This is a genomic window from Siccibacter turicensis LMG 23730, assembly GCF_000463155.2.
Classification (GTDB): Bacteria; Pseudomonadota; Gammaproteobacteria; order Enterobacterales; family Enterobacteriaceae; genus Siccibacter; species Siccibacter turicensis.
In genome coordinates this window covers 173014-497652 of the sequence record NZ_AWFZ01000017.1, presented here as the reverse complement: position 1 = coordinate 497652, position 324639 = coordinate 173014, and the positions used below count along the sequence as shown (strand labels likewise).

Here is a 324639-nt window from a genome sequence, read left to right as displayed (position 1 = left end):
GAAACGCCGTAGCGCCGATGGTAGTGTGGGGTCTCCCCATGCGAGAGTAGGGAACTGCCAGGCATCAAATTAAGAAATCTGAAAAAATCAGGTTTTGAAGAATTAGTGTGCTGATATGGCTCAGTTGGTAGAGCGCACCCTTGGTAAGGGTGAGGTCCCCAGTTCGACTCTGGGTATCAGCACCACTTTATTTGGTTAATGTTCGGCACGTTAGAAAAGAATTTGCCTGGCGGCTGTAGCGCGGTGGTCCCACCTGACCCCATGCCGAACTCAGAAGTGAAACGCCGTAGCGCCGATGGTAGTGTGGGGTCTCCCCATGCGAGAGTAGGGAACTGCCAGGCATCAAATAAACAAAAAAGCCCGCGTAATCGCGGGCTTTTTTGTATCTGCGCTATGCCACCCGTAACGTTGCCAGCCAGTCTGAGATGAAGTAACGATACGCCTAACCGCACGCAAAAGTAGCCGGTATCTCCAGTCTGAACCCGTCCTGCAAGCGTCATAAAAAAGCCCGCTTCTGGCGGGCTTTTGCGTTTCGACTTAGTAGTATGGGGATTAGCTCTTCGTCGGTCTTCCCGGCACAACCGCCGTGCTGATTGAACAATGCCGGCGGGGGAAACCAGGTTCTATCAGTGAATAACCTGCGAGAGAAATGCCCGGGTTCGCTCTGATTTCGGGCTGGCGAAAAACTCCTGCGGCGGCGCCTGCTCGACGATTTCCCCGCGATCCATAAAGATCACGCGGTCGGCGACCGTGCGCGCAAAACCCATCTCATGGGTCACGCACAGCATTGTCATCCCCGATTCCGCCAGGCCTATCATGGTATCCAGCACCTCTTTCACCATCTCCGGATCGAGCGCAGAGGTCGGCTCGTCAAACAGCATGATCTTCGGCTTCATGCAGAGCGAGCGCGCAATCGCCACGCGCTGCTGCTGCCCGCCGGAGATCTGCCCCGGATATTTATGGGCGTGCTCGGCAATGCGTACCCGCTCCAGATAGTGCATGGCCAGCGCGTCGGCCTCTTTCTTCGGCATTTTGCGCACCCATATCGGCGCCAGCGTGCAGTTTTGCAGCACCGTCAGATGGGGAAACAAGTTGAAGTGCTGGAACACCATACCCACTTCCTGGCGGACTTTCTCGATATTGCGGATATCTTCGTTCAGTTCGATGCCGTCCACCACAATGCGCCCCTGCTGATGCTCTTCGAGGTGGTTAATACAGCGAATAGTGGTGGATTTTCCGGAGCCAGACGGGCCGCAAAGCACAATGCGTTCGCCCTGCTTCACGTGCAGATTGATGTCTTTCAGTACGTGGAACTGCCCGTACCACTTGTTAACCGCTTCGAGCGTAATCATCGCGTCGTTGGCCTGTAATGTTAAGTTGCTCATGAGATTCCTTAGTGCGGTGTACGACCGGTGTTAAAACGCTTTTCCAGATGCTGGCTGTAGCGCGACATGCTGAAACAGAAGATCCAGTAGATCAGTGCGGCAAACACATACCCTTCCGTCGACATCCCGAGCCATGCGGGGTCGACCGTGGCCTGCTGTACGCTGCTGAAGAGATCGAACAGACCAATGATGATGACCAGGCTGGTATCCTTAAACAGTGCGATGATGGTGTTCACGAGGCCCGGAATCACCAGCTTCAGCGCCTGGGGCAGGATCACCAGCCCTTGGGTTTTCCAGTAGCCCAGCGCGAGCGACTCGGCGGCTTCGTACTGACCCTTCGGGAGCGCCTGCAGCCCGCCGCGCACCACTTCTGCGACGTAGGCTGACTGGAAGAGCACGACGCCGACCAGTGCGCGGATCAGCTTATCGATGCTGGTACCCTCGGCCATAAACAGCGGCAGCATTACCGAAGACATAAACAGCACGGTAATCAGCGGTACGCCGCGCCAGAACTCGATAAAAATTACCGACAGGATGCGCACCACCGGCATAGTGGACCGGCGTCCCAACGCCAGCAAAATCCCCAGCGGCAGCGCGCCGGCAATCCCAACCGACGCGATAATCAGCGTCAACGTCAGACCACCCCACTGGCGGGTTTCCACGCGTTCCAGGCCGAGGATGCCACCGTAAAGCAGCACCCAGACCACCACCGGATAAATCACCGCCCAGCAGGCGATATAGCGACCCCGGCGCGGCAGCGCTTTCCAGAACATCGGGGCAATAGAGAGCAAGCCGATAATCAGCGCGAGGTTGATACGCCAGCGTTGATCGTGCGGGTACAGCCCATACATAAACTGGCCGAAGCGCTGATGTATGAACACCCAGCAGGCACCGGCTTTGGTACAGTCGGCCCGCGTTGTGCCAAACCAGTTCGCCTGGAAAAGCGCCCAGTTAAGCAGCGGCGGGATGAGCTCCCACATCAGCCACAGGCACACCAGCGTCAGCAGGCTGTTACTCCAGCTGGAGAACAGGTTTTTCTTTATCCATTGCAGCGCGCGCCCGGACACCCCCAGGGTAGACGGGCGTGCAGGCTGTGACACAAGTACTTTTGTCATCATCGATCCTTAACGCTCAACCAGGGCGATACGCCGGTTATAGATATTCATCAGCAGTGAAATCGAGAGGCTGATGGCCAGGTAAACCGACATGGTGATGGCAATGGTCTCGATAGCCTGTCCGGTCTGGTTCAGTACCGAACCGGCAAACAGCGACACCATATCGGGGTAGCCTATCGCTGCGGCGAGCGATGAGTTTTTAGCGATGTTGAGGTACTGGCTGGTCAGCGGCGGGATGATCACGCGCATCGCCTGCGGAATAATGACCTGGCGCAGCGTTACTGGATTGGGCAGAGCCAGCGAGCGCGCGGCTTCGTGCTGCCCGTGCGGTACGGACAAAATACCGGCGCGAATGATCTCGGCGATAAACGCAGAGGTGTAAACCGACAGCGCCAGCGTCAGCGCGGCAAGTTCCGGGATAAGCACCATCCCACCCCGGAAGTTAAACCCGCGCAGCGCGGGGATATCCCAGTGCAGGGCTGCACCAAACAGCATGTGCGCGACTACCGGTAATCCAACCAGCAGTGCGATGGCCCAGGGCCATGTCCGACGCAGCTGGCCGGTCTTAATCTGGTAGGTTCTGTTGTAGCGGAACAGCCCCCAGCTGATGACGAGCGCCATCACCAGCGCGGCGAGAAAGGCGCCCAGACCTTCCCCCATCTGCGGCGAGGGAATGTAGAGGCCGCGATTGCTCAGAAACATCAGATCGAACGCCCCGACGGCCTGGCGTGGGCCCGGCAGGTTGCGCAGCACCGCGAAATACCAGAAGAAGATTTGCAGCAGCGGCGGGATATTACGAAACGTCTCGATATAAACGGTAGAGAGCTTCCGCAGCAGCCAGTTATCGGACAGCCGGGCAAGCCCAAGAAAGAAGCCTAGGATGGAGGCAAACACAATGCACAGCGCGGAAACCAGCAGGGTGTTTAACAGCCCAACCAGAAATACGCGGCCATAGGTATCGCCCTGTTGATAATCCACCAGGTGCTGAACGATGCCAAAGCCAGCGGCGCGATCGAGGAAAGCAAACCCGGAGGTAATGCCGCGATTATTCAGGTTAGTGATGGTGTTATGGATTAACCAGGCGGCGACAAACACCACTATCGCGATGGCCGCTATCTGGAACAGCCAGGCACGAACCGCAGGATTGGAAAGGGACAGTGCACCTTTCACGGCTGGGCGGCGAAGGGACATAGAGAAACCTCAGTTAAAACGTGGGGCTGGGTACCGCCGAAGCGGTACCCGTTACAGCCAGAGCATTAGCGAACCGGCGGGGCGTACTGAATACCACCGTTGTTCCAGAGATTGTTCTGGCCACGTTTGATCTTCAGCGGGCTTTCAGACCCCACGTTGCGCTCGAAGATTTCCCCGTAGTTGCCCACTTTCTTCACGATGTTGTAGGCCCATTTGTTATCGAGCTTCAGGTCCTTACCGTAATCACCCTCTTTACCCAGCAGGTGCGCCATATCCGGCGTCGCAGGGTTAGCGACTTTCTCATCCACGTTTTTCGACGTCACGCCCATCTCTTCAGCGTTCAGCATGGCGAACAGCGTCCAGCGAACCACGGCAAACCACTCATCGTCACCGCGACGTACAACCGGGCCCAGCGGCTCTTTCGAGATCACTTCCGGTAATACGATCCACTCTGCCGGATCGCTGAGCTTGATGCGCAGGGCATAGAGCTGGGACTGATCCGACGCCAGGGTATCGCAGCGTCCGGACTCCAGCGCTTTGGCGGATTCATCCGAGCGGTCAAACGTTACCGGGGTGTATTTCATGTTGTTGGCTTTGAAATAGTCGGCCACGTTGAGTTCGGTATCGGTGCCTGCCTGAATGCAAACGGTTGCGCCGTCGAGCTCTTTTGCACTCTTCAGGCCCGCTTTGTTATGGGTCAGGAAGCCAATACCGTCGTAATAGGTCACGCCGGTAAAGGACATCCCCATGCCGGAATCGCGGGATGATGTCCAGGTGGTGTTACGGGAGAGCACGTCGACTTCGCCTGACTGCAGCGCGGTGAAACGCTCTTTAGCGGTCAGCGGGGTGTATTTTACTTTGGTGTCATCCCCGAAGACGGCGGCGGCAACGCCACGGCAGATATCCACATCAATACCCGTAAACTTACCGCTCTCATCGGCATAGGAGAAACCCGGCAGCCCGTCGCTTATCCCACACTGTACGAAGCCTTTCTTTTTCACGGCATCAAACGTAGCACCGGCATGCGCCTGATTCGCAACGGCCAGCATTGCGCCTGCAGCAACCAGAGTGGCAATCATCATCTTTTTCATAAAGCATCCTGTGTGGCTGAATTATCGTTATAAGTGCGGCGCGAAAACGCCATTAACCTGTCTGTGGCATTGGTCATATTCTATTAAGCAAAGGTAATGCCAGGTTTGCGCGAGGCCGTTTAAGACTATTCCAGGCGCAATATGCTCAGTGTAGACAGGAACAAATTAATTCAGCGCCCTTAAACGGTGCAAAAATTCAACCTGCGCCACATTTTGGAGCAAAATAGTCACGTAGCGAAAGCATCGTCTGCGGATAATTACGCGGCGAATGACATTAAGAAAAATGCGGTGCCAGGGAGTGTGATGGGATACACAAAAAAATAGCGATCTCAACGAGAGGAAAAGCGGACGCAAAAAAGGAAGAGAGTAATGAACGATGGTGATGCCAAAATTTTACCTTATGAAAGTGTCCTGCACCATAATAAAGCAAAATGATAAGCGCGGCCGAAGCCGCGCCTTGAAGGGATTATTTTGACACGGCAATAATGCCCAGCGTCAGCCCCGCGAGGGCGGCCGCGCCGCCGGCGATAGCACCTGCGGTTTCCCAGTTATCCTGCGTTGTGCCTTTCATACAGGTATTGGTGTGAACCAGACGACCCTGGTCGTCATACACCGGTACACAAGGCGAGTCATGGGCACAGCCCGCCAGAACGGTAGAGAGCAGTGCGACAGCAATTAATTTTTTCATGGCGTTACCTCAATAAACATAATATCCACGCCGACGTCATCCAGAGGGGTAACTCGCAGGTGGAACCTGTGTGACTAAAATACCATGTCGGCAGTAAGAGGAAAAAATGCCAATGATTGCAAAGCGTAATATTTGTAAAAACTATGGAGGAAGAAGAAGGCCAGATGATGAATTGTGAAGATTTAATGAAGATGGTGGAAAAACAGGGGGTTTAAATGAGAAACAAGAATTATCTGCTGGGCCATTACGTTAACGCTTTCTTTACCCGGATTCAATGTCGCCTCCTCTCTTTTAATGCGTAAAAAAGGCGCCGCAGCGCCTTCTTTTTGTTACTGTTCGCCGCCAAAGCGCCGCCGAATAACCACAAAAAAGACCGGCACAAAGAAAATGGCCAGCAACGTGGCAAATAACATCCCGCCCATCACGCCTGTCCCTACCGCATTCTGGGCGCCGCTCCCGGCACCGTTATTCAGTACCAGCGGCAGAACGCCGAGAATAAACGCCAGGGACGTCATGAGGATGGGGCGTAAACGCATTCTGACCGCATCCAGCGTCGCTTCAATAATGCCTTTGCCCTCTTTTTCCATCAGGTCCTTGGCGAACTCAACGATCAGAATGGCGTTCTTGGCGGCCAGCCCGATGGTGGTCAATAACCCCACCTGAAAATAGACGTCGTTATTCAGCCCGCGCAGCGACGCCGCCAGCAGGGCGCCCACTACGCCGAGCGGCACTACCAGCATCACCGAGAACGGAATCGACCAGCTTTCATACAGGGCGGCCAGGCACAAGAACACCACGATCAGGGAAATGGCATACAGCGCCGGGGCTTGATCGCCGGAGAGGCGTTCCTGGTAGGACATCCCGGTCCAGTCGTAGCCAATCCCGGCGGGCAGTGATTTCGCCAGCGACTCCATCAGCGCCATCGCTTCCCCGGTACTTTTGCCCGGTGCGGCCTCGCCGAGGATTTCCATGGATGGCGAACCGTTGTAGCGCTCGAGGCGCGGCGAGCCGTAGACCCAGCGTGAGGTGCTGAAAGCCGAGAACGGCACCATTTCGCCGTTGGCGCTACGCACATAGATTGCGTTGATATCCGCGGGCAGCATGCGGAACGGCGCATCAGACTGCACGTAGACTTTCTTCACGCGGCCGTGATCGATAAAGTCGTTCACGTAGGTACCGCCGAGCGAGGTGGAGATGGCCTGGTTGATATCCGCCAGCGAAACGCCCAGCGCCTGGGCTTTCTCCTGATCCACATCCAGTTTGTACTGCGGCGTATCTTCAAGGCCGTTAGGGCGCACGCGCACCAGCAGATCCGAATGCTTGCCTACCATCCCCAGCAGCGTGTTCCGTGCCTGCGTCAGGGCGTTATGACCAAGGTTCGCCTTGTCGATAAGCTCAAAGTCGAAGCCGGTGGCCGTGCCGAGATCGATAATCGCCGGCAGGTTAAAGGGGAAGATAAGGCCGTCGCGGATCTGGCTGAACGCCCGGGTAGCACGTTTAATGACGCCCCCGACGCTATTTTCCTCACCTTTACGCTCCTCCCACGGCTTAAGGCTGATAAAGACCAGCCCGGAGTTCTGCCCCTGGCCGCTGAAGCTGAAGCCGTTCACGGTAAAGACCGTCTCGACGTTGGCTTTTTCATCATTCAGATAGTAGTGCGTGATGCGGTCGAGCACGTTTTGCGTGCGGGTCTGCGTCGCGCCGGCGGGAAGCTGCACCATCGTCATGAACACCCCCTGGTCCTCCTCTGGCAAGAAGGCGCTGGGCAGGCGTACGAAGAGGATGGCCATGCCGATGACGATAAGCACGTAGAGTAAAAGATAGCGCCCGGTCGCACGCAGAATACCGCCAACGCTCTGCGTGTAGTGGTTAACGCTGGCATCGAATTTTTTATCAAACCAAACGAAAAAGCGGGCTTTTTTATCGTGTCCGCCGGGTTTCAGCAGGGTCGCGCACAGCGCCGGGGTAAGGATCAGCGCGACCAGCACCGACAGCGCCATCGCGGAGACAATGGTAATGGAGAACTGGCGATAGATAGCCCCGGTAGAACCGCCAAAAAACGCCATCGGAATAAACACCGCCGACAGCACCATAGCAATCCCGACCAGCGCGCCCTGGATCTGCGCCATGGATTTGCGGGTCGCCTCTTTGGGCGGCAGATGTTCCTCCTGCATCACGCGTTCGACGTTTTCCACCACCACGATGGCATCGTCCACCAGCAGCCCGATGGCCAGCACCATACCAAACATCGTCAGGGTATTTATCGAATAACCGAGCGCGCTGAGAATGGCAAAGGTACCCGCCAGCACCACCGGCACTGCGATAGTGGGAATTAACGTCGCCCGGATGTTTTGCAGGAACAGATACATCACCAGGAAGACGAGAATGACCGCTTCAACCAGGGTCTTAACCACTTCGTGAATGGAGATCTTAACGAACGGCGTGGTGTCGTAGGGATATACCACCCGCATTCCCTGGGGAAAGAAGGCTTGCAGCTCAGCCAGCCGGGTTTTGATCGCCGCAGCGGTATCCAGCGCGTTGGCACCGGTAGCGAGCTTAATCCCGAGGCCCGTCGCCGCCTGGCCGTTGATTTTGGTCACCATGTTGTAGTTCTCACCGCCCAGCTCAATGCGGGCGATGTCGCTAAGGTGCACCACGGACCCATCCTGGTTGACCCGGATGGTGATGCGGCCGAACGCTTCCGGCGACGTCAGGCGCGTCTGGGCAATAATGGAGGCATTCAGCTGCTGGCCTGGCACCGACGGCGTGCCGCCAAGCTGCCCGGCGGCAATCTGGTTGTTCTGGGTTTTGATCTGGTTGATGACATCAGCCGTGGTCAGCTGATACTTGTTCATCGCATGCTGATTCAGCCAGATGCGCATCGCAAACTGCGCGCCAAACAGCTGCACATCGCCGACGCCTGCGGTACGGCCAATGGCGTCCTTCACGTTTGACGAGACGTAGTCGGAGATATCCTCCTGGGTGAGCTGGGGGTTATCTGATAAAAAACCCGCCACCAGCAGAAAGCTACTGCTGGCTTTCTCGACGCTGATCCCCTGCTGCTGCACTTCCTGCGGCAGCAGCGGCATGGCCAGCTGCAGTTTGTTCTGCACCTGCACCTGCGCGATATCCGGGTCGGTACCGGATTCGAAGGTCAGTGTAATGGTGACACCACCCGCCGAGTCGCTGGTGGAGGACATGTACATCAGGTGATCGATACCGTTCATATTCTGCTCGATAACCTGGGTTACGGTGTCCTGCACCGTCTGCGCATCGGCACCCGGATAGGTTGCCGAGACAGCCACCGCCGGTGGGGCGATAGTCGGGTACTGCGCCACCGGCAGATGCATGATGGAGAGCGACCCGGCAATCATCAGCACAATAGCCAGCACCCAGGCAAATATCGGGCGCTCAATGAAGAAGTTAGACATGGGGCACGGCTCCTTATTGCGCCGGTTGCGGCGCGGTATCGAGGGTGGCGTGCACTTTTACCCCGGCCCGGATCTTTTGCAGGCCGCTGGTCACCACGCGATCCCCTGGTTTCAGCCCGGCGGTGACCAGCCAGTCGTTACCGACTGCCTCGCTGGCCACCACCACCCGCGACTCCACTACATCCTGTGCGTTGATCAGCATCACCACCGCTTCACCGCGCGGCGTACGGGTGACGCCCTGCTGTGGCACCAGAATGGCGTTCGGCTGAATGCCGTTCTCAATGCGCGCGCGCACAAACATGCCCGGCAGCAAGGTATGATCGGGATTCGGGAAAATAGCGCGCAGGGTGATGGACCCGGTGCTTTCATCCACCGTCACGTCGGAGAATTCCAGCGTGCCCTGTCCGGAGGCGGTCTTACCGTCGTCCATCACCAGCGTGACGCGGCTTTTCTCCCCGCTGCGCTGAAGCGAACCTTGCTGGAACTGGGCCTTAAGCCGCAGGTAGTCGTTGCTCGATTGGGTGACGTCCACATAGATAGGGTCGAGCTGCTGTACCGTCGCCAGCGGGGCGCTCTGGCCCTGCTGGACCAGCGCGCCTTCCGTCACGCTGGATTTACCAATACGGCCACTGATGGGGGAGATCACTTTGGTGTAGGCCAGGTTGATCCGCGCCGCATCCAGCGCAGCACGCGCGGCAAGCACCGAGGCATCGGCCTGACGGGCGTTGGCCGCGGCCTGGTCATAATCCTGTTTGCTGACGTAATTCGTGCCCTGAAGGGCCGCGTAGCGTTTCAGCGTCAGGTGGGCAATCGTGGCGCTGGCTTCGGCCTTCGCCAGGTTTCCCTTCGCGCTTTCGACATCGGCCTGATACGTCGCCGGATCGATTTGATAGAGCGAACTGCCGGCCTCGATCTCGCTGCCTTCCACAAAGTTACGCTTAAGGATGACGCCGCTGACCTGGGGGCGCACCTCGGCAATGCGGTACGCCACCGTGCGCCCAGGCAGTTCTGTCGTGATGGGCAGCGGGGTTTCAACAACGGCATGTACCGTTACCTGAGGTAGCGATGGTTGACTATTTTTATCGCCGTCATCGTTACATCCTGACAGTAGCGCTGTGAGAATGCACACAAGGAGAGGGCACGAGAATGCCCGAACTTGCTTTGTCATTGCCGTTCCTTAAATACAGTAAACACGAAACTTTCCGGAGGCTGAAATTACGTGAGGATTAATTCAGTGCGCTATCCTACAAATATTATTCGGTTGATGTAAGCCGGATCGCTTTTTTTGCATTATTTGAACAGGGTGAACGGCAATTTTCAGACTGACTTTAGTGTAAAATATTTTTATCTCTGAGATATGGTTACAAATTCATATATATCAGACATGCGAAACATATGTCTTCTTAATATTAATTTCATTTTTATATTCATCAGCAATATTCATTAATTCTGTTACCAAAAATTCAGTGAGCGCCTGTCGCTGGACTGGCATGATGAGGGAATATCACCTCCTTGCCGTTATCACGGCCTACTTACTGACAGGCGCGGTTATTTATGGCTCGTAAAAAGAAATCAGATGCCTTAAAAACGCGGCAGCAGCTTATTGATGCCGCCATTGCCCAGTTTGCCGCCCACGGGGTGGCGAAAACGACGCTGGGCGATATCGCCGAGGCCGCACACGTCACGCGTGGCGCGCTCTACTGGCACTTCGACAGCAAAGAGCAGATCTTCGAGGAGATCTGGAAACAGCAGTCGGCGCTACAGCAGATTATTCAGCAGCGCATTCCGCGTGCGATTAAAAAGGAGCCGCTGCGTTATCTGCGCGACGTGTTTATTACCGCTCTGCGTTTAATTTCACTTGACCCGTATCACCGCTCGCTGATGGAAATATTGTGCTGCAAATATGAGTGTACCAACGGGGTGCTTGATACCGTTGAAATGCAGGCGATGCTCGGTATGGACGATGAGGCGCTGGCCTACTGGCTGCGAAGATGTATTCAGCATGGTGATATATCAGCGCAGACTGATATATCTGTGCTGATAATTATATTGCGCGGCGCGTTGAGCGGTATTATCCGTAACTGGCTGATGCATCCTGAGCGGTTTGATCTTGCCGCTCAGGCCCCCACGCTGGTGGATAATTTATGGCAGATGTTTACCGTAACGCGTCCCGTTGCCGCCGCGCATGAATAATGCCGTTATTTTTCCACTTCGCGCCGCGTAAAATGCTCTGGCGTATGTTTTACCATATGGGAAATCGACTGTGGGTCGAGCGGCTTGCCCAGTAAATAGCCCTGTAGCGTGTTACATCCCAGCTCCGTCAGAAACGCCTGCTGTTCGACGGTCTCTACGCCTTCTGCGACCACGCGCAGATTGAGCGTTTTCGCCAGCGCAATAATCGCCGACACGATCGTCGCGTCTTCCCCTTCGGCGCGCAGTTCGTTGACAAACGCCCGGTCGATTTTCAGTTCGCTGGCCGGCAGCCGCTTAAGGTAGAGCAGACTGGAATAGCCGGTCCCGAAGTCGTCAATTGAGGCCTTCACCCCAAGGCGGGTCAGCTCGGTCAGCAGCCGGACGCTTTCATCCGGGTCGCTCATCGCCGTGGTTTCTGTGACCTCCAGAATCAGCATCTCCGGCGGGATATTGTGCCGTGTCAGGCAGGACATCACGTCGTCTATCAGGGAAGGCTGCTCAAACTGCATCGCAGAGAGGTTCACCGCCATCGTCCAGTTGGTGTACCCGGCCGCGCGCCACTCGCTAAGCTGGCGACAGGCTTCATTCAACACCCACAGGCCGATAGAAATAATAACCCCGGTTTTCTCCGCCAGCGGCAAAAAGGCATCGGGCGCCAGCAGCCCGCGCTGCGGGTGCTCCCAGCGCAGCAGCGCCTCAAACCCGATGGCCGGCCCGGCGGGCGCCTGGAACTTCGGCTGATAGAGCAGGCGAAGCTCATGACGGGATTCGGCCAGCCAGAGATCGTTCATTAGCTGCAGCTGGGTCTGGGCCAGGGCATTCATCGACGGCTGGAAGAAGTGATAGCCGTTACGCCCGTTGTGCTTAGTGTGATACATCGCTGCATCAGCGTTAAACAGCAGTTCGCGGGAGCTCTGCCCATCGTGTGGATAGAGTGCAATACCGATGCTGAGCGTCACCACCACTTCATAGGGCGACACGCGGAAAGGTTCATCGATAGCGCGCACCAGCTGGCTGGCGAGCGAGGCGGCGTCATCCGGGGCAGGGGTTTCCACCAGCAGCACGAATTCATCCCCGCCGATACGCGCCAGGGTGTACTGACCTTTGAGGGGCTGCACCAGCCGCTCGGTCACGGCCATTAATAGCCTGTCGCCGGTATCGTGTCCCCAGGCGTCGTTTACCGCTTTAAATCCGTCGAGATCCATATACATCAGCGCAAAGCCGCTGTTTTCCAGCTGCGCTTTGCTGATGGCCTGCGCCAGCCTGTCTTCTAATAGCACTCGGTTTGGCAGGCGGGTCAGGGTGTCGTGAAGGGCCAGCTGTGCCAGCTCGCGGTTCGCTTCGGCAAGGGAAGAAGCCAGCAGCGAGGTACGCATCTGAAGCCGGGCATCGAACAGCGAAACCAGCAGGGTGATGCCGAGAATCGAGAGCGTCACTACCGTCACCAGAAGCGCCAGCCAGTTGCTGTTGACCCCGCTTTCCGTGGCGTGGCTGCCGTGAGGGAAATGCGCGGCCAGCATCCCGGTGTAGTGCATACCGGCTACTGCGATCCCCATGATGGTTGCCGCGCCAAGCCGGAGCAGTGTCGCATTGCCTGACGTACTCAGGCGCAGGCGAAACGTCAGCCAGAGCGCTGCCACGGAGGCAATAAAGGCAATAATAACCGAGAGAATGACCCAGAAGGGGTTCCAGACGATGCCAGGGTTAACCTGGATGGCGGCCATCCCGGTGTAGTGCATCGCCGCGATGCCCGCGCCCATCACGCCGCCGCCCGCCAGCAGCGTGGCATGCGTCAGCGCCGTGCCGCTCACCAGCCACAGTGCGAACAGCGAGGAGCCCAGCGCGATCAGCATCGACAACCCGGTGATCGGCAGGTCGTAGCTCAGCATAAAGGGCATCTCCATCGCCAGCATGCCGATGAAGTGCATCGCCCAGATGCCAATGCCCATTGCGACGCTTCCGCCAGCCAGCCAGATGCGCGCTGCTTTGCCGCTGCTGGTGGAGATGCGTCCTGCCATATTGAGCGCGGTCCAGGCCGCCAGGATGGCAACAATAAACGATATAACTACGAGAAGCTGGTTGTAATGGCTCACCATCATAGTGCCGTCGACTCATAAAGGAGGTTTATCTCGCCATACCAAAGCATAGTCTGGTCAAGGGGCAGAGACATTATCACTCTCTCTGGTAGCGGCAAAGGACTTTAAAACCCGGTAAAAAGAGGGGATTCTGGTGGGAAAGACGGGAAAAAAGAGAGAGTACGGAAGGCGAAAAACAAAAAAGCGCTTAAGTGATTAAGCGCTTTTTAAGGTCGGAACTAAAAATCAGTTCATGCCGTATTTTTTCAGCTTCTTACGAAGCGTGCCACGGTTGATACCCATCATCAGTGCAGCACGGGTCTGGTTACCGCGGGTGTATTGCATCACCATGTCCAACAGGGGCTGTTCTACTTCAGCCAGTACCAGCTCATACAGGTCATTCACATCCTGACCATTCAGTTGAGCAAAATAGTTCTTCAGTGCCTGTTTAACCGAGTCACGCAGGGGCTTTTGAGTCACCTGGTCCTGAGAGTTAACGGTAGAAACGGTCAGTACGTCAGAATTTACGCGTTGTTCGAACATAGTTCTGTCAGCTCTTTATTTCTGTTTACGCAAAATTTTCGAAGTATGCCTCCAACGCCTCCAGCTGTTCGCTGGCGTCTTCAATGGCGTTGAATGTGCGCCGAAACTGGTCATCCGGAGCGTGTTCCTGCAAGTACCAGGAAACGTGTTTCCGCGCAATTCGGTACCCTTTCGCCTGACCGTAAAAGTCATGCAGTTCCCGAATGTGCGCACAAAGCAAGCGCTTCACCTCTGCCAGAGGCAGGGGAGGCAGCAGCTCTCCAGTGTCCAGATAATGCTGGATTTCCCGAAAGATCCAGGGTCTTCCCTGAGCTGCACGTCCTATCATCAGAGCATCTGCCCCTGTATAGTCCAGTACGGCTCTGGCTTTAAGCGGGTCAGTAATGTCGCCATTCGCAATAATCGGAATGGAAACTGTCTGCTTAACTGCTCGAATCGAATCGTATTCCGCGTCACCCTGAAACAAACAGGCACGGGTGCGGCCATGTATTGTCAGCGCCTGAATACCACTCTCTTCAGCCAGTCGTGCAATCTCTACGCAGTTACGATTGGCGGTATCCCAGCCGGTACGAATCTTAAGGGTAACAGGTACGTCTACTGCATTAACGACCGCGGTCAGGATGGTTTTCACCAACGCCGGATGTTGCAGTAACGCCGAACCTGCCAGCTTGCGATTCACCTTCTTGGCCGGGCACCCCATATTGATATCAATAATCTGGGCGCCGTTTTCCACGTTAATACGTGCGGCTGCCGCCATCTCTTCAGGTACACAACCGGCAATCTGCACGGTACGAATACCTGGCTCATCGACATGTACCATCCGCAGTCGGGATTTGTCGCTCGCCCACACTTCCGGGTTAGAGGACATCATCTCGGATACGGTCAGCCCAGCACCCATCTCATAGCACAGCGTCCGAAACGGTCTGTCGGTAATGCCAGCCATCGGTGCTGCAATCAGGCGGTTTCTAAGCTGGTGGTGTCCAATGCGCATGAGTTAAGAAATGACCATACTGTGCCTGCAAGGCGGCGTATATTACGCATTTTTTACGCGAGATGAAAGGCCAAACTTTGAACAATCCACTGTTGCAGATCATTGACGTGTCTGCCTGTAGAAATTCAAATGTTAATTAGCGATACATATCATGGGGTTATGGATGAACGCCTAATCTCTGTCCAGCCATAATTTCCTCGCGGATCTTGTATTTACTGCCTCAAGAGGGTCACATTGAGGATATATTTTGTTGATTTTTAGCGCAAAACGAGCGGATTCTGCGAATCCGCCCGATGACTTCGCGAAAAAATGCGCCGGATTATTCGACCACAACGCGGCCGTGTAACGGCTGCACCGGACGGTTGTTATCGTGATGCATCACGGCCTTAAACTTGTCCAGCTGCGCCTGAGAGAGCGTCAGCGGGTGTTTCATGACCAGCCAGGTAACGCCCTCTGAGCAGGGCGGCGTGGTGAGGGAGCCGCTGAAGCGCCAGAAGGTTTTATCCGTCGGCAGCAGCGCGTTGAGGTCGATCGTACGCGTCAGCGTCTCGCTTTTATCAACGCCGTTAGGGATTTTGCTCCACAGATCCGCCAGCGCGGCATTCTGCGCGCCGGTTTCAAACATCACCGCGACCACCGCGGTATCGCCATCCACCGCTTTGTGCACCAGATGCATCTCCATGGCGTAGTGCTTGCCGTGGACGGTGTTCTCGCTGGGGGCATGAAAGTGGAACTGCTGTAACGTCCAGGCGGTGCCATCCAGCATGATGGTATTGGCGTCGTTGTGCGTAAAGCTCGCCTGAATGGTGTGGCCATTGTTGAGCAGCGCAGCCGGGCCTTCGGTGTAGTGAACCGCCAGCGGCGCGAGGGAGGCTTTCAGGGCTTTGTCGATATCGACAGGAGACTGATTCTTACCGAACTGACACTCTTTGTATTCACTGTTCAGCTCGCCCCAGTGCTCAGGGGATTCAGCCCCTTCGTAGCTCCAGTGAGCGGCAAAGACCAGGGCAGGCATCAGACCTGCAATCAGGATCGCGCTTTTCGCGAAATGCATCTTCATTTTATTCATCCGATGAATGTGGTTTACACGGGGACGCCCTGGCGTGTTATCCGGGCGGCACATTATAGGCGTGACGATAAAGATAAAGGCGCATCAAAAGTGCGGATATTGCGTTGGACGCGGCAGGTGCCGCGTCCGGGAAGGTTACAGCTTGCAGCCCGTGATGCGGCACCACTCCTCTTTCTCCACCACCGGATCGAGAGCGAACTGTGTTTCGTAAGCCTCGCAGACGCTTTCCGCCTGGGTTGCCAGCACGCCAGACAGCCCCAGCAGACCGCCGCTCACCGGCAGGACGCTAATTAGCGGGGCCAGCTCGCGCAGCGGGCCGGCGAGGATATTCGCCACCACCACGTCCGCCTGCATATTCTCCGGCTGGTTGTGCGGCAGATACAGCTCCAGACGCTCAGAGACGCCGTTACGCTCGGCGTTATCGCGGCTGGCCTGAATCGCTTGCGGATCGATGTCGATCCCGATCGCTTTCGCCGCACCCAGCTTCAGGGCAGCAATGGCGAGGATCCCGGATCCGCAACCGAAGTCGATCACCGTCTTGCCGTTCAGATCGAGGCCGTCAAGCCACTGCAGGCACAGCGAGGTGGTAGGGTGCGTCCCGGTACCAAACGCCAGGCCCGGATCGAGCATTACGTTTACGGCGTTTTCATCCGGGACGTCGCGCCAGCTCGGGCAGATCCACAGCCGCTCGCCGAAGCGCATCGGGTGGAAGTTGTCCATCCACTCGCGCTCCCAGTCCTTATCTTCAAGCTGTTCGATCTTATGATGGAAGCCGGGGGCCAGCAGCGGATGCTGTTCCAGGATCGCCACCACCTCTTTCATATCTGCTTCGGCGTCAAACAGGCCGGTCACGTTGGTGTCGCCCCACAGGCGAGTTTCGCCCGGCAGCGGCTCAAACACCGGTGTGTCATGGGTGTCCTGGAAGGTGACAGACACCGCACCGCTCTCCATCAGGGCATCGCCCAACGCTTCGGCGTGCGTCCCGGTGGTATTAACTTTCAGTTGAATCCATGGCATGGCAAAACTCTTTATTTATCAGTCGGTGAAACGGCCACCGGCGTGATTACCGGACGACCGAAGCGGTTTCCGATAATAAACGCCAGCAGACTCAATAGTAGTGAAGGCACAATGGGGTGGAAGCCCAGATAATGTACGTTAAGCGTAGCCAGTACCGCATACAGTACGCCACCCACGACCATGGCGCTGAGCGCCCCCGCCGCGTTAGCGCGCTCCCAGTACAGACCCAGCACCAGTGGCCACAGGAAGACCGCTTCCAGGCCACCGAACGCCAGCAGGTTCAGCCAGATGATCATCTCCGGCGGACGCCAGGCCGCCAGCAGCAGCAGGGCGCTCAGCAGCAGGGTAATCAGGGTCGACATGCGCTTCAGGCGCGGCTCGTTGGTGCTCTGCTCCGGACGCAGGTTGAGATAGAGATCTTTGATTATCGTCGCGGAAGACTGCAGCAGCTGGGCGTTGATGGTCGACATAATCGCGGCCATCGGCGCTGCGAGGAAAATCCCGGCGGCAAACGGCGGCAGCACCTGCATCATCAGCGTCGGGATCACCAGATCCGGGACCTTCAGATCCGGCAGCACCGCGCGGCCCAGCGCCCCGGCAAGGTGCATCCCGAACATCAGGATCGCCACCACGATGGTGCCGATAATCATGCCGCGGTGTACCGCTTTGCTGTCTTTATAGGAGATGCAGCGCACGGCGGTGTGGGGCAGGCCGATAACCCCAAAGCAGACCAGCACCCAGAACGACGCCATAAAGGAGGGAGAAAGAATATCCTCTGCACCCTGCGGTGACACCAGTTTAGGGTCGATGGCGGTCAGCTTATCCACCGCGCTGTGCAGACCGCCCGCAGCGTGAACCACGGCGATCAGCAGCAAAACGGTGCCGATCAGCATCACCAGGCCCTGCATCGTGTCGTTAAGCACGCTGGCGCGAAAACCGCCGAAGGCGGTGTAGAGCGCAATGCTGATACCAAAGATCAGCAGCCCGGTTTCATAGGGGATCCCGGCGGCGGTCTCCAGCAGGCGCGCGCCGCCGATAAACTGCACCGTCATCGCCCCGATAAAAGCGATCAGCAGGCTCAGGCTGGCCAGCCAGACCAGCAGCCGGCTCTGGTAGCGGGCATAGAGCATATCGTTGAGGGTAACCGCGTTATAGCGGCGCGCCAGAATGGCGAATTTCTTCCCGAGAATCCCCAGCGACAGCCAGACGGCAGGCAGCTGGATCATCGCCAACAGCACCCAGCCCAGCCCGTACTTATAGGCAGCACCCGGCCCGCCGATAAAGGAGCTGGCGCTGATATAGGTGGCGGTAAGCGTCATCGCCAGCACCACACCGCCCATCGAGCGGCTGCCGAGGAAATACTCGTTCAGAAACGTGCCGGTCACACGCTGCTTCATGGCGTAGACCGACAGACCGAAGACAATCACCAGGTAGGCGACCAGCGGCAGAACGACTTCAAGCTGCATCGTCATCCTCCAGGGGGATATCGCGATAGATAAATTTGACCATCAGCCAGCACAGCACGATAAACAGCAGCGGCACGGCGAGGCAGGCGAGCTCAAACCAGCGGGGGAGCCCGGTAATGCCTGGCGTATCGTCCGGCAGCCAGCTGCCGAGGAGCCATGCCGCGAGATAGAAAAGGGTAAGCCCGAGCGCCCAGCGCGCCTCTTTATTGGCCTGAACAAAACGTTTGTCCATGATTGTCCCCATCGCCTTGCTATGTCCGAGCCGCTTTCGCCGGCCTGCATCATAGCGAGGTCACGATTTAATAAGGCGGGGATTGTACCGCATGGCAAACGGCTGGCGATAAAAAAAGAAAAAGGCCGGGATTGCGCCCCGGTGCGCAGCGCGCGTCGGGGGCAATCACCGGCCTTTCGGCGGGAGAAATTACTTCTCTTGCAGACCGAGTTTTTTCTCCAGATAGTGGATGTTAGTTCCACCGTGCTGGAAGTTCTCGTCGCTCATAATGCGCATTTGCAGATCAACGTTGGTTTTGATGCCGTCGATGATCAGCTCCTGCAGCGCATTCTTCATGCGGGCAATCGCCACGTCACGGCTCTCGCCGTAGCAGATGAGCTTGCCGATCATGGAATCGTAATACGGCGGTACGGTGTACCCCGCGTAAATGTGCGATTCCCAACGCACGCCAAAGCCACCCGGCGCGTGGAAGCGCGTGATTTTACCCGGGCTTGGCAGGAAGGTATTCGGGTCTTCGGCGTTGATACGGCACTCGACCGCATGGCCTTTGACCATCACTTCTTCCTGCTTGATGGAGAGCGGCTGACCGGCTGCAATGCGCAGCTGTTCTTTAATCAGGTCAACGCCGGTAATCATTTCGGTTACCGGATGTTCTACCTGAATACGGGTGTTCATCTCAATGAAGTAGAACTCGCCGTTTTCGAACAGGAACTCGAAGGTACCCGCTCCGCGGTAGTTGATGTCCACGCAGGCTTTCGCACAGCGCTCGCCGATGTAGCGACGCAGTTCCGGGGTAATGCCCGGTGCCGGCGCTTCTTCAACCACTTTCTGGTGACGACGCTGCATTGAGCAGTCGCGCTCTGCCAGATAGATTGCCTGGCCCTGGCCATCGGCCAGTACCTGAATCTCGATGTGACGCGGGTTCTCGAGGTACTTCTCCATATAGACCATGTCGTTGTTGAAAGCGGCTTTCGCTTCCGCACGGGTCATGTTGATGGACTGCTCGAGATCGGCATCGCTGCGCACGACGCGCATACCGCGACCGCCACCGCCGCCGGACGCTTTGATAATCACCGGATAGCCGATGCGTTTCGCATGGGCGCGGTTCTTATCCATATCGTCGCCCAGTGGGCCGTCGGAGCCAGGCACGGTCGGTACGCCGGCTTTCTTCATTGCGGTGATTGCCGAGACTTTGTCGCCCATCAGGCGAATAGTGTCAGCTTTCGGACCGATGAAGATAAAGCCAGAGCGCTCAACCTGCTCGGCGAAGTTGGCGTTCTCGGAGAGGAAGCCATAGCCCGGGTGGATTGCCACCGCGCCGGTGATTTCAGCTGCGGAGATAATAGCCGGGATGTTCAGGTAGCTTTTTACAGACGGGGCCGGGCCAATACACACCGTTTCGTCTGCCAGCAATACGTGTTTTAAGTCGCGATCCGCGCTTGAGTGCACCGCGACGGTCTTGATGCCCAGCTCTTTGCAGGCACGAAGAATACGCAGTGCGATCTCGCCGCGGTTAGCGATAACAATTTTATCCAGCATGTGCGCCTCGTTATTCGATGACAACCAGCGGCTCGTCAAATTCTACCGGTTGGCCGCTTTCAAGCAGAATGGCTTTTACCACGCCCGCTTTATCAGCTTCGATCTGGTTCATCATTTTCATGGCTTCAACGATGCACAGGGTATCGCCAACATTCACTTTCTGGCCAACTTCGATGAAGGCCTTGGCGTCCGGGCTTGGGGTGCGATAGAACGTACCAACCATTGGGGAACGTACGATATGACCACTGACTTCCGCTGCAGCAGGGGCTTCCATCGCCGGCGTTGCCGCAGGGGCGATAGCATTGGACAGCGCGGGCTGTTGCTGCATCATCGGTGCGGCATACGCCTGCTGCATCACAGGGTAGCCTGCGTTGGCCGGTGTGCGGCTGATACGTACAGACTCTTCGCCTTCAGAAATTTCCAGTTCAGCGATGCCTGATTCTTCAACCAGCTCGATCAGTTTTTTAATCTTACGAATATCCATGAGTGGGTTCCGTACTCTTGTTTAGTGTGTTTGTGACAGGCGTTTTACCGCCGTCTGTAGTGCATAGGTATAGCCATCAGCGCCTAATCCACAGATGACGCCGGCAGCGATATCAGAAAGATATGAGTGATGGCGGAATGGCTCGCGCGCATGTACGTTGCTGAGATGAATCTCGATAAACGGGATGTTCACCGCAAGCAGCGCGTCACGAATCGCAACGCTGGTATGCGTGAATGCGGCCGGATTAATCAGGATATAGTCCACGTTGTCTTTAGCCTGATGAATTCGGTCGATCAGTTCATGCTCAGCGTTGGATTGCATGCTATCAAGCGACACGTTCAGCGCCTCAGCTTCTGCGGAGAGCCGCGTAACAATCTGGTCGAGCGTCACGGTGCCGTACTTCTCCGGTTCACGGGTGCCGAGCAAGTTCAGGTTCGGTCCGTTCAAAAGCAAAATGTGCAACTTATCCGCCATCGTGCTGCAATCTCCTGCAAATTTGTGACAATTTACAAAATATACCCATGTTGCATGGTTGTCACCTTTTGACCGCGAAAAACGGGTCTGGTAAAAACCAAAGTCGCACATTATAACGATTTCGTAGCATTTGGCAGCTAAATACTGGTCTTATCAGGGAAGATAATCAAACCCCCGGCACGTTATCACGACACGGAATAAGAAACTTGCCGGGGTTTAACGGCTTATCGCAGCCACGATCGGAACTTTTTGTAGCGCCATAGCAGCAGGATCGCCGCCAATAACGCATAGATAAGCGGCTGCGGTGAGAGGATCTTCACCGACCATAAATAGTGGATGGGCGCGAGGATCGCGACCAGATAAACGACGTTGTGCAGCCGCTGCCAGTTGCGGCCCAGTTTGCGCTGCATCGCCTGCGGAGAGGTCACCGCCAGCGCCAGCAGCACCAGCCAGCTGATAATCCCCAGCAGCAGATAAGGGCGGGTAAACAGCTCCTGTCCCAGCAGCGACAGGTTGGCAATGCCCAGTTCCAGCAGCGAATAGCTAACTAAATGCAGCGTTGCCCAGGCAAAGCACCACAGCCCAAGCAGGCGGCGGGTGCGAATCAGAAGCGGCTGTTTTGCGATTCTGGCAAGCGGGGTGACCAGCAGCGTGGCGAGCAGAAGCTTTAACGCCATTCTGCCGGTGAAGTGCTGAATATCTTTGGCCGGATCGGCGCTGAACTGGCCGCTATTAATGGCATAGAACAGCCAGAGAAACGGCAGAAACGCCGCAAGATGCAGCGCGACCTTAAGCCAGGTAATCTGTTTTGCAGTTAAGCGTACGCGCACTCAGAAGTTCTCCCGCAGATCCAGCCCGCGATAGAGCGACGCAACCTGGTCGGCATAGCCGTTAAACAGCAGCGTGGGCTGACGCTTAACGTCGAGAATGCCGCCGGCACCGATGACCCGCTCCGAAGCCTGCGACCAGCGAGGGTGATCGACATGCGGGTTTACGTTAGCGTAAAACCCATATTCGTTCGGCGCCGACAGATTCCAGGTGGTGGGCGGGCGTTCGCGCGTCAGGCGGATACTGACGATCGACTTAATGCCTTTGAAGCCGTACTTCCACGGCACGATAAGCCGCAGCGGCGCGCCGTTTTGCGGCGGCAGCGCTTTACCGTAGACCCCAACCGTCATTAACGTCAGGGGATGCATCGCTTCATCTATGCGTAGCCCTTCAACATAAGGGTACTCCAGCCCGCCGCCAATAAAGCGATCCTGCTGGCCCGGCATCATCTCCGGCGCGTACAGGGTCTGAAACGCGACGTACTTTGCGTTGCTGGTGGGTTCGGCAAGCGCCAGCAGCTTGTGCAGCGGAAAGCCAATCCACGGCACCACCATTGACCACGCCTCCACGCAGCGCATCCGGTAGATTCGCTCCTCTAAAGGGAAGCGGCGGGTCAGATCGTCATGGTCAAGGGTAAGCGGCTTGCCGACTTCGCCTTCGATTTTCAGCGTCCAAGGGTTGGTCACCAGACTGCCAGCATTGGCTGCCGGGTCCGCTTTATCCAGCCCGAACTCATAGAAGTTGTTGTAGCCGGTAACTTTATCTTCCGGCGTCAGGGCGAGCTGGCTTTGCCATTCGGCGGGCTTTGCAAACTCCAGCGCTTTGCCGGCCGGGGCTTTAGGCCGCTCGTTGCCTTTAAACCAGTCAACCAGGTTGGCATGCGCCGGGGAGGCCAGCGCCAGTGAACCCGCACCAATGCCGAGCGCTTTCAGCACCCGGCGACGCTGCATAAAGAACGCTGATTCGGCGGTCACATCCGCCTCAGTAAGCGGACGACGCGGTAGTTTCATAACCGACTCTCCAGGGGCCCGGCGACGGGTAATAAAAGACGATAATAGTTATCATGACAGGGAGACGGTAAGCGCGCGACAACTCGCGTTAAGAAAGTGTAAAAAATCTTATAATGTTGGGGAATTTCCGGGCGGAAAATAGAAATAATCCCGGCGCGGCAAGCGTTTGCTGGAAATCACCGCCATCGCCCTGCTATGTTTGGTAGTATGCATACTTTCTCACCAGTGCGAAAACACCCGCAGTACCGTTTTCATTCCGCTGCCGCTGACGGCACCGCGGCCCCCTGAACCTGACCGGAGTTAACACAAGGATGCGCTTAACGACGAAACTTTCGGCCCTGGTAACGCTACTTACCGGGCTGGTTATTCTGATCACCCTGATTGGGTGTACGGTCGGCTTTTATCAGACGGTGCAGACCCGCGCCGAGCAACGGGTCAAGACCGTTGCCATATTGCTGGATAACCATCTGGTCACGCACTCCCCGGAACGGCTTGCCGACAGGCTCGACGAACTGATGATCCCGGCGGATATCAACAGCATTACCTTTCAACAGGGCGACAGCCCGCTGTTCTATTATCACCGCTCGCCGGGGCTGGACATGGACGAGCGGGAGGATAACGCCCACACGCTCAGCGTGCCGCTGTTAAAGGTACCGGGCATGACGCTGAAAATAGACTGGCAGGATCCGATGGCCAGCTATTTCCGATCGTTACAAACCGCGGCACCCCTGACGTTCTCCCTGCTGATCGTTTTCGCCATTCTGTTTTTCGCCCTGCGCTGGCAGCAGCGGCAGTTTGTTGGCCAGGAGCTGCTAGACCGACGAGCGATGCGCATAATCCGCGGTGAACGCGGCGTGCGGGCGCAGCGCAGCGCGGAGGAGACCCCGTCCCAGGCAGGGTACGCCATCGATCTGCTGCTGGCCGAGCTGGAAAACGCCGGCGAGCAGCGCAGCCGCATGGATACCCTGATCCGCGCCCACGCTGCGCAGGATACCCGCACCGGCCTGAACAACCGCCTGTTCTTTGATAACCAGCTTGCCACTCTGCTTGAGGATCACGAAAAAGTCGGTACCCACGGCGTGGTAATGATGATTCGCCTGCCGGATTTCGACACGCTGACCGACAGCTGGGGGCGCAGCACCGTTGAGGAGTACCTCTTTACCCTCATCAATATGCTTTCCACGTTTATTATGCGGTATCCCGGCGCGCTGCTGGCCCGCTACTTCCGCAGCGATTTTGCGGTCCTGCTGCCGCACCGTACGCTGAAAGAGGCTGACAGTATCGCCAGTCAGCTGCTGAACGCGGTGGACTCCCTGCCGCCGACCCGCATGCTCGATCGCAGCGACATGATCCACATCGGTATCTGCGCGTGGCGCAGTGGGCAGAGCGTCGATCAGGTGATGGAGCACGCCGGGATGGCGACCCGCAATGCGGTGTTGCAGGGCGGTAACAGCTGGGCGGTGTATGACAATCTGCTGCCGGAGAAGGGGCGCGGCCACGTACGCTGGCGCACCCTGATCGAGCAGGCGCTCCAGCGCGGTGGCCCGCGTTTCTACCAGAAGCCTGCCGTCACCCGCGACGGGCGTGTCCACCATCGCGAGATCATGTGTCGGATATTTGATGGTAAAGAAGAGGTGCTTTCTGCCGAATATAAACCCTTAGTACAGCAGTTTGGCCTGGCCGAGCAGTACGACACCCAGCAGGTGAGTCGCGTACTGCCGCTGCTGGCGCTGTGGCCGGAAGAAACCCTGGCGATGCCGGTGTCGGTGGACTCCCTGATAAGCCCGACGTTTCAGCGCTGGCTGCGCGATGCGCTGCTGGAGTGCGAAAAATCACAGCGGCAACGCATTATTTTTGAACTTGCAGAGGCTGCCGTGTGTCAACACATCAGCCGCTTACAGCCGGTGGTGCGTTTGCTCAATGCGTTAGGTGCGCGGGTCGGGGTGGTGCAGGCGGGATTAACCGTGGTCAGCACCCACTGGATTAAGGCGCTCAACGTCGAGCTGATTAAGCTCGATCCGGGCCTGGTGCGCAACATTGAGAAACGCACCGAAAACCAGCTGTTTGTGCAAAGCCTGGTGGAGTCCTGCAGCGGGACGCAATCGCGGGTTTTTGCAACCGGGATCCGGACGCGCAGTGAATGGCAGACCCTGATGGATAAGGGTGTCGCAGGCGGGCAGGGCGAATTTATTGCCGCGTCCCAGCCGGTGGATACCAGTGTGAAAAAATATTTGCAAAGATACTCTGTTTGACCTGCCGTTTAACGTGATTTCACGTAGAATAACGCGCGCTGCAACCTGAGGGGGCAACCAGGCCTGCCAGAGGGATTATCGCAGCGTATTGATGCCAGTTCGGTGTTTGTCACCTCCGACCTGTCGCTTGCCGAAAAAGCCCTGCTTTTCCGCGACTAAGGGACGATATGTCAGGATGTTACAAAGTTAACGAATTGCACTATTTTTCACCGATGCAGACCGTTTTTGCGCCTTGTCGCTGCATCGTGTGGTTGGTAAAGTAAGCGGATTTTCTCTTCCGCCCCAGCTTTCAGGATTATCCCTTAGTATGTTTAAAAAATTTCGTGGCATGTTTTCAAATGACCTGTCCATTGACCTGGGTACTGCGAATACCCTGATTTATGTAAAAGGACAAGGCATCGTTCTGAATGAGCCTTCGGTTGTGGCGATCCGTCAGGATCGTGCAGGCTCCCCGAAAAGCGTTGCCGCTGTAGGCCATGAAGCAAAGCAGATGCTTGGTCGTACGCCGGGTAACATCGCCGCTATTCGTCCGATGAAAGACGGCGTAATCGCCGATTTCTTCGTTACCGAAAAAATGCTGCAGCACTTCATCAAGCAGGTTCACAGCAACAGCTTTATGCGCCCAAGCCCGCGCGTACTGGTGTGTGTACCGGTTGGCGCCACCCAGGTTGAGCGCCGCGCAATCCGTGAATCCGCACAGGGTGCTGGCGCGCGCGAAGTCTTCCTGATTGAAGAGCCGATGGCGGCTGCGATTGGTGCCGGTCTGCCGGTGTCTGAAGCGACTGGTTCAATGGTGGTGGATATCGGTGGTGGTACGACCGAAGTGGCGGTGATCTCCCTGAACGGCGTGGTGTACTCCTCCTCCGTACGTATCGGCGGCGACCGTTTCGACGAAGCAATCATTAATTATGTGCGCCGTAACTACGGCTCGCTTATCGGTGAAGCTACCGCTGAGCGTATCAAGCATGAAATCGGCTCGGCCTATCCGGGCGACGAAGTCCGCGAAATCGAAGTGCGTGGTCGTAACCTTGCAGAAGGCGTACCGCGCGGCTTCAACCTGAACTCTAACGAAATCCTCGAAGCGCTGCAGGAGCCGCTGACCGGCATCGTGAGCGCGGTAATGGTCGCGCTGGAACAGTGCCCGCCAGAACTGGCTTCCGACATCTCCGAGCGCGGCATGGTCCTGACCGGCGGTGGCGCGCTGCTGCGCAACCTCGACCGTCTGCTGATGGAAGAAACCGGTATTCCGGTTGTCGTGGCGGAAGATCCGCTGACCTGCGTAGCGCGCGGCGGCGGTAAAGCACTGGAAATGATCGACATGCACGGCGGCGATTTGTTCAGCGAAGAGTAATCTGCCGCAGAGAGGGGCAGTCATCAGACTGCCCCTTTTTGTCTGGCCGGAGAATACGCATAGCCTATGAAGCCAATTTTTAGCCGTGGCCCGTCACTACAGATTCGCCTTGTCCTGGCGGTAGTGGTGGCGCTTGGTGTGATTATCGCCGACAGCCGCCTCGGTACGTTCAGCCAGATCCGAACGTACATGGATACCGCCGTCAGTCCTTTCTACTTTGTCTCTAATGGTCCACGCGCCCTGTTGGACGGCGTCTCACAGACGCTGGCGTCGCGCGACCAGCTTGAGCTTGAAAACCGTGCGTTACGTCAGGAACTGCTGTTAAAGAACAGCGAACTGCTGATGCTTGGCCAGTACAAGCAGGAAAACGCGCGTCTGCGTGAACTGCTCGGCTCGCCGCTGCGTCAGGACGAGCAGAAGATGGTGACGCAGGTCATCTCAACCGTTAACGATCCCTACAGCGACCAGGTGGTTATCGATAAAGGTAGCGTGAATGGCGTGTACGAAGGCCAGCCCGTTATCAGCGATAAGGGCGTTGTCGGCCAGGTGATCGCGGTAGCGAAGCTCACCAGCCGCGTGCTGCTGATCTGCGATGCGACCCACGCCCTGCCTATTCAGGTGCTGCGCAACGATATCCGCGTGATTGCGGCGGGCAGCGGCTGCACCGACGATCTACAGCTTGAACATCTGCCGGCCAACACCGATATTCGCGTCGGCGATGTGCTGGTGACCTCGGGTCTGGGTGGCCGTTTCCCGGAAGGATACCCGGTTGGGGTGGTCTCGTCGGTGAAGCTGGATACCCAGCGCGCGTATACCGTGATCCAGGCGCGTCCGACCGCCGGACTGCAGCGTCTGCGTTATCTGCTGCTGCTGTGGGGCGCCGATCGTGAGGGAACCAATCCCATGACGCCGGAAGAGGTGCATCGCGTCGCGAATGAGCGCCTGATGCAGATGATGCCGCAGGTACTGCCTTCACCGGATGCGATGGGCCCGCCTGCGCCGGTACCCGCCCCGGCAACCGGCGTGGCACCCGGCACCGCGACGGGTAACGGCGCGACTAACCGCGCCCCGTCATCGTCACCTCCGGCCGCCGCGCCGGCAGCAGGAGGGCAATAGTGGGAAGCTATCGTAGCCAGGGACGTTGGGTCATCTGGCTTTCGTTTCTTATCGCGCTGCTGCTTCAGATCATGCCGTGGCCGGATAACATTCTGGTGTTCCGGCCTGACTGGGTGCTGCTGATCCTGCTGTACTGGATCCTGGCGTTGCCGCATCGCGTCAACGTCGGCACCGGGCTGTTGATCGGCGCGATCCTTGATCTGGTCAGCGGATCCACCCTTGGGGTGCGGGCACTGGCGCTGTCGATCATCGCCTACCTGGTGGCGCTAAAATATCAGCTGTTCCGCAACCTGGCGCTCTGGCAACAGGCGCTGGTGGTGATGCTGCTCTCCGTGGCCGCTGAGCTTATCGTGTTCTGGGCCGAGTTCCTGGTTATCAACGTGTCGTTCCGCCCGGAAGTATTCTGGGGCAGCGTCGTCAACGGCGTGCTGTGGCCGTGGATCTTCCTGCTGATGCGCAAAGTGCGCCAGCAATTCTCCGTGCAATAAAGAGGTAGTATGACCGCGTTGTATCTCGCTTCCGGATCGCCCCGTCGCGCTGAGCTGCTGACCCAGCTTGGCGTGTCCTTCACCCGGGTACTTATCGACGTGGAAGAGGTGCGCCAGCCGCACGAGAGCGCGGAAGCCTACGTGCGCAGGCTGTCGCGCGACAAGGCACAGGCCGGCGTTGCGCAGGCACCGTCAGATTTGCCAGTGCTGGGCGCGGATACTATTGTCATTCTTAACGGTGACGTGCTGGAAAAGCCGCGTGACGCTACCCATGCGAGCGACATGCTGCGCCGACTCTCGGGTCAGACCCACCAGGTCATGACCGCCGTAACCCTCGCCGATCGCACGTATCTTCTTGATTGTCTTGTGGTCACAGACGTTACTTTCAGAGTATTGTCTGAAGAGGACATTACCCGCTATGTCGCCTCAGGCGAGCCAATGGACAAGGCCGGTGCGTATGGCATCCAGGGGCTTGGCGGGTGCTTTGTCAGAAAAATAAACGGCAGTTATCACGCGGTGGTCGGTTTGCCGCTGGTGGAGACCTGGGAGCTGCTGGAAAATATTAACTCTCTGCGAGAGGGATGAAAAAATGACGGCTGAATTATTGGTCAATGTTACCCCTTCCGAAACCCGGGTAGCCTACATTGACGGCGGTATTCTTCAGGAAATTCATATCGAACGCGAAGCGCGTCGCGGGATCGTAGGAAATATCTACAAAGGTCGCGTCAGCCGGGTGCTCCCCGGAATGCAGGCGGCATTTGTAGATATTGGCCTGGATAAAGCCGCGTTTCTGCACGCCTCCGATATCATGCCGCACACCGAGTGCGTGGCTGGCGAAGAGCAGAAAAACTTTACGGTGCGCGACATCTCCGAGCTGGTGCGTCAGGGCCAGGATCTCATGGTGCAGGTGGTGAAAGACCCGCTGGGCACCAAAGGGGCGCGCCTGACCACCGACATCACGCTGCCCTCGCGCTATCTGGTGTTTATGCCCGGCGCCTCGCACGTGGGCGTGTCGCAGCGTATCGAGAGCGAAGAGGAGCGCGATCGCCTCAAGCGCATCGTCTCGGCGTACTGCGACGATCTGGGCGGGTTTATCATCCGTACCGCGGCGGAGGGCATCTGCGAAGCGGATCTCTCCTCCGATGCCGCCTACCTGAAACGCGTCTGGACCAAAGTGATGGAGCGTAAAAAACGCCCCCAGACCCGTTACCAGATGTATGGCGAACTGGCGCTGGCCCAGCGCGTGCTGCGTGATTTCGCTGGCACCTCGCTTGACCGGATCCGCGTCGACTCCCGCCTGACCTACGACATGCTGCTGGAGTTTACCGCCGAGTACATCCCGGATATGTCGAGCAAGATCGAGCACTACAGCGGCCGCCAGCCGATTTTCGATCTGTTCGATGTGGAAAACGAAATTCAGCGCGCGCTGGAGCGCAAGGTGGAGCTGAAGTCCGGCGGCTACCTGATTATCGACCAGACCGAAGCGATGACCACCGTGGACATCAACACCGGCGCGTTTGTCGGCCATCGCAATCTGGACGACACCATTTTTAACACCAATATCGAAGCAACTCAGGCCATCGCGCGACAGCTGCGTCTGCGTAATCTTGGCGGCATCATCATCATCGATTTTATCGACATGAGTAATGAGGATCACCGCCGTCGCGTGCTGCACTCGCTGGAGCAGGCGCTCAGCAAGGATCGGGTAAAAACCAGCATCAACGGTTTTTCTCAGCTCGGCCTGGTCGAGATGACCCGTAAACGTACTCGCGAAAGCGTCGAGCACGTGCTGTGCAACGAATGTCCTACCTGCCACGGTCGCGGAACGGTGAAAAGCGTGGAAACCGTGTGCTATGAGATCATGCGTGAAATCGTCCGCGTGCATCATGCCTATGATTCCGACCGTTTCCTGGTCTATGCGTCACCGGCCGTTGCCGAAGCGCTGAAAAGCGAAGAGTCACACGCGCTGGCGGAAGTGGAAATCTTCGTCGGCAAACAGGTCAAAGTACAAATCGAACCGCTCTATAATCAGGAGCAGTTCGACGTGGTCATGATGTAGCCTGCCGTAGTGCGGGAACTAAGCCTGACGCTGCGGCAGCTGACAAGGAGAGATGTGTGAGGCGACTGCCGGGGATTTTGCTACTCACAGCCGCAACGCTGATTGTGATCGTCGCACTGCTGGTGAGTGGGCTGCGGCTGGCGCTGCCGTATCTTGACAGCTGGCGTCCCACCGTTCTGCAAAAAATCAGCGAGGCGTACGGGCAACCGGTCAACGCCAGCCGTCTTGAGGCGAACTGGCAGAACTTTGGCCCGACGCTCGACGCCCGTGACATCACCTTTGGACTGAGCGACGGCGGCTCGGTCAGCATTGAACGCGTCACCCTGGCGCTCGACGTGTGGCAAAGTCTGCTGCACTTCCGCTGGCAGTTCCGCGATCTCACGTTTCATCAGCTTAACGTGCATACCAATACGCCTATCGACACCTCCAGCGGTTCCAAAGGCATTGAAACCAATCGCCTGAGCGATCTCTTCTTACGCCAGTTTGACCACTTCGATTTACGTGACAGCACCCTCAGCTTCCTGACCATCTCCGGCCAGCGCGCCGAACTGACCATCCCGCAACTGACCTGGCTTAACGGCGACGACCGCCATCGTGCCGAGGGGCAGGTGAGCCTCTCCAGCCTGACCGGGCAGCACGGCGTGATGCAGGTGCGAATGGATCTGCGCGATGACAACGGCCTGCTTAACAACGGCACGGTATGGATGCAGGCCGATGACGTGGACGTGAAACCCTGGCTCGGCAAATGGATGCAGGACAACGTCGAACTCACCAGCGCGCAGTTCAGCCTCGCGGCGTGGATGACCCTCCGTCAGGGCGAAGTTGCCGGTGGCGACGTCTGGCTTAAGCAGGGCGGCGCAAGCTGGCAGGGCGCGAACAACGAGACGCATCGCCTTGCGGTGGATAACCTCACGGCGCACATCACGCACCCTCAGGACGGCTGGCAGCTGGACATTCCCACCACCCGCATTTCGATCGATGACAAACCCTGGCCGAAAGGCGCGCTCTCGCTCGCCTGGTTCCCGGCGCAGCAGGTTGGCGGGCCGGATAACCAGCGCAGCGATGAGCTGCGGGTGCGCGCCAGCCACCTCGAGCTGAGCGGGCTGGATGCGCTATTGCCGCTGGCACAGAAGTTCTCCCCGCGCCTGAGTGAGGTGTGGAACACCATGCGCCCGGCCGGGAACCTTGATGCGCTGGCGCTGGATATTCCGCTGCAGGCTACCGACAAAACCCGTTTCCAGGCCGAATGGAGCGACCTCTCCTGGAAACAGTGGAAGCTGCTGCCGGGCGTGCAGCACTTTTCCGGTAACGTCGCGGGCAGCCTGCAGAATGGCGTGCTGAACGCCACGGTACGTAAGGCGGTGATGCCCTATGAGAGCGTCTTCCGCGCCCCGCTGGAAATTGCCCAGGGCGACGCCACCCTTGCCTGGCGAAATGACGCCAGTGGCTGGCGGCTGGACGGTACCGGCATTGACGTGAGCGCCAGCGCGCTGCGCGCCCGCGGTGACTTCCACTATGAGCAGCCGGCCAAGGGCGCGCCGTGGCTCGGCATTCTGGCGGGCATCAGCACCAGCGACGCCGGACAGGCGTGGCGCTATCTTCCTGAAAACCTGATGGGTAAAGATCTGGTTGATTACCTGAGCGGCGCCATTAAGGGCGGCCAGGTGGAAAACGCCACCCTGGTCTACGGCGGTGACCCGCACCTGTTCCCCTATAAGCACAATGAGGGGCAGTTTGAAGTGCTGGTCCCGCTGCGCAACGCCACCTTCGCTTTCCAGCCAGACTGGCCGGCGCTTGAAAACTTCGATATCGACCTCGACTTTATCAATGATGGCCTGTGGATGAAGGCGAAAGAGGTCAAGCTTGGCGGCGTGACAGGGCACAACGTGACCGCGACCATTCCTGACTATATGGCTGAGAAGCTGCTGATAGACGCCGACATCCAGGGGCCGGGTAAAGAGGTGGGGCCCTATTTCAAGCGTACCGCCCTGAACGATTCCCTTGGCACGACGCTGGATGAGCTTCAGCTTGATGGCGATGTAAGTGCTCGCTTACATCTTGATATCCCTCTGGACGGTGAGATGACCACCGCCAGCGGAGACGTAAATCTCAACAACAACACGCTCTTTATTAAGCCGCTTAACAGCACCCTGAATAACCTGACCGGTACCTTCCACTTTAAGAACGGCGATCTGGACAGCGGCCCACTCACCGCCCGCTGGTTTAATCAGCCGCTTAACGTGACGTTTACGACCCGCGAACAGCCAAAGGCGTTTGAGGTCGGGGTTGATCTCAACGGCAACTGGCAGCCCGCCCGCACCGGCCTGTTGCCGGACCCGGTTAACAAGCAGATTGCTGGCAGCGTGGCATGGAAAGGGGATGTCGGCATTACGCTGCCGTACCACGGCGGAGCGCGCTACAAGGTAGATATCGCGGCGGATCTGAAGAATGTAAGTAGTCACTTACCATCACCGGCTGAAAAGACGGCCGGGGAGCCGCTGCCGCTCAACGTCGCCGTCGAGGGCGATCTGCGCGCCTTTACCCTGACCGGCAACGCCGGGTCGACGCACCGCTTCAACAGCCGCTGGCTGCTTAATGAGAAGCTGACGCTGGATCGCGCCATCTGGGCGTCGGACAGCCGTACGCTTCCGCCGCTGCCCGAGGAGCCGGGCGTCGAGCTTAACCTGCCGGCGATGGACGGTGCCGAGTGGCTGGCGCTGTTCAGTCAGGGCGCAGCGGATAAGGTCAGCTCCAGCACCGCGTTACCGGCGCGGGTCACGCTGCGCACGCCAGCGCTGACGCTGGGCGGCCAGCAGTGGAACAACCTGAGCATCGTCTCCAGCCCGGAAGGCAACGGGACGCGCGTTGAAGCCCAGGGGCGTGAAATCAACGCCACCCTGACGCACCGGGAGAACGCGCCGTGGCTGGCAAACATTCGCTACCTCTATTTCAACCCGGCCGCGCCGCAGAGCGGCAGCGGCGATAAGTCCCAGCCCGCCTCGCCGTTCAGCAGCAAGGAGCGCATTGATTTCAGCGGCTGGCCCGATCTGACGCTGCGCTGCGCGGAGTGCTGGTTCTACGGCCAGAAATACGGGCGCATCAACGGCGACTTCTCCATCAAAGGCGATACGCTGCAGCTGGCGAACGGTCTGCTCGACACCGGCTTTGCGCGCCTGACCACGGCGGGCGAGTGGGTCAACACGCCGGGCAGCGAGCGCACGTCGCTGAAAGGGACGCTCAAGGGCAAAAAACTCGATTCCGCGGTCGGCTTCTTTGGGCTGTCGACGCCGCTGCAGGGCTCATCGTTCGACGTTGATTATGACCTGCACTGGCGCGCCAGACCGTGGCAGCCCGACGTTGCCTCCCTGAACGGCATTCTGCATACCCGCCTCGGCAAGGGCGAAATTGCCGATGCCGGCGCGGGGCACGCCGGTCAGCTGCTGCGCCTGCTGAGCTTCGACGCCCTGCTGCGCAAGCTGCGTTTCGACTTCAGCGACACCTTCGGCGACGGCTTCTATTACGACTCTATTCGCAGCACCGCCTGGATTAAGGATGGCGTAATGAACACCGACGATACGCTGGTGGACGGGCTGGAAGCGGATATCGCCATGAAGGGCAACATCAACCTGGTGCGCCGCGAGCTGGATATGGAAGCGGTGGTGGCACCGGAAATCTCGGCCACCGTGGGCGTGGCCGCCGCCTTCGCGGTTAACCCGATTGTCGGTGCGGCGGTGTTTGCCGCCAGCCGCGTGCTCGGGCCGCTGTGGAGCAAAGTCTCCATCCTGCGTTATCACATCACCGGGCCGGTAGATAAACCGCAGATCAATGAAGTGTTGCGCCAGCCGCGCGACACAAAAGCGCAATGATTTGACGTTGGCAAGGAATTGCCGCAAGCTCGATCGATACCCTTTTTTTCACTGCCGCCGTGCAGTTTCACATGAGTAGCAAAACGATGAGTCTGAACCTGGTAAGTGAGCAGTTGCTATCTGCGAATGGCTTGAGTCATCAAGATCTGTTCTCCATTCTCGGCCAGCTTTCCGAGCGCCGTCTCGACTACGGCGATCTCTATTTTCAGTCCAGCTATCACGAGTCCTGGGTTCTGGAAGACAACATTATCAAAGACGGCTCCTGGAACATTGACCAGGGCGTTGGGGTTCGCGCTATCAGCGGTGAGAAAACCGGCTTCGCCTATGCCGACCAGATTAGCCTGCTGGCGCTGGAGCAGAGTGCGCAGGCCGCACGCAGCATTGTTACCGAGACGGGCGATGGACGTGCGAAAACCCTCGGTGCGGTGGAGCATAAAGCACTGTACACCGCTATCGACCCGCTCCAGAGCATGACCCGCGAAGAGAAGCTCGACATCCTGAAGCGCGTCAACAGCGCGGCGCGTGCTGCCGATAAGCGCGTGCAGGAAGTGAGCGCCAGCCTGACCGGCGTTTACGAACTGATTCTGGTAGCCGCCACCGACGGCACCCTGGCCGCCGATGTGCGTCCGCTGGTGCGCCTGTCGGTCAGCGTGCAGGTTGAAGAGAACGGCAAGCGCGAGCGCGGTTCAAGCGGCGGCGGCGGACGTTTCGGCTACGAATGGTTCCTCGAGGCCACCGACGGCGACGTGCGCGCCGACGCGTGGGCTAAAGAAGCGGTGCGCATGGCGCTGGTGAATCTCTCAGCGGTCGCCGCGCCAGCGGGTGCGCTGCCGGTGGTACTCGGCGCAGGCTGGCCGGGCGTGCTGCTGCACGAAGCGGTCGGTCACGGTCTGGAAGGCGACTTCAACCGTCGCGGCACCTCGGTATTCAGCGGCCACATGGGTGAGCTGGTGGCCTCCGAGCTTTGCACCGTGGTGGATGACGGAACCATGCTTAACCGCCGCGGCTCGATCTCCATCGACGACGAAGGCGTACCGGGCCAGTACAACGTGCTGATTGAGAACGGCATCCTCAAAGGCTACATGCAGGATAAAATGAATGCCCGTCTGATGGGGGTTGCTCCGACCGGCAACGGGCGTCGCGAATCCTATGCCCATCTGCCGATGCCGCGCATGACCAACACTTACATGCTGGCCGGGAAATCCACGCCGCAGGAGATCATCGAATCCGTTGAGTACGGCATTTTTGCGCCGAACTTTGGCGGCGGCCAGGTGGATATCACCTCCGGCAAATTCGTGTTCTCGACCTCAGAGGCCTACCTGATTGAAAACGGGAAGGTCACCACGCCGGTAAAAGGCGCGACCCTGATTGGCTCCGGTATTGAAGCCATGCAGCAGATCTCCATGGTCGGCAACGACCTGGCGCTGGATAACGGCGTCGGCGTGTGCGGCAAAGAGGGGCAGAGTCTGCCGGTTGGCGTTGGTCAGCCGACCCTGAAGGTCGACAGCCTGACGGTGGGCGGCACCGCGTAATCTTCACGGCAGGTAAGCGCCCGCTTGCCTGCCATCTCGTTTCCTACCCGCGCATCTCCTGATAAATCCTCGTCACCTCGACAAAATAATCGGTCAGATAGTTAATACACACCTGCACCTTAAGCGGCAGCTTGTCCTTCTCGGTGTAGAGCGCATACACCGGGCGCGGATCGGACTGATAGCGAGGGAACAGGATCTCCAGCTCGCCGCGGTTAATTTCGTCCACCACCCACATCAGCGGCATATAGGCTATCCCCGCGCCGGCGCTCACCCAGCGGGAGAGGGTCATCGGGTCGTTGGTGACAAAGCGCCCCTCCGGGATAAGCCGGGTGGAGATGCCTTCCGGGGCGATCAGCTCAAACTCGTTGTCCGGCCGCACGCTGTACGCCAGCCAGGAGTGATTCACCAGATCCCCTGGCTTTTCCGGCGTGCCGTACTGCGCCAGATAGCGCTTTGCGGCGCACACCACCATCGGCATGCTGCCCAGCCGCCGCGAAAACAGGCTGGAATCCTGCAGCGCGCCGACGCGGATCACCACGTCCAGCCCATCGGCAATCAGGTCCGGCGCCGGGATACCGGTCACCAGGTTTATCGACAGGCCCGGATACTCTCTGAGCATATCGGCGGTGAGATGCGCCAGCACGTTCTGCGCCATGGTGGAGGAGCAGCCGATGCGCAGCGTGCCGATGGGGGTATTGTTAAATGCGTAGAGCTGCTCATGGACGTCCTGCACCTCGTGCATCATGCGCCGACAGCCCTGATAGAAGATCTTCCCCGCTTCGGTGAGGCCGATGCTACGCGTGCTGCGGTTCAGCAGCTTAACCTGTAGCTCATCCTCCAGTTTGGAGACCGTCTGGCTGATGGACGAGACGCTCATCTGGAGCTGTCTTGCCGCGGCGGTAAAAGAGCCTTGCTCCACCACTTTGGCGAATACCGACATACGCTTTAATCGTTCCATTGTTCACTCTGGCTTAAAAGTGATTTAGATCACATATTGTAGATAACAACGTTATAGTTACGTAATATATTATTTATCTCTTAACTATTACTGCCGTTTCGCCCGGCCACTCCCCGGCCCTCTGTCTGCGCGGCCCAGGTTGTAGAAGAAAACGAATCACCTGCACGCAACTGTCTAAGGTCAACATGAGTTTGTTTCCTGTTTTTGTGGTGTTTGGACTCTCCTTCCCACCGATTTTTTGTGAGCTACTGGTCTCGCTGGTGCTGTTCTGGCTGTTACGCCGTGTCCTGGTGCCGACCGGGTTCTATGAGTATGTCTGGCATCCGGCGCTGTTCAATACCGCGTTGTACTGCTGCCTTTTTTATCTGGTATCCCGCCTGTTTGTCTGAGGTTGATGTGAAATTGCTAACAACAAAAATATCCCGCACGGCCATCACCATGGTGCTTGTGATTCTGGCCTTTATCGCCATTTTTCGGGCATGGGCTTATTACACCGAATCGCCCTGGACGCGCGATGCGCGCTTCAGCGCGGACGTCGTGGCCATTTCTCCCGACGTGGCCGGGATGATCACCCAGGTTAACGTACACGACAATCAGCTGGTGAAGCAGGGCCAGGTGCTGTTTACCATCGACCGCCCGCGCTACCAGAAAGCGCTGGAAGAGGCAGAAGCCGATGTGGCTTATTACCAGGCGCTGGCGAACGAGAAGCGTCGGGAAGCCGGACGTCGTAACCGCCTGGGGATTCAGGCGATGTCGCGTGAAGAGATAGACCAGGCCAATAACGGGCTGCAAACCGTTGAGCATCAGCTGGCAAAAGCGCAGGCGACTCGCGATCTGGCGACCCTCGATCTGGAGCGTACCATTATTCGCGCTCCGGCCGACGGCTGGATCACCAACCTTAACGTCTATACCGGGGAGTTTATCACCCGGGGGTCGACGGCGGTGGCGCTGGTAAAACAGAACTCATTCTACGTGCTCGCCTATATGGAAGAGACCAAGCTTGAGGGCGTGCGTCCCGGCTACCGCGCCGAAATCACGCCGCTGGGCAGCAATCGCGTTCTGCACGGCTCCGTGGACAGCATCGCGGCGGGCGTGACCAACGCCAGCAGCACCCGTGACGATAAAGGCATGGCGACGGTCGATTCCAACCTTGAGTGGGTGCGTCTGGCCCAGCGTGTGCCGGTGCGCATTCGTCTCGATAGCCAGCAGGGCGCGCTCTGGCCGGCCGGTACTACCGCCACGGTCGTGGTCACCGGGACAAAAGACCGCAATGCCAGCAACGACTCGCTGTTCAGAAAGCTGGCGCATCGCCTGCGTGAGTTCGGGTAACCGCGATGGGTATCCTCGCCATTGCGCCGCAGCACCTGCGCTTCGCCTTTAAGCTCTCCACCGCGATTGTGCTGGCCCTGTTTGTCGGATTTCATTTCAATCTTGAAACCCCGCGCTGGGCGGTGCTGACTGCGGCCATCGTGGCGGCGGGGCCGGCATTTGCCGCCGGCGGCGAGCCCTGGTCCGGCGCGATTCGCTATCGCGGTATGCTGCGTATTATCGGGACCTTTATCGGCAGTATTGCCGCGCTGGTGCTGATCATCGTGATGATCCGCGCACCAGGGCTGATGCTGCTGGTATGCTGCCTCTGGGCCGGGTTCTGCACCTGGGTGTCATCGCTGGTGAAGGTGGAGAACTCCTACGCCTGGGGGCTGGCGGGCTACACCGCGCTGATCATTATTATTACTATCCAGCCCGAGCCGCTGCTCACGCCGCAGTTCGCTCTTGAGAGGTGCAGCGAGATCGTCGTAGGTATCGTGAGCGCGATCGTAGCGGATCTGCTGTTTTCACCGCGATCGATTAAGCATGAAATTGACCGCGAGCTGGATGCCCTGCTGGTGGACCAGTACCGACTGATGCAGCTTTGCGTCGCGCCCGCTGATGGCGAGGATGTGGATGCTGCCTGGGGCAACCTGGTACGCCGCACCGCCGGGCTGGAGGGCATGCGCAGCAACCTGAACATCGAATCTTCCCGGTGGGCCTCGGCTAACCGCCGCCTGAAGGCCATTAATACGCTGTCGCTGACGCTGATTACGCAAGCCTGTGAAACCATGCTGGTGCAAAAGGCGCGCCCGGATGCGGTATCCGATACCTTCCGCGAGCTGTTCGCCGAACCCGTCGAGACCGCCACCGATGTGCACCGTCGCCTGAAGCGGATGCGCAGGGTGCTGGTCTGGACCGGGGAGCGCGATACGCCGGAAACCGTCTACACCTGGATTGGCGCGGCCACGCGCTATCTGCTGCTGAAGCGTGGGGTTATTGGCAACACGCGCATCACCGGTGTCGAAGAGGCGATTCTCGACGAGGAAGTGGTGATTAAACCGGTTTCGGCGGAACGCCATCATGCTATGGTGAATTTCTGGCGCACCACCGTCTCCTGCGCCCTCGGGGTACTGTTCTGGCTCTGGACCGGCTGGACTTCGGGTAACGGCGCAATCGTGATGATTGCAGTAGTGACCGCCCTGGCGATGCGCCTGCCGAACCCGCGTATGGTCGCACTCGACTTCGTTTACGGGATGCTGGTGGCGCTGCCCCTCGGCGCGTTCTACTTCCTGGTGATCCTGCCCTCCACCCAGCAAAGTATGCTGCTGCTGTGCATCAGCCTGGCGGTGATGGCGTTCTTTATCGGTATTGAGGTGCAGAAGCGGCGGCTTGGCTCGATGGGGGCGCTGGCGGGGACCATCAATATTCTGGTGCTGGATAACCCCATGACCTTCCACTTTAACCAGTTTCTCGACAGCGCGCTGGGGCAACTGGTGGGAACGCTGCTGGCGTTCGTGGTGATTGTGGTGATCCGCGATAACTCCCGGGAGCGCACCGGCCGCACGCTGCTGAACCAGTTCGTTTCGGCGGCGGTATCGGCGATGACCACCAATAAAGCGCGTCGTAAGGAGAACCATCTCCCGGCGCTCTATCAGCAGCTGTTTCTGCTGCTCAATAAGTTTCCGGGTGACGTGGCGAAGTTTCGTCTGGCGCTGAACCTGATTATTGCCCACCAGCGGCTGCGTACCGCGCCGGTGCCGGTGAATGCCGATCTCTCCGCGTTCCACCGGCAGCTGCGCAATACTGCGGATCGGGTTATCGCCGCGTCAAGCGATGACAAGCGGCGGCGTAACTTCCAGCAGCTGCTCGATGAGCTTGAGATCTACCAGCAGAAGCTGCATCTGTGTTCTGCACCTGTTCAGGTAACGGAATCGGTGCAGCGGTTGACTGCGATGCTGCACAAGTATCAGCACGCGTTAACCGACAGCTAGTTCGCTCTTTTCGCTAAAAACCGACGCCCGGGCGTCGGTTTTTTTATAGCTATACTTAGCCAGGATCGGAAAAAAATTCATCATTACCGCAGGAGGTAAGCATGACATCCAGGGCACTCCAGGACAGCGAACTTTTCAAAACCGGTTATCTGGTTAACGGGCGCTGGCACACCCTGAACACCACGTTTGACGTGCTTAATCCGGCGACGGGCGAGGTTGTCGCGCAGGTGGCGAAAGGCGGTCGTAAAGAGACCGAAGCGGCGATTGCCGCGGCTAGTACCGCTTTCCCGGCGTGGCGCGCGCAAACCGCCAAAGCGCGTTCGGAAATCCTCTACCGCTGGTACCAGCTGATTATTGAGAACAAAACCTGGCTTGGTCAGCTGATGACGACCGAGCAGGGGAAGCCGCTTAAGGAAGCCGAAGGCGAAGTCGAGTATGCGGCAAGCTTCATCCAGTGGTTTGCGGAGGAGGCGAAGCGCGCTAACGGCGAGATTATCCCACCGGTAAAACCCGGCTCGCGTATCTTCGCAACGCGTGAACCGGTCGGCGTTGTCGCCGCCATTACGCCGTGGAATTTCCCGATGGCGATGCTGACGCGCAAGCTTGGTCCGGCGCTGGCCGCGGGCTGCACCGGTGTCATCAAGCCGGCCAACAATACGCCGCTGTCGGCGTTTGCGCTGCTGGCGCTGGCGACCAAAGCCGGGGTGCCGGACGGCGTACTGAACGCGGTAGCGGGCACCACGAGTGAGATCAGTGACGCCATCATGGCGAGCGACGCGGTGCGTAAGATCTCCTTTACCGGCTCGACCGCCGTGGGCAAAACCCTGATGCGTAACGCGGCAGACACCATGAAGAAGGTGTCGATGGAGCTGGGCGGCAACGCGCCCTACATCGTGTTTGATGATGCAGACCTTGATGCCGCGGTACAGGGTGCCATCGCCAATAAATTCCGCAACGCCGGGCAGGTGTGCGTCAGCGTCAACCGCTTCTTTATTCAGGACGGCGTTTACGATCGGTTCGTCACGAAGCTGGCGGAGGCCGTTAGCGCGCTCAAAGTGGGCAACGGCATGGAAGAGGGCGTGATCGTCGGGCCGCTGATCGAAGCGTCGGCGGTGGATAAGGTACGCGAGCACGTTGAGGATGCGGTGAGCAAAGGGGCGAAGGTGCTGGCTGGCGGCAACGCGCATGCGCTGGGCGGCAACTTCTGGCAGCCGACAGTGCTTGGCGAAGCCTCGGACGACATGCAGCTGGCACAGGAAGAAACCTTCGGGCCGCTGGCCGCCTGTTTCCGTTTCAAAACCGAAGAAGAAGTTATCGCCCGCGCCAACAATACACCTTATGGTCTGGCGGCCTACTTCTATACCCAGAATCTGCAGCGGGTGTTCCGCGTATCGTCGCAGATTGAAAGCGGCATGATCGGCGTTAACGAGTGTGCCGTATCCACCGAACTGGGGCCGTTTGGCGGCATAAAAGAGTCGGGGCTGGGTCGGGAAGGCTCGGTGCTGGGGCTGGAAGAGTATCTGGAAGTGAAAACGCTTCACCTGGGTGGCCTCTAGGCTTCCCTGCGGTGCGGGCGACGATCAAAAAAACAGCGGCGTGCCGCACGGCGCGCCGGTTCGGAGGCTGAAATGAACGTTTATACCTTCGACTTTGATGAAATCGTGGATCAGGACGATTTTTATCGACAGTTCGCTCAAACCTTTAATCTTGGCAAGGAGCAGGTCAGCGATCTTGATGCGCTGTGGGACAGCGTCACCGGTGACGCACTGCCGCTGCCGCTGGAGATCGAATTTACCCATATTCCTGAAGGGCAACGCCGCCGTTTCGGCGCGCTGATTCTGCTGTTTGAAGAGGCGGAGGAGGAGCTGGAAGGGCAGCTGCGGTTCAATATGCGGCACGCCACCTAGCGCACCGCAGGCATAAAAAAGCCCCTGGCGAACAGGGGCAAGTCGTCAGAGACGACGAGGGTTTACTTATAGAGTTCTGCGGTGGCGTGCCAGTGATCGCCCTGGGTCAGTTCGGTCACACGGTACGCGCTCGCGCCTTCTTTGGTCGCTTTTTCCGCTAATGCATGGCGAATATCCATCGGGGAGCCGGTAATTTCAGTTACCGATACGCTGCCCATGGCCTGCAGATTCTGTGCTTGCTGGGCGTTGACCAGCTGTGCGTCCGCACTCGCGCCAAAAGACACCACGGAAGCAAGGGTAAGGGCAGCAAGACTTAATACGGTTTTCATGGTTTGACTCCTTAATACGTTACCCGGCGGCCGGAGGATTAACGTGCTTTTTTTCTGTTTATGGCCGCGCAGGAACGAATCATTTCTTATTACAGGGTGATAGCCGAACTTATTTGTAGAGTTCAGCAGTCGCGTGCCAGTGGTCGCCAGTACGGGCTTCGATCACGCGGTAGGCCGATGCGCCTTTTTCTTCTGCTTTCTGGTTCAGCATTTCACGCATATCCATCGGAGAGGTCGCTACCGCACCCAGTGACACGGTACCGATCGCTTCACGGTTCTGCGCCTGCTCTGCGTTAATAGAGGTAGCGGCAAATGCGCCGAAAGACAGCATGGAGAGAACGCTCAGGGTGGCAACAGTGGTTTTGATTTTCATGGTGTATATCCTCGTCGTAATTTTTCTGGAGGGCTCGTTTCGTGACCCTCATCACAAAATCAAGTATACACTAGTCACCCATAAAATTAATACCTTGCTAATGGTTTCACATGAAACTTTAACGTAAATTCTGGCGTTTTTATATCTGATAGTTATAAAAATGGTTAAAAAAGATACAGTTTTGTTGCATTACATAAGTAATTTCATATGGTTAGCGAAAGTTAACGATTTGTGCGATTTAGATGAAATCTTTATGAAGGTTTGAGGCGGGAAAGCAGTTATTAGCACTAATGGCTAAATAAAGGGTGGTGGAATATAGGGGAAAAGGGGCGAAATGCCCCTTTATATAATCCTGAGCGGCGAAGCGCTTACAGTTCCTGTTCGAACAGCACCAGGATGGCTTCGTAGAGATCTTTTACCGTGAAGCCGCGCGCCGGGGTAGTAAAGATGGTGTCGTCCCCGGCGATGGTGCCGAGAATGCCTTCCGCTTTGCCTAAGGAGTCGAGCAGGCGGGCGATAAGCTGCGCGGCGCCAGGGCTGGTATGGATAACCACCACGGCGTCGTTGTAGTCGATATCCAGCACCAGGTTTTTAAGCGGGCTGGAGGTGGTGGGCACGCCGAGCTCAGCGGGCAGGCAGTACACCATCTCCATTTTGGCATTACGGGTGCGTACTGCGCCGAATTTGGTCAGCATCCGCGAGACTTTGGACTGATTAATATTTTCGAAGCCTTCGTCCTGTAAGGCCTGAACAATTTCACCCTGCGAGCTGAATTTTTCTTCTTTCAGGAGCGCTTTAAAGGCTTTGACGAGTTCTTCTTGTTTTGAGGAGGTACGCATGGTTCACCCATTGGATGGCGAGGAGACAACATTATTATGCATATGAATGAATTTTTATGCAAACCATCTGCTGTGGTGCAGGCTGAAATAATGTTATGAAAGCGGACGATTTTATCAAATTAAGTTATCAAGGAACATGCCTGTATCACGTCCCGAAAATAAGCGTGAAAGTAAATTAAATGTTATCAAAATGATGTTGTTTTGATGTCTGGTGAGGGTGTAATGTAACCGCCTGTTGATCTGTTGCTTCGGTAGTGACCCGGGCGTTGCCGGCGGTACGCAGTACGCACCGCGGTGTGATTAGGCGTAGCGTCACATACTGACCCTATGGCGATTGTAATGACGTCCTCTCTCAACTATGGTCGCCACCACATGGAGTAACGGCACGATTTTGCTAACCATAATAAGGAGTTTAGGATGAAAGTTGCAGTCCTCGGCGCGGCAGGCGGTATCGGCCAGGCGCTTGCCCTTCTACTTAAGACCCAACTGCCTTCAGGCTCAGAACTCTCCCTGTACGATATCGCTCCCGTCACCCCAGGGGTTGCGGTTGATCTGAGCCATATCCCGACCAACGTGAAAATCAAAGGTTTCTCCGGCGAAGATGCTACCCCGGCGCTGCAAGGCGCAGACGTGGTGCTGATCTCCGCAGGCGTGGCGCGTAAACCAGGTATGGATCGCTCCGACCTGTTCAACGTAAACGCCGGCATCGTGAAAAACCTGGTCGCGCAGATCGCCACGACCTGTCCGAAAGCGCTGATCGGGATCATCACCAACCCGGTTAACACCACCGTTGCTATCGCGGCAGAAGTGCTGAAAAAAGCGGGCGTGTACGACAAAAACCGCCTGTTCGGCGTTACCACGCTGGATATCATTCGTTCCAACACCTTTGTTGCTGAGCTGAAAGGCAAACAGCCGACCGAGATCGACGTGCCGGTTATCGGTGGTCACTCTGGCGTGACCATTCTGCCGCTGCTGTCTCAGGTGCCGGGCGTAAGCTTCAGCGAGCAGGAAGTGGCTGACCTGACGAAACGTATTCAGAACGCCGGGACCGAAGTGGTCGAGGCGAAAGCCGGTGGCGGCTCTGCGACACTTTCTATGGGTCAGGCAGCGGCGCGCTTCGGTCTGTCGCTGGTGCGTGCGCTTCAGGGCGAGCAGGGCGTGGTGGAGTGTGCGTACGTTGAGGGTGACGGTCAGTATGCCCGCTTCTTCTCTCAGCCGCTGCTGCTGGGTAAAAACGGCGTGGAAGAGCGTAAATCCATCGGCACGCTGAGCGCGTTTGAGCAGCAGGCGCTGGAAGGGATGCTGGACACCCTGAAAAAAGACATCACCCTAGGCGAAGAGTTTGTGAACAAGTAATCGCCACGGGCAGATGAAAAAAAACCGGAACCCAGGTTCCGGTTTTTTTATGTCTGCACCTTACTCTTACTGCGCGGGCGGTGCGCTCTCTTCTTCTTCTTTGAATTCCTGAATCGTGACCTGCAGCGTCAGCTTGCGATCGTCACGCATCACCACCACCGGGATCACCGAGCCAGGACGGATCTCCGCCACCTGATCCATGGTTTCCAGCGCCGATACCGCAGGCTTATTGTTCACGGATACAATCACGTCATTGACGTGGATACCCGCCAGATCGGCGGCGCCGCCGGGATCCAGCGCGTTGACGATGATCCCCTGGATCTGTTCCATCCCCTGGGTCTGGGCATGCAGCGGCGCGATCTCGCGTCCCTCTTTGATCCCGATATAGCCGCGGATCACCCGGCCATCACGGATCAGCTTCTCCATGATTTTGGTCGCCAGCTGGGTGGGGATCGCAAATCCGATCCCTTCCGGCGTCTCGCCGTCGTTACTCTTATCAAAGGAGAGCGTGTTGATGCCCATCAGTTCGCCAAGGGTGTTCACCAGCGCGCCGCCGGAGTTACCGTGGTTGATGGAGGCATCGGTTTGCAGAAAGTTTTGCCGCCCGGAGGGGCTCAGGCCGATGCGGCCGGTGGCGCTGATAATCCCCTGGGTAATGGTTTGCCCGAGGTTATAGGGGTTACCGATAGCCATCACCACGTCGCCGATATGCGGGATGCGTTTGCGGTTGATGGGGATGACCGGCAGGTTAGTGGCGTTGATTTTCAGCACCGCGAGATCGGTCAGGTTATCGGAACCGACCATCAGCGCCTCAAACACGCGCCCGTCCTGCAGGGCGACGATAATCTGGTTGGCATCGTTAACCACGTGCTTGTTGGTCACGATATAGCCGCGCTCATCCATGATCACCCCGGAACCGAGGGTGCGAAGCTGAAGCTGGTTGCGCGTCGCCCCGTTGATGCCCCGGTTATAGACGTTCACCACCGCAGGCGCAGCGCGGCGCACCGCAGCGTTATAGCTGAGCGGCGTTTCGTCGGCGCTGTCGTATTGCGGTGCGGCTTCCGGCACCCATTGCCGCAGGGACGGAACGGCAATCAGCAGCAGGCCGCCGACGATAAGACCAAGAAGTATCGAGCGTAGTAGCTTCTGAAACATGGGAGTTTAACGATTAGTAAGGATTGCCTGGAGCATACCATGAGTTAAACGGACATCACATGCGGGGATGATGTCCGTTTACCCTGTTTTTAACGCAGCAGCAGGAAGATGCGCTCGTTGCCGCGCACTACCTGGAGCGCGATCACGGCCGGTTTGGTGGCCAGCACCTTGCGCATGTCAGCAATGGTCGTCACGCGCTCGCGGTTGATGCCAATAATCACATCATCCTTATGCAGGCCCGCCTGCGCGGCCGCGCTCTCTTTCTCGACGTTATCGAGGTGCACGCCTTTGGTACCGTCTTTCAACTGACCGTCGCTGAGGGTAGCGCCCTGTAGGGCAGGGGCGATCATCTCTGCGCTGGCTGACGATGAAGTGCTCTTATCGAGCGTGACGGCCACTTCCAGCGGTTTCCCGTCGCGCAGCAGGCCAAGCTTAACGCTGGTGCCCGGTTCGGTGGTCGCGATACGCGAGCGCAGTTCGGCAAAGCTGCTCAGGGTCTTACCGTTGAGGCTGGTAATGATATCCCCCGGCTTAATGCCGGCTTTCGCCGAGCCGGAACCCGGCAGCACTTCGCTGACAAACGCCCCGCGCTGCACGTTAAGGTTAAACGCTTTGGCGAGATCGGCGCTCATCTCGGTGCCTTTGATGCCCAGCAGACCGCGCTGGATCTCGCCGGATTTGATCAACTGCTGTGCGAGGGTCTGTGCCATGTTGCTGGGAATGGCAAAACCGATGCCCACGCTGCCACCGCCCGGCGCGAGAATGGCGGTGTTGATGCCGATAAGCTCGCCGTTCAGGTTGAGCAGCGCCCCGCCGGAGTTCCCGCGGTTAATCGAAGCATCGGTCTGGATAAAGTTCTCCAGCCCTTCAAGGTTCAGGCCGCTGCGGCCCAGCGCCGAGACGATGCCGGAGGTGGCAGTCTGGCCGAGGCCGAACGGGTTACCCACCGCAACGGCGAAGTCGCCCACCCGCAGCTTGTCGGAGTCAGCGACGGCAATCTGCGTCAGTTTGCTGGGATTTTGCAGCTGGAGCAGGGCGATGTCGCTCTGGTCGTCGCCGCCGATCAGTTTGGCGTCAAACTCGCGGCCATCGTTAAGCTGGACGCTGATTTTTTCCGCCTGATTGATCACGTGGTTGTTGGTCAGCACATAGCCTTTCGCCGCATCAATGATGACCCCGGAGCCCAGGCCCTGGAAAGGCTGTGCCTGTTGTTGCCCCGGCATCTCTTCGCCGAAGAACTTTTTCAACTCTTCCGGAATTTTCTGACTCTGCACCGCAGTGCCTTCGACCTGAACGCTGACCACAGCCGGCAGCACCTTTTCCAGCATCGGCGCAAGGCTTGGAATAGCCGCCTCGCCCGGAACCTGCGAAGGTAACGCGGCCGCAACCGGAAGGGATGCGGAGAGAGATAACCCGACACTTAACGCTAACGCACTCAACAGCAGGTTTTGTTTCTTCATTGTTGCTGGCTCTCGTAACCTGAAAAAGGAAAAGGTACCCAAAACGATCTGATGTTATTGAATTATCAGTCGGGTAACAACGCTGGCGTGGAAGGGACCGATGAAATAAGGATAGTCAGTGCAACAGATAATGAGAGGGCGCGATAAACGCGCCCGGAGAAAAAGGTACTGTGCGAGGGTTAGTCGCGTTTCGCGCCGCCGCGAAGCAGGCCGGATGCGCTGTCGGAGTAGTCGCGCGGTATCTGCACCGGCGCCTGATCGTTACCGGCTTCGGAGTCAGCCAGACGGTTACGGAAGGGGTTGGTTTCCGCAGACATTTCAGGCAGCAGGCTGCTTGAGCTTTTCGCCATGTGCTGATAAAGCTGGCGGTAATCGTGCGCCATATTATCCAGCAGCTCGGCGCTGCGGGCAAAGTGGCTGACTAACTCTTCGCGGTAATCATCCAGCTCCGCTTTGTTCTTTTCCAGTTCGTACTGCAGGGCCTGCTGGTGGCGCAATTTACGGTTGCCAAACCGCATGGCCACAGCACCAATCACGATACCGACCACTAAGCCAATTAGCGCATATTCCCAGGTCATGAACTTCTCCCGTTGTCTTGTGTTTCCGTAGGGTGGTAGCAGCGAGGTGGACCTTACTCATCACAACGCCATCGCCTGATTATGCCACTATAACCGCTAATCCCGCAGAAGTGGAATCCTGCCGCGTCATCGCGTAGTGTAGAACGGCCTTTTTTTCGACAGCCGCCGCTGGCGGTAACCCGATAATTCAAGGAATTACCCAATCACCATGCAAAGCTTGTCACCGCTAGCGCGCTACCATGAAGCCCTGAACGAGGGCACGCACCAACCCGATGACGTACAACGCGATGCCGTCAGTCGGCTCGATACTATTTATCAGGCGCTGACGGCTCAACCTCAGGCGCAACCGGAGCCAACGGGGCTGATGGCGAAGATGGGGCGCATGCTGGGGCGGCGCGCTGAGTCACCGTCCACACCGCCGGTACGCGGGCTGTATATGTGGGGCGGCGTTGGACGGGGCAAAACCTGGCTGATGGATCTCTTCTTTCACAGCCTGCCGGGAACCCGCAAGCAGCGCCTGCATTTTCACCGCTTTATGTTACGCGTGCATGATGAGCTCGGCGCGCTTCAGGGGCAGAGCGACCCGCTGGAGATTGTAGCCGATCGCTTTAAAGCCGAAACCGATGTGCTGTGCTTTGACGAATTTTTTGTCTCCGACATTACCGATGCGATGCTGCTGGGCGGCCTGATGCAGGCGCTGTTTTCCCGCGGCATCACGCTGGTGGCAACCTCTAACATCCCGCCGGATGACCTTTACCGCAATGGCCTGCAGCGCGCGCGCTTCCTGCCGGCGATTGAGGCCATTAAGCGTCATTGCGACATCATGAACGTCGACGCTGGCATCGACTACCGGCTGCGCACCTTAACGCAGGCGCACCTCTGGCTGTCGCCGCTCAATGACGATACCGCGCGGCAAATGGACAAGCTGTGGCTGGCGCTGGCGGGGGCGCCGCGTCAGGACGCCCCGACGCTTGAGATTAACCACCGTCCGCTGGCGACCCTGGGCGTGGAAGGCCAGACGCTCGCCGTTTCCTTTACTACGCTGTGCGTGGATGCCCGCAGCCAGCACGACTATATTGCGCTCTCCCGGCAGTTCGATACGGTGATGGTGTTTGATGTACCGGTGATGACCAGGCTGATGGAGAGCGAAGCGCGGCGGTTTATCGCGCTGGTGGACGAGTTCTACGAGCGGCATGTGAAGCTGGTGGTCAGCGCGGCGGTGCCGCTGTACGAGGTCTATCAGGGCGCGCAGCTGAAGTTCGAGTTCCAGCGCTGCCTGTCGCGCCTGCAGGAGATGCAGAGCGAAGCGTATCTGAAAAAAACGCACCTGCCCTGAACGGCAGATTTCCTGCGGCGAATCACAAAAAGGGGTCGATCTTTGACCCTGACTTCTCTATAATCCTGCGACCCCACGTTACAAGAAAGTTTTTTTCCCGAAACTTTTGTGTGCCGGTGAAACATATCCGAGGGGGTAGGTTTACTGGACAATGTCGTGTGAACCTCAGCAGAATTTAAGCGTTTGGGTGTTCACCAACGTGTAACTATTTATTTGGGTAAGCTTTTAATGAAAACTTTTACAGCTAAACCAGAAACCGTAAAACGCGACTGGTATGTTGTTGACGCGACCGGTAAAACTCTGGGCCGTCTGGCTACCGAACTGGCTCGTCGCCTGCGCGGTAAGCATAAAGCGGAATACACTCCGCACGTTGATACCGGTGATTACATCATCGTTCTGAACGCTGATAAAGTTGCTGTTACCGGCAACAAGCGTACTGACAAAGTGTACTATCACCACACTGGCCACATCGGTGGTATCAAACAAGCGACCTTTGAAGAGATGATTGCCCGCCGTCCTGAGCGTGTGATTGAAATCGCGGTTAAAGGCATGCTGCCGAAAGGCCCTCTGGGTCGTGCTATGTACCGTAAACTGAAAGTTTACGCGGGCAATGAGCACAACCACGCGGCACAGCAACCGCAAGTTCTGGACATCTAATCGGGATTATGGCAATGGCTGAAAATCAATACTACGGCACTGGTCGCCGCAAAAGTTCCGCCGCTCGTGTGTTTATCAAACCGGGCAACGGAAAAATCGTTATCAATCAGCGTTCTCTGGAACAGTACTTCGGTCGTGAAACTGCCCGCATGGTAGTTCGTCAGCCGCTGGAACTGGTCGACATGGTTGAGAAACTGGATCTGTACATCACTGTTAAAGGTGGTGGTATCTCTGGTCAGGCAGGTGCGATCCGTCACGGTATCACCCGCGCTCTGATGGAGTACGATGAGTCTCTGCGTGCTGAACTGCGTAAAGCTGGCTTCGTCACTCGTGACGCTCGTCAGGTTGAACGTAAGAAAGTCGGTCTGCGCAAAGCACGTCGTCGTCCGCAGTTCTCCAAACGTTAATTCTTTTCTGCTTACGCAGAATCGAATGGCGAAAAAACCCGGTCTCGTACCGGGTTTTTTATTGCTTAAAAAAAGCTTTAGCACCGCTAACATTCTGAATTCCGTCGCTTTTTTACCAAATCTCGAAATCCCTTCACCACAAGGGGCGCAAAATCTGGTAAACTATCATCCAATTTTCTGCCCAAATGCTGCGAACTGCTGGTCTTTTGTTTGAAAAATAAACAAAAGAAGATGCGGCACCACAGGCAAGTCGATAAATCTGACTGGTCACAGGTGTGACTGGCAGCAGTACTATTCTGAATATACCTGGAGGTTTTCATGGCTGTCGCTGCCAACAAACGTTCGGTAATGACGCTGTTTTCTGGTCCTACTGATATCTATAGCCATCAGGTACGTATTGTCCTGGCCGAGAAGGGTGTCAGCTTCGAAATCGAGCATGTGGAAACGGATAACCTGCCGCAGGATCTGATTGACCTCAACCCGAATCACAGCGTCCCGACGCTGGTTGATCGCGAGCTGACGCTGTGGGAATCCCGCATCATCATGGAATACCTTGATGAGCGTTTCCCGCACCCACCGCTGATGCCGGTTTACCCGGTTGCGCGTGGTGAAAGCCGCCTGTACATGCACCGTATTGAAAAAGACTGGTATTCGCTGATGAACATCGTCGTTAACGGTTCTGCACAGGAAGCGGAAACGGCGCGTAAGCAGCTGCGTGAAGAGCTGCAGGCTATTGCCCCGGTTTTCGGTCAGAAACCTTATTTCCTGAGCGATGAATTCAGCCTGGTAGACTGCTACCTGGCACCGCTGCTGTGGCGTCTGCCGCAGATGGGCATTGAGTTCAGCGGCGCCGGTTCTAAAGAGCTGAAAGGGTACATGACGCGCGTATTTGAGCGTGACTCGTTCCTGGCCTCTCTGACCGAAGCCGAGCGCGAAATGCGTTTGCGGGGCTAACGCTCGTGGATATGTCTCAGCTATCTCCACGCCGCCCTTATCTGCTGCGCGCCTTCTATGAATGGCTGCTCGACAACCAGCTGACGCCACATCTGGTGGTCGATGTCACGCTGGATGACGTTCAGGTGCCGATGGAATACGCGCGCGACGGGCAGATTGTGCTGAACATCGCGCCGCGCGCGGTGGGTAACCTTGAGCTGGCAAACGACGAAGTGCGCTTCAATGCCCGCTTTGGCGGCGTGCCGCGTCAGGTTTCCGTTCCGATGGCGGCCGTGCTGGCAATTTATGCGCGTGAAAACGGTGCCGGCACCATGTTTGAGCCGGAAACGGCTTACGATGGTGATATGGCAAGTCTGAACGATGACGATGCGCCTGAGGCTGAACCGGAAACGGTAATGTCAGTGATCGACGGTGACAAACCGGATCATCAGGATGACGACGACTCTCCGGACGACGATCCGCCACCGCGCGGCGGTCGCCCCGCACTGCGCGTGGTAAAATAACGCAGCAAAATAAAAGCCGGCAGGGAGATCCCGCCGGCTTTTTTGTGCCTGTACACCCTGCGGGCAGCCGTAACCGCCCGCATGACCGCTGGCTACCAGCGGTGGTTCAGCAGTACGTGGCCTGAGTAAGACGACCAGTCGTTTTCACCCCATTCACCCACCGCGCGCAGCGAGATGGTGGTGGTCGGGTTCAGATTACCGGTGATGCCGGTTTCCGCCTGATAACGCTCATCGGCAACGCCGGAATCAAGCTTCTCGTCGTTAAAGCTCATGTCGCTCTGGCCGTTGCCGCTGATCCAGTGGGCACCCACATACGGCTGCCATGCTTCAACGTTGACCTGATCCACATAGCCGACGCGCACACCGAGACGGGTGGTCAGAGAGTCGTACTCTGAGGTCGTGATGCGGGTGCCGTTAGCTTCCACGTGATCGTTCTGATCGAGATTGCTGTAGATAGCCTGAATCTGCGGCTCAATTTTGAAGGTCCGCGGTTGCTCTGAAGGCAGCAGCCAGGCGTGACCCACCTCCACCGATCCGGCAACCCCCTGGCTGCTGTAGTGCTCATCCGGCATATCGTCGCCGATAACCTGGTTATCAAACCAGTGATAGGCAATCCAGGTGTCAATGTAGCCACCAAGACGTTTGGTTTGATCCTGCTGCCAGGTCGCATAGAGCCCGACGTTGTAACCCTCTACGTTACCGGATGAAGAACGGTCGTTGTGAGCCGCGTTGGCGCTGGTATCGCTGTGGCCGACGCCCAGCATGAACCCGCTATGCAACGTGCCGTTGGACAGCCAGGTTGACATCACGTCGCTACCCAGCTGCATCACGGTTGATGAGATGTCATAGTCCAGGTTGTTATTGGCCATGCTGGCATCGGTATACTGGCCTTTGACGTACATCCAGGTGTTCAGGTCGTCTTCGTCGCGCAGCATCACCTGGTCACGGTCGTCACGCTTGTGCTGGAACATCTGCTGGGCGGCAACGTAGTTCGCCATGTAGATACCCACTTCCGGACGATAGATTTCCGGAGTGTTACCGCCGTTGTCAGGATCGGGCTGTTTCGCCGCTGACTCCAGGTACCAGTTGCCGTCGGTGTGCTGGTTCAGGTTGTACTCCCAGGCACCCGCAACCACCGGTTTGTCCAGTGTGAACACCGCGTCGGAGCTGCCGCCTACGCCAATCACTTCGATGCCGTTGAGGGTTTGCGCCCCCATACCGCCGACGTTTGCCACGGCCACGGAAGAGGTGCCTGCGCTATTCCCGGTGATAGCCAGATGGTCGGTCAGCGAGCTGTCGTCGCCGGCGACGGTATTCATGACGATGGTACTGCCCTGTGCGCCGGTGTAGTCGCCGTCGATGACGAAGTTGTTACCTGCGGTGTTGCTGGCGCTGGCGAGCAGCAGCGTGCCCTGGTTGGTGACGTTGCCGTTAATGGTGTCACCGGTTGAGGCTGCGCCGGTGCTGCTCAGCGTATTACCGCTAATGGCGTTCCAGGCAGCAAGCGTACCGCCGCTGGCGATGAGCAGATTCTGGTTAACGGTACCCGCCGAGGCGAAGGTGGCGCCGCTATCCACGGTCAGGGTAGCCGTGTTACCCGTGGCACCGAGGGTCGCGCCCTGTGCCACCAGCGTGGTACCCGCTTTCAGCTCGCTGTCGCCGGTATAGGTGTTGTTACCGCCCAGCGTCAGGGTGTTGGCATCCTGCTTGATCAGACGGCCGGTACCGGAGATATCGTTGTTCCAGCTATAATCCGCTGCCTGGTTAACAATCAGCGTGCCGTTGTTCTCGATATTACCTTCCAGCGAGGCATTTTTACCGCTGCCGGTTCCGAGCTGCAGAGAGGCACCGCTGTCGATAAGGCTGCCGCCTTTATTGGTGACGTCGCCGCCCAGGGTTAACGCGCCTGTTTTGACATACAGGCTGTCCGCAGCGCTACCGATCAGGTCAACGTTGCCGGTCAGGGTCCACTTGTCGCCATCCATCGTCAGGGATTTAAAGCCGTCCTGACCTTTAGTAACACCAATAAAATTGGCTTCTTCAGTTCCAGATTCATTGAGCGTAATGGTATTGTTGGTGGAAGTCGCAGAAGTTACGTCACCTTCTAAATTAGAACCCTCTTTCAGGATGAGGGCATTAGACCCATTACCTGTAAAAGAAATAGCACTGGTTCCGCCTGAAATGGTTCCTGTATTTATGATAGTAAGATTTTTATCATTGATGACTTCAATACCCGTCGTGTTGCTACTTATATTTCCTTTATTCTCCAGGGTCACCATAGAGGATGTTTGATCGGTGATATTTATCTCAAGAGCCGAGGCTGAGTTGCCTTTAACGGTTCCATTGTTTACGATCGACTCAATATCGTCCCCTAAGGCGATGATGCCGGCTTTACCCTCTTTCCCTGTCATGGTAACGCCCGGGTTGATGATGTATTCAGTATCACCCATCAGAGCATAAGTGCTATTGGTATCTTTATCGACCGTGGTGGTCGCATTGACCATCAGTGGCGAAAATAAAAGCGCCATGGGAAAAGCATGCGCGATTAATCGGGTGATAGTATTTTTCCTGAATGCTTTCGATTTATTCATAATTACGTCCCATATAATAATGAGTAAACTGCTACTCCCTTTAAAGGTCGGCAAGTGTATGCGTTTTTTTTAATAAAGTGAAGGTGGCCAAAATCTCTATATTTTCTGCGTTTTGAATGATGTGGTTTATTTATGAAATAAGAGCTTATATTTTTATTTTGTATATTTATTGCGGCGTTGTCCGAGCGGAGATTCTCTTTCCTGCTGGTCTGCACGCTGCCTGCTGTGGCCAGCCCTCCACCGGCCAACGTAACCCGGCGGTTGCTTTTCGCACCCCCGATTTTCCTGTGTTATCATGATGATTGTTTATTTCTTACCACTTCACAGAACACGGCGTTTATGCGTACTCCCGGCGAAGAAAACAGTGACAAAACCCCTGACACCCTCGGTCGCACGTTGTCGCGTCGTCCGTTGGCGCGCAAAAAGCTCTCGGAAATGGTCGAGGAAGAGCTGGAGCAGATGATCCGTCGGGGCGAGTTTGGCGAAGGGGAGCAGCAGCTGCCCTCCGAACGCGAACTGATGGCATTCTTTAACGTGGGGCGCCCCTCGGTACGTGAAGCGTTGGCCGCGCTCAAGCGCAAAGGGCTGGTGCAAATCAATAACGGTGAACGCGCGCGGATCTCCCGCCCCTCCGCGGACACCATCATCGGTGAGCTCTCCGGCATGGCGAAGGATTTCCTCGCTCATCCTGGTGGGATTGCGCATTTTGAACAGCTGCGCCTGTTTTTTGAATCAAGCCTGGTGCGCTACGCCGCGGAGCACGCCACCGACGAGCAGGTGAAACAGCTGGAAAAGGCGCTGGAGATTAACCAGCGCTCGCTGGACGACAACGCGCTGTTTATTCGCTCCGACGTTGATTTCCACCGCGTGCTGGCCGGCATCCCGGGTAACCCTATCTTCCTGACCATTCACGGTGCGCTGCTCGACTGGCTTATCGCCGCACGTCCCAAAGTGGCGGATCGCGAACTGCACGAGCACAATAACCTCAGCTATCAGCAGCATATCGCCATTGTTGATGCGATCCGCCGCCGCGATCCTGACGAGGCCGATCGCGCCCTGCAGACCCACCTCACCAGCGTATTTGCGACCTGGCATGCCCTGCGTGCCAGCAGTAAACAGCCGTAACCCTTTCCTCGTAAAACGATCGTTTATTGGGATCGATCGCACATAAGCGACATGCGCCCCTATTGCTGCTTCTTTAGTCTGGTATAACAGGTATAAAGGTATACAGATGAACGTGAACGTTTCGCAACGAGGTAAAGATGAACACAACGCTACGTGGGGTGATGCCCGCACTACTGACACCGTTTGATAATCAACAGAAACTGGACAAAGAGAGCCTGCGCCGGCTGGTGCGTTTTAACATTCAGCAGGGGATGGATGGGCTGTACGTGGGAGGCTCGACCGGGGAGGCATTTGTGCAAAGCGGCGCCGAGCGCGAGGAGGTGCTGGAGATCGTCGCCGAAGAAGCGAAGGGGAAACTCACGCTGATCGCCCATGTCGGAACCGTCAGCACCCACGAGAGCCAACAGCTTGCCGAAGCCGCCAGCCGTTATGGCTATGATGCCGTCTCCGCCGTCACGCCGTTTTATTACCCGTTCAGCTTCGAGGAGCACTGCGATCACTACCGGGCGATTATTGATTCCGCGGATGGCCTGCCGATGGTGGTCTACAACATCCCGGCGCTGAGCGGCGTAAAGCTTACGCTCGATCAGATCAACACCCTGGTGACGCTGCCCGGCGTGGCCGCGCTGAAACAGACCTCCGGCGATCTCTTTCAGATGGAGCAGATCCGCCGCGCGCATCCGGATCTGGTGCTTTATAACGGCTATGACGAGATCTTTGCTTCCGGCCTGCTGGCGGGCGCCGATGGCGGTATCGGCAGCACTTACAACATCATGGGCTGGCGCTATCAGGGCATTGTCAGCGCGTTGAAGGCGGGAGACATCGCCCGCGCGCAGGCTCTGCAAAGCGAATGCAACCGGGTTATCGATCTGCTGATCAAGGTCGGGGTTTTCCGCGGCCTGAAAACCGTGCTGCATTACATGGATGTGGTGGCCGTGCCGCTGTGCCGCAAACCCTTTGCCCCGGTTGATGAAAAATATCTGCCTGAACTGAAAGCATTAGCGCAACAGCTCCAACAAGAACAGCGCTAAAAAACCGGTGCCGGGCTCTCCGGCACCGCTTACCCGACCCTACAAAACAGCTATGGGCACCGCCCATCGCGGGAGATACCGATGAGTACGTCAGTCCAGAATATCCCGTGGTACCGTCATCTCAACCGGGCGCAGTGGCGTGCATTCAGCGCCGCCTGGGTGGGATATTTGCTTGATGGTTTTGATTTTGTATTGATTGCCCTGGTGCTCACCGAAATTCAGGGTGAGTTCGGCCTGACCACGGTCGAGGCCGCGAGCCTTATCTCGGCGGCGTTTATATCGCGCTGGTTCGGCGGGCTGATGCTCGGCGCGATGGGTGACCGCTACGGCCGCCGTCTGGCCATGGTCAGCAGTATTATTCTCTTCTCTGTAGGCACGCTGGCCTGCGGGCTGGCGCCGGGCTACACCACCATGTTTATCGCCCGACTGGTGATTGGCATGGGGATGGCGGGCGAATATGGCTCCAGCGCCACCTATGTCATTGAAAGCTGGCCGAAGCACCTGCGCAACAAAGCCAGCGGTTTCCTGATATCCGGCTTTTCGGTAGGGGCGGTGATCGCCGCTCAGGTCTACAGCCTGGTCGTCCCGGTCTGGGGCTGGCGCGCGCTGTTTTTCATCGGCATCGTGCCGATTGTGTTTGCGCTGTGGCTGCGTAAAAACATTCCGGAAGCGCATGACTGGAAGGAGCGGCACGCTGGCAAAGCGCCGGTGCGTACCATGGTGGATATCCTCTATCGCGGCAAACATCGCCTTATCAATATGCTGATGACCGTCGCGGCAGCGACCGCGCTGTGGTTCTGTTTTGCCGGGGAGTTGCAAAACGCCGCGCTGGTGGCCGCGCTTGGCCTGCTGAGCGCCGGGATCTTTATCAGCTTTATGGTGCAGAGCAGCGGCGGGCGCTGGCCCACCGGCGTGATGCTGATGATCGTCGTGCTGTTCGCTTTCCTCTACTCCTGGCCGATTCAGGCGCTGCTCCCGACCTACCTTAAAACCGAGCTGGCTTACACGCCGTCAACCGTCGCAACCGTGCTGTTTTTCAGCGGCTTCGGTGCCGCGGTAGGCTGCTGCGTTGGCGGTTTCCTCGGTGACTGGCTGGGGACACGCAAGGCCTATGTCTGGAGTCTGCTGGCGTCCCAGCTGCTGATCGTTCCGGTATTCGCCATCGGCGGCACCAGCGTCTGGGTACTCGGCCTGCTGCTGTTTTTCCAGCAGATGCTGGGGCAGGGGATCTCCGGGATTTTACCTAAACTGATTGGCGGCTACTTCGATACCGATCAGCGCGCGGCGGGCCTGGGATTCACCTATAACGTCGGCGCGCTGGGTGGCGCGCTGGCCCCGGTCATCGGTGCCGTTATCGCGCAGCGTCTGGATTTAGGCACCGCGCTGGGGTCGCTGTCGTTCAGCCTGACCTTCGTGGTGATCCTGCTTATCGGCCTGGATATGCCGTCCCGGGTTCAGCGCTGGCTGCGGCCCGATGCGTTACGCACCCACGATGCGATTGACGGTAAACCGTTCAGCGGTGCCATCGGGCGCGGCTGTGCCAGCGGCGAAATCATAAAAAACAAAGGGTAAAGACGATGACACTGATTGAACAACTGGAGGCGGGCATTACCACCAGCGGCGGCCTGATTGTGTCCTGCCAGCCGGTGCCGGGTAGCCCGCTGGATACCCCCGCGTTTGTGGCCGCGATGGCGCTGGCCGCCGAGCAGGCCGGGGCGATGGCGCTGCGCATTGAAGGCATTGAGAATCTGCGGGCGACCCGCGCGCGGGTGAGTATCCCGATTATCGGCATCATCAAGCGCGACCTGCCCGAGACGCCGGTGCGCATTACTCCCTGGCTGGAGGATGTGGATGCCCTGGCGCAGGCCGGGGCCAGCATTATTGCGTTTGACGGCACCGACCGCGTTCGGCCGGTGTCGGTGGAGGCGCTGCTGGCGCGCATTCACCAGCACGGTTTGCTGGCGATGGCGGACTGCGCCACGCTGGAGGATGGGCTTGAGTGCCACCGGCTCGGGGCGGAGCTAATCGGCACCACGCTGTCGGGCTACCTGACGCCTGACACGCCGAAAGCGCCGGATCTCGCGCTGGTAAGCGCCTTGCACCAGGCCGGATGCCGGGTGATTGCCGAGGGGCGCTACAACACGCCGGAGCTGGCCGCCGCGGCGATCGCACACGGCGCCTGGGCGGTAACCGTCGGCTCCGCCATCACCCGGCTGGAGCACATCTGCCAGTGGTATCAGGATGCGCTGCGGGAGGAGAGGCAATGACCACACTGGCGATAGATCTGGGCGGCACCAAGCTGGCGGCGGCCCTGATCGATGAGACGTTAACGCTCCGGGAGCGGCGGGAGCTTCCCACGCCGGCCAGTCGGACGCCCGACGCGCTCGCTGCGGCGCTGGAGCAGCTGACCGCGCCGCTGGTTTCACGTGCCCGGCGCGTCGCCATCGCCGCCACCGGGCTGATTGCCAAAGGAACGCTCCAGGCGATCAACCCCGCCAATCTCGGGGGGCTGCTGCACTTTCCGCTGGTGCAAACCCTGGAGCGGATAACCGGTCTGCCCACGCTGGCCATCAACGATGCGCAGGCCGCGGCATGGGCGGAGTACCACGCCCGCGCGCCGGATCGGAGCGACATGGTGTTCCTGACCATTTCCACCGGCGTCGGCGGGGGAGCGATCAGCGGCGGCAGGCTGCTGACCGGCGACAGCGGTCTGGCGGGGCATGCCGGGCATACGCTCGCCGACCCGAACGGCCCGCGCTGCGGGTGCGGGCGTATCGGCTGCGTGGAGGCGATAGCGTCGGGCAGGGCCATTGCCGCCGCGGCGCAGGGGGATCTGGCCGGATGCGACGCGCGGGCCATTTTCGCCCATGCCCTTCAGGGCCACCCGCAGGCCTGGCAACGGATAGCGGATTCCGCCCGCACCGTGGCCCGGCTGATTGCGGATATCAAAGCGCTCACCGACTGCCAGCGCGTAGTGCTCGGCGGCAGCATCGGGCTGGCGGAGGGGTATCTGACGCAGGTTGAGGCGTTTCTGGCCGACGAGCCGGTGGTGTATCGCCCGGCGCTTCTCCCGGCGCACTACCGACATGATGCCGGGCTGCTGGGCGCGGCGCTGATTGCACAGGAGGCACTGCCATGATCCTCGGACACATCGATTCCCCCTCTCTGGCGGGCTGTCATCCTGAACTGGTGCGCGCCATCGGCATCGCGCTTGATGCGCAGCCGCAGGCATGTGCGCCGGGCCGCTATGAGCTGGAGGGCGACAGGCTGTTTATGAACGTCATGCACCTGACCACTCAGTTGCCCGACGAGAAGAAAGCCGAGCAGCACCGCGCTTACGTGGATATCCAGATCCTGCTCGCCGGTGAGGAGCGCATTCTGTATGGCGTGGTCGGGAGCGGGCGGCAGTGCGAGACGTGGCACGAGGAGGAGGACTACCAGTTGTGCGGCGAGATCGACAATCCGCACAGCCTGCTGCTGCGTCCTGGGATGTTTGCGGTGTTTATGCCTGACGAGCCGCACAAGCCGGGGTGTACGGTGGGGGAGCCGGGCGAGATTAAGAAGGTCGTCATTAAGCTACATCGCGCCGCGCTGGGACTATAAAAAAACGGGCCTGTTATCAGGCCCGTTTCGTATTACCCGTTTTACACTTCCAGGTAATTCATGATGCCATCCGCAGCCTTGCGGCCTTCGGCAATCGCCGTCACCACCAGATCGGAACCGCGCACGATATCCCCACCGGCGAAGATTTTCGGATTGCTGGTCTGGAACGCGTTCTCGCTGCCTTCCGGGGCGATGATGCGGCCCTGAGAATCCAGCTCGACGCTGTGCTTCGCCAGCCACTCCATGCTGTGCGGGCGGAAACCAAACGCCATCACCACCGCATCGGCAGGCACCACGTGCTCTGATCCAGGAACGATCTGCGCGCGACGACGGCCCTGCTCATCCGGCTCGCCCATCTCGGTGCGCACCATCTTCAGGCCGCTGACGTTGCCGTTGGCGTTGATCTCAATCCCCAGCGGCTGAACGTTGAACTGGAACTCGACGCCCTCTTCGCGCGCGTTTTTCACTTCGCGACGGGAGCCAGGCATGTTCTCTTCGTCACGACGATACGCACAGGTCACGTGGGTCGCGCCCTGGCGAATCGAGGTGCGCACGCAGTCCATCGCGGTATCGCCGCCGCCCAGTACGATGACGCGCTTGCCTTCCATATTAATGAACGGATGGGCGCTGTCTTCGCTAAAGCCCATGTGCTGGCGGGTATTGGCGATGAGGAACGGCAGGGCTTCGTACACTCCCGGCGCATCTTCATTTTCCAGCCCGCCGCGCATCGACTGATAGGTGCCAACGCCGAGGAATACCGCATCGTAGTCTTTCAGCAGATCGTCGATCTGCACGTCGCGGCCCACTTCGGTATTGAGGTGGAACTCAATGCCCATGCCGGTGAAGATCTCACGACGGCGGGTCATCACCTCTTTTTCCAGCTTGAAGGCCGGGATACCGAAGGTCAGCAGACCGCCGATTTCCGGGTGGCGATCGTAGACTACCGCCTTCACGCCGTTGCGGGTCAGCACGTCGGCACAGGCAAGCCCGGCCGGGCCGGCACCGATTACCGCCACGCGTTTACCGGTCTGCTTCACGCCGGTAAGGTCGGGACGCCAGCCCATCTCAAACGCTTTATCGTTGATATAGCGCTCAATGTTGCCGATGGTCACCGCACCGAACTCGTCGTTCAGGGTACAGGAGCCTTCACACAGGCGGTCCTGCGGGCAGACGCGCCCGCACACTTCCGGCAGGGTGTTGGTCTGGTGCGACAGCTCCGCCGCTTCGATAATGCGTCCCTCTTCGGCGAGCTTCAGCCAGTTCGGGATGTAGTTATGCACCGGGCATTTCCACTCGCAGTACGGGTTCCCGCAGGCGAGGCAGCGGTCTGCCTGCGCCTTGGCCTGACTTTCAGAAAACGGCTCGTAAATTTCTACAAATTCAATTTTACGGATCTTGAGCGGCTTCTTCGGAGGATCAACACGCTGTAAATCAATAAACTGGTATACGTTCTGACTCATATCGACCTCTTACTGCGCCTGCACCCGCAGCTCGGCTGCGGAACGACTACGGTGACCCAACAATGCTTTTACATCACTGGACTTCGGTTTAACCAGCGCGAATTTGGTGGAGAACGCCGGCCAGTTTGCCAGAATCTCTTCCCCACGCTGAGAGCCGGTTTGCTGGACGTGCTCGGTAATCAGGCCACGCAGGTGCTCTTCGTGAATCGCCAGATCGTCAACGCTCAGCACTTCCACCAGCTCCGGGTTCACGCGCTTACGGAACTCGCCGTCTTCATCCAGCACGTAGGCGAAACCGCCGGTCATGCCCGCGCCAAAGTTCACCCCGGTTTTGCCAAGAATACAGACGATGCCACCGGTCATATATTCACAGCCGTTATCACCGATGCCTTCCACCACGGTAATCGCGCCGGAGTTACGCACCGCGAAACGCTCGCCCGCACGGCCCGCGGCGTACAGACGCCCGCCGGTGGCGCCGTAGAGGCAGGTGTTACCGATGATGCTCGCTTCGTGGCTGCGGAACGCAGACCCCACCGGCGGACGCACCGCCAGCAGACCGCCGGCCATGCCTTTACCGACGTAGTCGTTGGCATCCCCGGTCAGGTAAAGCTCCACGCCACCGGCGTTCCACACGCCAAAACTCTGGCCTGCGGTACCGCTGAAGTGCGCCCGGATAGGATCGGATGCCAGGCCCTGATCGCCGTGGATACGGGCGATGTAGCCGGACAGCGAGGCGCCCACCGAGCGGTCGGTGTTGCGGATATCGAACCAGAAGGTTTTGCTCTGGCGGTCATCCACATACGGCTTCGCCTGGTTCAGCAGCTGCGCGTTCAGCACGCCGTTATCAAACGGCGGGTTGTGCTCGGTGCAGTGCAGCGCTTTGCCCGGATGCGGCTCAGCGGTTTCCAGCAGGCGGGAGAGATCCAGCTTCTGCTGCTTCGCCGTAAAGCCGTCCAGCACCTTCAGCAGGTCGGTGCGGCCAATCAGATCCACCAGACGCGTAACGCCGAGCTGCGCCATCAGTTCACGGGTTTCGCGCGCGATAAATTCAAAGTAGTTGGTCACTTTGAACGGCAGGCCGTGATAGTGGTTCTTACGCAGTTTCTCATCCTGGGTCGCTACGCCGGTGGCGCAGTTGTTCAGGTGGCAAATACGCAGGTATTTACAGCCCAGCGCAACCATCGGGCCGGTACCGAAGCCGAAGCTTTCCGCACCGAGAATGGCCGCTTTGATGATGTCGAGCCCGGTTTTCAGACCGCCATCAACCTGCAAACGGATCTTATGACGCAACCCGTTCGCCACCAGCGCCTGCTGGGTTTCCACCAGGCCCAGCTCCCACGGACAGCCCGCGTATTTCACGGAGGAGAGCGGGCTGGCGCCGGTGCCGCCGTCGTAGCCGGCGATGGTGATGAGATCCGCATAGGCCTTCGCCACGCCGGTGGCGATAGTGCCCACGCCCGGCTCGGAGACCAGCTTCACGGAGATCATCGCTTTCGGGTTGACCTGTTTGAGGTCGAAAATCAGCTGCGCGAGATCTTCAATCGAGTAGATATCATGGTGCGGCGGCGGGGAGATCAGCGTCACGCCCGGCACCGAGTAGCGCAGTTTGGCAATGTAGGGCGTCACTTTGTCGCCCGGCAGCTGGCCGCCTTCACCCGGCTTGGCACCCTGAGCGACTTTAATCTGGATAACATCGGCATTGACCAGATACGCCGGCGTCACGCCGAAGCGGCCGGATGCGACCTGCTTAATGCGCGACACTTTGTTGGTGCCGTAGCGCGCCGGATCTTCGCCGCCTTCCCCGGAGTTGGAGTTGCCGCCGATGCTGTTCATCGCTTCGGCCAGCGCTTCATGCGCTTCCGGGCTTAACGCCCCGATAGACATGGCCGCGGTATCGAAACGCTTGAACAGTTCGCTGGCAGACTCGACGTCATCCAGGCTGACCGCCTCACCCTGCGGATTAAGCGCCAGCAGATCGCGCAGCGTCGCCGCCGGACGTTCGTTAACCAGCTTCGCGTAGTGTTGATAGTCGCTGTACTCGCCGCTCTGCACCGCCTGTTGAAGGGTGCGGACCACGTCCGGGTTGTAGGCGTGGTATTCGCCGCCGTGGACGTACTTCAGCAGACCGCCCTGTTCCAGCGGCTTACGCACCAGCCAGGCACGCTTCGACAGGTTCAGCAGGTCCTGCTGGAAATCCGCAAACCCGGCGCCGCCGATGCGGCTGACCACGCCCTGGAAGCAGAGGGATGACACCTCATCATGCAGTCCGACCGCTTCAAACAGCTTCGAGCAGCGATAGGAGGCGATGGTCGAAATGCCCATTTTGGACATGATCTTATACAGACCTTTGTTAATGCCGTTGCGGTAGTTCAGCATCACGCTACGGTAATTTTTCTCAATAGCGCCGGTATCAATCAGTTTTGCCAGGGTTTCATAGGCAAGGTACGGATAGATCGCGGTGGCACCGAAGCCCAGCAGCACGGCAAAGTGGTGCGGATCCCGGGCGCTGGCGGTTTCGACAATAATGTTGGCGTCGCAGCGCAGGTTTTTCTCAACCAGCCGCGTCTGGATCGCACCCACCGCCATCGGTGCCGGCACCGGCAGACGGTTCTTCGCGATGTTACGGTCGGACAGCACCAGCAGGACGGTACCGTCGCGCACCATCTGCTCGGCTTTATCACACAGCGCGTTAACCACCGCTTCCAGCGTCGTCTCGGTCACATCGAAGGTGATATCGAGCGTGTCAGCGCGATAGTGATGCTCCTGAATGGTGGTGAGCTGTTTGAAATCGGAGTAGAGCAGAATCGGCGATTTGAAGCTCAGACGGTGCGCCTGGCCTTCAGCTTCGCAGAACACGTTCATCTCCCGACCAATGCTGGTGGCGAGCGACATCACGTGCGCTTCACGCAGCGGATCGATCGGCGGGTTGGTGACCTGCGCGAACTGCTGGCGGAAATAGTCGTAGATGATGCGCGGCTGGCTGGAGAGCACGGCAAACGGCGTATCGTCGCCCATTGAGCCAACGGCTTCCTGGCCGTTTTCGCCCAGCACGCGGATCACGGTGTCCAGCTCTTCGTTGCTGTAGTTGAACTGCTTCTGGTAGCTGGAGAGCAGGTCATCATCCAGTTCGCGGGTGCCCACCTGGTCGTCCGGTAGATCTTCGAACGGCACCAGACGACGCACGTTTTTCTCCATCCACTCTTTATACGGATGGCGGATTTTCAGGTCGTGGTCGGTCTCGCCGGAGTGGAGAATACGTCCGATGCGGGTGTCGATCACCATCAGCTCGCCCGGCCCGACGCGGCCTTTTTCCACCACTTCGTCAGGCTGGTAATCCCAGATACCGACTTCCGAGGCGCAGGTGATGAGCTTGTCTTTGGTGATGACGTAGCGCGCCGGGCGCAGGCCGTTACGGTCGAGGTTACAGGCGGCGAAGCGGCCATCCGACATCACGATGCCCGCCGGGCCGTCCCACGGCTCCATGTGCATAGAGTTGAAGTCAAAGAAGGCGCGCAGATCCGGATCCATGTCTGGGTTGTTCTGCCAGGCTGGCGGCACCAGCAGGCGCATAGCGCGCACGATATCCATCCCGCCCGCCAGCAGCAGCTCAAGCATGTTATCCATGGAGCTGGAGTCGGAGCCGGTTTCGTTGACGAACGGCGCGGCGTCGTGCAGATCGGGGATCAGCGGCGTCTGGAATTTATAGGTACGCGCACGCGCCCATTGACGGTTACCGGTGATGGTGTTGATCTCGCCGTTATGCGCCAGGTAGCGGAACGGCTGCGCCAGCGGCCAGCGTGGGACGGTGTTGGTGGAGAAGCGCTGGTGGAACAGGCAGATGGCCGATTCCAGACGCAGGTCCGCCAGGTCCAGGTAGAAGCGCGGCAGATCCGCCGGCATACACAGACCTTTATAGATGTTGACCAGGTTCGAGAGGCTGCAGACGTAGAAGTCTTTATCGTCCTGGATGCGTTTTTCAATGCGGCGGCGGGCAATGAACAGGCGGCGCTCCATATCGCGCGGACGCCAGCCGGCCGGGGCGTTAACAAAGATCTGCTCAATACGCGGCAGCGAGGAGAGGGCGATGTCGCCGAGTACGCCTTCGTTAGTCGGCACCTCGCGCCAGCCCACGATCGACAGCGTTTCGCGCTGCAGCTCTTCTTCGACAATGCGGCGGGAGGCCTGGGCCTTATTGGCATCCTGGCTTAAGAAAATCATGCCGACGGCGTAGTTTTTGGCTAAACGCCAGCCGCGCTCTTCTGCCACGAAGCGGAAGAAACGATCCGGTTTTTGCAGCAGTAAGCCGCAACCGTCACCCGTTTTGCCATCGGCAAGGATGGCGCCACGGTGCTGCATCCGGGCCAGTGCGTGAATAGCAGTACGCACTACCTTGTGGCTAGGTTCGCCTTCTATGTGGGCGATCAGGCCGAAACCACAGTTATCCCTCTCAAGAGATTTATCGTACAACATATCAGTGAACCTCCCCAGGCTCTACGGACCCCTTCCGCAACCGATGACGCGCAGGCGTAAGAAGGGCAAGGCGACGATAAAATGCGTGGCGGTATCGCCTCGCGTGTCGCCCTCTCTTTTCCTTTTCGCATCGGTACACAAGTGTTGAGGACTTGCTTAAGAGGGAATCTCAATTACTGCATAAATATGATGAGCAGAACGCTCATCCAGAAAGCTTCCAGCGGATTTCCAACTTATCGGGAATCCGGACACAGGTCAAATGGCATTCTTATTTATAAAAAAGGGGTATAAATGCAGGTTAACTTTTTGTTTATAAACATGATTTAACCTTTTTTACATTCATTAAACCCGGCGCGGCGCGGAAAGGGAGTGTGATCTGACTCACTGTTGATAAGCGACAAAAACTATAAACCGTCCTGTTATTAGCAACACTACCAGCATAAAACGCCAGTGAAGCGCCGTTAGCCGCAGCATGACACTGTTTTATCCACGGTGTCATATTCCTTAAATAATGGGCAAAGTTATAAGCAAAAGTAATCGCCGCTGAACTGATTCAAAAATCAATTTAAGTGAATGGTTATTCATGGGGTAAAGCGCGGCCAGGACGATTGATCCATGTCATCGCCGGACGAGGTTAAAAATGGCAGGCTTGGCCCTTTTCTCAGGGCGGCCTCTCAGATTATGCAGTTACACAAATTAGTCAATATGTTTGGCGGCGATCTCGCCCGACGCCACGGCCAGAAAGTTCATAAGCTTACGCTGCACGGCGGCTTCAGCTGCCCCAATCGCGATGGCACTATCGGGCGCGGCGGCTGCACCTTCTGTAACGTCGCGTCGTTTGCCGACGAAACGCAACAGCAGCACTCCATCCGCGAACAGCTGGCCCTGCAGGCTCAGCGTGTCAATCGCGCGTCGCGCTATCTCGCCTATTTTCAGGCCTACACCAGCACCTGGGCCGAGGTTCAGGTGCTGCGCACGATGTACCAGCAGGCGGCCAGCCAGGCGAACGTCGTCGGCCTGTGCGTCGGTACGCGCCCTGACTGCGTGCCGGAGAGCGTGCTGGACCTGCTGGCGGGGTATCGGGAGCAGGGATTAGAAGTCTGGCTGGAGCTGGGCTTACAGAGCGCACACGATAAAACCCTGCGTCGTATCAATCGCGGCCATGACATGGCTTGCTATCAACGCACCACCCGGCTGGCGCTGGACCGCGGCCTGAAGGTTTGCTGTCATCTCATCGTCGGTCTGCCCGGCGAAGGGATGGCGGAAAACCGCATCACGCTCGATCGGGTAGTGGAAAGTGGCGTACAGGGAATTAAACTTCATCCGCTGCACATCGTTACCGGCAGCACGATGGCGAAGGCCTGGCAGGCGGGACGGCTCAACGGCATAGCGCTTGAGGACTATACGGCGATTGCCGGGGAGATGATCCGCCATACGCCGCCCGAGGTGGTGTTTCACCGCGTCTCGGCGAGCGCCAGACGTCCAACGCTGCTGGCACCGCTGTGGTGCGAGAACCGCTGGACCGGCATGGTGGAGATCGACCGCTACCTGACGCAGCACGGCGGTCAGGGCAGCGCCCTGGGTCGCCCCTGGCACCCGCCCGAGGCGGTAGAATCTGCGACCACCCGCGCCGCAAGCCGCTAAACCTGACGCCGGGCCGCATTTTTTTCGCACGGTCATCAACGTAGCGCCCGGAATTCAGTATGATGGGCCAAAGCTTGCTAAGGAATAAAACATGAAGCAGATCCGCATGTTGGCGCAGTACTACGTTGATTTGATGATGAAGCTGGGACTGGTGCGCTTCTCAATGCTGCTTGCCCTGGCGCTGGTGGTGCTGGCGATCGTGGTGCAGATGGCGGTTACCATGGTGCTGCACGGCCAGGTGGAGAGCATCGACGTTATCCGCTCCATCTTCTTCGGTCTGCTGATTACGCCCTGGGCGGTGTACTTTCTGTCGGTGGTGGTTGAACAGCTTGAGGAGTCGCGCCAGCGGCTGTCGAGGCTGGTCGAGAAGCTCGAAGAGATGCGCGATCGCGACCTGAAGCTCAACGTGCAGCTGAAGAACAACATCGCCCAGCTCAATCAGGAGATTGCCGACCGCGAAAAGGCCGAAGCGGAAAGGCAGGCCACCTTTGAGCAGCTCAAGATCGAAATGAAAGAGCGTGAAGTCACCCAGCTTCAGCTTGAGCAGCAATCCTCCTTCCTGCGCTCTTTCCTCGACGCTTCACCGGACCTGGTGTTTTATCGTAACGAAGATAAAGAGTTCTCCGGCTGCAACCGCGCCGTGGAACTGCTGACCGGCAAAAGCGAAAAGCAGCTGATCGGCCTGCGACCCCAGGACGTCTATACGCCGGAAGCGGCGGAGAAGGTGCTGGAAACCGACGAAAAGGTGTTCCGCCACAACGTCTCGTTGACCTACGAACAGTGGCTTGACTACCCGGACGGACGCAAAGCCTGCTTTGAGATCCGTAAAGTGCCTTATTACGACCGCGTAGGTAAGCGCCACGGGCTAATGGGCTTTGGACGCGACATCACCGAGCGTAAGCGCTATCAGGATGCCCTGGAGCGCGCCAGCCGCGATAAGACCACGTTTATCTCCACCATCAGCCACGAGCTGCGTACGCCGCTTAACGGCATCGTCGGCCTGAGCCGGATCCTGCTTGACACTGAACTGACCGCGGAACAGGAAAAGTACCTGAAGACCATCCACGTCTCGGCGGTCACCCTCGGGAATATCTTCAACGATATTATCGATATGGACAAAATGGAGCGGCGTAAAGTCCAGCTGGATAACCAGCCGGTAGATTTCACCAGCTTCCTTGCCGACCTGGAGAACCTGGCCGGGCTACAGGCGCAGCAAAAAGGGCTACGCTTTGTGATGCAACCGGCGCTGCCGCTGCCGCATATGATTCAAACCGACGGAACCCGTCTGCGTCAGATCCTCTGGAACCTCATCAGTAACGCGGTGAAATTCACCCAGAAGGGGCAGGTCACCGTGCGGGTGAGCTATGAGAAGGGCGCCGTGCTGCGCTTTGAGGTCGAGGACTCCGGCATCGGCATCCCGCAGGACGAGCAGGATAAAATCTTTGCCATGTACTATCAGGTCAAAGACAGCCACGGCGGCAAACCCGCCACCGGCACCGGCATCGGGCTTGCGGTATCACGTCGCCTCGCGAAAAGCATGGGCGGGGACATCACCGTCAGCAGCCAGCCGGGTAGCGGCTCCACCTTTATCCTGACGGTGCAGGCGCCGCGCGTGGCCGAAGAGGTAGAGAACACCCTCGACGAAGACGATATGCCGCTGCCGGCGCTGCACGTGCTGCTGGTGGAGGATATCGAACTCAACGTTATCGTCGCGCGGTCGGTGCTGGAGAAACTTGGCAACAGCGTTGACGTGGCGATGACCGGCAAAGAGGCGCTGGAGATGTTCACTCCGGACGAATACGACCTGGTGCTGCTGGATATTCAGCTGCCGGATATGACCGGCCTGGATATCTCACGCGAGCTGAACCAGCGCTATGCGAAAGACGAACTGCCGCCGCTGGTGGCGCTGACCGCAAACGTGCTGAAGGATAAAAAAGAGTATCTCGATGCCGGTATGGATGACGTACTGAGCAAACCGCTGGCGGTGCCTGCCCTGGCCGCCACCATCAAAAAATTCTGGGACGCCCGGGATGAGAAGCAGGAGAACGTGATGGAACAGGATCAGGATAAGCAGCAGACGCTGTTTGATATTCCCATGCTTGAGCAATATATCGAGCTGGTCGGCCCGAAACTGATCACCGACGGTCTGGCGGTATTTGAAAAAATGATGCCGGGCTACATCAGCGTGCTGGAATCCAACTTCACCGCCCGCGATCAGAAAGGCATTGTCGAAGAGGGGCACAAAATTAAAGGGGCCGCCGGTTCGGTTGGCCTGCGTCACCTGCAACAGGTCGCCCAGCAAATTCAGTCTCCGGATTTACCGGCGTGGTGGGATAACGTTGGTGAATGGATTGAAGAGCTGAAGCAGGAGTGGCAGTCGGATGTTGGCGCGCTGAAAGCGTGGGTAGAAACCGCGTATAAAAAATGACCCCGGCTAAACCGGGGTGCGCGAATACTGCGCCAACACCAGGGAAAGAGTGGCTTCGCCATTCGGATAGGAGTTATCAGGCGGGCGCGGCCAGTTATCTTTTGTTGGGTCGCTCATAAGATAGCAAAACTTAAATGTCTTGTTACATGAATCGGTAAAATGTGTGACGCTTAACGTTTAATTGCAAATTTGTGATTGTCGTCAAGGTGTTATCGGAGGAGCAGGGAGATGAAAAAAGTCGGTGTGGTTCTCAGCGGATGCGGCGTCTATGACGGATCTGAAATCCACGAAACGGTGATTACGCTGCTGGCACTGGCGCGCGCTGGCGCTATTGTCGTCTGCTACGCGCCCGACAAAGCTCAGGCGGACGTGATTAACCATCTGACGGGTGAGGCGATGCCGGAAACGCGCAACGTGCTGGTTGAGTCCGCTCGCCTGGTACGCGGCGATGTGCATCCTCTGAACACGGCCCGGGCAGAAGACCTGGATGCGCTGATCGTGCCCGGCGGCTTTGGCGCGGCGAAAAACCTGTGCTCCTTTGCCCGGGACGGTAGCGAAACGCAGGTCGACGGCGATCTGCTGCGGCTAAGCCAGGCGATGCATCAGGCCGGAAAACCCCAGGGCTTCCTGTGCATTGCCCCCGCCATGCTGCCAAAAATTATTCCTGCGCCGCTGCGTCTGACCATCGGCACGGATATTGACACCGCCGATCTGATCGAAGAAATGGGTGGGGAACACGTACCTTGCCCGGTCGAGGATATCGTGGTCGATGAGGACAATCGTCTGGTCACCACGCCGGCGTACATGCTGGCCGAAAATATCGCCCAGGCAGCGCAGGGTATTGAGAAGCTGGTCGACCGGGTGCTTGACCTGTGCGAATGAAACGCGGGCGCCGTTCCCCGCTGGGGCTGATCAAACGCTGGCTGGTGCGCACGGTTCTCATCGTATGCGCATTCTGGGTCAGCGGTATTCTGGCGTTCAGCGTGCTGCCGGTACCGTTTTCCATGGTGATGCTGGAGCGGCAGCTTTCGGCCTGGTTCAGCGGCGATTTCGGCTACATCGCGCACTCGGATTGGGTGGGAATGGACGAGATCTCTCCCTGGATGGGGCTGGCGGTGATTGCCGCTGAGGATCAGAAGTTCCCGGAGCACTGGGGCTTTGATACGGCGGCTATCCAGAAGGTGCTGGAGCATAACGAACGTAACGGCGGCCGGGTGCGCGGCGCCTCGACCCTGTCTCAGCAGACGGCGAAAAACCTTTTTCTGTGGGACGGGCGTAGCTGGCTGCGTAAAGGGCTGGAAGCGGGATTGACCCTCGGGATGGAAACGGTGTGGAGCAAAAAACGCATCCTCACCGTCTACCTGAATATCGCGGAGTTTGGCGACGGGGTGTTTGGCGTTGAGGCAGCCTCGCAGCGCTATTTCAACAAGCCTGCCAGCCGGTTAACCTCTGGCGAGGCGGCGCTGCTTGCCGCTGTGCTGCCTAACCCCACTCGCTATCAGGCCGCGGCGCCGTCGGGCTACGTGCGCAGCCGTCAGGCGTGGATCCAGCGTCAGATGCGACAGCTGGGCGGCGAAACCTTTATGGCTCGCCACCAGCTGGATTAGGCCTGGCGGGACGACAACGAGAGCGCGCTGCCGCTTGCGGGCAGGTGCGCGTCGCTCTCCATGTCCAGTACCGCAGCCAGTTCCTTATGGGCAATAAAGCGTTCCCAGGAGCGCGCCAGCTTGCGACGGCAGAACCAGCCGGACCAGGTCGCCAGCGGGATCAGCGTACCTTCACCGATGTTGTCACACACCACCGGCACCACTTCAGATTCGCTGATGCGGCGGCACAGAATGTTCTGCGGCTTCAGCGTCATGGTCACAATGCGATTGTTGTGCAGGTAGCGCTTCAGCACTTTCAGCATGTGGCGCAGCACTTTGGCGTCTTCAGGATAGCGACACTGCTCGACAAACTCCGTCAGCGTCACTGAGGGCTTGCCGTCGAAATCGGTAATCACGTCATAGACATACCCGGTCCCACAGTCGGTTTCCACCGTGCCGTAGTAACGCGGGATGCCGCTCCAGTCTTTCAGGCGACGTGACAGCTGCGCATAGTATTTCAGCTCGCGTCGGGTCTCTTTATCGCCGCCGTGACCGCTGTTATAGACAATCTTAATGCAGCGCTGGGCATCATCCGGGTGCGGATAACACTTGCGGTGCCGCCCGGTACCCAGGGGGGTCAGTTCTGATAAATGTATCATGTGACTTTCCTGGAAATATTCATTAACACATCTGCAAGTATGACCAGGAGAGTTAAATGAACTTTCAACGAATGGCTTAAGTTTTTCTTAAGGTTCACTCTGGGTCGCAAGATCGCACAAAATGTAGATAGCGGGGAGCGAGGGGCAAAAAAAAACGCCGCGAGGCGTTTTTCGAAAGGAAGGGCAAAGCGAGCAGGTTACTCTTCGTCGAACCCGGCGTTGAACAGCGCGATTACCGCGGCCAGCGCCTCTTGCTCCTGCGGCCCACTGGCTTCCACCTCAATATGACCGCCCTGGGCGGAGTCGAGCATCAGCAGGGCGATAACGCTGCTGGCCTCGGCCTCGGTGCCGGCTTCATTGCGCAGCAGCACCTCGGCATCGAAGCTCTGTACCAGCTCAAACAGCTTCATCGCCGGGCGGGCGTGCATTCCCAGCTTGTTGGTGATTTCAACGGTCTGTTTTACGGTCATGCTTTGCGTTTTTCCAGGGTGCGATGGCGGGACTGCACGTTCTTGCCGCGCGAGCGGAAGTAGTCAGCCAGCTGTTCAGCGATATACACCGAGCGATGCTTGCCCCCGGTACAGCCGATAGCCACCGTCAGGTAGCTGCGGTTGTTGGTTTCCAGCATCGGTAGCCACAGCTCAAGGTAGCTGCGGGTCTGATAGATAAAGTTATGGACTTCGGTATGCCGGTCGAGGAACGCGGCTACGGGCTTATCAAGGCCGGTCATGGGGCGCAGCTTCGGATCCCAGTGCGGGTTTGGCAGGAAGCGCACGTCAAACACGTAGTCGGCATCAATAGGGATACCGTGTTTGAAGCCAAAGGACTCAAACACCATGGTCAGCTCGCGCTCGCGTTTGCCAAGCAGGCGGGTGCGCAGCATCTCTGCCAGTTCGTGAACCGACATCTCCGAGGTATCGATGATCAGATCGGCCCGCGAGCGCAGCGGCTCCAGCAGGTCGCTCTCTTCATCAATGGCGCTTTCCAGCGACAGGTTTTTGCTCGACAGCGGATGCAGGCGACGGGTGTCGCTGTAGCGGCGAATCAGGGTATTGCGGTCGGCATCAAGGAACAGCAGCTGCGGGGAGAAGGTATCCGGCAGGTTGCTCATCGCCTGTTCAAACACTTCCGGCGACTCCGGCATATTACGCACGTCAATGCTGACCGCCGCGGAAATCTGACGCTCGGCCAGCGAATTCGCCAGCTCGGGCAGCAGCACGACCGGCAGATTATCGACGCAGTAAAAGCCCATATCTTCAAGCGCACGCAGGGCGACAGATTTCCCTGAGCCCGAACGGCCACTGACAATCATCAGCACCATGAACTGTCTCTCCCCCAGACATCAAAGGATGCCGTTACGACATCCTTTCTGGCCATTAGCCGGCCGCTATTATTCGGTATCATCACTGCCTTCAGTAATGATCTGATACAGCTCCTCGTCACTCTGCGCCGCGCGCAACCGGCGGCAGATCGTTTTGTCAGCCAGGCGGCGGGCCACCAGCGACAGCGTATGCAGATGTGTTTTGGTCTGATCGGCAGGCACCAGCAGCGCAAACAGTAAATCGACCGGCTGGTTATCAATCGCATCGAAGGCGATGGGCGTTTCAAGCTGCACGAATACACCAACCGCTCGTAGCGTGTCCTCCTCCAGTTTTCCATGGGGGATGGCGATACCGTTACCGATGCCGGTACTGCCCATACGTTCGCGGGTCAGTATCGCTTCAAAAACGACCTGCGGCGGCAGGCTAAGCTGCTTCGCGGCCAGTTCGCTGATGATCTCCAGCGCACGTTTCTTACTCTGGCAGTGTACGCCACTTCGCGTACATTCCTGGTTCAGGACAGTGCTCAGTTGCAGAGCGGATTCGTTGTTCGTCATATCAGTTCACCTAAGCGTCCCGTTGTACGCCCGCCGGTTCTGGCCGCAGGATGCGCGCCTTTCAGCGATAAACGGCTCGGGCAGAGGCCACGAGCCGTCGACGTACCAGCTTAACGCCCGGACAGTCAATGTTGTTTTAGTTTATCTTTATGTTTGTTAAGTTGCCGCGCCAGTTTATCAATTAAACCGTCGATCGCAGCATACATATCCTGGCCTTCCGCGCTGGCATGCAGCTCCCCGCCATTCACATGCAGGGTGGCATCCGAAATATGAGTGACTTTCTCCACCTTCAGCACAATATAAACCTGGTTAATCCTGTCAAAGTATTGTTCCAGTTTGGCAAACTTCGTCGTCAAGAAGTCGCGCAGCGCTTCAGTGATTTCGACGTTCTGACCGGTAATGTTGAGCTGCATAGTGTCTTCCTTATCGGTTGAGTCAAACCAGCTGTTTGCGCTGGTTGGACGGCGGGATGGATAAAGACTCTCGATACTTCGCAACGGTACGACGGGCTACCATAATGCCCTGGTCGGAAAGCAGGGTCGTCAGTTTACTGTCGCTCAGCGGTTTGGCGGGGTTTTCCGCCGCGATTAATTTCTTCACCAGCGCCCGGATCGCCGTGGAGGAGGCTTCGCCGCCGCCCTCGGTATTCACGTGGCTTGAGAAGAAATATTTCAGTTCAAAAATACCTCGCGGACTGTGCAGATACTTCTGCGTGGTGACACGGGAGATGGTGGACTCATGCATTTCGACGGCCTGGGCGATATCTGCCAGCACCATCGGTTTCATGAACTCTTCGCCTTTTTCAAAAAAAGCCTGCTGCTGTTCCACAATGCAGCGGCTGACGCGCAGCAGCGTGTCGTTACGGCTTTCAAGGCTTTTGATCAGCCACTTCGCTTCCTGGAGATTGCTGCGGATAAAGTTGCTGTCCGCCTCGTTGCGCGAGCTACCGCCGAGCGAAGCGTAGTGCTGATTAATGGAGAGGCGCGGCAGGCTATCGGCATTGAGCTCGACCGTCCAGCGTCCGGCGTGTTTGCGCACCAGTACATCGGGAATCACATACTCCGGCTCGCCGGTCTGAATTGACTGGCCCGGACGCGGATCGAGCGACTGGATCAGCGCCATCGCCTCTTTCAGCACGTCCTCTTTCAGGCGCGTCACGCGCATCAGGCTGCGGAAGTCGTGGTTCGCCAGCAGATCGAGGTGATCGCTTACGATCCGCTGGGCTTCGGCGAGGCGGGGCGTCTCTTTGGCAAACTGGGAGAGTTGGATCAGCAGACAGTCGCGCAGATCCCGCGCGGCAACGCCGACCGGATCGAAGCGCTGAACGCGTTTGAGCACCGCGCACACCTCTTCGATGGACAGCTCATCGTTACCGATGCTTTCCAGAATGTCTTCCACCGGAACGGTGAGGTAGCCGGTGTCGTCAACGGCATCAACAATGGAGGTGGCGATAGCGCGATCGGTATCAGAGAAGGGCGTCAGCTGGACCTGCCACATCAGGTAGTCCTGCAGCGACTGGGTGGTTTCACCCTGATAAACCGGCAACTCGTCGTCCTGATAATCCACGCCGTTGCCTGAAGGGGTGCCGGCGGTGTAGATCTCATCCCAGGTGGCGTCGAGCGGCAGCTCTTCCGGCATGTCGGGCTGTTCGAGCGCTTCCCGGGTATCCAGCGCTTCGCTGTCGGCGCTCTCCTGGGTGGCAATCTCATCGTGAAGATCGGTTTGCTCAAGCAGTGGATTGCTTTCCAGCGCCTGCTGTAGCTCTTGCTGAAGTTCTAGCGTGGACAACTGCAGCAGGCGAATGGCCTGTTGCAGCTGTGGCGTCATGGCAAGCTGTTGGCTGAGCCTAAGTTGCAAACCTTGCTTCATAATCAGAGCAGACGTCCTCAGGTTTTAAGCCTATGATCTTTCATGCTACCCGGATAACTCCGGGCAGAAAAGGTCCAGGCGCGACAAATATGCCTGGCGTGTCAGAGTCTGAATTCTTCCCCAAGATACACGCGTTTCACTTGCTCATCTTCAAGAATGTCAGTCGGCGTGCCGTGCGCGATCAGATGGCCCTGGCTGACGATGTAGGCGCGTTCGCACACCGCCAGCGTTTCGCGGACGTTGTGGTCGGTGATCAGCACCCCGAGACCGCTGTCGCGCAGGTGTTCAATGATGCGTTTGATGTCGATAACCGAGATCGGGTCAACCCCGGCAAAGGGTTCATCAAGCAGAATGAATTTCGGGTTAGCTGCCAGCGCGCGGGCGATTTCAACGCGGCGCCGTTCACCGCCGGAAAGCGACTGACCGAGGCTGTTGCGCAGATGGTCGATATGAAACTCCTCCATCAGCTCTTTAGCGCGATCCTCGCGCTGCTCGTTGGTCAGGTCATCGCGAATTTGCAGCACCGCCATCAGGTTGTCGTAGACGCTGAGACGACGGAAAATCGAGGCTTCCTGCGGCAGATAACCGATACCGCGGCGCGCGCGGGCGTGCAGCGGCAGTATGCTGATATCTTCGTCATCAATGATGATGTTGCCCGCATCACGCGACACAATGCCCACCACCATATAAAACGTGGTGGTTTTACCTGCACCGTTCGGGCCGAGCAGGCCAACGATTTCACCGGAATTGACCGTCAGACTGACGTCTTCTACCACGCGGCGGCCTTTATAGGCTTTGGCGAGATTCTTTGCGATAAGTGTAGCCATACGGATCAGTTACTCTTTTTTGGGGTCTCAGGCGCGGCCTGGCCATTTTTCTGCTGCATCTGCGACGGCACCAGCACGGTAGTCACGCGCTTGCCCTTGTCGCTGAAGGCCTGCATTTTCTGCTCTTTCACCAGATAGGTGATTTTGTCGCCTTTGATGTTGCTGTCGAGCTGCTCGAGATACGCATCGCCGGTCAATACCACGAAGTCGTTTTGCAGCTCGTAATGCATCTGTGACGCATGGCCTTTAACCGGCTTGCCGTTATCCTGCATCTGGTAGAACGTGGCCGGCTTACCGTAGCCGTCAATCACCTCTTTGCCTTCCTGACCGCCCGGACGGGTGACCACCACTTTATCGGCATTAATTTTGATGGTGCCCTGGGTAACAACCACGTTGCCGGTAAAGGTCACCACATTGCCCTGCATATCCAGAGACTGCTGATCGGACTCGATGTGAATCGGCTTCTCGGTGTCGCCTGTCAGCGCCAGCGCCAGCGGGCTGGATGCGAGTAATACGCTCGCCAGCACCAGATTAAGGCTGTGTTTGTTTGTTCTGAATTTCATAGGATGTTCTAACCTTTTCAATCAGCTCGGCGTTCTTGCTGCGTAAATTACCACGCATTTTCAGGCCGCTGGAATTAAAGCTTGTGCCGTAAAGCGTTACCAGAGAGTCGGAGGAAACATCCTGCGTCACCAGGTTAACTTGCGCTTTGTCTGTGGTGATCTTACGTAACTGTGAGTCAGGCGTCAGGGCGTTAACCTCAACGTGTCCTTCAAGATACAGCATCTGATCGTTGGTTAATTTGGCCTTGTCTGCCCGGATAGCCCAGGTCGGCACTTTGGCCTTGTCAAACGAGGTCACCACCGGTTGGGTGAAGTAAGAAACCGCATCATCAGAAAAATATTCAACGTGTTGTGCGACCAGACGGTAAGTGAGCGCGCCTTCAGGGCTGTAGACCACCGTGCTGGATTGTTCGCTCTGGTACGTTGGTTCATTGCTGTTGCTTGCCACCTGGTCAGTGGTGTCGTTATCGGCAAGGTTAATTCCGATCAACACCAGCACCGCCAGCACGAGCAACAGGATGACCCAACGTCTGGTTTTACTCATATAGATTGCCCTTTGGCCTCTTCAAGCTTGCCCTGCGCCAGCAGCAGCAAGTCGCACACTTCACGTACCGCCCCGCGGCCGCCACCAATACGGGTAACGTAATCCGCGCGGGGGATGAGCAGCGGATGCGCATCGGCAACCGCAACGCTCAGCCCGACTTTTTCCATCACTGGCCAGTCGATCAGATCGTCACCGACGTAGGCCACATTTTCAGGGCTAACCGCCAGTTTATCCAGTAAATCACGCCAGGCGATAAGTTTATCGCTCTGACCCTGGTAAAGATGTGTAATGCCAAGGGTTTCACAGCGGTCTTCCAGCAGTTTTGCTTTTCGTCCGGTGATAATGGCGACCTCGATACCCGACGTCAGCGCGCAGCGAATGCCGTAGCCGTCACGCACGTTAAATGCTTTGAGCTCTTCACCATTATTGCCCATATAAATCAGGCCGTCAGACATCACGCCGTCAACATCCAGAATAAGCAGACGAATCTGTGCCGCCCGCTCCATTACGTGCGCGCTGACGGGACCGTAGCAGGTCGCCAGAGACGCATTCAGGTTACTCATTCACGCTTATCCTTCATTAGACTACGCCGGCGCGCAGCAGATCATGCATATGTACCACACCGTGCAACTGGTCGCCATCAGCAACCAGGACGGAAGTAATGTGGCGGGACTGCATCAGGTTGAGCGCGTCTACCGCCAGGGTGCCAGGCCGGACGCGGACGCCGCCGGTGGTCATCACATCGGCGATATTGAGCTGATGCAGATCGACACGCATATCGAATACCCGGCGCAGGTCGCCATCGGTAAAGATGCCTTCGATTTTCATCAGGTCGTCGCAGATAACCGTCATGCCCAGGTTTTTACGGGTGATCTCCAGCAGCGCATCGCGCAGCGTGGCGTCTTTACTGACGCGCGGAATTTCATCCCCGGTGTGCATGATATCGTTCACGCGCAGCAGCAGCTTACGGCCCAGCGCGCCGCCGGGGTGGGAGAGAGCAAAATCTTCCGGCGTAAAGCCGCGTGCTTTGAGCAGGGCGACCGCCAGCGCATCACCCATCACCAGCGTCGCTGTCGTGCTGGTGGTCGGCGCGAGACCAAGCGGGCAGGCCTCTTTTGGCACCTTGATGCACAGATGAATATCGGCCGCTTTCGCCATCGCGCTTTCCGGACGGCTGGTGATACAGATAAGCGGCACCTGCAGGCGCTTAAGCACCGGGATCAGCGCCAGAATCTCATTAGACTCACCGGAGTTAGAGATAGCGATGACGATATCCTGCGCGGTCACCATGCCGAGGTCGCCGTGGCTGGCTTCCGCAGGGTGCACGAAGAAGGACGGGGTGCCGGTGCTGGCGAACGTCGCCGCCATTTTTTTACCGATATGCCCGGATTTCCCCATTCCCATCACCACCACTTTGCCGGTGCAATAGAAAATTTTTTCACAGGTCTGCGTGAAATCGTCGTTGATGTAGCGATCGAGCTGCGCCAGACCTTCACGTTCAATCTCCAGGACATCCTTTCCTGCCTGCTGAAAGTCAAAGCCCGGCGGTAAATCTATCTGCGACATAGTGTATTTCCGATTTATCCAACAAGACGCGGCGCGATCGCGAAAATCGTCACCATCCATACCACAAAACCGCAGGTCAACAGCGCCCCGGTTCGTCTGCCGATCTGGCGAGAACGCCGCCAGCAGAGCAGAGCAAAGATTACGCTCACCGCTAACATCACGGTGTAGTCCCGCGAAAACGCGAGGGGATCAAAGCCACCGGGCGTAATCAGCGCCGGCAGCCCCGGCACGATAGCAATATTAAAAATATTAGACCCGATGATATTGCCGATAGCGATATCATCCTCGCCCTTGCGTGCCCCGGCAATGGCGGTAGCCAGTTCCGGCAGGCTGGTGCCGATAGCGATGACCGTCAGTCCGATGGTCAGTTCGCTGACCGCAAAGAAGTGCGCCACCACGGTGGCGTTATCAACAACCATCCGCGTCGCCATCGGCATGATGATCAGCGCCACCCCAAGCCACAGGCAGGCTACCGGCAGCGTTCCATCCTGCGGCAGCTCGGCGAGCTGCTCCTGAGTAAGGCGGTCGTTACCCTGTTTTTCTGCCAGCCGCGCTATTTTGACAATAAAAAGCAGATAAAGCGCGGCCAGCGCGATCAAAATGACGCCTTCGCCACGGGTCAGTACGCCATCATAAAAGAAAAAGCCGGCCAGCACGCTGACTAACAGCATCAGCGGTAACTCGCGACGCAGAATATCGGAGTGAACGGTAAAGGGATGAAGAAACGCCGCCAGCCCCAGAATCAGCAGAATATTGGTGATGTTTGAACCCAGCGCCGTGCCCATCGCCAAATCCATCTGACCGTTGATGGCCGCCGACACCGCGACAATGATCTCCGGCAGCGAGGTGCCGACGCTTACCACCGTCATACCGATCACCAGTGGCGGAATACCCATGCTGCGACACAATATAGAGGCGGCAAAAACTAATCGATCGGCGCTGTAGACAATCAAAAGTAAACCGATAATTAACAGGGCCGTCGCTAAAAGCATGCAAAATCCTTTATTCAGGTATAATCGTCAGTCCGCTACGCTATTACCGGGCCGCGTTTCTTGCGAGCCTGCGGCCGATCGAGGCGTAATTCTGACTTTATGCGCCGGAAAAGTAAAACAAATGCCAGCTTTCGCTAACCCCTGGCGGCAAAGATCTGTAAAAATGTTGGGTTGAGGATGACCGTTGGCGTCATGCTTAACCGTTAATTTTCTTGAAAGGATTACGTCATGAGCCAGACCAATGAGAATCTGGTCGAAGTTAAAGGGGTCACCTTTAGCCGCAGTAATCGGCGCATCTTTGACGACATTTCGCTGACGGTACCGCGTGGCAAAATCACGGCCATCATGGGCCCTTCCGGGATCGGAAAAACCACTCTTCTGCGCCTGATTGGCGGGCAGATCCAGCCTGACCGGGGCGAAATCCTATTTGATGGCGAAAATGTGCCGGGCATGTCGCGTTCACGGCTTTTCACCGTGCGTAAGCGCATGAGCATGCTGTTTCAGTCGGGCGCGCTGTTCACCGATTTAAACGTGTTTGAAAACGTCGCCTATCCGCTGCGCGAGCATACCCGTCTGCCGGAGCCGCTGCTGCACAGCACGGTGATGATGAAGCTGGAGGCCGTTGGGCTGCGCGGCGCAGCAAAACTCATGCCCTCCGAGCTGTCCGGTGGGATGGCACGTCGCGCCGCACTGGCCCGCGCCATCGCCCTCGAACCGGACATGATCATGTTCGACGAGCCGTTTGTCGGCCAGGACCCCATCACCATGGGGGTGCTGGTGAAGCTTATCTCTGAACTGAACCGTTCGCTGGGCGTCACCTGTATCGTGGTGTCGCATGACGTACCGGAAGTGCTGAGCATCGCTGATTACGCCTATATCGTTGCGGATCAGCGCATTGTGGCGCAGGGCAGTACGCCATCGCTGCAGCAAAACAACGATCCGCGCGTGCGGCAGTTCATGGACGGTATGGCGGATGGCCCGGTGCCGTTCCGCTTCCCGGCCGGGGATTATCGGCACGATCTTCTACCTGGAACGGGGAGTTAATCCGCCCATGTTGTTAAATGCACTGGCCGCATTCGGCCATCGCGGGTTAAAAAGCTGCGCCACCTTTGGCCGCGCCGGACTGATGCTGTTTAATGCCATCATCGGCAAACCCGAATTTCGTAAGCACGCCCCGCTGTTGATGCGTCAGCTCTACAACGTCGGCGTGCTGTCGATGGTGATCGTCATCGTTTCCGGCGTGTTCATTGGTATGGTACTTGGCCTGCAAGGGTATCTGGTACTGACCACCTACAGCGCCGAAACCAGCCTCGGCATGCTGGTCTCGCTCTCGCTGCTTCGCGAGCTGGGGCCGGTCGTGGCCGCGCTGCTGTTTGCCGGGCGCGCCGGGTCGGCGCTGACGGCGGAAATCGGCCTGATGCGCGCCACCGAACAGCTCTCCAGCATGGAGATGATGGCCGTTGACCCGCTGCGTCGGGTTATCTCGCCGCGCTTCTGGGCCGGGGTAATTTCACTCCCGCTGCTGACCATCCTCTTCGTGGCGGTCGGTATCTGGGGCGGGGCGCTGGTCGGCGTAAGCTGGAAAGGCATCGACGCAGGCTTCTTCTGGTCGGCGATGCAGGATGCCGTAGACTGGCGGCTCGATCTGGTGAACTGTGTCATTAAGAGTGTGGTGTTTGCCGTTACCGTAACGTGGATTGCGTTATTTAACGGTTACGATGCGATTCCGACGTCCGCAGGGATCAGCCGGGCAACTACACGTACCGTTGTGCACGCATCGCTGGCCGTTCTCGGTCTGGATTTCGTGCTCACTGCACTGATGTTTGGGAATTAAGTTCATGCAAACAAAGAAATATGAGATTTGGGTTGGCGTTTTTATGCTGCTGGCGCTGCTGGCAGGGCTGTTCATTTGCCTGAAAGCGGCCAATGTCACCTCGCTACGTGCCGAGCCGACGTACCGCATTTATGCGACGTTCGATAACATCGGCGGCCTGAAAGAGCGCTCACCGGTTCGTATCGGCGGGGTGGTTATCGGCCGCGTCGCCGACATTTCGCTGGATCCGAAAACCTACCTGCCGCGCGTCACGATGGACATCGAAGAGCAGTACAACCATATCCCGGACACCAGCTCGCTGGCTATCCGCACCTCTGGTCTGCTTGGCGAACAATATCTGGCGCTGAACGTCGGTTTTGAAGACCCGGAGCTGGGAACGTCTATCCTCAAAGAGGGCGGCGTGATCCAGGATACAAAATCTGCCATGGTGCTCGAAGACCTTATCGGCCAGTTCCTTTACAAGAGCAACAGCGGCGACAATAAGAATGACGCCGATGCGCCAGAGCAGGAACCCGAGAATAATAGTGCTGCGCCGCAGCCCGGTGCCGTGAATTAATCCAGGAGAGAATGACTATGTTCAAACGCTTTTTAATGGTTGCGATGCTGGTGATAGCCCCGCTGGCGATGGCAGCCGATCAGTCAAATCCATACGCACTGATGAACGATGCGGCGAAGAAAACCTTCGATCGCCTGAAGAACGAGCAGCCGCAGATTCGTAAAAACCCGGACTACCTGCGCGACATCGTCGATCAGGAGCTGCTGCCGTATGTACAGATCAAATATGCAGGTGCACTGGTGCTGGGCCGCTACTACAAAGACGCCACCCCGGCGCAGCGTGAAGCCTACTTCACTGCGTTTCGCGAATACCTGAAACAGGCTTACGGCCAGGCGCTGGCGCTTTACCACGGTCAGTCCTACCAGATTGCACCGGAGCAGCCGCTGGGTGATGCCAACATCATTCCGATTCGCGTGACCATTGTTGACCCGAACGGTCGTCCGCCGGTGCGTCTCGACTTCCAGTGGCGTAAGAACAGCCAGAGCGGTAACTGGCAGGCTTACGATATGATCGCGGAAGGGGTGAGCATGATCACCACCAAACAAAACGAGTGGAGCGATCTGCTGCGTACCAAAGGCATTGACGGCCTGACGGCACAGCTGAAGTCCATCTCGCGCCAGCCTATCACCCTGGACGCGCAGAAATAATGGCGCAAACCCTGGACTGGATGCGCGAGGACACGCGCCTCATCCTGCGCGGCGAGCTGGAAAACGACAACCTGCTGCCGCTGTGGGAAGCCAGGGAGCAGGCCAGCCTTGGCATCACCTCGCTCGATCTACGCGGACTGACGCGGGTGGATACCGCAGGGCTGGCGCTGATCATTCACCTCTACGCGCTGGCCACCCGCCAGGGCGCCGCGGTGACGATCGACGGCATGAGTGAGAACCTTACCGCGCTGTCGCAGCTTTACAATCTGCCGGACTCGCTGTTGCCTGCTTCAAATAATTAATATTTTCAGCTTGTTACTAAAAAGCCCTTAAGAGTTTTGCTCAAGGGCTTTTTTGCTTATTTAAGACTGTGCCCGTTTCCTCTAAGATGTTTGGCTGTTTTCCTTAACCAACGAATGAAAGAGCCCATGGAAAATCAAGAAATTCAGAGCGTGCTGATGAACGCACTGCCGCTCCAGCAGGTTATTGTCTCCGGTGACGGTAGCCACTTTCAGGTTATCGCAGTGGGTGAGCTGTTCGATGGCATGAGTCGCGTTAAAAAGCAGCAGACCGTCTATGGTCCGCTGATGCCGTTTATTGCGGACAACCGTATGCACGCCGTGTCGATCAAGGCCTACACCCCGGCTGAATGGGAACGCGATCGCAAACTCAACGGTTTTTGAGCTGTGGGCGTATCGCCGGCAGCGGATATGAATTGCTAACAGAGAATTGCTTCAATGGATAAATTTCGTGTTCAGGGGCCAACCCGGCTCAGTGGCGAAGTCACAATTTCAGGCGCTAAGAACGCTGCACTGCCCATTCTTTTCGCCGCGCTGTTGGCGGAAGAGCCGGTAGAGATCCAGAACGTACCGAAGCTCAAAGATATCGATACCACCATGAAGCTGCTTAGCCAGCTGGGTACTAAGGTCGAGCGCAACGGTTCGGTGATGATTGACGCAAGCCAGGTCAATATCTTCTGCGCGCCTTACGAGCTGGTCAAAACCATGCGCGCCTCAATCTGGGCGCTGGGTCCGCTGGTGGCGCGTTTCGGCCAGGGTCAGGTTTCTCTGCCGGGCGGCTGCGCCATTGGCGCGCGTCCGGTGGATCTGCACATCTTCGGCCTTGAGAAGCTGGGTGCCGAGATCAAGCTGGAAGAGGGCTACGTAAAGGCCTCCGTTGAGGGTCGCCTGAAAGGCGCGCACATCGTGATGGATAAAGTGAGCGTCGGCGCGACGGTTACCATCATGTCTGCGGCAACGCTGGCCGAAGGGACCACTGTTATCGAGAACGCCGCGCGCGAGCCGGAGATCGTTGACACCGCCAACTTCCTTAACACGCTAGGCGCGAAAATTACCGGGCAGGGCACCGACCGCATCACCATTGAAGGCGTTGAACGCCTCGGTGGCGGCGTGTATCGCGTTCTGCCGGACCGTATCGAGACCGGTACCTTCCTGGTTGCTGCGGCCATCTCCGGTGGCAAAGTGGTGTGTCGCAACACACGTCCGGACACGCTGGATGCGGTACTGGCGAAGCTCGGCGAAGCCGGGGCCGATATCGAAGTGGGTGAGGACTGGATTAGCCTTGATATGCACGGCAAGCGTCCGAAAGGCGTTAACGTGCGTACCGCGCCACACCCGGCGTTCCCGACCGACATGCAGGCTCAGTTCACCCTTCTGAACCTGGTGGCGGAAGGTACCGGTGTTATCACCGAAACCATCTTCGAAAACCGCTTCATGCACGTGCCTGAGCTGATTCGCATGGGCGCCCACGCGGAAATCGAGAGCAACACCGTTATCTGCCACGGCGTAGAGAAACTCTCCGGTGCGCAGGTGATGGCCACGGATCTGCGTGCGTCGGCAAGCCTGGTGTTGGCAGGCTGTATCGCCGAAGGCACCACGCTGGTGGATCGCATCTATCACATCGATCGTGGCTACGATCGCATTGAAGATAAGCTGCGTGCGTTAGGCGCGAATATCGAGCGTATTCACGGCGAATAAGGATTCGGATCGCCCGAACTGAGTCGCGAAACGTAAAAGCCGCAGGCATCTGATGTCTGCGGCTTTTTTACTTTCCGGACGGCGCGAACAGCGATCGTCACGCCTGGCGAAGTCTGAAAGGCGTGTTAGCGTGTCAGCGATGACGGATCAGCTGCGTGCGATCGATAAACTCGTGGGTACGCGGGTCATGGTAGCGTGACGGCCAGATGATCCACGGCTCGGTCCCCAGCGCATCGGCGATAATGCGCTCGCCTTTCGGCCACGGCCGGCTCAACGCGTTCGCAAGTGTAGATGAGCTCAGCCCCGCTTTACGCGACTCTGCGGCCATGGAGGTGCCTCTTTTACGCAGCCCGGCAATGATATCCGCCGGATGCCAGTCCACAAATTTACGTTCCATATTATCTCCCTGTGGCAGCCCAAACACGGTTTGGAAAGTTAATCACTCAACACCAGAGTGGTTATAACATGAAACCTTCACAATGGTTCCTGTAAGCGCCAGAAATAACCGAAAAATGTGCTGCCTGGCACGAGTAAATGTAAGGCGTGCAACTACCTGTGGGAGTTATGGGTTGGAGTATTCAGGAAATTTATGGAACCTTTCCGCGCGTGGATCACGCGGAAAGGAGAGGGGTTACCGGTCGCGCTGTACCGCAATGTGGGCGATCGCAATGAGCGCCTCGCGCCAAGGGGTGTCCGGAAGAATATGCAGGGCAGAGATCGCTTTATCCGCTTCTTCTTCCGCGCGTTGGCGGGTCCACTCCAGCGAACCACAGCTCGCCATGGTCGCCAGAACCGGCTCAAGCAGGTGGCGCCCGTTACCTTGTTGAATGGCGTCGCGAATAAGGCTGGCCTGCTCAGGCGTACCGTTGTGCATGGCGTGCAGCAGCGGCAGCGTCGGTTTGCCCTCGTTGAGGTCGTCGCCCACGTTTTTCCCCAGCGTTTCGCCATCGGCGCTGTAGTCGAGCAGATCGTCAATCAGCTGGAAGGCGGTACCCAGGTAGCGTCCATAATCCTGAAGCGCTTTTTCCTCAGCAGGCGTGGCGCCAGCCAGAATGCCGGAGCACTGTGCTGCCGCTTCAAACAGACGCGCCGTTTTGCTGTAGATGACGCGCATGTAGCTCTCTTCGGTGATGTCCGGATCGTTGACGTTCATCAGCTGAAGCACTTCGCCTTCAGCAATGACGTTAACCGCTTCTGACATCACTTCCAGCACCTTGAGCGAGCCGAGGCGCGTCATCATCTGGAATGACCGGGTATAGATGAAATCCCCCACCAGAACGCTTGCGGCGTTGCCAAACGCGGCGTTAGCCGTGGCTTTACCGCGACGCATATCGGACTCATCCACCACATCGTCATGCAGCAGCGTGGCGGTATGAATGAATTCGATAAGGGCGGCGATGGTCACATGAGCCTTGCCTTCATAACCCAGCGCGCGCGCAGCCAGGACGGCGATCATCGGACGTATACGCTTGCCACCACCGCTGACAATGTAATACCCCAGCTGGTTGATAAGCTGCACGTCCGAATTTAACTGCTCCAGGATTGTCGCGTTGACACCGGCCATGTCTTGCGCGGTTAACTCGTTAATTTTTTCTAAATTCATCGCAAAAGTCTGGCTATCGTCCTGTTTACCACATATCAAAATGGGATTATGGAGGGAGACGGATTGTAAATGTAGCAGAGATTGTACTGCAAAAATGCCCAAGAGAAACGCTGCGCAGGCAGTTGCGTTTTTTTTCTGCACTGATGAACAATCGGGCTTGTCAACGGCTCGCGATTTGCGTAATATTCGCGCCCTATTGTGAATATTTATAGCGCACTCTGAATCACAAAAAGGTGTGCGCGGAAGCGGAGTTTTATATGTACGCGGTTTTCCAAAGTGGTGGTAAACAACACCGAGTAAGCGAAGGTCAGACCGTTCGCCTGGAAAAGCTGGACATCGCAACTGGCGAAACTATTGAATTCGCAGAAGTTCTGATGGTCGCAAACGGTGAAGATGTCAAAATCGGCGTTCCTTTCGTTGATGGCGGCGTAATCAAAGCTGAAATCGTTGCTCACGGTCGTGGCGAGAAAGTTAAAATCGTTAAGTTTCGTCGTCGTAAACACTATCGTAAGCAGCAGGGCCATCGTCAGTGGTTCACTGATGTGAAAATCACTGGCATCAGCGCTTAATACAGGGGAGCAGATTAAATGGCACATAAAAAAGCTGGCGGCTCAACTCGTAACGGTCGCGATTCAGAAGCTAAACGCCTGGGCGTTAAGCGTTTTGGCGGTGAAGCAGTTCTGGCTGGCAGCATCATCGTTCGTCAGCGTGGCACCAAGTTCCACGCAGGCACCAACGTTGGTTGCGGCAAAGACCACACTCTGTTCGCTTTGACTGACGGTAAAGTTAAGTTCGAAGTTAAAGGCCCGAAAAACCGTAAATTCATCAGCATTGTTGCTGAATAAGTTTTTCGCGTCCCGGTAACGGATGAAAGCCCCGCAACGTGTTGCGGGGCTTTTTACATTCCGATGCCGGTAATTTTTATTGCAGGGAAATGACATGAAACAGCAGGCGGGTATTGGCATTGCTCTGGCGCTGACAACAGCAATGTGCTGGGGCGCACTGCCAATTGCAATGAAGCAGGTGCTGGAAGTCATGGAACCGCCGACGATCGTGTTTTATCGCTTTCTGATGGCGTCAATCGGGCTGGGAGTTATCCTCACCCTGAAAGGGAAGCTGCCGCCAATGCGGCTGTTCTGTAAGCCTCGCTGGCTGGTGCTGTTAGCCATCGCCACAGGCGGGCTGTTTGGCAACTTCATCCTGTTCAGTTCGTCCCTGCAGTATCTCAGCCCGACCGCCTCGCAGGTAATCGGCCAGCTCTCTCCGGTAGGGATGATGGTGGCAAGCGTCGTTATCCTGAAAGAGAAGATGCGCGGCACCCAGATTGTGGGCGCCTGCATGCTGATCTGCGGCCTCGGGCTGTTTTTCAATACCAGCCTCATTGAGATCTTTACGCGCCTGACGGATTACACCTGGGGCGTGATTTTTGGTGTCGGTGCGGCCACGGTGTGGGTGAGCTACGGCGTGGCACAGAAAGTGTTGTTACGACGTCTCGCGTCACAGCAGATCCTCTTTTTGCTGTACACTTTATGTACACTCGCGTTGATTCCGTTGTCCGATCCGGCAACGGTGTTCCAGTTGAGCAACTGGCAACTCGCATGCCTGATTTTTTGCGGCCTGAATACCCTCGTGGGTTACGGTGCGCTGGCAGAAGCAATGGCGCGCTGGCAGGCGGCGCAGGTGAGCGCGTTTATCACGCTCACACCGTTGTTTACGCTACTATTTTCGGATCTACTATCTATGGCCTGGCCCGAACTCTTCGCAAAACCGTTGTTAAACCTGGTAGGTTATCTCGGTGCGTTTGTCGTGGTTGCGGGCGCAATGTATTCCGCCATTGGTCATCGTCTTTGGGGACGGTGGCGTAAGCAAGAAGCGGTTTTACCTCTGGCCCGCTCAGGCGAATGAATTACGGAGAAGTAAGATGAAGTTTGTTGATGAAGCAACGATTCTGGTCGTGGCTGGTGACGGTGGTAACGGGTGCGTTAGCTTTCGTCGTGAAAAATATATACCGAAAGGCGGCCCTGATGGCGGCGACGGCGGCGATGGCGGTGATGTCTGGCTGGAAGCGGACGAAAACCTCAACACCCTGATCGACTATCGTTTCGAGAAGTCCTTCCGCGCCGAACGCGGACAGAACGGCCAGAGCCGTGACTGTACCGGTAAACGCGGTAAAGACGTCACCATTAAGGTGCCGGTCGGTACGCGCGTTATCGATCAGGGTACCGGCGAGACGATGGGCGATATGACCCGTCACACGCAGCGCCTGATGGTCGCGAAAGGCGGCTGGCATGGCCTGGGCAACACCCGTTTTAAATCGTCGGTAAACCGTACCCCGCGTCAGAAAACCATGGGTACGCCAGGCGAGAAGCGCGATCTCCAACTCGAACTGATGCTGCTGGCCGACGTTGGGATGCTGGGGATGCCGAACGCCGGTAAGTCTACTTTCATCCGCGCTGTCTCGGCGGCGAAACCGAAAGTGGCGGATTATCCGTTTACGACCCTGGTGCCAAGCCTCGGCGTGGTGCGTATGGACAACGAGAAGAGCTTCGTGGTCGCGGATATCCCGGGTCTTATCGAAGGGGCTGCCGACGGCGCCGGGCTGGGGATTCGCTTCCTGAAGCACCTTGAGCGTTGCCGCGTGCTGCTGCACCTCATTGATATCGATCCGATCGACGGTTCCGATCCGGTTGAGAACGCCCGCATCATCGTTGGTGAGCTGGAAAAATACAGCGAAAGTCTGGCGCAGAAACCGCGCTGGCTGGTGTTCAACAAGATCGATCTGATGGACAAAGCCGAAGCGGAAGCCAAAGCGAAGGCGATTGCCGAAGCGCTGGGCTGGGAAGATAAGTTCTACCTTATCTCCGCCGCGAGCCAGCAGGGCGTCAAAGACCTGTGCTGGGACGTGATGACCTTCATCATCGAGAATCCGATTGTGCACGCTGCCGAAGCCGCACAGCCGGAGAAAGTCGAGTTCATGTGGGATGATTACCATCGCCAGCAGCTTGATGAGATGGAAGAAGAGAACGATGAAGAGTGGGATGATGACTGGGATGAAGAAGACGACGAAGGCGTAGAGTTCATTTACAAGAAATAGTCCTTCCCCGGTATCTCACCTGTAAAAAACCCTCTCCTGGCGGAGAGGGTTTTTTTATGGCTGAGGCAGGTGTATCAGTTGTTCTGATATACGTCTTTATAGAGGCGGCTTTCGAAGCGGACCAGCGGGATGCGACGATTACGCTGGTCGGCGGGTTCAACCGCATACCCCGACAGATACTGGACAAACGCCATACGCTGGCCGCTGGCGGTGGTGATAAAGCCGGCCAGGTTATAAACGCCCTGCAGCGACCCGGTTTTTGCGGACACCTTGCCGTCCACGCCCGCAGCGTGCAGACCGGCGCGATACTGAAGTGAACCGTCATGCCCGGCCAGCGGCAGCATCGAGATAAAATTGAGCTGGCTGTCGTTTTGCGCGATGTATTGCAGCACCTGCATCATGGTCGCCGGTGAGATGAGGTTGTGGCGCGACAGGCCTGAGCCATCCACCACCAGACTGTTCCCGAGATCGACCCCGGCCTTCTGACGGAGGATCTGGCGTACGGCGTCGGAGCCGGCGCGCCAGGTACCGGGCACGTTATAGAAGTTATGCCCAATGGTTCGGAACACGGTATCCGCGATCATGTTGTCCGATTTCTTCAGCATGATACGCAGCAGATCGTGGAGCGGGACGGACTGCTTAGTGGCGATCACCGTGCCCGGCTCGTTGGGCTGGGTCTGGCGCAGCAGCGTGCCGTTATAGCTGATGCCCGCGGCTTTCAGCTCCTGCTTGAGGATCGCACCGGCATAGCCAGCGCCGTCCTGGATGGCAAATGCCAGCGGCAGCGGGTCGGCACGCTGAGTCAGGCAGCCGGTCAGCACGTAGCGGTTGAGATCGCCCGGCATGACGTCCAGCTCACAATACTGGGCTTCGGATGAGCCGCGAGGCAGCGTGCGCACCTGGCTGAACACCGTTACCGGATAAAAAGACGCGACGCGCACAAACGCAAAATCGTTGGCTTTCGGGGCGCTGTAGAGCGACACGGAGAAGCAGTTGCGATCGACAATGGCGGCAGCCGGCGGTGCGCTAAAGCACTGCGTCATATCGTTCCACGGCCAGCCTGGCGCTTTGTCATGGCTGGCAAAAATCGAGGTATCGATCAGCACGTTTCCATCGATTTTCTCAACGCCTGCGCGCTTAAGTGTCGCCACCATGTTACGCAGATCCTGACGCTTAAAGCTTGGATCGCCGCCGAAACGGGCGACAAGATCGCCATTCAGAACGCCATCGCGTACCTCGCCTTTGCTTTCAAGGGTGGTGGTAAAGCGGTAATCCGGGCCGAGCTGAAGCAACGCAGCCAGGGCGGTGATCACTTTCTGCGTACTGGCGGGAAGCGCCATTTGCTGACTATGATAATCAATCTGGGGAGCCGGGGCGCCTACCTTCTGTACCATCAACGCCAGGTTGGCGCCGGCGGGTAGCTGATTGATGTACTCCTCAACGTTAGCCGCCTGAACGTGTAAGGCGACCCCTGTGGTCAATCCGATGATAACTCTGGAAAATCGCATAATCTCGCGGTTACAGCCTGGAAACGTGCCGTCATACTACGGTGCATCGCCCTGCAAAGTAAACGATGACCCTCAGGGAACTTCAGGTTAGACTACGTATCAAATTGAGAAATTCGTTGCTGACCTGGGGCTTTGTACCCGGGTCAGTTTTCTTTTGTTTCTTACCCGGGCAGGCACAGTGTTTGCCGGACTGGCAGCAATGCCAGCGCGGAGATGGATCGTACCCGGGAAGAAGGTTTGAAGAGGAGTAACACATGCAAGCGATTCCGATGACCTTACGAGGCGCTGAGAAACTCCGCGAAGAGCTGGAGTTTCTGAAGTCCGTACGTCGCCCTGAAATTATTGCTGCCATCGCTGACGCCCGTGAACACGGCGATCTCAAAGAGAATGCGGAGTACCACGCCGCACGTGAGCAGCAGGGTTTCTGTGAAGGTCGTATTAAGGATATCGAGGCCAAGCTGTCGAATGCGCAGGTTATCGATATCACCAAAATCCCTAACAACGGGCGTGTCATTTTTGGTGCCACGGTGACCGTTCTGAACCTGGATACCGACGAAGAGCAGACCTACCGCATCGTTGGCGACGATGAGGCTGATTTTAAGCAAAATCTTATCTCAGTAAACTCGCCGATCGCACGCGGACTGGTTGCGAAAGAAGTCGACGACGTGGTGGTAATTAACACCCCAGGCGGCCAGGTTGAGTATGAAATCGTGAAGGTCGAGTATCTCTGACGCTGAGAACCGTCATGCGGGCAGATGCCACTAACGTGACAAAGTTACCGGTTAGAATGTAAAGAATAGAAAAAGGCCGCTAGCGGCCTTTCATCAACAAACGGAGCGTGGCATTTTGCACACGTGCTGCCCGGAAAGGACCCGTGTTAGCGTGGTAGCGAAATCTTATGCTCTTTACCAGGACGGTACAGGACGAGCGTTTTACCGATAACCTGTACGTTGCTGGCGCCGGTTTCCCGCACGATAGCTTCCACGATCAGGGTTTTTGTTTCACGATCTTCAGTGGCGATTTTCACCTTGATTAACTCATGGTGTTCAAGCGCTTGTTCAATCTCGGCCAGCACCCCTTCGGTCAAACCATTGTTGCCAAGCATAACGACCGGCTTGAGCGCATGCGCCAGACCTTTAAGGTGTTGCTTTTGTTTAGTACTAAGATTCATCGTATTATTTTTTACTTACGTTGGGATTGAAAACGGTTCATTCTACCGCCATCTCTTCTGAATAGCCAAAGCTGTGTAAGTTTTAGCCTAAGGCATACGATGAACCTGAACCGGAATATCAAATGACAGGTAAAAAGCGTTCTGCCAGCTCCAGCCGCTGGCTCCAGGAACACTTTAGCGATAAATATGTTCAGCAGGCGCAGAAAAAAGGTTTACGTTCGCGTGCCTGGTTTAAACTTGATGAAATACAGCAAAGTGACAAACTCTTTAAGCCTGGGATGACCGTTGTCGACCTGGGTGCCGCCCCCGGTGGCTGGTCGCAGTACGTTGTGACCCAAATCGGTGGCAAAGGCCGTATTATCGCTTGCGACCTCCTGCCGATGGATCCTATTGTTGGCGTAGACTTTCTTCAGGGCGACTTTCGTGACGAATCCGTGGTGAAAGCGCTACTTGAGCGAGTTGGCGAGAGTAAAGTCCAGGTTGTCATGTCAGACATGGCGCCTAACATGAGTGGTACGCCTGCGGTTGATATCCCGCGCGCAATGTACCTGGTTGAACTGGCCCTTGAAATGTGTCGTGACGTTCTGGCACCGGGCGGAAGTTTTGTGGTGAAAGTATTTCAGGGCGAAGGTTTCGATGAGTACCTTAGGGAAATTCGCTCCCTGTTTACGAAGGTAAAAGTTCGTAAGCCGGACTCTTCTCGTGCCCGTTCACGTGAAGTGTATATTGTAGCGACCGGGCGTAAAGTATAACCAGTGGGCATCAGGGTGGAGCGAGGAAGCTTGCCGCTGCGGCTTGAAAGAGACTGGAGATATTGTATCCTGACGCTGTTTTTAACACAGTTGTAATAAGAGGTTAATCCCTTGAGTGACATGGCGAAAAACCTAATTCTCTGGCTGGTCATCGCAGTAGTGCTGATGTCCGTATTCCAGAGCTTTGGGCCCAGCGAGTCGAATGGCCGTAGGGTAGATTACTCTACCTTCCTGCAAGAAGTTAACCAGGATCAGGTTCGTGAAGCACGTATCAACGGACGTGAAATCAACGTTACCAAGAGAGACAATAACCGTTATACGACTTACATTCCGGTTAATGACCCTAAGCTACTTGATAACCTGCTGACCAAAAACGTAAAAGTGATGGGCGAACCGCCTGAAGAACCAAGCCTGCTGGCTTCTATCTTCATTTCGTGGTTCCCGATGCTGTTGCTGATTGGGGTCTGGATCTTCTTCATGCGCCAAATGCAGGGCGGCGGTGGCAAAGGTGCCATGTCGTTCGGTAAGAGCAAAGCGCGCATGCTTACCGAGGATCAAATCAAAACCACCTTTGCTGACGTCGCCGGTTGCGATGAAGCAAAGGAGGAAGTGGGCGAACTGGTTGAATACCTGCGTGAACCTAGCCGTTTCCAGAAACTGGGCGGTAAGATCCCGAAAGGCGTCCTGATGGTGGGCCCGCCGGGTACCGGTAAAACCCTGCTTGCAAAAGCGATTGCTGGCGAAGCGAAGGTCCCGTTCTTCACCATTTCCGGTTCAGACTTTGTTGAAATGTTCGTTGGTGTGGGTGCATCCCGTGTCCGCGATATGTTTGAACAGGCGAAAAAAGCCGCACCCTGCATCATCTTTATCGATGAGATTGACGCCGTAGGCCGTCAGCGTGGCGCAGGTCTGGGTGGTGGTCACGATGAACGTGAGCAGACCCTGAACCAGATGCTGGTTGAGATGGATGGTTTCGAAGGTAACGAAGGTATTATCGTTATCGCCGCAACAAACCGTCCGGACGTGCTTGACCCGGCGCTGCTGCGTCCTGGCCGCTTCGACCGTCAGGTTGTGGTCGGTCTGCCGGATGTGCGTGGCCGTGAACAGATCCTGAAAGTGCACATGCGTCGCGTACCGCTGGCGCCGGACATCGACGCGGCAATCATCGCGCGTGGTACGCCAGGCTTCTCCGGTGCGGATCTCGCCAACCTGGTGAACGAAGCGGCGCTGTTTGCTGCACGTGGCAACAAGCGCGTGGTGTCGATGGTTGAGTTCGAGAAAGCGAAAGACAAAATCATGATGGGTGCGGAACGCCGCTCCATGGTGATGACGGAAGCGCAGAAAGAATCTACCGCGTACCACGAAGCGGGCCATGCGATTATCGGTCGCCTGGTGCCGGAGCATGATCCGGTGCACAAAGTGACTATCATCCCGCGCGGTCGTGCGCTGGGTGTGACCTTCTTCCTGCCTGAAGGCGATGCCATTAGCGCAAGCCGTCAGAAGCTGGAAAGCCAGATTTCTACCCTTTACGGTGGTCGTCTTGCTGAAGAGATTATCTATGGCGTAGAGCATGTCTCTACCGGTGCGTCGAACGACATCAAAGTGGCGACTAACCTTGCCCGTAACATGGTGACCCAGTGGGGCTTCTCCGACAAACTCGGTCCGCTGCTGTACGCGGAAGAGGACGGTGAAGTATTCCTTGGCCGCAGCGTCGCGAAAGCGAAGCACATGTCTGATGAAACGGCACGTATCATCGATCAGGAAGTAAAAGCGTTGATTGAGCGTAACTACAATCGCGCTCGTGAGATCCTGAACGAAAACATGGACATTCTTCACGCCATGAAAGATGCGCTGATGAAGTATGAAACCATTGATGCGCCGCAAATCGACGATCTGATGGCTCGCCGCGACGTACGTCCGCCGGCAGGCTGGGAAGATCCGGGCACCAGCAACAATGACAGCAATGGCACACCGCGTGCGCCGCGTCCGGTTGATGAACCACGGACGCCGAACCCGGGCAACACCATGTCAGAGCAGTTGGACGATAAGTAATTCGCCCAATGTTCGCTGTGCTTCCCCCTTTAAACCCCGGCTGGTCCGGGGTTTTTCTCGTTTAGCTAACCACGATTTTTTGCAGGGTAATGGATATGAAACTCTTCGCTCAGGGCACCTCGCTCGACCTCACGCATCCACACGTTATGGGCATCCTTAACGTCACGCCCGACTCCTTCTCCGACGGCGGCCAGCACAATACGCTGATTGAGGCGGTAAAACACGCTAACGCGATGCTCAATGCCGGGGCGACCATCATTGACGTGGGGGGAGAGTCGACGCGGCCCGGCGCGGCGGAGGTGAGCGTGGACGAGGAGCTGTCCCGGGTGGTGCCCGTGGTGGAAGCCCTGGCGCAGCGGTTTGAAACCTGGATCTCCGTCGATACCTCCCGCCCCGAGGTGATTCGTGAGACGGCGCGGGCGGGGGCGCACATTATTAACGATATTCGGTCGCTGCAGATGCCCGGCGCGCTTGAAGCGGCGGCAGAGACCGGTTTGCCCATCTGCCTGATGCATATGCAGGGCCAGCCAGGTTCGATGCAGGACGCTCCCCATTACGAGAACGTCTTCGCCGATGTAGATCGCTTCTTTAGCGAACAGATCGCGCGTTGTGAAGCGGCGGGCATCGCAAAAGAAAAATTGTTGCTCGACCCGGGGTTCGGTTTCGGTAAAAATCTCACCCATAATTACCAGCTTTTAGCCCGACTCTCAGAATTCCACCACTTCGGCCTGCCGCTGCTGGTGGGAATGTCGCGTAAATCGATGGTAGGGCAGTTGCTCAACGTAGGTCCGGCGGATCGCCTGAGCGGCAGCCTTGCATGTGCGGTCATCGCGGCAATGCAGGGGGCTCAAATCATTCGGGTACATGATGTGAAAGAGACGGTGGAAGCGGTGCGCGTGGTGGAAGCCACACTGTCAGCGAAGGATAAGAAACGCTATGAGTAACCGTAAATATTTTGGTACCGATGGTATCCGTGGCCGCGTAGGCGATGCCCCTATTACCCCCGATTTTGTCCTGAAGCTTGGCTGGGCGGCCGGTAAAGTCCTGGCGCGCCATGGTTCACGGAAAATCATCATCGGTAAAGACACGCGCATTTCCGGCTATATGCTGGAGTCGGCGCTGGAAGCGGGTCTGGCGGCAGCGGGGCTGTCAGCCTCCTTCACCGGTCCTATGCCTACGCCCGCTGTGGCGTACCTGACGCGCACCTTCCGCGCCGAAGCCGGGATCGTTATCTCCGCCTCGCATAACCCGTTCTATGATAACGGGATTAAGTTCTTCTCTATCGATGGCACCAAGTTGCCGGATGAAGTGGAAGAAGCCATCGAAGCGGAAATGGAAAAAGAGATTACCTGCGTGGATTCTGCCGAGCTCGGAAAGGCGAGCCGCATTGTCGATGCAGCCGGTCGCTACATTGAGTTTTGCAAAGCCACCTTCCCGAATGAACTGAGCCTCAGCGAAATGAAAATCGTGGTGGACTGCGCCAACGGGGCGACCTACCACATTGCGCCTAACGTGTTCCGCGAGCTGGGCGCGCAGGTGATTACGGTCGGCTGCGAGCCTGACGGCGTCAACATCAACGAAGAGTGCGGTGCGACGGACGTGCGCATGCTGCAAAAACGCGTAGTGGCCGAAAAGGCCCATCTGGGTATCGCGTTTGACGGCGACGGTGACCGCGTCATCATGGTCGACCATGAAGGCAATAAGGTCGATGGCGACCAGATCCTCTACATCATTGCGCGGGAAGGGCTACGCCAGGGCCAGCTGCGCGGTGGCGCGGTAGGTACACTGATGAGCAACATGGGGCTTGAGCTGGCACTGAAACAGCTCGGCATCCCGTTTGTGCGGGCGAAGGTCGGCGACCGCTACGTGCTGGAGAAGCTGCAGGAAAAAGGCTGGCGTATCGGGGCCGAAAACTCCGGCCACGTTATTTTGCTCGACCAGACCACCACCGGCGACGGCATCGTGGCGGCGCTGCAGGTCTTAACGGCAATGGCGCGCAATCATATGAGCCTGCATGACCTGTGCAGCGGCATGAAGCTCTTCCCCCAGATCCTGGTAAATGTTCACTTCACGCCGGGCAGCGGCGATCCGCTGGAGAATGCTGAGGTGAAAGCCGTAACGGCGGAAGTGGAAGCGGCGCTTGGAAACCGTGGCCGCGTGCTGCTGCGCAAATCCGGTACGGAGCCGCTCATTCGTGTGATGGTGGAAGGCGAAGATGAAGCGCAGGTAGTGGCGTTTGCCAACCGAATCGCGGATGCGGTAAAAGCGGTATAATCACGGTTATCTGCTCAAAAGGGCGGCAATTGCCGCCTTGTTTCTAAACAAAATCACTGTTGTTGCCGTTTTTTTCCGCAGTTAGCGCATCGACATGAATTTGCTCTTGCTAAGGCGATACGCTTTGGTTAGTATTCTCACCCGCTTCACAGGGGAATGACAAGTGGCCCCGCATTGACTAGTTTGAAGCATTGGTATGCGGTTAACCCGCAAGGAACAGGTTGATTATGTACGAAGCTCTTTTAGTTATCTTCCTTATTGTAGCAATTGGCCTTGTAGGTCTTATCATGCTGCAGCAAGGTAAAGGCGCTGATATGGGAGCCTCCTTTGGAGCTGGCGCTTCCACTACACTGTTCGGTTCAAGTGGTTCTGGTAACTTCATGACCCGTATGACAGCTGTACTGGCTACGCTGTTCTTCATCATCAGCCTGGTACTGGGTAATATCAATAGCAACAAAACGAACAAAGGAAGCATGTGGGATAACCTGACTCAGCCTAACGCTGAGCAGACTGCACCAGCGGCGCCTACCAAGCCGACGAGTGATATTCCGCAGTAATTTGTCGCATCAAACACGGTAGTGCTGAATGCCGTGTTCTAAGTGCCGAGGTGGTGGAATTGGTAGACACGCTACCTTGAGGTGGTAGTGCCCGAATGGGCTTACGGGTTCAAGTCCCGTCCTCGGTACCAAATCCCAGCAAAACTTGCATTTTATGCATTTTAGGCGTAATATTCGCCACGTTTTCGGACGCGGGGTGGAGCAGCCTGGTAGCTCGTCGGGCTCATAACCCGAAGGTCGTCGGTTCAAATCCGGCCCCCGCAACCACTTTCCCTTAGAGTTCTTTTTCAAATATACTGTGTAGAGCGGGATACGCTTTTTTCACTGGGTTTTGAAAAAAATTCTGTTGGAGAGTGCTCCAGGTCACCATGGTGACTTACAGGGTTCAGTTATATAAAGCCCCGATTTATCGGGGTTTTTTGTTATCTGACTTCAGAATAACTGGGCTTAATGCCCTTTTTTTATGTCTTGGGGGTGGGCTTGTCCACATTAGAGCAAAAATTAACAGAGATGATTACAGCACCGGTTGAAGCGCTGGGCTATGAACTCGTCGGTATCGAATTCATTCGCGGTCGCACATCGACGCTGCGCATCTATATTGATAGTGAAAATGGTATCAATGTTGATGATTGCGCTGATGTCAGCCACCAGGTAAGTGCCGTTATGGATGTTGAAGATCCCATCACAGTGGCATACAACCTTGAAGTTTCCTCTCCTGGCCTCGATCGCCCGTTGTTTACCGCGGCACATTACCTCTCTTTCATCGGCGAAGAAGTTGCACTGGTGCTGCGTATGGCAGTACAGAACCGCCGCAAATGGCAGGGCATCATTAAAGCCGTAGATGGCGAAATGATCACCGTGACGGTCGATGGCAAAGATGAAGTATTCGCGCTGAGCAACATTCAGAAAGCGAACCTGGTTCCCCACTTTTAACATTCTGGATTGAGGCGAAGGCCCCCGATGAACAAAGAAATTTTGGCCGTTGTTGAAGCTGTTTCTAACGAAAAAGCGGTTCCACGCGAGAAAATTTTCGAAGCGCTGGAAAGTGCCCTGGCCACGGCAACTAAGAAAAAATATGAGCAGGAAATCGACGTACGCGTCAGCATCGATCGCCGCAGCGGCGATTTTGACACCTTCCGTCGTTGGGTTATCGTAGAAGAAGTAACCCAGCCTACGCGTGAAATCACGCTGGAAGCGGCGCAGTACGAAGATCCGTCTCTGAACCTTGGCGATTACGTTGAAGACCAGATTGAATCTGTTACCTTCGACCGCATCACGACGCAGACCGCCAAGCAGGTTATCGTACAAAAAGTTCGCGAAGCCGAGCGCGCGATGGTCGTTGACCAGTTCCGCGAGCACGAAGGTGAAATCATCACCGGCATCGCGAAGAAAGTGAATCGCGACAGCATCACCCTGGATTTAGGGAATAATGCTGAGGCAGTTATTCCGCGTGAAGATATGCTGCCGCGCGAAAACTTCCGTCCAGGCGATCGTATTCGTGGCGTACTCTACGCTGTACGCCCTGAAGCGCGTGGTGCGCAGCTGTTTGTCACCCGTGCGAAGCCGGAAATGCTGATTGAGCTTTTCCGCATCGAAGTACCGGAAATCGGCGAAGAAGTTATCGAGATCAAAGCGGCAGCGCGCGATCCGGGCTCACGTGCGAAAATCGCCGTGAAGACCAACGATAAGCGTATCGATCCGGTAGGTGCTTGCGTAGGCATGCGCGGTGCACGCGTTCAGGCTGTGTCAACCGAGCTTGGCGGCGAACGTATTGATATCGTGCTGTGGGACGACAACCCGGCGCAGTTCGTCATCAACGCTATGGCGCCAGCCGACGTTGCGTCTATCGTTGTCGACGAAGACAAGCACACCATGGATATCGCCGTGGAAGCGGGTAACCTCGCTCAGGCGATTGGTCGTAACGGTCAGAACGTCCGCCTTGCCTCTCAACTGAGTGGCTGGGAACTGAACGTGATGACGGTTGAAGACCTTCAGGCAAAACACCAGGCAGAAGCCCACGCAGCGATTGATACTTTCACGAAGTATCTGGATATCGACGAAGACTTCGCGACCCTACTGGTTGAAGAAGGCTTCTCCACGCTCGAAGAACTGGCTTACGTGCCAATGAAAGAGCTGCTGGAAATTGACGGTCTCGATGAGGCGACCGTTGAAGCACTGCGTGAACGTGCGAAAAATGCACTCACGACGCTGGCTCTTGCACAGGAAGAGAGCCTGGGTGATAAAAAGCCGAGCGAAGACCTCCTCAATCTTGAAGGAATGGACCGTACTCTGGCTTACAAACTGGCTGCTCGAGGTGTTTGTACGCTTGAAGATCTCGCCGAACAAGGCGTAGATGACCTGTCAGATATCGAAGGGTTAACGAATGAGAAAGCCGGTGAGCTTATCATGGCGGCCCGTAATATCTGCTGGTTCGGCGACGACGCGTAATAAACTGTAGCAGGAAGGAACAGCATGACTGATGTAACCGTAAAAACGCTGGCCGCAGAGATTCAGACCTCAGTGGACCGCCTGGTACAGCAATTCGCTGATGCAGGGATCCCTAAGTCGGCTGAAGATTCTGTCACCGCACAAGAGAAACAAGCTTTACTGTCGCACCTGAACCGTGAACATGGTTCGGCGCCAGATAAGTTGACATTGCAGCGCAAAACGCGCAGTACTTTAAATGTCCCGGGTACCGGTGGGAAGAGTAAATCGGTACAGATCGAAGTCCGCAAAAAACGCACCTTTGTAAAACGCGATCCGCAAGAGGCCGAGCGCCTTGCCGCGGAAGAAGAAGCGCAGCGTGAAGCGGAAGAGAAGGCCCGTCGTGAAGCAGAAGAAACTGCCAAGCGCGAAGCTGAGGAAAAAGCGAAACGTGATGCAGAAGCTAAAGCAAAACGCGACGCTGACGAACAGGCTAAACGCGAGAACGCTGAAAACGCGAAACGCGGAGCTGCGGAAAATAGCAAAGTGAGCAATCAACAGACCGACGACATGACCAAAACTGCACAGGCTGAAAAAGCTCGCCGCGAAGCGGAAGCCCTTGAGCTCAAGCGTAAGGCGGAAGAAGAAGCCCGCCGTAAGCTCGAAGAGAGCGCCCGCCAGGTAGCGGAAGAAGCGCGCCGCATGGCCGCTGAAAATGAGAAAACCTGGGCTGAAACCCCTGAGAAACCGGAAGAAGCGACTGACTACCACGTCACCACTTCTCAGCACGCCCGCCAGGCAGAAGACGACAACGATCGTGAAGTCGAAGGCGGTCGTAGCCGTGCTCGCCCAGCGAAAGCCGTGCGTCCGAAGAAAGGCAATAAGCACTCTGAATCAAAAGCTGACCGTGAAGAAGCGCGTGCCGCGGTACGTGGCGGCAAAGGCGGGAAGCGTAAAGGCAGCTCTCTGCAGCAGGGCTTTAACAAGCCGGCGCAGGCGGTTAACCGCGATGTTATCATCGGCGAAACCGTAACCGTTGCCGAACTGGCTAACAAAATGGCCGTTAAAGGTTCTCAGGTCATCAAAGCGATGATGAAACTGGGCGCCATGGCCACCATCAACCAGGTGATCGATCAGGAAACTGCTCAGCTGGTCGCCGAAGAGATGGGCCATAAAGTTATCCTGCGTCGTGAAAACGAGCTGGAAGAAGCGCTGATGAGCGACCGTGATATGGGTGCTCAGGCGGAAGCCCGCGCGCCGGTTGTGACCATCATGGGTCACGTTGACCACGGTAAAACCTCTCTGCTCGACTACATTCGCTCCACCAAAGTGGCGTCTGGCGAAGCAGGCGGCATTACCCAGCATATCGGTGCTTACCACGTCGAAACCGACAACGGTATGATCACCTTCCTGGATACCCCGGGCCACGCCGCGTTTACCGCGATGCGTGCACGTGGTGCGCAGGCAACGGATATCGTGGTACTGGTTGTTGCAGCGGACGACGGCGTGATGCCGCAGACCATCGAAGCTATCCAGCACGCGAAAGCGGCGCAGGTGCCGGTTGTGGTTGCGGTTAACAAAATTGATAAGCACGAAGCCGATCCGGATCGCGTGAAGCAGGAACTCTCCCAGTACGGCATCATGCCGGAAGAGTGGGGCGGCGAGAGCCAGTTCGTCCACGTATCAGCGAAAGCGGGTACTGGTGTTGATGAACTGCTGGACGCTATCCTGCTGCAGGCGGAAGTTCTGGAACTTAAAGCGGTACGCAGCGGTATGGCGAGCGGTGTTGTGATCGAATCCTTCCTGGATAAAGGTCGTGGCCCGGTTGCAACCGTGCTGGTTCGTGAAGGTACCCTGAACAAAGGCGATATCGTACTGTGTGGCTTTGAATACGGCCGTGTACGTGCGATGCGTGATGAGCTTGGCCGCGATGTATCCGAAGCGGGCCCGTCTATCCCGGTTGAGATCCTGGGTCTCTCCGGTGTGCCGGCTGCCGGTGACGAAGTTACCGTGGTGCGTGACGAGAAGAAAGCCCGTGAAGTGGCGCTCTATCGTCAGGGCAAGTTCCGCGAAGTCAAACTGGCGCGTCAGCAGAAATCCAAGCTGGAAAACATGTTTGCCAACATGACCGAAGGCGAAGTTCACGAAGTGAACATCGTTCTGAAGTCCGACGTACAGGGTTCTCTGGAAGCGATCTCCGATTCGCTGCAGAAACTCTCTACCGACGAAGTGAAGGTGAAAATTGTCGGCTCCGGCGTCGGTGGTATCACCGAGACCGATGCTACGCTGGCGGCTGCGTCTAACGCGATTATCGTTGGCTTCAACGTCCGTGCCGATGCGTCTGCTCGTCGCGTGATTGAAGCTGAAAGCCTGGATCTGCGTTACTACTCCGTCATCTATAACCTGATCGACGAAGTGAAAGCGGCGATGAGCGGCATGCTCTCTCCGGAACTCAAACAGCAGATCATCGGCCTGGCCGAAGTGCGCGACGTGTTCAAATCACCGAAATTTGGCGCGATTGCCGGCTGTATGGTTACCGAAGGTATCGTGAAACGTCACAACCCGATTCGTGTCCTGCGCGACAACGTGGTTATCTATGAAGGCGAGCTGGAGTCCCTGCGCCGCTTCAAAGATGACGTCAACGAAGTGCGTAACGGCATGGAGTGTGGTATCGGCGTTAAGAACTACAATGATGTTCGCACTGGCGATACGATCGAAGTCTTCGAAATTATCGAGATTCAGCGCAGCATCGATTAATCCTCCTTGCCTTCGGGTAACGACCTGAAGCGAGCAGCGGTTAATCGCATTGTAAGCCGGGAGCGCGCTACGCTTCCCGGCACATATTTCAAAAGGGGCTTTTAGCCCCTTTTTAGTCTTTAGTGTGGAGAATTATTATGGCGAAAGAATTTGGTCGCCCGCAGCGCGTGGCTCAGGAGATGCAAAAAGAGATTGCCATCATCCTGCAACGTGAAATCAAAGACCCGCGCGTCGGTCTGATGACCACCGTATCCGGCGTGGAAGTATCACGCGATCTGGCCTATGCCAAAGTGTTTGTCACCTTCCTGAACGACAAAGACGAAGAAGCGGTCAACGCAGGTATCAAAGCGTTGCAGGACGCGTCTGGTTACATCCGCTCGCTGCTGGGTAAAGCCATGCGCCTGCGTATCGTGCCTGAACTGACGTTCTTCTACGATAACTCGCTGGTTGAAGGGATGCGCATGTCCAACCTCGTGAGCAACGTCATCAAGCAGGACGAGTCTCGCCGCGTTAACCCGGACGACACGAAGGAGGATTGATGAGTCGTCCTCGTCGTCGCGGTCGCGATATACACGGCGTGCTGTTGCTGGACAAGCCTCAGGGGCTCTCCTCCAATGACGCGCTGCAAAAAGTTAAACGTCTCTACAATGCCAATCGCGCAGGGCATACCGGCGCGCTGGATCCGTTAGCGACGGGCATGCTGCCGATCTGCCTTGGGGAAGCCACTAAGTTTTCCCAGTACCTGCTGGATTCCGATAAACGCTACCGCGTGATTGCGAAACTGGGCCAGCGTACGGACACCTCCGACGCTGACGGGCAGATTGTCGAAGAGCGTCCGGTCAACTTCAGCGCTGCGCAGCTTGCTGACGCGCTGGAAAGCTTCCGTGGCGATACCGAGCAGGTTCCCACCATGTTCTCTGCGCTCAAGTACCAGGGCAAACCGCTCTACGAGTACGCGCGTCAGGGAATCGTGGTGCCGCGTGAAGCGCGACCCATTACCGTTTATGAGCTGCTGTTCATTCGTCACGAAGGGGATGAGCTGGAGCTGGAAGTGCACTGCTCCAAGGGGACGTACATTCGCACCATCATCGACGATCTCGGTGAGAAGCTCGGCTGCGGTGCGCACGTTATCTTCTTGCGTCGCCTGGCGGTGAGTAACTACCCGATTGAACGCATGGTCACGCTGGAACAGCTGAATGCGCTGGTTGAAGAGGCGCAGACGCGCGACATTCCGCCGGGCGAACTGCTTGATCCGCTGCTGATGCCGATGGACAGCCCCGCCGCCGATTTCCCGCTGGTGAATCTCCTGCCGGAGGTTGCCGTTTACTTTAAGAACGGTCAGCCGGTACGGGTAGCCAATGCGCCGCTGAACGGGCTGGTGCGCGTGACCGAAGGCGCGGAAGCGAAGTTTATCGGCATGGCCGAAATCGACGACGAGGGGCGTGTTGCTCCGCGTCGGCTGGTCGTAGAGTACCCCGCATAAGCGATGTCGCGACCTTGCGATAACAGGTGGCGACAGGTAGAATATTGCGGCTTAACACGCCTGTGTCATGTTTAACATTTCACGGTGTGTTCATTGGGGATGCTGAATTAGAGATCGGCGCCTCGTTATTTATCTAAAAACTGGAGTTCAAAATGTCTCTAAGCGTTGAAGCTAAAGCTAAAATCGTTTCTGAGTTCGGTCGTGGCGAAAACGACAGCGGTTCAACTGAAGTACAGGTTGCCCTGCTGACTGCACAGATTAACCACCTGCAGGGTCACTTTGCAGAGCACAAAAAAGATCACCACAGCCGTCGTGGTCTGCTGCGTATGGTTTCTCAGCGTCGTAAACTGCTCGACTACCTGAAGCGTAAAGATGTTGCACGCTACACCGCGCTGATCGAGCGTCTGGGTCTGCGTCGCTAATTCTTGCGAGTTTCAGAAAAAGGGGCCTCTGTGGCCCCTTTTTTCGACCTGACGGCAGCAATTATTGGGAAACTAATGTATTGTTGCAAAGCATGATCTTCATTGCAGAGGTTCGCGCGGCTAATGAGAAGGGTGCCCCGATAAAGAACGGGTCTGACTTGTCATTAGTCGCGAGGATGCAGGAAGATCGGTCACCAGACAGCACGGCTAATGGCGTGCTGTCATTCATTAAGAAAGGGTATAATTTTGCTTAATCCGATCGTTCGTAAATTTCAGTATGGTCAACATACGGTAACGCTGGAGACCGGCATGATGGCCCGTCAGGCCACCGCTGCCGTGATGGTGAGCATGGATGACACTGCGGTTTTCGTGACCGTAGTTGGTCAGAAGAAAGCGAAACCAGGCCAGGACTTCTTCCCGCTGACCGTTAACTATCAGGAGCGTACTTACGCTGCTGGCCGCTTCCCGGGTGGCTTCTTCCGTCGTGAAGGCCGTCCTGGCGAAGGCGAAACCCTGATTGCGCGTCTGATTGACCGCCCGGTTCGCCCGCTGTTCCCGGAAGGCTTCGTTAACGAAGTACAGATTATCGCCACCGTTGTGTCCGTTAACCCACAGGTTAACCCGGATATCGTTGCTATGATCGGCGCCTCTGCTGCGCTGTCCCTGTCTGGTATTCCGTTCAACGGCCCAATCGGCGCCGCTCGCGTCGGTTACATCAATGACCAGTACGTACTGAACCCGACTCAGGCTGAACTCAAAGAGAGCAAGCTGGACCTGATCGTTGCCGGTACCGAAGGCGCTGTGCTGATGGTTGAATCCGAAGCAGAACTGCTGAGCGAAGACCAGATGCTGGGCGCGGTTGTGTTTGGTCATGACCAGCAGCAGGTTGTTATCCAGAACATCAACGAGCTGGTGAAAGAAGCGGGTAAACCGCGCTGGGACTGGCAGCCGGAAGCGGTAAACGACGCGCTGAACGCACGCGTTGCTGCTCTGGCAGAATCCCGTCTGAGCGATGCATACCGCATCACCGACAAACAAGAACGCTACAGCCAGATCGACACCATCAAATCTGAAACCATCGCGACACTGCTGGCGGAAGATGAGTCGCTGGACGACAACGAGCTGGGCGAAATTCTGCACGCTATCGAGAAAAACGTGGTGCGTAGCCGCGTACTGGCGGGTGAGCCGCGTATCGATGGCCGTGAGAAAGACATGATCCGTGGTCTGGACGTTCGTACCGGCGTACTGCCGCGCACGCACGGTTCCGCGCTGTTCACCCGTGGTGAAACGCAGGCGCTGGTTACCGCGACCCTGGGCACAGAGCGTGACGCGCAGAACATCGATGAACTGATGGGCGAACGTACCGATCGCTTCCTGTTCCACTACAACTTCCCTCCGTACTGCGTCGGCGAAACCGGCATGGTAGGGTCTCCGAAGCGTCGTGAAATTGGTCACGGTCGTCTGGCGAAGCGTGGCGTACTGGCAGTCATGCCGACCGCCGATCGTTTCCCGTACACCGTACGTGTGGTTTCTGAAATCACCGAATCCAACGGTTCCTCGTCTATGGCTTCCGTGTGTGGCGCCTCTCTGGCCCTGATGGATGCAGGCGTACCGATTAAAGCAGCCGTTGCGGGTATCGCGATGGGCCTGGTGAAAGAAGGCGACAACTACGTTGTGCTGTCTGACATTCTGGGCGACGAAGATCACCTGGGCGATATGGACTTCAAAGTTGCGGGTTCCCGCGAAGGTATCACTGCGCTGCAGATGGATATCAAAATTGAAGGCATCACCCGTGAGATCATGCAGGTTGCGCTGAACCAGGCGAAAGGTGCACGTCTGCACATCCTGGGCGTGATGGAACAGGCTATCAACGCACCGCGCGGTGATATCTCTGAATTCGCTCCGCGTATTCACACCATCAAGATCAACCCGGACAAGATCAAAGACGTCATCGGTAAAGGCGGTTCTGTTATCCGTGCTCTGACCGAAGAAACCGGCACCACCATCGAAATCGAAGATGATGGCACCGTGAAGATCGCAGCTACCGATAACGACAAAGCAAAACACGCTATCCGTCGTATCGAAGAGATCACTGCTGAAATCGAAGTGGGCCGTATCTACAGCGGTAAAGTGACCCGTATCGTTGACTTCGGCGCGTTTGTTGCCATCGGTGGCGGTAAAGAAGGTCTGGTACACATCTCTCAGATCGCTGACAAGCGCGTTGAGAAAGTGACCGATTACCTGCAGATGGGCCAGGAAGTACCGGTTAAAGTTCTGGAGGTTGATCGCCAGGGCCGCGTACGTCTGAGCATCAAAGAAGCATCCGAGCAGACTCAGCCTGCTGAAGCACCGGCCGCGCCGGCTGCACCAGAAGCCGAGTAAGGTTTGCCATTTAGCTCTCCATGGCGACATGGAGAGCTGTTTGATACACGGCATGATGCTGTGTTTGCAGCCGGGGAACAGGATGTTCATCCAATTGTTGTCGTCGGGAGTAGGAAATGAAGCCTTTTTTGCGCTGGTGTTTCGTTGCGACAGCTTTAACGCTGGCAGGATGCAGCAACTCTGCCTGGCGTAAGAGTGAAGTCCTGGCAGTGCCATTGCAACCGAGCTTGCAGCAGGAAGTCATTCTGGCACGCATGGAACAAATCCTCGCAAGTCGGGCTTTAACCGATGATGAACGCGCACAGCTTTTATATGAGCGCGGAGTGTTGTATGATAGTCTCGGTCTGCGAGCCTTAGCGCGTAATGATTTTTCACAAGCGCTGGCAATCCGACCTGATATGCCTGAAGTATTCAATTACTTAGGTATATACTTAACGCAGGCGGGCAACTTTGATGCCGCCTATGAAGCGTTTGATTCTGTACTTGAGCTTGATCCAACTTACAACTACGCGCACTTAAATCGCGGTATCGCTCTCTACTACGGCGGTCGTGACAAGTTAGCGCAAGATGATCTGCTGGCGTTTTATCAAGACGATCCCAATGATCCTTTCCGCAGCCTGTGGCTTTACATCGTTGAGCAGAAGCTCAATGAGAAGCAGGCCAAAGAAGCGTTACAACAGCGCTTCGAGAAGTCGGATAAAGAACAATGGGGATGGAACATTGTCGAGTTCTGGCTGGGTAACATTAGCGAAGCAACGCTGATGGAACGCCTGAAGTCAGACGCAACGGATAACACCTCGCTCGCTGAGCATCTCAGTGAAACCAACTTCTATTTAGGTAAGTACTACCTAAGTCTGGGGGACAGGGACAGCGCTACGGCACTGTTCAAACTGGCGGTTGCAAACAACGTACACAACTTCGTTGAGCACCGTTACGCATTGTTGGAATTAGCGCTCTTGGGCCAGGAGCAAGAAGACCTGGCAGAATCGGACCAGCAATAGCTGACGAACTTTCAGCCCAAATTTCCTTGTAAGTCATCACCTTAGCGGGTGAGGGCTTGTTTGTTCGTTAATCCACATACTTTGAGCCGGTTCACACTTTTAATGAAAATTGCAGAAAATTTTCACGATGAGTTATGTAGACTGGCCGCCATTTATTCTGAGGCACTCGTACTACATGGCTGAATTCGAAACCACTTTTACTGATCTGGGCCTGAAGGCTCCTATCCTTGAAGCCCTTAACGATCTGGGTTACGAAAAACCATCTCCAATCCAGGCTGAGTGTATTCCGCACCTGCTTGGCGGTCGCGACGTTCTGGGTATGGCCCAGACCGGTAGCGGTAAAACTGCAGCGTTCTCTCTCCCGCTGCTAAACAACCTTGATCCAGAGCTGAAAGCACCGCAGATCCTGGTGCTGGCCCCGACCCGCGAACTGGCGGTTCAGGTAGCTGAAGCGATGACGGACTTCTCTAAACATATGCATGGCGTAAACGTGGTGGCCCTTTACGGCGGCCAGCGTTATGACGTGCAGCTGCGCGCCCTGCGTCAGGGCCCACAAATTGTTGTGGGTACCCCGGGCCGCCTGCTGGATCACTTGAAGCGTGGCACGCTGAACCTGTCCAACCTGAAAGGTCTGGTACTGGACGAAGCGGATGAGATGCTGCGTATGGGCTTCATCGAAGACGTTGAAACCATCATGGCGCAGATCCCGGCTGACCATCAGACCGCGCTGTTCTCCGCGACCATGCCGGAAGCGATTCGTCGCATTACCAAACGCTTTATGAACGAGCCGCAGGAAGTGCGTATTCAGTCCAGCGTTACCACGCGCCCGGACATCAGCCAGAGCTACTGGTCTGTCTACGGCATGCGTAAAAACGAAGCGCTGGTACGTTTCCTGGAAGCGGAAGACTTTGATGCGGCGATCATCTTCGTCCGTACCAAAAACGCGACCCTGGAAGTGGCCGAAGCGCTTGAGCGCAGCGGTTACAGCAGCGCCGCGCTGAACGGCGACATGAACCAGTCTCTGCGTGAGCAGACCCTGGAGCGTCTGAAAGACGGTCGTCTGGATATCCTGATTGCAACCGACGTTGCGGCCCGTGGCCTTGACGTTGAACGTATCAGCCTGGTAGTAAACTACGATATCCCGATGGATTCCGAGTCTTACGTTCACCGTATCGGCCGTACCGGTCGTGCAGGTCGTGCGGGTCGCGCACTGCTGTTCGTTGAGAACCGCGAGCGTCGTCTGCTGCGTAACATCGAACGCACCATGAAGCTGACCATTCCGGAAGTGGAACTGCCGAACGCAGAACTGCTGAGCGAGCGCCGTCTGGCTAAGTTTGCCGCCAAAGTACAGCAGCAGCTGGAAAGCAGCGATCTGGATCAGTACCGTGCACTGCTGGCGAAAATCCAGCCGGTTGCGGAAGAAGAGCTGGATATCGAAACGCTGGCCGCAGCACTGCTGAAAATGGCTCAGGGTGAGCGTCCGCTTATTCTGCCGCCGGATGCACCGATGCGTCCTAAGCGTGAGTTCCGCGAGCGCGATGACCGTTTCGAACGCCGTGGCGATCGTAACGACCGTGGTCCGCGTGGCGACCGTCCGGAGCGTGGTGGTGAAGACCGTCCGCGTCGCGAACGTCGTGAAGTGGGCGACATGGAGCTGTATCGCATCGAAGTGGGTCGCGATGATGGCGTTGAAGTTCGTCATATCGTTGGCGCGATTGCTAACGAAGGCGACATCAGCAGCCGTTACATCGGTAACATCAAGCTGTTTGCTTCTCACTCCACCATCGAGCTGCCGAAAGGCATGCCGGGCGAAGTGCTGCAGCACTTTACCCGTACGCGTATTCTGAACAAACCGATGAATATGCAGCTGATGGGTGATGCACAGCCGCGTACCGGCGGTGAGCGTCGCGGTGGCAACGGCGGTGGCCGTGGTTTCGGTGGCGAACGTCGTGAAGGTGGCGCACCGCGTCCGGAAGGCGCACGTGGCGAAGGTCGTCGTTTCAGCGGCGAACGCCGTGAAGGCGGCCGTAGCTTCGGTGGCGAACGTCGTGACAGCCGTGGTCCGCGTCGTGAAGATGCACCGACCCGTCGTCGTGATGCGTAATCGCTAAAAGCGTAAAGTAAATAATACAGTCCCGGTCATTGCGATCGGGACTTTTTTTATCCTCTTTGTACTCATGTACTGGTACAATGCTGCACAGTAACAGATCCCGTAGATTTTGCCTCAAGGATGCATCCGCATGACGACCGCAGCACTTTCACGCCAGACGCCCTCCACTTTTGCAGGAATTGTCATTATTGGCGGCACCATTATCGGTGCCGGTATGTTTTCACTTCCGGTGGTGATGTCAGGTGCCTGGTTTTTCTGGTCGCTTGCCGCGCTGGTGTTCACCTGGTTCTGTATGCTGCACTCCGGGCTGATGATCCTTGAAGCCAACCTGAACTATCACGTGGGTGCCAGCTTCGATACCATGACCCGCGATCTGCTTGGCAACGTCTGGAATCGCATCAACGGCCTGTCCATCGCCTTCGTGCTGTACATCCTGACCTACGCCTACATCTCGGCGAGCGGCTCGATTCTCCACCACACGCTGGGCGAGATGTCGATTTCCTTCCCGGCCCGGCTGGCGGGCGTGCTGTTTGCCCTGGCGGTGGCGTTTGTCGTCTGGCTCTCCACCCGCGCCGTCAGCCGCATGACGGCGATTGTACTCGGCGCGAAGGTGATTACCTTTTTCCTGACGTTCGGCAGCCTGCTGGGGCACGTCGAGCCGGCAACTCTGTTCAACGTCGCCGATACGCAGGCCAGCTACACGCCGTATCTGCTGATGACGCTGCCGTTCTGCCTCGCCTCATTCGGCTACCACGGCAACGTGCCGAGCCTGATGAAGTACTACGGTAAAAATCCGCGCGTTATCGTGCGTTGCCTGGTTGGCGGCACGCTGCTGGCGCTCGGGTTGTATGCGGTATGGCTGCTGGCGACGATGGGAAATATTCCCCGTCACGACTTCATCGCCATTGCGGACAAGGGCGGCAATATCGATGTGCTGGTCCAGGCGCTGAGCGGCGTGCTGAACAACCGCAGTCTGGATCTGCTGCTGGTGGTGTTTTCCAACTTTGCGGTAGCGAGTTCGTTTCTGGGTGTGACGCTGGGGCTGTTTGACTATCTTGCGGATCTGTTCGGGTTTGATGACTCGCGTCTGGGCCGTCTGAAAACCGCAGCCCTGACCTTTACTCCCCCGGTGATTGGCGGGCTGGTATGGCCGGACGGCTTTTTATATGCGATTGGCTACGCAGGGCTCGCGGCCACCGTCTGGGCGGCGATTGTTCCGGCGCTGCTGGCACGCGCCTCCCGTAAGCGCTTTGGCAGCCCACAGTTCAGGGTATGGGGCGGTACGCCGATGATCGTGCTGATTCTGATCTTTGGCGTTGGCAATGCGGTGGTGCATCTGATGTCGACTTTCGATCTGCTGCCGGTCTGGAAGTAACCCATAAAAAAGGTGGCGATGCCTGCGCGCCGCCACCTTATCACTCAGTGCTCCTGCCTGACGGGCAGGGAAGCCGCTTACCCTAGGAGTTCTTCTTTCACCTGCATGGCCAGATCGAAGGAGTGCAGTCGGGCGGCGTGATCGAAAATCTGCCCGTTAACCATAATCTCGTCGGCCTGAGTTTCACGCAGAACGGATTCCAGACCATGACGCACCTTCGCCTTATCCCCCACCAGCGACATGCTCAGCGCCTGCTGCACGCCGTACTGCTCAGATGGCGACCAGAAGCTCTCCATGTTGTCGATCGGCGGCGGTAGCTGCCCGGTTTCGCCCCGACGCAGCTTAACGAACGCCTGCTGCATAGAGGTAAACAGGAAGTCGGCGTCGCGGTTGCTGTCGGCAGCCACGATGTTGATGCAGACCATGGCGTAAGGCTTTTCGAGCCGCGCCGACGGCTTGAAGTGGGTTCGATAGAGATGCAGCGCCTGGAACAGCATATCGGGCGCGAAGTGCGACGCGAAGGCGAACGGCAGACCCATCTGCGCAGCCAGCTGTGCGCTGTAGAGGCTTGAACCGAGCAACCACACCGGAATGTGCGACCCGTAGCCGGGCACCGGACGCACCGGCGGATTGGGATCACGGGCGTCAAACCACTCCACCAGCTCCGCCACGTCGCGCGGGAAGTTATCGATATCACCGCTCATATGACGGCGCAGCGCCATCATGGTGCGCTGATCGCTGCCCGGCGCACGGCCCAGACCCAGATCGATGCGTCCGGGGTAGAGCGTGTTCAGGGTGCCAAACTGCTCGGCAATCACCAGCGGGGCGTGGTTTGGAAGCATCACGCCACCGGACCCGAGATGCAGCGTAGTGGTGTTGGCGGCGAGATAGCCAATCAGCACCGAGGTGGCGGCACTGGCGATCCCGGTCATGTTGTGGTGTTCCGCCAGCCAGAAGCGGTTATAGCCCCGGCGTTCAGCGAGGCGCGCCAGATCCAGCGAGTGGCTGAAGGCGTCGGCAGCGGTGGAACCCTGCGGGATAGGGGCGAGGTCCAGGACGGAGAAAGCTACGGTAGATTTTTCAGACATAACGGCTCACTTTGTTTTTTGCCTGCCGGCGTTAACCGGCGGCAACAGCATAGTCATCAGATTGAAGGTCTTCTTCCAGCCTGGCTCATTCCGGGCATTTTGCCCGGCGAGCCGCCAGAAAGCTGTCATTTCAATACTGCATGAAAAGCACCGCTACTGTGTTAACAAAGTGAGCTTTTATCAGGCCTGCAGCTCAAGCCCGGCGAGGCGGCGCCAGTAGCCGTTGCAGTCGCTGTTGGCGGTCAGCGGCAGCGGAGCGTCCCCGTTTTCGTTGGCGCGAAACGCATCGAGGGTCGCCAGGGTTTCCGGGCCGCTCGGCGACAGCCGCACCATATCCACCAGTCCCTGCATGCTGCGTAGCTCATTGCCGAGGTTATAGACGTAGCCGCTCATGGTCTGAATGCCGTTGAGCACGAACACCTGCTGATTTTCCTGCGAGTGTACCGCGCGCCCGTTGGGGTAGTTGATGCAGCAGGTTTCGCACTCGTCCTTCGGACGGTCCTCCGAGCGAGCGGTAAAGCAGCGGGCGGACCAGGCAAGCGGCAGATGACCGTAGCTCAGCACCTCCACTTCAAACCGATCGCGAATGCCCAACTGCTCGCACTGATCCAGCAGATGGCTCAGCCAGTCGCGTGACAGCTCCACCGGCATACACCAGCGCGTCATGCCCTGTTTGAGCAGAATGTTGAGCGTAACCGCGTTGTAGCAGTTGAGCGCATGGCCGGCGACGAACGGCAGACGGCGTTCGGCGGCCATGTTGACCGTGCCGAGATCGTTGGCTTCAATCAGGAAATCGCCGTTGTCCACGTAGCGTTTCACCTCTGCCAGCTCGGAAGGGGCCTGCATCAGCCCGAGCGTGGAGAGCACCACCTGTTTGCCGGAAGCGGCAAGCTGACGGGCCATCTCCAGCCACTCGCCGGTTTTGGTGGCGCGGCGCTTGCTGCACACCGTTTCGCCGAGATAAATCACATCGGCGCTGCTGGTCGCGGCCTGCTGGTAAAACGCCTCAAGCGTCGCTTTTGGCCAGTACCAGAGTACGGGCCCGAGGGAATATTTCATCGAAACTCCTTTACTGCCATTTACGGTGATAGGCGCCAAGCGTGGTTTGCGTGCCTTCTGCCATCGCACCGAGGGTCTGCATCCACTCTTCCTGCGGCATGAAGTCGCTCGGGTTCGCCATACAGCGATCGATAGCCTCCCGCCAGACGCGAGCGACCTGGCTTACATAGGCCGGACTGCGCTGACGCCCCTCGATTTTTACCGACGCGATGTTTGCCGCCAGCAGCTCAGGCAGCAGCTCCAGGGTATTGAGGCTGGTAGGCTCCTCCAGCGCGTGGTAACGCTGACCATCAACCTGATAGCGCCCTTTGCACAGCGTCGGGTAGCCGGCGTTCTCCCCGTCGGCATAGCGGTCAATCAGCACATTGTTCAGCCGTGACTCCAGCCCCTGAGGCGTTTGCTGCCAGCGAACAAAGCGCGCCGGCGAACAGGCTCCGACGGTGTTGGGGGATTCGCCGGTTAGCCAGGAGGAGAGGTAGCAGCGCCCCTCGGCCATGATGCACAGGCTGCCGAAGGCGAATACCTCCAGCGGCACCGGCGTGACGCGCGCCAGCTGTTTAACCTGGTGAATGGAGAGCACGCGCGGCAGCACCACCCGGGCGACGTCAAAATGGTTGTGATAGAAGCGAATTGCCTCTTCGTTAGTGGCGGAGGCCTGCACCGACACGTGGCGCTCAATGTGCGGGTAGCGCGTCGCGGCATACTCCAGCATCGCCAGGTCGGCCAGAATCAGGGCATCGGCACCCAGCTGCGCGGCCATGTCCACGGCGCGCTGCCAGCGCGAGTAGCCGTCGGGGTGAGCGAAGGTGTTGATCGCGATATGCAGCTTGCGCTTGTGCTGATGAACGACGCTCACCGCTTCCTGGAGTTTCTTTTCGGTAAAGTTAAGCCCGGCAAAGTGGCGGGCGTTGGTATCGTCTTTCAGGCCAATATAAACGGCGTCTGCACCATTCTCGATGGCCGCCTTGAGGGCCGGAAGGTTACCGGCGGGGCAAAGCAACTCCATAGGATTCCCTGCTGTGGTTGGAATGACGCACTGCGCCTTTGCGCTGCCTGATTTTTAAGCAGCAAAAATGTTAAGTGAAGGGGGATTTTAGTTAACCCTTTGCGAATAATTTTTGATTTAAGCCAGTTATTGACGTATTGATGGCATCCATAAAGGGGTAGCCTGACCTGGCCGATAGTTGATTTATGCCACTATCCGCTGTGGCGTATATGGCACAATGACCGGATATATTTTTTACGAGGAGCAGGATACGTGTTGAATACACTTCGTTCGCGTCTGGTTCGTTCCGGACCATCTTTGTTGAAAACGCCGGTAAAAATGGTGCCGTTCACGCTGAAGCGCCAGGTGCTGGAGCAACTGCTTCACTGGCAGCTCGGTAAAGCGCTGGCGGAAGGCGAACTTGAGTTTCTCGAAGGGCGCTGGCTGAGCATTACGGTACGCGATATCGGCCTGTCGTGGTGTACCTCGGTTGAAAATGAGCGGCTGGTGGTGCGGGAAACGGCACCGGCAGACGTCAGCTTCAGCGCCGACGCCAGCGATCTGCTGATGATCGCCGCCCGCAAGCAGGATCCTGATACCCTCTTTTTCCAGCGCCGTCTCATCATTGAGGGGGATACCGAGCTGGGCCTGTATGTTAAAAATCTGATGGATACCATCGAGCTTGATGCGATGCCAAAACCGCTGCGTTTTATGCTGATGCAGATGGCCGATTTCGTTGAGGCGGGGATGAAAACCGCGCCCGCCACCCAGACTACTTCCGTAGGTGAAGCATGTTAATTCGTGTCGAAATACCGATTGATGCACCGGGCATCGATGCGCTGCTGCGTCGGGCGTTTTCCCGTGACGCCGAAGCGGCGCTGATCCGCGATCTGCGTGAGGATGGCCTGCTGACGCTTGGCGTGGTGGCGACTGACGACGAAGGGCAGGTAGTCGGCTATGCCGCGTTCAGCCCGGTGGCGGTGGAAGGGGAAGAGCTACAGTGGGTGGCGCTGGCGCCGCTCGCGATTGATGAGCACTATCGCGGCCAGGGGCTGGGCAGCCAGTTGGTGTACGAGGGGCTCGATTCCCTGAATGAGTTTGGCTATGCGGCTGTCGTCACCCTTGGCGAGCCGGCGTTTTATAGCCGGCTGGGCTTCGAACCCGCGGCGCGTTACGGTCTGCGCTGCCGCTGGCCGGGTGCCGAAGCCGCCTTCCAGCTGCGTGCGCTGGCAGACGACGCCCTGAGCGGCGTCAGTGGTCACGTCGAGTATCAGGAGCACTTCAACCGTCTGTAAGCGCGCAGCCGGAGGAGGGCATCAGGCCGCCCACCAGTTCTGCCAGCGTCGCGCTTCCCGCCACCAGCTGCTCTTTCTGTCGCTTCGGCAGCTGCTTAATCCGATACTCCGCCCGCAGTGCGGCGGAGCGATCGCCAATCAACGTCGTGAATACCATCGCCAGCTCGCCTTTACCGCGCAGCGCCCGCGCGCCTTTGCCCTGCTGATGCTGACGCAGGCGACGTTCGGGATCGGTGGTGATGCCGGTATAGAGGCGGTTATCCGCCGTGCGAATAAGATAGAGGTACCAGGGTGACATTGGGCGCTGTGTATCGGTCAGGAATGACGCTACCCTATCATAGCTGTTGCGCCAACGGCACATGTCATTACACAGGAGAACGCGTGGACAATCTGGAAAAAATCAGCCTTTGGCTGGCGAAGCAACACGTGGTGAGCTGGTGCGTCGCCAACCCGGAGGAGATGTGGTGCGCCAACGCTTTTTACTATTACGATCCGCAGCGCGTGGCATTCTGGCTGCTCAGCGACACCCACACCCGGCATGGCAGACTGACCGGCTCGGCGGCCAGGGTGGCGGGCACGGTAAACGGCCAGCCTAAAACGGTAGCATTGATTCGGGGCGTACAGTTTGCAGGGCAAATCCGCCTGCTGGAAGGGGCAGAAAGCGACGCGGCGCGAAGCCAGTACTGTCGCCGCTTTCCGGTCGCCAGGGCGATGTCAGCGCCGGTATGGGAAATCCGGCTTGATGAACTGAAGTTCACCGACAACACCCTGGGCTTTGGCAAAAAATTTTACTGGGCGCGTGACCCGTCAGGCACCGAGCAGGCGTAGCGCCTCGCGGTTAAACGCTGGCAGATCGTCCGGGGTCCGGCTGGTCACCAGCTGATCCTTGTCGATTACTACTTCCTGATCGTGGAACTCCGCCCCGGCGTTTTTCACGTCGATGACGATCGCTTTCACGGTAGTCAGCTTACGTCCGCGGATCACGTCTGCGCTGATCAGCAGCTGTGGGCCGTGGCAGATGGCGAACACCGGCTTGCCGCTGTTAACGAAATCGCGCGTGAAGGAGACAAAACGTTCGTCGCTACGCAGTGAATCCGGCGAATGTCCGCCCGGCAGCAGCAGCGCGTCGAACTCGTCAGGCGTGACGTCATCAATCGACTTATCGATGGTGACTTCCGCTTCCCCTTTCTTGCCTTTGATAGTATTACCGGCTTGTTTTTCAATAGTGACCACCTCGTGGCCCGCTTTACGGAACGCCTCAGCCGGAGAGGTGAACTCTGAATCTTCAAACTCGTCGGTGATCAAGACTGCAATCTTCTTGCTCATATTTCCTCCGCTGTTTTTGTTTCAGATGCATCATGCTGTGAGGTAATTCACCGTAAATGGTAAATAATTAACAAACACAGGTTATTAAGCCTGGTACAGGCACACCACATTGCAACACGGACTTATCTGTAAAGGGGGCAACATGAGCCGCATACTGATTACCGGTGCGACAGGGCTGGTGGGCGGGCATCTGATTCGGATGCTTAACGACGATGCGCGCGTGACGCAGATTGTGGCACCGACCCGGCGCCCGTTGCCGGCGATGCGCAAGGTCGTCAATCCGCGCGATCCCCAGTTGACCGATGTGCTGACGCAGCTTACTGAACCGGTGGATATCGTATTCAGCTGTCTCGGGACCACGCGCCGCGAGGCGGGCAGCAAAGAAGCCTTTATCCTGGCGGACTATACGCTGGTGGTGGACACCGCCCTGGCCGGGCTGCGTCTTGGCGCAAAGCATATGCTGGTGGTCAGCGCGCTCGGCGCCAGCCAGCGATCGCTGTTTTTCTACAACCGCGTGAAAGGGGAGATGGAAGCCTCACTGATTGCGCAGCAGTGGCCGCGGCTGACCATTGCTCGCCCGTCAATGTTGCTGGGCGACCGTGAAAAGCACCGCTTTAACGAATCGCTGTTTTCACCCCTGTTTCGCCTGCTGCCGGGGAAATGGCGTGCGATTGAGGCCAGAGACGTTGCCCGCGCCCTGATTAACGAAGCGTTTTCCCCGGCCCATGATGCCGTCACCATTCTGGATGCCGGTCAATTGCATGAGAAAGCAGGCCATTCGCCGCTGATTTAGCCCTTTTAATGCACCTGTCCCAGGCGTAGTATGAGCGCGATTTTAAAAACGTTTCATTACAAATTGCCACTCAGGGGTATGTTATGGCTGGTCAGTCTTCATCTCTTGCGGTTAAACCAGTCGTCTGGTGGAAACCCGCGCTTTTCTTTCTGGTCGTTATCGTCGGCCTCTGGTACGTAAAATGGCAGCCGTATTACGGCAAAGCTTTTACCGCCTCTGAAACCCACAGCATCGGAAAATCCATTCTTGATAACGCCAGCGACAGCCCGTTCCGCGCCGCGCTGGATTACGCTATGGTCTATTTTCTCGCCGTCTGGAAAGCCGCTGTGTTGGGCGTGCTGTTAGGCTCGCTGGTGCAGGTGCTGATCCCGCGCAACTGGCTGGTGCACACCCTGGGCCAGCGCCAGCTCTCCGGCACCCTGTTCGGGACGCTGCTGTCGCTGCCGGGCATGATGTGCAGCTGCTGTGCCGCGCCGGTAACGGCGGGCATGCGCCGTCAGTCGGTCTCGGTGGGCGGTGCGCTGGCGTTCTGGATGGGCAACCCGCTGCTCAACCCGGCGACGCTGGTCTTTATGGGATTTGTGCTGGGCTGGAACTTCGCGTTTGTGCGTCTGCTGGCCGGTTTGTTAACCGTGGTTGGCGTCGCGCTGCTGGTGCAGCATTACACCAAAGATGACGCGCCGGTTATCGTGGATATGCCTGCCGAAGAGAACGTGGTGGAAGCGCACTTCCTGCGCCGCTGGGGCAGCGCGCTGTGGACCCTGTTCTGGAGCACCATTCCGGTTTACGTGCTGGCGGTACTGGTGCTGGGTGCGGCACGCGTCTGGCTGTTCCCGCATGCCGATGCCGGTATTGATAACACGCTGTTCTGGGTGGTAGCGATGGCGATTGCCGGCTGCCTGTTCGTGATCCCGACCGCGGCCGAAATCCCGATCGTACAGACTATGATGATGGCGGGCATGGGCGTAGCGCCTGCGCTGGCGCTGCTGATTACGCTGCCTGCGGTAAGCCTGCCGTCGCTCATCATGCTGCGCAAGTCATTCCCGGCGAAAGCGCTGTGGCTGACCGGTGGGTTAGTGATATTGAGCGGGGTTATTCTCGGAAGCGTCGCACTTATCTGATGCGCGATTCCCCCTCACGGGCGTGAGGGGGAGAACAGATTATTTCAAAATCGTAAACGCGGTGGTGACGTGCTTCACCCCGCTGACGCGGCTGGCGGTATCCGCCGCGGCCTGCCCTTCACGTTCGGTCACCAGGCCGAGCAGGAACACTTCCCCGTTTTCGGTCGTCACTTTCACGTTGGACGATTTTACCTGATCGCTAGCCAGCAGCTGCGAACGCACTTTGGTGGTGATCCAGGTGTCGTTAGACGCGGTACCAAGGCCAATCGGCTGGCCGTTACGGATTTCGTTATACACTTCCGTCGCACCGTCCACGCCCATCGCAATCTGCTTCGCGCGCGCGGCCAGATCGCTTGACGGCGACTGCCCAGTCAGCAGCACTTTGCCCTGATAAGCGGTGACGTTGATACGCGCATCTTTTTTGATCTGCTGGTCTTTATCCAGTGCGTTGTTCACGCGAACTTCGAGCGTACCGTCATCAACCTGAGTACCGACGGAACGCGGGTCGGTGGCGGTTTTGGTGGCGACAGCGGCGCTGCCTACCACAACGGCACCCACACAACCCTGTAGCAGCAAAGCTGAAATCAAAATGGCCAGTGGCGTTAATGCCTTCATGAGTGCTCCTTAATCATCCTGGTGTGGAAAAAGCGTGTTATCGATCAGATCGCATAAGCAGTTCACCGTCAGCATATGCATCTCGTGGATGCGCGCGCTGCGGTGAGAGGGAATACGAATTTCCACATCCTGTGGCCCCAGCAGTCCGGCAAGCTCGCCGCCGTCATAGCCGGTAAGCGCCACGATGGTCATATCGCGGGTGACTGCCGCTTCGACGGCTTTGACAATATCACGACTGTTGCCGCGGGTAGAAATCGCCAGCAGCACGTCTCCGGCGTGGCCGAGGGCGCGCACCTGCTTGGCATAGATCTCTTCGTGCATGCGGTCGTTGGCAATGGCCGTCAACACCACGTTATCGGTGCTCAGCGCCAGAGCCGGCAGGCTGGGACGCTCCGTTTCGAAGCGGTTAATCATGCTGGCAGCAAAATGCTGTGCGTTGGCCGCTGACGTGCCGTTGCCACAGCAGAGAATTTTGTTACCGTTGAGCAGAGATTGAACCAGCGCCATGGCCGCACGGGAAATCGCATCTGGCAGCGCTTCCGCCGCCGCAATCTGAGTTTGAATGCTTTCCGTAAAGCAGACTTTTATTCTTTCGAGCACGATGGTCCTTTCAAAAGTAAGCGGGTGAAGCGGGATATCGCACCGCCGAAAACAGCGGCTGCGCAAGCGTGACGCGATATCGGGTGACCTGGTTGTTTATTACCGCGCGACGCACCTGACGTCGGGCATCAGGCGGGGAGCGCAAAAGCGTTCACAATCCACTCTACGTCGTCGCCGGTGAAGGCTAACACATCAAACCGGCAATCCACAGTATCAAAACTACCGGAATGTCTGGCGAGCCATAACCTGGCGGTGCGCAACAGCGTGTGCTGTTTAGCGGGCGTTACGCTGGCCGCGGCACCGCCGTAAAGCGCGGAGCGACGGTAGCGCACTTCGATAAACACCGTGACCCGCTGGTGACGCATAATCAGGTCGATTTCGCCGCCGCGCTCGCGCACGTTGGCAGCGATAAACTGCAGTCCCTTGCCTTCCAGCCAGGCGCGCGCCCGTGTTTCATAGGCCGCGCCCGTCTGTTGACGGCTTAACTGGCCGGAACGATTTGCCCCTGCTGGTATTTGAGCCACGTTAACTTCCTGTTAATCACGCACTCCGGCGTGGCGGTCAGCTCACCGGTGTTACCCGCCAGATGGAAGCCAGGCACCTGGCGCATCTGAGAGAAGTGGTTTGCCAGCGACCAGGCATCGACGCCCATCGCATACAGACGAGCCAGGGAGTAATCGTTATTGACCGCTGAGAGCGCCTGCTGTTGCAGGGAAGGGTTGGCGCCGGTCAGCATCGGGATATCGCTGAACTGCATACCTTCCATCTCCAGACGGAAGTCTGCCCCTGCGCCGCCTTGCGCGCTGCGCGAGCTGGCATAGAGCGTGGCACCGGTCTGGCTGCCCGCGCGCATGGCGATCATCGGTTTGATCAGGGCAACTTCATCCTGGGTCGCGACGATGTAGACCCCGTCCACCTTGCCGCTGCCAGCGGTGATCTGCGCATCGGTCGGCGGCGCCGGAATCGTCAGGCCACCGATGGTGACGGCTTCCTGCTGCGGAAGGCTGGCGCTAACCGGGCTGCCGGTCAGGGCAATGCCGGAGCCGCTATTGATGCCCATTTTCAGCTCGGCGGTAGAGCCAAATTTCTGCTCCAGCACGATGCCGCCGCCCAGCTTGCTCCACTCAGAGGCGAATGCGCTGGTAACGCGGCTACCCAGCGCGCTGCGCGGTACCAGCAGCAGCGGGGCGCGTTTCCCCTCCTGCCACATGTGGTTCGCCGCATCGCGGGCTTCATCTTCCGGCGACAGCGCGAAGTAGCAGATATTCGCGCGGCTTTCGACGTTCTCTGGCTGGTTGAGCGCCAGTACGTTAAGCGGGGTATTGCTTTTCAGCAGCTCGTCGACGCTGTTTTTCAACAGCGGGCCTACCACGATGCTGGCGCCATCCTGTTGAACCTGGGTCAGCACCTGAGCCAGCGGTTGAGAGCTGGTATCGTAGATTTTCAGCTCCGCGCCGGGATTGGCTGGTGCGGCAGCGGTTGCGGCGGGCTGCGCGGCAGCCGGCTGTTCCGCTTGTGCCGCCGGCGCGTCCGTTTCATTGGTGAGGTCGTTCACCGCGGCCTGCGACGGGCTGGCGACGGCATCCGGCGCCTGCACCGGCTGCGGTGCGCTGGCAGGCTCGGCGGCGGGCGCGCTGACCGGCGTCACCGGGCTGAGGGCCGCGTTTTTCGCGGCTTCAAACCCCTGCTGGATGGCACGACCAAACACGGCCGCCTGGCCGTTGAGCGGCAGCAGCAGGGCGATCTTATTGGCGGAGGCCGGCTGGTATTTCTGCACGTTGGTCAGCGGCGTCGGCAGCTGCTTCGCCCCCGGGTTGTTAGGGTAGCGGGTCTGCCAGTCGCGGATGGCGGCTTTCATCAGCTCAGGATCGTTGCGGTTGTCAAACCAGACGCGCTGCAAATCAAGCCAGCCCTGCAGGGTGTTTTCATCGGCGTTGATCACCAGCGCATTGGCCTGTTCCGGCGTCATCTGCGACAGCACCTGCCAGGTGGTATCAATGTTTTTCTGTTTGTCTGCCCCTGAGACCAGCGGCTCTTCGGCAATCAGCGCGCGCAGCAGGGTGAGCGACGGGCGCCCTTCGCTGGCGACGATGACGGCGTGCCAGTAGCGCGCCTGCTGAGCGGTGTCGAGGGCGTCAGGTTTCATGTTGTTAAGCTGCGCCGTAGCGGCAGGGTAGTTGCGCTGCGCCAGTTTGATTTCCGCGTCGAGCAGCCCCTGCTCGTTACGCTGGGCGTCGTCCAGCGCCTGAGGGAGCTGATTGAACAGCGCGATGGCGCGATCGGTCTTGCCTTCTTTCAGCAGTGCACGAATGGCAAGTAATTGCCAGTTGGTCTTGCTATCATCAGACGCCTGCTGCATCTGGTTAAGATAGTAGCCGGAATCCGCTTCGGCTTTCCCTTGCATATGCGGTGTAGTCTGATCCGGTGCCTGGGTGCCACAGCCAGCAAAAAACAGCGTCGCCAGCACGAGAGGCAGACAGCGCGCGGCTTTAGAACGATAAAATATCGACGGTACCATAACGTATCCAATGTTATTTTTTACTCAATGCTCAATAGTAAATCGGCAAAACGGACGAAACAATGAAACAACACGATTCCGCGGAGAATTCTCAGGGCAAGCTGTACATCGTGCCGACGCCAATCGGCAACCTGGGCGACATTACCCAGCGGGCGCTTGATGTCCTGCAATCCGTTGACCTTATCGCCGCCGAAGATACCCGTCATACCGGTTTATTGCTGCAACATTTTGCGATTACTGCGCGGCTCTTCGCACTGCATGACCATAACGAGCAGCAAAAAGCGCAAACCCTGCTGGCGAAGCTGCAGGATGGGCTGAATATCGCGCTGGTGTCCGATGCCGGTACGCCGCTGATTAACGATCCTGGCTACCATCTGGTGCGCACCTGCCGCGAAGCGGGCGTGCAGGTGGTGCCGCTGCCTGGCCCCTGTGCGGCCATTGCGGCACTGAGCGCCGCAGGCTTACCGTCGGACCGTTTTTGCTATGAGGGCTTCCTGCCGGCCAAATCCAAAGGGCGTCGCGACACGCTGCGCGCGCTGGAGCAGGAGCCGCGCACCCTGATTTTTTACGAATCCACCCATCGTCTGCTCGAAAGCCTGGAGGACATCTGCTCCGAACTGGGGGAATCGCGCTACGTGGTGCTGGCGCGGGAGATCACCAAAACCTGGGAGTCGATTCACGGCGCGCCGATCGGTGAGCTGCTGGCCTGGGTGAAAGAGGATGACAACCGTCGCAAAGGCGAAATGGTGTTGATTGTTGAAGGGTTCAAAGCGCAGGAAGAGGCCTTGCCCGCCGATGCGTTGCGCACCCTGGCGCTGTTGCAGGCTGAACTGCCGCTGAAAAAGGCCGCCGCGCTGGCCGCCGAGATCCACGGCGTGAAGAAGAACGCGCTCTACAAATATGCGCTTGAGCAGCAGGGCGAATAACCCGCGCCGCCCATAAAAAAGCACGGCGTATGCCGTGCTTTTTTTTCGCGCTGATATCAGGTCACCGGCGCCGGGTTGAACACCGCCAGCTGGTTATGCAGCCCCCACTGATCGGAAAAGGTCTTTTTGCGTCCGCTCGCCACATCAAGAATGAAGTGGAACAGCTTCCAGCCCACGTCCTCGATACTCTCTTCCCCGGTGGCGATCGTGCCGGCGTTGATGTCCATCAGATCGTACCAACGGTTCGCCAGCTCGGTGCGGGTCGCCATTTTGATCACCGGCACCGCCATCAGGCCATACGGCGTGCCGCGTCCGGTTGTGAATACCTGCACGGTAATGCCGGATGCCACCTGCTGGGTGCCGCACACGAAGTCGCTGGCCGGCGTGGCGGCGTAAATCAGGCCGCGTTTCGTCGGGCGCTGACCGGGCGAGAGCACCTCGGAGATGGCGCTTTTACCGGACTTGGCAATCGAGCCGAGCGCTTTTTCCACCACGTTGGCCAGGCCGCCTTTTTTATTGCCCGGCGACGGGTTAGCGCTGCGATCGGTTTGCCCTAAATCCAGATAGTTGTCATACCACGCCATCTCTTCGAGCAGCCGCTTTCCGACCTCTTCGTTGATGGCGCGCGGCGTCAGGAGATGGATGGCGTCGCGCACTTCGGTCACTTCTGAGAACATCACCGTTCCGCCGCAGCGAACCAGCAGGTCGGAGGCGAAGCCCACCGCCGGGTTAGCGGTTACGCCGGAGAAGGCATCGCTGCCGCCGCACTGCATGCCCACCACCAGCTCCGAGGCCGGGCAGGTTTCGCGTTGACGCTGGTTCAGTTTTGCCAGATGGCGTTCGGCCACGCGCAGGATGTCGTCCACCATTGAGCGGAAACCGACGTGCTGCTCATCCTGCAGCCGCACGATGCTGGCGTCGTCCACGGCGATAGCCTGCACGTCCTCAGTGCCCTGCAGCAGGCGCTCCGGCTGGAGCTTCTCACAGCCGAGGCCGATGACCATCACCTCGCCGCCGAAGTTCGGATTCAGGGCGATGTTGTGGATGGTGCGGATGGGAATCACCGCCGCCGGGGCGTTGATCGCCACGCCGCAGCCGTACAGGTGATTCAGGCCGACAACGCCGTCAACGTTGGGATAGCGCGGCAGCAGATCGCGTTCGATAAGCTTGATGACGTAGTCCACCACCCCCGCCACGCAGTGCACGCTGGTGGTGATGCCAAGCAGATTTTTGGTACCCACGCTGCCGTCGGCGTTGCGATACCCTTCGAAGGTATAGCCGTCAAGCGGCGGCAGGGGTTCAGGTACGCGGGTGGCAAGCGGCAGCGTGTTGAGCGGCGGCGCCGTTGGCAGCTCGACCAGCGACTCTTCAATCCAGCTCCCGCGTGGGATCTCCCGCACCGCGTAGCCAATCACTTCGCCGTAACGCACGATTTCACCGTGGGCTGGAATGGTTTCCAGGGCAACTTTATGGCCCTGAGGAATATGCTCAACCAGTACCAGACCATCCGGGAAACGGGTCCCCGCTTTCAGTCCGTTATCATTCACTATTATCGCGACATTATCAGTGTCGTGAACTTTAATATAAAACGCCGCAGGGGGCTGTTGTTTAATTTCTATGCCGGCCATTGTTCACTATTCTCCAGCTTCAGGAAGTGAAATAAAACGTTCTTATTTTGGGGTGTTTATTAATTTATCTGAATCAGTCTGAGCGCAAGAATGTCAGGTGTGAATAAATAAGAATGTGATGGCGATCACTTATTGCCGCGACGCCGCGCCGTCACTGGGGGGCAAAAATAAAATCTGTGGCAGAGCGCCCATGCTTGTGTGCAAATGCACATGAAGCGAGTTTTTAAAGGCTTATTTATAAGGCTTATGCACAGTGCCGTGCTGGAGGCTGCTGCCTATACTGGTGAAGATTTCAGTAGGTTCTAAAAATTAGCTTTTCTCTTTATTGGTCTGGGAAATATCCCATTTAAAAATAAAAATCCGAATTACGTTCTCCACACCGAGGATTACAATAATGTCACTGGATACCGCTATTGAATCGAAAAAGGGGATGCCCACCCGCTATTTAATATTGCTGATAATATTCATCGTTACGGCGGTGAATTACGCCGACCGCGCTACGCTTTCTATTGCCGGTACGGAAGTGGCGAAGGAGCTTCAGCTCAGTGCGGTATCAATGGGCTATATTTTCTCGGCCTTCGGCTGGGCCTATCTGCTGATGCAGATCCCCGGCGGCTGGCTGCTTGACCGCTACGGTTCGAAGAGGGTTTACACGTACAGCCTCTTCTTCTGGTCGCTGTTCACCTTCCTGCAGGGCTTTGTCGATTTTATGCCGCTGGCCTGGGCGGGCATCTCGATGTTTATGATGCGCTTTATGCTGGGCTTCTCTGAAGCACCGTCCTTCCCGGCCAACGCCCGTATCGTTGCCGCCTGGTTTCCCACCAAAGAGCGCGGTACCGCCTCGGCAATTTTTAACTCGGCCCAGTACTTCTCGCTGGCGCTGTTTTCACCGCTGCTCGGCTGGCTGACCTTCGCCTGGGGCTGGGAACATGTCTTTACCGTGATGGGCGTCATCGGCTTCGTGCTGACCTTCCTGTGGACGAAGTTCATCCATAACCCGACCGATCACCCGCGGATGTCCGCCGAGGAGCTGGCGTTTATCTCCAAAGGCGGTGCGGTGGTCGATATGGATCACAAAAAGAAAGACGGTGCGAACGGCGGGCCGAAGCTGCACTACATCAAGCAGATGTTGACTAACCGCATGATGCTGGGCGTATTTTTCGGTCAGTATTTCATCAATACCATCACCTGGTTCTTCCTCACCTGGTTCCCGATTTATCTGGTGCAGGAGAAGGGGATGTCTATCCTCAAAGTAGGTCTGGTGGCGTCTATTCCTGCGCTGTGCGGGTTTGCCGGCGGCGTGCTCGGCGGGGTCTTCTCCGATGCGCTGATCAAACGCGGCAAGAGCCTGACGCTGGCGCGTAAGCTGCCGATCGTCGTGGGCATGCTGCTCGCCTCCACCATTATTCTGTGCAACTACACCGACAGCGAAGTACTGGTCATTGCCCTGATGGCGCTGGCGTTCTTTGGTAAGGGCTTCGGTGCGCTGGGCTGGCCGGTGATTTCCGATACCGCGCCGAAAGAGATTGTTGGTCTGTGCGGCGGCGTCTTTAACGTCTTTGGCAACGTGGCATCTATCGTCACTCCGCTGGTGATTGGCTACCTGGTAAGTGAACTGCACTCCTTTAACGCGGCGCTGGTCTTTGTTGGCTGCTCGGCTCTGATGGCGATGGTTTGCTATCTGTTCGTGGTCGGCGACATCAAACGTATGGAACTGCGCAAATAAGCAACGGCTACGGCAAGGTAAACGCGATGAACGAAATTTTCCCTAACAAATTCAAGGCCGCGCTGGCGGCCCATCAGACCCAGATCGGCTGCTGGTCAGCGCTGGCAAGCCCCATCAGTACCGAGGTGCTTGGCCTGGCAGGTTTCGACTGGATCGTACTCGATGGCGAACATGCCCCGAATGACGTCACCACCTTCATTCCTCAGCTGATGGCGCTGAAAGGCAGCCACAGCGCGCCGGTGGTACGCGTCCCGACGAACGAGCCGGTGATCATCAAGCGCCTGCTGGATATCGGTTTCTACAACTTCCTGATCCCGTTTGTGGAAAGCGCTGAGGAAGCGGTGCTGGCGGTGGCGTCAACCCGCTATCCGCCGGAAGGCATTCGCGGGGTATCGGTATCGCACCGCGCCAATATGTTTGGCACCGTGCCGGACTACCTCAACCAGTCGAACAAAAACATCACCATTCTGGTGCAGATTGAGAGCCAGCAGGGCGTTGACAGCGTTGATGCCATTGCCGCGACCGATGGCGTGGACGGCATCTTCGTCGGCCCAAGCGATCTCGCGGCGGCGCTCGGCCACCTGGGCAATGCGTCACACCCTGAGGTACAGCACTGCATCCAGCACATCTTTGCGCGCGCGAAAGCGCACGGTAAGCCCGCAGGCATTCTCGCCCCGGTGGAAGCCGACGCCCGACGCTATCTGGAGTGGGGCGCCACCTTCGTTGCCGTCGGCAGCGACCTTGGCGTCTTCCGCAGCGCGACGCAGAAACTGTGCGACGCCTTCAAAAAATAATCCCCCGACATTAACGAGAGAGACAAACGCTATGACGATGAAAGTTGGTTTTATTGGCCTTGGTATCATGGGTAAACCAATGAGTAAAAACCTCCTCAAGGCGGGTTTTTCGCTGGTCGTATCCGACCGTAACCCGGAATCCGTGGCTGAAGTGATGGCCGCTGGTGCCGAAAGCGCAAGCTCCGCCAAAGCGGTGGCTGAGCAGTGCGATGTCATCATCACCATGCTGCCGAACTCGCCGCATGTGAAAGAGGTGGCGCTGGGAGAGAACGGCATCATCGACGGGGCGAAGCCTGGCACGGTGCTGATTGATATGAGTTCTATTGCCCCGCTGGCCAGCCGCGAAATCAGCGAAGGGCTGAAGGCAAAGGGCATTGAGATGCTGGATGCGCCGGTGAGCGGCGGCGAGCCGAAAGCCATTGACGGTACGCTGTCCGTAATGGTCGGTGGCGACAAGGCGCTGTTCGATAAGCATTACGATCTGCTGAAAGCCATGGCGGGATCGGTGGTGCATACCGGGGATATCGGCGCCGGCAACGTCACCAAACTGGCCAACCAGGTAATTGTGGCGCTGAATATTGCGGCAATGTCCGAGGCGCTGACGCTGGCAACCAAAGCGGGCGTGAACCCGGAGCTGGTGTTCCAGGCAATCCGCGGCGGCCTGGCAGGCAGCACCGTGCTGGAAGCCAAAGCGCCGATGGTGCTGGATCGCAACTTCAAGCCGGGTTTCCGTATCGACCTGCACATCAAGGATCTGGCGAACGCGCTGGATACGTCGCATGGCGTTGGGGCACAGCTGCCGCTGACCGCGGCGGTAATGGAAATGATGCAGGCGCTACGTGCCGATGGTCACGGTAATGACGATCACAGCGCGCTGGCCTGCTACTACGAGAAACTGGCAAAAGTAGAAGTGACCCGCTGACGGTCCGGGCGCGGTGACGCGCCCGCTATCTCTCACTACGCACGGCCACGCGCAGGCACGGAAGAATATGAAAATTGTAATCGCACCTGACTCATACAAAGAGAGCCTCTCTGCCGCCGGGGTGGCGCAGGCTATTGAAAAAGGATTTCGGGAGATTTTTCCCGATGCGGAGTATGTCTGCGTGCCGGTAGCGGACGGCGGCGAGGGCACGGTTGATGCGATGGTCAGCGCCACGCAGGGTGAGACGTTCACAGCGCACGTCACGGGGCCGCTGGGCGACACCGTGACGGCGAGCTGGGGGTTGTCGGGCGATGGCAACACGGCGTTTATCGAGATGGCGGAGGCCAGCGGTCTGTCGCTGGTGCCCGCCTGCGATCGCAATCCGTTACTGACCACCTCCCGGGGGACCGGGGAGCTGATTCTGCACGCGCTGGAGCACGGCGCGCGCAACATCATCATTGGCATTGGCGGCAGCGCAACCAACGACGGTGGTGCCGGGATGATTCAGGCGTTAGGGGCGAGTCTGGTGGATGCCAACGGTACTGAAATTGGCCACGGCGGCGGCAGCCTGATGAGTCTTAACCGCATTGACGTCAGCCGGCTGGATGCGCGACTTCAGTCCTGTGCGATTCGCGTGGCCTGCGATGTCACCAATCCGCTCATTGGGGAGCAGGGGGCATCACGCATTTTTGGTCCCCAGAAGGGGGCGACCGAGGAGATGATCGTTGAGCTCGATCGTAACCTTGAGCATTTTGCCGATGTGATCCAAAAGACGCTGCGTATTGATGTGAAGCAGGTGCCCGGCGCCGGTGCGGCGGGCGGCATGGGGGCAGCGCTGATGGCGTTTCTCGGTGCCGAACTGCGCAGCGGCATTGAGATTGTCACCGAGGCGCTGCATCTGGAGGAGCACGTTCACGACTGCACGCTGGTGGTGACGGGTGAGGGGCGGATCGACAGCCAGAGCATTCACGGTAAGGTGCCGGTTGGCGTGGCCCAGGTGGCAAAGAAATACCACAAGCCGGTTATCGGCATTGCCGGGAGTCTGACGCCGGATGTGGGCGTGGTGCATCAGCACGGCATTGATGCAGTATTCAGCGTGCTGACGACCGTCACGACGCTGGACGAGGCGTTAAAAAGCGCCGCCGAGAATATTTATCGCGCGTCGCGCAATATCGCGGCCACGCTGCGGGTGGGCATGTCCCTCGGCGAGTAACCGGGGCGGCGGCTAACAAGTTTGCAATGCGAAAGATGACAAGGGTATACTGCGCGCCGAAGCTGACCAGACAGTCGCCGCTTCGTCGTCGTCCTCTTCGGGGGAGACGGGCGGAGGGGAGGAAAGTCCGGGCTCCATAGGGCAGGGTGCCAGGTAACGCCTGGGAGGCGCAAGCCTACGACCAGTGCAACAGAGAGCAAACCGCCGATGGCCCGCGCAAGCGGGATCAGGTAAGGGTGAAAGGGTGCGGTAAGAGCGCACCGCGCGGCTGGCAACAGTTCGCGGCACGGTAAACTCCACCCGGAGCAAGGCCAAATAGGGGTTCACTAGGTACGGCCCGTACTGAACCCGGGTAGGCTGCTTGAACCAGTGAGCGATTGCTGGTCTAGATGAATGACTGTCCACGACAGAACCCGGCTTACCGGTCAGCTTCAACTTCTTCTAAAACAATACGTTGGTGTGTCTCAGGCCTTCATAGGTGAAAATGTGACACAGACTGTGATACAAACGAGGCACACCAACGGCTGTTCCATCCCGAATATTCTAAAGCGCGGCAACCGCTACTGCCTTCATTTCCGACTACCTTCAGGCGGTTTTTTTCGCGTGTCTCTGGGCTGCGATTCAGCCAGCAGAGCAAGGTTTATATCTTCCCGTCTCACTATGTTCATTTCTCTTGTAAAATCGTCCAAGATGGAGCCAGCCCTACTATTGGACATAGTGCATAAAATGAAGAAATTAGAACAAAAAGACATTGATGATTATTTGCTCAGTATTCAGGCCGCGTTTTATTCCGCAGCAAAAAAAATTCCAACAAATGTACGTAAGAGACTGCGTAGCTCGACTTCATTAACTTATGAAAAAAGTAACGTCACCCTCTTAGGGGAGGTGCTTGGTGATACTTTCACAACTGATGGTCCAGCTTTGTCGGAAGACTCTGTTATTGAACATCTTAGCAGGCAGTATGACATTACAGGCATGGCGGAGGAGATCGATTATATAGCCTCGGAATATGACCTCATGTGGAAACATTATTGTGATGCACATGTAGCCTTTCTTGATTCCCGACATTCTGAATATCGGCAGATCCTTAGCTCTTTGCGACCAGAGAATGACTACGCTCCCGCTGTGGTCGATAAACCTGAAAAAACATTGGCCTCCGAACTGACAGTATCTCAGGCATGGAAGGGATTTCTTGAGTTCAAGTCAGACTGGAAACCTAAGATTCGGCAAGGCAATGAAAAATATTTCGAAGTAATTGAGGCTGTTCTGGGGGCTGAAACACTAGTTACGAGCATTACCCGTCGTGATATTAAAAATTTGCTTGAAGTGGTCGAAGGCCTTCCTCGACAAAACAAGAAACCATACAACAGGATGGGTGCCCAGCAGTGTTTGGACTTGGATGAAGTACCAGAAGATGATCTGGTATCCTCAAAAACCGTCAAAGATTACCTGAAACTCTGTCAAGGATTGTTCTCTACGTACCTGACTGGTGAACTTGATGTTCTTGAATCATCGCCGACAAATAATGTTAAGTATGAATCAAAGAGTAAAGGTTACGGTGTATACAGCCAAACTGAAATGCGAAAGTTGGTTACACATTTCGAAACGTTGGACGGCTGGAAGAAATGGGGGTTCCTGCTTTTGGCATATACTGGCGCTCGTAGAAGTGAAATCGCTAACCTGAAGGTATCGGATGTTCGCTTAGACGATGATAGCCAGCGATACTACATTATGATTTAGGACAGCAAAACGGAAGCTGGTATTCGGCAGGTTCCTATTTCGCTTCGCCTAATCGATATGGGATTTTTGAATTACCTAGAGGGCAAACATCGTAGCGACAAGCTATTCCATGAAATTTCGTATAGCAATCAGGTAACACGGATCTTCCACGCGATAAGAGACAACTTGGAAATTGATTATCTCAATGATTTCAAAGAAAGGCGCATTGTACATAGCTTTCGGCATACCTTTATTACTGAAGCCTTATCAAAAAATAATGCCCTTACTCTTGTTCAGCAAACCGTTGGGCATGAACATTCAGGTCATAAGGAAACTCAGACTTATACGGGCAGAATGAGGATTTCCGACTTGATTTCGGTGATAGATAGTATTGACTGGATTTAATGGGAATGATTCTCATTTACGTTGTTTTGTGGTAAAATATACTTCTAATGCAACAGAGTAGAAGAGAGGCAATATTGTACCTTGAGTTCAATTTGACTGCGTTTAACCCCCCATCCCTGGATGAACGTAAACGCATGGCAATGATCCTGAAGTCAGCCAGATTAACGCTGACAACTTCCCGCATTAATGTTTTGTACCATCTAACCCGAACCGTTATTCCAAGCACGGCTCTCGAACTTTCAAAACTTCTGAACGTCCCGCTTTCAACTACACACCGCAATTTGTCTGTACTGTCTAAGGCTGGTTTGGCTGACTACATCACCGACCGCTCAGGCATATCTCGCTGGTTCTTGGTCTCAGCTAACCACCCTAATTTTTGCCCCTGCTGCAATCAGGAATATACTAGCGCCAGCCAGGCACTTGCGAAACATAAAATCCAGTGGTAATCTAGTAGAAGTTTCTGTTGCAAAGCAGAAACTTTTCTGAGTAAAAAAATTTATAATGCCTGTATTCCAACACCAGAAATGGTGCGGGTCTGCTGGGCTTTTTTTGTTTCTTTTTCCTACTGGTTTTTATTAATACCTGTATAAGGATCTACATCTATTTGACACTCTAGAAGGAGGCGTATGCAGCAATCTAGCTCATCTGCACAACAACCAACTAATTTACTGACATCTCACCGTGACAATGGTCATTACACCCTGATCCATTCCTCAACCTATCTCCACGATGGTTTGACCTATAAGCTTAACCATAATCCGTTAAGTAAGCGTAGCAGTCCAATACGAAAAGAAATTATCGACAGGTTTATTGACCAGCTTCGCGCTATGCTGTCGCACTATAACGAACTGTATGGATTCCGCTTTGATTTGTCTGTCCCTGAAGGGATGTCTGTTGATGAAAGCAACAAATTGGTAAGTGAGTTGTTTAGTCGTCTGCGAGGTGAGTTCACCGCAAAAGCCTGGAACAATCAGCCAATCAAAAAATTCGCTTATGGCTGGGTTAGGGAGAAAGAAAGGGCTAAACAAGTTCATTACCATTGCTGGATTGCTTTACCATATTTTCAGGTAAACACCGCTGGGTTTGAAGAAAAAGGAATGATTGGTCGGATAAGCCGTATCTGGTCAGAACTCACGAATGGAGTTTCCCGTGTCCATCTTCCAGAGGATGGATATAGAATCAAAAGAGGTGATCACGATTCACTTGCTAAGATGGTCAAACGGATTTCATATCTTGCCAAGAATCGCGGGAAGTATTCTAATGGGAAAGGGCAGCAAACATTTTCGGCTTCAAGGGTGAAATTTAAGGCGTCTAATACATTGCATTAAAATCCTTAACAGGAGGTGCTGTATTCAATTCCGCGCCCTAGGTAGTACCAGTGCATTGCTCATATAATAAAAACCTCTTGTAGCGCATCACAGGACGCTTAACAGAGTTCTTTATTCATTGTCTCAACGTACACTTAAATTATTGAACATCATTCCCAATCTTGCTCACTAAATGACTTCAGGGCTACCGATTTCATCGTCGTAGCCCTTTTTGTTTTCTCGGATCTATTTAAGAAAAATATAGTCAATATTATACAGTATGTATAACAAAGCATTAACCAACGAGGTGGCTATGGGGTACTGGACAGCCATCATTTTTACTGTGTAGTATCTTTGAAAATTTTAACAAGAGGCTCAAGATATTATGGAAATTCCTGATTCTTTAAAGCTAGACCGAAGTGGTTTTGGTCAAGACCCATTCGGGTATAGTGCGTTGGCTAACCTGAAATTTGGGATGGCAAGTACATATTCAGGTTCTCATGTTGATATAACAAAACCTGCAACAGGCTCTGATCTAAAAAATCCTGTGCTTTGGCTGACTCAAACACAGGCTCTAACTGAAGCAGCCATTGCTGTTTTCCGTAATGAGCCCTCTTTTGAAAACATGCCTGTTTTAATGCGTGGTGTTTGTGACAGCCAATACTGTGCTGTAGGTCTTATGCTTGTTGGCTACAGTCTTGAGGTTTCACTCAAAGCAATGCTAATAATCAAGTATGGAATTAAAGGCTATCAAGAAATAGAACGTAAGAATAAGCACCACAGATTACATGACTTAGCTAAATTCATCCCAGAACTCACAAAAAAAGATATCGCTATTCTTCGTGGACTAACCCATTATGTTTATTGGGCTGGAAGATATCCAGATCCCGGTACTGGAGAAGAAGATAAAGTAGAAGATATATTCAACATTTCAGAGAGATATCGAATCTCAGCTAAGGAACTTTTCGAGTTATCCGCTAAAGTTTCCGGGCATGCGAGAAAAGTCATAGAAGAAGTGTAACTACTACATAAGAAATTAGGATATCTAAATGAACACTGATCTTTTACTGCTAATGTAAGGAAACTCTTGCAACGATTGTCGTGGCAAAATGTGATGTGGGTACCGTTAGGAATTAATTACTGTTTTTTTGTTGACGCATTCTAGTAAAATGTTATTGATTTAGTTGCGACTACAGCTTAGTAGTTACTACAACTTAAGGTAAATTATAGGTGGGGAATATGGCGGTTGATGAAGAAAAAATCAAAAATGCGTTTGGAAATAAAAAATATACTTGGCGTACCGTCCGCGGAGTTGCAAAGGAGACGGGATTAGACCCAATGATTGTAACTAAATACATTATGACACACGAAGATGAAATTGTTAAGTCAAGTATGCCAAATGAAAAGGGTGAAACGTTATTCACTTCGAGACTAAATCGACGAAGCCAAAGCCCTTGGGTAAGAATTATTTCTGCTGTCAAAAATAGAGGTGGATGAATAGTATGATTCCTCAAGCCGTCTGGTTTGCAATTGCAGGTGCTTTCTTTATCAAACTACTTGAGTTGGCAGAACTTCATAAGCTACCAAAGATTGAAAGACCTGACCTGAAAGATTGGTTGTATTGGATACCTTATTTGATTTTACCTATTCTTGGGGGAGGGCTTGCGTATGTTTATATTGCATCCAACACTTCTCTTACGCCATTACTCTCTGTTAATATTGGAATATCCGCGCCTCTTGTATTAAGAGCAATGGCTCAAATAGTGCCAGCAACTAAAACCCCCCCAGGTGCATAACATGGATAAGCACTATTTGTTTTATGTATCGCTTGGTAGATTGAACCTCCTTATTTAATACAATAGGTTGCTGCGAAGATGAATGCTATTTTCGCAGCAATTAATTTCTTAACAAGGAAGTATAGCCTTGATGTTATAATCAACCGATTATGAAATACATTTATCCATATTCCAGTGCCGTTTTACTGTGGCAATCCCTAACCCTAAGGCAGCGGCGGCTTTAGCTTGGCTCAGACCGTTAGTTTTAGCCTCCTGTACACGCTTATACGTGTTCGTTGCCGTAGGACGGCCTAACTTCTTGCCTTCTTTCTTCGCACGCTCTAGCCCTTCTTTAGTGCGTTCTGTGATACGGGATTTTTCAAACTCCGCAAACGCTGAGAACATTTGCAGTATCAACTTTCCTTCGATTGTTGATACTGGAAGATCAGTACTAGGAAACAGGTCACTGATATTTGAAAAACATGAAGAGTACACATTTCATACAGGAGAAGGGCGCTTGATCGATATGCTTACATGTGGGCGATATGTGGAGAATAAAGGATAATACCGGGGCTGGCTTTCAAGAGAGTGAGAGTTTATGGAGGTGAAGCGCATCACCCCCAGGGAGACATTATTTTAACAATCAGATCTCAGAAAACGGGAATCGTCAATCATCCACCTCGACCCCATAGCGTCCGCCGTGGTCTTTAATAATGTAGGTATATAAATCATCGCAGAATACTTTGACCGACCCACCAAATGCGGCAGGGTAAACACCGTTAACTGTATCGCACTTGTAACCAGCCTGACGGATCACTGATTGGCTCTCTGCCTTGAGTTCAGGAGAACCATCGTCCGCTAAAGCTATGCTACAGGCACTAAGCCCCAGAACTACCGAAAAAATCTTCTTCATAACAGCCTCCATAGCCGAAAAATTTAGAAAAACATCGACAATAACGTCGATACTCATTAATTACTTTAATCGATCGAAATTATAAAATCGATCGGTAAAATTGATCAATATGGTTACTATAACATTGCGTTCAAAATTTGTGCATTACACCACTAATACGCAAACGAACCCTACACAGGGGGAGATGAAGATGAGAGGCTACGTAGTTATGTTTTGCGGTCTGTTGGCGGTGTTCAACGCTGACGCAGGGCGTATAACGATGAGCAAACCGGAACAGTCAACCACGGCGAACGGGCAAACGCTGTGTGTTTACTCAAACAGCATCCACACCTTTACCTACGTCATAAAGTCGAAAAACTGCCCGTACAGCAAAAGCTTTAACACGACTGACAGTGGGTAAATCTGGGGGCTCTTTAGCTAACTATACAGAATCAACAGATATGCAGTGGTGTCAAATTTGGCTTTCTCCATCTGGGCATAGCTTGCAGTGTGCCAGAAGCCGGACCAATATGTGCACATTATCGGGGAAGGTATATGATCGCGTTCAAGCTGGTAAATAGTATTGGAAGCTTCATAATTGATCTGAATAAACGTTGTTCGAATACTAATAGTTGAACTCTTTTACTTGAGTGGGGAGGAAATACACATGGCAATATATGTAGATAACTGTCCAAGGTGCGCTACTAAAAACATAACTTTTGACGTCCACGGGGCTAATCATTTTGGTAATTATAAAGAGTTTGCAAAGCCAGATGCTCCCGCATATGAATTTTATTGCGTATGTCGAGAATGTCATAAGACAACGATTTTCCTTGGGATTAGCATAGACAAACATCAAGAGCTTCATAGAATCAATTGGGGCATGGCCATGTTCGGATTGAAAGATGTAGCCAAGGTATTAAGGCCAATTTCGCCAGCGGATCTGAGCGCCGGTGAACCACCTGAATTTTTACCGCAAGAAATCAATGATGCTTATGAAGAAGGTGCAAAATGCCTAGCAATTGGTTGCAACAATGCGGCTGGAACAATGTTTAGGCTTTGTCTTGATTATGCAACAAAAGGACTTGTCCCTGATGGCGACGGTGGGCCAGCAGCGAAAATTAAGAGAAGCTTAGGACTGAGAATGGGGTGGTTATTTGATAATAAACTACTTCCAGAAACTCTCAGAGAACTAGCTGAGTGTGTCAAAGATGATGGGAATGATGGTGCTCATGAAGGGATTCTAGATAAGGTAGCAGCAGAAGATCTTGAGGAGTTCACATACTTGTTTCTGGAGCGGCTATACACTGAACCTCAGCGCCTTGCTGAAGCCAAGGCAAGGCGTGAAGAGAGAAGAAACAAAGAAACCTGATTTTACTAAGCATCAAGCAGTGAGAATGAATAGCGACTGTTCAGTAGTCACTCTTGTGGGCGCAAAAGTGTCAACTTCCGCTCTTCGCACAAAGTAGATATCTCGGTAATTCAGGCGGTCCGCTTTGGACAGTAAGCGGACTTTTCAGAAGCCAGCTCTTTTTAAAAGCTGACGTATTATCGAACCGGATACTCATCTTTTTCAACAACCCATCTCCGGCTCGGACGGCAGCAACCCTTTTCGCGGGGTTATTTCTGTTGTAGCCAGCGTCGAACGCCCATTGAAGAAGGGGCAATTGAGTCAATTGCGTCAGCCTGATAGCCCGAGAACTGCGGCGACCAGGGGGTAATGTGCTTAAATTTGTACAGACAGCGGATAACATCTAACAAACTGAAAAATATATAGTTTTTAAATTCAGTAGGATGCGTTTGAAAGTAAATATGATCATAAAATGTCGGAAAAAGTACATATCCGACATAATGTGATTAAGTCTTAATAAAATAACTTTTACTTCGACCGTGCCCCTTCATACATCTTTATTAGCAAAGGTTCAACCAAGTGAAGTGTGTCTTCCCAGTCATCACTTGTTAACATACGATACTTTTCAGTTAATTTGAATTCTTTATCAAAAGAATTCTCAGTAGATGTTTCCAAACCAACTATCAGTTGGATTCCCTCAGGCAAATTACCTGAAATGAAATTCAGGACGGCTGGCAAATTAAAATCGTCTTGAGCCTGTTGGTTAGGTGAGTCAATAACAATAGGAATATCGTAAGTTCCCTCCTTTCCGTGAACAGTTTTCCAGATGGAAGCGTAGTAAGACAAAATTGAACGCGGGCCACCACTTCCTGAGAGTGAGGGTCGGGACGTCAGCTGCATTCCTTTTGTTTGGACCTGGTGTAATTTTAAATTTAAACGACTCAGAGAATAATGTTCACGAAATTCTGCCAAAATTGACTTGGTTCGCTGAGGGGACCTGAGATCTTTCATCTCCCTCTCTAAGTCATTAATTTTAGACGTCATTTGATCGATTTCACTTTGTATTATCTTACGTTCAGTCTCAAATGCTTCAAAGGCCGATTCAGCGCCGATGTTGCCTATGACATCTCGTAAGTTCATTTCCCCTTTTCGGGTTTCGAGCAGATGAGAAATTCGCGAGTAATTTTCGTTGAGAGTATTCATTTCTTCAACAGCTATATCCGCACGCTGTTTAACCGTCAGTGCATCATCGCGCAAACGAGATGCTAGTTCCCGTAAAACACGGGCATCATCTGCAAATTCAAGTAGGTCCAAAAAAGATCTGTCATGCTCGGCATGACATGTTGGGCAGATTAACGGTTTCGAGCCCTCTTTAATAAGGAACTTTGCATCATTTTCATATGCCATAAGAGCCAAATCAGCAAGATGGATTTGATGTTCTATATTCTTTAACAGTTCCTGTTCGCGAACCGCATTATTTCGCAATGATTCCTGTCGAATGTTAAGTTCGTTTACTTCCTTAACTAATAATTTAATCTCCAAATGAAAATTATCTGAATTGACCTTAGTTCCTAAACGTGGGATTGTCTTACTAAAACGTTCAATAGTACGCTCAAGCAATCGATATTCCCGATTCTGTTCCTCAAGGTTTTTATTGCACTGATACTTATTTGCGCTTGCTGTATAGTATTTAGGAGGACATACGCCGGTAAAATATTCAATTATAGGTTTGTATGGGGCGTTAAACCGTTGCATGCCCGTAAACGTATTCCAGTCAGACTGCCAGCTTCCATCTTGGTTAACATAGAACGGAGCGAAAAAACAGGCGGGATCTGCGGGAACCACTTCAGCTTGTTTTTTATCAGTGAAGACCAAATTGAACTTTGTAATTTCACAAAATAGTTCAGACCATTCTCCATGTTTTGATGTGGAGATAAGTAAATTAAACTGTGAGTCGAAGAGTGCTCGACGGCCATCCTGATGCAGTGCAAAATAGCATTTATCATCTACTGAAAACTCCAGTAATGAAGCTGCGCTTTTGTCCCATTCTTCAAGTTTACCCTGAGGTCTGGCACCAAGAGTTTCAAACAGGCTTCGAATCAGAGTTGTCTTGCCCGTATGATTCCTCCCCACAAGCAGATTCTTGTTTGGATGGAATTTTACATGCTTCGCTCTCTTTTCTGAATGAGAGATCAACCAGATGTTTTTGAATCGGAATTGATGCATAGTCTTTTGTTCTTAAGCTTCGGATGAGGAGTCTGAGTTCTGGTCCACGCATATCGTTATAGCTCTCATGATGAAACGTGCGATAAGCTCGCTTTCGCGGTGTCCATTGAATTTTTCCTTAAGTGCAGCCAATGCAGAAGTAATATATGGTCTTAATTTTACTGGGAAAGGTCTCTCTGATATCCATTTATCGCAAAATTTGTCAATTTCCATAGACAGATTATTCCCCCCTGAAAGACGTTCCTGTTGCGCTTTAGTTGCATCTACCCGAACTGAAGTGAGAGTAATAAAATCCATCCCTTCACTTTGTAGCTGCGACAACCAAATTTCCAGCAAACACATGCGGTCTGGCACCGCCTGTAACGCAGCAAGAGCATTACGGAATGCTTCTCTTGTAAACCCACGTTCTCTAACAAGATCGTCGTAGGTTAAGCAAACATCCGTTTTACGAGAAAGTGGCGAAATTTTCATCACTAGGGATTCGACAAATACCTTAGCCTGAGCGGTATGCTCCGGGCTGCGCTCTTTAATCAAATCTAGCGCTGCTGCAATTGCGGGAGCAGTCAGATCGTCAGGGTGAATGGCAACCTTCTGTAGCTTAAGCCTAACAAGGTTTGGATTTGAAACAGTAGGAGTTAGAGATGTAAAAGCATCTTCCAGCAACTTTACATGCGTATGTGCTAAATCTGAAAGTGTGCATGGCATAGATGTAGCGGTAGAGCTTCCATTTGCAAGAGGAAAATCACAGCCGGCATTTGAGAGAAATATTCCTTCAACCGGCAAAGTATTAAATGCATTTAAACTTAAATATAGCTTTCCTAAAGCAGAGTCGGGTACTTTTTCAAAAGTAGGTGGTTTCGGCGGCGAAACCGATTTTCTGGGCTTCTTTGAAGTTGATGGCGGGGCTGTTGGGGAGACCGTTCCGGTCAGAACCGACCAAGACCATGTTCCAGAATCTTTTTTCTTGATTTGATACACTCTTGCGTGGGTCGGGTTTGACGATGAATCGAGTTCTGCAATATCCTGAACAGATTCAAAAAGTAGTAGGAAGTCAGGCTCATTTGCCTTTTCCAATTCAATCATCCTGAATACAGCCCACCACCGTGAGAAATCCACACCCTTTGCGCCGTGCCCACCACCTGACTCGGAGAATTTTGGATTGTTAGCGACGAGCAATACTTCAGCCGCACCGTTGACTGTGCCCAAAACCTCTCCTTACGACTTATCACAAAGTTAAGAAAATTCGTATGTTGACATAATCGGACATTGCTGAAGGAGTGTAAAGTTTTAATGGAGAGATGGCTTCAAAACATTTGATTGCATTGATTTGGTATCCGTTGATTATCACACGTGATGCTTGAAACGAGATCACGACGATCAGAACAATTTCGAACTTTTGCTTCTTGCTCACAGCGGACCTTTTGAGCTTTGTCCCGGTTTTTTGTTTGTTAACTAACTTTATCTGTCACACGAAGTGGGATACATTCTGCGACACGCAGCAACTCCAGCGCCGCGATGCCTGACGTATGGTTGAACGAAGCCGCCTTACCGGTCAGCTTTAACCATTCAAAAACCCCGCTTCGGCGGGGTTTTGCTTTACTGGGGCCTGAATAGTAAGTGTCCACGGAGAGTCACGGGGTATTCCCTGATATCTGACATCTGCGCTGGTATTGGGTTAACGGCGCGCCGGAGACTCACGGGGCGACCGCCGGGAGGGCGTCCCTCCGGGAACCCTTTCCCGGCGTTTCCCCTGATAACTGGCATCTGCGTCGGTATTGGGTTAACGGCGCGCCGGAGACTCACGGGGTGACCGCCGGGAGGGCGTCCCTCCGGGAACCCTTTCCCGGCGCTTCCCCTGATATCTGACATCTGCCCTGGCATTGGTTAACGGCGCGCCGGAGACTCACGGGGCGACCGCCGGGAGGGCGTCCCTCCGGGAACCCTTTCCCGGCGTTTCCCCTGATATCCGGCATCTGCGTTGGCATTGGGTTAACGGCGGAATGCTAGTAGCAGGGCGCGTGAGGCACAAAAAACCCCGCTTAGGCGGGGTCGGGATCAGACCGGGAGATCGATCAGCAGTGCGCGGGTCGGCGTGTCAGCCACCAGCGTGACGGTGGCCTCGTCGCGAATAAACGCGCCATCGCCGCAGGTCAGCGCCTCTTTCTCGTCATTCTGGGTCAGAGCATGCACCGCACCGTGGATCGACTGCAGGTACGCCCGCGGGCCGTGGAGCGGAACGCTACGCTGCTCGCCCTTATCCATCTCCAGGTGATGAAGCCATACCTGCTGGCGCAGCTGCAGGCTGCCGTCGCGCCCGTCAGGCGAGGCGATCAACTGCTGCGGCTGATGGGCCAACGCCATCTTCTGAAACAGCGGGTTTTCACGCTCCGGGCAGGCGTCCAGCCAGAGCTGCATGCGTGTCAGGGAGCGGTCTTTACTGAGATTATGTTCGCTGTAACTGATGCCAGGCTGCGCGGAAATCAGTACCGCATCGCCCGCGCTGGCCTGAATATGATTCCCTTCACTGTCGCGGTACTCCGCGTCCCCTTCCAGCACCAGATTCAGGATATCCACTTTCGGGAAGGTGCGTGGCTGCAGGGATGCGCCTGGGGCCAGCACTTCCTGATTGAGCACGCGCAGCGAGGCGTAGCCCAGCAGATCCGGATCGAAATAGTGTCCAAAGGAAAAGGTGTAGCGAGCCTTCAGCCATCCATAGTCAGCTTGCCCGCACTGTTTGGCTGTTCTCGTGGTAATCATGATATTGACCTCTTTTTTCACTAAACCCATGGTAAGGGTCTGGACGCTGCATTGTTAGCCAGTTAATCTGCTGGCTATATTCAAATTTCCTGAACGAGAAACAGATGGCCAGAGAAAGAGCGTTAACGCTTGAAGCACTGCGGGTGATGGATGCCATTGACCGACGCGGTAGTTTCGCGGCGGCAGCCGACGAGCTGGGCCGCGTGCCCTCTGCGCTCAGCTATACCATGCAAAAACTTGAAGAAGAGCTGGATGTGGTGCTATTTGATCGTTCAGGCCATCGTACAAAATTCACCAACGTCGGACGAATGCTGCTGGAGCGGGGGCGCGTGCTGCTTGAGGCGGCAGATAAACTGACCACCGACGCCGAAGCGCTGGCCCGCGGGTGGGAAACGCACCTGACGCTGGTCGCCGAGGCGCTGGTGCCCACCGAAAAACTCTTCCCGCTGCTCGATAAGCTCGCCGAGAAGGCCAACACCCAGCTCTCCATTATCACTGAAGTGCTGGCCGGGGCCTGGGAGCGGCTGGAGCAGGGGCGGGCTGATATCGTCATCGCGCCGGATATGCACTTCCGCTCATCGTCGGAAATCAATTCGCGCAAGCTGTACACCCTGAAAAACGTCTATGTGGCGGCGCCGGATCATCCGATTCATCAGGAGCCGGAACCGCTGTCGGAAGTGACGCGCGTGAAGTACCGCGGCGTGGCGGTAGCCGATACCGCCCGCGAAAGGCCAGTGCTGACCGTGCAGCTGCTGGACAAGCAGCCGCGCCTTACGGTCAGCAGTATTGATGACAAGCGCCAGGCGCTGTTGGCCGGTATCGGGGTCGCTACCATGCCGTGGCCGTTGGTGGAGGAGGATATCCGGGCCGGACGCTTGCGCGTGGTCAGCCCGGAATCCACCAGCGAAATTGATATCATCATGGCCTGGCGCCGCGACAGCATGGGCGAAGCCAAAGCCTGGTGTCTGCGTGAGATCCCGAAACTCTTTATCCCGCGTTAAGCCTTGCCCCGCTAACTGATGAGGGGCGCATGGGAATCCTGATCCTGTTCGGGGACGGGGCCGAAACGGTTAGCGCCCGTGGTCCCTCTCTGACAGTTAAAGATCAGGATAACCAGCCAGCCGACCACCGGAATCAGCAGCAGTAGCAGCCACCATGCCGACCGGTCGGTATCGTGCAGGCGACGGAAATGCACCGCCCACCACGGCAGAAAGAGGAAGATACCGTACAGTGTAGTGAGCACACCCTCACCGCCCGCGCGCTGCCATCCCAGCATCTTATCAACCAGACTCAGCACCACCGTCAGGATGATGTTGACCAGAATGAACATCCAGTATTCTTTGCGGCATGCTCGTCCGCGGAAACCCACGTAGTTCTTCAGTACTTTGATATACCAGTCCATCCGCACCTGCCTTAGCCTTCACAAAGCTATCAATTACCTTCAATCATTTGTTTTAAAAGCAATCATTTAAAGAATAGTGGTGAAACACAGGGTGGTGGGGAAATTTGCAGGGGGAGAGATAAGCCGTGTGAAGCGCTTCGCAGATGCGAATGAAAAAAGGCGTAAGTGGGGAATAATCAGAGCAGGATTAAGGCCGGCGTGGAAACCCACGCCGGAAGGGATTACCGAAAGCGCTCATCGCGCCCGTGAGGCTCGTTAAGATCCTGCTCCGGACCGATGGAGATGATACCGGTCGGGTTGATGGTTTTATGGCTGCAGAAATAGTGGTGGCGAATATGCCCGAAGTCCACGGTTTCCGCGATGCCCGGCATCTGATAGATGTCACGCATAAAGCCGTACAGGTTCAGGTAGTCGCTGATGCGCTGGCGGTCGCACTTAAAGTGGGTGACATACACCTGATCAAAGCGAATCAGGGTGGTCCACAGACGGATGTCGGCCTCGGTGAGCCGATCCCCGGTCAGATAGCGGTGCTGGCCTAGGATCTGCTCAAGACGCGCAAGGGACTCAAACACTTTGCCGACCGCTTCGTCGTAGGCTTCCTGGCTGGTGGCAAAACCCGCCTTGTAGACGCCGTTGTTAACGGTGTCATAGATCCAGCCGTTAAGCTCATCAATCTGCGCCTGCAGCGCGTCGGGATAGTAGTTTCCGGCCCGTGCACCGTGCGCGTCGAAGGCCGTGTTCAGCATACGAATGATTTCAGAGGACTCGTTGCTGACGATGGTCTGCTGCTTTTTATCCCACAGCACCGGAACGGTCACGCGGCCGGTGTAGTGCGGGTCGGCGTGCAGGTAGAGCTGATAGAGAAAATCGTGCTGGTAGAGGCTATCCCCGGTAGCACCTGGAAAATCATCCCCGAAGGTCCAGCCGTTTTCCAGCATCAGGGGATGCACCACCGAAACGGAAATCAGGTTCTCAAGGCCTTTAAGCGCGCGCAGGATCAGCGTGCGGTGCGCCCAGGGACAGGCCAGCGAGACATACAGATGGTAGCGATCTTTTTCAGCGGCAAAGCCGCCCTTACCGGAGGGGCCTGGCGCGCCATCGGCGGTCAGCCAGTTACGAAACGCCGACTCTGAACGTTTGAAACGCCCACCGGTTGATTTTGTGTCATACCAGGTGTCATGCCAGACGCCATCGATCAGTTGTCCCATTGCTCTCTCCTTATGTTCAGCAGCAAAAGCGAGGAGATATCTCCTCGCTTTGGTGTAGTCAGTATAGAAGGCTTACCAGTTTTTATTCAGCAGGCGGTCGATGCTGTAGGCGCCCGGTCCAAACAGGGCCAGCAGCAGGAAACCACCGGCGATGCTGAAGTTCTTCATAAACATGATGGAGTTGGCGCCTTCAGCGAAGTTACCGTGGAACAGGAACGCGGTGAGCAGCGTAAAGATCGCGGTGATAAGCGCCGTGGTACGGGTCAGGAAACCGAACAGAATTGCCAGACCGCCGCCAAACTCAAGCAGGATAACCAGCGGTAGCATAAAGCCCGGCACGCCCATGGCTTCCATGTACTGCTGTGTACCGGCATACCCGGTGATTTTTCCCCAGCCCGCCACGATGAACAGAATCGGCATCAGGATACGTGCTACCAGTACACCAACGTTTTCTACTTTTTTCATTTTCTCTCTCCAGGAAACCTGAACTATGGCAATAAGCGCCAGGGGGTTGTTCTTACTGCAAAATCGGGCGGTTACCCGGTGTTGCCGTCGATGGAGAGGATAATAAACGCGGTGCTAAACGATTGTTAGCAAGGAAAACTGTCAGTCTTCATCAAATATTCTGGATAAGCGAAGGGGAGCGTTAACGCAGGCGGGGGAAATAAAAATGGCGCGGGATGCGCGCCATTTGGAAAGTCAATAACGTTGCTGTTGTCGCAGCGTGGTCTGTACCAGCCGCCATGCGCTCCAGGCGCCAAATCCGCGTTTGGCCCAGCGCAGCAGCATGTTCGGATGGCGAACGGACCAGAGGGCCATTACGCTGCTGCCTACCACTGCCCATGAACGTAAACTGAGCAGGGTATTCCAGCCGCGGTCATACGCGCCGGTGGCACTCAGCCAGTCGCGGCGCGAGGCGGACAGATCCAGACGCTGTTGTTGAATCTGGCTTAACAGCCAGGCTTTGCGTCGTTCTCGCTCATGCTTATCGCTCATCGGTCGTCATCCTCCAGCAGCTGCTTGTCGTTAGCCAACTCGCGACGAGTGTGGCGCAGCAGCGTTGAACGACGGGCTCGTACCAGCGTCCATATGCCGCCAATCAACGCCAGCAGCAGCAGCACCACGGTGGTGGCGATCATCGCGTTAAGGCGGTACTGCGGGTCGATGGCCCAAATGATGAGGACCATCAGGCTCATCAGCCCGAACGCGGCGAACAGCATGGTCAGGCCCAGCATCAGCAGGAGCTGAAACAGATTCGCTTTCTCTTCTTCCAGCTCGACTACCGCCAGTTTGACGCGGGTTTCCACCATATCAACGATAATGGTGATAATACGCTGTCCGATGCCGAGAACGCTTTTACCCGGCCCTTGTTGTAGGCGAGGAGTAGCCATATCAGCGACGCGTCAGCAGTACGCCCAGCACGACACCTACTGCCGCACCGATACCTACGCCGGTCCACGGATTTTCTTTTACGTAATCGTCTGCGCGGCTTGCGGCTTCACGGGTCTGGCGCGCGATAACGTCACCGGTTTCCGTCAGGCGATAGCGGCTCTCTTTCAGCGCGCGCTCGGCTTTACTGCGCAGCTTGGTCAACTCTTCTTTCGATTTATCGCCAGAAGAACTCAGCACCTCTTCCAGCGTGTCTGCCAGGGATTTCAACTCAGCGCGCAGATGATCAGTGTTATCTTTTGACATAATTCTCTCCAGGTGAGTAAGGGTTTCCGTAATCTTAGTAGTCGCGCGCTTCCAGCTCTTTTAGCTCGGCGCGCGCCTCGTTAAGCTTGTGTTCGCGTTTCGCGATTTTGTCCGCATCGCCGTTCTGTTTTGCCTCAGCCAGCTCGCCTTCGCGCTCGCTGATTTCCGCTTTTTGACGCGCGATTTTCTCCTGATGATTGGCATGCAGTTTTGCATCACTGCAGTTAGCACGTTGTTCGCTCAGCGCTTTTTTCAGCCCCTTTACCCGATTCTGATTGTCATGCTTTTCGGCGTAACCAATCTCACGCAGGATCTCTTGCTCTTTCTGCTGACACAGTGAAGCGGCCTGAGAGGCGGAGGACAGGGATAAAAGGACTAAAGCCAGTGCGGTGCTGTATTTCATAAGGAGAAACCTTCCATTGTCGTGCGTTTAACGATGTGCCACAGGACGTCACCGTTGTGTTCCAGAGTGTCTGTAGCGCGGATGCGGTTTCAGGGCGCGCTTACACAATGATAGTAAGTATTCGCGCAAACCCCAAAGTTAGTGAAAAGATTAGGAATCCTGGAGATCATCCAAGACGATGGCCTTCGCCTCGCAGACGTTGCAGCCAGTGGGGGGCGGGGGATTTTTCCTCTTCCTGAGCAATGATGAATCCCCGGGGTAACGTGCGGTATAACACGCGGCGAGCGGCATCGCGCTCGGCGCTTGAGTCGAACTTGATCAGTAAAATATCGTCCTGCGGGGTGATGCTTTTGATGGTGATCCCGTTGGCATCAAGATGATGCAGCACCGAGAAGCCGTCAGGCATACTGGCCCCGTGGCTTGAGGGACGGATAGCCAGCGTGCTTTCATGACTTTGCAGCGCTGAGCCAGCAACGACCAGCAGCGCTGCCAGCGCTATCCCTGTCAGCCAGATTATCGAACGGCGTGAACGCACAATTCTCATCGGAATCCCTTATTGACTTCGGTTACCGTGCTTCTTTTTCCACAGCACCACCAGCGACCCGATAAGGCCAAACACCAGCAGTACGACCGGTAACAGCATCAGGCAGGACATCAGCGCGTCTTCATATTTGAGAAACACCGGCGTCTTACCCAGTAAATAGCCCAGCGTGGTGAGTATCAGGACCCACAGCAGGCCGCTCATCCAGTTAAAGAACTGGAAACGGGTGCTGCTCAGGCCTGACAGACCCGCGATGGTTGGCAGCAGGGTGCGGACAAACGCGATAAAACGCGCAATCAGCAGCGCCGACAGGCCGTGCTTGTGAAACAAATGGTGCGCGCGCTGATGGTAGTGCGCGGGCAGGTGCGAAAGCCAGTTTTGTACAATACGCGTATTGCCAAGCCATCGCCCCTGAATATAGCTCAACCAGCAGCCGAGGCTGGCCGCGGCGGTCAGTAGCAGGATCGTTTGCGGGAAGCCCAGCGCACCTTTGGCTATCAGTACGCCGACCAGCACCAGCAGGCTGTCGCCCGGCAGAAACGCGGCGGGAAGCAAACCATTTTCAAGAAACAGAATCATAAACAGGACGAAATAGAGCATGCCAATCATCGACGGATTGGCGAGCGTCTCGTAATCCTGGCTCCAGAGGGCGTTCAATAGTTGAGTCAAAAGTTCCATTCAGTCGTCCTGGCACATCGGTTTTAGCCGCTGGTTACGAGTGAGAGCAGCATCGCGACGTTTTTACATTTTTTATTATGGTCGAAAACGCACTGCCTGTAGTGAGATGCCCGCACAGTCCCTGTTGCATGAGATACGTGAACAAGTCGCTACTTGATTACGTGAAAATGCATCCAATTGTAACAAAGCACGGCTATCTACGACACAATATTTGTGCTTTGTCGAAAACGATTTTGCCGGGTAGCAGGCTGGCATACGAGGGTATTTACAAACGCTGACACTACATATTGTTTGCTGACCCTCGGCGGGGAAAAGCGGTTATTTCAGGGTATTGGCGGCCGTATCGAGGTGAACAACGGGATTTTCTGAGAACAGATAGCGGTCGGCGTTGAATTCAAAATCGTCGCTGGTCTCGTTAAACAGCATCAGCTTGGTATTCTCAAGGTGCTGCCACATCGCGACTTTCGCGCCGTGCGGGTCCTTGCGGATCAGCGCTTTGAGGATTTGATCGTGGTCATCGCACCAGTTATCCACGGTGCGCAGGTCGATATGCTCGTGCAGCTTTTTCCAGTAGGGGTTATGTACCCGCTGCGTCCACATCTTCTCAACGATGGCCGCCAGGGCGGTGTTCTGTGTCGCGAGGGCAACCTGAACGTGAAATTGTAAATCCCACTCGGAATCGCGGAAACACTTCTCCTGACGCGCCTTTTCCTGGATCTCCATCAGCTTGATGATGTCCTGTTTGGTGACCTGCGTGGCGGCGAATTCGGCGATGTTGCTCTCAATCAGCTGGCGTGCCTGCAACAGCTCAAACGGACCGTAGCTGGCGAACTCCAGATTTTCATCCGGCAGGGCGTGGTGCTTCGCCTGATTCGAAATAACGTGAATACCGGAGCCTTTGCGAACCTCAACGTAGCCTTCCACCTCAAGCATGATGATCGCTTCGCGCACCACGGTGCGGCTGACGTTTTTCTCATCGGCGATATAGCGTTCGGCGGGAAGTTTTTCGCCAACCCGATAAACACCCTCTTCAATGCGGCGTTTAAGCTCAGCGGCCAATTGCTGATAAAGGCGACGTGGTTCAGCTATATCCATAGCGGGCTCCGGAACAAAGCAGGAAAACTGAATTTGTTATACCACTTTTCGCGAAATCGCTCCACCAGCGCCCATGAAAAAGCCGCCCTGAGGCGGCTTTTTTGTCCTTTTTCAGCTTATGACTGGGTTGCCGGTTTTCCCGACAATGACGTGTCGTTAAGCTCGCTGGCCGGTTTATTCTTAAGCACCGTCCAGATCACGATGGCACCCAGCACGTCAAACACCGCCAGCACCGCGAACAGCGGGCTGAAGCCCAGGGTGTCAGCCAGCGCACCAACCACCAGGGCAAACAGGGTGGAGGCGGTCCAGGCAGCCATCCCGGTCAGGCCGTTGGCGGTGGCCACTTCGTTGCGTCCAAACACGTCTGAGGAGAGGGTAATCAGCGCGCCGGAGAGCGACTGGTGCGCAAAACCACCGATGCACAGCAGACCAATAGCAACATACGGGCTGGTGAACAGGCCGATCATGCCAGGACCAATCATCAACAGCGCGCCCATGGTAACTACAAGCTTACGTGACACGATAAGGTTGACACCAAACCAGCGCTGGAACAGCGGCGGCAGATAACCCCCCACGATGCAGCCGAGGTCGGCGAACAGCATCGGCATCCAGGCAAACATGGCGATCTCTTTCAGGTTAAAGCCGTAGGCTTTAAACATGAACAGCGGGATCCAGGCGTTAAAGGTCCCCCAGGCAGGCTCTGCCAGGAAACGCGGCAGCGCAATGCCCCAGAACTGGCGGGTACGCACGATCTGCCACGGGGACATTTTCTTCGCGTTGTTGGTCTGGTGATGCGCTTCCTGCCCTTCAATAATGTAGTCGCGCTCTTCATCGGTCAGTTTTTTCTGGTCGCGCGGGTGCTTATACAGCACCAGCCACGCCATCGCCCACGCAAAGCTCAGCACGCCGGAGATAATGAACGCTAGCTGCCAGCTGTGCATCACGATCGCCCAGACCACCAGCGGTGGCGCAATCATGGCGCCGATGGACGAGCCTACGTTGAAGTAGCCCACGGCGATTGAACGCTCTTTCGCCGGGAACCATTCAGAGCTGGCTTTCAGCCCGGCCGGGATCATCGCGGCTTCTGCAGCACCTACCGCACCACGCGCCAGCGCCAGGCCTCCCCAGCTGCCTGCCAGCGCGGTTGCGCCACAGAATACAGCCCAGGTGATGGCAAAGAAGGCGTAGCCGATTTTGGTACCGAGAATGTCCAGCACGTAGCCGGCAACCGGCTGCATGATGGTGTAGGCCGCTGAATAGGCGGCGATGATATAGGAGTACTGCTGAGTGGAGATGTGCAGCTCTTCCATTAGCGTCGGGGCGGCCGCCGCTACGGTGTTACGCGTCAGGTAACCGAGCACGGTGCCCAGCGTCACCAGTGCGATCATGTACCAACGTAACCCTTTAATCTTACGCATTTGAAACCTCGTCGTTGTTATCTACCTTACGGAAGCGGTCACACTCACTGACTCTCGCGGGTAGGTCTTTTAACGGCGGGCCGATGCGGAATACTTTTCCGCGGGGCCTGCGCCTTGCCATAAACGTGCTCGTGACTCTTATCAGCTTCCATACTGGGTATTTCGACGGCGCCCCCTGTCGACGCGCCGTCGTAAAAAAATCAATCCGTGGGTTCTGTATTGCGACGGCAGGAAAGATAACTTGTCATACAGCTTTAAAAGTTGAGAGCCATCACAAAAGCACTTTTCTTTGCAGGGGCATTAGGCAAGGCATTGCAGGCCAGAGCTGGCGCGGCCTGGCTGAATGTTTACCCCTTTTTTGGTAGCGAATTTGTCAACTAATATTGATCTACCTCACGAATTTAATCGTGGTTCTCCAGAATTGGTGTGATAACTTTGACGGCATTGAATGAAGCATTTAAGTCACGCATGTGAGGAACCCTCCTATGACCCCGTTTATGACTGACGATTTCCTGCTGGATACCGAGTTTGCCCGCCGCCTGTACCATGAATACGCCAAAGATGAGCCGATCTTCGACTATCACTGCCACCTTCCGCCGCAGCAGATTGCCGAAAACTACCGCTTCAAAAACCTGTATGACATCTGGCTGAAAGGCGACCACTACAAATGGCGCGCCATGCGCACCAACGGCGTGGCGGAAAAGCTGTGTACCGGCGATGCCAGCGACCGCGAGAAGTTTGACGCCTGGGCCGCTACCGTGCCGCACACCATCGGTAACCCGCTCTATCACTGGACGCACCTCGAACTGCGCCGTCCGTTTGGTATTACCGGCAAACTGCTGTCGCCGAAAACCGCCGACGAGATCTGGAACCAGTGCAACGATCTGCTCTCTCAGGACGCTTTCACCGCGCGCGGCATCATGCAGCAGATGAACGTGAAAATGGTCGGTACCACGGACGATCCGGTGGACGATTTACAGCACCACGCTGCGGTAGCCAAAGACAGCAGCTTCAGCATTAACGTGCTGCCGAGCTGGCGTCCGGATAAAGCGTTCAATATTGAGCAGGCCACCTTCGGGGAGTACATCGCGAAGCTGGCGGAGGTGTCCGATACCGACATTCGCCGCTTCACCGATCTGCAAAGCGCCCTGACGAAGCGTCTCGACCACTTCGAAGCGCACGGCTGTAAGGTTTCCGATCACGCCCTGGACGTGGTGCTGTTTGCCGACGCCAGCGAAAGCGAGCTGGACAGCATCCTGGCCCGCCGTCTCGCGGGTGAAACCCTGAACCCGCAGGAAGTGGCGCAGTTTAAAACCGCCGTGCTGGTCTGGCTGGGGGCGCAGTACGCTCGCCGCGGCTGGGTGCAGCAGTATCACATCGGTGCGCTGCGCAATAACAACCAGCGCCAGTTCAAACTGCTGGGGCCGGACGTGGGCTTCGACTCCATCAACGACCGTCCGCTGGCGGAAGAGCTCTCAAAACTGCTCAGCAAGCAGAATGAAGAAAACCTGCTGCCAAAAACCATCCTCTACTGCCTGAACCCGCGCGATAACGAAGTGCTGGGCACCATGATCGGCAACTTCCAGGGCGAAGGGATGCCGGGCAAGATGCAGTTCGGTTCCGGCTGGTGGTTCAACGATCAGAAAGACGGCATGGAACGTCAGATGACCCAGCTCGCCCAGCTTGGCCTGCTGAGCCGCTTTGTCGGCATGCTGACCGACAGCCGCAGCTTCCTGTCCTATACCCGTCATGAATATTTCCGTCGCATTCTGTGCCAGATGATTGGCCGCTGGGTGCAGGCAGGCGAAGCGCCGGCGGATATCGCGCTGTTGGGCGAGATGGTGAAAAACATCTGCTTTAACAACGCGCGTGACTACTTTGCTATTGAACTGAATTAATCGTGCCGTTTGAGGTTGATATGCAATACATCAGGATCCATTCGCTGGATAACGTTGCGGTAGCGCTGGCGGATCTGCCTGAAGGGGCAGAGATCGTCCTGGATGGCGTCAGCGTGACGCTGCGCCAGGCCGTGACGCGCGGGCACAAGTTCGCGCTGTTCGCCATTCCGCAGGGCGAGAACGTGATCAAATACGGCCTGCCTATCGGTCATGCGCTGGCCGATATCGCACCGGGCGAGCACATTCACTCCCACAATACCCGCACCAATCTTAGCGATCTGGACGAGTACAGCTATCAACCCGATCTGCCGGCGCTGGATCGTCAGGGGCACGATCGTGACGTGGAGATCTATCGCCGGGCCAACGGTGAGGTGGGGATCCGCAACGAACTGTGGATCCTGCCGACCGTCGGCTGTGTGAACGGTATCGCGCGCCAGATTCAGACCCGTTTTCTGAAAGAGAGCAACGACGCCGAGGGCACCGACGGGGTATTCCTGTTCAGCCATACCTACGGCTGCTCCCAGCTCGGCGATGACCACATCAATACCCGAACCATGCTGCAGAATATGGTCCGCCATCCCAACGCCGGCGCGGTGCTGGTGATTGGCCTCGGGTGCGAGAACAACCAGGTGGACGCTTTCCGCGAAACGCTGGGCGAGTTCGATCCGGCGCGCGTCCACTTCATGACCTGCCAGCATCAGGATGACGAGGTGGAGGCTGGTCTTGAGCATCTGCGCGAGCTTTACGAGGTGATGCGCCACGATACGCGTCAGCCGGGTAAGCTCAGCGAGCTGAAGTTTGGTCTGGAGTGCGGCGGTTCGGACGGCCTGTCCGGGATCACCGCCAACCCGATGCTGGGTCGCTTCTCGGACTACGTGATCGGCAACGGCGGCACCACGGTGTTAACCGAAGTACCGGAGATGTTTGGTGCCGAGCAGATCCTGATGAGCCACTGCCGCGACGAAGCCACCTTTGAAAAAACCGTCACCATGGTGAACGACTTCAAACAGTACTTCATCGCCCACAATCAGCCGATCTACGAGAACCCGTCGCCGGGCAACAAAGCGGGCGGGATTACCACCCTCGAAGAGAAATCCCTCGGCTGCACCCAGAAAGCGGGCGCCAGCCAGGTGGTGGACGTGCTGCGCTACGGCGAACGCCTGAAAACCCACGGACTGAACCTGCTGAGCGCGCCGGGTAACGATGCGGTCGCCACCAGCGCCCTGGCGGGAGCCGGGTGCCACATGGTGCTGTTCAGCACCGGGCGAGGAACGCCGTACGGTGGCTTCGTGCCTACGGTGAAAATTGCCACCAATAGCGAACTGGCGGCAAAGAAACCGCACTGGATCGACTTCGATGCTGGCCAGCTGCTGCACGGCACCGCTATGCCGACGCTGCTTGAGCAGTTTGTCGATGTGATTGCGGCCATCGCCAGCGGCAAACGCACCTGCAACGAGAAAAACGACTTCCGCGAACTGGCTATCTTCAAAAGCGGCGTCACGCTGTAAAGCCGCACTCTGTATTGATCCGACGGCGTTTCATTGATGAAGCGCCGTTTCTTTTTGGGAGGAATCTTTCATGACCGCGTATTGGCTTGCCCAGGGCGTTGGGGTCATCGCTTTTCTGATCGGCATCACCACCTTTTTCAACCGCGACGAGCGGCGATTTAAGCTGCAGCTGGCGCTCTACAGCGCGGTAATCGGCGGCCACTTCTTTCTGATGGGTGCCGCACCGGCCGGGATCAGCGCCGGGCTTAACGCGGTACGCACGGTGATCTCACTGCGCACCCGCAGCCTGTGGGTCATGACGCTCTTTATTGTGCTCACGCTGTCGCTGGGGCTGGTGAAGCTGAATCACGCCGTGGAGCTGCTGCCCATTACCGGGACGGTGGCCAGCACCTGGGCGCTGTTCCGCAGTTCCGGGCTGACGACGCGCTGTGTGATGTGGTGTTCGACCGCCTGCTGGGTCACGCATAACTTCTGGATCGGATCGATTGGCGGAACGCTGATTGAGGGGAGTTTTCTGATCATCAACGGTATCAACATCATTCGCTTCCGGCGGATGCAAAAGCGCGGCATCGATCCCTTTGCGGTTGAGAAGAAGATGGTCAATGAATAAAACGCTGGCAGCCGGGAGGCTGCCAGCAGGCACGCATTAATTGTGCAGTACGTTGTTACCGGACGGACGGGCATCCTCAGCCTGACAGGCCGCCGCCGTGAACAGCACGTCGGTGGATGAGTTGAGCGCCGTTTCACAGGAGTCCTGCAGCACCCCGATAATAAAGCCCACCGCCACCACCTGCATGGCGATATCATTTGGAATACCAAACATGTTGCACGCCAGCGGGATAAGCAGCAGAGAACCCCCCGCCACGCCTGACGCGCCGCACGCACACAGCGATGCCACCACGCTAAGCAGTAACGCCGTCGGCACATCCACCGCAATTCCGAGTGTGCTGACCGCCGCCAGGGTCAGTACGGTAATGGTGATGGCCGCGCCCGCCATATTGATGGTCGCCCCCAGCGGGATAGAGACCGAATAGGTATCCCGGTCGAGGTTCAGTTTTTCGCTGAGCGCCATGTTCACCGGAATGTTAGCCGCCGAGCTGCGGGTGAAGAAGGCGGTCACGCCGCTTTCACGCAGGCAGGTGAACACCAGCGGGTAGGGGTTGCGACGAATTTTGATAAACACCAGCAGTGGGTTGATCACCAGCGCCACCAGCAGCATGCAGCCGACCAGCACAACCAGCAGGTGCGCATAGCCCCACAGCGTGCTGAAACCGGTGGACGCCAGCGTGGAGGCCACCAGCCCGAAAATACCGATGGGGGCAAAACGAATCACCAGTCTCACCATAAAGGTCACCGCGTCTGACAGATCGGTGATGAGGTGTTTGGTGGTGTCGTTGGCATGGCGCAGCGCGAGGCCAAGACCGATAGCCCAGACCAGAATGCCGATGTAGTTCCCTTTCAGCACCGCGTCTACCGGGTTCGCCACCATGCTCAGCAGCAGATCGCGCAGCACCTGCACGATGCCGGTCGGCGGGGTGATGTCGGTCGCGCCGGTCACCAGGTGGAGCGAGGATGGGAACAGGAAGCTGAATACCACGGCGGTAAGCGCCGCGGAGAAGGTGCCCAGCAGATAGAGCACCAGAATCGGACGGATGTTGGTTTTATGGCCGTGTTTGTGGTTAGCGATGGAAGCCATCACCAGCACCAGTACCAGTACGGGGGCGACGGCCTTCAGCGCGCCGACGAACAGCGTGCCGAGTAAACCCGCTGCTTCGGCGGCGGGTTTTGACAGCCAGGCGAGCGCGATGCCGAGCACCAGTCCCACCAGAATCTGTTTTACCAGGCTGCCCTGCGCCAGGCGTTTCACCAGCCCGTCGGGTTTAGATTGTGTAGTCATACAATGTTTCCTTCGATAATGATGTGGTTCCATCCCGGGCGTCATCTTGAGTGACGCTTTGTCAGGATGTAACAAAAGTTTGCATGGATGAGTATAGGGAAGGAAGGACAGCTGAAAAGGGAATAGTGCTGGATTTACCAGATTGCTCGCGTTTTTTAACTATTAATTAACATTACTGTGACAGGTTAATCATTTTCATCGTCTGTCTTTTACAGAAAGGCGTGTGGGCCTCAACCCCGCATCCGGCGGATGCGAATACGGGGGGAGGCGAAACCTTAACTCGCGGTATTTTTCCGGTCGTTACGGCGGTTAACCCAGGTATTGATCAGCAGCGTCAGCACCAGAATACCGAACACCACGCCCAGCGAGATGGCGATAGGGATGTGATAGAAATCCACAATCAGCATCTTCACGCCGATAAACACCAGGATGATCGACAGCCCGTATTTCAACATCGAGAAGCGCTCCGCCACGCCGGCCAGCAGGAAATACATCGCACGCAGGCCGAGGATCGCGAACAGGTTCGAGGTCAGCACGATAAACGGATCGGTGGTCACCGCGAAAATCGCCGGGATGCTGTCGACCGCGAAAATCACGTCGCTGATCTCGACCAGGATCAGCACCAGGAACAGCGGGGTCGCAAACAGCAGCCCGTTTTTGCGCACGAAGAAGTGCTCATTTTCGATGGTGTCGGTCATGCGCAGGTGACCGCGCAGCCAGCGCACCATCGGCTTGTCGCCGATACCACTGTCGTCCTCTTTCGCCAGCGCCATTTTTACCCCGGTGAACAGCAGAAAAGCACCGAACACGTAGAGCAGCCACGAGAACTGGGTGATAAGCCAGCTACCGGCGAAAATCATGATCGTACGCAGCACGATCGCGCCCAGTACGCCATAGATCAGCACGCGGCGTTGCAGCGCGGCAGGGATGGCGAAATAGCTGAACAGCATCAGCCAGACGAAGACGTTATCCACCGCCAGCGCTTTTTCAATCAGATAGCCGGTGAGGAAGGCGAGTGCCTGGGTATCCGCCACCGCACGCCCCTGGGTTTCGGTGAGATACCACCAGAAGGCCGCGTTAAACAGCAGGGATAGGGTAACCCAGACCAGTGACCATGCGGCCGCCTGCTTCATGGACATCGCGTGCGAGCCGCGGCGCCCCTGCAGCAGGAGGTCGATAGCCAGCATAATGATCACCACGATGGCGAAACTGCCCCATAACAGCGGGGTGCCGACAGTATTCATAGAGAGATTCCTTAAAAAACAAAAACGGCTAACGTCGGAAGACGTCAGCCGTTTCGCTTGTCGCAAATGGATCTCGCCTTCCGGCAAGGTCTCACTTACAACAGAAATCCCCGTCATACTTCGCGCCACAGAGGCGTTGGCCTGGTTCACTCACTCCGGTCACATACTGGTGTATGCTCCCGTCGATTCGTGAACCTGCCGCCTGTCTACAACGCGAATTATTTAGGGGGGACCCCGTCATATTTCACGCTGCAGAGGCGAAGGTAGAACTGAAGGTTATGTTGCCCGGCAACCGGATGCGTTACGCATCGTAATGACGATCCACCGGCGAAGAAGTTACTCCCCTTTGCTCGTAACAAAGTATTACAGGCAATGAGGAGGGTCAAGGTAACCCCGACGCCGTTTTACAAAGCTTTACGCCGGCAGCTCGGTACTGACGTCATCCGCCGGGAAAACTACGCCCGTTTGCGCACGAATGTCCGTGAGCAGTTTCGCGGTGATGCGGCTTACCGCCAGGCCCGGATGGTTGACTTCGTTGTCGTTGACCAGGCGGGCAAAGGTTTCGGCTTCGTAGAGCATGGTATTAATGTGCTGCGGCTGCGTCAGATCCTGCGGCTTACCGCCGCGCGGTACGAAGGTGATCTTCTGGCACTCCGAGATCTTCTCAATCACCAGCGATCCGGCTTCGCCCTGGATTTCGCTGGGGATCGTCGAGTCGCTGACTTTGGAATGGGTGAGGATCACATCGAAATCGCCGTAGTGCATCACCACGGTGCCGTGCGCGTCTACGCCGCTCTCCAGCAGCGCGGCGTTGGCCTGCACCGAATAGGGTTCACCCCATAGTGCAACCGCGCTCGCCAGGCAGTAAAAGCCAATATCCATGATGGAGCCGTTGGAAAAGGCCGGATTGAAGGTATTGGGGTTTTCACCGTCGAGATAACGCTGATAGCGCGAGGAGTACTGGCAGTAGTTGATCAGCGCTTTACGCAGCTTACCGGCCTTCGGCAGCGCCTGTTGCAGGGCGATGAAATTAGGCAGGCTGGCCGTTTTAAACGCCTCGAACAGCACGACCTGGTTTTCACGCGCGCAGGCGATAGCGGCTTCCACTTCCCGCAGGTTAGAGGCCAGCGGCTTCTCGCAGATAACGTGCTTCTTATGACGCATAAACAGGCAGCTCTGCTCGCTATGCAGCGAATTTGGGCTGGCGATATACACCGCATCAATCGCATCGCTTTGCGCCATCGCCTCAAGCGAGGTGAAAAGGTGTTCGACGGGATAATCGCTGGCGAAGCTCTGGGCCTGTTCAAGGCTGCGAGAGTAAACGGCGGTCAGTTTGAATTTGCCGGTTTCATGGGCGGCATCGACGAACTGGCGGGTGATCCAGTTCGTTCCAACTACGGCGAAACGTATCATAGAGGGGCGCTATCTCCGCTGGCTAAGTATCGTTGCAGACTACCACGGAAAGATGACAAATCCAGTGCAGCAAAAGGCGATTTCGCGTAGCGGATTCCAGATTTACTTTACGCCGGTCGGCTGGCCGTCTCGTCTGATGCGCTGCCGCCGAGCGCCAGATGCGTCAACCACAGACGGGTATCAAACTCCAGCTGGTGGTACTGCGGCTCCATATGGCAGCAGAGCTGATAGAACGCTTTGTTGTGCTCTTTCTCTTTAAGATGCGCCAGTTCATGCACCACGATCATGCGAAGAAACGGCTCGGGCGCGCCGCGAAAAACGGTGGCGACGCGAATTTCCGCTTTCGCTTTCAGCTTGCTGCCCTGAATGCGCGATACGGCGGTATGCAGCCCGAGCGCGTTTTTCAGCACGTGGATCTTGTTGTCGTACATCACTTTATTGACCGGCGGGGCGCTGCGCAGGTACTGGTTTTTCAGCCCCTGGGTATAGGCCCACAGCGCTTTATCGGTGGCGATGTCGTGCCGGTGAGGGTAGCGCTGGCGCAGCACGTCGCCCAGCCGCTGGTCGTTGATCAGGGCGCGTACCTGGGACAGCAGCTGCTCCGGGTAGCCCTGCAGGTAAATCAGTTCACTCATGCTTATCTCAGATCGGCGAAAAAGGGTATACTCTCGCCCCCGTTACGGGGCTAATACTGAAATTTTACCATCCAGGAGGGCCGATGAGCCAACCAGACAACAGTTTTCGTTCACTGACGCTTAAGCGTTTTCCGGAAACGGACGACGTCAACCCGCTACAGGCGTGGGAAGCTGCAGACGAGTATCTGCTGCAACAGCTGGACGAACCCGTCGGTCCGATCCTGATTTTCAACGATGCGTTCGGGGCGCTCTCCTGTGAGCTGGCGGCGCACAAGCCTTATGCGATCGGCGACTCCTACCTGAGCGAGCTGGCGATTCGCCAGAACCTGCGTCTGAACGATATCGAGGAGTCCAGCGTGACCTTTCTCGACAGCACGGCCGCCTACCCGGACGCGCCGGGGCTGGTGTTGATTAAGATCCCGAAAACCCTGGCGCTCCTTGAGCAGCAGCTGCGCGCCCTGCGTCGTGTCGTGACGCCGGAAACGCGCATCATCGCCGGGGCTAAAGCGCGCGATATTCACAACTCCACGCTGGAGCTGTTTGAGAAAATCCTCGGGCCGACCACCACGACGCTTGCCTGGAAAAAGGCGCGCCTCATCAATGCGACCTTCACCGCGCCGGCGCTGGCCGAGGCGCCGGAGACCCTGAGCTGGACGCTGGACGAGACTGGTTGGACTATTCACAACCACGCCAACGTCTTCTCCCGCACCGGGCTGGATATCGGGGCGCGCTTCTTTATGCAGCACCTGCCGGAAAACCTGGAAGGGGAGATCGTCGATCTCGGATGTGGTAACGGGGTGATTGGCCTGACGCTGCTGGCGCAGAACCCGCAGGCGAAAGTGGTGTTTGTGGATGAATCGCCAATGGCGGTTGAGTCCAGCCGTCTGAATGTCAAAACCAACCTGCCGGATGACGCGCTGCGCTGCGAGTTTATGATCAACAACGCGCTGTCGGGCGTAGAGTCCGATCGCTTCACCGCGATCCTCTGTAACCCGCCGTTCCACCAGCAGCACGCCATTTCCGATCAGGTTGCCTGGGAGATGTTCCACCACGCCCGGCGCTGCCTGCAGTACGGCGGCGAGCTGCGCATCGTCGGCAACCGCCACCTCGATTACTTCCGCAAGCTGAAGAAGATCTTCGGTAACTGCGAAACCATCGACACCAACAATAAGTTCGTGATCCTGAAAGCGGTGAAGACGCGCAAGAAGCGCTGAGTCAGCCGTTGAAAGGGTAAGCACATCGGCGGCAGACGTGGGGGCGTGTGAGTCACCGTAGCGCACCCGTTATCATGCCGCCGACCTGCCGTTAGATCGCCAGGGCCAGCCGGGTGCCCTGTTCAATAGCCCGGCGCGCATCCAGCTCCAGCGCCACATCGCAGCCGCCAATCAGGTGCACCGCTTTGCCGGCAATCATCAACGCATCCGCCAGATCGCGGCGCGGCTCCTGACCGGCGCAAAGCACGATGTTATCCACCGCAATCACCTGGGTCTCACCGCCAATGCTAACGTGCAGCCCCTCGTCATCGATGCGCTGATAGCTTACGCCTGGCACCATCTTCACGCCCCGCGCCAGCAGCGTGGCGCGGTGGATCCACCCGGTGGTTTTCCCCAGTCCTTCGCCCGGTTTGCTGGCCTTGCGCTGAAGCATGACGATCTGCCGCGGGCTTTTCGCCAGCTGCGCTCCCTCTGGCCGCAGGCCGCCGGGCTGCGTCAGGCTCTGGTCGATACCCCATTCGGCGCAGAATTCGCTGATATTCTGGCTGGTGGACGCCCCCGACTGGCTCAGGTACATCGCGGTATCAAACCCAATACCGCCGCAACCGATAATCGCCACGCGCTTGCCCACCGGCACCTTATCCCGCAATACATCGAGATAGCTCAGCACCGACGGGTGATCGATGCCGGGGATCGGCGGGGTACGCGGCGCGATCCCGCAGGCGAGGATCGTTTCATCGAATCCCGCCAGATCCGGCGCGCGAACCAGGTTGCCGAGACGCAGGGTGACGCCTGTCACGTCGATCATTCGACGGTAGTAGCGCAGCGTTTCGTAAAACTCCTCTTTGCCGGGGATCTGTTTGGCGATATTGAACTGGCCGCCGATCTCCGGCGCGGCGTCAAACAGCGTCACCTGATGCCCTCGCGCCGCCGCGTTAACGGCAAACGCCAGCCCGGCAGGGCCTGCGCCCACCACCGCCAGCGTTTTACGCTTCACGGCCGGTTCTACCGGCATAAGGGTTTCGTGGCAGGCGCGCGGGTTTACCAGGCAGGAGGTGACTTTGCCCGCGAAGATCCGATCGAGGCAGGCCTGATTGCAGCCGATGCAGGTATTGATCTCATCGCTGCGGCCCTGCGCCGCCTTGCTGAGAAAGGCTTCGTCGGCCAGGAAGGGCCGGGCCATCGACACCATATCCGCATCGCCGCGCGCCAGAATAGCGTTCGCGACCTCGGGGTCGTTAATGCGGTTAGTGGTAACGATCGGCAGTTGAGTATGCGCCTTCAGCGCGCGGGTGACCCAGCTGAACGCCCCGCGCGGAACCGACGTCGCGATGGTGGGAATACGCGCCTCGTGCCAGCCGATGCCGGTATTAATCAGCGTCGCGCCAGCCTCTTCGACCGCGTTGAGCAGCATAATCGCTTCATCGAGCGTGCCACCGCCCTCCACCAGATCGAGCATCGACAGACGATAGATAACGATGAAGTCGCGGCCTGCCCGTTCGCGCACCGCCCGTACCACCTCCACCGCGAAGCGCATCCGGCGCGAGTAGTCGCCGCCCCACTGGTCGTCACGCTGGTTGGTGCGCGAGGCGAGAAACTGGTTAATCAGGTAGCCTTCTGAGCCCATGATCTCCACCCCGTCGTAACCCGCCTCCCGCGCCAGCTGGGCGCAACGCGCGAAGTCATCGATCAGCGCGACAATCTCCTCATGGGTTAACGCCTGTGGCGCAAAGCGGTTGATCGGGGCCTGAATCGCCGAAGGGGCAACCGGGTGAGGCTGGTAGCTGTAGCGTCCGGTATGCAGGATCTGCAGGGCGATTTTGCCACCCTCGTGATGCACCGCGTCGGTAATGGCCCGGTGATGCGCCACCTGCTCCGGCGCGTTGAGCACCGCGCCGCCGGCAATCGCCACCCCTTCAGGAGAGGGCGCAATGCCGCCGGTGACGATCAGCGCCACGCCGTGCCGCGCGCGTTCGGCATAGAACGCCGCCAGACGCGCCACGCCGTCCGGATGTTCTTCAAGACCGGTATGCATCGACCCCATCAGCACGCGGCTTTTAAGTTGGGTGAAGCCGAGATCAAGCGGGGCGAACAGCGACGGGTAGCTCATAGTCTCTTCCAGGCTATTTTTATTATGTGGTCGGATGAGTTCTAATTTAGCTATCAGCGCGGCAAATGGAAAAGCCAGAGATGCCGATTGTGATGGGATTCAAAGAACGGGAGAGCGGGGCGCGGCTGAAAAGGCTCCCGACGGCGGAGTCGGGAGCGCATAGTCTACTGGGCAACGGCTTCGCGCGGGGACGAGGTTTCCAGCGCCTGCAGGGCGTTATCCGCGGCCTTAAGGACCAGTTCGCACTGCTCAAGGGTCAGCGTCAGCGGCGGCTCGATGCGGATGGTTTTGGCATTGTTGAGCGTGCCGGCCACCAGTATCCGCTGGCGGAACATCTCGCTGGCAAAGGTGTAGCCGATGTCGTTATCGACAAACTCAATCGCCATCAGCATTCCCTTACCGCGCACCGCCTGCACCAGTCCGGGATACTGGCGCGCCAGCTGGCGGAAGCCATCCAGCAGCATATCGCCTTTCTGCTCCGCCTGGCCGGGCAGGTTCTCTTCCAGCAGCACATTGATGGTCGCCAGCGCCGCCGCGCAGGCGAGGGGATTCCCGCCAAAAGTGGTGGTGTGCAGGAAAGGGTTATCGAACAGCACCGAGAACACCTCTTCGGTGGCGACGGTGGCGCCGATGGGCATCACCCCGCCGCCCAGCGCCTTGGCGAGGCACAGAATGTCGGGATGCACGTTTTCATGCTCGCAGGCGAACATCTTGCCGGTGCGGCCCATGCCGGTCTGCACTTCATCGAAGATGAGCAGCGCGCCAAACTCATCGCACAGCTGGCGTACCGCCGGCAGATAGCCCGGTGGAGGAAGAATGACGCCGCCTTCACCCTGAATCGGCTCGAGGATCACCGCGGCGACGTCATCCCCGGTTTTCTGCCCGTCGCTGAGCGCCGCGCGCATGGCGTCAATATCACCGAACGCCACATGGCGAAAGCCCGGCAGCAGCGGCATGAAGGGTTTACGGAAGGTGGATTTCGCGGTCGCCGAGAGTGCGCCCAGGGATTTGCCGTGAAACGCGCCGCTGGTGGCAATAAAGGTGAATTTACCGCGCGGTGCCTGGTAGGCTTTGGCGAGTTTCAGCGCCGCCTCCACCGATTCGGTGCCGCTGTTGCTGAAGAAGCTGTATTTCAGTTTACCGGGCGTGAGCGCGGCGAGGGTTTTGGCGAGCATGGCCCGTAGCGGGTCGAGCAGTTCCTGACTGTGCAGAGGTTGTTTAGCGAGCTGATGCTGTACGGCGGAAACCACAGTTGGATTACGGTGCCCCACGTTGAAAATGCCAAAGCCACCCAGGCAATCAATAAACTCCTGTCCCTGGGTGTCGACAAGCGTATTCAGACTGCCCGCCTGCCACTCTACGGCTCCGTAATCCCCGCCTGCTGTTACAGATTTTCGATACTCTAAGAAGCCTGGATTCACATGTTCTTTAAAGTAATCCACCACTTCACGGTTCAGGGCTTTCATCTCCTCATGGTCTAAGGTGGGTTTTTCAATGATGTTCAGTGCGTGCGCGGTACAGGCAAGAGCCGAGGCGCTGGAAGGTAACCTGTTCAAAATGAGCTCCCGGGGATCGCGTATCTTATGATACCGACTTAAGTATTGCAGGGAACGCGCCATCCCGGCTGGGGTCGGTGAAATCAAGATAAACGCCTGGCGTAAAGCAACTTGTACAAAATTTAATCATCCCGATTCACATTGCGCAACGCTTCGTGCTGCCGCCCTGGTTTTCTTACAAAGCGCTTATTCAGGCACTGCTTTATGACCGTGCATATCTGCACAATAATGAGGCACGCAACCCGATAAATTCTTATTTAATGGGCGTAAATCGTTTCGGTTTTTGCGAATAATAAGTACGAATATAGTAATCTGTAAATTTGTATAAGTTTTAAACGGCAGCAGGGGTAATTACTTTATCATTAGCGCGCTTTTCTGAATTTTATATTTCTCTGTTGCCCTTTTTAATTTGAGACTACTGAATGATTCACCTTGTGGATATTGACCGCAGCATCGTGGAATTAAACCTTGCGATCGCAGAGCATCATGCCTGGGCAGGGAAACTGCTGCAGCTGAGCCTGCTGGGCGGTGAGCCGGATGAGGCCATCACCCATGAACGGGCCCATGAAAAATGCTGCTTCAGCGTCTGGTTTAGCCGTTTTAAAATTGAACCGTCGCGTTATCAACGGCTGGTCGAACATATCTATGACATGCATATAATAATGCACGATCGGGCGCGAGAGTTATTAACCAGCATTACGGAAAAGCGCGTCACTGAACAGGTATTGCAGCAATACCATGACGCTCAGCAACAATTTGTTTACGCCATAGATAAATATAAGCAGGCGCTGATCACATTCCGCAATATGCACGATACCCTGACCGGCCTACCGCTGCGCCATTTACTCTATCTTGATTTCGAACATATTCGCACCGACCCGCAGCGAAGCGCCACGCTCTGGTTGCTGATGATGGATATCGATCGCTTTAAAACGGTAAACGATGTCTGGGGCCATAACGCCGGGGATGACGTCCTGCGCGACGTGGCGGCCACCCTGGAGGCCGGGGCGAACCACGACGAGCGTATCTACCGTTTCGGCGGTGAGGAGTTCGTGGTGCTGCTTAATCGCAGCAGCGAGCAGGACGCGATGGACGCGGCCCGCCATATCCGCGCCTGGCTTGAACAGCATCCGGTGGTGTTGGAGAACGCCGTGCTGCCGGTGACCGTGACCGGTGGCCTGACGCGCGTCAGCACCTGCGACTCGCTGCATACGGCGATTGGTCGTGCCGATCGCGCGCTTTACTACGGTAAGAACAGCGGGCGTAATCGCTGCGTGCTGGCGACCCGTGAGGAGGAAATGGTGGCGCTCTAGCTACGCTTTTATGCTAACGGACTGAAACTATTCGATAAAAAATCATCATCAATAACAACAATAAAATTACGCCTAATGTGCTTTTTTGCGATCTCAGTCCTGTTTAATACCTAAAGTTAAACTGCATAGCGCCGAAATAACAAAGCAGAAAAAAGATTAACAACTGGATAACCTGCCCAACGGAGCTGCTATGCCTTCTCGTCCCGTCGCCACCCAGCGTCAATATATGCTGGATGACAACACCACCCTGATGTCGACTACCGATCTGCACAGTTACATCACCCACGCCAACGACAGCTTTGTTCAGGCCAGCGGCTACCGGCTCGATGAGCTGACCGGCAGCGCGCACAATATTGTTCGCCACCCTGATATGCCGAAAGCCGCCTTTGCTGACATGTGGTACACCCTCCAGCAGGGCGAACCCTGGAGCGGCATTGTTAAAAACCTGCGCAAGGACGGCGACCACTACTGGGTGCGCGCGAATGCGGTGCCGATGGTGCGTAACGGTGAAGTCACCGGCTATATGTCGATCCGCAGCCAGGCATCCGCCAGCGAGATCGCGGCCGTTGAGCCGCTGTACGAGGCGCTGAATAACGGCACCGCAAAGCGGCGGCTGTTCAAGGGACTGGTGCTGCGCAAAGGCTGGCTCGGCAAACTGCCGGCCATCGGGCTGCGCTGCCGCATCCGCTGCGTCATGGCGCTACTCTACGTGCTGCTGGTTGCAGGCCAGCTGGCGCTGGGCCAGAGCGGCAGCGATTTTGCCCTGTCGGCGGTGGTCAGCGCGCTGGCAATGATAGTGGGCACCGCGCTGTTTGAATGGCAGATCGCCCGACCGATTGCCAACGTTGCGGCACAGGCGCTGCGCGTCGCCACCGGGGAGCGCAACACGGTAGATCACCTCAACCGTGCCGATGAGATCGGCCTGACGCTGCGTGCGGTGGGTCAGCTGGGGCTGATGTGCCGCTGGCTTATCAACGATGTCACAAGCCAAGTCGTGAGCGTACGCACCGGCAGCGAGACGCTGGCGAAAGGCAACGACGATCTGAACGAACGCACCCGTCAGACGGTGGTCAACGTGCAGCAGACCGTCACCACCATGAGCCAGATGGCCGCCTCGGTGCAGAACAACTCCGAAACCGCGGCGGCGGCGGATAAACTTTCCAGCGCCGCAAGCCAGGCGGCGGCCAACGGCGGCGACGCGATGGAAACCGTGGTCACTACCATGGATGAAATCGCCGACAGCACGCAGCGTATCGGCTCCATTACGTCACTCATCAACGACATCGCCTTCCAGACCAACATCCTGGCCCTGAACGCCGCGGTTGAGGCGGCACGCGCAGGGGAGCAGGGCAAAGGCTTTGCCGTGGTCGCCGGTGAAGTGCGCCATCTGGCGAGCCGCAGCGCCAACGCCGCGAACGATATTCGTAAGCTTATCGACGCCAGCGCCAGCAAAGTGCAGTCCGGCGCCGTGCAGGTGCATGAAGCCGGACGCACCATGCAGGATATCGTGGCACAGGTGCAAAACGTGACCCAGCTTATCGGGCAGATCAGCAGCGCCACCTCGGAGCAGGCGCAGGGGCTGTCTGAGCTGACCCGTGCCGTGGCCGAGCTCGACAACATCACCCAGAAAAACGCCGGTCTGGTGGAGGAGAGCGCCCAGGTGTCATCCATGGTTAAGCACCGCGCCGAGCGTCTCGAAGACGCGGTTACCGTCCTGCAATAGCCCGTCAGCCCGGCAGAGATGCCGGGCTTTATTTCTACTCTTTCTCCCGCCACGCTATTTTTCTCGCTGCGCCTCTTTATATTTCCATCTTGTTAATTAATTATTAAATTGCTGAAAATATGCGCGGCATTTACGTGAGTCCTCACGCAAAAAAAAGATTTTACGCCGCACAAAACGCGCTTTTTCAATTACCTCCTTTTGCAACAAAAAGTGATCTTAAACACAATTTCCCGATCAATAAATCACCATTAATAGTCGTGAGCTATCGAAGCGGCTATTACCGAAAGAAAAAAACGATCAAAGTCATAAAGTTACCTTCGTGCCGTCCGATAACTCACCGTAACTTCGTGAGGGCTTCCCTTCTTCTTTCCGCATATTTACTGGCCCTCACGGGATGTTCCCGGTGTTAGTCACGTACTGTCAGTCTTACGGAGAAAATATGTCCTTACATGATGTAAAAATACGCACAAAATTAACCCTCGCCTTCGCCTTCTTTGTGATGCTGCTGATCCTGAGCGCCGGGCTCTCGTTATTGAGCCTGAGCAGTGCAAATAACAACATCCAGAGCATTGTGGGGGACACCTATCCCACTACGGTAAAAGCTAATCAGCTGATCGAGAACTTTCAGGAGTTTGTGAACGTTCAGCAGCTGCTGCTGTTGGATGAGGATAAGCGCTGGGCAACGCAGTCCGAACAGCGCATGGCGGCCATCAGCGCCACCATCACCACGCTGATTAAATCGCTCGATGGGTCATTAACCGACCCCCAGTCTCGTGCGGTACTGGCACGCATTCAGGAGATTCGTAAGCAGTATCTCGACTCCCGTTTCCGCCTGCTCGCCGCCGTCCAGCAAAACAACCGCAGTGGCGCGATGGACGAGATGATGAACACCACCGTCGGCTTGCAGGATCGCTACAAAAAAGCGGTGCAGGAGCTGATTACTATCCAGAACAACCAGATGAACGCATCGGGCGTCAGCGTTGCCGAAGATTACCAGAGCAACCGTCTGATGCTGATTATCCTCGGGTTAATCTGCATCGCGCTGGCGGTGGTGATTGGCGTGGCGATTGTACGCTCGATTACCGGACCGCTCAGCCAGGCGGTGGCGTTTGCCCGCGCTATCGCCGATGGCGATTTGACCCGCTCGGTGGACAGCCATCATCGCGATGAGACCGGCGTCTTGCTTAACGCGCTGATGGAGATGAAAACGCGTCTGCTGGATATCGTGCAGGAGGTGCAGCACAGCTCGGAAAGCATCTCCAGCGCGGCGTCACAGATTGTTGCCGGCAACCAGGATCTCGCCTCGCGTACCGAGGAGCAGGCCAGTTCGGTAGAGGAAACTGCCGCCTCGATGGAGCAGATCACCGCCACGGTGAAAAACACCTACGACAACACCACCCACGCCACGCGCCTGTCGTCTGAAGCGGCCAGCGGCGTGAAAAGCAACGGCGAGAAGATGGGGCAGGTGACCAGCAAAATGCGCATGATTAACGACACCTCAAACCGGATGTCGGACATCATCAACCTGATCGACGCCATCGCGTTCCAGACCAATATCCTGGCGCTGAACGCCGCGGTAGAGGCAGCACGCGCCGGGGAGCACGGGCGGGGCTTTGCGGTAGTAGCGGGCGAAGTACGTCAGCTGGCGCAGAAGAGTGCGTCGTCCGCCAGCGAGATCCGTAGCCTGATTGAAAACTCTGCCGGCCAGGCCCGTGAAGGGATGGCGCTGGTGGAAGAGGCGGGTGGACTGATCACCGGCATGGTGAAAAACGTCAATGAAATGGACGGTATTCTGAAGGAGATCGCCCAGGCCAGCCGCGAGCAGTCGGACGGCATTGCGCAGATCAACACGGCCATCGGCATGATCGACACCACCACGCAGCAAAACTCGGCGCTGGTCGAGGAGTCGGTGGCCGCCGCGGCATCGTTGCAGGACCAGGCGCATCACCTTAAGGAGATGATCAAAGTCTTCCGCGTGCGCGAAGCGCTGGCCTGACCGGATCCCGGGCCGCTGGCCCGGGTTTCCATCACTCAAGCTGGGTAATGTGCAGCGCCGCGCCGTCGATGATCGCCACGATCTGTTTGAGCTGCGCGGGGCTGACTTCCCCCTGATTTACCTTCAGATCCAACACCGCCTTAAAATTCTCCAGCGCGCGCTTCATCTGCGGATCTTTACGCAGCTGATGCCCCACGCAGCGCGCCCGGACGCGATCCAGAATCTCACCCAGCAGGGCGCTGTGCTCATCCAGCCAGCGCTGTCCCGCCACGGTGATGGCAATCTTTTTGCGACCGTTCTCCTCCTCGCGGATGGTAATCAGCGCCTGATCCTCCAGAAAATCCAGCGTCGGATAGATGACGCCAGGGCTGGGGGTGTAGTTGCCCTGGGTCAGCGCCTCGATCTCTTTGATCAGCTCATAGCCGTGGCTGGCGCCGCGCGTCAGGATATCGAGAACTACCAGCCGCAGTTCGCCGTGACCGAAAAAACGCTGACGGCGAGGGCCGCCGTGGCCGTAGTGCTCGTTTCCGGCAGCGTGATGAGGGGAAGAAGATCGCATTGCATTACTCCATGTCAGATATATCTATTTATATCTAAACTGCTCTCCGTTACAAGATATAGATAACGATTATGTTTATCTCTATGAAATATATGTCGTTTAAATTGGGTGGAAAAGCGCATGCCATGCAGGGCGGCTATATCAAAAAAAGATCTTGCTTTCCTCGTTGATGGCAATCATTATCATTTACACAAAATTTAGATATATCGTAATCTGCTTCTTAACGGTGTTGAAGGCAAAAAAATGACGCAATCCACTACGATTTACCCGCAGCGCGTGCGCAACGATCTGCGTTTTCGCGAGCTTAGCGTGCTGCGCAGCGAGCGCATCAGCGCCGGCTTTCAGCGCGTGGTGTTGGGCGGCGAAGCGCTCGACGGATTTACCTCGCGCGGCTTTGACGATCACACCAAAGTGTTCTTCCCTGAACCCGGCGTGCCGTTCGTACCGCCCACGGTGACGGACGAAGGCATCGTCTGGCCAAACAACGTGCGTCCGGCTTCGCGCGACTACACGCCGCTCTACGACGAGGCGCGTCACGAACTGGCGCTCGACTTCTTTATTCATAACGGCGGCGTGGCGAGCCGGTGGGCGCAGCAGGCGGGCGAGGGCGACAGGCTGACCATCGGCGGGCCGCGCGGCTCGCTGGTGGTGCCGCTGAGCTACGCGTATCAGCTTTACGTTTGCGATGAATCCGGAATGCCGGCGCTGCGTCGCAGGCTGGAAACGCTGCGCGACGCCGGGCAGCACGCGCAGATTGTCGCGATCGTCACCGTCGGTGACGCGGCCTGCCAGGACTATCTCGCGCATCTCGACAATGCGGATATTCACTGGGTAGTGGGCCATCACGAAGCGGCTATCGAGGCGCAGCTGGCGGCGTTAACCCTTCCGGGCGAAGACTACTTCATCTGGATCACCGGGGAAGGCAAAACGGTGAAAAACCTGAGCCGCCGCTTTGAAAGCGAGGCGTTTGACCCGCAGCTGGTACGTGCCGCGGCCTACTGGCACAACAAGTAAATGTCCGGGGCGCGCGTCGCCCCCCTCTCCCTTCGCGTTTTCATACTCCTCACCGTGAACAGGCTCACACATCGATAAGAATATTATATTTCTTCGTTTGGTTTGCGATGGAATAATTTATTCTGGAAACCGCGTGAGCCAGCCGGCTTCGCATGCCGACTATAACGATAACAATCCGCTGAGGAGACGATCTGCTATGCAACAACACGCTGCGACCACCAGCGCCCACAAGCGCGCGCTGATCGCCGGTTCGATCGGCAACTTTATCGAATGGTACGAGTTCGCGGTCTATGGTTTTCTGGCCACCGTTATCGCCAGGAACTTTTTCCGTCTGGAAGGGGAGGGGGAACTCACCAGCCTGATCCTTACATACGCCTCCTTCGCCGTGGCGTTCTTCTTCCGGCCGCTTGGCGCGGTAGTGTTCGGGCGCATGGGGGACAGGATCGGGCGCAAGCCGACGCTGATCGTCGTGCTTGTCTGCATGACGCTCGCCACCGCGGCGATTGGCCTGGTGCCGGTTTACGCCAGTATCGGCGTTGCCGCCCCGCTGATCGTCACCGGCCTTCGTATTCTCCAGGGGCTGTTTGCCGGTGGGGAGTACGGCGGCGCCGTCTCGCTGATGACTGAATTCGCACCGCGCGGCAAGCGCGGTCTGTATGGGGCCTGGCAGTCCTTTACCGTCGCGCTTGGTCTGCTGGCCGGGGCGGGCATTGTGGCGCTGCTGTCGGTGCTGCTCAGCCCGGAGGCGCTCTACGACTGGGGATGGCGCATTCCGTTCTTTATTGCGTTGCCGATGGGGGGCGTGGCGCTCTGGCTGCGGGTGAGCATGGAAGAGACGCCGGGATTTGTGCGTCAGCAGCAGCAAACCGGACACGCCGCACCGGTCAAAGCCAGCACCGGGGCGACCATCAAAAATATCCTCGTGGCGATTGGCCGGGTGATGGTGTGGTCGGCGGCGGGTTATACCTATCTGGTGATCATGCCGACCTACCTGCAATCGGCGCTGCACACCGGATTTAATCAGGCGCTGCTGATCGCAGTGATCTCCAATATCGGGTTTGCGCTGACCATTATCCCGGCAGGGATGCTCAGCGACCGCATCGGGCGGCGCACCGTCATGGTGGTGGCCTCCTGCCTGCTGCTGATCCTCGCCCTGCCGCTGCTGAAAGTGTTGCAGGCGGAGAGCGCCACGCTGGCGATTAAAGCGCTGGTGGTGCTGATTGCCGGTGGGCTGGTGGGTATTCTGGCCGGTCCCGGCCCGGCAATGCTCTCCGAGATGTTCCCGACCCGGGTACGCTACACCGGGCTTGGCCTGGCGTATTCCCTCTCGAATGCGCTGTTCTCCGGCTGCGCCGGGCTGATTATCACCGGCCTGATTAAGCAGACCGGCAACGTCGATATTCCGGCCTGGTACGTGATGACCACGGCCGTTGTCAGCATCGCCGCGCTGATGACGCTAAATAAGAATGACCATCTGAAGGATCTGGAGTAGCAAGCAATAAAAAAGCCCGCGCGAGCGGGCTTTTTTTGAACACGAATTAAGCCCGCTCTTTAGCGGCAAAAAAAAGCCAACGCGTTAACTGCCACATACAAAAAGCGATGTATTTTCTGAAAATTCGCAGTAGCAGAGCGTACACCTCTTACGGCAGACGCATTATTAAGAAACGAAACAGGATCATGAAGATTATGGGAGCGAGCCAGTGAAGCGTCTGGTGCCTGTCCTGTATTGGCTCTTTTCTATCGCCGCTATCTATTTACTCTCTTCATTTAAAGAGGAAGTCTTTATCAATGGTGAGGAGATAAAAAATGCCTGCGTCGCACATCGGGCATTTGTGGTCGATGATACGCGAGATGTAACGGTGCCAATAACAATTATCTTGCTGTTACCCTGGCTGTACGGGCTTAAACGAACCCGGCTGACATCACTGATAATGAATGCAGCACTACTGCTGCTGGTGGTATTTGCGCTGTGGCGGTTCTGGCTTCGCCTGACATTATGCTGAAGCGTAACCCGCGGCACCTTGCGTGCCGCCATGCTGTCGATCAGTTAATGATGGTAATCACCACCCGTCCCAACACCTCGATCTCTTCCAGCGCACAGTCGAAGGCGGTGCCCACGCCGCTGACGCGCACTTTGCGCACCGGGATGCGGATAAGCGAGCGCACGCTGATTTTCCCTTCAATATTTACCAGCCACTCGCCGTCATAGATATCGTCGAAGGTTTTGTCGATTACGTACTGCGCTTTCTCATCCTGCAGGCAGAACGGATCGCCCGGAAGCGGTACGCCCGCGCGGAAAAATACCTTGTCGAATACCGCATAGCCCGCATCAAACAGCTGACCGTCTACCAGCTTACGCCGCGGCAGCCTGAGGATGTCTGACGGCTGGTCGGCGTACTTCTCACCCTTGCCGGTCGCCAGCCACTCCAGCGACACGCCGGTTTCGGCCATGCAGCGCACCACGATATCGGCAGGAAAGCCGCCGCGCTTATAGCGAGAGGAGAGGCTGCTGGCAGCCATATCCAGATGCTGCGCCAGCATCATTTTGGAGGGGAAGCCGTACGCTTCGATGACCCGGTCCAGTACGGACGCACTGTCGCTACTTAAATCAATATTGAAATCAGCCACGTAAACTCCAGAACTCCGCAAAATGCGTATTGCGAATTGACACTTCGCAAAATGCGAATTATTCTGACCTCGTCTTGTTGATTATGCGAATGATGTTGGCTATTACCGAGCGCAACCGAAACGAGGAGTTTGCCTTATGCGTCCTGACATTACAATCACTATCCCTGTCCCCTTTCTGCCGCTGCATGAGTACTGCCGCCTTACCGGTACCGCTATCGGCACCGCACGGGACATGATCCGCGACGGCCGCCTGCCGGTGCGAAACAAAAGCGACAAGCCCCGCGCCCGGGTGGAGGTCAACATGGCCGCGCTCACCGTGGAAGCGCTGAGCGGCTGTGCAATTTCGCTTAACGCGCAATAAACGTCTTACTTTTCGCAATTTACGAATTCCAGGGCGGCTACGGGAGGCGCGATGGCTATCGAAGGCACAGCAGCAACGGTTCCGCTGAGCATTGGTGCCCGTACGGCGGGGTTGAACCACATCGCCGCGCTGCGCGCCCGCCACTGGGACCACAGCGGCTGGGCGCAGGTGACGCGCTTTCTGGACGACATGCGCGATCGCCGCGACCCGGCTTTTCACGATAACCAACGGGCGCTGGCCGCACTGTTTTATCTGGCAAAGATCCCGACTGGTCGACATGCGTTACCGCCTGAGGCGTTAACGCTGCAGGAACAGCAGGCGCTTATCCGGGCCATGAACCATCTTCGCGCCGTGGTGAGCCTGTTTCCTGACCGACTGACCCTGGCGCAATAACACATATCAACACTCATGGCGTAAACCCGCCGGGCCTGCTGTTGCCCCTATTCAGGAGAAGTACCATGCACAACGTTATTACCCACCCTGTGGATGCACCTTACGACGAACCGCTGGCCGGAATGCTGCACCAGACGCGTATGGAGGAGCGCAAGCTCAGCACGCAGGCGCTGGCCACCCGGCTGACGCGGCTGGCTGGCAAAATCAGCCGCGACGGGTTGAACGCCGCCGAAGCGGCAGCCCTGCTGAGCGAGGAAGCGATCCGCTTCGAGCACGCTGCGCAGGAGATCGACTGATGGCCGATGAAATCGATATTGCTCAGCAGTACGAGCAGGAGGCGCGGGAGCGGCATATCCTCCGGGCGCGCTCCCGGCCTGTTCGGCCAACCCGACTCACCTGCGAACGGTGCGACGAACCGATCCCGGCGACGCGGCGCGCCATTCTGCCCGGCGTGACCTGCTGCGTGACCTGCCAGCAGATCGAGGAGCTGAAGCAGAAGCACTACCGGAGCGACCTGTGAGCGAGGTGCTCTACGCCTGGCCGTGGAACGCTCCGCGGCCGGCAATCGCCACGCCGGGGTTGACCGCCGCGCAGGAGCAGCAGCGCAATAAACGCATTGCCGCCCTGCTGGACGCGCGCCGCGAGCTGGATCGCTATCCGACCTGCGTGACGGCGGGCCTGCGCCAGCGCTTTACCTGGCTGGCAGACCAGCGCGGCGCGCCACGGGCGAATACCGCGCTGATCGCGTTTTGCCGACGGGTGCTGCCGCGCCTGGCGCACGTCACCGAACGCTACCGGGCCGGCGGCGTCCAGCAGGTGATTTCCAGCGAGGTATTCGACTACCGTTTTGATGACGCATACCGGCGCTACCTGGCGACGCGGGTGATGGATCTGCTGGCCCGTTTTAACCGCCTGCCGGACCTGACAAAAGCCGATATCGACCTGCTGGGCGGCGACATCGCCAGCCTGATCCGGGGTGAGCTGGACAGCGCGCCCGACGAGGCGAGCAGCGAGCTGAAAACCCTGCACGGCTGGTATCTGCGCGCCGCCCACCTCTGCCAGCAGTTCACCCTCACACCGCCGGGCTGGGAACGCATTACCGGTCGCTACGCCTGTGAGGAGGAGCTTGGCCCGGCCATTATGCGGATGTGCAACGCCCTGTGGTGGCGCGGCCGCCTGCGCCGCATCGCCAGCGCATGGCGGGAACATCTGCAGATCGCGGTCGGCAACGTGAGCCGACGCCGCACCCCTTACGCCAGCAAAAGCTGCCTCAGCGAGTGGCGCGAGCAGAAGCGCCGCACCCGTGAGTTTCTCAAAGGCATGGAGCTGGAAGATGAAGAGGGGAACCGCATCAGCCTGATCGATAAATATGATGCCTCCCAGGCCAACCCGGCGATCCGCCGCTGCGAGCTGATGACCCGCATCCGTGGGTTTGAGGATCTCTGTGCCCGGCAGGGCTACGTGGGTGACTTTTATACCCTGACTGCCCCGTCCGCTTTCCACGCCACCCTGAGCGCCGGCTGCCCGAACCGTCACTGGAACGGTGCCAGCCCCGCCGACACCCAACGCTACTTTGCTTCCCTGTGGGCGCGGATCCGCGCCCGGCTGCATCGCCAGCAGATCCGCCTGTTCGGCATCCGCGTGGCTGAACCGCATCACGATGGTACCCCGCACTGGCATCTGCTGGCGTTTATGCGTCCGGAAGAGGTAGACCAGGTGCGGGCGATCCTGCGCGACTATGCCTGCGAGGCCGATCGTGACGAGTTAACCGATGAACGCGCCCGCAAGGCACGCTTTCACGCCGTTGCTATCGACGCCGATAAAGGGTCGGCCACCGGGTATATCGCCAAGTACATCGCCAAAAACGTTGATGGCTACGCGCTGGAAGGGGAACGCGACCGGGAGAGCGGCGGGCTGCTGAAACAGAGCGCGGCGGCGGTGTCGGCATGGGCGGCGCGCTGGCATATTCGGCAGTTTCAGTTTATCGGCGGGGCGCCGGTCACGGTGTACCGCGAGTTGCGCCGTCTGGTGGATGACCGCGCCGCGCAACGCCTGAGCACCGAGGTGGCATCGATGCAGCAGGCTGCGGATAACGGCGACTGGGCGGGATACGTGACCGCGCAGGGCGGGCCGTTTGTCCGGCGCGATGCGCTGCGGGTACGTCTGTGGTATCAGACCGGCGAGCAGCGTAATCCGTATGGCGAAGCAAAAATGATGGTGCGCGGCGTGTATGACACGGCGCTCGGACGCGAGCAGCCGCTGGTGACGCGCCTGAAAACCTGGAAAATCGTGCCGAAGCGGGCGGATGTCGGAGCAGAGGATAGTACGTGCGCTTGGAGTTCTGTCCCTAACTGTACGGATCCGCATTCCGGATCGGCGCCGGAAACCGCAATCCCGCTGACCCGCCCGGAACGGCGTCGCTTAACGGCCCGGCTCCGTTTGCCGAAGAGGCGCAGGCCCGCGTTTGTGCCCGGGCGGGCGGATGAGCGCGACGCGATCCGGCGGATCGTGACCGATATCCACATCGTCACCGGCGAAACCGTTTCTGACGGCCAGGCTTACGCCCTGTTGAAAGGGGCCACGGCGCACATCAACGGCGTGTGGTGTCGCGGGGCATACCGCGGCGAACTCTTCGGAATATCACCCTGTGCACGGCGGCAAACCGCGGCCCAGCGGCACCGTGCGGCTCAGGACATACTCGCCCGATTTGCGGCGATCCGGCTGCAAAAGTGACCGCAAACGTGACGCGATCTGACGGTGAATATTCTTTTATTATCAGCAGGATAAAAAAATGAAAGATTGGTTCGTTTACACGTTTTCAAATAACCCCTGGCGTGATACTGTATATGTATACAGTGCTTTTGGTGGTAGGGGAGGTCACGTGGATCAGGGGTTGAAAGAGCAGGTGATGTTAGAGCGGGTCGAGTTAATTGCCCGTCTTACGTCGGAAGGGGCCAGCCAGGAGAGGGACAGAGAGATCGCATTGAATTTGATTGCAGAGCTGGCCAGCGGGCAGATGATGACCGACGGCAACTACAGCGTGACGTTCTCCGTTACCCCCACGACCAAAAAATAGCGCTGCAACGCAGGTACGCCGGCTGCCAGTATCGTGCTCTGCCCGTGTGCCTTCACCCTACGCTTGCCCGGCCACCCGTGTGCCGCCACCGAACATGTCACACCGTTTTGCCCGCCCTCTCCGGCGGGCTTTTTTTTGCCTGCGATCCGCGGTGTTGTGTCGCCCGCGGGCCATCTGCCTTGCATAGCCGCCCAGGCCGCGCTGCGGGAAAATAGCCTCAGGCCCTGCGGTGACGCGGGCTTGCGACGCGGCTTCTCAGCGCTGCGCCTGTTTTCACTGACCGTAACGAGGAGCGACACCGATGAACATTATCGCCAGACAGGGGGACACGCTCGATGTGATTTGCGATCGCTACTATGGCCGCACCCAGGGCGTGGTCGAACGGGCGCTGGCGGCCAATCCAGGGCTCGCCTCGCTTGGGGTCGTTCTGCCGCACGGCACGGTTGTCGAACTGCCCGAGGTACCAGCCTCACCCACCCGGGAGACCATCAACCTATGGGACTGACCGGAGAGAAAATCAGTTCGTTTATTGCCTACTGGCTGAGCGCTGGCCTGGCGTTTTTTGGAGCGATGACGCCGCAGGATTTTGCCGCCTGGTTCGGCGTGCTGGGGGTGTTCTGCACCGTCGGGGTGAACTGGTACTACCGCCGCAAAAGCTATCTGCTGCTCAAGTCCGGCGGTGACGAGGTGTTCCGTGAACTCACTCGCTAAAACCTGCAGCCTGGCGACGGTGCTGGGGCTGGCGCTGCTGGTGCCCGATTTCCGGCTGCTGCACACCTCCCGTGCCGGACTGGCGCTGATTGCCGATCTGGAGGGGTGCCGGCTTCGTCCCTACCAGTGCAGCGCCGGGGTCTGGACCTCGGGCATCGGCCATACCGCTGGCGTGGTCCCTGGCCGCACCATTACCGAGCGCGAGGCCGCCGCCAATCTGGTCAGCGACGTGCTGAACGTGGAGCGCCGTCTCGCGGTGTGCCTGCCAACAGCGATGCCTGACCCGGTCTACGACGCGGCGGTGAGCTTCGCCTTCAACGTGGGCACCGGCGCGGCCTGCCGCTCGACCTTCGCCACCTTTATCCGGCGTGGCGAGTGGCAGCAGGCGTGCGCTCAGCTGACGCGCTGGGTGTACGTCAACGGCGTGGTCAGCAACGGGCTGAAGCAGCGTCGCGCCCGGGAACAGGCTTACTGCCTGAAGGGGGCATGATGCGCGCGCTGCTTGCCCTGCTCGCACTGCTGGTTGCCGCCGCCGCGTGGCTGGGTCACGAGAACCGTCAGCTTGCCCGATCGCTCGACGCCGCCCACCGCGCAGCGGAAACCCAGCAGCAGACCATCGGCTCGCTGCACGCCCGCCTCGCCGCGGAACGAACGCAGAGCCGTAACAATGAACGCGCCCAGCTCGCCCTGCGCCAGCGGCTTGATGCCGCCGGAACGCTGGCGACCCGCCGGGAGCAGACCCTCACGAGGCTACTTCATGAAAATGCCGCCCTTCGCCGCTGGTATGGCGCTGAGCTGCCTGATGCTGTGCGTGAGCTGCACCAGCGCCCCGGTTACGCCAACGCCGGTGATTATCTCCAGCGCCTGTCCGCGGGTGACGCTCTGCCCGATGCCGGGCAGCGATCCGCACACTAACGGCGATCTGAGCGCCGATATCCGCCAGCTTGAGCACGCGCTGATCGCCTGCGCGTTACAGGTTGAAACCGTTAAACATTGCCAGGACGAACTCGATGCTAAAACCCACTAGCCTGCGCCAGGCGCTGGTCGCGGCGCTGCCCGCGCTGCACGACAACCCGGAGCATTTACGCCTCACCACCGGCAGCGGGCGCATTGTCTCGACGCTTGCCGCCTCGCTCTCCTTTGAAGCGCACTACCCGTTGACCCTCACGCTTGCCCCGTTCAGCGGCGCACTGGAGGAGGTGATAACGCCGCTGCTGGCCTGGCTGCGGGTCAACCAGCCGGACGTTATGAGCCGCGCCGCAGAGCAGCCCGGCGGCATCGGCTGGCAGCTGACGACCGCCGATGACGGCAGCCAGCGGCTGGAGATCCAGCTGACGTTAAGCGAACGCGCCATTGTCAGCCAGCAGGAGGGCAGCCTGCACACCGTCTGGGTGCCGGAGCCGCAAGAGCCCGCCCCGGTGACCCGTCCGGTAGAACTCTGGATGAAAGATGAGCTGGTGAGCCGCCCGTCGTCGCCGGACGAGGGCTGAACAGGCGCTGCGCCGCTGCATTTACCCGTTCGCCCGTGACGGCTCGTTGTGTGGGCCGCCTGCGGGCCGGATGAAATGGTCGCTGACCTCCATTTATCGCATCCTGAACCTATGAACACATACGCATCGATTCATGACATAGCACGCGCACTGCGCAACCTGATCCGCACCGGCGTGATCGTGGAAACCGACCTTACCGCCGGGCGCTGCCGGGTACAGACCGGTGGGATCACCACCGGCTGGCTGCAGTGGCTGACCCAGCGCGCCGGACGCTCACGCAGCTGGTGGGCGCCTTCGGTTGGCGAGCAGGTGATGCTGCTGGCGGTCGGCGGCGAGCTGGAGACCGCGTTTATCCTGCCGGGCATTTTTTCCGACGCGCATCCCGCGCCATCGGCCTCGGCGGACGGCTGGCAGGTGACGTTTCCCGATGGCGCCACGCTCGCCTATGAACCCGATACCGGCGCGCTTCAGGTCGCCGGGATCAAAACCGCAGACGTTACCGCGGCAGAGTCCATCACCGCCACGGTGCCGGTAGTCCGTGTGACAGCCGACACCCGCATCACCCTGGACTCGCCGGAGGTGGTCTGTACCAACCGGCTGATTACCGGCTCAATCGAGGTGCAACGAGGAGGAACCATGACGGGCACTATCACCCACAGCGGCGGCGCGCTGACCTCAAACGGCGTGCAGCTGGACAGCCACACCCACGGCAGCGTGCAGCGCGGTGGTAGCTGGACGGAGGGCACCCGATGACGGCGCGCTATACCGGCATGGACCGTACCCGCGGCGCGGCGCTGGTGGATGAGGCGCACGTCAGCCAGAGCGTGCGCGACATCCTGATGACGCCGGTTGGTACGCGCGTGATGCGGCGCGAGTACGGCTCGCTGCTGTCGGCGCTGCTCGACCAGCCGCAGAACCCGGCCCTGCGTCTGCAGATCATGTCGGCGTGCTACATGGCGCTGCTGAAGTGGGAGCCGCGCATCACGCTCACCGCCCTGAACTTTGAGACCCGTTTTAACGGCGAAATGATCGTGGAACTTACCGGTCAGCTCACCGATACCGCGGGCGACATATCGTTAACCATTCCACTGAGCTGAGACTATGCCGACCATTGACCTGAACCAGCTCCCCGCCCCGGATGTGGTCGAGGAGCTCGATTTTGAAACCATTCTCGCTGAGCGCAAGGCGACGCTTGTCTCGCTCTATCCCGAGGCGGAGCAGGCGGCCATCGCCCGCACCCTGACGCTGGAGTCCGAGCCGCTGGTAAAACTGCTTGAGGAGAACGCCTATCGCGAAGTGATGTGGCGTCAGCGCGTCAACGAGGCGGCGCGAGCGGTGATGCTGCCCTACGCCGCCGGCAGCGACCTCGACGTGCTGGCCGCGAACAACAACACCGCGCGGTTGGTCATTACTCCCGCCAACGACAACGCCATCCCGCCGGTTCCGGCGGTGATGGAGTCGGACAGCGATTTTCGTCTGCGTACCCAGCAGGCGTTTGAAGGGCTGAGCGTCGCAGGGCCAACCGGCGCCTACGAGTACCACGGGCGCAGCGCGGACGGCCGCGTCAGCGATATCTCGGTGGAAAGCCCCAGCCCGGCCAGCGTCACCATTACCGTGCTGTCGCGGGAGAACGAGGGGAAAGCCGATGCCGATCTGCTGGCGGTGGTCGAGCGCGCGCTGAACGCCGAGTCGGTGCGCCCGGTGGGCGATCGGGTCACGGTGCAGGCGGCGGAGATTGTGCCCTATACCGTCACCGCCACGCTGTTCTTCTATCCGGGGCCGGAAGCCGGGCCGGTGCGCGATGCCGCTGCGCAGAAACTGCAGCGCTACGTCACCGCCCAGCATCGTCTCGGGCGCGATATCCGCCTCTCCGCCCTCTATGCCGCACTGCATGTGGAAGGGGTACAGCGCGTCGAGCTGAGCGAACCCCGGGCGGATATTCCGCTGGGTAAGCATCAGGCCTCCTGGTGTACCGGCTACACGCTGCTGGATGGGGGCGCGGATGAGTGACGACCGCCTGTTACCGCCTGGCTCCTCGGCATTAGAGGTGGCCGCCGCCCGGGCTGCGGCGGAGATTGCGCGCGTCCCTGTTCTGTTACGCACCCTGTGGAACCCGGCCCTGTGCCCGGCCCGGCTGCTGCCCTATCTGGCCTGGGCGCTCTCCGTAGACCGCTGGGACGAGAGCTGGCCGGAGGCCACCCGGCGCAGCGTCATCGCCTCGGCGTTCTATATCCACAAGCACAAAGGCACCATCAGCGCGCTGCGCCGGGTCGTTGAGCCGCTCGGGTTCCTGATTGAGATCCGCGAGTGGTGGGAGCGCAATGAACAGCCCGGCACCTTCCGACTGGTGGTTGGGGTGCAGGATAACGGCATCACCGAAGCGATGTTTCAGGAGCTGGAGCGACTGATTGAGGACGCGAAGCCCGCCAGCCGCCACCTGGTTGGGCTGTCGATCAGCCTGAGCACTAACGGCGCCTTCTTTGTCGGCGCTAACAGCTACGGCGGCGATGCGTTAACGATTTACCCCTATGTGCCTGAAAGCATCACCGTGAGCGGGGGCTTCTACCCGGCTCAGGCGATTCATCTTGTTGACAACATGAGAGTAACTGCATGACCGCGAAATATTTTGCCATTCTGACCAATCAGGGAGCCGCCCGGCTGGCAAATGCCACCGCGCTCGGCACAAAGCTGAACCTGACGCAGCTTGCCGTCGGCGATGCCAACGGCGTTCTGCCGATGCCCAACCCGGCGCAGACCGCGCTGATCCACGAGCAACGCCGCGCGCCGCTCAACCTTATCGAGGTGGATCCGCAAAATCCGGGGCAGATCATCGTCGAGCAGATTATCCCGGAGGACGAGGGCGGATTCTGGATCCGCGAAATCGGTCTTTATGACGACGAGGGGCTGCTGGTCGCGGTGGCCAACTGCCCGGAAACCTACAAACCGAAGCTCCAGGAGGGGAGCGGGCGCACCCAGACTATCCGCATGGTGCTGATTGTTTCCAGCACCGAGGCGGTGACCCTGAAGATCGACCCGTCGGTAGTGCTGGCGACGCGTAAATACGTTGACGATAAGGTTATTGAGGTAAAGGCGTATGCTAACAGCCTGCTGAAAAAGCACGTCGACGCCGCGAACCCACACACCCAGTACCCGCTGATCGCCAATGCGCTAAAAGAGATGGCCGACGCCGGGCTGGTAAGCGAGGTTCTTAAAAACCTTGGTTTGGGGGAGTTAGCGAGCGTTGGAGTTAATTATGGCCGCACAGGAACGAACGGATATATTCGTCTCCCTATGTTAGTTAACGGAACGGTAAATAATGTAATTTTGCAATGGGGGGCGGGTTCGCCTGTTGATGGAAAGTCGATTGTGACTTTCCCTTTAGCGTTCTCGGAGAAACCCTACTATGTAGGTTTTACAAACCGGCAATCGCAATATCCTAGCGTTATGCAATCTCAGGTTATTGATGATTCAACTTTAAATAATACAGGTTTCATAACCAGGCAAATGTTCCTTACATCTGGTGGTTCTACCATAAACAATGGAAGCAGTGCGTTTTATTGGTTTGCATTAGGTAGAGTGTAATATTATCAATTAACAAAAGTGACTAATTATTTTTATGTAACTGCATATGAAATCCACTATAGGGAATAGAATGCGTGAGCGAACTTGGAAAAAGATCACCATCAAAATTGGTATCTTTTAATGGCTAAAAATTCAGAGTGAAAGCTTTTATAACCAATAAGCCAGCCTACCAGGCTGGCTTAGATTAACGGGTTTAAGGAATCATATCTTCCGACTGACCAAAATATGAATTACCGCAGCTTACGGTCGTGTGGGCCAATTTATTTCTGGCGCGCTGGAAATGTCTACCATCTCCAGCACGTCCAGATAATCGAGCCAGCCGTTAAAGTCTGTTTTCTCATCTTCGCTTAATCGACCGAGTGCAAGGCGTGATGGCCATTGCTGTTCATTGATAAAGGCGTTAGCGTAGCTGCGCAAGCTGGCCTTAGTCTGCTCAGCTTCTTTTACCGCAGCAGTCATTAACGCTGCGCTATCTGTTACCCACTCGCTACCATTCCAGACATCAAAACGTGTCGCTGGCGCGGAGGTGGTGGTACCGGCGGAATATTCGCCCGGATGAGTAATTTCTTGCGGCTCACCTGTTTCGGTGCTGTATACCGTCTGTCCACGATAATCTGGAAGATATTCCCATGCAGAGTTATCAGCTAAGCGGCAAGCAACCGTTCCGTCAGATCTCTGCTCTGGCATTTGTATGCAGGACTTCGCGGGTATGCCTACACCGACTGCGAGGTATTCAACACATGAAGATTGATATTCGCGTGTGATTTCATGGAAGTTATATACAGTGACATTCCCTGCTTGCACCGCGATCAATCCACTATCAAATTTTGCCTCAGTCATTATGCGGCCCTCACTATGTAATTAAACGCGATGTTACGCGGCCTGGTTTCATTGCCAAATAAACCATTCCCATATTTTGCATAGTATGTCTGCAAGGAGCTTGTGGATGTAGGGTTCGAATTATATATATCAGTCCCATCCGGGTAGTATGTGAGAATATCTATTTGATCTTTAAAAACAGCCGTCATTTTACCATTGGGGCTGGGTGAGGCCCCAGGGCCAGCAGCGGTTGGTAAATAATGAAGATGATCGATAGACATATGCACTTGTTGGCCTAATAAACTACGCCCTACATCCACCCCCCGCCCATCATCCCAGCCACGAATAAATTCCCCGCGCAGATCCGGTAATATCCCGCTGGGGTAGACTGCTGCCAGTTTCGGATAACGGGTTTTATCAAATGCCGCGCCGTTATATTTCAACCACCCCGCAGGCGGCGTGGCCGACGGCCAGGGTACCGGCACCCCCACGGGCAGTGCCGACCCTTCCCCCAAACCAAGGTTTTTAAGAACCGCTGTTTTCAGCCAGGTTACCTCCTTTCCCCCACCCGTGGCATGCTTACGTCTTTTTCGGAAGGGGAATTGCTATGCTGATCGGCTATGTCAGGGTGTCAACAAATGACCAGAACACGGCTTTGCAACGCCAGGCGCTGGAGTGCGCAGGATGTGAGCTGATTTTCGAGGATAAAATTAGCGGTAAGACCGCCGACCGTCCTGGGTTAAAGAAGCTGTTACGTATGCTCAGTGAGGGCGATACCCTGATGGTGTGGAAGCTGGACCGGCTCGGGCGCAGTATGCGCCACCTGGTGACCCTGATTGAAGAGCTGCGGGTGCGCGGCATCAATTTCCGCAGCCTCACCGACAGCATCGATACCAGCACTCCGATGGGCCGCTTCTTCTTTCACGTGATGGGGGCGCTGGCGGAAATGGAGCGCGAGCTGATCGTCGAACGCACCCGTGCCGGGCTCACGGCAGCGCGCGCCGAGGGGCGGATTGGCGGGCGGCGCCCGAAGCTGACCGAGGCGCAGTGGGCGCAGGCGGGGCGACTGCTGGCCGCCGGCGAGTCGCGCCAGCACGTGGCGATCCTGTTCGATGTGGGGCTTTCCACGCTGTACCGCAAATTTCCGGCGGGCGTATCGGCGGCCCCCGTTGTGCCATCCCTTTCCCAACCCTGACAAATAGCGCCCGGCGGCGCCAGACGTGAAAATGGACTCACCCCTTAACGATGGAGTGAACCGGATGAGTGATTTTCACCACGGCGTCCAGGTCGTCGAAATTAACGACGGCACGCGCGTCATTTCAACTGTCTCAACGGCAATTATCGGTATGGTCTGTACGGCCAACGATGCTGACGCGGCGACTTTCCCCCTTAACCAGCCCGTGCTGATTACCAACGTGCAGAGCGCGATTGGCAAAGCGGGCAAAAAAGGCACCCTCGGTGCGGCGCTGCAGGCGATTGCCGACCAGTCCAAACCCGTCACCGTGGTGGTGCGCGTGGAAGAGGGCAGCGATGAAGATGCGGAGACGGCGTTCGCCCAGACCGTTTCAAACGTCATCGGCACTACCGATGCCAGCGGCAACTACACCGGCCTGAAAGCGCTGCTGACCGCCGAAGCGGTAACCGGCGTGAAGCCGCGTATCCTCGGCGTACCGGGCCTTGATACCCAGGAAGTGGCGACCGCGCTGGCCTCGGTGTGCCAGAAGCTGCGCGCGTTCGGCTACATCAGCGCATGGGGCTGCAAAACCGTCTCTGAGGCTACGGCCTACCGCGCTAACTTCAGCCAGCGTGAGCTGATGGTGATCTGGCCGGACTTCCTCGCCTGGGACACCGTCAACAGCACCAGCGCGACCGCGTTTGCCACCGCCCGCGCCCTGGGCCTGCGCGCCGCGATCGACCAGTCCACCGGCTGGCACAAGACCCTGTCTAACGTCGGCGTTAACGGCGTGACCGGTATCAGCGCCTCGGTGTTCTGGGATCTGCAGGAGTCCGGCACCGATGCCGATCTGCTCAACGAAGCGGGCGTCACCACGCTTATCCGCAAGGACGGCTTCCGCTTCTGGGGCAACCGCACCTGTTCTGACGATCCGCTGTTCCTGTTTGAGAACTACACCCGTACCGCGCAGGTTATCGCCGACACCATGGCCGATGCGCACATGTGGGCAGTCGACAAGCCGGTTACCGCCACGCTTATCCGCGACATCATCGACGGCATCAACGCGAAATTCCGCGAGCTGAAGTCCAACGGCTATCTCATCGACGCCCAGTGCTGGTTCGATGAGAGCGCCAACGACGAAGCGACGCTCAAGGCCGGCAAGCTGGTCATTGATTACGACTACACGCCAGTGCCGCCGCTGGAAAACCTGACCCTGCGCCAGCGCATTACCGACAAGTACCTGGCAAACCTGGTCACCTCGGTCAACAACAGCTAAGGAGGCTGACCCATGGCATTACCGCGCAAGCTTAAATACATGAACCTGTTTCTGGATGGCACCAGCTATCTGGGCGTAGTGAAAGCGGTCACGCTGCCGAAGCTGACCCGCAAACTGGAGAACTACCGCGGGGGCGGCATGAACGGCGTCGCACCCGTCGATCTGGGTCTGGACGATGACGCGCTCTCCACCGAGTGGACGCTGGGCGGCTTTCCGGACGAGGCGATCTGGTCGCTGTACGGCGCGGTAAGCGCTGACGCGGTGCCGGTACGCTTTGCTGGCTCCTACCAGCGCGACGATACCGGCGAGATCGTGCCGGTAGAAGTGGTGATGCGTGGCCGTCTGAAGGAGATCGATGCCGGTGAAGCGAAGCCGGGTGAAGATACCGAGGCGAAAATCGCTGCGGTCTGCACCTACTACAAGCTGACCATCAACGGCAAAGCGCTGGTCGAGATCGACACCGTCAACATGGTGGAGATTATCAACGGCGTGGATCGTCTGGCACAGCACCGCCGCAACATCGGGCTGTAATCGTTAACCGGCCAGATGCTGGCCGGTTCTCTTCCCTTCGTACAGAGAGCACATCATGCAGAATACCCAAACCGTTATCCTCGAACAGCCGATCGCCCGCGGCGAACAGGTGATTACCGAGGTCACCCTGAGCCAGCCGAACGCCGGCACGCTGCGCGGCGTGGGCCTGGCGGCGCTGGCCAACTCTGACGTGGACGCACTGATCAAAGTGCTGCCGCGTATGACCAGCCCGACGCTCACCGAGCAGGACGTGGCGCAGCTGGCGTGGCCGGATCTGCTGGCCTTCGCGGGCAAGGTGGTCGGTTTTTTGTCGCCGAACTCGGCGCAGTAAGCTTCCCGAAATCGCTGATGGTCGACGATCTGATGGCGGACATCGCCGTCATCTTTCACTGGCCGCCCTCGGCGCTTTACCCCCTGAGCCTGACTGAGCTCATCACCTGGCGCGAGAAGGCGCTACAGCGAAGTGGAAACACCAATGAGTAACGCAAATATTGACGCACTGCTCAGGGCCGTAGGTCAGGCGTCGCTCCCGTTTAAATCCGTTGAGGCGGCGACCGCCTCGCTCAACGGCGATATACGCAGCCTGAACCAACGCTTACGCGATCTGCATCAGCAGATGGCGGACGTGGAGAGCTTTCAGCGCACCCGGCAGCAGCTCGCCCGCACCGAAATCGCGTTAAAAAACGCCCGTCAGGAGAGCCGGGCGCTGGCGGACACCTTCCACAGCAGCAAGCAGCCCGCGGCGGAGCTGTGGGAGGCCATGGCCGCATCCGGCACTAAAATACGCACGCTGAACCAGCACAACGCCAGCCTGCAGCGTACGCTGGAGAGCCAGCGGAATGGGCTGGAACAGGCCGGCATCAGCACCCGCAATCTCACCGGCACGCGGGCGCGGCTGAACGGCTCGATTCGCGATACCACCACTCAGCTTGAACGCCAGCACGAGGTGCAGGCGCGGGTGATGCGCCAGCAGGCGCAGATTAACGCCGTGAAACAGCGCTATCAGGCAGGCCAGGCGCGGGCGGAGCGCATCGGTGCCGCGACGGAGCCAGCCAGCAAGGTGGCGTCGGCAGGCGTGGCCGCCGGGAAAGCGTTGCTTCAGCCCGGCTATGCCTTTACCGAGAAGCAGGCCGCGGTGCAGCGCACGCTGGGCCTGCGCCGTGATGCGCCGGAGATGCAGGCTCTGCGCGATCAGGCGCGCACCTCGGATGCGACCACCGCGGTAGATGCAGCCAGCGCCCAGCTGGTGCTGGCGAAAGGGGGGAGCGACGCCGCCGCTATCGCCTCGCTGATGCCGCTGGTGCGCAGCATGACTCTCACGAATCAGGACTCCCAGGAGACAAACGCGGGTGTGGTGATGACCGCGGTCCAGTCCGGCACGCTCGACCAGCTGCGCGCGCAGTATCCTGCGCCCGCCTCGCCCCCGTCGCACGGCGCATCGGACAGCCTCGGCGGCGATATCCAGGCGCTACAGGCAGCGTACGAGTCCATCAGCATCGACATTTTTGCCGGGCAGGAGTCCTCCCTGCGCAAACTGGTGCAGACCGCTGCCGGCTGGCTGCAGAGCCTGGGGGAGTGGATTGCGGATAACCAGACCCTCACCAGCACCCTCGGGATTATCGCCGCAGCGGTGATTGGCGTGGCCGGCTTTATTGGTTCCATTGGCGCGGTGGTGTGGCCGGTGATGACCGGTATCAACATCATCATTGCCGCCGCGGGCACCCTCGGCACGGTCTTCAGCATTGCCGGCGGCATTATGGCGACGGCGCTCGGCGCCATTTCGCTCCCGATTGTCGGCATTGGCGCGGCCATCGTGGGTGTGGCGATGCTGCTCTACAAATACTGGGAGCCGGTGAGCGCGTTCCTGGGCGGGCTGTTCAGCGGCATCGCGCAAGCGGTGAAGGCGGCGTTTGGCCCGCAGATCGAGATGTTTGGTGCGCTGGGAGAGGCGATTGGCGCGATCTGGCAGTGGCTGTCCGACCTGCTTGAACCGGTGCAGATGGGTAAAGAGGCGCTGAACAGCTTCCGGGATGTGGGCGTCCTGTTTGGTCAGGCGCTGGCGGATGCGCTGCTGCTGCCGCTCAAGGCGTTCAACACGCTGCGCAGTGGCATCGACTGGGTGCTGGAGAAGCTTGGCGTCATCAACAAGCAGCGGGCGCCGGTAGACGAGGCCGCAGAGAAAGCGAAAGCGAGCATCCCGGACGCGATCCCGGCGTCTGACGGTGAGATAAAGGGCATCACCCGCTACCAGACCACCGCGGCACCCATCAGCCGCAATAGCGTGGATCAGAGCCAGCATCACTACACCATTAACATCAACGGGACGGGACTGTCGGAAGCCGAGGTTGCCCGGACTGTGCGTAGCCAACTGGAGAGCTACGAACAGCAGCGCCAGAGTCGTCGCCAGGCCAGTATGCAATATGACGTGTAAGGAGGTGGAATCATGATGTTCGCACTTGGCATGTTTGTGTTTATGCCCCGCACGCTGCCTCTACAAAGCGCGCAGCGCACGGTGGCCTACCGCTGGCCATCCGGTAGCCGGGTGGGTAACCGCGCCGCCTACCAGTATCTGGGGCCGGACACGGATACCCTCGTGCTGACCGGCGCGCTCTACCCGGAGCTGACCGGCAGCACGCTGTCACTCGCCGCGCTACGGCTGATGGCCGAGCAGGGCCGGGCGTGGCCCCTGATTGACGGCAGCGGGTTTATCTATGGCCTGTATGTGATTGATAAGGTCACCGAGACCGGATCGGAGCTGATGAGCAACGGTAGCGCCAGAAAAACCGACTTCACGGTGTCCCTGACACGCGTCGATCCGCCGCTGACCGCGCTGCTCGGGGATATCACCCAGCAGGCCGGAGAACTTTTAGCGAAGGCGAAGGGGGCGATCGCCGGGATCGCGGGAGGCGCGTGATGATCGATCTGAAGCTGACCGATGCCGGCGCGTCGCTAGCGCCGGATTTCACCCTGACGCTCGCCGGGAAAGACATCACCCGTAACGTCAGCGAGCGTCTGCTAAGCCTCACCCTGACCGACAATCGGGCGTTTGAAGCCGATACGCTGACGCTGGAGATTGACGACACCGACGGGCTGGTGGAGCTGCCGGCACGCGGCGCGGTGCTGGCGCTGTCGCTGGGCTGGAAAGGCAGCGGGCTTATCAGGAAAGGCACCTTTACCGTGACCCAGGTGACGTTCAGCGGCGCGCCGGACAAAGTCTCCATCGTCGCCAACAGTGCCGATTTTCGCGGATCGCTCAACGTTAAGCGGGAAGCCTCTTACCACGACACCACGCTAAGCGCCGTGGTGTCGCAGGTGGCCGCGCGCAACGGACTGACGTCGGCGGTGGCGCCGGCGCTTGCGGGGATCGCTATCCGGCATATCGACCAGTCGATGGAGTCGGATATCGCGTTCCTCACCCGGCTGGCCGGCAAGAACGGCGCGGAGGCGACGATTAAGAACGGCAGCGTGCTGTTTTTACAGCCGGGGCAGGGGACGACGGTGAGCGGGCAACCGATAGCGCCGCTTGCCATCACGCGTGGCGCGGGCGACAGCCATGCGTTTACCATAGCCGACCGCATGGCCTACACCGGGGTTATCGCCAGCTGGCTTAATACCGCTGTCCCCGATCCTCAGGCGAACAGCGTTACGCTGAATCGTAAGCGTGCTGATGCGCCCCCGGTTAGCGCAGCGCATCCGCGAGCCCAGGCAACAATGCCTGCAGGACAGGCGAAAGCGGAAAATTACCTCATGGGCGAGGCGGATAACGCCTTTGTGCTGACCGAAAGTTTCAACAGCAAAGAGGAGGCGGTGCGCGCCGCGAAAGCGAAGTGGGACGCGTTGCAGCGCTCTGCCGCGACGTTCAACATCACCCTTGCAATGGGGCGCGCCGATCTCTATCCGGAAACCCCGGTGACCGTCAGCGGCTTTAAGCGCGTTATCGATAGTCAGCAGTGGACCATCAAAAAGCTGGACCATAGTCTGGACAACCGCGGCTTCACCACCAAAGTTTATCTCGAGGCAATGTTGAATAATGTTGAATATGAGGAAAGTATTAGCCAGGCGTGAATAACGTTTCAGGGGAATGCTAAAGAATGGGATAATTATTTCCATCAGCTCACAGAGGGAAAATAATATGTTTCATTGCCCGCAGTGCCATTCTTCTGCCCATGCCAGAACCAGCCGTTATTTAAGTGAGAATACCAAAGAGCGCTATCACCAGTGCACCAATGTGAACTGTAGCTGCACCTTTGTCACCATGGAATCCGTTGAACGGTTTATCGTTGCGAAACCGAAAAATGAGGATGGCGGGGTGCGGAAAGGGCTGTAATCAGAATTGTATGCTTGCGATAAAAACAGGGCGTCGGGGGATGCCCTATTTTTGTTATTTGACGGTAAAGCTCTTCCTGATAAGTCTACGTGATACGAGTGCCCCAGAGAGCGCAGCGTAAAGAACATTGTGAATTGCCTATTCCTCTTCCAGGTCCTGTAATGCCTGCCTTGCTGCGTTTTCAATAGTCGTACAGAGATGGGTATTACGTGCTGGGCAGTCTTCTTTGGCATTTTTCACGATCAGCGTTAAATCACTATCGTCTGCCGTAGTATTGATATGTTTAACAACCCAGGATTCAAATATTTTGTCCTTATTCGTCATGACGTTTAATTGATCCAGAGTACGCCAGTCTTTTGCCAACAGTGTGCCAATAGTGTGTGATAACCCCTCGGCAATATAACCGTCATCGCACTGTTTATATTTTTTGAAAAATGAACTCACGCCTGCCCAGTCCTGAATCTTACTGGCTGCTGCGTCGGCAGTATCCATCTCTTTTACCGTGGTACAGTCACCCGCATACACAGATGCAGAGAGCGATAGCATCATGATCACCACTAACTTTAATTTCATATAAGACTCATTCCGAGGGGAATATAAATATGTTCATATTTCTGTGTTGCGCTTATGGCGGCACAGCCGCTGTTATTACTGATGGTAATGGTTGAAAGCGATGATTTGGCCATACTTTCTTTTATTCTTTTCATTGCGTCATCTGTTGTGCGGATACATCCCATTGTGGGATGTTCCGGACCTGGTTTGCGACGAGCATGGGCGCGACCTGAATGTACACCTACGCCGGGATGACCAGGATAACCAAAGCGTATAATACCCCACGCGCCATAAGCGCCCTCTGCGTTATCACCGGGGTGCAGGTGTGGCGTTGATTTATCCAGTATTTGGTATGTGCCATTTTCCAGATGTTTGAGTGTGGCTCTGTGATCAACATTGTTATATGCAGTCCAGATACCCATGACAGAACCATCCGCACTCAGCAACGTGAGCGTGTGAGTACATCCGTTGAAAGAGAGTGTAGTCATATCATCAGCCCTAAGCCGTGGCGCGTTCGTTCCAGGCATCGGAGTGAACCAGGTTACCGTCTACATATTTCCATGTGATCTTTTCGTATCTGAGATCGACTATTTCCATATGGTTCAGGTGCTGGCTATGAGGGTCTTTACAGTTGGCCATTACAGGGGGAATGGATACCACCCTGACGTTCTCCAGCATCATGTTGAAATATTCAACTTCTTGCCCGGCGTCGTTAACCTTGTACCATTTCAGCTCTGCAGATTTCAGCTGCTGACCAGTTGAAACAGCTTTATATAAATAGGTTGAAGCGCTATCGAACTCTTTACCGATGGTAAACGCACCATGAACACGCGTTCCGGTGAGCTTTCCAGTATTGCCGTCAGTAGGGATGTGCAGGCCATGCGTAAAACTCAAGACCTCAATGCTGCCTTCGCGGCCTTGAACATCAGATGAACCTTTAATTACGGCGCCGCCATCGTCTTTTAAAAAAAGGTGCGCAGGGATAGGCATGTGGGTAACTCCTTGTAAGTGTGTGACAGTCCATTAACCCTACAACGCATTAATCTGTGTAAATGTAATATTTGATTGACGCAAATTAACCATGATTTGAGTGGCTGATTATGTTTGGCGTTTCATTCATGTGGTGCGTAAAAAGCAGGAGGAAAGCGCAATTCTTATGCAATAAAAAGGGGCGTAATGACAGGTGTGTAGCTTATGTTAGCTCTGAAAATACAAAGCATTATGCATAAGCCGGTCTTTAAATCGTAAAGTAATATGCGCAGAAAATCACAGTGGGTTCGGGATAGTTATCGTTACGCGTTTCGATATTGCACAAAAGCCTGGCGTTACGTAATCAGAATGGCGTCACGCCATCTTTTCGCAATAAAAAGGTCTTGAGTGTGAATGACCTTTTATGATTCTATAGAGGTTTCGTTTAAACCTTTAATATTCTCCTGATTTAATGACGACCTAGTACATTTTCCCTCACATTTTTGTTTAGTTTTTCGCATACAAGAGGATGGTAATGCTCATTTATATAAAAATTCAAATTACAACCTTCTATATATTCCCCCTCAGCAAAGGATTCAAATAATATGACAGGGCTATAGTTATATCTATTGTTATAAGTTACGCTTGAAATGTTAAAAACATAATCTTCTGGTTTCTGGTTATCCTGAAATTTTTTCAGTAATGTCATTAGCCCTTTGGGTTCTGAGGTGAAAAGCTCTTCAATGTCAGAGCGGTGTTTGAAATCAAATAAACTATCAATACATTCTTTATAAATTGGATTTATTTCACAGAAGAAGGATGTTTTATCTATTTTATGTCGTCTGATAATAATTTCATTGTCACAAAGACCTACGAATGCTTTGTTCAAGTCACTTACAGTAGTTTCATGAATTCGTATTGTGGTGCCGGCTTTTTTTAAAGATAGTAATATTTTCTTTGCGTCATAAGGATAGGAATCAAAACTCTTCTTGAATAATTCTACCATTTCAACTTGGTGCTTAATTCTCGCTTCATCTAATTTTAATTTTTTTAATGCTTCTTGCTGTTTTTTACGCCTCGTTCTAATAGCGCTCATGATAAACTCAAATAAGCTAAAAAGTATAGAAGATAGTAGTGCTCCAATTGAAAACCCTATAATGGTTATTAATGTAATCGATAACTCATTAGGAATTTTAAAAGGTTTAAGCTCAGGCTCAACAAAAACCCAACTGCATATAATTGCGCAAGAAATTATTAGGAGTCTTAAGGGAGCTTTGAAAGAAACCAAATTAGAAAGGTATGTTAACGCAGTTGATATAGGGTCAGCCATCATTGCCTCCTGATTCTAGTAATCATACTTTCATCTGCAACGTGTTGCTAAGTAGAAAAAAGTTCGGGACTTTCCACAAGTAATCATGAGTGCTGCGACACTTGCTACTTGGCTAAAGAGGAAAAAGCTTAAGGGGTTATGCTAAGTTCATGATAGATATAGGGAAATTTGGTGGCCCCTGCTGGGTTTGAACCAGCGACCAAGCGATTATGAGAACGCTGCCCCGTCATTATAAATCAATGAGTTACATTAAAAACAATGAGTTACGGTTTGAATGTTGGTGAAGGTTATTGCATGTTTGAGTCCTGAGGGGGCAAAAAGGGGACACTTTATCGCTAAGGCTTTAATCCTTCGGCAAGCACATATAACCCCGGATACTTTATCAGACATTTTTTTGCTTCATCGTTGTTAAAAAAAGCATATGACAGTAACCAGAACGTTCTATTTCTATATGTCAAAGAACAGAATAAATTGATAGCTTCGGTGCGCAGTTCTTCGTCCTTTATAGATTTAATGATGTCTAAAATATTTAATATAACCGAAAATTCCTCTGGATAAGATATTCTTGTATCTTTTAAGACTTCACGTGTTGTTTTGATAGGGTCAAAGCGCCAATCAGCATTGTTATGCTTGTCAATGTTTATATTGATCTGAAATCTTTTTTGTAAAGCCGTGACGTAGTAATTTTCATTTACAGTTATAAAGTTTCCATTGTTCGGTGAGTAATATTTGTTATCTCGACTGTTCATTTTTTCATTTAGAGAGTTTATATGATGAACAAGTAAATTTTTAATTGAATCACCTTTTAACTGATTCAACTGTTTTCTGTTGTAGTCGAGAGTGAGGTAAAGGGTTAAGCACAAAACAAAAATACTTATTAGCCCAAATGCAGCACTATAGAATCCGCCGAAAAACGATCCAAAATTTGACCAGTCTTGATTTTTAGATGAAAGGCCATATTGATGGAAGGTATCCCAATATAAATAACTGGGGGTGATTATAAAAGCTAAAATCAAAAAAATGAGAATAACAGCGGAAATTTTTTTAAGCATATATCTCACCTAGTGGATTTAGACGTGTGGCTTCTTCTAAATGATCCGGAGCAAAATGAGCATAACGCATAGTCATTTTTATATCCGTATGACCTAGAATCCTCTGTAAAACAAGGATATTGCCACCTTTCATCATAAAATGGCTTGCAAAAGTATGGCGCAAAACATGTGAAAGTTGGCCGTTTGGCAAATTAAGGTCTGCCCGTTCTACAGCTTTGCGAAAAGCTGAGTAACAGGATTTAAAGTAACGCCCCGGCCTCTCTGGTTTAGGTAGGGCATCACAGAAGGCTTTGCTGATAGGTACAGTCCTATTTCGATTTCCTTTAGTTTTAAAATAGCTGACCTTTAAATTTTTAATTTGTTTTGTTGTGACTGATTCAGCCTCATCCCATCTCGCACCAGTCGCTAGGCACAGACAAGCGACCCAGTAGACACTCTCGTTACGACTTTTTAAACATTCGTCTAAAAGTCGGGTAATTTCTTCATTTTCTAGGTATGCCAGTTCAGCCTCTTCAGATTTGAAGGGACGAACACCGGCCAGCGGATTATCTGATTTCCAGTGACCTAAACGCTTCAGCTCGTTAAATACGGCACGGAAATAAGCAAGCTCAAGATTCATTGTCCGTGGAGAGACCTGCTGCACACGGGAAGTTCTGATGATCTCGCCGGATAATCTTTTTTTGCGGTACAGAGAGAACATGGTTGCGTCAAACTCATGCGCCAGCGGCTCACCCATACTTTCACAAGCAAATAACATCGCCCCCTTGCGTTTTTCGCCATCATCCAGGGTTAAGCCGTGTTCATCGAACCACTGCCCCACCAAATCGCGTAGAGATCGCCTGTCTTCTTTGCCATTCAGCCAAGGTTTAACATGTATGTTTTCAAGGATGTGATTCTGATAAGCCAGAGCCTCGCCCTTTGTTGAGAATGTCTTACGAATACGCTTACTAGGCTTCCCCTTGGGTTTCCCTTCGGGGTAGAAATCGAGCAGCCATTTTCCATCAGGTTGTTTGCGGATAGACATGTTTATTGATTAAGAATGCGTTGCTTTTGTTGTTGAAATTCTTCTTCGCTAAGTATGCCCTTTTCCTTAAGTGCGGCGATTCGTTCAATCTGCGAAATTATGTCTGAATCATTAGATGCAGATGAATTTTTGCTTTCATCTTCTTTTTTATTTCGGGTAGCATTTATTAAATTTGTAAAAGGTATTACCGCGCCTTTCATAACATTTTTGATTGTATAATTCTGGCCGCTTGTAGAAATAATTATTTCACCAAGTAAAAGGCCCGTCTTTCCACCAACGCTAACAATATTGCGTAGGTTAACATCAACCTGCTTGACACCAAATAACATTCCTTTATCTAAAAATATCACCCTCTGATTTGTCAGAGTGATTAACCATGTATTGCCATCCATAGCTCCACTTGCAATAGCAATGGGTTGTTCGCCTTCATTTAAAATCGACGGCAGGTGATAAAACTCTTTTTTAGTAGCAAAAGGTGTGTCAGAAACAACGGCAGCTAAACGCTTGTATTCTTCTTTTAATTGCTGTGTTGTAGCCTTTTTATAATCAAGCATATCATGTCCTTATTGGTTTGTTATTTTTAAAACAATTCTTCCGATAACTTCAATATCATCTAATGCGCAGTCGAATGCCATTCCTACACCACTGATACGAACTTTTCTTATAGGTATTCGTACCAATGTACGAACACTGATTTTACCTTCTATATTAACTAACCATTCGCCATCGAATATTTCAGCGTACTTGCGATCGATTATATACTGCGCGCTCTCATCTAAAAGACAAAATGGGTCAGACGGTAGGGGAATGCCTGCCCGGAAAAACACCTTATCGAGCATTGCATAGCCAGAATCATAAAGCTGTCCATCCACTAGCTTCTGCCGAGGCAACTTGAGAATGTCCAGCTCGTCATTATCAAACTTTCTTCCTGAGCCAGTAGCTAGCCATTCTAATGAAACCCCTGTTTCTGCCATGCATTGAACAACTAAATCAGCAGGGAACCCACCACGACGGTATCTGCCTGAAAGGCTACTTGCGGCAAGATTAAAATGCTGCGCTAAAGCCAGTTTGGACGTAAAGCCATAAGCCTCAAGAATCCTATCCAGTACCGGAGCGCTTTCCCCATCAAAGTCGATTTTCAGCATATCCCATCATGCAAATCCATTCCCAAAATGAAAAGTCTGCATTGACAATTTTCATTATGAAAAGTAGCCTTGCCCTTGTAGTTTTCAAAAAGCGAAAGTTACTGAACTTTGCCGAGTTCAGATGAAAAGAGGATTTTGACGTATGCGACCTAACATTACAATCACCATCCCCACCCCTTACTTACCTCTCGAAGAGTACTGCCGCCTAACTGGTACGGCTAAAGGTACTGCCCGCGACATGATTCGTGATGGGCGTTTGCCTATTCGTGCAAAAGGCGACATGCCCCGTGGCCGTGTAGAAATCAACATGGCGGCCCTCACCATCGAAGCATTGAGCGAATGCCGTATTTCGCTCCAGGCGTAAAAGACCCTATCAATTAGGAATCCGCGAATCATGTACGATTACAAGGTATCCATACATAACTACCTTGATGGGGCTTGCCGTGCATTTGCTAGTGCGCATAACGTCGAGCAACTGGCTAAGAAGATTGGGATGCGGCCCGCTGTCTTGCGCTGCAAACTGAATCCTGATCAAGCCCATCAGCTCACACTTATGGAACTGATAGAGATTGTCGATCTTACTGAAGACCCCCGCATTCTTGATGGTCTTCTTCGCCAGTTGAATTGTCAGCCGTCAGTTCCGGTTAATAATGCAACAGCAGAAAATATGCAATTTTGTGCGCTGACGGCCGCGGCCAGCGTTGGTGTCATAGCTGGTGAGGCAGTGTCAGCAGAGCGAATGACTGCTGCGCGCCGCAATCAAATTCTTGACCGTGCCAGCGATGCGATACGCAGCTTGTCCTTAATCGTCTATTCCGTAGAAAACCGTTTTCAGTCAGCCCCAATTTTGGCGGCTGCGGTTGATCTCGTCACGACTAGCGCCACCGGCCTGATTTAAGGAGAAGTTTATGAAAGCCTTTGTTTGTTATCTGAAAAAACAATCACCATCAAAGCAGCTCGCCAGTGGTTCAACTGGCTGGCTTGAATTGCCGAACGGCCAGCGTATGAACCCCGGCCATCAATACAAGTTCAATGCTCGCGAGCCGGTGAAAATGCGCACCTGGGCGGTGATTCGCTTTCTAACTACCGGTGCGCGTCGTTTATGCGGCTCAGTAGGTGGGCGTCATGGCCAGTAACGAAGTCTGGTTATCACGTATACGCCGCCAGCACTTCAGCAACCGCAGCGAGGCCGCTGACTGGTGGAATAAATTAAGCCCGGAATGGCGTGGCGTGGTACTTCATGCCGCCGCTGTTAATTCGGGAGCAGGGGTCTTTAAAGCGCATCTGAGCAATTGTTGCTGGGCTGAGCTTTTCGAGCGTCTGGATTACCGCGCCATGATCCAGCTACGCCAGGGTATTTCGCGGGCGCGCCTGACGCTTGAGGGTTTCGGATCACTGCGCGATAGCGATTTTTCCCGAAGAACAGCCAACCGACCTGAAGTTAAAAAAGTCCATGTCGGGCGGGGGGTGAAAATGATCATCGCCCCTGAAATTCTGTACGCCATTGAACAACGCGAAAAGTTAAAGGAGCTTTAAATGAGCATCATTTCAGTAAACAGCACAACGCTGGCGCAGGAGTTTTCGGCCTGGCTTGTCCCTGTGAATTATGCGGAGGCTTTCACCAGCAAAAATACTGTTAAAGGCGGACGTGTGATTCTGCATCCGTTTTTCTTCAACGATACAGAGCACCTCACCAATCCCCGCCACTGGCTGGCAATCAATGCTGCGTACTGGTGCTGCGTCTACCGTGAAGCAGAAAGCGACGCCACGCAAGTTGAGGCGCTGGCAGGACTTCGCAGCAATTATTACGTGGCGGGCGCACTGGGTGTTGGTGAGATTAAAGCGCTAATCCACGAGTGGTGGCGCGCAACCTATGAGCTACACCAGACGCCTGCGCCTAACTATTCCGCAGTAATCAAAAAACCTTCTTTCCACTAATCAAACCATCTGAATTTTCAGGCCACACCTTACGTGGCCGGGGATTCTATTGCCCTGGAGAAATCTATATGACACCTAAACGCATGTTTGTTGACACGTCCCCGGCACCGATGAAAGACCTGTCAGAAATGCTCACCAAAGCCACGCAGGAAGGTAAGGCCGCAGCTGCTGACCTGTGTTCGCTTCGCCTTGATAAGCTTGCGGCACATGCTGCGAATGATGGATTGAGCGCTGCGGAGATAGTGGAATTAATCCGTGCTGAAGCGTCTGCGATCGCGAGTAAAGGCGGTGCTGCGTGGCAGTAAAATCCCCGCTTAAATGGGTTGGTAGCAAAGCCCGCCTTATGCCGCAGCTGCTTCCGCACCTACCGAAAGGTAAGCGTCTGGTTGAGCCTTTCGCCGGTTCCTGCTCCGTCATGCTTAACGCAGAATATGACGAGTATCTGGTAGCGGATGTGAATCCAGACCTGATCGCCTTTTATGAGGCAGTAGCAGCCGACGCTGATGCCCTGATTAGCCGTGCAAGGCATTTGTTCGAAACATTTAACAGCGCCGACGGTTACTATGATAGCCGTCATGCTTTCAATCATGATGATGATCCGGATTGGCGTCCGGCGTTGTTTTTGTATCTTAATCGCCACTGCTTTAATGGGCTTTGCCGGTATAACAAATCGGGTGGATTCAATGCGCCTTACGGTAAATACAAGCGCCCGTATTTCCCTGAGGCTGAGATAAAGGCATTTGCTGAGAAAGCCAGGCGCGCCACTTTCATCTGTGCCGGGTATTCTGCAACGCTGGACATGGTACGTGCCGGCGATGTGGTTTATTGCGATCCGCCTTATCTCACCGATTCAGAGAACTTCACCGCATATCATTCGAGCGGGTTTGACCATATCGATCATGGTCGGCTTTCTCGTAGGCTGAAAAAGCTGGCTGCAAAGGGCGTGCCGGTGGTTGCTTCGAATGCTGATCTCGATGCCGTGCATTATCTCTATGCTGGTTTCGAGTCGGTAAAAATCAGTGCGCCGCGTAGCGTCGGTGCCGCAGCTGCAAGCCAGAAGGTGGCAGCAGAGTTGATTCTGAAATCCCCTCTGTTTGTTGGTGCGAATGAGGCTGGCGAATGACGCTGGCCATGAACGGTAATCATCACGCCGTTGATGCATGGCGGCGTGAGCATTTCGCACCGGGAACCCCGAAAGATGTAACGCTGACTGAGCGCAAATTGTGGCAGGTTAATCCAGCCGATCATAATTTCCGTTCCCAGTACCTGCACGAAATGCCCGACTGGTTAGCCGGGTATTTTGGCCAGCGCTACGAAAAATTATTCAATGCCCCACATGATGGGCGTCGTCGCGCCAATACGTTCTTACGCCATACGATTGGTCAGAGCGTATTGCCACGCCTGCGCAAAGTAATGGCGCGGTATGCCCTTTCGCCGGATGTTTCCAGTCTGCCTTTCGGCAAAATGATTTCACGCCTGCCGTCTCTTGACCGGGCAGATCTGAAGAAGCTGGCCGGGCAGGTCGTAACCTGGCTGTCTCAGGAGCTTTATAACTTTTCTGATTCACTTGAGGGTGAGGCCCGGAGCGACGAGGAAATTGCCCGGCGCACAGCCCTGGCATACGTCCATCTGGGCGCGCTTACTCAAACTATCAATATCACTGCCCCTTACTGGGGCGCTTATTGTGCAGACAAATTAACCGAGCGCCAGGCGCAGTCCGGCATATTGCGCCTGATGGCATCGGAGTGGTGGTATCTGCGCCTGAAGCGAGCGCGTGATCTGCAACGTGAGCATATGGCCATAGCTGTTGGCCAGGTGCAAAAAGCGGCCAGCGCTTACGTCTCGCGTAAAACCCTGGGCGAATGGGTCGAGCAGAAAAAGCGCAATCTGGAGTTTTTCAAAAAATTCGACCTGATGGACGATGAAGGAAACCGCATTGCGCTGGATAGCATGGTGCATCGCAGCGTTGCCAATCCGGCCATACGTCGTTGCGAACTGATGGTCCGTATGCGTGGCTTTGAGGATATTGCCAACGATCAGGGGCTGTCAGGTGAGTTCTATACCATTACAGCGCCGTCACGCTTCCATGCGGTACACAGCAAGGGTGGTTTTGTCGGCCAGTGGAATGGCTGTAACCCGCAGGACACGCAGCGTTATCTGTGCAATGTGTGGGCCAGGGCGCGCGCCGCTATTTCCCGCGCCGGGATTCATGTGTTTGGCTTTCGCGTGGTTGAGCCGCATCACGACGGGACACCGCACTGGCACATGCTGCTGTTTATGCGCCCGCAGGATGTTGAAACGGTGCGCGACATTCTTTGCTACCAGGCCCGTATCGCAGATTCTGAAGAATTACAGACCCCACACGCGCTTAAGGCGCGTTTTCACGTTGAGCCTATCGATCCTGAAAAGGGGTCAGCGACGGGCTATATCGCAAAATACATATCTAAAAATATCGACGGTTACGCTATGGACGGGGAGCAGGACGGCGAAACCGGAGAGAGTATGCGTGATATGGCTAAATCTGTGGCTGCGTGGGCGTCCCGCTGGCGTATTCGCCAGTTTCAGCAGATTGGTGGCGCGCCGGTAACGGTATGGCGAGAGTTACGTCGCCTGCGCGATCAGCGGTTCGTTGACCAGGAAATGGATGCCGTTCTGGCCGCTGCTGATGTCGGATGCTGGGCGTCATATACACAGGCGCAGGGCGGCCCCCTTGTTGCGCGCCGGGATCTGGTTGTGCGTCTCGCTTATGAAATTACGGAGCAGGGCAACGAATACGCAGAAGATATTCAACGGGTGCAGGGAGTGTATTCCCCGCGTCTGCGTGGCTCTGAGATTTGTACGCGCCTGGTAAAGTGGCAGAAGGTTTCGAAGTTGGCCGAAGCGCCAGCGGAGGCGGGTTTTTCTGGCGGCATCGCCGCCCCTTGGAGTTCTGTCAATAACTGTACTGAGGGTGAAGCCCGCAGGCGGTTAAAAATGGATCTGAATCGCCGTGGGTTTGATGGTACTGAGGAAGAGATAGCGATTTTACTGCGTGATGGGCGGCTGAAGTATGGCCAAACGTCTCTTGTTTATCGTAATGGAAGGCTCGACGAAATAAAAAATAGGCCGGGTGAAGACGTATGGCCCGGCTGGTATTAACTCAGCAATGTTCTGATGCGTATACCTTTTTTGTAAAGTCACCTCAAAAGCACTTTCGGAATATGACCATAAATGTATACTGTATGCATATACAGTAAAAAGCTGAAGGGGGGCTTATGCACGATTTATTTATGGAAACTATCGCATTACAACGTATCGCCTTATTCACAAGGTTGGTAGCGCGTGGGGGATGTAACTGCGGAGAAAAGGATTTGGCATTAGCCTGGCTTGATGAATTAACCACCGATCTGGAAAAGCGTCTGTATGAATGTGCAATAAAAAACCCCCAGAGTGGGGGCTTAAGCGGCGGGCGTGGCTTTCAGTAGGTCAAGTGCCATCTGTTTCTGATTAGGTGACATTGTGCTTAGCAGCTGCTGAAGCATGGCATCACCCGTTTTTGCGCTGGGGCTGAGGGTGTGGGAAAAAGTCAGGTTCATAACGAAAGTGTGACCACATTCCACGTCAGCGCAGGAACAGTAAATATCAGCAATCTGCCGGTGCTTGCGATTAGTCTTGCGGATAACAGCCTTTGCGCCACATTCCGGACATTCAATTTTTAATACTCTCACGTTCCGCTCTCCGGCTGTCAGATAATGCCTGGATTTTAACCTTTTTTGCATTATGCCGCATCCTTATCCGTTGTTTTATTGGCGGTTTCTATCGAGAAATTCAGGTACAAATGTGGTGGCACTTCACCGTCATCGCTTAGCGCTTCCATAAAGCGACGTTGCACCGGCATTACCTCGTTTTTTTTATACGTTTTTTCAGCCTTTTCAGGGTCACCCAGCCCGGCAGCATTCTGCGCGATCTGACCGGCCAGCCCGGCGGGGAACCGATGGGCGTTCAGAACATCCTGGGCGCTGATATTCTTCACGCTGGCAAATTCATCCTTTGCGGAAATGTCGCCCATCTGAATAAACTGCACCCCTTCTTTGTCACCGCCAGGAATGTTTACCAGGATAGTTGAGAAGTTACCGATCCCCTTGCTGTCACGCAGCTGCGTTTCAATCTCTTCTTCCATTTCGTCAGTCATGCTCGCATCGCGGGTATAGAGAATGCCGCCGGTGTGCGCGCCGTTGTGGTAGTAGCGGCGACGGAATATGACTGCTTCACTGTTGAGCAGGGCGCTGTGAATGCCGCCGATATAATCCGGCAACCCGTAAACATGCTGCTGCGGGTCATACATTTTGATGAAAATGACGTCTTCTGGCTCGTACACGATCGGTTCTCCTTCCTGAAGCACGACAAATTCCCCGGATTTACGGCGTCTGGTATACAGGCCGGGCAGTGGCGCAATGGCGATCACGTCGCCCCAGCCGTTACGAATCTTAGCCAGGGCAACATCCCCGAAGGTGAGAAAATCGAAAACCGCTGCTTCCAGTTCATCGCGGGTCAGGCCGCCGCCAGTGTAATCAGACGTGATCATGTTCTTACGGGCGTGAATAATCCCCCCGTGCTGGCCATTCAGGTTTATCAGCTGGGCGAGCGCCAGCCGGTCAATCGGTAGCGTGTAGTGGTCTGCGTCGTTGTCATACCAGACATCATGATAATCGGTGCCAGTAGTCAGTACCGGTTCCGGTTTCCCAAAGCGCAAAATGCTCATTTTATTTTTCGGCTGCGCTTTCGTGTCGCGCTGCCGGTAGCGGTTGTTTTTTTTCATGCGGCCTTCTTGATTCCCCACCGGGATTTAGGTTTATTTTCGTAATTCAGCGGTTCGTTATGCAGGGCGTGAGTGATGGCCCAGAAAGATTCCGCGTGACCAGTCTCCGGGCTGCGGTCAGCGACAAACGTCATTGCGGCCCCGCTTTGTGTTGTAGTGCGGCGAACGGCCATAAAGCTGGCCGGGATCTCTTTCAGGTTCTTGTCCCACTCAATACGCTGGCTTTCCACAACATCGGCCGCCTTCAGCACAAGCTGGTTTTTCGTGTTGCGGTCATAGCGGATAGCTACGGCCACGCGCAGGGCAAAGTGCTGAATGTTGTCAAATACCCCCTGGCCAATGCCTGTCACATCCACACCCAGATAGGTGAAGTTGTATTTCTTGAACAGGGTTTCGATCTGCTTTGCCTGCCAGCGGAAGTTCATGCCTTTCCAGTTAAACACGGCCAGTACGCGGAATTTTTCGACAGCCAGCATGGGCGGGGCGACAATCACAAAGCAGGACAGGTCACCGCTGCGCGCCGGGTCAAATCCTCCCCAGACCGGGCGGTCACCAAACGGGCGAGGCGCATCGGGGTTGTGATCCTGCCAGGTTTCCGTTTCGACGCCGCAGGCTTCAAGGTCGGCAAAGCTGAAGACAGAATCTTTACTGTCAACAAACACGCACATATAGAGCATGTTAAACGTGGTTGGGTTGTAGCGATTTCGCAGCTTATCGATGTTGGCCAGGTTAAAGCCGCCTGCAATGGCATCTTCCATCGTGATGATGTAGCGCCACTGGCCATCCGGGCATAAGCGCCCGCCGTCGCGCATCTCGCTGAAGTCCGGGAACCGCACACCGGCGCGCTTCTTGCTACCCTGTTTCCATTCCTCACCCGTCCAGAACGGATAAGCCTGATGAGTTTTCGCTGACGGGGTGGAAAAGTATGTGGTGCGCCACTTATCGTGCGTGGCCATTGCGCTGGCCACTTCGTTGAGTTTCGCGAAGTTTGGCACCCAGAAATATTCATCACAGTAGAGATGGCCACTGTATGACTGCGCTGTGTTTTTGTTGGTTGATAAGAAACGCAGCTCTGCGCCGTTACTCAGGCGGATAGGGTTGCCGGTCAGCGTGATCCCGAAATACTGTTCAGCGATGTTCACGATATAAGAGCGGAATACCTCCGCCTGGGCTTTGGACGCTGACAGAAAAATTTGCGGGTCGCCCGTCATCACGGCATTTTCAAAAGCCTCGTAGGCAAAATACCAGGTCGCGCCGATCTGGCGGCTTTTCAGGATGTTCCTTACCTGCTGACCAATATTCAGGCGCAGATGCTTCTGATAGGCAAAAAGGTGCTCACTGGCCCAGGAATCGAAGTCATCCTGCGTCAGGGATGAAATGTCATTCTTTTTATACTTCCGCTTGCCGCGTGGCCTGTCGCTGTCCCCGTCATCCTCCGCTGCTTTATGGCCGCCGTTTCCGCTGGCCATCTTCTCTTTATGTTTGTTGCTCTGGGCGCGCAGTTTCGTGGCGTGCGCGATAAGCAAATCCATTTCCTTTAGCTCTACCTCGGACTTATTGTCCCGCCCGGCAAGCAGCTGGTAGCGGCGTTCAATCGCTTCTTCAGTGCTTTCAAAGCTGAGCAAATCGGCCCAGTTATTTTTTTCAGCCCAGTAGTAAATGATCCGCGCATTCGGCAGATTCAATTCTGATGCAATTTCCTTTGGCGTATAGCGCCGCAGATAAAGTGCGCGTACAACGCCTTTCAATTCTTCTGAGTATTTAGCCATAGATTTAATTATGCCGTGGCTGTCTGAAAAATTATGCGGCAGTTATTCCTTATCGTTCGGGTAATTCCTGTTATCCGAAGTAATAAGAATTAATAAGGGTGATGCCTTTTGTTTTATCCGTAATAATCGTTTTGCAATATCAGCGAGGCGAGAGGAAATAATGTCTCATTTAGTCACTGACTGGCTGTGTATTGCCACCGAAGGGGATACGGTAGACGGCAGAAAGATTTACCGTGAATGGATTATTGATATGGGCGAAACCTATAACTTTAACCATTACGCGGCAAGACTGTGGCCGGAGCATGAACGCGACTGGGGAACCTGTGGGGAAGTGCGGGAAGCGCGCTGGGAAGACGGTGAAGACGGACTGGCGAGGCTTTACGCAAAAATCAGTCCCAGCATGAGCCTGATTTATGCCAACCGTGACGATCAGCTGGTCTTTTTCTCTATCGAGCCGGAAGAAGACTGGCGCGGCTCTGGGCGCACGTATCTCAAGGGGCTTGCTGTTACAGACAGCCCCGCAAGCGTTGGCACAACACGATTACGTTTCAGCAGCAGACGTAATAAGCCGAAATCCGGTTATTACCCTTGCGTAATAACCTCTGATAAAAAATTTAAACAGGAAGCAGATATGTCTAACTGGCAAAAACTTTTCGGTATTAAACCGAAGCAGCACACTTTTGCTGAAGGCGATGATGATAATACGCCTGGCAGTGACGAAAAATTGCAGGCACTGGCCGAAGCCGTGAATGCTATTGAGCAGCGTCTGGCAGCAGTGGAGGAAGCAGTTAATAACGCGCAGGGTGATATTGATACCATCGCTGAAGTGGTCGATACCCAGGAGTTTGCCTCACTGCGTGAAAATCTGCCTACCATCCTGACCAATTTCAGCAAGCTGGATAAAAAAGTCACAAAACTGCCGCAGCGTCAGTTTGGCGATAAAAGCAAAAGCAGCGGCAAATTTAAGTTCATTTAATTATTAACTGAATTTATTTGACTGAACCTTTTTTCAATTATTCATCGCGTTAACGCGAGGGGAATATATGCAACTGAATCAACGTGCGCTGGATTTTATTGACGCGTATTCCGCCGGACTGGCGGGCCATTACAGCGTTAATAACCCGTCACGCGCATTCAAATTAACCGATCCGCAGGAAACGTCCCTGCGCAGTGCGCTGCTGGAATCTGTTGAATTTCTGAGCCTCATCACCTGCGCGGATGTTGACCAACTGAGCGGCCAGGTTGTGTCCGTAGGCGCTTCAGCGCTTCATACCGGGCGCAACGCTGATGGCCGTTTTATCAAGCGTGTGGGCGTTGACGGCAACGATTACAAACTGGTCGAAACGGATTCATGCGCCGCGCTGCGCTGGAACCTGCTTTCTGTATGGGCAAACGCCGGAAGCGAGGAAGAGTTTTTCCAGCTGGTACAGGCTTTCTCTAATCAGGCGTTTGCGCTGGATATGCTGCGCATTGGCTTCAACGGTAAAACCATTGCTGAAACTACCAACCCGACAGAAAACCCGAACGGCGAAGACGTCAACGTTGGCTGGCATGAGCGCATGAAAGGTTTCGATGGTGGCAAGCAAATCATCACTGAGGCGCTTACCCTGGATGATAAAGGTGATTATCGCTCGCTCGACGCGATGGCTTCCGATCTCATCAATACCAAAATCCCGCAGCAGTTCCGCAACGACCCGCGCCTGGTGGTACTTGTCGGGGCCGATCTGGTGGCCGCTGAGCAGTACCGACTGTATCAGGGGGCTGACAAGCCAACTGAGAAAATCGCGGCGCAGATGCTGGGAAGCACTATCGCGGGCCGTCAGGCCATTGTGCCGCCATTTATGCCAGGCAAGCGCATGGTGGTGACCCCACTGTCAAACCTGCATATCTACACCCAGCGCGGCACCCGTCAGCGTAAGGCGGAGTTTGTTGAAGACCGCAAGCAGTACGAGAACAAGTATCTGCGTAATGAAGGCTACGCGGTTGAAGTGCCGGAGCTTTACGCGGCAATCGACGAGTCAGCCGTAACAATCGGTCAGGTTTCCGAACCGGCAGAGGGCTGATAAATGGCACTTTCACCCGGCCAGCGCCACAACCGGCGCGTAGCTCTGGAGCAGCAGCTAAAAGCGCAGCAGGCCGCAGACATGGCAGAAAGTCTGCATTTACAGATTCAGGCGCTGAAAACTGACGTTGAAATGGCGCGTGCGCTGCCAACGAACGCGGAACGCGAAGCCTTTAAGCGTGATGTGCTGATCCCACGCTGGCAACCCACGGTTGAAGCGTATCTGGCCAGCGGCAACGAATACGGCAATCCGGTGTTTTCCTGGTTCGTCGTCTGGCTGTTTGACGCCGGTTATCTGGATAAAGCGCTGGAACTGGCTGACGTGGCGATTGAGCAGCACCAGGACACGCCGGACAACATCCGCAGCAACTTCCCTACCTTTGTTGCTGACACGGTGATGGCGTGGGCGGAGGACACTGCCGCAATGGGTGAAAGTGTTGAGCCTTATTTTTCTCAGACCTTTGAGAAGGTGACGCAGCGCTGGCGGCTGCATGAGGAAATTACTGCCAAATGGTGCAAGTTCGCCGGGCTGATGCTGCTGCGTGACGATAACGGCCAGCCTCGCGCTACAGCGGTGGATGACCCGGAAACGCTTGAAAAGGCTGACGCGTTGCTGGCCAGCGCCGAACGTCTCTACAAGAAAGTAGGTGTAACCACACAGCGTGCGCAAATTGCTGCGCGACTGCGCAGCCTGGCAAAAGAGTAATAACGACTACCGCAAGCCGGGCGGGCGCGGCGGAGGGCAAAACACACTTGTGTAATGCGCCTTGGATGCCGGTCAGCCCGCCTTTTTCGGGGGAACCATGTTTAGCGGTAAACCGATTGAATACCAGGATTCGGAGTTAACGAATAACGGTTTCTGGCCGGATTTGAATCTTCGTGACTTCCAGTCGCAGCGCGCACTACCGCCCGATATGGATGCCAGTATCACGGCGCAGGCACTGCTTGCGGCCGTAGCAGAAGTAAACGCCGATCTTGAAAAGGTCGAAGCCCTGCACCGTGCGGGCGGATTCGAAACCGCCGCAGCGGTGCCGGGACCGGTCATGAACGGGCAGAACGGGCTTTGTGCGCAGTACATGAAAGCGGTTTTTGCCAGGGCGAAAGCTGATCTGCTGGGTGAGTTTGCAACGATTGGCCGCCGGGAGTCCCATCCGGGGCAGGAAAGTGACGAAACCCGTAACGGATTGCTGGCGGAATCCTCCGTGACAATCCGGCACATGAAGGGGCTTAAGCGCGCAACGGTGAGAAAGGTATGAAAACTCAACTGGATTCACTGAGTGAGTTTTTCCGTCAGAACGTGCCGGAGCGCGCGCAACTGGGTTTTGACAGCCTGTTAGATGAAATGCAGCTGGTTGCCGCAGCCAAAGATATTGGCCTTGAGCAGTACCGGTTATCAGTCATTCGCTATAACGCGCTGATCTCCTGGGAGCGTTTCCCGTATCGCCTTTGTGCGCCGCAGCTGCTGATCGCGCTGCTTGAAGTCTGGCTGGATGAACATGCTGACGGTGTGCTGGATGATATCGGAATCACCAGTGCTGAAGCCGTATGGGATGTGACAGTAGAGGACGAAGAAACCGCCACGGTGGTTCTGACTATGCCGCTGGCTGACGAGCTTGTGATCAGACCTGATGAAAAGGGGCCGATCCCGTTCCGGGGCGAGCGATGGTCACTGGTGGAGCCTGAAATCTTCACTGCGCTGAGCGGCACTGTGTATGGCACGGATTCAACCGGCGCGCCGGTAGGCGAATCCTGATGTTTGCCGGTGGTGAGCTTAACAAGAAGCAGCTGGCCGAACTACGCGAGGCGCTGACCAGTCTGGAGCTGCCGCCCCGTAAGCGTCAGCGCCTGCTGTGGCGTCTGGCGAAATACGGACTGATTGCCGCAGCAAAGCGAAACGTTCGAAACCAGCAGTCGCCTGATGGCGCAGCGTGGCCGGGCAGGGCAACAAAGCGAAAGGGCAAGATGCTGAGAAACCTGCCAAAGCTGCTTCACATTCGCGAAATGCCCGAAATTGCGGCCGTGCGGGTTTATTTGCAGGGCGGCGCATACCGTAACGGGAACAGGCCTGTTCCGGCGGGCGTTGTGGGCTACAGCCAGCAAAATGGCATGACGGTGCGTTTTAATCGCGGCGGCCAGAAAAATCAGGATCAGACCGGAAAAATGGCGACGGTAGCCCAGGCCAAAAAGCTACGGGCGCTGGGATATACGGTAAAGCGGGGAAAGCGCTGGAAAAAGCCAACCTACCGTGAAATTACCGAAAAAATGCCTTACGCACAGGCCGGGCTGCTGATCCGTAAGCTGAGCGGCACGGTAGCAAAATCAAGCTGGGTGATTGACGTTCCCGCCCGTGAATTTTTGGGTATGAGCGACGACGACTTTAACAAGGCGCTGGCGCGCCAGCTTCAGGCGATTGGCTTTGGCTGGGACGTTAACGCACAGGATATCAAGGGGAAAACATGACCTGGCCAACTGTTGATGTAAACCAGGTAAATCAGCTACAGGGCGAAGTAAACGAGGTTGAGCGCACTGTGCTGTTTATCGGTAAGGGGAAAACAGGCGTTGGTAAAACGCAGGCGGTGGACTCGCAGACTGACTTTGATCAGCTGCTCGGTCCGGCGCAGAGCGTACTTAAAAGTGATTTGAAAGCCGCACAGGCCAATGCAGGCCAGAACTGGTGGGCGTTTGTGCATGTTGTGGCAGAAGACGCGGACGCGGCAGCGGTTGAACAGGCGGTACTGGCCTCGCAGAAATCCTGCTCGGTTGAAGGTGTGGTGTTGTGTGATGACGTCAGCGATAAATCGCTGATTACGCTTGCCGCAACGCTACGCGCCACGCTGATTGCAACGTATGGCCGCTGGGTATGGTTTCTGCTCGCTGTGGGCGGATTTGAAGAAGATGAAGCACAGGCGGACTATCTGACGCGGCTGTCTGCGCTGCAAAGCGGCGTTGCTGAAAAAGCAGTGATGCTTGTTCCGCGTCTGTGGGGAAATGAGCCGGGTGTGCTGGCAGGTCGCCTGTGTAATCGTGCGGTGACCGTGGCAGACAGCCCGGCGCGTACCAAAACCGGCGCACTGCTGAATCTGGGGAGTGATGAGCTTCCGGCAGACGGCACCGGCGAAACGCTGCAAATTGCGACGCTAAAAGCGCTTGAGGCACAGCGCTTCAGTGTTCCGGCGTGGTATCCCGACTATGACGGCATTTACTGGGCTGATGGCCGAACGCTTGATGTGGAGGGTGGCGATTATCAGTCAATTGAAACGCTGCGTATTGCTGACAAAGTGGCGCGACGCGTGCGGCTGCTGGCACTTGGGAAAATTGGCGATCGCTCACTGAACAGCACACCGGGAAGTATCGCGGCGCACCAGTCAATTTTTGCTCGTCCGCTGCGAGAAATGTCGAAAGCCTCTGAAATTAATGGCACGACGTTTCCGGGGGAGGTGAAACCGCCGAAAGAAGGGGATGTGAAAATCGTCTGGAAGACCAGTAAACACGTTGAGATTTACATTGTGCTGCGCCCGTATGAAGTACCGCTGCAAATCTCGATCAGCCTGTTGCTTGATAAAACTCTGGAGGCGAGCGCATGACCAAGCGTATCAGCGGCATGTCATTTGATTTTTATCTGGATGGCACGATGGTGCATGTGGAAAAAATCACGCTCGACATCACCGATAACACAGCGGCTACCCAGACGCACGGCGTCCCTGATGGCTATGTGGATGGTGATGTGGCAGCTGAAGGTGAGCTGGAGCTTAGCATTAAATCGATGGCCATTCTGAAAGGGCTGGCACAACAGGCCGGATCATGGCGCGGCATTCCACCACAGGATTTTCTTTTCTACGCGAAAGCCGGGACGGAGGAAACCAAAGTTGAGGCATTCGGCTGCAAGATGAATCTCAGCAGTATTCTGGATATCGATCCGAAAGGTGGCGCGCTGGCTACACGCAAAATCCCGTACAAGGTGACAGACCCGCGCTTTATCAACATTGACGGCATTCCGTATCTGGAGCCGGAAGCCACTGAAAACCTGATCGGCTAAGGATTACAGATGCAGGAACATGAAAAGAGTCTTTACACGCTACTGGCCATCGGCGCGCTGATTGCCATCGGTAAGTTACTGGCTGGCAACGATCCTATTACGGTTCGCCTGTTCTTAAGCCGCCTTATTCTGGGCAGTCTGGTTTCAGTAGTGGCAGGCGCAGTACTGCTGCAAATCCCGAACGCCAGCCCGCTGGCCATTAACGGGCTGGGAACGGCGCTGGCAATCGGAGGCTATCAGGCCATTGAAATCTGGATAAGACGCAAAGCCCAGGGCAACGCGCAGAAGGATGAAAAGCATGACGCTCAGTGAAAAACAGCAGCTGTTCACCATTATGGTGGCAAATCTTATCCAGTGGGCTGAGGAAAAAGGTTACCGCCTGACCTTTGGTGAGGCATACCGAACGCCGGAACAGGCGGCGCTGAATGCAAAGAAGGGCAGCGGCATAACGAACAGCCTGCATACACAGCGCCTGGCGGTGGATTTTAATCTTTTTCTCAATGGTGTGTATCAGACCGAAAGTGAGGCATATCTGCCTTTGGGTGAATACTGGGAATCGCTGGGCGGTGCATGGGGTGGGCGTTTCAAATCACGCCCTGACGGCAATCACTTCAGCCTTGAGCATAACGGGGTGCGCTGATGAGCAGGGGCGCATGGTTCTGCATGATAGTGATAGTGCTGGCGTTTATGGCGGGCTGGAAGGGCGCGACATGGCAGCGTGACAGTATCGATCTCGCCGCGCAGAAAGCCGCTGCCGCCACCGGCGTAAAATTCCAGGTGATGGCCAGCGCGTCGGCGCGTGAACTTGAAAGCAAGCTTGAAACGCTTAAGGCAAGCCAGCCAAAAGAGATCAGGTATGAAATCGTTAAGCCTGTTTTTACTAACGTTTGTGTGTCTGATGAGTTTGTACGGTTGTTCAATGCCGCCGCAGCCAGCGCCGAACGTACCCTTTCAGGAAAACCTGAAAACAAAATGCCCGGCGCAGCTGCCGCGCATTAACGGCACTTCCGGGGCGTACGTCGCCGGTGCGTTGCTGGATTACCAGATTCTTTATGCTGAATGCGCTGCACGTCATAACGCGCTCGCAGATGAAATTAACAAACGAGAGAATATTTATCATGGAAAAAATTAAACTGGTTGTTGCTGGTACTGAACTTGTATTTGAACCAAATCAGACCGCCTACAATAAATTCATTAATGAAATGTCGATGGATAATAAAGTTGCGCCAGCAACAAATTATCTGAATCGTATTGTGGCGTCAGAAAGTAAAGAAGCACTGGCTGGAATTGTTTCCCGTCCGGGTGCTGCGTTGCAGATTGTCGGCAAGGTAAACGAGATTTACGCGCCTGAACTGGAAATCGAAGTAAAAAACTAACGCAACGGGTCCAGGCGATCGAATCAAATGGACTCGCACAATATTTAATTTTACGTCGCCATTACTTGCCCGTCGGGGAAGATAATATTGATGATATTGCCGCAGCTGTCTGGCTCGATAACCGCTACTGGGAAAATATGACCATTGCGGTGGCCAACGGTATTGGCACCGCGTTCAAAGGTTCCTGATGAAGCAGCTGGATTTTACATTAAGCCTCGTTGACAAATTAACGCGTCCGATTAAACAGGCGCAGAAATCGGTTACGGCGTTTGCAGACAATTCAAGGGAAGCTTTCAGGCGCATTGGCACGGGCGCGCTGGCAATGTGGGGCGTGGCTGAAACAGTAAAAGGTGCGCTGTCACCGGCAATTGAAATGTACGACGCACTTAATGAGGCATCGGCACGGGGCATTGATGACACCTCGTTAAAGTCGGTGCGGCGCGATGCCATGCTGTTCAGTATCACTTACGGAGCCAGCGCGGTGGATTTTGTTAATTCCACGGCAGATATAAACGGTGCGATCGCCGGCCTGACGTCAACGGAGCTGCCAAAGGTAACAAAGGTCGCCAATACGCTGGCGTTTGCCCTTAAAACTACCACGGCCGAAACCTCCGAGTTCATGGGGCAAATGTTCGCTAACTTCCAGTCTGATGCGGAGCGCCTGGGTAAAGTTCAGTTTGCCGAACAGCTGGCCGGTAAGGCCACTTATATGCGCCAGCAGTTTGGTGCAGAGATGGGAAAAATTAAAGACCTGATGGAGGGTGCGCGTGGTGTCGGCACAAACTTTAACATCGGACTTGATGAGCAGCTGGCAGTACTGGGGCAGCTGAGCCGCACCCTGGGTAGTGAAGCAAGTGGCGCATATGAAGGCTTTATGACCGGCGCTATTGCCGGTGCGAAAAAGCTGGGACTGTCATTTGAAGACGCAAACGGCAGCATTCTTTCCATGCCTGAAATGCTTCAGAAACTTCAGGGCAAATACGGCAAGAGTCTGGAAGGAAACCTGAAGGCACAGCAAGAGCTTGATGATGCTTTTGGTGACAGTTCCGCCGTGGTGAAGCAGCTTTACGGCAACGTTGCCCTGCTGCAACGCAACATCACAGAGCTGGGCGGGTCTGACGGGCTGAAGCGCACCCAGGATATGGCCGCGAAGATGGTCAAGCCGTGGGATCGCTTTGTGGCCATCATCAAAGCTGTTCAGACAGTGATTGGGCTGACGTTGATCCCGGTGCTTTATCCGCTACTGAACCGACTGGCCGATATGGGGGCGACGTTTGCACGCTGGATGCAGATGTTTCCCAACATTGCCCGCGTGGTGGGGTATGTCGTACTGGCTGTGCTGAGTTTTGCCGCCGTGGGTGCGGGGCTGAATATCATCATGGGAATATCTACTTTCGTGTTCGCCGGGTGGGGGATTGTACTGGGCGCGCTGCGTGGGGTGTTGATGGCCGTTCGTACCGCAGCCATGCTCGCCGCTATCGGCGTAAACCTTATGTCATGGCCGGTGCTGCTGATCATCGCCGCCATTGCCCTGCTGATTGCCGGTTGTTATTTGCTGGTCAGGCACTGGGACGCCATCAAAGCAGCGGTAATGAACACCCAGGCGTTTCAGGTAGTGGCGCAGGCCGTAGAGTGGGTCGCAGGTATTTTCAGTAAGGCATGGGAATTTATTTCACAGGGCTGGAATGGATTTATTGCGCTGCTTACCGGCTTTTCTCCTGTAAAAGCCCTGGGCGGAATGGTCAAAGGGATGATAGGGATATTCGATAATATCTGGAATACCATTAAAGGCAGTTTCAGTAAGTCATGGAAATGGATTGTAGGACACCTTAATAAAATTCCCGGTGTGAATATTGATGCGGGCGGGGATAAAGGCGATGGGCCTGTAACACAGAATACCTTATCAACCGGTGGGAAATTAACGGCCATTGATAAGGGCGGCATCGGAAAAAGTATCACCAGTAACGCTAATAACGTAACCGACAAAAGCCAGAAAATTGGCACTCTGAATATTAATACGCAGCAGCCGTTAACACCGGGGCAGCTTGCTGAATGGCAGGAATTACACGCATGAGCGATTTGCTTTATATCGACCTGCTTATTGAGGGGCGTAATTTTGTACTTAATCCCGGTAATGAACCTGTGCTGTGCAATAACAGCCAGAGCATCGGGCAGGACATTATTCACGCCATATTAGAAAGCGGGCTTGCTACAGAATTAGTGGCAGAGCGTAGCCCGACAATGCGGGCAGACATTTTAACTCGGCTGGAATTACTGATTGAAAGTGATGAACGTATTGAGCCGGGAACGGTGGTTATTTCTGAAGAAAGCCTGAAGCGGCTATGGATAACCGCCAGGACATGGGACTTTGGAAGCGTATCGGCGCGGGTGGATTTATGACAGAGAAACCGCAGGTAGACTTTGAAGACGTGGTGAAACAGTCCGGTATGCCGGTAACCGCTGATGCATTGCGTGCGCGGTTTAATAACATCGTTGCTGACGAAGGGATTATTACCAATACATCCCGCATGTCGCCGTTCTGGCGGCTTATCACGGCCATTGTTACCACGCCGGTGCTGTGGCTCAAGGATGTGATGGTCAATACCGTACTGGCGAATATGTTTGTAGCCACTGCCTCCGGGCAGCTGCTTCGTCTGCTCGCCTGGGCGGTCAACGTAACGGCCAAACCTGCCAGCGCGGCGCAGGGTGTGATCAGATTCTACAAATCTGATGCGGCCGCTGTGGTGACGGTGAAAGCTGGCACGCAAATCCAGACCGCGAGAATTAACGGCGTCGTATACGCGCTGACGACCCCGGAAGATTTTACCATTCCAGCAGGCCAGGCCAGCGCGCTGATCCCTGTGCGAGCCGTTGCCAGTGGTGGGGCGTATAACCTTGCGCCTGGTTACTATGCCATCCTGCCGGTAGCAGTGGCGGGTATCTCTCACGCCGTCAACGAAGAAGACTGGCTGACCTCGCCGGGCGCAGATGAAGAAAGCGATGATGAGCTGCGCGAGCGCTGCCGCAACCAGTTCAATCTGGTAGGCAATTACCACACTGACGCAGTGTATCGCTCGATGATTGCCGGTGTGGCCGGGCTGAGTATCGATCGTATCTTTTTTGAGCATGATGCCCCGCGCGGCCCCGGTACGGCGAATGCCTTTCTGCTACTTGATACGGGTGTTACTTCTGAACCGTTTATTGCCGCTGTAAATGACTACATCACGTCAAAAGGCCACCACGGCCACGGCGACGATATGCAGTGTTTCGCCATGCCCGAAACCCTTCACGATCTTGCCGTCACGGTGTACGTGAAGAATCTGGTGAACCTCACCAGCGATGAGCGCAGTACGCTGAAAACCGGGGTAGAAAACCTCATCCGCTGCGCCTTCCGCGAGAACGCCGATTACGACGTGGAAAAAACATGGCCGTATACCCGTTTCAGCTTTTCGATGCTGGGTCGTGAAATTCACCAGGCGTTTGCACAGGTGGACTCGCTGGCCTTTTCCCTGCCGGACATCATCAGTGAGCTGAATGTGGCCCGGCTGAAGTCATTAACCGTGAGTGTCGAAAATGCCTGATTTACTGAAAAAGCTGGCCGGACTGGTGCTGCCGTTCTGGATGGATGACGGCGAACCCAAAAAGCTTCTGAATGCCGCCCGGAAATTCTGGCGTGACGTGTACGGCTGGATCACATGGCCAGCCAGCCAGCTTGATCCGCTGACCTGTGCTGAACCGCTGCTGCACCTCATCGCGTATGACCGCGACATTACCCGGTTCGATGGCGAGCCGCTGACGTTGTTTCGCAAGCGCGTGGCGTATGCATTTGTTAACGCAGCAGATGCGGGTTCGGTGGCTGGATTTATCGCAATCTTTGAGCGTCTGGGGATCGGCTATGTCGAACTGCTTGAGCGTCAGCCAGGCATCGACTGGGACGTAATTCTGGTTCGCGTGACAGACAGCCAGGTGGCAGAAAATACCCAGCTGATGATTCAGATTGTACGGCAGTACGGCAGGACGTGCCGGCGGTATCAGTTTGAAGTTTTAACCAGTTTGAAAATTTACATCAATTCAGGATGGGAAGGTGGGGAATTAGTTTGTTACCACGCCGGTGGCTCTCTCACAGGAAATGTAAAGCCGGGTGAATATCTTTGTTATCCGGCGAGTCTGAATAATAACAGCAGCGCCGTTTACGGCGCCCGTGTATAGGTATTTTATGAGTCAAAGTGTAATTACCAAAGCTTTCGAAAAGCTTAAAGCCCAGCAGGCAGCAAATGGGGCAATTGTAACGCTTGATGAGTTTGTTTTTGCAAACGTGCCGGGGCTGAGCATTACCGACCCGATTAATCGGGAGGAAGCTTTACCTGATGCAAGCCAGATTGTTTTCCGGCAGACAGTTAGTAAAACGGGGATGGTTAATAATAACGCTGTCGTTTATTCAGTTGTGCTTGGTGCCGACACCGGCGATTTTGAATTTAACTGGGTAGGGCTGGTGCATCGGGAAACAAATACCGTTGCCATGATTGTTCACGCCCCGCTGCAAAAGAAAATCAGAACCGCCACTGGTCAGCAAGGCAACGTGCTGACGCGATCTTTTTTGATGGAATATGATGGTGCTTCACAACAAACACAAATCATCACCCCTGCTGATACGTGGCAAATTGATTTTACCGCCCGATTAGACGCTGTAGATGAGCGCATGCGCAAAGAAAACATTGATGTCTGGGGAGAGGCAGGCTTCATTGATGATGCTTTTCTTGTTGAAAAAGACGGTGATGCTTTTCGAGTGAATGGCGGTTTAGCTTACGTCGCCGGGATACGCGCTGAGCTGCTTGCTCCTCAATACCTGGTGAAACCGGCCGAAAAAACTACGGTATGGGTAGATACCTGTTGGCATGGTACGCTCACCAGTGAATGGTCAGACAAAACAAAAGTTACGGTTGCAAAGGAGCTAAATAATTATGTTATTGGCGAGGAGCGGCATTATGTCTGCGCCATAGCAGACATTTATACTGACGGAACGGTAGTTGATCTCAGGCCTAAAGGTAACCAAACAGAGCGCAAACTTGAATTGCAGGGGCCGCTAAAAGCGCTGGGCAATATAAGTCCTGAGGCTGAAAGCTTGCTGTGGTTTAACTCAGAGAAACAATTAGATCAAACTTATGTCAGTGAGTTTGTGCTGGGCCTGTTAAAGCAAAATAGCCGCGAGGAATTTCTTCTTCAACTTGGCCTTCAGGATCTGCCGTTCATTGCAAAATATGGTGCTCCAATGGTGGGCGAGTTGGTCGAATGGCCTCTTGAAAAAATGCCGCATGAAATCTGGCCTGAAATGACTATGGAATTTATTCCATATATGGGACAGAGCTTCGATCCATCAAAATACCCTCTGTTATCGCAAGTTCACCCCTCTAATGTACTGCCAGCAGATATGCGCGGGGGGTTCGTTCGTGGCTGGGATAACGGAAGGGGCTTTGATATTAACCGTAAGTTAATGTCGTATCAGGATGATGCTTCTCAAAAAATTACCGGCACTTTTAAAACCCGAGCGGCGAAGTTGGAGGGGGGTGGCGTGCTGGTTGATGCATATGGCGGGTTCAGTTTAGCGTCACAAACAGGCGGGAAATACGTGGATATGAATGGTGCATCAACATCGAGTAATTGCGATGTAATCACATTTGATTCATCCAGAATCGCCAGGACAGCAGAAGAAACACGCCCTAAAAACGTGGCGTGGAATATGATCGTAAGGGCTAAATAATGTTCGATAAAAACGGAAATGCTACTGAAACTGGTGTCATAACGGTCTACGGTTTTGAGCCGACAACTGGCGAATTTCTGTCATCGTATGATGTTCGTATTCTTGCCGGAACAGGCATACCAGTGTTTTCAACATTAACACCTCCACCTGATAAAAAAGAGGGCGCAGCGCGTATATATCGCGCTCCAAACTGGCTTTATATAGAGGATTTCAGAGGCATTACTGCCTATTCGACGCTAACCGGTGAGCCTCAAATTATCACTTATCTGGGAAAAATCAGGGATGGCTACATAACTATTCCGCCTTCTTCCAGATTTGATAGCTGGAATGGAAAAAGGTGGGTAACAGATATCGCAGCGCGGCAGGCAGATGAAATCAGGCAAACTGAAACGCGACGGGAAACTTTACTGGCACAGGCCGATGACGTTATGCGGGACTGGAGAGATGAGCTAACGCTGGGCACGATAAGTGAAGAGGACAAGGCAAAATTAGCCAAATGGCTTGAGTATAAAAAACAACTAAAGGCCCTGGATGCCTCTGTTGCTCCGCCAACAATCTGGCCAGAATTACCCGGATTATAATCATGTGGAGAGAGGCTATTTTAAAATTAACTGAAGCAGTGGAAACCAACTGCTCAGTTACTGCTGCACACCCCTGGGTTTACGGACTGGGCCAGCAGACAGATAACGGGGCGTATCTCAGCCCGGCCAACGCCGTGGCGTGGTTTGGTGAAAAGCTGGGGAGCGTAACCGGCGATACAGACGTGGTGATCCTGCTGGCTACCGGGCAGACGCAGGAAGAATTTTTATCACGCCTTGATCCATTAACCGACGTCTTTCCTGTCCCGGCGTTTACGCAGGTAAGCCGCCTTGCCCGTTCGGCGGCAGAACTTGCCACCGTGAAAATGCAAAAGCCTGCAAAGGCCGAAGGCGGTCCCGGTGCTGCGCTTCCGCTTTCGGTTCCCACAGCAAGAGCCGTTAGCGCTGCGGCCGCTATCGCAAAAGCGGGCGAAGCCAAAGCCATGAGTATGGATGACCTTAAAAAAAGCCTGACCGAATTCAGCGCAAAGCGCGCCAGCCTGCTGGCTGATATTGCCGCGGGTGCGGGTGACGTGTCGGCAAAGTCGGCGCGGGGGTGGGTATTTACTGCAAGCGGCAATGCTGCGGATATTTTACGTCAGTTGATGGGAGGCATTCCGGCCCGAACCTCGGTCTACTGCGCCGCCATTATGCTGACAGGTAAGGATTTAAGCGGTATCAGGAGCATGATCCATGACGACGACAGCTACGCTGGCACTTAATGGCGAGGCCATCACGCTGAAAAATATGCGCGTGACGATAACCCAGCAGTTTCCCGATAAAGACCAGTCCGGGCAAACCAGCGCGACGACGAAGGCGGAGCAGGGCGCGAAGGGCAAAGAACTGCGCGTGAATGGAGAAATTCCGTTTAAAGATGCCGCCACCCTGGCGCGTATTTTTCAGCTGGCCAATGCCACCGATGCGGCCGGTAAGCGTGTCGTTTATCGCGTGGCCAATTCGGTAGCACGCGCAGTTAACCTTCGTGAAGCGACATTCAGCGGCACACTGGACGCGCCCCAACAGGACGGACGCATGTCCTGGGCGGTCACGTTCACACTGACTGAATATCTCAGCGTGCCTGAAAAGAAAGAGGCGGCCGCAAATGGTCGCAAAACCAGCAAAATGCAGACAGCCGCCGGAGCAGGCGGGCAGGCAGCTGCCGGAGAAGATGCAGATAAAATGACATGGTTTGAGAAAAAAGTGCTGAAGCCTGTAAACGAGGCGTTGGGGTAAATATGAAACCGATCAAACGCCTGTACCTTTCAGGTGATGAAGTTCATATGGCTGATGTGAATATGGTGCTTGAGCTGAGCGCCGCCGGGCGTGGATTTATCACCGCTGAAACACAACAGGATTACACCGGCAAAGTAGTGCGCCTTGATATTGGATACGGCGATCACATGCTGCGCTGGTTTACCGGCTATGTGGAGCGCTCACAGCCAGCCGGAAAAGGTTTCATGCGCCTTTTCGTCCGTGAAATGGTCGGGGTATTTGAAAAACTGTGGCCCTGCTCATTCCAGCATCCGACGCTTCGCGAGATTGCAGCCTGGCTGACTGAACAAAGCGGCCTGACCATAACAGTCCCTGACGCTGCCTACAGTGATAAACCGGTGCCGCACTTCACGCACTCCGGTACGGGATTCCAGTTACTGAATAATCTGGGCCGGGTATTTGGTATCGCGGATTACGTCTGGTATCAGCTGCCGGACGGTTCAGTGTTTGCGGGGGGCGCTGATAAGGCGCTGTTTGCCGGGCGTCCGGTTGATATCCCGCATGAGTTCAGCCAGGACACGTCCGGTGGCAACAGCATGACCATTCCTATGATCCAGACTTTGCGGCCGGGCGTGGAAGTGAACGGCCAGCGCCTTACGAAGGTCAACCTGATTGCGGAAAACATGGCCATAACCTGGACGCCTCGCGATAAGACAACCGGCGCGCCACTGCAAAAATCACCGGTACAGCGTCAGATTGAAAGCCATTTCCCTGAGCTGGCCAGCGGGATGCACCTGCCAAAATTTGCCCGCGTAATTGCGCCCAGTGAGGCGGCCAGCAGTGGAAACTTTGCCGATCCGTTCCGCCCGCGCTACGCCGTTGATGTGCAGCTGCTCGACGCTGACGGCAATCCGGACAGCGCGACGCCAGTTTATACCGCCGTGCCGCTGCCGGTGCCGATGGCAGGTAACGATTCGGGGATGTTCCAGTTTCCACCTGAAGGAACACTGGTTGAAGTGGGTTTTACCGGCGGCCGCCCCGATAAGCCGTTTGTGCGTCAGACCGTGCCGGATGGCACCAGCCTGCCGGATGTTAAGCCCGGCGAACAACTGCAACAGCAGCGCGCTGAAGTTTCACAGCGCGTGACGCAGGCAGGGGACTGGGAACGCAAAACTGATCAGGCTATTCGTGAAACGTCCATGACCCGCAGTGTTACGGCAGATACTGAAACGCGGGAGATGGTGACGCGTGAAACCACGATTAAGGCCACGGATAAAACCACTGTCCTGGGAACGGCTACGCTGATGGCCGGAGCAATTCAGCAGGTGATTACTGGTGATTATGCGCTGGCCACCGGGAAATATCTGGCCAGCGTCCAGGGGGATGCTGAAACAGATATTGCAGGAAAGCAGACCACTACCGTGGCAGGTAACATTACCGTTGATACGCAGGGCGCGCTGACAGAAAAGATAGCAGCACTGCGTAAATCCGTTGCCAGTGGTGGTCAGCAGGTCATGGGGCCAACGGTACATATTGGTAATGAAAACGTGAATGTTCTCGCCATGATGCTGGACACGATTGATTTACTGGCTCAGCTGGCGCAGCAATGCGCGAATCACAGTCACCCCAGCGTAAGCACGCCTACCAATGCCAGCGCATTCAGCCAGACGGCTTCAGCTGCGCAGCAAACCAAAAGCAAGTATGAGAGCATCATCGCCTGACGATCACTCAGGTACTCACAACGCCCGCATAATGCGGGCTTTTTTATATCCGTCCTCAGGCTGCGCAGAACGTCGCCTGAGCGCCTTAAGCCTATCCGCGCCCCCGTTCACTCATGAAACAGATCACAGCCGCCTGGCTGCGCTGGCATGGCCACACGCCCACAAAATAAATGTGTCGCAGACAAAAACGGCACTACACCGCACCCGCCTGCAAGTTTTGGATCACAAAAAAATTTCAGTTTTGTTTTTCTACAAAACAGACTGCCAGCCCGCGCCACCACTGACGGCGTGCGGGGAATCCTGAACTGAAAAGAATGAAAGGAATTTCACTTTTTTTCAGTTAGATGGATCAGGTGAGGATCTGATTGTTTTCATAAGGCATTGTTTTTATAGTGATAAATTAATTTTCCGTCAGTTAAATGGATCTTAATATGAGCTTAAAGGAAAACTTAATAATCAACGGCGGGCCAGGCATATGGCGGGTTTGCCTCTTTTACACAGAATTGGCATCACTGAAAAATGTCGCATATGATGAACTGTATATTTATACAGTTTTTGAGCATTGAAGCGGGGCGGGGATGGGACGATTTGCAATTGATGGCGCGCTTTTTATTTTTTTGTCCAGGGGGCAAAAACTTGAAAAGAGAGACGCACAGATTAATAACTTTTGGCCAGATAACAGGTATGTTCTCTGGCCACGTGCGCAGTACTGGGATGTCCGGTATCTGGACAGGTCGCAAGGGAAGCAGCAATGGCTTCCCATTGCTGAAAAACCTTTTCCGGATGAATCTTCTGCTTGGTTAGCTGCTTATGGACATTGGCAGGATTGCTTAAAAACTAAGGGAGTTTGGAGCCGAAGCCCAGTTGTTTAGCCCGCACATATAACGCTCTATAAATTATACGCACACGTACTGATGAAACATAGCCCGATATAGCCATAAGAATAAGCATAAATAAACTTACTAGTGCGAAAAGCATTAAGTTGACCATATCTACATTGTCTAAGTTTAAATTTATATATGCAGATACTTTCATATCCACCTTCAATAAAATGTTATCAGCCTTGAGCTGCAATAGAACAGTAGTAAGCACAAAGATTATGGTTATGGTTGCCCACATCAGAATCATTCGCATTGCTCTGAAATTATAAAGGGTTAGTAACGTTAAGTCAGAGGCAAGCATATGTGCTTGCCGATGTAATTTAATATTGTTAAGTCGGCTTCGCTTTTTATATTTTTTAGAAAATATACTGAGTACTTTAACGATCCCATCCTTAATGGCTGAACCAAAAATGGAAGCTACTGCACCGCCAATGAAAACTAAGACACCATCTAACGGATGGTTAAACAACAGGGTTAATTTTTCCAAAATGTAACCTCAGCAACTGATTAGAAGGTAACGGATCGCTTAAAAACTAGGCACCTAGCCCGCGGGCTGAATTAAGCTGGAAAACTTGAGGGGACAAAAAGGGGACAGTAGGTGAACGGGAACTACAAATGCGCCCTTGAGAATCCGCGTATCTGTTTGATTTTAAAAGGGAAATTTGGTGGCCCCTGCTGGGTTTGAACCAGCGACCAAGCGATTATGAGTCGCCTGCTCTAACCACTGAGCTAAGGGGCCGTGGCGGGGGATTATAAAGTAACTGCGGGCCTCAATCCAGCCATTACGATGCGGCTGCTGTTTTTATAAGCAACCTGCGCATAAGGCTTTATACTTTAAGAATCCGTCAGTTATGAAAGGTTGCTAATGATACAAGATATTCTCGAACCGGGGCTGCGCGTGGTGTTTTGCGGCATCAATCCCGGTAAATCCTCTGCCCATACCGGGTACCACTTCGCCCATCCGGGTAACCGCTTCTGGAAAGTCATTCACCTCGCAGGCTTTACCGAACGGCAGCTGAAGCCGGAAGAAGAGCGCCAGCTGCTTGATACGCGCTGCGGCATCACCATGTTGGTGGAGCGCCCGACGGTGCAGGCTGCGGAGGTTAAGCTTCACGAGCTGCGGCAGGGCGGGCGCGATCTGGTGAAAAAAATTGAGGATTACCAGCCGACCACGCTGGCGATCCTCGGTAAGCAGGCTTACGAGCAGGCGTTCAGCCAGCGCGGGGCACACTGGGGAAAGCAGAGCATCACCATCGGTGCGACCCAGGTCTGGGTGCTGCCTAATCCCAGCGGGTTGAACCGCGCGCCGCTGGAGAAACTGGTGGAAGCCTACCGGGAGCTGGATGAGGCCTTGATGGTGCGCGGTATGTAAGGCCAGCTACGCAGCAAACGAGGGGAATAGTATATTCTCCTCGTTATTTCACGAAATATATTATACACCCTTCGGTTAATTCCCTTTTCGGGGGAACTCTTCCGCCGTGTCTTATTAACGGACACCGGTTAATACTGATTCCACAGTTATGACGCTGCACTTATCCAGAGGCAGATAACACTGATGGAGGAAAGTATGAATAATACAGTGCGAAATGATGATCCGGGGATGGATTATCCAGCTTTATTCTCCGGTCTACCCATAATCCGTTCTGAAAATGAAAAAGAACTGGTGCGCTTTTGCGAAAGTAATCAGCGGTGCGTGCTGGCGTCTATGCCCTGGGCGGCGTCCGAGATCGCCGGGATCTGCGGCTTCTCAACCCTGTTTCACCTGATGTACCGCCACGGCGGGCGAAAGATCTATATGCCTAAAGACGCCTTACGCTTTGCGCAGCTTTACGCGGTGGATATTAACGATGCCGACTACAAAAAACTGGCGCGGCGCGCAGACACCTCCGGGCATATTGAATTGCCATCTGCATGGGGCGTTTTTATTGCTATCCGGCGAGCCGCCATGCAAATGGCAATGCGGGAAAATGTGCCTTCTCAGGAATTAACCCGAACGTTTGGCGTCAGCATGCGAAATATTCGGATGATACGGTCGTCGACCGGAAAAATTAAAGGAGGTGAGCCGCTGTAATAATACGTCCCCACGATTAACTTATTTTTCTTATCTCAAAACTAAGGATCTTATTATGTCACAGAACTATACGTTGAATTTCCATAACAACACCCGTAACTACGGCAAAATCTGCGTCTACCAGACCGCGCCGGACGTGAACGATCCGCAGCTGATGTCGCTGGCGTGGTTCGCAGAGCCCGCACACCCGACCACAAACGTGAAGTTCAGCTGGAGCATCGACTACGCCTTCATCTGGGATGAAACCGGTCCGCTGGTGCCGGGCGTGGTGTTCGATGCCTCCCAGACCTGGCCGGCCGATCTGACGGCCAGTAACCACGTTGATTTTACCAGCGACCGCGCGGCGCTGACGTTCGCAAACCAGCGCGGCGGCGCGAAACCCGGCACGCTGTATGTGCACAACGGCAGCACCGTACCGTTTGATGTCGCGTCGGTGGGGGTGGCAATGTCCGGCGCCGGTACGTTTGCCCGGCCTGCTCAGCCGAACCTTACCTTCAGCTTTACGCCGCACCCGGTGTACTGGGTGACGTTCGGGGATTATGAAGTGGGCGAGGTGCTGGACGTGGAGTCGATCACCAATGCGCAGCAAATTAGCTTCAACCCCAACATCTACAACGTGGATGTCACGCTGAATCTTGATAACACCTGGACCGTCCGCTAGCCGGCGATCCACTCACGGGAGCATTATGATGATTGTTATTATCTGCACCGACGATGCCCAGCTGGAAGAGATTGCGCGTCATTCTATTCGTCATCACCCGCTGGTATTTGAACGCAAGTTTAAGGTCTTTCACAATGAATTACCGCAGCTGCGAGAGAATGAAAATCTGTTTATTATCGCCCACGGCGCGTTCCAGGGGGATGAAGGCGAACCGGTGATTGGTGACAAAAATGCGGCGTTTTGTCTGGATGGTCGCGATTGCTACCACAACATCTACGCCATTTTCCCGAACAATTATGCGGGGGCGGTCTACGTGGATGCCTGCGAATCGGCGGATAATTCAGAGGATATGCCGAGCTTTATTAAGACGCTGCAGTATCAGTTTTATCGCAACGGTCAGGATATTCAGGTGTATGGCATTAACGGCGTCAGTTCGGGATTAATTCCGCTGCCGGATAATCCCAAATGGCAGCCTGCGGAGTTGTAATGGCATGGTAGTGGAAAATAAAAAGCCCCGACCAGGTCGGGGCTTTTTGCGGTCAGAAAAACCGATTAGTCGTCCAGGAAGCTACGCAGCACTTCAGAGCGGCTCGGGTGACGCAGCTTACGCAGCGCCTTCGCTTCGATCTGACGGATACGTTCGCGGGTAACGTCGAACTGTTTGCCCACTTCTTCCAGCGTGTGGTCGGTGTTCATGTCGATACCGAAACGCATACGCAGCACTTTTGCTTCACGGGCGGTGAGGCCAGCCAGCACGTCGTGGGTGGCAGCACGCAGGCTCTCGGTGGTGGCAGAGTCCAGCGGCAGCTCGAGGGTGGTATCCTCGATGAAATCCCCCAGATGCGAATCTTCATCATCACCGATCGGTGTTTCCATGGAGATAGGCTCTTTGGCGATTTTCAGCACCTTGCGGATTTTGTCTTCCGGCATCAGCATGCGCTCGGCCAGCTCTTCCGGCGTCGGCTCGCGACCCATCTCCTGCAGCATCTGGCGAGAAATACGGTTGAGCTTGTTGATGGTCTCAATCATATGCACCGGAATACGGATGGTGCGCGCCTGGTCTGCGATAGAGCGGGTGATCGCCTGACGGATCCACCATGTTGCGTAGGTGGAGAACTTATAGCCGCGACGGTATTCAAACTTGTCTACCGCTTTCATCAGGCCGATGTTGCCTTCCTGAATCAGGTCGAGGAACTGCAGACCACGGTTGGTATATTTCTTGGCGATAGAGATAACCAGACGCAAGTTCGCTTCAACCATCTCTTTCTTCGCACGACGGGCTTTCGCTTCGCCGATGGACATGCGACGGTTGATGTCTTTAACCTGCTCGATGGTCAGGCCGGTTTCTTCTTCAATCTGCTGCAGCTTCTGCAGGCCGCGATGGACGTCTTCTGAAACGTCTTTCAGCTTCTCGGACCAGGGTTTGTTCATCGCGATCGCGGCGTTAAACCAGGTTTCGCTGGTTTCGTTGCCGGTGAACAGGGTGATGAAGTTTTTCTTCGGCATTTTGCACTGTTCAACGCATAGCTTCATGATCAGGCGTTCCTGGGTACGCACGCGATCCATCATGACGCGCATGCTGTTTACCAGGTAGTCGAACTGCTTCGGCACCAGACGGAACTGCTTGAACACTTCAGACAGCTTGAGGATCTCTTCCTGCGCCTTCGCGTGGCTGCGGCCTTTCGCTTTGATGGTGTCGCGCGTTACTTCGTACTGCGTGCGCAGCTCGCCGAATTTCTCACGTGCCAGCTCAGGATCGATGCTGTTGTCGTCGTCGCTGTCGTCGTCTTCGTCTTCATCTTCGTCTTCGTCATCGTCCATCTCTTCGGTGGACAGTTCAGAGCCGACGTGCGTGGCCGTTGGTGCGATATCTTCCTGCGCGTTAGGGTCGACGAAGCCGGTGATGAGATCGGTCAGGCGTGCATCGCCCGCTTCCACGCGGTCATACTGCTCAAGCAGATAGGTGATCGCTTCCGGATACTCGGCGACGGAGCACTGAACCTGATTGATGCCATCTTCGATACGTTTGGCGATGTCAATTTCGCCTTCGCGGGTCAGCAGCTCCACGGTACCCATTTCGCGCATGTACATGCGCACCGGGTCAGTGGTGCGGCCGATTTCAGATTCCACGCTGGACAGCACCTGGGCTGCAGCTTCTTCCGCGTCTTCATCGGTGTTGTTTGAGTTTTCAGCAAGCAACAGATCGTCGGCGTCAGGTGCTTCTTCCATCACCTGAATGCCCATATCGTTGATCATTTGGATGATGTCTTCGATCTGATCGGAGTCGACGATATCTTCCGGCAGATGGTCATTGACCTCGGCATAGGTCAGATAGCCTTGCTCCTTACCACGTGTGACGAGAAGCTTCAGCTGTGACTGCGGGTTTTGCTCCATAAGACGGTATCCACACTTATTTCATGAGGGTTGGTGTTGGTAGGCGTTGCCGCCAACAATAACGTTACCAGCCACTGTCCGTACCGCTATAAATGCTGAAGAGGCACTGTGCATCCCCGTCTCTGACATTTCAGGACCTGGCGGATGAATCACATGCCTCCTGCTGCGATACGTCTGTGTCTGGTAGTGCGGGCGCTTTTAGTATCATGCCGCTGCCCGGCGGTGCGGCTGTCGGGTTCTCCCGATCAATAATCGGCAATTAAGCCGCAGAATTCAGTATTACGTTTGTTCACCCGGCGACGGGTGCTACTTCTTCGCTCGCGCCTGCGTGATAATGCGAACTTCCTCACGCTCTGCTGCGCTCAATCCTTCGGTACGCGAGCGGGCAATTAATTCGTTAAGTCTCAGATCCAACGCGGAGTCAAAAAGATGCTCCAGCGCATCGGTGAACGTTTTTTCTGCGATGTCCCTGTCTGCTATATCGTCCCACATTGAGAGTTTTTCAAGGGTTGCGGCTTCATTTGTGCCGCGATACTGCTCCAGCAGCTGGCCGGTAGTGAGTCCTGGCTGTGACAAACAAGTGTTGACCAATTCCCGGAATAAGCCAAGCCCGGGCAATTTTTCCGCGTTCAGCCCTGATAAATCGGGCACCAGCGGCGCCAGCTCCGGGTTTTGCAGCAGCAGTCCAATCAGTATACGCATGGTTGTGCGTTTTAGCGTCGGCACCGGCCGTGAAGCAGAACTATCTGCCTTTTTCGGCATCAGTCGCTCCAGCTGGCTATCGTCCAGGATCCCCAGCTTGTTGCCCAGCTCCTGACGCAGATAGATGCGCAGCGTTTCGCCCGGAACCTGGTTGAGCAGCGGCAGCGCCAGCGTACTGAGCTGCGCGCGTCCGTCCGGCGTACTCAAATCAACCTGCGGCAGCAGGCTGTTGAACAAAAACGTGGAGAGCGGCTGAGCCTGCTCCATCCGCGCTTCAAACGCCGCTTTGCCCTCTTTACGCACCAGCGTATCGGGATCTTCCCCATCCGGGAGGAACATAAAGCGCAGCTGGCGGCCATCGGTCATATAGGGCAGCGCCGTTTCCAGCGCGCGCCATGCGGCTTCACGTCCGGCGCGGTCGCCGTCGTAGCAGCAGACCACGCTGTTGGTCACCCGGAACAGCAGCTGGATATGATCCGCTGTGGTCGAGGTGCCGAGCGAGGCGACGGCATAGTTGATGTCGTACTGCGCCAGCGCGACGACATCCATATAGCCTTCAACCACCAACAGCCGCGGCGGTTCCTGCTGGCTCAGCTGCGCTTCATACAGGCCATACAGCTGGCGGCCCTTATGGAAAATATCGGTTTCCGGGGAGTTCAGGTACTTCGGTTGCCCGTCGCCCATAACGCGCCCGCCAAAGCCGATAACCCGGCCCCGCTTATCGCGGATGGGGAACATGACGCGCTCGCGAAAGCGGTCATAGCTGCGTCCGTTATCGTTGGTCACCAGCATACCGGCGTCGATAAGCGACTGTCGGTTCTCCTGATTTCCCCCGAAACGCTTTAATACGTTGTCCCAGCCCGGAGGCGCATAGCCAATGGCAAAACGCTCAATGACCTCGCGACTTAAACCGCGTTTATCCAGATACTGGCGGGCAGGTTCTGCCGCGGGCTGCGTCAGCGACTGCTGATAAAACGCATTCAGCCCGTCGAGCAGCTGATACAGGTTTTGACGCTGATGGCGTTCAATCTGGCTGGGCCCACTGCCGGCTTCGTACGGCACTTCAAGGTTGTGCATCGCCGCCAGCTCTTCTACGCTTTCCACGAAGTCGAGCTTGTCGTACTCCATCAAAAAGCTCAGAGCGTTACCGTGTGCGCCGCAGCCAAAGCAGTGGTAGAACTGTTTTTCACCGTTTACGGTGAAGGAGGGGGTTTTCTCATTATGAAAAGGACAGCACGCATGAAAATTCTTGCCCTGCTTTTTAAGCTTTACCCGTGCGTCGATAAGGTCGACGATATCGGTTCGAGCCAGCAGGTCATTGATAAAAACGCGTGGAATACGTCCAGCCATAAGCCCCGTGTAGTAGCTTGAATAACTGACATAAGTCGAGTGGCAGGATGGCCGTGGGCGTACCCACTATCTGCGACTTGAATTATGAAAGTTATAAACGAAAACAAGCCGCGCATTCCTTTCGGAAGCACGGCCCTTTATAGCAACAACTCTGTCTGAAATGAGGACCTGAGTCCTCAATCAATTAGTACAGACGAGTGCGGCGTGCGTTTTCGCGAGCCAGTTTCTTCGCGTGACGTTTCACAGCAGAAGCTTTAGCGCGTTTGCGTTCGGTAGTCGGTTTTTCATAGAACTCACGACGACGAACTTCCGCCAGAACACCTGCTTTCTCGCAGGAACGCTTGAAGCGACGCAGTGCTACGTCGAACGGCTCGTTTTCACGTACTTTAATTACCGGCATGTGCCTCTCACCTTTGATTAAATCGGTTTGCTGCTGGCATCAACGCCAGCTTATTTCAAAATGGTGCGGAATTTTACTGCAACTGCTGCTGCTTTGTAAAGCACCGCCAGGCGTTCCACGCCATCTTTTACGCAAGCGATACGCTGCGGCCAGCAATTTGCCGACCTTATCACACGCCGCCTCGGGCATGGCGCCATTCCAGGGGCACAGAGTATACACGACACTCGCGTTTGGGTGCGCAAAGTTTTACAACTTCCGCGCTGCGGCATACACTGCGCGGCAGTTAACAGAGGTAGAAATCAGCCATGCGTGTACTGGGAATCGAAACATCCTGCGATGAAACCGGCATCGCCATTTACGACGATGAAAACGGGTTGCTCGCCAACCAACTGTATAGTCAGGTGAAACTTCACGCTGACTACGGCGGCGTGGTGCCTGAGCTGGCTTCACGCGATCACGTGCGTAAAACCATTCCGCTGATTCAGGCCGCCATGAAAGAGGCCAACGTCGCGCCGGGTGAGATCGATGCGGTGGCCTACACGGCCGGCCCCGGTCTGGTCGGTGCGCTGCTGGTCGGTGCGACCATCGGTCGGTCGCTGGCGTTTGCCTGGGACGTGCCGGCGATCGCCGTCCATCACATGGAAGGCCACCTGCTGGCGCCGATGCTTGAAGATAACCCGCCGGCGTTTCCCTTTGTCGCGCTGCTGGTTTCCGGCGGCCATACCCAGCTCATCAGCGTGACCGGCATCGGCCAGTACGAACTGCTGGGCGAGTCCATTGATGACGCCGCGGGTGAAGCCTTCGATAAAACCGCCAAGCTGCTGGGGCTGGACTATCCCGGCGGCCCGCTGCTGTCGAAGATGGCCGCACAGGGCGTTGAAGGGCGCTTTACCTTCCCGCGCCCGATGACCGACCGTCCGGGGCTGGATCTGAGCTTCTCCGGTCTGAAAACCTTTGCGGCCAACACCATTCGCGATAACGGCACCGACGATCAGACCCGTGCCGATATCGCCCGCGCGTTTGAAGATGCGGTGGTGGATACCCTGATGATCAAGTGCAAGCGCGCGCTGGATCAGACCGGCTTTACGCGTCTGGTGATGGCGGGCGGCGTCAGCGCCAACCGCACCCTGCGGGCAAAACTGGGGCAGATGATGGAGAAGCGTCGCGGTGAAGTGTTCTACGCGCGTCCGGAATTCTGTACTGATAACGGGGCGATGATCGCCTATGCGGGAATGGTGCGGTTTAAGGCAGGATGCGTGGCGGACTTGAGCGTCTCTGTGCGTCCGCGCTGGCCGCTGGCGGAGCTGCCGGCCGCCTGATAGCCCGTTAGCGGGCCTGTGCATTGCTCGTCGCAGCCCTGCGGCGAGCGTTTACTCTACGTTGTCTTTCTCTGCGTGCTTCTCGTCGCTTTTCTTACGCCTCAGCTTCTTCCAGATCTTACTCTCCTGACCCCGCCACAGGCGCTGAATGTTGTCGTGATGACGCATCAGGATCAGACACGAGAGCATCGCGACCGGGAAGGTGAACTGCGGTTTGAACCACCAGACGTAGAAGGGGGCAATCAGCGCGCTGATAATCGCCCCAAGGGACGAGTAGCCGCTCAGCAGGACGGTAAGCAGCCAGGTCACGGCCATCACACCGGTGAGATCGAAGCCCACGGGCGCGATGGCACCAAACGCGGTGGCAACGCCTTTACCGCCGCGAAAATGGAAGAAAATCGGCCAGATATGGCCCAGACAGGCGGCGATAGCAATCAACCCCAGCCAGAACGGCGTAACGCCCAGCGCGTAGGCGCCCCACACCGGCAGCATGCCTTTCAACACGTCGAATATCAGTACCGCAAGTGCGGCGCCCTTGCCGCCAATGCGTAAGACGTTGGTCGCACCGGGATTACCGGATCCGCTCAGGCGTGGGTCGGGCAGACCCGCGAGTCGGCAGACCAGAATGGCGCTGGATATGGAGCCGCACAGGTACGCGAGGATCATCATCCCAGGCGCGATTACACTCATAACGCTGTTCCGTTTTGAAAATGTCGTTGTATTCTCTGCATCTGTGGATAATACGCATATTTCGCCGGAAGTGGTATCCCGCCGTACAGCCTGAGGCTGGCAACGCGGCGAGCTGCGGGCTTTCGGCTTAGCCAACCATCGGGCAGGTGATCGTGGACATTGTATTTATAGAGCAACTTTCAGTAATCACCACTATTGGCGTTTACGACTGGGAACAGACCATCGAGCAGAAGCTGGTGTTCGATATCGAAATGGCATGGGACAACCGCCGTGCGGCAAAAAGCGACGACGTGAATGACTGCCTGAGCTATGCCGACATCAGCGAGGCCATCGTCGGCCACGTGGAAGGTAATAAATTCGCGCTGGTGGAACGTGTGGCGGAAGAGGTGGCGGATATCCTGCTGACCCGCTTTGCCTCGCCCTGGGTGCGCATCAAAGTCAGCAAGCCTGGCGCCGTCGCGCGTGCGGTAAACGTCGGTGTAATCATCGAGCGTAGCAATAATCCGAAAGAAACCATTTAGTTTTCATATTCATTAAACCAAACGCGGGGATACGGGTCATACTGCGTGGACATTTTGCAGCCGCTGCACAGGCGCGCTGCTTTTATTCTTTTGAATATTTTTAGAGGGTCATTTGATGAGTGATATGCACTCGCTGCTGGTGGCGGCGATACTCGGCGTGGTCGAAGGCCTGACCGAGTTCCTGCCCGTCTCCAGCACCGGTCACATGATTATCGTCGGACACCTGCTGGGGTTCGAAGATGAAACGGCGAAGACGTTTGAAGTGGTGATTCAGCTCGGGTCGATTCTGGCCGTGGTGGTGATGTTCTGGCGCCGTCTGTTTGGCCTGATCGGCATCCACTTTGGTCATCCGCCGCATGAAGGCACCGGCAAGGGCCGTCTGACCCTGATCCACATCCTGCTCGGCATGATCCCGGCGGTAGTGCTGGGGCTTATCTTCCATGACGCCATCAAATCCCTGTTTAACCCTATCAACGTGATGTATGCGCTGGTAGTCGGCGGCTTCCTGCTGATTGCCGCTGAGGTGCTGAAGCCGAAAGAGCCGCGCGCACCGGGGCTGGATGATATGACCTATCGTCAGGCGTTTATGATTGGCTGCTTCCAGTGTCTGGCGCTGTGGCCGGGGTTCTCGCGTTCAGGCGCCACCATTTCCGGCGGGATGCTGATGGGCGTAAGCCGCTACGCGGCGTCGGAATTCTCGTTCCTGCTGGCCGTGCCGATGATGATGGGCGCAACGGTGCTCGATCTCTACAAGAGCTGGCACTTCCTGACCATGGCCGACTTCCCGATGTTCGCCGTGGGCTTTGTTACCGCGTTCCTGGTGGCGCTGGTGGCTATCAAAACCTTCCTGCATCTCATCAAGCGTATTTCGTTTATCCCGTTTGCCATCTACCGCTTTGTGGTGGCCGCCGCGGTCTACGTCGTATTCTTCTGAGTAAGACGCTCCCGGCTTTCAGGCCGGGAGCGATCAGCCTTCCGCTTTCGGCTGGGGGCAGTGTATCTCCTTCCACGCGCTGACCGCCCAGATCCGGCGTCGGGTCAGTTCTTCACGAATCTCCGTCCCCTGAAAACCAGCGTCCACGACATCTTTCGTGGGTACGGCTTTCGCCACCGCAAAGGCCTCGCGCAGCAGTCGGCCCTGCGGATAATCGCTCGCTTCAAAACCGGTACGCCCGCGCACGTCCGCTTCGCTGGTTAAGGCGACCTGCTCCACGCGCTGGGGCTTGCGCCAGGCGTCGATGCTGTCGAACAGCCTGATGATGGTTTTCGGTTGCAGGATCGGGAAGGTATGGATCAGATCGTGGTACTCCGCCACCAGCTTCGCCAGATCGCGCATCTCGTTCGGGACGCGCAGGCGCTGGCACAGCTTTTCGACCAGCTTCACGCCCGCCGGGCCGTGGCCGTGGTGGCGCGGCCAGAGATGCTTCGGCGTCAGGCCTTTGCCCAGATCGTGACACAGCGTGGCGAAGCGTACGTCGATGGCCGGGCTGAGCATCGCCGCCATCGAGAGCGTCATCAGGACGTGAACGCCGGTATCGATCTCCGGGTGCCATTTGGCCGGGGCCGGTACGCCGAACAGCGCATCAAGCTCCGGAAACAGCACCTTCAGGGCGCCGCAGTCGCGCAGCACCTGGAAAAACACCTGCGGATTGCGGGTGCCCAGCGCAGCTTCGGTCTCTTTCCACACCCGCTCCGGGGTCAGGTGCTCAAGCTCGCCGGCCTCCGCCATGCTGCGCATCAGCGCCAGCGTTTCATCGGCAATGCGGAAGCTGAGATGGGCATAGCGGGCGGCGAAGCGCGCCACGCGCAGCACGCGCAGCGGATCCTCGTTAAACGCCGGCGACACATGGCGCAGCAGGCGCTGGCGCAGATCGTCCTGGCCGTGATACGGGTCAACCAGCGTGCCGTCCGTATCGCGGGCAATGGCGTTAATGGTGAGATCGCGGCGCAGCAGATCCTGCTCCAGCGTCACGTCCGGCGCGGCGTAGCAGGTAAAGCCGGTGTAGCCCTGGCCGGATTTCCGCTCGGTGCGGGCGAGGGCATATTCTTCATGACTCTGGGGGTGCAAAAAGACCGGGAAATCACGGCCTACCTGCTGATAGCCGGCATCCAGCATCTCCTGTGGCGTAGCGCCCGTCACGACCCAGTCCCTGTCTTTGACCGGCAACCCCAACAGCTCGTCGCGTACCGCACCACCCACCAGATAGATCTTCACCAGCCACTCTCCCGTCGTTATTAAGCCCACGATAATACGTAAGTGTAGAGGAGATGGCGACGTAAAAGGGGGGCACCGCATTCCCCGTCCCGCGCGGCTTTACACACGGATGCCGCGTACCGTTTGGCTAACACCTTGTTTATGTGCAAACTTATTACATCCACTTAACGTAAATCGGAGGTGAGGTATGCACAGAGATGTTCAGGCATGTATTGATACCTGCTATGCCTGCGCGGCGGCGTGCGACTACTGCGCGGCGTCCTGTCTGGCGGAAGATGACAACGGGATGATGAAAGATTGCATCCGTATGGACACCCAGTGCGCGGCGATATGCCGTCTGTCGGCCCAGTTTCTGAGCCTTAACAGCGATTTTGCCATTGCGATGTGCCGGGTGTGCGTCGATATCTGCAAGGCCTGCGCGGAAACCTGCGTCCGGCATCCTCATGAGCACTGCCAGCAGTGCGCGAGAGCGTGCCGTGCCTGCGCGGATGCCTGCCTGCAGATGCTGGCCCGCCTGACCTCTGAACCGACCCTGGTTCAGTAACGCGCGCGGGGCGTATCCACACAGCCAGCCCAACCGGGCTGGTTTTTTCATTTGGTAATTTAGGTGAGGTTTATTTTCAGCGTGTTACGGTCGGGGCTGGTTTTTAAGTCCAGAAGGAAAGTACCGATGTTGAAAAAAGTGATTACCCTGAGCGCACTGAGCCTGGTTGTGATGAGCGGCGCTGCACAAGCCATTGAAGGCAGCGTGGATGTAAGCCGGAAAAGCACCAACCTCGAACTGGGCCTGGGTAGCAACACCCCTGGACTGTTTCTGAACGGCAACTGGCTGCGCAGTAATGATGACGGGAAAGCATTTGGCCTGGGTCTGGGCTACAACGTGGATGCCGGGGCACTGCGTGTGTCTCCCACTATCAAAGCGCTCTATACCCACCCGGAAAACGGTAAAGACGGTTATGCCACGGCGGTCGGCGCGGGTGCACACTACGCGCTGAACGACATGTGGGGCGTATATGGTGAGTATTACTATGCGCCGGAAGCGTTCAACAGCAACCTCGCCAACTACAAAGAGATCGGCGGCGGCCTGAGCTTCACCCCGGTATCGCTGGTGAACCTGCGTGCGGGCTATCAGTACATTGAGATGAAAAACCAGGACGGACGCAAAGATAACGTGCTGGTCGATGGCTTCACCCTCGGCGGATCGCTGCGTTTCTGATCCCGTCTGACAACAAGGGCGGCTCACCTCGCGGTGGCCGCCCTTTTTTATTGCCTGTCGATCGCTGTCATCGCGTCATTAGTTCATCCAGCGATCTTTGCGTTTACGGCTCGGGATCATATGCGGCAGCAGCAGGCCCAGCAGCAAACCGACGCCCGCGACGCCGCCGCCATACATAAACCACTGCATGATGATGGTGCGCTGCTTGTCATCCAGCTGAATATTGGCGGCGTCCACCTTCTTCTTCGCCACGATAAGCTCATTCTTCAGCTTCTGGTTCTCTTCCTTGAGGCCGTTGATGACGCTGTCGCTCTGGGCGACCTTCTGCTGCATATCGGCGGTGCGCTGATTCCAGGTGGCGTCAATGTTGGTGAGCTTGTCCGTCAGGGTTTTCACTTGGTTTTCCAGATCCGGCACCCGGGTGCGCAGGCTGGGCTGGTTGCTCAGCTGGCCAAGCGGGATCCACACGGTACGGCCTTCGCCGTCGCGAACCTGGCCATATTTGGTTGCGTCATTGCTTTGCAGCAGCGTTACTTCTTCGCCGGCATTCAGCGTGCCGACCAGACGATAGTTATCGCCAGGGCCGCTGCGTACCCAGGTATTCAGTTCATCCGAAACGTAACGTTTTTCGTCGGCGTGGGTGAGGGTTGAAACGCTAAGCGCAAGTAAAGTAAGGCAAATATGGCGTAATTTTGGCATCAGATGTCGTTGTCGTCGTTAAGCGTGGCACGATAATAGTGGCAACAGTCTGACGATGCAAAACCCAAACCTGAATAAGAATCTTCCAGGAGGGTCGCAGCGTTAGCGCGGCCACTGGCGTAGCGTTGCGTCTCATCAACCTGCCGGTTGGCACACGGCGAGACACAGAGAAATCAGTCACTTTCCGCAGCCAAAGCCCATTGTCAAGCCAGAGGCAGGAGGGCATAGTTAGGCCCATGCCCATCCATCCTCATACCGTGGGTATGGCGCGCGTACACGAAAAGCGGTCTGTAGTACTGACAGACCCGCGTCGGATTAGTTCGCGACGAATATTCCCCGGTGTGACAGAGCGAAAAGTAAAAGACTATGGCCCAGGAAATCGAATTGAAATTTATCGTGCAGCAAGACGCCGTTCCGGCGCTGCGCGCCCTGCTGGATACGCTGGGAGGCGAACACCAGCCGCCCCGCCAGCTGCACAATACCTATTATGAAACCGCGGACACCCAGCTGCGCCGTCACGACATGGGGCTACGCGTGCGCGGCGATAACGGCCGCTACGAGATGACGATTAAAACGGCGGGCCGGGTGGTAGGCGGACTGCATCAGCGCCCGGAGTACAACGTTCCGCTGGAGAGCGAGGCGCTGGACCTGGCGCGCTTCCCGGCGGAGATTTGGCCCGAAGGCATGGACGTGGCCGCGCTTCAGCAGGCGGTACAGCCGCTGTTCAGCACCGATTTCCTGCGTGAGAAGTGGGTGGTTACTCACGGCGAGAGCCAGATTGAGATTGGGCTGGACCAGGGCGAGGTGAAATCTGGCGACCTGAGCGAGCCGCTGTGCGAAATGGAGCTGGAGCTGCTGTCCGGCACGACAGCCGACCTGCTTAAGTTGGCGCGCCAACTGGTGGCGCAGCCGGGGATCCGTCAGGGCAGCCTCAGCAAAGCCGCTCGCGGCTATCACCTGGCGCAGGGAAATGCACCGCGTCAGCGTAAGCCGCTGGGCATCCTGAAGCTCAAGCCGAAGGCCACCGTTGAGCAGGCGCTGGAAGCCTCGCTGGAGATGGCGCTGGCGCACTGGCAGTATCACGAAGAGCTGTGGGTACGCGGTATGGACGAGGCCAAAGCCGACGTGGTGAATGCCATCGGGCTGGTGCGTCACGCGCTGATGCTGTTCGGCGGTATCGTACCGCGTAAAGCGAGCACTCACTTACGTGATCTGCTGACCCACTTTGATGTCTCCCTGACCCAGGGCCTGCCGGCTGAGAATCTGGCCTACAGCGCGGAAAGCGGCATCACCAAGCTGGCGCTGACCGACTGGCTTATCTCCCGTCGCTGGCAGCCTTATCTGGACGAGAAGGCGCAGGCCAAAATCGCCGACTCCTTTAAGCGCTTCGCCGATACCCATCTTTCTCGCCACGCCGCCGAGCTGCGCAATGCCTTTGAGCGTCCGCTGGGCGACAAATACCGCGATCAGCTTCCGCGCCTGGCGCGTGAAACCGATGCGCTGCGCCTGCTGGCGGGCGTCTACGACGACGCGGTGAGCGCTCCCTGGCTGGAAAACTGGGAAGGGCTGCGTCACGCCATTGAGACCCGCCAGCGCATTGAGATTGAGCACTATCGCAACGAAGCCATTTCGCAGGCGCCGTTCTGGCGGCACAGCGGAAAACGTTAATTCAGGCGAAGGAATCCCTATGATCCCGCTCTCCCCGGCATTACAGCAACAGTGGCAGAAGGTGAGCGAGCGCGTGGCGCAGGCGCTGCCGGACACCGCGCTTTCTGACGACGCGCGTGCGGTGCTCGCGTTCAGCGATTTTGTGCAGGACAGCGTCATCGCGTGGCCGACGTGGGCCGGGGAGCTGCTGCGCGAGCCGCCGCGGGCGGATGAACATCAGCATTATGCCGCCTGGCTGAGTGACGCCCTGCGCGACGTTGCCGACGAGCCGGGGCTGATGCGCGTGCTGCGCCATTTCCGGCGACGCATCATGGTGCGCATCGCCTGGGCGCAGGCGCTGGACCAACTGCCCACCACGGTGATCCTGGCTCAACTTAGCCAGCTTGCCGAAACCCTTATCGTGGCGGCCCGGGACTGGCTCTATGCTGCCTGCTGCCGCGAATGGGGTACGCCGTGCAGCAGCGAGGGGACGCCCCAGCCGCTGCTGATCCTCGGCATGGGTAAACTGGGCGGCGGGGAGCTTAACTTCTCATCGGATATCGATCTGATCTTTGCCTGGCCGGAAAACGGCGTGACCCAGGGCGGGCGACGCGAACTGGATAACGCGCAGTTCTTTACCCGACTGGGGCAGCGGCTGATCAAAGCGCTGGATCAGGCCACTCAGGACGGCTTCGTCTATCGCGTGGACATGCGGCTGCGTCCGTTCGGCGACAGCGGCCCGCTGGTGCTGAGCTTCGCCGCGCTGGAGGATTACTACCAGGAGCAGGGCCGCGACTGGGAGCGCTATGCGATGGTCAAAGCCCGCATCATGGGCGACAACGACGGGGCCTACGCCGGCGAGCTGCGGGCCATGCTGCGCCCGTTCGTGTTCCGCCGCTACATCGATTTCAGCGTCATTCAGTCGCTGCGCAACATGAAGGGCATGATCGCCCGGGAAGTACGGCGCCGCGGCCTGACCGACAACATCAAGCTGGGCGCGGGCGGGATCCGCGAAATCGAATTTATCGTGCAGGTGTTTCAGCTGATCCGCGGCGGGCGCGAGCCTTCGCTCCAGTCGCGCGCGCTGCTGCCGACGCTGGAGGCCATTGAAACGCTGCATCTGCTGCCCGACGGCGATGCGCAGACGCTGCGTGAGGCTTACCTCTACCTGCGGCGTCTCGAAAACCTGCTGCAAAGCATCAACGATGAACAGACCCAGACGCTGCCCGGCGACGACCTGAACCGCGCCCGTCTGGCGTGGAGCATGCAGTGCGAAACCTGGGAAACGCTGACGCAGCGGCTGGAGCAGCATATGTCGGTGGTGCGGCGGGTGTTCAACGAGCTGATTGGCGACGACGAACCGCAGGCCGATGAGGACACGCTGCCCGAAGCCTGGCGCGAGCTGTGGCAGGACACGCTGGACGTGGAGGACTCCACGCCGGTGCTGGCGCATCTTGATACGCCGTCGCGTGAGCGGGTGCTGGCCCTGATTGCCGACTTCCGCAAAGAGCTGGATAAACGGCCCATCGGCCCGCGCGGGCGGCAGGTGCTGGACCAACTGATGCCGCGTCTCTTGAGCGACGTGTGCAGCCGGGCTGACGCTCATCTGCCGCTGGCGCGCATGATGCCGCTGCTGGTGGGGATCGTCACCCGCACCACCTACCTGGAGCTGCTGACCGAGTTCCCCGGCGCGCTGAAGCATCTCATCACGCTGTGCAGCGCCTCGCCGATGATTGCTAACCAGCTGGCCCGCTACCCGCTGCTGCTGGATGAGCTGCTTGACCCCAGCACCCTCTATCAGCCGACCGCCACCGACGCCTATCGGGATGAGCTGCGGCAGTACCTGCTGCGGGTGCCGGAAGAGGATGAGGAGCAGCAGCTTGAGGCGCTGCGCCAGTTTAAGCAGGCGCAGATGCTGCGCGTGGCGGCGGCGGATATCGCCGGCACGCTGCCGGTGATGAAAGTCAGCGATCACCTGACCTGGCTGGCGGAAGCAATAATTGATGCGGTGGTGCGCCAGGCCTGGGGGCAAATGGTAGCGCGCTACGGCAAGCCGCGTCACCTGAGCGAGCGTGAAGGGCGCGGCTTTGCGGTGATTGGCTACGGCAAGCTGGGCGGCTGGGAGCTGGGCTACAGTTCCGATCTCGACCTGGTGTTCCTGCATGACTGCCCGATGGACGTGATGACCGACGGCGAGCGCGAGATCGACGGCCGTCAGTTCTATCTGCGTCTTGCCCAGCGCATCATGCACCTGTTCAGCACCCGCACCTCGTCGGGCATTTTGTATGAGGTGGATGCCCGCCTGCGCCCCTCCGGCGCAGCTGGCATGCTGGTGACCACGGTCGAGGCGTTCGACGACTACCAGCGCAACGAGGCCTGGACCTGGGAGCATCAGGCGCTGGTGCGCGCCAGAGTGGTGTACGGCGACCCCCAGCTTAACGGGCGCTTTGATGCCATCCGGCGCGATATTTTGTGTCAGGCCCGCGACGGCGCCACGCTGCAAACCGAGGTGCGCGAGATGCGCGAGAAGATGCGCGCCCATCTCGGCGGCAAGCGGCGCGATCGGTTTGATATCAAAGCCGACGAGGGCGGGATCACCGATATCGAATTTATTACCCAGTATCTGGTGCTACGCTTTGCCCATGGCGCGCCGAAGCTGACGCGCTGGTCCGATAACGTGCGCATCCTCGAGTTGCTGGCGCAAAACGACATCATGCAGGACGACGAAGCCCGTGCGCTGACCCATGCGTACGTCACGCTGCGCGACGAACTGCATGACCTGGCGCTCCAGGAGCTGCCAGGCAATGTCGATCGGCAGGCGTTCCTGGCCGAGCGCGAGCAGGTGCGGGAAAGCTGGCGCAAATGGCTGGTGGAGCGGTGCGATACGCCGTAACTGTGCTATCATCGCGCGCAAATTTTGATATTCCCCACGCGGTTCGGGCAGGCAAAACAAGGCCTTGGCCCGACTACGGCGGGAGTTCTCTCTGGAGAGTCAGGAATGAAAGTAACGCTGCCCGAATTTGAGCGCGCCGCCGTGATGGTGGTAGGTGACGTCATGCTGGATCGCTACTGGTATGGCCCAACCAGCCGTATCTCCCCCGAAGCGCCGGTGCCGGTGGTAAAAGTGGATACCATCGAAGAGCGCCCGGGTGGCGCGGCGAACGTGGCGATGAACATCGCCTCGCTGGGGGCAAACTCGCGTCTGGTCGGTCTGACCGGCATTGACGACGCGGCGCGGGCGCTGAGCCAGTCGCTGGCGGGGGTGAACGTGAAGTGCGACTTCGTCTCCGTTCCGACCCATCCCACCATCACTAAACTGCGCGTGCTGTCGCGTAACCAGCAGCTGATCCGTCTCGATTTTGAAGAGGGCTTTGAAGGGGTTGACCCGCAGCCTTTACACGAGCGCATCAGCCAGGCGCTGCCGCAGATTGGCGCGCTGGTGCTGTCCGACTACGCCAAAGGCGCACTTACCAGCGTGGAGCAGATGATTGCGCTGGCGCGTAAGGCTAACGTGCCGGTGCTGATCGACCCGAAAGGCGCCGACTTTGCGCGCTACCGCGGCGCCACGCTGCTGACGCCGAACCTCTCTGAGTTTGAAGCGGTGGTCGGCAAGTGTAAAACCGAGGACGAACTCGTCAGCCGCGGCATGCAGCTGATCGCCGATTTCGAGCTGTCTGCGCTGCTGGTCACCCGTTCCGAACAGGGTATGACGCTGCTTCAGCCAGGCAAAGAGCCGTTCCACCTGCCGACGCTGGCCCAGGAAGTGTATGACGTGACCGGCGCCGGCGATACGGTGATCGGCGTGCTGGCGGCAACGCTTGCCGCGGGCAACAGCCTGGAAGAAGCCTGCTACTTCGCTAACGCGGCAGCGGGCGTGGTGGTCGGCAAACTCGGCACCTCAACGGTCTCGCCGGTAGAGCTGGAAAATGCGGTCCGGGGCCGTGCTGAAACCGGCTTTGGCGTCATGACCGAAGAGGGGCTGAAAGAGGCGGTTGCCGCCGCGCGCAAACGCGGTGAGAAAGTGGTGATGACCAACGGCGTGTTCGACATTCTGCACGCCGGCCACGTCTCTTACCTTGCTAACGCCCGCAAGTTGGGGGATCGCCTGATCGTCGCGGTCAACAGTGATGCCTCCACCCGCCGTCTTAAAGGCGATACCCGCCCGGTTAACCCGCTCGAACAGCGGATGATCGTGCTGGGCGCGCTGGAAGCGGTGGACTGGGTTGTGCCGTTTGATGAAGATACGCCGCAGCGGCTGATCGCAGGGATCCTGCCCGATCTGCTGGTGAAAGGCGGTGACTACAAGCCAGAAGAGATCGCCGGAAGTGAAGAGGTGTGGGCCAACGGCGGAGAGGTGCTGGTGCTTAACTTCGAAGACGGCTGCTCCACCACGAACATCATCAGAAAGATTCAGAAAAACAGCGGTAGCTAACCGGTACGCCGTGCGCTCTCCCTCGTGATGAGGGAGAGGCATACGGGCTTAGAGCGTATCAACCGGCGGGATAGCAGGCGGTGAACCCGCGCTGGTCGCGGCAGCAGGCGTAACGGCGTTATCAGCCGGTGCGGCGTGCGGTGCGGTCGGGGCGCTGCTCTGACGGCCTTCCAGCTCGTTCAGGCGCTGTTCCAGCGCGGTCAGTTTCTCGCGGGTGCGCAACAGCACCTGCGTCTGCACATCAAACTCCTCACGGCTTACCAGATCCAGACGCGACAGCTGCGCCTGCAGGGTCTGGCGGATGCGTTTCTCAACGTCTTCCCCGAATTCGCGAATCCCTTTGGGCATAGACTCATGTACCTGACGGGCGATCTGTTCAATTTTTTTCGGGTCAATCATAGCGGTTTCCCTGAGCTGGTATGGTGTTAACCTTAATTGTAATGCCTGATCCGCAGGGGATAAACCGGAAATGTCCCTGTTACGTCATTCAGGCGAAGAAGGGCGCGCTGGCGCTTATCACTATGAGTATATGAAGCTTATGGATTGCCGCCATTAATCATTGGCGTTATAGTGAACCCGCTTATTCTCAGGGCGGGGCGAAATTCCCCACCGGCGGTAAATCAGCAGTTTCGCTGAAAGCCCGCGAGCGCTTCGAAGGCAACTTTGAAGGTCAGCAGATCCGGTGTAATTCCGGGGCCGACGGTTAAAGTCCGGATGGGAGAGGGTAACGACTAAGCTCAGGCTACGGCCTGCTCACGTTATTATTATGCCGCGCCGCGGTACTCCTAAGACTGCCCTGATTCTGGTAACCATATTTTACAGAGGTTTTATTACCATGAATCAGACGCTCCTTTCTTCTTTCGGTTCCTCCGCTGAACGCGTGGAACAGGCACTTGCCGCGCTGCGCGACGGTCGCGGTGTGATGGTGCTCGACGATGAAAATCGTGAAAACGAAGGCGACATGATCTTTGCCGCAGAAACCATGACCGTTGAGCAGATGGCGCTAAGCATTCGCCACGGCAGCGGTATTGTTTGCCTGTGCATCAATGAAGAACGCCGTAAACAGCTCGATCTGCCGATGATGGTGGAGAACAACACCAGTTCGTTCGGCACCGGTTTTACCGTGACCATCGAAGCGGCGCACGGCGTCACCACCGGTGTTTCCGCGGCTGACCGTATCACCACGGTGCGTGCGGCGATTGCCGACGACGCGAAGCCGTCCGACCTCAACCGTCCGGGTCACGTGTTCCCGCTGCGCGCGCAGCCGGGCGGCGTACTGACCCGCGGTGGTCATACCGAAGCCACTATCGATCTGGTAACGCTGGCCGGTTACAAACCGGCGGGCGTGCTGTGTGAGCTGACCAACGATGACGGCACCATGGCGCGTGCGCCGGAGTGCATCGCCTTCGCCCGTCAGCACAACATGCCGGTAGTGACCATCGAAGATCTGGTTGCCTATCGCCAGGCGCACGAGCGCAAAGCGAGCTGAACGTAGCGCATAAAAAAAACCCGGCCAGGCCGGGTTTTTTTATGGCTGTGGACTGGCTTAGCCGATGCCGTTGCTCTGCAGTAGCGTCAGGCTGAAACCCATCACCGACATGCCGCACAGCACGCCGTAGCTTGGATTGTTATGCGGGTCGATCTCTTTGGCGAGCGGCATCAGTTCATCCACCGACAGCGCCACCATGATCCCGGCCACCGCCGCCATAATCGCGGCCATCAGTACCGGCGAGATCAGCGTGCCGAGGATCAGCCATGCCAGCACCCCGCCAAGGATCTCGGCCATTCCGGATACGCCCGCCCACAGCAGCGCCTTACGCTTAGAGCCCGTGGCGGCAAACACCGGCCCGGCTACCGCCAGTCCTTCAGGAATATTGTGCAGGGCTACCGCCAGGGCAATACCCATTCCCAGCTCCAGATCGCTGCTCGCGGTAACGTAGGTGGCGATCCCTTCCGGGAAGTTGTGCAGGCTGATACCCAGCGTTAACAGCAGGGCGGTACGTTGCAGATTGCGCTTCTTCAGCGAGCCATCCACCAGATCCTGCGGATGCGCGTGGGGCAGGGAGCGATCCAGCACAAAGTAGCCCACGAGGCCGAGAATAAACATGCCGTAACCCAGCACCGGCGACATCCCTTCGGTATGCAGCGCGGCGGGCAGCATCTCCATCAGGGAGATGAGCAGCATGATGCCCGCGGCAAAACCGAGGGAAAAGGCGAGTACCCGGTTAGATGGTTTCTGGCCCAGCACGCCAAGCAGGGCGCCGATAAACGTAGCGCCGCCTGCCAGAACGGTCAGGATCAACGGTACCGACATGTCACTCTCCTTTGATAATGATTCTCATTAATATTAATGACTGCCGGGTGAAATAGCGAGACCGCACAACCCGGATTTACACAGCGCTTACATTCAAATTTCCTGACGATCTTCATCATGGTTATCTGAGTTCAAACCTGCCCAAAAACGCGTAATGTGGTGCGTATCTTATGTAGACCAGTTTGAAGGATAACACCATGTCTCCTGACCGAATGCCAGCACTGTTTCTGGGGCATGGCAGCCCAATGAATGTCCTTGAGGACAACCTTTACACCCGCGCCTGGCAGCGGCTGGGTGAAACCCTGCCGCGGCCCACAGCCATCGTGGTGGTGTCGGCGCACTGGTATACCCGTGGCACCGGCGTTACCGCGATGGAAACCCCGAAAACGATCCATGATTTCGGCGGCTTCCCGCAGGCGTTATATGACACCCACTATCCTGCCCCCGGCTCGCCGGCGCTGGCACAGCGGCTGGTGGATCTGCTGGCACCTGTCCCGGTGACGCTCGACAACGAAGCCTGGGGCTTCGACCACGGCTCCTGGGGCGTGCTGATCAAAATGTACCCGAATGCGGATATCCCAATGGTGCAGCTCAGCATCGACAGCACCAAACCCGCTGCCTGGCACTACCAGATGGGGCGCAAGCTTGCCGCGCTGCGCGACGAAGGCGTTATGCTGGTTGCCAGTGGCAACGTGGTGCATAACCTGCGTACCGCGCGCTGGCACGGCGAGAGCACGCCTTATCCGTGGGCGCAGTCGTTTAATGATTATGTAAAAGCGAATCTGACCTGGCAGGGCGAGGCCGATAAGCATCCGCTGGTGAACTATCTGGAACATGAAGGTGGCAGCCTTTCAAACCCCACCCCGGATCACTATCTCCCGCTGCTCTACGTGCTTGGCGCGTGGGACGGCGTCGAACCGGTGACGGTGCCGGTAGAGGGCATGGAGATGGGATCGCTGAGCATGCTGTCGGTTCAGGTAGGGTAAAGATAAAAACAAGGCGCGGAGCCCGCGCCTTGCTCGAGACTACTCCACAAAAATGTGCGGGTAGAAACGCGACATGTCCTGCGTGATAAGCGCTTTATCTTCGCGGATGCCGATCCCGGCGGGCTCATCGTTAATCAGCCAGCTGCCGATCAGCGTGTAGTTGCCGTCAAACTGCGGCAGCGGGTGGTACTGCTGAACAATCATTCCCTCCTCGCCGTACACGCCTTCTGAGCGGGCAATCTCCTGGCCGTTATCGACGATGGTGATATTGGCGCCTTCGCGTGAGAACAGCGGCTTCACCACGTACTTTTCCATTTCAGGATGGTCGTCTTCCGCAAACCAGGCAGGCAGCAGGTTCGGGTGGTCGGGGAACATCTTCCACAGCATCGGCAGCAGCGCTTTGTTGGAAATGATGCTTTTCCAGGCCGGCTCCAGCCAGCGCACGCCGGCATCTTCCAGCTTGGTGGAGAACATCTCGCGCAGCATAAACTCCCACGGGTAGAGCTTGAACAGGTTGCTGATCACCTGATCCTGCAGATCGGTGAACTGCCCTTTTTCGCCAAGCCCGATGTCTTCAACGAACAGGAACTCGGAGGCGACCCCCGCTTCGTTGGCGCAGTCCTGCAGATACTGCACCGTGCCGCGGTCTTCCACGCTGTCGCGACAGCAGGTGAAATGCAGCAGCTGGAAGCCATACTGTTCGCGCAGCTGTGTGAAACGATCGATGATCTTCTCTTGCAGACTGTTGAACTGGTCGCTGCCCTCGGGCAGCTTTCCGGCGCCAAGCTGGTCTTCAAGCCACAGCCACTGGAAAAACGCCGCCTCGTAAAGCGAGGTGGGGGTATCAGCATTGTTCTCCAGCAGCTTCGGCTCGCCTACGCCATCCCAGGCCAGATCGAGACGGGAGTAGAGCGAGGGCTGGCCGGTGCGCCACGACTGGCGAACAAACTCCCAGGTGTGCTTCGGAATGCGGAATTTGGCGAGCAGCTCGTCGCTCTCTACCACGGTTTCCACCACCTTGAGGCACATCTGATGCAGCTCGGCGGTGACCTCTTCGAGGCGCTCCACCTGGGAGAGGGTCAGCTTGTAGTAGGCGTCTTCACACCAGTACGGTTCTCCGTACATGGTGTGAAAATTAAAACCGTATTCGGTGGCTTTTTCGCGCCAGTCCGGGCGCTCAACAATCGCAACGCGTTCCACCGTTAGCCCCCCATTGAGCGGGAGCTGGTACCGGCAGCGCTACGCTGCATGGTGTTTTGCTTCGCCACCGATTCGCCAAACCCGCCACGGGTCACGGTAGAGGTGGTGGCCGGCTTCGGTGCCAGCGCGGTTTTCGGCACGGTCATGGTACGACCCGGCTGGGCGGCACCGTAGTTTTTACCGCTGGCGTCGGTGTACTTACCGTAGGCCGGGCTGGCCGGATTACGGGAGCTGAACAGCGGCTGCTGCGCGTAACCGCCGCCGCCCATCAGACGTCCCATCATGTAGCCCGCCATCAGCGGCATCCAGAAGCTGCCGCTGCTCTGCGCCTGCGCCTGGTTTTCCCCTGCAGGGGCCATCCCGGCCTGGGCCGGTGCCTGCTGGCACTGGCCTTCACCGAATTCGGCGACGCAGTCTTCGCGGGTGGCGTATTTCGGCGCGGTGCGCTCGGCTTCTTTCACCGCGTTGTTATAGGCGGTGGTACATTCGGCGCTTTTGCCTGGGTTCGCGGCGGAGCAGTCGTCGGCATTCTGGAACATCGAGACGGTTTCATCGCTCTGTTCGCAGCCGGCAAGCATAAACACTGCCGTCACGGCCAGCGCGACGGGAGTCAGGTGGCGTGCGCTCCAGTTCTTGCGGAACGACGCGTGATTGATGGATTTTGTCCGTTTCATTTTTTTTCCTGTGCCCGGAGGGAAAGTGCAGCAAATTGTGCTCAGGATAGTGGATGACTGGGTGAAATTAAAGCAAACATGCCGGGATAAGCGGGTACGAGCGGGGATCTTTACGTTGTCTTACGTTCAGGCAGGGGCGGGTGCCCCTGCCTGCTGTCATCAGTTACGGAACGGGTTGCTACCGCGGGTTGATGTACGCGCCGCCGCAGGCTGTGCGGTGGTGGTCGGCTGGGCGGTTGCACCGTCAGCAGCCACGCTATCAACATAGGCGTCCTGCTGCGGATTCTCCGGCGCCACGCTTTCCGGCGTCGTCGGGATTGGCTTGCCAAGGACACTGTTCAGGGCAACCAGATCCTGCTCGTTGAGCGTACCCAGCGCAGATTTAATATTGAGCTGGTTAATCAGGTACTGGTAACGCGCACTTGAGAGCTGCTGCTTGGCGTTGTACAGCGTGGTGGTCGCATCCAGCACGTCAACGATGGTACGCGTGCCCACGGAGTAGCCCGCTTCGGTCGCATCCAGAGAGCTCTGGGCGGAGACCACGGACTGTTTGTAGGCGTTGATGCTGCTGATCGACGCGTTAACGTTGTTGAACGACGAACGCACGGTCTGCACCACGTTGCGGTGCGCGCTTTCCAGCTGCTCGCTGGCGCCCACAAATCCGTACTGCGCCTGTTTAACCTGGGAGCTGACCGCGCCGCCGCTGTAGAGCGGCAGGGAGAAGCTCAGGCCAACGGAGTTCTGCCCGACGGTGCGGTCGCTGTTGCCTGCGCGCGCTGCCTGGCTGCCGCTGTAGTCGGTGTCAGAGAGGCTGGTGGACGCGGTCAGGCCGAGGGTCGGCATGTGGCCGGTTTCAGCGTAGCGAATCTGCTCACGGGCCAGGTCCTGGTTCAGACGCGCCTGCAGCAGCGACAGGTTACGCTTCTCGGCTTCTTTCAGCAGGGCGTTTACCGCTTCCGGCTTGCTCGGTTTGAAACTGTCGACGTTGAGCGACGCCAGCTCCGGATAATAGTTGCCGGTCACCTGGCGCAGCTCTTCTACCGCGTTATCCAGGGTGTTGCGTGCGGCCACTTCGTTAGCCAGGACGGTGTCGTACTGTGAACGGGCGTTCTGCACGTCAGTGATGGCAACCAGACCCACGTTAAAGCGCTGGGTGGTCTGATCTAACTGACGATAAATCGCCTGTTTCTGCGCTTCGGTATAGGAGAGCGCATCAATGGCGCTTAATACGTTAAAATAGGCGGTAGCGGTATTGAGGATCAGCGTCTGCTGGTCAACCTGCCAGGTGACGTCCTGGATACCGGCGCTTTTTTCCTGCAAGGTCAGGGCGCGCCACTTCGACATGTCGAAAATTGTCTGCGTCAGTTGCAGACTGCCGCTGGTGGTCGTACTGTCAACACCGTTGCTGTCACGATAGCCGTTGTTCCAGGTATAGTCAGCGCCAAGACCAAGCTGGGGCAGCAACGGGCTGCGTGATTCGTTAATTTTTTCGAATGCGGCATCACGGTCAGCGGCCGATTTACGCAGGTCCGGGTTGCTTAAGCGAGCCTGCTTGTAAACCTGTAACAGGTTTTCTGCCTGGCTTAGCGTGCTGAAGCCAGCAAGGCTCAGACCGATCAGAATGGGGAGCAATTTCTTCATTTGCATTCCTTGTTGTGAAGCAGAATTTATTTGTTAGCGCTGACAGACGTCCAAAAACGATCGCCGATTCTAGCAGAGTCAGCCCCCGCCAAGGCTTGGCGTAACGTGCCTTCTGAACTCAAATATCGTCAATCTACCACAGCACAACGGAAACGGGAGTCTGGCAGGCTTGAAATCGTCGCTTTCATCACCATTGCTTAACCGGAAGAGAACATGACCACGTCAACGAAACATCCCGTAACTTTTACCAAAAAAGATGTAGAAATTATTGCACGTGAAACGCTCTGGCGCGGCTTTTTTTCGCTCGATGTTTATCGCTTTCGCCACCGTCTTTTCAATGGTGAAATGAGCGGAGAAATCCGGCGCGAAATTTTCGAGCGCGGCCACGCAGCGGTACTGCTACCCTTTGACCCGGTGCGGGACGAAGTGGTGCTCATCGAACAGATCCGTATTGCCGCTTTTGATACCAGTGAAACCCCCTGGCTGCTTGAGCTGGTGGCCGGTATGATCGAAACCGGTGAAACGCCGGACGACGTGGCCCGCCGCGAAGCGGTCGAAGAAGCGGGATTAACCGTACAACGCACAAAACCGGTATTGAGCTATCTGGCAAGCCCCGGCGGCACCAGCGAGCGGCTGTCGATACTGGTGGGTGAAGTGGATGCCACACAGGCCGAAGGCGTACATGGTCTGGTGGAAGAAAACGAAGATATTCGTGTTCATGTGGTGAGCCGGGAACAGGCTTATCAGTGGGTAGAAGAGGGGAAAATCGACAACGCAGCGTCCGTCATCGCCCTGCAATGGCTGCAGCTGCATCATGAAGCATTACGCAAAGAGTGGAATACCTGAATATGATTAAGCGCTATACACCTGACTTCCCTGAAATGATGCGGCTGTGCGAAACCAATTTCGCGCAGTTACGCCGCCTGTTGCCGCGTGAGGACAGTGTCGGCGAAGCCGTAAGCTATCAGGTGGGAGGCGCGCAGTACCGGTTAACCATCGTGGAATCCACCCGCTACACTACGCTTGTGGAGATTGAGCAAACCGCCCCGGCGGTAAGCTACTGGAGCCTGCCCTCCATGACCGTGCGCCTTTATCATGACGCTATGGTGGCGGAAGTGTGTTCAAGTCAGCAGATCTTCCGCTTCAAAGCACGTTATGATTATCCGAATAAAAAATTGCATCAACGTGACGAAAAGCATCAAATAAACCAATTTCTTGCTGATTGGCTGCGCTACTGTTTTGCACACGGAGCGATGGCGGTTCCGGTTTGTTAGCGGCGTGGAAACCTTAAGGACACCATTTGGAAAGCCTGTTAAACCTTACCGTGGCTGATGGGGCAACGGTAAGGATCCTACAAATTACCGACACCCACCTGTTTGCCAGCAAAGGTGAAACGCTTCTGGGTGTGAACACATGGGAAAGCTTCCAGGCCGTGCTGGCGGCGATTCATCAGGCGCAGCGCGAGTGCGATCTCATCGTTGCAACCGGTGATTTAGCTCAGGATCACAGCGCCGAAGCCTATCAGCTGTTTGCCGAAAGCATCGCCTCGCTCGCCTCGCCGTGCGTCTGGCTGCCCGGCAACCACGACTTTCAGCCCGCCATGTACAGCGCGTTGCAGGACGCCGGGATCTCCCCGGCGAAACGCGTGCTGGTGAATGACGTCTGGCAAATTCTGCTGCTCGACAGCCAGGTGTTCGGTGTCCCGCACGGCGAGCTGAGCGAATATCAGCTCGAGTGGCTTGAGCGCAAGCTGACCGACTGGGGCGACCGCCAGACCCTGCTGTTGCTGCACCATCACCCGCTGCCCTCAGGCTGCGGCTGGCTCGATCAGCACAGCCTGCGTAACGCCGGCGACCTCGATGACGTGCTGAGCCGCTTCCCCAACGTAAAGCATCTGCTGTGTGGCCATATCCACCAGGAGCTCGATCTCGACTGGAACGGACGCCGCATACTCGCCACGCCGTCTACCTGCGTACAGTTCAAACCGCACTGCGCGAACTTCACGCTTGATACCATCGCACCGGGCTGGCGCTGGCTGCATCTTCATCCCGACGGCACGCTGACTACCGAGGTTTGCCGCCTAGAAGGGCAGGCTTTCCGCCCGGATATCGCTTCAGAAGGATACTGATGTCAACGCTTCTCTATCTCCACGGTTTCAACAGCTCCCCCCGCTCAGAAAAAGCGACCTCGCTCACGCGCTGGCTGGCTGAGCATCATCCGCAGGTCGAGGTTGTGGTACCGCAGCTGCCGCCCTATCCGGCTGAGGCCGCGGAGCTGCTGGAGTCCCTGGTCATGGAACATGGCGGTGAAGCGCTCGGTATCGTCGGTTCGTCGCTCGGCGGCTACTTCGCCACCTGGCTCTCCCAATGCTTTATGCTGCCGGCCGTAGTGGTAAATCCCGCGGTGCGTCCGTTTGAACTGTTAACCGATTATCTGGGCCATAACGAGAACCCCTACACCGGGGAACAATATGTGCTAGAGTCTCGCCATATTTACGATCTCAAAGTCATGCAAATCGACCCGCTTGAAGCGCCGGATCTGATCTGGCTGCTGCAGCAGGAAGGGGACGAAGTGCTGGATTATCGTCAGGCGGTGGCCTATTACGCCTCCTGTCGCCAGACCATCGAAGCCGGGGGAAATCACGCTTTTGTCAGCTTCGAAGATCATTTCACACAGATTGTCGATTTTCTGGGCTTGCGTTGAAGTCCCGATCGATACCATCAAGCTATCTGAATAAATAAACCATGACGCAATCTTATAACGCTGATGCCATTGAGGTACTCACCGGGCTTGAGCCGGTTCGCCGTCGCCCTGGGATGTACACCGACACCACCCGCCCAAACCATCTGGGTCAGGAAGTTATTGATAACAGCGTGGATGAAGCGCTGGCCGGTCACGCCAAACGCGTGGACGTCATTCTTCACGCCGATCAGTCGCTGGAAGTTATTGATGACGGGCGCGGAATGCCGGTGGATATTCACCCGGAAGAGGGCGTGCCGGCGGTCGAACTGATCCTCTGTCGTCTGCACGCGGGCGGTAAGTTTTCCAATAAAAACTACCAGTTCTCCGGCGGCCTGCACGGTGTGGGTATCTCCGTCGTCAACGCCCTGTCACGTCGCGTTGAGGTCACCGTGCGCCGTGACGGCCAGGTCTACAGCATCGCGTTTGAAAACGGCGAAAAGGTTGAAGACCTGAAGGTCATCGGCACCTGCGGCAAGCGCAATACCGGCACCAGCGTTCACTTCTGGCCGGATGAGAAATTCTTCGACAGTCCGCGCTTCTCGGTTTCGCGCCTGATGCACCTGCTGAAAGCGAAGGCCGTTCTCTGTCCGGGCGTTGAGATCAACTTTAAAGACAACGTGAACAACGTTGAGCAGCGCTGGTGTTACCAGGACGGTCTGACCGATTACCTGAGCGAAGCGGTGAACGGCCTGCCAACCCTGCCGGAGCGCCCGTTTGTCGGCAATTTCTCCGGCGATACCGAAGCCGTCGACTGGGCACTGCTCTGGCTGCCGGAAGGCGGCGAGCTGCTGACCGAAAGCTACGTCAACCTGATCCCCACCATGCAGGGTGGGACGCATGTTAACGGCTTGCGTCAGGGCCTGCTGGATGCCATGCGCGAGTTCTGCGAATACCGCAATATCCTGCCGCGCGGCGTTAAGCTGTCGGCGGAAGATATCTGGGAGCGCTGCGCCTACGTGCTGTCGGTCAAGATGCAGGATCCGCAGTTTGCCGGCCAGACCAAAGAGCGTCTCTCCTCGCGCCAGTGCGCGGCGTTCGTCTCCGGCGTGGTGAAGGATGCTTTCAGCCTGTGGCTGAACCAGAACGTGCAGGCCGCTGAAATGCTGGCGGAGCTGGCAATCTCCAGCGCGCAGCGCCGTATGCGCGCCGCGAAGAAGGTGGTACGTAAAAAGCTGACCAGCGGCCCGGCGCTGCCTGGCAAGCTGGCCGACTGTACAGCCCAGGATCTAAGCCGTACCGAACTCTTCCTGGTCGAGGGTGACTCGGCGGGCGGGTCCGCCAAGCAGGCGCGCGACCGTGAGTTCCAGGCGATCATGCCGCTCAAGGGTAAGATCCTTAACACCTGGGAAGTGTCGTCCGACGAAGTGCTGGCCTCGCAGGAAGTGCACGACATCTCTGTGGCGATCGGTATCGATCCGGACAGCGAAGACTTATCCCAGCTGCGCTACGGTAAAATCTGCATTCTCGCGGATGCGGACTCGGACGGTCTGCACATCGCCACGCTGCTGTGCGCGCTGTTCGTGAAGCATTTCCGTTCAGTGGTGAAGGGCGGCCACGTCTACGTCGCGATGCCGCCGCTCTACCGTATCGACCTGGGCAAAGAGGTCTACTACGCGCTGGACGAAGAAGAGAAAGCGGGCGTGCTGGAGCAGCTCAAGCGTAAGAAAGGGAAACCAAACGTGCAGCGCTTCAAAGGGCTGGGCGAGATGAACCCGATGCAGCTGCGTGAAACCACGCTCGATCCTAATACCCGCCGCCTGGTTCAGCTCGTCATCAGCGATGAAGACGAACAGCAGACCACGGCCATTATGGATATGCTGCTGGCCAAAAAGCGCTCCGAAGATCGCCGTAACTGGCTCCAGGAGAAGGGCGACAGGGCTGATATCGAGGTGTGATGACCGCGCTTTCCCGCGCGGGGTTCACTACGTGAGTGCGGAATAACGGGGCTTCAACCCACAAAAAAAGGCGATGTGATCATCGCCTTTTTTATTGCCTGACGCCTGACTCAGACGCCTTTTTCCAGGATGCGAATGTGGGTCTCCAGCACGTCGCCTTTTACCGCTTCGCTCCAGGCCTTCATGTGCGGGGTTTGCAGATGCGCTTCGAGGTGCGCCACGCTCTCCCACTGCTCCAGCATCATAATCGAATCCGGGTTGGTGGTCTGAAAACTCACCTGCGCCGGATGATCGATAAGCGGCGCGTAGCCGTGGCAGCCGGCTTCCTGAAGCACCGCAGGGATGATGCGGGAAAATGCATCCAGCACCGCCTGGCGGTGGTGTGCACCCGGCCGGGTGCGGATCTCAGCAATCACTGTCAGCATAATTAACTCCTTGTTAAATTCAGCTCTCAGTTAAGCAAAAATTTCACCCAGGTGCTTGCGATATTCTGCGATATAACGCGGAACGTCAGGCATTTTGATGACGTCGTTGACGATAAAGGTCGGCAGCGCTTCCATCCCAAGGAATTCATTCGCTTTATGGAACGGCAGATACACCCCGTCCACGCCGACGCCGTGGAAGAACTGCGCTTCGTCAGTGAAGGCATCCAGCGGCGCATTCCAGGTCAGGGAGAGCATGTATTTTTTCCCCTGAATCAGACCGCCGGAGCCATACTTCTTCGCGGCGTCGGAGCGGGTGCGACCATCGCTGGCGTAGAGGAAACCGTGGCCTTCGGTGAACACGACATCGATATACTTTTTCACCGTCCACGGGGCGCCCATCCACCAGCCCGGCATCTGGTAAATCACCACATCGGCCCACAGGTATTTCTGCACTTCCGCTTTCGCGTCGTACTCGCCATCGGTACGGGTAACCTGAACATCATGTCCGGCGTCGCGCAGAAAACTTTCCGCGACCTCGGTCAGGGTGTCATTTAGCTGGCCGTTGGAGTGGGCGAACTTTTTCGCGCCGTTAATAATCAGGATGTTGCTCATTATTTGTCCTCGAATAAGTGGTTTGGCAGCAATAATACGCCACTGAGCGAAACGTAAAAATGAGCATAGAGTGCAAAGACTTTTGCACTAATAGCAATAATCAACCGCGCTGTGACTCGGCGACGCAGATAGGGTACTATCGGCGGCAATATTGCCGTTTCCCCGTGTACGGCCAGCTTGTCTGAGGAATAACGAGTAATGAGTGACTTAACTCACGATGGTGCAGAGCGCCTTGCGCTGCACGAGTTCACGGAAAACGCCTATCTCAACTACTCCATGTACGTCATCATGGACAGGGCGCTGCCGTTTATTGGCGATGGGCTCAAACCGGTACAGCGGCGCATTGTTTACGCCATGTCCGAACTGGGGCTGAATGCCAGCGCCAAGTTCAAGAAATCGGCCCGTACCGTGGGCGACGTGCTGGGTAAATACCATCCGCACGGCGACAGCGCCTGCTATGAAGCGATGGTGCTGATGGCGCAGCCGTTCTCCTACCGTTATCCGCTGGTCGACGGCCAGGGGAACTGGGGCGCGCCGGACGATCCGAAATCCTTCGCGGCCATGCGTTACACCGAATCACGCCTGTCAAAATACGCCAGCGTGCTGCTGACGGAGCTGGGACAGGGAACGGTAGATTTCACGCCGAACTTTGACGGCACGCTGGACGAGCCAAAAATGCTGCCGGCGCGCCTGCCCAATATCCTGCTGAACGGCACTACCGGTATTGCGGTGGGGATGGCCACGGATATTCCGCCGCACAACCTGCGTGAAGTGGCGCAGGCGGCGGTGGCGCTGATCGACCAGCCAAAAACCACGCTCGATCAGCTGCTGGACATCGTCCACGGCCCGGACTACCCGACCGAAGCTGAAATCATCACTTCCCGTGCCGATATCCGTAAAATTTATCAGAACGGACGCGGCTCGGTGCGCATGCGCGCCGTGTGGAAAAAAGAGGACGGCGCGGTGGTGATCAGCGCGCTGCCGCATCAGGTCTCCGGCGCCCGCGTGCTGGAGCAGATTGCCAGCCAGATGCGCGCGAAAAAGCTGCCGATGGTGGACGATCTGCGGGACGAGTCAGACCACGAGAACCCGACCCGTCTGGTTATCGTGCCGCGCTCCAACCGGGTGGACATGGAACAGGTGATGAACCATCTGTTTGCCACCACCGACCTGGAAAAGAGCTACCGCGTAAACCTGAATATGATCGGCCTGGACGGGCGCCCGGCGGTGAAAAACCTGCTGGAGATCCTCTCCGAGTGGCTGGTCTTCCGCCGCGATACGGTACGCCGTCGTCTCAACTATCGTCTCGATAAAGTTCTGCGCCGCCTGCATATTCTTGAAGGTTTGCTGGTCGCGTTCCTGAATATCGATGAAGTCATCCACATCATCCGTAGCGAAGACGAGCCGAAGCCGGTGCTGATGTCCCGCTTTGATATCAGCGAAACGCAGGCCGAAGCCATTCTGGAACTGAAACTGCGCCATCTCGCCAAACTGGAAGAGATGAAAATTCGCGGTGAGCAGAGCGAGCTTGAGAAAGAGCGTGACCAGATCCAGGCCATCCTGGCGTCTGAGCGCAAGATGAACACCCTGCTGAAGAAAGAGCTTCAGGCCGATGCCGAAGCCTTTGGCGACGATCGCCGCTCTCCGCTCAACGAGCGTGAAGAGGCGAAGGCGATGAACGAGCACGACCTGCTGCCGTCCGAGCCGGTTACTATCGTCCTGTCGCAGATGGGCTGGGTACGCAGCGCGAAAGGGCACGACATCGACGCCCAGGGGCTGAGCTACAAGGCTGGCGACAGCTGGCTCGCTTCGGTGAAGGGCAAGAGCAACCAGCCGGTGGTGTTTATTGACTCCACCGGGCGCAGCTACGCGGTGGACCCGGTGTCACTGCCGTCGGCGCGCGGGCAGGGCGAGCCGCTTACCGGCAAGCTGACGCTGCCGCCGGGCGCGACGGTCGAGCATATGCTGATGACCGGCGACGAGCAGAAGCTGCTGATGGCCTCCGATGCGGGCTACGGTTTCGTCTGTACCTTCAACGATCTGGTGGCGCGCAACCGTGCGGGCAAGGCGCTGATTTCGCTGCCGGAGAACGCGCACGTCATGCCGCCGCTTGAGATCGTGGACGAAAACGATCTGCTGCTGGCCATCTCGACCGCCGGACGCATGCTGATGTTCCCGGTGGGCGATCTGCCGCAGCTGTCAAAAGGTAAGGGCAATAAGATTATCTCGATTCCTTCCGCCGAGGCGGCGAAGGGCGAAGATAAGCTGGCGCACCTCTACCTGCTGCCGCCGCAAAGTACGCTGACGCTGCACGTCGGCAAGCGTAAAATCAAGCTGCGTCCTGAGGAGCTTGAGAAACTGCGCGGCGAGCGTGGCCGTCGCGGTACGCTGATGCGTGGCCTGCAACGTATCGACCGCGTGGAGGTGGATGCGCCGTCCCGGCCATCCGCGGGCGACAGCGAAGAGTAAACCTGCACTCCCTTCCCGCGTCCGGGAAGGGATCTTTTCCAGACGATGGGCCCGCTGACGCTGCGCGGCGTTGATCGATTTCCTCACGGACTCCATTTCAGGCTCGCATGACGCTGCGCCAGAATCGCCGCGACGCGGTATACTGGAAGCAGCTGTGGCTTATGAGGTAAGTATGCTTTTAATTTTACGTTCAATTTTCGTTGTGATTTACAGTCTGCTGGTGTGTATTGTCGGCTCGATTTACTGCCTGTTCAGCCCGCGTAATCCGCGCCACGTCGCCACTTTCGGTCATATGTTTGCCCGTATGGCACCGGTGCTGGGCCTTAAGGTAGAGACCCGTAAACCGGAAGGCGCTGAGCACTACGGTAACGCTATCTATATCGGCAACCACCAGAACAACTATGATATGGTCACCGCCGCCAATATCGTGCAGCCGCGTACCGTTACCGTCGGCAAAAAAAGCCTGCTGTGGATCCCCTTCTTCGGGCAGCTTTACTGGCTGACCGGCAACCTGCTGATCGACCGCGAAAACCGCGCGAAGGCGCACGGGACCATCGCGCAGGTGGTTAACCATATCCGCAAGCGTAATATTTCGGTGTGGATGTTCCCGGAAGGGACGCGCAGCCGCGGGCGTGGCCTGCTGCCGTTTAAAACCGGCGCGTTTCATGCCGCCATTGCCGCAGGCGTACCCATTATTCCGGTATGCGTTTCCAACACCTCTAACAAAATTAACCTTAACCGTTTGAAAAACGGCCTGGTGATTGTTGAAATGCTGCCGCCGATCGATACCGCCGCATGGGGCAAGGATCAGGTGCGCGCCCTGGCAGTGCATTGCCATGAGGTGATGCAGCAAAAGATTAATGAACTGGATAAAGAAGTGGCGGAGCGCGAAGCCTCCGGCAATATTTAAAAAACAATATCAGTACGCTGGGGCATTAGGCCCCTTTTAAAGGGAAGGGTTTCCCGCATTTTCTGACAGTTTCACACGGAGCATATATGTCACTCAGTCGGCGTCAGTTTATTCAGGCATCGGGAATCGCGCTGTGCGCAGGCGCGGTGCCGCTGAGGGCAAAGGCAGCAGGCCAGCAGCCGGCGCTGCCAGTACCGCCACTGCTTGAATCTCGCCGTGGTCAGCCCATCTTTCTTACCCTGCAACGCGCGCACTGGTCATTCGTCACCGGCTCGCGCGCACCGGTCTGGGGGATCAACGGTCGCTATATGGGGCCGACGGTCCGCGTCTGGAACGGCGATGACGTTAAGGTTATCTACAGCAACCGCCTGACTGAAAACGTAGCCATGACCGTCAGCGGCCTGCAGGTGCCCGGCCCGCTGATGGGCGGCGCAGCGCGCATGATGTCCCCTAACGCCGACTGGTCGCCGGTGCTGCCGATTCGCCAGAGCGCGGCCACCCTGTGGTACCGCGCCAACACGCCAAACCGCTCAGCCCATCAGGTGTACGGCGGGCTGGCGGGAATGTGGCTGATCGAAGATGAAGGCAGTAAAAGCCTGCCGGTGCCGAACCACTACGGCGTGGATGACTTCCCGGTCATTATTCAGGATAAGCGGCTGGATAACTTCGGCGTGCCGGAGTACAGCGAGCCGGGGAGCGGTGGGTTTGTCGGCGATACGCTGCTGGTGAACGGCGTGCAGGGCCCCTATGTGGAAGTGTCGCGCGGCTGGGTGCGCCTGCGTCTGCTTAACGCCTCCAATTCACGTCGTTACCTGCTCCAGATGAGCGACGGCCGCCCGCTGCACGTGATCGCCGGCGATCAGGGCTTGCTGCCGGCCCCTGTCTCGCTGCGCCAGCTTTCCCTGGCGCCGGGGGAACGGCGCGAAGTGATGATCGACATGACCAACGGCGATGAAGTGTCGATCACCTGCGGCGATGCGGCGACCATCATGGATCGTCTGCGCGGCCTGTTTGAACCCTCAAGTATTCTGATCTCCACGCTGGTGCTGACGCTGCGCCCGACCGGTTTGCTGCCGCTGGTGACCAGCCCGCTGCCGCAGCGCCTGCTGTCTGAGGACGTGATGGCCGGCACTCCGGTGCGCAGCCGCGACGTGGCGCTGGGCGACGATCCGGGTATCAACGGCCAGCTGTGGGATCCCAAACGCATCGATATTACCGGCCAGCAGGGCTCCTGGGAGCGCTGGACGGTGCGTGCCGATACGCCGCAGTCGTTCCATATCGAAGGCGCGCAGTTCCTGATCCGCAACGTCAACGGCGCGCTGCCGTTCCCGGAGGATCGAGGCTGGAAGGACACCGTCTGGGTGGATGGGCAGGTTGAACTGCTGGTGTGGTTCACGCAGCCCTCCTGGGAGCACTTCCCGTTCCAGTACGGTAGCCAGACCCTGGAGATGGCCGATCGCGGCTCGGTCGGCCAGATTCTGGTGCAGGCCACCGGCTAACCCGCTGTTCACCCTCTCCGCCAGGAGAGGGTGCCGCACTTTCACACCCGCCTCCCGCCTGTTTCTTTCGCCGTCGTCGCAGCCCGGGCCTGCGCGTGCCCCCGAATCCGCACAATATCCCTTCTTTTTATAGTGTTTTACGGCGTATAATCGCCGCCCTTTTGCGCACTTTGCTACCCTCCCGGAACCCCTATGAGCACCCTCAGTTTGATCCAGCCCGACCGCGACCTCTTCTCCTGGCCCCAGTACTGGGCGGCCTGTTTTGGTCCGGCGCCGTTTTTGCCCATGTCGCGTGAAGAGATGGACAGCCTGGGCTGGGACAGCTGCGACATTATTCTCGTCACCGGCGATGCCTACGTCGATCACCCCAGCTTCGGGATGGCGATCTGCGGCCGGATGCTGGAGGCGCAGGGCTTCCGCGTCGGCATCATTGCCCAGCCGGACTGGCAGAGCAAAGCGGACTTCATGCGCCTCGGCAAGCCGAACCTGTTTTTCGGCGTCACCGCCGGGAATATGGACTCCATGATCAACCGCTACACCGCCGACCGTAAGCTGCGTCATGACGATGCCTACACCCCCGACAACGTGGCGGGCAAGCGCCCGGACCGCGCGTCGCTGGCCTACACCCAGCGGTGTAAAGAGGCGTGGCGCGACGTACCGGTGATCTTAGGGGGGATCGAAGCCAGCCTGCGCCGCACCGCGCACTACGATTACTGGTCCGATACGGTGCGCCGTTCAATTCTGATCGATGCTAAAGCGGATATGCTGATTTTCGGCAACGGCGAGCGTCCGCTGGTGGAAGTGGCGCACCGTCTGGCGCAGGGGGAGACCATCGACCAGATCCGCGAAGTGCGCAACACCGCAATCGTGGTGAAACAGGCGCTGCCGGGCTGGTCCGGGGTGGACTCCACCCGGCTCGATACCCCGGGCCGTATCGATCCTATCCCGCACCCGTACGGCGACGATCTGCCCTGCGCCGACGGCAATAAACCGGAAAAAGACGCGGCGAAAGCGGTAACGGTGCAGCCGCCGCGCCCGAAGCCGTGGGAGAAAACCTACGTCCTGCTGCCGTCCTGGGAAAAAGTGAAGGGCGATAAGGTGATGTATGCGCACGCCTCGCGCATCCTGCACCATGAAACCAACCCCGGCTGCGCCCGGGCGCTGCTTCAGAAGCATGGCGACCGCTATGTCTGGATTAACCCGCCGGCCATTCCGCTCTCGACCGAAGAGATGGACAGCGTGTTTGCCCTGCCGTACCAGCGCGTACCGCATCCCTCGTATGGCGAGAGCCGTATTCCGGCCTGGGAGATGATCCGTTTTTCGGTGAACATCATGCGCGGCTGCTTCGGCGGGTGTGCGTTCTGCTCCATTACCGAGCACGAAGGGCGCATTATCCAGAGCCGCTCCGAAGACTCCATCATCAACGAGATCGAAGCGATCCGCGACGCGGTGCCGGGATTCACCGGCATCATCTCCGATCTTGGCGGGCCGACCGCCAATATGTACATGCTGCGCTGCACCTCACCGCGCGCCGAGCAGACCTGTCGCCGCCTGTCGTGCGTTTACCCTGAGATCTGCCCGCATATGGACACCAACCACCAGCCGACGATCGATCTCTATCGGCGGGCCAGAACGCTGAAGGGCATCAAAAAGATCCTTATTGCTTCCGGGGTGCGCTATGACCTCGCGATAGCCGATCCGCGCTACATCAAAGAGCTGGCGTCGCACCACGTTGGCGGCTACCTGAAGATTGCGCCGGAGCATACCGAAGCCGGGCCGCTGGCGAAAATGATGAAGCCGGGCATGGGCAGCTATCACCGCTTCAAGGAGCTGTTTGACACCTATTCGCGCCAGGCGGGGAAAGAGCAGTATCTGATCCCGTACTTTATCTCGGCGCATCCCGGCACCCGTGACGAGGATATGATCAATCTGGCGCTGTGGCTGAAACAGCATCGCTTCCGTCTGGATCAGGTGCAGAACTTCTACCCGTCGCCGCTCGCCAACGCCACCACCATGTATTACACCGGCAAAAATCCGCTCGGCAAAATCGACTACAAAAGTGAGGAGGTCGTGGTACCGCGCGGTGAACGCCAGCGTCGGCTGCACAAGGCGCTGCTGCGCTATCACGATCCGGCCAACTGGCCGCTGATCCGCGAGGCCCTGGAGACGATGGGGAAAAAGCACCTGATCGGCTCGCGCCGCGACTGTCTGGTGCCTGCGCCGACGCTGGATGAGATGCGCGAGGCGAGACGACAGGCACGCAATACGCGTCCTGGGCTGACGCAGCATACGGCGGCCACGCACCAGCGCCAGACCTTAAAAAAAGGGATAAAGCGTAACGCGACGTAGGCTTACTGTCAGGGAGAGAAGAAGGCCAGTGGCAGGCTGCACGCCAGAGTGGGGATGTCCCTCTCCCGGGAAGGAGAGGGACAAGGGGCAGGGGAGAGATTAGCCGCCGAAGACGTCAGGGTCTGGTCCCAGGCGTTTCCCCTGATCGAGCTTCGCAATTTCGCTCAGCTCGTCTTTATCGAGACGGAAGTCCCACACGTCAAAGTTTTCCGCGATGCGCGACGGGGTGACGGATTTCGGGATCACCACCAGGCCGCTGTCGAGATGCCAGCGGATCACAATCTGCGCCGGCGTTTTGCCGTATTTATCGGCCAGCGTACGAATCGCCTTCTGATCGAAGACCCCTTCGCCGCCTTGCGCCAGCGGGCTCCAGGACTCGGTCTGAATTTTATGGGTCGCATTCCAGGCGTGAAGCTGGCGCTGCTGAAGCAGCGGGTGCAGCTCAATCTGGTTAATCACCGGCGCCACACCGGTTTCATCGATGATGCGTTGCAGGTGATGCACCTGGAAGTTACACACCCCGATGCTCTTCACCAACCCTTTCTGCTGAAGCTCAATCATGCCTTTCCAGGCCTCGACGTAATGGTCGATAGCCGGAACTGGCCAGTGCATCAGATAAAGATCGACGTAGTCGAGCTGAAGCTTATTGAGGCTCTCTTCGAGTGCCTGATGGGGCCGCTGCTGATCGTCGTTCCACAGCTTGGTGGTGATAAACAGCTCATCGCGGGCGATGCCTGCACTCTGTAACGCCTTGCCGACACCCTCTTCATTTTTATAAGCCGCAGCGGTATCAATAGAGCGATAGCCGATGTCGAGCGCTTTGTGGATCGCAGTGACCACTTCGTCGTTACCGGCTTTCCAGACACCGAGTCCCAGTTGCGGCATGACGTTGCCATCATTGAGCTTGATTACGGTTGGATTTGCCATTCGTACCTCCTTATCGGATAACACACCGGGGCGCGCCCCGGTGAAAGTTGCGTGACTTAAGTCTGGACGAAAAGCCCAAAAACGAAAGGCCAGCGATAAAAAACGCTTATACTGCGGCTTCGTAGATGCGACGGCTGACGTCGAGCGTGATGTCCTTATGCTCGCCCAGCGCGGTCATGCCGTGCTCTTCCAGCTTGGCAATCAGCGCCGGAATGGAGCTGCCGTCCAGACCGTAGGCAGAGAGGCGGGTTGGGGCGCCCATCTGCTCGAAGAAGTCGCGCGTTGCAGCGATAGCGGCATCGATACGCTCGTCGTCAGAGCCGGTGGTAATGCCCCAGACGCGTTCGGCGTACTGCAACAGCTTCTCGCGCTTAACGTCGCGCTTCTCGTTCCACAGCGCAGGCAGCACAATCGCCAGCGTCTGGGCGTGATCCAGACCGTGCATCGCGGTCAGCTCGTGGCCCAGCATATGGGTTGCCCAGTCCTGCGGGACGCCCGCGCCAATCAGGCCGTTCAACGCCTGGGTCGCGGCCCACATGACGTTGGCGCGCACGTCGTAGTTTTCCGGCTCTTTCAGCGCTTTCGGGCCCTCTTCGATAAGGGTCAGCAGGATGCCTTCGGCGAAGCGATCCTGGATTTTGCCGTTCACCGGCCAGGTGACGTACTGCTCAACGGTGTGCACAAAGGCATCCACCACGCCGTTCGCCACCTGACGCGGCGGCAGCGTGTAGGTGTAGACCGGATCCAGCACGGCAAACTCCGGCTGAACGAACGGGGAGTGGAACGCCTGCTTGTCGCCGGTGGCGCGGCGCGAGATGACCGCGCCTTTGTTGGATTCGGAGCCGGTCGCCGGCAGCGTCAGAACCGAGCCCATCGGAATGGCGCTTTTTATCTCGCTGCCGGAGGTTTCCAGGATGTTCCACGGGTCGATATCCTGCGGATAGTGCGCCGCCGCGGCGATGAACTTGGTGCCATCGAGCACCGAGCCGCCGCCGACCGCCAGCAGATAGGTCACCTTTTCTTTGCGTGCGATGTCGACCGCTTTCATCAGGGTTTCATAGGAGGGGTTAGGCTCGATGCCGCCGAAATCCAGCACGTCCAGCCCCTGTAGTGCGGAGAACACCTGGTCCAGCACGCCGGTGGATTTGACGCTGCCGCCGCCCCAGGTGACCAGCACGCGGGCGTCCGCCGGGATCTGAGCACGGAGTTCACCGATAGCGCCGTTGCCAAACAGAATGCGGGTGGGGGTATGAAGGGTAAAGTTGTTCATGGTTCGCTTCCCAAAAATGAGTGGAACGGAAGACAGCCAGCGGCTGCCCGATGTGGTTCATTGTGGGCGCCTGGCGGCAGGCGCTCAATGCACATTCCTGCCGTTATCTTGCCCATTTCTCTAAAGCAGTGGAGGAACAGCACGCTTTTACGCACAATGACGCTCTGAGCAAGCCACCCCGGAGTACGCAGGCCGTGAACCGTCATGAGATATGCCAGCTGCTGACTGAAAAAGTTAACCAGCTGAAACAGAACCATAAAATGCCGATTGAGGGCCTGCCTGACGTGGAGCTGCTCTACGGTACTCAGCCCTGTCCCCGCACGCCGGTGATGTATCAGCCGGGTATCGTTTTTCTCTTTTCTGGGCAGAAGACCGGATACCTCAACAATCGGGTATTCCGCTACGACGCTAACGAATACCTGCTGTTGACGGTGCCGCTGCCGTTCGAGTGCGAAACCACCGCCACGCCGGATGCGCCGCTGGCCGGTCTGCGCATCAACATTGATATGCTGCAGCTGCAAATCCTGCTGATGGACATTGGCGAGGACGCGCGCTTTCAACCCGGCGCGTCGAGCAGCGGTATTAACTCCGCCACGCTGTCGGAGGAGATCCTGTGCGCCGCCGAGCGGCTATTAGATGTGATGGCCCGCCCGCTTGATGCCCGTATTCTCGGGCGGCATATCGTGCGGGAAATTCTCTACCACGTGCTGACCGGGCCGCGCGGCGGCGCGCTGCTGGCGCTGGTAAGCCGCCAGACCCACTTCAGCCTGATAAGCCGGGTGCTGAAGCGTATTGAAACCCAGTACACGGAAAACCTCAGCGTTGACCAGCTGGCGGCAGAAGCGAACATGAGCGTGTCGGCGTTTCACCACAACTTTAAGTCGATTACCAGCACCTCGCCGCTTCAGTACCTCAAGAGCTATCGCCTGCATAAAGCGCGCATCATGATGCTGCACGACGGCGTTAAAGCCAGCACCGCAGCCATACGGGTAGGTTATGAAAGCGCCTCGCAGTTCAGCCGGGAATTTAAGCGCTACTTCGGCGTGACGCCGGGCGAGGATGCGGCGCGGATGCGCACGTTACCGCAGGGAGAGGGCGGGGCGCCGCTCGCGGCGCGCCCCTGAGAAAGGGATTACTTTGAGGCGAAGCGCTTTTTGATTACCACAAACAGCGTGCCGCACAGCCCGGCCAGCAGCAGGAACACCGGCAGGATCATCAGAAACGTCATCACCTGATCTTCATGACGTTTTACGAAGGGGATCATGCTCAGGGCATAGCCGAGGCCTGACACGCCGCCAACCCACAGCAGCCCGCTCAGCCAGTTGAACAGCTGGAAGCGGCGGTTAGACAGCCCGGAGATACCGGCAAGCGTTGGCAGCAGGGTACGAACGAACGCCAGGAAGCGGCCCGCCAACAGGGCCAGCAGCCCGTGACGGTCAAACATGCAGGTCGCGCGCTGGTGGTATTTAGCCGGCAGCTGCGCCAGCCAGCCTTTCACCACCCGGGTGTTGCCGAGCCAGCGCCCTTGCAGGTAGCTAAACCAGCATCCGAGACTCGCCGCCGAGGTGAGGATCACCACGGTTGGTACGAAATCCATCACTCCACGCGCAATCAGCGCACCCGCCAGCAGCAGCAGGCTATCGCCAGGTAAGAACGAGGCCGGCAGCAGGCCATTTTCCAGGAACAGCGTGGCGAACATGACGCAATAGACAATGCCAACAATATGCGGGTCCGCCAGCGCGGCAAAATCGTGATGCCAGAGCGCAGCGATAATATTCTCAATTACAGCCATGGGAGGTCCTGTGGAACAGCGTAAGACAGCTATTATACCCTGAACGCCCCGGCACATCTTGCTCCGCGGCGTCACAAACCGTAACTTTTTTATGGAATTGATCGGTTTATTTTTTCACAGGCAACTTTACACAATTCGCTCAAGTCCCGCTGCTAAATCCGCGAGTAAATCTTCAACGTTTTCTAAACCAATGTGCAGCCGAACCAGGGTGCCGGTAAAGTCCACTCCGGCACCCGGACGGATAGCGGCTATTTCTTCGGGTTGGTTGGCGAGGATCAGCGACTCAAAGCCGCCCCAGGAGTAGGCCATCGCAAAGTGGCTGAAGTTATCGAGAAAGTGGGCGAACTCGCGCTCGCTCAGGCGTTTGGTCAGCACAAACGAGAACAGCCCACAGCTGCCGGTAAAGTCGCGCTTCCAGAACGCGTGGCCCTTGCTGCCGGGCAGCGCCGGGTGATTCACCCGCGCCACGAGCGGATGCTCCGCCAGCCAGCTGGCAATGCGCACGCTGCTCTCCTGATGCTGGCGCAGGCGCAATGCCAGGGTACGCAGCCCACGGCTGGTGACATAGGCGGTGTCAGCATCCACCATCTGCCCCATCAGGTAGGCGTTCTCGCGCAGCTGATCCCAGCAGCGCGCATTGGCCACCGCGGTGCCAATCATGGCGTCCGAGTGGCCCACCAGGTATTTGGTCCCGGCCTGCACTGAGATATCCACGCCGAAATCCAGCGCTTTAAACAGGATGCCCGCCGCCCAGGTGTTATCCATGATGATAACCGCCTCCGGTGCCGTCGCGCGTACCGCCGCGACGATCGCCGGCACGTCGTGAACCTCCATCGTGATGGAGCCGGGGGATTCCAGAAACACCACCCGCGTGTTGGGCTGGATCAGCGCGGCGATATCCGCCCCGATAAGCGGATCGAACCAGCCGGTGGTGACGCCCATCCGGGTGAGGATTTTGGTGCAAAAGTCCTGGCTTGGCTCATAGGCGGTGTTCGGCATCAGAATATGATCGCCCTGTTCAACAAACGCCAGAATGGTGTTTGCCACCGCCGCGGCGCCGCACGGGAACAGCGCACAGCCCGCGCCCCCTTCCAGCTCGCACATCGCCTCCTGTAGCGCGAAGTGGGTGAGCGTCCCGCGGCGACCGTAAAACAGTTCGCCTGCCGCCCGGTTGGCGGTGGCGTGCTTTTTGGCCTCGACGCTATCGAACACCAGCGACGAGGCGCGCTGAATCACGCTGTTCACCGAACCCTGCGTAAAACGCGTCCGGCGCCCGGCTGAAATCAGGGTGGTTTCGATACGTCTGTTGCTCATGATGCGGGTCCTGTTTAGCAATCTGGATGTCCAGACATACCTTATCACCGATAGCGCGCCAGGCGACAGCGTGATTTTCAGGTTGTGCATTAATTCATCTGCGCAGCAACTTTCCTGCGTAAGCGCAGGGAAAGCGGATTGAAAGGGGTGTTCACTGCAAATACTAATGAGAACGACTATCAATTCGACGTCATTTTGATATGATTACGCGCAGAATTTGTCTAATTTCGTTCTGGAGATGCAGAGTGGGTAATAATTTGATGCAGACGGATCTCTCCGTCTGGGGTATGTATCATCATGCCGACATCGTTGTGAAGATGGTGATGATTGGCCTGATTCTGGCGTCGGTTGTCACCTGGGCAATCTTCTTTAGCAAAAGTGCGGAATTACTGGCGCAGAAGCGTCGCCTCAAGCGCGAGCAGCGGCAGCTGGCTTCCGCCCGTTCTCTGGATGAAGCGCGCGAGCTGGCCGCCTCGTTTCATGCCCGCAGCCTCAGCGCGCAGCTGATTAACGAAGCGCAGAACGAGCGCGAACTGTCAGCGGGCAGCGAGGACAACGAAGGCATCAAAGAGCGTACCGGTTTCCGTCTTGAGCGTCGCGTCGCGGCGGCAGGGCGTCACATGGGACGCGGCAATGGCTATCTGGCCACCATCGGGGCTATCTCGCCGTTTGTCGGCCTGTTCGGCACCGTATGGGGGATCATGAACAGCTTCATCGGCATCGCCCAGACCCAGACCACTAACCTTGCGGTGGTGGCGCCCGGTATCGCCGAAGCGCTGCTGGCGACCGCGATTGGCCTGGTGGCGGCTATTCCGGCGGTAGTCATCTATAACATTTTCGCCCGCATGATTGGCGGCCACAAAGCCGCGCTGGGTGACGTTGCTGCTCAGGTGCTGCTGCTGCAAAGCCGCGATCTCGACCTTGAGGCCAGCTCCTCGGCACACCCGGTGCGTAACGCGCAAAAATTACGAGTAGGTTGATGCTCTATGGCGATGCGTCTTAACGAAGATCTCGACGATAACGGCGAAATGCACGAAATCAACGTCACGCCGTTTATCGATGTGATGCTGGTTCTGCTGATTATCTTTATGGTGGCCGCGCCGCTTGCGACGGTGGATGTGAAAGTGAATCTGCCTGCATCCTCCAGCCAGCCGCAGCCGCGTCCAGAGAAGCCGGTCTACCTGTCGGTGAAAGCGGATAAAACCATGTTTATCGGTAACGATCCGGTGACCCGCGACACCATGGTCAGCGCGCTCAACGCCTTAACCGAGGGTAAAAAGGACACCACCATCTTCTTCCGGGCCGATAAGTCCGTGGATTATGAAACCATGATGAGCGTGATGGACACCCTGCATCAGGCGGGCTATCTCAAGATAGGCCTCGTAGGGCAGGAAGTGACCAAAACGCAGTAGTCACCAGAACAACAAAAAACGCGGCGCACAGGCCGCGTTTTTTTATGGGCGTCGTTCAGGCCGTCAGGCCAGATGTTCGCCGCCCGTCACGCCATGCACTTCGGCGGTGACGTAGCTCGACTCCTGGCTTGCCAGATAGACGTAAATCCCCGCCAGCTCGGCGGGCTGCCCGGCACGTTTCATCGGCGTCTGCTGACCAAACTGCGGCAGTTTCTCCTGCGGCTGACCGCCGGCAACCTGCAGCACGGTCCAGATCGGCCCCGGTGCCACGACGTTGACGCGAATCCCTTTCTCCGCCACCTGTTTTGCCAGCCCGCGGCTGTAGTTAAGGATTGCCGCTTTGGTGGAGGCGTAGTCCAGCAGGTGTGGGCTGGGCTGGTAAGCCTGAATCGACGAGGTGGTGATGATGCTCGCGCCCGGCTTCAGGTGCGGCAGCGCTTCCTGGGTGACCCAGAACAGCGAAAATACGTTCACCGCGTAGGTCTTCTGAAACTGCTCGCTGGTGATGTTCGCCACGTCTTCAACCGCAACCTGCTTCCCGGCCACCAGCGCCAGAATGTCCAGCCCGCCAAGCGCGTCAATCGCCTGGTGGACCAGCGAACGGGCAAAGGTTTCATCGCTTAAGTCGCCCGGGATCAGCACTGCTTTGCGGCCGGCCTCTTCAATCAGAGCCTTCACTTCATCCGCGTCCTGCTGCTCATCCGGCAGATAGTTCAGCACCACGTCCGCGCCTTCACGGGCATAGGCAATCGCCGCTGCGCGACCGATACCGGAGTCGCCGCCGGTCACCAGCGCTTTACGTCCCGCCAGGCGACCGCTGCCAACATAGCTTTTCTCGCCGCAGTCAGGCACCGGCTCCATTTTCGCCTGTACCCCTGGGGCTGGCTGCTTCTGTTTGGGGAATTCACCGGTGTAATACTGGGTAGTGGGGTCCTGAATGTCCGTCTGTTTATTTGTCATAAGGTCGCTCCACGTTGTGAGAAAGATACCTGAAGGGTAGCGGCTTATTCGGTGGTCTGGGATGTAATCAGCATATTCTCATTCACGGCTGCGCGTATTTTCAGGGCTACTAACCGTAGCGGCAGTTAATATTTAACTGAATGAAAAATAATACTTAAATAATTAACCCGAGCGGCAAGAATATATCTTTTTTGGACGCTGGCGGGGGCTTGCGGACCGTCTACCCTTAATTTGCACCACTCCTGTTATATCCCCGGGCATTGCCCGGGGCCGTCGTTTGCCCATCTCCGGATAATTGCTATGAGCACAATGACTTTCCCGCATTCCGCATCGCATTCAGGTCTGATTACCCTTGCCCAAATTCGCCTCAGGGCCGACGGGCTGATGCTCTCGCTCACCTGGCTTCTGTGGCTCATCGCCCTCGGCGTCGGGTGGCATCACGATGCTATCGCGCTGGCGCTGGTAGTGGGCGGCGCGCTGACCGTGGCGGCAACCGGTGTAAAGCTGCTGTTTGCCGGACGACTGCTCTCCCGCCTGTGGTTCGCTTTTACTCTGATGGCGTTTGCCGCGCTGCTTATCCAGCTCGGACACGGGGAAACGGAGTATCACTTTTCGGTATTCGTCCTGCTCTCAGCGCTGCTGGCTGGCCGCGAAAGAGATCCGCGCGCTTATCGCCGTCTCGGTGGCGCGCACCAACGACGGCGCGGAGCGGGTGGAGCAGGCCGGCGCGACCATGCGCGAGATGATCCACAGCATCGACAGTCTGCGGCTGTTTATCGACGATCTGTCCCGGATGAGCGATCGGCAGCGCAGCAGCATCGGAGAGGTGCGTAACAGCATTGCCAGCATTGATGAGAGCGTGCAGCAGAACGCCCGCCACGTGGCGCAGACCCTCAGCGTGGCCGAGGACCAGCAGCAGCAGACCCGCAGCCTGCAGGAGGCGATTGCGCTGTTCCGCTTTGCGTGAGATCGCGATCACAGCCGCCGGACGCGGCCCCGGGCGGCGCTGTTAAAACCTGCTCTTCCCCCTTACGCTAAAAGCAGTACGCAGGAGGGGAAGAGATGAAATCGGACAGGCATCAGAGACTCGCGCAGCTGCTGCACGAGCACGACAAGCTGACCACCGGGGCGCTGGCGCAGATGCTGGCGGTCAGCCCCGAAACGGTAAGGCGCGATCTGCGTCTGCTGCAAAGGCAGGGGCTTATCCTGCGTAGCCACGGGCAGGCGCGTATCCTGCGCGAGGATCGTCAGAGCCATGACGCCCCGTTCTCGGCGCGGCTTAAAAGCCATCATTCACACAAGCTGGATATTGCGCGGCTGGCGCTGGAGTGGGTAAGCGAAGGGATGGTGATTGCCCTTGACGCCAGCACCACCTGCTGGTATCTGGCGCGCCAGCTTCCGGATATGCCGCTGACGGTGTTCACCAACAGCGTGCGCGTCTGTCAGGAGGTGGCGAAGCGCCAGCGCATCCGGCTTATCAGCAGCGGCGGCGTGCTGGATCGCACCTTTGCCAGCTATGAGAATCCGGCGCTGCTGTCGCTGCTGCGGCAGTTTGATATCGACCTGTTTATTTTTTCCTGTCAGGGCATCGACAGCGATGGCGGCATCTGGGACGCCAGGGCCTGGAACGCGGAGTTTAAAACGCTGCTGCTGCGCCGGGCCGCGCAGTCGCTGCTGCTTATCGATAAGAGTAAACGCGAGCGCACCGGCGAGGTACAGATTGGCACGCTGGCGCAGGTCACCGAGGTGATTACCGACGAAACGGCCAGCGCCAGGGCGGCGTTAGCCGGGTAGCGGTTAGCGTTTCGCCGGTGACGCGGTGGGGGCCGTTTTCACCGCCGGGCTGGGATCAGACGGCAGCGCGACCACGGTAGTGGTTTTAAACTCTCCGTCGGCCAGCTGGCGCAGCAGGGTCAGCGTCGCCATCTCCTGGGTTTTTATTACCTGGAAGTTCGCCTCAATGCGCGCCATGATTTTGGCTTTGAGCTGCGGATAGCGGCGCATAATTTCATTTAATACCGCGCCGTATACTTCTTCTTTGACCAGCAGCGGGTATATTTCGCGACGGTTTACCCATTTCAACTCCACCAGTGCAGCGGGAATGGAGGTCGCGGCTTGACCATATTGTTCAAGCGTGTCATTTCGCGCCGCGATTAAGGCAGCTAAATTCTGACTTAAGATAAATTTCTGCTTGTGCTGCTCTTCTAAAGCAAAATCTTTTACGGGCGTTGCTGAGGTTGTCACGATGGTTATTCCTCAAGCTGATAAAAAAATGGCGCAGTTTTTTCACGGGTAAGTAAATTAACCCAAATTTCATTGCCCGCTGCATTTATTTCCGCTGTTTTTTCGCTAAGCAGTTTATCAAGCTCTTCAGGCTTGATCTCCTGCTCTAACAGCAAGCCATTCAAGACCTTAGCAAAGGTTTCGATTTTAACAACCGTATTGATACGCTCTTTAATATGACGATCGCGCTCTTCTGAAATCACATTGCGCGTTTGCCCGGCCCAGGATTTACCACACATGATGTCGCTTTCTATATCAGCGAAGGTGGTTTCATCTGCGGGCAAAGCGGTGCTGTTTTCTTCTTCTTTTTTTCGTTGAGCGTCTGATTCAGAGATATGAAAGCGCGCCGGAACAAGATGATCAGGCAGCATATTTTGGGTGACCTTTATATATTATTAAGAGAGAAAACACGTGGCTCAGATCGCGTTGACAATATCATGCAGCAAATTTAAAATCAAAAAAAACGGAGCTTTCTCATGAACACTATATTTTATACGGTAGTGGTTTTATTGCTGCTATTAAGCGGCGTGCTTTTTTTGATGAGAGAGTATGGCCGTAGCGCACCAAAGCCGGATACGTCTGAACCGGAAACCCCACCCGTCAGCAAGGTCAGTAAAGAAGAGGGCGAGGAGCATTTCGCCATGCTGATGAACGCCATTACCCCCGAGTGGTACTGGCGCGTCAATCATGAATATATTGATTTTATTCACTCCACCGTGAAAAAGATGAGCCTTGAACAGCTCACCGCCGCACCGGGCGTATTTGATGCCCAGCGCCGCTGCAGCGATCTCAATTCTGCGGTGTACCGCTACTACGACAATATTAAAAAGCGCTGCATGAACGGTGAAGCCGTGACCTTTTCCGACATCGAACTGATGAACCTGCGTCAGTGCTTCCGCGAGTTCAGCCTGGAGGCCTATCCGGCGCTGGTTGAGGTCGTCTGGCCGGCGTGTAAACGTCCGCAGGTGGCGCTCGCTGATATCTGATTTTTCGGCGTTCGTGGTGTTGCAACCGCCCGCGGCATTCAGGCTATACTGAGCGCCGGTTTGGTTATTTTACAGGACACTATGGAACGCTTTATTGAAAATGCCATGTACGCCTCGCGCTGGCTTCTCGCTCCGGTCTACTTTGGTTTATCTCTGGCGCTGGTGGCGCTGGCGATAAAGTTCTTTCAGGAAATCCTGCATACGCTGCCGCATATTTTCTCTATTGCCGAAGCGGATCTGATCCTCACGCTGCTCTCTCTGGTGGATATGACGCTGGTGGGTGGGCTGCTGGTGATGGTGATGTTCTCCGGCTACGAGAATTTTGTGTCACAGCTTAATATTGATGAAGGGAAAGAGAAGCTGAACTGGCTTGGCAAGATGGACGCCACGTCGCTGAAGAATAAGGTGGCCGCTTCCATCGTCGCCATCTCCTCCATTCATCTGCTGCGCGTATTTATGGACGCGCGCAATATCCCGGACAACAAGCTGATGTGGTATGTGATCATCCATCTCACCTTCGTGCTGTCTGCGTTTGTGATGGGCTACCTCGACAGGCTCACGAAACGCTAATAAAAAAAGCCCTCGCATGAGGGCTTTTTTTTACTTGTCGGATGACGCCTGCCAGAGGTTGAGCTCTCCGTCCGCGACGTGCCCGTCAATGCGCGCCAGCTCGTCCTCGGTAAAGTGCAGGTTGTCCAGCGCCCGAACGTTCTCTTCCAGCTGTTCAGGACGGCTGGCACCGATCAGCACCGAGGTGACGCGCGTATCCTTGAGCAGCCAGCTCAGCGCCATCTGCGCCATGGTCTGTCCGCGCGCCGCCGCCATCTCGTTGAGCAACCGCAGGCTCGCCAGATTGGCCTCGGTGAGCATCTTCTCCGTCAGGCCACGCACTTTCTTCCCTTCGCGCTGCATGCGGGAGCCTTCCGGAATACCGTTCAGGTACTTACCGGTAAGCAGACCCTGCGCCAGCGGCGTAAAGGCGATGCAGCCGGTGCCGTTCTGTTCCAGCGTATCAAGCAGCCCGCTCTTATCCACCCAGCGGTTAAGCAGGTTATAGGACGGCTGATGGATCAGCAGCGGAATTTTCCACTCGCGCAGCAGATCCGCCATCGCCTGAGTACGCTCGGCGGAATAGGAGGAGATCCCGACGTAAAGCGCTTTACCGCTCTGCACCGCGTGGGCCAGCGCGGCGGCGGTCTCTTCCATCGGCGTGCTTTCATCCACGCGGTGGGAATAGAAGATATCCACATACTCCACGCCCAGACGTTTCAGGCTCTGATCGAGGCTGGCGAGCAGGTATTTGCGTGAGCCGCCTGAGCCGTACGGCCCTGGCCACATGTCATACCCGGCTTTGGTGGAGATGATCAGCTCATCGCGATAGGCCCCAAAGTCCTGGCGCAGCAGGCGGCCAAAGTTCTCCTCGGCGCTGCCCGGCGGCGGGCCATAGTTATTGGCGAGATCGAAATGAGTGATCCCAAGGTCGAACGCTTTACGCACCAGCGCGCGCTGGCTTTCAAGCGGGCTGATATGACCAAAGCTGTGCCACAGCCCCAGCGAGAGGGCGGGGAGGCGCAGACCGCTTCTCCCGCAGTAGCGATACTGCATCTGTTCGTAACGTGTTGGATCGGCAAGCCAGGTCATCATCACTCCTCTGATTCTTGGTTTTTTGAAACGCTGTTTCCATCTTAGCGTCATCCTGAGGTCATGGAAACCCTGGCCGTTCAGCGCTGCGCGCTGGCGTAAAATGAATAAGTAACGTCTGATATGGAGTAAAAAGAATATTTATGCGGTTAAGGTCTGGCTAATTGTTAAATTTAACACCCCTTATTTTTATGCGCTTTTTCATTTTGTAAGTCTGCTATTTAAAATGGCGCGTTGCCATCCTCTAAAAAATATAAGCCTATGAAAAGCATTATTTTTTGGTTTGGCATAAATCGCGGAAAAATAAAATATTATATATTTCCCCTGCTTTGCCGATAACCGGGGTAAGTCCTGCATGGGGACGAACTCTATTCTTCACGGCAAGGATTACTAATATGGGTATGCTTCGTAATTTTACCATTCGCGCTGTCATGTTGACGGTGCTCGGCCTGTTTTGTCTGCTCTGGTCGGGCGTTGGCCTCTACAGCGTCTACTCCCTCAACGCGGTGGCGGACGGCAACAATGTCGATCGCCAGCTCGTTGCCCAGATGAACGTGCTGAGCAAAGGCAATGACCAGTACTTCCGCTTTGTTACCCGTTTAACGCGCGTCATGGAAACCCGCCTGGCGGGCGGCACCCCTGACGAGGCCGCGTTTGCCCCAGTGCAGCAGGCGCTGGATAACATGGATAAGCAGCTCTCCGCCTTTAAAGCGATGTCGCCAGGCCCGATGGATGCCGCCGTTTCCCAGGAGGTGATCGTCACCTGGCAAAAACTGCTGGATGAAGGCGTGAAGCCGCAAATGCTGGCGGCGAAAACCGGCACCGTCGAAGCCTATCGCGCCCAGGCGAATAACGTCACGCCGCCGCTGAGCCGCGCCTTTGGTGCCAGCGCTGAAACCTTTAACACCACCGCCGCCGGCAAGCTCGATCAAACCCGCGTCAAAGTCGATGGCCTGACCTGGGTGACGAAAGTGATTATCGTCATCGCAGTGGTTGCCGGCCTGCTGATCCTGCTGTTCACCGACCGCTACCTGGTCACGATGCTGGTACGTCCGCTGGATAAAATCCGCGACCACTTCCGTCTGATCGCCGAGGGCGACCTCAGCCAGCCGGTGCACGAATTCGGGCGCAACTGCGTCGGCAAACTGGTGCCGCTGCTGAGTGCGATGCAGGACAGCCTGCGTGAAGCGGTGAGCACCATCCGTGAAGGCAGCGATAACATCTGGCGCGGTGCTACCGAGATCTCTGCCGGCAACAACTCGCTGTCGTCACGAACTGAAGAGCAGGCTGCGGCGCTGGAGCAGACCGCCGCCAGCATGGAAGAGCTGACCGCGACGGTGAAACTCAACGCCGATAACGCGCGCGAAGCCAGCAAACTGGCAGATACCGCTTCCGTCACCGCCGGGCGCGGCGGGAACCTGGTGGATGACGTGGTGAAAACCATGGACGGCATCTCGCTCAGTTCGAAGAAGATTGCCGAGATCACTACCGTTATCAACAGCATCGCCTTCCAGACCAATATTCTGGCGCTCAACGCCGCGGTGGAAGCGGCGCGTGCCGGTGAGCAGGGCAGAGGCTTTGCGGTCGTGGCCGGCGAAGTGCGTAACCTTGCCAGCCGCAGTGCGGATGCTGCAAAAGAGATCGAAACGCTGATTGCCGATTCGGTATCCCGCGTTGAGAAAGGGTCGAGCCTGGTGAATGAAGCGGGCCAGACCATGTCGGCCATCCTGAAATCCGTGACTGACGTAACGGTGATCATGAAGCAGATTGCCGAGGCCTCTGAGGAGCAGAGCAAAGGCATTTCTCAGGTCGGCATTGCCGTTACGCAGATGGACGGCGTGACGCAGCAGAACGCCTCGCTGGTTGAGCAGGTGTCTGCGGCGGCAGCGGCGCTGGAGGTGCAGACCCAGGCGCTGCAAAGTTCGGTGCAGAAGTTCCGTCTTTCCGCTCAGGCAAGCGAGTCGCGCACCAGCAGCACACCGCGTGCCCCGCTGGTGAAGCCGCGTCTGGCAACCGCCGTAGCGGGTGGCCCGGCAAAAGTTGGTGACAACGACTGGACCTCGTTCTGAGGACACCGGCATGACCCTTCAAGCAGCCTGCGGGCTGCTTTTTTTATGCCCTGCGTTTCACCACGTGGGCGCGACAGATGCTGCCATTTCGTCGCGCGGTGGGCATTACGGTAAGCGTAGATAAGGGCGGGGAGAGGGTGATGCGCAGGAAAAAGAAAGGGGCCTTGCGGCCCCTTTGGTGTTCAGGATGGGTGATAAATCAGAAGGTCTTTTGCAGACGCAGGTTGAAGGCATGTGCCTGGTAGTGCTCGGCGGCCTGCAGATCGTAGCGGGCATCAACGCTCAGACCGTTCACATCGTACAGCGTGCTGCCGACCGCGACGCCCGCCATATCTTCTACCGGCGCGATGCCTTTGGTGATAAAGCGCGTTTCGCCGACGGTATCTGCCGCATAGCTGGCGCTGCTGCTCACCTGACGATTGTCATACTGGTGGATCCATGACAGCTGGGCGAACGGCGTCAGGTCGCCAAGCGAGGTATCGAACGTATGGGAGAGACGCGCACCGATGTCGCTGGTAACGGACTGGGTGTGCGAGGAGCCAACGTTCAGCGCCATGCCGTTACCGCCGTTTTCACTGTAGCCATCCACATGCTGGTAGCTGTAAGACAGCCCGGCAAGCGGCGTCAGCACGATGTCGGCTGGCAGGGTAAGCGGATAGCCAAACTCGCTCTGCAGCGTAACCGACTGACCGTTATATTTGCTCTGCGCACGGCCTTCGAAGCCGGTGAAGTCCACCTGGCGGTTGGCCTGATAGTTCTGACGGTTTACGCCTGCGGACAGGTTCACGTACCACGGCTCGCCGCTGAAGCTGGCGTAACCAATAACACCGTAGTTGTCGGCGGTAGAGTTGTTACCGTTCAGGTTGTCCTTACCGTGCACGGAGGTGTTGCTGTAGTTCACCGCCGCGCCCACGCGCCACAGATCGCCCAGCGCGCGATCCGCACCGATAATGAGACCACCGAACTTCGCGCGATAGCCGCTGACGTCCTTCGTGCTGTCCTGGTTTGCGAAGCCGCCGAACGGCTGACCCCAGAGGATCCAGTCTTCGTAAGCATCACCGGTTGCTACGCCGCTTGCGCCGCCAATCTGCGGGTTGCGTTGTGCGTCCATATGGTTACGTACCACACCGGAGGCCGCTGTGGTCGACATGCCGGTTGCGGTGCTGGTGCTGATGCTCTGGCCCGGAGAGAGACGCTCGCCCACGCGGTTGGCTTCGTTACTGTCGTTGATAGCCAGTGAGGCGTTATACAGTTCCAGCAGCTGCGGGGAGATACCGGAGTAGTTCGCCAGTCCACCCAGCGCGCGCGTGGCGTTCGGCAGCGTAGCACCCGGACGTACGACTTCTGGCGGCTGTGGTTGCGGCGCAGGCGTCGACGGCAGAGAAGGTTTACCCGGGGCGGTCGGGGTAACCGGTGTGGTTGGCGTCCCCGGTTTGGTCGGTTCTACCGGCACGGTCGGGTCGACCGGATGCGGTGTCTCGATGGGAGTGCCATCTTTACCGAGGGTGACCACCAGTGCAGTCTGGTTGTTGTCGGTGACGGTATAGCCTTTCACCCCAGCCGTATAGCCTTCAACTTCATACTTAAGCGTGTCGGCGTTGTACTGCGCCGGGCCCGCGACGGTGTTGATCACCACATAGCGCTGGCCGGGAGCGAGGTCATAACGTTTGCCGCCGCGTGCCATGACGATACGGGATCCCGGTTCGACGATGGTCGATCCGTTCACGTTAAGACGACCATAGCCGGCGTCCGCCCCAATCTCACCATTGGCAATGGCCTTGTCACTCACGCCCGAGACCAGCGTGGCGTCACTCCCCTGGTAATAATTGCCATTGATGGTAATGGCATCGATGAGCTTTAGGGTTGCCGCTTTGTTGTAAACCGTGCCGCGGCTATAGATGTTGTCGTTCAACAGCATTGAGCCGGAACGGAAGATGACGTCGCCACGGGCATGGATTGCGCCAGTCCCGGCGGCGCCAGTGAGGATGCCTTCACCGATATCTGCACCAATGAAAGTGGCCGTCAGAGAAGGACCATACAGAACGATATCGCCCTTAATGGTGCCGGTATTGACGATGGTTTCCAGCGTACCCTGGTTTTCAATGGCGCGTTCATCACTGACGATCAGACCGTTATTGACGAGGGTATCGATGGTACCGAAGTTAAGCACGGCGGGCATGCTACGTATCGCGCCAACGGTATTAATGTTAGAGGCGATTGTGCCGATATTCTCCAGCGTACCAATTGAACCATTATTGACGATCGCTGGATTGGTATCGAAGTTAGTTGCCGTGAGGTTAGTGATGCTGCCGGCATTTTTCAGGTAATCGATGCGCCCAAAGTTGTTAATGCCTACAAAACCGCTGATGTTGCCAGTCGGCGTGTTGTAGAGCGTACCGATGGTTCCCTGATTGTTTATGGCCACGTATGAGGCGTTATCGACAGAGGTACTGGTGATGGTACCGCTGTTGACGAGGTTATCAATCTTGCCCGTCTGGCTGTTGAACAGGGCATCACCTCTCCCGTTGAACGCCCCATCAGAGATGATGGTACCGCTGTTCTTCAGGTTGGAAACGTTCCCTTCGTTATAAACAGCGAAACTGTCACGGCCGTAGATTGCGCCCTCGTTATCGAGCTCCAGGACTTCCACATTCGGTGAAATGGTTAACGCGGGCATAAACTGCCCCTGAGAAACCAGCGAACCCGTGTTGGTAATGCGGATGCTGTCGAACGGCATTGGCACCTGAAAACCGGGGGTTTCTGGCTCGTCAATAATGAGGGTATCCGCAGCAGCCCAGGCTGAGGGGAGTAGCGCTCCATGCGCCGAGGTTAACGCGACCAGCAATGCCCCATGCTGGCTGATACGAGATTTTTTCATAGATGCCACGACCCAAATGAGTGAGTGAGATGAGCGATTTATTATTATAAATTCGGATTAGTCCGATTTATTTTCGAAGAATATATAATTCAAAGAAAAATACAATAAGCTGTGTTTAATTATTTCTCTGTGTAACATTAGGCATCTGAATGCAAATCACCGAATAACAGCACTTTTGACGGGGGTTTATGAGAATGGCAGGCAGCGCGCGGGTAGTCGCTACCGGATTTGTGATGGTAATGCTGATAAGCGGGTGCGCTCAGCGCGACGCGCGTCGCTCGGCGGAGCAGCTTGCGCAGCAGGCCGGTTTTACCCGGTCAGACATAACGGGTAGCGCGGGAACGCTTGCCAGCTGGCGGCATATCACGCCGCCGGTCACCATGCTGCGGGTTTATATCGAAGGAGATGGTTTCGCCTGGGCCAGCCGGACGCGCCCCTCTGACGACCCCACGCCGCATAATCCCGTCGGGCTAAAGCTGGCGCTGGCCGACCCGACGCGCAACGTGCTCTACCTGGCGCGCCCGTGCCAGTTAGTTGGCCCACCGCTGCCGGCAGGCTGTCAAAAAAGCGCGTGGACAGATAAACGTTTCTCACCGGAACTGATTAACGCTATTAATCACTCTCTCGACCAGGCCATACGGCCCTGGCCTGACGTAACGCTGGAGCTGGTGGGGTATTCCGGCGGGGCGGCGATCGCAGCCCAGCTGGCCGCGCGGCGAAGCGACGTTGTCTCTTTGCGAAGCGTGGCGGGGAATCTGGACGTGGCATACGTTAACCAGCTGCACAAAGTAACACCGATGCCCGATGCGGCAGGTGCGCTTGAGGTCGCCCCGCAGCTGAGCCATCTTCCACAGGTTCACTACAGCGGGGAGGCGGATAACACGGTTCCACCAGAGGTTGCCGCACGCTTTCAACGCGCGTCAGGCTCGCGCTGCGTCATCACCGTTCGGGTGCCGGAGATGACGCATGGCTCCGACTGGGCCGCGCGCTGGCCTGCTCTGCTACAGGATAACCCGTTGCCGCCCGCAGGCTGCGCGACGTATAGCGTCAGGCCTTGAGAGGGAGAGGGTGGAACAGCGTGAGATCCATCTGCTGATGAATGCGCGTGGCGATCGCTACCACTTTTTCCCAGCGCATTACCAGCGCGTCATTCACGCCGAAGATGAGGCGAAAACCAGAGCATCGACGGCCCTCGGCCGACAGAGCAGCAGTGTGCAGCGCGGCCGGGTGGCTGCGTATCAGCCATTCAAAGGGAAGCTGTATTGCCGGTGCCTGCGCGGGGGGATTTGTACTCGGAGAAGCGGGTTTACTCAACGGGCGGGTCTGCACCACAACATGGTGTTATACCCTACTTTTGCTGAGCGTTATCCGCTGGCAAAGCCAGTATGGGGAAAGGCGCTGGCCGAACAGGACAACGTGATAACCACGGGAGGGCCACTTTCAGGGGGCGATCTGGTGATATACATCGTGCGCCGTCACTTAGGTGATCAGCTGACCAAAGCTGAAAATCTAATTCGTTATTGGAATCCGGCAATGGCGGTAGAGCAGCTGGCTGAAGCGCTGAGTACGACAACTCGGACGCTTAACCGTCAAATGAAAGCACTCCTTCAGAAAAGCACGAAACGCTTCATCACGCGGGTTCGTATCGAAACGGCGACGCTCCTTCTGGAAAGTCCGGGCAAAACCATTACTCAGATCGCAAATGCCTGCGGATATGGTGACGAAACGACTTTCAGGCGCGCCTTCACTATTGTGACAGGTATGTCTCCTTGCAGCTTCAGAGAGAGGCTTAAAACAACGCACTTTTCAAATGCAGGGATTCAATTAGCGCGTTGCGCTTTAACGCTTCTTGTATATTGAGGACATACGCTCGTGGCAAGGTCTGCTATGAGCGAGAAACGGACATAGGCTTAATGTCAGAATGACATTTTCTAACTCGCGATTCTGAACGCTGTAAAAATCAAGAAGAAAAACTCCGCTGGCGGTAAATCGCATTCGGGGAAATCCGCCTGTACCGGAGTTTTACCGAATCGCGCAGCCGGGGAACCGGCGTAGCCTGGCCCGGCGCTTGTAGTATTGCGCGCCGCAGCGGGGCGATTCGGCAGAATTGGCGTTTTACCGATTGTCCGGTTTAGCGGGCACCGGAATTAAGTTCGCCATTCTGGTTCCCTTAAGCCAATCCTCGTAGGAAGGCATTATGTTCCACGAATCCTCCTGGCTCATCTGGCGAATGCCGGTCTCCAGTAAATCGTATTCTTTTGCCAGATGTCTTGTTTTCTGCGTCAGGCCCATTCTGGTTTTTAAGGGTTTTTCATCATAGGTGATTTTCTTACTGTCGGGGACAAATAATATGATAGTTTCACCATCAGTATTAAAAGTAAGGTCTTTGTATACGCCATCCTTTCTGTATACAACATGACGCTCAGCTTCAATATACTTTCTTTTTATGTACCATATTTTATAGCCGATAACTTTTTCACCGCTATTCTGCTCAATATATTTATCTACATTCATCTCACAGTTCGACTGCTTACACCATAACTCTGGTTCGACATCTATATATACCGGGGGTTCTGAGCTTAAAGTCCTACAGAATGAGGCGACATGCTGGTCAATGCTTTCTGGGGTGGTGAGGTTCTCGAAATTGAATGTCATTGTATGGCATCTCCTTATGGCTGGATTTCAGTTCATGAGCAGGGCTGGAGTCTGGTGCTGGATTTTTATCCAGTAAATCAACTTCTTTCGTCCGGATCTGGAGCTGCTTTTCCGGTTTGGAGCGTGCGAACGTCATGTTCTGACATCCACTGATCCGTAGCATCCGTATGCCCGTCAGATTCTGTAAAAACGATGATTTCATAAACGGGATTAAGGCTGGCCTGGTACTCAACGGCTTTCAGCAGGTCAGGGCCGGGGAAAAATAATAAATACACACCTTCCGTCAGATAGCTTTTATTCAGCGTCCGTGACGTGTGAAGACTCACTTTTCTCCCGTATACACTGATAATCTCATTTGACTTAAGTCTGTTACGCTCGCGCTCTTCAAATATGCGTTTCAGTATTTGATCGCCGTGAGATTTGGTGTTCACGCACAGATAAACGTCACACTGATGAAGTTCGGCCCGGTCAGTCGCATATTTCATGATGCTTACGTGCAGCCCGTTTAGCTCCGAAAATTCACGCTGCAATATTACCCGGTCAGCCATTTTAGTTCCTTTTAATGAATGGGTTTTGACGCCCATATCTGTAATATTTGGTTCGGCACAGTGCGGCTGCGTATCCGATTACATGATTTGGTGTTACAGGGGTTTTGCCGAATACCCGGAGAAGGGCGTAAAAAACCGCCTAGCGGCGGCCTGTTCAGCAATGTTGAAGTACCGCAGGGAAAGCGGTGCGTTCTGCCTGGTGTGGGCTTATCCGGCTCACCCGCATCCACTGTAATGAGTATCGGCAGCGCTCAGAAATCTTTCAACTAATAATGGCGGCTTTTCGCGTTACAGATCAGGCGTGAAGGTTTCTATCATGAACATGATCCATGCGGCACCAAGCAGGCCAGCAATGATGACGACAGCGGCAAGCTTTTCGTAAAAGTGCCAAGCCGTGACAGCGGCAGGTCAGCTTTTATATGCCATAAATTCGGTCATATACGACAATGGCCTGCGTTATGCAGGCCATTGGTAGTAACTACTCTAACAAGTAACTTTGATTCAACTAAAGTAGCAATAAGCTCTCTAAAATTATTCTCTATAAAAAAACCCGCTTTCGCGGGCTTTAAATATTTGATACATCCAGCAGGAACTAAATCATTCCCACTCGATTATTTATAGTCATATAACGTCCATATTTATCAATGAACTATAAATTTATGAACCAGAAATGCCATGATTGATACCATACTTCGAACTAAAGGCTCGGGCTTTTTCTTCACGAACGGACTGGAAAGCGCGGCGCTCAAGCATCTCGAGACGATTCAGGTGCTCCGCACCTAGCAGAAATCATGTGGATGGCAGCCCAACAGCATCTCCGCTGGATCGCGCGAGTTCACGCTCGTGCCGTGGCGACCGGCGCTGGAGCGCCAGCTCGGCAAGCCAGTCGCTGGTATCATGCGTGGCGACGGATTAACTAGCAGTTCGGTCGCGTCCGTGGCGGACCAACTATCGCTTGACTGCTCTTTGTTCTCCCGCATGATATCCAATATTTGATGAAAGGGGGTTGGGGGACGATGTTCGAAATTACTGGCGCACAAGTCGCCGACCTCAATGACGCCGATCTGCGGACACTCGTCGCACGTCTCGCCTTGGCAGAATTGCGGGCGCAGGGTTGCCCCAGTTCGTCGGTAACGGCTGGCGGCAATCAGGATGCGGCCGATGGCGGGCTTGATGTCCGGGTCGAGTGCCCGTCCGCACTGCTGATGCCGGATTTTGTGCCGCGCCAGCACACAGGGTTTCAGGTGAAAAAGCCCGACATGCCGGCGAGCGCAATCCGCGATGAGATGCGTCCTGGCGGCGTACTACGGCCGGTCATCGCCGAACTCGCCGCTCGCTCGGGCGCCTACATCATCGTCAGCGCGCAAGGGTCGGTCGCAGACAAGCCGCTGAGCGATCGTCGCGATGCGATCCGGGCGCAACTCGACGATCTGCCTGAGGCCGGGCAGTTGCATAGCGACTTCTACGATCGCGACCGGCTGGCAACATGGGTCAATCACCATCCAGGAATTGCCGCCTGGGTCCGCACGCGGCTCGGCATCGGTATGTCGGGCTGGAGCAGCATCGGCGATTGGTGCGGCGTCGGCGTGAGCGAGGAGACGCCCTATCTCTTCAACGATAAGGCCTGCCTAACCGATGAGCGAACGAGCGACCGCGAGCAACTCACCATCGGCGAGGGTATCGCCCGGCTTCGCGTCTCTCTGACCAAAGCTCGCCAATGTATCCGGTTGATCGGCTTGTCCGGTCTCGGAAAGACTCGTCTCGTGCAGGCCCTGTTCGAGGATGGTGTGGGCGAGGTGTCGCTCGATCCGGGGCTCGCTGTCTATACCGACTATTCGGCGGAGACTGATCCGACCGCACGGGACATGGCGCGCCAGCTGGTGATCGCACGGCAACGTGCGATCCTGATCGTCGACAACTGCAACCCGGCGACGCACAACGAACTGGCCCGCATCTGTTCGGAAACGGGGAGCCAAGTCAGTCTCTTAACTGTCGAATATGATGTTCGCGAAGACGAGCCCGAGCGTACCGAGGTCTTTCGCCTGCAATCAGCATCGTCCGAAATCGTGGAGCTGTGGCTCGAAAAGACCTTCCCCAATGTGACGCAGGTCGACCGACGAACCATATCAGAGTTCAGCGATGGCAACTTCCGCGTGGCGCGCGCTCTCGCCGACACGCTCGGAAAAGGCGAGACCCTGGGAAAGCTCAAGAGCCGCGACCTCTTCGAGCGGATTTTTCATCAGCGCAACGAGCCTGACCGGGATCTGCTTTCCGCTGCCGAGGACCTTGCCCTGCTCTATTCGATCGATGGCGAGGACACTTCGGAAGGCGGTGAACTTGCGCGGGTCGCCGCTATTCGCGGTGTTCCCGTGGCGACGATATATGCGGCGCTGAATACGCTTCGACAGCGGGGGATCGCGCAGCTGCGGGGACGGTGGCGCGCTATCCTGCCGCATGCGATCGCCAACCCGCTCGCCGGGTTCGCCCTTGAACGCATGCCGCCGGCCGATTTCGATCGCTTCTGCGCGTCGCTTACAACGCGAATGCAGAAGTCCCTTTCGCGCCGCCTCGGCTATCTGCACGACAGCGCCGAGGCGCGGGCCGTGGTCGAGCGCTGGCTCCGTGCCGACGGGCCACTCGGCGATCTTGCGGCATTGGGAGAAGATGGCCTTCAGATCATCGCCAACATCGCCCCGGTTGCACCCGATACCGTGCTCGCGAGGATCGAGCGTGATATTGCCGGCCCAGATGGCGGCGAGATAATCGATCCGCAGTCGAGCAACCGGTGGCAATGGATACGGTTGATCAAGCACCTCGCTTACGATCCGCCGCTGTTCGACCGCGCGGCAACCTTGCTTGCGCGGTTTCTTTCCGCTGAATCGCCCGCCCACCACAACAACTCGGCGTCGGGCATGTTCGCCGAGCTGTTTCACCTGCACCTGTCCGGCACCAAGGCTTTACCAGATCAGCGGCGAGCGCTTGTGCGCCGGTTCGCGCAATCGGGTGATCCGGCTTTGGCGCGCTGCGCCGGCGTCGCCCTCGATGCGCTGCTGAAGGCGCACCATTTCAGCTCATTCAGCGATTTCGACTTCGGCGCCCGGTCACGGGACTATGGTTGGCACCCGCCGACCTATGGTGACATCTGGGCCTGGTACAACGGCGCGGTCGATCTGGCGGTCGAGCTATCGCCAGTCATCGAAAACGCCAGGGACCACCTTGCCCACAGCGTAAGAAATCTGTGGCACTTCGGCGCCTGCCACGATGCGCTTGAACGGGCAGCGACCCATTTTTCTTCCGAGCGACCTTGGATCGAGGGGTGGATCGGCTTCCGCACAGCGCTGCGCTTCGAGGGCGACGCGATGCCGAATGAGGTGCGCGCCCGTCTCGTTGCGCTCATCGAACGCCTGAAACCCACTGATCTTCTCCATCAGGCCCGTGCGGTCGTACTGGGGCGCAACAGTTTCGGTTGGGATGTGGCTGATGGCGACGCGGATGACGGCGACGTCATGAAACCCTATGAGCGCGCCTCCCAGCAGGCGAAAGAGATCGGCACCGCACTCGCACACGACCCGGAGACGCGCGCTGACTTCATCGCCGAACTGCTCGTCGAACAAAATCCGCAGCGCGCCTATGAATGCGGCATTGGTCTGTCGGATGGTGCCACCGATCTTGATGCGATGTGGTGTGAACTGCTGGACCTCTTCTCCGCCGCCGAGGCGGACAGCCGGAATGCAATGGTGCTGGGCGGGTTCATCCATGGCGCGCACGCCAAGGATTCGGCCTTTGCCAACTCTACGCTAGAGAATGTGATCCAGAATCCCGATCTTGCCGCGAGTCTGCCGTATCTTCAAGCGCGTGTTGCTATCGATACCCAAGGCATAGCGCGGCTTCGGCGTGCGATCGAACGTGGCGTCCTTTCGGCGTGGAATTTTCAAAGCATCGCCAATGGCAGTGTCGTGGAGTCTCCACCCGACGCGCTTGGCCTGCTACTCACCGACATCGGCAATTTGGCCGACGGCGTCGAGATCGCGCTTGATATATTGCACATGCACTTCTACCGCGATCGGGAAGAAGGCCGCCAACGTGCGCCATCCTTGATCGCAGTTGGCCGTGAGCTGCTACTGCGCGCTGACTTCAGAAAGAAGCAGTCGTTGCGCGATTTTGGGCTGCATACCGTTATTCGGGTCTGCTGCGCCGGACCCGATGGAGAGGCGACATTGCGGGAAATCTGCGCTCGCGTCCGGGCCGGACTGGAGACCGTCTATCTCTCATCCTACGATCTTGGTTATGTCCTGAAGGCGCTCTTCGAGACCCACCCCCTGATCGCGCTCGACGAATTCCTGCTCCCCGAACTCAGGCCGAGAAATCGGGGGCTGTTTGAGGGGGACTTCGGGTCTGGCACGCCGGTGGAAAATGTCGGCGCCGAGACCCTTGTTCAGTGGGCGAATATCGATCCGGATCGGCGCTATCCGCTGCTTGGCAAAAGCATCCCCATGTTCAAGCGGCAGCAGGGCGAAGAGGAGAATGGTGTCTCCACGCTTTTCCTGGAAATATTGGGCCACGCGCCAGACAAGCGGGCGTTCCTCGGCGATATCTGGTCGCGGCTGCATCCGCCCAGCTGGAGTGGCTCGCTCGCCGATATCTTGGTTCGACGTCGCGCGGCTATCACAACGCTGGGTGACAATGTTGGAGGCGAGGTTCGGCAATGGGTCACCGACATGCTGCCCGAACTCGAACGCTGGATCGAACATGAGAGCAAGCGCGATCGGGAAGGCGAGCAGAGTTTCGAATAGCCACTGATCCGTGCATCCCCAGCGGGGCTCTGACGCTGCTCGCGGCTTTCGCGGAGTCTTAGGCCAGGCCCGCCGCCCTTTGCATTTCTGCCTGACGGCTTCGCGCAGGGCGAATGGCTGGTTTTGGGGGAACAGCCATTCAATCCCTGGTCGGCGTCGACACTTATCCACTTGCCTAATCAGAAATGATGACAGCGGCCAGAGGGCTAATGCGCATAGTTAACCGCGTTGCTAATTTGCAACTCACTGCGCCGTTGGCGCACACACTCGTACAGCACGTTAATAGCTAACGTTGTCGTTTGGAGTGGTTCTGAGCTGTTCCCCGTGAATCAACACTGGCTGTTGTTAGCCACTTCCGCTTCTGGCACATAAGCGACGGTCAACCTGAGTATTTTTCAGAACAGGAAAGTGACAGGTAGTTACTTGAAAGAAGGCTCATAACCGATTTTTATTGAAAACCGTTAACGAGGCAGGGTCCCTTCCAGGGACTGCGAGGGGTTGAACAAACCTACCGGCACGGTAGTGTTTTGCATATATCAGAATCGAAGCGACGATACTTTCCTACTCCAGACCGGACAAAGATCGGAGTCAGCCTTGCTGTGACGTATCCACCAGAAACGTATGCAAGCTGGAAATAGTGTTTAGTGGCAGAGTGAACACCAGCAGACGTCGGCACAGTGACCGGAAGAGTAGGGCGTCGCTAAAGGTAGATGCTCAGGTGAAAACCACGAGGTAAAGCAGCGACATCTGTGATCAGAATTACCAGATATCTACCGGAGCTCAGAAAGCAAAAAACCAGCCCTAAGGCTGGGTTCTTTAATAAGTGGTGCCCTGACTCGGACTAACGCCGCAGGCGTTTGAACAGCGCGCCTGTCGCGCTGGCCCCGCAGGGGTGAGCTTCGCAGAAGCGAATCATCGAACCTGTTCGATGGAGAGTCCGGTACGCAGAAAAGCAAAAAACCCGCCAAAGGCGGGTTCTTCTAAATAGTGGTGCCCGGACTCGGAATCGAACCAAGGACACGGGGATTTTCAATCCCCTGCTCTACCGACTGAGCTATCCGGGCAACGGGGCGCATTAAACCCGATCCACTCCTTAACGTCAAATCAATTTTCTTGCTTTCACGCCCGGGCGCGCATTCGCGCACCATTTTGCGTTTTTTCTGAACGGCTCAGGCAAAAAAGTGCGTCCAGAGCGCCGACAGCGGCATTGCCAGCAACAGGGCGGGCAGCAGGTTGGCCACGGCAAACATCTTAATGCCGCAGATGCGCAGGCCGGTCGCCAGCAGAAGCAGGCCGCCGGTGGCGGTAAAGTCAGCCATCATCATCGGCGTCGTGAGCGGCAGAATAACCACCGCGCAGGCGGCGAGCGACAGCTGGATCGCCAGCATCGGGACGCTGATGGCGGCGACCGCAATGCCGAGCGTGGTGGCAAAGATGGTGGCGGTGAAAAAGTCGAGGAAGGCCTTGGCGATAAGCACGCTCGGGTCGCCGGTCATCCCCTCCTGCATGGCGCCGAAAATCCCGGTGCCGCTGGCACAGAACAGAATGATGATGGCCACAAAGCTCTGCACAAAGGACTCCTGCGCCGCGCTGGTGCCTCTGCCTGGCCGCACTCGCGCTGCCAGCCGGCGTCCGCCCTCCACCGCGCGGTTGATTCCCGCTTCGATATTGCACAGTTCGCCGAGCAGTGCGCCCAGCAGGGTCGACAGCACCATCACCGGCAGATTGGCGCATTTGATCACCAGCAGAACGCCGATCCCCAGCGAGGCCAGCCCGAAAATGGAGGGCATCGAGGCGCGCAGTCGCTCCGGCAGACGCTGGCTGAGCAGGGCGCCAATCACGCCGCCGAGCAGCACCGCGCCCGCGTTAATAAAAGGTCCGGTTACCATGACAGACTCCTGATGTCCTGCGAGGCAGGAAGGAAAGATGTGTTCACGCGACGGCACAGATGGGTGAAATATGATTTTCTATTCACCAATTATGATTGTTTAGTCGACAGTGAAAAATAAGTATTATGGATTTTAATAGCTTAGCGCCGCCTGCTGCAAATGCTTTACCTGTGGGCCGGCCATCGGGTTGCACCTGCAAAAAGAAGCTGCGATGATGCGCCAGTTTTCCATCTTTTACGGGGGTGCAGACATGACCAGGCTTCGCATTGCCTACGTCCTTGCTGGGCGACATCGCCCGATGCCGCACGCCCGTCTTCCGTCGTTACTCGCCATTACCTCGCCCGCTATGCGGTGAGGGCACCGCACGCTTGCTGCCGGACAGCAGTAAAACCAGACGCGGTCTGTATTTACTGATGTTTTGCGGTCAGAGCTGGAACCCAGTCAGGCCCCCTGTGTGAGAAGCGCGTGCGCGCTGTCTCCGGTTACTTACTTCCTGAATACGGTTATGTGTGCCTATGAAATCGATGAAAATCGCCGCCAGTCACCAGGTGATGGCTGCACTTTCCACTCACCGTGAGGTGGTTGCGCTGGACAGCACCGATTTTACCGATGTCGCCGCGGTAGTGCTCTCGCCTGCCGACAGCCGCAGCGGTATCCTCGCGCTGCTCAAACGCACCGGTTTCCACCTGCCGGTGTGGTTGTACGATGAAACCGGCGAAGCGACCGCGGCTGAGGTCAGCGGCGTGTTAAGCGGGAAAGCGCAGGACTTTCTCGAACTGGAAGCGGCCGCCTGTCGCTATGAAGAGGCGCTGCTGCCGCCCTTTTTCGACACGCTGCGCCAGTATGTGGCGATGGGTAACAGTACGTTTGCCTGTCCGGGCCACCAGCACGGCGAATTTTTCAAAAAGCACCCGGCGGGACGCCAGTTCTACGATTTCTTCGGTGAAAATCTGTTTCGGGCAGACATGTGCAACGCCGACGTTAAGCTCGGCGACCTGCTGATCCACGAAGGGTCGGCGAAGCATGCCCAGAAATTTGCCGCAAAGGTGTTTCACGCCGACAAAACCTATTTCGTGCTGAACGGCACCTCGGCGGCCAATAAGGTCGTGACCAATGCGCTGCTGACCCGCGGCGATCTGGTGCTGTTTGATCGTAACAACCATAAATCGAATCACCACGGGGCGCTGATCCAGGCCGGGGCGACGCCGGTTTATCTGGAGGCGGCCCGCAATCCGTTCGGGTTTATCGGTGGCATCGACGCGCACTGTTTTGACGAGGCGTATCTGCGCGAGCGGATCCGCGAGGTGGCCCCGGCGCGCGCGGAAGAGGCCCGGCCGTTCCGTCTGGCGGTGATCCAGCTTGGCACCTACGACGGTACGCTGTACAACGCCCGGCAGGTGATCGACACCATCGGCCACCTGTGCGACTACATCCTGTTTGATTCTGCCTGGGTAGGCTACGAGCAGTTTATCCCGATGATGGCTGAGTGCTCCCCGCTGCTGCTTGAGCTGAACGAAAACGATCCGGGGATCTTTGTGACCCAGTCGGTACACAAGCAGCAGGCCGGCTTCTCGCAAACCTCGCAGATCCATAAAAAAGATAACCACATTCGCGGCCAGGCGCGTTTTTGCCCGCACAAGCGCCTGAACAATGCGTTTATGCTGCACGCCTCCACCAGCCCGTTTTATCCGCTGTTTGCCGCGCTCGACGTCAATGCCAAAATCCACGAAGGGGAGAGCGGACGCCGCCTGTGGGCCGACTGCGTGGCGCTGGGCATCGAGGCGCGTAAGGCGATCATCGCCAACTGCACGATGATCAAACCCTTTGTGCCGCCGGAGATTGCCGGGCGTCCGTGGCAGGATCACGCCACCGATCTGATTGCCCGGGATCGCCAGTTCTTCACCTTTGAGCCGGGCGCCAGCTGGCACGGCTTTGAAGGCTATGCACAGGATCAGTACATGGTCGATCCGTGCAAGCTGCTGCTGACCACGCCGGGTATCGATCCGGCAAGCGGCGAGTACGCTGCCTTTGGCGTGCCCGCGGCCATTCTTGCCAACTACCTGCGTGAGAACGGCATCGTTCCGGAAAAATCGGATCTTAACTCGATCCTGTTCCTGCTGACCCCCGCCGAAAGCCCGGAGAAGATTGCCCGTCTGGTCGCCATGCTGGCGCAGTTTGAGCAGCATATTGAGGATGATACCCCGCTTGTTGATGTGCTGCCGACCATCTACCACAAGTATCCGGTGCGCTACAAAGGCTACACGCTGCGCCAGCTCTGTCAGGAGATGCACGATCTCTACGTCAGTTTTGACGTGAAGGATCTGCAGAAGGCGATGTTCCGCCGCAGCGAACTGCCTGAGGTGGCGATGAACCCGCAGGATGCCAATATCGCGTTTATTCGCGGTAACGTGGATCTGGTGCGGTTGAGCGAGGCGAAAGGGCGTATCGCGGCGGAAGGGGCGCTGCCGTACCCGCCGGGCGTGCTGTGCGTGGTGCCCGGCGAAGTGTGGGACGGGGCGGCGCTGCGCTACTTCCTGGCGCTGGAAGAGGGCGTTAACCTGCTGCCGGGCTTTTCGCCGGAGTTACAGGGGGTCTACAGCGAAACCGACGCCGACGGCATCAAGCGGCTGTATGGCAATATGGTGAAGCGCTAAAGCGGATACCGACGGTGCCTGCATCCGCCAAAAAAAGCCCCTCGTCTGAGGGGCTTTTGCGTTACTGGCGGCGGTACACCTTCTGGGTACTGTTCACTTTATAGAGATAGCGCCGCGACTCCGCCGACGGATGGCGGGTGGTCAGCGTCTGGTAGACATCGCCCGGCGACATGGTGTTGATAATCGCCGCCGCTTCGATCTTATCGCTGGCGAAGACGCGCAGCACGCTGCCGGCTCCGCCGTTATAGGCGGTAATGACCGCGTAGCGACGCGAGGTCGGGTTGGTGATATCGCCCAGATACACGTTACTGAGCATGGCCAGATAGGCGGTGCCGGTATCAATGTTGCTGGCCGGATCGAACAGGAAGCTGCGGCTTGGCGTCCCGGATTTGCCCTGGGAGCGGAACACGTCTTTCCCGGCGGTGTGCTGCACCACCTGCATCAGGCCCAGCGCATCGGAGCGGCTGACGGCGTAGGGGTTAAACGACGATTCGGTCTGCATAATCGCCAGGATCAGCGACTCATCCACGCCATATTTGCGTGACGCCTGGCGCACCATGCCCAGGTATTTATGCGCACGTTTATCAAGGTGGTTCGGCACCAGGTTGATGGTCACGCTATAGATGACGTGCAGCCCGGAGCGGCGGCTTTTAAGACGGTTTTGCAGCAGCCAGTCGGCAAACTGCGTGGCGCGCCCCTGCCAGCGGATCGGCTGCCCGGTGTGGTCCACGACCTGCCCATAAAGGAAGGGCTCTTTGGAGATCTGAATATCGTTGGCGTCAGAGTAGAGATCGACGCTGCTCGGATCGTCGCCCATCAGCAACGTCATGATGATGGCCTGACGCAGACGCGCGGCGGGGTCGGTGCCGGCGATGGTTTCAACCGTCAGCGTACCGGCATCAAAGTTGATGTGGCTGCGCGTCTGGTAGCCGTCGGTATACTTAACGTAGTCCTTGGGACCGGCGATCAACACCTCGTTAAAGCCCCAGATATTTTCGATGTTGTTGGCAAACTGCCCCATCAAAATATCGAAACCGTTCGTGTCCTTTATAAAGGCTTCGTTGTAGCTGTCGCCCTTTTTAGAGCCGGAACAGGAGACGAGCAAAGGGGCCAACAGGGCCAGCGCTAAAAATTTTTTCATGCGTCCTGGGTTGCGTGTTGTGTTGAACAGGGGATCGATCGCGTCCACTTTCTGCGCCAGGTTTACCTCGCCTGAGGCGGATGCCCCAGACGGGAAAACGTTATGATTACTTCTCTGGCGGCGTAAAGCCTTCGATATGTACGTCTTTGCCTTCGAACAGGAAGTTGATCATCTCCTGCTCCAGCAGTTTGCGGTGCTCCGGGTTCATCATGCTGAGCTTTTTCTCGTTGATCAGCATGGTTTGCTTATGCTGCCACTGCGCCCAGGCCTCTTTGGAAATTTCGCTGTAAATACGCTTACCCAGTTCGCCCGGGTAGAGCTGGAAGTCCTGGCCTTCAGCGTCGCGCTGGAGAAAGGTACAAAAAATGGTTCTGCTCATCTCATTTCCTCTGTAAAACGGGCGGCGATCAGGCCATAACGCCGGTACGCAGCTGCTGAAGCAGGCGTTCGACCGGCGCGGCCAGCCCCACCGACGGCGGCTGCGCTAAGTTATACCAGAGTGCGCTGCCCTCATCCATGCACGCGGCAAAAGAGGACACGGGAAGCCACATTGGTACGATATCTAAATGAAAATGGCTGAAGGTATGGCGAAACGCGGTCTGCTGGCTGAGACCGTCGTCCGCGATGCCACGCGCGTGCAGCCAGTCGCGCAGCGCCTGCTCATCGGCAAACTGCGGGAAGCAGTATAGTCCACCCCACAGCCCGCTAGGCGGACGCTGCTCCAGGTAGACCTTATTCTCATGCTGCATCAACAGCAGATACCCGGTGCGCTCCGGCAGGGTCTGCTTCGGTTTTTTACCGGGATAGGCCGCCCAGCTCTGGGTGGCGTAGGCGATACAGCCGTCGTTGAGCGGGCAGACTTCGCACTTTGGCCGCGAGCGGGTACAGACCAGCGCGCCCAGATCCATCATCGCCTGGTTGAAGCGCTCCACGCCCTGCGCCGGGGTCACGTCAGTGCTGATCTCCCACAGCCGTTTTTCCACCTCTTTTTTACCCGGCCAGCCGGCCACCGCGTAGCAGCGGGCCAGCACGCGTTTCACGTTGCCGTCGAGGATCGGGAAGTGCTGGCCGAGGGACAGCGACAGGATCGCCCCGGCGGTGGAGCGTCCGACGCCGGGCAGGGCGGCAACCTCTTCAAAGGTGGTGGGGAAGCGACCCTGGTGCTGCTGTGCCACCTGCTGCGCGGCTTTGTGCAGGTTGCGGGCGCGGGCGTAGTAGCCAAGCCCGGTCCACAGATGCAGCACCTCATCCAGCGGGGCGTTGGCTAAATCGGTGACGGTCGGGAAACGCGCCATAAAGCGCTCAAAGTAGGGGATCACGGTTGTGACCTGCGTTTGTTGCAACATCACCTCAGAGAGCCATACTTTGTACGGCGTTTTCTCGATTTGCCAGGGCAGGGTTTTGCGCCCGTATTTGTCGTACCACTCCAGCACCCGTGCGGAGAAGTGAGAGGCTTGCATCATTAACGACGGGCTTCCGTAATCGTGAATAAGGGGCCAGATTCCAGCACAGCGGCTGTACGCTGTAAACCGGAACTTTCCGGTGCTTGCATCCGGTAACTAACTTTGGATAATGCCCGCTTGCCTTCCTATTAACTCAAGCAGACTGATTTTTTATGAATAACGACGTCATTTCACCGGAATTTGATGAAAACGGTCGCCCGCTGCGCCGTATTCGTAGCTTTGTCCGCCGCCAGGGACGCCTGACCAAAGGTCAGCAACACGCGCTGGACCATCTCTGGCCGGTGATGGGCGTGGAATACACCGCGGAGCCGCTGGATCTGGTGTCGCTGTTTGGCCGCGACGCGCCGACCACGCTGGAGATCGGTTTTGGTATGGGCGCCTCGCTGGTCACCATGGCGAAAGCCAATCCGCACCAGAACTTCCTCGGCATTGAGGTTCACCTTCCGGGCGTTGGCGCCTGCCTGAGCGCGGCTCAGGAAGAGGAGGTCGGGAACCTGCGCGTGATGTGTCACGACGCGGTGGAAGTGTTAGAAAAGATGATCCCGGATAATGCCCTGACTATGGTGCAGCTCTTCTTCCCGGATCCGTGGCACAAGGCGCGCCACAACAAACGCCGTATCGTGCAGGCACCGTTCGCCGAGCTGGTAAAAAGCAAACTGAAACCCGGCGGCGTGTTCCATATGGCGACCGACTGGGAACCTTATGCCGAACATATGCTCGAAGTGATGAGCCAGCTTGATGGATATAAAAACCTGTCCCCCACCGGGGACTACGTACCGCGCCCGGAATCGCGCCCGGTAACCAAATTTGAGCAGCGTGGCCATCGTTTAGGTCACGGCGTATGGGATCTAATGTTTGAGAGGACCAAATAATGGCAACGCAACGCAGCCGCCGCTTACGTAAAAAGATGCACATCGATGAGTTTCAGGAACTGGGCTTTTCGGTAGCCTGGCGCTTCCCGGAAGGGACCAGCGAAGAGACGATCGACCAGACCGTGGAAGATCTCATCAATGAGGTGATTGAGCCGAACAAACTGGCGTTCGACGGCAGCGGATACCTGGCCTGGGAAGGGCTGATCTGCATGCAGGAGATCGGCAAATGTACCGAGGAGCATCAGGCGCTGGTACGCAAATGGCTTGAAGACCGCAAGCTTGAAGAGGTGCGCATCAGCGATCTCTTTGATGTCTGGTGGGATTAAGCGTTAACAGCGGGTCGGCTTGCCGGCCCGTTTTGTCTGAGAGCCCTGCTCTGATGGATGTGAGGAACGAGTTATGATGCGTAAAGCGCTGCTGGTGGCACTGATGGCGACAGCCGTAAGTGCTCACGCGGAATATAAGTGCAGTGTCACACCGAAAGACGATGTGATTTTAAGCCCGCAGACGGTGCAGGTGGTCGGCGAGAACGGAAATCTGGTGATCGGGCCGGATGGCAGCGTGATGTTTAACGGCAAGCAGATTTCGCTGAACGCGGCCCAGCGTGAGCAGGCAAAGGATTATCAGGCCGATCTGCGTTCCGCGCTGCCGTGGATCGATGAAGGCGCCCGCACCCGTCTTGAAAAGGGCCGGGTGGCGCTCGATAAAATCATCACCGAGCAGGTGGGGTCCAGCAGCAACATGCGTAAGCGTCTCACCACCCTCGACGGCCAGCTGAAAACCCAGATGAACCGCATCCTTGAGCGGCGCAGCGACGGTCTGGCGTTCCACTATAAAGCGATCGATCAGGTGCGCGCCGAAGGCCAGCAGCTGGTTAACCAGACGATGGGTGGTCTGCTTCAGGACAGCATCAACGAGATGGGTGCCAAAGCGGTAACCTCCGGCGGCGGAAATCCGCTGCAGGGGATCCTCGGCAGCATGGGCGGCCTGCAGAGCGCCATCCAGACCGAGTGGAAGAAGCAGGAAAAAGATTTTGAAGGCTTCGGGAAAGCGGTATGCGCCCGCGTGGTATCGCTTGAAGATCAGCGTAAAGCGCTGGTGACCGGCCTGAAATAACCGGAACGCCTCTCCCCACAGGGAGAGGCATAATGACTTACTTTGGCTCGCCGATGGGCAGTACGGTACGACCATACTGCGCATTCAGCACTTCGCCCATCGCCAGATAAACCGCACTGGCGCCGCACACGATGCCGATCCAGCCCGCAACGTGAACAATCCCTTCGTTATCCAGCAGGTGACCTGCCGCCAGCAGTGCAAACAGCACCGTCAGGCTCAGGAAGACAAACTGCAGTACGCGTGCGCCCGTTAAGGTGCCGAAGAACATGAACAGCGTAAATACGCCCCACAGCGCCAGGTAAACGCCGAGGAAATGGCCGTTTGCCGCCTCGGCCATGCCGAATTTCGGCATCACCAGAATCGCGACCAGCGTGAGCCAGAACGAGCCGTAAGAGGTAAACGCCGTCAGACCAAACGTATTGCCTTTTTTATATTCCAGCAGACCCGCAAAAATCTGTGCCAGGCCGCCGTAAAAAATGCCCATCGCAAGGATGATGCCGTCTAACGGAAAAAGCCCGATATTGTGTAAATTGAGCAGAATGGTGGTCATGCCGAAACCCATTAAGCCCAGCGGAGCTGGATTAGCCAACTGAGTGTTGCCCATAGATCCTCAAAATGATCATTAAATTTGCGTTAGTGAAACGCCCGACGAATAAAGCCTTCTCCGCCGGGCGCGGCATAATAATCAGGGCAATGTGTAGCGTCTATGATCTGACGACAGCGAAACGAAAAAATTTTTACCTCGCCCCCTTGATGGCGGGCAAGCCGACCCCATCTTGTAGTCAACCGCAGTGGTGAGTCTGAAAAAATAACGCGGGGCAGTTGAAACGTTACGTTTAGCCCTTATTACAGATTCACAACCACATGATTACGAATTTTTAGTGGAGACGTTTAGATGGGTAAAATAATTGGTATTGACCTGGGCACAACCAACTCTTGTGTAGCGATTATGGATGGCACCACCGCACGCGTGCTGGAGAATGCCGAGGGCGATCGCACCACGCCTTCAATCATTGCCTATACGCAGGACGGTGAAACGCTGGTAGGTCAGCCGGCTAAACGTCAGGCAGTGACCAACCCGCAGAACACTCTGTTTGCGATCAAACGCCTGATTGGTCGTCGCTTCCAGGACGAAGAAGTACAGCGTGACGTGTCGATCATGCCGTACAAAATCATCGGTGCTGACAACGGCGACGCATGGCTGGATGTCAAAGGCCAGAAAATGGCACCGCCGCAGATCTCTGCTGAAGTGCTGAAAAAAATGAAGAAAACCGCGGAAGATTACCTGGGTGAACCGGTAACTGAAGCTGTTATCACCGTTCCGGCTTACTTTAACGATGCGCAGCGTCAGGCGACCAAAGACGCCGGCCGTATCGCAGGCCTGGAAGTAAAACGTATCATCAACGAACCGACCGCCGCAGCACTGGCTTACGGTCTGGATAAAGAAGTCGGCAACCGCACTATCGCGGTATACGACCTCGGTGGTGGTACCTTCGATATCTCCATTATCGAAATCGACGAAGTTGACGGCGAAAAAACCTTCGAAGTACTGGCTACCAACGGTGATACCCACCTGGGTGGTGAAGACTTCGACAGCCGTATGATCAACTACCTCGTTGAAGAATTTAAGAAAGATCAGGGCATTGACCTGCGTAACGACCCGCTGGCAATGCAGCGCCTGAAAGAAGCAGCAGAGAAAGCGAAAATCGAACTCTCTTCTGCACAGCAGACCGACGTGAACCTGCCGTACATCACCGCAGACGCGACCGGTCCGAAACACATGAACATCAAAGTGACCCGTGCGAAACTGGAAAGCCTGGTAGAAGACCTGGTGAACCGTTCTATCGAGCCGCTGAAAGTTGCACTGCAGGACGCTGGCCTGTCCGTATCCGATATCCAGGACGTTATCCTGGTCGGCGGTCAGACGCGTATGCCGATGGTGCAGAAAAAAGTTGCTGAATTCTTCGGTAAAGAGCCGCGTAAAGACGTGAACCCGGACGAAGCGGTTGCTATCGGTGCTGCGGTTCAGGGTGGTGTACTGACCGGTGATGTGAAAGACGTGCTGCTGCTGGACGTTACCCCGCTGTCGCTGGGTATCGAAACCATGGGTGGCGTGATGACTCCGCTTATCACCAAAAACACCACTATCCCGACCAAGCACAGCCAGGTGTTCTCTACTGCGGAAGACAACCAGTCTGCGGTAACCATCCACGTGCTGCAGGGTGAACGTAAACGCGCCAGCGATAACAAATCTCTGGGCCAGTTCAACCTCGATGGGATCAACCCGGCACCGCGCGGCATGCCGCAGATCGAAGTGACCTTCGATATCGATGCTGACGGTATCCTGCACGTTTCCGCGAAAGACAAAAACAGCGGTAAAGAGCAGAAGATCACCATTAAGGCCTCTTCCGGTCTGAACGAGGAAGAGATCCAGAAAATGGTGCAGGAAGCGGAAGCGAACGCCGAGTCCGACCGTAAGTTCGAAGAGCTGGTTCAGACCCGCAACCAGGGCGACCATCTGCTGCACAGCACCCGTAAGCAGGTTGAAGAAGCGGGCGAGCAGCTGCCGGCCGATGACAAAACCGCTATCGAGTCTGCACTGAGCGCGCTGGAAACCTCGCTGAAAGGCGAAGACAAAGCGGATATCGAAGCGAAAATGCAGGCGCTGGCGCAGGTTTCCCAGAAGCTGATGGAAATCGCACAGCAGCAGCATGCCCAGCAGCAGGCGGGCTCCGCTGATGCTTCTGCGAACAACGCGAAAGAAGACGACGTGGTCGACGCTGAGTTCGAAGAAGTTAAAGATAAAAAATAATCGCCCTTGAACGGGTAAGACTGACACGGGCGTCGAGGGTCTCCTCCACGCCCGTTTATTCATGTTGAGGGCTGTAATAGAGATGGCGAAACGAGACTATTACGAGGTTTTAGGCGTTCCGAAAACAGCGGAAGAGCGTGAAATCAAAAAGGCGTATAAGCGCCTGGCCATGAAGTTTCACCCGGACCGCAACCAGGGTGACAAAGAGGCCGAAGGCAAGTTTAAAGAGATTAAAGAAGCCTACGAAATTCTGACCGATGCGCAAAAACGCGCAGCCTACGATCAGTACGGCCACGCTGCCTTTGAACAGGGCGGTATGGGCGGCGGTGGATATGGCGGCGGCTTCGGCGGCGGCGGAGCTGATTTCAGCGATATCTTTGGCGACGTATTCGGAGACATCTTCGGTGGCGGCCGTGGTCGTCGCGCGGCGCGCGGCTCCGATTTACGCTACAACATGGAGCTGACGCTGGAAGAAGCGGTACGCGGCGTGACCAAAGAGATCCGCATTCCGACGCTGGAAGAGTGTGATGTCTGCCACGGCAACGGCGCGAAACCGGGTACCCAACCCCAGACCTGTCCAACCTGTCACGGCGCAGGCCAGGTGCAGATGCGTCAGGGCTTCTTTGCCGTACAGCAGGCCTGTCCGCACTGTCAGGGCCGCGGTACCATCATCAAGGATCCGTGCAACAAGTGTCACGGCCACGGTCGCGTTGAGAAATCCAAAACCCTGTCGGTTAAAATCCCGGCGGGCGTGGATACCGGCGATCGCATCCGTCTGGCAGGCGAGGGCGAAGCAGGGGAGCACGGCGCACCGGCAGGGGATCTCTACGTTCAGGTGCAGGTTAAACAGCACCCGATCTTCGAGCGTGAAGGCAACAACCTTTACTGCGAAGTGCCGATCAACTTTGCCATGGCGGCGCTGGGCGGCGAAATCGAAGTGCCGACCCTGGATGGACGCGTGATGCTCAAAGTGCCGAGCGAAACCCAGACCGGCAAGCTGTTCCGCATGCGCGGCAAGGGCGTGAAATCGGTACGCGGTGGCGCGCAGGGCGACCTGCTGTGCCGCGTTGTGGTTGAAACGCCGGTCGGCCTGAACGAGAAGCAAAAGCAGCTGCTTCAGGATCTGCAGGAGAGCTTTGGTGGGCCGACGGGGGAACACAATAGCCCGCGCTCCAAAAGCTTCTTCGACGGCGTGAAAAAGTTCTTTGATGATCTGACGCGATAATCCGTTCGTATCGCGTGGCATCTCAGGCCCCGGCGTAGTCAGACTACGCCGGGGCTTTTTTTATCAGGGCGAAAAATGGTTTCCTGCTAATTCAGGGTGTTAAGAATCATCTCATTGTACTTTGAGGGCCAGAAAGCAACAAATGATGCACATTGATATTAAAGATGTTGAATAGTGATATTTTCTGCCGGTAATTTATTGGCCCCTCTGCGACCAATGATAATAAAAGTGTCCAAACCGATTTCTGATAACGCTATAGTCTCGTTTCTTCATTACTCTTTTACCAGGTGAGGGTGTATGAGTGCTAACCCTGCTATCAAGGATTTCGATTTAAATTTGATCAAGGTTCTTGATGCGGTCATCAACGCCGGGAATGCCACGAAAGCCTCTAAACGCCTTAAGGTTACACCCGGTGCCGTCTCTCAGGCGCTGCAACGGTTGCAGAACGCCTACAGCGAAGAGTTGTTCATCCGCACCCGCGAAGGACTGACCCCGACCACCCGCGCCCGCGAAATTCATAGCGCGTATAGCCAGGCGCTGGAGATCATCGCCTTCACGCTTGAACACCCTCCGCACACTGATGTAAAAAAAGAAATTACCATAATGGGTAATGATATTAACGAGCAATATTACTTTTCACAGCTCTTCGATTTCGAACCCTTTACCCGTTATTTCCTCAATTATTGTTCTGCTCCCCGGCACAACGAGCAGTACCGGGAAGCCCTGACAGGCGGTAGTGTTGACCTGGTATTATCGACCAGGCTGCCAGATGACCCGGAAATTGAGACTGCCAGTATCGAACACTTTCGGGACTATTGTGTGGTTTGCAGCCAGCATAATCCACTGGCGGAGTTGACTGGTATTTCGGTTTATCATTTCTTTGCTTTTCAGCATGCGGTTTATCGTCCTGCGCCCTGGACGTTGTCCTCGGCAGACAAGGTTAGCGCAATGTTTCCTGAAGTTGCCAGCGGCGGTATGCGACGCGTCGGTTACAGTACCGACTCCATCAACGGGCTTATCAGTATCGTTGAAAATTCTTCCTGTATTGCAGTACTTCCCTACAGACTGGCACGCTTTTTCCAGATACAGAAAAAACTTAATATCGTGATTATGTCCCTGCCAGAGGAATTGAATTTTACCTCACAAATGCTCTATGCCAGCTGGCATCGTAAAAACAGACACCTGAATCACGTTAAAGAGATTGTGGCCATGCTACAAACGCTGTCCTCATTTCGAAAATGGTAATAAATGATCCGCATCATTGAGCGTGCGAGGGTTTATTCAGGGCGCCCACAGTATTATTCATGACTAATTATTATTGCGCTAACTGATTCTCCTCTAGGATAGTTTCATCGCAAGGCAACTTGCATTATTAACTATTATCGAGGTTTTCACCATGAGCGTTGCAGCACATATTAGTTCCCCACGTATTATTCTGGTCGAGCTTGAAATTTTATTAACCGTTATTACCATCGGCGGTTGGGGTGGGTTCGTCAGTTTTCTGATGAAGCGCGAAGAAAATTCAGCCATGCATAAAGATATTATGGGTTGCCTGGCGCAGATAACGACCTCGTGTTTCACCGGTTTCATTTTGAGCGTCATTGCCATCGACCGTAACTTAAGTTTCAATATGGTTATGCTGGCGGCGGGATTAGGCGGGGTGTTTGCTTCACCTATTCTCCGGTTGCTGGGTGATAAGGTTAAAGCGTATATCGTTAATAATAATATTACGCCAAAATAGCCAGCGCTGATTTCTCGACCGCTGACAAAGAAAGCCCGCACTGCGGGTTTTCTTTGTCGGTTCTTAGCATGCCTCAACACTACACGATTTTCACACGCTCTCGCATCCAGCCATAAATAAACTCTTCGTTTACTTCACGCTTTTCGGTTATCGACAGATAATATTCACCCTGACTGCAGTTGAGCGCCTGCAGCAACACGCTTTCTCCCTCTTTACCACGCCAGTCGAGATATATTTTCAGCGCCTCGAGGGTTCTTTCCCCGATAACGCCATCGACGGTCAGATCCGGGTATTTTTTAGCGGTGCGGTTAAAGGTATTAAGCCAGCGCTGTAGCCAGCGGGAAGGGTGAGCAGGCCCGACGTTTGTGCCCGCGTCGCAAAGCTCAAAGGCAATGGACAGGGACAGGCCCGCTATTTTGTCGAAGCCCGGTGCCAGCCAGTAATCTCTTTCCAGAATGTTATAGGCCTCGTCGCGGGTGAGATCTTTCATCGCACCGCGGTAGCCGTGGGCGCGGGCAGTACTCTCCGTAATGCCCCAGTTGGTCGGGCCGCCCCGATCCGCCGGATTATCAACGTAACTACCTTCAATATTCAGTATGCCATCAATGATCGGATTCATCGCTGTATCCTCAGTTGTGAGGGGTCGATCGAAGCATGTCAAACACCGCGTAGAGTGACATGAGTGAGAGTGCGAAAGCGGTGATAATTACCACTTTCCAGATGCCGTAACGCTTGCGTAGCTTTTCATCCGGTAAAACGTCCACGGCAATCTGTTGGTTAACGCGTATTCCCATGCGAGGAATGGTGACAAAAAAATCGCTAATCCCCATCGTGCGTAGATCTTTGCGAATCAGGTAAAGCAGTTGGGTAAGGTTGGCATCACTGACAAACTGGCCGCGTTCACCCCATAACGCTGAGGTCAGTTTCTGCTTATCAATAATACCGTCAGCAGCATGTTCAATAATAAAACTCAGGCAACGTGCACGCATTGCCGTCATTTTTATTGTTAATGCACTGTCGGTGTTTTTTATTTCATTTCGGGCTTCGTTATAAACGCAATTGTGATTTATGAGATAACGCTTCATGGTTCACCTTATAGAGTTTACGAAACGGATTAGCGTGGAGGCGAAACGATGTTAGAAATTACCCATGGTTAAGACAACGCTTGTTTTATCGAGCAGCCGGAAATGATTACGTTTTAGATGGGTCTCTCCCAGAAACGGAACTAAATTAAGTGCCGTTAATGTGGGTTGTTAGTTGAACTTATAATTAAATATATTCTATATTTTGTCTGGTTTTTTCATAACGTAACTGTCAATCTATCTCACTGTTTATTTTATGGGGTAAATATTTCCGGTTGTATATTTTGGCCCGGCATAAGTTGAGAATTGACGGTTTGTGATTCGCTATTCCTGATGCGCTATTTACTATCGATTGCACAGCTACCCGCTGTTTCGATAAATCACATGAAAGGAATAGAAAATGGCAACAAGTAAATTAATTAAGAGCGATAGCCTGACTGAAACCAGTAACGCTGCCGATGGTTTTAAACCTGCAAGCGAAGTTGAAAAATATAGCTATACGTCTGCTCGCGTCGCTGTCCCGGTATATAACAAATATAAAGCGGCGTCGAAGCCCAAAGTATTTGGCTATTATACGGACTGGTCGCAGTACGATGGCCGCCTTGAAGGGGATGATTCGCCGAACAATCGCGGTCGCGGTTACGACCTGGCGAAAGTATCGCCTACCGCCTACGACAAAATCATCTTCGGTTTCCTGGGCATCGTGGGAGATAAAGGCGAGAAGCAGTACACCATTGAGAACGCGGCAGCGCTCACCAATAAAAACACCAACGAACCGACGTTCCTCGACCCCTGGGGCGATTTCCAGTCTTACGTGAACTGCGGTCACACCACCAGCGGATGGGACGTCGATCCGGCTACCGTGACCCAGCAGAACGCCAAGGGTCTGCTGGGCGGTCTGCGCGATCTGCAGCAGAAAGCGAAGCAGCAGGGCCACACCCTGGCACTTTCTATGAGTATCGGCGGCTGGACCATGAGTAACGGCTTCCACGAGATGTCCAAAACCGACTCCTCGCGTAAAACCTTCGCGGCAGGCGTGGTGAAGCTGTTTAAACAGTTCCCGATGTTCAGCGAAGTGGATATCGACTGGGAGTACCCGAACGCGCCCGGCAACGGTAACCCGCACGGCCCGGAAGATGGCGCAAACTATGCGCTGGTTATCGCCGAGCTGAAAAAGCAGCTTACCGCGGCGGGCCGCAGTGACGTAAAAATCTCAATCGCCAGCTCCGCAGTGGTGGAAACGCTTGGGTTCTCTAACGTTAAGGCATTGCTGAACGCGGGTCTGTACGGCATCAACGTGATGACCTATGACTTCTTCGGTACGCCCTGGGCTGAAACCCCGACCCACCATACCAACCTGACGCCACTCACCGCCGGCGGCTGGAGCATCGAAGCCGTTGTCGACTACCTGATTGCAGAAGGTTTCCCGTCTGACCGCATCAATATCGGGTATGCCGGGTATTCCCGTAACGCCCGCAATGCGGAGATCGAAAGTTTCTCGCCGCTCAAAGGCAGCTACTCCGCCGGGCAGGGTACGACTACCGGCTCGTTTGAGTCAGGCAGCACCGAATGGTACGACACCATCTATAACTACCTCGATCTGGAAAACCAGAAAGGGCGCAACGGCTTTAACGTCTACACCGATAAAGTCGCCAACGCCGACTATCTCTATAATCCGCAAAGCAAACTGTTTATGTCGCTCGACACCCCGCGCTCGGTCAAACTCAAAGGGGAGTACGCTGCGCGCCGCAATCTGGGCGGCCTGTTCACCTGGACCATCGACCAGGACAACGGCGTGCTGGTGAACGCCGCACGCGAAGGGCTGGGGTACGAGATCGCCACCCAGGTTATCGACATGAAGCCGTTCTACTTCGAAGGCATCAACGTTGCCGATTCCGGAAGCGGCAGCGGCGATGTTCCGCAGCCGTCGATCAACCACGCCCCGGTCGCTGCGATCCAGCTGCTGGTGGTGGGCGGCTCGCGCCTGCAGCTTTCCGGCGCCTCTTCACGCGATGAAGACAACGATGCCCTGAGCTTCAGCTGGGGCGTACCGGCGAGCATCACCGTGGCGGATAAGAGTGCGGCAGTGATCGAGTTTGAGGTGCCTGTCGTGACCCAAAACACCGAGCTGCAGTTCACGCTGTTCGTGCGTGACAGCAAAAATGAGCCCTCGTCCCAGCAGCGCTTTGTGATTACGGTGGTACCGGCCAGCGCCGCGTCCGGTTCGGATACCCCGACGCCGACCCCGGAACCGACGCCTGAGCCAACGCCGGAACCGACGCCAACCCCAACCCCGGACACCAGCGGTACTGCACCTTACCCGCTCTGGAATGCCAGCACTGTTTACGGCGCCAAATGGGGCACCTTCGAAAAAGTCAGCTGGAAAGGCCACAACTACCAGGTGAACTGGTATTCCCAGGGCGAGCAGCCTGACCAGAACAGCGGGCCGTATCAGGTCTGGACGGATATCGGGACTTACTGATTCACGTCTGTCATTTCCGCTGCGCCCTCATTTTTCAGCGGATCGTTTACCCCGGCCAGCTCTGTCCGGGGTTTTTTTATGCCCTTATGGCGATCGTGGATTATGCTTATAGTTCGTTTAAACCGAACCATGAGGCAAAGATAATCTGCTTTTGACGAGCTATTTACTGGCTTATCATGGTGGCCGATTTTCATCAGATAAGAGTAATCATCATGAAACACCTGCAACGATTTTTCAGCAGCGACGCCGCGGGAGGCGTGGTGCTGATTTTTGCCGCGGCGCTGGCGATGCTGCTGGCGAACCTGGACTCCACCGCCGGGATATACCAGGGCTTTCTGGCCACGCCTGTTGAAATCCGCATCGGCGCGCTGGACATCAATAAAAACATGCTGCTGTGGATCAACGATGCCCTGATGGCGATATTTTTCCTGCTGATAGGCCTGGAGGTGAAGCGGGAGATGGTGCAGGGCTCGCTGGCCAGCCGTCAGCAGGCGGCGTTCCCGGTGATTGCCGCGCTGGGCGGAATGGTGGTGCCGGCGCTGCTCTATCTGGCCTTTAACTATCAGGATCCGGTCACCCGCCAGGGCTGGGCCATTCCGGCGGCAACGGACATCGCCTTTGCGCTGGGTGTACTGGCGCTGCTGGGCAGCCGCGTGCCGCCTGCGCTGAAAGTGTTCCTGATGGCGCTCGCCATCATTGATGACCTCGGGGCGATCATTATCATCGCGCTGTTCTATACCCACGAGCTGTCGATGATGTCCCTCGGTATCGCTGCGGTAGCCATTGCGATACTGGCGCTTCTGAACCTGCTCAACGTGCGTCGTACCGGCATCTATATTCTGGTGGGCGTGGTGCTCTGGACGGCGGTGCTGAAGTCGGGCGTTCACGCCACGCTTGCCGGCGTCATCATCGGCTTCTTTATTCCGCTTAAAGAGCAGAAGGGACGTTCACCGGCGCGTTCGCTTGAGCACGTGCTGCACCCGTGGGTATCCTGGCTGATTCTGCCGCTGTTTGCCTTTGCAAACGCCGGCGTGTCGCTGGACGGCGTCACCCTGAGCGGGCTGGGGGCTGTGCTGCCGCTGGGCATTATTGTCGGGCTGTTTATCGGCAAACCGCTGGGCATTACGCTGTTCTGCGCGCTTGCGGTACGCCTGCGCCTGGCCTCGCTGCCGGTGGGTACCCATATCAAAGAGATCATGGCCGTCGGCGTGCTCTGCGGTATCGGCTTCACCATGTCGATATTTATCGCCTCGCTGGCCTTCGCCGACGTAGAGCCCGTACTGGTAAGCTGGGCGAAGCTTGGGATCCTGAGCGGCTCTATCCTTGCCGCCGTCGTCGGCTATGCGCTGTTGAGAGTGCGCTATTCCGGCGCCGCGCAGGCTGCGCAGTAACCACACCACCGCCCGCATCATGCGGGCGGTTATCGTTCAGGGAGACGCAACTATGCCGCATATTAATTACAACCATTTGTATTATTTCTGGCATGTATGCAGGGAAGGCTCCGTCGTGGGGGCGGCCGACGCGCTCTATCTCACGCCACAAACCATCACCGGGCAAATCAAAGCCCTTGAGGAGCGCTTACAGGGAAAACTGTTTAAGCGTAAGGGAAGGGGGCTTGAGCCAAGCGAGCTGGGGCAACTGGTGTATCGCTACGCCGACAGGATGTTCACCCTGAGCCAGGAGATGCTCGACATCGTGAACTATCGCAAAGAGTCCCATCTGCTGTTTGACGTGGGGGTGGCGGATGCGCTGTCCAAGCGGCTGGTCAGCGGCGTGCTGGACGCGGCGGTAGTCGAGGACGAGCAGATCCACCTGCGCTGCTTTGAGTCCACGCACGAGATGCTGCTGGAGCAGCTCAGCCAGCACAAGCTCGATATGATTATCTCCGACTGCCCTATCGACTCCACCCAGCAGGAGGGACTGTTTTCGGTGAAAATCGGTGAGTGCGGCGTCAGCTTCTGGTGCCAGGCGCCGCAGCCGACAACGCCGTTTCCCGCCTGTCTGACTGAGCGACGCCTGCTGGTGCCGGGGCGGCGGTCAATGCTGGGGCGCAAGCTGCAAAACTGGTTTCAGAGCCAGGGGCTGGATGTGGAGATCCTCGGCGAGTTTGACGATGCGGCATTAATGAAAGCGTTTGGCGCGGCGCACAATGCGATTTTTGTGGCGCCCACCCTCTACGGACAGGATTTCTACAACGATAAGAACATCGTCGAGATAGGCCGGGTCGATAACGTGATGGAGGAGTACCACGCCATTTTCGCCGAGCGCATGATCCAGCACCCGGCGGTGCAGCGCATCTGCAATCGCGACTACTCGGCGCTGTTCACCCGCGAATAGCAGGCATAAAAAAACCCGCTTTACGCGGGTTTTCTGACAAAGCTCAACGAGCGGGCGATTAAGCCAGTTTGTTGATCTGCGCGGTCAGGTTTGCTTTATGACGCGCTGCTTTGTTTTTGTGGATCAGACCTTTAGCTGCCTGACGGTCCACGATCGGTTGCATTTCGTTAAATGCGTTCTGTGCTGCTGCTTTGTCGCCAGCTTCGATCGCTGCGTATACTTTCTTGATGAAAGTACGCATCATAGAGCGACGGCTAGCGTTGTGCTTGCGGGCCTTTTCAGACTGAACGGCGCGCTTCTTAGCTGATTTGATATTAGCCAAGGTCCAACTCCCAAATATGTTCTATATAGACAATTCAAAGGCCGAGGAATATGCCCGTTTAGCCTTCTTTTGTCAATGGATTTGTGCAAATAAGCGCCGTTAAGATGGCGACGCTCGTTACGTAGTGATGGCGCAGGATTCTAACAGCTTGCACTGCGCGAATACAGTCTTTCCGGCACAAAATTAGCGCATGGCAGACCACGGCGACGCAAAGGCGCGTAAGCCTTAGCGAAAACCGCTGCGCTTTCTGTTGGCAAAGGTTAATCGCGGGTTAACCTTAATCGTTGTACAAGGTATACTCGTCATCTTATGGCTGCAGGAACCCAGACGTTACGCGTCCTTATATTCCAGACGATGCAGAAATGTACAATCCGACGATTTTCACTGTTTTGAGCCAGTCATGAAGCTGATACGCGGCATACATAATCTGAGTGCGGCCCACCGCGGGTGCGTGCTGACTATTGGTAACTTTGATGGCGTACACCGCGGGCATCAGTCACTGCTACGTGGGCTCTGCGAAGAGGGGCGCGCGCGCCATCTTCCCGTCATGGTGATGATTTTCGAACCGCAGCCGCTTGAGCTGTTTGCGGCGGATAAAGCCCCGGCGCGGCTGACGCGGCTGCGTGACAAGCTGCGTTATCTTGCCGCATGCGGCGTGGATTACGTGCTGTGCGTGCGCTTTGACCGCCGTTTTGCGGCGCTGACCGCCCAGAGCTTCGTCAGCGATCTGCTGGTAAAACGCCTTGGCGTTCAGCTGCTGGCCGTTGGCGACGACTTCCGCTTTGGCGCAGGGCGTCAGGGAGATTTCCAACTGCTGGAGAAAGCCGGCGGCGAATATGGCTTTGAGGTGACCAGCACCCAGACCTACTGCCACGATGGCGTACGCATCAGCAGCACCGCGGTACGCCAGGCGCTGGCGCAGGACGATCTGCCGCAGGCGGAACGTCTGCTGGGGCATCCTTATGCTATTTCCGGTCGCGTGGTGCACGGTGACGAACTGGGCCGCACCATCGGTTTTCCGACGGCGAACATCCCGCTGCGCCGTCTGGTCTCCCCGGTGAAAGGGGTGTATGCGGTAGAAGTGACCGGCCTGACCGACACGCCGCTGCCCGGCGTTGCCAATATCGGCACGCGCCCCACGGTGGCGGGCCTGCGCCAGCAGCTGGAAGTTCATCTGCTGGATGTTGCAATGGACTTATATGGTCGCCATATAGATGTGATACTGCGCAAGAAATTGCGTAACGAGCAGCGTTTTGCTTCGCTGGATGAGCTGAAAGCGCAAATCGCCAAAGATGTGGTAACGGCCCGCGACTTTTTTGGGCTATGAATCCGGCGTGAGCCTGACACATTAAAACCGAAATACGGAACTGATAACCTGATGAGTGACTATAAATCTACCCTGAATTTGCCGGAAACAGGGTTCCCGATGCGTGGCGATCTCGCCAAACGCGAACCGGGTATGCTGGCGCGCTGGAACGATGACGATCTGTACGGCATCATCCGTAATGCGAAGAAAGGGAAAAAGACCTTTATTCTGCATGATGGCCCTCCTTATGCGAACGGCAGCATTCATATTGGTCACTCGGTTAACAAAATTCTTAAAGACATTATCGTTAAGTCCAAAGGGCTTGCCGGTTATGACTCCCCGTACGTACCGGGCTGGGACTGCCACGGTCTGCCGATCGAACTGAAGGTCGAGCAGCTTATCGGCAAGCCGGGCGAGAAAGTCTCGGCCGCCGAGTTCCGTGCCGCGTGCCGCAAATACGCCGCCGAGCAGGTTGATGGCCAGCGCGAAGACTTTATCCGTCTGGGCGTGCTGGGCGACTGGTCACGTCCTTACCTGACCATGGATTTCAACACCGAAGCCAACATCATCCGTGCGCTCGGAAAAATCATCGGCAACGGTCACCTGCACAAAGGCGCCAAGCCGGTGCACTGGTGCGTTGACTGCCGCTCGGCGCTGGCCGAAGCAGAAGTGGAATACTATGACAAAACCTCGCCGTCCATCGACGTCGCCTTTAATGCGGTAGACGCCGCAGCGGTTGCCGCGGCATTCGGTGCGCAGACGGTTAACGGCCCGGTGTCGCTGGTTATCTGGACCACCACCCCGTGGACGCTTCCGGCGAACCGCGCGATCTCTCTGCACGCCGATATCGACTATGTGCTGGTGCAGATCGACGGCCAGGCGCTGATCGTGGCGAAAGATCTGCTTGAGAGCGTGATGAAACGCATCAACGTCGCCGATTACACCGTGCTGGGCGAAACCAAAGGCGCCACCCTTGAGCAGATGCGCTTCCGCCATCCGTTCATGGGCTTTGACGTCCCGGCAATCCTCGGCGAACACGTCACGCTGGATGCCGGTACCGGTGCGGTGCATACCGCCGGTGGCCACGGCCCGGACGACTACACCATCAGCCAGAAATACGGCCTGGAGATCGCCAACCCGGTTGGCCCGGACGGCACCTATCTGCCGGGTACCTACCCAGGGCTGGATGGCGTGAACGTCTTCAAAGCCAACGATCAGATCGTCGAGCTGCTGCGTGAAAAAGGCGTACTGCTGAACGTCGCGAAGCTGGTGCACAGCTACCCGTGCTGCTGGCGTCACAAAACCCCGATCATCTTCCGCGCCACACCGCAGTGGTTCGTCAGCATGGATCAGAAAGGCCTGCGCGCCCAGTCGCTGCAGGAGATCAAAGGCGTGCAGTGGATCCCAGACTGGGGCCAGGCGCGCATTGAGTCGATGGTGGCGAACCGTCCTGACTGGTGCATCTCGCGTCAGCGTACCTGGGGCGTACCGATGTCGCTGTTCGTGCACAAAGACACCGAGCAGCTGCACCCGCGCACGCAGGAACTGATGGAAGAAGTGGCGAAGCGTGTGGAAGTCGATGGCATCCAGGCGTGGTGGGATCTCGATCCGCGCGACATCATGGGTGATGACGCTGACAACTACGTCAAGGTGCCGGACACCCTGGACGTGTGGTTTGACTCCGGGTCAACCCACGCCTCGGTAGTGGACGTGCGTCCTGAGTTCGCCGGCCACGCCGCGGATATGTATCTGGAAGGCTCGGATCAGCATCGCGGCTGGTTCATGTCCTCCCTGATGATCTCCACCGCCATGAAAGGCAAAGCGCCGTACCGCCAGGTGCTGACCCACGGCTTCACCGTGGATGGTCAGGGCCGCAAAATGTCGAAGTCCATCGGCAACACCGTGTCGCCGCAGGATGTGATGAACAAACTCGGTGCGGACATTCTGCGTCTGTGGGTGGCGTCTACCGACTACACCGGCGAAATGGCGGTGTCTGACGAAATCCTCAAGCGCGCTGCCGACAGCTATCGCCGTATCCGTAACACCGCGCGTTTCCTGCTGGCTAACCTGAACGGGTTCAATCCGGAAACCGACATGGTGAAACCGGAAGAGATGGTGGTGCTGGATCGCTGGGCGGTAGGCTGCGCGCAAGCCGCACAGGAAGACATCATCAGCGCCTACGACAGCTACGACTTTCACGAAGTGGTTCAGCGTCTGATGCGCTTCTGCTCGGTGGAGATGGGCTCGTTCTATCTCGACATCATCAAAGACCGCCAGTACACCGCCAAAGCGGACAGCGTGGCGCGTCGCAGCTGCCAGACCGCGCTGTATCACATCTGTGAAGCGCTGGTACGCTGGATGGCACCGATCATGTCCTTCACCGCAGACGAAATCTGGGGCTACCTGCCGGGCAAACGCGAGCAGTATGTCTTTACCGGCGAATGGTACACCGGCCTGTTTGGCCTGGCGGAGGATGAAGAGTTAAATGATGCTTTCTGGAAAGATGTTCGAGGCATCAAAGCCCAAGTAAATAAAGCAATTGAAGATCAGAAAGATAAATCTGATGGAGTAAAAGCGGGCCTCGAGGCTAAGGTTACTCTCCGCTACCCTGAAGAGACCAAAACGATCAGGCTTCTTCGTAAATTAGGTGAGGAGGTAAGATTTATCTTCCTGACCTCTAGCGTACAAATCGAGGATATTCCTTCATCATTGAATGAGCTATATCCCGAAGACAACGAGACCATAGCGGTGGAAGAGCTATATGGTGATGATGTTAGCTCTGTACGTACGCTTGTCAAAGCTGTCGTTGAGCGTGCCGAAGGTGAGAAGTGCCCGCGCTGCTGGCATTACACTACCGATATCGGCAAGGTGGCGGATCACGCAGATATCTGCGGTCGCTGTGTCAGCAACGTCGCCGGTGACGGCGAGAAACGTAAGTTCGCCTGATGAGTAAACCGATCTTTTCAACCGGGCTGCGCTGGCTGTGGCTGGTCGTAGCCGTGCTGATTATCGATCTGGGCAGTAAAGCGTTAATCCTCCAGCATTTCCAGCTGGGGGAGACGCTCTCGCTGTTCCCGTCGCTCAATCTGCACTACGCCCGTAACTACGGTGCGGCATTCAGCTTCCTCGCCGATAAAGGCGGCTGGCAGCGCTGGTTCTTTGCCGGTATCGCCATCGGTATCTGCGTGGTGCTGGCGGTGATGATGTACCGCGCGAAGGCCAGCCAGAAGCTGAACAACATTGCCTATGCGCTGATCATTGGCGGCGCGCTCGGCAACCTGTTCGATCGCCTGTGGCACGGCTTTGTGGTCGATATGATTGATTTCTATGTCGGCGACTGGCATTTCGCCACCTTCAATCTGGCCGATACCGCCATCTGCGTCGGCGCGGCGCTGATCGTGCTGGAGGGGTTCATTCCCTCCGCCGATAAAAAGCAGCCGGATCGCGCCTGACATACACTTCTTATGACGGGCGAGCGCAGGCGAACCCGTCAACATTAATGAGCTAAGCGGCATGTCAAAATCTGTACAGAGTAACAGCGCGGTGCTGGTGCATTTCACGCTGAAGCTTGAAGACGGCTCGACCGCAGAGTCTACCCGCAGCAACGGTAAACCGGCGCTGTTCCGTCTGGGCGACGGTTCGCTGTCCGAGGGTCTGGAGCAGCACCTGCTGGGGCTGAAAAACGGCGACACGAAGAGCTTTTCGCTGGAGCCGGATGCGGCATTTGGCATTTCCAGCCCGGACTTGATCCAGTACTTCTCTCGCCGCGAGTTTATTGACGCAGGCGAGCCGGATATCGGCGCGATCATGCTGTTTACCGCTATGGATGGCAGCGAAATGCCTGGCGTTATTCGGGAAGTGAACGGTGACTCCATTACCGTTGACTTCAATCATCCGCTGGCCGGGCAGACTATCCATTTTGATATTGAAGTGCTGGACGTCGATCCGGTGCTGGAGGAGCCCAATGCAGATCCTGTTGGCTAACCCGCGCGGCTTCTGCGCTGGCGTGGACCGCGCTATCAGCATTGTTGAAAATGCCCTGGCGATCTACGGCGCGCCCATCTACGTGCGTCACGAAGTGGTGCACAACCGCTACGTGGTGGACAGCCTGCGCGAACGCGGCGCGATTTTTATCGAGCAGATTAGCGAAGTGCCGGACGGCGCGATCCTGATCTTCTCCGCTCACGGCGTTTCCCAGGCGGTGCGCAACGAAGCGAAAAGCCGGGATCTGACGGTGTTCGACGCCACCTGCCCGCTGGTGACGAAAGTGCATATGGAAGTTGCACGCGCCAGCCGCCGCGGCGAAGAGTCGATTCTGATCGGCCACGCCGGGCACCCGGAAGTGGAAGGAACGATGGGGCAGTACAGCAACCCGGAAGGGGGTATGTATCTGGTCGAATCGCCGGACGACGTCTGGAAACTTACCGTTAAAAACGACGCTAAGCTCTCGTTTATGACCCAGACCACGCTGTCGGTGGACGACACCTCCGACGTTATCGATGCCCTGCGCAGCCGATTCCCGAAGATCATCGGGCCGCGTAAGGACGATATCTGCTATGCCACAACGAATCGCCAGGAAGCGGTGCGCGCGCTGGCGGAACAGGCAGATGTGGTGCTGGTGGTTGGCTCCAAAAACTCCTCCAACTCTAACCGTCTGGCGGAACTGGCGCAGCGCATGGGTAAAGCGGCGTTCCTGATTGACGATGCTTCAGATATCCAGGAGCAGTGGGTGAAAGGCGCAAGCTGCGTTGGCGTCACCGCCGGCGCGTCGGCCCCGGACATTCTGGTGCAGAACGTACTGGCCCGGCTGAAGGATTTCGGCGGCGGCGAGGCGTTGCAGCTGGAAGGGCGCGAAGAGAATATCGTGTTTGAAGTACCGAAAGAGCTGCGCATTGACGCACGCGAAGTCAGTTAAACGAGGCACGGAAATGTGCAAAAATGCCAGACAATGTCTGGCATTTTTTTTGGGGAAAACATGACGCTGCCACTTATTCTCGATACCGATCCCGGTATTGATGACGCGATGGCGCTTGCCGCCGCGCTGTTTTCACCGCAGCTCGATCTTCAGCTCGTCACCACCGTGGCGGGCAACGTGTCGGTGGAGAAAACCACCCGCAACGCGCTACAGCTGCTGCAGTTCTGGAATGCCGACGTTCCGCTGGCCCAGGGGGCGGCGGCACCACTGCTGCGCCCGCTGCGCGATGCCGCGTCGGTGCACGGCGAGTCCGGTCTGGCGGGATACGACTTTATCGATCATCAGCGTCAGGCGCTGACAACGCCGGCGTTCCAGGCGATACGCGATCGGCTGATGGCCAGCCCGGAGCCGGTGACGCTGGTGGCCATTGGCCCGCTGACCAACATCGCGCTGCTGCTTACCCATTATCCGGAGTGCGCATTCGCCATCCGCCAGCTGGTGCTGATGGGCGGTTCGGCAGGGCGCGGCAACTTTACGCCGACCGCAGAGTTCAATATCGCCATCGATCCCGAAGCCGCCGCCTGCGTGTTCCGTAGCGGACTGGAGATCGTGATGTGTGGCCTGGACGTCACCCATAAAGCGGTGCTGACGCCGGACTTTATCGCCACGCTGCCTGGCCTCAACGCCAGCGGCACCATGCTGCACGCGTTGTTCAGCCACTACCGCGGCGGCAGCATGACTACCGGCCTGCGCATGCACGACCTGTGCACCATTGCGTATCTGGTGAAGCCGGAGCTCTTTACCCTCCATCACTGCTTCGTGGCGGTGGAGACCCAGGGTGAGTTCACCGCGGGTACCACGGTAGTGGACATTGAAGGGCGGCTCGGACGCGCCCCGAATGCCAGGGTCGCGCTTGAGCTGGATGTGGAGGGCTTTCGGGCATGGGTGGCGCAGATGCTGGCGGCCTTACCCTGACGGCTGCGCTACGGCCCGGTGAGCTGCTCTGTCAGGTAGTCGATCAGCGCCCGCATCTTGCCGGGCATATGTCGCCCCGACGCCCAGAGCAGCCACAGATCGCCGGTATAGCTGCTGATGAACTCCCACTCCGGTAGCACCTGCACAATTTCACCTCTTGCCAGTGCCTCGCGGGCGGTAAAGCGCGGCAGGCTGCCAATCCCCAGATGCCGCTTCACCGCATCCAGCCGTACGCCGGTGTGGTTTGCGGCATACCGTCCGCGGGTATCGACCACAATGGTTTTGCCCTGCTGCCGGAACTTCCAGCGTGAATCGGCCGGGGTTTCACCCAGCCCAATGCAGCTATGATGACGTAGCTCATGCGGGTGCTGCGGCACCCCGTGCTCAGCCAGCCACTGGGGCGTCGCGCAGATAATGTGTTCCACCGCCATCAGCGGCTTGCCATAGAGCCCCGGCGAAGGGGAGCGTGTAATCCGCAGCGCGAGATCAATCCCGTCGTCGATCAGATCCATATAGCGATCTTCCATGCGCAGGCAGATATCAATCTCCGGATAACGCGCGAGAAACGCCGGGATCAGCGGATGGATGACCACATGACCGATCGCCTTCGGCACGCTGAGCGTAACCCGGCCCTGCGGCTCATGCTGCGCGCCACCGCTCAACGACAGCACCTGTCGCGCGGATTCCACCATCCCGGCGGCGGACCGGTAAACCTCGTTGCCGGTATCGCTGAGGCGTAGCTTACGGGTGGTGCGGTACAGGAGTTTTACCCCCAGCGCCTGCTCCAGCCGGGACACGCTGCGGCTGACGGAGGAGGGCGTCGAGCCGAGCTTGCGTGCCGCGGCCGAGAAGCTTCCGCACTCCACTACCACAACGAAGGTTGCCATCTCCGGCAGCAGGGTCATATTCATATCTGTGCGTCCCACGCAAAGGTGCATTGTACGATGAAGGGATTATCCTCAGAACTGCGATCAATATACTGGTGAGATAACCCGGAGGACAACGATGACTGAACGACGTTACTACACCAGCGATGCGCTACAGGGCGACGCGCAGCTGCTCCGCTGCGCCGTCAACGAGGAAGGCTTATACGAGGTGGAGCTGGACGCCACGCTGTTTCACCCCCAGGGCGGTGGGCAGCCCAGCGACCAGGGCACGCTCAACGGGGTACCGGTGGTGCGGGTCGAAAATCGCGGGGAAACGGTGTGCCATATCCTGGCGCAGCCCATCGCCGGCGAGCGGGTTACCATGCTCATTGATGCAGACTGTCGTCAGCGGCACACCCGCTGGCACTCCGCGGGGCATCTTATCGGCTATGCCGGGGAGCAAAGCGGCTGGCGTCCGGTGAAGGCGCACCACTGGCCGGGAGAGGGGCGCATTACCTTTGTGGCGCACCGGTCCGATACGCTGCCGACGCCTGAGGAACTGAGCGCGCTCATCGCCGGCTGGATTGCCGACGGCCTCGAGCGTCATGTCGCGGTGGATGGCGAGGTGCGGGAAGTACTGTTCGGCGACCTGCCTGCCTATCGCTGCGGCGGTACGCACGTCTCGTCTCTGGCCGATCTGCCTGAGGTCGTGCTTACCCAGATTAAGCTCAAGAAGGGGCAGCTGGTGGTAAATTACGCCCTGGACGCCTGAACAACGCGGCGCTGATACCCTTTCTTATCGTAGGGTATTGACGCCTTTTACTGATATTGCCTGGCGTTTGTCATAAATTTCTAATCATCGCTGTTTTAGGCTGGCGGCCTGCGCGCAGGCTGAGTAACCTGAGAACGTTTTCTAAGCACTTCATCAACAAAAGAGTATCACTATGCAAGATGGACAGGTTCGCGTCGCGATAGCCGGGGCGGGGGGGCGCATGGGGCGCCAGTTGATTCAGGCTGCACTGGCAATGGATGGCGTCACGCCTGGCGCGGCGCTGGAGCGCGAAGGCTCTTCGCTGCTGGGTGTGGATGCCGGCGAGCTGGCTGGCGCGGGGCAAACTGGCGTTACGGTGCAGAGCAGCCTGGAGGCGATAAAGGATGACTTTGATGTGTTCATCGATTTCACCCGTCCCGAAGGCACGCTGGCGCACCTGGCGTTCTGCCGCGCCCACGGCAAGGGCATGATTATCGGCACCACCGGGTTTGACGACGCGGGCAAACAGGCGATTAAAGAGGCCGCAGCGGATATTCCGATTGTGTTCGCGGCAAACTTCAGCGTTGGGGTGAACGTTATGCTCAAGCTGCTGGAGAAAGCGGCGAAGGTGATGGGCAACTACACCGATATCGAAATTATCGAAGCGCATCACCGTCATAAGGTCGATGCCCCGTCCGGCACCGCGCTGGCGATGGGAGAAGCCATTGCACAGGCGCTGGATAAGGATTTGAAAAGCTGTGCGGTCTACGCCCGTGAGGGATATACCGGTGAGCGGGAGCCAGGCACTATCGGTTTCGCCACCGTGCGCGCCGGCGATATCGTGGGTGAACATACCGCGATGTTCGCCGACGTGGGAGAGCGCATCGAGATTACCCATAAGGCTTCCAGCCGTATGACGTTTGCCAACGGTGCGGTTCGTGCTGCGGTGTGGGTGAAAGGCCATAAAAACGGGCTTTATGATATGCGTGATGTGCTGGAGCTCAATACATTGTAATCATTATTACCCATCGTGATGTGGTTATTACAATCGTAATACTTTGATTGTCAGGGCAATATGTTATTGCCCTTTTTTATTTTTGTTTTTATGTGGTCTTTTCTCTTAATTTGCTACGAGCGAGCCATAATAATGATTTAATCTCCCTTTTTTGGTTGCAATATTGTAAATTTTGACCATCTGGTCTACTTTTTTTCGCTGCTTTCCTGATTGATGAAGTTAACCTGCCCCGCAAGCGTTTTCCTGCCTGTAAAATCACATGTTTTTGTGGTTCAGCTTTCTTTTTCCAGGTCAGAGGCGCAAAAAACTATTAAAAACCCGGCGTAATTGTGGACAAGGCGCTGGGTTCTCTCTAGAATGCCGCCGTTTACCCGAAATTCGCAGGGTTGCTTATTTGCATTGATTCATGGTCAATAAATGAATTAGTATGCAAATAAAGTGAGTGAATATTCTCTGGAGGATGTTTTGATTAAGTCAGCGCTATTGGTTCTGGAAGACGGAACCCAGTTTCATGGTCGGGCCATCGGGGCTTCGGGCACGGCGGTTGGGGAAGTCGTTTTCAATACTTCAATGACCGGTTATCAAGAAATCCTCACTGATCCTTCCTACTCCCGCCAGATCGTCACCCTTACTTATCCCCATATCGGCAATGTCGGCACCAATGAAGCCGACGCAGAGTCTTCTCAGGTACACGCGCAGGGTCTGGTTATTCGCGACCTGCCGCTGATTGCCAGCAACTACCGCAGCACGGAAGACCTCTCTTCTTACCTGAAGCGCCATAACATCGTGGCCATTGCCGATATCGATACCCGTAAGCTGACCCGCCTGCTGCGCGAGAAAGGGGCGCAGAATGGCTGCATCATCGCCGGGGATAACCTGGACGCTGCGCTGGCGCTGGAGAAAGCCAAAAGCTTCCCTGGCCTGAACGGCATGGACCTGGCGAAAGAAGTGACCACCTCTGAGCCCTACAGCTGGACCCAGGGAAGCTGGACGCTGGCCGATGAGCTACCGGAAGCGAAGCCAGAGAGCGAGCTGCCGTACCACGTTGTCGCCTACGACTACGGCGTAAAGCGCAACATCCTGCGTATGCTGGTGGATCGCGGTTGCCGCCTGACGGTAGTCCCGGCGCAGACCCCGGCTGAAGACGTGCTGAAAATGAATCCGGACGGCATCTTCCTCTCTAACGGCCCCGGCGACCCGGCACCCTGCGACTACGCTATCGAGGCGATTAAAGCCTTCCTGAATACCGAGGTGCCGGTGTTCGGCATCTGCCTCGGCCATCAGCTGCTGGCGCTGGCAAGCGGTGCCAATACCGTGAAGATGAAGTTCGGCCACCACGGCGGCAACCACCCGGTCAAAGACATCGACAACAACACCGTGATGATCACCGCCCAGAACCACGGCTTCGCCGTTGATGAAGCCTCAATGCCGGCTACCCTGCGCGTCACCCACAAGTCGCTGTTCGACGGAACGCTGCAGGGCATTCACCGCACCGATAAACCGGCGTTCAGCTTCCAGGGACACCCGGAGGCGAGCCCAGGCCCGCACGATGCTGCACCGCTGTTTGACCACTTTATTGAATTAATCGAGCAGTACCGCAAAACCGCTAAGTAATCAGGAGAGATAACCGCCATGCCAAAACGTACCGACATTAAAAGCATCCTGATCCTTGGCGCTGGCCCGATCGTCATCGGCCAGGCTTGCGAATTTGACTACTCCGGCGCGCAGGCCTGTAAAGCCCTGCGTGAAGAGGGCTACCGCGTCATTCTGGTGAACTCTAACCCGGCCACCATCATGACCGACCCGGAAATGGCCGATGCCACCTACATCGAGCCGATTCACTGGGAAGTGGTGCGCAAAATTATTGAGAAAGAGCGTCCGGACGCGGTGCTGCCGACCATGGGCGGCCAGACGGCGCTTAACTGTGCGCTGGAGCTGGAGCGTCAGGGGGTGCTGGAGGAGTTCGGCGTCACCATGATCGGCGCTACCGCCGATGCGATTGATAAAGCCGAGGACCGTCGCCGCTTTGACGTGGCGATGAAGAAAATCGGCCTCGACACGGCGCGGTCCGGCATCGCCCACACCATGGATGAAGCGCTGGCGGTGGCGGCAGACGTCGGCTACCCGTGCATCATTCGTCCCTCCTTTACCATGGGCGGCACCGGCGGCGGCATCGCGTATAACCGCGAAGAGTTCGAAGAGATCTGCGCCCGCGGCCTGGACCTGTCTCCGACCAAAGAGCTGCTGATTGACGAGTCGCTGATCGGCTGGAAAGAGTACGAGATGGAAGTGGTGCGTGATAAGAACGACAACTGCATCATCGTCTGCTCAATTGAAAACTTCGATGCCATGGGCATCCACACCGGGGACTCCATCACCGTCGCGCCAGCCCAGACGCTGACCGACAAGGAGTACCAGATCATGCGTAACGCCTCCATGGCGGTGCTGCGTGAAATCGGCGTGGAAACCGGTGGCTCCAACGTCCAGTTCGCGGTGAACCCGAAGAACGGACGCCTGATCGTTATCGAAATGAACCCGCGCGTGTCGCGCTCCTCGGCGCTGGCCTCCAAAGCCACCGGCTTCCCGATTGCCAAAGTGGCCGCCAAGCTGGCGGTGGGCTACACCCTCGACGAGCTGATGAACGACATCACCGGCGGCCGTACCCCGGCGTCGTTTGAGCCGTCCATCGACTACGTGGTCACCAAAATTCCGCGCTTCAACTTCGAGAAGTTCGCCGGGGCGAACGACCGCCTGACCACCCAGATGAAATCGGTGGGCGAAGTGATGGCGATTGGTCGCACCCAGCAGGAGTCGCTGCAGAAAGCGCTGCGCGGCCTGGAAGTGGGCGCTACCGGCTTTGACCCGAAAGTGAGCCTTGATGACCCGGAAGCGCTGACCAAAATTCGTCGCGAGCTGAAGGACGCGGGCGCCGAGCGTATCTGGTACATCGCCGACGCGTTCCGTGCCGGCCTGTCGGTAGACGGCGTGTTCAACCTGACCAATATCGACCGCTGGTTCCTGGTGCAGATTGAGGAGCTGGTGCGTCTGGAAGAGAAGGTCGCCGAAGTGGGCATTACCGGTCTGGACGCGGACTTCCTCTGGACCCTGAAGCGCAAAGGCTTTGCCGACGCGCGTCTGGCGAAGCTGGTTGGCGTGCGCGAAGCGGAAGTCCGCAAGCTGCGTGACCAGTTTAACCTGCACCCGGTCTACAAACGTGTGGACACCTGCGCCGCGGAGTTCTCCACCGACACCGCCTACATGTACTCCACCTATGAAGAGGAGTGCGAGGCCAACCCGACCCAGGGCCGCGACAAGATCATGGTGCTGGGCGGCGGGCCGAACCGTATCGGTCAGGGCATCGAGTTCGACTACTGCTGCGTACACGCCTCGCTGGCGCTGCGCGAAGACGGGTTCGAAACCATCATGGTGAACTGTAACCCGGAAACCGTCTCTACCGACTACGACACCTCCGACCGCCTCTACTTTGAGCCGGTTACCCTGGAAGACGTGCTGGAAATCGTACGCGTCGAGAAGCCGAAGGGCGTTATCGT

323 protein-coding genes, 5 tRNA genes, 1 rRNA gene, 1 other RNA gene, 2 pseudogenes and 1 riboswitch (1 of these 333 only partly in view) are annotated in these 324639 nt (G+C 56.6%); of the genes and pseudogenes, 203 read left to right on the top strand and 129 right to left on the bottom strand.

What is annotated here, in order from left to right; translation table 11 throughout:
* The first annotated feature begins 109 nt into the window (after positions 1 to 109).
* Positions 110 to 185 (top strand) — tRNA-Thr (locus tag DW58_RS04235).
* Between the two features lie 40 nt (positions 186 to 225).
* A 5S ribosomal RNA gene (gene rrf / locus DW58_RS04230) occupies positions 226 to 341 on the top strand.
* A gap of 285 nt (positions 342 to 626) precedes the next feature.
* Here the strand turns inward: rrf and DW58_RS04225 are convergent.
* The 7 genes from DW58_RS04225 to DW58_RS04195 form a co-directional block, all read right to left on the bottom strand.
* The gene (locus DW58_RS04225) at positions 627 to 1385 is read right to left on the bottom strand and encodes an amino acid ABC transporter ATP-binding protein (protein ID WP_024549649.1); all 759 of its coding nucleotides are present in this window, start codon (positions 1383 to 1385) and stop codon (positions 627 to 629) included.
* Positions 1386 to 1393: 8 nt separating this feature from the next.
* Positions 1394 to 2500 carry an amino acid ABC transporter permease gene (locus DW58_RS04220; protein ID WP_024562488.1) on the bottom strand — a complete coding sequence of 369 codons (1107 nt, stop codon included), beginning with the start codon at positions 2498 to 2500 and terminating at the stop codon, positions 1394 to 1396.
* A 9-nt stretch (positions 2501 to 2509) separates the two neighbouring features.
* Positions 2510 to 3691, bottom strand: coding sequence for an amino acid ABC transporter permease (locus tag DW58_RS04215; RefSeq protein WP_024548923.1), 1182 nt, complete (start codon positions 3689 to 3691; stop codon positions 2510 to 2512).
* Between the two features lie 65 nt (positions 3692 to 3756).
* Positions 3757 to 4782, bottom strand: coding sequence for an amino acid ABC transporter substrate-binding protein (locus DW58_RS04210; protein WP_024548922.1), 1026 nt, complete (start codon positions 4780 to 4782; stop codon positions 3757 to 3759).
* 466 nt (positions 4783 to 5248) lie between these two features.
* A complete protein-coding gene (locus DW58_RS04205) occupies positions 5249 to 5470 on the bottom strand; it encodes a putative periplasmic lipoprotein (protein WP_024548921.1) in 222 nt (73 codons plus the stop codon).
* A gap of 329 nt (positions 5471 to 5799) precedes the next feature.
* Positions 5800 to 8901 carry an efflux RND transporter permease subunit gene (locus DW58_RS04200; protein ID WP_024548920.1) on the bottom strand — a complete coding sequence of 1034 codons (3102 nt, stop codon included), beginning with the start codon at positions 8899 to 8901 and terminating at the stop codon, positions 5800 to 5802.
* Between the two features lie 13 nt (positions 8902 to 8914).
* Complete coding sequence (locus DW58_RS04195; RefSeq protein ID WP_024548919.1) at positions 8915 to 10069, bottom strand: efflux RND transporter periplasmic adaptor subunit; 1155 nt, start codon at positions 10067 to 10069, stop codon at positions 8915 to 8917.
* Positions 10070 to 10455: 386 nt separating this feature from the next.
* Here DW58_RS04195 and DW58_RS04190 point away from each other — a divergent pair, with 386 nt between their 5' ends.
* Complete coding sequence (locus tag DW58_RS04190; protein WP_024548918.1) at positions 10456 to 11094, top strand: TetR family transcriptional regulator; 639 nt, start codon at positions 10456 to 10458, stop codon at positions 11092 to 11094.
* A 5-nt stretch (positions 11095 to 11099) separates the two neighbouring features.
* Here DW58_RS04190 and DW58_RS04185 read toward each other — a convergent pair whose 3' ends face one another.
* The 12 genes from DW58_RS04185 to msrP all read right to left on the bottom strand — a co-directional run bounded on the left by DW58_RS04185 (position 11100) and on the right by msrP (position 22822).
* Entirely contained in the window at positions 11100 to 13193 is a 2094-nt protein-coding gene (locus tag DW58_RS04185) for a putative bifunctional diguanylate cyclase/phosphodiesterase (protein ID WP_024548917.1), read from the bottom strand.
* A 222-nt stretch (positions 13194 to 13415) separates the two neighbouring features.
* On the bottom strand, positions 13416 to 13712 hold the full coding sequence (fis, locus tag DW58_RS04180) for a DNA-binding transcriptional regulator Fis (protein ID WP_000462905.1): 297 nt from the start codon (positions 13710 to 13712) through the stop codon (positions 13416 to 13418).
* Positions 13713 to 13737: 25 nt separating this feature from the next.
* Positions 13738 to 14703 (bottom strand): tRNA dihydrouridine synthase DusB, encoded by a 966-nt coding sequence (gene dusB / locus DW58_RS04175; RefSeq protein ID WP_024548916.1) that lies wholly within the window; start codon positions 14701 to 14703, stop codon positions 13738 to 13740.
* A gap of 319 nt (positions 14704 to 15022) precedes the next feature.
* Positions 15023 to 15763 carry a carbonic anhydrase gene (locus DW58_RS04170; protein WP_024548915.1) on the bottom strand — a complete coding sequence of 247 codons (741 nt, stop codon included), beginning with the start codon at positions 15761 to 15763 and terminating at the stop codon, positions 15023 to 15025.
* 144 nt (positions 15764 to 15907) lie between these two features.
* Positions 15908 to 16789, bottom strand: a complete 882-nt coding sequence (prmA, locus tag DW58_RS04165) for a 50S ribosomal protein L11 methyltransferase (RefSeq protein WP_024548914.1) — start codon at positions 16787 to 16789, stop codon at positions 15908 to 15910.
* 11 nt (positions 16790 to 16800) lie between these two features.
* Positions 16801 to 18255: a sodium/pantothenate symporter gene (gene panF / locus DW58_RS04160; RefSeq protein WP_024548913.1), complete on the bottom strand. Its 1455-nt coding sequence runs from the start codon at positions 18253 to 18255 to the stop codon at positions 16801 to 16803.
* Positions 18245 to 18487 (bottom strand): YhdT family protein, encoded by a 243-nt coding sequence (locus DW58_RS04155; RefSeq protein WP_024548912.1) that lies wholly within the window; start codon positions 18485 to 18487, stop codon positions 18245 to 18247. The genes panF and DW58_RS04155 overlap by 11 nt, the downstream gene beginning before the upstream one ends.
* Before the next feature lie 189 nt (positions 18488 to 18676).
* A complete protein-coding gene (gene accC / locus DW58_RS04150) occupies positions 18677 to 20026 on the bottom strand; it encodes an acetyl-CoA carboxylase biotin carboxylase subunit (RefSeq protein ID WP_024548911.1) in 1350 nt (449 codons plus the stop codon).
* A gap of 10 nt (positions 20027 to 20036) precedes the next feature.
* Positions 20037 to 20510, bottom strand: a complete 474-nt coding sequence (gene accB / locus DW58_RS04145; RefSeq protein WP_024548910.1) for an acetyl-CoA carboxylase biotin carboxyl carrier protein — start codon at positions 20508 to 20510, stop codon at positions 20037 to 20039.
* Between the two features lie 21 nt (positions 20511 to 20531).
* Entirely contained in the window at positions 20532 to 20984 is a 453-nt protein-coding gene (aroQ, locus tag DW58_RS04140; protein WP_024548909.1) for a type II 3-dehydroquinate dehydratase, read from the bottom strand.
* 224 nt (positions 20985 to 21208) lie between these two features.
* The gene (msrQ, locus tag DW58_RS04135) at positions 21209 to 21814 is read right to left on the bottom strand and encodes a protein-methionine-sulfoxide reductase heme-binding subunit MsrQ (protein ID WP_024548908.1); all 606 of its coding nucleotides are present in this window, start codon (positions 21812 to 21814) and stop codon (positions 21209 to 21211) included.
* A complete protein-coding gene (gene msrP, locus DW58_RS04130) occupies positions 21815 to 22822 on the bottom strand; it encodes a protein-methionine-sulfoxide reductase catalytic subunit MsrP (RefSeq protein ID WP_024548907.1) in 1008 nt (335 codons plus the stop codon).
* Between the two features lie 311 nt (positions 22823 to 23133).
* Between msrP and csrD the strand changes: the two genes are divergently transcribed.
* From csrD to tldD, 8 genes are all read left to right on the top strand, one after another.
* Positions 23134 to 25074, top strand: a complete 1941-nt coding sequence (gene csrD, locus DW58_RS04125) for an RNase E specificity factor CsrD (protein ID WP_024548906.1) — start codon at positions 23134 to 23136, stop codon at positions 25072 to 25074.
* A gap of 307 nt (positions 25075 to 25381) precedes the next feature.
* On the top strand, positions 25382 to 26425 hold the full coding sequence (mreB, locus tag DW58_RS04120) for a rod shape-determining protein MreB (RefSeq protein WP_012883014.1): 1044 nt from the start codon (positions 25382 to 25384) through the stop codon (positions 26423 to 26425).
* A 66-nt stretch (positions 26426 to 26491) separates the two neighbouring features.
* On the top strand, positions 26492 to 27541 hold the full coding sequence (mreC, locus tag DW58_RS04115) for a rod shape-determining protein MreC (protein WP_024548905.1): 1050 nt from the start codon (positions 26492 to 26494) through the stop codon (positions 27539 to 27541).
* Positions 27541 to 28029, top strand: coding sequence for a rod shape-determining protein MreD (mreD, locus tag DW58_RS04110; RefSeq protein WP_024548904.1), 489 nt, complete (start codon positions 27541 to 27543; stop codon positions 28027 to 28029). The genes mreC and mreD overlap by 1 nt, the downstream gene beginning before the upstream one ends.
* A 9-nt stretch (positions 28030 to 28038) precedes the next feature.
* Positions 28039 to 28614 carry a Maf family protein gene (locus tag DW58_RS04105; RefSeq protein ID WP_024548903.1) on the top strand — a complete coding sequence of 192 codons (576 nt, stop codon included), beginning with the start codon at positions 28039 to 28041 and terminating at the stop codon, positions 28612 to 28614.
* A gap of 4 nt (positions 28615 to 28618) precedes the next feature.
* Positions 28619 to 30088 carry a ribonuclease G gene (gene rng / locus DW58_RS04100; protein ID WP_024548902.1) on the top strand — a complete coding sequence of 490 codons (1470 nt, stop codon included), beginning with the start codon at positions 28619 to 28621 and terminating at the stop codon, positions 30086 to 30088.
* Between the two features lie 56 nt (positions 30089 to 30144).
* The gene (yhdP, locus tag DW58_RS04095; RefSeq protein ID WP_024548901.1) at positions 30145 to 33954 is read left to right on the top strand and encodes an AsmA2 domain-containing protein YhdP; all 3810 of its coding nucleotides are present in this window, start codon (positions 30145 to 30147) and stop codon (positions 33952 to 33954) included.
* An 86-nt stretch (positions 33955 to 34040) separates the two neighbouring features.
* Positions 34041 to 35486, top strand: coding sequence for a metalloprotease TldD (gene tldD / locus DW58_RS04090; protein ID WP_024562487.1), 1446 nt, complete (start codon positions 34041 to 34043; stop codon positions 35484 to 35486).
* 43 nt (positions 35487 to 35529) lie between these two features.
* Here the strand turns inward: tldD and aaeR are convergent, their stop codons facing one another.
* Positions 35530 to 36444 carry an HTH-type transcriptional activator AaeR gene (aaeR, locus tag DW58_RS04085; RefSeq protein ID WP_029592460.1) on the bottom strand — a complete coding sequence of 305 codons (915 nt, stop codon included), beginning with the start codon at positions 36442 to 36444 and terminating at the stop codon, positions 35530 to 35532.
* Between the two features lie 185 nt (positions 36445 to 36629).
* On the opposite strand from aaeR, the gene aaeX reads away from it, so the two are divergent.
* From aaeX to DW58_RS04060, 5 genes are all read left to right on the top strand, one after another.
* Positions 36630 to 36833 (top strand): p-hydroxybenzoic acid efflux pump operon protein AaeX, encoded by a 204-nt coding sequence (aaeX, locus tag DW58_RS04080; RefSeq protein WP_024550148.1) that lies wholly within the window; start codon positions 36630 to 36632, stop codon positions 36831 to 36833.
* A gap of 7 nt (positions 36834 to 36840) precedes the next feature.
* On the top strand, positions 36841 to 37773 hold the full coding sequence (aaeA, locus tag DW58_RS04075) for a p-hydroxybenzoic acid efflux pump subunit AaeA (RefSeq protein WP_024550149.1): 933 nt from the start codon (positions 36841 to 36843) through the stop codon (positions 37771 to 37773).
* A gap of 5 nt (positions 37774 to 37778) precedes the next feature.
* A complete protein-coding gene (aaeB, locus tag DW58_RS04070) occupies positions 37779 to 39746 on the top strand; it encodes a p-hydroxybenzoic acid efflux pump subunit AaeB (protein ID WP_024550150.1) in 1968 nt (655 codons plus the stop codon).
* Between the two features lie 101 nt (positions 39747 to 39847).
* The gene (locus DW58_RS04065; protein ID WP_024550151.1) at positions 39848 to 41302 is read left to right on the top strand and encodes an NAD-dependent succinate-semialdehyde dehydrogenase; all 1455 of its coding nucleotides are present in this window, start codon (positions 39848 to 39850) and stop codon (positions 41300 to 41302) included.
* 72 nt (positions 41303 to 41374) lie between these two features.
* Positions 41375 to 41653, top strand: coding sequence for a barstar family protein (locus tag DW58_RS04060; protein ID WP_024550152.1), 279 nt, complete (start codon positions 41375 to 41377; stop codon positions 41651 to 41653).
* 62 nt (positions 41654 to 41715) lie between these two features.
* Here the strand turns inward: DW58_RS04060 and yhcN (DW58_RS04055) are convergent, their stop codons facing one another.
* The 3 genes from yhcN (DW58_RS04055) to argR all read right to left on the bottom strand — a co-directional run bounded on the left by yhcN (DW58_RS04055) (position 41716) and on the right by argR (position 43194).
* Positions 41716 to 41982 (bottom strand): peroxide/acid stress response protein YhcN, encoded by a 267-nt coding sequence (gene yhcN / locus DW58_RS04055; RefSeq protein WP_024550153.1) that lies wholly within the window; start codon positions 41980 to 41982, stop codon positions 41716 to 41718.
* Between the two features lie 109 nt (positions 41983 to 42091).
* A complete protein-coding gene (yhcN, locus tag DW58_RS04050) occupies positions 42092 to 42355 on the bottom strand; it encodes a peroxide/acid stress response protein YhcN (RefSeq protein ID WP_024550154.1) in 264 nt (87 codons plus the stop codon).
* Positions 42356 to 42723: 368 nt separating this feature from the next.
* Positions 42724 to 43194 (bottom strand): transcriptional regulator ArgR, encoded by a 471-nt coding sequence (argR, locus tag DW58_RS04045; protein ID WP_024550155.1) that lies wholly within the window; start codon positions 43192 to 43194, stop codon positions 42724 to 42726.
* 417 nt (positions 43195 to 43611) lie between these two features.
* Here argR and mdh point away from each other — a divergent pair, with 417 nt between their 5' ends.
* Positions 43612 to 44550 (top strand): malate dehydrogenase, encoded by a 939-nt coding sequence (mdh, locus tag DW58_RS04040; RefSeq protein ID WP_024550156.1) that lies wholly within the window; start codon positions 43612 to 43614, stop codon positions 44548 to 44550.
* Between the two features lie 66 nt (positions 44551 to 44616).
* Here mdh and degS read toward each other — a convergent pair whose 3' ends face one another.
* The 3 genes from degS to zapG form a co-directional block, all read right to left on the bottom strand.
* Complete coding sequence (gene degS / locus DW58_RS04035) at positions 44617 to 45705, bottom strand: outer membrane-stress sensor serine endopeptidase DegS (RefSeq protein ID WP_024562592.1); 1089 nt, start codon at positions 45703 to 45705, stop codon at positions 44617 to 44619.
* Between the two features lie 89 nt (positions 45706 to 45794).
* Positions 45795 to 47165 (bottom strand): serine endoprotease DegQ, encoded by a 1371-nt coding sequence (gene degQ, locus DW58_RS04030; protein ID WP_024551128.1) that lies wholly within the window; start codon positions 47163 to 47165, stop codon positions 45795 to 45797.
* A 179-nt stretch (positions 47166 to 47344) separates the two neighbouring features.
* Positions 47345 to 47743, bottom strand: a complete 399-nt coding sequence (gene zapG, locus DW58_RS04025) for a Z-ring associated protein ZapG (protein WP_024551129.1) — start codon at positions 47741 to 47743, stop codon at positions 47345 to 47347.
* Between the two features lie 208 nt (positions 47744 to 47951).
* Here zapG and zapE point away from each other — a divergent pair, with 208 nt between their 5' ends.
* The 5 genes from zapE (at position 47952) to sspB (ending at position 51600) form a co-directional block, all read left to right on the top strand.
* Positions 47952 to 49079, top strand: coding sequence for a cell division protein ZapE (gene zapE / locus DW58_RS04020; RefSeq protein ID WP_024551130.1), 1128 nt, complete (start codon positions 47952 to 47954; stop codon positions 49077 to 49079).
* 228 nt (positions 49080 to 49307) lie between these two features.
* A complete protein-coding gene (gene rplM / locus DW58_RS04015) occupies positions 49308 to 49736 on the top strand; it encodes a 50S ribosomal protein L13 (protein WP_024551131.1) in 429 nt (142 codons plus the stop codon).
* A gap of 14 nt (positions 49737 to 49750) precedes the next feature.
* Complete coding sequence (gene rpsI / locus DW58_RS04010) at positions 49751 to 50143, top strand: 30S ribosomal protein S9 (protein ID WP_023480836.1); 393 nt, start codon at positions 49751 to 49753, stop codon at positions 50141 to 50143.
* Positions 50144 to 50461: 318 nt separating this feature from the next.
* Entirely contained in the window at positions 50462 to 51097 is a 636-nt protein-coding gene (sspA, locus tag DW58_RS04005; protein ID WP_024551132.1) for a stringent starvation protein SspA, read from the top strand.
* Between the two features lie 5 nt (positions 51098 to 51102).
* Entirely contained in the window at positions 51103 to 51600 is a 498-nt protein-coding gene (gene sspB / locus DW58_RS04000) for a ClpXP protease specificity-enhancing factor (protein WP_024551133.1), read from the top strand.
* Positions 51601 to 51692: 92 nt separating this feature from the next.
* On the opposite strand, the gene DW58_RS03995 is transcribed toward sspB, so the two are convergent.
* Positions 51693 to 54191 carry an autotransporter family protein gene (locus DW58_RS03995; protein WP_024549427.1) on the bottom strand — a complete coding sequence of 833 codons (2499 nt, stop codon included), beginning with the start codon at positions 54189 to 54191 and terminating at the stop codon, positions 51693 to 51695.
* 339 nt (positions 54192 to 54530) lie between these two features.
* On the opposite strand from DW58_RS03995, the gene nanR reads away from it, so the two are divergent.
* The 6 genes from nanR (at position 54531) to nanQ (ending at position 59950) form a co-directional block, all read left to right on the top strand.
* The gene (nanR, locus tag DW58_RS03990; protein ID WP_024549426.1) at positions 54531 to 55316 is read left to right on the top strand and encodes a transcriptional regulator NanR; all 786 of its coding nucleotides are present in this window, start codon (positions 54531 to 54533) and stop codon (positions 55314 to 55316) included.
* A gap of 137 nt (positions 55317 to 55453) precedes the next feature.
* Complete coding sequence (nanA, locus tag DW58_RS03985) at positions 55454 to 56347, top strand: N-acetylneuraminate lyase (protein ID WP_024549425.1); 894 nt, start codon at positions 55454 to 55456, stop codon at positions 56345 to 56347.
* 81 nt (positions 56348 to 56428) lie between these two features.
* Entirely contained in the window at positions 56429 to 57919 is a 1491-nt protein-coding gene (locus DW58_RS03980) for an MFS transporter (protein WP_024549424.1), read from the top strand.
* A gap of 5 nt (positions 57920 to 57924) precedes the next feature.
* Complete coding sequence (locus tag DW58_RS03975; protein ID WP_024549423.1) at positions 57925 to 58614, top strand: N-acetylmannosamine-6-phosphate 2-epimerase; 690 nt, start codon at positions 57925 to 57927, stop codon at positions 58612 to 58614.
* Complete coding sequence (nanK, locus tag DW58_RS03970) at positions 58611 to 59486, top strand: N-acetylmannosamine kinase (protein ID WP_024549422.1); 876 nt, start codon at positions 58611 to 58613, stop codon at positions 59484 to 59486. The genes DW58_RS03975 and nanK overlap by 4 nt, the downstream gene beginning before the upstream one ends.
* Entirely contained in the window at positions 59483 to 59950 is a 468-nt protein-coding gene (nanQ, locus tag DW58_RS03965) for an N-acetylneuraminate anomerase (protein ID WP_024549421.1), read from the top strand. Before nanK ends, nanQ begins: the two co-directional genes overlap by 4 nt.
* A gap of 41 nt (positions 59951 to 59991) precedes the next feature.
* Here nanQ and DW58_RS03960 read toward each other — a convergent pair whose 3' ends face one another.
* Together DW58_RS03960 and gltB are read right to left on the bottom strand one after the other, a co-directional pair.
* Positions 59992 to 61410: a glutamate synthase small subunit gene (locus DW58_RS03960; RefSeq protein WP_024549420.1), complete on the bottom strand. Its 1419-nt coding sequence runs from the start codon at positions 61408 to 61410 to the stop codon at positions 59992 to 59994.
* Between the two features lie 9 nt (positions 61411 to 61419).
* Complete coding sequence (gltB, locus tag DW58_RS03955) at positions 61420 to 65880, bottom strand: glutamate synthase large subunit (protein ID WP_029696339.1); 4461 nt, start codon at positions 65878 to 65880, stop codon at positions 61420 to 61422.
* A 681-nt stretch (positions 65881 to 66561) separates the two neighbouring features.
* On the opposite strand from gltB, the gene mnmL reads away from it, so the two are divergent.
* From mnmL to mtgA, 4 genes are all read left to right on the top strand, one after another.
* Entirely contained in the window at positions 66562 to 67524 is a 963-nt protein-coding gene (gene mnmL, locus DW58_RS03945; protein ID WP_024550741.1) for a tRNA modification radical SAM protein MnmL/YtqA, read from the top strand.
* A 91-nt stretch (positions 67525 to 67615) separates the two neighbouring features.
* Complete coding sequence (arcB, locus tag DW58_RS03940; RefSeq protein WP_024550742.1) at positions 67616 to 69952, top strand: aerobic respiration two-component sensor histidine kinase ArcB; 2337 nt, start codon at positions 67616 to 67618, stop codon at positions 69950 to 69952.
* 228 nt (positions 69953 to 70180) lie between these two features.
* A complete protein-coding gene (gene elbB, locus DW58_RS03935) occupies positions 70181 to 70834 on the top strand; it encodes an isoprenoid biosynthesis glyoxalase ElbB (protein ID WP_024550743.1) in 654 nt (217 codons plus the stop codon).
* The gene (mtgA, locus tag DW58_RS03930; RefSeq protein WP_024550744.1) at positions 70831 to 71559 is read left to right on the top strand and encodes a monofunctional biosynthetic peptidoglycan transglycosylase; all 729 of its coding nucleotides are present in this window, start codon (positions 70831 to 70833) and stop codon (positions 71557 to 71559) included. Before elbB ends, mtgA begins: the two co-directional genes overlap by 4 nt.
* On the opposite strand, the gene yrbL is transcribed toward mtgA, so the two are convergent.
* The 12 genes from yrbL to DW58_RS03870 all read right to left on the bottom strand — a co-directional run bounded on the left by yrbL (position 71556) and on the right by DW58_RS03870 (position 80434).
* Complete coding sequence (yrbL, locus tag DW58_RS03925) at positions 71556 to 72197, bottom strand: PhoP regulatory network protein YrbL (protein WP_024550745.1); 642 nt, start codon at positions 72195 to 72197, stop codon at positions 71556 to 71558. The genes mtgA and yrbL overlap by 4 nt on opposite strands.
* 197 nt (positions 72198 to 72394) lie before the next feature.
* A complete protein-coding gene (npr, locus tag DW58_RS03920; protein WP_024550746.1) occupies positions 72395 to 72667 on the bottom strand; it encodes a PTS phosphocarrier protein NPr in 273 nt (90 codons plus the stop codon).
* Positions 72664 to 73518 carry an RNase adapter RapZ gene (gene rapZ, locus DW58_RS03915; protein WP_024550747.1) on the bottom strand — a complete coding sequence of 285 codons (855 nt, stop codon included), beginning with the start codon at positions 73516 to 73518 and terminating at the stop codon, positions 72664 to 72666. The genes npr and rapZ overlap by 4 nt, the downstream gene beginning before the upstream one ends.
* 69 nt (positions 73519 to 73587) lie before the next feature.
* Positions 73588 to 74073: a PTS IIA-like nitrogen regulatory protein PtsN gene (gene ptsN, locus DW58_RS03910; protein ID WP_024550748.1), complete on the bottom strand. Its 486-nt coding sequence runs from the start codon at positions 74071 to 74073 to the stop codon at positions 73588 to 73590.
* 125 nt (positions 74074 to 74198) lie between these two features.
* Positions 74199 to 74486: a ribosome hibernation promoting factor gene (gene hpf, locus DW58_RS03905; RefSeq protein WP_024550749.1), complete on the bottom strand. Its 288-nt coding sequence runs from the start codon at positions 74484 to 74486 to the stop codon at positions 74199 to 74201.
* 22 nt (positions 74487 to 74508) lie between these two features.
* Positions 74509 to 75942, bottom strand: coding sequence for an RNA polymerase factor sigma-54 (rpoN, locus tag DW58_RS03900; protein ID WP_024562564.1), 1434 nt, complete (start codon positions 75940 to 75942; stop codon positions 74509 to 74511).
* 101 nt (positions 75943 to 76043) lie between these two features.
* Positions 76044 to 76769, bottom strand: a complete 726-nt coding sequence (gene lptB / locus DW58_RS03895; RefSeq protein WP_024549648.1) for an LPS export ABC transporter ATP-binding protein — start codon at positions 76767 to 76769, stop codon at positions 76044 to 76046.
* Positions 76770 to 76774: 5 nt separating this feature from the next.
* A complete protein-coding gene (lptA, locus tag DW58_RS03890) occupies positions 76775 to 77332 on the bottom strand; it encodes a lipopolysaccharide ABC transporter substrate-binding protein LptA (protein WP_024549647.1) in 558 nt (185 codons plus the stop codon).
* Positions 77301 to 77876 carry an LPS export ABC transporter periplasmic protein LptC gene (gene lptC, locus DW58_RS03885; RefSeq protein ID WP_024549646.1) on the bottom strand — a complete coding sequence of 192 codons (576 nt, stop codon included), beginning with the start codon at positions 77874 to 77876 and terminating at the stop codon, positions 77301 to 77303. The genes lptA and lptC overlap by 32 nt, the downstream gene beginning before the upstream one ends.
* The gene (gene kdsC / locus DW58_RS03880; RefSeq protein ID WP_024549645.1) at positions 77873 to 78439 is read right to left on the bottom strand and encodes a 3-deoxy-manno-octulosonate-8-phosphatase KdsC; all 567 of its coding nucleotides are present in this window, start codon (positions 78437 to 78439) and stop codon (positions 77873 to 77875) included. The genes lptC and kdsC overlap by 4 nt, the downstream gene beginning before the upstream one ends.
* A 16-nt stretch (positions 78440 to 78455) precedes the next feature.
* Positions 78456 to 79442 carry an arabinose-5-phosphate isomerase KdsD gene (gene kdsD, locus DW58_RS03875; RefSeq protein ID WP_024549644.1) on the bottom strand — a complete coding sequence of 329 codons (987 nt, stop codon included), beginning with the start codon at positions 79440 to 79442 and terminating at the stop codon, positions 78456 to 78458.
* Positions 79443 to 79456: 14 nt separating this feature from the next.
* Positions 79457 to 80434, bottom strand: a complete 978-nt coding sequence (locus DW58_RS03870; protein ID WP_024549643.1) for a calcium/sodium antiporter — start codon at positions 80432 to 80434, stop codon at positions 79457 to 79459.
* Positions 80435 to 80662: 228 nt separating this feature from the next.
* Here DW58_RS03870 and mlaF point away from each other — a divergent pair, with 228 nt between their 5' ends.
* The 7 genes from mlaF to murA all read left to right on the top strand — a co-directional run bounded on the left by mlaF (position 80663) and on the right by murA (position 85468).
* Entirely contained in the window at positions 80663 to 81478 is an 816-nt protein-coding gene (mlaF, locus tag DW58_RS03865; RefSeq protein ID WP_024549642.1) for a phospholipid ABC transporter ATP-binding protein MlaF, read from the top strand.
* A gap of 7 nt (positions 81479 to 81485) precedes the next feature.
* Positions 81486 to 82268 carry a lipid asymmetry maintenance ABC transporter permease subunit MlaE gene (mlaE, locus tag DW58_RS03860; RefSeq protein ID WP_024549641.1) on the top strand — a complete coding sequence of 261 codons (783 nt, stop codon included), beginning with the start codon at positions 81486 to 81488 and terminating at the stop codon, positions 82266 to 82268.
* The gene (mlaD, locus tag DW58_RS03855; RefSeq protein WP_029696637.1) at positions 82258 to 82824 is read left to right on the top strand and encodes an outer membrane lipid asymmetry maintenance protein MlaD; all 567 of its coding nucleotides are present in this window, start codon (positions 82258 to 82260) and stop codon (positions 82822 to 82824) included. Before mlaE ends, mlaD begins: the two co-directional genes overlap by 11 nt.
* Before the next feature lie 17 nt (positions 82825 to 82841).
* Complete coding sequence (gene mlaC / locus DW58_RS03850) at positions 82842 to 83471, top strand: phospholipid-binding protein MlaC (RefSeq protein ID WP_024549639.1); 630 nt, start codon at positions 82842 to 82844, stop codon at positions 83469 to 83471.
* Positions 83471 to 83773: a lipid asymmetry maintenance protein MlaB gene (gene mlaB, locus DW58_RS03845; protein ID WP_024549638.1), complete on the top strand. Its 303-nt coding sequence runs from the start codon at positions 83471 to 83473 to the stop codon at positions 83771 to 83773. Before mlaC ends, mlaB begins: the two co-directional genes overlap by 1 nt.
* Positions 83774 to 83899: 126 nt before the next feature.
* On the top strand, positions 83900 to 84154 hold the full coding sequence (gene ibaG / locus DW58_RS03840; RefSeq protein WP_024549637.1) for a BolA family iron metabolism protein IbaG: 255 nt from the start codon (positions 83900 to 83902) through the stop codon (positions 84152 to 84154).
* A gap of 54 nt (positions 84155 to 84208) precedes the next feature.
* Positions 84209 to 85468 carry a UDP-N-acetylglucosamine 1-carboxyvinyltransferase gene (gene murA / locus DW58_RS03835; protein ID WP_024549636.1) on the top strand — a complete coding sequence of 420 codons (1260 nt, stop codon included), beginning with the start codon at positions 84209 to 84211 and terminating at the stop codon, positions 85466 to 85468.
* Between the two features lie 133 nt (positions 85469 to 85601).
* On the opposite strand, the gene sfsB is transcribed toward murA, so the two are convergent.
* Together sfsB and ispB are read right to left on the bottom strand one after the other, a co-directional pair.
* Complete coding sequence (gene sfsB / locus DW58_RS03830; RefSeq protein WP_024549635.1) at positions 85602 to 85865, bottom strand: DNA-binding transcriptional regulator SfsB; 264 nt, start codon at positions 85863 to 85865, stop codon at positions 85602 to 85604.
* 234 nt (positions 85866 to 86099) lie between these two features.
* Positions 86100 to 87071, bottom strand: coding sequence for an octaprenyl diphosphate synthase (gene ispB, locus DW58_RS03825; protein WP_024549634.1), 972 nt, complete (start codon positions 87069 to 87071; stop codon positions 86100 to 86102).
* 257 nt (positions 87072 to 87328) lie between these two features.
* Between ispB and rplU the strand changes: the two genes are divergently transcribed.
* The 4 genes from rplU to cgtA all read left to right on the top strand — a co-directional run bounded on the left by rplU (position 87329) and on the right by cgtA (position 90165).
* On the top strand, positions 87329 to 87640 hold the full coding sequence (rplU, locus tag DW58_RS03820) for a 50S ribosomal protein L21 (RefSeq protein ID WP_024549633.1): 312 nt from the start codon (positions 87329 to 87331) through the stop codon (positions 87638 to 87640).
* 18 nt (positions 87641 to 87658) lie between these two features.
* Complete coding sequence (gene rpmA / locus DW58_RS03815; protein ID WP_024549632.1) at positions 87659 to 87916, top strand: 50S ribosomal protein L27; 258 nt, start codon at positions 87659 to 87661, stop codon at positions 87914 to 87916.
* Positions 87917 to 88010: 94 nt separating this feature from the next.
* A complete protein-coding gene (locus tag DW58_RS03810; RefSeq protein ID WP_024549631.1) occupies positions 88011 to 88976 on the top strand; it encodes a DMT family transporter in 966 nt (321 codons plus the stop codon).
* Positions 88977 to 88992: 16 nt separating this feature from the next.
* Positions 88993 to 90165, top strand: coding sequence for an Obg family GTPase CgtA (cgtA, locus tag DW58_RS03805; protein ID WP_024549630.1), 1173 nt, complete (start codon positions 88993 to 88995; stop codon positions 90163 to 90165).
* A 74-nt stretch (positions 90166 to 90239) separates the two neighbouring features.
* Here the strand turns inward: cgtA and dacB are convergent, their stop codons facing one another.
* Positions 90240 to 91673, bottom strand: a complete 1434-nt coding sequence (dacB, locus tag DW58_RS03800; RefSeq protein ID WP_024562578.1) for a serine-type D-Ala-D-Ala carboxypeptidase — start codon at positions 91671 to 91673, stop codon at positions 90240 to 90242.
* Between the two features lie 254 nt (positions 91674 to 91927).
* Between dacB and greA the strand changes: the two genes are divergently transcribed.
* Positions 91928 to 92404 (top strand): transcription elongation factor GreA, encoded by a 477-nt coding sequence (greA, locus tag DW58_RS03795; RefSeq protein ID WP_024550859.1) that lies wholly within the window; start codon positions 91928 to 91930, stop codon positions 92402 to 92404.
* A 146-nt stretch (positions 92405 to 92550) separates the two neighbouring features.
* Here greA and yhbY read toward each other — a convergent pair whose 3' ends face one another.
* Complete coding sequence (yhbY, locus tag DW58_RS03790; protein WP_024550858.1) at positions 92551 to 92844, bottom strand: ribosome assembly RNA-binding protein YhbY; 294 nt, start codon at positions 92842 to 92844, stop codon at positions 92551 to 92553.
* A 122-nt stretch (positions 92845 to 92966) separates the two neighbouring features.
* Here yhbY and rlmE point away from each other — a divergent pair, with 122 nt between their 5' ends.
* The 18 genes from rlmE (at position 92967) to mtr (ending at position 112433) form a co-directional block, all read left to right on the top strand.
* A complete protein-coding gene (gene rlmE / locus DW58_RS03785; RefSeq protein WP_024550857.1) occupies positions 92967 to 93596 on the top strand; it encodes a 23S rRNA (uridine(2552)-2'-O)-methyltransferase RlmE in 630 nt (209 codons plus the stop codon).
* A 120-nt stretch (positions 93597 to 93716) separates the two neighbouring features.
* Entirely contained in the window at positions 93717 to 95648 is a 1932-nt protein-coding gene (gene ftsH / locus DW58_RS03780; protein WP_024562577.1) for an ATP-dependent zinc metalloprotease FtsH, read from the top strand.
* Positions 95649 to 95743: 95 nt separating this feature from the next.
* Positions 95744 to 96592: a dihydropteroate synthase gene (gene folP / locus DW58_RS03775; RefSeq protein ID WP_024548130.1), complete on the top strand. Its 849-nt coding sequence runs from the start codon at positions 95744 to 95746 to the stop codon at positions 96590 to 96592.
* Complete coding sequence (glmM, locus tag DW58_RS03770; RefSeq protein WP_024548131.1) at positions 96585 to 97922, top strand: phosphoglucosamine mutase; 1338 nt, start codon at positions 96585 to 96587, stop codon at positions 97920 to 97922. The genes folP and glmM overlap by 8 nt, the downstream gene beginning before the upstream one ends.
* Before the next feature lie 227 nt (positions 97923 to 98149).
* Positions 98150 to 98479 (top strand): preprotein translocase subunit SecG, encoded by a 330-nt coding sequence (gene secG / locus DW58_RS03765; protein WP_024548132.1) that lies wholly within the window; start codon positions 98150 to 98152, stop codon positions 98477 to 98479.
* A 44-nt stretch (positions 98480 to 98523) separates the two neighbouring features.
* A tRNA-Leu gene (locus DW58_RS03760) sits at positions 98524 to 98610 on the top strand.
* A 59-nt stretch (positions 98611 to 98669) separates the two neighbouring features.
* Positions 98670 to 98746, top strand: a tRNA-Met gene (locus tag DW58_RS03755).
* 213 nt (positions 98747 to 98959) lie between these two features.
* On the top strand, positions 98960 to 99412 hold the full coding sequence (rimP, locus tag DW58_RS03750) for a ribosome maturation factor RimP (RefSeq protein WP_024548133.1): 453 nt from the start codon (positions 98960 to 98962) through the stop codon (positions 99410 to 99412).
* A gap of 27 nt (positions 99413 to 99439) precedes the next feature.
* Entirely contained in the window at positions 99440 to 100927 is a 1488-nt protein-coding gene (gene nusA / locus DW58_RS03745) for a transcription termination factor NusA (RefSeq protein WP_024548134.1), read from the top strand.
* A 24-nt stretch (positions 100928 to 100951) separates the two neighbouring features.
* Entirely contained in the window at positions 100952 to 103660 is a 2709-nt protein-coding gene (gene infB / locus DW58_RS03740; RefSeq protein ID WP_024548135.1) for a translation initiation factor IF-2, read from the top strand.
* Positions 103661 to 103797: 137 nt separating this feature from the next.
* Complete coding sequence (gene rbfA, locus DW58_RS03735; protein WP_024548136.1) at positions 103798 to 104199, top strand: 30S ribosome-binding factor RbfA; 402 nt, start codon at positions 103798 to 103800, stop codon at positions 104197 to 104199.
* On the top strand, positions 104199 to 105143 hold the full coding sequence (gene truB / locus DW58_RS03730) for a tRNA pseudouridine(55) synthase TruB (protein ID WP_024548137.1): 945 nt from the start codon (positions 104199 to 104201) through the stop codon (positions 105141 to 105143). The genes rbfA and truB overlap by 1 nt, the downstream gene beginning before the upstream one ends.
* A gap of 152 nt (positions 105144 to 105295) precedes the next feature.
* On the top strand, positions 105296 to 105565 hold the full coding sequence (rpsO, locus tag DW58_RS03725; RefSeq protein ID WP_004385056.1) for a 30S ribosomal protein S15: 270 nt from the start codon (positions 105296 to 105298) through the stop codon (positions 105563 to 105565).
* 246 nt (positions 105566 to 105811) lie between these two features.
* Positions 105812 to 107947, top strand: coding sequence for a polyribonucleotide nucleotidyltransferase (pnp, locus tag DW58_RS03720; RefSeq protein ID WP_024548138.1), 2136 nt, complete (start codon positions 105812 to 105814; stop codon positions 107945 to 107947).
* A 116-nt stretch (positions 107948 to 108063) separates the two neighbouring features.
* Positions 108064 to 108948, top strand: a complete 885-nt coding sequence (gene nlpI / locus DW58_RS03715; RefSeq protein WP_024548139.1) for a lipoprotein NlpI — start codon at positions 108064 to 108066, stop codon at positions 108946 to 108948.
* A gap of 102 nt (positions 108949 to 109050) precedes the next feature.
* Entirely contained in the window at positions 109051 to 109131 is an 81-nt protein-coding gene (gene yrbN / locus DW58_RS20835) for a protein YrbN (RefSeq protein ID WP_106878144.1), read from the top strand.
* Positions 109124 to 111052 (top strand): DEAD/DEAH family ATP-dependent RNA helicase, encoded by a 1929-nt coding sequence (locus DW58_RS03710; RefSeq protein WP_024548140.1) that lies wholly within the window; start codon positions 109124 to 109126, stop codon positions 111050 to 111052. Before yrbN ends, DW58_RS03710 begins: the two co-directional genes overlap by 8 nt.
* A gap of 136 nt (positions 111053 to 111188) precedes the next feature.
* On the top strand, positions 111189 to 112433 hold the full coding sequence (mtr, locus tag DW58_RS03705; RefSeq protein ID WP_024548141.1) for a tryptophan permease: 1245 nt from the start codon (positions 111189 to 111191) through the stop codon (positions 112431 to 112433).
* A 77-nt stretch (positions 112434 to 112510) separates the two neighbouring features.
* Here mtr and DW58_RS03700 read toward each other — a convergent pair whose 3' ends face one another.
* The 3 genes from DW58_RS03700 to ubiU all read right to left on the bottom strand — a co-directional run bounded on the left by DW58_RS03700 (position 112511) and on the right by ubiU (position 115586).
* Positions 112511 to 113521, bottom strand: coding sequence for a luciferase-like monooxygenase (locus DW58_RS03700; RefSeq protein WP_024548142.1), 1011 nt, complete (start codon positions 113519 to 113521; stop codon positions 112511 to 112513).
* Positions 113522 to 113701: 180 nt separating this feature from the next.
* The gene (locus DW58_RS03695; RefSeq protein WP_024548143.1) at positions 113702 to 114580 is read right to left on the bottom strand and encodes a U32 family peptidase; all 879 of its coding nucleotides are present in this window, start codon (positions 114578 to 114580) and stop codon (positions 113702 to 113704) included.
* A gap of 10 nt (positions 114581 to 114590) precedes the next feature.
* Positions 114591 to 115586, bottom strand: coding sequence for a ubiquinone anaerobic biosynthesis protein UbiU (gene ubiU / locus DW58_RS03690; protein WP_024548144.1), 996 nt, complete (start codon positions 115584 to 115586; stop codon positions 114591 to 114593).
* 252 nt (positions 115587 to 115838) lie between these two features.
* Between ubiU and ubiT the strand changes: the two genes are divergently transcribed.
* Together ubiT and DW58_RS03680 are read left to right on the top strand one after the other, a co-directional pair.
* Positions 115839 to 116363 carry a ubiquinone anaerobic biosynthesis accessory factor UbiT gene (gene ubiT / locus DW58_RS03685; protein ID WP_024548145.1) on the top strand — a complete coding sequence of 175 codons (525 nt, stop codon included), beginning with the start codon at positions 115839 to 115841 and terminating at the stop codon, positions 116361 to 116363.
* Complete coding sequence (locus DW58_RS03680) at positions 116357 to 116860, top strand: GNAT family N-acetyltransferase (RefSeq protein ID WP_024548146.1); 504 nt, start codon at positions 116357 to 116359, stop codon at positions 116858 to 116860. The genes ubiT and DW58_RS03680 overlap by 7 nt, the downstream gene beginning before the upstream one ends.
* Here DW58_RS03680 and DW58_RS03675 read toward each other — a convergent pair.
* On the bottom strand, positions 116847 to 117158 hold the full coding sequence (locus DW58_RS03675) for a GIY-YIG nuclease family protein (protein ID WP_024548147.1): 312 nt from the start codon (positions 117156 to 117158) through the stop codon (positions 116847 to 116849). The genes DW58_RS03680 and DW58_RS03675 overlap by 14 nt on opposite strands.
* An 83-nt stretch (positions 117159 to 117241) precedes the next feature.
* On the opposite strand from DW58_RS03675, the gene DW58_RS03670 reads away from it, so the two are divergent.
* Positions 117242 to 117688: a YhbP family protein gene (locus tag DW58_RS03670; RefSeq protein WP_024548148.1), complete on the top strand. Its 447-nt coding sequence runs from the start codon at positions 117242 to 117244 to the stop codon at positions 117686 to 117688.
* On the opposite strand, the gene DW58_RS03665 is transcribed toward DW58_RS03670, so the two are convergent.
* Positions 117668 to 118186 (bottom strand): type 1 glutamine amidotransferase domain-containing protein, encoded by a 519-nt coding sequence (locus DW58_RS03665; RefSeq protein WP_024548149.1) that lies wholly within the window; start codon positions 118184 to 118186, stop codon positions 117668 to 117670. The genes DW58_RS03670 and DW58_RS03665 overlap by 21 nt on opposite strands.
* A gap of 142 nt (positions 118187 to 118328) precedes the next feature.
* On the opposite strand from DW58_RS03665, the gene DW58_RS03660 reads away from it, so the two are divergent.
* Together DW58_RS03660 and DW58_RS03655 are read left to right on the top strand one after the other, a co-directional pair.
* Positions 118329 to 118979 carry an NAD(P)H-binding protein gene (locus DW58_RS03660; protein WP_024548150.1) on the top strand — a complete coding sequence of 217 codons (651 nt, stop codon included), beginning with the start codon at positions 118329 to 118331 and terminating at the stop codon, positions 118977 to 118979.
* An 83-nt stretch (positions 118980 to 119062) separates the two neighbouring features.
* Positions 119063 to 120100 carry a permease gene (locus tag DW58_RS03655; protein WP_024548151.1) on the top strand — a complete coding sequence of 346 codons (1038 nt, stop codon included), beginning with the start codon at positions 119063 to 119065 and terminating at the stop codon, positions 120098 to 120100.
* 39 nt (positions 120101 to 120139) lie between these two features.
* Here DW58_RS03655 and dolP read toward each other — a convergent pair whose 3' ends face one another.
* The 4 genes from dolP to DW58_RS03635 all read right to left on the bottom strand — a co-directional run bounded on the left by dolP (position 120140) and on the right by DW58_RS03635 (position 123833).
* Entirely contained in the window at positions 120140 to 120715 is a 576-nt protein-coding gene (gene dolP / locus DW58_RS03650) for a division/outer membrane stress-associated lipid-binding lipoprotein (RefSeq protein WP_024548152.1), read from the bottom strand.
* 9 nt (positions 120716 to 120724) lie between these two features.
* Positions 120725 to 121315 carry a DnaA initiator-associating protein DiaA gene (gene diaA / locus DW58_RS03645; protein WP_024548153.1) on the bottom strand — a complete coding sequence of 197 codons (591 nt, stop codon included), beginning with the start codon at positions 121313 to 121315 and terminating at the stop codon, positions 120725 to 120727.
* A gap of 128 nt (positions 121316 to 121443) precedes the next feature.
* Positions 121444 to 121839 carry a YraN family protein gene (locus DW58_RS03640; protein WP_024548154.1) on the bottom strand — a complete coding sequence of 132 codons (396 nt, stop codon included), beginning with the start codon at positions 121837 to 121839 and terminating at the stop codon, positions 121444 to 121446.
* Positions 121797 to 123833, bottom strand: a complete 2037-nt coding sequence (locus DW58_RS03635) for a penicillin-binding protein activator (RefSeq protein ID WP_024548155.1) — start codon at positions 123831 to 123833, stop codon at positions 121797 to 121799. The genes DW58_RS03640 and DW58_RS03635 overlap by 43 nt, the downstream gene beginning before the upstream one ends.
* A 62-nt stretch (positions 123834 to 123895) precedes the next feature.
* On the opposite strand from DW58_RS03635, the gene rsmI reads away from it, so the two are divergent.
* Positions 123896 to 124759 carry a 16S rRNA (cytidine(1402)-2'-O)-methyltransferase gene (rsmI, locus tag DW58_RS03630; protein ID WP_024548156.1) on the top strand — a complete coding sequence of 288 codons (864 nt, stop codon included), beginning with the start codon at positions 123896 to 123898 and terminating at the stop codon, positions 124757 to 124759.
* A 56-nt stretch (positions 124760 to 124815) separates the two neighbouring features.
* Here the strand turns inward: rsmI and garD are convergent, their stop codons facing one another.
* Positions 124816 to 126387: a galactarate dehydratase gene (garD, locus tag DW58_RS03625; protein ID WP_024548157.1), complete on the bottom strand. Its 1572-nt coding sequence runs from the start codon at positions 126385 to 126387 to the stop codon at positions 124816 to 124818.
* Positions 126388 to 126781: 394 nt separating this feature from the next.
* On the opposite strand from garD, the gene DW58_RS03620 reads away from it, so the two are divergent.
* The 10 genes from DW58_RS03620 to DW58_RS20825 all read left to right on the top strand — a co-directional run bounded on the left by DW58_RS03620 (position 126782) and on the right by DW58_RS20825 (position 136269).
* Positions 126782 to 128113 carry an MFS transporter gene (locus tag DW58_RS03620; RefSeq protein WP_024548158.1) on the top strand — a complete coding sequence of 444 codons (1332 nt, stop codon included), beginning with the start codon at positions 126782 to 126784 and terminating at the stop codon, positions 128111 to 128113.
* 26 nt (positions 128114 to 128139) lie between these two features.
* The gene (gene garL, locus DW58_RS03615; RefSeq protein ID WP_024548159.1) at positions 128140 to 128907 is read left to right on the top strand and encodes a 2-dehydro-3-deoxyglucarate aldolase; all 768 of its coding nucleotides are present in this window, start codon (positions 128140 to 128142) and stop codon (positions 128905 to 128907) included.
* On the top strand, positions 128837 to 129829 hold the full coding sequence (gene garR, locus DW58_RS03610; RefSeq protein ID WP_328585916.1) for a 2-hydroxy-3-oxopropionate reductase: 993 nt from the start codon (positions 128837 to 128839) through the stop codon (positions 129827 to 129829). Before garL ends, garR begins: the two co-directional genes overlap by 71 nt.
* 67 nt (positions 129830 to 129896) lie before the next feature.
* Positions 129897 to 131042, top strand: a complete 1146-nt coding sequence (gene garK, locus DW58_RS03605) for a glycerate 2-kinase (RefSeq protein ID WP_024548161.1) — start codon at positions 129897 to 129899, stop codon at positions 131040 to 131042.
* Between the two features lie 58 nt (positions 131043 to 131100).
* An RNA gene (gene rnpB / locus DW58_RS04240) (RNase P RNA component class A) lies at positions 131101 to 131479 on the top strand.
* Positions 131480 to 131768: 289 nt separating this feature from the next.
* Positions 131769 to 132782 (top strand): site-specific integrase, encoded by a 1014-nt coding sequence (locus DW58_RS03600; protein ID WP_235047709.1) that lies wholly within the window; start codon positions 131769 to 131771, stop codon positions 132780 to 132782.
* Between the two features lie 1010 nt (positions 132783 to 133792).
* Positions 133793 to 134494 (top strand): YagK/YfjJ domain-containing protein, encoded by a 702-nt coding sequence (locus DW58_RS19875; protein ID WP_071789243.1) that lies wholly within the window; start codon positions 133793 to 133795, stop codon positions 134492 to 134494.
* A gap of 364 nt (positions 134495 to 134858) precedes the next feature.
* A complete protein-coding gene (locus DW58_RS19870; protein WP_152525595.1) occupies positions 134859 to 135494 on the top strand; it encodes a HEPN domain-containing protein in 636 nt (211 codons plus the stop codon).
* A gap of 218 nt (positions 135495 to 135712) precedes the next feature.
* Entirely contained in the window at positions 135713 to 135970 is a 258-nt protein-coding gene (locus DW58_RS20830; protein WP_152525596.1) for a hypothetical protein, read from the top strand.
* Between the two features lie 5 nt (positions 135971 to 135975).
* A complete protein-coding gene (locus tag DW58_RS20825; RefSeq protein WP_152525597.1) occupies positions 135976 to 136269 on the top strand; it encodes a hypothetical protein in 294 nt (97 codons plus the stop codon).
* A gap of 147 nt (positions 136270 to 136416) precedes the next feature.
* On the opposite strand, the pseudogene DW58_RS03590 reads toward DW58_RS20825, so the two are convergent.
* A pseudogene (locus DW58_RS03590) lies at positions 136417 to 136701 on the bottom strand (recombinase family protein); the annotation flags it as partial.
* A gap of 214 nt (positions 136702 to 136915) precedes the next feature.
* Positions 136916 to 137161: a hypothetical protein gene (locus tag DW58_RS03585; RefSeq protein WP_024548815.1), complete on the bottom strand. Its 246-nt coding sequence runs from the start codon at positions 137159 to 137161 to the stop codon at positions 136916 to 136918.
* 190 nt (positions 137162 to 137351) lie between these two features.
* On the opposite strand from DW58_RS03585, the gene DW58_RS21330 reads away from it, so the two are divergent.
* Positions 137352 to 137561 (top strand): hypothetical protein, encoded by a 210-nt coding sequence (locus DW58_RS21330; RefSeq protein WP_024548814.1) that lies wholly within the window; start codon positions 137352 to 137354, stop codon positions 137559 to 137561.
* Positions 137562 to 137807: 246 nt separating this feature from the next.
* Positions 137808 to 138512 carry a DUF4145 domain-containing protein gene (locus tag DW58_RS21165; RefSeq protein ID WP_024548813.1) on the top strand — a complete coding sequence of 235 codons (705 nt, stop codon included), beginning with the start codon at positions 137808 to 137810 and terminating at the stop codon, positions 138510 to 138512.
* A gap of 507 nt (positions 138513 to 139019) precedes the next feature.
* On the opposite strand, the gene DW58_RS03570 is transcribed toward DW58_RS21165, so the two are convergent.
* From DW58_RS03570 to DW58_RS03565, 3 genes are all read right to left on the bottom strand, one after another.
* Positions 139020 to 140717 carry a coiled-coil domain-containing protein gene (locus DW58_RS03570; RefSeq protein WP_024548812.1) on the bottom strand — a complete coding sequence of 566 codons (1698 nt, stop codon included), beginning with the start codon at positions 140715 to 140717 and terminating at the stop codon, positions 139020 to 139022.
* A 12-nt stretch (positions 140718 to 140729) separates the two neighbouring features.
* Positions 140730 to 141923: a dsDNA nuclease domain-containing protein gene (locus DW58_RS19865; protein ID WP_071789242.1), complete on the bottom strand. Its 1194-nt coding sequence runs from the start codon at positions 141921 to 141923 to the stop codon at positions 140730 to 140732.
* An 849-nt stretch (positions 141924 to 142772) separates the two neighbouring features.
* Entirely contained in the window at positions 142773 to 143474 is a 702-nt protein-coding gene (locus DW58_RS03565) for a pirin family protein (protein WP_024548811.1), read from the bottom strand.
* Positions 143475 to 143578: 104 nt separating this feature from the next.
* On the opposite strand from DW58_RS03565, the gene DW58_RS03560 reads away from it, so the two are divergent.
* Positions 143579 to 144475 (top strand): LysR family transcriptional regulator, encoded by an 897-nt coding sequence (locus tag DW58_RS03560; RefSeq protein ID WP_024548810.1) that lies wholly within the window; start codon positions 143579 to 143581, stop codon positions 144473 to 144475.
* 11 nt (positions 144476 to 144486) lie between these two features.
* Here DW58_RS03560 and DW58_RS03555 read toward each other — a convergent pair whose 3' ends face one another.
* The 11 genes from DW58_RS03555 to DW58_RS03505 all read right to left on the bottom strand — a co-directional run bounded on the left by DW58_RS03555 (position 144487) and on the right by DW58_RS03505 (position 151914).
* Positions 144487 to 144876 (bottom strand): DUF805 domain-containing protein, encoded by a 390-nt coding sequence (locus DW58_RS03555; protein WP_024548809.1) that lies wholly within the window; start codon positions 144874 to 144876, stop codon positions 144487 to 144489.
* 221 nt (positions 144877 to 145097) lie between these two features.
* The gene (locus tag DW58_RS03550) at positions 145098 to 146084 is read right to left on the bottom strand and encodes a glutathione S-transferase family protein (protein ID WP_024548808.1); all 987 of its coding nucleotides are present in this window, start codon (positions 146082 to 146084) and stop codon (positions 145098 to 145100) included.
* Between the two features lie 72 nt (positions 146085 to 146156).
* On the bottom strand, positions 146157 to 146549 hold the full coding sequence (locus tag DW58_RS03545; protein ID WP_024548807.1) for a DoxX family protein: 393 nt from the start codon (positions 146547 to 146549) through the stop codon (positions 146157 to 146159).
* Between the two features lie 234 nt (positions 146550 to 146783).
* Positions 146784 to 147080 carry a YqjK-like family protein gene (locus DW58_RS03540; protein WP_024548806.1) on the bottom strand — a complete coding sequence of 99 codons (297 nt, stop codon included), beginning with the start codon at positions 147078 to 147080 and terminating at the stop codon, positions 146784 to 146786.
* Positions 147077 to 147475: a phage holin family protein gene (locus tag DW58_RS03535; RefSeq protein WP_024548805.1), complete on the bottom strand. Its 399-nt coding sequence runs from the start codon at positions 147473 to 147475 to the stop codon at positions 147077 to 147079. The genes DW58_RS03540 and DW58_RS03535 overlap by 4 nt, the downstream gene beginning before the upstream one ends.
* Position 147476: 1 nt before the next feature.
* Positions 147477 to 147779 carry an ElaB/YgaM/YqjD family protein gene (locus DW58_RS03530; RefSeq protein WP_024548804.1) on the bottom strand — a complete coding sequence of 101 codons (303 nt, stop codon included), beginning with the start codon at positions 147777 to 147779 and terminating at the stop codon, positions 147477 to 147479.
* Between the two features lie 34 nt (positions 147780 to 147813).
* Complete coding sequence (locus DW58_RS03525) at positions 147814 to 148182, bottom strand: DUF1090 domain-containing protein (RefSeq protein ID WP_024548803.1); 369 nt, start codon at positions 148180 to 148182, stop codon at positions 147814 to 147816.
* Between the two features lie 166 nt (positions 148183 to 148348).
* On the bottom strand, positions 148349 to 148726 hold the full coding sequence (gene mzrA, locus DW58_RS03520) for an EnvZ/OmpR regulon moderator MzrA (RefSeq protein WP_024548802.1): 378 nt from the start codon (positions 148724 to 148726) through the stop codon (positions 148349 to 148351).
* A gap of 9 nt (positions 148727 to 148735) precedes the next feature.
* Positions 148736 to 149401, bottom strand: coding sequence for a DedA family general envelope maintenance protein YqjA (gene yqjA, locus DW58_RS03515; RefSeq protein WP_024548801.1), 666 nt, complete (start codon positions 149399 to 149401; stop codon positions 148736 to 148738).
* 318 nt (positions 149402 to 149719) lie between these two features.
* The gene (gene exuR, locus DW58_RS03510) at positions 149720 to 150496 is read right to left on the bottom strand and encodes a transcriptional regulator ExuR (protein WP_024548800.1); all 777 of its coding nucleotides are present in this window, start codon (positions 150494 to 150496) and stop codon (positions 149720 to 149722) included.
* A 116-nt stretch (positions 150497 to 150612) separates the two neighbouring features.
* Positions 150613 to 151914 (bottom strand): MFS transporter, encoded by a 1302-nt coding sequence (locus DW58_RS03505; protein ID WP_024548799.1) that lies wholly within the window; start codon positions 151912 to 151914, stop codon positions 150613 to 150615.
* 485 nt (positions 151915 to 152399) lie between these two features.
* On the opposite strand from DW58_RS03505, the gene uxaC reads away from it, so the two are divergent.
* From uxaC to DW58_RS03490, 3 genes are all read left to right on the top strand, one after another.
* The gene (gene uxaC, locus DW58_RS03500; RefSeq protein WP_024548798.1) at positions 152400 to 153812 is read left to right on the top strand and encodes a glucuronate isomerase; all 1413 of its coding nucleotides are present in this window, start codon (positions 152400 to 152402) and stop codon (positions 153810 to 153812) included.
* Positions 153813 to 153832: 20 nt separating this feature from the next.
* Positions 153833 to 155320 carry a UxaA family hydrolase gene (locus tag DW58_RS03495; protein ID WP_024548797.1) on the top strand — a complete coding sequence of 496 codons (1488 nt, stop codon included), beginning with the start codon at positions 153833 to 153835 and terminating at the stop codon, positions 155318 to 155320.
* 70 nt (positions 155321 to 155390) lie between these two features.
* Positions 155391 to 155930 carry a YgjV family protein gene (locus DW58_RS03490; RefSeq protein WP_024548796.1) on the top strand — a complete coding sequence of 180 codons (540 nt, stop codon included), beginning with the start codon at positions 155391 to 155393 and terminating at the stop codon, positions 155928 to 155930.
* Between the two features lie 36 nt (positions 155931 to 155966).
* On the opposite strand, the gene sstT is transcribed toward DW58_RS03490, so the two are convergent.
* From sstT to DW58_RS03470, 4 genes are all read right to left on the bottom strand, one after another.
* Positions 155967 to 157217, bottom strand: a complete 1251-nt coding sequence (gene sstT / locus DW58_RS03485) for a serine/threonine transporter SstT (protein WP_024548795.1) — start codon at positions 157215 to 157217, stop codon at positions 155967 to 155969.
* A gap of 275 nt (positions 157218 to 157492) precedes the next feature.
* Positions 157493 to 158461: a TerC family protein gene (locus DW58_RS03480; protein ID WP_024548794.1), complete on the bottom strand. Its 969-nt coding sequence runs from the start codon at positions 158459 to 158461 to the stop codon at positions 157493 to 157495.
* A 414-nt stretch (positions 158462 to 158875) separates the two neighbouring features.
* The gene (locus tag DW58_RS03475) at positions 158876 to 159874 is read right to left on the bottom strand and encodes a Gfo/Idh/MocA family protein (protein ID WP_024548793.1); all 999 of its coding nucleotides are present in this window, start codon (positions 159872 to 159874) and stop codon (positions 158876 to 158878) included.
* 107 nt (positions 159875 to 159981) lie between these two features.
* Positions 159982 to 160509, bottom strand: a complete 528-nt coding sequence (locus tag DW58_RS03470; protein ID WP_024548792.1) for a M48 metallopeptidase family protein — start codon at positions 160507 to 160509, stop codon at positions 159982 to 159984.
* An 83-nt stretch (positions 160510 to 160592) separates the two neighbouring features.
* Between DW58_RS03470 and rlmG the strand changes: the two genes are divergently transcribed.
* Positions 160593 to 161723: a 23S rRNA (guanine(1835)-N(2))-methyltransferase RlmG gene (rlmG, locus tag DW58_RS03465; RefSeq protein ID WP_024548791.1), complete on the top strand. Its 1131-nt coding sequence runs from the start codon at positions 160593 to 160595 to the stop codon at positions 161721 to 161723.
* A 91-nt stretch (positions 161724 to 161814) separates the two neighbouring features.
* On the opposite strand, the gene DW58_RS03460 is transcribed toward rlmG, so the two are convergent.
* Positions 161815 to 163833, bottom strand: a complete 2019-nt coding sequence (locus tag DW58_RS03460) for an NADPH-dependent 2,4-dienoyl-CoA reductase (protein ID WP_024548790.1) — start codon at positions 163831 to 163833, stop codon at positions 161815 to 161817.
* Between the two features lie 164 nt (positions 163834 to 163997).
* Entirely contained in the window at positions 163998 to 165389 is a 1392-nt protein-coding gene (gene ygjG / locus DW58_RS03455; RefSeq protein ID WP_173644475.1) for a putrescine aminotransferase, read from the bottom strand.
* Between the two features lie 422 nt (positions 165390 to 165811).
* Here ygjG and DW58_RS03450 point away from each other — a divergent pair, with 422 nt between their 5' ends.
* The 3 genes from DW58_RS03450 (at position 165812) to DW58_RS03440 (ending at position 170421) form a co-directional block, all read left to right on the top strand.
* On the top strand, positions 165812 to 166702 hold the full coding sequence (locus DW58_RS03450; RefSeq protein ID WP_035884871.1) for a diguanylate cyclase: 891 nt from the start codon (positions 165812 to 165814) through the stop codon (positions 166700 to 166702).
* A gap of 190 nt (positions 166703 to 166892) precedes the next feature.
* The gene (locus DW58_RS03445; protein ID WP_024548787.1) at positions 166893 to 168425 is read left to right on the top strand and encodes a methyl-accepting chemotaxis protein; all 1533 of its coding nucleotides are present in this window, start codon (positions 166893 to 166895) and stop codon (positions 168423 to 168425) included.
* A gap of 439 nt (positions 168426 to 168864) precedes the next feature.
* On the top strand, positions 168865 to 170421 hold the full coding sequence (locus DW58_RS03440) for a methyl-accepting chemotaxis protein (protein ID WP_024548786.1): 1557 nt from the start codon (positions 168865 to 168867) through the stop codon (positions 170419 to 170421).
* A gap of 31 nt (positions 170422 to 170452) precedes the next feature.
* On the opposite strand, the gene DW58_RS03435 is transcribed toward DW58_RS03440, so the two are convergent.
* Positions 170453 to 170980 carry a PadR family transcriptional regulator gene (locus DW58_RS03435; protein WP_024548785.1) on the bottom strand — a complete coding sequence of 176 codons (528 nt, stop codon included), beginning with the start codon at positions 170978 to 170980 and terminating at the stop codon, positions 170453 to 170455.
* A 243-nt stretch (positions 170981 to 171223) separates the two neighbouring features.
* Here DW58_RS03435 and DW58_RS03430 point away from each other — a divergent pair, with 243 nt between their 5' ends.
* The 3 genes from DW58_RS03430 to DW58_RS03420 all read left to right on the top strand — a co-directional run bounded on the left by DW58_RS03430 (position 171224) and on the right by DW58_RS03420 (position 173997).
* Entirely contained in the window at positions 171224 to 171994 is a 771-nt protein-coding gene (locus DW58_RS03430) for a siderophore-interacting protein (protein WP_024548784.1), read from the top strand.
* A gap of 196 nt (positions 171995 to 172190) precedes the next feature.
* Positions 172191 to 173486, top strand: a complete 1296-nt coding sequence (locus DW58_RS03425; protein ID WP_024548783.1) for an MFS transporter — start codon at positions 172191 to 172193, stop codon at positions 173484 to 173486.
* A gap of 208 nt (positions 173487 to 173694) precedes the next feature.
* Complete coding sequence (locus tag DW58_RS03420; RefSeq protein WP_024548782.1) at positions 173695 to 173997, top strand: DUF2645 family protein; 303 nt, start codon at positions 173695 to 173697, stop codon at positions 173995 to 173997.
* A 40-nt stretch (positions 173998 to 174037) separates the two neighbouring features.
* Here DW58_RS03420 and DW58_RS03415 read toward each other — a convergent pair whose 3' ends face one another.
* On the bottom strand, positions 174038 to 174622 hold the full coding sequence (locus tag DW58_RS03415) for a phage repressor protein CI (RefSeq protein WP_024548781.1): 585 nt from the start codon (positions 174620 to 174622) through the stop codon (positions 174038 to 174040).
* 136 nt (positions 174623 to 174758) lie between these two features.
* Between DW58_RS03415 and DW58_RS03410 the strand changes: the two genes are divergently transcribed.
* The 17 genes from DW58_RS03410 to DW58_RS21315 all read left to right on the top strand — a co-directional run bounded on the left by DW58_RS03410 (position 174759) and on the right by DW58_RS21315 (position 184235).
* Positions 174759 to 174983 carry a hypothetical protein gene (locus DW58_RS03410; protein WP_024548780.1) on the top strand — a complete coding sequence of 75 codons (225 nt, stop codon included), beginning with the start codon at positions 174759 to 174761 and terminating at the stop codon, positions 174981 to 174983.
* Positions 174984 to 175034: 51 nt separating this feature from the next.
* Entirely contained in the window at positions 175035 to 175376 is a 342-nt protein-coding gene (locus DW58_RS03405; protein WP_024548779.1) for a DUF5347 domain-containing protein, read from the top strand.
* Positions 175377 to 175441: 65 nt separating this feature from the next.
* On the top strand, positions 175442 to 175672 hold the full coding sequence (locus tag DW58_RS03400) for a DUF2732 family protein (protein WP_024548778.1): 231 nt from the start codon (positions 175442 to 175444) through the stop codon (positions 175670 to 175672).
* The gene (locus tag DW58_RS03395) at positions 175672 to 175896 is read left to right on the top strand and encodes a TraR/DksA family transcriptional regulator (protein WP_024548777.1); all 225 of its coding nucleotides are present in this window, start codon (positions 175672 to 175674) and stop codon (positions 175894 to 175896) included. The genes DW58_RS03400 and DW58_RS03395 overlap by 1 nt, the downstream gene beginning before the upstream one ends.
* The gene (locus DW58_RS03390) at positions 175893 to 178109 is read left to right on the top strand and encodes a replication endonuclease (RefSeq protein WP_024562358.1); all 2217 of its coding nucleotides are present in this window, start codon (positions 175893 to 175895) and stop codon (positions 178107 to 178109) included. The genes DW58_RS03395 and DW58_RS03390 overlap by 4 nt, the downstream gene beginning before the upstream one ends.
* Before the next feature lie 58 nt (positions 178110 to 178167).
* A complete protein-coding gene (locus tag DW58_RS21325; protein WP_051195553.1) occupies positions 178168 to 178452 on the top strand; it encodes a hypothetical protein in 285 nt (94 codons plus the stop codon).
* A 301-nt stretch (positions 178453 to 178753) separates the two neighbouring features.
* Complete coding sequence (locus tag DW58_RS03380; RefSeq protein ID WP_024549817.1) at positions 178754 to 178957, top strand: tail protein X; 204 nt, start codon at positions 178754 to 178756, stop codon at positions 178955 to 178957.
* On the top strand, positions 178948 to 179163 hold the full coding sequence (locus DW58_RS03375) for an HP1 family phage holin (protein ID WP_024549816.1): 216 nt from the start codon (positions 178948 to 178950) through the stop codon (positions 179161 to 179163). Before DW58_RS03380 ends, DW58_RS03375 begins: the two co-directional genes overlap by 10 nt.
* Entirely contained in the window at positions 179147 to 179653 is a 507-nt protein-coding gene (locus tag DW58_RS03370; protein ID WP_024549815.1) for a lysozyme, read from the top strand. Before DW58_RS03375 ends, DW58_RS03370 begins: the two co-directional genes overlap by 17 nt.
* Entirely contained in the window at positions 179653 to 180078 is a 426-nt protein-coding gene (lysB, locus tag DW58_RS03365; RefSeq protein ID WP_024549814.1) for an Rz-like lysis system protein LysB, read from the top strand. The genes DW58_RS03370 and lysB overlap by 1 nt, the downstream gene beginning before the upstream one ends.
* Complete coding sequence (lysC, locus tag DW58_RS21320; protein WP_152525662.1) at positions 179975 to 180190, top strand: Rz1-like lysis system protein LysC; 216 nt, start codon at positions 179975 to 179977, stop codon at positions 180188 to 180190. Before lysB ends, lysC begins: the two co-directional genes overlap by 104 nt.
* Positions 180174 to 180653: a phage tail protein gene (locus DW58_RS03355; RefSeq protein WP_024549812.1), complete on the top strand. Its 480-nt coding sequence runs from the start codon at positions 180174 to 180176 to the stop codon at positions 180651 to 180653. The genes lysC and DW58_RS03355 overlap by 17 nt, the downstream gene beginning before the upstream one ends.
* Before the next feature lie 111 nt (positions 180654 to 180764).
* On the top strand, positions 180765 to 181406 hold the full coding sequence (locus DW58_RS03350) for a phage baseplate assembly protein V (protein ID WP_024549811.1): 642 nt from the start codon (positions 180765 to 180767) through the stop codon (positions 181404 to 181406).
* Positions 181403 to 181750 carry a GPW/gp25 family protein gene (locus DW58_RS03345; RefSeq protein WP_024549810.1) on the top strand — a complete coding sequence of 116 codons (348 nt, stop codon included), beginning with the start codon at positions 181403 to 181405 and terminating at the stop codon, positions 181748 to 181750. Before DW58_RS03350 ends, DW58_RS03345 begins: the two co-directional genes overlap by 4 nt.
* A 4-nt stretch (positions 181751 to 181754) precedes the next feature.
* Positions 181755 to 182663: a baseplate assembly protein gene (locus DW58_RS03340; protein WP_024549809.1), complete on the top strand. Its 909-nt coding sequence runs from the start codon at positions 181755 to 181757 to the stop codon at positions 182661 to 182663.
* The gene (locus tag DW58_RS03335; RefSeq protein ID WP_029592428.1) at positions 182656 to 183267 is read left to right on the top strand and encodes a phage tail protein I; all 612 of its coding nucleotides are present in this window, start codon (positions 182656 to 182658) and stop codon (positions 183265 to 183267) included. Before DW58_RS03340 ends, DW58_RS03335 begins: the two co-directional genes overlap by 8 nt.
* Complete coding sequence (locus tag DW58_RS21315; RefSeq protein WP_029592426.1) at positions 183264 to 184235, top strand: phage tail protein; 972 nt, start codon at positions 183264 to 183266, stop codon at positions 184233 to 184235. Before DW58_RS03335 ends, DW58_RS21315 begins: the two co-directional genes overlap by 4 nt.
* Before the next feature lie 240 nt (positions 184236 to 184475).
* On the opposite strand, the gene DW58_RS03325 is transcribed toward DW58_RS21315, so the two are convergent.
* Both DW58_RS03325 and DW58_RS19860 read right to left on the bottom strand, forming a co-directional pair.
* Positions 184476 to 185075: a tail fiber assembly protein gene (locus DW58_RS03325; protein ID WP_029696689.1), complete on the bottom strand. Its 600-nt coding sequence runs from the start codon at positions 185073 to 185075 to the stop codon at positions 184476 to 184478.
* Positions 185075 to 185497 carry a phage tail protein gene (locus DW58_RS19860; protein WP_235810692.1) on the bottom strand — a complete coding sequence of 141 codons (423 nt, stop codon included), beginning with the start codon at positions 185495 to 185497 and terminating at the stop codon, positions 185075 to 185077. The genes DW58_RS03325 and DW58_RS19860 overlap by 1 nt, the downstream gene beginning before the upstream one ends.
* Before the next feature lie 164 nt (positions 185498 to 185661).
* Here DW58_RS19860 and DW58_RS03320 point away from each other — a divergent pair, with 164 nt between their 5' ends.
* The 9 genes from DW58_RS03320 to DW58_RS03280 all read left to right on the top strand — a co-directional run bounded on the left by DW58_RS03320 (position 185662) and on the right by DW58_RS03280 (position 192362).
* The gene (locus DW58_RS03320; RefSeq protein WP_051195552.1) at positions 185662 to 186249 is read left to right on the top strand and encodes a recombinase family protein; all 588 of its coding nucleotides are present in this window, start codon (positions 185662 to 185664) and stop codon (positions 186247 to 186249) included.
* Positions 186250 to 186313: 64 nt separating this feature from the next.
* Positions 186314 to 187504: a phage tail sheath protein gene (locus tag DW58_RS03315; RefSeq protein ID WP_024550765.1), complete on the top strand. Its 1191-nt coding sequence runs from the start codon at positions 186314 to 186316 to the stop codon at positions 187502 to 187504.
* Positions 187505 to 187516: 12 nt separating this feature from the next.
* A complete protein-coding gene (locus DW58_RS03310) occupies positions 187517 to 188035 on the top strand; it encodes a phage major tail tube protein (RefSeq protein WP_024550766.1) in 519 nt (172 codons plus the stop codon).
* 55 nt (positions 188036 to 188090) lie between these two features.
* Complete coding sequence (locus tag DW58_RS03305; protein ID WP_024550767.1) at positions 188091 to 188366, top strand: phage tail assembly protein; 276 nt, start codon at positions 188091 to 188093, stop codon at positions 188364 to 188366.
* A gap of 32 nt (positions 188367 to 188398) precedes the next feature.
* Positions 188399 to 188518, top strand: coding sequence for a GpE family phage tail protein (locus tag DW58_RS03300; RefSeq protein WP_051195556.1), 120 nt, complete (start codon positions 188399 to 188401; stop codon positions 188516 to 188518).
* Positions 188511 to 190466, top strand: coding sequence for a phage tail tape measure protein (locus tag DW58_RS03295; protein WP_024550768.1), 1956 nt, complete (start codon positions 188511 to 188513; stop codon positions 190464 to 190466). Before DW58_RS03300 ends, DW58_RS03295 begins: the two co-directional genes overlap by 8 nt.
* 12 nt (positions 190467 to 190478) lie before the next feature.
* Entirely contained in the window at positions 190479 to 190949 is a 471-nt protein-coding gene (locus tag DW58_RS03290; protein WP_024550769.1) for a phage tail protein, read from the top strand.
* Positions 190949 to 192100, top strand: a complete 1152-nt coding sequence (locus DW58_RS03285) for a phage late control D family protein (RefSeq protein WP_024550770.1) — start codon at positions 190949 to 190951, stop codon at positions 192098 to 192100. The genes DW58_RS03290 and DW58_RS03285 overlap by 1 nt, the downstream gene beginning before the upstream one ends.
* A 67-nt stretch (positions 192101 to 192167) precedes the next feature.
* Complete coding sequence (locus tag DW58_RS03280; RefSeq protein ID WP_024550771.1) at positions 192168 to 192362, top strand: ogr/Delta-like zinc finger family protein; 195 nt, start codon at positions 192168 to 192170, stop codon at positions 192360 to 192362.
* Positions 192363 to 192500: 138 nt separating this feature from the next.
* Here DW58_RS03280 and DW58_RS03275 read toward each other — a convergent pair whose 3' ends face one another.
* The 8 genes from DW58_RS03275 to DW58_RS03245 form a co-directional block, all read right to left on the bottom strand.
* Positions 192501 to 192935, bottom strand: a complete 435-nt coding sequence (locus tag DW58_RS03275; RefSeq protein ID WP_024550772.1) for a hypothetical protein — start codon at positions 192933 to 192935, stop codon at positions 192501 to 192503.
* Positions 192932 to 193402 (bottom strand): L,D-transpeptidase, encoded by a 471-nt coding sequence (locus tag DW58_RS20810; protein ID WP_152525643.1) that lies wholly within the window; start codon positions 193400 to 193402, stop codon positions 192932 to 192934. Before DW58_RS20810 ends, DW58_RS03275 begins: the two co-directional genes overlap by 4 nt.
* 10 nt (positions 193403 to 193412) lie before the next feature.
* Entirely contained in the window at positions 193413 to 193904 is a 492-nt protein-coding gene (locus DW58_RS03270) for an Hcp family type VI secretion system effector (RefSeq protein ID WP_024550773.1), read from the bottom strand.
* Positions 193905 to 194352: 448 nt separating this feature from the next.
* Positions 194353 to 195213, bottom strand: a complete 861-nt coding sequence (locus tag DW58_RS03265; protein WP_024550774.1) for a hypothetical protein — start codon at positions 195211 to 195213, stop codon at positions 194353 to 194355.
* A 335-nt stretch (positions 195214 to 195548) separates the two neighbouring features.
* Positions 195549 to 196265 carry a hypothetical protein gene (locus DW58_RS03260; protein WP_024550775.1) on the bottom strand — a complete coding sequence of 239 codons (717 nt, stop codon included), beginning with the start codon at positions 196263 to 196265 and terminating at the stop codon, positions 195549 to 195551.
* Positions 196258 to 197289 carry a phage integrase gene (locus tag DW58_RS03255; protein ID WP_024550776.1) on the bottom strand — a complete coding sequence of 344 codons (1032 nt, stop codon included), beginning with the start codon at positions 197287 to 197289 and terminating at the stop codon, positions 196258 to 196260. Before DW58_RS03255 ends, DW58_RS03260 begins: the two co-directional genes overlap by 8 nt.
* Positions 197290 to 197291: 2 nt before the next feature.
* Positions 197292 to 197843, bottom strand: a complete 552-nt coding sequence (locus DW58_RS03250) for a PH domain-containing protein (protein WP_024550777.1) — start codon at positions 197841 to 197843, stop codon at positions 197292 to 197294.
* 9 nt (positions 197844 to 197852) lie between these two features.
* Complete coding sequence (locus tag DW58_RS03245) at positions 197853 to 198434, bottom strand: phage repressor protein CI (protein WP_024550778.1); 582 nt, start codon at positions 198432 to 198434, stop codon at positions 197853 to 197855.
* Between the two features lie 142 nt (positions 198435 to 198576).
* Here DW58_RS03245 and DW58_RS03240 point away from each other — a divergent pair, with 142 nt between their 5' ends.
* From DW58_RS03240 to DW58_RS03210, 8 genes are all read left to right on the top strand, one after another.
* Positions 198577 to 198798, top strand: coding sequence for a hypothetical protein (locus DW58_RS03240; protein WP_024550779.1), 222 nt, complete (start codon positions 198577 to 198579; stop codon positions 198796 to 198798).
* Positions 198799 to 198828: 30 nt separating this feature from the next.
* Positions 198829 to 199332: a phage regulatory CII family protein gene (locus DW58_RS03235; RefSeq protein WP_024550780.1), complete on the top strand. Its 504-nt coding sequence runs from the start codon at positions 198829 to 198831 to the stop codon at positions 199330 to 199332.
* Positions 199333 to 199342: 10 nt separating this feature from the next.
* A complete protein-coding gene (locus DW58_RS19855; RefSeq protein WP_071789314.1) occupies positions 199343 to 199570 on the top strand; it encodes a phage filamentation protein Fil family protein in 228 nt (75 codons plus the stop codon).
* Positions 199560 to 199970: a hypothetical protein gene (locus DW58_RS03230; RefSeq protein WP_024550781.1), complete on the top strand. Its 411-nt coding sequence runs from the start codon at positions 199560 to 199562 to the stop codon at positions 199968 to 199970. Before DW58_RS19855 ends, DW58_RS03230 begins: the two co-directional genes overlap by 11 nt.
* Positions 199971 to 200372 carry a hypothetical protein gene (locus DW58_RS03225; protein ID WP_024550782.1) on the top strand — a complete coding sequence of 134 codons (402 nt, stop codon included), beginning with the start codon at positions 199971 to 199973 and terminating at the stop codon, positions 200370 to 200372.
* 68 nt (positions 200373 to 200440) lie between these two features.
* Positions 200441 to 200677, top strand: a complete 237-nt coding sequence (locus tag DW58_RS03220) for a DUF2732 family protein (protein ID WP_024550783.1) — start codon at positions 200441 to 200443, stop codon at positions 200675 to 200677.
* Complete coding sequence (locus DW58_RS03215; protein WP_024550784.1) at positions 200668 to 201495, top strand: DNA adenine methylase; 828 nt, start codon at positions 200668 to 200670, stop codon at positions 201493 to 201495. Before DW58_RS03220 ends, DW58_RS03215 begins: the two co-directional genes overlap by 10 nt.
* Positions 201492 to 203510, top strand: a complete 2019-nt coding sequence (locus DW58_RS03210; RefSeq protein WP_024550785.1) for a replication endonuclease — start codon at positions 201492 to 201494, stop codon at positions 203508 to 203510. The genes DW58_RS03215 and DW58_RS03210 overlap by 4 nt, the downstream gene beginning before the upstream one ends.
* 299 nt (positions 203511 to 203809) lie before the next feature.
* On the opposite strand, the gene DW58_RS03205 is transcribed toward DW58_RS03210, so the two are convergent.
* The 3 genes from DW58_RS03205 to DW58_RS03195 are packed head-to-tail and all read right to left on the bottom strand — an operon-like array spanning position 203810 to position 206939.
* Positions 203810 to 204133 carry an Ogr/Delta-like zinc finger protein gene (locus DW58_RS03205; RefSeq protein WP_035885509.1) on the bottom strand — a complete coding sequence of 108 codons (324 nt, stop codon included), beginning with the start codon at positions 204131 to 204133 and terminating at the stop codon, positions 203810 to 203812.
* Positions 204130 to 205170 carry a phage portal protein gene (locus DW58_RS03200; protein WP_024550787.1) on the bottom strand — a complete coding sequence of 347 codons (1041 nt, stop codon included), beginning with the start codon at positions 205168 to 205170 and terminating at the stop codon, positions 204130 to 204132. The genes DW58_RS03205 and DW58_RS03200 overlap by 4 nt, the downstream gene beginning before the upstream one ends.
* Positions 205167 to 206939 carry a terminase large subunit domain-containing protein gene (locus tag DW58_RS03195; RefSeq protein WP_024550788.1) on the bottom strand — a complete coding sequence of 591 codons (1773 nt, stop codon included), beginning with the start codon at positions 206937 to 206939 and terminating at the stop codon, positions 205167 to 205169. The genes DW58_RS03200 and DW58_RS03195 overlap by 4 nt, the downstream gene beginning before the upstream one ends.
* 160 nt (positions 206940 to 207099) lie before the next feature.
* Between DW58_RS03195 and DW58_RS03190 the strand changes: the two genes are divergently transcribed.
* The 22 genes from DW58_RS03190 to DW58_RS03090 all read left to right on the top strand — a co-directional run bounded on the left by DW58_RS03190 (position 207100) and on the right by DW58_RS03090 (position 223682).
* Positions 207100 to 207915 (top strand): GPO family capsid scaffolding protein, encoded by an 816-nt coding sequence (locus DW58_RS03190; protein ID WP_024550789.1) that lies wholly within the window; start codon positions 207100 to 207102, stop codon positions 207913 to 207915.
* 67 nt (positions 207916 to 207982) lie between these two features.
* The gene (locus DW58_RS03185) at positions 207983 to 209002 is read left to right on the top strand and encodes a phage major capsid protein, P2 family (RefSeq protein ID WP_024550790.1); all 1020 of its coding nucleotides are present in this window, start codon (positions 207983 to 207985) and stop codon (positions 209000 to 209002) included.
* Between the two features lie 3 nt (positions 209003 to 209005).
* Entirely contained in the window at positions 209006 to 209707 is a 702-nt protein-coding gene (gene gpM / locus DW58_RS03180) for a phage terminase small subunit (RefSeq protein WP_024550791.1), read from the top strand.
* Positions 209708 to 209804: 97 nt separating this feature from the next.
* The gene (locus DW58_RS03175; RefSeq protein WP_024550792.1) at positions 209805 to 210257 is read left to right on the top strand and encodes a head completion/stabilization protein; all 453 of its coding nucleotides are present in this window, start codon (positions 209805 to 209807) and stop codon (positions 210255 to 210257) included.
* Positions 210254 to 210754, top strand: a complete 501-nt coding sequence (locus tag DW58_RS03170; protein WP_029592422.1) for a phage tail protein — start codon at positions 210254 to 210256, stop codon at positions 210752 to 210754. The genes DW58_RS03175 and DW58_RS03170 overlap by 4 nt, the downstream gene beginning before the upstream one ends.
* Complete coding sequence (locus DW58_RS03165; RefSeq protein WP_024549875.1) at positions 210754 to 211461, top strand: phage virion morphogenesis protein; 708 nt, start codon at positions 210754 to 210756, stop codon at positions 211459 to 211461. Before DW58_RS03170 ends, DW58_RS03165 begins: the two co-directional genes overlap by 1 nt.
* Complete coding sequence (locus DW58_RS03160; protein WP_024549876.1) at positions 211458 to 212585, top strand: DUF2586 domain-containing protein; 1128 nt, start codon at positions 211458 to 211460, stop codon at positions 212583 to 212585. The genes DW58_RS03165 and DW58_RS03160 overlap by 4 nt, the downstream gene beginning before the upstream one ends.
* The gene (locus DW58_RS03155) at positions 212582 to 213037 is read left to right on the top strand and encodes a phage protein (protein WP_024549877.1); all 456 of its coding nucleotides are present in this window, start codon (positions 212582 to 212584) and stop codon (positions 213035 to 213037) included. Before DW58_RS03160 ends, DW58_RS03155 begins: the two co-directional genes overlap by 4 nt.
* A 9-nt stretch (positions 213038 to 213046) precedes the next feature.
* Complete coding sequence (locus DW58_RS03150; RefSeq protein WP_024549878.1) at positions 213047 to 213349, top strand: phage holin family protein; 303 nt, start codon at positions 213047 to 213049, stop codon at positions 213347 to 213349.
* Positions 213336 to 213677 carry a M15 family metallopeptidase gene (locus DW58_RS03145; RefSeq protein WP_024549879.1) on the top strand — a complete coding sequence of 114 codons (342 nt, stop codon included), beginning with the start codon at positions 213336 to 213338 and terminating at the stop codon, positions 213675 to 213677. Before DW58_RS03150 ends, DW58_RS03145 begins: the two co-directional genes overlap by 14 nt.
* A complete protein-coding gene (locus tag DW58_RS03140) occupies positions 213677 to 214036 on the top strand; it encodes a hypothetical protein (protein WP_024549880.1) in 360 nt (119 codons plus the stop codon). The genes DW58_RS03145 and DW58_RS03140 overlap by 1 nt, the downstream gene beginning before the upstream one ends.
* Positions 214037 to 214155: 119 nt before the next feature.
* Positions 214156 to 214413 (top strand): putative phage tail assembly chaperone, encoded by a 258-nt coding sequence (locus DW58_RS03135; RefSeq protein ID WP_024549882.1) that lies wholly within the window; start codon positions 214156 to 214158, stop codon positions 214411 to 214413.
* A gap of 17 nt (positions 214414 to 214430) precedes the next feature.
* Positions 214431 to 214601, top strand: coding sequence for a DUF6890 family protein (locus tag DW58_RS21565; protein WP_412778444.1), 171 nt, complete (start codon positions 214431 to 214433; stop codon positions 214599 to 214601).
* Positions 214601 to 216487 carry a phage tail tape measure protein gene (locus tag DW58_RS03130; protein ID WP_024549883.1) on the top strand — a complete coding sequence of 629 codons (1887 nt, stop codon included), beginning with the start codon at positions 214601 to 214603 and terminating at the stop codon, positions 216485 to 216487. The genes DW58_RS21565 and DW58_RS03130 overlap by 1 nt, the downstream gene beginning before the upstream one ends.
* Positions 216484 to 216813, top strand: coding sequence for a DUF2590 family protein (locus DW58_RS03125; RefSeq protein WP_024549884.1), 330 nt, complete (start codon positions 216484 to 216486; stop codon positions 216811 to 216813). The genes DW58_RS03130 and DW58_RS03125 overlap by 4 nt, the downstream gene beginning before the upstream one ends.
* The gene (locus DW58_RS03120) at positions 216810 to 217994 is read left to right on the top strand and encodes a baseplate J/gp47 family protein (RefSeq protein ID WP_024549885.1); all 1185 of its coding nucleotides are present in this window, start codon (positions 216810 to 216812) and stop codon (positions 217992 to 217994) included. The genes DW58_RS03125 and DW58_RS03120 overlap by 4 nt, the downstream gene beginning before the upstream one ends.
* On the top strand, positions 217987 to 218622 hold the full coding sequence (locus DW58_RS03115) for a hypothetical protein (protein ID WP_024549886.1): 636 nt from the start codon (positions 217987 to 217989) through the stop codon (positions 218620 to 218622). Before DW58_RS03120 ends, DW58_RS03115 begins: the two co-directional genes overlap by 8 nt.
* Before the next feature lie 7 nt (positions 218623 to 218629).
* Positions 218630 to 220171 (top strand): phage tail-collar fiber domain-containing protein, encoded by a 1542-nt coding sequence (locus DW58_RS03110; RefSeq protein WP_024549887.1) that lies wholly within the window; start codon positions 218630 to 218632, stop codon positions 220169 to 220171.
* A complete protein-coding gene (locus DW58_RS03105; RefSeq protein WP_024549888.1) occupies positions 220171 to 220752 on the top strand; it encodes a tail fiber assembly protein in 582 nt (193 codons plus the stop codon). The genes DW58_RS03110 and DW58_RS03105 overlap by 1 nt, the downstream gene beginning before the upstream one ends.
* 2 nt (positions 220753 to 220754) lie before the next feature.
* On the top strand, positions 220755 to 221471 hold the full coding sequence (locus DW58_RS03100) for a hypothetical protein (RefSeq protein ID WP_024549889.1): 717 nt from the start codon (positions 220755 to 220757) through the stop codon (positions 221469 to 221471).
* The gene (locus DW58_RS03095) at positions 221443 to 221982 is read left to right on the top strand and encodes a baseplate complex protein (RefSeq protein ID WP_024549890.1); all 540 of its coding nucleotides are present in this window, start codon (positions 221443 to 221445) and stop codon (positions 221980 to 221982) included. The genes DW58_RS03100 and DW58_RS03095 overlap by 29 nt, the downstream gene beginning before the upstream one ends.
* A gap of 2 nt (positions 221983 to 221984) precedes the next feature.
* On the top strand, positions 221985 to 223682 hold the full coding sequence (locus tag DW58_RS03090; protein ID WP_024549891.1) for a hypothetical protein: 1698 nt from the start codon (positions 221985 to 221987) through the stop codon (positions 223680 to 223682).
* Positions 223683 to 224519: 837 nt separating this feature from the next.
* On the opposite strand, the gene DW58_RS03080 is transcribed toward DW58_RS03090, so the two are convergent.
* Positions 224520 to 225050, bottom strand: a complete 531-nt coding sequence (locus DW58_RS03080) for a hypothetical protein (protein ID WP_024549893.1) — start codon at positions 225048 to 225050, stop codon at positions 224520 to 224522.
* A 176-nt stretch (positions 225051 to 225226) separates the two neighbouring features.
* Positions 225227 to 225302 (bottom strand) — tRNA-Ile (locus tag DW58_RS03075).
* 126 nt (positions 225303 to 225428) lie between these two features.
* On the opposite strand from DW58_RS03075, the gene mug reads away from it, so the two are divergent.
* From mug to DW58_RS03055, 4 genes are all read left to right on the top strand, one after another.
* Positions 225429 to 225935, top strand: coding sequence for a G/U mismatch-specific DNA glycosylase (mug, locus tag DW58_RS03070; RefSeq protein ID WP_024549894.1), 507 nt, complete (start codon positions 225429 to 225431; stop codon positions 225933 to 225935).
* A gap of 195 nt (positions 225936 to 226130) precedes the next feature.
* Complete coding sequence (locus DW58_RS03065; RefSeq protein ID WP_024549895.1) at positions 226131 to 226634, top strand: hypothetical protein; 504 nt, start codon at positions 226131 to 226133, stop codon at positions 226632 to 226634.
* Positions 226635 to 226689: 55 nt separating this feature from the next.
* Complete coding sequence (locus tag DW58_RS03060) at positions 226690 to 227295, top strand: hypothetical protein (protein ID WP_024549896.1); 606 nt, start codon at positions 226690 to 226692, stop codon at positions 227293 to 227295.
* Between the two features lie 25 nt (positions 227296 to 227320).
* Positions 227321 to 227782 (top strand): hypothetical protein, encoded by a 462-nt coding sequence (locus DW58_RS03055; protein ID WP_235047731.1) that lies wholly within the window; start codon positions 227321 to 227323, stop codon positions 227780 to 227782.
* Between the two features lie 65 nt (positions 227783 to 227847).
* On the opposite strand, the gene rpoD is transcribed toward DW58_RS03055, so the two are convergent.
* The 3 genes from rpoD to rpsU form a co-directional block, all read right to left on the bottom strand.
* On the bottom strand, positions 227848 to 229689 hold the full coding sequence (gene rpoD / locus DW58_RS03050) for an RNA polymerase sigma factor RpoD (RefSeq protein WP_024549898.1): 1842 nt from the start codon (positions 229687 to 229689) through the stop codon (positions 227848 to 227850).
* Positions 229690 to 229995: 306 nt separating this feature from the next.
* Positions 229996 to 231741 carry a DNA primase gene (gene dnaG / locus DW58_RS03045; protein WP_024549899.1) on the bottom strand — a complete coding sequence of 582 codons (1746 nt, stop codon included), beginning with the start codon at positions 231739 to 231741 and terminating at the stop codon, positions 229996 to 229998.
* Positions 231742 to 231925: 184 nt separating this feature from the next.
* Positions 231926 to 232141 carry a 30S ribosomal protein S21 gene (gene rpsU / locus DW58_RS03040; RefSeq protein WP_001144069.1) on the bottom strand — a complete coding sequence of 72 codons (216 nt, stop codon included), beginning with the start codon at positions 232139 to 232141 and terminating at the stop codon, positions 231926 to 231928.
* Positions 232142 to 232446: 305 nt separating this feature from the next.
* On the opposite strand from rpsU, the gene tsaD reads away from it, so the two are divergent.
* Positions 232447 to 233460, top strand: coding sequence for a tRNA (adenosine(37)-N6)-threonylcarbamoyltransferase complex transferase subunit TsaD (tsaD, locus tag DW58_RS03035; RefSeq protein WP_024549900.1), 1014 nt, complete (start codon positions 232447 to 232449; stop codon positions 233458 to 233460).
* A gap of 51 nt (positions 233461 to 233511) precedes the next feature.
* On the opposite strand, the gene plsY is transcribed toward tsaD, so the two are convergent.
* Positions 233512 to 234150 (bottom strand): glycerol-3-phosphate 1-O-acyltransferase PlsY, encoded by a 639-nt coding sequence (plsY, locus tag DW58_RS03030; protein ID WP_024549901.1) that lies wholly within the window; start codon positions 234148 to 234150, stop codon positions 233512 to 233514.
* Positions 234151 to 234302: 152 nt separating this feature from the next.
* Here plsY and folB point away from each other — a divergent pair, with 152 nt between their 5' ends.
* Entirely contained in the window at positions 234303 to 234671 is a 369-nt protein-coding gene (folB, locus tag DW58_RS03025) for a bifunctional dihydroneopterin aldolase/7,8-dihydroneopterin epimerase (RefSeq protein ID WP_035885525.1), read from the top strand.
* Positions 234672 to 234786: 115 nt separating this feature from the next.
* Positions 234787 to 235605 (top strand): undecaprenyl-diphosphate phosphatase, encoded by an 819-nt coding sequence (gene bacA / locus DW58_RS03020; RefSeq protein ID WP_024549903.1) that lies wholly within the window; start codon positions 234787 to 234789, stop codon positions 235603 to 235605.
* Positions 235606 to 235638: 33 nt separating this feature from the next.
* On the opposite strand, the gene DW58_RS03015 is transcribed toward bacA, so the two are convergent.
* Positions 235639 to 236886 carry a multifunctional CCA addition/repair protein gene (locus tag DW58_RS03015; protein WP_024549904.1) on the bottom strand — a complete coding sequence of 416 codons (1248 nt, stop codon included), beginning with the start codon at positions 236884 to 236886 and terminating at the stop codon, positions 235639 to 235641.
* Positions 236887 to 237073: 187 nt separating this feature from the next.
* Between DW58_RS03015 and DW58_RS03010 the strand changes: the two genes are divergently transcribed.
* Positions 237074 to 237430, top strand: coding sequence for a four-helix bundle copper-binding protein (locus DW58_RS03010; protein ID WP_024549905.1), 357 nt, complete (start codon positions 237074 to 237076; stop codon positions 237428 to 237430).
* A gap of 126 nt (positions 237431 to 237556) precedes the next feature.
* Positions 237557 to 238102, top strand: coding sequence for a YfaZ family outer membrane protein (locus tag DW58_RS03005; protein WP_024549906.1), 546 nt, complete (start codon positions 237557 to 237559; stop codon positions 238100 to 238102).
* 78 nt (positions 238103 to 238180) lie between these two features.
* On the opposite strand, the gene DW58_RS03000 is transcribed toward DW58_RS03005, so the two are convergent.
* Positions 238181 to 238801 (bottom strand): TIGR04211 family SH3 domain-containing protein, encoded by a 621-nt coding sequence (locus DW58_RS03000; protein WP_024562520.1) that lies wholly within the window; start codon positions 238799 to 238801, stop codon positions 238181 to 238183.
* 366 nt (positions 238802 to 239167) lie between these two features.
* Between DW58_RS03000 and DW58_RS02995 the strand changes: the two genes are divergently transcribed.
* From DW58_RS02995 to hldE, 3 genes are all read left to right on the top strand, one after another.
* Positions 239168 to 240469: a CYTH domain-containing protein gene (locus tag DW58_RS02995; RefSeq protein ID WP_024551119.1), complete on the top strand. Its 1302-nt coding sequence runs from the start codon at positions 239168 to 239170 to the stop codon at positions 240467 to 240469.
* Positions 240470 to 240488: 19 nt separating this feature from the next.
* Entirely contained in the window at positions 240489 to 243341 is a 2853-nt protein-coding gene (glnE, locus tag DW58_RS02990; protein ID WP_029592396.1) for a bifunctional [glutamate--ammonia ligase]-adenylyl-L-tyrosine phosphorylase/[glutamate--ammonia-ligase] adenylyltransferase, read from the top strand.
* A 105-nt stretch (positions 243342 to 243446) separates the two neighbouring features.
* A complete protein-coding gene (gene hldE / locus DW58_RS02985; RefSeq protein ID WP_024550281.1) occupies positions 243447 to 244880 on the top strand; it encodes a bifunctional D-glycero-beta-D-manno-heptose-7-phosphate kinase/D-glycero-beta-D-manno-heptose 1-phosphate adenylyltransferase HldE in 1434 nt (477 codons plus the stop codon).
* A 48-nt stretch (positions 244881 to 244928) separates the two neighbouring features.
* Here the strand turns inward: hldE and ubiK are convergent, their stop codons facing one another.
* Entirely contained in the window at positions 244929 to 245279 is a 351-nt protein-coding gene (gene ubiK, locus DW58_RS02980) for a ubiquinone biosynthesis accessory factor UbiK (protein WP_024550282.1), read from the bottom strand.
* A 179-nt stretch (positions 245280 to 245458) separates the two neighbouring features.
* Positions 245459 to 245610, top strand: a riboswitch (FMN riboswitch).
* A 105-nt stretch (positions 245611 to 245715) separates the two neighbouring features.
* Between ubiK and ribB the strand changes: the two genes are divergently transcribed.
* Complete coding sequence (gene ribB / locus DW58_RS02975; RefSeq protein WP_024550283.1) at positions 245716 to 246369, top strand: 3,4-dihydroxy-2-butanone-4-phosphate synthase; 654 nt, start codon at positions 245716 to 245718, stop codon at positions 246367 to 246369.
* 57 nt (positions 246370 to 246426) lie between these two features.
* On the opposite strand, the gene zupT is transcribed toward ribB, so the two are convergent.
* On the bottom strand, positions 246427 to 247194 hold the full coding sequence (gene zupT / locus DW58_RS02970) for a zinc transporter ZupT (RefSeq protein WP_024550284.1): 768 nt from the start codon (positions 247192 to 247194) through the stop codon (positions 246427 to 246429).
* 197 nt (positions 247195 to 247391) lie between these two features.
* On the opposite strand from zupT, the gene ygiD reads away from it, so the two are divergent.
* Positions 247392 to 248180 (top strand): 4,5-DOPA-extradiol-dioxygenase, encoded by a 789-nt coding sequence (gene ygiD, locus DW58_RS02965; protein ID WP_024550285.1) that lies wholly within the window; start codon positions 247392 to 247394, stop codon positions 248178 to 248180.
* 39 nt (positions 248181 to 248219) lie between these two features.
* On the opposite strand, the gene DW58_RS02960 is transcribed toward ygiD, so the two are convergent.
* The 3 genes from DW58_RS02960 to tolC all read right to left on the bottom strand — a co-directional run bounded on the left by DW58_RS02960 (position 248220) and on the right by tolC (position 251695).
* A complete protein-coding gene (locus DW58_RS02960; RefSeq protein ID WP_024550286.1) occupies positions 248220 to 249380 on the bottom strand; it encodes a glutathionylspermidine synthase family protein in 1161 nt (386 codons plus the stop codon).
* Between the two features lie 2 nt (positions 249381 to 249382).
* Positions 249383 to 250054: a DUF1190 family protein gene (locus DW58_RS02955; RefSeq protein ID WP_024550287.1), complete on the bottom strand. Its 672-nt coding sequence runs from the start codon at positions 250052 to 250054 to the stop codon at positions 249383 to 249385.
* 159 nt (positions 250055 to 250213) lie between these two features.
* On the bottom strand, positions 250214 to 251695 hold the full coding sequence (gene tolC / locus DW58_RS02950) for an outer membrane channel protein TolC (protein ID WP_024550288.1): 1482 nt from the start codon (positions 251693 to 251695) through the stop codon (positions 250214 to 250216).
* A gap of 213 nt (positions 251696 to 251908) precedes the next feature.
* On the opposite strand from tolC, the gene nudF reads away from it, so the two are divergent.
* The 5 genes from nudF to parE are packed head-to-tail and all read left to right on the top strand — an operon-like array spanning position 251909 to position 256332.
* The gene (nudF, locus tag DW58_RS02945; RefSeq protein WP_024550289.1) at positions 251909 to 252541 is read left to right on the top strand and encodes an ADP-ribose diphosphatase; all 633 of its coding nucleotides are present in this window, start codon (positions 251909 to 251911) and stop codon (positions 252539 to 252541) included.
* 5 nt (positions 252542 to 252546) lie between these two features.
* A complete protein-coding gene (locus DW58_RS02940) occupies positions 252547 to 252969 on the top strand; it encodes a DUF1249 family protein (protein WP_024550290.1) in 423 nt (140 codons plus the stop codon).
* A gap of 26 nt (positions 252970 to 252995) precedes the next feature.
* The gene (cpdA, locus tag DW58_RS02935) at positions 252996 to 253823 is read left to right on the top strand and encodes a 3',5'-cyclic-AMP phosphodiesterase (RefSeq protein WP_024550291.1); all 828 of its coding nucleotides are present in this window, start codon (positions 252996 to 252998) and stop codon (positions 253821 to 253823) included.
* Entirely contained in the window at positions 253823 to 254398 is a 576-nt protein-coding gene (yqiA, locus tag DW58_RS02930) for an esterase YqiA (protein WP_024550292.1), read from the top strand. The genes cpdA and yqiA overlap by 1 nt, the downstream gene beginning before the upstream one ends.
* 41 nt (positions 254399 to 254439) lie before the next feature.
* On the top strand, positions 254440 to 256332 hold the full coding sequence (gene parE / locus DW58_RS02925; protein WP_029592393.1) for a DNA topoisomerase IV subunit B: 1893 nt from the start codon (positions 254440 to 254442) through the stop codon (positions 256330 to 256332).
* Positions 256333 to 256442: 110 nt separating this feature from the next.
* On the opposite strand, the gene DW58_RS02920 is transcribed toward parE, so the two are convergent.
* Both DW58_RS02920 and DW58_RS02915 read right to left on the bottom strand, forming a co-directional pair.
* Positions 256443 to 256757, bottom strand: coding sequence for a putative quinol monooxygenase (locus tag DW58_RS02920; protein ID WP_024550146.1), 315 nt, complete (start codon positions 256755 to 256757; stop codon positions 256443 to 256445).
* A gap of 30 nt (positions 256758 to 256787) precedes the next feature.
* On the bottom strand, positions 256788 to 257369 hold the full coding sequence (locus DW58_RS02915) for an NAD(P)H-dependent oxidoreductase (protein ID WP_024550145.1): 582 nt from the start codon (positions 257367 to 257369) through the stop codon (positions 256788 to 256790).
* A 198-nt stretch (positions 257370 to 257567) separates the two neighbouring features.
* On the opposite strand from DW58_RS02915, the gene parC reads away from it, so the two are divergent.
* From parC to DW58_RS02895, 4 genes are all read left to right on the top strand, one after another.
* Positions 257568 to 259838, top strand: coding sequence for a DNA topoisomerase IV subunit A (gene parC, locus DW58_RS02910; RefSeq protein ID WP_024550144.1), 2271 nt, complete (start codon positions 257568 to 257570; stop codon positions 259836 to 259838).
* Positions 259839 to 260010: 172 nt separating this feature from the next.
* Positions 260011 to 260748 carry a 1-acylglycerol-3-phosphate O-acyltransferase gene (locus DW58_RS02905; protein WP_024550143.1) on the top strand — a complete coding sequence of 246 codons (738 nt, stop codon included), beginning with the start codon at positions 260011 to 260013 and terminating at the stop codon, positions 260746 to 260748.
* Between the two features lie 86 nt (positions 260749 to 260834).
* On the top strand, positions 260835 to 262247 hold the full coding sequence (gene ftsP, locus DW58_RS02900; RefSeq protein WP_024562708.1) for a cell division protein FtsP: 1413 nt from the start codon (positions 260835 to 260837) through the stop codon (positions 262245 to 262247).
* Between the two features lie 192 nt (positions 262248 to 262439).
* Complete coding sequence (locus DW58_RS02895) at positions 262440 to 264596, top strand: YgiQ family radical SAM protein (RefSeq protein WP_024551145.1); 2157 nt, start codon at positions 262440 to 262442, stop codon at positions 264594 to 264596.
* A gap of 99 nt (positions 264597 to 264695) precedes the next feature.
* Here DW58_RS02895 and dkgA read toward each other — a convergent pair whose 3' ends face one another.
* Both dkgA and yqhD read right to left on the bottom strand, forming a co-directional pair.
* Positions 264696 to 265523 (bottom strand): 2,5-didehydrogluconate reductase DkgA, encoded by an 828-nt coding sequence (gene dkgA / locus DW58_RS02890; protein ID WP_024551144.1) that lies wholly within the window; start codon positions 265521 to 265523, stop codon positions 264696 to 264698.
* 106 nt (positions 265524 to 265629) lie between these two features.
* Positions 265630 to 266793: an alcohol dehydrogenase gene (yqhD, locus tag DW58_RS02885; RefSeq protein WP_024550262.1), complete on the bottom strand. Its 1164-nt coding sequence runs from the start codon at positions 266791 to 266793 to the stop codon at positions 265630 to 265632.
* Between the two features lie 194 nt (positions 266794 to 266987).
* On the opposite strand from yqhD, the gene DW58_RS02880 reads away from it, so the two are divergent.
* Positions 266988 to 267917, top strand: a complete 930-nt coding sequence (locus DW58_RS02880; RefSeq protein ID WP_024550261.1) for an AraC family transcriptional regulator — start codon at positions 266988 to 266990, stop codon at positions 267915 to 267917.
* An 8-nt stretch (positions 267918 to 267925) separates the two neighbouring features.
* Here the strand turns inward: DW58_RS02880 and yghB are convergent, their stop codons facing one another.
* Both yghB and metC read right to left on the bottom strand, forming a co-directional pair.
* The gene (gene yghB, locus DW58_RS02875) at positions 267926 to 268585 is read right to left on the bottom strand and encodes a DedA family general envelope maintenance protein YghB (protein WP_024550260.1); all 660 of its coding nucleotides are present in this window, start codon (positions 268583 to 268585) and stop codon (positions 267926 to 267928) included.
* Positions 268586 to 268711: 126 nt separating this feature from the next.
* Positions 268712 to 269899 (bottom strand): cystathionine beta-lyase, encoded by a 1188-nt coding sequence (gene metC, locus DW58_RS02870; RefSeq protein WP_024550259.1) that lies wholly within the window; start codon positions 269897 to 269899, stop codon positions 268712 to 268714.
* A gap of 245 nt (positions 269900 to 270144) precedes the next feature.
* Here metC and exbB point away from each other — a divergent pair, with 245 nt between their 5' ends.
* Together exbB and exbD are read left to right on the top strand one after the other, a co-directional pair.
* Positions 270145 to 270879, top strand: coding sequence for a tol-pal system-associated acyl-CoA thioesterase (exbB, locus tag DW58_RS02865; protein WP_024550258.1), 735 nt, complete (start codon positions 270145 to 270147; stop codon positions 270877 to 270879).
* A gap of 6 nt (positions 270880 to 270885) precedes the next feature.
* Positions 270886 to 271311 carry a TonB system transport protein ExbD gene (exbD, locus tag DW58_RS02860; RefSeq protein WP_024550257.1) on the top strand — a complete coding sequence of 142 codons (426 nt, stop codon included), beginning with the start codon at positions 270886 to 270888 and terminating at the stop codon, positions 271309 to 271311.
* 63 nt (positions 271312 to 271374) lie between these two features.
* On the opposite strand, the gene DW58_RS02855 is transcribed toward exbD, so the two are convergent.
* Both DW58_RS02855 and DW58_RS21300 read right to left on the bottom strand, forming a co-directional pair.
* Positions 271375 to 272271 carry an SDR family oxidoreductase gene (locus DW58_RS02855; protein WP_024550256.1) on the bottom strand — a complete coding sequence of 299 codons (897 nt, stop codon included), beginning with the start codon at positions 272269 to 272271 and terminating at the stop codon, positions 271375 to 271377.
* Positions 272272 to 272607: 336 nt separating this feature from the next.
* A complete protein-coding gene (locus DW58_RS21300) occupies positions 272608 to 272880 on the bottom strand; it encodes a hypothetical protein (RefSeq protein ID WP_235047737.1) in 273 nt (90 codons plus the stop codon).
* A 73-nt stretch (positions 272881 to 272953) separates the two neighbouring features.
* Between DW58_RS21300 and DW58_RS21295 the strand changes: the two genes are divergently transcribed.
* Both DW58_RS21295 and fucR read left to right on the top strand, forming a co-directional pair.
* Positions 272954 to 273238 (top strand): hypothetical protein, encoded by a 285-nt coding sequence (locus tag DW58_RS21295; protein WP_024550254.1) that lies wholly within the window; start codon positions 272954 to 272956, stop codon positions 273236 to 273238.
* Between the two features lie 95 nt (positions 273239 to 273333).
* Positions 273334 to 274065: an L-fucose operon activator gene (fucR, locus tag DW58_RS02840; RefSeq protein ID WP_024550253.1), complete on the top strand. Its 732-nt coding sequence runs from the start codon at positions 273334 to 273336 to the stop codon at positions 274063 to 274065.
* A 3-nt stretch (positions 274066 to 274068) separates the two neighbouring features.
* Here the strand turns inward: fucR and DW58_RS02835 are convergent, their stop codons facing one another.
* Complete coding sequence (locus DW58_RS02835) at positions 274069 to 274515, bottom strand: cytoplasmic protein (protein WP_409371876.1); 447 nt, start codon at positions 274513 to 274515, stop codon at positions 274069 to 274071.
* Between the two features lie 5 nt (positions 274516 to 274520).
* Complete coding sequence (locus DW58_RS02830) at positions 274521 to 274925, bottom strand: hypothetical protein (RefSeq protein WP_024550251.1); 405 nt, start codon at positions 274923 to 274925, stop codon at positions 274521 to 274523.
* Between the two features lie 105 nt (positions 274926 to 275030).
* On the opposite strand from DW58_RS02830, the gene DW58_RS02825 reads away from it, so the two are divergent.
* On the top strand, positions 275031 to 275540 hold the full coding sequence (locus DW58_RS02825) for an ESA_00282 family adhesion-associated protein (RefSeq protein WP_024550250.1): 510 nt from the start codon (positions 275031 to 275033) through the stop codon (positions 275538 to 275540).
* 81 nt (positions 275541 to 275621) lie between these two features.
* Complete coding sequence (locus tag DW58_RS02820) at positions 275622 to 276110, top strand: TIGR00645 family protein (RefSeq protein ID WP_024550249.1); 489 nt, start codon at positions 275622 to 275624, stop codon at positions 276108 to 276110.
* A 30-nt stretch (positions 276111 to 276140) separates the two neighbouring features.
* Here the strand turns inward: DW58_RS02820 and DW58_RS02815 are convergent, their stop codons facing one another.
* The gene (locus DW58_RS02815) at positions 276141 to 277181 is read right to left on the bottom strand and encodes an aldo/keto reductase (RefSeq protein WP_024550248.1); all 1041 of its coding nucleotides are present in this window, start codon (positions 277179 to 277181) and stop codon (positions 276141 to 276143) included.
* 395 nt (positions 277182 to 277576) lie between these two features.
* Between DW58_RS02815 and DW58_RS02810 the strand changes: the two genes are divergently transcribed.
* On the top strand, positions 277577 to 279250 hold the full coding sequence (locus DW58_RS02810) for a methyl-accepting chemotaxis protein (RefSeq protein ID WP_024550247.1): 1674 nt from the start codon (positions 277577 to 277579) through the stop codon (positions 279248 to 279250).
* 199 nt (positions 279251 to 279449) lie between these two features.
* Here the strand turns inward: DW58_RS02810 and DW58_RS21510 are convergent, their stop codons facing one another.
* A complete protein-coding gene (locus DW58_RS21510) occupies positions 279450 to 282128 on the bottom strand; it encodes an autotransporter family protein (RefSeq protein WP_024550246.1) in 2679 nt (892 codons plus the stop codon).
* Between the two features lie 188 nt (positions 282129 to 282316).
* Here DW58_RS21510 and DW58_RS02800 point away from each other — a divergent pair, with 188 nt between their 5' ends.
* Complete coding sequence (locus DW58_RS02800; protein WP_051195551.1) at positions 282317 to 283186, top strand: hypothetical protein; 870 nt, start codon at positions 282317 to 282319, stop codon at positions 283184 to 283186.
* Positions 283187 to 283305: 119 nt separating this feature from the next.
* Positions 283306 to 283988 (top strand): annotated as a pseudogene (locus DW58_RS21285) (GlxA family transcriptional regulator); the annotation flags it as partial.
* 255 nt (positions 283989 to 284243) lie between these two features.
* Here the strand turns inward: DW58_RS21285 and DW58_RS02790 are convergent.
* Together DW58_RS02790 and DW58_RS02785 are read right to left on the bottom strand one after the other, a co-directional pair.
* On the bottom strand, positions 284244 to 284783 hold the full coding sequence (locus DW58_RS02790) for a hypothetical protein (RefSeq protein ID WP_024550244.1): 540 nt from the start codon (positions 284781 to 284783) through the stop codon (positions 284244 to 284246).
* A gap of 77 nt (positions 284784 to 284860) precedes the next feature.
* Positions 284861 to 285331 (bottom strand): hypothetical protein, encoded by a 471-nt coding sequence (locus DW58_RS02785; protein ID WP_024550243.1) that lies wholly within the window; start codon positions 285329 to 285331, stop codon positions 284861 to 284863.
* 813 nt (positions 285332 to 286144) lie between these two features.
* Here DW58_RS02785 and DW58_RS21505 point away from each other — a divergent pair.
* Both DW58_RS21505 and DW58_RS02780 read left to right on the top strand, forming a co-directional pair.
* A complete protein-coding gene (locus DW58_RS21505) occupies positions 286145 to 286327 on the top strand; it encodes a DUF3363 domain-containing protein (RefSeq protein ID WP_152525663.1) in 183 nt (60 codons plus the stop codon).
* Positions 286328 to 286347: 20 nt separating this feature from the next.
* Positions 286348 to 290124, top strand: a complete 3777-nt coding sequence (locus tag DW58_RS02780) for a hypothetical protein (protein ID WP_024550242.1) — start codon at positions 286348 to 286350, stop codon at positions 290122 to 290124.
* Positions 290125 to 291112: 988 nt separating this feature from the next.
* Here the strand turns inward: DW58_RS02780 and DW58_RS02775 are convergent.
* Positions 291113 to 291188: transfer RNA gene (locus DW58_RS02775), tRNA-Phe, on the bottom strand.
* A 105-nt stretch (positions 291189 to 291293) separates the two neighbouring features.
* Complete coding sequence (locus DW58_RS02770; protein WP_024550241.1) at positions 291294 to 292013, bottom strand: DUF554 domain-containing protein; 720 nt, start codon at positions 292011 to 292013, stop codon at positions 291294 to 291296.
* 515 nt (positions 292014 to 292528) lie between these two features.
* Between DW58_RS02770 and DW58_RS02765 the strand changes: the two genes are divergently transcribed.
* Positions 292529 to 294667, top strand: a complete 2139-nt coding sequence (locus DW58_RS02765) for an ornithine decarboxylase (protein ID WP_024550240.1) — start codon at positions 292529 to 292531, stop codon at positions 294665 to 294667.
* A gap of 61 nt (positions 294668 to 294728) precedes the next feature.
* On the opposite strand, the gene mltC is transcribed toward DW58_RS02765, so the two are convergent.
* The 3 genes from mltC to mutY form a co-directional block, all read right to left on the bottom strand.
* Positions 294729 to 295808: a membrane-bound lytic murein transglycosylase MltC gene (gene mltC / locus DW58_RS02760; protein WP_024550239.1), complete on the bottom strand. Its 1080-nt coding sequence runs from the start codon at positions 295806 to 295808 to the stop codon at positions 294729 to 294731.
* A 106-nt stretch (positions 295809 to 295914) separates the two neighbouring features.
* Positions 295915 to 296187 carry an oxidative damage protection protein gene (locus DW58_RS02755; RefSeq protein WP_024550238.1) on the bottom strand — a complete coding sequence of 91 codons (273 nt, stop codon included), beginning with the start codon at positions 296185 to 296187 and terminating at the stop codon, positions 295915 to 295917.
* Positions 296188 to 296215: 28 nt separating this feature from the next.
* Positions 296216 to 297268 carry an A/G-specific adenine glycosylase gene (gene mutY / locus DW58_RS02750; RefSeq protein WP_024550237.1) on the bottom strand — a complete coding sequence of 351 codons (1053 nt, stop codon included), beginning with the start codon at positions 297266 to 297268 and terminating at the stop codon, positions 296216 to 296218.
* Positions 297269 to 297423: 155 nt separating this feature from the next.
* Here mutY and trmB point away from each other — a divergent pair, with 155 nt between their 5' ends.
* From trmB to DW58_RS02735, 3 genes are all read left to right on the top strand, one after another.
* Positions 297424 to 298143, top strand: coding sequence for a tRNA (guanosine(46)-N7)-methyltransferase TrmB (gene trmB / locus DW58_RS02745; RefSeq protein WP_024550236.1), 720 nt, complete (start codon positions 297424 to 297426; stop codon positions 298141 to 298143).
* Entirely contained in the window at positions 298143 to 298469 is a 327-nt protein-coding gene (locus DW58_RS02740; protein WP_024550235.1) for a YggL family protein, read from the top strand. Before trmB ends, DW58_RS02740 begins: the two co-directional genes overlap by 1 nt.
* A 73-nt stretch (positions 298470 to 298542) precedes the next feature.
* The gene (locus DW58_RS02735) at positions 298543 to 299259 is read left to right on the top strand and encodes a YggN family protein (protein ID WP_024550234.1); all 717 of its coding nucleotides are present in this window, start codon (positions 298543 to 298545) and stop codon (positions 299257 to 299259) included.
* Between the two features lie 37 nt (positions 299260 to 299296).
* Here the strand turns inward: DW58_RS02735 and satP are convergent, their stop codons facing one another.
* Positions 299297 to 299863, bottom strand: a complete 567-nt coding sequence (gene satP / locus DW58_RS02730; RefSeq protein ID WP_024550233.1) for an acetate uptake transporter — start codon at positions 299861 to 299863, stop codon at positions 299297 to 299299.
* 291 nt (positions 299864 to 300154) lie between these two features.
* Between satP and dnaK the strand changes: the two genes are divergently transcribed.
* From dnaK to DW58_RS02710, 4 genes are all read left to right on the top strand, one after another.
* On the top strand, positions 300155 to 302071 hold the full coding sequence (gene dnaK, locus DW58_RS02725; RefSeq protein ID WP_024550232.1) for a molecular chaperone DnaK: 1917 nt from the start codon (positions 300155 to 300157) through the stop codon (positions 302069 to 302071).
* An 82-nt stretch (positions 302072 to 302153) separates the two neighbouring features.
* A complete protein-coding gene (dnaJ, locus tag DW58_RS02720) occupies positions 302154 to 303296 on the top strand; it encodes a molecular chaperone DnaJ (protein WP_024550231.1) in 1143 nt (380 codons plus the stop codon).
* Between the two features lie 297 nt (positions 303297 to 303593).
* Positions 303594 to 304541 carry a LysR family transcriptional regulator gene (locus DW58_RS02715; protein WP_024550230.1) on the top strand — a complete coding sequence of 316 codons (948 nt, stop codon included), beginning with the start codon at positions 303594 to 303596 and terminating at the stop codon, positions 304539 to 304541.
* Positions 304542 to 304692: 151 nt separating this feature from the next.
* Complete coding sequence (locus DW58_RS02710; protein ID WP_024550229.1) at positions 304693 to 305037, top strand: phage holin family protein; 345 nt, start codon at positions 304693 to 304695, stop codon at positions 305035 to 305037.
* A gap of 79 nt (positions 305038 to 305116) precedes the next feature.
* Here the strand turns inward: DW58_RS02710 and DW58_RS02705 are convergent, their stop codons facing one another.
* Together DW58_RS02705 and DW58_RS02700 are read right to left on the bottom strand one after the other, a co-directional pair.
* On the bottom strand, positions 305117 to 305656 hold the full coding sequence (locus tag DW58_RS02705) for a glycoside hydrolase family 108 protein (RefSeq protein ID WP_024550228.1): 540 nt from the start codon (positions 305654 to 305656) through the stop codon (positions 305117 to 305119).
* 10 nt (positions 305657 to 305666) lie between these two features.
* A complete protein-coding gene (locus tag DW58_RS02700) occupies positions 305667 to 306122 on the bottom strand; it encodes a winged helix-turn-helix domain-containing protein (protein ID WP_024550227.1) in 456 nt (151 codons plus the stop codon).
* Between the two features lie 397 nt (positions 306123 to 306519).
* Between DW58_RS02700 and DW58_RS02695 the strand changes: the two genes are divergently transcribed.
* From DW58_RS02695 to nhaR, 3 genes are all read left to right on the top strand, one after another.
* Positions 306520 to 308601 carry a glycosyl hydrolase family 18 protein gene (locus DW58_RS02695; RefSeq protein ID WP_024550226.1) on the top strand — a complete coding sequence of 694 codons (2082 nt, stop codon included), beginning with the start codon at positions 306520 to 306522 and terminating at the stop codon, positions 308599 to 308601.
* 212 nt (positions 308602 to 308813) lie between these two features.
* The gene (gene nhaA, locus DW58_RS02690) at positions 308814 to 309992 is read left to right on the top strand and encodes a Na+/H+ antiporter NhaA (protein ID WP_024550225.1); all 1179 of its coding nucleotides are present in this window, start codon (positions 308814 to 308816) and stop codon (positions 309990 to 309992) included.
* Between the two features lie 52 nt (positions 309993 to 310044).
* Positions 310045 to 310938: a transcriptional activator NhaR gene (nhaR, locus tag DW58_RS02685; protein ID WP_029696539.1), complete on the top strand. Its 894-nt coding sequence runs from the start codon at positions 310045 to 310047 to the stop codon at positions 310936 to 310938.
* Positions 310939 to 310996: 58 nt separating this feature from the next.
* Here the strand turns inward: nhaR and rpsT are convergent, their stop codons facing one another.
* The gene (gene rpsT / locus DW58_RS02680; protein WP_003856458.1) at positions 310997 to 311260 is read right to left on the bottom strand and encodes a 30S ribosomal protein S20; all 264 of its coding nucleotides are present in this window, start codon (positions 311258 to 311260) and stop codon (positions 310997 to 310999) included.
* 400 nt (positions 311261 to 311660) lie between these two features.
* On the opposite strand from rpsT, the gene ribF reads away from it, so the two are divergent.
* The 6 genes from ribF to rihC all read left to right on the top strand — a co-directional run bounded on the left by ribF (position 311661) and on the right by rihC (position 318456).
* Positions 311661 to 312587 carry a bifunctional riboflavin kinase/FAD synthetase gene (gene ribF / locus DW58_RS02675; protein WP_029696541.1) on the top strand — a complete coding sequence of 309 codons (927 nt, stop codon included), beginning with the start codon at positions 311661 to 311663 and terminating at the stop codon, positions 312585 to 312587.
* Between the two features lie 51 nt (positions 312588 to 312638).
* The gene (gene ileS, locus DW58_RS02670; protein WP_024550764.1) at positions 312639 to 315512 is read left to right on the top strand and encodes an isoleucine--tRNA ligase; all 2874 of its coding nucleotides are present in this window, start codon (positions 312639 to 312641) and stop codon (positions 315510 to 315512) included.
* Entirely contained in the window at positions 315512 to 316018 is a 507-nt protein-coding gene (gene lspA, locus DW58_RS02665) for a signal peptidase II (RefSeq protein WP_024550763.1), read from the top strand. The genes ileS and lspA overlap by 1 nt, the downstream gene beginning before the upstream one ends.
* A gap of 61 nt (positions 316019 to 316079) precedes the next feature.
* The gene (fkpB, locus tag DW58_RS02660; RefSeq protein ID WP_024550762.1) at positions 316080 to 316550 is read left to right on the top strand and encodes an FKBP-type peptidyl-prolyl cis-trans isomerase; all 471 of its coding nucleotides are present in this window, start codon (positions 316080 to 316082) and stop codon (positions 316548 to 316550) included.
* A complete protein-coding gene (ispH, locus tag DW58_RS02655) occupies positions 316531 to 317481 on the top strand; it encodes a 4-hydroxy-3-methylbut-2-enyl diphosphate reductase (protein ID WP_024550761.1) in 951 nt (316 codons plus the stop codon). The genes fkpB and ispH overlap by 20 nt, the downstream gene beginning before the upstream one ends.
* Positions 317482 to 317541: 60 nt before the next feature.
* Positions 317542 to 318456 (top strand): ribonucleoside hydrolase RihC, encoded by a 915-nt coding sequence (gene rihC, locus DW58_RS02650; protein ID WP_024550760.1) that lies wholly within the window; start codon positions 317542 to 317544, stop codon positions 318454 to 318456.
* A gap of 8 nt (positions 318457 to 318464) precedes the next feature.
* Here rihC and DW58_RS02645 read toward each other — a convergent pair whose 3' ends face one another.
* Positions 318465 to 319367 carry a LysR family transcriptional regulator gene (locus tag DW58_RS02645; RefSeq protein WP_024550759.1) on the bottom strand — a complete coding sequence of 301 codons (903 nt, stop codon included), beginning with the start codon at positions 319365 to 319367 and terminating at the stop codon, positions 318465 to 318467.
* A gap of 94 nt (positions 319368 to 319461) precedes the next feature.
* Here DW58_RS02645 and DW58_RS02640 point away from each other — a divergent pair, with 94 nt between their 5' ends.
* From DW58_RS02640 to carB, 4 genes are all read left to right on the top strand, one after another.
* Complete coding sequence (locus tag DW58_RS02640) at positions 319462 to 320094, top strand: alanyl-tRNA editing protein (protein WP_024550758.1); 633 nt, start codon at positions 319462 to 319464, stop codon at positions 320092 to 320094.
* 172 nt (positions 320095 to 320266) lie between these two features.
* The gene (dapB, locus tag DW58_RS02635) at positions 320267 to 321088 is read left to right on the top strand and encodes a 4-hydroxy-tetrahydrodipicolinate reductase (RefSeq protein ID WP_029696542.1); all 822 of its coding nucleotides are present in this window, start codon (positions 320267 to 320269) and stop codon (positions 321086 to 321088) included.
* Positions 321089 to 321553: 465 nt separating this feature from the next.
* Positions 321554 to 322702 carry a glutamine-hydrolyzing carbamoyl-phosphate synthase small subunit gene (carA, locus tag DW58_RS02630; protein WP_024550451.1) on the top strand — a complete coding sequence of 383 codons (1149 nt, stop codon included), beginning with the start codon at positions 321554 to 321556 and terminating at the stop codon, positions 322700 to 322702.
* Between the two features lie 18 nt (positions 322703 to 322720).
* A protein-coding gene (carB, locus tag DW58_RS02625; RefSeq protein ID WP_024550450.1) for a carbamoyl-phosphate synthase large subunit crosses the window boundary here: on the top strand, positions 322721 to 324639 show its 5' portion. Its footprint extends 1306 nt past the window's final position; only the first 1919 of its 3225 coding nucleotides appear in the window; it begins with the start codon at positions 322721 to 322723; the stop codon falls past the right edge of the window.

Bases quoted from the DNA above. Each gene is read 5' to 3' on its own strand.
- DW58_RS03290 (WP_024550769.1), top strand. From the start codon at position 190,479: ATGATGTTCGCACTTGGCATGTTTGTGTTTATGCCCCGCACGCTGCCT.
- csrD (WP_024548906.1), top strand. From the start codon at position 23,134: ATGCGCTTAACGACGAAACTTTCGGCCCTGGTAACGCTACTTACCGGG.
- DW58_RS03655 (WP_024548151.1), top strand. From the start codon at position 119,063: ATGGCTGGTCAGTCTTCATCTCTTGCGGTTAAACCAGTCGTCTGGTGG.
- DW58_RS03450 (WP_035884871.1), top strand. From the start codon at position 165,812: ATGATTCACCTTGTGGATATTGACCGCAGCATCGTGGAATTAAACCTT.
- DW58_RS03225 (WP_024550782.1), top strand. From the start codon at position 199,971: ATGAGCATCATTTCAGTAAACAGCACAACGCTGGCGCAGGAGTTTTCG.
- DW58_RS03380 (WP_024549817.1), top strand. From the start codon at position 178,754: ATGAACATTATCGCCAGACAGGGGGACACGCTCGATGTGATTTGCGAT.
- DW58_RS02705 (WP_024550228.1), bottom strand. From the start codon at position 305,656: ATGAATCCGATCATTGATGGCATACTGAATATTGAAGGTAGTTACGTT.
- ygiD (WP_024550285.1), top strand. From the start codon at position 247,392: ATGTCTCCTGACCGAATGCCAGCACTGTTTCTGGGGCATGGCAGCCCA.
- nusA (WP_024548134.1), top strand. From the start codon at position 99,440: ATGAACAAAGAAATTTTGGCCGTTGTTGAAGCTGTTTCTAACGAAAAA.
- DW58_RS02700 (WP_024550227.1), bottom strand. From the start codon at position 306,122: ATGAAGCGTTATCTCATAAATCACAATTGCGTTTATAACGAAGCCCGA.
- DW58_RS03490 (WP_024548796.1), top strand. From the start codon at position 155,391: ATGACCGCGTATTGGCTTGCCCAGGGCGTTGGGGTCATCGCTTTTCTG.
- arcB (WP_024550742.1), top strand. From the start codon at position 67,616: ATGAAGCAGATCCGCATGTTGGCGCAGTACTACGTTGATTTGATGATG.
- DW58_RS03010 (WP_024549905.1), top strand. From the start codon at position 237,074: ATGCACAGAGATGTTCAGGCATGTATTGATACCTGCTATGCCTGCGCG.
- rpmA (WP_024549632.1), top strand. From the start codon at position 87,659: ATGGCACATAAAAAAGCTGGCGGCTCAACTCGTAACGGTCGCGATTCA.
- DW58_RS02715 (WP_024550230.1), top strand. From the start codon at position 303,594: ATGAGTGCTAACCCTGCTATCAAGGATTTCGATTTAAATTTGATCAAG.
- DW58_RS02740 (WP_024550235.1), top strand. From the start codon at position 298,143: ATGGCAACGCAACGCAGCCGCCGCTTACGTAAAAAGATGCACATCGAT.
- DW58_RS02765 (WP_024550240.1), top strand. From the start codon at position 292,529: ATGAAATCGATGAAAATCGCCGCCAGTCACCAGGTGATGGCTGCACTT.
- DW58_RS03560 (WP_024548810.1), top strand. From the start codon at position 143,579: ATGGCCAGAGAAAGAGCGTTAACGCTTGAAGCACTGCGGGTGATGGAT.
- DW58_RS04220 (WP_024562488.1), bottom strand. From the start codon at position 2,500: ATGACAAAAGTACTTGTGTCACAGCCTGCACGCCCGTCTACCCTGGGG.
- DW58_RS04200 (WP_024548920.1), bottom strand. From the start codon at position 8,901: ATGTCTAACTTCTTCATTGAGCGCCCGATATTTGCCTGGGTGCTGGCT.
- DW58_RS02855 (WP_024550256.1), bottom strand. From the start codon at position 272,271: ATGACAAATAAACAGACGGACATTCAGGACCCCACTACCCAGTATTAC.
- accB (WP_024548910.1), bottom strand. From the start codon at position 20,510: ATGGATATTCGTAAGATTAAAAAACTGATCGAGCTGGTTGAAGAATCA.
- DW58_RS02800 (WP_051195551.1), top strand. From the start codon at position 282,317: ATGAGAATGGCAGGCAGCGCGCGGGTAGTCGCTACCGGATTTGTGATG.
- plsY (WP_024549901.1), bottom strand. From the start codon at position 234,150: ATGAGTGTAATCGCGCCTGGGATGATGATCCTCGCGTACCTGTGCGGC.
- DW58_RS03495 (WP_024548797.1), top strand. From the start codon at position 153,833: ATGCAATACATCAGGATCCATTCGCTGGATAACGTTGCGGTAGCGCTG.
- DW58_RS20810 (WP_152525643.1), bottom strand. From the start codon at position 193,402: ATGACTACACTCTCTTTCAACGGATGTACTCACACGCTCACGTTGCTG.
- DW58_RS03400 (WP_024548778.1), top strand. From the start codon at position 175,442: ATGCACAACGTTATTACCCACCCTGTGGATGCACCTTACGACGAACCG.
- lspA (WP_024550763.1), top strand. From the start codon at position 315,512: ATGAGTAAACCGATCTTTTCAACCGGGCTGCGCTGGCTGTGGCTGGTC.
- DW58_RS02695 (WP_024550226.1), top strand. From the start codon at position 306,520: ATGGCAACAAGTAAATTAATTAAGAGCGATAGCCTGACTGAAACCAGT.
- DW58_RS03810 (WP_024549631.1), top strand. From the start codon at position 88,011: ATGAAACAGCAGGCGGGTATTGGCATTGCTCTGGCGCTGACAACAGCA.
- infB (WP_024548135.1), top strand. From the start codon at position 100,952: ATGACTGATGTAACCGTAAAAACGCTGGCCGCAGAGATTCAGACCTCA.
- DW58_RS03150 (WP_024549878.1), top strand. From the start codon at position 213,047: ATGCAGGAACATGAAAAGAGTCTTTACACGCTACTGGCCATCGGCGCG.
- dusB (WP_024548916.1), bottom strand. From the start codon at position 14,703: ATGCGCATTGGACACCACCAGCTTAGAAACCGCCTGATTGCAGCACCG.
- DW58_RS03555 (WP_024548809.1), bottom strand. From the start codon at position 144,876: ATGGACTGGTATATCAAAGTACTGAAGAACTACGTGGGTTTCCGCGGA.
- DW58_RS02735 (WP_024550234.1), top strand. From the start codon at position 298,543: ATGATGCGTAAAGCGCTGCTGGTGGCACTGATGGCGACAGCCGTAAGT.
- DW58_RS03505 (WP_024548799.1), bottom strand. From the start codon at position 151,914: ATGCGTAAGATTAAAGGGTTACGTTGGTACATGATCGCACTGGTGACG.
- DW58_RS03375 (WP_024549816.1), top strand. From the start codon at position 178,948: ATGGGACTGACCGGAGAGAAAATCAGTTCGTTTATTGCCTACTGGCTG.
- DW58_RS03300 (WP_051195556.1), top strand. From the start codon at position 188,399: ATGGCGGACATCGCCGTCATCTTTCACTGGCCGCCCTCGGCGCTTTAC.
- nhaA (WP_024550225.1), top strand. From the start codon at position 308,814: ATGAAACACCTGCAACGATTTTTCAGCAGCGACGCCGCGGGAGGCGTG.
- mzrA (WP_024548802.1), bottom strand. From the start codon at position 148,726: ATGAGAATTGTGCGTTCACGCCGTTCGATAATCTGGCTGACAGGGATA.
- garD (WP_024548157.1), bottom strand. From the start codon at position 126,387: ATGGCCGGCATAGAAATTAAACAACAGCCCCCTGCGGCGTTTTATATT.
- DW58_RS03125 (WP_024549884.1), top strand. From the start codon at position 216,484: ATGAGCGATTTGCTTTATATCGACCTGCTTATTGAGGGGCGTAATTTT.
- kdsC (WP_024549645.1), bottom strand. From the start codon at position 78,439: ATGAGTAACCTGAATGCGTCTCTGGCGACCTGCTACGGTCCCGTCAGC.
- DW58_RS03195 (WP_024550788.1), bottom strand. From the start codon at position 206,939: ATGGCTAAATACTCAGAAGAATTGAAAGGCGTTGTACGCGCACTTTAT.
- DW58_RS03340 (WP_024549809.1), top strand. From the start codon at position 181,755: ATGCCGACCATTGACCTGAACCAGCTCCCCGCCCCGGATGTGGTCGAG.
- npr (WP_024550746.1), bottom strand. From the start codon at position 72,667: ATGACCGTAAAACAGACCGTTGAAATCACCAACAAGCTGGGAATGCAC.
- ispB (WP_024549634.1), bottom strand. From the start codon at position 87,071: ATGAATTTAGAAAAAATTAACGAGTTAACCGCGCAAGACATGGCCGGT.
- DW58_RS03310 (WP_024550766.1), top strand. From the start codon at position 187,517: ATGGCATTACCGCGCAAGCTTAAATACATGAACCTGTTTCTGGATGGC.
- rplM (WP_024551131.1), top strand. From the start codon at position 49,308: ATGAAAACTTTTACAGCTAAACCAGAAACCGTAAAACGCGACTGGTAT.
- DW58_RS03260 (WP_024550775.1), bottom strand. From the start codon at position 196,265: ATGCTTAAAAAAATTTCCGCTGTTATTCTCATTTTTTTGATTTTAGCT.
- metC (WP_024550259.1), bottom strand. From the start codon at position 269,899: ATGAGCAACAGACGTATCGAAACCACCCTGATTTCAGCCGGGCGCCGG.
- rpsI (WP_023480836.1), top strand. From the start codon at position 49,751: ATGGCTGAAAATCAATACTACGGCACTGGTCGCCGCAAAAGTTCCGCC.
- DW58_RS20830 (WP_152525596.1), top strand. From the start codon at position 135,713: ATGGCGGTTGATGAAGAAAAAATCAAAAATGCGTTTGGAAATAAAAAA.
- exbD (WP_024550257.1), top strand. From the start codon at position 270,886: ATGGCGATGCGTCTTAACGAAGATCTCGACGATAACGGCGAAATGCAC.
- rapZ (WP_024550747.1), bottom strand. From the start codon at position 73,518: ATGGTGCTGATGATTGTCAGTGGCCGTTCGGGCTCAGGGAAATCTGTC.
- DW58_RS21165 (WP_024548813.1), top strand. From the start codon at position 137,808: ATGGCAATATATGTAGATAACTGTCCAAGGTGCGCTACTAAAAACATA.
- DW58_RS03200 (WP_024550787.1), bottom strand. From the start codon at position 205,170: ATGAAAAAAAACAACCGCTACCGGCAGCGCGACACGAAAGCGCAGCCG.
- mlaE (WP_024549641.1), top strand. From the start codon at position 81,486: ATGTTGTTAAATGCACTGGCCGCATTCGGCCATCGCGGGTTAAAAAGC.
- DW58_RS03325 (WP_029696689.1), bottom strand. From the start codon at position 185,075: ATGACTGAGGCAAAATTTGATAGTGGATTGATCGCGGTGCAAGCAGGG.
- yqiA (WP_024550292.1), top strand. From the start codon at position 253,823: ATGTCAACGCTTCTCTATCTCCACGGTTTCAACAGCTCCCCCCGCTCA.
- ftsH (WP_024562577.1), top strand. From the start codon at position 93,717: ATGGCGAAAAACCTAATTCTCTGGCTGGTCATCGCAGTAGTGCTGATG.
- nlpI (WP_024548139.1), top strand. From the start codon at position 108,064: ATGAAGCCTTTTTTGCGCTGGTGTTTCGTTGCGACAGCTTTAACGCTG.
- DW58_RS03250 (WP_024550777.1), bottom strand. From the start codon at position 197,843: ATGCTTGATTATAAAAAGGCTACAACACAGCAATTAAAAGAAGAATAC.
- dnaG (WP_024549899.1), bottom strand. From the start codon at position 231,741: ATGGCTGGACGTATTCCACGCGTTTTTATCAATGACCTGCTGGCTCGA.
- DW58_RS03665 (WP_024548149.1), bottom strand. From the start codon at position 118,186: ATGAGCAAGAAGATTGCAGTCTTGATCACCGACGAGTTTGAAGATTCA.
- DW58_RS03090 (WP_024549891.1), top strand. From the start codon at position 221,985: ATGAAACCGATCAAACGCCTGTACCTTTCAGGTGATGAAGTTCATATG.
- DW58_RS03235 (WP_024550780.1), top strand. From the start codon at position 198,829: ATGTACGATTACAAGGTATCCATACATAACTACCTTGATGGGGCTTGC.
- DW58_RS02640 (WP_024550758.1), top strand. From the start codon at position 319,462: ATGACTGAACGACGTTACTACACCAGCGATGCGCTACAGGGCGACGCG.
- DW58_RS03565 (WP_024548811.1), bottom strand. From the start codon at position 143,474: ATGATTACCACGAGAACAGCCAAACAGTGCGGGCAAGCTGACTATGGA.
- DW58_RS03600 (WP_235047709.1), top strand. From the start codon at position 131,769: ATGAAGAAATTAGAACAAAAAGACATTGATGATTATTTGCTCAGTATT.
- ibaG (WP_024549637.1), top strand. From the start codon at position 83,900: ATGGAAAATCAAGAAATTCAGAGCGTGCTGATGAACGCACTGCCGCTC.
- dnaJ (WP_024550231.1), top strand. From the start codon at position 302,154: ATGGCGAAACGAGACTATTACGAGGTTTTAGGCGTTCCGAAAACAGCG.
- DW58_RS03680 (WP_024548146.1), top strand. From the start codon at position 116,357: ATGTTAATTCGTGTCGAAATACCGATTGATGCACCGGGCATCGATGCG.
- DW58_RS03320 (WP_051195552.1), top strand. From the start codon at position 185,662: ATGCTGATCGGCTATGTCAGGGTGTCAACAAATGACCAGAACACGGCT.
- bacA (WP_024549903.1), top strand. From the start codon at position 234,787: ATGAGTGATATGCACTCGCTGCTGGTGGCGGCGATACTCGGCGTGGTC.
- tldD (WP_024562487.1), top strand. From the start codon at position 34,041: ATGAGTCTGAACCTGGTAAGTGAGCAGTTGCTATCTGCGAATGGCTTG.
- mtgA (WP_024550744.1), top strand. From the start codon at position 70,831: ATGAAACGCGGGCGCCGTTCCCCGCTGGGGCTGATCAAACGCTGGCTG.
- fis (WP_000462905.1), bottom strand. From the start codon at position 13,712: ATGTTCGAACAACGCGTAAATTCTGACGTACTGACCGTTTCTACCGTT.
- DW58_RS03975 (WP_024549423.1), top strand. From the start codon at position 57,925: ATGACACTGATTGAACAACTGGAGGCGGGCATTACCACCAGCGGCGGC.
- DW58_RS03245 (WP_024550778.1), bottom strand. From the start codon at position 198,434: ATGCTGAAAATCGACTTTGATGGGGAAAGCGCTCCGGTACTGGATAGG.
- parC (WP_024550144.1), top strand. From the start codon at position 257,568: ATGAGTGACTTAACTCACGATGGTGCAGAGCGCCTTGCGCTGCACGAG.
- garK (WP_024548161.1), top strand. From the start codon at position 129,897: ATGAAAATTGTAATCGCACCTGACTCATACAAAGAGAGCCTCTCTGCC.
- DW58_RS21510 (WP_024550246.1), bottom strand. From the start codon at position 282,128: ATGAAAAAATCTCGTATCAGCCAGCATGGGGCATTGCTGGTCGCGTTA.
- DW58_RS04215 (WP_024548923.1), bottom strand. From the start codon at position 3,691: ATGTCCCTTCGCCGCCCAGCCGTGAAAGGTGCACTGTCCCTTTCCAAT.
- aaeB (WP_024550150.1), top strand. From the start codon at position 37,779: ATGGGTATCCTCGCCATTGCGCCGCAGCACCTGCGCTTCGCCTTTAAG.
- DW58_RS03635 (WP_024548155.1), bottom strand. From the start codon at position 123,833: ATGGTACCGTCGATATTTTATCGTTCTAAAGCCGCGCGCTGTCTGCCT.
- DW58_RS03315 (WP_024550765.1), top strand. From the start codon at position 186,314: ATGAGTGATTTTCACCACGGCGTCCAGGTCGTCGAAATTAACGACGGC.
- nudF (WP_024550289.1), top strand. From the start codon at position 251,909: ATGACCACGTCAACGAAACATCCCGTAACTTTTACCAAAAAAGATGTA.
- dkgA (WP_024551144.1), bottom strand. From the start codon at position 265,523: ATGGCAAATCCAACCGTAATCAAGCTCAATGATGGCAACGTCATGCCG.
- greA (WP_024550859.1), top strand. From the start codon at position 91,928: ATGCAAGCGATTCCGATGACCTTACGAGGCGCTGAGAAACTCCGCGAA.
- aroQ (WP_024548909.1), bottom strand. From the start codon at position 20,984: ATGGCGGATAAGTTGCACATTTTGCTTTTGAACGGACCGAACCTGAAC.
- nanK (WP_024549422.1), top strand. From the start codon at position 58,611: ATGACCACACTGGCGATAGATCTGGGCGGCACCAAGCTGGCGGCGGCC.
- DW58_RS20825 (WP_152525597.1), top strand. From the start codon at position 135,976: ATGATTCCTCAAGCCGTCTGGTTTGCAATTGCAGGTGCTTTCTTTATC.
- DW58_RS03145 (WP_024549879.1), top strand. From the start codon at position 213,336: ATGACGCTCAGTGAAAAACAGCAGCTGTTCACCATTATGGTGGCAAAT.
- DW58_RS03470 (WP_024548792.1), bottom strand. From the start codon at position 160,509: ATGAGTGAACTGATTTACCTGCAGGGCTACCCGGAGCAGCTGCTGTCC.
- DW58_RS03675 (WP_024548147.1), bottom strand. From the start codon at position 117,158: ATGTCACCCTGGTACCTCTATCTTATTCGCACGGCGGATAACCGCCTC.
- fkpB (WP_024550762.1), top strand. From the start codon at position 316,080: ATGTCAAAATCTGTACAGAGTAACAGCGCGGTGCTGGTGCATTTCACG.
- dolP (WP_024548152.1), bottom strand. From the start codon at position 120,715: ATGAAGGCATTAACGCCACTGGCCATTTTGATTTCAGCTTTGCTGCTA.
- zapG (WP_024551129.1), bottom strand. From the start codon at position 47,743: ATGACCTGGGAATATGCGCTAATTGGCTTAGTGGTCGGTATCGTGATT.
- truB (WP_024548137.1), top strand. From the start codon at position 104,199: ATGAGTCGTCCTCGTCGTCGCGGTCGCGATATACACGGCGTGCTGTTG.
- lptB (WP_024549648.1), bottom strand. From the start codon at position 76,769: ATGGCTACACTTATCGCAAAGAATCTCGCCAAAGCCTATAAAGGCCGC.
- DW58_RS03165 (WP_024549875.1), top strand. From the start codon at position 210,754: ATGTTTGCCGGTGGTGAGCTTAACAAGAAGCAGCTGGCCGAACTACGC.
- rlmG (WP_024548791.1), top strand. From the start codon at position 160,593: ATGAGCCAACCAGACAACAGTTTTCGTTCACTGACGCTTAAGCGTTTT.
- rpsU (WP_001144069.1), bottom strand. From the start codon at position 232,141: ATGCCGGTAATTAAAGTACGTGAAAACGAGCCGTTCGACGTAGCACTG.
- DW58_RS03525 (WP_024548803.1), bottom strand. From the start codon at position 148,182: ATGAAATACAGCACCGCACTGGCTTTAGTCCTTTTATCCCTGTCCTCC.
- mltC (WP_024550239.1), bottom strand. From the start codon at position 295,808: ATGAAAAAATTTTTAGCGCTGGCCCTGTTGGCCCCTTTGCTCGTCTCC.
- DW58_RS03105 (WP_024549888.1), top strand. From the start codon at position 220,171: ATGTTCGATAAAAACGGAAATGCTACTGAAACTGGTGTCATAACGGTC.
- DW58_RS03100 (WP_024549889.1), top strand. From the start codon at position 220,755: ATGTGGAGAGAGGCTATTTTAAAATTAACTGAAGCAGTGGAAACCAAC.
- DW58_RS03700 (WP_024548142.1), bottom strand. From the start codon at position 113,521: ATGTCTGAAAAATCTACCGTAGCTTTCTCCGTCCTGGACCTCGCCCCT.
- DW58_RS21315 (WP_029592426.1), top strand. From the start codon at position 183,264: ATGACCGCGAAATATTTTGCCATTCTGACCAATCAGGGAGCCGCCCGG.
- yrbL (WP_024550745.1), bottom strand. From the start codon at position 72,197: ATGATACATTTATCAGAACTGACCCCCCTGGGTACCGGGCGGCACCGC.
- mtr (WP_024548141.1), top strand. From the start codon at position 111,189: ATGACGACCGCAGCACTTTCACGCCAGACGCCCTCCACTTTTGCAGGA.
- DW58_RS03350 (WP_024549811.1), top strand. From the start codon at position 180,765: ATGAACACATACGCATCGATTCATGACATAGCACGCGCACTGCGCAAC.
- accC (WP_024548911.1), bottom strand. From the start codon at position 20,026: ATGCTGGATAAAATTGTTATCGCTAACCGCGGCGAGATCGCACTGCGT.
- ribF (WP_029696541.1), top strand. From the start codon at position 311,661: ATGAAGCTGATACGCGGCATACATAATCTGAGTGCGGCCCACCGCGGG.
- DW58_RS02785 (WP_024550243.1), bottom strand. From the start codon at position 285,331: ATGGCTGACCGGGTAATATTGCAGCGTGAATTTTCGGAGCTAAACGGG.
- panF (WP_024548913.1), bottom strand. From the start codon at position 18,255: ATGCAGCTTGAAGTCGTTCTGCCGCTGGTCGCCTACCTGGTGATTGTC.
- DW58_RS21330 (WP_024548814.1), top strand. From the start codon at position 137,352: ATGAGAGGCTACGTAGTTATGTTTTGCGGTCTGTTGGCGGTGTTCAAC.
- DW58_RS04170 (WP_024548915.1), bottom strand. From the start codon at position 15,763: ATGAAGATGCATTTCGCGAAAAGCGCGATCCTGATTGCAGGTCTGATG.
- DW58_RS03265 (WP_024550774.1), bottom strand. From the start codon at position 195,213: ATGGCTGACCCTATATCAACTGCGTTAACATACCTTTCTAATTTGGTT.
- satP (WP_024550233.1), bottom strand. From the start codon at position 299,863: ATGGGCAACACTCAGTTGGCTAATCCAGCTCCGCTGGGCTTAATGGGT.
- DW58_RS04065 (WP_024550151.1), top strand. From the start codon at position 39,848: ATGACATCCAGGGCACTCCAGGACAGCGAACTTTTCAAAACCGGTTAT.
- DW58_RS02815 (WP_024550248.1), bottom strand. From the start codon at position 277,181: ATGACCTGGCTTGCCGATCCAACACGTTACGAACAGATGCAGTATCGC.
- DW58_RS02755 (WP_024550238.1), bottom strand. From the start codon at position 296,187: ATGAGCAGAACCATTTTTTGTACCTTTCTCCAGCGCGACGCTGAAGGC.
- DW58_RS03135 (WP_024549882.1), top strand. From the start codon at position 214,156: ATGGAAAAAATTAAACTGGTTGTTGCTGGTACTGAACTTGTATTTGAA.
- sstT (WP_024548795.1), bottom strand. From the start codon at position 157,217: ATGACTACACAATCTAAACCCGACGGGCTGGTGAAACGCCTGGCGCAG.
- yhcN (WP_024550154.1), bottom strand. From the start codon at position 42,355: ATGAAAATCAAAACCACTGTTGCCACCCTGAGCGTTCTCTCCATGCTG.
- aaeX (WP_024550148.1), top strand. From the start codon at position 36,630: ATGAGTTTGTTTCCTGTTTTTGTGGTGTTTGGACTCTCCTTCCCACCG.
- tsaD (WP_024549900.1), top strand. From the start codon at position 232,447: ATGCGTGTACTGGGAATCGAAACATCCTGCGATGAAACCGGCATCGCC.
- DW58_RS02905 (WP_024550143.1), top strand. From the start codon at position 260,011: ATGCTTTTAATTTTACGTTCAATTTTCGTTGTGATTTACAGTCTGCTG.
- glmM (WP_024548131.1), top strand. From the start codon at position 96,585: ATGAGTAACCGTAAATATTTTGGTACCGATGGTATCCGTGGCCGCGTA.
- DW58_RS19875 (WP_071789243.1), top strand. From the start codon at position 133,793: ATGCAGCAATCTAGCTCATCTGCACAACAACCAACTAATTTACTGACA.
- mnmL (WP_024550741.1), top strand. From the start codon at position 66,562: ATGCAGTTACACAAATTAGTCAATATGTTTGGCGGCGATCTCGCCCGA.
- exuR (WP_024548800.1), bottom strand. From the start codon at position 150,496: ATGGATATAGCTGAACCACGTCGCCTTTATCAGCAATTGGCCGCTGAG.
- sspA (WP_024551132.1), top strand. From the start codon at position 50,462: ATGGCTGTCGCTGCCAACAAACGTTCGGTAATGACGCTGTTTTCTGGT.
- DW58_RS02810 (WP_024550247.1), top strand. From the start codon at position 277,577: ATGGGTATGCTTCGTAATTTTACCATTCGCGCTGTCATGTTGACGGTG.
- DW58_RS04185 (WP_024548917.1), bottom strand. From the start codon at position 13,193: ATGATGGTGAGCCATTACAACCAGCTTCTCGTAGTTATATCGTTTATT.
- DW58_RS03530 (WP_024548804.1), bottom strand. From the start codon at position 147,779: ATGTCAAAAGATAACACTGATCATCTGCGCGCTGAGTTGAAATCCCTG.
- mreC (WP_024548905.1), top strand. From the start codon at position 26,492: ATGAAGCCAATTTTTAGCCGTGGCCCGTCACTACAGATTCGCCTTGTC.
- DW58_RS03620 (WP_024548158.1), top strand. From the start codon at position 126,782: ATGTCACTGGATACCGCTATTGAATCGAAAAAGGGGATGCCCACCCGC.
- DW58_RS03140 (WP_024549880.1), top strand. From the start codon at position 213,677: ATGAGCAGGGGCGCATGGTTCTGCATGATAGTGATAGTGCTGGCGTTT.
- DW58_RS19870 (WP_152525595.1), top strand. From the start codon at position 134,859: ATGGAAATTCCTGATTCTTTAAAGCTAGACCGAAGTGGTTTTGGTCAA.
- DW58_RS03270 (WP_024550773.1), bottom strand. From the start codon at position 193,904: ATGCCTATCCCTGCGCACCTTTTTTTAAAAGACGATGGCGGCGCCGTA.
- DW58_RS03960 (WP_024549420.1), bottom strand. From the start codon at position 61,410: ATGAGTCAGAACGTATACCAGTTTATTGATTTACAGCGTGTTGATCCT.
- DW58_RS04210 (WP_024548922.1), bottom strand. From the start codon at position 4,782: ATGAAAAAGATGATGATTGCCACTCTGGTTGCTGCAGGCGCAATGCTG.
- DW58_RS02830 (WP_024550251.1), bottom strand. From the start codon at position 274,925: ATGCTGCCTGATCATCTTGTTCCGGCGCGCTTTCATATCTCTGAATCA.
- DW58_RS03285 (WP_024550770.1), top strand. From the start codon at position 190,949: ATGATCGATCTGAAGCTGACCGATGCCGGCGCGTCGCTAGCGCCGGAT.
- DW58_RS03055 (WP_235047731.1), top strand. From the start codon at position 227,321: ATGATGATTGTTATTATCTGCACCGACGATGCCCAGCTGGAAGAGATT.
- DW58_RS03255 (WP_024550776.1), bottom strand. From the start codon at position 197,289: ATGTCTATCCGCAAACAACCTGATGGAAAATGGCTGCTCGATTTCTAC.
- ubiK (WP_024550282.1), bottom strand. From the start codon at position 245,279: ATGATTGACCCGAAAAAAATTGAACAGATCGCCCGTCAGGTACATGAG.
- DW58_RS02710 (WP_024550229.1), top strand. From the start codon at position 304,693: ATGAGCGTTGCAGCACATATTAGTTCCCCACGTATTATTCTGGTCGAG.
- DW58_RS03995 (WP_024549427.1), bottom strand. From the start codon at position 54,191: ATGAATAAATCGAAAGCATTCAGGAAAAATACTATCACCCGATTAATC.
- DW58_RS03425 (WP_024548783.1), top strand. From the start codon at position 172,191: ATGCAACAACACGCTGCGACCACCAGCGCCCACAAGCGCGCGCTGATC.
- DW58_RS03190 (WP_024550789.1), top strand. From the start codon at position 207,100: ATGTCTCATTTAGTCACTGACTGGCTGTGTATTGCCACCGAAGGGGAT.
- DW58_RS03170 (WP_029592422.1), top strand. From the start codon at position 210,254: ATGAAAACTCAACTGGATTCACTGAGTGAGTTTTTCCGTCAGAACGTG.
- DW58_RS04225 (WP_024549649.1), bottom strand. From the start codon at position 1,385: ATGAGCAACTTAACATTACAGGCCAACGACGCGATGATTACGCTCGAA.
- yhbY (WP_024550858.1), bottom strand. From the start codon at position 92,844: ATGAATCTTAGTACTAAACAAAAGCAACACCTTAAAGGTCTGGCGCAT.
- aaeR (WP_029592460.1), bottom strand. From the start codon at position 36,444: ATGGAACGATTAAAGCGTATGTCGGTATTCGCCAAAGTGGTGGAGCAA.
- DW58_RS03475 (WP_024548793.1), bottom strand. From the start codon at position 159,874: ATGATACGTTTCGCCGTAGTTGGAACGAACTGGATCACCCGCCAGTTC.
- DW58_RS03295 (WP_024550768.1), top strand. From the start codon at position 188,511: ATGAGTAACGCAAATATTGACGCACTGCTCAGGGCCGTAGGTCAGGCG.
- DW58_RS19855 (WP_071789314.1), top strand. From the start codon at position 199,343: ATGAAAGCCTTTGTTTGTTATCTGAAAAAACAATCACCATCAAAGCAG.
- mlaC (WP_024549639.1), top strand. From the start codon at position 82,842: ATGTTCAAACGCTTTTTAATGGTTGCGATGCTGGTGATAGCCCCGCTG.
- DW58_RS03000 (WP_024562520.1), bottom strand. From the start codon at position 238,801: ATGCCAAAATTACGCCATATTTGCCTTACTTTACTTGCGCTTAGCGTT.
- hldE (WP_024550281.1), top strand. From the start codon at position 243,447: ATGAAAGTAACGCTGCCCGAATTTGAGCGCGCCGCCGTGATGGTGGTA.
- dapB (WP_029696542.1), top strand. From the start codon at position 320,267: ATGCAAGATGGACAGGTTCGCGTCGCGATAGCCGGGGCGGGGGGGCGC.
- DW58_RS03355 (WP_024549812.1), top strand. From the start codon at position 180,174: ATGCTAAAACCCACTAGCCTGCGCCAGGCGCTGGTCGCGGCGCTGCCC.
- rsmI (WP_024548156.1), top strand. From the start codon at position 123,896: ATGAAACAACACGATTCCGCGGAGAATTCTCAGGGCAAGCTGTACATC.
- DW58_RS21325 (WP_051195553.1), top strand. From the start codon at position 178,168: ATGAAAGATTGGTTCGTTTACACGTTTTCAAATAACCCCTGGCGTGAT.
- zupT (WP_024550284.1), bottom strand. From the start codon at position 247,194: ATGTCGGTACCGTTGATCCTGACCGTTCTGGCAGGCGGCGCTACGTTT.
- DW58_RS03695 (WP_024548143.1), bottom strand. From the start codon at position 114,580: ATGAAATATTCCCTCGGGCCCGTACTCTGGTACTGGCCAAAAGCGACG.
- DW58_RS03870 (WP_024549643.1), bottom strand. From the start codon at position 80,434: ATGCTTTTAGCGACGGCCCTGTTAATTATCGGTTTACTTTTGATTGTC.
- rbfA (WP_024548136.1), top strand. From the start codon at position 103,798: ATGGCGAAAGAATTTGGTCGCCCGCAGCGCGTGGCTCAGGAGATGCAA.
- ribB (WP_024550283.1), top strand. From the start codon at position 245,716: ATGAATCAGACGCTCCTTTCTTCTTTCGGTTCCTCCGCTGAACGCGTG.
- mug (WP_024549894.1), top strand. From the start codon at position 225,429: ATGATACAAGATATTCTCGAACCGGGGCTGCGCGTGGTGTTTTGCGGC.
- glnE (WP_029592396.1), top strand. From the start codon at position 240,489: ATGATCCCGCTCTCCCCGGCATTACAGCAACAGTGGCAGAAGGTGAGC.
- parE (WP_029592393.1), top strand. From the start codon at position 254,440: ATGACGCAATCTTATAACGCTGATGCCATTGAGGTACTCACCGGGCTT.
- folP (WP_024548130.1), top strand. From the start codon at position 95,744: ATGAAACTCTTCGCTCAGGGCACCTCGCTCGACCTCACGCATCCACAC.
- zapE (WP_024551130.1), top strand. From the start codon at position 47,952: ATGCAAAGCTTGTCACCGCTAGCGCGCTACCATGAAGCCCTGAACGAG.
- DW58_RS03185 (WP_024550790.1), top strand. From the start codon at position 207,983: ATGCAACTGAATCAACGTGCGCTGGATTTTATTGACGCGTATTCCGCC.
- ileS (WP_024550764.1), top strand. From the start codon at position 312,639: ATGAGTGACTATAAATCTACCCTGAATTTGCCGGAAACAGGGTTCCCG.
- DW58_RS03980 (WP_024549424.1), top strand. From the start codon at position 56,429: ATGAGTACGTCAGTCCAGAATATCCCGTGGTACCGTCATCTCAACCGG.
- ptsN (WP_024550748.1), bottom strand. From the start codon at position 74,073: ATGACGAACAACGAATCCGCTCTGCAACTGAGCACTGTCCTGAACCAG.
- DW58_RS02995 (WP_024551119.1), top strand. From the start codon at position 239,168: ATGGCCCAGGAAATCGAATTGAAATTTATCGTGCAGCAAGACGCCGTT.
- murA (WP_024549636.1), top strand. From the start codon at position 84,209: ATGGATAAATTTCGTGTTCAGGGGCCAACCCGGCTCAGTGGCGAAGTC.
- prmA (WP_024548914.1), bottom strand. From the start codon at position 16,789: ATGCCATGGATTCAACTGAAAGTTAATACCACCGGGACGCACGCCGAA.
- lysB (WP_024549814.1), top strand. From the start codon at position 179,653: ATGCGCGCGCTGCTTGCCCTGCTCGCACTGCTGGTTGCCGCCGCCGCG.
- DW58_RS03280 (WP_024550771.1), top strand. From the start codon at position 192,168: ATGTTTCATTGCCCGCAGTGCCATTCTTCTGCCCATGCCAGAACCAGC.
- fucR (WP_024550253.1), top strand. From the start codon at position 273,334: ATGAAATCGGACAGGCATCAGAGACTCGCGCAGCTGCTGCACGAGCAC.
- DW58_RS03480 (WP_024548794.1), bottom strand. From the start codon at position 158,461: ATGAATACTGTCGGCACCCCGCTGTTATGGGGCAGTTTCGCCATCGTG.
- DW58_RS03660 (WP_024548150.1), top strand. From the start codon at position 118,329: ATGAGCCGCATACTGATTACCGGTGCGACAGGGCTGGTGGGCGGGCAT.
- DW58_RS03210 (WP_024550785.1), top strand. From the start codon at position 201,492: ATGACGCTGGCCATGAACGGTAATCATCACGCCGTTGATGCATGGCGG.
- DW58_RS03445 (WP_024548787.1), top strand. From the start codon at position 166,893: ATGCCTTCTCGTCCCGTCGCCACCCAGCGTCAATATATGCTGGATGAC.
- DW58_RS03710 (WP_024548140.1), top strand. From the start codon at position 109,124: ATGGCTGAATTCGAAACCACTTTTACTGATCTGGGCCTGAAGGCTCCT.
- rlmE (WP_024550857.1), top strand. From the start codon at position 92,967: ATGACAGGTAAAAAGCGTTCTGCCAGCTCCAGCCGCTGGCTCCAGGAA.
- DW58_RS04155 (WP_024548912.1), bottom strand. From the start codon at position 18,487: ATGGACAAACGTTTTGTTCAGGCCAATAAAGAGGCGCGCTGGGCGCTC.
- hpf (WP_024550749.1), bottom strand. From the start codon at position 74,486: ATGCAGCTCAACATTACCGGTCAGAACGTCGAAATCACTGAAGCGCTG.
- gpM (WP_024550791.1), top strand. From the start codon at position 209,006: ATGGCACTTTCACCCGGCCAGCGCCACAACCGGCGCGTAGCTCTGGAG.
- rng (WP_024548902.1), top strand. From the start codon at position 28,619: ATGACGGCTGAATTATTGGTCAATGTTACCCCTTCCGAAACCCGGGTA.
- DW58_RS03275 (WP_024550772.1), bottom strand. From the start codon at position 192,935: ATGAAATTAAAGTTAGTGGTGATCATGATGCTATCGCTCTCTGCATCT.
- ispH (WP_024550761.1), top strand. From the start codon at position 316,531: ATGCAGATCCTGTTGGCTAACCCGCGCGGCTTCTGCGCTGGCGTGGAC.
- DW58_RS03220 (WP_024550783.1), top strand. From the start codon at position 200,441: ATGACACCTAAACGCATGTTTGTTGACACGTCCCCGGCACCGATGAAA.
- DW58_RS02915 (WP_024550145.1), bottom strand. From the start codon at position 257,369: ATGAGCAACATCCTGATTATTAACGGCGCGAAAAAGTTCGCCCACTCC.
- degS (WP_024562592.1), bottom strand. From the start codon at position 45,705: ATGTTTCAGAAGCTACTACGCTCGATACTTCTTGGTCTTATCGTCGGC.
- DW58_RS04190 (WP_024548918.1), top strand. From the start codon at position 10,456: ATGGCTCGTAAAAAGAAATCAGATGCCTTAAAAACGCGGCAGCAGCTT.
- DW58_RS03155 (WP_024549877.1), top strand. From the start codon at position 212,582: ATGACCAAGCGTATCAGCGGCATGTCATTTGATTTTTATCTGGATGGC.
- DW58_RS02770 (WP_024550241.1), bottom strand. From the start codon at position 292,013: ATGGTAACCGGACCTTTTATTAACGCGGGCGCGGTGCTGCTCGGCGGC.
- DW58_RS03535 (WP_024548805.1), bottom strand. From the start codon at position 147,475: ATGGCTACTCCTCGCCTACAACAAGGGCCGGGTAAAAGCGTTCTCGGC.
- mlaB (WP_024549638.1), top strand. From the start codon at position 83,471: ATGGCGCAAACCCTGGACTGGATGCGCGAGGACACGCGCCTCATCCTG.
- argR (WP_024550155.1), bottom strand. From the start codon at position 43,194: ATGCGTACCTCCTCAAAACAAGAAGAACTCGTCAAAGCCTTTAAAGCG.
- elbB (WP_024550743.1), top strand. From the start codon at position 70,181: ATGAAAAAAGTCGGTGTGGTTCTCAGCGGATGCGGCGTCTATGACGGA.
- DW58_RS03065 (WP_024549895.1), top strand. From the start codon at position 226,131: ATGAATAATACAGTGCGAAATGATGATCCGGGGATGGATTATCCAGCT.
- yqjA (WP_024548801.1), bottom strand. From the start codon at position 149,401: ATGGAACTTTTGACTCAACTATTGAACGCCCTCTGGAGCCAGGATTAC.
- secG (WP_024548132.1), top strand. From the start codon at position 98,150: ATGTACGAAGCTCTTTTAGTTATCTTCCTTATTGTAGCAATTGGCCTT.
- cgtA (WP_024549630.1), top strand. From the start codon at position 88,993: ATGAAGTTTGTTGATGAAGCAACGATTCTGGTCGTGGCTGGTGACGGT.
- DW58_RS02920 (WP_024550146.1), bottom strand. From the start codon at position 256,757: ATGCTGACAGTGATTGCTGAGATCCGCACCCGGCCGGGTGCACACCAC.
- mreB (WP_012883014.1), top strand. From the start codon at position 25,382: ATGTTTAAAAAATTTCGTGGCATGTTTTCAAATGACCTGTCCATTGAC.
- rpsO (WP_004385056.1), top strand. From the start codon at position 105,296: ATGTCTCTAAGCGTTGAAGCTAAAGCTAAAATCGTTTCTGAGTTCGGT.
- trmB (WP_024550236.1), top strand. From the start codon at position 297,424: ATGAATAACGACGTCATTTCACCGGAATTTGATGAAAACGGTCGCCCG.
- DW58_RS02645 (WP_024550759.1), bottom strand. From the start codon at position 319,367: ATGAATATGACCCTGCTGCCGGAGATGGCAACCTTCGTTGTGGTAGTG.
- DW58_RS03585 (WP_024548815.1), bottom strand. From the start codon at position 137,161: ATGAAGAAGATTTTTTCGGTAGTTCTGGGGCTTAGTGCCTGTAGCATA.
- nanR (WP_024549426.1), top strand. From the start codon at position 54,531: ATGCGTACTCCCGGCGAAGAAAACAGTGACAAAACCCCTGACACCCTC.
- mlaF (WP_024549642.1), top strand. From the start codon at position 80,663: ATGAGCCAGACCAATGAGAATCTGGTCGAAGTTAAAGGGGTCACCTTT.
- DW58_RS04195 (WP_024548919.1), bottom strand. From the start codon at position 10,069: ATGACAAAGCAAGTTCGGGCATTCTCGTGCCCTCTCCTTGTGTGCATT.
- DW58_RS03110 (WP_024549887.1), top strand. From the start codon at position 218,630: ATGAGTCAAAGTGTAATTACCAAAGCTTTCGAAAAGCTTAAAGCCCAG.
- mdh (WP_024550156.1), top strand. From the start codon at position 43,612: ATGAAAGTTGCAGTCCTCGGCGCGGCAGGCGGTATCGGCCAGGCGCTT.
- rplU (WP_024549633.1), top strand. From the start codon at position 87,329: ATGTACGCGGTTTTCCAAAGTGGTGGTAAACAACACCGAGTAAGCGAA.
- degQ (WP_024551128.1), bottom strand. From the start codon at position 47,165: ATGAAGAAACAAAACCTGCTGTTGAGTGCGTTAGCGTTAAGTGTCGGG.
- DW58_RS03405 (WP_024548779.1), top strand. From the start codon at position 175,035: ATGGCTATCGAAGGCACAGCAGCAACGGTTCCGCTGAGCATTGGTGCC.
- DW58_RS03345 (WP_024549810.1), top strand. From the start codon at position 181,403: ATGACGGCGCGCTATACCGGCATGGACCGTACCCGCGGCGCGGCGCTG.
- DW58_RS02825 (WP_024550250.1), top strand. From the start codon at position 275,031: ATGAACACTATATTTTATACGGTAGTGGTTTTATTGCTGCTATTAAGC.
- gltB (WP_029696339.1), bottom strand. From the start codon at position 65,880: ATGTTGTACGATAAATCTCTTGAGAGGGATAACTGTGGTTTCGGCCTG.
- DW58_RS04205 (WP_024548921.1), bottom strand. From the start codon at position 5,470: ATGAAAAAATTAATTGCTGTCGCACTGCTCTCTACCGTTCTGGCGGGC.
- DW58_RS02820 (WP_024550249.1), top strand. From the start codon at position 275,622: ATGGAACGCTTTATTGAAAATGCCATGTACGCCTCGCGCTGGCTTCTC.
- mutY (WP_024550237.1), bottom strand. From the start codon at position 297,268: ATGCAAGCCTCTCACTTCTCCGCACGGGTGCTGGAGTGGTACGACAAA.
- DW58_RS03550 (WP_024548808.1), bottom strand. From the start codon at position 146,084: ATGGGACAACTGATCGATGGCGTCTGGCATGACACCTGGTATGACACA.
- DW58_RS03440 (WP_024548786.1), top strand. From the start codon at position 168,865: ATGTCCTTACATGATGTAAAAATACGCACAAAATTAACCCTCGCCTTC.
- DW58_RS03240 (WP_024550779.1), top strand. From the start codon at position 198,577: ATGCGACCTAACATTACAATCACCATCCCCACCCCTTACTTACCTCTC.
- yhcN (WP_024550153.1), bottom strand. From the start codon at position 41,982: ATGAAAACCGTATTAAGTCTTGCTGCCCTTACCCTTGCTTCCGTGGTG.
- DW58_RS02790 (WP_024550244.1), bottom strand. From the start codon at position 284,783: ATGACATTCAATTTCGAGAACCTCACCACCCCAGAAAGCATTGACCAG.
- uxaC (WP_024548798.1), top strand. From the start codon at position 152,400: ATGACCCCGTTTATGACTGACGATTTCCTGCTGGATACCGAGTTTGCC.
- yrbN (WP_106878144.1), top strand. From the start codon at position 109,051: ATGAAAATTGCAGAAAATTTTCACGATGAGTTATGTAGACTGGCCGCC.
- DW58_RS03175 (WP_024550792.1), top strand. From the start codon at position 209,805: ATGTTTAGCGGTAAACCGATTGAATACCAGGATTCGGAGTTAACGAAT.
- rihC (WP_024550760.1), top strand. From the start codon at position 317,542: ATGACGCTGCCACTTATTCTCGATACCGATCCCGGTATTGATGACGCG.
- ftsP (WP_024562708.1), top strand. From the start codon at position 260,835: ATGTCACTCAGTCGGCGTCAGTTTATTCAGGCATCGGGAATCGCGCTG.
- dnaK (WP_024550232.1), top strand. From the start codon at position 300,155: ATGGGTAAAATAATTGGTATTGACCTGGGCACAACCAACTCTTGTGTA.
- DW58_RS03430 (WP_024548784.1), top strand. From the start codon at position 171,224: ATGACGCAATCCACTACGATTTACCCGCAGCGCGTGCGCAACGATCTG.
- yqhD (WP_024550262.1), bottom strand. From the start codon at position 266,793: ATGAACAACTTTACCCTTCATACCCCCACCCGCATTCTGTTTGGCAAC.
- DW58_RS03160 (WP_024549876.1), top strand. From the start codon at position 211,458: ATGACCTGGCCAACTGTTGATGTAAACCAGGTAAATCAGCTACAGGGC.
- rpoN (WP_024562564.1), bottom strand. From the start codon at position 75,942: ATGAAGCAAGGTTTGCAACTTAGGCTCAGCCAACAGCTTGCCATGACG.
- kdsD (WP_024549644.1), bottom strand. From the start codon at position 79,442: ATGTCGCAGATAGATTTACCGCCGGGCTTTGACTTTCAGCAGGCAGGA.
- DW58_RS03335 (WP_029592428.1), top strand. From the start codon at position 182,656: ATGAGTGACGACCGCCTGTTACCGCCTGGCTCCTCGGCATTAGAGGTG.
- DW58_RS03545 (WP_024548807.1), bottom strand. From the start codon at position 146,549: ATGAAAAAAGTAGAAAACGTTGGTGTACTGGTAGCACGTATCCTGATG.
- lptC (WP_024549646.1), bottom strand. From the start codon at position 77,876: ATGAGTAAAACCAGACGTTGGGTCATCCTGTTGCTCGTGCTGGCGGTG.
- tolC (WP_024550288.1), bottom strand. From the start codon at position 251,695: ATGAAGAAATTGCTCCCCATTCTGATCGGTCTGAGCCTTGCTGGCTTC.
- DW58_RS03120 (WP_024549885.1), top strand. From the start codon at position 216,810: ATGACAGAGAAACCGCAGGTAGACTTTGAAGACGTGGTGAAACAGTCC.
- DW58_RS03305 (WP_024550767.1), top strand. From the start codon at position 188,091: ATGCAGAATACCCAAACCGTTATCCTCGAACAGCCGATCGCCCGCGGC.
- DW58_RS03095 (WP_024549890.1), top strand. From the start codon at position 221,443: ATGACGACGACAGCTACGCTGGCACTTAATGGCGAGGCCATCACGCTG.
- lptA (WP_024549647.1), bottom strand. From the start codon at position 77,332: ATGAAATTCAGAACAAACAAACACAGCCTTAATCTGGTGCTGGCGAGC.
- dacB (WP_024562578.1), bottom strand. From the start codon at position 91,673: ATGCGATTTTCCAGAGTTATCATCGGATTGACCACAGGGGTCGCCTTA.
- DW58_RS03435 (WP_024548785.1), bottom strand. From the start codon at position 170,980: ATGCGATCTTCTTCCCCTCATCACGCTGCCGGAAACGAGCACTACGGC.
- nhaR (WP_029696539.1), top strand. From the start codon at position 310,045: ATGCCGCATATTAATTACAACCATTTGTATTATTTCTGGCATGTATGC.
- DW58_RS03230 (WP_024550781.1), top strand. From the start codon at position 199,560: ATGGCCAGTAACGAAGTCTGGTTATCACGTATACGCCGCCAGCACTTC.
- msrP (WP_024548907.1), bottom strand. From the start codon at position 22,822: ATGAAACTACCGCGTCGTCCGCTTACTGAGGCGGATGTGACCGCCGAA.
- DW58_RS03570 (WP_024548812.1), bottom strand. From the start codon at position 140,717: ATGCATCAATTCCGATTCAAAAACATCTGGTTGATCTCTCATTCAGAA.
- DW58_RS02895 (WP_024551145.1), top strand. From the start codon at position 262,440: ATGAGCACCCTCAGTTTGATCCAGCCCGACCGCGACCTCTTCTCCTGG.
- DW58_RS04060 (WP_024550152.1), top strand. From the start codon at position 41,375: ATGAACGTTTATACCTTCGACTTTGATGAAATCGTGGATCAGGACGAT.
- ubiU (WP_024548144.1), bottom strand. From the start codon at position 115,586: ATGGAGTTGCTTTGCCCCGCCGGTAACCTTCCGGCCCTCAAGGCGGCC.
- DW58_RS02780 (WP_024550242.1), top strand. From the start codon at position 286,348: ATGTTCGAAATTACTGGCGCACAAGTCGCCGACCTCAATGACGCCGAT.
- DW58_RS03540 (WP_024548806.1), bottom strand. From the start codon at position 147,080: ATGAGCGATAAGCATGAGCGAGAACGACGCAAAGCCTGGCTGTTAAGC.
- DW58_RS03115 (WP_024549886.1), top strand. From the start codon at position 217,987: ATGCCTGATTTACTGAAAAAGCTGGCCGGACTGGTGCTGCCGTTCTGG.
- nanQ (WP_024549421.1), top strand. From the start codon at position 59,483: ATGATCCTCGGACACATCGATTCCCCCTCTCTGGCGGGCTGTCATCCT.
- DW58_RS03460 (WP_024548790.1), bottom strand. From the start codon at position 163,833: ATGAGCTACCCGTCGCTGTTCGCCCCGCTTGATCTCGGCTTCACCCAA.
- yghB (WP_024550260.1), bottom strand. From the start codon at position 268,585: ATGGCTGTAATTGAGAATATTATCGCTGCGCTCTGGCATCACGATTTT.
- DW58_RS03060 (WP_024549896.1), top strand. From the start codon at position 226,690: ATGTCACAGAACTATACGTTGAATTTCCATAACAACACCCGTAACTAC.
- DW58_RS02955 (WP_024550287.1), bottom strand. From the start codon at position 250,054: ATGAAACGGACAAAATCCATCAATCACGCGTCGTTCCGCAAGAACTGG.
- sfsB (WP_024549635.1), bottom strand. From the start codon at position 85,865: ATGGAACGTAAATTTGTGGACTGGCATCCGGCGGATATCATTGCCGGG.
- DW58_RS03410 (WP_024548780.1), top strand. From the start codon at position 174,759: ATGCGTCCTGACATTACAATCACTATCCCTGTCCCCTTTCTGCCGCTG.
- DW58_RS03005 (WP_024549906.1), top strand. From the start codon at position 237,557: ATGTTGAAAAAAGTGATTACCCTGAGCGCACTGAGCCTGGTTGTGATG.
- nanA (WP_024549425.1), top strand. From the start codon at position 55,454: ATGAACACAACGCTACGTGGGGTGATGCCCGCACTACTGACACCGTTT.
- DW58_RS04105 (WP_024548903.1), top strand. From the start codon at position 28,039: ATGACCGCGTTGTATCTCGCTTCCGGATCGCCCCGTCGCGCTGAGCTG.
- DW58_RS03395 (WP_024548777.1), top strand. From the start codon at position 175,672: ATGGCCGATGAAATCGATATTGCTCAGCAGTACGAGCAGGAGGCGCGG.
- rpoD (WP_024549898.1), bottom strand. From the start codon at position 229,689: ATGGAGCAAAACCCGCAGTCACAGCTGAAGCTTCTCGTCACACGTGGT.
- garL (WP_024548159.1), top strand. From the start codon at position 128,140: ATGAACGAAATTTTCCCTAACAAATTCAAGGCCGCGCTGGCGGCCCAT.
- DW58_RS03130 (WP_024549883.1), top strand. From the start codon at position 214,601: ATGAAGCAGCTGGATTTTACATTAAGCCTCGTTGACAAATTAACGCGT.